Below are 461,373 nucleotides of genomic sequence, written 5' to 3' on the forward strand. Positions count from 1 at the left end.
TCAAAACTACTTACTGCAATCTTCTTTATGGCCTTTTTTATGCTTTTTCCCTTAACTTAATGACATTGCCTGAAGGGGTCACATGTTTATAGAAGAATTCATTTTAGTCTTTCCCCAAGCCCGAATGGGGGAAGTATGTGGGAATAAATACAGTGCCCACAAGTTTATTTTTAGTGCCGCTATGTCAGCCTAAACCTTTGTTTGCAAACCCCTGATCAGTCCGCGCACCTGCTTTTCGAGCAAGCCAAAGATCAGTCCCCCCAGGATAAACAGAGAGGCTACAAACTTCCACATCGGGAATGGTTCACCTAAATAGATCGCTGAACTGACAAATCCTACCACCGGAACCAATAAGGTAAATGGAACGACAACCGATGTGGAATAAGACTTCATCAGAAAACTCCAGGCACCATATCCAACATGAGTTGACATGTAAACAATATAAAGGACAGCTCCTACGGCGGTCCATGACATATTGTTCAGAGAATTCATGATGACAGCCGGTCCTTCAAAAAACAAGGAAACCGCAACCATAACCGGAAATGCAAACAGATTTCCCCAAACTACAAGAGCCAGGGGCGACTCAGCATGGATCTTCTTTGTGAATATATTCCCTCCAGACCAGGATAGGGCAGCAAGCAACATCAGAATCAGACCCAGAAAGGTACTGTCGCCTTCAACATGAAATGCAACAATTCCAATTCCAATGAAAGAAATCAATGAGCCGGCGATTTTAAAAGGGCTCGGCCGGTCATGAAAAAATAAGAAAGCCAGACCCATGGAGAAGAAGACCTGAATCTGGAGAACGAGCGAGGCAAGTCCGGGAGATATTCCGAGATGAATTCCCGTGAAGATCAGTCCGAATTGCATGGCGAAGTTAAGCACGCCATAATATACAACCAGCTTTAAGGGAGCTTTAGGCCTGGGTAAAAAGAAAACCCAGGGCAGGGCTGAAAGACCAAAGCGAAGAGCACTTAACAGAAATGGTGGGAAAGTCCTGAGACCGATAAATACCGCAACAAAATTAACGCCCCAGATGATCACGATAGAAAGCAGAAGAAGAAAATGCTTAGGAGTTAAGCTTGTGGTATTTCCCATTTTTATAATAAAAAAATAGCAACCCTCTCAGGTTACTCAGTGCGCCCACCTGTTTTCCCTCCTGACGTCGGGAAAGCTTCTCGCTAAGGTGCGCATAAAAAAAAGCAACTCATTGAGTTGCTTTTTGTGCGCCCACCTGGGCTCGAACCAGGGACCAAAAGATTATGAGTCTTCTACTCTAACCAACTGAGCTATGGGCGCTCATTCCACCAAAAGGCAGCATGATTTGAGGTTGCAATTTTACGGAAATGCTTTGGGATTCTAAAATAGAATTTAGGAATTATTCGAATTTGATCACTAATCGCAATATATAAGGGATTTAATCAGTAGAATTCTGGATACAGCTTTAAAATTTACTGCGATTCATGCTGCCTTCACTATCATCAGTTTTACCTGTAAACATCCTTACAGTTTCAATTAGCGAGACAAAAAGTGAGACAAAAGTGAGACAATATGAAATAAAAATAAGCTCTAATGAGAGCTTAAATCAACGAAGCTTTATATCAATTACTATCGACGGAAAGAGACACAAAGTGCAGATTGAGACGTTACAAAGACTATAAATCCCTCAGATCCTGTAACTTCATACCATGACGAATAATGAGATATCCAAGCTTCAAGCTCTTCTTAAAATAACCTTCGACAGTGAGAGCACAACCAATATACAATATGGGGAAGTTGTACTGCAGAAGGTTAATGTCCTTTTAGAATTAATCGATTCTCTAGCAACTGAATCTGTTAAAATTGCAGGCTGGAAGACATGGTCTGAACCAATTGTCTTTAAGTTTTGCTACCATACTTGTTCGTTAATCCATCTTTTTAACGGCACAGAACTACCTGTTAAATTTGAAGGAGCATTTCTTAAAGTGCTTGATGAGCCAAGCATAATAATTATACTACGAACAATCCTTGAGAATTATCTAACCTTCCACTACTTATACATAGATAATATATCCGATGAGGAGAAGGTGTTTCGGCTATTGGTTTATCGTTATTCAGGTCTAAAACAAAGATCGGAATTCGATATAATAAATACATCTAAAGCTAAGGAGAAGCAAATAAAGGAAGGCGAGCAAGTCCAAGACCTTAAGGATCAGATAACTCAATCGAACCTATTTAAATCCTATTCTAGTAAACAGAGAACCGAGATACTAGACGGGAAGAAGGCTAGGCTCTTTAATTCATGGGCTGCACTAATTAAGAAGAGCAATCTTAATACTCATTTCTTTAAAAACCTATACGGATATAAATCTAATTACTCTCATAGTGAGTTCATCAGCATAATGCAAATTAAAGATGGTGGCTACCGCCACTCAGACGCTAACACTAGAAGTCACCACCTTTTAATGATTGTTCAACTATTGGTTTGCAAAACTATAATCGAATTAAAGGCATTCTTCCCAACTATGGAAAGTAAATACTCATCGTTTGAACAAACAATGCAAACTGAAATCGAATATTTACATAGCCTTAGCATAAACGACGGCTTCTAATCATCCCAAATCCATCCCTTCCTCTCTTTGCTGCTTACAGGGAGAAAGTGATGGTTTGGTCTTCAGTTTTAAGGGAAGTCAGTGGTAGTGCTCTCTTTATGGGTTCGTGCGGACCAGTCGTACTATTAAGAGCCAGTGGAAGCTTTGAATGTCAGACTCAGGAAGATACGCACTCCGCAACGACTAAGCTCGCATCAAGAACGCCAGATATTCCCATCGCACAGATCTTGGTTTAATCAACCAGGATCCAACCTTATAGAATATCTGTCATGCTTAATGCTTTGAGCAAGCGGGTTGCTACGTAGAAGCTCACTTATATTTCCTCCCTTCCATAGCCCTGGCAGAAATATAACCGCTTCTCACCAGTAGGCGAACCTGCGGCCTCACTCGGCATCGGTCTGTCACAATTATTGAGTTTCCAACCCACAAATCCATTAAATCAACAATTCCGCCAAACCTCGTGTTTTCTGAAGGGAAAACATATCACCGGCTCACTCTGCGAGTTTTACGCCCGTGACCTCATTCGATTCGCAAAGGCGGTTCGCACATCGTTATAGCTTCATTATTCTCATCAATATGCGACATATTATGAATTTTGTCTCAATAATTAATATTTATACATTTACTAACAATGAAGGAGAAGTTAACCGTAGCAAAACCCTTTCTTAGGTGGGCTGGTGGCAAAAGCTGGTTGACCAAGCATATTGCAAATTTTTTACCGTCTAAGGGTTTTGTGAAGTATCACGAACCTTTCGTGGGTGGAGGTTCAATTTATTTTCATCTTCACCCTAATAAAGCTATAATATCGGATCTGAACGAGGAGCTAATCGGAACTTACCTTCAAGTTCAAAACAATATTGACCAAGTAATTAAGGAGTTAAGGCAATACGAAAACACGGAAGAATGCTATTATCAGCTCAGAAATACTCAGGTACAAAGTGAAGTTGAGAAAGCGGCTCGTTTTATTTTTCTCAATCAAACTTCATTTAATGGCATCTATCGGGTAAACCTCAAAGGTGAATACAATGTCCCTTACGGTTACCGTAACAAAGATTTCTTAGACGAAGCGAACTTAACTGCTGCAAGCCTTGTACTGCAAGGCCGTAAAATTGTCCACAACGACTTCCACAGTAGTTTAAAAGCTGTCGGGAAGGGAGACTTGGTTTTTATTGACCCACCTTATACAGTAACTCATAACAACAACGGATTCATTAAATATAATAAAAAGTTATTCGATTTAGAGTCGCAAATAAGGCTATCAGAATATATCGACGAAATAAAGGATAGAGGTGCATACTACATACTAACCAACGCTGATCACCATGAAATAGAAAGAATATTTCATAAGGAAGGTGATCAGATCTTTAGAATGAACCGAGCTAGTCTCATCGGAGGCAAGAATGCAATTAGAGGTCAATACAGTGAATTGATTATAACAAATTCAACATTATGAGCTTTTTACCCCAATACGAAATAGACCAATTCAAAAGTAAGTTAGTAAGTGACTTATCAGTTTTGGGGAAAATCTACAAGGCAAAAAAGAGCACTCATTACACATTAAGTGTAGATCATTCAAGGGTAGATGATATGATGGCTGATGGCTGGGAGATTGTAGTAGAGCGAAAGAAAATGGCTACGAAAACCAAAGTAAGGAAGCCGAAGTCACACTCTACACAGTTTGAAGATGATATATGGTGTCAGTTATATGAATTGGGTTATAGGCACTTGAATTATGATGAACAATGCACGATACCTTACGCAGAAGGTGCTCATAATAAACAGCAAGTCGATGTCGTTGCGATCGACAATGAAACTGTTTTATTAATTGAATGCAAGTCTAGTCAGTCATTGCAAAAGGCACCTTCGTTCAAAGAGGTTCTTGAATCTTTGCCTATCAAACTCGATGGATTTCGAAAGACCATTGAGCAAGCATTTGGTCGCGGTCGTAAAGTGAAATATATTTTTGCCACAAGGAATCTACGGATAGATCCAACTGACGTAGACTACCTTAGATTGAGAGTTTCCGGATCGTTTTATTATGGAGATAATACCTTTACCTATATCAATAGCCTCCTGAAAGCTTACAAGGGAGTTGCTACATATCAATTTTTGGGTTTATTATTCAAAAATGAACTCATAAATCAAGACAGGATAGAAATCCCTGCTGTAGAGGGAGATATGGGGGACAGAAAATATTACATGTTTTCAATTGAGCCTAAATTATTACTCAAGATGAGCTTCATCATGCATCGAACTCGTGCTAATGTAGAGGAGCTACCAACATATCAAAGATTATTAGTTTCAAAGCGACTTGGCGGCATAACCAAATTTATTGATGAGGGCGGGTATTTCCCTAACTCATTAATTTTAAATTTCAGTCAACAGAAACATGATATACAATTTGAACCCTCGTCTAAACTATCGCATTCCTCCTCAAGATTTGGGACTTTGAAAATACCAAATGCCTACGCAATAGCTTATATCATCGATGGACAACACCGACTATATGGCTACGCAAATTCTCGATATAAAGATACTGATACGATACCAGTTGTGGCTTTTAACAAGTTACCCGCAGAAGAGCAGTTAAAGACTTTCATGGATATTAATCAGAATCAAAAAGCTGTTAGCCCTAGCCTAAAACACGACTTAGAAGAAGATCTCTACTGGTTGTCACCTAAAGCAGAATTGAGGATGAAGGCATTGAGATCTTCAATAGTAAAGGGATTATCTAATACACAGGATAGCCCATTATTTAACAAAATTACAATTGGTGAGGATGGTTCAGTTCTTTCTATGAAAGCCTTCATAACAGCCATAAGCCAATCAGGTTTAATCCCTTATGCAAGGGGTAATAAATATTCAAATGGAACGAACGCAGGGCTCCTTTATAATATCGCCAATCAGAACCACGAAGTAGAAATGAAGAGGGCTAGAAAAAATGTGGTTCGCTTTTTATTACAATGTTACGAATACGTAGCTGACCATTATCCCGCGATCTTTGAACGACCACAATACTTTATAGTCTCAGTAAGAGGAACTTTTGCTTTCGTCAGATTAATAGGGCTAATCAATACTTATATCTCAGAAATCAATAATTTCAGTCCTGATACACAGAGCAATGATCGTTTTGAAGCGATTAAACCATTCTTGCATTCACTACTTGAAGGTTTGAATAATATCACACCTGAAGAGGAGAGAAAACAACTATCCATATTTGGAACTGGTGCAGAATCTCAATGGTTAAGCTTTTTTCAATCCTTAGTAAATATCAGGCATCCAGAATACAATCCTCCTGAACTTATCTCCTGGAGAGAGAAAAATGACGTTCAACTTCAGGATGAAGGACGAAAATACATTATCGCTGTTGAGAAGTATATTAAGAAAGCAGTTATCGATAAGCTGAAGTTACTGTTCAAGGATAATTGGACTTTGGAAATAAATGACATATATCAAGCTTGCATGAAGCGGGCTGGCGATGAGAATACAAAGAACTACAAAGAGCAATTATCAAAATCAAACGTTGAGTGGACAGAGATGTTTACTATCGTAGACTATAAGAAAATACTAGAATCATACTGGACTAAAGTTCCTGAAGATGAGTCTGATAGACTAGGGTTTAAGACTTTTGAAAAAGAATTCACGATTGATGTCGGACACGGCGTACATGGTCCGAAACAACAACTTAAATGGATAACAATATTCAATTCACATAGAAATATACTTGCACACGAGGGTTCAAAGGAGACCGGTTTGAATAAAGAAGAGGTTATGTTTCTAAGAAAGATATATGACTACTTTTTTAGTACAGCAAGTGTGCAACAAGTTTCCTAACCACCATTCATCATACACAACTACTAATCGCATTATGTCAAAAGTTACCGGAGAATACCCAGATGGCTACAGTCAAATAATTAAGAATGATTTCTACCTTGATGCCGATCAAGCCATGAATCCTTTTACATGGGAACCGCCAATTCATTGGAACGGGATAGTGGGGGGTCTGCAAGTAAAATTTACGCAGATTCACAGTTCAGGATCTAGCAAACATGATTTTGATTGGAGTGATTTCCCAGAGGATTTAGTCATTGCTATACCTTATATCGTTGATGCGATTAATAAGGCAATGAAAGTTATGGATTAGTATTCAGTAAATCGTTCCCTGATAAATAAATGCCCAGTTCAATTGAAATCTCAGCCCTGCTAACACTAGCATATGATATTTTAGCAGATTTCTCTGGCAGGAAAGCTGCTAACAAACAGAGTATAGCCAAAGCACATGGATTGATAAATCACGCTTTTATCCAAACTTACAATTACTTAAAGAATGAAAAAGGGGAATATCTACCGAGCATAACTTTAGCTGAAGCCTGGAATGAAGCTGCAACTGCGACACTGGTTGTTGATGCCGGACTAGGTGATATTCTTTATCATAAATCAAGGTTTTGGCTAAATCCTGAATTATACATTAACCTAGCTAGGGGATCTGAAATTATTAAATTAAATGAAGTTGTTGATGAAATGGAACGATTACGGATGAAAATTAAATAATCTGACTATAGTGTTAGACAACCACAAAGGAGCAATAATACGCTTATTTATTTGGCCACGACCACAAAGACTTCAACTACTTTATTATTAATAATCTCCACAAATTTATCTTTCAATCTCCACACATTAAAAGGAGCTTGGCATAAACCCACTATGCCACGCACAAGTCCATTTATTCCACTCCTCCTTTATTTAGTGGAGATAGAAAGCTGATTGAGTTCCATATAAATAAAAAAATATGGAAACTAAACAAAATTTAAAGGTAGCTGAGGTAAAATTAACCTACAAGACATCAGTAAAGGCATCTGACAGACCGCAGATTAACTCATCGGTTGAAGTTTATACCGTTTTGAAAGAGAACTGGAACTTTGAAATTATTGAGTTCATTGAGGAATTTAAGATTATACTGCTTAACAGGGCTAACAGGGTTTTAGGGATTGTACCTATCTCTGTAGGTGGTACAGCAGGGACGATAGCTGATCCAAAGGTGATATTTGTTTCAGCACTTAAATGCAATGCATCATCAGTGATTTTGGTCCATAATCATCCCAGTGGTAACCTTAAACCTAGCCAGGCAGATATAGAGCTTACAAGAAAATTAAAAGCAGCAGGACAGTTTTTAGATCTACCAGTACTAGATCATATAATCCTGACAAGAGATGCATACTTTAGTTTTGCAGATGAAGGATTAATCTAAAGGAATTGTAAATTAGAATTTAAACAGAAAGGAGGTTTTTTTAAGAGACAAACGCGAGACAAAAAACCAAATTCTTGGTTAAATCAGGGAATTTGGAACAGAGATTATAAATTAATTATTTAACAGGTCTCAATTGAAAACATAAGGAAAATAGGCATTTAAGCGACAATAACGTCAAATTGATGATAGAATTGAATGGTCTGAAAAACGGTGAGAATTACGAAAATTGCTTTATGAGTCTTCTACTCTAACCAACTGAGCTATGGGCGCAGGACTCGTCCGCCGTAGCTTTAACTAAGACGACTCGTGTATTTCTCACCTGTATTAAACTCTGGTGGTTAAACGAGGTTGCAAATCTATATAAATGCATTGGAATTCAAAAATAGAATTCAGAAAACTATTTTTTATGCATTTCTCATCCTGAAATAACTATCTACTTGAATAAACAATTCCTGAATATAAATTGATTTGTAGAACTAAGGATCTGAGATTAATCCAGTACCTGAGCCTCAGATTCTTCAAATTCGCCTTGATCAACTGATACAAATGGCTGGTTTGGGATCTTTATACAGAATTTACTGCCTTTATTCAGTTCGCTTTCTACCCGGATGGTACCGCCGTTTTTCTCAACGAAATCTTTGCATAATAACAGGCCCAGTCCGGTGCCCTGCTCATTCTCAGTACCCGGGGTAGTAAAGGTTTCCTGCTCAAATAGCTTCTTCTGGTTTGCTTCTGATATTCCAACCCCGGTATCTCTGCAGCAGATCACTGAATATTCACCTTCAGTTCCTGAGCTCAGAATGATACTTCCGCCACGTTTCGAAAACTTAGCCGCATTCGAGATCAGGTTTCTCATTACCAGCTGAATCATATCCTTGTCGGCATAAACGATGCAGCTCTCGTCAATATTATTCTCAACCTTCAGCATTTTCTCTGCAATAGCATTCTCAAAAAGATGAAGTATGTTATCGCAGACTTCCTTTAAATTGAAATGTACCGGGTTGATCATCTCTCCCTGAAGCTGACTCCTCGACCAGAACAGAAGATTTTCTAGTAGTCCGGTGGTGTATCCGATATTACGTGACAGAACAGGAATAAAGGCATGAAACTCCTCATCAGAGATTGCGCCTTCATTCAGTAGTTTAATGATATCATTCAGGTTGATTAGTGGTCCGCGCAGATCATGAGAAATGATGGAGAATAGACGATCTTTTAGTTTATTGGTTGCCTGTAGCTGTTCAGACTGAGTTCTGATTTTGTTTTCGATATAAACCTGATCTGTAATATCTCTAACCAGCAAAATTAAGCCGCTGTAAATAAGTGTATCCTCAAATAGGGGACTCAGATTCACTTCAAGGAAAACAGGTTTTCCGTTTTTTTGAATTTCGATCTTGATCCGTCCGGGTTTCTTTTTCTGAATGAATTCCAGAAGCTCTGATTGCCCCTCAAAGATGCTGTCAATATTTCTGCCGATCATACTTTCACCCCTCAATGAAAATATTTTTCTGGATTCCCTGTTCAGGTCGATGATTCGTCCCATGCTATCAGCTACGATCAATCCCTGGTTCATGGCATCAATTACCTTATCCCGGGCAACCGGAATAATGTCCATCAGTTTAAATTTAACTAATCCGACGCTGATAGCAAGTGCTGTAATTATAAATGCAAATGGCGTACTGTCAACATGCCCCATTGGTCTGAATCCCATCAGGTATGCAATATTTGCAATCCAGGGAATAAAGGCGGCAATCATGACTGATAAATGCTGTTTTTTGAAAACAGGGTCTGATCTTCTGAACTTATCGATCAGCAGATATACCCCCCATGCCAGGAGCAAATAAAAATATACGGTATGCACCACGTACCATGGACCGGTTTGTATACTTAACAGGGGGAAGTCGCCTGAGCGATCAACAGAAACACTTTTATAATGAAGGTGATGCAAATTGTTTGTCCAGACCAGAAGCAGGGTAATTACCGGAACCTTCATCAGAAGGATGAAATTGGTGGTCGAAAGCCATTTGTCTCTTCCAGTATATCTGGAGATAAACAGAAGCCAGAACGCCGGAATAAATGAGATGCCAAGGTATTCAATATTGATCCAGAATAACATCTCATCCAGAGTGGAACTTGAGAGTTCAAATCCATAACTTAGCGCCCAAATGGCAATGCCAAGCATCATAAATCCAAACCAGCGAACCACAATTTCATATCTGCGAAAGATCCAGTAACACATATAAAATGTGATCAAGCCACAGAGAATCAGAATGATGGAGTAGATGTTCGGATTAAAGGTCATTCAATAATATGTCTGATGAGGTCAGAATTGTTTTTACACTAAAGATATGAATAAGATTAGCAATATAATTTTTGATTATGGCAATGTGATATTCACAATAGATTTTAAGCGTGCACAGCAAAGTTTTACCGATCTGGGTATTAAAGATGTTGAGCATTTTTTTTCTCATGCAGGGCATGCCCCGATTTTCGATCAGTTTGAACGGGGCTTAATTTCAGCTGAAGAATTCAGGGAGGGCATCCGGAAAATCATCGGAAATCCTGAACTGACAGACGATCAGATTGATAATGCATGGAATTCTCTGTTGATCGGAGTACCTGAGCCTAATCATGATTTACTGCTCAAAGTCAAAGACCAATACCGTACTTTTCTGCTGAGTAATAATAATGAGATTCATTACAACTGGATCATCGATTATTTGAGAAGGGAGCACCATCTCGACTCAAATGCGATCTTTTTTGAAAAGGATTATTACTCTCATCTCATGAAAATGCGCAAGCCCAATCCTGAGATTTTTGAATATGTTTTAAAGGAACATCAGCTTGATCCGGCAGAAACTTTGTTCATTGATGACAGTCCCCAGCATTTAAAGACAGCAGCAAATCTGGGTCTGCATACACATTTGCTTACAAAGGATGAAAGCCTGGAAAATTTTCTATACTCTTCAGGAATACTCAAAAAATAAAATCCGGATTACACTGATTATATGGTCTGCTATCAGATTTACTGCTGTTCAGGGAACTGCTTAACGGCAAGGGAAAATTTAGAAATTAATCCAGTTTACGACGTTTTTTTTCAGCATTGATCAGGCGTAATTCCCTGCTCATTTGTCCGGCAACCGATGTGTTTTCCTCAGCTCTTCTGAACAGATAGGGCATCACCGCTTTTACTGGTCCGTACGGGACATATTTTGCCACATTATAGCCAGAAGCAGCGAGGTTAAAACTTAAATTATCACTCATGCCAAGAAGCTGTGAGAAGAACACATGTCCGTGATTGTGAGGAATACCGTCTTTGTCCAGAAGTTCTGCCAATAAGCGACAACTATTTTCATTATGCGTACCGGCAATAAATGAAATATTCGCAATATTATCCAGACAGAATTTCAAAGCGTCATTATAATCTCTGTCGGTCGATTCCTTGTCTTTATTTATTGGTGAGGGATAATTTAATTCTTCAGCCCGTTTACGTTCCTTTTCCATGTATGCCCCACGTACGAGCTTGGCTCCAAGGAAAAAGCCTTCTTTTTTTGCAATTTTATGATCAGCTTTCAGTGAATCCAGTTTATCATTTCTATATAACTGATAGGTATTGAATACAATAGCATTTTCCTGATTGTATCTGCGCATCATTTCCAAAGCGAGAGAATCAATCGTATCCTGTATCCAGCTTTCTTCAGCATCGATCATCACCCTGACGTTCAGGTCATATGCATATCCGCAAATCCGGTCGATCCTGCTTTTGATCCGCTCAAACTCTGCGTTCTTGCCTGTGTCCAGAGCTTGTTTGGTATCTGTTTTCTCCAGCAAAGCAAATCTTGCCAGTCCGGTACTTTTAAACACGGTAAATGGAATCCGTTCATCTCCATCTGCACGCTTAATTGTTTTCATGATCTCCTCACAGGTGGCATCAAAAATTTCTTCATCTTCTTCGCCTTCCACAGAATAGTCCAGGATCGACCCAACACCGCCTGCATCAAGCTGATTTACCGTTTTTTCACAATCCTGAATGCTCTCTCCGCCGCAAAAATGACGAAAAATGGTCGATTGGATCAGTGATTGGATGGGTAAACCGATCTTAAGGGCGAAAATGGTTATTGGAGGACCTATCTTCGTAAGGAAATTGACGTTGATCATCCTGAACAGCCAGTATGCACGATTCAGATCTGCATTCGTTTTACCACGAAAAGCAATCTCAGTGTCGTCAAAAGAAAGATTTTGGTTCATAGCCGGGAGGCTTTTTATAATTGGTTATGGCTACAAAGTTAGAAATAATGAGAGATTAAGATGCCATTAAAAAAATTGTAAATTTGTACTATGCTTGATTTTACATTAGAAGGAGAATTCATACCTCTGATTCAGTTGCTGAAAGCCACAAACATTGTTCAAAGTGGTGGCGAAGCGCAAATGCTGGTATCAGATGGAGAAGTAAAATATAATGGAGAAATTGATTACCGTAAACGTCTGAAAGTAAGACGTGGGGATATCGTTGAGTGCAGGGGCCAAAAAATAAAAGTTAAATGAAACCTATTAAAAGTATAAGTTATTCGGTTTTTTTCGGGGACAGCCTTCAGGAATTACGAAATTTTTTAAATGAAAAGAACTACAGTAAGGTATTTGTTCTTGTAGACAGTAATACAGAGATTCATTGCCTGCCAATTCTTCAGAATGCCCTTGGCGACATTGAATTTGACCTTATAGAAGTAAGTCCCGGAGAGGAAAATAAGAATATAGATTTCTGTATCGGTATCTGGAGAATGCTTCTTGATTTCGGAGCAGACCGCAACAGTATCATGATCAATCTGGGAGGAGGGGTGATTACCGATATGGGGGGCTTTGCCGCTTCAACCTTTAAGCGGGGTATTGATTTTGTGCAGGTTCCAACTACCCTGCTTTCGCAGGTGGATGCTTCTGTTGGTGGTAAGACTGGTATTGATATGGAAAATGTCAAAAACATCATCGGTACTTTTACTCAGCCTAAAGCAGTGTTCATTTACAGCGGGTTTTTAAAAACACTGAGTGAAAGGGAACTGCGTTCAGGATATGCCGAAGTAATTAAGCATGGAATGATCTATGACCGAAACCTTTTCAATATGCTCAGGGATATAACACCGGCAGATTTGAATGATCAGATCATACACCGTTCGGTTGAAATTAAGAATGAAGTGGTTATTGAAGATCCGCTGGAGAAGGGACTGCGTAAAATATTGAATTTCGGGCATACCATAGGCCATGCGGTTGAAAGCTGGTCGCTCAGGCATGATAAGATGCCTCTTCTTCATGGGGAGGCTATTGCCATCGGGTTTATTTGTGAAGCATGGCTGTCTGTCAGGAAAAACGGACTGAAACCATCAGAACTGGATGAAATCGTAAAAGCATTGAAGAATATTTATCCTTTCTATAAACTCAACAAAGCCAGTTATACGGATCTGCTTGAGATTATGAAAAATGATAAGAAGAACAATGCCGGAAAGATCAGTTTTTCATTGTTAAGTGAAATTGGAAAATGCGGCTATGATATTTTCTGTACCGGGGATGAAATTTTTGAAAGCCTTGATTATTACCTGACTGTTTGAGATTTTTATCATCTTTAAAATACAATCCCGTGCTTTAAAAAACTGAGCCTGGATATTTTTTGATTGCTATTGCTTTTCATTTTAAACTGATTCTGATGCAGAGCAGTTTCAGTTTTAAAATAAAGCCAGGAACCGTAGAAATAATTGTGATTGATTAAAAAAATGGTCACCAGGCTCTTAGCATTCCAACAATACCTACCATGATCCAGAACAGATTTAATACGGTATAGGCTCTGTCTTTTTTTAAAATTGCACACCAGGATAGCAGTGCGGCATCGGCAGTATTAAATATCCAGACAAATAGAAAAGGGCTTTCAGGTCCAAGCCAGCTGACCAGTGTAAAGCTTATAATGCGCATGATTACACCGATCATTTCAAACGTTTTGATATGTCGTAATATGAAATGATTCATTCTGCAATAATGGGAAGTATTTACCGGATTCAGCACTCTGTTCAGATAAATTTTAGTCTGAATAGTTCAGATAAGCTATTCATTGCACTCCATTGATAAAAGCAGGGAGTTTTATTTTAAAGTAAAGGAGCTTGTTATTGCAATGCACGAATTTCTGGAGAGGGAATGAACCCCAACGATGGTTCTGGTATGTTTTCCGGTATCACCTAATACCTGATTGAAAAGATCGGATGCTCCGTTTGCCACTGCGGGGCCTTCGTTCCAGTTTTCAGCATTCTGAAAATAAATATCCAGATGATTAAGTCCCTCAATCTTTTCAAAGCCGATATGTTTCTGGATCTGACCAATAATATTCAGGGCACATATTCCCGCAGCCTCATAGCCCTGAGCAGTACTGATATCCACTCCTAAACGACCAGAATGCTGTAACTGTCCGTTTTTAATTGGGAACTGAATGGCAACCCAGACAATTTTACCACGGATATTAACAGCCTGATATGAACCGCCGGGTTTTGGTAAATTGTCGTAATCGATGTTCAGTGCATTGATATTGTTCAGGATATTCATTTGTAGATCAGATTGTAAGGGGTCTTCGCTTATCTGTTTTAAGAAAGTCAGAAAAGCTTACAGCTTTTCTGCTGCGGTAATATTTGTTTTAAACTCAGGATTGTCAAATACATTTTTGGAGAATTTATAACGGCTGTAGCTGTCTATATCAATAAAGCCCTTTTTCTCAATGTAATCTCCGCTGACGATTACCTGATCACCTGTTTTTAATGTTTTGATGGTTTTTGATAATGCTGCATCAATCACCGAGCTGCTCAAAACAATTGCTTTTTCTGCACTTTGATTATCCGGGTCTATAGTCATGCCTAATTTCACATCTGTGGAAGCCGGGTTTTGTGAATTTTGCTTAATCTCGAGAACTTTTGCCTGCCACTTGTTGAATTTTAGGCTCAGGGTATCTTTTACATAGACTTTTACATCAATAACGCCCTGATCAAGAATTTTTCCCCGCAAAGTTTTATCCTCTCCGGCTGCATTTACCCTGTCTCTTAGCTCTTTCACATATTTTACAAAATTCATCTGATCTGCCGGACGTTTATCTTCAACAGTTTTTTGTCCGCAGGATGAAAAGCCCAGCATGATTAATGCAATGATCAAATTCTTCATAGATTTTTTAACTGATTTTAATCTGAAAATATGAATTCAAAATAAGTTAAATAAATAGTTTTTATTCAGCAGGCTTTAATAATACTTTACTCACACTCGCTTTTTCAATTTTTCCCTTTGAATAATAGATCGGGAAATACTGATCCTTAGCCCATGGTTCAAAAAGATTACGATAGAAAGGGCTATCAGGATTGCCTGATTGTCCCGGTCCGTTGGTAGCCAGCGCTGCATCCCAGTCGCCGGTATTGACAATCATCCTGAATGAGGCTCCGGTACTTTGGCGAAGGTTTCCACCGGTTGATCCCGGTGTATCACCGTATCCGCCTCTTGCCAGAGGACCGAGGTCGAGCTTTGCTTTGATACTGTCTCTGACCAGTGATCCGAGAGGATGCGACATATAAGTATGTTTGTACTTCTCCTGACCGTATTGCCATTTGTTCATGTCTGGTCCCAGTTTGTTTTCCAGGTCTTTAATGCCTTCAATAAACGCTTCGGTAATGAAACGGTCACGCCCTGATTTAGGATCCTGACCAAATTTACTGTCGGGGTGCATAATCCAATCGACCAGTTTGCTGGTCTGAAGACTGATCAGATCCTGAACAGATTCAGGAACAAATTGTTGTTTCCCCATTTCCTTGATCCTGCTTTCCCAGGCTACATAAATAGCCGCTTCTACAGAGTTTGGATTAAGTTTAAAATCCCAGTTTTTGAGTTTGTTTCGGGCTTCGGCAGTCTTGCCTTCAAGCTTTAATCCGGCAAGCAGCGGACTTATTGTTCTTGCCGGTATGGAGAGATAATCTACCTGAAGAGACTGCATATCATTCATCGTCAGTTTTTTCCCTGCTCCAAGTACTTCATTGATGCGGTTGCCACGGTAAGGATCAGCCCAGACATGTCCGATGGCATCCCAGTGCGTATATTCAGGAGGAGTGACATTCTGGTTTGCGGTGGCCCAGAAGCCTTTTTCAGGATTGTAGGTGTTCGGTCTTTCTTTGATCGGTAAATAGCCATCCCATTCGAAACGACCATCACCCGGAACAGGTACCAGGCCGCTTGATTTTTTCCGTACAGGAGAAATACCAACAACCTGCCAGCCGATATTACCCTTTTTATCTGCCCAGACCATGTTCAAACTTGGAATATGGCTGTATGAACAGGCATCGCGGAATTCTTCCCAGTTCTTAGCCTGATCCATACGGAGAGAGGCGAGGTAGGGAGCTCCTCCCGGTTCGAGCCAGCCGCAGCGGATAGCATAGGCTTTTTTATGGGCAGAATCAACATAAGTTACCGGACCATGCACCGTATACAAAAGATCGGTTTTTACATCGGACTTGCCTTTTACTCTAATTGATTCAGTAATTACTTTCATATCTTTCCACTCACCTTTGTATTTGTACTGACGAAGGTTTGAAGGGTTCAGATCATAAACGTACATATCCTCACTGTCGGTGCCGAAAATAGTTAGTCCCCATGCACCATACTCATTATGTCCGATAGAAATACCCGGAATCTCAGGTTCACCACCTCCGATCACATTCCATCCCGGAGCAGAAAGATGAGCCATATAGCGTAGTGATGGAACAGAAATGGTTCGGTGCGGATCATTTGCCATATATGCATTCCCGTCTGCCATCAGTTTGCCTTTAACTACCCAGTTATTGCTTCCGATGGATTTTGGATCTTCCCTGCTTTCATTTGCCGACTGAATATCAATCCGTGCAGACAGTTTTGGATCAGAACGGTATTCAGGTAAAATATCTTCAGGTTCGAAACGTAAAGTTGCCCTGAAAGCATCGTAAAGTTCAAGGATGTTGTCAAACAGCAGATTCTTATTGATTGCAGGATCCAGATCTATATTTGGATCTTTGGGATGATAGGAGGCAAGTTTCTTAACTTCTGCAGAACCCAGAAGGGCAACTGCACGTCCGGTTTTTAATTCAAGCCCGATATTGCCTAACAATCCCTGATGCCTTGAAATTACGATTTCAGGAGTCCATTTTTCCGGTTTGATGTTCAATAACCTGAATTCTACAGGCAGCTTCTCCGGGTTTTTCAGAGCTTCCTCAATATAAGCATTTACTCCGTCAGCATAGGCCGTGATGATCTCTTCACCATCTTTATGATAATGATTCATTTCCTGCTTCATATCGCCCCTGAATTTGAAAAGCCGGGTTCCGATATCACGCTTAATTTCTCTTTCTCCGAGAATTTCTGCAACTGTGCCGGTAGCCTGCCTTCTCCAGATCTCAAACTGAAACAGTCTGTCTTTGGCTGCGGCATAGCCCTGAGCAAAGAACAGATCATGCTGGTTTTCAGCGTAAATATGATTTACTCCCCATTCATCCCGTATGATTTCTACAGGCTCACGCAGGCCTTTAACGGGCAGGTCATCATATCCGGATTGGCGGCAGGAAAAAAGAAATATTCCGGTCAGAATTGTCAATAAAGTTCTCAGCGAATTCCGATTTAAACACTTGAATGATTTATTTGTCTGATTGACCATAGCTATAAATTTATTAATGAATTAACCCGGAATCCACTGAACTCAAATCTTTCTGAATATCCGTATTTTAATGGAAACAAGCAAGCAGGAATACATGTATCCGGAAAGCAAATGTGCTGTGCTTAATTAAGTTTTTACATAAAATCTGTATATTCATATATGAATGAATTCGATAAACAAAATAATGATCTATGGAGGTTTGGGATCATCTATTATAATCCGAATGATCCTTCTGTCTGGGTCGAAAAGCGGGTCGGAATTGGCTGGACATTGAATTTTGCCCATGTCAGATCTTATTTCATCATGGGATTAATTCTTGCTATCCCGCTTGCGCTTGGGCTTTTTTCAAGTCTGTTTAGCTGAAAGAGTTTCAGTTTCTTCATATCCCGGATTGATCAAAGATCAGGAGGCATTCTGATCCTTTTTACTAAAATGTTCTCCGATCTGTTGATGCTTTGAATGGGGCATACGGTGGAATCAAAAGATCATAGCAGTTTATGAATACCCTGCGATTGCCTGATAACAGGGTTCTGCTCATTTATGGTCATACGGTATACCTGCATGTATTTTGAAGGCTGAATGTACTGATTTTGCGATTGCTCCTGAGTTTATATTACATGAAGATGGAGGCAACAGCGATATTGGCTATGCCTGGCCAGTGCTGTTGGATAAAAACAGGGTGATGATAGTGCATTATTTTAATTCAGATAATGGGGCCAGATCCATTGAAGGTACAATTTTGAAGATTACTGATCTTAAATTGATTTATCTTTATTGCTTGTTTGGATTTGATTATCCTTAAATTTAAGAAACGAATCTGAAGACTTCTTTTCCTGCTGTAATTGAGGAGCACGGAAAATAGCAAATCCTGATACATGAATAAGTTCTTTAAAAAAGAATGTATTATATCCCTGAAAGATGTCAGCTTAAAGGGCGACCTCACACTCCCGCATGAAAGTAAAGCAGTTGTCATTTTCTCTCATGGGAGTGGCAGCAGCAGATTAAGCAGTCGCAATCAGTACGTGGCTTCTTACCTCAATGAAAATGGATTTGGAACCTTGCTGTTTGATTTACTAACTGTTGAGGAAGACCGTGATTACGATAAACGTTTTGATATTGAACTGCTGACCGACAGGCTCATTGCAACAAGTAACTGGCTGAGTAAGATTCCTGAAGTAAATAATCTGCCTATTGGTTATTTTGGGGCAAGTACCGGGGCTGCTTCAGCTTTAAAAGCCGCCGCAAAGCTGAAGCATATTTTTGCGGTAGTGAGCAGGGGGGGCAGGCCCGATCTGGCAATGGGTGAATTACCGCATGTACAAGCGCCAACTTTGCTGATCGTGGGAAGTCTGGATCAGGAGGTTCATGAGCTTAATTTGATTGCACTGCAGAGCTTAAGCTGTGAAAAGCAACTTGAGCTTGTGGAGGGTGCAACACATCTGTTTGAAGAAGAAGGCAAACTTGCAGAGGTGGCAAAGCTGGCAGTTTCCTGGTTTAGTAATCATTTATCATGATGTAATAATTCAGCAATGATATTTAAAGACCGAATTGAAGCAGCGAAATTGCTCGCCAATAAACTAAGCAAATACAAAGATGAACCTGGCGTGGTAATGGCTGTGCCAAAAGGAGGAGTGCCACTTGCTTACATTGTTGCAAAGGAACTTGACTTTCCAATGCAGATTATTTTTACCAAAAAGATTGGTCATCCAACAAATAAGGAATATGCCATTGGTGCTGCAAGCCTTACTGATTATTTTGTAGAGCCACATCATGAAGTAAGCCGTGAATACATTGAGCAGGAGTTGAAACTGGTCAGAGCGAAACTGCAGGGGATGGCAGATAAGTTCAGTGGTAAATATGATACTGTAGATCTTAAGGAAAAGACTGTATTAATTATAGACGATGGAATGGCAACAGGAAATACCCTGTTAAGCACTGTGCAATTGCTCAGGAAAAGTTATCCTGCTAAAATTGTGATTGCTGTTCCTGTAGCGTCTATTGAGGCAGTTGACAAGCTTAAAAATAAAGTTGATGAATTGCTTGTTCTGCATATCCCACCATACTTTGAGAGTGTAGGCTCCTTTTATGAAAACTTTGACAATGTAAGTGAGGATGATGTGCTCTCTTATCTTGAAAAAATGAAGGGCCGGATTTAAGCCCGGCCCTTCATTTTTATAATTTCCTGTTCAGGAGACTTTATTTAAACATATCTGCCTCGCGATAAGCTTTGATCAATGCAAGTTCGCCTTCTTTTCCAGGTTTTGCATTTCCATGTTCCATACCAAGAACTCCTTTGTAGCCTTTCCCGTCAATGTATTTAAATATATTTCTGTAATTGATCTCTCCGGTTCCGGGTTCTTTTCTTCCCGGATTATCTCCTATCTGAATATAAGCAATCTCATCCCAGCATTTTTCCATGGTAGTGATCAGGTTACCCTCATTACGCTGCATATGGTAAATGTCGTAAAGTATTTTGCAGGATGGGCTCTTAACTCCTTTGCAGATCAGGTGTGTCTGATCGGCATGACGAAGGAACAAGTCAGGGGTATCGCTGAGTGGCTCAAGCACCATGATCAGTCCATGCGGCTCCAGAATTTCGGCTCCGCGCCTTAATGCTTCAATCACATTTCCGGTTTGAATACCGATAGGAAGAGAGCGTTCAAAATCTCCCGGGACAACAGTTGCCCATTTGGCATTTACACGTTTTGCCACATCCACTGCCTTACGGCAGCCATCCAGAAAGATATCAATATATTCTTTCTTGCCTGCAGCAAGCGTATTTGCACCGTTCCCGCCTTTATCGACCACAAAAACCCCCATTGTCATCCCTGATTTTTCGAGGGCGCTTCCAATCTGCTCCTGCATCTGAACTGTGCGCTTCATCAATCCATTATCTTCAATACTGCGGAAGCCCTGATCGTGCATGAATTTGATCTGGTCAATAAAATCTGCTCCTGCATGTGCAGCAAACATGCCGGCATGAGGAGCATAATTCAGGTTGAAGGTTTTTTCTGCGGCCGGTTTTGTTTCGGTACCGGCAGCTGTTGCAGATGTTCCTGCCGCAGCAGAAAGCCCCAGCATGATACTGCTTTTTATGAATTCGCTTCGTTTCATTTTTCTTAAGTTTAAGCAGCCTAGATCACTTTAGTTACACCCGGAATAGCGTATGGATATGTTCCATCAAAATTTGGTAATATCTTTGGCAATGCATCCCATGCCAGTTTGTCGGGCATCAGGTTAATGTTTGAATTTAAGGCGTCATCCCACTTAATGACATCGCCTGAATAACTTGCATAACGTCCCATAATTGCGGTCATGGTACTTTTAGCAGCATTTTCAGCATCAGCGAATTTATACTGATTTGCGGTAATGGCAGCAAATAGTTCATCGTGTTCCGTCTGATATGGATTAGCATCAGTCTTCCCTTCATAATTTACCAGAACCTTGCCTTTATGATCCCAGATTTTTCCTCTGTTGTTTGAATCCAGGAATATCTTACCCTTAGTACCCTGGAATGTTTCATCAACACGGTTAGCTCCGCCTGTAAAATGACGACACTGGCTGGAGATCACACTTCCGTCATCATAAACAAATTCGATAGAGTGATTGTCAAAAATTTCTCCGTAATCTTTACCGGTACGTAAGAATCGACCACCTGCACCATAGGCAGAAACAGGATATTTATTTTTTACCCAGTTGGCAACATCGATATTATGAACATGCTGCTCTACAATATGATCACCGCAAAGCCAGTTAAAATAGTACCAGTTTCTCATCTGATACTCCATTTCGGTTTGGTTAGGCTGACGAGGGTTTACCCATACGCCACCGCTGTTCCAGTATACTTGCCCGGAAACAATATCCCCAAGTTCACCCTGATGTACTCTTTTGATCAGCTCCCTGTAATTTTTTTGGTAATGACGCTGTAAGCCTACAACCACATTTAGTTTCTTGCGTTTGGCTTCTTCAGCGGTTGCAAGAACACTGCGGATTCCCGGAGAGTCGGTAGCCACCGGTTTTTCCATAAAGATTTGCTTGTTTTGCTTTACAGCCTCTGCAAAATGGGCGGGTCTGAATCCCGGAGGAGTACACAGAAGTACAACATCTGCATCTTCCATTGCCTGTTTATAACCCTCAAACCCTGTAAATTTTTTATCTTCAGGAACACTGATCTTTTCTGCGCCAAATTTTGCCAGTAATGATTTATGACTCTTCTCCAGTTTGTCGGGGAAAGCATCGACCATAGCAACCAGTTTCAGATTGAATTTGGTGCTTAAAGCCTGAAATGCCGCACCTGTACCGCGGCTGCCGCAGCCAATCAGTGCAATTTTGATCGTGTCAGATCCTGAAGCATAAGCTCCGGCAAGTGGAATACTGCTCAAGAGAGCGCCTCCGGTAAGAATTGCAGAGGTTTTGATGAAATCCCTTCTTTCGTTTAGTTCGTTGTTTTTGTTGTTCATTGGAATATTTTTTAGAAATCAGCTATAGGTTCACGATTAAAATAGGCCTCAATTTCTTCTTTTGAGGGTTTGATGAGTGGTCTGACGAGGCGAATCCCCACAAAGGTGCCGCCAGTTAACCACCAGTTACTTTTAGGTATTTGGGGGTCAATAACTTTCCATTGCGGGTCTGACCCGCGACGGCTTGCTGAGCGAAGGTCTTTTACTTCATCTTCATATGATCCGCCACGAACACTATGAGGGTATAAAGTTTCTGTCGGAACTACAGGGTCTTTAACCACTGTATTAGTCCGCTTAGTATATAGTTTGGCTACATACTGGTCAATTGTCCATTCGGTTACATTTCCATGCATATCATGTAATCCCCATGAATTGGGTTTTTTACCTCCAACCGGATGTGTTTTATTATCACTGTTTGATTTGTGCCAGGCATATTCATTAATATCTCCCGCCTTGTCAAAAGAATAGGGGCTATTGGTGCCGGCGCGGCATGCATATTCCCATTCAGCCTCGGTTGGGAGTCTGTAAAACTCACCTGTTCGGGTATATAACCATTTGCAGAATTGTATTGCTGAGTATTGCGTCATGCCGATTGCAGGGAATCCCTCTTTACCCATTCCCCAGGTCATATCAACATAGGGTTTGGTTGGACGGGTCAGCGCATCAACTTCCTGGCTGAGGGCAGTTTTACTGATCCTTGTTTCCTGATTTTTGTAAACAAATGGTTCATAAAGATCCCAGGTAACTTCAAATTTGCTCATCCAGAAGGGGCTGAGCTGAACTTTATGCTGCGGACCTTCATCTTCACGACGTCCTGCTTCAGAGGCCGGGCTACCCATCATAAACTCACCACCGGGAATAGCGATCATGTCAAATTTAAGATCTGTTCCCTGCAGCTCCTGAGTATAATTCCTGAAATTGTTTTCCTGAGAAAAAATGGCGGAAGGGATTAATATTAAACCTATGCAGACAGTTTTAATTATTAGGGTAATTGATCTCATGTATCTGGTATGCTCCTGAATATTATTGTAAAATAAATATGATGAATTTTAATGATAAAATATATCCTTATTCATACCCAAAAACAAAAAAACCGGAACATTGTCCGGTTTTTTTTGTTTAAAAATGATGATTACTTATTTTTTAGCTATTCTGTAAAGTCTTCCTTCATCAGTAATTGCATAAAGTGCTCCGTCTTTACCCTGCATTGTTGATCTGAAACGTTGGTTCTGATCAGCAAGTAATCTTTCTTCGCCAACAACCTTATTGTTTTTGATCACCAATCTTAGTATATGTTTACCACTGAGTGCACCTATGAACAGATTATTTTTCCATTCAGGGATCATATTGCCTGAGTAGAAAGACATTCCGCTTGGAGAAATGGATGGATTCCAGTAGTAAACCGGCTGCTCCATACCTTCTTTTTGCTGAATTCCATCACCTACTTTAGCCCCGCTGTATTCCAGTCCATAAGTGATCGTTGGCCAGCCATAGTTTTTGCCCGGCTTTACCAGGTTTAACTCATCGCCGCCCATCGGACCAAATTCAGCGGTCCAGATATCGCCTGTTACAGGGTGGAATGCAAGATTTTGAACGTTTCTGTGACCGTATGAATAGATCTCCGGTCTTGCTTCAGCATTTTTAAGAAACGGATTGCCCGGTGCAGGTTTTCCATCTTTAGTAATGCGCAATACTTTACCATTTGCTGATGTCAGGAACTGAGCCTGTGGTCTGGTTTCCAATGAAGAGCGCTCTCCTGTTGTAACCAATAAATTTCCGGTCTTGTCAACCAGGATACGGCCGCCATAATGTCCCATACTCGGATGTGCAGGAGTTGCTCTGTAAATTACGTTTACATTTTCAATTTTTTTCTCATCAGCAGAAAGTGTTCCTTTTGCTACGGCTGTTAAGTTTCCTTCAGCTGATTTTTCTGAGAAAGTCCAGTAAACAATTCTGTTTTTTGCGAATGCCGGATCAATGGTAAGGCCGAGCAAACCTCCCTGACCACCTGAATTTACTTCAGGGAATCCTGTGATTGGCTCACTTACTGTTCCCGTTGTAGTAATGATTCTCATTGTTCCGATTTTTTCAGTAATCAGAAGCCGTCCATCAGGCAGTACAGTAATGCCCCATGGTCTTTTAAGACCTTCTGCAAGTACTTTTATATCCAATGCGGTTTGGGTCTTTATTCCTGCAATTCTGGTTTGACCTATGAAGGCAGGAGAATAGCTATTGTTTGGCGGTAATTTTTCAACTGGTGCATTGGTAGTGTCCTGCGCTGATATCAAGCCGGTGGAGGCATTGGCCTCAAGGCTGATGGCGGAGAATATTACTGCAGCAGCACTTAAAAAGAATGGAATTTTCTTGTTCATTTTATCTGTGTTTTTTGAAGGTTTAAGATGCAAATTAATTATTATATCAGGTTTAAGCAATGCTTATTTTAATGACTTCATGTCGATTACAAATCGATATTTAACGTCTCCCGCCAAAGTGCGCTCATAAGCTTCATTGATCTGATCCATAGATATTAGTTCAATATCTGAAGAAATATTATGTTCTGCACAATAGTTGAGCATTTCCTGAGTTTCTTTGATGCCTCCAACTAATGAGCCAACCAGACTGCGGCGTCCGCCAATCAATTGGAAAGCGGAAACATCTGCAGGGTTTGGCGGAGCTCCAAGCAATATCATCACGCCATTGGTACGTAGTAAAGCAAGATATTCATTATAATCGTGGTCTGCAGAAACAGTATCAATGATGTAATTAAAACTGCCTGCCATTGATTTCATGTTTTCAGGGTCTGTTGTAAGTTGAAAGTACTTCGCACCAAGCCGCTGTGCATCTGCTTCTTTACCTTTTGAACGGCTTAGAACAGTTACCTCTGCACCCATGGAAGAAGCCAGTTTAACAGCCATATGTCCCAGACCACCTAAACCCAGAACTGCCAGCTTATCTCCTTTTTTTACATTCCAGTGCTTTAATGGGGAGTAAGTAGTGATACCCGCACAAAGCAGGGGAGCTACATTGGCTAAAGGTAATTTATCTGAAACGTTCAATACAAAATGTTCGGTAACAACGATATGGGTTGAATATCCACCGTATGTAATTGTTTTACGATCCTGAGATAAAGAGTTATAGGTTTGTGTATGACCGTTTTCGCAATATTGTTCCAGATCATCATTGCAGTTTCTGCAATGTCTGCAGGAGTCAACAAAACAACCTACACCTACGGTATCGCCAGCTTTAAATCGTGTTACAGACTCTCCAACACGGGTTACCTTACCCACAATTTCATGACCCGGCACTGCAGGATAAACAGTACCTTTCCATTCATTTCTTGCTGTGTGAATATCTGAATGACATACTCCTGAATAAAGAATTTCTATCTCAACATCAGTTGGACCAGGTTCACGGCGATCTAACTGCCAGGGCTCAAGAGGAGTATCCGCACTCTTTGCGGCGTATGCTTTAACTGCTTTCATATTATTAACTAAATTTTAAATCAAATTTATACAAGATTTTAACATAATAAATGGGGTAACAAAGATATCGCATGCTATTCTTGTTCATGCGATTCAGGATAGTCTTATACGGATAGACCATTTATTAGTTTTTCGGATAAAAATGACCGTGATCAGGTGTTTTCGACCACTTCAATACTATAAAATACTGTTGATGATAATTATAATAAACAACAGGATATATTTTTCAGGTACTTAATGCCATGAAGCAAAATATGAAATTCTGCCATAGGATTTATTAATATTCATTTGTAAATTGTGTACGTAAACGTTGCTATGAAAACAAAAAATACAATCAATCGTCGTCATTTCATTGCCGGAACAGGTATTTTACTTACCGGATATGCTTTAAATCTTCAGGGAGCAATTTCAGAGCCCTCAGAACCAATAATTGATATTCATCAGCATACAGACTATGCCGGAAGAAGCCAGGATAAGATGCTGGCACATCAGCGTATGATGGGTGTAACCACCACGATTCTTCTTCCTGCAGGCCGCCCTTTGAATTATGGCTCAACACATTACGGAGTGAGTAATGGCTTGCAGGTAAGGGCAGGAGGAAATGAGGTTTGCTATCAGTACGCTAAAGACCGTGCACCTGAAATGCTTTTCGGAGCATGTGAAGTTCCTGATTTTCCGGGAGCAATTCCTGAACTTGAGAAGTATCTGAAGTTGGGAGCAAAGATGATTGGTGAATTAAAGTTTAACGTGGATTGCGATTCTGCTGAAATGCAGAAGATCTATCAGCTTGCTCAGGAATATGATGTCCCGGTTTTAATGCACTGGCAGTATAATATGTATAACCGCGGCTTTGAACGTTTCCATAAAATGCTTGAGAAATATCCTAAAGTAACCTTCCTTGGACATTCACAGACTTTCTGGGCTAATATTGACAAGAATCACCCGGACCAGAATATTTTATATCCAAGAGGTAAAGTTACGCCGGGTGGTTTAACTGATCGCCTGATGAGTGATTATCCAAATATGTACGGGGATATTTCAGGAGGTTCAGGTTTAAGTTCTATGACAAGGGATGAAGATCATGCACGGGCTTTCCTGAGCAAACATCAGGATAAATTGCTTTATGGCAGTGATTGTGATGATTATGCGGGTCATGGACCGGCTTGTCAGGGTGCAGGTACAATCGCAGCTGTCAGAAAACTCTCAGCAAATAAAGCAATAGAGCGAAAGATCTTATACGATAACGCGAAGAAGATGTTTAAGCTCTGAGTTTAGCGCTCATGTTTTTTGATGATCTTCACGATCTCGTCTGCAATCAGTTTATGACCAGTATCCATAGGGTGAGTACCATCAGGTAAGAGGCCTTCCATTCCTTCGGGACTCTTTTTTGCATAGCGCTGAAACAATTTCCATGAATTGATGAGTTCGGTATTTTCGGATTTGGCCAGTTTAATGATTGCATCTTTATAGAGTCTTAATCTTTCATGGCGGAAAGGAGGTAGTTTTGAACTCAGGGGATTGGGGGTGAGGAGAATGATCCGGCCATTTATCTTTTTAATTTCAGTAATGAAATGGCTCAGATTGGCGATATACGTCTCCAATGGAATACGCGAAGAAGTACCTTCTCCCTGATCCTGATAAGCATCATTCAGACCAAAGTTCAGGGTAACCCAATCAGGATGGTGAGCCAATACCGCTTTTTCAAAGCGATCCATTCCATGTTCAATGTTTGCTTTGTTATTGTCTTTAACTGAACCTGTGTGGCTTCCTCCAATTCCTGAATTAATTACTTTATTTGTAATTCCGGCTTCGCTTAATGCTTCGTGTATCCTGATTGCATATACTTTTTCAATCCCTTTTCTGGGAGCAGTGGTAGAGTTACCAAAGGTTACAATCACAAGTTCCTTTTTATCCTGGGCGAAGCTGTTGAAACTCAGCAGAGTCAACAGAAGGATAAAAACAGGGTGGGAGCGAATAATTGTTGTGGACTTTTTCATGCCTCAGAATTTAGTAATTGAATTCAGCGAATGTAATTATCTGATTTTAAAAAGCCCTTCCTGCCAAAGGAAGAGCTTTTCATATTTGGATTAATATCAGGCAACTTTGCCATCTGCATACAGGTTGTTGTTTACATGTGTTTTTTCCTCAGCTCTTACCGCTGCTTCTGCATCTTTATGCATTGGCATCCAGTTATGGTGCACATCACATTTATCCTGAGGTACTCCGCGAATCACAACTGATCTTTGGGATGCATAGAATGTATTGTTATAGATTTCCATTGTCGTTCCGGCGATATTGGTATTATCCTTACGATCGCGCCCGCCGTGCATATCGAAGTTATGGCTCAGCGAAATGCCCATTTCCACATTATTGCGGGCAATATATCCGCAGGATGGTCTTCCGGTACCGGCCAGAGAGTGGCGGTTCTCATTTAAAAGGTTGAATTCTATCAGAGATGACGCCTGATCATGACTAACTCCATAACCCAATCCGTTATACTGGCATTGATGAATATAGTTATGATGGATATGATGTCCTGTCCCTGCCTGCAGGCTTATACCGGCTCCTGAAAATGCAGAAATCTCGCAGTTATCTACCTGCAGGTTAGGAAATTTGCACTGGATACCTCTTGATGTAGGAAATTTATAATAATAGGTATGGCCGGGTCCGCCTTTACTGAATGCACGTTTGTGGTGGTCGAGGTATCTTTTTGGATTTGGTCCCTGAAGACGGATACCGCTGATCCTTACATTTGGACCCATAATATCAATCATCCCCGGTGTATCAATTCCATCACTGGTAATCTGAGCGCCTTCAGAACCATTATGACCTCTGTCGCTTGCCAGAGTTACACCTTCAGGAATATTCAGTTTGATTTTATCGATGTAGATAAAAGTCGTCATATCGATGATCAGATCGCCGGGAATAAAAACGACCTGACCCGATTTGGCTTTTCCCAAAGCTTCGATCAGAGATTCAAGTGTATCAACGGTATAATCACCTGAAGTAATTACATTTTTATATCCTTTACCCCCGCCGATTGGCCCGGTTTCATCAGCTTTTGCTCCATAAATAGTATTACCTACTTTTTTCCAGGTAGGTTTTTCCTTTTTATCAGCATCGTTTTCTGAGCTCATTTCAGCACCCAGTACCGGGGTACCCATGCTTAAGGCAGCAAGAGAGCTTAATGATGCTGCCCGTACAAATTGTCTTCTGTTAAAATTTTCTGCTGACATGTTTTTTCTATTTAGATGGCCATTCTGTATGTGAGGTGATGCTGAATGCAGCACCTTCCTCAAATTCGTAGATATAGTTAGCGTAAGGGTCTTTAGGGTTATTTACTTCAGGATCTTTGAACCCCATCGCAAATGTAATTGGTCCGCATTCGATGCGGCTGTATTTGCCCTCGCGCTTAATGCTTTTGATGGTATAGGTAGCGTCTCTTTCTCCATTGGTAGAGATAATCAACTGCTCACCGTTCAGGCTGCCGTTTTCAGGAAGGATCTGATCTACCAATACCCATCCGCTGCCTGATGGATTTTTATTCATTTTTACAATTTTACCCTTGATCTGTCCGCCAGATTTAAGGTTAAGGCTTCCATGATTCAATGTAGTTCCGTTCACAAGTATTGCCTTGTTAACCTGATTGTTCTGTTTTCTGATGAATCCAATATTTCCCGACATGGAGGTGTTGTCAGGAAGCTTCATCAGTTTGTCTGACTCCGGATTGTAAAGAACATAATCGATAGCACCATTCGTATGCTCAATTTCGAGTGCGATCTGTGCTTCATGACCATTGTCAATACGTTTTACCGATTTGATGAAAGGATTCTTACGATAAGGCTCAAATACTGAAACGAATGTGCTGCTCAGGTTTTCGCCTTTGCGGTGCATCAGCACATAGCCCAGTTTTTTAGGATTGCCTGCTTTATTTTGCGGAGGGTCGCCATCAGCGAGTGCAATATCATTTGAAGCTGAAAGCGCATACATTCTAAGGTGTACATTTTCATCTGCGTTTAATCCGCGGTATCCGGTTTCCGCTTTCCAGTCGAGCATGAATTGAGACGGGGGATTCAGATCTCTTTGTACCTTATAAAAGAATGAATAACCCTGAGGAAAGCCATTGGCTGCAATACCTTTTTCAATATGCTCACCGGCATAAGTCCCTTTCTGTTGGGCAGTAAGTTTAAGTCCATTGCTTGTGATTTCTCCCGGAGGACCATGGAAGCTGTAAAGATGATCCTGACCTCCTTCAACCTTGAACAAATCAATTATATATGCATTACTGTCTGCACCGGCATCTACCAGGAACATAGTTCTCTGATAGGTCTTTGTTTCAGGATATGCTTTTTTACCGTCGATTTCGAATACTCCGAAACCTTTCATTTGTTTAAATAATTTGGTATAACCACCCCATACTTCTTTTTGAGGCTTTTCATTCACAAATACCAGATTATGTGAAACGGTACTTCCTGTCCAGTCGCGGTTACTCGGAATATTAGTTGCAAACTCCGGGTATCCATGATCAGGAGCAAGCCATTTACCAAATGCAAGCAGGTCGAAGTTCATCAGGTCAGGATGAGCGTGCATGATGGTTCTTCCATAGTTATTGGCAATTGCCACTCCACTGTTTCCACGTCCGTTTTCAAGCAGAGCCAAACCAAAGCCGCTCATCAGATATCCACCTTCAGCTCTTTTTCCGGTACTTTCTGCAATCTTTTTTATTTCCTTGCTGATGGCGTCAGGGTCAACTGAAAAAATATTCCTTCCAAGCTTTTCTGCCGAGTTTTTATTGGAAATATAGGCTGCTTTGGCAAATTCCGGATCGCGGGTCAGAATAAAGCCTTTGGTAATGAAATTAGGGTCTGCGTATCCATTGCTGACAAGGCCGGTAGATCCGCTGTCGCCCATATTCGGGATTGCTATTCCCAGTGCAGCCATCCGGTATGCAACAAGGAATGTTGTATTGAATTGAGGGAATTCTTTAATAATGTTATGTTTGGTATAGGCAGGATATTCCTGAAGTCTTTCTGCAACCTGTGAAATCAGCCGCCCCCACATTAGTGCATAACCTGGTGCACCTTCGTTTGATGTTCCGTCCCTGTCAAAAGTTGAGATCATTAACGATGGAATATTTCCGCCATCTGAAGCAAAGATCCAGTCGATCCATTCATTACTTTCAGGCTGTGAATCCAAAGCCATCGCACAAACAACCGCAGTAAGCTGATGCATCCCCTGATTTCCGCTGATTTGCTGGGATAATATCGATTTAAACGATGTTCTCAACAAACCATCATCAACATTTTGAACAAATAAAGCACGGCTGCCTTTTGTTCCGATTTTGTATTTTTCCGATTGCCTTTTAAGGAAGCTGTATAACTCAGGATTATCTGTGGTTCCACTTAGAATTTTATCATAGGAATCAGCAAATGATTGTATGATGCCTGTTTCCCAAATACGGCCATGTATTTTCCCCATGTTACGGCCACCGTCAGAATGGTACCAGCCTTTGTCTGCGTATGGTTTCCAGTCCATTTCAGGATAAACATCAGCAATACGGTCTAAAAGAATTGCAGCTTTGCGGGCATACATTTTGTTTCCGGTATAAATATAAGCTTCTGCCAATGCTGCAAGTCCATCGCTGATATAATCCCATTTCTTCCATACATAATATCCGATAAATCGGTGAGCACGTCCATTTTGGTCAATGAAACCATAGCCATCATCTACACCATATTTATGCATCGGATCAGAAGGATCAGGATGTGCTGTATTGAAAAGCAGGCTTTTATCGCCTTTTGAAGCATCAAACTGTCCGCGTTCATCAAGGGCACTTTCATAAAATTTACCAAAATCGTTGGTAGGGAAAACACTCTTACATGAAGGGCAGGTTAATTTCCAGGGCTTGTCTTCAAATTCAGGGTTGTATGGATAATTGCCATATTTAAGTACATCCAGTCCACATTTTAAGCAACCTAAAACTTTAGGACCTTTTGCAATACGATCCAGTGTAACATCGATACAGCGCGGTGTATTTTGTCCGGGTACCAGGAACCAGAGATCTTCATCGCTTTTGTTTGCGAATACTGATGCTCTTTTAAGTACTGAGTTTTTTAATTCTTTAGCCCAGTCGTATTTTTCGCAGTTATTTCTGAGATTTTGAATTTTTTCCCTGGTGTAAAATCCGCCGTACTGACGCTGTGAATAAGCACTGCCCGTAAGAACTGACAGTAATAATATGGTTAAACAACGATATAGAATCTGCTTCATAAATTGATTGATAATGATTGATGTTTATTTTAGTTTATAGCTCATTAAATGCGAACCGCTGACAAAGAAAATCCGGCCATGAGCATAATCACCACCGGCTTTTATTGGCCCGGGTGCTGTAGCAATCAGTTTCGTATCATAAGTTTCAGGCATAACCTGAACAATAGCTCCTTTGGCAAACAGGATAAATAGTTCGCCTTTCGGACCGTCAACAAATATTCTGGGACTTTGTTCGGCTGTGGTTGGACCAAATTCGGCAAAGATGTCTTTGGTATATACTACTTTCTTTGCTGCAGGATCGAATACAAAAAACTTTCTTTTGTCGGTAATTCCATAAACCAATCCGCCCGGCATCATGCGCATTTCACTGTATTCCTGAACACCGGGGAATACAACTTCCTGCCATTCAATTTTCTTGCTGTCCATGTCCATGATGTAAAGGAGCGCCTCCTTTGCCCTCTTTTCTCCGCCGGTTCCCGGAGAAGTAGTTGTACCTCCAAGAAGTTTTCCCTTCGGAAGAGGAACCAGACTCATACTGGTTTGATCTTTTACTACCTCATAATCTTTCAGCATGACTCTTGATTTGGCTTTATTGTCATAAAACAATAAACCACCGCCTGTAGCACCATATTGCGGGGTGCCGCCCATAACGATTGTTTTGCCATCGGGATGTGCAATAATGCGGTATGGACGGATCAGATCGGGAGAAACTGTGGTCAGGTGAACCGGGTTTGATTCAGGATTATCCAGTTTTGTAGGAACCCATGGTTTGTAAGGATCCCATTCGATCAGATGTCCTCCGGCATACACCCCGAAATAAACCTTTTTATTCTGATTAATTAATGCATTGAACTGACCAAGAGCCTCACGGTTTACCCATTTATCTTTCTTTAGGTCGTAATTAAAAAATCGCATCGGGAAAGCCGTTCCACCCACGATTGTACCATCAGGTGCAGTACCAATACCCATAACGATAGCCCCGTCGCTGGTATAATCGAACGATACTTCTTTTGTTGCTTTGGTCTTTGGATTTTCAGTAATCAATATTCTGTTTACCAGATCAAGATTCCTGAGTATGCTGCCATCCGGGAAGTTTCGGTGAAACAGACTTTGTGAGCCCGTAATCTGATTGACCGGTTTACGGTCCTTATATTCACCTATTTTTTTGTATTCACCTTTATAAAGTTCATACCATTCATTATCAACTGATTCCAATGCACGACCATAAACTCTTCCATTTTGATCGCGGTAAACCGCGGCAGTACCTAATTTTCGTTCATTTGCCGGCAAAATAGCCTTTGCCTGACCGGTATTCGGGTCGAAAGAAACGATCTGGCTTGAGGCATTTCCCATTCCGAAATAAATCCATCCGGCATCATCAGAAACAATTGTGCGCTGATATTGCCTCCAGTTTTCTTTATTAACATAACCATAGTCTTTCAGTTCCCGTTTTTTAGGATCGAAAGCAACCAGTCCGCTGTTTGGATAGGTTACCGACCATATTCTGCCTTTATCATCTTCAGTCATAGACATAGCCATCTGAGGCATAGTTTTTTGTGTGAAAGTGAAGGCCCTTTTTACCGGATCAAATTCAGTAAAATGATCGCTGAAATGAGTGTAAAACTTATTATCACCCGATAGAATTGAAGAATATGGCGTATCCTGTCTTGGATCAAATTTTACAGGGAATTCCTCACTTTTTCCTGTCTCTGCATCAATCATGAGCAATGAATAGCCACCTCTGTGATCGAAAAGCCAAACCAGGACCACATTTCTGCCATTCCCGTCAACGGTTGATACTACACCGCGGTGATTACTGATAGGAGAGGCAACCCCATGATCAAAGAATCCATTTCCGAGATTTTGCGTTGATGTTTCGACGGTAAAGCCGGTTTTGTCGGGAAGCGGATTAACTCTTACCTGTTTTTGTGAATAAGCTTTATACGACAGTGCGGTACAAAGGAAAAGCAGCAATATAGATTTTGTTCTCATAGATTGATTGTGTACGTACCCATAAATATAAAATAAATTAATTCATATCTGAAAGAGGGAAGATCAATTAGCAATTGAATTGATGCATTATGTATGCTGATTCAAATAATTTTAAGTAAGATCCGGCAGAATTTTGCTCTGTTTAATAAATTGAAGATCCCCTGTTGACCATCAGTCCTGCCGGAATAATCATAATGCGCAGAATGAGTGCTCTTCTGAATCGTATTTTTTATACATTTAGTTCCTTAAATTGTATAACATGAACTATAGAAAAGTCTTTTCATTTATAGCTTGCCTTATTCTAAGTGCTACCTTATTTGCTCAGGGTACAAAGTATCATTTACTCATCGGCACTTATACCTCTCCCGGTAAAAGTGAAGGTATTTATATTTATGAGTTCGATTCTGGAAATGGATCTTTGACTTATAAATCAAAGGTGATCGCCGATAACCCTTCTTATTTTGCACTTTCAACTGATCGGAAATTTCTTTATTCAGTTTCAGAAGGACAGGGCAGCAAGATCAATTCTTATTCTTTTGAGCCAAAAACAGGCGAGTTGAAGTTTATCAATAGCCAGCCTTCAGGTAGCGATGGCCCAACACATATTTCAGTTGACAAAAACAGGAAGTATGTATTTGCAGCTAATTATGGTGGTGGATCGATCACTGCATTACCTGTTGAAAAAGATGGAAGTCTCGGTGCCGATATTCAGGATATTAAGCATGAGGGAAAAAGCATTGCAAGGAAAAAACCATTTGTGCATTCAGCCGTTGTATCGCCTGATAATAAATATGTGATGGCAGCTGATCTGGGGACTGATAAGGTTAATATTTACAAATTCGATCCATTGAATAGGCCTAAAGCTTTAAGTCCGGCAGCGCAGCCTTTTGTGCTGCTTGATCCGGGAGCTGGCCCCCGACACAGTACCTTCCATCCGAATGGACGTTTTTTTTATGTAGTCACTGAGATCAATTCAAACGTTTATGCCTTTGGATATAAAAATGGCAATTTAACTAAGATTCAATCAGTTTCCCTGGTTCCTGAGGGTCATACAGGTCCGAGCCATGGTGCTGATATTCAGGTGTCTGCAGATGGTAAATTTTTGTATGCAAGTACGCGAAGTACTTTAAATGAGATTTCCATTTTCTCGATTGATCAGAAAAGCGGAATGCTTCATCCGGTGGGTAAACAGGCTTCTCAGGGTAAAAGCTCACGGACTTTTGCAATCGATCCTACCGGAAACTGGTTATTATCTACCGGTCAGGTAACGAATGAAATTGTAGTATTTAAAAGAGATAAAGAAACCGGATTAATTACGCCAAACGGACAGAAGTTGCAGATTGATAAACCGTCTTTTGTAAAGTTTGTCAGTATGGATTAATCCCATTCATTAAATTGATTAAGATTCAGACAAGGTTTTTCTGTATTTTTTTGAACCTGACATTCCTTGTCTTTACGTAGATTTAATGTCGGATTCAAATCCGGAGTGCATTTTATTTAATAATTGCTTGTTAATTGCTTTGAAACACAAAATTTCCGGATTAATCTGTTTGTTATTTCTCATATTCGGCCTGATTCTCCCTGTTTCAGCACAAAATACATCGAATAAAGGGACTGATTTCTGGTTAGCCTATGGAAACCATGTGGCAGGGTACGGTAACACTATTGGCCAGGAAATGGTTGTTTATGTGACCTCAGATGTTAATACATCCGGTGTTATGGAGGTAGGGGGAACCAGCATACCTTTTCAGGTTACAGCTAATGCGATAACCAATGTTACCGTGCCTCAAACTGCCTATATTGGTAATACAGAGGGTAAAATTAGTAACAAGGGTATTCATATTACTTCACTTTTACCTATCGTTGTATATGCTCATATTTATGATCAGGCAGTTTCCGGAGCAACTTTAGTATTGCCCACAAATACGCTTGGTAAAGATTATTATTCGCTGAATTACCAGCAAATATCCAACAGTCCCAACTCACATTCTTTCTTTTTTGTGGTAGCAACTGAAGACAATACAGAGATTGAAATTACTCCCTCTGTTGATACACAGGGTGGACTAAAAGCAGGGGTTAAATCAGCACCTATAAAATTGAACAAGGGAGAAATTTATCAGGTTTTAGGTATTCAGGCCTCTTTAATCTCAAAAATTGTCCGTAATAATCTTGGCCAAAATGTAACGCAGTATACAACGCAAGGAGGGGATCTTACAGGTACCAGAATTCAGTCCATTTCAACTGGATCTGAGCCATGCAAGAAGATAGCTGTATTCTCAGGAAGTGGAAAGATTGCGGTAGGATGTCTTGATGCGACCGGATATGCGGGATCTTCTGATAATTTATTTCAGCAGGCATACCCTACTGCTTCATGGGGAAAAACCTTTATTACCGTACCCTCAAAAGATAGAAATTACGATGTTTACCGTATTTTTAAAAGTGACCCCAATGCGGTTGTAAAACTGAATGGGACTGTAATCCCAGCCACAAGCTTTATCAATAACTTTTATTATGAGTTTCCGAGTCAGGCTGTAAACTATATTGAATCTAATAAACCTATACAGGTGGCATTATATGCGGTTACTCAGGGCAAATCCATTACCTGTACGAATGTGCCGGGAGATGTAGGCGATCCGGAAATGATTTTTTTAAATCCATTGGAACAAACACTTTCGCAGATTACCATGTACTCTACCAAACTGTATGAGATTACCAAGCACTTTATTAATGTGGTAATTCCGGGTACTGCCGTTTCAGGTTTCAAGTTAGATGGTGTTTCACAATCTGCCTTGTTTAAATCTGTGCCTGATAAGCCCGGATATTCATATGCACAGATACCTGTAAATGCCGGAACTCATAATCTGCAAGCCAGCGAAGGATTTAATGCAATTGCTTATGGATTTGGTAATGCAGAGTCTTATGGTTATGCAGCGGGGGCTAATGTTAAGGGGCTTGGCGTTGAAATCAGAAAAGCCAGTACTAAAAAACAAGTTTCTACAGTTTGTGTAAAAGAAGAGCTGAATTTAAGTGTTAAACTAAATTCAACAACTAACAGGATACTTTGGGATTTAGGAGACGGATCTGCTCCCCTGGAGGTTTTGAATCCGGTTCCGGTTGATGCGAATCCACTTGATGGTTTATATGAATATTTGTTCCCTAATAAAGTAATTTATAGTGAACTTAAAGATTATAAGATTATTGTAACTGCTAATAAAACCTCAACTGATGGTTGCGGCAGTACAGAAGTTACTGAACTGCAATTTTCTTCAGTCAACCCTCCGAGTGCAGCTATTAACTCTCTGAGTCAGGCATGTTTGAATGTTCCGGTAACATTCAGAGATACCAGTGCAGCTAATGGCAGAAAAATCGTTAAATGGTTATGGGATTTTGGAGATAATACAGTATCAACAGATCAGAACCCAACGCATACCTATACAAAGGGTGGTAATTTTGTGGTAAAGCTAATGGTAGAAGGAGAAACCGGCTGTGAATCTGAAGTAATTAGTCAGAATATTCATGTTAATATTAATCCGGTAGCTAATTTCAGCTTCAGTACACCAGACTGCGTTCAGCAAACCATCACATTTAAGGATAATTCTACATCGGCTGAAGGGAAAATTATTAAGTGGATATGGGATCCAGGTGATGGTACAACTCCGGTGGAATATCCGGCGGTAGATAATTTTACTCATTCCTATGCATCTACCGGTACTTATAATGCATCCCTGAAGGTTCTGACTGATAAAGGTTGCGAAAATATACTTAGCCGTCAGGTTATTGTAAATCCTGTGCCTCTTGTAAATTTTGGAGTTCCTGAAGTATGTATTAAAGATGCATTTGCGGCATTCACAGATTCAAGCTCAATAGCCGATGGATCAGGCAGTTTTACTTATTTATGGAATTTTGGTGATGCTGCCCTTTCAACTACATCTAATCCGAATACTTCAATATTAAAAAACCCTCAGCATAGATATACACGTGCAGGTGTTTATAATGTAAGTCTGACAGTAACATCAAAAGATGGCTGTGCCACAACATTGATTAAATCTTTTACAGTGAATGGTGCTATTCCAACCGCTTCATTTGATGTTCTGAATGCCACCCAACTCTGCAGTAATAAGGAAGTTGTATTCAGAAATACTTCAACTGTAGATTTCGGCGATATCGGGAAGATTGAATGGTATTTCGATTTTGATGGTGATCAGAGCTTTAAACTGGTTGATGAAAATCCGGTCCCGGGAAAGGAATACAGAATTCAGTACCCGCTGTTCAGCTCGCCTGCAAGTAAGTTGTTTAAGGTTAGGATGCTGGCTTATTCCGGTGGTACATGTGCTGATGAAGAAATAAAAATAATTTCTTTGCTTTCGGCACCAGAAGTTGTTTTTTCTGCCCTTTCTGATGTTTGTCAGGAGCTTTCTCCTTTCAAGATTACCCAGGCGGCAGAAAAGAACTCACAGGCAGGTGTCGGTCAGTTTTATGGCAAAGGCGTTTCTCTGGCAGGAATTTTTGATCCGGCAGCTGCCGGTGTTGGTATTCATACTATCAAATATGTATTTACTGCTATTAACGGCTGTGCTGATTCTCTTTCCAGAGATATAAAGGTGATGCCAACACCCCTGGTTAATGCCGGCAGGGATACTGTTATTTTGCAGGGCGGAGAAACCAGACTGAAAGGAGTTGCTTCAGGAAGTAATCTGATCTATAAATGGACACCATCAATCGGTTTAAGCCGGGATGATGTTCCTGATCCGATTGCAAGTCCGGCAGAGGATATTACCTATACGCTGACCGTAACTTCTGATCAGGGCTGTGTTTCGATGGACAATATCCTTATCAAAGTACTCAAGGTACCTGAAGTACCGACTGCTTTTACCCCTAACGGAGATGGAGTAAATGACCTCTGGAATATTAAGTACCTCGACAGCTATGTTAATGCCAGTGTAAAAGTCTTTAGCAGGTATGGAGCAATTGTTTATTATAGCGATAAGGGCTATTCCCAGCCATGGAATGGTCAGATGAATGGAGTTGACCTCCCTCTCGGGACCTATTATTATATTGTTGATCCGCGAACCAGGGGGCGTAAACCTATTTCAGGAGCGGTGACGATTCTGAGGTAAGGTATGGGTTTTGGCGATGGGCCTTCATAATAAACAGATCTAATGCTTAAGGTAAGCATTAGAAATCGGATCCTGTTATTTGTCAATCTGTCTATCACTGTTTCCGGTTAAAATAATTCACCGATCAAAAAATGGATTGACTATTTTGCTATATCCTGATTTATTAAATTTACACATATAATGGAAACACCTAAATATAAATCCGGGAATCAGTTATCCTCTAAATCTGTTTTGATCTGGAGAATTATCCAAAGCGTTTTATGGCTTATTGGAGCAGTTATTCTTTTCTTTTTAATATTTTATCCGCTTATTGGAATCAATCTGTTCTGGAATATACTGATCCCGATTACACCTGCACTTTTAGTGGTGGCAACCGGAATTTGGCGAAACATTTGCCCCCTGGCCACTATTAGTTTATTTCCAAAACGTATTATAAACCGGAAAAGGCGGAAGCTATCAATAAGCGCCCAGGGAAAATTGAATTTGATTGGCATACTGGCTTTATATTTAATTGTTCCGTTGCGTCATGCTTTATTTAATACAAGTGGTCTTTCAACAGCCATCCTGCTTATTTCTGTAAGTACATTTGCAGTGATTACAGGAACAATTTTTGAATGGAAGAGTGCTTGGTGCTCAGGATTATGCCCTATCCATCCGGTAGAGAAATTGTATGGAACGAAGGTACTGTTATCTGTTCCTAATGCCCATTGTCATCAATGTATGAACTGTGTTGTTCCCTGTCCGGATTCAACACCGGGTATCCATCCAAGCTCGGCCAAAAAAACTATATATCATAAAATAGGAGGATTCCTGATTATTGGTGGGTTTCCTGGTTTGGTATGGGGATGGTTTCATGTGCCTGATCATAACAGTTTAACCAGTTTTACACAGCTTTCAGAGATTTACAAATTACCCCTTGCAGGTAGTTTAGCTACTATGGTATTGTATTGGCTTTTATCGCAGGTTTTTGATAAAAAGCAGGAAACAAAATTAGTTGGCATTTTTGCTGCCACAGCTGTTTCCTGTTATTATTGGTATAGATTGCCTGTGTTATTTGGTTTCGGTGTCTTTAAAAATGATGGTATGTTGCTGGACTTAAGTCTTATGATACCCGCCTGGACAATGAGTATCACTGTAGTGATTACCAGTATTTTCTTTTTTTGGTGGATCATTTTTCGTAAACAGGAGAAGAAAAGCTGGTTAATACGTCCTCAATATGCGCCAGAGGTCAAAAGGCAATTGTAAAAAATGCTTCAACAATAAAATCAGATTAACACTATATATTCAATCCCATTCTTTTTTTCAAAAGTTTGTCTGAAGTGTTTCCATCGTTACATGAAGATTTCCGACCCCGGAGAGGTGAAGAAACTGATGGATAGTATCGGGGTTCGGATAAAGGAAACCTGCATTTGGGGTAATATTTGACCCCCTTACCAGAATCGATTGAAAACAACAATATTTTATCTCTTTTTCCTGTATACTGCTCTAATAAATAATGATAAATGTGACCATGATCATAGTTCCTAAACCTTGGAATCGTTTTTTTTGTCCCATATTTTTTTTTGTTCTATTAAATGAAAAGACCACGAATTTTAGCACCGGCAGGCTCTTTTGAATGCTTATACGCTGCCATTCAAGCCAACGCAGATGCTGTTTATTTTGGTGTGGAACAGTTGAATATGAGAGCAAAATCGGTAAATGGCTTTCAAACAGAACATATTGCAGAAATCAGTCAGATATGTAAAGAGAATAATATTAAAAGTTATCTGACGCTTAATACGATAATTTATAATCACGACATAAGATTTGCTTATCAAATAATAAAAGAAGCCAGAGAAAGTGGAATTGATGCAGTAATTGCCTCAGATTATGCTATAATACAACTTTGTCGGAAGGAAAATATCCCGGTTCACATCTCCACCCAGGCTAATATTACCAATATTGAATCGGTAGTTTTTCATTCACAATTTGCCGATTTGATTGTCCTGTCAAGAGAGCTTACCTTAAAGCAGATTGCAGATATCACAAAAGAAATTGAAAGAAAGGATATTACTGGTCCCTCAGGGAAAAGGCTGGAAATTGAAGTCTTTGTTCATGGAGCACTTTGTATGGCAGTGTCGGGAAAATGTTATATCAGCCTGCATACCCGGAATGCTTCTGCAAACAGGGGAGCATGTGCCCAAAACTGCCGGAGGCCTTATAAAGTGATTGATACTGAAAATAATCTGGAACTTCTTGTAGATAACGAATTCATTATGTCGGCTAAAGATCTTTGTACTATAGATATTCTTGATCAAATTGTAAAGTCGGAGGTCAGCGTGTTGAAGATTGAAGGAAGATCAAAATCTGCCGACTACGTCTATACAACAACTAAATGTTACCGGGAAGCCATTGAAGCGATCAATAATGGAAGTTATAATCAGGAAAGGGTTGAGCACTGGAAAAAAGAGTTACAGTCGGTTTATAACAGGGGATTTTGGGAAGGTTATTATTTGGGCAGGAAACTCGGAGAATGGACAACTAATCCCGGCAACAATGCAACTCAAAAGAAAATATACATCGGCAAGGCGAATAAATATTATCCGGCAATAAATGTTGCTGAATTTATACTTGAAGCCGGAGTGCTTAAAGTTGGAGATAAATTTATGATAACAGGCCCTAAAACCGGGATATTGCAAGACCAAATGGATCAGTTTCGGGTAAATGGGATTGATAAAAATGAGGCTCAAAAAGGGGATTTGCTAACCTTTAAAATTGCAGATCATAAAGTGTGTCAGGGGGATAAATTATATAAAGTTCTTTCAGAAGAAAATGTATAAAATTAGTTACTACCGTAATAAATGTATAGGATGCGGATTATGCCGTGAAAATCAGCCGGAGTATTGGGCCATGTCTGGGAAGGATGGCAAAGCGACCCTCTTAAATTCTTCCTCCAAAAAGGATATTTATACCTTATCAGTTAGCAATGAAGCAGCAGCTTTATGTCAGTTTCTTGTAAAGGCATGTCCAGTAAATATAATTAAGATAAGATAGACTGTTTCCACTGTTTTTATGCTTTCGAAGGAAAATTACCTGTTGTTTTTTTAATCTTCGCCACAAACGTTTCACGCGAGATTGCTTTTAGACAATCCGTATATAGCCGGCATTATCTTGCCGGGTAAAACTGAGCCTCTGGCATTAAAGGGAACAACAGCTATCCGGAACCGTTCTGTATAATGAAATTCCTGATCAACGTTCATCCGTTTTCTTCCGTGGTCATTATTATTCTGTTGTGCTGAGACGACTAATCAGCATGATAAGAGTGCCAGAGAACAGAATGATCGCAGCAGCCAGCAGCATTTCATTGATATAGGGTATACCGGTATAACTCAATGCAGCTATTCCCTGAATCATCAGGAACAGTTCATTGATAATCACACCGGCTACAAATACAAATATTCCCCGGATAAGCAGTTTATTGACAGGGATCAGTTTAAATGAAATGATGTATCCGAGAATGAAAATGCTCGTCACGCCCAGAAGTACAAGATGCAGGTACCCGATAATGATCGGTCTGAAACCATAAGAGAGCTGACTTAAAGCAGGGTGTAATGATCCGGTTTGCAGAATTAGTTTAATACTGAAAGCTATTGCTGAAAGAATCAGTAGAATTTTTCCGTATTTATTCAGTTGAATTGACAGAATCTCTTTATTTCTGAATATTATTTTTAATAACATTAGCCATCCGGCAAGCTGAGCAAGAACTGCAATTACCAGAATTAAATAGATATTATCGATAAAGGGAGCCCATAGGACTGATAAGAAATATCCCGGAACACAAGCCATACAGAATAATATAAAAATAGTCTTCTGATTTTTTCGTTCCCCGGTAAGCTTTTCAAGTTTTCCGCTCAGCAGACCTAATCCGGAAAACATAAACCAGCCATTGTACTGGAAATGCAGGAATAAATAAACAGATGCCAGATACAGATTCTGATCAACGATTTTTGCCGACATCATATAGGCCAGACAGAAAGTTCCGGCGGATGATATCAGACTAAATATTAAAGCAGCTTTGAACCAGAGCCGGCTCACTTCTTTTTCTTTAATGCGGTTCAGATCTGACCAGTAAAGCCTGACGAACTGATAAGATACAAGTATAGACAGGGTAGAAAAGCTGATGGAGAATAAAGCATATCCCTGGAGAATGAAACTGATTAGCATGCCATAAGCTGCAAACAAATTGGCATAAAGAACCGACCTGTATCTGTTAATTATATCATCACCAAGTTTTCTGCTCAGATGCCAGATCATCAATACCATTAGGGTTTGGCTAAGCCATCCTGTAAAGGCAAAATGCGAATGACTGTGAAGGATGAACTTCTGATCAGAAAAGGGGAGATAAAAGGCAATTTTATAGCGCAGAATAAATCCCAGAACAGCAACCAGAAGTAAATTGAAAAAAGAGATGCTAAGCCATTTTCTTAAAAAATCTTTCATGCTTTTTTTTCAAAAATAACTTCAGAAAAATTAAGTCATTATGACCTCAATCATATCCTTGCAATATACTTTCCCACGGCTTATCACAAGGTCTCCTTTCTCATGCATTTGGCGCATAGTTCGTATCACAGTCTCAACCCGAAGACCAGTCATATCAGCAATTTGCTGCCTTGTAAGTTTGAGCTGATCGCATTCAGGGCAGAAGTTTTTATTCTCTGATTTAAGGTGATTGATCAGATTAATGATCCTTGTTTCAGGGCAATGTGATGCAAAGGATTTAATCAGTGAATATTTAAATCTTAATCTCTTTGTCAGCAATCGGGTAAAACCAAAAAGAAGATCCGGATTTTCTTTTAAAAGCTCAAGAAATGTTGGTTTATATAGCCTGATGAGCATACAGTCATTGTCTGCAATAGCCGAAGCTGCGTATGGCCCATCGTCAAACAGTGGAAATTCTCCAAAAGATTCTCCGGGTTCAATAATGCTATGGATACACTCACGTCCATCTGAATCAATATTAATCCATCTGACATTTCCGCTTACCAGCTGATAGTAGTAATTACAGAATTGTCCTTCTCTGAAAATGGTTTCACCGGCACTAACTTTCTTATAAGTAGCACCCCAGGCTAATAGCAGATTGATGTTAAGCATATTTATAAGATTAAGATGTTAAACAAATTTAGATTGTGGAGATTCTCTGATTGGTGACTCTGCTTACCTAAATATATGACTTTAATCACTTATGATTGAACGCATAAAATACTTTTTTTTACTTGTCTAAAATTGTACAAGCAAATCAAATCTTTATCTAAATCAATATGTTATGAAAAAACTTCTTGTTCTGAGTATGGTGATCCTCTTTATCGGTGTTGTGGCATCCTGCGGATCGAATACTAATTCTGAAAGTTCAACAGAAGCAGGTTCTGAAAGTACTGCGGCAACTACCACAGAGAGCGGAAACCCTTCTTATGATCCGCATCGCGGTGAAGGAAAATTTACCAGTGTTGATCTTGGAGCTTCACTGGATGCGGCAAAAGCTGATCTTGGTGATCAGGTATTTCAGGTTAAATGCAGCAGTTGTCATAAACTGACTGACGAAAAACTTGTTGGTCCGGGATGGAAGGGTGTAACTGCACGTCGTAAGCCTGAGTGGATCATGAACTTCATTACCAATACTGATGTAATGATTGATAAGGATCCGGAGCTGCAGGCACAGCTTGAGCTTTGTCTGGTTCGTATGCCAAATCAGAATCTTTCTGACGAGGATGCGAGGAATCTGCTGGAGATGATGAGAAAGAATGATGGAGTTAAATAGGCTTGATCCCTGGCAAACATTATCTGATGCCTTTAAAGCAATGGGAAATATGAATGCTTGGTTTAACCTGATGTTATTGAAACCAATAAACTGTAACCAATAATAAATCATATCTAAATAAAAATGAAGATAAATACAAAATATGCACAGGGAATGGCTGCTCTGGCATTATTAGTGAGCGTAAATGCTTGCAAGCCAAAAGATGCAGGATCCGTGGTAAGCGGTGATGCTGCTGCAAAGGTGTATGTTGCCCCCGGAAAATATGATGAATTCTACAATTTTGTGTCAGGAGGTTTTAGTGGTCAGATGGCAGTATACGGACTTCCGAGCGGGAGGCTGCTTCGCGTGATTCCTGTATTTTCAGTAGATCCCGAGAAAGGCTGGGGTTATTCAGAAGAAACAAAACCCATGCTGAACACTTCACATGGTGAGGTGCCATGGGATGATCTGCACCATATTTCCATGTCGCAAACCAATGGTGAAAGTGACGGACGCTGGGCTTTTGCGAATGCAAATAACACTCCCCGTGTTGCCCGGATAGATCTTAAAACTTTCCGTACGGCAGAGATACTTGAACTTCCAAACAGTGGAGGTAATCACTCTTCTCCGTTCATTACTGAGAACTCAGAGTATATCGTTGCAGGAACAAGATTTAGTGTTCCACCTGATGATAAGAACGGCGATGTTCCGATCAATACTTACAAGCAGAACTTTAAAGGAACAATCAGCTTTATTAGTGTGAACAAGGATAATGGTAATTTGGATATTGCATTCCAGTTACAGGGGCCGGGCGTTAACTTTGACTTGAGTCGCGCAGGAAAAGGTAATTCTCATGGATGGTTCTTCTTTAGCACCTATAATACAGAGCAGGCTAATACTCTTCTTGAAGTAAATGCTTCCAAGCGTGATAAAGACTTTATCATGGCGGTAAACTGGAAAAAGGCAGAAGAATTGATTAAAGCAGGGAAAGGCCGTAAACAGGCTGCTAAATATGCCAGTAACCGTTTTGATGAAAGTACTCATACTGCAAAATCTACAATTAAAAATGAAGTCACTGTCTTGGATATCAGGGAGCATCCCGGATTGGTTTACATGATTCCATGTCCTAAGTCTCCGCACGGTTGCGACGTGGATCCTACCGGCGAGTATATAGTAGGTAGTGGTAAACTGGCGGCATTAATTCCGGTATTCAGCTTTACTAAATTGCAGAAAGCCATTGCCGACAAAGCTTTTGACGGTGAATATGATGGAATTCCGGTAGTTAAGTATGAAGCTGCATTATACGGAGAAGTTAAAAAGCCGGGTTTAGGTCCATTGCACACAGAATTTGATGGTAAAGGAAACGCATACACTTCCATGTTTGTATCCAGTGAGGTGGTTAAATGGAATATCAAGGATCTTAAAGTTCTCGACAGAGTTGCAACATACTATTCTGTTGGTCACCTGATGATCCCTGGTGGCGATACTAAAAAACCAAATCCCAAATATCTGGTTGCGTACAACAAGATTACTAAAGACCGTTATTTACCCACCGGTCCGGAATTATCACAAAGCGCACAACTTTATGATATCAGCGGAGAAAAGATGCAATTACTGCTCGATTTCCCAACAATTGGTGAGCCTCACTATGCACAGGCTGTTTCTGCCGATCTGATTAAAAATAATTCCACCAAATTCTTTAAGATTGAGGAGAATAAACACCCTTATGTAGCCAAAGGGGAGGCCGCAACCAAAGTGGTTCGTGAAGGTAAGAAAGTACATGTTTACATGACCCTGATGCGTTCTCACCTGACTCCTGATAATATTGAAGGAATTAAGATAGGAGATGAGGTTTACTTCCATACCACAAACCTTGAGCAGGATTGGGATGTGCCACATGGTTTTGCAATCAAAGGGGCATTAAATGCAGAATTGCTGGTAATGCCCGGAGAAACTACCACTCTGAAGTGGATTCCTGACAGAGTAGGAATGTTCCCGATGTATTGTACAGACTTTTGTAGTGCATTGCACCAGGAAATGTCAGGATATGTTAGGGTATCTCCTGCCGGAAGTAATGTTCCGATCAGTTTCAGTACCGGTACAAACCTACCAAAAGATGATGCTGCAGGTGCTCAGGCAGGTGCAGTGAAGAAATAATTCTCACAAAGGAGAGGTATGTAATATGCTCAGGCTATTTCATATCTCTCTTTTTTTATATGTCTATTATGAGTAATAATAAAGTTTCCAACCAGGCCAGAATCATCCTTTTAATTTGTGGATTAGCATTGATTGTTGTTCTTTTTACTCCTATCTGGCGAATTGATCTTACAGCTCCTCAATATCCCGAAGGTTTATTTCTTTTGATTTATGCCAATAAGCTTGCAGGAAATGTTGACATTATTAATGGCTTGAATCATTATATCGGGATGAAAACACTTCATACAGAAGATTTTATTGAGTTTAGGGCACTTCCGATTATTATTTCAGTTTTTGCGGCTCTTTTTGTTCTGGTGGCTGCACTGGCAAACAGGATGATGATGAGAACACTGCTTTTCCTTTTTATCAGTTTCGGGGTACTGGCTATGGTTGATTTCTGGAAATGGGAGTATGACTACGGACATAATCTTGATCCCAATGCAGCGATTATTGTTCCCGGGATGGCATATCAGCCTCCATTGATTGGATTTAAACAATTACTGAATTTTGGAGCCTATTCTTTTCCTGATATAGGCGGATGGATATTTATTGGTGTTGGAATTGCTTTGCTTACTGTGGTTGTGCTCGACTGGAAGAAAGAAAAAAGATTTAAGCAGCGAACAGCACTAAAATTGCTGCTGCCCGGTTTAATCTCTATTGGCTTAAGTTCATGCAATACAGACCCCGAACCTATCCGTTTAGGGAAGGATAATTGTCAATTCTGTAAAATGACAATCAGCGATAAGCGCTTTGGTGCCGAGATTGTTACCAAAAAGAGTAAAATTTTTAAGTTTGACGATCAGCACTGCCTTGTTTCTTACATGAAGGCTGATGAACTTGAGAGAGAAAATATTGCAGGAGTCTATTTTACTGATTTTAATGAACCGCATAACCTGATTCCTGCAGAAAAAGCATTTTTCCTTCAAAGTCCTGACTTAAAAAGCCCGATGAATGGAAATATTGCTGCTTTTAGTCACGAAGATAGTTTAGGAAAAGCATTGCCAAAGTATTATGGTAATGGAATTACCTGGGAGGAAATGTTGAAGTGAAATACACCCTGTTAATTATATTTTTCTTTTTCTATGCAGGTCTTTCAGCTTCAACTATCAGGGTTGGGGCGAAGAGAGCTCATAAAAGCATTCGTTCAGCCATTGAAAAGGCTGTTGATGGCGATACAATTCTGGTTGATGCGGGGCATTATAAAGAGAAAAACATTGTCATCAATAAACATGGGCTTGTTCTGAAAGGGATAGACCATCCTGTTCTCGATGGAGAAAAGAAGTATGAGATCATTACAATCAAAGCTAACAGAGTTGTAATAGACGGGTTTAAATTAATTAACAGCGGCGTTTCGTCGCTTGAAGATCTTAGTGGTATAAAAATTTATGACAGCCGTTCAGTTAATATCAGGAATAATATTCTGGAGAACACCTTCTTCGGAATATACCTGTCAAATACAATCCATATTACTGTTGAAAATAACCGCTTAACGGCATCCAGTGTGGAAGAGCAGCAAAGTGGTAATGGAATTCATTGCTGGAAAAGCGACAGTCTGAAGGTGATTGGAAATGTCATTTCAGGTCATCGTGACGGGATTTATTTTGAATTTGTTAAGAATTCTGTGATCTGGAGGAATATTTCCAAGGCAAATCTTCGTTACGGACTCCATTTTATGTTTTCAAACGATGATATGTATGTGAACAATGTGTTCAGAAATAACGGTTCCGGAGTTTCAGTGATGTACTCAAACCGCATTAAAATGTTTAGTAACTATTTTGAAGAGAACTGGGGTGATGCTGCCCATGGGATTTTGCTGAAAGAAATATCCGATGGTTTTATGGAGGGAAACTATTTTATGAAAAATACCAGTGCAGTGTATATGGAAGGGGCAAACAGAATATACATGAAGCGTAATGTGTTTGAGAATAACGGATGGGCTCTGAAAATTCAGGCGAGCTGCAGTGACGTGGTACTGGAGATGAATAATTTTATCGGGAACACCTTTGATGTCGGAACCAATGGTTCCCTTGTTCTCAATTATTTTAAGAATAACTACTGGGATAAATATGAAGGATATGATCTGAATAAAGATAAGGTAGGGGATATTCCATACCGGCCTGTAAGTATGTATTCCATGATCGTAGAGAAATATCCTCCGGCCATGATTCTGTTCAGGAGTTTTATAACAACCTTGTTGGATAAAACTGAAAAAATACTTCCCAGTCTTACCCCGGAAAATCTGAAAGACAGTGCCCCTATGATGAATAAAGCATTTTGATAAGAAAATGCAGAGACTACAGGAATATGAAAGATACAATGATTACCGTAGAAAATATTAGTAAGCAGTTTGGCAAATTAAAGGCTCTGGATAATATCAGCACATTCTGTGATAAATCTGAATGTATTGCACTGATCGGTCCAAATGGTTGCGGTAAAACTACACTGATTAAAGCGATCCTCGGAATGGTTATCCCGGATAGCGGATCCATAAAATTTCAGGGTACTGATATTGCCAACAACTGGCAATATCGTGAAATGATAGGCTATATGCCACAGATCGGAAGATACCCTGATAATATGACCATTGGCCAGGTTTTGGGAATGATGAAAGACATCAGGAATTCCTCAGATGCTCTGGATGAAGATTTGATTAAGGCATTTTCTATTCAGAATCTGATGAATAAGCGTATGGGAACTCTTTCCGGTGGTACCATACAAAAAGTGAGTGCTGCCCTGGCATTTTTATTTAATCCTTCAGTGCTGATACTTGATGAACCTACTGCCGGCCTCGATCCGGTAGCATCTGAGTTATTCAAAGAGAAAATTATCGCCGAAAAGGATAAAGGAAAACTGGTGTTGATCACTTCCCATATTCTGAGTGACCTGGATGATCTGGTAACCCGAATTATTTATATGCAGGAAGGGAAACTGATATTCCATAAAAGTATTGAAGAGTTAAGACTGGATACCGGAGAAGAGAAACTGGTAAAGTCAATAGCACAGGTAATGATCAGCAATTATGAATAAGATTATCAAATACGTTATCACAGATATACTGAGGAACAGGATCGTTCTCGTTTACACCATATTTCTGCTTGCAGCATCTTTCAGTGTATTCAGTCTGGAGGATAATAGCAGCAAAGGATTGCTGAGCCTGCTGAATATTATACTGATTGTGGTTCCATTGGTCAGCATTATTTTTTCGACCATTTATATGTATAATTCAGCAGAGTTTATTGAATTACTGCTGAGTCAGCCTTTAAAGCGCAGATCAATCTGGCTGAGTTTGTTTGCCGGACTGGCATCGTCACTATCCATCGCGTTTTTTATCGGTGCCGGTATACCTGTGCTCATTTATCAGGCTAATATGATTGGCTTTACAATGATTATGACAGGTATAATTTTAAGTGTAATTTTTGCTGCCATAGCATTTCTTGCTACAGTAAAAACCAGGGATAAGGCAAAAGGTATCGGGGCATCCATTATGCTTTGGTTATATTTTTCTTTGCTTTTCGACGGACTTGTATTATTCATACTGTTTCAGTTTGCAGATTATCCGATGGAGAAGGCAATGATTGGATTGAGTGCTTTGAATCCGATTGATCTGAGCCGTATCCTGATTCTTCTTCAGCTCGATGTTTCTGCAATGATGGGTTATACAGGCGCGGTATTCAAAGAGTTTTTCGGAGCTACAAATGGCCTGATATTTTCGTTTTTAATTTTACTGTTTTGGATTGTAATTCCGGTTTGGTATTCAACCCGAAAGTTCAACACCAAAGATCTCTGACATGAAAAGACATCCTGCGCTTATTCCATTATCAAGAGAGCATCATGAAACCCTCATTCTGGCAAGATTGCTTCAAAAAGGTGCTCCCGAATACAAAGGATTGCCGGCTGATGATAGGGGAAAGGCAGATTATGCCAATGATCATTATAAGAATGAACTTATTCAGCATTTCAGAAATGAAGAAAGCATATTGCTTTTGATTAAAGGGTTAAATTCTGATATGGATATCCTGATTCAGGATATTATGGATGAGCATCAGCAGCTTCATCAATATTTTCAGACTATATCTGATCAGGATGAACTTTCCAATCATCTTGATCGTTTAGGTAAAGTTCTGGAGGCACATGTTCGTAAAGAAGAGAGACAATTATTCCCATTAATACAAGATCATTGCGGGGAAGAAACCTTGAAACTCATAAAAAGGACCTTAAGTTATCATTAATTGAAAAAGGATATTTTAAACCGGGCAGATATTGAAATTATGGTTAATACTTTTTACAGAAAGGTATTGGCGGATAAATTGCTTGGATTTATTTTTCAGGATGTGGCAAGGGTAAACTGGGTTACACATCTTCCTGTGATGTATAATTTTTGGGAAAATGTGATTTTCTATACTGGTTCATACGAAGGAAATCCTCTTAATCTGCATAAACATCTGCATCATATTACCCCTCTTGGAAGACCTCATTTCGATCGCTGGAATAAACTTTTTGTATCAACCGTGGACGAACTTTTTGAAGGTCCGAATGCCGGGCTGGTTAAAGAACGGGCTTTGAGTATTTCAGAAATCATGAGAGTACAGCTGATGGATTATAAAAGCAGTGCACGGAATAATGGTGAATCAGGGAAAATGAAAAAACAACATAAATAAAAAAGGACCTCCCGGTTCCGGAAGATCCCTCTCTTTCAAATTCAGGTTATTATTTTTTATTTAGGCGGCAGTAGTACGCCGTCAATAACATGTATAATTCCGTTTGAAGCAGGAACCGATGCAACAATGTTTGCAGCACCTCCGTTAATTGACACTTTCCCGTCTTTAACATTGACCGTAATGTCATTCCCGTTTACCTGTCCGATTGTCTGACCATCGGTAAAACTCTCTGACTTAAATACTCCAACAGAGACATGGTATTGCAGGATGTTTGCAAGATCATCTTTACTTTCAGGTTTTAATAAATTATCTACAGTTCCTGCAGGTAATTTGTCAAAGGCAGCATTGGTTGGTGCAAATACCGTAAATGGTCCGGCATTGCTCAGTGCATCTACAAGTTCGGCTGCTTTAATTGCTGTAACTAAAGTTGAATGGTCTTTACTGCCAATGGCAACCTGCACTACATTTTTTTGTGATTGGTCATCCTGAACACCTGATTGTCCTACAGTTTCGGTTTCAGTTTGTGATTCGCCGGCTTGCTTTTGCTGGTTGCCACAACTCATGAACAAGCCCATGCAAATCATTGATGAAGCTATTAAGATCTTTCTCATAATTTTGTTGGTTTTAATACTATACAATTTACCAACAAAATCACTTTTGAACTATGATTGAAATCACATTTTGAAAATATTTTTTTAATGTTTTGTTCTGTATATCAGTTGTTTATATTCGTGTGCTTGATATTTGAAGCAAAAAATAAGCCGGTCCTTTTTTGATAAGACCGGCTTATATCCGAAACTGTTTTTATCAGATTTCCTGGCTTACAACAGGGTTTAAATTGTTCAGTGTTTCTTCAATTTCCTGAAGCTCATTCAGCATTTTTTTTCTGTAAACTTCGGTTTGATCAGTAATTTTTGGTACCAGCTGCTTGTAGTATTCAATACCGTTTTGCAGTTGCTCCTTAAATTTACTGATGTATTTCACTTTTTTATCATTCATTTCCTGAATCTGTTTACTTATATCTTTTTTCAGATAATCAACATAAAGATTCAGTTCGTTTACAAATAAATTTGGTCGATTAGGATCATTAAGCAGATTCAGTTTACCGTAAATATGACTTACCATTTCATCCAGCGAGAATTTGCCGCTGAAATAGGCAAGGTTTGGCCCCGGACATATTGCAACGGCCTTACTTTCTTTTGGCTTTATGATATTGTTTTTCAGCAATGCAGGTGCAGCTAATCCTTCACAAAGACATAATTTTTCGGTAATCTCTTCAAATTTTGTCTGATATTCTTCAGGGGAAAGACCCTCAGCTTCCAGTTGTTTTAGTTTGAGGTTCTGGTACTCTCTGGAAGCGGTACAGATTGGCTGATCGGTAAATTCGGTATTCGATGAAAGGAACTTCTTTACGCATGGACTTCCGGGTCTTCCTTTTTCTATACGTTCAATACGTTGCCGCTCAGCTGTACTTTTCCTGAAATTATTGAACGGTATTCCCAATGGAGATGACCCGCTGATATAAAAATCGTCTTTAGTTGCAGTAGATATCAGTTCGAGGGTTTCCTCGTCTACATTCGTAGCTTCCGGTACCAGCAGGAAAGGACTTCCCCAGCCGGTAGCATCCAGGTTATAATGATTCATCAGAAAATTATTCTCATCGGCAGTACCAATGCCACCCTGTACGCTTATTTTAAGTTCAGGAATCAGATTGAGCCGGATGCCCTTTTCCTCCAGGGCTTTAGCATAAATGCCATATAATTCCTGGATCATTTCCTGTCTCTTTTCCTTAAATTCCTCAAGTATAGGACCCAGTAAATATCCTTCTGTTGCAAAAGCATGTCCTCCGCAATTTAATCCTGATTCAATCCGGAATTCTGATACCCAGAGCCCTTTTTTTGCCAGGAACTTTGCCTGTATTAATGCAGAACGGAAGTCGCTGACTTTCAGTATGATAGTTTTGTTGAAATGGCTGAACTGATTTGGCAGAAAATCAGGGAAATTCTCCAGATAACTGTAAAGTCTGGGATTCATTCCCGCTGAAAGCACTACTGCTGAATTAAGACTGCTTTCTGCAAATCCTTTCAAAGCACCAAGAGCGTCAGAAATTTGTTCTCCCTTCAAGTCCGGATTCATTCTGTCAACTTTTGCCATGATATTAACCTGGATTTCTCCTTTTACCATTTCTTCCCGGAGTTCTTCCTGTAAACGGTGTTGTTTATCAGGATCTGTTTCAAGGAGCATTGTCCGGTATTTGATTTTAAGGGGAGAGGTTTCGGGCAAAAGCTCAAAATAACGTGTAATATCTGTTCCCGGCCCGAAAGGTTCTGCTTTCAGTTTTCTGAACTGACTGTCCACAATTTTATTGATCAGATTCAGGTAGCCAGTAATTCTTTTACTTCTGAAATCTTCTTCTTTTGCATCAATAGGAATAAAAGGCTCATTATTCTTTTCAGTATAAAATTGCCTCATCTTTTCGATCAGGATATCATCGACAATAGAAACAACCGAACTGATGCCATAACGGGCAACTTTTACCGGAGTATCAACCGAATAGGCCAGTCCAAGAACCGGAATATGAAATGTATGACTCATGAATGTTATTAATAAATTAACTCACAAGTACAAATAAGGACAATTAAACCGTCTTAAAATATGACAGACGTCACTTATTAAAAGAAAATCTCAAAACTCCTATTCAATTTCAAGTTTACGGATCAATTCTGCACTTTGTTCCCTTCCCTGATCCAGCCGGCCTGCAAAGAAATTCTTAACCTGTTCAAAATGCTGTTTATAGCCTTCCATATCACCATATCCGATAATGGACGACCATTCCCGAACTGCCGAGTGAAATTCAAGATCATCGCCTCTGATCGTTTTGTCGAACAGTGCAGTTTCTATAGATTCTTCGAGCAGTTCTTCATTTTTAAACAAATATTCAGCAATACCCAGCCTTAGTCTGAACGGAGGTGTCTGGCAAATCAGATTATCATAAGGATTGATTCCCAGATGATACCATGCATCTACCATACTCAGCAAACTCAGATGGGAATTCGGTTTGCGGCTTTCAGATCCCGCAGAAAGTGAAAATTCCTGCATAATCTTTTCGTTAAGCATTACAGGCGTATGATTCTGTCCGAATATAAAATCCCTTGCTTTATAAAGCCTTTTTCTGAAGGTATCGGCATCCTCACGAATCATGAGTTTGAATAATTCAGATTCAGAGATTGCATAACGCTTGATCTGATGTCTTGCGTATGGGTTCAGAATGGCCAGACCTCCATAAATATGTGCTTTATAACTGAATATTCTTAGAGTAATCAGAATTTTCACATTGTCTATCCCGCCAAGGTAGGAGGCATTTTCCCAGGGGAAAAATCCTGCTTCTTTCCATGCTGTACCCATACTTTCAAATCCCATATGAGTAACTGCCTGGGTGTCGGCCACGATTTTATCATGTTCATGATAGTCGGGAATCTCATTTAGGATTGAACCGAGCGCTGATAGCACATCTGTCATTCGCTGATAGGCTTCCTTACTTGTGCGATGGGGGATGACGATCATTTTCTGACCATGAGGGTCAAATCCCGGTCCATGTAATGAATGACAGGTGATAATATGCGCATCTTTGGGAAGATACTTCTCAAAGGCTTCAATTTCAGGATGCTTAACAGACGTTTGTCCGGCTACAATCGCACCGTACTTGGTATAAGAACCATACAGGCTAAGAACTTCAGCAATACGTTCAGCTTCAACTGAATAGAAGATAATGTCTGAAATGCGGGATACAGCTCTGCCATCATCCATTACTTCAATTCCAAATGGAGCAAGCTCTGTTTCCAGCAGCTCTCTGCGATGCGGCAGGTCACAACCGTAAACCTTATATCCCGCTTTAGCAAAAGATTTAGCATAGATACAGCCCATGTCGCCCAGGCCAATGATTCCGATATTCATGCTTTGTAGCGGTGTTTTTTATTGATTTAAATTCAAATATTCTTCCCGGAAATTTGCCGGAGTCTTCATAAATCTTATGAATGGAACTATACCTCCAATATTACATATTTTTCTGATATTTAGAGAGACCCTTTAAACCTGAGTATCAATTATGGCAGATTACATATTATCTCTTGATCAGGGAACGACCAGTTCCAGAGCGATTATTTTTAACCGTAAGGGAAGTATTGTTGCCATTGCACAAAAGGAGTTTGAGCAGATTTATCCCAAACCGGGATGGGTTGAACATGATCCGCTTGAGATATGGTCAACTCAGGTTGCTGTTGCTGCTGAAGCAATTGTCAGGGCCGGAATCCACTCAAAAGATATTCATGCCATTGGAATTACCAATCAGAGGGAAACAACAGTAGTTTGGGACAGAGAAACGGGCTTGCCGGTCTATAATGCAATTGTCTGGCAGGATCGCCGTACATCAGATTTTTGTGATTCCATCAGAAAGGAATACGCTGAATTAATTCAGCAGAAAACAGGATTAATTATTGACTCCTATTTTTCAGCAACAAAAGTCAGATGGATACTTGAGCATGTTCCGGGTGCAAGGCAGCGTGCAGCGGAGGGCAAATTGCTTTTCGGGACTGTCGACAGCTGGCTGATATGGAAGCTTTCGGGAGGCACAAGTCATGTTACAGATATGAGTAATGCTTCCAGAACGATGCTTTTTGATATTAATACCCTGGAATGGGATAAGGAACTCCTCAGGATATTTAGTATTCCTGAAAAGATGCTTCCGGAAGTAAGGTCTTCAAGTGAAATATTTTGTGAAACTGCCGGAAATATTCTGGCAACCAAAATTCCGATTGGGGGTATAGCCGGTGATCAGCAGGCTGCATTGTTCGGTCAGATGTGCACTGAGGTAGGAATGGTAAAGAACACCTATGGCACAGGTTGTTTTATGCTGATGAATATTGGCAAAAAAGTAAGAATTTCTAAAAATAACCTCCTCACTACTGTTGCATGGAAGATCAACGGGGAAGTAACTTATGCTCTGGAAGGAGGGATTTTTATTGGCGGTGCAGTTGTTCAATGGCTCAGAGATGAGCTTGGACTGATCAAAACCTCAGGAGAAGTGGAGGAACTTGCTGCCAAAGTGAGTGATACCGGAGGGGTTTATATGGTTCCGGCTTTTGCCGGATTAGGAGCGCCGCACTGGGATCAGCATGCCCGGGGTACGATTACAGGGATTACAAGAGGCACTAATTCGGCTCATTTCGCCCGTGCAGCACTTGAAAGTATTGCTTACCAAACTATGGATGTTTTGAAGGCGATGGAGGCCGATGCCGGCACCTCAATCAGCGAGTTGCGCGTTGATGGCGGGGCTACTGCAAATAATATTTTAATGCAGTTTCAGGCAGATATAATGAAATGCCGGGTAATCAGGCCAAAAGTTACAGAAGTGACGGCTATGGGAGCTGCATATCTTGCCGGACTTGCCACCGGATTCTGGAGCAGTATTTCGGATATTGCGGAGCAATGGCAGGTTGAACGGATTTTTGAACCGGCAGAACTTGATAACTATGATGAATTGATATCCGGATGGAACCGTGCGGTTAAAGCGGCAAAAGCCAATACTGAATCCTGAAATTTAATAAGCAGATATGACACCTTTTTTAGCAGAATTTATTGGAACAGCATTATTGATCCTTCTGGGTAATGGAGTAGTGGCCAATGTGGTACTTAACGGAACCAAGGGGAATGGTGGAGGCTGGATCGTGATTACCACTGCATGGGCCCTTGCAGTATTTGTAGGGGTAGTTGTAGCTGGTCCGTACAGTGGAGCGCATTTGAATCCTGCTGTTTCTGTAGGGTTGGCTATAGCCGGAAAGTTTGAATGGTCGCAGGTTGCTCCGTATGCTCTGGCTCAATTGCTCGGGGCAATGCTTGGCTCAGCTCTGGTCTGGTTGAAATATAAAGATCACTTTGATGCTACAGAAAACCCTGACCTGAAAATGGCTTGTTTTTGTACCAGTCCGGCCATCAGAAATCCTTTTCTGAATTTTATGAGTGAGTTTATTGGCTCAATTGTGCTCATATTCGTCATATTTCATTTTACTAATGCTGAAATTGCAGATACCAAAACCCCGGTGGGGCTGGGATCAATCGGCGCCATGCCTGTGATGCTTCTGGTTTGGGCAATTGGATTATCGCTGGGCGGTACAACCGGATATGCTATTAACCCGGTACGCGATCTGGGTCCCAGGATCATACATGCCATATTGCCAATTGCAGGAAAGAGAGGATCTGACTGGTCATATTCCTGGATACCTGTTATCGGTCCGTTGCTGGGAGCGGGCTTTGCGGCCTTACTTTATCTGTTCATAGGCAGCTGATTTTTGTTTACCGGATCTATTTGTATTTGGTTTTTTGAATTGAATCTTTTCAAATTCAGTTTGCAACAGGTAGTTTCCGGTTTTTAAGGTAATTTCCAAAAGTCTAAATGACTTATGGTGATCATAAATTTTATCAAAATGTTTGCTTTTAGAGCCTGACACTACGTAGAATTAACACTGTTTTTCTTTCTAAAAGACTATTTTTGCCATATGACTGAAAAGGGTGCATTATTGCATGCAATTATTGAAAATGCTATTGATGGTATTATTACCATTGATGACAGGGGATTAATCGAGTCGATAAATCCGGCCGCTTGTGCTCTGTTTGGTTACACCATTGATGAAGTGATTGGTAAAAATATTTCAGTATTGGTGCCACATCCTGACAAGGATAAACATGATGAATATATAGCCAGGTATCAGCGTACCGGCGAACCCCATATCATTGGTAAGGGCAGAGATGTCAAAGGTCTGCGTAAGGATGGTACAATGTTTCCATTTCGGCTTGGTGTAAATGAAGTAAAATCTGCAGGCAGAACTATTTATGCCGGATTTATACACGACCTGAGTAAAGAGAAGGAGGCTGAGGCCCAGATCCTGCATTATGCATCCCAACTGGAAAAACTGGTTGAGGAACGTACCAACTCTCTGCAGCAATCTGTTGTTGAATTACAGACAGCAAAGGAAACGGTCAGTAAATCGCTTGAAAAGGAAAAGGAACTGAATCAGCTGAAAAGCCGCTTTGTATCTATGGCTTCGCACGAGTTTAGAACTCCCCTAAGCTCTATTCAGCTTTCAGCCTCGCTCATTGAAAAGTACATGCAGCAGGGGGATGGTACTAACGTTTCAAAGCATGTAAGTAAAATCAAAAATTCTGTAGGTAACCTGACTACAATTTTGGATGATTTCTTGTCGCTGGAACGTCTGGAGGCTGGAAAGATCGAAACAAATTTTACAAAATTCGATATCGTGAAGCTTTCAGAAGAAATTACAGAAGAAATGCAGCTGATGGCGAAAAGAGATCAGAATATTATTTATCAGCACACCGGTTTGCATAGCACCGTATTGCTGGATCAGAATTTACTCCGTAACTGTATCGTTAATTTAATTTCGAATGCAATAAAATATTCAGGTGAAAATACATTTATTGAATTCAACACAGAACTAACTGATAGTGAATGTATTGTAACTGTTAAAGATAATGGTATTGGAATTCCTCAAGCAGATCATAAACACCTGTTTGAGCCATTTTTCAGAGCCAATAATACTGGTACTATTCCAGGTACCGGACTTGGGCTGAATATTATTTTGCGTTATGCTACTTTAATGGGCGGGCATGTAGACTTCAGCAGTCACGTAAACCAAAAAACAGTTTTTACCTTAAATTTTCCACAATAAACTCCAATGAAGAAGAAGATCCTAATTATAGAAGATAATGAAGATATCAGGGAAAGCTCAATAGAAATTCTGGAACTTGCAGGCTATGATGTGCTGCAGGCCGAGAATGGTAAAATTGGTGTTGAAATTGCGCAGCAGCAATTGCCTGATATGATCCTTTGTGATATTATGATGCCTGAACTGGATGGCTACGGAGTTTTGTATCTTCTATCAAAAAATCAGCAAACAGCCAATATTCCATTTATATTCTTAACTGCAAAAGCTGAAAGAACTGATATGCGAAAGGGTATGGAAATGGGTGCCGATGATTATCTCACCAAGCCTTTTGATGATATGGAGTTATTGAATACCATAGAATCAAGATTTCAGAAAAAGGAAAAGCAGGAGGCTTTTTATAGTAAGTCATTCGAGGGTTTGAAGTTACTTGCCAACCAGAATCAGGGTATGGAGGAGTTGCAAAAGATTATATCAGACCGTAAGGTAAAACAGGTAAGAAAAAAGCAGATTATCTATTATGAAGGTGATGTAATTTCAGGAATTTATCTGATCCTTAGCGGTAGGGTGAAAGCCATTAAACTAAATGAGGACGGCAGGGAACTGGTAACAGGAATGTACGGCCCCGACGATTATTTAGGTATTCAGGCTATGCTTTCAGGTGAGCACTACAATGAAACGGCAGAAGCGGTTGAAGATACCACCATCTGTTTACTCCCAAAAGATACTGTTAAACAGTTACTGGATAATTATACTGATATAGGCCAGAAATTTATTAAGGTGCTTTCAAGTAATCTGATCGAGAAAGAGGAGCAATTACTGCAGCTGGCTTACCATTCTGTAAGAAAACGCATGGCTGAAATTCTGGTCAGGCTTTCCAAACAACAAAATTCGCTGGGGGATGCTGAATCTCAGATAAAAATTTCACGTGAAGATCTGGCTTCTATGGCCGGTATGGCAACTGAAACAGTGAGTCGTACGCTAAGTGATTTTAAGGATGAGGGGATCATCGAAAAGAAGGGTAGTGTGATCCAGATTCTTGCGATGAACAAGCTTCTGAAAATGAAAAACTGATAAAGATCATTTTTCTTTATGATATGACTCATTACCTATAGCTTACCCTAAAGCTATTTTTGGGTCATATTATGAAGTAATGAAGGTTGTTGCGTACAATATAAAAGAATTTGAAAAGGAGTTTCTGGTTCGTGCGAATCAAAAGCAACACGACATTACGCTGATTTCCAATCCGTTAAGTCTGGAGACGGCATTGTATGCCGAAGGTAAAGATGCGGTTGTGGTTAGTATCAATGATGACGTTTCTGCTGAAGTGATTGAAAAACTCGCTGATTTGGGAATCAGGTATATTACTACCCGTTCAGTGGCGGTTGACCATATTAACAGGGAGGCAGCGGGTTTAAGAAATATTAAACTGGCCAATGTTCCTTCTTTTTCTGCTGAGGCAGTTGCTGAATATTCGGTTTTGCTTGCACTTTCTTTGAACCGTAAAATTGTCCCGACTGTAAACAGCAGCCGGGAATTTGATTTTAGGGTTGACCAGCATGTGGGTTTCAATTTTTTTGGTAAGACAGTTGGTATCATAGGACTTGGAAATATAGGGCAGTCAGTTGCAGCTATTTATAAAGCAATGGGTTGCAGAGTGCTTGGGAACGATCTTAAATTCCCGGCTCATCTTCATGGTGTTGAAGAGAAAAGCCTGGATGGAATATTTGAAGAGTCTGATCTAATTTCTTTGCATATTCCACTTAATAATGAGAGCAGGAATATTATTAATCAGCAAAGTCTTTCAAAAATGAAGCGGGGTGTTATGCTGATCAATACCTGCAGCGGTAAACTGATCAATACAGTTGATTTGCTCAGATCCCTGAGGAATGGAAAAATTGGCTATCTCGCTTTAGATGGCTATGAATTTGAAAGAGGCTTATTTTTTGAGGATCGAAGGAAAGATGGAGTTAAAGATCATCCGATGATGGAAGAATTATTGTCTTTCCCGAATGTAATCATTTCTCCTCATCAGGCCTTTCTGACAAAGGAAGGTTTGCAGGAAGTAGCTAATCTGACTATTAAAAATCTGGATAACTGGCAAGCCGGAAAATGCTCCGGTAAGGCCTGTGCATGTGCAGATGGCTGCCAGAAGAGTTCTCTGAAAGCCTGATATAGAATATGTTATTATGAAAATACAGCAGCTAATAGATAAATACCATGTTGCAGCTCCCCGTTACACCAGTTATCCTACTGTTCCTTACTGGGATGCAGCTGCTCCGGATATAGAAAAGTGGAAAGAATCAGTTGCGTTTTCCTTCAAACAAAGTAATGCCGGTAATGGGATAAGTTTATATGTTCATTTACCTTTTTGCGAAAGTCTTTGCACTTATTGTGGCTGCAATACCAGAATAACCAGGAATCATCAGGTTGAAGATCCATATATTCATGCCGTTCTTAAAGAGTGGAAATTATATCTTCAGGTATTTGCTGAGAAGCCAATTATCAGGGAAATTCATCTTGGGGGAGGAACTCCGACATTTTTCGCCCCTCATAATCTTAAGCTTCTTATAAATGGTTTAATGGCAGATTCAGTGCTTCATCCTGATGCCGAATTTAGCTTTGAAGCTCATCCCAATAATACAAGTGATGATCATCTGCAAACTCTTTTTGATCTTGGTTTCAGGCGTTTAAGTTTGGGCATACAGGATTTTGATCTTAAAGTACAGAAGATCATTAACCGTATTCAAAGTTTTGAACAGGTAAAACATGTTACCGAAAAGGCACGTGAAATTGGCTATAGCTCGATTAATTTTGATCTGATTTATGGTTTGCCTTTACAAACTTATGAGGGCCTGAGTGAGACTATTCTACAGGTTGGGAAACTAATGCCTGACCGCATTGCATTTTACAGTTATGCGCATGTTCCATGGATAAAACCAGGGCAGAGAAGTTTTACAGAGGATGATCTTCCTTCAGTAGCAGAAAAGCAGAGATTATATGAACTTGGTCGTGAAATGTTTACCTCCATGGGTTATGAAGAAATCGGGATGGATCATTTTGCTCTGAATACTGATAGTCTTTATCTGGCCGAGCAATCAGGAAAGCTACATCGTAATTTCATGGGATATACCCATCAGTATACTCAACTGATGATCGGTTTGGGAGTATCTTCGATCAGTGACAGCTGGTTTGCATTTGCTCAGAATGTGAAGAAAGTAGAAGAATATCTCGATTTGGTGGGTAAAGGTCAGATACCGGTTTTTAAAGGCCATCAGCTTACCGGGGAAGATTTATTGATCCGCAAACATATTCTGAATCTGATGTGTAAAGGCAAAACGGAGTGGGATGCTTCAGAACCATTAAATGAGTCGCTGCAAGCAGGAATTGAACGGGCAAGGACTCTGGAAGAAGATGGACTTTGCGAAATTGGATTAAACAGCCTGACTGTAACACCTCTCGGTAAACGTTTTCTGAGAAATATCTGTATGGCTCTTGATGCCCGTCTGTGGGCTGAACAACCTGAAACACAGTTATTCAGTATGGCCGGATAGCCGGCCGGTTCAAGCTGAGCCTGATTGTTAATTTAGCAAAATCTTGTATTTTTTGATTGGATGAGGGAACAAACTTCGACCCCATTATCCATTTTGGGCGGACTCAAATAAGGAATATCCAGATTCATGCCTCTCAGGATGAACCAGGCTCCAAGGCAAAGCATAGCATAAGGAATAAGCTTGTTAATGCGTCTTCGAACTACCGGTCCGGCGAAGCCTGTACTTACCATCGCAATCATCATCAGCGGAAGTGTTCCAATTCCAAACCAGAACATATATTGTGCTGAGGATAGTACGTTGCCAGTATTTAAAGCACCTGCCAGAGCAAGATATACAAATCCACAGGGTAAAAATCCGTTCAGAATACCTGTAATTAAATGACCCGCCTTATGCTGAAGTGCGTAGGTAAGTACTTTGTTAAATGGTTGTACAAGTCCCGACAGCCAGTCGCGTTTACCAATGGATAATTTTAAAATTCTGGAACTTGCTGCTAAAACTATAAATACACCGGTTAAAATGCTGATACTTTGCTGCATTCCTGCAAGCCATAACTGTCTGCCGGCCAAACCAATGATCAGCCCAAGCAGGGTATAGGTCATAGTCCTGCCAAGGTTATAGATCAGTTTGTCAAAAACGATCATCCAGGCCTGTTTGTGAAAGCTGGGAACGGCAAATGCTAAGGGGCCGCACATGCCTATGCAATGGATGCTTCCGAATAATCCGGTGAAGAATGCCAGCTCGTTATAACTCATTACTTTAAATAATACCCTTCTGATACAAAATCTACCGGATTATAATATCCTTTTCAAACATGTAACCTTTGCCTGAACTTTCCCATTCCAGCATTACTTTCCAATGACCTCCTGTAAATTCGTTCAATGGAATGTCTGCTGTATTTCCCATTCCCGAATCCATACTAACGACTCTGTCTTTAGTTTGATCTGAAGGATGTAAAAAGCGGATATTTCCCTTCGCCGGATTTTTGAATGTTATTTTCAGGCTTTGACCAACACTGATTTCCGGTTCGGCTTTATCCACATTGACCCTGCTTTTCCGGATATAATCTTTATCGTATTCAATTCCTTTCTGATAATAATTCTGGTCTACAAGATCATCCGAATCGCTTCGCATCATTAGTACTACAAGAGTAATGATGAAAGTCATGAAAGTGACCATTCCCAGTACAAGTTTTGTTCCCCAGTTCATTTTATAAGTTTGGTGGTGCTATAAAATTGGTATTAATCTCTTCGATCAGTTTTCCTTTGGAATATACCTGGATTTCTATCTCAGATTTGTATTTTTTGATGCTTTTTAGCGGTCTGATTACAAAGAAAGTAAGTTTTATGATACCTCCTTTTTTGATCAGATTCTCTTTATGAATATATTCGATTCTGGTTTCAGGGTCATCTGATTTCATCTCAAATTCAATGTCGCCTGATGTTTTGTTAACAAACTCTGCATTGTATAAATTACTGACAGTGCCATTTTCCCTTTGCTGGTATAAGGTTCCTCCAGCTCTGAGAATAGTGGTTTCAATATTTGTGCGGCTGATTAGTAAGAAGCTTAATACCGTAACCAGAATTAAGAGTACCACAGAATAAGCATATACTTTTCTGCTCAGTTTAAATGCTGATTTTGTTTTAATCTGATCTTCAGACATAAAGCCGATCAGTCTGCTTGGCCTGTGAATTTTTTCCATAACCATGTCACATGCGTCTATACATGCGGTGCAGTTTACACATTCAAGCTGAGTACCATTGCGAATGTCAATCCCGGTAGGACAAACGTGTACACAAAGTTTGCAGTCTATACAATCGCCAAGGTGTTCCTGACTGGTGTTTTTCTGGACTTTGCCTCTTGGTTCACCTCTTTCGTAATCATAGGCAACAATGATACTCTGGTTATCAAGAAGTACACCCTGTAAGCGGCCATACGGACAAATTACAGTGCAAACGAGTTCGCGGATGTAAGAAAAGACTATATAGAATACCAATGTAAAAATCCAGATTGATACAAAACCTGTAACATGATTGCCAACAGGCTCTGTCATGATCTTGATCAGTTCATCAGATCCGATGATATAGGCTAAAAAGATATTGGATATCAAAAAGGAGATTAGCAGGAAGATAGTATGTTTAGCAGTCTTTTTTAATACTTTTTCAGCGCTTAGAGGAGAAGCATCAAGTTTTTGCTGCTGAATATAATCTCCTTCAATCAGGTTTTCAACTTTCCTGAAAACCATTTCCATAAAAATGGTTTGAGGGCAGGCCCATCCGCACCATACACGCCCGAAAATTGCTGTAAACATGACGATGAAAACCATAAAAGTTAAAATCGCCAGTACAAAAAGATAAAAATCCTGTGGCCAGAAGATAACGCCGAAGAAAACAAATTTTCGTTCAATTACATTAAGAAGGATCAGTTGTTCCCCGTTTAATTTTATAAATGGTCCGCTGAACAGAAGAATAAGCAGGGCATAGCTGAATTTATCCCTGTACCTGAAAAGTTTTCCTTTTATAATTTGAGGGTATATCCACTTCCTTTTATTTCCGGTGTCACTGATTGAAGGAAGGTGATCACGGAAGTTATTTGCTTCAGCCATTATGTTATGTGTAATTATTTAAGAAATCCTCTTTTTAAGTTTAAAACAGAGGTAGTTTCGTCACTAATCAATGGTGTAAAAATTGAGATATAATAACTTTTATAGTATGATATAGATCATAATAATTGATAACAGGCATCACTAAAAAAAGAATTAAATCATCTCATTTTCGTGTAGTAAGAATATCCTTTTATAAATTTATATAGATTCATTCAATTAGTTTGATTCAGTTGCAAAATAATTTCCGGAATATGAATGATTATGTAATTAAATACAAAGACATTTCTGTTGCGGATGCGGTAGAAGTTGGGGTATTAAATTCTATTCTGGGGGATATTTTTAATCATTCCCAATTTCAGGATATTAAAGTTCCGGATGGTTTTGCGATAACTGCAGGCACGTTCAGGCATTTTATCGGATATAATAAGCTTGAGGGGATTCTTGAAAAATTAATTAAAAATCTTGACAGAAATAATCCTGAATCTATTTATGAAACTGTTATAAAAGCTCAGGAGCTTATTATTGGAGCTCAAATGCCTGCTGATATTTATGATAGTATTATCAAAGAATATCGGGATCTGGACCCAGGTTCTGGTCTTGTTATGCGAAGCAGTTTGCTGAATCCTGATTCATTAAATTTGTGGCTTAAGAACAGGCAAGATACCATTTGGAATATCAGGGACGAGAAACACTTGATTGAGTCTGTTCAAAGGTGTTTTGCCTCCCTTTATTCAGACATTACATTGAAAGAAGAATATTTTAGTAGTTTAAGTACTATTTCAGTTGGAGTTCAGCTGATTCCTGATTCATTTAATGTCAGTTCGGGATTGGCATATACTGCCGATCCTGAAAGCGGTTTCCCTGATGTAGTACATATTTCAGGTGTTTGGGGAATCGGACAAAGAACGCTTCATGAGCCGGATGAATGTATCGTATATAAACCTAATTTAGCTCATGGCGGCAAATCGATTATTCTGAAAAAAACAGGTAAAAAGAATCTGATGATGGGCTATGATAAATCTGAAGAGGGAGAAATTATTAATACACCCATTGATCTGTGCCGAAAGTTTGTTTTAAATGACGAAGAAATCCTTACTATTGCTAATTGGGGTATCATTCTGGAGAATTATTACAATAATCAGATTAGTCTGGAGTGGGTCAGAAACGGCCTGACAGATGAACTTTATATTCTTCAGGTAAGACCTGAGCAATTTAAAATTCACTTAAAGAACAATTATGACTAAATCTGAAATTAAATTTCTTAGCGGACCACAATCCAGAAGTAAGGAATTCTTTTTTACGGTATCTACTCTTACTCAGTTTATTAAGGGGTTCAGAGCCCTGCATTTTATTGGTCCCTGCATTACTGTATTTGGCTCAGCACGATTTAATGAAGATCATGAATATTATAAGCTGACAAGAAAAGCATCTGCAGAATTTGCAAAGCTGGGTTTTACAATCATGACAGGCGGTGGTCCGGGGATTATGGAAGCGGCTAATCGTGGTGCAAAGGATGTTGGTGGACGCTCTGTTGGCTGTAATATAGAACTTCCTCATGAACAGCATCACAACCCCTATCTTGACAGATGGGTAGAGATAAAGCATTTCTTTGTTCGTAAGGTGCTGTTGGTAAAGTATTCATTTGCCTTTGTTGTGATGCCGGGTGGATTTGGTACTCTCGATGAGTATTTTGAGGCTATAACACTTATTCAAACCAGGAAAATTGCAAATTTTCCGGTGATTATATTTTGTAAAGACTTTCATAAAAAACTGGTTGAGCACACTGAAATGATGAAAGAGGTTGGCGCAATCTCGGAATCTGATATGAATCTGTTTCTGGTAACTGATTCAATAGAAGAAGCAGTTGAACTCATCAGGGAAAATAGTATAAAACGTCATGGTTTAAAGCATGAATCAGAGATAAAACCATTCAGATGGCTATTTGAGTCCCGCTTTAAATGGAAGGAATAGTGCTGAATCGTCGAAAATAATGGAATGATGAAAATTGTAAAGGGTATATTATTCAGATTAAGTTTTACTGCTCAGATGAGGGTATTGATGTTTATATGTTTAATGATGCCGCTTACTTTAGTTTTTGGACAACAGCAGCATTATGTATATCAGTCCGGACAGGTAGAAGTAAGCGGATATACCAATAATTATAATTGGAAACTGAAGACTGACAGTATAGAATGTAAGTCAAATATAACTCTTATAAAAAGACAGCTGAAGGTTATAAATTCATTGCATTTTACTGTCGCCGTTAAAAATCTCAGCAGTCCGAATACCTACATGGATCGCATTGCACATAAATCGCTAAAGGTTTATCCTTTCGATAAGATTATATTTCAGCATTTGAAGTCAGAGATCACTCCGATGGAAGATAATGCTCAATATCAGGTTAAGGCAAATGGTAATTTGACAATAGGCGGTGTTACGCAGCTTGTAAAAATGGATCTGGTAGCTACTTTGATCAATGATGGTACCATTGTATTTACCGGATCACAAAATCTTAAACTGAGTACATATCAGGTCACACCTAAAAGAACTTTGATGGGTACCCTGAAAACCAATGATGAAGTAACAGTTAATTTTATTATCGGACTAAGGCCGCAGGCAGCTGTAAAATAACGGACAAATTGATTGTTTAAGTCTTTATCTGGCATAGATTATGCTGTTGAATAACTATATGAAATTTAAATATTCCATAGGCTTGTTTTTGGGGGTTTGCCTGTTTTTGCTTCCGTTTTATGGATCGGGGCAGGAAACCCGGCAGCGTTTTTCAATTGCTGATGAGTATCAGTTGAATTTTGAACGCTATGTATGGAACGGGAGTATTGCCGGGAGCTTTAGTGACCAGTCAAAAGCAAATTTCGACAGCCTCGAAATCAATAAATTTCTTAAGAAGTACCCAGACTTCAGTAAATATGCTGAAAGCATCAGGACATTTTACAGCCATCGAAAAATGGCTTATGCATGGTTCGACAAAAGAGGCATGATTGAGCATGCATCTAATCTTGTTGAAAGAGTGATGAACCTGAAGTATGATGGAATTGCCGGTTCCCTGCCTTATTCAGCCATTCTGGATTCACTGATTTATAGTGATAAAGTGAATAAAAAAAGTTCTTCAGAAAGCAAACTGGAGCTGGAATTGATGCTCACAGCTCAGTATTTTGCTTTTGCAGATGTAGTTTGGGAAGGATTAGATCCAAAATATTCTCAGGAAGTTGACTGGTATCTTCCAAGGAAAAGACTTTCTTTTGAGCAGTATCTGGATAATATTCTGGAAAGTGGTCCCGAAAAGATCAGGGAAAACAAGGCTCCTGTGAACCGGCAATACGATGCTTTGCGTTCATATCTTAAAAAATATCGTGATCTTGAAGAAAGCGGTAATTGGACTGAAATCAAGTCGGGTAATAAGGGCTACAAACTTGGCGACAGTTCATCAAACATAGTTCTGATCAAGCAAAGACTATATCAACTGGGTGATTTGAAATCGCGTAATACAGATATCCATTTTGATGCTGATCTTGAAAATGCGGTTAAACAGTTTCAGTTACGCCATGGACTCAAAGATGACGGGGTGTTAGGTAAAGCTACTATGACGGAGCTGAATATGCCAGCCGGGCAAAGGATCAAACAGATTATAGTAAATATGGAACGCAGCAGATGGCTTCCTGAAGCTCCGAAGGGTGATTATCTTGTTGTAAATATCCCTGAATTTAAGCTTCATGTTTACAGTGCCGGCAAATCTGTATGGGATTGTAATGTAGTGGTTGGCAAATCTATTCATAAAACAGTTATTTTCAGCGGCCAGTTAAAATATATAGTATTCAGCCCTTACTGGAATGTTCCTCAAAGCATTGTGCGAAATGAATTGCTTAAAGATATGCGAAAGCACAGGAACTATCTTGAAAAGCATAATATGGAGATTACCGGATACAGAGACGGCCTGCCTGAGATCAGGCAAAAACCCGGGCCTTCAAATTCATTGGGTCTGGTAAAGTTTCTGTTTCCCAATAGTTTTAATATTTATCTTCACGATACCCCGGCAAAATCATTGTTCAATGAAACCAGCAGGGCCTTCAGCCATGGCTGTATCCGCATAAGTGAGCCTTTCAAACTTGCACAGTTCCTCCTGAGGGAAGATAAGGACTGGAATGATGCCAGAATCAATGAAGCAATGAATGCAGGCGTAGAAAAGACAATTACATTGAAGGAAAGTACTCCTGTTTTTGTTGCATATTTTACAGCCTTTGTAGATCAGGAGGGTCTGATCAACTTCAGAAAAGATATTTATGAACGTGATGATAGCCTGGCAGAAATGATGATTGCTGATAAAAAGTAGTCGTCCCTGATTGCTTTTGTGTGTTTGCCGGGTAACTATTCTTCATTTCCTTTCGTCATGTTTTCATAAACTGAAAATGGCATCCTGCCTTTGCCATTCAGAAACATCGATCATCTTCAATTGCAATGAAAAATTAAACAGCAACCATTTAGTTGTTTTAACGGCAACTCTTGCTTTGTTATGCAGTTCCTGCCAAAAATCTTGGTACAGATCATTTCTATTATGTTGAACCTCTAAATGCCAATTTGTTTTCTTAGGTTCTTCATTCTGATAATCAGAAAAATAGAGTATTTTCAGAAAAATAAGAACCTATGGCAAAGAGCTTTCACTACAGAGTCAGGAAAGTACACCGTTATCTTGGCTTAATTCTGGGTATTCAATTTATATTCTGGACTGTTGGTGGCATTTATTTCAGTTGGAGCAATATGGATGATATTCATGGCGATCTTAACAGGAATCCTGTTCCATTGATCCCTGCAGGTCAGCAATTTGTAAGTCCTTCAGAAGTTCTTCTGAAATTAAATACCGGAGCCGGTGTAGATTCTGTGAAGGATATTCGTTTGATCAATATCCTTGGAAGGGCTTTTTATCAAATTCATTATCTTCCGGGGCAGGCTTCGGGCATAAATCATGCAGGGCACTCTGATAAAATGCCTTTTAAGGTACAGCTTGCTGATGCTCTGAATGGCCAGTTACGGGGGCCGCTTAAAGAGTCGGAAGCTGTTGAGATCGCACGCTCTGCATTTAGAGGCAATGCCGGGGTGGCTGAGGTCAGGCTCCTGAATGAAACTTCTTCACATCATGAATACAGATCAAATCCATTACCGGCCTATGCGGTAAGTTTTAAGCATCCATCAGCATCAACGGTATTTGTATCAGCAGAACTGGGTACCGTACAAAAGATCAGGAATAAGAAATGGCGGATTTTTGATTTTATGTGGATGCTGCATACCATGGACTATCAGGGGAGGGATAATTTCGGAAATTTTTTACTGAGGGCTTTCTCTGTTTTTGGTCTGATTACAATTTTTTCAGGCTTTATACTCTACTATGTTAGTTCCGGAAAGAGGAAAAAAGGAGTCTCTTTATAAAAAAACGGCTTCAGAATTCTGAAGCCGTTTTTTATTGGTTTTTACATTTTTGTCCCCTGCGGTGCCTTTGGATTTGGAGGGTTAGTTCCTTTTAAAGACAGGATATAGTTAGATACATCCGAAGTTTGTTTTGGTGTCAGTGTTTTCTCCCATGCAATCATCCCTTTTTCAGGCACACCATATTTAATGGTTTTGAAGATCGCATTCACAGTCCCTCCATGCAGCCAGAATTCATCGGTCAGATTCGGGCCAACAGTACCCTCTCCCTGCTGCCCGTGACAGGCTATACAGTTCTGGGAAAATACAGCCTTACCTGCTGCTATCACTGCTCCATCAGTACTGGCTTTCACACTGTTTTCATCGATCAGGTTTCCTGCTTTTGCAAGGAATGCTGCTTTGTCAGTTTCAGCCGATTTCATTTCTATAGCATATTCCTCATCCTGCAGCGGGCTCCAGTTGAAAACATGATAATTTAGAAGGTAAACAACTGCAAATAGAATAGTACCATAGAACATGGCATTAAACCAAACAGGTGTAGGGTTGTCGAGCTCAGTGATGCCATCGAAATCATGTTCCAGCATCATGTCTTTTTCTTCAGCTATTGGCCTTAATCCTAAAAGTTTAGCCCATATTCCCGGACCGTTTTTTTCTTTAGTTTGCCATTCGCTGTATTCCAGCATCCTGGCAGGCTCATCGGATGGCAGGATACCAGGGTTTTTGATTTCCTTAGCCATAACCTGCACAGTCTTAAGAAGTGCTATAGCAACGATCAGTAACAGAATAACAATCAGGAATAATACGATTATTATTTCAGAATATAAATTACCTGAACTTCCTCCTTTTGCAGCTTCGGCAGCCCATACAGGAGATACAGCAAATAGTATTGCGAGGGTGTAAATCAAACGTTTCATAATTCTATGCTTTATCATCATTTAATGGAAGCTCACTCATATAGCTAACGTGTTTTTTATTCATTGTAAACAACATCACAGTAACCAGGATGAAAAACACCATAAATATTCCCAGCGATGTAATCAGATAGACGTCGGCGCCCAATGATTTATCTATAAATTGTTTGAACATATCTTTCGTTTTAAATAATTCTTACTGTGCTTATTGATTTCCTGCTCCACCTGCTTTGATATCAGTACCCAGACGCTGCAGATAGGCTATGATTGCGATGATCTCTTTATCGCTGCTGACTTTGATATTGTCTTTCGCCAGATTAGCAGCGATTGCATCCGCCTGCTTTTTCAGGTCATCATTGGCTTTCTGATCATAGCCTTCTTCGTACGGAACTCCAAGAGTGCGCATGGCATTGATCTTTGAAGGGGTAGTTGAAATATCAAGTGTCTGATCAATAAGCCATGGATATGGAGGCATGATACTTCCCGGAGACATGGTAGTTGGATCCATTAAGTGGTTAAACTGCCATGCATTGGAGTACTTACCACCCTCACGGTGCAGATCCGGGCCGGTACGTTTAGATCCCCACAGGAATGGGTGATCATAAACAAACTCTCCGGCTTTACTGTACTCGCCATAGCGTTCGGTTTCTGAACGGAATGGTCTGACCATTTGAGAGTGACAGTTGACACAACCCTCGCGGATATAAAGATCCCTGCCCTGTAATTCAAGAGGAGTATATGGTTTTACACTTGCAATAGTCGGGATATTGGATGAAATCATAAATGTTGGCATCATTTCAACCATTCCTCCAATGAGGATAACAATCAATGAAAGTATAAGGAAGGCCATTGGTTTGCGCTCCAGTGAACGGTGCCAGGTGTTTTCTGAAGAACCGGGAACAAATGCAGGGGCTAATGCCATTGCTTCTGCCGGCTCATCTTCAACTAATGACCCGCTTGCTGCTGTTTTGATCAGGTTATAGGCCATAACAATTACACCAACAAAGTATAATGTACCGCCAATAGCTCTGAACATATGCATTGGTAATAACTGCAGGGTGGTTTCCAGGAAGTTAGGATACCTTAGCATACCGTCAGGTGTGAATTCTTTCCACATTAAACCCTGAGTAAACCCTGACAGATACATAGGTATGGCATAGAAAAGAATACCTAAAGTACCTATCCAGAAGTGGAATGCAAGCAGCTTCTTGGAGAAGATCTCGGTTTTGTATATTCTTGGAATCAGCCAGTACAGAATTGCAAAGGTTAAGAAACCATTCCAGCCAAGTGCACCTACGTGTACGTGTGCTACTATCCAGTCGGTAAAGTGAGCAATTGCATTAACCTGCTTTAAAGAAAGCATAGGGCCTTCGAATGTAGCCATACCATAAGAGGTAATACCTACAACCATAAATTTCAGAATAGTATCTTCACGAACCTTATCCCATGCACCTCTCAGGGTTAATAATCCATTGATCATACCACCCCAGCTTGGTGCGATAAGCATGATAGAAAATGCTACACCTAAAGATTGTGCCCATCCCGGAAGGGAAGAATATAGAAGGTGGTGAGGACCTGCCCAGATATAAATAAAGATCAGCGACCAGAAGTGAAGTATACTCAATTTATAAGAGTAAACCGGACGTTGAGCCATTTTAGGAAGGAAGTAATACATCATTCCCAGATATGGGGTTGTCAGGAAGAATGCAACTGCATTATGCCCATACCACCATTGCACAAGCGCATCCTGAACACCGGCATATAAATAATAGCTCTTAAATGCTGAAATAGGAAGCTGGAAAGAGTTAACAATATGCAGAACAGCTACAGTTACGAATGTGGCGATGTAGAACCAGATGGCTACATACATATGACGTTCACGTCGCTTAATGATTGTTCCGAACATGTTAATACCAAATACAACCCAAATCAGGGTGATGGCTATATCAATAGGCCATTCAAGTTCGGCATACTCATGCGATGTGGTTAAACCCAAAGGAAGTGTTAAAGCCGCCGACACGATGATTAGCTGCCATCCCCAGAAATGTATCTTACTGAGAAGATCACTAAACATTCGTGCTTTTAAAAGCCTTTGAAGGGAGTAATACACACCCATGAAGATTCCGTTTCCAACAAATGCAAAAATTACTGCATTGGTATGCAAAGGACGGATGCGGCCAAAAGTGGTATACTGGTTACCCAGATTCATCTCCGGTTTGAAGAGTTGCATTGCTACCAACAGACCGACAAGCATTCCGACAATCCCCCAAACCACGGTGGCTATTGCGAAATTCCTTACAATTTTGTTGTCATAATTGAATTTTTCAAGCATACTGTACGTTTTTATTTATGGTGTAAATCTAATTTTGTTCCTGTGACAATGATGTGACATATCTTATTCAAAAAGCTGATCTTCGTCACTTTTCATGTTTTTCCGGAAGATCATCATCAAATAATATTCTGACTCCCGGGGTATAGGTATCATCATTCTGACCATTTTTCATTGCCCAGAAAAAGGCCATTAAAAAGATCAGAGCCAGCAGCACACTGCAGCCAATAAGAAAATATAAGATATTCATATCAATTTGTTTTTTCTTGCAAACAAATGGGTTGCAATACTGGTAAATGAAATTATTGTAACCGTACTCAATGGCATCAGTATCGCTGCAAAAAGAGGCGATAATAATCCCTGAACTGCAAAATATAAACCTACTACATTATAAGTCAGTGAAATGCCGAAGCTCATGTGTATAACCTTTACTGCATCTTTTGCCTGATGGATAAATTGAGGAAGTTTTTCAAATCCGGCGCCGTCCAGAATTGCGTCGCAACCCGGCGAAAAATTATTGATATTGTCTGTTACAGCAATTCCAAGATCACTTTGTTTTAATGCCCCTGCATCGTTCAGGCCATCTCCAAGCATCATAACTTTATTTTTATCCTGCTGAAGCTTCTGAATATAATCCAGTTTATTCTGAGGGCTTTGTTTGAAATGCATATTTTCCTCCCATGGGAATGAAGGGATAAGAAACTCCTTTTCGCTGTCCTGATCGCCGGATAATAAATGCATATTTAATTTAGCTCCAAGAGTTGCGAAAAGTTCTTTTAATCCATTACGCCATTTTTGTCTGAAACTGAAATATCCGGCATAATGATCAGCAATTTGTATATAAACCGTTCCGGTATCTTTTTTCTCAGATTTTATATTCAAAAATGAAGCACTTCCGATTTTTACCAGCTTATTGTTTACCATTCCCTGGATTCCTTTACCCGGAATTTCCTGATACTCTGAAACAGGGAAGTATTCACTGATCTTCATCCACTTTACGAGTTCACGGCTGAGCGGATGTCCTGAATTTCTTGCAACGGAGCTGATCAGGCATTGATCTTCATAACTCAGATCGCCTTCAAAGCTGATTCTGAAGCCCTCAGGTGCTGTAATAGTACCGGTTTTATCAAAAACCAGTGTATTGATACGGGCTAATTGCTCAACTACTGCCGTGTTCTTCAGATAAAATTTGTTCTTGTCGAAAATGCTCAGCACTGCCGAAAGGGTAAATGGCGAGCTAAGGGCAAGTGCACAGGGGCAGGCAATGATTAGCACAGCAGTGAACGACTGCCAGGCTTTAGCCGTGTCAGAGAACATCCAGTATCCTGCAGAACCAAATGCAACGATCAGCAGTACAATACTGAAATAGCGGCTGACAGTATCACTGAATGTGTCAATTTTCTTTTTCTTTTTCTTTTCAAAAGCCTCATTATTCCATAGGCTTGTCAGGTAGCTTTGCGATACAGGTTTAATTACCTCAAGCTCTATGGCCTGATTAATCTGACGGCCGCCGGCATAGACCACCTCGCCAAGTACTTTTTGAACCGGCGCCGACTCTCCGGTCACAAAGCTGAAATCAATCACTGCATCGCCCTTCATCAGAATGGTATCTGCAGGAATAACTTCATTATTCCTGATCAGAATACGGTCGCCAACCTTTAATTCATCCATAGGAATTGGCTTTTCACCCTCTTCATTAATCAGAGTTACGGCAACCGGAAAATAAGAACGGTAATCGCGTTCAAATGAAAGGTGATGATAAGTACGCTGCTGAACCCATTTGCCGATTAGAAGAAAGAATACCAGTCCGCAAAGGGTGTCTACAAAACCGGCGCCTGTTCCACTAACAATCTCATAAAGCGATCTGATGAACATGATGGCAATACCCAATGACAGAGGGAAATCCAGATTTAATACTTTATTTCTGAGATTTTTCCATGCAGAAATGAAATAGTCGCGTCCGCTGTAAATAACAACAGGTAGTGCAAAAACAAGATTCAGCCAGCCAAAGAATGATTTGAACTGTTGTTCAAATGTTGCAAGACCAAAATATTCAGGGAAGCTCAGGAGCATCACATTCCCAAAACAAAATCCGGCTACAGCAATTTTTTTTATCAGATCACGGTCAGAGACTTTGTTTTGTTCTTTAACCACATCCTGTAAGCTGATTAAAGGTTCGTAACCGATAGAGCTTAGCATAATGACCAGCTCGCGCAGCGACATCTCTTTATTTTTGAACGTAATAACAACCTGTTTTTTAAGGAAGTCTATTCTTGAATTTACGATTGAAGCGTTGATTTTATAGAGATGCTCAAGCAGCCAGAGGCATGAGCTGCAATGAATGGCAGGAATATAAAGGGTAATGATACTAATTGAATCATCGGCATAATCCAGCAGCGAAGCGGCAATCTTTGGTTCGTCAAGATAATCGTAATGGGAACTTGCTTCATCCTGGGTTTTTCCAGGGGTATTGTTGTAAGCGTAATAATTACAAAGTTGATTTTCGGAAAGAATCTTATAAACACTCTGACATCCTATACAGCAGAAGTTTTTATCTTCAAAGTGATACTGCTCTTCATCGCATTCATTGCCGCAGTGATAACACAGGGTTAATGCATCAGGTTCGGCTTGGGTACTTAGGTTATTCATGCTTCCAAAAATGAGAGCTAAGTCATTCTTTCGAAATGACTGTTGTTATTAAATCCTGTGATCCCTGTCACTAAATCGCCGGAAGGAGCTAAACCCTTAATACAGTCCTTCTTTTTATAAATTTAAATAATTCTATCCAGATTACACCAGCAAATGCTGCCATTAAACAATAAAATAATTCGTCCAATGGCAGATGTACAAACTGAAATATCGTTTGAAGCGGAGTATAGTAAATCGATAGCAATAAAATCAAAATGGAGACTCCAAGTATCAGTGGAATGAGCTTGTTTTTATAGCTTATAGTTTTGAGCACAGAATAGTAAAAAGACCGGTTACTCAGTGTCAGAAACACATTGCTTAAAATCAGTGTGGTATAAATTATAGTCCTGACTTCTTCGATACTGTGATTGCTCTGCATATAATAATAACCCATCCACAAACAGCTTGCGGTAATCATTAAACCCTGAATGATGCTGAGTGATAACTCATTAATTGAAAAGAAAGTAGTACTCAGTTTTCTTGGAGGTTTATTCATAGAATTGGCTTCGATAGGTTCATTTTCAAAAATAATGGAGCATGTTGGTCCCATAATCAGCTCCAGGAAAATGACATGGACAGGGGAAAAAATATTGGTGTATTTCCAGAACAGTAGCAAAGGGATTGTAACGATTAATATGATCGGAATATGTATTGATATAATGTATTGAATTGCTTTTTTCAGATTTTCATAAATCCGTCGGCCAATGGCTATTGCTTCTACCATGTGCGAAAGGTCATCATCTATCAGAATCAGAGAAGATGCCTGCCGGGCAACTTCAGAACCCCGCTTTCCCATTGCAATCCCGATATGGGAAGATTTCAGGGCAAGACTGTCGTTTACCCCGTCGCCGGTCATGGCAACTACATGCCCCTTTTGTTTCAGGATATTGATAATTCTGAGCTTGGCTTCCGGGAACATCCTTGTAAATATATTAACATGCTCTGTTGCCTCTAACAGATCTTCATCGCTCATCTGAATCAGCTGTTTACCGTCCAGACATTTGTCACCGGTTCTGAAACCACATTGCCTTGCAATTGCCGAAGTGGTGAGGTCATTATCTCCGGTGATGATTTTTACGGATATGCCTGCGTCATAGAATTTTTTGAAAACTTCTTCAATATTGTGCTTTGGAGGGTCATAAAACGCAATTAATCCTAAAAATATAAATGAAAAATCCTGTTGTTTTTCAGGAAATGAGTCATCATCAAATTCAGCTTTTGCAACTGCGAGTACTCTGAAACCATTCCCGGCAAATTCACGAATATGATGATGGATAAGTTCCAGATCTTCCCGGCTCACTTTTGAAACAGCAAGAAGGGCCTCAGGTGCACCTTTGGCTGCAATGATTCTTTTCCCCGCACTGTTCTGAAAAATATGGGTCATCATTGGAGGCTGTCCGTCAAGCGGATACTCGTGAATCATCTTAAAATCCGGTCTCTCATCCAAAGATGTCTGCCTTCCATACGTTTCATGAAGAGCTATCTCCATCGGGTCGAAAGGCACGGGTTCACTCGCCCACATTCCATAAGATGTAACTTCATTCAGCCGGGTTTGATCTTTGATATCCTGAGCAATGAAAGTTTGTCTGTTTTTCAAATCAAAGATGGAGGCAAGCTCCATTTTGTTTTCAGTAATTGTACCGGTTTTATCAATACATATTACTGTTGCGGCACCAAGCGTTTCAACGGTGTTCAGGCCTTTCACTAAAATGCCCGTTTTGCTTAATTTCCATGCTCCAAGCGCCATAAATGTGGTGAAGGCAACCGGGATTTCTTCAGGAAGAATAGACATTGCCAGGGTAAGTGCACTCAGCAGACTGTTAAGGAATTCATGGGTCTGATAATAATTGATTCCCAGAACCAGCAAAAAACATATTAGCCCCACCAATGTCATCTTCTTAACAAAGTTTAGGATCTGGAGGTATAATGGGGCTTTTTCTGTTTTGATGTCTTTGGCAAGTTCAGCAAGTTTGGCTGCCCTGCTTTCTGAACCCGTTGCTGTTACTCTGTAAACCGCCAGTCCCGAAACCGCAAGGGTGCCCTGAAAAACAATGTTTTGCCCTTCTCTTGTACTTTTGCTGACTGAAAATGACTCTCCGGTCAGGACAGATTCATTCACTGCAAAATCATTACAATGAATAATAATTCCGTCTGCCGCAAGTATTGAACCTTCTTCAGAGATCAGAAGATCGTCGTTTACTATGTCTTCAGAGTTAATTTCCCAGACCCCTCCATCACGAATGACCTTTGTTTTTGAAGCAGTCAAAACTTCAAGTAAGGATAATGCTTTACGGCTTCTATACGTTTGAAAGAAGGAAATGGCAGATACCAGGGTAACCGCTGATAATAAAAATATTGCTTCAGAAACCTCGCCCAGCAGAAAATAAACTACTGAAGAAACAATGAGCAGAATAAATATGGGCTCCAGTACTGTTTCTTTTAAAATAATTGCAAACTCACTTTGCTGAGCACCTGATTTTTCTTTGCTGATTTTGCGTAATTCAGCCTCATCGCTGCTTAAACCAGAAAATGGAAATGGATTTGCTGACACTGAAAATAATTAATTGTTTGGTTCTGATGATTGGTTAAAATAATGAATTTCAAGCGATATCACTATTTAAAAATGTTGTCTTTTGTAAATTTCTGTTCATGCTTAATTATTTTCAAAAAATAAAGGGCAGTAAAATTATTGAGATGATGATATTATCTGATACAGATCACATTCCTCTGTTCCCAAAATCGTAACTTAGATTTTCATAATGATTAAACTGAGCAGTATTCTGATAATTGTTTGAAATAATTTTACGAATACGCCTTATACACTAATAGTATATGAAAAAGATCCTCGTTACCACTGATTTTTCGGCAAATTCTAAAGCCGGTATCCGATTTGCGGTTCAGATGTCTGAACAGGAAAACTGCGAATTGACTTTTTTTCATTCCTGCCATATTGTGCAGTCTGCAACAGCTGAGCATAAGTCCTTCAGCAGCTTTGAGAAGAGTGAGATACTGAAGTTCAGGAATAAGCTGGAACAGTTTGTGAATAGCGTCTATAAATCAATGAATGTAGCCCCGGGAAAAATTCATTATGCAATCAGCAGTTCCTTTATTACTGACAGTAATATTATGAAATATGCTGATGATCATGAATTTGATTTTATATGTATCAGCAGGAGTGGTAGCGGTAAGGCAAAGAAGCTTTTTGGTACCAATACTTCAAACCTGATTATGCATTCCAAAGTGCCTGTCATTGCTGTCCCTTCCACATACAGAAGAAAAAAAATCAGTTCAGTTTTGTATGCATCTGATCTTGCCAACCTGAATGCTGAAATAAAAACTGTTCTTGCTTTTTCAAAACCACTGGGGGGGCGGGCAGAATTGCTGCACTTTAATTATCCTTCTGATTTTCAGAATAACACTAATATTATCGAAGAGGCTATAGGCAAGTATTCGAAAGAACATATTACTTACAGGCTGGAGAATATCGATATTTCAATGAATCTGGTAGCAAATATGAAGCAGGTCATAAGTAAGATTAAACCATCTGTGCTGGTTATGTTTACTAATCAGCATCAGAATTTTTTTGAGAAACTGTTTCTTTCAAGCAGTACTGCCGATTATTCTATGGAGAGCTCTGTACCCCTGCTGGTATTCCGGAAATAAGAACTGAAACAGGTTTTTGTTTATAATTTTATGGATGAACATGGGATTTTATTGTTCAAACTGTTATTTTTTATAATTTGTTCGAAATAAGCTTTTATTAAGGATGAAACCATCATGATTTTGCCAAAACCCGCAGGGGTATGATTATTAAATAATGATCGCCCTGCCTACCGGCAGGTAGGTTCATCACCTTTAAAAAACAAAAAATAAACGGATGAAAAAATTTCTGTATATCTTCAGTGTTCTGGCAAGTTTGAGCTTGTTGTTTTTTAGTTTCAGCGGCTATTTTTATGTACAGAATGACTGGCCTGAATATCTTGGTGGCGGCGACAGGAATCACTATTCACCTTTGAACCAGATCAACATTTCAAATGTGACCAGGCTCGAACCTGTATGGGAGTATCATTCCGGAGATTCAGGTCAGGTCCAGTGCAATCCGATTATTGTTGGCAGTCAGTTGTATGGTGTAACCGCTTCGAATAAATTATTTTCGGTAGATGCTGCCACTGGAAAGGAATTATGGCGTTTTAGTCCTGAAAGTACCGGTCCGTCTAATGTAAACAGGGGAGTTGCTTTTTGGTCTAAAGGAGCTGAGCAGCGTATTATGTATGCTTTTCAGACCTGGCTTTATGCCATAAATCCTAAAACAGGCAAACCCATTTTAAATTTCGGACAGGGCGGAAGAGTAAGTCTGAAAAGCGGACTTGGTGAATCTTCTGCCAATAAATTCGTTTCTTCAACAAGTCCCGGGACCATTTTTGAGGACCTGATTATCATGCCTTTGAGGCTTGGTGAAGGCACTGGCTCTGCCCCGGGATACATTCAGGCTTTTAATGTTCGCACCGGCAAGCTGGTTTGGGTATTTAAAACAATACCTCACCCGGGCGAAAGCGGATATAATACATGGCCTGCTGATGCCTACAAAAATCCATCAATTGGAGCGGCAAATAGCTGGGCCGGCATGGCGGTAGACAGGAAAAGGGGGATTATATATGTTCCAACCGGTTCTGCTTCCTTTGATTTTTACGGTGGAAACCGTAAAGGTGAAAATCTTTATGCTAATTCTTTAATTGCCCTGAATGCAAGAACAGGAGCATATATCTGGCATTTTCAGATGGTTCATCATGATATATGGGACAGGGATCTTCCGGCTACCCCTAATCTTCTGACTGTTAAAAGAGATGGTAAGATGATTGATGCGGTAGCACAGGTTACCAAATCAGGTCATGTTTTTGTTTTTGACAGGGTAAATGGAAAACCTCTGTTTCCTATTGATGAAATGCCATTCCCAAAATCTAATCTGCCTGGCGAAGAGACCTGGCCAACACAACCTGTGCCCAGATTACCTAAGCCCTTTGCAAGACAATCTATTACAGAAGATGAGATATCTCATTTTTCTGAGAAACGTGATTCCTTATTAAGCATTTACAGAAATGCGAATAAGGGTCCTTTTCATCCTCTTGATTTCAATCAGACAATCATTTTTCCAGGTCCCGATGGTGGAGCTGAGTGGGGTGGTGCTGCAGTTGATAAAGAGGGGATTATGTACGTAAATGCAAATGAAATGGCCTGGCTTTTCAGCCTGAGCAAGAAAAGCGCTTCTACTGGTGCCCAGTCAGGTAATCCGGGAAAGGAACTCTACCTTAATTATTGCCAGACCTGTCATAAAGCAGATTTTTCAGGAATTCCGCAAAGCGGATATCCTGCACTTTTTGGGATCAGAGAGAAGCTCGGCAGAACGGTTACTTTAGGACTGATTACTAATGGAAGGGGGATGATGCCCGGATTTAGTCAGATATCTGCTGCCGAAAAACAGGCAATCATTTCCTACATTTTTGGTGAAGATAAGGATGATGAGGTAGTGAGTGCAAAAGATGAGTTTCCTGATGTGCCTTACCGGTTCAACGGATACAATAAATTTCTGGATGAAAAGGGATATCCGGCAATTACACCACCATGGGGGACTTTGACAGCCATTGATTTGAACAGCGGAGAACATCTATGGAGAATTCCGCTGGGCGAATTTAAAGAACTGAGCAAAAAGGGTATTCCGCAAACAGGGACTGAGAATTACGGAGGCCCCTTGGTTACAGCCGGCGGATTGGTGTTCATTGCAGCAACTAAGGATAATATGTTCAGGGCCTTTGATAAAAAGACAGGGAGAAAGGTATGGGAGTATCCATTGCCAGCTTCAGGATTCGCAAGCCCGTCAACTTATCAGATTAATGGCAAACAATATATTGTTATTGCCTGCGGAGGAACCAAGCTCGGAACAAACCGGGGAGACAGCTATGTTGCTTTTGCTTTGGGGAGATAGTTGGAGAACTTATGAGATCGCAAGGGATAGTTTACGTCCCTGCTATTATCGGAGTTTTCTTTTCAGGTAGTAAAACCGGTAGCGGATATTATCGTATATCAGAGCCATGATCAGGCAGACAGATGCAATCAGTAGTGCCTGCATATTAAGTATTCCAAAGGCGAAACCACCGATAATACACCCTGAAAAGAAAAACACGATGATCACCATTCTTAAACGAATACTTTTAATCAGTTTCGTTCTTTCATCCTCCTGCCTGTAAAAAAATAACTGGGAAAGCTCAATTCCCAGATCTGTGAATAAGCCTGTAAGATGTGTTGTTCTCACCGTCGAGCTCGAAATTGTTGTTACCAATGCATTTTGCATTCCCATTGCAAACAACAGTGAGTATGCAATAAAATGGGGGTTCCATCCGTACGAAAGCCAGGAGTATCCGTAAAGGCCAATCAGTGTTAATATAAATATTTCAATGCCCATTGGAAAGCTGTGTGCAATCAGAGGATTCTTTTTTGAATTTAATTCGATCAGAAGATTAGAAATGAATGCTCCAAATAAAAATGCAAGAATATAAACCAGAAAGATCAGTGAGTTGAGATACCTGTCATTGACAATCTCTTCTGCAAAGAAGGCAAAATGGCCCGTTACATTGGTCGTAAGAGTCTGAATTGAAAGTACTCCGATGATATTAACTATGCCTGCAGTTAATGAAAGTATTGCTGCCAGACGTCTGTTATGATGAAAGGTTCTGCCTTTGCCCTTATGGCGAAACATAGAGGTTTTTTGTTAAAAATACGATATTTTCCCGACTATTAAATAGATTATCCTTCTGACCGGAGTTTTCTTTCAATAAGTTTAAAACCTATCTTTGTATCAATAGTTTATTCGAACTATATAAAATGATGAAACGGTACAGATCAGATTATACAGATACATTATTGTGTTTTGCCTCAGAATTGATGGCGATACATAAGCTATGTGCTGATCAGTGTCGTTTAATCTCTCCGTCAGGATATTCATTCCGGATCAGTAGTAAGGACTTTATTCAGTAAGCCCCGGACTTATATGTTTGGGGCCATTTGCGGTCATTTTTTCTATTTCATTTAATCATCCTGCCTGAATTGGGACACGGCAATAGCTGATTGCATTTTTGTATCAGCAATTGTCTGTTTTGCCATGGTATCAGGTCTAAATAATTAAAAATTCAATACGATGAAACTTGCACAATTGATTCTTTTAAAAAGCGATTTCGAACTGCTTAAAACTCATCTTAAGCTCAGTACAACTCTATCTGAGTTCAATAAGAAAAAACTCAGCATTGAGTTAAAAACAGCCAGAGTTCTTAAACCTGAAGATATGCCTGATGATGTAGTATCTGAAAATTCAAAAGTTCAGATAGAAGATATCCAAAGCGGACAGGTCTATATTTTTGATTTGGTGGCACCTAAACATGCAGATATGAAGCAAAATAAACTTTCATTGCTTTCACCGATAGGGGTGGCCCTGCTGGGATACAGACCGGGTGTTGAAGTAGATTGGGAAATGCCGGTCGGATTACGTACTTTCAGAATTGTATCCGTTCAACGATTTATGATGCAGCATGGTTGAGAAGGCTTTTGTTTAAGTTGCAGGTAATAAATTATAGGTTTTTAAGCTTAATACGTTTTGTAACCGTTTGCCCGGATAACAGTTAACAGATTACAGGCAACAGATAAATCTTATCTTTACTTAAAATTATCTCCTGAATGGATATTCAGACTTCCCAACTTTCTGATTTTAGTCCGGATCAGCTGATCGGCCTGGCAATTAGTATTGGTATTGGTTTTCTAATAGGGATGGAGCGTCAGTTTTCTAAAGAGGCTGTTGAACATCAGGAACAGTTTGCCGGTATCCGAACCTTTACCATGGTTTCCATGTTCGGTTTTATTGCTGCATCGGTGGCACAGGTAATGGGGGCATGGATATTTGGACTAACTCTGGGATGTGTTTTTGCCTTTGTGATCATTTCTTATTTACGCCTGTCAAAAACTCCGGGGAACTCTGGTGCTACATCAGAATTTGCTCTGGTGATTACCTTTGTTTTGGGAGGAATGGTCTTCATCGAAATGATATTGCTGGCTCTGATCATTATGGTGGTCATGCTTCTCTTACTGACTTTTAAGCCTACATTACATTTGTTTGTAGAGAAGCTGAAACGGCAGGAGTTGCTGGCAATTATTTTGTTCGTGGTGATGTCGGCATTGGTTATTCCCTTTCTTCCGTCGTTTAATTTCGGACCCTATAAACTATGGAATCTCAAAGAAATATGGAAAATGGTGGTTCTGGTTACAGGCACCAGCCTGATTGGGTATATGATCGCAAAATTTATGGGACACCGCGGGACATTACTTGCAGGGGTTGTTGGCGGACTGGTTTCCAGTACATCTATGTCATTAACCTTCTCCCGTAAAAGTACAGAGAGCAAATCAGCTGATATCTCTTTTTACTATGCGATGGGTGTGATCAGCGCCTGTACCATCATGTTCCCACGGGTACTTTTTGAGGTTTATGTTGTCAATGCTGAACTTGCCCTTCAGTTATGGATTCCCATTGCATTGATTTCATTAGCTGGATTCGGCTCGGCTGTATTAATCTTCAAACTACATAAAGGAAGCCCCGGGCATAATGGGATCACTCTTAAAAATCCTCTCGATCTTGTTACAGCTATCAAATTTGCACTGTTGTATGCTGCGGTGCAGTGGCTGGTAAAGTATAGCGGGGAACAATTTGGCAACAGTGGTACTTATATCGCAGGAGCAATTTCAGGCATTACAGATGTGGATGCTATTACCTTATCCATGGCAAAAATGTCGAAAGCAGGAGGTAATTCTGTACTTGCAATAAACACCATTCTGATTGCAACCTTGTCAAATACCCTGGTTAAATTTATGATTGTTATTGGCGTAGGAAGTGCCGTTTTGAGGAAAACTGTATTCTGGGGTTTTCTGGCAATGTTCTTAACCGGACTGTCTTATTTTCTGATTTTTTCTATTTTCTGATCCTTTCTCAATCAATCATTTATTTTACAGTCGCACTGAATGGAATTGACCGGCAGAATTATTAATTTGCCTTTCAATAAATCTATAGATATGAAAAGAATAAGCCTGATCGTTGCATTATTGTGCAATCTGGTGTTTTTTGCCAATGCTCAAACACCACCTATGACTCTTACTACAAATGCTTTTGAAGATGGGTCAATCATTCCAATAAAATTTAGTCAGGCAGCGCCGGGGGCTGCTCCCGGAGAAGGAACATCTCCTGCTTTGAGCTGGGGGAATGTACCTGCAGGAACCAAAAGCCTTCTTCTGCACATGCATGATCTTGATTTTGTAAGAAACAAGACTATCGACGATCAGGTACACTGGTTGGTTTGGAATATTCCTGCCAATGCAACCGGCTTGCCTGAAGGCCTTCAGAGAGGTGCAAAACTTCCGGATGGAAGTTATCAGATCAGTGTTACAGGGCCTGTTTATCGTGGCCCCGGAGCTGCTGCAAATGGCCCTTTGCACCATTATATGTTTGAAATTCTTGCATTGGACATTATTCTTGATTTTCCTGCAGTAAATAATGATCCATTTGAAACCAGAGCTAAAGTAATGCAGGCTATTCAGGGGCATATTCTTGGTAAAGCGGTGTATGGCGGACGTTTTAAAAGACCTCAATAAACTTGATATAAGTCAATACATTTTTTAACCTGAATCAATAGCACCGGGCAACTCCCGGTGCTATCTTTGTTTTAAAGGAATCAGGTTATGAACAGCATCAGCGAATTCAACAGGTTTACCGGCGAATTAAAGGAAGACGGTTATTTAATGCCGGTACTTTTTGTCGGTCACGGATCACCCATGAACGGTATTGAGGATAATGAGTTCTCACGCCGCTGGGCGCAGACTGCACATGAAATTCCCCGTCCAAAGGCGGTTCTGGTAGTTTCAGCCCATTGGCTCAGTAATGGTACGCGGATTACAGCTATGGATTTTCCCCGGACTATTCATGACTTCGGTGGCTTCCCTCAGGCATTATTTGATGTTCAGTATCCGGCTCCGGGTAGTGTAGAGGTTGCTAATGAAACCGCCGCTCTCCTGAATAATATTCATGCAGAGCTTGACCATGACTGGGGACTTGATCATGGTGCCTGGACTGTAGTCCGTAACATGTATCCCGATGCAGATATTCCCGTGCTGCAGTTAAGTATTGATTATAATAAAGGTCCCCAATACCACTATGATCTTGCCAAACAGCTGTATAATCTACGGAAAAAGGGTATTCTGATTATTGGCAGCGGTAATATGGTACATAACCTGCGCATGGTAGCATGGAATAAACTGAATGAACCTGAATACGGTTATGACTGGGCTCATGATCTGAATGATAAGTTCAAAGCTCTGATCTCATCCGGAAACCATCATGATCTGATCAATTTCAGCAGGATCAGTCCGAATATCAATTTAGCTATTCCAACATCAGAACATTATCTCCCATTGATTTATACTCTGGGGCTTCAGTCGGATAAAGATGAACTTTCTTTCTTTAATGATAAAGCTGTAGGAGGTTCATTGACTATGACCTCAGTGAAATTCGGATAAATACTTTATGCTGTTTATAGGCTGTTAAAACCCAGAAGTTTAGTGCAGGGTACTCTTCCGGACAGATATGAAGCAGGGATGCTCCTTATAGCTGCAATGCCTGATTGCTGAATATTTTAAAATCATTCACATTAAGCTCAATCACTATAAAATAAAACCTCCTGAATTAGTATTATTGTAATGTAATCCTGATGCCATGCCGGCTTTCAAGCTGAAAAAATATTTTTCAGAATAAGGGAAACACACTTGCAAAGGAACATACTATAGCAGGATCATATGGCTAAGAACAAATATTTTTTCCCGTTTATAATGGTGACATCCCTTTTTTTTATGTGGGGATTTGTTCACAACCTTGATCCGATCCTGATCCCTCACTTAAAAAAATCATTCAGTCTGACTAATCTCCAGTCATCCATGGTTGATTCATCTGTGTTTATTGCTTATTTGTTGATGGCAATTCCGGCAGGTTTACTGATGAAGAAATATGGTTATAAATCGGGTATCATCACCGGATTGCTTCTATTTTCTCTTGGATCTTTTTTGTTTATCCCTGCCGCTGATACAGGTCAGTATGTTTACTTTCTGGGGGCTTTATTCATTATTGCCTGCGGCCTGACCATTTTGGAAACAGCCGCGAATCCTTATGTTTCATTGCTGGGAGATCCGGCAACATCTACCCGCCGGTTGAATTTTGCACAATCGTTCAACGGACTGGCTGCTACCCTGGCGCCGATCATTGGGGCCAGAGTCTTGCTTACTCAGGGTACATCTGATGATGAGCTGAATGCTATGACAGATGCTGCCCGTCAGGTTGCTCTGGCGGCTGAGGCAGCCAGTGTTAAAACACCTTATCTTATTCTCGGAACATTGATCCTGAGCGTTGCTGTCATTTTTTATTTTACCCGTTTACCCGAGATTGAAGAAAGTGAAGATGAAACTGAAAGCAAAAATGTGTTCCAGGCTTTACAACACAGGCATCTGCGCTGGGCCGTGGCAGCACAGTTTTTTTACGTTGGTGCGCAGGTATGTGTGTTCAGTTTTTTTATTTTGTACGCTGTGGAGGTTGCTGATATTGATAGAATTATTGCTGCCGATTATCTCGGCTGGGGATGTGGTCTTGCCTTTATGATAGGCCGTTTTGTAGGAGTATTTCTGATGAAATTTATCAGTTCTGAAAAACTGCTGGCAATCTATTCTGTTCTGTGCATTGTACTTAGTCTTCTGGCGGTATTCACAACCGGATTTATGGCAATCTATGCCGTAATCGGGATTGCATTCTTTATGTCGATCATGTTCCCGACTATATTCTCATTAGGACTTAAAGGGCTGGGAAAGGATACCAAGTTCGGAAGCAGTCTGATTGTAATGGCCATTGTAGGTGGGGCCGTTTTGCCTCCTGTATTTGGCTCTATCGCTGATTTTACCGGTAGTATACAAAACGGGCATATAGTAAGTGCGATTTGTTTCGGGGTTATACTTTTGTTTGCTTTAAAGGGGCATAAGGTCTATAAAACGGGTACTGCTCATGAATAGATATTGTCTTGCGCTGGATTTGAAAAATGATCCCCTGCTTATTGCAGAATATGAAGAATGGCATAAACAGGTATGGCCTGAAATTATGGAAAGCATCAGATCCTCGGGCATTGAGTCTATGCAGATCTATCGTTTTGCTAACCGGCTTTTCATGATCATGGAGGTAAATGACAGCTTCAGCTTTGAGAAGAAATCGGCTGCAGATGCTGCCAATCTTAAAGTGCAGGAATGGGAAGAATTGATGTGGAAATATCAGCAGGCCATTCCGGGAGTTGCTGCAGGAGCAAAATGGGTATTAATGAATAAGATTTTTGAATTATAATATAATGAGTAATACGAGTAAAGATGCTAAGGTACACAGGTTCTTGCAGGTTCATTCTGCCGACAATGTACTGGTAGCCCTGCAGGATCTTAAAAAAGGGGAAGAGATCAGTTTTGGCGGACAAACAATCAGTCTGATTACAGATGTGGCTTCAAAACATAAATTTGCCATTAAGCCCTTTGGTGTTGATGAGCAGATTACCATGTATGGAGTTTTGGTTGGTAAAGCGTCTAAACCTATCGCTTTGGGTGAGGCCCTCACTACAGGAAATGTGTATCATGCCTCAAGTGATTTTGTGCTTGGCGAGAGAAAGCTGAACTGGGAAAAACCAGATACTTCAGCATTTGAGGGGAGAGCTTTTAATGGATTTCATCGTGCCGACGGGTCTGTTGGTACCTCCAATTACTGGTTGGTTATCCCGATGGTGTTCTGTGAGAACAGGAATGTGAATGTATTGAAGGAGGCCCTCGACGAAAAACTGGGGTATAAAAAAGCAAAAAGCTATGAAAATGAGGTCGAAAGTCTTATTTCTTTATATCGTAGCGGGAAGTCAACTGAAGAAATTATAAATGCCGATTTGAAATCTACACCGGTTGAAGCTTCTAAAACAAGATTATTCCCTAATATCGACGGAGTTAAATTCATCACTCATGATATGGGATGTGGTGGAATAAAGCTTGATGCAGATACTTTATGCGGTCTGATTGCCGGATACATTACTCATCCAAATGTTGCAGGAGCTACTGTTTTAAGTCTGGGCTGTCAGCATTCTCAAACGAGTACTCTGGAGAACGAAATTAAAAAGCGTGACCCTGATTTCAGTAAGCCTCTGGCCATTCTGGAGCAGCAGGCACTGGGCACTGAAACCAATTTGATGCAGGAAGCTCTGAAAAGAACTTTCGCCGGATTGATTGAAGCAAATAAAAATGCGCGTAAGCCGGCGCCATTGTCTAAATTATGTATCGGACTTGAATGCGGTGGTTCTGACGGGTTTTCAGGGATTTCAGCAAATCCGGCTCTGGGTTATGTTTCTGATCTTCTGGTTTCAATGGGTGGAGCCGTGGTGCTTTCTGAATTTCCTGAACTTTGCGGTGTGGAGCAGGAGCTCAGCGATCGCTGTGTGGATGTGGATACCGCCAATCGCTTTATGCATCTGATGCGTACCTATAATGCCCGTGCTGTGGCTGATGGATCGGGTTTTTATGCCAATCCATCTCCGGGAAACATCCGCGATGGATTGATCACTGATGCAATTAAATCAGCTGGAGCTGCAAAAAAAGGTGGTACTTCTCCGGTAACAGCTGTGCTGGATTATCCTGAGAAGGTGCAGCGTATGGGACTGAACTTATTATGTACTCCGGGATCTGATGTGGAAAGTACCACTGCTGAAGTGGCTTCCGGAGCTAATATTGTGCTCTTCACTACCGGTTTGGGGACCCCGACAGGAAACCCTGTGGCTCCGGTTATCAAGCTGAGTACCAATACAAAAACATTTCAGAAAATGCCTGATATTATCGATATTAACTGCGGAACAATCATCGATGGTACAGAAACCATACAGGAAAATGCTCACCGTATTCTGGATTATGTAATCAGGGTAGCCAGCGGTGAGGAACAGCCAAAAGCAGTTCAGCTGGGTCAGGATGATTTTATCCCATGGAAACGTGGGGTTTCTTTATAAATTAATAAATACTAAAAATATATGTTCAGCTTAAAAGGAAAAACAGCAGTAATTACGGGGGGCGGAAGCGGTATCGGAAAAGGTATTGCTAAAGTGTTTGCAGCGCAGGGTGCCGATGTCAAAATTGTGGAATTGAATCAGGATGCAGGCCTGGCGGTAGTCAAAGAGATCACTGATGCCGGTGGTCAGGCTTCTGTACATGCATGTGATGTATCGAAACAAACAGATGTAGTGGCATTGTTTAACAGCATCGGAAAAATTGATATTCTGGTAAATAATGCAGGTATTGCACATGTTGGAAGAGCAGATACAACATCTGAAGCCGATTTGGACAGAATTTACAATGTTAACGTTAAAGGTGCTTACAACTGCCTTTTTGCAGGTATTCCGTTGATGAAAAAGAATGGCGGAGGTGTAATTCTGAATCTGGCATCGATTGTAGCTATCGTTGGTGTTGCAGATCGTTTCGCTTATTCAATGAGTAAGGGCGCCGTTTATGCAATGACACTTTCTGTTGCTAAAGATTATCTGGCAGATAATATCCGTTGTAACTCAATCTCTCCGGCAAGGGTTCATACCCCATTTGTGGATGGATTTATTGCTAAAAACTATCCCGGTCAGGAAAAAGAAATGTTCGAGAAGCTTTCTAAAACCCAGCCGGTTGGCAGAATGGCCACTCCTGAAGATATCGCAGCAATTGCATTATACCTTTGCTCAGATGAGGCAAGCTTCGTAACCGGAAATGATTATCCGATCGACGGAGGATTCATTAAACTGAACAGTTAATTTAAAATCCTTTTACTATGAAACGGTTCATTCTTAGCCTTGCTTTTGCACTTAGTATCAGTACACTGCAAGCTCAGCATCAGTATCCGCACCCGATGCCTGAATATACTCCTGCAGCTGAAAATCTGGCCAGTCGTGCCGAGTTTCAGGATATGAAATTCGGGATGTTTATTCACTGGGGTATTTACAGTGTGCTGGGGGATGGGGAATGGATCATGCATAATAAGCGGATTCCGTACGATAATTATCAGCGTCTGGCAGGATTCTTCAATCCGCAGGAGTTCAATGCGAAGGAATGGGTGCAGCTGGCTAAATCAGCAGGCATGAAGTACATCACCATCACATCCCGTCATCATGATGGATTCAGTATGTTCAGAACCACTGCTTCAGGGTATAATATTGTGGATGCTACTCCATATAAAAAGGACCCGATCAAAGAACTGGCTGAGGAATGTCAGAAAGAGGGTATCCGCCTTCATTTCTACTATTCCCTGCTCGACTGGGGAAGGAAGGATTATGGCTTTGAAAAACCGATTGAGAATGGTGCCCCTGCAAATACCGACTGGAATTCATACATCCGTTTCATGAAGACGCAGCTGACCGAGTTACTGAGCAATTATCCATCAATCGGAGGCATCTGGTTCGACGGACACTGGCAGCGTCCAACCGCTAACTGGCATTATGATGAGATCTATAGTCTGATTCATAAGCTGAATCCGCGGACTCTGGTAGGCAATAACCACCATATCACACCTATTGCCGGAGAGGATATACAGATGTTCGAAAAAGATCTTCCTGGTGAAAATAAAACCGGATTCCGTAAATCGGAAACAATCAGTTCGCTGGCTTTAGAAACCTGCGAGACGATGAACGGAAGCTGGGGATTTAACATTAATGACCGCAAGTATAAATCCTCGAAAGAACTGATTCATTACCTTGTTAATGCTGCAGGCCGGAATGCTAATTTTCTGCTGAATGTGGGGCCTATGCCGGATGGAAAGATTCAACCTGAGTTTACTGATACGCTGAAAGTGATGGGTACCTGGCTGCAGAAGAACGGTGAAAGTATTTATGGAACCCGGGGTAATGTAATTGCCCCTCAGGATTGGGGTGTAGTAACAGCAAAAGGGAAATCATTGTATGCACATATTATGAAACAGCCCGGCAGGGAGTATATTTTTATGCCGGGGTTAAAAGATAAAGTGCTTTCAGCAGCGTTGCTCGCCGATGGTACTAAACTTAAATTTAAACAACAGCCGGAAGGCGTATTCATTTATACGGATCAGCTAAACTTTGATCCGGTTAACACGATTATCCAACTAAAAATTCAATAATACCATGAAATTAATAAGATGGGGGAAACCCGGACAGGAAAAAACAGGAGTCATTATCAAGGATGTAAAATACGATACCTCAGCATTTGGCGAAGATTATAATGAAGCTTTCTTTGAAAATGACGGATTGAACCGTTTAGCGGCATTCCTGAAAGCCAATGAAGGTAAACTTCAGCAGATTGCTGATTCTGAGCGTCTGGGTTCACCTGTGGCACGTCCGTCCAAGATACTTTGCATCGGATTGAATTATGCCAAGCACGCAGCAGAAGCAGGTATGGCAATTCCTGCAGAGCCAATTCTGTTCATGAAGTCGACTACCTCACTTTCCGGCCCATTTGATGATATCATTATTCCTAAGGATTCAGTAAAATCTGACTGGGAAGTGGAGCTGGCATTTGTGATCGGTAAGAAAGCAAGCTATGTTTCTGAGGCAGAAGCTTTGGATTATGTAGCGGGTTACGTGCTTCATAATGATGTTTCTGAGCGTGAATGGCAGCTGGAGCGCGGTGGTACCTGGGATAAAGGTAAGGGCTGTGATACATTTGCTCCGCTTGGTCCGTTTATGGCTACTGCTGATGAGATTTCTGATCCGCATAAACTAAGATTATGGCTGAAGCTAAACGGCAAAACTTTACAGGATAGCAATACCGATGACCTGATCTTTAATATTCCATTCCTGATTTCTTATGTGAGCAAATTCATGACCTTGCTGCCGGGGGATGTCGTTTCGACCGGAACTCCTGCAGGTGTGGGCATGGGCTTCAAACCACCGATCTTCCTTAAAGACGGAGATGTGATTGAGCTGGGTATCGACGGACTTGGGGTAGCAAGACAGGTAGCTAAAGCCTATGTTAAAGCTTGATTCACATCAGCATTTCTGGAAATTTAACCCAATAAAAGATAACTGGATCACAGAGGAAATGGAAGTCATACGTCATGACTTCCTTCCTTCTGATCTGAAGCCGTTGCTGGATGCCAATGGTATTCATGGCTGTATTGCAGTACAGGCAGATCAGTCGGAGGCTGAAACAAATTTTCTGCTCGGCCTGGCCCGGGACTATGATTTCATTCGCGGAGTTGTAGGCTGGGTGGATCTCTGCTCAGACCGGATCAATGAACGACTGGACTATTATTCCCAATTCCCGAAACTCAGGGGATTCCGTCATATTCTGCAGGCAGAGCCTGTTGAATTTATACGTAAGTCTGAATTTCAACGCGGTATTGCCGCTCTTCAATCCTATGGATTTACCTACGACATACTAATTTATCCAAAGCATCTTCCTCAAAGCCTTAAGCTGATTCAGGATAATCCCGGGCAATTATTCGTTATTGATCATCTGGCTAAACCGGATATTAAAAATGGCCGTTTCGATACCTGGGATGCCGAAATGAAAGAAATCGCCAGGTATGATCATGTCTTTTGTAAACTCTCCGGAATGATTACCGAAGCCCATCTTAAAACATGGAGAAAGGAAGATATCTTTCCGTATATGGATAAAGTTTTCGAATCATTTGGCGCCGAACGCCTGATGTTTGGAAGCGACTGGCCCGTATGTAAACTGGCAGGGGAATATGATGTGGTTTGTAGTCTGGTGGATGAGTATCTGAGTAAGTTAAGTATGACCGAACAGGAACTGGTTTGGGGAAAGAATGCAGAACAGTTTTATAATTTAGTAAATTGAGCTTTGCTTCCTGTCATTGACATTCTTAAAAACAACATTATGATTGATAAAAGGCAAATACAATGGATTTAAAATTAAAAGATAAGGTAATTCTGGTGAGCGGTGGTGCTAAGGGAATTGGCGAAGGGATTGTAAAGGTATTAGCAGCCGAAGGAGCCATCCCGGTGATCATCGGCAGAAATGAAGCAGATAATTTGAAAACACTTCAGACTATTGAAGCTTCGGGTGCCAGAGGGTTCCAGATCAAAGCAGAATTAACGCTGCCTGAAGAATGTGAGAAGGTAGTCAGACTCACGCTGGAGAAATTTGGAAGGATTGATGCACTGGTGAATAATGCAGGGGTAAATGATAGCGTCGGGCTCGAAAAGGGTTCTTATGAAGGCTTTATATCCAGCCTGCACAAAAATGTAATCCACTATTATCTTCTGGCGCATCATGCTTTGCCGGCGCTGAAAAAATCCAAGGGCGCTGCTATCTTGAATATAAGTTCCAAGACAGCTGAAACCGGCCAGGGCGGAACATCAGCCTATGCCGCAGCCAATGGTGCCCGTAACGCACTGACCCGCGAATGGGCGGTTGAATTGCTGCCATTTGGAATTCGTGTCAATGCCGTGATCGTAGCCGAATGCTGGACTCCGCTCTACGAAAACTGGATCAATACACTTCCCAATCCTGAAGAGAAACTGAAAGACATTGTTAAAAAAATACCACTCGAAAACCGCATGACCACCGCCAATGAAATTGCTGATACCGTTGCCTTTTTACTTTCAGAACGATCATCCCATACCACCGGGCAATTGATTCATGTGGATGGGGGGTATACGCATCTGGATAGAGCTTTAAGCTGAAAGGTTGGCGCGACAGTATATTTTTGACCGTCATTCCTGCCTGCCGCAGGCAGGTCGAAGGAAGCATGACTGAGAAACTTTCTAACTAAGGCCAATCCATTTCTCCTTCCACAAAACTGTTCTACCGATAAAAATTCCCTTTGTTCAACCAAATCACTAAATTAAACATCAATACCGTAATGAATCTATTGAGTAATTCATCTTCCAATATCACAATCATCTCAGGCAACAGCTAACCGGCAATCCTATGAAAAAATCACTCCTGATCCTTCTGGCAACTCTCTTTTTATCCTTTCAAGCTTCTCAAAGCGCAGATCCTGCCAGCTATTTAAACGATTTGAAAGTTGAAATGAAAAAGGAATGGCCTAAAAACAGAACCATCAATCTGGTGTTTCACGGGCATTCAGTTCCTGCGGGATATTTCAAAACCCCGGTGGTGAATACCCTGGAAGCCTATCCTTATCAGGTCTTACGAGCGCTGAAAGCAGAATATCCCTTTGCGGTCATTAATATCATCAATACCTCCATTGGCGGAGAAAACTCAGAAAGCGGTGCCAAACGCTTTGAAGTTGAAGTGTTAAATCATAAACCCGATGTGTTGTTTATCGACTATGCCTTAAATGATCAGGGCATCGGACTGGAAAGAGCTCGCGTAGCCTGGGAGAAGATGATCAGTACTGCCCTGAACAAGGGTATCAAAGTGATTCTGCTCAGCCCTTCACCCGACCAGCGCGTGAATATCCTGGAAGCCAATAATGTGCTGGAGCAACATGCCACACAAATTAAAAACCTGGCCGATAAACATAAAGTAGGATGGGTAGACAGCTACGGACTGTTCCGCCAAAAGGCACGTTCGGGTGAACCGGTTTCAAATTACATGTCTCAGGTCAATCATCCGAATGAAAAGGGGCATGCGTTGATTGCTGAGGGGATTGTGGAGTATTTTAAATAGTAGTTGTCGGTTATCTGTTACTGGGGTGTCAGGAGTTTGGGTAGAATTTATATATTTAAGTACAAGGATGGTTAAACATGCCACAATACACCCGAATTTGGTGGGCTTGTGGTAATTTTATCATCCTTATATACAAGTTAGCAGTCAGGCTATTTGACATCACAACAAGAAAGAAACTATGAGTAAAATAACTTGGGACAATATTCAAAATCAATCGGACGAAATTTTATCGGACGGACTTTATACTCTTAAATCAAGACCTTTTGACAACTTCTCAAACGTGACAGAAAATGGGTTTGGCAATTATCTCATTTCCCTTGACAAAAAACCATTCTATATTGGTGAAGCTAAAGAACTTTTAAAAAGAGTAAAACAACAAGCAAAGCCGACAACTTCAACTTTTTACAAGAATTACTTAAAAGTTTCAAAGACAAATCAACTAATTAAACCTGTTGACATTGACAATTTTAAAATACAGTTCATAACTACCAAAATAGGAAGAAAAGAAATTGAAGAATTTGGCATTGTAAACTTGCCGACAAAACTCAACAGCTTTCAACTCGACAAGAGAAAAAAGTTTGAAATTAAAAACCAAAATGGTCTATGGTTGAGTGTTCAAAACGAATTTGCAGACATTTTAAAACAAGGAGAAACTAAACTCTTCAAAACGACTTTTCAGCCTTGGTTCAATTTGACAACAATATCCAATGCTGGACTTTATTTGGTAAAAGACAAATCAGACAGACTTATTTATATTGGCGAGAGTTCAGACGTTGGTGAAAGAATTGCAACTCACAGCGGACGAACTTATTTTTCTGCTCTTAGAAGACATATAGGAACTGATATACTCGGCTTTCAACTTAAAGAGATTAACAAAAAGAAAAGATACTTTAGTGACAGCGAAGACAAGAAAGTAACTGACTATTTAAGTAGTTGCAAGTCGACAGTTTTTACTGTTAACTTCGGACGTTATGAACTTGAAGAATATTTGATTAAAAAGCATAGACCATTGTTAAACCGTAAAGGCAACAAAGACGAATGAAAAAAGCCCGAACTGCTAACACACGTTTGGCGTCATGCGGGGTGACGTGCTTATATTTAAGTTCAGTTTTCCAATTGGACTTTAGTAGTAGGTTGACAGTTTTGCGCTTCGAAATCCCGCACGAACGCCAAGCGTGGGAACGTTACAACCAATCCTAAATCAAAACGACATGAATATCAGAGTGGCAAGGCAGGAAGACTTAGTCGAAATGAAACAATTATATGTTAATACAATCCATTCTGTTTGCAAAAATCAATACAATGAAAGTCAACTTATAGCATGGTCATCTTCATCTCAAAATGATCAGCGTTGGCAAGAAATGATAAGTACGCAATATGTGCTTATCGCTGAAATAAACAATCAAATAGTTGGTTTTGCAACTCTAAAAGAAGGAAACTACATTGACTTTTTTTATGTTCATAAAGATTTTCAGCGAAGAGGAATCGCAAATGAATTGTTGTCGCGAATTGAAAGTGAGGCTAAGTCTTATAACACACAAGTTTTGACATCCGATGTAAGTATGACCGCAAAAACTTTTTTTGAAAAGAACGGGTTTGTCGTTGTGAAAGAGCAAGAAAATATAAGAAAGGATGTTGTGCTTATTAATTATAAAATGAAGAAAGAAAATAAGCACTGGCTATAACATGGGTTTTGTGTCAGTCGGGCTGAGGTGCAAACTTGAAGTTTTGTGCTCAGAAATCCCACACTAACGCCAAGCCCCAAACACTCTGTCCTTAGTTTCAGCGCAGCACCTCTAAGGATTATTAAATGGAATGGAGTCTTTGACTCTTCAGAAGCTTGCTTTTAATAGTCTATTCTCATCTATTCATGAAATTTAGGATACCTCGGCAGTCTTCCTGCAAATCTTACCAATTCATTAGCTGCATCTTACAGAATTGAGTTATCTTTGATACTATCATTTGATACTATCAAAGATTCAATAAATGAAACCACCCTATCAAATCACCGGAAAGATTCTCAAATTAATTGCTTCAATTTCGGAGAAAATCGGGGAGGTGAATGCGGCACATTTGAACAAACCTCCGACAGAACTCAGAAAGAAAAACAGGATTAAAACGATTCATTCCTCCCTTGAAATTGAAGGGAATACCTTGTCAATTGAACAGATAACGGCAATTATTGAGAATAAAAGAGTTGCAGGTCCCGGAAAGGACATTCTGGAAGTTAAAAATGCAATTGCCGTTTATGATGACATGGACAGACTGAATCCATATGATTTTGAATCATTTTGTGAAGCACATGGAATGTTGATGAAGGGACTAATTGAATCAGCCGGAAGACTCAGAACAAAGTCTGTCGGGATAGTTAAAGGTTCAGAGGTTGCACATCTAGCTCCGCCGGGTGAAATGCTTAAACCTTTAATGCATGATTTATTTGACTATCTAAAAAATGATGATGATTTAGTTCTGTTAAAAAGTTGTGTATTTCACTACGAAATGGAATTTATCCACCCATTTATTGACGGAAATGGAAGAATGGGAAGGCTATGGCAGACACTGATACTAAAAGATTCCTATCCTGTTTTTGAGTATTTGCCTATTGAAGCCTTAATAAAAGAGCGGCAGGAACTATATTATGAATCTTTGAGGAAATCCGATCAAAGCGGCGAATCCACAGTATTTATTGAGTTCATACTGGGGATAATTCTTGAATCGCTTGAGGGATTATTGAGTATTCAGAACCCGAGTTTAACCAGTATTGACAGAGTTAATTTGTTTAAATCAATCGTAAAAGATGATTATTTTACAAGAAAAGTATACCTGAAAAACTTTAGGGAAATATCATCAGCAACAGCAAGCCGTGATTTGAAATTTGCGGTTGAAAATGGTTTAATCGAAAAGAATGGAGACAAAAATACAGCAAGATATAAATACAAATAAAGCCCTTAAAGCTTATATCTTCTGTCCTTAGTTTCAGCGCAGCGCCTCTAAGGATTATTAAATGGAATGGAGTCTTTGACTCCAACAAACCAGGTATTGTCAATCAATAAAAAACTTCTGCATTCCAATTACCTGAAAAACCCCACACTCGCCGTATCCCTCACCGCTCCATTCGCATCCTGATAAATGAAATAGGCTTCCAGTCCCTTATGTTTTTTCAAAAAGGCAAAGGCTTTTTCAATTCCCATTCCAATCAGCACATTATCATACCCATCGGCACTCATGGCATCTTTGGTCTTCACCGTTACGCTGATCATTTCATTGCTGATGGGCCGGCCGGTTTTGGGATCCATCAGATGGGAAAGCTTTTTGGCGCCATTCTGAATAAATTTGCGGTAATTGCCGGAAGTAGTGATGGCTCCGCCTTTCATTTCGATGATCTTCTGTATACCGGCATCATCGTCTTTGTTTTCTGAAGGCTGTTCAATCCCGATTTTCATGATCTGATTGCCGGGCTGTTTACGTCCCTTTACCCGGATCTCGCCACCAATTTCAATCAGGTAATTTTCAATGCCCCGGCTCTCCAGATAAGAAGCAATTACATCCACACTATAGCCCTGCGCAATGCCGTTTACATCGATTTTAAGGCAGGGAATGGATTTGATGAGTCTTCTTCCTTCGATGCGGAGTTTGTCGGAACCGGAACATTTCAATGCACTTTCTATCATTTCATCCGAAGGCTGATTGCTATGTCTTTTTGCACCGAAGCCCCATGCTTCCACAATAGGCAGGATACCGATGTCGAACACCCCATTACTTTCCTTCCAGATCTTCAGAGAACGCTGCACCACTTTGTGCAGGTGCTCGTCCATTTCAATTCCGGTTTCCGACTGATTAAACTGATTGATCAGGGAATAGGGTTTGTAAATGGAAAGGGAGCTGTCCAGTTCACTGAATTTCAGATCAATGGATTTGGAACTGATGGTTGCTTCATTGTCGTAATAGCTGATCTGATAGCTCGTACCCTGGGCAAAACCTTCGATATGGTAGGCCTGCAAGCCGGACTCAGATTGTAGCGCCGGACTGCAGGCGCTCAGGATCAACAGAATCCAGACTAAGGGCATTTGATGTAAATTCCTGATCTTGCTCATCAATTTCTTTCCCGGCTGCTTTTATTGTTTGATCGCAGAAGTTGTGGTATAATATTTAGCAATCATATTCGGTACTTCCCAGGCTGGCATCTCATTATTGCTGATGTAGCGGATAGCCATTTCGGCTGAGTTTGTACCCTTGAAAGTTCCGGGTTTTACAATCCATTCATTGCCTTTTCTGATCAGATCAAAGCCCGGATATTTCTGCTGAAATTCGGCCTTTACCTTTTCTATGACCGTAGTAAATCCGGCTTCAGCAATCCCCGGTGCTGCCCGTATATAGAGCGTAGCCCGATGTTTTTCTTCAGCACCCTGTCTGATCTCCAGATCAGCTTTGGTACCACGCATTAAGGCATAGTGGGTATCTCCTGAACCTGAGGGCTCCCTGTATTTCCAGTTAACCGTAACTTTAGCATGGACCCCTTTGATCGTATAATTGATTTCGCCATTAGCCATAACCGATAATATGCTGTCTTTCAGGTATTTTTTCAGATAATCAGGATAATCTACACGGGTAACACGTTTAAATTCCGAAGGAGTCAAATTAGTAGGCCATTCTCTGGAGCTGAGTATTTTGATGTCCTTTTGATAGTTAAGTATCACTCCCGGGAATCCGGCCCATTGCGACATATCGACCAGGTGGGTACTCACATCCGTAATGCCATGTCCCTGTTGCTCAATATCAAAAAACCAGGCCGGACGGCGTGCAGGTTCTGATCCTGAAAATTTCAGGAAATGATGCAGGTTCTCCTGAATAAGAGAAGGATCCTCTATGCTTCCTTTTTTTAGTTTACCGAAGAGTTCAGGCGTGGCAGCCAGTTCCTTCTGAAGAATATTGCTGATGTCATAGCGCAGATCCATCGGGTCGAAAAGTTTTAGGTTCTTTTTCTCCGCAAGCTTGAAAGTTTCTTTCAGCATATCAAAATCCTTAGGCGTAACGGCCAGAGGTTTATCTGCCAGAACATGCATGCCGGCTTCAATGGAGCGACGCATGTATTCTCCTTTTTTACTGTTATTTCCGGAAATAATGACGGCATTGCCCTTTTTTTCTGCAAGCATCTTTTCCAGATAATCCGTACCTGTATAAACCACCATTTTCCATTGGGTAGGGTTGGAGGAGCGGGAATTCATGGAATGAATACTTCGTAAATAAGTCTCCACATCCGGTCCGGCTGGGGCATAAACATGCACCTCAGCGTCCAGTCCTTCGTACATTCTTCCCTGCATATAAGTGGCATGTCCGTGTCCGGGATCCAGCACGATCAGCTTAAGGGGAGCGGTTTGCGCAATTAGATTGAAGCTGCTGATGCACAGTAGCAGCATCATACTTAAATAGGATAATACTTTGTTGAATTTCATTTTCAGAGGTCTTAAATCAGATCTTACAAACCGGAATCATTTTTCGGCTTGTTGCTCTCAAATATAAGAGAATTGATCCTTTCATATTCTTCATCTATTTTATATATTTTTAATAAATCTTAACTCTTCCGGATTATGAAAATGAAATTCCTGATTTTATCGATTTGCTGTACAGCACTATGTGTTGCTTGCTCTTTGACTAATACCTATTCACAACAAAAGAAGAAATTTATTGTGAACGGCTATGTTGGAGGATATAGAGGGGTTGTGAAGGTCGACGAAATTGATGCCGACAAGCTAACACATATCAATTATGCCTTTGTGGATGTGAAAGACAGCACGGCTTTTCTGACTAATCTGAAGACCGATTCAACGAACTTTCGTTTGCTTAACGGACTGAAAAAGATCAATCCCGATTTAAAAATTGTGATTTCTATCGGTGGCTGGTCGTGGAGTGAGAACTTTTCGGATGCGGTATTAACACCAAGCTCCAGAAAGTTATTTGCAAAGAGCAGTGTGGATATTGTCAGACAATATGATCTGGATGGGGTGGATATCGACTGGGAATACCCTGCCATGCGCGGGGAGGAAGGCAATGTGTATCGCCCTGAGGATAAGCAGAACTTTACACTTATGTTCAGGGATATTCGTGCTGAGCTGGATAAACTCGAAGCAGAAAAGGGGAGAAAATACCTCTTAACGGCCGCAGTGGGTGGTTCCAAATCTTTTGTGAACAATACAGAGATGGCTGAAGTCGCTAAGATTCTGGATTATATCCTGATCATGACTTATGATTATGGGGGTAAAACGGTCGCTCATCATACGAATCTTTACCCTTCAAAAGGAATGGAAAATTCAAGTTCAGCCCATAAATCGGTGATGGATTTTATGGAGGCCGGAGTACCTGCACATAAAATAGGATTAGGTGCAGCTTTTTACAGCAGGAGCAGAGAGGCTGAGAGTACCGTGAATCATGGAATCAACCAGCCCCAGGTTACGGGATCAAAAGCTGCGGCCGGAAAGGGTGGAGGTTATACCAAAATGAAGAGTGAGTTTATCAATCAGAATGGATACAAAAGGCACTGGGATCGTCATGCCAAAGCACCCTATCTCTTTAATCCGGATACGAAAGTATTCATTACTTATGACGATGAACGTTCGATCAGGAAGAAAGCGAAATATATCCGTAAACATAAACTGGCCGGAATATTCTTCTGGGAGTATTTTTCAGATCCGCAGGAATATTTGTTAAACGAGATTCATCGGGTGATGAAGTAAGATTTCTGGAAGAAGGTTGTTGTTGTCTGCTGAAAGGCTCTGCATCGTCCGTGTTTGCAACGCGGATGCCTGAGACAGATATTTATAATGTCTTTAATGTCATAAGAAGGATAATACCAACTGGGGGCCGATAAAATCGCTGTTCTCGCTTGTCCTGATTACAAACGATGGCGAGCAGGTATGTTAATTACAACATCAAATTCCTTGCAGATTCGTTTACTTTAACGAAAATTTCAATAATTTTATTAGAAGTAAGCTTAGTTTGTTGTTCTTAAAATTTATCACTTAAATATAACAAGCGTTCTTAGTTATTGATAATCAAATAGTTGTATATTAGTTATCCTGTAAATTATTCTCACCTTATCCTGAACTCAATTTGGTTTACTAAATATTCATCAGTTAGAAATTCCTGATGAACGAAAAGCAACGTTTAACCTATAAAATCAGACCTATGGAAAAACAATTTGAAGAAATCAGAGAACAGCAAAAAGCATCGTGGAATAAATCGTCTCCCGGATGGAAAAAATGGGATGACTTAACCATGGATTTTTTAAAACCATTCGGTGATAAAATTATTCAGCATCTGCATTTGAAAGATACGGATGTGGTGCTGGATGTAGCTGCAGGTACGGGGGAACCCGGGTTAACAATTGCATCAATAGTCAAAAGCGGAAAAGTTATCATGACAGACCTTGCTGATGATATGCTTGTAATTGCACGTGAAAATGCTCAAAAAGCAGGGATTAAAAACATTGAATTTAGCGTATCTGATGTATGCGAATTGCCTTTCCCGGATAACACTTTTGATGCGATAAGCTGTAGAATGGGTTTTATGTTTTTTCCGGATATGCTTTTGGCTGCAAAGGAAATGGTGCGGGTGTTAAAGCCGGGAGGAAGAATTGCAGTATCCGTTTGGACGGGCCCTGATAAAAATTTTTGGTTTTCAGGGATAATGGGTATAATCAAACAAAACATGGAATTACCAACTCCCCCGCTTGGCTCACCCGGAATGTTTCGTTGTGCAAAAGATGGCCTCATTTCCGATTTATTTATACAAGCGGGATTGAAAGACATTTCGCAAATCGAAATTCCAACGAAATTAAAGTGCCAGACTGCCGAAACCTATTGGAGCTTTGTGTCAGAAGTAGTTGGTCCGGTAGTGAGTGCTTTAAGTACTGCTGACAGCGCGATGAAAGAAAAAATTAAATCAGAAACTTTTCAGTTAGTGAATCAAAAATATGCTGAAGGTAAAGTTTTGATAGATGCCAGTGCGTTCGTAATTAGTGCGAGGAAATAGTTGTTTTTCATTCATCGTTTGGAAGGAAAACACGAACTGAGGGGGTATTGCCAAAAACGGGATAGAACGTCTTCCATTGGAGATTTTTGCAGGGTTCAACTTTCTGTTCTTCAATTGAACTTTTGTGCCCAAAGTCCCCGCCTTCGGTAATACCTCAATCTGCATCGTCCGGGTTTGCAACGCGGATTGCTGAGATAGATATTTATAATGTCTTTATGCTATTCCGGGAGCGATAAAATCGCTGTTCTCGCTCATCCTCGTTACAAACGAGGACGATAATGGGTATCACGTAAAACTTAAAACGCCATACGCATCAGCCACAACGTTAACTTTTCCCTACAACATAATCATAAACCATCCTCGAAACTCTCGCCATCGATTTTACCGCTGCCTTATCATCTTCCAATTCCTTCGATAATAAGACTAAAACATATTTCCTCCCATCAGGAAGCAACACAATGCCGGCATCATGATTTACTCCTGTAATCCATCCGGTTTTATGTGCCACATTTACATTCTTAGGTAGTTTTGCCGGGATTTTATCATTGAATTTCTGATCTAGCAGAATATTGATCATGGCCTCTGATGAAGCCTCGTCGACTGCCTTACCTTCAGCTATTTTGCTGAAGATAATCATTTGGTCATAAGCGGTAGTGGTATTATTCAGTCCTGCACGAAAAGCCTTGCTATCTTCCACACCCCTCAAAACCTGGATATCATTGGCTCCCATTTCATGCATGGTTTGATTGGTATTTTTAGCCCCCACCAGGTCAATGATCAGATTAGTGGCCAGATTGCTGCTTTGAATAATCATTTGATAGAGGAGATCATAGATCTTAACCTTTGATCCTGCTTTACCATAGAGGCCGGTATCACTGTCGTCTTTCGGATTCAGGGAGTAGGGACTGCCGTCAATAATACTTTTAAAATCATTTCTGACAGTAATTGAATCTTCCATTGAAAATTTCCCGGATGCAGCCTGTTTGTATGCCTCAATCAAAACCGGGGTTTTCATCGTGCTGGCAGCATGGAAGGTAATTCTTTCATTAATGAGAATTTCTTCTCCATCTGCAAGATCTTTAAAAGCCAGTGCAAAAACTCCCTTGTTTTTAGCCAGTTCTGCCTGAATCTGTTCTTTCATATCCTTTGGATTTTTATTTCCTGCAGGTATAACAGACAGTAGGATGGTCATGATCATTGTAAACATTTGAATACCCCCGAATAATAAGCATGTCTGCACGAATATAGGAATAGTATAATTTGTATTTTTAGCCGGTTTAATTCATTTATTTCTTGAGATCTTATGAAATCGAAAAGTTTATTTCTTACTGTTTTGCTTTTTATTGCTGTGCAAATTGCTGCTGCTCAGGACTCTTTGCAGGTTAAAAAAGATGTCGACAGGGTATGGGATAGTTATGAACTGTATCATGAAGCAAGTATTAAGAATCGATTTATTAAGCATAATGATGTAGTGCAGTTGATTCAGAAGCATGTAAGCTCAGGCTTGTTTGCCAGTGAAGAGATTGGCAGATCCATTAAGGGGCGCAGCATTAATCATTTGAGTTATGGCAGGGGCAGGACCAAAGTTCTGCTGTGGTCGCAGATGCATGGTGATGAATCTACTGCAACGATGGCGCTTTTTGATCTGTTTAATTTTTTGTCGGGGAATGATGAATTTGACTCTTTAAGAAGACTGATCAGAGATAATCTTGAACTACATTTTGTTCCGATGCTGAATCCTGATGGCGCTCAGGAATGGAAAAGAAGAAATGAACAGGAAATAGATATTAACCGTGATGCCCGTCGCCTGGTAAGTCCTGAAGGGAGGGCCCTGATGGAAATTGCGAAAAAAATTGAACCCGAAATTGGTTTCAACCTGCATGATCAGAGTACGCTGTATGCAGCCGGTCCGACAAATAAATCGGCAACCATCTCTTTCCTGCCACCTGCATATAATTATGCAAAAGACATGAACGATGTCAGGAAGAGGGCTACCCGTCTTATTTTGGAAATGAATGATGCCCTGCAGACCCGTATTCCGGGTAAAGTGGCTAAATATAATGATGATTTTGATCCACGATGCTTCGGAGATACATTTCAGGGAATGGGTATTTCTACTATTTTGATTGAGTCGGGCGGCTTTGTGAATGATCCTGAAAAACAATACATCCGTAAGCTTAATTTTTATGCCATTCTGAATGCACTGGAATCAATCGCCAGAAAATCATACGAAGGCCAGAATCTGGCCAAATACGATATTATTCCTGAGAACAGCCGGTCTCTTTATGATCTGATCGTCAGAAATGTCAGTATTCAGAAAGAGGGTTCAGTGTTTAAAACTAATCTGGGTATAAATCTCAATCAGATCAAAGGACCGGGGTATGCGAGTATGTTTTATAATGGACGTATTGAAGAACTTGGGGATATGGAACTGAATTATGGTCACCATGAGATTGATGCATCGCAGTTTAGTCTCAATCCGGGTAAAGTAAAAATTCTGACTAAAGCAGAATGGGATAAAATGACGAAGGTGGAAGAGTTTCAGCTGATTAAAGAAGGGTTTTTATTTGTGAAATTTTCGGATAGTGCTTCGCCTGCCGGACCTTTAAAAGACAGACTGATCAACCTGACTAATCAGGAAAACGGTCCGCTGAAAGCTGCCGGGATCGGACAACCGGCTCAGTTTCTTTTAACCAAAGATGGAAAACCTGAGATTGCGGTATTGAACGGTTATGTACTTGATCTGAATAAAGAAGTTCAGGAAGTACCGAATGTTTTTGGATATTGATTTTCCAGTCCTAAGCATAATTGGATCCACTTTAATTTTTTAACCTGAGTTCGACCTATGAACAAAGACAGGTAATATAAAAAAATACGTAATTTGATTTAAGTTGACCTGGATTGTTGCTTCGAGGCTATCTGTGTCTTTAAAGAAAATAGGCAGCTACTAATTGTATTTGTTTTTTAATAGTATGTCCGGTTCAAATTAGTCTAACAAAAGTAATTACATAAGAGCTTCCTATTCAACGGTAATCCGGGTAATTAAAATTTATAATAATACGGTTTTGGCAGGTTTAACTACCAATATTAAATTAGATAAACTATCTATGAAACCTTAATCATAAGGACATAGCAGTTTCAAAAAGGACATGAGCCTTTAACCTTTACCCACTACAAATCCAATTTCAGGTAAGTGTTTAGGGTCTGTTTGCTTTCCAATAAGTTCATCCAGATAGTTAAATACTATTTCTAAGTTTTTGTCATGATTGTTAAGTTTTTTTTTGATTTTTTCAATTTCGAGATTCAGGTCGGAGTGATTATTCAGAATATGCTTGATTCGGGTAAAAATTCTCATGATCCTGATGTTTACCTGAATAGCTCTTTCGCTACGTAATACTCCTGATAACATAGCCACACCCTGTTCTGTAAATGCATAGGGTAATTTTCTTGTACCGCCCCAACTTGATATTCCATTCTGGAATATCAAGTTTTTAAACTCTTCTTCATAAAGCTGAAACATGAAATCCTCCGGGAATCTTGTTTTATTTCGGAAAACAGATTTGTTTAAATTCCCTGTCGTTACCTGATATAGCTCAGCCAAATCTTTATCCAGCATCACTTTGGTATTCCTGATTATATAAATCTTACTAATAACAACTTCATCAGTAATAATTGCGGCATTCGATTCCATCGTAAGAATTGATTTTTCAAATACAATTTAAGATTCACCGGCAATACTATCATGAGTACCTAATTATAGGTATGAATTAATGAGTAAAAGGAGGAGATATTGGAAAACCAAAAGAAATTTGAGAAAACCACAAGTCGTATTTGTCTTTTAAAGCAAAATATCATCCATTTTTTATTCAATAAACTCCTAAAACCTTATTTTGAATAAGCAACCTTATTGATCAGGTTCAGTAAGGAGAACTTTCCTGCTGCATCGCCCAAAATCTGCCAGATCATGATTCCTGAAGCATTTTCTTTGGCAAGCAGTGTTTTCTTACGCATGGTTGCTTCTCCGTTATAATACATCATCTTCCCATCCGGCATGGTCATCTGATCTGCTTTTTCGGCTCCCGGAAAGGTGTTTACAATCTGTCCGTAGTTCATGCTTGAAGCAGGGGAAGTTAATTCAGGTCCGAAACCATAACCGTAAAAACCAACACCCAATACAATTTTCTCTTTGGGGATATTTCTTTCCGTTCTGAAATAATTCAGATCTGCAAGGGCGTGCTCATAAGTTGAATGCGGACCCGGTTTGGAAGGTTTCCATGGGCCCGTATGGTCATAACTCATCAGAGTCATAAAATCATATTGTGCCAGTGCCCTGTCACTTAACTGATCTTTATAGAAAATAGCTATTGCAGCGGTAACAAGCTTTTTATGAGGTTTAAGAACATTGGTAAGCCCAAGTACAAAATTCTCATAATTCTCATCGATGTCACTTCCTTCAATATCCACATCAATACCGTCAAAATCATACTTAAGGGTAATCAAAAGCAGATCATTGATGAATCTTGCCCTGTTTTCATCTTTTAAGAGTTTATGATAATATTCATGTTTCCCTCCGCCTGCAATAGATGGCAGCACTTTAACATGATGTTTATGGGCCGCTTTAATAAAGGGTATGAGCGCGCTAAGATCCTGATTGAAGTTGCCCAGCGTATCAGGGTTCAGAAATGAAAGGTTGATATGCGTCAGCTTATCAAATGGTACAGTTTTCAGATCGGCAGTCATGGCCGCTTTTAAGGAATAATATCCTATAATCCTGAAGTCTGATTGTTTTTTTCTTTGCCCCTGTACCTGAAGGCTAAGAACCAGTGCCAGTATAAAAACTACAAGCTTTTTTGTGGTGCCCATTTATTCAGGATAAAATTCGCTTACTCTGTTTTCTTCTTTAAATGCTTCATCCTCTCTGCCCAGTTTATGCAGTATCTGTGCCCGGTATTTATGGCATTTTGCTGCTACGTATGAATCAGGGAATGATTTTGCTGACTGTGTAAACAGATCATAGGCTTTTTGAAGTTGTTCCTTGTTCTTGCTTTTCATCAGGGCCTTCGCATCGGTATAATCCTGATACCAGCGTTTCGCAACCGGACTCATACGTTCTGCTTCCTGCAAAGTAGCAAACAGCGGAGGGAAGTCTGAAGCTATTTTAGGGCGGATAACTGGTATGCTTCCTCCCAGGAATTTCTCTATAGCTTTAGCAAAAGCTACTGCTTCATTATAGTTATGCTCTTTTTGCTTTAATCTGGTTTCTTCTTCCGGATTGGTAAAAAAGGACGCTTCTGCCAGAATTCCCGGGATTCCATAAGTTCCCCTTAATACTGAAGAACCAGCACTGCTGAATATGGTATAATCAGAAACTACACTCACTGGTGTTTTTGATTTGTACATGTATTTCCGGAGATTTTTGCCCAGCATTTTACCCAGTTTTACACCTGCCGAATTGGAAGATGAGAGTCCGTGGTAATAGATGATCGGGAAATTTACTGCCGGGTCTGCAGTTGCATTATGATGAATGGAAACAAACAAATTGGCCTTATTGTCATTTGCCATTTTAGCGCGATCAGCCAGAGGAAAGGGCACATCGGTACTTCTTGTCATCAGTACTTTTGCTCCTTTTGCTTCCAGTAGTTCCTTCAACTGTAATCCTACTCTCAGGTCTATCCATTCTTCACGTTCTCCGCTTGCTGCCTGGCGGTAGCTGTCGGTTGCAGCACTTCCTCCATGACCCGGATCAACAACGATTACTTTTCCGTCCAGTGGAAGCTTCTTTTGAGCAAATGTTACTGTTGAGAATAACAGGCAAACTATTGATAATAAGGTAATTGATTTGATTCTATACATGATGTTATTTGATTATTATTAGTAATTGTTGTGGAAATGAGTGATGATCCTGCCCATCTCCTTGCGGATATCAGCAGTAGGGATCATGAAATTATTGTTAATGAAAGAGTATATGTATTTTTCCCCTTTCCGTGTTACAAAAAATCCTCCCTGTAAATGCACATTGGAAAGAGTGCCTGTCTTGGCCCAGACAAATGGCTGACCATTATCGGTTTCATAAGCATTTTTCAGAGTGCCGCTTACACCTCCCGCAGGCAGAAGATTGTGTAGTCTTTGTTCAGTCCCAACTTTTTCTTTAATCTTGATCAGGGTGGCAATTACTGAACGCGGACTGAAAAGATTATATCTTGATAATCCTGAACCATCTCTCCACTGGAATTTATCAGGCAGGTCGTTCAGAAAGTTTCTGGAGCTGTAAGCAATGGCAGAGTCTACACTCAGTTTGCCCGGAAGCAGAGATGAGCAAATGTAAAGGATATGTTCGGCCAGATAATTATCGCTTGGCAGCATCATTCTTCTGTAAAGCGAATCTGAAGGAACACTGTAAAGTGTCTTTGCATTTGCCGGCATAGCCATTTTACTGATATTAACAGGTAATTTAAGTGTATCACTCAGCATAGCACTGGTCAGCTCAGCACCGGGTACCAGATACAGTGTTTGTTTATAATTTGCCGGTACAGGCATTGCCGGATAGCTGAAACTATTGGTTTTATCATCTCTGCGAACAGTGAAATTCCCTGGATGGAAAGCAGTATCAAGCCTTAAATGATTCATCAGGAAAGCAGGTTTGATTTGCAGTCTGCCATTTTTATCGGTATATGCCTGTGCCGTATTTTCACCTATGGGCATTGAAACCATGGCAATGGTATATATTGCAGAACCATTAAAGCCGGCACTGGCATTAGCATGAGAATAGAAAAGTTGTTTGCCTGAGTTTTTTAGAAAATCATAAACTCTTGTTGATCTCAGGTCAGGATGCAGAAAGGAGGGATCGCCGGTACCCCAAAAAATCAGTGAATCACCCTTGCTGATGTAACGCAGTCCGGGTATAGAATCTCCCAGCATTCTCAGTGCTGTGTATAATGTGAAAAGCTTTGTGTTTGAAGCCGGAATTAACGGTTTATTGGCATCCAGCTCAAAAATCTTCTTATTGTTGTCGTTATTGTAAAGTGCAAAACCCGTAACATGATTTTTCAATACTTCAGAGCTTTTGAATACCCTGGCAACTTTTCGTTTCGTTAGTTTCTGAGCCTCAGAACTTGAATTGAATATAAACACTAGCGAGAGACATAAAAAGACAGTCTTCAGGATCATTTTTGAAATAGAAAATTGAAAGCTCATCGGGTTAATTTTATGTCTTATCACTTTTTAAAGAGATGAGGGGTTTTGAGGCAGATATTATTTTCATGCAAGTTAGCTTTCTGAGGGCATAAATAAAAGTATAATCGCTGTTCTGAATGTGCTCTGATTTCATATTCATTTAGCTTGTTAAAGCTGCTAATCCTTATTTTATTGCTTATTATTGTGTATGCACAAGAAAATCTATTTTATGCTATTTTGTGTTCTTCCGTATTTTGCGGATGCTCAGGATAAGCCGCGACCAAGGGAAATGGGTATTAAAATCGGGGTTTTGCCTTCCGGGAAGCTAAATGCAATTACAGATGTTGCCGGAGTTAAGGTTGGGCATAAAACCTTAATCAGCGGAGAGTCTGTCCGCACCGGAGTAACAGCCATTCTGCCGCATGATGGTAATATCTTTCAATCTAAAGTGCCGGCGGCAATCTTTGCCGGAAATGGTTTTGGGAAGCTTAGCGGCAGTACCCAGATTGATGAATTGGGAAATCTGGAAAGCCCGATTATCTTAACCAATACCCTGAATGTGGCAGAAGGAATACAGGGTGTAATTGAGCATACTCTCTCACAAAAAGCTAATGAAGGAGTGCAGTCAGTGAATGTTGTTGTAGGTGAAACAAATGATGGCAATCTGAATGATATAAGAGGACGTTACGTTAAAAAAGAAGATGTGCTTGATGCTATCCGGTCAGCTTCTGCCGGACCGGTTGAAGAAGGTAATGTTGGTGCCGGAACCGGAACTGTTTGTTTTGGGTTTAAAGGAGGGATCGGGACTTCTTCCAGAAAATTGCCTCAGAGCTTAGGTGGGTATACGGTTGGAGTTCTGGTACAGAGTAATTTCGGCGGGGTATTGCAGATTGATGGTGTTCCGGTAGGAGAGGAATTAGGTAAATTCTCATTCAGTGATAAACTGCTGAACAATGTGGATGGTTCATGTATGATTGTGGTGGCCACCGATGCTCCATTAGATGCCAGAAATCTGGAACGTTTGGCTAAACGTGCTTTCCTGGGCCTGGGCAAGTCGGGGGGCATTGCCTCTAATGGGAGTGGTGATTATGTCATTGCATTTTCCACTGCCGAAGAGCTTCGGATTCTTCATCAGCCGGTAAGGCCGGTTAATCAGGCAGGATATCTGCATAATGATTTTACTTCTCAACTGTTTATGGCGGCTATTGAAGCTACAGAAGAGGCTGTAATTAATTCTCTGTTTGCTGCCAGAACTATTAGTGGGCATAATGGGCGTAAGATCGAAGCCCTTCCTCTTGATAAGGTAATTCCAATTCTGAAAAAATACAATCGACTATAAAATGAATAAATTATATGTTTGGGTCAATGACTCTTTGATCCCATCTGAAGAGGCCAGTGTAAATATCTCAGATCTTGCTGTACAAAGAGGCTACGGTATCTTTGATTTTTTTGAGACCGTAGAGGGTAAACCTGTCTTTCTGGAGGATCATCTGGACCGGTTCTTTCGTTCTGCGGTGCTGATGCGTCTTGGGGTTAAACAGGGCCGGGATGAAATCAGAAACAGGATCATGGAGCTGATTAAAAAGAATAATTTGGGTGATTCAGGTATTAAGATCATACTTACAGGTGGTTTCTCTCCGGATGGTTTTAGTATTGCTGAGCCTAACCTGATTATTACCCAGCAGGAGTTTCAGATTCCCAGAGCGATGCTGGAGAAAGGCATCAGTATCATCACTCATGAATACCAGCGCCAGTTCTCCGATGCTAAAACACTGGATTATCTCCAGGCCATCTGGCTGCAGCCTGTTCTGAAGGAGAAAAAAGCAGATGATGTGCTGTATCACAGTAATGGCCTGCTTCGGGAATGTCCGCGGGCAAATTTTTTCATCATAACAAAGGATAATAAGGTACTGACTCCGGGATCAGAAATGCTGAAGGGGATAACCAGAAAGCATGTATTGGAAATATCGGCAGGTATGTATGAAACCGAAGCCAGAGATGTGAGTATGGACGAACTCAGAAATGCCAAAGAAGCATTTATTACCAGTACAACAAAAAATATTCTGCCGGTAGTTCAGATTGATGGAAGAACTTTAGGAGATGGGATGCCTGGTGAGGTGACCAGAACACTTGCGAAAGAATATAACAGGATCATTTACGGATCCTGAAGTTAAGAATGCCCCGGTAACCGGGGCATTCTTAATTTAGATTTTTACTTTAACAACCAGTTTTTTGATCACACCCTCACCGATCATTGGTGCGTGCACATCTTCAGGGAAGAAGATCGCAAACTGCATGTCTGATAGCTGGAAATACATTTCCGGCTCGTCATTGTAAAATGAAACATCCTTTTCAGGATTGTACTCGCCTTTAAGTGATTTGCAGGCACTGCGTGGTTTCCAGCCTATCTGCTCTTTGCCACTGATGCAAAGCTGAATATCAATGTTTTTATCATGGCATTCGAACTTAGCTGCAGATTCAGCGGCAGTCATACCTTCTTTTTCAGAAACGATATACTTTAAGCCTTCACTGATGTCGAATTTTCCGATTTCTGCATTTTTAAGATCGATTGAGTTAAGAAAATCAAAAGCCTTTGCAAAAAGTGGATGAATGGAAGTGTATTTTCCGGCATTTTCTAAGGTATCTATAATCATGACTGTAGGGTTTAAATGGGTTTATATTAAAAATCCGCCTGGTTAAGGGGCGGATTTTTCTATGATAATTTTTGTTTAGCGTTGTACACGTCCTGAACCGTCACCGCCTACCAGATCTTTTACTTCTGCTAAAGTAGCGTGGTTTAAGTCGCCCGGAATTGTATGTTTCAATGCAGATGCCGCAACACCGAATTCTGCTGCATCACCCATTGCCATTCCGGTTACCAGTCCGTAGATAAATCCACTTGCAAATGAGTCACCACTACCCACTCGGTCAACGATTCTTACTTCGTACTGCTTGGTGTGATAGAATTCATTTCCATCATAAACCAATGCAGACCATCCGTTATCAGAAGCACTATGGCTCTCTCTTAAAGTTGAAGCAATATATTTAAAGCCGAATTTAGCTTTCATCTGCTGGAATACATCTTTGTAACCATCAAGGTTCAGTTCGCCTTTAGTTACGTCAGTACCTTTAGAAGTAAATCCAAGAGTGGTATCTGCATCTTCTTCGTTACCGATACAAACATCAACATACTGGCATAATCTTGTCATTACTTCTCTTGCTTTTTCCTTACTCCATAATTTTTTACGGTAGTTAAGATCGATCGAAGTAGTGATACCTTTAGCTTTTGCAGCTTTTAATGCAGCTTCAGTTAAAGCAGCAGCTTTATCGCTCAAAGCAGGAGTAATACCAGTAGTGTGGAACCAGTCAGCACCTTCAAAAATTGCATCGAAATCAAACTCAGATACATCCACATCTGCAATTGAAGCATCAGCACGATCGTATACTACCTGAGAGGCACGCATCGAAGCACCTGTTTCAAGGAAGTAGATACCTAATCTTTTTCCGCCTCTTGCAACGAATTGAGTATCAACGCCATATCTGCGAAGGTGATTGATTGCAGACTGACCTATCGGGTTGTTAGGTACTTTGGAAACGAAGGTTCCGTTTAGTCCGTAGTTACATAGTGCTGCAGAAACGTTTGCTTCACCACCACCGTAAGTAACATCAAAGCTATCACTCTGTACAAATCTTTTGAAATCAGGAGTTGATAATCTCAACATTATCTCTCCAAGGGTTACGACTTTTTTAGCCATGGTTTATCTTGTAGTTTATTTGAAAGAAGGTTTATTATAATCCTATAGTTTAGGATAAACAAAAATACATTAAAGACGGATAATTAAAAGTTTTATCCCTTCTTAATCTTAAATATGCTTTTAAAATGTTACTGAAGCTTTAAATAAACCGAAATTTAAACCCTCTTCGTTCAATATTTATTAAATTATCTAAATTAGCGCAGAGTTTTAATTAGAAAATAATCACAATGAGTAAGAAAGCAGAACTTTTGAAGTTAATACCGGAGCAGGGAATATTGCCATTATACTTCAATAAAGATGAACAAACCAGCATCGAATTGCTGAAAGCATTATATAATGCAGGTATCCGTACAGTTGAATATACAAACCGTGGCGAGGCTGCATTGAATAATTTTAAGAAAATGCGTCAGTTCATCGATACTGAGTTAAAAGGGATGTATCTGGGTATTGGAACTATTAAAGATGGTAATATGGCTCAGACCTTCATTGATGCCGGTGCTGATTATATCATTTGTCCGGGATTGGTTGAAAGTGTCGCTGAGGTTGCAGATAAGTATGATATGCTTTGGGTACCGGGTTGTATGACTCCAAGTGAGATCATTAAAGCTGAGACTTTAGGAGCTAAGATGGTAAAGTTATTCCCTGGAAATATCCTGGGCCCTGGCTTTATGTCGGCAATTAAGGAATTGTTCCCTAATCTTAAGTTCATGCCTACAGGTGGTGTTGAATTAGACAGAGCGAATATTGAAGGATGGTTTAAATCAGGTGTTTGTGCTGTAGGTATGGGAAGCAAGCTGGTGAGCAAGGACGTGATGGAGAATAAGAAGTATGCTGAACTGACAGAAGCTACAAAACAGGCCCTTGAGATTATCAAATCGATAAGAGCTTAATCAAATCAATCTGATAAATATTGTGAAGCCGGCAGGAAGACTCTTGCCGGCTTTTTTTATAGTAAAAATCATTATTCAGATCATTACCGGAAATGGCCGGGATCTGTAATTTTCCGGATTGGTCTTTATGATTAATTCGGTATAGCTATCAACTTCAGATCATTTTCTCTTTCCCTGCCGTTCAATACCGCTTAATTCATATTTTTATAACAGAATAAGCCAGTCTGAACGTATCTTATCATAATGTTCAGCTTATTAATGAGGGGCAGATTCCAAAAGAAATGTTCAGAAAGTTAGGTTTAATTTGTTTTCTGATTTTAAGTTTAATTCTTTTCTGTAAAGGGAAGGTCAGTGCCCAAAGTACATCAAACGAGGGGACAGAATTCTGGGCTGCATTTCCTACTCATATGCCCGGAGGTAATTTCAGAGATGGTATTCTTATTCAAAGTTTCCCTGCAAAATATTCGGTTTTTATAACAGGAAGTCAACCCTCTTCAGGTGTAGTTTCTGTTGGTTCATGGTCGCAGAGTTTTAATCTGAGCGTCGCAAATACTGTAATTGAGATTGAAGTTCCACGTTCTGAAGCCTATATTAATGAGTCTGAGGCTGGTAGAATCTTAACAAATCGTGGAATTAAAATATTAGTTGATCCGGGAAAACCTAAAGTTGTAGTTTATGGTCATATTTTTGCGGGGCGTCGCTCAGCAGCTTCTTTAATTTTACCTAAAGAATCAATAGGTCAGCGCTATTATAGTATGAATCAGGAAGTTGGTATCCCTGATGATGGTGGAAAGAATCATATTGTAATAGTAGCAACAGAACCGGATACACGAGTTTTTATACAGAACGGGGGAAGGGATCTTGTTCCGGGAGGAATATTGCTGAATAACCCCGGAGATGTATACGAATATCTTTCTCAAAATGATCTGACAGGTACTAAAGTGTTTGTTGATCCAAATTCATCGGCATGTAAAAGGTTTGTGCTATTCTCCGGGACCACAAATTCTACAATGACCGTTCCTACAGGATGTGGTCAGATATCATCTGATCCATTATATCAACAAAATTATCCCGTTGAAAGCTGGGGAAGCAAATATGGATTTATTCCATTCAGTTCAAGAAGCAGAAGTGGTGCCGCAGTAAGAACCAGAGGCAATTTTTTACGCATTCTTGCAAAAGAAAACAATACCGTTGTAAATTTCAACGGTAGTCAAATTACACTCAATGAGGGGCAGTATTATCAGTCCCCCAACCCTTTAAATACACCGGCTTACATAAGTTCAGATAAAGCTGTTGCAGTTGCTCAATATTCTCTCACTCAATCATGCGCAGGAGGTGGCTTTAGCGATCCGGATATGGTGATTCTGAATCCGGTTGAATACAACATCAGAAACATTACTGTATACTCATCCGATAAGGAAAATATCAGCGAAAACTATGTAAATATTCTCATAAACACTTCTGCAGCAGCCTCATTCAGAATAAATGGTAAGGCTCCTACGGCTAATTTTATACCCCTGCCTTCTTCACCAGGCATGTCGTATTTACAGCTTAATTTGAATCAGTATTCCAGCCAGATATTTAACTTATTTGCTTCAGAAGGCTTTAATGCGATTGCCTATGGATTTGGAGATGTGGAATCGTACGCCTATTCAGCAGGTACCAATCTGGCATCTGCCCAGTATGTAAGAGCAATAAATAAAATTACACTTGAGGAAATAACAAGTGCCTGCACCAATCAGGATATGAATTTCAAACTCACGTTAACGGCACCTGCATCAAGTTTGTCATGGCAGCTGGATACGAATGATACTCCTGTTATTCAGTCTAACCCGGCATATACCACTGTTGTGAGAAGTGGTATCAGTTATTACGAATATCTTTTTCCAAGAAATCTGGGATACAATCAGGCCGGAAAAAAGATTATTAAGGTAATTGCCCGATTTGCTTCTGCAGCAGGTTGTACACTTGATGAACAGCAAATTGATTATGCACTCGATATATATAACCCTCCGGTTCCTGCATTTACCAGCACGGTTAATTATTGTGAAAATGCTGAAATAAGTTTTACGGACCAAAGTAATGATAATGGTAATCCGCTCACTTCGTGGTTATGGGATTTTGGTGACGGAACCAGCTCAACTGAACAGAATCCCAAACATATCTATGCACGTGCAGGGCAATATACCGTTATTCTGAAAATTCAGAATTCAACCAGTTGTAATGTTCAGGAATTGCCAAAAACAATTCAGCTTAAGGAAGCTCCAGCTGCCGACTTCGAAATGTCAAAACCAGGTTGTAATAATTCAAGCATTTCCTTTACCGATCGCTCAACTACTATTCAGGGAAGGATTGTAAAATGGAAATGGAACTTCGGGGATGGAAATGTTTCTGAACAAACAAATTCATCACCTGTAAACCATCAGTATACAGCCGGTGGAACTTATAAGGTCAGCCTGACAGTCAGCAATGAATCCGGCTGTGAGCAAACACTTATTAAAGAACTAAGTATTTCAACTCCTTTTTTAAATGTGGGAAGGGATACAGTGATTTTAAGGGGTGGGATGCTTGGTTTTAACATCCTGGCCACAGGGACAAACCTTAAATATAAATGGAGCCCTTCAACGGGTCTGGATCGTGATGATGTCAGAAATCCTGTTGCATCACCGCAGGTTGATACAAGATATACAGTGACTATTACTTCGGATGAGGGTTGTGTACTTACCGATGATATTTTAGTTAAAGTACTTGAAATGCCGGTAATTCCAAATACTTTCAGTCCGAATGGCGATGGCATTAATGATGTCTGGAATATACAGTACCTCGATAGTTATCCCGGCGTGATCGTAAGTATTTATAACAGATATGGCATTAAGGTTTATGGGTCTATAGGCTATTTGAATCCATGGAATGCAATTTCCAGTGGGGTACAAGTACCTGTAGGAATATATTATTATCTGATAGAGCCAAAATCAGGTCTGCCTTCCTTCAAAGGCTGGGTAACCATAATAAGATAAGAGAGAATAAAGCATTTTAAAAACATTAATCTTAAATTAAGCCCTGCATTGTTTAAGGAAATTTCTTTATTATAAGGAGAGCCTTATTAGTTGATTGGAAAATAAATGAAGAGGTTGCTTGTATTTATTGCGGTTTTTGCAACTTGTTTTGCCGTTTCGGCTCAGCAAAGGCCGCAGTATACCCAATATATTTTAAACAATTTTATTCTGAATCCGGCGATTGCAGGGATTGAGAACTATGTGGATGTAAAAGCTGGATACAGAAACCAGTGGCAGGGTTTGAGCGGTGCACCTGAAACCTCTTACCTTTCTGTTCACGCACCGATCGGGAAGAGTTTTTTGTATGGCACATCAACTTCAGTCCCTCAGGGAGGAGGTACTAACCCAAACAGCAGAAGTTATCTTCAGAATTATATGGCATCTGAACCTCATCACGGGGTAGGGTTTACCGCTGTTTCTGATAAGGCCGGCCCTATTACCCGAACTGATCTGAATTTCAATTATGCTTATCATATTGGTATAACTGAGCAAATCAATGTTTCTGTAGGTGTTGCAGCCGGTGTTTCTAAAATTTATCTCGACCGTTCACAGATTATTCTTGAAAATCCTGTAGATCAGGCTATTGGTACAGGTTCTTATGATCAGTTTAAACCTGATCTTAGTGCAGGTTTGTGGCTTTATGGCCCAAGATATTTTGCAGGGGTCTCTGCACAGCAACTTTTAAAAAGCCCTATTGGGTTTAGTGATGATCCTGTTGCCTATAGTCAGGGAAGAAAGGTCCCTCATTTGTTTGCAACCGCCGGGTATAAAGTTTACCTGGGCGACGATTTTGCTGCAATACCTTCCCTGCTTGTGAAAGTGGTTTCTCCGGTTCCGGCCTCTGTTGATGCCAACCTGAAACTGGCTTATAAAGATCGTTTCTGGGTTGGCGGTAGCTACAGAAAAGATGATGCCTTTGCCGGTATGGCCGGATTTAATATTGGATCTTTGATGAATATCGGATATTCCTATGATTTTACTACTTCAGGTTTAAATACTGTGAGCAGGGGCTCTCATGAAATTGTGCTGGGTCTATTTCTGAATAACCGGTATAAAGTTACCTGTCCTCAGAAAAGCTGGTAAGGGGCTGTTGTCTGTTATCTGTTATCAGGGAGATGTGGTTGGGGGAAATCCTGAAATTTAAAGTTCCTTTCTGAGTCGTGCAACCGGGATATTCATAGCTTCCCTGTACTTGGCAACAGTTCTTCTGGCGATATTATAACCCTTTTCCTTTAGAATCTCGGTGAGCTTTTCATCAGCAAGCGGACGCTTTTTATCTTCATTTCCGATACATTCTTCAAGGATTTTCTTAACTTCTTTATTTGAAACCTCTTCGCCACTTTCCATTTGGATAGCTTCTGAAAAGAATGATTTTAACAGGAATGTTCCAAATTCTGTCTGTACGTATTTTGAATTGGCAACCCTCGAAACTGTTGAGATATCCATGCCGATGCGGTCGGCGATATCTTTAAGGATCATTGGTTTCAGGTTTTTATCATCACCGGTCAGAAAATAATCATACTGATAATGCATGATAGCATTCATCGTTTTCAATAAGGTTTGCTGACGCTGCTTGATAGCATCGATAAACCATTTTGCCGAATCAAGCTTTTGCTTAACGAACTGTACTGCTTCCTTTAGCTTTTTATCTTTTTGCGAAGATTTATCATAATGTTCAAACATCTCCTGATAGGAGCGGCTGACACGGAGTTCAGGAGCATTTTTTGAATTCAGTGTAAGAACCAATACCCCATCATTATTGCTGATGTGAAAGTCAGGAATAATCTGCAGTTGCTTTGTGGTAACAGCATTGGAGTCGCCAGGTTTCGGATTTAATTTTAATATTTCAGCGATGACTTCCTTCAATTCTTCTGAATCCATGTTCAGTGAACGTTCCAGTTTGTCATAATGTTTTTTAGTGAACTCGTCGAGGTAATCTTCAACTACACGAATCGCTTTTTGAACCACAGGATTATGTTCTCTTTTTCTGAGCTGGATCAGCAGGCATTCCTGCAAATCTCTTGCTCCAACACCTGCAGGGTCGAATGACTGGATTACTTTTAATATTTCCAGAACTTCATCCTCTTCTGCAAAAACGTTTTGGGAAAAAGCAAGGTCGTCGACCAATGAGTTTACCGGCCTTCTGAGGTAGCCGTCATCATCAAGACTTCCGATAATTTGTTGACCAATTCTGAAATCTTTATCTGAAAGTGGGACCAGGTCAAGCTGAGCCTGCAAACTCTCAAAAAATGAACTTTGTACGGCTATTGGTATCTCTTTACGGTCTTCATCATCATCTCCGTTTTGATCGTATTTAGATCCATAGTCGTTGATACTGTCATCCTGAAGGTAATCATCCACATTAAATTCATCTCCGGTTTCATGATCATCTTCAGCATTGAATGAATCTTCATCAGGATCCCTGTCAGGATATTCTTCAACAGGATCATTCATGTTAGCTAAACTCAGATCCTCTAAAGCAGGATTATCTTCAAGCTCTTCCTTAATCCGGGTGTCAAGCGAAACAGTAGGGACCTGTAATAACTTGATGAACTGGATTTGTTGTGGTGAAAGCTTTTGAAGAAGCTTTTGCTGAAGATTTTGTCTTAACATGTTATAATTTGTCGCGTAAAATTACACAAATATTAGTTTTTGAAACAGCTATGCATAAAATTATATACGTGATTATGACGCAGAAATGTTTTTGATTTTATGAAAGATTAAGCTTATTTTGGTTAAACAAATCAATAATCATGGTATTATGGCTATCGTAAAAGAATTTAAAGAATTTATTTCCAAAGGAAATGTAATTGATCTTGCTGTGGGTGTGATTATCGGTGCGGCATTTGGTAAAATCATCACCTCACTGGTGGATGATGTATTGATGCCTCCACTGGGCTATCTGATGGGTGGTGTTGATTTTTCAGATAAAAAAATAGTTCTGGTTGATGCAGATACTGTTAACAAAGTTGAAGAGGTTGCTTTGAGATATGGTAGTTTCATTAATTCTGTAATTCAGTTTCTGATTGTTTCTTTCTGTATTTTTGCAGTCATAAAAATGATGAATGCACTGAAACGTAAAGAGGAGGAATTGCCTTCAGCACCACCTGCACCCGGAGCCGAAGAAGTACTTTTACGGGAGATCAGGGATCTCTTGAAAAATCAGACAAAGTAATTCCCGTTAAATCAATTTAAATTTAGCCTGAAAATTTTTTAATGAAGCAGGTTTTGCTTTATAAAGCGTATTTGGCGCATTATTTTCAACAGATTTAAAGCTGGATTGTTTTAGATTTAAAGGCAGATTTTAGTCCTGATAATATTCAAAGGCTTTGTTTGTCTGCATTTTTAATAAAATATGTGCACATTTTTACATCTATAGTTTGAATTGTAAAAAATCAAGCTTATATTTGCACCTCTGTTTTTTAGAGCAATAATATATAAATAAGTCATGAAAAGAACATTCCAGCCTTCTCAAAGAAAAAGAAGAAACAAGCACGGATTTAGAGAGCGCATGAGCAGTGCAAACGGAAGAAGAGTATTAGCGTCAAGAAGAGCTAAAGGTAGAAAAAGACTATCTGTATCTGACGAGCGTCGCCATAAAGCATAATTTTGGTTGTATTTTCGTAGCCTGACGAAGGTGCAGATCATTATCTGCTTGTTTTGGGCTAAATAACAATCAAAATGCAAAGTTTTAAAAAAGAAGAACGGTTATGTAGCATAAAGCTTATTGAAAAGCTTTTTCATAACGGTTCTTCTTTTTTAGTATATCCCTTCCGTATCGTCTGGCTTCCTGAAGAACTCCAGTCGGAAAGTCCCGCTCAGGTACTTGTAAGCGTTCCAAAAAAGAAATTCAAAAAAGCTGTTGACCGTAATCTTCTCAAAAGGAGAATGCGTGAACTTTATCGTTTGCATAAATCTGAAGATCTGTATCCTTTCCTAAAAGAACATTCAGTAAATCTATTGCTTGCCATTAATTATATCGGAAATGATATTGCTGAATATAGTTTTATGGAAAAGAAATTTAAAGATGCACTTCAGCGTTTAAAGAAGGCTTATCTAAGCAGCCATGTTAATTAATCTTATAAAAAAGACATTTTCTTTATTTTTTTTATTTCTGATCAGAATTTATCAGTATCTGATATCTCCTATGCTTGGGCAATCCTGCCGTTTTAACCCTACCTGTTCGCATTATGGCATTCAGGCTATTCATAAACACGGACCCTTTAAAGGAGGCTGGCTTACTTTAAAAAGAATCGGGCGTTGTCACCCCTGGGGAGGCCATGGGCACGATCCTGTGCCATGAAATTGCTTATATCTGTATAATTTTGCTCCTTTGTACTAATGAATAATCAACTGATTTTACTTATTGAAACAGCTACCAGTACCTGCTCTGTAGCTCTGTCGGAGAATGGAAATATTATTGCTGTAAAGGAGGTAAATGAGCGTAATATTCATGCCAGTCATATCACATTGTTTATCGGAGAGGTAATGCAGCAGGCCGGGAAAAAGTATTCTGATCTCAATGCGGTAGCGATCAGTAAGGGGCCGGGATCATATACCGGACTACGGATAGGGGTTTCTACTGCAAAAGGTTTATGCTATGCGTTGGATATCCCATTGATAGGTGTCGATACTGTTGAAGCTATGGCTTCGGGAATGTTAGGACAGCAGGAGATACCGGATGATAGTTTATTAATTCCTATGATTGATGCCCGCAGAATGGAGGTTTACACCGGAATTTTTGAAAAGGATATGAAGGCGATTGAACCCGTTTCAGCCAAAATCGTAGATGAAGGCTCTTTTGTGGAGTTCAATGACAGACAACTTTATCTCTTCGGCGATGGGGCAGGGAAATTCGAAGAGATGTTTGCCGATTACAGGAATGTTCACTTTATTGATTTTGTCAATTCGGCATCAAATATGAATTTGCTGGCCTGTAGTAAATTTCTAAACAATGAAAAAGAAAACCTGGCCTATTTTGAACCCTTTTACCTGAAAGATTTTCTTCTTACTCAATCAAAAAAATAAGCAGCTATTCTTTCTTCCCAAATACCTTTTTCACAAAACCCTCTAATGGGTTTTTTCTGAAACCGGGAGTACTTGTTGCATTGTGCATATGCTCAAGAATAGTACCAAACTTAAGACCAAAACCCATATAAAATGAAACGCCGGTATATCCTGAAGAATATGGACGTTGATCAGAAATGGAGTTTTTTAACATTTCAAACGACTTAAATAGTTGATCACTTCCTATATAAAATTCAACATTCGGAGACTTGATCATAAACTGTCCGCCAATTTGTAAAAACCCATTGGTGTTGTAATCTGTTGATGCCGTGAAAACATAATTTTTATAATGATAATTATGAATGAAAGCGATATCCCCTCCCTTGTAATATACACTTTTGGAAAGGATCAGGTTAGGTTTATAATCTCCGAATTCTTTATGAACCAGGAATTCTGCCTTACCATTGATTGCACTGATGTAAGATTTGTTTACAAATTTTGAGATGATCTTTTGATCAAGACTGTCGGCGAGACGATTGTCTGCGCTTGAATTAGATCCGTTTGCAATGATTATCTTACCCGTATCAAAATTATATTCATAAGAATCTTTGCTCCATCTGATAAAACCCAGGTCTTTCAGATTCCCCATGATTGACCATCCGTTACGCAGTTTATATCCTGCACTTGCGGTGACAGACATACCTGGGTTTTTAAAGTTTGGTTTAAGCATCTCATTCTGAAAATTATCAAATTTGAAGCTTGATTTTAAAGTGCCTTTGAGGGAAACATCGAAAACATCTGCCGGACCATTCACGTTAAGCTCAGATTCTCTGATTTTAATGGATGAATAGCTTATTCCGCTCAGTAAACTGAATTTTGCGCCCAGTGATAGCCGCTTCGAATAATTTTGCCTGTAGGCAAAACTAAACTGATGGTAATTTTGATTATATCCGTTATTGTTAAATAAGTCTTTATTCCCAGTATTTTGAAACACCCTGTAATCATCAAAAATTGCAAAGGTTTCATTGCTGATATCCATTCTCCCGTCGCTGCGTATTTGCCAGCTAAGTCCCATTTCCTGATAGTTCTTAACAGCTTTTAATACCCTGAACATTGCGATATAGTTATTTGAATTGAATGTCAGCACATTTCGCCGATTTTCGCCGAGCGTAATATCCCTGCCATTGAAGACGCCATCGTAGATCAAGGATTTGAAAGCTGATTCTGCAGGTCCCGAAAAACTGGTATTAAAACTAAGCGTAGGTATTAGAAAATTAAATGCAAACCTTCTGCTGGTATCAACCTGAGATGTCTTTTGCGAAGGGTTTTCAAAACTGTCATATAAAGTTCTGCTGTTATACAATGAGAATTGCTGTCCGTAAGAGGACATATTGCATACAAATATCAGGGTTAAAACAGAAAAAAAATCTCTTAAACGGCGGCAGATCATAGTTTTTGAATGGAGCATTAATCGTCTGTTTTAATACTATCTACGTTAAATGACAGTTCTTCTGCAGGTATGTTGTTCTTATATCCGGTATAAAAATTTGTAAAAAAGTGATCCTTATTGCCTGATAACTGAAACGAGACCGCATAAAGATCTTTTATCCCATATGATGGGCTACTGAAATTATTTGCATAACTCTTTTTAAATATTGATCTGATGATGCTGTCAGAGTTTTTCAGATTAAATACAAATGAAATGTTTGCCTGATCGGCTACCAGTTGGTCAAACTGTGTAAAGGAGGTTGTTTTAAACAGGAACCTTTCAGAATTATAGTCATCAAGATACTTTTTTAAGGTGTTTGCTGAATTGGAAATAATAATAAGGTTGTCGCTGATTACAAAAAAGGGCTTATGAAATCTCTTTAAAGGATCACCCCAGTAATAATAAAAGAGTTCCGGATAATTTACTTTTCTGATCAGGCCAGAATATTCAGAACTGACTGGCTCAAGAAAGAATTGCAGCTTACTGCCGTCAGTTGTTTTAATAATCGCGAGGCTCTCATGCGTGGAGAGCTGCAGAATGCTCATTTCATCGCCCCATAATTTTTTAATGTCCCTGTCAGGATTCAATCCGCTTTCTGAAATAATAAGATCTATTTCTTTCTTCAGCGAGTCTGTTGATTTTCTTCGACTAAACAGTTCTTGAAGATCTTTGTGAAAAAGAGTGTAATCAGAAACGCCATAAGTTACTGAGTTAGCAGTATTGTATGGAAATATTCTTTTTAAGGTATTTTTAATTGGTTTTTGATGAAGGTAAAGATCAATATAGCTCTTTTGCCCCTCAGTGCCTGAAGTGATGCCGTTAAACATGAGTGCATCACTTTTGTAATTTAAAGTTAAGCCTGAGTAACCTGAAAAACTTCTGAATAATTCGAAATTTCCAATCTGATTTTGTCGCAAAAATGGAGTCAGAAGTCCTGGTTTTCTATAATTTATGAACAGGTTTGCCAGTGCGTTTTCATTGCTTTTTACCCCCTCGCTAATTTCTCTGACAAATGATTTCTCTATTTTTTTTGCTTCCCCATCAATACAAATACCTAATAAGGATTTAGAAAAGCTCCCTCTGGCAATTCCTTTGTCGATACTGAGGTAGAAAGTGCGCTTTATATTTGGAGCAATGATTGACAATATTGGACCCGATTTTATTACTTTGATACCTGATCCCGATTTATTAAGTAATTCTGGCAGCTCATCATTAGAAACAGGCTCTTTTAAAGGTAATGACCATAAAAAATCAATACTATCGCCTGCAGAAGGATGTACAGATACAAATACTTTCTGTCCTTCTGTAAACATTTCCAGTTCTTTGTCACTTAATAAGATGTCTTTCAGCCAATGAATTTCATCTTTACTCTGATTTCCAATGATCGTATCAAACAGACGGTAATCCTTAAATATTTCATATAGACTACGGTCGTTGGGGTACTGAAAAATTATGGATGCATCAGCAGGAATTTCTGATAGGACGAGGTCATTATTCCGGCTTCTCGTATTTAGTTTTGAAAAGTATAAATATGCCACAGAAATTACTGCAAATAGTAAAAAAGTAGTAATTCCTATTATTTTTTTCATCTGTTTATTTTTTGTTTTTTAAAGGTGATCAACCTGCCTGCGGCAAGCAGGCCTACCTGCCGGTAGGCGGGCCTGCTTGCCGTCAGGCATGGCGATCATGATTTAATAATCATACCCCTGCGGGTTTTGGCAAAATCATGATGGTTTTATCAATCAGCTTTTTAGCAAATTTATATTTTTAAGTCTTCGCAGAAGAATTGCAAACATGTTTGTTAAATTAGCAATCTATTCTAACAATATGAACAAACGCATCATTATTATCGCTTCAGTGTTTGGGATGTTAGCTGTGATTTTAGGGGCATTCGGGGCTCATGCCTTAAAAGCACTTCTAAAACCTTCCGATCTGGAAGTTTGGAAGACGGCAGTTGACTATCAGTTCTATCATACTTTTGCCCTTTTGTTTTTGTCTGGTTTTTCAAGATTTAAAACAAGGTCAATAAATCTGGCTTCCTGGTTTTTTACTTTTGGTATTATTCTCTTCTCAGGTTCGCTGTACCTGCTTTCAACAAAAGATATTCATCATTTTTCACAGATATCTTTATTAGGCCCAATCACTCCGATTGGCGGATTGTTTTTTATTCTTGGCTGGATCAGTCTGTTATTGGCTACCATAAAGAATAAATAATGCTTGAGTTCAATGAATCTGAGGGTATTGTCAGAAAGACAATTTTCATAGAGGTTATTTTACCCCTGGCTATTGCTAAAACCTATACTTACCGTGTACCTTTTGAAATGGCAGATGAAATTGCTGCAGGAAAACGTGTTGTGGTTCAATTTGGCAAGAGTAAGATTTATACCGCAATTGTATGCCGGATATCAGAAACTCCGCCTGCATTATACGAAGCCAAGTATATCATTGACATTCTGGATCAGGAGCCAATCATCAATGAATTTAATCTGAAATTATGGAACTGGATGTCGGAATATTATCTCTGCCATATCGGAGAGGTAATGCAGGCTGCTCTTCCGGCTGCCCTGAAGCTGGCCAGTGAAACCAGAATTGTACTGAATCATACAGAATCAATTGATAAGACACTGCTTACAGATAAGGAGTTTCTGATAGTTGATGCTCTTGACTTGCACACTGAGCTTCGTTTGAGCGATGTCAGTAAGCTATTGAGCCAGAAAACTGTTTTCCCGATTTTAAGGGGACTTTTTGAAAAGAATGTCATTATTATTTCGGAAGAGATTGCCGAAAAATATAAGCCACGTGTAAAGTCGTTTATCAAGCTTCATCCCCAATTTACCGGGGCTGAGAATCGCAGGGCGTTATTTGAGGTTCTGGAGAGAGCACCCAAACAACTCGAATTATTACTGGCCTACTTTAAGCTTGAAAAGCAGCAAGGTGAAATCAGCAAAGCCGATCTTCTGGAAGCAGCTGGAAGCGGACCTGCAGCTATCAAAGCATTGCTTGATAAGGAAATTTTTATTCAGGAAGAAAAAATTGTCAGTCGTTTAAGTGCCGGTGATCTTGAAATTTTACGTGATATTAAACTTAATGAAGCTCAGGAACTGGCGCTGAAAGAAACCAAAGAACAACTCGATGAAAAGGGTGTCGTTTTGCTGTTTGGTGAAACATCGTCCGGGAAAACCCAGATCTATATCCGCCTGATTGAAGAAATGCTTCAGCAGGACCGTCAGATACTTTATCTGTTACCTGAGATTGCACTTACAACCCAGGTTATTGAAAGATTGCGTGAGCATTTTGGGGATAAGGTGGGGGTTTATCATTCGAAATTTAATGATAATGAACGTGCAGAAGTCTGGCAGAAGGTTTTAAAAGGGGAGTATAAAATGGTGCTTGGTGCCCGTTCCTCTGTCTTATTGCCTTTTGGGAATCTCGGATTAATAGTCGTTGATGAGGAACATGAATCTTCCTATAAACAGTACGATCCTGCCCCTCGTTATCATGCAAGGGATACAGCAATATATTTGGCACATCTTCACAAGGCGCAGATTGTTTTAGGCTCGGCAACACCAAGCCTGGAGAGCTTTTATAATACTAAGATCGGCAAATACGGACTTGTAAGTTTAAAGGGTCGTTACGGAGGAGTTAAATCTCCGCTGATTGAGGTTGTCAGTATTGCAGAAGAGACTCAAAGAAAGACGATGCAGTCGCACTTTACTTCTGTTCTGATGAAAGAGATTGCAGGAGCCTTATCCAGAAAGGAGCAGGTTATTCTTTTTCAGAATCGCAGAGGCTATACACCACTTTTACTTTGCACTACCTGTGGCTTTACGCCTAAATGCATTAATTGTGATGTGAGCCTTACATTTCATAAGAGCAGTGCAAAACTTCATTGTCATTATTGTGGCTATAAGCAGGACGTTCTTACTGCTTGTCCGGCTTGTGGCTCTGCCCGTATAGAACAAAAGGGTTTTGGTACCGAAAAAATTGAGGATGAATTGCAGCATTTGTTTGAGGATGCAAGAATTGCCAGAATGGATCTGGATTCTACCCGAACCAGGAGCAGTTTTCAGGTTTTGCTGAATGATTTTGAGGACGGGAAGATTGATATTCTGGTTGGAACGCAAATGGTTGCCAAAGGACTGGATTTTGGGAATGTGACTACCATTGGGATTATAAGTGCAGACAGTATGCTGAATTATCCTGATTTCAGGGCTTTTGAACGTAGTTTTCAAATGCTTTCTCAGGTTTCCGGAAGGGCGGGCCGCCGTGAAAAGCAGGGCAGGGTGATTATTCAGGCATATGATACCACCCACAGGATTATCAGCCAGGTAATCAGAAATGATTATGAAGAGATGTTTAATACTGAGATTATTGAACGCCGTAATTTTCATTATCCGCCATTGTACCGCCTTATTCAGATCGATGTGAAGCATAAGGATATCTCAAAGCTGCATGGTATTTCATCGTCATTTGCAAAGATTCTGCGGGCTCAGTTTGGTGATCGTATTCTTGGCCCCGAAGCTCCAATGATTAGCAGGATTAGAAATTACTATATTCAGACCATCCTGATCAAAGTAGAAAAGGAAGGCGTGTCGATTAACAAGATTAAAGAAGCGCTTCAAAGGATACTTGTTGATTTTGAGACTGTTCCGGCAAATAAGGGAGTTTTCATGCATATTGATGTCGATCCTTATTAAAAATACTTGATATTTTATCTGAATATTAGTTTCTGAAAATGCCTTCTTAAGGTTATTTTTGGAATAGAATGGCACATAAGATAGTTGATAGTTACCGCGAAAAGGGAGCCCGTAAAAAGCTGGTTGAATTACTGAGAGAGCGTGGAATAGCAGATGAAAAGGTTTTAAGTGCTATTGGCAAGGTGCCGCGCCATTATTTTTTCGATGAAACTTTCTGGAAGCAGGCCTATAAGGATATTGCTTTTCCTATAGGTGATGGACAAACTATTTCACAGCCCTATACTGTAGCTTATCAGACTGAACTTTTACATATTAAAACAGGGGATAAAGTATTGGAAATTGGTACCGGCTCAGGTTATCAGACCTGCATTTTGTTAGAGCTGGGTGCCAGAGTTTATACTATTGAAAGGCAGGAGAATTTATATAACCGCACCCGCCAGGTGTTGCCGCATATTGGCTATAATGCCGAATTTTTCTATGGTGATGGTTCAAAGGGTATTGCAAAGCATGCACCCTACGATAAGATTATTGTTACTGCCGGTGCACCCCTCGTTCCGCAAATACTGCTTAAACAATTAAAAATAGGCGGCATCATTGTTATTCCGGTTGGAGATGAAAAATCTCAAAAGATGATTACTGTATTGCGGGTGGGAGAGAATGAGTTTGAGCGGTTTGAACTGGATACCTTCCGGTTTGTGCCGCTGGTGGGGGAGCAGGCCTGGTGATTGCCGGTTTCTTTGTTAGTTATTGGTTATCTGTTGCCAGCTTTCAGTAGAACGGCTGCAAAACTGAAATCATTATTTCATCATCCCGGGCCTATTAGCTCTTTATTCCTTACTCCAACAGACAAGTGATAGTAGTTAACAGGTTTACCTTTTCATAGCCCTGCTCATCTCCAGTTTTGCATCGCGGTCTTTCAGCGTTTCACGTTTGTCGTATAGCTTTTTACCCTGAGCCAGTCCTATTTCGAGCTTCGCAAATCCTCTTTCTGAGGTAAATATCTTTAGAGGGATGATTGTAAAACCCTTTTCTTCAAGTTTTGTCTTTAGCTTAGCCAGCTCTTTCTTTCTTAATAAAAGTACCCTGTCGCGTTTGGCTTCATGATTGTAGAACGAGCCATGCGAGTACTCTGCGATCTGCATATTTCTTACCTGCAAATGCCCATCCATAAAAGTGCAGAAAGCATCATTGATGTCAGCCTTTCCCTGCCGGATTGATTTTATCTCGGTACCAAGAAGCTTGATACCGGCTGTGTATGTTTCAAGTATGTGATACTCAAAGTATGCTCTTTTATTCTTAATAGTAATTGCACCCGACATAAGTGCAAATATCCGAAAGAATTTTCATAACCCGAATTTTTGAAATTATGAGAATTGTTTAATTTATTTTTTAGATTAATCTAAAATTGTATTTTTGTATATCTAATTTAAATTAAAGATGATGCGTTCTATTCTGTTTACACTTTTACTTGCAGGGGTATTTGTTAATCTCCGGGCTCAAACTACTGTGGTTCACGGAACTGTACGTTCAGAAGAGAAAGCACTCGTATTTGCGACGGTTGCAATAAGCAATAGCAGATATGGTACAACAACTGATCCGGAAGGGAAATTTTATCTCGATAAGCTGCCTGCCGGAAAATACAACCTCGTGATTTCGGCTCTGGGTTATGCTCAAAAGAATATTCCTTTAAACTTAAAGAATGGGCAAACCCTGCATGTTGATGTTGAGATGAAGGAATCTCATGCAATGGCAGATGAAGTGGTAGTCAGTGGAACTATGAAAGAAATAACCCGATTGGCCAGTCCTGTGCCGGTTGAAGTTTACAGTCCGGCATTTTTTCGTAAAAATCCTACTCCCTCAATTTTTGATGCTTTACAGAATGTAAATGGTGTTCGTCCTCAGCTTAACTGTAATGTATGTAATACCGGCGATATTCATATTAACGGATTGGAAGGGCCTTATACCATGATCTTGATTGATGGAATGCCAATAGTGAGCGGTCTGTCTTCAGTTTACGGGCTTTCAGGTATTCCCAACGCCCTGATCGAAAGGGTAGAAATTGTTAAAGGTCCGGCATCATCTCTGTACGGTTCAGAAGCAGTTGGAGGATTAATCAATATCATCACCAAAAGACCTCAGAATGCTCCTTCAGTATCTGCTGATGTGTTTAGTACATCATGGGGAGAGCTGAATACAGATCTTGGAATTAAGCTGAAAGCGGGAAAAAAAGCAGATGTGCTAACCGGAATTAATTATTTCAAGTATAGCAACAGAATAGATAAGAACAATGACAATTTTACGGATGTAACATTACAGGACAGGATTTCATTGTTTCAGAAATGGAATTTCAACCGTAAAAATAAGCGGGTGTTCAGTCTGGCCGGAAGATATAATTACGAAGACAGGTGGGGCGGAGATATTTCATGGGACAGATCTTACAGAGGGGGAGAAACCAGATATGCAGAAAGTATTTATACAAACAGATGGGAGTTACTGGGCTCATATCAGCTGCCGTTTAAAGAGCCGCTTATGTTTGCATTTTCGGTGAATGATCATAAACAGAATTCTGTTTACGGTACAACAATTTATGGTGCCCGGCAGCAAATTGCATTCGGACAGTTAACATGGGATAAGAAAATAGAGGAACATGATCTTTTGATTGGAACTGCTTTGCGTTATACATTTTATGATGATAATACTCCCGCAACAGTTTCTTTGGGAGGACAGAACAAAGCTGATAAAGTTTGGCTTCCCGGGCTTTTCGTTCAGGACGAAATAGCGCTTTCAAAATCTCATAAACTATTATTAGGAATGCGATATGATTATAATTCAGTGCACAGGCACATACTCACTCCAAGGTTTGCCTATAAATGGAATATTAATGATCATAATGTTCTGAGGTTTAATGCAGGTACGGGATTTCGGGTGGTAAGTTTGTTTACGGAAGAACATGCCGCACTAACCGGATCAAGGGAAGTGGTACTGACTCAAAAACTTGAACCTGAGCGTAGCTATAATGCCAACCTGAATTATCACAGGAAATTCTATTTTATGAGCGGAAGCTTTTTGAGTATGGATGCGTCTGCCTGGTACACTCATTTTACAAATCAGATTATACCAGACTATTTGACTGATCCTGATAAAATTATATACAGTAATCTCGATGGATATGCAGTTTCCAGAGGACTTAGCATGAACATGGATTTAGAGTTAAATAATGGACTTAAAGTGATGGCGGGTGCTTCATTTCTTGATGTATACTCGAAAAATAATCAGACATCGTTTAAGAACAGACCATTGCTGACTGAAAAATGGACCGGGACATGGAGTATTTCCTATAAATTCCCCGGCACACAAGTTAATCTTGATTACACCGGGAATGTTTATGGTTCAATGCAATTGCCTGTACTGGGCGATCTGGATCCAAGAAGCGAAAAATCGCCGGTCTGGAGTCTGCAGAATATTCAGATGAATTACAGTGGATTTAAGAACCTTGAAATATATGGCGGAGTGAAAAACCTGTTGAATTGGACACCCGGTAAAAGTGAGCCGTTCATCATAGCTCGCAGCCGTGATCCTTTTGATCAAAATATAGTTAAGAATGCACAGGGGCAGGTAATCCCGACCACGGATAATCCCTATGCCATGACATTTGACCCTGGATATGTTTATGCACCCAATCAGGGTTTACGTACGTTTTTGGGTGTCAGGGTGACGATCAGATAAGTTTTTTATCTTATTTAATAATCAGTATTGGTATGTTCAGATGGTGTCTGACCTTATCTACTGTGGTTCCGAAAATCAGGTCACTAATGCCTGAATGTCCATGAGCACCCATAACAAGGAGATCAAGGTCTCTCTTTTTTACAAGGTTAGATATTGCTTTTGCCGGTGCGCCATATCCTATAGAGGTCTCAACTCTGAATCCCAGTTTTTCCAGATTCAATTTGTACTTTATCATATTGTCATGATCGCTTTGGGTTTCGTGATCAAGTACCTTATCTCCATGAAATCGTGCACCTGCAGTTTCTACGATATGGATTAAATAATATTCAGCATCCTTACCACCCTGAATTAAGGCATGGCGAATAGTATTTCTGTCATTTTTGGAAAAGTCAACTGTGATTCCTATTGATTTGTATTCAATATGTTCCACTTCTCCCAGTTCTAATGCATTGCCATGCGGAACATTTGATAAACCGGCTTCATGTTTGCTCAAAAGTGGCTTAAGGAATACATAAAGAAGCAATAAGCCAATTCCAATTGCAAAGGGAATTACCAGAAAGTATATCCACATGATACCGACAGTGGTGCTATGTATCCAAAGGTTGATCTCTTCAACAACAAGCTTAACATTCAAACTGACAATAATGAATGCACAAACCCATGCCAGAACCTTTACCCAGGGTTTGATTGTATATTCTCCCATTTTGCTGCGGTCTGAATTAAAATGAATCAGCGGGATTACTGCAAATCCAAGTTGTAAGCTAAGGGCTACCTGGCTTAATACCAGTAATCCACCCAGGGCCTCTTCGCCAAAGTAAATAATTGTAAAGAAGGCAGGAATGATTGCAAGTAAACGCGTAATTAATCTCCTGATCCAGGGCTGAATTCTCAGATTTAAATGCCCTTCCATTACGATCTGACCTGCAAGTGTTCCGGTAATAGTAGAGCTTTGTCCAGATGCAATTAATGCAATTGCAAATAAGGCGGGTGCTACTGAGCCGAAGATGTTTTCGAGTAATTTATGTGCATCCTGAATCGCTGCAACTTCGTACAGACCGTTTTTGTAGAATGCAGTGGCTGCCAGGATTAAAATTGCAGCATTAACGAAAAAAGCCAGATTCAATGCAACCGCTGTATCGATAAGATTGTACTTTAATGAATCCCTGATCCCCTTGCTGCTCCGTTCAATTTTTCTGGTTTGAACGAGTGATGAATGGAGATACAGATTATGTGGCATCACAGTTGCACCTATTATACCAATAGCTATATAAAGTGCTTTTCCTGAAAGTATGGAAGGGGCAAAACCGCTAATAACTTCTTCAATTGCAGGTTTCACAATAAACATTTCGGTCAGGAAGGAGATTCCCACGATAAAAACCATCGATACAATGAATACTTCCATCATTCTCATTCCTTTATTCAGCAGGAAAAGCAGAAGGAAAGTGTCAAGAATGGTAATTGAAATCCCCCATATTAATGGCAGGCCGAAAAGCAGATTCAATCCAATAGCCATTCCGATGATCTCTGCCAGATCGCAGGCCACAATTGCAATCTGAGCAAGAACGTACAGCGGGAAATTGATATAGCGAGGATAAGTGTTACGCGATGCCTGAGCCAGATCAAGTCCTCTGACAATCCCTAAACGGGCACTCAGCGACTGCAGTAATAAAGCCATCAGATTTGACATCAGTAAGACCCAGATCAGCGTGTATCCAAACTGGCTTCCACCGGCGATATCGGTCGCCCAGTTCCCCGGATCCATATAACCTACACTGATCAGATATGCCGGACCGGCAAATGCCAGCAGTTTTCTCCATCCGGTTTTTCCGGATGTAATTACTGAACTGTGTACTTCCCCTAAAGATTCATCGTGTTTGCTCATAAAATAACCAGTATATTTTTTGCTACTTCACGACTTATCGTCAGTTCTTTTGTCTGTGCAGATAACATGATTGATCCGTCAAACTCGATTAATTCGGTGACGGTAATTTTTGTGCCAAGTGTTAGTCCCAGTTTTTCAAGAAGCTTGAGAAATACAGATGAATGTTCACTAACACCAGATATCGTTCCGCTGTCGTTTTGCTTCATTTCAGAAATTTTAACCAATTTTTTATGCTGAATGGTTCCTGAACGATCGGGAATTGGATCGCCATGGGGGTCTGTTGCCGGATTGCCTAAAAAATCATCCAGACGATTGATAAGATGTTCAGAATTGATATGTTCCAGTTCTTCAGCTATATCATGTACCTCATCCCATTTGAAACCCAGCTTCTCAACCAGGAAAACTTCCCACAAACGATGCTTTCTGATGATGTTAACTGCTGCACGGATTCCACTCTCATTTAAAGTAACACCCTGATATTTTATGTAATTGATTAGTTTTTTGTCCGCCAGTTTTTTAAGCATATCTGTCACAGATGCGGCTTTGGTACTGGTCATTTCTGCAATCTGATTCGTGCTAACTGCTTTGCTGTTGCCATCACTCAGATGATAGATAGCCTTCAGATAATTTTCTTCTGTAAATGAGTGCATATGAGTTTGTTAAGCAAATCTAATTATTTATTTAGATTAATCTAAAATTTGAAATAAAAATATTTGCAAATTTTAAGGGGCTTTTTAGGAATAAAATTTGGCTATTGCTATTTATAATTTACTTTTGTTCTAACTATGGCAATAGAACTGGACAAAATTGATCTCAGAATTTTAAAAATTCTTCAGGAAAACGGCAGGATCACCAATTTGCAGCTTTCACATGAAGTTGGTCTGTCTCCTGCACCTACTTTAGAGCGTGTAAGAAAACTTGAACAGTCTAAGTATATCAAGAGTTATCATGCTCTGGTTGATGAAGAATTGCTTGGTCTTGGAATTAAGACTTTTATTCAGATTCAGCTTGATTTTCACAAGAATAATACCATACAAGTATTTCTTGAAGAGATTGAAGCTATCAAAGAAATAACTGAATGTCATCATGTTACCGGTCAGTGCGATTTTCTTCTGAAAGCTTATGTGAAGGACATTAAAGCATATGAGCGTTTGATCATGGATAAAATCAGTAAGATCAGTGTAGTTAAAACTTTTCAGACGATGATGATCATGTCTACCAATAAGAAGGAACCGGCGGTGCCTCTTGAATATTAATTTAACGATAAATCCTTATTTTATCTTCCATTCAATCTCCTCCATTCCATTTTTCTTCAGGATCTCATTGGTTTTTCTGAAGTGATTGCATCCGAAGAATCCACTGTGTGCAGAAAATGGAGATGGATGAGGAGCAATTAAAACAGTGTGTCTGGTTTGATCTATCATTGTTGATTTAGCAGAGGCATATTTCCCCCATAAGAGGAATACAATGTTTTCTCTCTTCTCAGATAAAATTTGAATAACCCGGTTAGTGAATTCCTCCCAGCCCTGGTTCTGATGTGAACCCGGCTTTGAAGCCTCTACTGTTAAAGTCGCATTGAGTAAAAGAACTCCCTGATCAGCCCACTGACTAAGGTCTCCATGCCCGGGTATTTGAAAGTCAGGATATTCATTTTGCAATTCCTTAAATATATTCTGTAAAGAAGGGGGAATTGGAATGCCCTTTTGAACAGAAAAGGAAAGGCCGTGGGCCTGATTAGTTCCATGATAAGGGTCCTGTCCAAGAATTACAACCTTTACTTTATCAAACGGGGTATGTGTAAATGCGTTGAAAATTAAGTTGTTAGGAGGATATATGCTTTGTCCGGCATTTATTCTTTCCCGGAGAAAAGCCCGTAACTTTTTCATGTAATCCTTTTCAAATTCTTCTTCAAGTACTGCTTTCCAGCTTTCTTCAAGTTTAATAGACATAATTTCTAAGATAGATATTGGTTAAGCGCTCAAATAAACGGATATTTGCAACAAATTTAAAAGATAAGAAGAAATGCCTAATTACATCAGATTGATATTTGCAGCTATAGTATTGGGTGCAGCAGTAGCATTAATGATTTTTGGATTTTGGGGATGGGGGATACTTTCGGTATTCATCTCTATTTTGATAGCAGTAACTTATTTCTACAATGAGTATATGCTTATTGCTCAGTATTATCTCCGTAAGGATGATATGGACAAAGCCGCAGTTTGGTTGAACAAGATCTCAAATTATGAAACGCAGTTGTTCGCAGGGCAGCATGGATATTACAATTTATTGATCGGACTGATCGAGTCCCGTAAAGCACCAATGCAGGCTGAAAAATACTTTAAAAGAGCTATAAGTCTGGGTATGACTATGGATCATAATATTGCACTTGCAAAGTTAAGTCTTGCAGGTATTGCTATGGCAAAAAGAAATAAAAGAGAAGCCGCCCTGTATTTACAGGAGGCTAAGAAAGCGGATAAGAATAAATTACTTGCTGATCAGATCAAGATGATGAAAGATCAGATGGGTCAGCTTGACAGGACGGTTCAGCAGAGATCGTATCGTCAAACCTTCTAAGGAAGGATTATTTATCCTGCAGACAATCAAAACGCAGGGCAAGTTCGCGATTAATTGAACTGCTTCTGATCTCTTCGGTTTGAAGTACCGGACGCGGATTCAAAAAATATTCTTCTGATTCAAGAGCCTTCAGGATCTGACGGAGGAGTGATAAATTAAAATCATCCTTTTTTAATTTGATCAGGTATTCCTGATCGGTAATTTCAAGAATTGAATTTTTCATTGTGTATAATTTTATACACAAAAATACGAAAGGCCGCTCTGCTGTATGTAAAGCGGCCTTTATCAAATTGTTAGATTTGTATCAATTAAACCATTCCATTACCGCCTCTTTTGAAGGCATGGTAATCTCCAGTTTCATTTTCTTTCTCATCCCTCCAAGATCGTTAAACACCTTGTTTGGATTACCGGCTTTCAGTTCATCAACGGTTTTGAACCCCATTTTATTGAGTACAGGTACCCATTCTGCAGGTATGCCAATAGCGGTAAAATCTTCGGCAGAAGCAATTTTTGCTTTCTTTTCAGGGCGCATTTGAGGAAAGAATAATACTTCCTGGATGGTACTCTGATCAGTCATTAACATTACCAAACGATCAATTCCAATTCCCAATCCTGAAGTAGGGGGCATTCCATATTCAAGGGCTCTCAGGAAATCATCGTCCATTGCCATTGCTTCTTCATCTCCTCGTCCGGCAAGCAATAATTGCTCCTCAAAGCGTTCCCGCTGGTCGATAGGATCGTTTAGCTCTGTATAAGCATTTGCAATTTCCTTGCCCATTACAAATAACTCAAAACGTTCTACCAAACCTTCCTGCGAGCGGTGTTTTTTAGCTAGAGGTGTCATTTCAATCGGATAATCGGTAATGTAGGTAGGCTGGATCAGATGTTCTTCAACTTTTTCGCTAAAGATCTCATCAATCAGTTTACCTCTTCCCATAGAATCATCGATCTCTATATTAAGGTCCTTACAGGTTTTTTTAAGGGTACCTTCATCCATCGATGATACATCAATTCCGGTATATTTCTTAATGGAATCGTACATCGATAGTTTCTCGTACGGACCGGCAAATTCAATCAGGTGCTCACCTACTTTTACAGTAGATTTACCATGAATTGCTACTGCTACTTTTTCAAGGCACTCTTCCACCATAGCCATCATCCAGATATAATCCTTATAAGCCACATAGATTTCCATTGACGTAAATTCAGGGTTATGAGTGCGGTCCATTCCTTCATTACGGAACATTTTACCAAACTCATAAACTCCGTCGAAGCCTGCAACGATCAGTCGTTTAAGATATAACTCATTGGCAATGCGCAGGTAAAGCGGCATATCCAATGTATTGTGATGGGTTTTGAACGGTCTTGCAGCTGCTCCACCATGAATTGGCTGAAGGATAGGCGTTTCAACTTCCATCCATCCCTGATCATCAAAATAGGAACGCATGGTGTTTATCACTTTGGAGCGCTTCATAAAAATATGCTTGTACTCCGGATTTACTGTCAGATCAACATAACGCTGGCGGTATCTCATTTCAGGATCAGTAAAGCCATCGTAGATATTTCCTTCATCATCACGTTTTACCACGGGCAGCGGTTTAAGTGACTTTGAAAGAATTTTCATTTCACTGACATGGATAGAGATCTCGCCGGTTTTTGTAGTAAAAACATATCCGCTGACCCCAACAAAATCGCCAATGTCAAGCAGCTTTTTGAATACGGTATTATAAAGGGTTTTGTCTTCCCCGGGACAAATTTCATCACGGTTGATATAAGCCTGAATACGACCAGTTGAGTCCTGCAGTTCAGCAAAAGAAGCGCTGCCCATAATCCTGCGGCTCATGATTCTTCCAGCAAACCGGATGTTCTTATAGGATGTTTTATCGCGCTCGTAATTGTTCTTTATATCCTCTGCATTTACATTTACTTCAAAAGCTTCAGGGGGATAAGGGTCTATTCCCAGTTTACGCAGTTCCGACAGGGCCTCACGGCGCATGATCTCCAGTTCAGATAATCCAATACTCATGTAGAAAAAATTTCTGCAAAAATATGTTTTTTATCGGGAATTTCAGGTGTTACAGTGATGACCTGAGTGAACTGGTTTCAATGTGGGGATTCAAGCTCGTTAATAGGTCTTTCTGAGTCTGAAGAAGTCATACCGTCTATTGAAATGGCTGCTCGCAGGCGTTTTAATAGAGTATTTTACCGGTCTTTTTGATCAGGAACTTGATCAGGAATTGGTAAAACAGATCAATGAACTCCAATCCCTGAAAACAGAAGACAGGCAGCATATCTTATCAAATACTTGGTGCGCTTAATCCTATGTAAGCTTTTCTGAAAGTTCATTACACCGACATGATCTATGTTAAACCAATATCTGTACCAACCATAAGCAGTTTAGTGTTTGCAAGTAAGATGGCGTTTACATTTCAGCGGATCAGATGGTAATTTTACTATCTAACCACAAAGGTTAGACTGCTTCTTCCAAGCCTTCCTCTGTAGTCCAGACCCTCTACAACAACACGGTATGTTCCGGGAGTGTCGGCAGTGAAAAATTCAATGTGGGATTCCCTTCCTTCATCAATAAACACGTCCGGATGCCAAAAGATGGTGCTTCGAAAATCATCTTTGTGTTCTTTTGTTCCTGCAACGCTGTAATCCGGCGAATAAAATTCACGACTCAGGCTATAACCTTTCGGAACATATTTTATAATGCCTTCCGACAGCGTTTGAATGGTATTTGGCATTCCGGCATGTCCCTTTGTAGTCACCACCACCACCCCGCCGAAGCCTTTGTCGCCATAAATAGCTGAATTCGCTCCCAGACCCTTTATAACTTCTACGTACGCAATATCCGCCATATTTAATTCACTGAAGTTATCACCTATATGCAGCCCATCCACAAAAATCTCCATATTCCGGGCTCCGCTCATTAGGTTATTCCGGGATAATTTTGCAGTAACTACACCTGTTCTTGGGTTGATATCATAGTCTAGACCCAAAACTTTACCCTTTAATGCAAAAGCTAAATTATTGTCGGATAACTGATCATTCATGAATACATAATCAGCTGGTGTATTACCCAGTTTACTGGAGTTTTCAAGTTTTTTAGGATCTTTAACTGCTTTTACTGCAACTTCATCCAATATATGGGTAGGATTTATCAATCCCTGATTCAGGAGCTCCAATAGTTCTTCTTTTAACCCTTTCAGCTTGCTATTTATGATTTCACTTTCCTTAGCTTCCAGATCTGGCTGGAAATTATCAATCGTTACAGGCTGATGGTGTACCTGGTCAAGCTCGATCGTTATATTTGCTTTTGACCTTTCCCTTCGACCTTGAATTACAAATCGCATACTATCAGCGAAAGCCAGCCTGTCAAACATAAACCGGCCTTGCTCGTTAGTAAGTGTGTCCATAAGTATACCAGCGTCGGGTGTAAACACTGTAACCTTACCACCAGTGACAATATTTCCACCTCGTAGAAGTCTTCCCGATATTGAAATACCATTCTCAGGATAATACTTTATTCTTTGATCTTCTTTCTGCCAGGTAAATCGACGCCAGCCCTGAGTAAGCATCAGGTTATCTAAATGTCGTTGCCTTACTGTGCTTTCGACTGTGCTGGTAAAATAATAGTTGGGTTTCTCGATGAACCCTTTCAGTTCAGATTTTAAAAGCAATTCTGAAAGTATCGTACTTTCATTGACCTCATTCACTATTATTCGGTCCATGTCAGTTACTGAAATAGAAAAACTTCCTGTTACAACTGCATCATTTTCAGTTGAAGCCTTCAATGTCATTTTAACCCTTTCTCTTGGCTTATAGACAGGCTTTTCAGTCTCTAATTTAAGTTTAAGATGATCATCCGGCCTGATGAAAACTAGACGCTCTGCAGCAGGGAGATCTTTCTCATCGAATAAGGTTAAGCGTGCGATTCCGGCAGGCACAGCTGTGACCGGTAAATTAATATCGGCAAATTGCCTGGTCATTTTGAATGTTGATTGTAAAGTTGACTCGTCAAAAGCGGTCATAATCAACTTAAATTCCTTTTCATGTCCCACCATTGATGGACTGGCTGTTACACGCACCAGAAGGCTGTGTGTCCCGTTACCAGTTACGTTCATAATATATCCGTCTTTGACTGCATTTGGAAGAGTAAACGGATCACTTAGAGTTGAGTCTATAATAACTCTGTAATTATTTCCTGCAAGGGGAGTTATCAAAAAGGAGCCCATACCCGCATGTTCTGTTTTAAGTGTGGCTACTTTACTGCCCAAGTTATCAATTACATAGCCGGTAACATCTACTCCCAAGCCATCAGACCCAATAGCTTTAAAGGCAACTCGTGATCTCAATCCTTCAATCAGATTACCCCCTTCAGGAAAGAACTTTAAAGCTAATTTTCCCGAAGCACGATTGGCAACTTCTTTCGGTTTCTGAGCCTTCCAGGAATTAACTATAACAAAAGGATGATCATAAAAGCTTTCCTCACCATAATTTCGCATCCATTGCGTATAAGCGCGAATCCTATACTTACCTCCACTTAAAGTATCCGGCAGAGCGAAATCTCCTGATGCCAGTCCGGCAGCGAGCGGCAATTTTAGGGATTTATGGACACGCCTTTCATTGTCTACCAAATCCACATATATTATTTTACTGAGCATCGACGGTTGATTTGCCATATCAACTACATATACTTTAAACCAGATAGACTGGCCGGCTGCGTAGTAAGGTTTGTCCAAATGAAGGTGAACCTTTTCCGGTGTTACTGAGTTTCGTATATCATAACGATTAGATAAAGTATCTAAAGATGTTTGTTGAGCATTTATTGAACCGCAGAGAAGTTGAAGAAGAAAAATACCCGATAAGATTGCTTTCATTAAATCAATTTAATCAAATATTTTAGCATTTCAAATCGACTCTGGCCAGGGAAAATTGACAAGTGAATCAATTTGTAAATTAGTTAAAACCCTTTCCAATTCGTTGTCCATATACCAAAGCATCACTCACTAAATTCACTTTTTATGCAGTTGTAAAGCGTGGTTTTATTGATAACGTAGACTCGGTACACATCCAATTCCTGACGAGCACCTTCATGCTTTTTGATGGATGTGGTAATTTGTGTTTCTGCGAATTGTTGCTTCTGCATATTCGACATTTGAAATTTAACACTTTGTTTAATTACTCAATGTTTTAATTTCAGGGAAGCTTACATTGAAAATAGTATTAAATCTACTCAAAAATGAAAAGACTGCTAAAGTAGGACTAAAATGGAAAAGGCTTAAACAAGATGGGATAATCAGTATCCGGAAAAATTGATTAATTTATGATGCGTTTGCTCTGTGATGACTTATCTGTTGATAGCGATGAGTTTAATTTCATTGAGTTTCAATCATTCTCAACCGCATGCATATACATCTCATCGATATCCCCGGCGTATTTTCTCTCAATTACCTTTCGCTTGGCTTTCATCGTAGGGGTGATTTCGCCTTCTTCAATACTGAACGGATTACGTTTTACAAGAAATGATTTCATTCGTTCAAATTTAGCAAGTTCATTGGAGTACTTCCGGATATCTTCATTGAGCCAGTCGAGTATTTTCTGATCGCGGATAAAGGAGTCCTTTTCCTGAAAATATTCTTCATTTAGGTGGAATGTTTCCTGAAGTACTTCTCTGGATGGGATAATAATTGCAGTGACATATTCACGTTTGTCGCCAATCAGGAAGATCTGTTCAATTTTAGAGCTCTTCAGGTAGGTGTTTTCTACCGGAGTAGGGTAGATGTTCTTTCCATAGGCATTAACAAGCATATTTTTGATACGGTCAGTGATCTGCAGATTTCCCTTGAAATACCTGCCTACATCACCTGTATGGAACCATCCGTCTTTATCAATTACTTCTGCAGTTTCCTGCGGTTTATTCCAGTAGCCTTTCATTACGCAATGTCCTCTGACAATAATTTCTCCTTCTGCGCATTCGAAATTTTCGTTGAATGAATTATGGGTTTGAACTGTAATCAATTCCTTACTTTCCACATCCTGAATGGCTACCTCAATTCCCGGAATGATACGCCCCACAGTTCCATAAACCTGACGGTGATACTCCGTTACCGCCATTACAGGGGATGTTTCCGTCAATCCGAATCCTTCAAGGATCTTTATTCCCAGATTGCCAAAGAATTCACCCACATTTTTGGGTAATGCGGCTCCTCCGGAGATCATGAATTTTAGTCGGCCGCCAGTCTTTTCCTTGATCTTGCTGAATACCAGCTTTTCAGCGATGGCTTTGCTGATGCTTAAGAATATACCCGGAGTTTTACCTGTTTCCTTTACTTCACGGTATTCTTTGCCGGTTGCTATGGCCCAGAGGAATATTTTTGCTTTTATTCCTCCTGCTGAGGTTCCGGTTTTCATGGCTTTGTCATGGATACGCTCCAGTAATCTTGGGACACAGCTCATGACACTAGGTTTAACTTCCGCCATATTTTTGGCGAGCAGTTCCAGACTTTGAGCAAACGCGATCTTACTTCCAACTGCACTGCATACATGATAAGTTGCGGTACGTTCAAAAACATGTGACAATGGAAGGAAGGATAAGAAAAGGTCATTTTTATCAATAACAGGAATTTGTTCCAGACAAACCTTTACGTTTTGTACAAAGTTTGAGTGGGTAAGCATCACACCCTTTGGGGTTCCTGTTGTACCTGATGTATAGATAAGTGAAGTAAGATCTGATGGTAATATAGCTTCTCTTGCGATTGCTATTTCTGATCTGAATTTATCAAGAACGTGTTTTCCTTCCTGAATCAGATCTTTAAAGCTGATCACTCCGGCATTCAGTGATTTATCTTTGGTGTATTTTTCATAATCGTCAAAAACTGGTATAATTCGCTGTATATCAGAGCAGTTATTGGCAATTTTCAGAATCTTACGGAAGAGAAAATGATTGCCTACCAGAATAGCTCTTGCGCCCGAATCATTTAATATATATTCTATTTCTGTTTCTGAAAGGGTTGGATAGATGGATACATTGACCGCACCGATCTGCTGTAAACCCTGATCATATAAAACCCAGTCCACAGAATTCTCAATAATAAGTGCAAGCCTGTCGCCTTTTTTTATGCCCATTTCAAGGAAATAGGCTGATAAGGCATCGGCTGTATCCAAAACCTGCTTATAGCTTACTTCAACCCAGTTTTCTTTAACCTTATGAAGTAAAAACGTAGTGTTTTCATCATGAATATGAGTAACCACATCACGCAAAAGGTCAGGAATAGTTGTAGATTCTGTTATTGGATTCATCTTTTGAGAATATGAATTGATATAATCAACAAGTATAACAGAATAGTGCTAAAAAAACAAAAGGCCCTGAATAGAGCCCCTTGTTGCATTTTGTTTTCAGTAATAAATATTTTTTTATACCATCAGACAGAGAAACTTTCGCCACATCCGCAAGTGCGGGAAGCATTTGGGTTATGAAAATTAAATCCCTTGCCATTGAGTCCGTCTGAAAAGTCCAGTTCTGTTCCTGCCAGATAAAGAAATGATTTCATGTCAAGTGCCATGCGGATTCCTTTGTCCTCAAAGAACTGATCGCCGGGTTTTTCTTCATTATCGAAGTCCATTTTGTAGGACAGACCTGAACAACCACCTCCCTGAACAGAGACGCGAAGAAAATAGGTATTATCCAGTCCATTTTCATTCATGAGCTGTTCAACCTTGCTTTTCGCTTTATCTGTAACTGTTACCATTTTGAGTGTTATATAAAATTTTGCTGTATTCAGCAGGGAAATTATTAGTGATGCGATTTAGGCAGCTCTAATGCTTCCATTCCATTTTTTACACGGTAATCGTTTATCGCTGCTTTGATCGCATCTTCTGCTAAAACGGAGCAGTGGATTTTTACCGGAGGAAGGGCTAATTCTTCAACGATATCCATGTTATCAATCTTCATAGCATCATCAATGCTTTTACCTTTTAACCATTCTGTAGCCAGTGATGAAGATGCGATAGCTGATCCGCAACCAAAAGTTTTGAATTTAGCATCTGTAATTACGTGGTTTTCATCTACCTGAATTTGCAGACGCATCACGTCGCCACATTCAGGGGCACCTACCAAACCTGTACCAACAGCTGTGCTGCTTTTGTCCAGGGTTCCAACATTACGTGGATGGGTGTAGTGATCGATTACTTTTTCTGAGTATGCCATATCTTTTTGTGCTTACCGGTTTCCCGGGTATGTTTTTTTACTAAATGTTTAATCTGTTATCAGTTGTCTGTTACCTGTTATCAGTTGACTGTTGTTAATTAAGGTGTCAATTATAACGTACAGCTCATTAATGTTCTGCCCATTCAATCTTATCCAGATCAATTCCTTCCTTGAACATTTCCCATAGCGGAGAAAGGTCGCGGAGGTGGTTTACAGCTTTTTTGGTTTGTTCGATTGCGAAATCAACTTCTTCTTCTGTAGTGAAACGGCCTAAACCGAAACGGATTGAAGAATGAGCCAGATCATCAGATAAGCCCAGGCTCTTTAATACATAAGAAGGTTCCAATGAAGCTGAAGTACACGCTGATCCGGAAGAAACTGCAAGATCTTTCATTGCCATCATTAAGCCTTCCCCTTCTACATATTTGAAAGAGATGTTTGCTACATGTGGTAAGCGATGCTCAGTATTTCCGTTAACATAACTTTCCTCAAGAACGGTCAGGGAAGTTTGAAGTTTATCGCGTAAAGCTGAGAGACGCTTTGCCTCTGAATCCATTTCCAAACGGCATAATTCACAGGCTTTTCCTAATCCCACGATTCCGGGAACATTTAATGTTCCTGAACGCATACCTCTTTCGTGGCCACCACCATCCATCTGAGCAGTTACCTTAACTCTTGGATTTTTACGGCGAACATAAAGTGCACCCACTCCCTTAGGGCCATACATTTTATGTGCAGAAAATGCCATCAGGTCAATTCCGTCTGCATTAACATCTACAGGTATTTTCCCTACTGCCTGAGTTGCATCAGTCATGAAAAGTGCTCCGTGTTTATGTGTCATAGCAGCAATTTCTTTTATCGGCTGAATTACACCAATCTCATTGTTTCCATACATGATTGAAACAAGTATAGTTTTCTCAGTGAAAGCAGCTTCCAGAGCCGTCAGGTCTATTAAACCATCAGATTTAACAGGCAGATAAGTTACTTCAGCACCCAGTTTCTCAACATGTTTGCATGCATCTAAAACCGCCTTGTGTTCAGTAACACAGGTAATGATATGATTTCCCTTGTCCTTGTACATTTCAAACACACCTTTAATTGCAAGGTTGTCTGATTCAGTTGCACCCGAAGTGAAAATAATTTCTTTTTCATTTGCCCCTATAAGCTTTGCCACCTGCTCACGGGCATAGTCAACACCTTCTTCTGCAGCCCATCCAAAAGCATGGTTTCTGCTCGCAGCATTTCCAAATTTAGCATTGAAATATGGGAGCATCGCCTCGAGTACCCGGGGATCCATCGGAGTAGTTGCGTTATTATCTAAGTATATTGGCAAATTCATTTTACTGTTATTTATAATCTTTCTAAATCTCTTGCAAAGATACAAAATAATTTTTGGCTTAATTATCAATTTTGTCTATGCAGGTATAGATAAAATGGTCATTTTTATGCCATAAAATAAGTCGATGGATAAAGTTGAACACATTGGAATCGCTGTCAGAAATTTAAAGGATGCAGGTTCATTGTACGAGCGTCTTCTGGGTTGTAAAAGCTATAAAAAGGAAGTCGTGGAATCAGAACAGGTAATTACTGAATTTTTTAAAGTCGGCGAGACCAAGATTGAACTGCTTGAGGCAAGTTCTGATAAAAGTGCGATTGCTTCATTTATAGAGAAGCGTGGGGAAGGGATTCATCACATTGCATTTGCTGTGGATAATATTGTTGCAGAGATGGAGCGTCTCAAAAACGAAGGCTTTAATCTATTGAACGAAACACCCAAAAGGGGCGCTGATAATAAGTTGGTTTGCTTTGTGCATCCGAAATCTGCAAATGGGGTTTTGATAGAGCTTTGTCAGGAGATAAAGTCTTAATTTCAGCTCATATTCCTCTCTTTCAAGAGTAATTTTTTAGTCTGCTCAGATAAATTTTGAAATTACTTTTAATAAATAAGAATATATACTATATTTGCACCTCTTAAAAAGTATTGAAGATGAAAGCTGAATTGCATCCCAAAAATTATAGATTAGTTGTGTTTAAAGACATGTCTAACGAGTATTCTTTCTTAACAAAATCATGCATTGATACAAAAGAAAGCATTAAATGGGAAGATGGTAACGAATATCCACTTGTAAAATTAGAGATATCACACACCTCTCACCCGTTTTACACCGGTAAGATGAAATTGGTTGATACTGCTGGACGTATCGATAAATTCCGTTCACGTTACGAGAAAAAATAATTTTTTTTAGTTTAATAATAAATTAAGGTCCCGGCTCATAAGGTCGGGACTTTTTTTATTTTTGCTCAATGAGTGTTATTCTTTTCGACGATCAGTTCAGGAGTAATTTATTGCCTCTGGCATTTACCAGACCCATTTCTGAATTCAGGGTTGGTATACTTACAATTGCAGAAAAGTGGCAGAAATACCTTAATGCCGGGATTTCTTACCTTACAGAAAATTATCTCAGCGAAAAGTATCCGCTCAAAATCAGCGCCTACAATCTTTTTATAAACTCTGCCATTTGCCCGGATGATTCTCTGCTATATGCAATTGATTTACTTCAGGAGGGTCAATCGCTGTGTTCCGGTGATTTACTGATTGCTGTCAGGCTAAATGAAAGTGCGGCAAAAGAGTTTGATTTTAGAAATACAGGTATTTATGAATCTGTACAGTATGATGGTGCATTCACCAGAATTGCATATCCTGAAAACATATTTTCGTTTAACGACTCAGAGCTCCGAAAGGATTTTGACTTATTGACCAAAGGTCGTACTTCTGCCAAAATCAGCAGCACAAACACGATAATTGGCGACAATATATTTATTGAAGAGGGGGCTGATGTTGAATGTTCTTCATTTAATACGAAGACCGGGCCAATATATATAGGTAAGAGGGCCCTGATCATGGAAGGTTGTCATATCAGGGGCTCATTTGCCATGGGAGATGATGCTGTATTGAAAATGGGAGCAAAAATCTATGGAATGACCTCTATCGGTCCACATACTAAAATCGGTGGGGAGATAAATAATTCAGTTGTGTTTGCCAATTCATCAAAAGGTCATGAAGGGTATCTTGGAAATTCAGTGCTAGGTGAATGGTGCAATATTGGAGCCGACAGTAATAATTCCAATATGAAGAATAATTATGCAGAGGTCAGACTTTGGGATTACGAAAAGCAGAGTTTTCGTAAAACGGGACTGCAATTCTGCGGACTGATTATGGCTGATCATGCAAAATGTGCAATTAATACCATGTTTAATACAGGGACAGTGGTTGGAGTAAGTGCCAATATTTTCGGATCAGGATTTCCCAGGAATTTTGTCCCTGATTTTTCATGGGGTGGGAATCATGGTTTTGAAGTATATCCGCTTAACAAGGTTTTTGATACAGCAAAGCGTGTCTATGTTCGAAGGAATTCTGATTTCAACGAAACTGAACAGAAGATACTTAGCAGGGTTTTTGAACTTACAGAGAAACACAGAAGGTTTTAAATATAATAGGGATTAGAAATATGAGAAAAAATATAGTTGCAGGAAATTGGAAAATGAATCTGGATTTAAATACAGGTATTCAGATTTTCAATGAAATCAATACATTAATTACTGAGGAAGTAAACGGCAATCAGGAGGCAGTTGTTTGTCCGCCTTTTATACACATCAGCGCCTTTACAGATGCTATTAAGCCGGGGATTAAACTTTCTCTGGGTGCACAAAACTGTCATCAGGCAGATGCAGGTGCATTTACCGGCGAGATTTCAGCTTCTATGTTGGTATCATGTGGTGTAAAATATGTGATCATTGGACATTCTGAGCGCAGACAGTATTTTAATGAAACCGATGCTCTGCTGGCTAAGAAATTGGATGCTGCATTGAAAAATGGCCTTACTCCGATATTTTGTGTGGGCGAGACTCTGGAGCAAAGAAATTCAGGTATATACTTTGATATTATCAGAGAGCAGATATCTTCTGCTGCTTTTCATTTGCCATCTGCCGACTTTAGTAAATTAGTGCTTGCATATGAACCGGTTTGGGCAATTGGCACAGGTCTTACTGCCAGTCCTGAGCAGGCGCAAGAGATTCATGGATTTATTCGTAAACAGATCGCAGATAAGTATGATCAGAATCTTGCAGACTCGATCAGTATTCTTTATGGAGGAAGCTGTAACCCTAAGAATGCCTCTGAACTTTTTTCGCAGCCTGATATAGATGGTGGATTGATCGGAGGAGCTTCACTTAAGGCGCGTGATTTTGTAGATATTATAAAAGCCTTTAACTAAATGGTTTACAGCGAGCTTTTTTTTAATCTTTCCTCTTCTGAAGAGTTTCATAAGGATCTTTTAATTGATGCCTTGTCAGGAATTGGTTTTGATACCTTCGAGGATGCCGATCAGGGTTTTAAGGCATATATTCCATCTGCAGATCTTGATGAGGGAAAGGTTAATGAATTAAAGGACTCTTTTTCAGGGATGTTTTCTTTTTCCTATACGGTAAACAGTATTCCGCATCAGAACTGGAATGAGGTATGGGAAAGTAATTTTGAGCCACTTCAGGTCGCAAATCGTTGTTACATCAGAGCAACCTTTCATGAGGCTCATCCCGAATTTGAGTTTGAAATTGTTATTGATCCGAAGATGGCATTTGGGACAGGGCATCATCAAACTACGGCATTAATGATGGAGTTTATGCTGGAAGAGGATTTTGCGGGGAAAAGTGTTCTTGATATGGGATGTGGTACAGGTATTTTGGCTATTCTGGCTTCAAAACTGGGAGCCAAAGATATAATTGCAATTGATTATGATGATATCTGTTACGAAAGCACAATTGAAAATTCTGAACTTAACGGAATAGGTAATATTATTCCTTTATGTGGCTCCAAAGAAGTTATTCCGTCACAAAAATTTGATATCATTTTGGCCAATATTAATCGGAATATTCTGCTCGATCAGCTGGATCGTTATGCTGAAGTATCCGCAATTGATTCTGATCTTTTTTTGAGTGGTTTTTATCAGGAGCCTGATTTGTCAATAATCAAAGAGAAATGTGAAGCTGTTGGGTTTAAGTACCATAGTCATAAGGTGCTTAATGACTGGGTTGCGGCTAAATTCCATTTTTCGGGTAAATAGAATGCATAATTTTTGTCTTTGTACTGTTGATTTCTGTTTTAAGACTTAAAATCAGCTTTTCATGTTTCTTTTCACAACAGGACTTTCATTTTTACCCAATTCTTAGTTTTAAATTATTCATAAACGATAGACTAATTATTTCTGCAATTAGGGAATATATTTATCTGAGATTGAATTGTTTAATGAAATGTGAAAAATATTAGTCTAAAGTGGAACTTTTTTATCTTTTTTTCGTTAAAGTAGGAAGAGGAGTGTGATTGTGAAATGTTTATTCTGTTGAGGATAAATAAATTTTTGAGCCTTTGAACAGAAGGTTAAAATTGCTTTTCATTGTGAATTTTGCCGGAATTGCTCTTTGGTAACCGGGAACACATACAAACCAGCATACATCTACTTGAATAAAATATAAAATGAAAACATTAGGTAAAAAGATTCGCTTATTAAGGCATCAGAAGAGTTGGAGTCAGGAAGATGTTGCCAGGCAATTAGAAATTTCAATTCCTGCATTTTCTAAAATAGAAACAGGAATTACAGACGTGAATGTTTCCAGGCTGGAACAGATAGCTAAGCTGTTTGATATGAATGTTGTACAATTGCTAACCTTTAATGAATCTGAGGGAATGCCAGTATATGCCTCAGAAATTGATGATCTTAATCAAAGATTGCAGGAAAGGGAGAAGGAGGTGATTGATTTGCAAAAGAAGATCATTGAGTTGTACGAAGAACTCTGGAATTACAAGAAATAATAAAAAGACCCTGATGTGAATAAGGGCACTGAAAAAAGTCTACTCAGAAAAAATATGAAAATTAAGCGTGGTATAATAGTCAAATAAACGCTCTGAGAATACTTGTTTTACACAGAAATTTTTTAAGCTCTCAAATATAGCAAGTAAAAGGGCCTGTACACACTTTATGGTACAGGCCCTTTTATTTATAAGTACTTTTTCAGTGCCTTCGTGTATTAAAATACTTTTCTCATCGTGGCATGTTTTTTCCCGAAAGTCGCTCCCGTTGCTTCGTGGATAGCCAGCATTTTATCATTGAAGTCGCCAACCCATGATAATTCAAGTTCTTCATACTGGTTTTTTGGTAGGACATATTCTTTTAATTTAATGAACAAAGCAGATTCCAGACCGTGTTTTTGATAGGCTTTCTTTGTCCCCATAACAACTGCACGCATTCTGCTAACACCTTTCCATCTGTTATAGAGAAATTTTAGTTTTTCGATGATTCCCAGTTTCCCGTTAAAATCTTTAATCATCTGATTAGCATCCGGAATGATAACAACTACAGAAGCAGGTTCTCCATTAATATACGCAAACCAGATCAGCTTCTCATCCATAACGATTTTCATTTTATTGAAGCTTTCCAGAATTCCCTTTGTATCCAAGGGCACAAAGTTTTTAAAATTTTCCCAGGCATCATTATAGATTTCAGCAAAATCTATGGCATATTTTTCGAGTTTTCCTGTTTCAAGATGTTTGAATTCATAACCAGGCTTAGCGGCTACCCATTGTGCAATCTTGGTGAATCGTTCGGGGAATGGCTTTTTTACTGCAAGATGATTAGTAATCTGTTCATAAAGAGTGACGAAGCCATAATCATCAAACATCTTTTTATAATATGGATGATGATAATTCATTCCGTAGGAGGGGGTAGTAAAGCCTTCAATTAGTAAACCCCAGAAACTGTCATTTTCTCCGAAATTAATGGGGCCGTCCATTGCCTTCATTCCTCTTTCCTGAAGCCAGTTACTGGCAGTATTGAAAAGAAGTTTTGCTGCTTCAGAGTCATTGATACACTCAAAGAATCCTATTCCTCCGGTAGCTTGTTCATTTTGATAGGCCTTTTCCTCATTGATGAATGCTGCAATTCTGCCGATTAATTTCCCATCATCTGATTTCAGAACCCAGCGTGTGCAGGTACCATGGCTGTGGAAGACATTTTTTTTTGGATCGAAAACAGCTTCTATGTCCTGGTCAAGCGGACAAACCCAGAATGGATCATCTTTGTACAGTTCTCGTGCAACGTCCAGAAATTCGCGGGCTGTTTTTCCACTTTTTACTTCTTCTAAAATCATCAGCTATGGCTTTAAATAAAAAAAGCATCCAGAGCGAACTGAATGCCTGTGTCTTATGGCAATATTTACTTAGAAATCATCGTCATCATCATCAAAATCATCGAACCCTGGCATATCATCATCCAGGGGGATATCAAAATCATCTTCATCATCCATAATCAGGCGATTTGACTCTTTTGGATCGGTGGTTTTATTCTGCTTCTTTACCGGGGCTGCAGCAGATTTCTTGTTTGACCCCTCGCTTTTAGTTACTTTTTTTGGCGACTTCATCTGTAGCAAATTACACGTTCTTTGTTATAATGTTATTCTAAAGTAAAATTAACAAGATTTTGAATTATCAACCCTTCTTTTTTTAATTTTCTTCAGACAAATATTACTATTCTGTTTGTTCTCCTATATTATTGTTTTCAGTTGTCAACTCATTGAGCTGGGGGAGGTCTTCCGTTGAGTTTATGCCAAAATAGTCCATGAAAATACTGCTGGTAGCATAAAGGAGTGGTTTCCCAACCGTGTCTGATTTACCACTGATGCTAATCAGCTCTTTTTCGAGTAATTTTTGAACAGTATAATCACAGTTCACACCTCTGATCTGCTCAATTTCCAGCTTAGTGATCGGCTGCTTATAAGCAATGATCGAAAGGGTTTCGAGTGCTGCCTGACTTAGTTTTTTCCTCGATCGTTGAATCTGCAGCTGATTGATTACCGGATAGTATTCCTTTCTGGTCAGAAACTGAAAGCCGCCGTTTAAATTCAGCAGTTCAATGGCAAGGTTAAGTTCCAGATATTTCAGACGGATTTGTTCTATAAACTCTGCAACCTTTTCTGAAGAATAATAATCCTCATTCAATTCAGCCAAAACCTGCTGTATTTCATCAATAGAAATACTCTTATCTGATGCAAAAATCAATGCTTCAATTAAATTTTCAGGCTTTTCAAAACTCATGAACAAACATACAGACAATGCATTTTAAACAAAAAAAATCTTTAATAAATATTCAGACCTTTTCCAATATCTGAAAAATGTATAAAAAATAAATCTGCCTTGGAACTGATGTCGTAGGTATAGCAAATCAATGAACAAAAAATCAGAACAGATATGAAAAACTTAAGAAAACAAGATGAGCAGCAAAGTAAACTGGATCGTCGCTCATTCCTGCAATTTGCGGGTGCTGGTGCTGCAGGCTTAGCACTTTTTGCTGCCGGATGCAAAAAAGATGAAGCAATGATTAGCAACCCTGCGGGAGTTAATCTGGGAAGCGGTGATATAGGTATTCTGAACTATGCTTATGCACTCGAACAGCTGGAAGCTGCATTTTATACCAAAGTAGCAGCCGCATTTTACGCAGGTATTACCGAAGCTGAAAGATTGCTTCTTGCAGACATCAGGGACCATGAGATTGCACACCGCGAATTTTTCAAAAATGCCTTAGGTTCAAATGCAATTCCCGGACTTGAAGTTGATTTTTCGATGATCAATTTCAGCAGCCGCGACAGTGTTTTGGCTACGGCCAAAGCTTTCGAGGATCTTGGAGTATCTGCCTATAATGGTGCCGGGGTACTGATTAAAGATTCTGCTTATCTGACCCTTGCCGGGAAGATAGTTTCTGTTGAAGCACGTCATGCGGCACTGATCCGGGACCTGATCAGTAATGGCAGTTTTGCTGATTCTGAGGTAATTGACAATAACGGACTTGACAAATCCCGTCTGCCAATGGAAGTGCTCAGCATTGCAGCTCCATTCATTAAAACAAAAATTAACGCAAACGATTTACCTAAATCTTAATTTAAACAGCCATGAATTTACTGAACATATTAGAAGAAATTGAAAAAACAGATGCTGAAGTATATGAGCGCATCAGTCCGAGAAGAAAAGCTATGAGCGATTTCTACGGCTTTAGTAAGAAAGTTGCACTTGCATCACTTCCTTTTGCTCTCGGTTCCATATTTAAAAAAGCTTATGCTCAAAATTCTGCAGCCGATGTGGAAGGAGTCTTGCAGTTTGCTTTGACATTGGAGTATCTGGAGGCTGAATTTTATACTAAGGGTGTTGCCGCTGCCGGCCTTATTCCTTCCGGAGCCGCACTGGGAGCTATTACCGCCATCCGCGATCATGAAAATCAGCACGTAGCCTTTTTGAAGACCGCTCTGATGTCGATGGGTAAAACCCCTGTGAATAAACCGGTATTTGATTTTTCAGCAGGAAATGGCTCCAATACAGGCCCATTTGCGAATGTATTTTCTGATTACGATACCTTTCTTGCCGTAGCGCAGACTTTTGAAGATACCGGGGTTAGGGCTTATAAAGGACAGGCCCCGGCATTGATTGGCAGCGGGGGAGTGCTGACTGCCGCATTGAACATTCACTCGGTGGAAGCCAGGCATGCCGCACATATCAGGCAGATGCGCAAGGCGCGCGGAGCAAATGTCAAGCCATGGATTACCGGAAAAGATACCGGAATCGGTGCTGCTGTACAGGCTTCTTATGATGGGGAGGAACTTGAAACCCAGGCTGGGATTAAAATTACCGGCATAAACGGACAAACAATTTCTATGAGTGCAGCAACTGAGGCCTTTGATGAACCTTTAACAAAAGCACAGATACTTGCTATTGTGGATCCGTTTATAGTATAATGTTCGTGCTGTGGGATTAGTTTAGTTTGGATTGGGAAGCATATTTATATTTGCTTCCCAATTATTATTTACAATTCAATAGTGATTAATACTTTGGTTCCTGAATCACCCATTTGTGTATGCGATATGGTGATTTGCTTTTCATTAAGTTTGTTCAGAAGATTTACTCTTTCATGAATTAATTCCAGTCCTCTGCTAATATGACCGGAATTTTTAGAATTTAATGAATTTAAAATGCCAATCCCATTATCAATGATGCTTATTGTAAGTAAATTATCGATATAATTAAAATCCACCTTTATAAAACCGCCATTTTCTTTTGGCATAAGACCATGCCAAATGGCATTTTCAATAAATGGCTGAATCAGCATTGATGGAATAAATATTTCTTCTTCTTCAGTTTCGGGAGTAATATTGATAAAATATTCCATCTTTTTAGAAAACCTGATTTTTTCCAAAGAAAGATAGAGATCTAAATACTGAATTTCTTCGAGAAGTGATATTGTATTATTCATGCAAATTTCAAGATGCTTGCGCATAAGTTTTGCAAACTTACTGAGCGTATTATTTGCTGAATGGTTATCCTGTTTGCCTATAAAGTATTGAATAGTAGTTAAGATATTGTATATAAAGTGAGGGTTCATAAAGGCCTGAAGTGCCTTTTGTTCCAAAATATTGATTCTGCTATTGATCTCTAACTCTTCTTTTTCCCTTTTCTTTTTTAAATGATGTATAATAATGAATCCGGTAATAATAGCAAGCAAGACAAGAGCAATGATAATCGTTAATATCCACCAGTATATAGTTTCTTTGTATCTCTGTTTTGCAATGATTAACTCTTTCTCCTGAAGCTTATGAAGCTGTACATAGTAGGTGGAAGTCTTTCCGATATTATCCGATTGTTGCTTTGATAGGGCAAGACTATCATACTTATATAGTTGCTTTAAATGTTTTAGAGCTTCAAAGTAATTTTTCCTTTTATATTCTAATTCGTATGCAGTTAATAGTAAATCCTTTTCTGCATTTTTATCTTGGAGCTTTTTTGCAAATAAAAAGCCATTAGTTATATGTTTTTTAGCTAGATTAAATTCGTTTTTATCAATGTTAATACTTGCGAGAGTGTTATAGCAAGCAGGAAGTATTGAATAAAATTTTTTTCTTTTAGAGATGTCAATAGCTTTTAATAATTTAAAATTAGAGATGCTATATTGCCCTAGATTAAAGTGGATTATTCCTGTATTAAGCAGATTCATTGCGATATTACTGGAGTCATTTCTTAGAAGAAAAATTCTATTGCTTCGATTATAATAGTAGATAGCTTTTGTATATTGTAAGTTTGATTGATAAATAGAAGCTATGTTGAAAAATATTCCAGCTTTCAATTCTTCATCAACTAGATGTTCTATCAATTTTAACGCATTCTTGAAGTATCCTAATGACTTCTTGTAATCATTTTGTTTATAAAGATTTCCTATGTTATTGTAGACTCTTGCCTGTCTTTTGGGGGCACCTATTTTCCTGAAATAATTTAATGCCTCTATGTAATTTTTTATTGCAAATTCTGTATTGTTTAAGTAAGAATATCCAACCCCTTTTACCCTGAAAGCCTCACCAATACCTGCCGGATAATTCATTTTTTCTGCAATATGTAATGCGCTATCTGCAATTAAAATAGTTTTCCCCGGATCGGTTAATCTTAAATCAAATGCTTTTTTATTTAACAGATTTACCCGGCTGGTATCTCCTGGAATTTTATTTGTTGATATTCTGTTGAACAGACCCGTAACCAGTTCAGAGTAATTTGAATTTTTCCGATTATATAAGCATACAAAAGCTAAGAATAAGCTAATTGCTACAAGAAAGAGAATTATTGGTTTGGTTTTCAAACTGTTAACCATAAAACATGAATCAGTGGTTTCGATTTGTACATTGGTCAATTAAATTAACAAAAAAAAGGCGGAGAAACGCCCCAATCGTTTCAGCCGCCAATTTTGTAATCTCTAACTAAAAATTTATCAGATAAGGTAATCTTTTCTTAAGAAATTAGATAGCTAATACAGTTTACAGTTTAAATTTAAAATCGATCTGGGATCAATTTTTCTTTAATGATTAAGTGGTAGTTATTTCTGAGTTAACGGTATTGGAATTTGCTGATTGAACTTATCTTCTGAAATTAAGTCTGATAGTTTCTAAAAAGTCGGAAGCTCTTCTTCTGGATACAGCATGCTCAGAATTGTCTGATAATCTGACGATCAATCCGCTTTTGTTTGAATAATCAGTCAGATAGTTTAAATTGATAATAGTAGATTTATGAATCCGGCAGAAACCTGAATTTTCAAGAATTTCTTCATATTCTTTAAGATGTTTTGAAACAACAATTCTTTTTTGGTTGTTTAAATGAAACACCGAATAATTACTGTCTGCAACAACATAAATGATATTATTGATATCGAGTATTTGAAATCCATTTGAATTGGGTAAATTAATCTTACTGATTTTATTGATGTCATTTAGGTTTTCTTCTAAACTGTTTAATCTTTCAGAATTTATGCCCGACTTAATTTTGTCAGATTCTCCAAGTTTTTTCCAATGCAGGGCTTTTGCTATAGCGCATTTTAAATCTTCAATATCAATGGGCTTTAATAAATAATCAACTGCACTTGCCTTAAGTGCTCTTAATGCGTATCTGTCATAGGCAGTTGTGAAAATTACCGAAACTGCACTTTCCTTCAGATCCGGGAGTAAACTGAATCCGTCTTCTACGGGCATCGCAATGTCAAGGAAGACCAATTCAATTTTATCTGATTTTATCTTTTTTCTTGCATCTGCAACTGAATGTACTATTCCTTTGATTGTAACCTCAGGACAATATCCATTGATTAAAAAATATAAAGACTTGCAGGAATATTCTTCATCATCAACTATTAGGGCATTAATTGACATAGGTATATTAGAATTGTGATAAGACTAAACTATCAGCAATGTATAAAAATACCCCGGTAAATGAGTGTACGGTATGTTTTTTTGAGTCTTAGTAATTAATGACCTGTTGTTCAGTCATTTCAGGCAGATCCCTGAACTCATACTGCTGGGTTCTGAGCTGTGGTTCAAAGCCTGCCTCCCTGATTGAATCCTGAATACCCTGTGAGGTAAAGCGATGCGGTGCTCCGGCTGCTGATACCACATTTTCTTCAATCATGATCGAACCGAAATCATTGGCTCCGGCATGAAGGCAAATCTGTGCCACCTGCTTGCCTACCGTTAACCAGCTTGCCTGAATGTTTTTGATATTGGGCAGCATGATGCGGCTTAAGGCAATGGTACGGATATATTCATCAGCAGTAACCTGATTACTGATACCACGAACTCTTTTTAAGAGGGTGCCGTCATCCTGAAAAGGCCATGGAATAAAGGCAATAAAACCTTTGGCATCTTTGGGCTTCTCAGACTGTACTTCGCGCAGCCATACCAGATGCTCAAAACGTTCTTCCAGCGTTTCTACGTGTCCGAACATCATGGTTGCAGAAGTGGTCAGACCGAGCTGATGTGCTGCACGCATCACATCGAGCCATTCCTGTCCACCACATTTGCCTTTTGAGATCAGTCGGCGCACCCGGTCGTTCAGTATTTCAGCTCCGGCTCCGGGCAGGGAATCCAGTCCGGCAGCCATCAAAGCTTTTAGCACTTCGGTATGACTGATGCTTTCGAGTTTGGCGATATGAGCAATTTCAGGCGGACCAAGCGAATGTAATTTCAGAGTAGGGTATAACTCTTTGAGCTGTTTGAACAGGTCAACATAATATTGCAGCCCCAGATCTGGATGATGCCCTCCCTGTAAAAGCAGCTGTTCACCTCCGAAACGGAAGGTTTCTTCGATCTTTACTTTATAAGTTTCAATATCGGTGATATAGCTTTCTTCATGTCCCGGTCTTCTGAAAAAATTACAGAATTTACAATTGGCAATACAAACATTGGTTGTATTCACATTGCGGTCGATGATCCAGGTTACTTTGCCATGAGGAACCTGCTTTTTACGTAATTCGTTGGCGGTGTACATCAGCTCGGAGGTAGCTGCATGTTTGAACAGAAATAATCCCTCTTCGGCAGAAAGAAATTCGAATTGAAGCGCGCGTAAAAGCAGGTCTGCTGTATTCATGCCCAAAGATAGTTTAGAAATGGGAATTTAGGTAATTACTACCATGTAAAGCAGAGAATTTGACAATCTGCAAATGATTCTGCCGTAATTTAGCTTTTGGATGGCAGCGAAATGATTTTGGGGCTTTGCGGGTACTGCCCCGGGTTTTTAAACACGATAGCAGCGGATACCGGCCTGAAGCCTAATGCCTGTGGTGTATGAGCGGAAAGCGTGATTGCCATTCAACACAAGCAGAACAGCAGATTTTCAAATTAAAAGCCTGAAATCAGCTGAATGTCCGGCTATCCATTAAATGAGCTCAACTCACTTTAATCTGAATGTCATTCCTTCAGCACATTCTCTGATTTGCTCATTTACTCATAATAATTTCTATAAATTCGCTTCTTCAAATTTAATCTGATCTATGGTTTCTTTCGAACGCTTTACGCTTGCAAACGGCCTTAAAGTTCTTGTCCACGAAGACCCAACCACACCTATGGCTGTGGTTAATATACTCTATGATGTTGGTGCACGCGATGAGCATCCTGATCAGACAGGTTTCGCACATCTTTTTGAGCATCTGATGTTCGGAGGATCTGTGAATATTCCTTCTTACGATGAGCCTTTACAGCGTGTTGGGGGCGAGAATAATGCCTTTACCAGTAATGATATTACCAATTATTATATTACGCTTCCGGCAGTAAATCTCGAAACAGCTTTCTGGCTGGAGAGCGACCGTATGCTGAGTCTTGCATTCTCTGAAAAGAGTCTGGAAGTGCAGCGTAATGTAGTTTGCGAGGAGTTTAAACAGAGATACCTGAACCAGCCTTATGGCGATGTATGGCTGAAACTGAGACCGATGGCTTATAAACAGCATCCTTATCAGTGGGCAACTATCGGCAAATCACTTGATCATATTGAAAATGCTAAAATAGAGGATGTAAAAGCATTTTTTGCCCGTCATTATAATCCATGCAATGCTATTATGGTTGTTGGTGGTGATGTCAGGACAGATGAAGTGAAGAAGCTTGCTGAGAAATGGTTTGGAAATATACCTTCAGGCGGGAAACTGTCACGTATGCTTCCAATGGAAGATGATCAGAATGAGGAACGAAAAGAAACTGTCAGAGCCAATGTGCCTTTGAATGCTTTATACAAGGTGTTTCATATGCCCTCACGCACTGAGTCGGGTTATTATGCTGCTGATCTGATTTCGGATATCCTTTCAAGAGGGAATTCTTCAAGATTGTTTCGCAATCTGTTGAAAGACAAAAAGTTATTTAGCGATATTAATGCATATCTCACTGGAAGTATGGATGCCGGACTCTTTGTGATTGAGGGGAAACCGATTCCGGGTGTTTCTATGGAGCAGGCAGAAGCTGCCATTTGGGAGGAGCTGGAGCGCATCGGCAATGAACTTGTTCCGCAAGCAGAGCTGACCAAGGTGAAGAACAAGATGGAATCAACCATGGTATTTTCAGAAATGAGTTTGCTGGATAAAGCCATGAACCTGGCTTATTTTGAATTGCTGGGCGATGCAGAATTGCTGAATTCTGAAACGCAGAAATATCTGGATGTTACGGCAGAACAGATTCAGGCCCAGGCCAGGCATATTTTCCGTAAAGAAAATTCATCTACTTTATACTATTTAGCGAATTAATATGATCAACAGAGTACAGGCACCTGCATTCAGGCAGGTTGAAAATATAGAACTGATCAGGGCAGAGGAGCAGGTTCTTTCCAATGGACTGAAGATATTCAGTGTTAGTGGTGGTGAACAGGATCTGGTTCGTATTGAGTTTATTTTTGAAAATATTGCTTACGATTCGGCCAAACCATTGCAGACTTTTGCTGCCAATACCATGCTTAATGATGGCACTTCAGAATTGAGCTCAACTGAAATCGCTGATAAGGTTGATTATTATGGTGCTTTTCTTCAGACAGAGTATTCCAATGATCAGTCGACGGTTACTTTATACACACTGAACAAGCATCTGGCAAATACATTACCCATCGTAAAGGCAATTGTTTCAGACTCAGTTTTCCCGCAGGTAGAGCTTGATACACTGATCCGGAACCAAAAGCAAAAGCTGAGTGTGAACCTTGAAAAGAATGATTTTGTCAGCCGTAAAACCTTCAGCAATGTTCTTTTTGGAGATACTTTGTACGGCTATGATATTGCTGCAGCAGATTATGATAAACTCGACCGGGAGCAGCTTGTCAGCTATTTCAGGCAAGCCTATCAGCCAAAGAATTGTACGGTAATGATATCCGGTAAGGTGAATGATGATATATTCACTTTAATTGATAAGTATTTTGGCAGCGACTGGAGTAACATTCTGGATGCAGATCAGAATAAGTTTCAGTTTAGTGCTTCGGCCGGGGCTGAGCATTATATAGAGAAGGCAGATGCATTGCAGTCTGCAATTCGTATAGGACAAATTGCAATTAACCGCAGCCATCCTGATTTTCCGGGACTGCAGGTTTTAAATACCATTCTGGGCGGATATTTTGGTTCCCGGTTAATGGCCAATATCCGTGAAGATAAGGGTTATACTTATGGCATAGGATCAGCTTTGGTGTCTTTGAAAAGCACGGGATACTTCTTTATCGCTTCTGAGGTTGGAGCAGACGTTTGTTCAGCTGCTATGTCTGAAATTGAGAAGGAGATCAAAATACTGAAGGAAGAGCCGGCTTCAGAAGAAGAGCTATCATTGGTAAAGAATTATATGCTGGGTTCAATGCTGGGGAGTTTGGAAAATGCATTATCGCATGCAGATAAGTTCAGGAATATTTATTTTTCAGGTTTGGGTTATGATTATTACAGCCGCTACATAGAAACAGTGAAGAGTATAAGCCCTGAGCATTTACTTCAGCTTGCTAATCAATACCTTGACTTCTCTGATTTTCAGAGAGTGATTGTAGGAAAGAAATAATTACCGGCTCAGGAATGGTTCCTGAGCTGATAATTCCATTCATTCTTAATTTTTCATTCTCCATTTGAATTAATTTCTTATCTTTGCCCCGCAAGTAATCACCCACAATTATTTGCCATGCAACTCGATCCAGAAAAATTCGTTTCAGAAGGTCTTACCTACGACGATGTCCTTTTAATCCCGGCTTATTCAGAAGTTTTACCACGTGATGTAGATACCTCTACATATTTTACACGTAAAATCAAGCTTAATGTTCCAATTGTTTCAGCAGCTATGGATACGGTTACCGAATCCGGTTTAGCTATTGCGATTGCTCAGGCAGGCGGTATCGGAATGCTGCATAAGAACATGAGCATTGCTTTACAGGCTGAAGAGGTTCGTAAGGTGAAGCGCTCAGAAAGTGGAATTATTCAGGATCCGGTTACACTGGATGAAGGAGCAGTGGTAGCAGATGCCTTTTTGATCATGAAAGATTATAAGATCGGGGGTATTCCGGTTGTTGATGCCGACAGAAAACTGGTTGGTATCATTACCAACAGGGATCTTCGTTTTCAGAAAGATATGAAGCGTCCGGTTCGTGATGTGATGACCGCTAAGGATTTGATTACTGCACCAGAAGGTACAAATCTGAAGCAGGCTGAGGAGATTCTGCAGGATTATAAAATCGAAAAGCTTCCTGTTGTGGATAAGGATGGACGTTTATGCGGATTGATTACTTTTAAGGATATTCAGAAGTTCAAAAACTATCCGAATGCCTGTAAGGATGAGCACGGACGTTTAAGGGTTGGTGCAGCAGTTGGAGTTACTCCGGATACCCTTGACCGTGTGGATGCATTGGTAAAGGCCGGAGTGGATGTGATCACGATTGATACAGCACATGGTCATTCTCGCGGGGTTATTCAGAAATTAAAAGAGGTAAAAGCCAAATATCCTGATCTTCAGGTTGTTGTTGGAAATATTGCTACCGGAGAAGCTGCAATTGCATTGGCTGATGCCGGAGCGGATGCTGTTAAAGTGGGGATAGGACCGGGCTCAATTTGTACTACCCGTATCATTGCAGGTGTTGGAGTTCCTCAGCTATACGCTGTTTATGAATGTGCAAAAGCTCTGAAAGGTCGCGGAGTTCCGGTAATCGCTGACGGAGGAATCAAGCAAACCGGCGATATTGCAAAGGCAATAGCAGCCGGTGCAGGAACAATTATGGCGGGCTCATTGTTTGCCGGAGTTGAAGAATCTCCGGGCGAAACCATTATTTACGAAGGAAGAAAGTTTAAATCATATCGTGGCATGGGTTCTATCGAAGCGATGGAGCAGGGCTCTAAAGACCGCTATTTCCAGGATGTGGAAGATGATATCAAAAAATTGGTTCCTGAAGGAATTGTTGGACGCGTGCCATTCAAGGGTTCGCTTGCAGAAGTAATGTATCAGCTTATTGGCGGATTAAGGGCCAGTATGGGGTATTGCGGTGCTGCAACCATTAATGATCTTCAGAATGCACGTTTTGTGAAAATTACGGCAGCCGGTATGCGCGAAAGTCATCCGCATGATATTACTATCACTAAAGAGGCTCCGAATTATAGCAGGTAGGAGAGGGGGGGCTTACGTTGTACGTTGTAAGTTTTACGTTATACGTTTTAAGTTATATGTTTCGGTAGTTGGTTTTACGTTATAAGTTCTACGTAATAAATTTCAGGTATGGGTGTTTAGTTTTAGTGCTAATTGCTTTGTACTCATTACTCAATACTAAAAACTAATTAATGAAAGCAATTTCAGTTTTCTGTGGTGCAAACTTTAATGGCGACCCCAAACTGCTTAAAGCTATTCATGAGCTTGCGGATGTCATGTGTGAAAAGGAAATTACCCTGGTATTTGGCGGGGGCAGGGTAGGTGTTATGGGATTAATTGCCGATGCAGTGCTTGAAAGAGGTGGCAATGCAATAGGTATTATTCCTCAGTTTTTGATGGATAAAGAGGTTGGACATAGCGGACTTACAGAGTTGATCATCACTGAAAATATGCATCAGCGGAAGCAGAAAATGGCCGATCTTTCTGATGGAGTGATTACGCTTCCGGGAGGATTTGGCACTATGGAAGAATTCTTTGAGGTTCTTACCTGGCTGCAACTCGGATTGCATAATAATCCGATCGGACTGCTGAATGTAGATGGATTTTATAATCCTTTACTGGGTCAGATCGACCTCATGGTGGAGAAAAAATTTCTCAAACCTTTTAATCGCGAACTCGTACTTTCTCATCACGACCCGCGAACCTTGTTCGGATTAATGGAAAACTTTGATTCTAACCCTGATGACGTTTGGTTTAAAGACAGGAATCTGACCTGATAAACCATTATTTGCAAATCATTCAGCTACCTGTTTATCAGTATAATGTAAATAATGTTTCTGAAAGACTATCTGTGGAATGATTTTTGTAGGTATATAATCATTAACTTTTACTTGCTAAATCCTTAAAAATCAGTTAAATTTTAGGCAAATAATCGCTTTGATGGTAGTTTTTTGTTTAAATTTGCAGACTTTTATATAGAGTATTTATTCATAAATGAGACAACTCAAGATAACCCAATCCATTACCAATCGTGAATCGCAGTCGCTCGACAAGTATTTACATGAAATTGGTAAAGTAGATCTTATAACTGCCGAAGAAGAAGTAATTCTTGCACAAAAAATCAGAGAGGGCGATCAGGCAGCGCTCGAGCGTTTGACAAAAACTAACTTGCGTTTCGTTGTTTCTGTTGCTAAACAGTATCAGAATCAGGGGCTTACATTAGGAGATTTGATCAATGAAGGTAATCTTGGTTTGATTAAAGCGGCAAAGCGTTTTGACGAGACCAAAGGATTTAAGTTCATTTCTTATGCCGTATGGTGGATTCGTCAGTCTATTCTTCAGGCTATCGCAGAGCAGTCGCGAATTGTCCGTTTGCCATTGAATCAGGTAGGGTCATTAAGTAAAATCAGCAAGGCATTTTCAAAACTTGAGCAGGAATATGAGCGTGAGCCATCTCCTGAAGAGCTTGCAGACAATCTTGAAACTACTGTAGAAAAAATTTCTGATACCCTGAGTAATTCTGGCCGCCATGTATCAATGGATGCTCCGTTCGTGCAGGGTGAAGAAAATACATTGCTTGACGTTTTAGAGAATAGTGATCCTAATACAGACAGTAATCTGATCAATGAGTCTTTGTCTGAAGAGATTAAACGTTCATTGTCAACATTAACTGAAAGAGAAAGAGAGATCATCGTACTGTTCTTCGGATTAAGCACAAATCATCCTTTATCGCTTGAGGAAATTGGAGAGAAATTTAATCTGACACGTGAACGTGTCAGGCAGATTAAGGATAAAGCCTTACAAAGATTAAGACATACCTCGAGAAGTAAAATTCTTAAATCTTATCTCGGATAGTGTTTTTAAATAATTGAATTTGAAAAGATTGGGCAAATGCCCGATCTTTTTTTATTTTGGGGCAAATCAACTCAGGTATCATGTTGAATAAATACGAAAACGAATTTAACAACTGGATAGATAAGGAGAAAAAAGCGATTGAACTTATCAATGTTGTCGGAAAATTATGGTTTGACCGTTCAATTGAACTTTTATTGTTTAGAAAGCCGCTTTTTGATATAGGAAGCAGTGAAGTGCTTGCACATCATCAGTATGCAAAAGATATTGTAAATAAGAATATCTCAATCTATGACTCCCTTGCAATCGCCCAGGCAATAGCTAAATCAAATCTGGCTCCTTCACGAATTGATATTGGTCGCCTTGCTTCTGAATGGATCGATACCAGTGGGAAATTTACCAGTATTGAAGATTTTGTTATTCAAAAGCTGAGCCATCATATCGGAAAGGATAAAATTAAGATGCAGGCCAGGGATGTGGTGCTCTATGGCTTTGGACGTATCGGTCGTATAGCGGCCAGAGAGTTGGTTATGCAGGCAGGAAAGGGAGAACAATTACGTCTCAGGGCAATTGTTACCCGTACCAACAGTGATGAAGACCTGATCAAACGTGCTGATCTGCTTAGGAATGATTCAGTTCATGGGTCGTTTTTGGGTACCATTACTGAAGATTTTGAAAATAAGGCTCTGATTATTAATGGTCAGGTAATTTATATGATTGCTGCTAAAGATCCTGCCGATGCAGATTATGAAGCATACGGGATCAATAATGCTTTGTTGATTGACAATACCGGGGTTTATCGCGATCGTGAAGGCCTGGGTAAGCATCTTCTGGCAAAGGGGATTGAAAGGGTTCTTCTTACAGCACCGGGAAAGGGTGATATTCCCAATATAGTTTTTGGAATCAATCATGCCGATTTCAGCTCATCAGAGACAATATTCTCAGCGGCTTCGTGTACAACCAATGCTATTGTTCCTGTCTTAAAGATTATTGAGGATACTTTCGGGATTGAAAAGGGACATATAGAAACGGTTCACAGCTATACAAATGATCAGAATTTGCTGGATAACTATCATAAGAAATATCGTCGAGGGCGTTCAGCTGCATTAAACATGGTTATTACAGAAACCGGTGCTGACAAAGCCGTATCAAAAGTATTTCCGGCACTTGAGGGTAAGTTAACAGGTAATGCGGTAAGGGTTCCTACCCCCGATGTTTCTCTGGCCATATTGAACCTGACATTAAATAGCCAGATAAGCAAAGCAGATATTGAGGGAAAATTGAAAAATGCATCTTTGTTTGGCAATTTAGTTGAACAGATTGAATACTCTATCTCCAATGAGCTTGTTTCAAGTGATGTGATAGGGAATAGTCATGCATCCATTGTTGACGGACCAGCTACAATACTTTCAAAAGATGGCCGGTCAGCAGTGATTTATGTGTGGTATGATAATGAGTACGGATATACTCGTCAGGTTGTGCGTTTGGCAAAATCGCTGGCTGGTGTAATAAGATTAACCTATTATTGATCTAAGAGAAAAACGAAATATGCAAACCATTTCAATTTACCAGGTAGATGCCTTCACTGATACACTTTTTGGAGGAAATCCGGCAGCAATTTGTCCCTTAAAAGAATGGCTCCCTGCCCCTGCTATGCAAAAAATTGCTGCAGAGAACAATCTGGCAGAAACTGCTTTTTTTATCCCTCAGGGGAAAGATTTTGAATTGAGGTGGTTCACCCCTGAAACTGAGGTGGATCTTTGCGGACATGCAACATTGGCCACCGCTCATGTATTATTTAATATACTCAATCATGAAGGGGATACGATCCACTTTCATACCCTGAAGGTCGGAACACTGACGGTGCATCGTAAGGAGGATGTTTACACGCTTGATTTTCCTTCAAGAATACCGGAACCCTGCGAATTACCATTGGGTTTGATCGAAGCTATGGGAGGCCCCAGGCCGCAAGTTGTACTTCGTTCCAGGGATTACTTTCTGGTTTATGAAAAGGAAGCGGATGTGCTTGCCCTTAAGCCTGATTTTAAGGCTCTGAAAGCAATTGAATCATTAGGATTTATTGCAACTGCTCCTGGCGATCATTGTGATTTTGTATCCAGATTTTTTGCTCCGGCGGCGGGTATAGATGAAGATCCGGTTACAGGTTCAGCACATTGTAATCTGATCCCATACTGGGCAGAACGCCTGGGAAAGCATGAACTTCATGCTTTTCAGTTATCCGCCCGCGGGGGTGAGCTTTGGTGTGAGCAAAGAGGCGACAGAGTATTAATGTCGGGTAAAGCTGTTACATACCTGAAAGGTGAAATCTATATTTAAGTTGCTTTCGAAACAGGTTCAGAACAGATTTATTCGTGTATCCTGAGGCATTTAGTGTATACTATGCCCCGGGATACACAAACGTATAAGGAATCCGGGAATTATTTTTCCGGATTTTGGTTCTTAATACATCCAAACTCTTCCTTTAAAATTTCGTTCTGCCGATAGCAGGCTTGCTGATTGCCAGTAGTCCGATAAAGGTTATTAATCCATTAACAACAATCATTTCGTTATCAAAGATATATCCACCCATTAGTGTCTTTGAATTTGCATTCAGGAAGAAGCATATTGCAGGAGCAAGAAGGCAAATAATAGGAACGAGTTTGTCGTACACGGTTCTTTTCTTCATGAATAATCCAAATCCGTAAAGACCAATGAGTGGGCCATAAGTATAGGATGCAACGGTGAAAATGGCACTTACAACGGCTGCATTATTCACTGCATTGAATAATAGAATAACCAGAAACATCAGTATTGAAAATCCAACATGAACCATATGTCTGGCTCTTATTGATGAAGCTGAATTCACATCTTCCTTTTTTGAAAAGCTAAGGAAATCAACACAAAAAGATGTTGTTAATGCAGTCAGTGCAGAGTCTGTAGTTGCAAAGGTTGCGGCAGTTAATCCCAGCATGAAAACAATGGCAGGAATAAGACTTAAATGATTCAGGGCTATTTCTGGGAAAAGAAAATCAGTGCGTGGTTTTCCGGTAACACTATCCATAGGTATTTCTATTCCATTCTTGCTTGCGTAAACATATAAAAGAGCTCCTACACTTAGAAAAAACAGGTTAATGATCACAAATACAGTGGTGAATGTGAACATATTCTTTTGTGCTTCACCAATGTTTTTACAGCTCAGATTTTTTTGCATCATATCCTGATCAAGGCCTGTCATGGCAATCGTTACAAAAATTCCGCCCAGCAATTGTTTGCTCACATGAAATTTGCTGGTAATGAAGTCTTCATAGAAAAATACCTTTGAATAACCACTGTTTTTGATGGTTTCAAAAGCCTGGAAAATATTAAGATCGAGGCTGTCGCAGATGAAGTAAATTGTGAGTATGACCGATGAAACCAGAAATAAGGTCTGAAGTGTATCGGTGATGATGATTGTTTTTAGCCCGCCTTTAAATGTGTAAGACCAGATCAGGGCCAGAGATATCAGAACCGTTGCCCAGAACGGGATTCCATATGAATCAAAAATGAATCTTTGCAATACAATAACAACCAGGTAAAGCCTGAATGATGATCCGATGGTACGGCTTAAAAGAAAAATACTTGCAGCAGTTTTATAACTATATGTTCCGAGTCTTTCTTCAATATAGGTATAAATAGATGTAAGATTCATCCTGTAATACAATGGAAGAAGTACTGTAGCGATCAGTATAAACCCGATAGCATTACCAATAACAAACTGGAAGTATTTAAATTCATTACCTGCCGGATTTCCTACTTCGCCTGGTACTGAAATAAATGTTACTCCTGATAGAGCAGTACCAATCATTCCAAAAGCTACCAGATACCATTTGGAGTTTCTGTTTGCGGTAAAGAACGTTGAGTTATCGGATGATTTTTTTGATGTAAAATAAGATATGCCTATTAATATCAGAAAGTATCCGATAAGGAAAGTAAGTAAAACTCCTGGAGCCATAAATTTTGATTTGGGTATAAGTCGACTAAATTAACAATTAAGTTAGTAAAATGAATTAATTCATTCAGCATGCAGATATTGTATTCATTGTATTCAATTTATAATTAGCGGCTTAGAAAACATTAAGTTTTAAATTTAAATTTGCAGTATGAACTTTTCTTCAAAGTTGCTTGAAAATGCCGTAAATGAATTCGCTGCACTACCCGGGATTGGCCAGAAAACCGCACTCAGGCTGGTTTTGCATTTGCTGAATCAACCACAGGTGGAAATTGAGAAATTTAGTAATGCCCTTACTGTTTTAAAACGGGATATCAGATATTGTACTGTATGCTGCAATATATCTGATGATCAGTTATGCCGGATTTGCAGTTCCGTAAAAAGAGATAAATCCCTGATTTGTGTAGTTGAAGATACACGTGATGTGATGGCAATAGAAAATACCGGTCAGTATCAGGGAGTTTATCATGTGCTGGGTGGATTAATTTCACCAATGGATGGTATCGGCCCTTCTGACCTGAATATCGAAAGTTTGGTAGACAGGGTGAAGGAGGGGGGTATATCTGAAGTTATTCTTGCCCTTAGCGCTACAATGGAGGGTGACACTACCATTTTTTATCTTTATAAAAAACTGAAGGAAACCGGAATTCAGATCAGTACTATAGCCAGAGGAATAGCTTTCGGCGGTGAGCTTGAATATGTTGATGAAATTACACTTGGCAAGTCTATTGCCACCCGTGTGCCATATGAAAATTCGCTTGTCAGATGATATATCCTTATTGTCATTTAAACTAAATCCGATACATGGATCTTAAAAATAAAACAGTAATAATTACCGGAGCATCCTCCGGTATTGGTAAATCATGTGCCGTGCAATTTGCTGCAAGAGGGGCAAATCTTGTGCTTGGAGCACGCCAGTATGTAACTCTCTGCGAAATTGCACAGGATCTGGAAACCCGTTATGCTATTAAAGCAGTTGCAGTGCAGTGCGATGTGTCAAAAGAGTCAGATTGTAAGGATCTGATTGCTCAGGCGAATAATACCTTCGGCAGGATTGATGTTCTGGTTAATAATGCGGGTATATCAATGCGGGCTTTGTTCAAAGATCTCGATCTTCAGGTATTGAAGAATCTTATGGATGTCAATTTCTGGGGGGCAGTTTATTGCACAAAATATGCTTTACCCGAATTATTGAAAAGTAAAGGTTCTGTAGTTGGAGTGTCGTCTATTGCAGGTTATCGGGGTTTGCCCGGACGTACAGGATATTCAGCTTCAAAATTTGCATTGAATGGCTTTATGGAGGCTCTGAGGGTGGAAAATTTGAAGACAGGGCTTCATGTTATGCTTGCCTCTCCGGGATTTACCGCCTCCAATATCAGAAATGTAGCATTGGTAAAAGATGGCAGTGCTCAGGGCGAGACCAGTATGAATGAAGATAAGATGATGAGTTCTGATGAAGTTGCCCAAATTATAGTAAGAGGTGTTGAACAACGTAAGCGTTCGCTGGTAATGACTGCTCAGGGGAAACTTACTGTATTTTTAAATAAGATATTACCGGGCTGGTTAGATGGTCTGGTATATAATCATTTTACAAAAGAAAAGGATCCGCTGATTAAATAATGAAGCTGAATATTGGTTTATTCTTCATATTCATAGCTTTTATGCCGCGTGCATTTGCAGGGATAGGCATTAAGCATGATATTTCCTATTCCGGACAGACTGAAAATATACGTAACCTGCTTGATATTTACTACCCTGAAGATGTTTCTGTTCCCAAAGATGTTCTGCTATTCATTCATGGTGGTTCATGGAACAGTGGAAAGAAGGAAACATACTGGTGGTTAGGTAAAAATATGGCTCGAAAGAATGTAGTGTCTGTGATCATAAACTACAGTTTAAGTCCGGAGGCTCAGTTCGAACAAATGGCAATGGATTGTGCATTGGCTATTAAATGGGTTAATGAGAATATTGCCGGGTTTGGAGGTAAACCTGACCGGATATTTGTGATGGGGCATTCGGCCGGGGGACATTTGGCGGCTTTGATTAATAATGATCCAAGATTTTTTAAGAAGCAGGGTATCCCAAATCCGATCAAAGCAGTTATTTTAAATGACGGTTTCGGTCTGGATATGTTTGAATATCTTACTGTTGCCGTGCCGAATAAGAGAACGAAGAACTTTTTGAAAACTTTCTCGAATGATAAGGAGTTATGGAAAGCCGGTTCTCCGAGCTACTATCTTGAGAACGTGAACAATCCATATTTAATCTTTATAGGGGAGCGAACTTATCCTGCCATAAAACATCAGTCTGATCGTTTATTTAAGGATCTGAATCAATTGAATAAAACGACAGAATTTAAGGTTATACCGCGTAAAAAACATGTAGGGATGATTTCTCAGATGGTTTTCAGAAAAAACCAGATGTATGCTATCATCCTGCAATTTATGAAAAAGTACTCCTGATTAATTCTTTATTAATTTTCAGGATTTACTTAAGGCTGATGTTTGTCTTTGTATTATTCTCTATTTTGCACCGAATTTAAAATAGCATTTAATCATGTTTAAAACTCCTCTCGATCGTTTCCGTTTTATTGCTTTTGTTGAAGGCTGTTCATTCCTGCTTATCGGATTTACGATGATTTTAAAATACAGGTTTGATATGCCTGAACCCAATTATGTTGTAGGCATGATCCATGGAGTACTGTTTATTCTGTACGTTTTTATGCTGTTCCAGGTGTCTTATCTTTACAAATGGTCTTTCATGAAGCTAAGCCTGGGCTTTATTGCTTCCCTGATACCTTTCGGTACTTTTTATGCCGATAAAAAATTATTCAGACAACAGAATTCAGCCGGTAATTTGAATTAATTCAGATCATCAGGGTATTTTTCTCTGAATTTTCCGGATGGCTGTTTCAATTGATTTTTCAGGTTCAATAATATTGTATTCTCCCCAGAATTCAGGGTCAGCAAAATTTGAAACCTTGTCGATCATGATTACATTTTGACGGAGCTTTTGAGTAGTCTTTGCGGGATCATTGGTTTTTTTCTTCCAGTCTGTTACAGCTAATTCAATCGATGATTCATAAGTGGTATTAAACAGCTTTTTCTTCCAGTCTACTTTGAATGTAATATCGCCACGTGAATAGCCGAAAAGCCATTTGCCGTTTTGTTCACGGTAATTAATCTGGTAATTTGCTTCAATCGGATAAACTTCGGCTCCTGCCGGCTTTTTCTGTGTAAATAAAGCACTTACAGCTTTCTTATTTTCTACGTTCAGATTGAATGTAGCACTTATTACGGCCAGACTTTCAGTATCGATATATAATTTCCCGTAATAAAGCGGGTCAAGAACAGCAGGCTTTTGCCTGAAGGCAAGAACATATACTTTTTTATCATCAATTTGAGTGTTGTTTTCAAGGCTGAACTCATAATTCTTCATTGGATCCTCTGTGAATATGAAATCAGGATATTTCATGATATCCAGAAAAATTGTGGTGTAAGGCCCGCCCTGCAGCTTAAAGGTTAAAGTGTCGAGTTTGGTATAGTCTGTATTTTTACGGCCTTTGAACAGCTCTATAAAATCGTCAGTTTCGCTGCGATAGGGTTGTTTTTGAATCTCAAGTACAGATTCAGAGAGCGATAAATAATTCTTGCGTTTTCGGATCGTTTCTCTGTAAAATCCGGTCATTAAATTAAGATCTTCACTATAGTTTTGTATCCTTTTACTCATCACCTGATTGAAGAGAAGTTCAGCTTCATTGGTTGAGACTATAATTTCGCTGAGAGCTATGTTGGATGGATCGAGTGCGATGAGATTGTTTTCTGCTTTTAATTCCTGCAGCTTTACAGTCTTATTCTTATATCCAAGGTACGAGAACAATAATTCTCCCGATGAATTAATTTTGGGAATTTTAATTGAAAATTCTCCCTCGCTATTGGTTACACCCGCAATATTGGTCCCCCTGAGCGATAAAGTAGCAAAACTCAAAACATTTTTATTTTTGCTGTCAATAACCTTTCCCCTGAATTGAATAAAGCTGACAGTATCCTGAGGTGCAGAGTTTTGAGTTGATGCATATAGCATTTCGGTGCCGGATCCGATAATAAACAGTATTATCGAAATAGTCATTATTCCTTTAATGACAGAGTTGATCAGTGTGTTCATATTAAATGATTTAAGAATCTATTTTGAATATGTATGCCTGTCGCTAATAATTGGTTATACAAATTTACGCAGGTAAATCGGTATTTGATACTGCTATTTTTTCAGTAAGTTCTAATTAATGTTAAATAATAGATTTTGGATCTGATACGATCTGAAGAATTTAATAAGTAAAAACCCGGAAATGACATCTTGTTATTTTGTAATATATTGATTTTTAGATATTTGCAATGGATTGTTTAATAAAAAACTCAATCTTGTTTTTTGCTTCTTCAATTATTTTGATAAAAGAATGAATCTGCTTATTCAAAATGTTACATAATATTCAGAATGTATGAGATATATCTTGCTTAATCTAAAGTGTATTTCCAGTTTTTATGAAGATATTATGCCTGATACAGCGATATATTTTATAGTCATTGTGTTGATTATTAATTGAAATAAAGGTTTTATTGCAGATATTTGCCGCCGTAATTTTCTTTTCTCACCAAAAAAATATTATGGATTTGCCAAAAGATAATCGAGCAGTGGCCAAATGGTTATTTGTCGGTTTAGTTATGATCATGGTTCAGGTTTTACTGGGTGGTATTACCCGTTTAACTGGTTCTGGTTTATCTATCACTGAATGGCAGCCTATTATTGGTGCATTTCCTCCAATGAATGAGGATGCATGGCAGCAGGCTTTTGATAAGTATAAAGAAATTGCTCAGTTCAAGCATCTGAACAGCCATTTTTCTCTGAGCGATTTTAAATTCATTTTCTTCTGGGAATGGCTGCATCGCGACTGGGCCAGATTAATGGGCTTAGTTTTCATATTCCCTTTTATTTATTTCCTCATCAGGAAGAAAATTGAAAGAAGCATGGTCAATCCGATGATTATTCTTTTTATTCTGGGAGGTCTGCAGGGAGCAATTGGATGGATTATGGTTCAAAGCGGCTTAAATGCTGAAAATCTTTATGTGAGTCATATCCGTTTGGCTGTTCATTTTATCGCTGCACTGATTTTATTATGTTATGTTTTTTGGTTCGCACTTAAGCTGAGTATTCCTTCAACAGAGATTCTTTCTGTTCCATCTCTCAGAGGTATAAATCTGATCCTATTGGTACTGGTAACTATCCAGTTAATTTACGGAGCATTTATGGCCGGATTACATGCTGCCTTAGCTTCACATACCTGGCCGGATATCAATGGAAGTTACTGGCCGGCAGGTATGCTTAAATTTTCAAATTTCTGGGATGATATTTCGCATAATCTGATTACTGTACAATTTATTCATCGTGGACTGGCCTATCTGATTTGTATACCGGTAGTAATCTGGACTTTGAGAACCAAACAACTGCCTGCAAATAGTGTTTTATATGCTACCAGATATTTACCTCTGTTATTTTTGATCATTCAGATGGTATTAGGGATATTGACTATTTTAAACAGCAGGGTTGAAATTCCAGTTCTGTTTGCTATTCTTCATCAGTTTGTGGGTATGCTGTTCCTGTTATCGCTGGTATTTACCTTGTTTTTAAGCAGGGGAAATTCTATGAGAAACTCTCAGGCTTAAACTTAATGCAATGGCCTTGGTTTGATGATACCTCCTTTGGTATCACTGATTGTGCTCATTACCACAAATGCTTTGTGGTCAATTAAGTCAACCTCCTGTTTAAGTTTTGATAGCTCCAGTCGGGTCACAACTGTGAAAATGATGTCAATATCCTTGTTCTTAAACTGCGAGTGCTCCAGTCCTCTTTCTCCTTTATAGATTGTTACACCCCTGCCAAGTTTTTGAGTAATTGCTTCGCGGATCTGTGCACTTTTTGAAGAGATGATCGTTACCCCGGTATATTCCTCAATACCCTGAATGATGAAGTCTACCGTTTTTGAAGCCGATAAATAAGTGAGAATCGAATAAAGTGCAGTTTCAATATTCAGGATGAACGCCGCAATTATGAATATGAATACGTTGATCAGCAGGATGATATCGCCCATGCTTAATATACTTTTCCGGTTGATGTAAACCGCCAGGATTTCTGTTCCATCAATTACACATCCTCCTCTTATAGCCAGACCAATACCGGCCCCGAGAAAAAAGCCGCCAAAAATTGAAATCAGCAATTTGTCATCTGTAATTACCGGAAAATCAATAAAAAATATAATTGCAGCAAGGGTAAGAATGGCCATTGATGTGCTTACTGCAAAACTTTTGCTGATTTGTCTGGCTCCGAGAATTATGAACGGAGCATTGAATACGATCAGCCAGACTGATACCGGGATGCCCGTTAACTGATGAGTTAACAGTGATATACCTGTGATGCCTCCGTCGATAAAATGATTTGGAACTAAAAAACCTTTCAGTCCAAATGACGCAAGGCAAATTCCTAAAAATATCAGAGCCCCTTTTCCTAAACTTTTCTTTAACAGTAATAACCTTCTTGATTTTCTCGTTGCCTTCATATCTTTAAAAATACTTAAAACGTTTGCAGCTAAGAAAAAGTTTATCCATATTTGTTTAAACAATGAACTCAAACAAACTATATACTATCTGGTGGTGGCAAATGTTTAAACATTCGGCAATCAGCAGAGGTATATAATTTTCAGAACATAGAAAAAAAATTACTTAGGGTTGCTCAGAAGGCAACCCTTTTTTTGTGAAAATTATAACAGATCGTCGGGACTTTATACCGAAATGCAAAAGATACAAATGAAAAATATACTTAATCACCTTTTTGAACACAAAACATTCAGTCGTGAAGAGTCTAAAGAGATTCTGACTAATATTACATTGGGGAAGTATAACTCTTCTCAGATGGCTGCATTTATGGCTGCTTATTGTATGAGAAGCATCACGGTAGAAGAGCTTGAAGGCTTTCGTGATGGTATGCTGGATCTTTGTTTAAAAGCAGAGCTTAGTGAATATGAGCTTATTGATCTTTGCGGCACCGGTGGCGATGGAAAAGATACTTTTAATATTTCTACTTTGGCTTCATTTGTAGTTGCCGGTGCCGGCTACAAAGTATCTAAACATGGCAATTACGGTGTTTCCTCCGGATGTGGTTCTTCAAACGTAATGGAGTATCTTGGGTATAATTTTACTGCTGAAAACGATAAACTGAAAAAAAGCCTGGAAGAAGCCGGAATATGCTTCTTACATGCCCCGCTCTTTCATGCTGCGATGAAAACGGTTGCCCCAATACGCAGGGAACTTGGCGTGAAGACCTTCTTTAATATGCTTGGTCCAATGGTTAATCCGGCAATGCCTAAATATCAGATGGTGGGGGTATTCAGCCTTGAGTTAGCCAGACTATATGCTTATTTATATCAGAAATCGGATACGAAATATACCATCATTCATGCTTTGGAAGGATATGATGAAATTTCATTGACCTGTGATTTCAAAACATTCTCAGCGTCAGGTGAGCATATCCATTCCATTGCAGAGCTTGGGTTCGATAAGATTGATCCGGTAAAAATAGGAGGGGGAAGTACAGTAAAGGAATCTGCAGATATCTTTACGGCGGTACTTGAAGGAAATGGCACAACCGAACAAAACAATGTGGTTGTATGTAATGCTGCAGTTGCTATTCGCACTATCAAACCTGAAAGATCATTTTCAGATTGTTTTTATGAGGCTGAGGAATCATTGGTAAGTAAAAAAGCCCTGAACAGCTTTAAAAAATTGCTTGCATGAAAATAAAAGTCTGCGGTATGAGAGACAGGGAAAATATAATCAGGCTTGCTGAACTGAAGCCGGATTATATGGGACTGATTTTTTATGCTCAATCGAAACGCTATGCTAATAATCCTGATAGAGAACTTTTAGATACTCTGCCTGATACGATTAAGCTTACAGGCGTTTTTGTCAATGCAGACCTTAGTGAGATTGTTCAAAAAGTTTGCGAATATAGTCTTGATGCAGTTCAGTTGCATGGTTCTGAAAGTGCTGATTTTTGTGCCGGATTAAGGACTGCACTTGAAAAGTCAATTCCCGGGAAAAAAGTGGAATTGCTTAAGGCGTTTGGAGTATCGTCTGATTTTAACTTTGAGCTACTGATAGCTTATAATGATGTATGTGATTTTTTTCTTTTTGATACGAAAACAACAGAACATGGGGGCTCAGGCACGACATTTGACTGGGGCTTGCTCGCAAAATATCAGGGCTCTAAACCGTATTTTCTAAGTGGGGGATTGGGGCTGGAAAATATCTCAGGTATCAGTAAATTTGCCGGTAAATATCTTTATGGAGTAGATCTGAACAGTAGATTTGAGACTGAGCCCGGACTGAAGAACATTGAGAGCCTTAAGCAGGCATTTAAGTTATTAAGGAATTAAAAATACCCCTGAAGGGGATAATAGATATGAACAAGGAATATTTACAGAGTTCGATTAAATGGGGGGTAAACGAAAAAGGCTATTTCGGTGACTTCGGAGGTGCATACATCCCTGAGATGCTATACCCGAATGTGGAAGAGTTGCGCAAGCAGTATCTTGAAATTATTTATGAAGCCGGATTTCAGGCTGAATTTCAGATGTTATTAAAAGATTATGTTGGAAGGCCCTCCCCACTATTTCATGCCGAGAGGTTATCAGCTAAATATGGAACGAATATTTATCTGAAGAGAGAAGACCTGAATCATACCGGAGCACATAAGATTAACAATACTATAGGTCAAATTCTGCTGGCAGAACGATTGGGTAAGAAAAGGATTATTGCAGAAACCGGAGCTGGACAGCATGGTGTTGCTACTGCTACAGTATGCGCCCTTAAGGGACTGGAATGTGTAGTTTATATGGGGGAAGTAGATATTGCCAGACAGGCACCCAATGTAGCGAGAATGAAAATGATGGGAGCAAAGGTAATTCCGGCAACATCAGGAAGCAGAACACTTAAGGATGCTACCAATGAAGCGATGAGAGACTGGATAAATAATCCTGTTGATACGCATTATATTATAGGCTCAGTGGTTGGTCCGCATCCTTATCCTGATATGGTTGCCCGGTTTCAATCGGTCATTTCAGAAGAAACCAAAAAGCAATTGCTTGAGAAAACAGGATCTGAAAATCCTGATATAGTAATGGCTTGTGTTGGCGGTGGAAGTAATGCAATGGGAATGTTCTATCATTTTCTGGATGATGAGGATGTTAAACTTATTGCTATTGAAGCTGCCGGTTTAGGTGTTAACAGCGGTGAATCAGCGGCAACAACATCACTGGGTAAAGAGGGGGTATTGCATGGAAGCCGTTCTATTTTGATGCAAACAGAGGATGGACAGGTTATCGAGCCTTATTCCATTTCTGCAGGACTTGATTATCCGGGAATTGGTCCGCAGCATGCCCATCTCTTCAAAGAAAACCGTGCTGATTATGTTAGCGTTACGGATGATGAAGCAATGCAGGCCGGCAGATTATGTGCTGAACTGGAAGGGATTATTCCGGCTATTGAAAGCTCGCATGCACTTGCATATCTGGAGAAAATGGAGTTTACTGGTAAGGAAAGTGTTGTAATCTGTCTTTCAGGGCGTGGCGACAAAGATCTGGATACCTACATGAAATATTTTAATTTATAATAATCGAATTACATTGAAAGGACAGAGGTCATCTGCTTTTTCGGTATAGAAATAACCATGAACAGACTTAATAAATTGTTTCAAAATAAACAGGAACCGCTTTTATCTCTATATTTTACAGCAGGTTACCCTGAGTTAAACAGTACTGTAGATATTGCAGAAGCAGTAGAAAAGGCGGGTGTCGATTTCATAGAAATTGGTTTTCCGTACTCTGATCCGCTTGCAGACGGACCCGTTATTCAGCACAGTTCTCAGGTTTCGCTAAAGAACGGGATGAATCTGAAAGTACTTTTTGAGCAGTTAAAGGAATTAAGAAAGAGAGTAAGTATTCCGGTTTTACTGATGGGGTATGTAAATCCTGTATTACAGTATGGTGTGAAGAATTTTTGCGATTCTTGTGCAGCAGTAGGAGTAGACGGTGTAATTGTACCCGATCTTCCAATGTATGAGTATGAGGAGCTGTACAAAGAGAATTTTATCAGTAATAACCTGAGTAATATCTTTCTGGTTACTCCTCAGACTTCAGAAGAGCGTATTCGTAAAATAGATGAATTAAGTAACGGATTTATCTATCTGCTTTCTTCTTCTTCAACAACAGGCAAAAACCTGAAAGTTTCTGATGTGGCTGAATCGTATTTTTCCCGGATCCGGGATATGAAGCTTAAAAATCCAACAATGATTGGGTTTGGTATTTCAGATCAGGCAAGTTTTAATAAAGCTGCTGAATATACCCGTGGAGCTATCGTGGGCAGTGCATTTGTTAAATTTCTGGGAACGGAAAATGCAATGCAGCGGATTCCTGAGTTTGTCAAGTCAATCAGACCCTGACCCTGTCAGATTTTCAGATTTATAGTTATTTCAGACTCTTCTTGTTTAAAAAATTAAGAAAGATATATCCGGCAATGCCTGCACTAACCGATGCAGTCAGAATGGCAAATTTTGCTTCAGTCTGAAAATCAGGATTGCTGAAAGATAGCATGGATACAAAAATTGACATTGTAAATCCGATGCCTGCAAGCATACCTAATCCTATAATATGCTTCCAGCCTGCTCCTGAAGGTAAAGTTCCGAATCCTAATTTGACAGATAACCATGAAAATATGGCTACACCAATTGGCTTTCCAATGAACAGGCCAAGTATGATACCTAAACCCAGCGGACTGTAAAGTTCGTCAATCATATCTTGTTCAAAGCGGATGTTTGTATTTGCCAATGCAAATATTGGCATGATCAGAAAATTTACCGGTCTGACAATGATATGTTCAAATTTTTCAAGCGGTGAAGTTTCTTTCACCGGGTTTGTAGGCACAGTCAATGCGAGTAATACACCGGCAATTGTTGCGTGTATGCCTGAATGATGGACAAAATACCAGAGGAATATTCCGGGAATAATGTAGAATAGGAGTTTTGTTACTCCCATTCTGTTCATTAGTATCAGCAAGGCAAGAATACCACCGGAGTATAGAAAATACATCCAATGAAGTTCATTGGTGTAAAAAACTGCAATTACAATAATTGCACCAAGGTCATCAGCAATTGCCAGTGCCGCTAAAAATACTTTTAAGGAAGCTGGAACTCTCTTTCCAAGTAGTGAGATAACTCCAAGCGCAAAAGCAATATCAGTAGCCATTGGGATACCCCAACCCCGTGCAGTATCAAGTCCCTGATTGAATATTACATATATTGCTGCAGGCAAGAGCATTCCTCCCAGTGCTGCCATAATTGGCATGGCTGCCTTTCGTGGATTTGATAATTCACCCTCAATCATTTCCCGTTTTATTTCAAGGCCGACGAGTAAAAAGAAGATAGCCATTAACCCGTCATTAATCCACATGGATAATGAATATTCCAACTGCAGGTTTTCAGTACTGAACCCAAGTTTAGTGGATAGCAACTGTTCGAATCCATTTCCCAGTGCAGAATTGGCAATACCAATGGATGTAGCCACACAAAAAAGCAGTATGATGCCGCCAATTTGTTCTGATCGAAAAAAGTCTTTGAAAGGTTGCAGGTTAATTTGTTTAGCCATGGTCACAAAGTAATAAAATTGCCCGTAAAATGAATAAAGGGGTTAAAGTGCAGATATAATGAATAGTCTAAGAATATGTAGAAATCAGAGATATAAATCCAGGTTCCCTTTACCTTGTCTTATGATTTCAAATTCACCTTCGCTGCAATCCACAATTGTGGACGGTTCATTATCACCATAACCTCCATCAATAACCATATCCACAATTTCTTCGTATTTTTCATGAATTAATTCCGGATCAGTTGAATATTCTACGATTTCATCGTCGTCATGTATTGAGGTAGAAATGATGGGGTTGCCAAGAGATTTTACAATGGTTCTCGCAATATTATTGTCGGGTATTCTGATACCAACTGTTTTTTTGTTGGAGCTTAGCAGTTTGGGAACATTTTTATTTGCATTAAAGATAAAAGTAAAGGGGCCGGGGAGTGCTTTTTTAATTACCCGATAGGTTTCGTTGTCAATTTGTCTTGTATAATCTGAAATATGGCTAAGATCATAGCAGATAAATGAAAAATTAGCTTTTTCAGGTTTTATACCTCTGATCCTGCAAATCTTCTCAATTGCTTTTGAATTTGTGATGTCGCAGCCCAACCCGTATACTGTATCTGTAGGGTAAATAATAATCCCCCCTTTTTGCAATACTTCTACAATCTGCTGTATCAGCTTTTCGTTTGGGTTTTCGGGATATAATTTGACTAACATGTTTAAATGTACTAAATTATGCGTTTTCTATCTGTAAGGAATGTGATTTTAGCAGTCCGGTGTTTAATCTAAATTTATATTGCATGTAATGAGAAAGATTTTTTTAGTTTTTTCGCTGCTGTCGACACTTGCCATTCTGGGACTTAGCATATTTTCAAAACAAATTTTATGGGGTTTTCTATTGACGGGCCCGCTTATATTACTGGGTACGTATGATATGATTCAACGCCGTCATAGTATCGCCAGAAACTTTCCGGTGTTTGGAAGATTGCGTTTTTTTATGGAAGATCTCAGACCGAAGATCTATCAATATTTTGTAGAAAGCGATACCAGTGGCACTCCTTTTAACAGACTAAGCAGGTCAGTCATTTATCAACGGGCAAAAAACGTTGACGACTCAGTGCCCTTCGGAACCCAACTTGATGTTTACCAGAGTGGATATGAGTGGTTGAACCACAGTATATCTGCATATTCTCCGCATGAGATTAATCATAACCCCAGAGTTATGGTTGGTGGTCTGGATTGTTCACAACCTTATTCAGCAAGTATTTACAATATATCGGCAATGAGTTTTGGATCATTGAGTGAAAATGCCATCCTTGCTCTTAACGGAGGGGCTAAGATTGGAAATTTTGCACACAATACCGGTGAGGGTGGTTTAAGTGATTATCATTTACAGCCTGGTGGAGATCTGATCTGGCAGATCGGAACCGGGTATTTCAGCTGTCGGAATAAAGATGGCAGTTTTAATGAACAAGCTTTTGGTGAACGGGCACGCTTGCCTCAGGTTAAAATGATAGAAATTAAAATGTCGCAGGGAGCTAAGCCGGGGCATGGTGGTATTTTACCGGCACGTAAGGTAAGCGAAGAGATTGCCAGAATTCGGCTGGTAGAAAAGGGACATGATGTTATTTCTCCGCCTACACATTCTGCCTTTTCAAATCCTTTGGAGATGGTGACATTCATTAAAACGCTAAGGGAACTTTCAGGAGGTAAACCGGTGGGTTTTAAATTATGTATTGGCAATAAGTGCGAATTTATTGCGATATGTAAAGCGATGAAATTTACCGGAATTTATGCTGATTTCATTACCGTAGACGGTGGTGAGGGTGGTACCGGTGCAGCACCACAGGAATTTTCCAATGCGGTAGGTATGCCTTTGCGGGATGCATTGGCCTTTGTACATGATATTTTAACAGGGTTTGATCTCAGACGGCATATCAGAGTCATTGCATCGGGTAAAATTATTACAGGTTTTGATATGATTAAGTGTTTCGCTCTGGGTGCCGACATGTGTAATGCAGCCCGTGGGATGATGTTTGCCTTAGGATGTATTCAGGCGCTGGAATGTAATAAAAATACCTGTCCAACGGGTATTGCTACTCAGGATCCTTCATTGATCGCTGGCCTGGACGTGACTGACAAGAAGGTTAGGGTTTATAATTTTCATAAATCAACGGTAAATAGTGCGGTGCATTTGATTGCAGCTGCAGGATTAAAGCACCCCGGCGAGATTCACCGTGCCTTGATTTACAGGCGGACTGGTCCGAACCAGATACAAACCTATGCCGAAACCTATCCACCGGTTCAATCCGGAAGTTTGACAAAAAGACCCTATCCTCCTCAATATGAGAATGAAATGAATATAAGTTCTGAGGATACCTTCAGGCCGCAATATGAAAAAATAATGGATCTTGCGTCTGTAGATAATGTTTAAAACTCTGCGTTTTTAGGAGTTCTCGGGAAAGGAATAACATCTCTGATATTTGTCATTCCGGTAACGAAAAGAACAAGACGTTCAAAACCCAGACCAAATCCGGCATGTGGTGCAGAACCAAAACGGCGGGTATCCAGATACCATGACATTTCTTCGGCAGGAATGTGCATTTCTTCCATTCTTTTCTCCAGTTTCTCCAGACGCTCCTCGCGTTGCGAACCACCTACAATCTCTCCGATGCCCGGGAATAAGATATCCATTGCTCTAACCGTTGTTCTTCCTTCTGCATCCGGTTCATTTAAACGCATATAGAAAGATTTGATATCAGCAGGATAGTCGGTTAAGATTACGGGTTTCTTAAAATGCTTTTCAACAAGGAAACGTTCATGTTCCGACTGAAGGTCAGAACCCCATCCCTCAATAAGATATTTGAATTGCTTCTTCTGATTTGGTTTTGAATTTTTAAGTATACTTACCGCCTCAGTGTAGCTTATTCTTTCAAAATTATTATCCAGGCAGAAATTCAGTTTTGCCAACAGATCAAATTCAGAGCGTTCAGCCTGTGGTTTTGATTTTTCTTCTTCCAGTAATCTGTTTTTCAGGAACTCAAGCTCATCTGCACAGTGATCTAAGGCATATTGGATCAGGTATTTCAAAAGTTCTTCTGCCAGATCCATATTGTCATTGAGGTCATAGAACGCCATTTCGGGTTCTATCATCCAAAATTCTGCAAGATGACGGGTAGTATTAGAGTTTTCGGCACGGAAAGTTGGCCCGAAGGTATAAATATCTCCAAAAGCCATGGCTGCTAATTCTCCTTCCAGCTGACCTGAAACCGTTAGATTGGTGGCTCTGCCGAAAAAATCTTCTTTATAATTTATGCTCCCATCTTCATTTCTCGGGATGTTATCAGGGTCAATGGTAGATACCCTGAACATTTCACCCGCTCCTTCAGCATCTGATGCCGTAATAATTGGGGTATGCATGTACACAAAGCCCTTATCATTAAAAAACTTATGAACCGCATAGGCCAATGCATGGCGGATTTTGAAAACTGCGTTGAATGTATTGGTACGAAAACGCAGGTGTGCAATTTCGCGAAGAAATTCAAGACTATGCTTTTTAGGCTGCAAAGGAAACTTTTCAGCATCACTGTCGCCCAGTATCTCTAATTCATTTACTTTAATCTCGATACGCTGACCCTTACCAAGTGATTCTACAACCTCTCCCTTAATGGATACTGCAGCACCGGTAGTCAGTCTTTTTAAAAGGCTTTCATCAAAAGAATTAAAATCAACAACCGCCTGAATATTGTTAATGCTGGAACCATCATTTAATGCAATAAACTGGTTATTTCTGAAGGTTTTAACCCAGCCCATCACAGTAACTTTCTTGCCGAAATCAGTTGTGTTTAATAAATCTTTAATTCGTGTACGCTTAGCCATGATTTTTTTATGAGTTGCAAAAATACAAATCGTTCCGTTAACCACAAGAAAGAAGCGATTCTCTGATGTTATTTGCAGTTATTTAAGTCGTTCAGGACCTGCTGGTCTGAATAGAACCCCTGCTTGTTACCAAAGGAATTGGTGATGTAAACAATTACTTGTGCAATATCAATATCTGCGAGATTGGGATTAGCGGGCATATTCCCATCAAAGGGGACATTGTTGATCTGTATTGTTTCATTCTGACCATTTTTAATAATACAGGCCAGTTTGTTTTTATTTTGTTTGAGATAAAGGCTGTCGGTTAGTGGGGGATACAAAGTGCCAAGGCCCTTTCCATCTGCACCATGACAGCTTTGACAATTCTTTTCATAAATCCCCTTGCCATTGACATAGTATCTTTTATAATTTATTCCTTCTTCATTCTGACAAGAATGGAAAACGGCTGAGATACTTAAAAGAAAAAGCAGGGTATATATGATTCTATTTCTCATTGGCAGCTTCTTCTGCAAGTAATTTATCTATATCCAGCATCAGTTGTTTTACCTGGTTTTCTTTAGTTCCGTCATAAGCACCTCTTAAATGCTTCTTGGTATCAACCAGAATGAACCAGCCCTGGTGGACGAGCCCTTGCGGATCTGTACTGTCCTCAAATGCAGAAACCAGATAACTTTTTGCAGCTATCCCAAATATTGAATCTCTGCTGCCATGTACAAATTCCCACTGATTCCCTTCAACGCCAAGTTTGGTTGCATATTTTTTTAGTCGGGAAGGGAGGTCATATTTGATATCTATTGAGTGTGAAAGGAATTTAATTTTGGGATTTCCCTTGTACTTGTTATACACATTCAGCATGTTTCTGTGCATTACAGGGCAGATGGTTGTACAAGAAGTAAAAAAGAAATCGGATACATAAATTTTGCCATCAAAGTCCTTATCAGTTACTGCAATGCTATCCTGATTCAGATAACTGAATGGAGGGATAGTCTGATAGATTGTATCTACAACTGTTTTACCATTTACGTTTTTTTCAACAGGCTCCCGACTTCCTAAAATCGGGAGCCTGTCGTCAGATTTATTGGTACAAGACTGGATTAAAGCAGCTGCAATTGTAAAAAACAGAATTTTGTTCATAATGCAAATGTACGCCGTTTTACATTGTTAAAGTGCTTTATGGTAGATATTTCGGGATGAAATATTTCAGATCCGGATCAAACTTCCAGATCTTTCATGATATGATCTATTTTTTTGTCCAGATCCAAACTCACCTGATCAAATTTGTTTGTATCAGGAAGAGCTGTCTTTACACTACAGTAAAATTTAATCTTTGGCTCTGTTCCTGAAGGTCTGGCTGAAATGATGCAACCATCGGCAGTAATGAATTGTAATACATCTGATTTTGGATAGTTAAGCTTATCTGATTTGCCTGAGATAAGGTCAGTATTTTTACCTAACTCATAATCTTTCAAACGGATTACTTTGGAACCCCCAAGGCTTTCGGGGGTATTGGTCCTGAAGCGCTGCATCATTGCCTTAATCTCTTCAGCTCCGGTTTTCCCCTTTTTGGTTATCGAAACTAACTTTTCTTTGTAGAATCCATATTCATGATACATATCCAGCATGGCCTGATATAAACTGCTTCCCATGTCTTTATAATAGGCAGTCATTTCAGCAATGAATGCGCAAGAAATCACGGCATCTTTATCTCTTACCAGCTCACCAACAAGATATCCGTAGCTTTCTTCGCCACCTGCAATAAAGGTCTTTTTGCTCTGCAGCTCAGTGATAAGGGCTCCGATCCATTTGAATCCGGTAAGTGTTTCAAAGAAACTTACATTTCTCTTCCTGGCAATATCTTCGATCAACTTGGTAGTTACCACAGTTGAAACGATATATTCATTCCCGGTCAGTTTCCCTTTCTGTTCCCATGCACTAAGAAGATAATTGATAAGAAGTGATCCGGTCTGATTTCCGTTAAGAAGGATGAATTCACCCTTGTTATCTTTTACAGCTATTCCAACGCGATCAGCATCGGGGTCGGTAGCAAGAACCAGATCAGCATCAATTGCCCGGGCTTTTGTTAATGCCAGACTAAGGGCTTCCTGCTCTTCAGGATTGGGGTAGACAACTGTCGGGAAGTTGCCATCCGGATTTGCCTGCTCTTCTACAATATTTACATTCCTGAATCCAAATCGTTCAAGTGCTGCCGGAACAAGTGTAATCCCGGTTCCATGAATTGGAGAGTAAACAATTTTCAGATCCTTCTGCCTTTGAATGGCTTCCGGAGATACTGAAAGCGCAGTGATTTTATCGAGGTACAAATTGTCCAGGCTTTCTGTAATCAGTTCAATGTTCTGGTCAACCCTTTCAAATTTGATAAATTCAACCCCTTTAATTGCAGAAACCTCATCCATCACCATTTTATCGTCAGGCGAAATGAACTGTCCTCCATCATTTCCGTATGCTTTATAACCATTGTATTCTTTGGGGTTATGAGAAGCGGTAATCATAACACCACTTTTACACCCTAATTCCCTGATGGCAAAAGAAAGCAGGGGAGTAGGCCTTAAGGCTTTGAAAAAATATACATGTATGCCGTTGGCAGAAAACACTTCAGCAGTGATTCCTGCAAAATAATCAGATTGATTTCTGCTATCATGAGCTACGGCTACTTTAATTTTTTCTCCCGGATATTTTTTTAACAGGAAGTTGGATAATCCCTGTGTTGCGGCCCCGATCGTGTATTTGTTGATGCGGTTTGTTCCGGGACCCATTGTTCCGCGAAGTCCACCGGTCCCGAATTCAAGATTTTTATAGAATGAATCAGTCAGCTCTATATATGCTTTCTCATCAAGCAAGGTCTTGATTTCTTTCTTGGTATCAATGTCATAGCTTCCCTGAAGCCAGGAATTAATCTTGTTTAAAACGGATATTTCTAGGTCGTGCATTGTAAATTTTCAATTGTAATTTGTGTAAATATTACACCTGGGTAGAATTTTGACCGGAAATGCCAAATAAATTCTGCTGAGCATGAAAAATAGTGTGCTTTTTCCTATTTTTAGCATCTCATTGCACAAGTATAAAAATCATTTGCTGCAATCTAAAATTCAAGCCTAAATGAAAGTATTAAAGTTCGGAGGAACTTCTGTAGGAAGTCCCGATCGCATCAAAAAGTTATTAGACATTATTAATCCTAAAAACAGACAGATTGTTGTTCTTTCTGCTGTTTCCGGTACTACAAACAGCCTTGTTGAAATTTCTCAGGCATATCTTGCAGGAGATAAATCCAGAGCGGCAGAATTAACTGCTGCGTTAAAGGCGAAGTATGATATTTTTATCAAAGAACTTTTTTCAACTGAAGATGGTTTACAAAATGGTAAAGAACTGATCGATTATCACTTCAATCTGATCTCTTCATTCGCTAATGAACATTTTACCCCGGTTGAAGAAAAGGTAATTCTTGCTCAGGGCGAATTGATATCCACGACTCTTTATCATATCTATCTGACAGAGATTGGCGTACCATCAAAGCTTCTTCCTGCTCTTGATTTCATGAAAATAGATGAAGACAATGAGCCAATTGTTGATTTTATAACAGAGCATCTGCAGCCGATGCTGGATAAATATCCTGAAGATACCTTGTTTATTACCCAGGGTTATATCTGCCGCAATTCATTTGGTGAGACCGATAACCTGCGCAGAGGAGGCAGTGATTATACAGCTTCATTAATCGGAGCTGCTATACGCGCTGAAGAAGTTCAGATATGGACAGATATTGACGGTATGCACAATAATGATCCAAGGATTGTTAAGGGAACGAAGCCTATTGCACAATTATCATTTGATGAAGCTGCGGAGCTTGCATATTTCGGAGCAAAGATTCTGCATCCTCAGAGTGTTTTTCCTGCTCAGAAATACAAGGTTCCGGTTCGCCTTCTTAATACCATGGAGCCAACTGCTCCGGGAACCCTGATCACAAATGAGAGCGAACGTGGCAAGATTAAATCTATCGCTGCCAAAGACGGGATTACTGCAATCAGAATACAATCCAGCAGAATGCTGCTTGCTTATGGGTTTTTAAGAAGAGTTTTTGAGGTATTTGAACGTTATAAAACTCCAATTGATATGATAACTACCTCAGAGGTGGCGGTATCAGTAACGATTGATGATACCCGAAATTTGGGTGAAATCATAGAAGAGTTAAATAGTTTTGGTACCGTTGAGATTGACCATGAACAAACAATAGTTTGTGTGGTTGGAGATTTTGCTGCAGATAAGCATGGCTTTGCTGCACGTGTACTCGAAGCCCTGAAGCATATTCCATTACGTATGATTTCATATGGTGGTAGTAACTATAATATTTCACTTCTGTTGGGCGACAGTAATAAAGTTGAAGCACTCAGATCATTACACCATCGTTTATTTGAATAATACATTAATCCGCTAAGGCGGATATTCTAAAATATATGTTTAGCAGGAATACAATTGCACGTTTTCAAAATACTGAAACACCGTTTTACTATTATGATCTGAACTTATTGAATGAGACTTTAAGCTCATGCAAAAAAGCTTCAGATCAATATGGTTTTCATGTTCATTATGCTTTGAAAGCAAATTTTAATCAGGAGGTACTGAAAGCCATAGAAAAAGTGGGCTTTGGTGCAGATTGCGTTAGTGGGAATGAGGTGAAGAAAGCAATTGAAATTGGTTTCGATCCGGGAAAGGTAGTTTTTGCAGGTGTTGGAAAATCTGATAAAGAAATCATTTCAGCCCTGAACAATGATATTTTTTGTTTTAATGTTGAATCAGTTCAGGAATTAGGCATCATCAATGAACTTGCTGCAGGATTAGGGAAGAGCGCCAGAGTTGCTATCCGTATCAATCCGAATGTAGATGCTCATACCCATAAGTATATTACTACCGGACTTGAGGAAAATAAATTCGGCATTAATCAATGGGAACTAAATTCCTGTGTTGAGGAATTAAAAAAGTGCCAGAACCTCGAACTGATAGGAATTCATTTTCACGTTGGTTCGCAAATAACCAATCTTGAAGTATTCAGAAGTCTTTGCCTCAAAGTAAATGAACTAAGTGCCTGGTTCGAAGATCATGGGTTTAATCTTCAGATACTAAATGTAGGAGGAGGACTTGGAGTTGATTATCAAAACCCTGATGAGCATCCGATCACTGATTTTGAGGCCTATTTCAGCATCTTTGATAAATTTCTGGAACGCCGTCCGGGTCAGGAGGTGCATTTTGAGCTGGGAAGAGCCCTGGTAGCACAGTGCGGAAGTCTGATCAGCCGTATTCTCTATGTAAAAAATGGCCTCAAGAAGAATTTTCTGATTCTTGATGCCGGAATGACTGAATTGATGCGCCCTGCTTTGTATCAGGCATATCATAAAATTGAAAATATCAGTTCAGATTCTGGTCAGACAGTAAAATATGATGTTGTTGGACCGATTTGTGAAAGTACAGACTGTTTTGGTAAAGAGATCGAACTTCCTGATTCTAAAAGAGGCGATTTAATAGCAATCAGAACGGCCGGTGCTTATGGAGAGGTAATGTCTTCGGGATATAACCTTCGGGAGAGAGTTCAATCAGTATATTCTGAATGAGTATTAATGATTTTTCAAATAAATGAGGGAGCCTGATTATTGAGCTCCCTTTTTTGTTGGATTGTCAGGCTCGTACATCAGACGTTTAAGTCTTAAGTTTTTATATAAGTAGTTAGATTTCAGGCAAATGCACTCAACCCGGTAATGTCCAGTCCGGTGATCAGTAAGTGAATATCATGAGTGCCCTCATAAGTTACTACCGACTCCAGATTCATCATATGACGCATGATTGGAAATTCGCCGGTAATGCCCATTCCTCCAAGCATCTGACGGGCTTCTCTTGCAACATTAAGAGCTGTTTCAACACTGTTTCTTTTTGCCATGGATATTTGTGCCGGGCTTGCACGATTTTCGTTTTTCAGAACCCCAAGTCTCCAGACAAGTAACTGTCCTTTGGTTATTTCAGTAAGCATTTCGGCAAGTTTTTTTTGCTGTAGCTGAAATCCGGCAATAGGACGTCCAAACTGCATACGTTCCTTGGAGTAACGAAGTGCGGTATCATAGCAGTCCATTGCAGCACCTAATGCACCCCATGCAATTCCATATCGGGCCTGATTCAGGCAGCCCAGCGGCCCTTTTATTCCCTTAACTCCGGGTAATAAATTAGCCTTGGGTACTTTTACGTTATTAAATACGAGTTCACCGGTGGCTGAAGCCCTTAGGCTCCATTTGTTGTGGATCTCGGGTGCACTGTATCCTTCCATGCTTTTTTCAAGGATAAGCCCCCTGATAATGCCTTCCTCATCTTTTGCCCATACAATAGCAATATCTGCAAAAGGAGCATTCGAAATCCACATTTTTGAGCCGTTAAGCAGATAGTGATCTCCCATATCTTTGATATTAGTGATCATACTTCCGGGGTCTGAACCATGGTTTGGTTCAGTTAAACCAAAGCAGCCCATATATTCACCCGAGGCCAGTTTCGGTAGATAATGTGCTTTTTGTTCTTCCGATCCGTATGCATAAATCGGATACATAACCAGAGAGCCCTGAACTGATGCAGCAGAGCGAATGCCTGAATCGCCACGTTCAATTTCCTGCATGATAAGGCCATAGGAAATATAGTCGAGCCCTGCACCGCCATATTCGGCAGGAATTGTTGGTCCGAAAGCGCCAATTTCAGCCAGTCCCGGGATTAAATGATGAGGGAATTGTGATTTTTGGGCGCAGTCTTCAATAATCGGACTGAGCTCCTTTTTTACCCAGCTACGTACACTATCACGTACAAGTTTGTGTTCTTCACTCAATAATTCATCCAGAAGGTAATAATCCGGAGCTTCAAATTGGTCTTTTTTAGCCGACCTGTGAAAATCTTCAGCACTTGTAGTTTGATATGGCATGGACACTCTTTTTTTCAAAACTACTAAAATAGCTTTATATAAAATCCATTTGTTGATCTTCAAATGGCATGCAGTCATTTACCGATAAATTCCCTGTTTTAACCGAAACCTTAGTGCCGCCTGCCAAAAAGTTCTATAGTAACCCTTCATAAGCGTATAAATTTGATCAACAAAAAATAAACAGATGAAAACTTTGATAACATTAAGCGGATCATTAATTATAATGATGGCACTGAAGGCCAGTGCAGCTGATCATGAAAATCCTGTTAAGAGTGATAAACCTGCGACAGCAGTTACAGTTGCTCCTTTCATATGGGGTAATCCGGAAGAGATTGCACCCATTGAACTTAAAAATGTGAAAGCAAAATATGCCAGTGTACCTGTAGCTCCATTTTTTCCGGGCGATGCTAATGAAATTGCTCCATCAGATCTGATAACTGATGTACAGATTCCTTTAGCACCATTTGTTTGGGGAGATCCTGAAGAAGAAGCGCCACAAATAGAATAACAGTAATTTAAAGGCCTTAATTTTCAACTACATGGATAGATAATCTACCCGTATAGTAAATTATGCTCGGAGATTAGGATGAAGTCCGTTCATATAACCAGCCAATCAGTGCTCCTGAACTTGCTCCAAGTATTGCCATGCAAATAGCGTCAATAAGGCTAACCGGCAAATTATATAGATTGTACTGAGAATAGGATACAATGTTCATTCCCAGACTGAACAGAAAAAATATTAATGCTCCGGTCAATGCTCCTTTTACTCCCGACTTAATACCCGTAATCTGTATAATATAAGACATGGTAATGCCCCATATGATATTTCCGACTGCAATAGCCCAGATTTCCATAGGGTCTTTCATTAAACCGGGATAGCTGGGAATATTGCTTGAAAAATATTCCATCATCAGAATACCATAGATCAAAAAGCCGGTCAGGAAGACAACTATGCCTCCGGCAAGACCGATCAGTAAGGTTTTAATATTCATTTTGTTACAGGTTTTTTAATGAATTTAACCTTATTGTTTGATATTAGCAAGTATTTTTTATTAGAATGTGTTGAAAATGAAGCATATATGTTTCAGCTGTTAAATTCAGAAGATTACTTAAGAGTTTGAAACTATATTGTCAATTCAATTATATTAATATCTTTATCAAATGATCTGGAAATTAGTTAGAGAGGAATTGCCTGAACAGGCAATTGACGTATTATTGTTTGACGGAGGTCAGATTTATTTTGGTTATTATAGTGAGAAGTATGATAAGTTTGTAGTAGCCAATGATAAAGTAGCGTTAGAGGATTTTACACATTGGATGTCCTTGCCGGAGTTTCCGGCTAAATAAAGGAATTAGATACTTCGCAGCTTATCTGAGTATATACACTCAATTTAATCTATTTGCTTACCTGCCGTAATTTTTGGTAATTGGTGGGGTAGAGGTAATTTCTCCGTACTCATTTACATAAGCCATCATGTCTTCGAGTTTTCCGCCATTGGAATTTTGTTGGCGTTCCAGTTTTCTTTGCTCTTTATCTTCTTTCTTCTTTGCTCTGTTTTTTTCGAGCTGTTTCTTCATGAATGTTGCCTGCGATTTTGCCATAATTTGTTTAATAATGTAAAAAATTACTATCCGAAATTATTGTTCGCTGCAGGTAGTGTATTGAATCCGACTTGGGGAATGGATCTTGGTTTATGATTTAAATATATAAACTCCTGATCAGGCGAATTATGCAGTTATGAAATAAAGAATAGCGTGTGAGTTGATGTAAAGGTACGGATTTTTATGGGCAAAGGCAAGTTTAAGGGGCATAATTGTGGAGCATGTCCTCTTAAACTCGCTTGCTGAGGCTTTAGTTCGCTATGATTTTGATCAACGATCCCTGCTGCACATTATCTGTCAACTGCATGCCGTTTAGAATTGAGAGCTCCTCCATTCTGCCTTCAGATATCTTATAACTGGCTAATGCCTGCTTAAGAGTGCCTGATTGTTTTACTGTTTTAATACGGATTCTTTCGGGTTGTTTATTCAGTTTCGATGTATCTTTCAGCTCTTTGAAATTTTTCATCGTTTGCGAAAATATCTCCGAATAGGAATTAAAATCGGCACTTGAGCATGCTCCAAGTAATACGTAGATATTTTGATTATACTGAATATAATAAGACATAGTCCTTACTGATGAATTTTGTTGTCCCTGTTGCGGTTTCACATCGGCTATAACCGCCAGTGCATTCAATCCGTTAAGGGTAATCTGATTCGACTCTATTACCTGAAGATTATTATTCTTTATTACTGTGTTCATTACATCCTGAAGTGTATTACCCTTGCCTAAAGTCATCATCAGCAGTGCTTTTCCATCTTTTGGAGCTAACTGAATTCTTTGCGGAGTGTTCTGATAGTTCCATCCTGCCGGAGTAGGAAACTGGAATTTTAATTCAGGATGGTAGAAAACATCTTTCTCAAGAAAACCCTGCTTGGGATCTTCGCCATAAATCAGTCCCTCAATCCGGCGTAAGTAACTTTCCCTGTTAATATTTGGGTTCTTTAGATTTAATTTCTTTTTCCATTCTACAGATAGGTTATTTACAGTCACATTTCTTTCGCCTGGATTAGGGTGGGTGGATAGGAAATCAGGAAGTTCTGCAGCTTGAGTGCCTGCTGTTTTTCTTTCAAGGGTATTGAAAAATCCGGCCATCTCGTGCGCATCGTATCCAATCTTTGATGAATACTCAACTCCCAGTTCATCCGACTGGCGTTCTGCATCGCGGCCAAATTTCAGGAAGAGGAGTCCCAGCCCCTGAGATAATGGTTGTGCAAAATCCGCCACCTGCGGAACGAGGATCATGCTTCCGATCAATCCAACCTGACCTAATACGGCTTTAGTTTGCTGAGAAACTGAGTGTCGGGCAGTAATATGTCCTATTTCATGCCCGAGCACTCCGGCAAATTCAGCTTCATTGTTAAAATGAGCCATAATACCTCTGGTGAAATAAACATAACCACCGGGAACTGCAAATGCATTGAGAATTTCTGAATCCACAATTTTAAACTCGTATTTCAGGTTTGGCCTGTGAGAAATTGCAGCCATTTCCCTGCCCTTTTGGGTAATGAAATCCTGAAGTGCCTTATTTTCATAAAGTCCGTACTGGGCAACTATTTCAGGGTCGGCCTCTTTACCCATTGCTATTTCCTGTTCTTCAGACATTAAAACTATTTGCTTCTTACCTGTTACAGGATTAACTGCACATGAATTTGTAAGGAAAAGCGATGCGCTCAAACAGGAATAAAGTATAAAATTCTTCATTATCGTCTATTTTAACATGAATAGTTCAAAATTCCGGCCAATTAACACATTGTACAGCTCAATTGTCTGTATCAAATTTAGTGTTTGTTTGACTGAAGAATTTAGTCTGAATAAAAAATAGCTCAGATTGATTTTTTATTTGCTTGGTAAACAGTTATATATGATGTGAAGTTCTATTTTTATTTCGATAAATTGCTTAGAAGGATTCAATAATTATTCTTGTATTCTGGCAAACCGGACTCTTATTTTTGTCTTTTTTCGATCCGGGCTGATCTGATAACTGTATAGAAATCCGGATAAGTGCATCGGATTTTTGCATATAATCGGAATTGATCAGCAACCGCTCTGACAGATTATTGAGACATGTCAAAGTTCAGGTATTATGCGGGCTATGTGATAAATATTCTGGAAGAGCATCAGGATAATGCTATTATCTGATGCTCTTTAAATTTCTAAAGTTCTCTGATCCAGATATTTCTGAAGCTTATGGGTTCGCTTGGATCACCATGATCCTGTAATTTTATAGATAAAGCCCCATGTTTTCTATAGAATGGTGCACCGATATAAAGTGTTTCTCCCTTTAATTCAAGATTGTTTTGAATCAATACTCCGTTGTGAAATACAGTAACCCTGGCCGGACTATTGATATTTCCGTTGTCGTTAAAGACAGGAGCTGTCCATACTACGTCATAATATTGCCATTCTCCGGGTTTTTTGGATGCATTTACCAATGGAATAGCTTGCTTATATAGGCTGCCGGCCTGTCCATTACTGTATGTTGAGTTCTTGTAGGAGTCAAGTAATTGAAGTTCATATCCGGCATCACCGCCACCTTCAGTTGAACCGAGAAATATTCCGCTATTCCCGCGTGCCTGTCCGCTTCCACTAATGTTTGCGGGAATTTGCCATTCAATATGTAACTGATAATTAGTGAATTTCTTTTTTGTCTCAATGTTTCCGGTTCCTTTTTTGACAGTGAAAATGTCGCCTTTAACTGTCCACTTAGCCTCTGAACCGTCTTTTACTGATTTCCATTGGTCAAGATTATTCCCATTGAATAATATAATTGCATCATCAGGAACTGGATTGAAATTTATCTGTTTCGGAACCGGAGTCCATACTTCAGTGTCTTTTGGGTTAGCTTTTTGCTGTGCATATCCTTTCTGGCAAATCAGAATAGCAAGTGCACCTATCAATATGATCTTTTTCATGAAATTGGTTTTGTTTAATATGTTTTTGTTCACTCTAATTTAGGTTTATTTAGGAAATATTCCATTTCAATACATTATTGTCTGTCGCAAATAATATATTTTTGTCTCTATGGGGACTTTAAGGCAAAAAGTAAGTTTGGAGGGTGTTCGATTCTTTGCTTATCATGGGTTTTATCCTGAAGAACAACTATTGGGAACGGAGTTTATGCTTGATATAGAAGCAGAGACAGAGGTTTTTGGTTCAGGTGATGATGAAATAAGTAATACTGTAAATTACGAACGCCTGTTTCAGATTGCTTCTGAAGAAATGAATGTCCCCCGTAAATTGATTGAAACTGTTGCTCACAGTATTCTCGACAAGATCAGGCATGAGTTTCTTGCTGTTCAGATGATTAGGGTTAAGATCAGGAAAATGTATCCGCCTATGGGTGCCGAGATCAGGAATTCGGGTATTGAACTTGTATTTAAGAGATAACATGCAATTTAACTCTATTGATAGTGCTCTTTTGTCTGAGATATCAGGTATTGTTGGTAAAGAGAATGTTTATACCGGTTTGGATGAACTGGAGTCTTACTCTCATGATGAAACTGAGGATCTGGTATATTTTCCTGAGGCTGTGGCCATTCCTGCAGATACTGAGCAGATCTCAAGGCTGATGAAACTATGTAATAAGCATCATATTCCGGTTACGCCCAGAGGGGCAGGCACCGGACTTAGTGGTGGTGCGCTTGCAGTTCAAGGTGGTTTGGTGATCTCAATGGAAAAGTTCAACAGTATTATTGAAATAGATGAACGTAATTTACAGGCAACGGTTGAATCGGGTGTAATTACAGAGGTTTTAATGAATGCGGTTGCAGAAAAAGAACTTTATTATCCGGTAGATCCGTCGAGCAAGGGCTCCTGTTTTATAGGTGGCAATGTAGCGCATGGCAGTGGCGGTCCAAGGGTTGTTAAGTATGGAACCATCAGGGAATATGTATTGAACCTGGAAGTTGTTTTGCCAGACGGGGAGATTATCTGGACGGGAGCAAATACTTTAAAATATGCTTCAGGCCTGAATCTGACTCAATTGATGATTGGATCTGAGGGTATTCTGGCAATCATAACAAAGGTTGTATTAAAGTTGATTCCTCGTCCGGCACATAGTTTGGTAATGCTTGCCTCTTTCCCCGGAAATGAAGAGGCATGCATGGCGGTATCGTCTATATTCAGGGCCGGCATCTGTCCCTCAACTCTTGAATTCATGGAAAGAAGGGCAGTTGAATGGGTAATCGCTTATGATCATTTCCCTTTTGATCTGAAGGATGAAGTTGGAGCACTGCTGATGATAGAGATTGATGGCAATGATCTTGATATGTTATACAGCGATTGTGAAAAGATAAACACCGTGCTGGAGGCTCATAATTGTTCAGATGTTTTATTGGGTGATACTGCTGCTCAGAAGGAGTCGATCTGGAGAATGAGAAGAACTATGCCACTTTCGGTTAAATCCAATTCAATTTATAAGGAGGAGGACACTGTTGTGCCGAGGGCTGAATTGCCAAAGCTTATTTATGGTATAAAGGAAACCGGTAAGAAGTATGGCTTTGAGTCTATTTGCTATGGCCATGCCGGCGATGGGAATCTTCATGTAAATATAGTTAAAGCTGATATGTCTGATCACGACTGGAATACCAGGTTAAAGGAAGGTATTCGCGAAATCTTTGAACTAACTGTTGCTTTGGGTGGAACTATTTCAGGTGAGCATGGTATCGGGTTGGTTCAGCGGGAATATATGGATATCAGGTATCCTCATGTTCATATGGATCTGATGCGTGGAATTAAGAAAGTATTTGATCCCAAAGGGATTCTGAATCCGGGCAAGATGATCTGAACGCTACAGATTTTCCATTTTTTTGCGTTGGTATTCAGGTATTGGAACGGGTTTTCCTGCATTGTAATCGTAGGCAACGCATAGGGTTGATCCTGTGGTGCATATTTGTTCCTCGCCATTAACAACTTTAATCAGTATGTATTCCAGATCAAAACTGCTTCCTCCAATTCTTGATGTTCGTACATAAGCATAAACCTCGTCATTGAGCATAATCGGTTTCAGGTATTCAACATGCGAATTTCTTAAAATGATACCAATATTGCTCCAGTCCCATTCAATGATTTCATTCCAATACGCACTTCTGGCTACCTCAAAATAGGTAAGATAAATGGCATTGTTTACATGTCCGAAAGCGTCAATATCTGCAAACCTTATTGGAATATTGGTTTTGTAATGATAGTCTTCAGTTTTGATTGTATGCCGTATTGTCATTTGTTTTTAAGATATAGTGACACAATGGCTCGTTTGTTATTCAATAATAGTGATTTTTCTGATTGGTATATAGATTGGTAATGAAAAAAATAAACTTAGGAGGACATAAAAATGGCACTTGTAAAATTTGCAAACGGAAACTCAAACAAAGTATTTAAACCGGTTTATTCTGATGTTTTTGATTCATTTTTCAATTCAGATTCATTTTTGCCAAAAAGTACTGTAGTACGTATTCCTGCAGTAAATATAGCAGAAAATGAAAATCAATTTCATATTGAACTTGCAGTTCCGGGTATGAAGAAGGAAGACTTTAAAATTAGTCTTGAACACGATCAGCTGACAATTTCTGCAGAGAGTAAAGCGGAGAATGCCGAACAGAATGATGCAAAAAAATATAACCGGGTAGAATATAATTATTCATCATTTATGAGATCTTTCACTTTACCGGAGAGTGCTGATCCTTCAAAAATTGAGGCTGAATATAAAGACGGAATTTTGTTGATTGCGGTTGCAAAGAAAGAGGAAGCAAAGATTCAGGCCAGAGAAATTGTAGTGAAATAAGTTTAATTGAATAGGTGAAAATTAAGGCAGTTCATAAGCGAACTGCCTTTTTTATTGCACTTTAAGACACAAAAATCGTATTTTTACAGCATGCAGAGAGAAATTTTAGAGACCAGAAGAAAAGCCTTAAAGATAAATTTAGATGAAGCGATTTACGGAACTTTTGCCGAAATAGGGGCAGGGCAGGAGGTCGCCAGAAATTTTTTCACTGCAGGTGCAGCCTCAGGTACAATTGCCAAGACCATGTCGGCCTATGATATGGTTTTTAGCAATTCTATTTACGGAACTGAAGAATCGGGCAGGTATGTTTCTGAATCACGTCTGGATAAAATGATTCAGCATGAGTTTGGACTGCTTTCTGAACGTCTTTGTGGTCCTAAATATGCCGGGAAGACTTTCTTTGCATTTGCAGATACTGTAACTACACTGAATTTTAATAAGACTAATGATCCTCATGGCTGGCTTGGAATACGTTTTCAGTTAAAGCCGGGCGGTGAGCCTAATGATATTATTTTTCATGTCAGGTTACTTGACAGCGATACCAGTTTGCAGCAGAATGTACTGGGAGTGCTTGGAGTAAACCTGGTTTATGCTGCATATTATTATCATGATAATATTCAGTTTATGATTGAGTCGCTGGTAGATAATCTTACGGTTGGATCTGTAGAGATCGATTTAATTAGTCTCAGCGGGCCACATTTTAAAAACGCAAACGACAGGTTAGTGAATCTGTATTTAATTGCTAAAGGATTTTCAGGAGCTGCAATCTTTGATAAGGAGGGGCAGGTCAGGCAATCTAAAGATGTGCTGTACAAAAAGGATGTGATGATTTTGAGGACAAAATTTGGTCAGAAGTCAACCCCGAATTTTGATCTTTTCAACAAGGCAGTTGAACAGTTTAAACGTTCACAGAATGTAAGTGATGATAATATTATTGTGATGATCGAGATCCTCATGACTAATTTTCTGGAGAATGAAAGAACTGAAAAGGGAAATGAAGAACTTGAAACTTTTGCGAAGCGGGCTGAGGAATTGTGTGCAACAGGAAATTATGTAATTGTTTCTGATTTTACCAGGAACCATAAACTTGCTCAGTATCTGTCGCGATGCAATCCGAAAAGTGTTGGTATCTCTACCAATATTGCCAATCTGAAGAATATATTCAACTCTGCCAATTACGGAGAGCATTATACTGATGAATTATTAGCTTATATCAGCGATCTTTTTAGTAAGAACGTGAAATTATATGCTTATCCCTATCTTGATAAAAAGAATAATGAGATTATCACTACCAAAAATATGCCTGTTTCACCCGAGGCAAAGCATCTTTTTGAGTTTTTGATCCAGAATGGATATATAATGGATATAGATGAGTATGACGAGAAGTTTGTAAAAACAGTTTAATAACAGCGAGGCGATTGAAGAATCAAGGAACAGTATACTCCCTGCTCCTCATTCTTCACTTTCACTAAAGAATTAGTTTCTCATGTTAATAAATTGCAGGGGTTGTCCAAAATCATCTCCTCTGCAAAGTGAAATTACAGCCTGAAGATCATCAATTTTTTTACCCTGAACTCTTACCTGATCATCCATGATGGAAGCCTGAACTTTTAGCCCGCTGTCTTTTATTTTTTTAACAATTTTTTTTGCGGTTTCCTTGTCAATACCTTCTTTGATCTTAATTTCTTTTCGAAGCATATTGCCGGATGCATATTGTTCCTTGCCAAGATCCATACTTCCCGGGTCGAGGTTGTGTTTCACCATTCTGGATATGATAGCATCCTGAATGGCTTTCAGACGCATATCATTTTCTGTGATAATGGTAATCTCATTTGTCTTTTTATCAAGTTCCATACTGCTTTTGGAATCGTTGAAATCATAGCGGTTCAGAATCTCTTTTTTTGCGGTATTTATTGCATTGTCGAGGGTCTGACCATCTATTTTGCTTACAATATCAAATGTTGGCATGCTTGAATATCTAATTGGTTAATGCTGAATTTTTTGGTATATTTAGGTTATTACATTATAATCAATCCTAAAAATCAGGAATATGAAGGCAAATAAAGCAAAAACATCCAATAAAGCTGAAAAAAAAGTAGCTAAACAACTTATGAAAAAGGAGTTGGAGACTTCTATTTCAGCTAAATTTCTTGATGCATTGAGAGGCTTGGGGCACGACGCTGAAAAGTTTACAAAGGAAATCAGAAAAACCAGTAAGGAGCTTGCAAAGAAGATTGCTAAAAAATATAAGGACGCGAAAATTGCAGTTGAAGACAAGCTTGAGGGTAATGCTAAAGTTAAGCCATTGAATACTGTTAAAAAGCCTGTATCTGCACCTAAAAAGGTTGTTGCTGCTGCAATTAAGAAAGCAGAAAAGGTTGTTGCAAAGGTTCAGAAGACTACGGTGCCAACAGTTAGGGCCGCTCGCAATAAAAGCATAGCTTCTGCGGCAGCTTCAGCCCCAAAAACTTCGGGCTCGCCCAAAGTACCGGCGGTAAAAAAGCCAGTTGTGAAAAAAACTTCCGGTCCGAAACCCAAATCGGTTGAATAGGATTGTTGCTATATCTTTATTTAATCTGTTATTAATATTTAGTTAACATAAAAATCTGATTTTTATAGTCCCTGACTCCACAAAGGGATTTGTCCGATGCCTAAAAATATTCCGCTTATTAATCGCGAGCTTAGCTGGTTATCCTTTAATGACCGGGTATTGCAGGAGGCTGATGACAGTACTGTCCCTCTTGTTGAACGTATCAGATTTCTGGCTATTTTTTCGTCTAACCTTGATGAGTTCTATAGGGTTAGGGTTGCAACATTGAACAGGCTTTCCAATTTAAATACAAAATCAAAGGAAATTCTGGGGTACAATCCTAAAAAGACACTGAACCAGATTAAGAATATTGTTGTAAAGCAGGAGCGGAAGTTCAATCATTTGTATGAGAATATCATTATAAAGGAACTTGAGCAGCAGAAGATATTCATCATCAATGAGAAACAGCTGAATGTTTCCAGGGGGCTGTTTGTAAGGGAATATTTCAGGGAGAAGGTGCTTTCGACGCTTGTCCCGATTATGATTAACAAAGATGAACCTTTTCCGGAGCTAAAGGACAGGGCCATTTATTTCTTTGTAAGACTGGTTCATCATAAGAATAAAGAAAAGTACAGGTACGCGCTTATTGAAATACCAACAGACGGATCTAACCGTTTTCTTGTGCTTCCTGAGACCAATAATTTAAAGTTTATTACCCTCCTTGATGATATTGTAAGATATTGTCTTGATGATATATTTTTCATTTTCAACTATGATGATATAGAAGCTTATTCCATTCAGCTTACACGTGATGCTGAACTGGATCTGGATAAGCATGTAAGCGATAAATTTATCGATGCGTTGGCTAAAAGTTTGCAGAAGAGGGGAAAAGGCAAACCTATGAGGTTGATGTATGATACAGAAATGCCACTGGATATGCTTACATATCTTGTTACCGAGCTTGATCTGTCTGCCGACGGGCTAATCCCGGGGAACCGTTATCATAATTTCAAAGACTTTATAAGGTTTCCAAACGTTGGTGGTGCAGCTCTTGAATATCCTCCATTGCAGGTTCTTCCGGTTAAGGGTCTCTCCAGTATGAAGAGTATATTTGGTCAGATAGCGATGCGTGATTATCTGGTTAATCTCCCATATCAGTCGTTTGATTACATTATTCATTTTTTAAGAGAGGCAGCCATTGATCCTAAAGTGAAGGAGATCAGTATTACTTTGTATCGTTTGGCTGAAAATTCGAGAGTTATTCATGCATTAATTAATGCGGCAAAGAATGGCAAAAAGGTTAATTGTTTGGTAGAACTTAAAGCAAGATTTGATGAGCAGGCAAATATTTACTGGACCAACAGACTTGAAGAAGAGGGGGTGAGCGTCAATTATGGCATCATGGACTATAAGGTTCACTCCAAAATCTGTCTGGTTAAGCGTTTGGAAAAGGGTAAGTTCTTTTATTATGCTAATCTTGCCACCGGTAATTATAATGAAAAGACAGCAGGTTTGTATTGTGATTATAGTCTGTTCACTGCTAATCCGCTGATTACGGATGAGTTGATTAAATTATTCGACGGTCTTCAGAAGAAGGTGTTTTACAAGGGGTTTGAACATCTTATTGTATCTCCGCTTGAGAGCAGGAAGAAGTTTTACGCGCTGATCGACAAAGAAATAAAAAATGTAAAATCTGCTAAAAAGGCATTCATTATTTTAAAAATGAATAGCCTTACCGATGAGGAAGTTATTACTAAGTTGTATGAAGCCAGTAATGCAGGAGTTAAAATTCAATTAATAATCCGTGGGATGTGCTGCCTTATACCCGGTGTTGAGGGTTTCAGTGAGAATATAGAAGTAATCAGTATCATTGATCGTTTTTTGGAACATGCAAGAGTATGGGTGTTCGCAAATGGAGGAAAAGAAAAGGTATTTTTGTCGTCTGCTGATCTGATGCCAAGGAATTTGGATCATAGGGTTGAGGTCGGATTTCCGGTTCTGGATCCGGATGTGAGAAAAGAGATTCTCGATATTCTTGAAATTCAGTTGAAGGATAATACCAAGGCCAGGGAGATTAATGCTCAGAACAATAACAGATATATCAGAACAAGTTCAAAGGTTAAAAACAGGGCGCAAAAGGATATATATAATTACTTGAAATTTAAAATATAATACATTGAGATACGCTGCTATAGATATTGGGTCGAATGCTGTCAGGTTGCTAATAGCTGATATTACACAGAATGATAAGACAATTTCTTTTAAAAAGAATACATTGATTCGTGTGCCATTGCGTTTGGGGGATGATGCCTTTCTGGATAAAAAAATTTCATTAAAAAAGATTGATGAACTGGTTAAGACCATGGTTGCATTCAGAAATCTTATCGATGTTTATAAGGTTGGGGATTATATGGCTTGTGCAACTTCTGCTATGCGCGAAGCAAAGAACGGAAGTTTGATTGTTCAGAAAATAAAGTCAGAAGCAAATATTGATCTGGAGATTGTAGAAGGGCAGAGAGAGGCCAAGATCATTTATGCAAGTCATATTGAGCAAAGCCTGGATAAGAAAAAGAATTATTTGTACATAGATGTTGGCGGGGGCAGTACCGAACTTTCTATTTTCAGTAATGGCGAAATGATAGCTTCACGTTCATTTAATCTTGGTGGGATTAGAATTCTTGACAATCAGGACAAAGACGAAACCTGGGCAGAGATGAAAGACTGGGTTAAACAGAAAACTCAATCCTACAAAAACCTTTCGGGGATTGGAACCGGAGGGAATATTAATAAGTTATTTCGTATGGCTGACCTTAAAGATGGAAGTCCCGTTAGCTTTGCAAAGCTAAGATCATTGTATCTCTATCTGAATTCCTTTTCATTAAAAGACAGGATCAATGTACTCGGGCTTAATCAGGATAGGGCTGACGTTATTATTCCTGCTTCAGAAATATATCTTAGCGTAATGAAATGGGGCGGTGTTAAGCAGATTTACGTACCCAGAGTAGGTTTGGTAGATGGGATTATCCAGCTATTGATTGATAAAAATTTCGCTGAATAATTAAGATTCAATGATTTTTTTAGACCCTACCCAAAGGAAATAAGTGATAACCGGTGCCATTATAACATCCATGGTATAATGAACGTGCTGAATGAGTACAGCGGCTCCAATAATCAGGGTTGCCAGTAAAGCAAGAACCTTATCAGTTCTTTTTTTCAGACAAAGAAACATCAGAAACATAGCTGCAGTATGTCCGGAAAAGAAGAGGTCTTTAGTTATAAATTTAGGGCCGTAAAACTGATTGGCTATTGGATCATGAATCGGAATTAGATCTGCTGGCGGATTCAGCGGAAAAAGGCCAATTGAAACAAAGCGGGAAAGGTTTATAAGAATAAAGCCCCACAGGAAATTTAAAAATATATGCGGGTCTTGTTTGAATCTGCTGAATGTTAGCAGGGTCATAGACCAGATTACTACAAAAATAAAGAGTGAAAGATCATATGCCGGTATATAAGCAAGTAAATAATCATTAAAGCCTATCCCGTTTCTTTGTTCAATAGCCTGATAAAAGAATGGAAGAGACACAAGAATGAAAGACATTAATATTAATCCGGTTATAAACTTCTTTCTGTAATCAGAATCTTGCCAGTTACTTCTCCACACACTGACTGCTACTCTTGGTTCAGACATCTATTTCTCCTTTTTTTTTAAGCGCACAAAAATACATCTTTAATTTCTTTGTTAAAAGCCCAAAATCGCATTCATTTAATACATGATTTCAGACTTATTTAACTGTGTGATTTATGTTTTATTATGTCTGAAAACTAGTTTTTTTCTTACATGATCCAGCCTGAAGGATTAACCGGAGTTCCTCCTTTCCAGATCTGGAACTGTACCTCTGTCAATCCATCGGTAGGGTCTGTGGCTACGGTTCCGATACTTTGCCTTGCCTGTACCTCCTGTCCGGCAGCTACACTTACATTTTTCAATTTGGAATAAATTGAAAAGTATTCTCCATGCCTGATGATTACAGTATAGGAATTAACAAGAAAGACAACCTTGCTTACCTTGCCACTATAAACTGCTGCAACGTTCGCCCCCGGGTTGGTTTTAATATTTATGCCCGGGTTGAAAATGGTTACATTATTATATTTTTGCTGACCAAAACCAAGTGTTATCACACCCTGAACGGGTTTTTGCATTCTGCCCCGGCTGCCCATAAACGAGGAAGAAAGTTTTGCATCTTCAGGACTTGAGGCAAGGATTGAGGAACCCTTTGCGGCAATTTTTGTTTCTGTAGTTTTTTCTGTAATGTTCCTGGTGCCGGCTTCTTTGGTTTTGAGAGCTGCTGCCTTTGCTGCTGCGATACGGGCCCGCTCAGCAGCTTTTATTTGTTCTTCCCTGATTTCCTTACGAATTGCAGCTTGAATAGCATTGTTTAATGCAGTAGCTTCTTTTTGTTTTTTAGACAATTGCTGTTGAAGTACTTTTTGCTGTTTTGTTAAGTTTGTCAGAATTTTGGATTGCTGAACTTTGTCTTTTCCAAGTGTCTGCTTTTCTGAAATCTGATCGAGGAGGAGTGAACTCTTTTCTTTTTTATTCTGGTCGAGCTTACTGATCTCTCTTTTCAAACTTACCTGGGTATTTTGTATCTCATGAGCTTGTTTTTTTCGTATGCGACCTACCTGCTGTATGTAGCGCAGACGCATGTATGCCTGATTGAAATCATGCGAAGCGAAAATGAACATCAGTTTATTATAGGCACCCTGATTTTTATAGGCGAAAATAATCATTTTAGCATACTGTACTTTTATTCTGTCCAGATTGGATTGTAAGGTCTTTACTTCAGTAGTATTACTGATAATTTTGGTATCCAGTATCCTGATTTCAGTATTTATTGTACGTATCTTTTCTTCCCGAAGACGTATCTGTGTATTTAGCAGGTTGATTTGATTGAGTGAAAGCTTCTTACTGCGGTCAATTTTACTTCTGCTTTTCTTTAGTTGTTCAATTTCCTTATTGATTGTTTCTTTTCGTTTTTTCAGAGCCGCACTGCTCTGTGCGAATACTGTTTCGAAAGAAATAAGCAAGAAGAAAAAGGTTAGGATTTTGAGAAAACGCATACAAACATAATTGCGCCGCAAAACTATTAACAATATCATAAATACAGCCTATATTTCTGAGAATAATCATAATTGATCTCTCTGATTAATATTCAGGGTTTTGGCTTTAATTCTTCTTACTTTTGCCGCGCAGTTCAACTTTATGCTTCCTCAAAGACACCCGATTTATAACATGCAATTTGCTCTGCTTTGTCTGAGTTCATTCCTGTTTTCTGCCAGTTTCAATATGCTGATTCCTGAATTGCCGGCCTATCTGAGTAGTTTGGGCGGGGCAGAATTTAAGGGCTATATCATCGGATTGTTTACGATTACTGCCGGTATTGCCAGACCATTCAGCGGGAAACTGACCGATAGGGTAGGCCGGGTTCCGGTGATGGCCGTTGGATCATTGGTCTGTGTTATTTGCGGCCTTCTGTATCCTTTGCTGACAACTGTTGCAGGATTTTTATGGCTTCGTTTATTTCATGGGTTTTCAACCGGATTTAAACCAACGGCTACAGCAGCTTACGTGGCTGATATTGTTCCGGCAAACCGCTGGGGTGAGGCAATGGGAATACATGGTCTTTGTTTCAGTACCGGCCTTGCAATTGGACCTGCAATAGGAAGTGAATTATATCAAAGAGTTTCCATGAATGCTCTGTTTTATTGTTCATCCCTGTTTGCCTTATTGTCGATAGTCATATTGATGAATATGAAAGAAACGCTTGGCGAAAAGCAAAAATTTCAATTTGCTATGCTGAAGATGAGCAGAAAGGAAATATTTGAAATGCGGGTGCTTCCGGGTGCAATTGTATGCTTCCTTTCTTATTTGAGTTACGGAGCTATTCTGACACTAATCTCTGACTGGGGCAGTCACCTTGGGGTTGCTAATAAGGGACTGTTTTATATGGTATTTACCGTTTCTTCACTTTTAATCCGGTTTATGTCGGGTAAAATGTCTGATCGTATCGGACGGGTAAGTATTATTAAATTTTCTTTGTTTCTGCTTGTAGTTTCCATGTTGCTGGTTGCAATTGCAGAATCAGCTCTGTTCTTAATGTTTGCTTCTGCCGTTTATGGGGTTGCAACCGGAATGCTTTCGCCTGCACTTACAGCCTGGATCATAGATCTCAGCCATCCTGAACACAGAGGAAAGGCGGTAGCAACAATGTATATTGCCCTGGAAGCAGGCATAGGACTTGGTGCATTTGTTGCCGGAGCATTATATATCAGCGATATCAATATGATACCTTTTACGTTTTATCTTGTTGCCGGTCTGACATTGCTTGCTTTGCTGTATTTGGTTTTAATATATAAACCGGGTCCCAAAATTAAGATCAATGAATCCTGAATTACTGAAAGAACTTGTCAGTATACCGATGCCGTATGGCAAGTATAAAGGCAGAATAATTTGCGATTTGCCTGAAGCTTATCTGGTATGGTATCATTCAAAAGGATTACCGGGAGGAAAACTGGGGATGTTACTTGCAACCATGTACGAGATTAAGCTTAATGGCCTCGAATATTTATTAAAGCCGCTGAGAAACAGATAGTCTGTTAAAAAAAACATTGCGCTAATATTTTTAGTATTTCTGATTTGTCTTACATTTGCGACAGAATTAATTCAGGGATGTACGCAATAGTTGATATTGAAACCACAGGAGGCCATGCCAGTGCAAATGGTATAACCGAGATCGCAATTGTCATTCATGATGGGAAGGAAATAAAGAGTACATTCAATTCACTGATTAATCCTGAAAGGCCTATTCCTGTTTATATTCAGGCATTGACAGGTATAAATGATGAGATGGTCAGTTCAGCCCCGGGATTTGCAGAACTGGCTCCACAAATTTATGATTTGTTGAAAGATAAGGTCTTTGTAGCCCATAATGTAAATTTTGACTATTCCTTTATTCATTATCATCTTTTATCTGCAGGATTTCAGCTTCAAAGTAAAAAGCTTTGTACGGTAAGGTTAAGTCGTAAGATTATTCCTGGTCTGATATCTTATAGTCTGGGGAAGCTTTGTAGCCAGGTGGGTATTAAGATCACTGATCGTCATCGTGCCATGGGAGATGCTTTTGCTACAGCAAAACTGTTTTCTATGCTAATTGAGAAAGATATTGAGGGCCATATCGAAAAGACTTTAAATATCAGGTCAAAAGAACAATCATTGCCACCTCATTTGCCCAAAGAGGATATGGAAAAGCTACCGGCAGTTCCCGGTATTTACTATTTTCATGATAAGAAATCAAAAGTGGTTTATGTAGGAAAGGCTAAGGATATAAGGAAGAGAGTGAGGAGTCATTTTGCCAACAATAAACCCGGGAAACAAAAACAGGATTTTTTAAGAGATATACATCATATTACTTTCCAGGAATGCGGTACAGAGCTAATGTCGTTCATTCTGGAGGCAGTTGAGATTAAACGTTTATGGCCTGCCCATAATCGTTCTCTAAAACGATTTGAGCATGCTTATGGCCTGTATGCCTATGAAGATCAAAACAGGTATATAAGGCTTGCAATTGATAAAAAAACCAAATTTTCAAAGCCATATTATACATTTAACAGTATTCTTGAAGGACATAATCTTTTAAGAAATCTTGTTTACAATTTTAATCTCTGTTCTAAATTATGTTTTATTCAAAGGAATAATGATTCATGTATTTCTCTTGATGGACAATTATGCAGAGGGGCATGTGAGCAGTCAGAAGGTCCTGTTGAGTATAATTCCAGAGTTCAGGAGGCTCTGGACCATCTTCGCATGCGCCTGCCTGAATTTTTATTGATTGACAATGGACGGCATTATGAAGAGAAAAGCTGTATTCTAATGGAGCAAGGCCAATTTTATGGGATGGGTTATATCCCAAATGATGTCTCTGATTATTCTGTAAACGAGCTTAAAGTATATCTGACTAAATATCCTGCTAATGATTATATCAGAAATCTGATTATGAACCATGCCTTGCAATTCCCTGAAAAGCTCAGACTGCATTCATAATAATTAAGTACACACATTCGGGAAGTGTAGACAATACTGGTCATTCTGATTACTTGAATTAGCTGATAAGGGGGATTATTAAACAGGAATAATAATTGTATGATTAACTATGATTGCTTTTTTAATAAGCGTATCTTTAATATACATCAATATTCATTTCTAAAAAACAAACCATGAAAAAGCAGATTTACATTTTAGCAGCAATTTTATTTTTAACTCTGGCTGCTCCGGTGGTTAAGGCTAATGATAATAAGTCTAAACCTGAAATAACTGCCAGTCAGATTGCACGTGCCGAAGTAATTCACAAGAGAGTGGAGGAGATCAGAGATTTAGATAAGTCGCAACTCAGTCGTGAAGAACGTAAACAATTACGTAATGAATTGCAGGAATTGAAAAGAGAGGTTAAATCTATGGGTGGAGGAATTTACCTTTCCGTAGGTGCAATCATTATCATTCTGCTGGTATTGATACTGATTTTATAATTTAAAAATAAGGAGCTGACTTTCAAAATCAGCTCCTTATTTAAGTCTGATTATTTGTATTTACATAAGTACGAGCATTGCTCTTCTGTACGTACTTTAAAGGATTGATTGGCATTAATCTCAAAAGACTGCCCTTTTTTAAAGCTTCTCCATTCAGTTGAACCTGGTAAAAGGGCGATAAGTTCACCCTCAATTACATACATGGTTTCATGCATGGATGTGCCAAATTCATATTCTCCTTTTTCAATTACGCCAATAGTAGATTTACCTTCTGCCGATTCATAGGCCAGTGATTTAACAGCACCGCCAAAATATTCATTAATTGCGATCATAAACTTGTTTTATATGCCCACAAAAGTATAAAAATATTTTACCCGGACTTATTTAAGAGTGTAAGTATTCCTTATGCTTAGTAATCAGGATATAGCTTAAAAAAACAAACAAGCACTGAATTTGTATCCCTGAAAGCCGGGCTTTTATACGGATTTTGGTTATTTTTAGCTTTTCAGAGTAATAATAATTCAGTTTGATGAAAATACTTTATGCCATTCAGGGTACCGGAAACGGACATTTAAGCCGGGCCATGGATATAATTCCATGTCTTCAGCGACATGGAGAAGTAGATATTCTCGTGAGTGGAACGCAGGGTGATTTGAGTATTCCTTTTTCAATAAAGTATAAGCTTCGTGGGCTGAGTTTTATTTTCGGAAAGGCTGGAGGGGTTGATCTTTGGAAAACCTGTGTCAAATCCAATGTTCGTAAACTGGTTAAAGAGATTAATGCCTTACCGGTTGAGAACTATGATCTGGTTATCAATGATTTTGAGCCTGTTTCTGCCTGGGCCTGCTCCATGAAGGATATTCCCTGTATTGGTCTGAGTCATCAGGCTGCGGTACTTGCTGAAGAAGCTCCCATACCTGATCAAAGGGACATCATCGGTAAACTAATCCTTAAAAATTATGCCCCCAATACCAGTCAGTATGGTTTTCATTTCAAGAGCTATGAGGAGAATATATTTACTCCGGTTATTCGCACACAGGTGAGAGAACAAAGTATTGAGAATAAAGGCCATTATACAGTTTATTTACCTTCATATGACGACAGAAGGCTAATTGCAAAATTGAGTCAGTTTAGAGATGTTAATTGGGAAGTATTTTCAAAACATAACCACAAGCCCTTTAAGTCAAAGAATGTATCAGTTCAACCTATTCATAATGAGAGATTTATAATGAGTATGGCTCAGTCGGAAGGAGTGCTTTGCGGTGCAGGTTTTGAAACTCCGGCTGAAGCTTTGTTTATGAAGAAAAAGCTTCTGGTTATCCCGATGAAAAATCAGTATGAGCAACAATTAAATGCCGCGGCATTAAAGGAAATGGGAGTACCTGTGATCAAAAATTTAAAAGATAAGTATGATATGGTTATTAACCATTGGCTTGAAAGTAAGAAGATCATTGAAGTTCACTATCCGGATATTACTCAACAAATCATTGATCAGATTATAAATAAACATCATAGTTTACCATTAATCAAATACCTGAGAAGTTCAGGTTGATCATAATATTCAGGGGAAATAATTTCAGATAGTTTTATTCAGCAATCTACACTAATTAACCAAACAGATTACTGCTCAGATATCTGTCACCGCGGTCGCAGGCAATAAAGACAATCAGTCCCTCTTCCAGTTCCTTGGCCAGCCTGATTGCGGCAGATGCTGCACCGCCACTGCTCATTCCTGCAAATATTCCCTCAGTTTTAGCTAGTTTTCTACTCATCTCTGTAGCTTCACTTTCTGAGATGTCCATGATGCGGTCAACGCGGCTTGGTTCAAATATTTTTGGAAGATAAGCTTCCGGCCATCTTCGGATTCCCGGAATGGATGAATCCTCAGTTGGCTGGCATCCAATAATCTGAATGTTCGGGTTCTGTTCTTTCAGAAAACGCGAACATCCCATAATAGTTCCGGTTGTTCCCATAGAGCTTACAAAATGAGTGATCTTATGATCAGAATCTCTCCACAATTCAGGGCCTGTTGTTTTATAATGAGCCAGATAGTTGTCGGGATTGGCAAACTGATTTAACAAAAAGCTCTCACCTTTAGCTGCTTTCTCTTCGGCATAATCCCGGCAAAGTTCTATCCCCTCAAGAAGGGTAACCTTTGCTCCGAAGGCTTCCATTGTCAGAGTACGCTCCCTGGTTGAATTGGAAGGCATAACAAGCTCAATTTCATAGCCAAACATACTGGCAATCATTGCCAGTGCGATGCCGGTATTTCCGCTTGTAGCCTCAATCAGAGGTGTACCTTTTTTCAGATCGCCCCGTTCAATGGCACTTCTTACCATATTTAGTGCTGCCCTGTCTTTTACACTCCCGCCAGGATTATTTCCTTCGAGTTTAGCAAAAATTTTTACAGCTGGATTGGGACTCAGTCTTTGCAGTTCCACCATTGGAGTGTTCCCAATCTGATCAATTATGCCTGCCATGTTAATTGTTCTTTGATTTTTTATCGCTGGAGATCATTACTTCAGCGGTATTGTATACTGAAGATCCCGGAGGAATGCTTTTGGTAATCCAGACATTACCTCCGATGATGCTATCGTGGCCTATAACGGTTTCTCCTCCAAGAATTGTAGCACCGGAATAAACCACTACGTGATCTTCAATAGTAGGATGACGTTTCGTATTGGCCATGCTTTTGTGCACACTTAATGCTCCAAGGGTAACTCCCTGATACATTTTTACATGTTTGCCTATTTTGCATGTTTCTCCAATCACAATACCGGTTCCATGATCTATATGGAAGTATTCATCAATTTCTGCTGCAGGATGGATGTCGATACCCGTTTTTGAATGGGCATATTCTGTGAATATACGTGGGAGTAAGGGAATCTCTAATTTATATAGTGCGTGGGCAAGTCTGTAAAATGTAATTGCATAAAAGCCCGGATAGGTTCTTATCACTTCAAATTCACTTTTTGCAGCGGGATCGCCTTCAAATATGGCTTTTATATCTGTATTCAGTAAGCGGTAAAGCTCAGGGAGCTGCCTGAAAAATTCTTTGGCAAGCTTGGAATTGTCGCAGTTTACACAGGCTTTGGTTGCCTCCATCATACTGCATAGTTCAGCTTCCAGCTTGTTAAATTCCTTTTTTAACTCATCTATAGAGCTTATACTGCGTTTGGATTGCTCAGGGAATAACAAACGAATTAGTTCTAATGCCCAACGGGAAATCTCTTTGTTTGAAGGAACGGCATCAGCGTCCTGCTGCTTCTTGAAAATATGCCTGAAAAAGTCTTCGTTCATTTAATTTATTCCAACAGGAATCTTGTTTTGCGTACTGCAAGTTTAATGAAAAGAATGTTGTTGCTTTGTAAAAACTTAATTAATAAACTTTAGAATCTATCTTAAATTCTATAAATCATCGCGTGAGCTGATGCAGCTCGAAAATTTCTGATGGATTATTTATTCCTTCCTCTGCAAGTACATTTAATATTTTTCTGAATGGTTCAGTATTGCCCGCAATGTTTGACAAGTAAACTATAGAAGTCTTTTTTCGCGGAATATTGACCGAGAATGTACTGAATCCACAGGTGCTTCCTGAGTGAAATAATGCAGGTTCCCCTTTTGTAAAATAGAACCATCCCGGACCGTAATAGCTTTGAGTAAGCTCCTTTATAGAAAAATTTAATTCAGATAAGGCTTGCTGCATATCAATTAAGGTATTATTCCAAATGGCATGGGTCCATTTTTTATAATCTTGCAGGGAGGTATAAACCCCGCCATCACCCTTTACCGCACTTGTTGAACTCTGGTCATTTGCATAAAGTGATTGGTTTTTATCCCTCGCAAAACCCATTGCCCGATTAGAGACAGGCGTCTCTTTCTCATATATCAGAGAATGATTCATTTTTAAAGGTTTAAATATCCTTTCCTTTATGAATTGAGGATAGGATTGTCCGGATATCCTTTCAATAATCAGCGCCATCAATGCGTAGGCAGAATTACTGTATCTGAAATTACTTCCGGGTGTGAAATAGGTTTTATCATCTTTTTTAAGAAGATTCAGTACATCTGCATCCAGAAGCTGAATTCCGGCAGAGTTATCCATGATTTCTTCATAATCAATAATTCCGGATGAATGAGTGATCAGGTGTCTGATAAGTACCTTGCTTCCGATACCTGATGGCAATTCAGGAAGATAACGGTTTACCGGATCGTCGAAGGAAATTTTATTTTCTTTCTCCAGCAGTAATAATCCCATTGCTGTGAATTGCTTGGATACTGAAGCGAGTCTGAAATTAGTATTAGTTTTGATCTTTGTATTTGCATGGGAATCAGCCAGCCCAAAACCTTTATTGTAAATTACTTTACCTGCTGATTCAACATATAGTGCAATTCCCGGTTCTCCGGTTCCAACAATGTTCCTCAACAAAGAGTCGAGACGCTTTTCCGTCTGAGCAAATGCAGATTCTATGATCATGACAAAAAAAAATGCAGGGATATATTTCATCTGTTTATTTTTTGTTTTTTAAAGGTGATTAACCTACCTGCCGGTAGGCAGGCCTGCCTACCGCAGGCAGGGCGATCATGATTTAATAATCATACCCCTGCGGGTTTTGGCAAAATCATGATGGTTTCATCTGAATTGATATTATGTAAGTCAATTTATCAAAATTAATCAGCAAAGTGGTCAAATGGATGGAATTGTAATAGAATCAGGACCCGATAATTGTCAGAATTTTTTGGAGATCTTCAGGTGTATCAATCGCCTGACATTCAAGTTCGGTAACTGCTACCCTAATTCTGTAGCCATTCTCGATCCAGCGTAATTGTTCAAGTGCTTCAGCTTTTTCAAGTGCGCTTACCTTTAATTGAGTAATTTCTGAAAGTGTTTTCTTTCGAAAAGCATAGATACCGATATGCTTATAGAAGGTATGAAGTTCAAGCCAGTTTTCCTTCTTTACCCCTCTGAGGAATGGAATGGTAGAACGACTGAAATAAACCGCTTCCTGTTGTTTATTGACAATCACCTTAGGGGTGTTTTCATTAAACAGTTCATCATAAGAAATTACTTTTTTAACTAAAGTGGCAATGGATGTATCCGCTTTTTCAAAACAGGAGCAAAGCAGATCAATTTGCAGCGGATCAATCAGAGGTTCATCGCCCTGAATATTTACCAGAATGTCAAAATCAGGGTATTTCTGACCTATTTCTCCGCATCGGTCTGTACCGCTTAGATGCTTATCTGAAGTAAGCATTACTTCAGCACCGAAACTCTTTACATGATCGTAAATACGTTTATCATCTGTTGCAACCACAACTTCTGAAAGTGATGAAGACTTAAGAGATTGTTCATAGACTCTCCTGATCATACTTTTTCCGGCAATATCAATCAGAGGTTTACCTGGAAACCGGCTGGATTCATAGCGGGCTGGAATAATGCCAAGAATTTTCATGAGATCTTTATCTGATTAAAATAATCCGTGGATTTCGCGTTCAATACTATTGATTACAAATCCCAGGTCCTCAGGTTTATTTGCAAAATCCAGTTTGTCTTTGTCAAGTATCAGGAGTTTGCCCTGGGTATATGAATTGATCCAGTTAGCATATTTTTCATTTAGCTTGGAAAGATAATCGAGCCGTATCCCTGCTTCATATTCTCTGCCTCTTCTCTGAATATTATTTACCAGGGTAGGGACAGATGCCCTGAGGTAAATTAAAAGATCAGGAGGATTAATGAATGCAGTAATATTCTCAAAAATGGCACGGTAATTATCGTAATCCCGGGAAGTCATTAAACCCATATCGTGCAGGTTCTCTGCAAAAATATAGGCGTCTTCATAAATCGTTCTGTCCTGAATGATATTTCGGTTGGTGCGCTGAAGTTCCAGAATCTGCTGAAACCGGCTGTTCAGAAAATAAATCTGAAGATTAAAGCTCCATCGTTTCATGTCGCTGTAAAAATCTTCCAGATAAGGATTGTTCTCAACAGCCTCAAATTGAGCTTCATATCCAAGGTGTTTTGCGAGCAATTCAGTCAGGGTAGTTTTACCTGCCCCGATATTTCCAACTATAGCAATGTGCATGATGTTTCAGGTATTACATAGTGAAAGGCACTATGCAGGAATGAAAATACTAATTGTTTTTATAAACAGGCTAAGTGTTAAAAACTTTTAAATCCAATGATCTCTCTTACTTCCCTGATTGTTTTTGATGCACTTTCTCTTGCTTTTTCTGCACCAAGACGGGCAACTTTTCTCAAATACGTATGATCATTTGAAATATCATGGATTTTTTCACGGATAGGGCTTGTGGCAATAATCATGTCTTCAGCAAGTTGCTTCTTGAAATCGCCGTACCTGATCTGCATTTTATTATACAGATTGTCAAAATGATTATAAGTGTCTGAAGAAGAGACAATCTTCATCAGATCAAAGAGATTTTGTATTGGTTCAGGTTTTGCCTGGTTTTCTTCTGTAGGGCCTGCATCACTCACTGCTCTCATTACTTTTTTCCGGATTGCTTCAGGTTCGTCAGAAAGATAAACAGCATTGCCTTCACCTTCAGATTTTCCCATTTTACCCTTGCCGTCCAAACCAGGTACTTTTACAAGTTTTTCAGTGAAATTGAATGCATAAGGCTCGGGGAAATAATCAACATTGTACATCCTGTTAAAACGGTTCCCAAAGGTTCTGGCCATTTCAAGATGCTGTTCCTGATCTTTTCCAACCGGAACTTTAGTGGCTTTGTGGATGATTATATCCGCTGCCATCAGAACAGGATAGGTTAAGAGTCCGGCATTAACATTATCCGGGTGTGCCCGCACTTTATCTTTGAAAGAAGTACTTCTTTCAAGCTCACCCAGATAGGCGTTCATATTAAGATAGAGGTAGAGTTCAGCAATTTCCGGAACATCAGACTGGATATAAATGGTTGCTGTTTCGGGATCAATTCCTGCAGCAAGGTATTCAACCAGTACCTGCTTTACATTTCCATGCAGATCTGCCGGAGTTGGGTGTGTGGTCAATGAATGATAATCTGCAATAAAAAAGTAGCAGTTATACTCTTTTTGCATCTGAACAAAATTTCTGACGGCGCCATAAAAATTACCTAAATGCAGTTTACCGGTACTGCGGATACCACTTACAACAGTTTCCATACGCTGCGAAAGTAAGGAATTTTCTCTAAACAGACTGATCCCGGGCACATTAAAAGCTCATCAGAATTTGCTATTTTTGAAATAATGAAGAGACTATTTAAAAGTGTGCACCTTTATTATTTTCAGGTTTTACTGGCTCTTCTCTTTATCAGCCTTTATCCGGTAATATTTTTTTATTCAAAAAGTCCCGTGAAATTTCATGGGATGAACAGGATGCGCTATTTGTTCAGTTACCTGAGTGCCCTGTTTTCCGGATTTATTTACCGTTATTCATTTGAACAAAAAATAGACTGGTCGCGAAATTATATTATTTGTGCAAATCATACATCCAACCTTGATATTACAGCAATTATTCTTCTTGCCAGGCGAAATTATGTGTTTATGGGGAAAGAAGAACTGTTAAAGAATTTTGTTACAGGTATTTATTTTCGTACGGTAGATATTCCCGTAAACCGTGAGAGTAAAATATCTGCTTTTCGGGCTTTTAAGAAGGCTGAAGAGAATCTGAAAGAAGGCAAAAGCGTGGTTATATTTCCTGAGGGAATGATTAGTGATACCTATCCTCCTGCTTTACAGCTATTTAAGAATGGTCCATTCAGGCTTGCCATAGAGCAGGGAATCCCCATACTTCCAATAACAATCGGTAATAACTGGAGTTTAATGTGGGATGATGGAAAGAGATATGGAAGTAGTCCGGGGATTTGCGATATTTGCGTACATGCACCTATAGAAACATTGGGTATGATTAATGCAGACGCCGAGGAATTGAAAAACAGGGTTTATGATATCATTAGTACTCAACTCAATAGTTTTGCAGGCAATAAATCAGCTTTAGGTCAGGTCGAAAATTAAAAATCAGCGAATAATGAAGGTAAATACCGAAACCATAGATAAAATTGCTCATCTGGCAAGATTGGATGTTGAAGAGAAGGAAAAGCAGGGTTTGTTGGAAGATATGAATAAGATTCTGGCATTTATGGATAAGCTGAATGAGGTAGATACTGTAGGTGTTGAACCTCTGGTTTATATGAATGATGAGGTTAATGTCTTGAGGGAAGATATTGTTAATCATGAGATCAGCAGGGAGCAGGCTTTAAAGAATGCCCCTAAACAGGATGGTAAATTCTTCAGGGTTGCTAAGGTTATTAATAAGGCTTAATTCTTTTCTTGTAACAAAGCAGGCATTGCTATAGTCTAAAAATAAAAAACATGGTCCAGAATCCTCTTATTATTTTATCAGACATTGGCAGGAAATATGTAATTGGTGCAGAGACAATTCATGCTTTGAAATCTGTTTCACTGACTATAAACAAAGGAGAATTTGTGGCATTGATGGGCCCATCGGGATCCGGAAAGTCAACACTGATGAATATTCTGGGCTGTCTGGATACCCCAAGTAAAGGGGTATACATACTTAACGGAAACCAGGTCAGTGAAATGACTGACAGTGAACTTGCCGAAATAAGAAATAAAGAGATCGGATTCGTATTTCAGACATTTAATCTTCTTCCCCGCTCTTCCTCTCTTGAAAACGTTGCTTTGCCACTTGTTTATGCAGGTATCGGAAGGGAGGAACGTGAGAGAAGAGCTCTGCATACTCTGGAGAGTGTGGGATTGGGAAACCGGGTACATCATAAGCCAAATGAACTTTCGGGTGGTCAGCGTCAGCGTGTTGCAGTAGCCAGAGCATTGGTAAACAAGCCCTCAATTATGCTTGCAGATGAACCAACCGGTAATCTTGATACCAAAACTTCGGTCGAGATTATGGGTCTGCTTGAGGAGATTCATTCTAAAGGAAATACAATCATTCTGGTAACACATGAGGAGGATATAGCGCAGCATGCCCACCGGATTGTGAGGATGCGTGATGGTTTAATCGAGAATGATTATATCAATCCGCATGTTAAGTCTGTTTCTCCCCGTTTAGCGGAAATGAGATCTAAGGGAACAGATTTTGAGCAAATACAATAGTTAAGCCTTAATTGCGGTGTTTTATGATTCACAGATGACTTATGAATCATGACTTTGGCTTTATTTCTACAGAATAATTATTAATATCGCAGGATCTGAACAATCAGTTATAATGCCAATTGAATTCAAATGAAAATTTATACCAAAAGTGGTGATAAGGGTTTAACTTCCCTGATTGGTGGTACGCGCGTCCCAAAACATGATCTTAGGATTGAAAGTTATGGTACAGTAGACGAACTTAATTCCTATATAGGGATGATTAAGGATCATGATATTGATCAGATTTACAAAGATATACTGAGTGAAATACAGGACAGATTGTTTACTATAGGAGCTTCTCTTGCCTCTGATCCTGAAAAATCTAAAATGAAAATTCCTGATCTGCATTTATCCGATGTCGTCATGCTAGAAAAGCAGATTGATCAGATGAATGAAATTCTACCTGAATTAAAACACTTTGTTCTGCCGGGAGGAACTCAGGTGGCTTCTTTTTGTCATATTGCTCGTTGTGTATGCAGGAGAGCAGAGCGCATTGTTGTGCATCTGAGCAGCGAAAGCTTTGTGGATGAGATGGTGATTATTTATCTTAACAGGCTGAGTGATTACCTTTTTGTTCTTGCCAGAAAGCTTTGTTTTGACCTTGATATTCCTGAGAATCAATGGAATCCGAGAGTTTAAAGTGAGTGTTGAAAATTAATTAATAATCTTATTTAAATTATTATACTTTTGCAAAAATAGTATAAACCAAATTCTAAGAAAATATGTATTGGACTTTAGAATTAGCGTCACACTTAGAGGACGCTCCATGGCCGGCTACAAAAGATGAACTTATTGATTATGCAATTCGTTCAGGTGCACCAGTTGAAGTGATAGAAAACCTTCAGGCACTGGAAGATGATGGCGAACCTTATGAAAATATTGAAGAAATCTGGCCTGATTATCCGACCAAAGATGATTTCTTCTTTAACGAAGACGAATATTAATAGAAAGCCCTGAATTCTAAATCAGGGCTTTTATTTTTTCAAGACCGATATGCGGCATGTTTTGGTGTAGGTTGTATATAATACTAAAACCTAATACTCAAACTACGAATAATTTACGTTATCTGAATAGCTGTTATATTAGTCATAGCCTGGATTTTTAGTGCTTTTGTTTCACCAATAGACGGTAATTTGATTCACATTCTATTGGTTTGTTGTAATTTCAATTTTGCTCCGCATTATCCGCGGAAATGGAATTTAAGCTAAAGTATTAAGCTTTGTGAGAAGGGATTGAATTCTTATTGACGGAAACTCAAATAATACTCTGCAAGCAGAATATCTTCAGGGAACGTTATTTTAATATTTTTGAGTTCACCTTCCGTAAGTTTGACCTGAACACCTGATTGCTCTACAACAGATGCATCATCAGTAAACGCACTGCGATATTCCTGTTTGTAGGCTTTGTTCAGAATTGAAGAGCTGAAAACCTGCGGGGTCTGGATCAGGAATATTTCATCTCTGTTAAGAGGAATAGTCTGACTGCCTTGCTGTTGTCTGACAGAATCTTTTGATTTTACTGCTGCAACGGCACTTCCTGAAATTTCTGCTTCTCTGAAGGTTTTACTTATCAGTTCATTACTTACCAACGGTCTTACGGCATCGTGAATGGCTATTATTGCTTCAGATTTAATGGAGTTAAGGCCATTTTTTACTGAATCAAACCTTTGCTCACCTCCCTTTACCAGGGTATGTGGTATCGTAAACTGAAATGTACTGCACAGCTCTTTCCAGTAATTGTGGAAGTTGTTATTCAGAACCAGGATAATTTCAGGATGAATGTCGGAATGATAAAATGCTTCAATAGTATGCATGATAACCGGTTTCCCGTTCAATAGCATAAATTGTTTGGGAATATCCGACTGCATTCTGCTACCGGATCCACCAGCTACTATGATCGCATAGTATTTCACAGCTGAATCAGGGATGAGAACATGACAGGAGTTCTTAAGCCCATCTCTGATATTTAGATGATGAGCATTGCATCGCCATAGCTATAAAAGCGATATTTTTCTTTTACGGCTACTTCATAAGCATTCATTACATGTTCATAACCTCCAAACGCAGCAACCATCATCAAAAGCGTTGATTCAGGGGTATGGAAGTTAGTAATCATACAGTTTGCAATACTGAAATCATATGGAGGAAATATGAACTTACTTGTCCAGTCGTTAGCAGCTTTTAATTCTCTGTTTGCAGAAACTGCAGATTCAATTGCTCTCATTGATGTGGTACCTACAGCACAAACCCTGCGTTTTTCAGCAATTGCCTTGTTTACAATATCGGCATCTTTTTGCTCAATAATGAATTGCTCAGAGTCCATTTTGTGCTTGGTAAGGTCTTCAACTTCCACTGATCTGAAAGTACCCAGGCCAACGTGAAGTGTTACTTCAGCGAAGTCAACTCCTTTTAATTCAAGGCGTTTCATTAGTTCGCGACTAAAGTGCAGACCGGCAGTAGGAGCCGCAACAGCACCTTCTTTTTTAGCGAAAATAGTCTGATAACGTTCTTTGTCTTCAGCAGTTGCTTTACGTTTAATATATTTAGGAAGAGGTGTTTCTCCCAGAATTTCAATATTTCTTCTAAATTCCTCGTCAGTTCCGTCAAAAAGGAAACGAATTGTTCTGCCTCTTGAAGTGGTATTGTCTACAACCTCAGCAACAAGAAGGTCGTCATCTCCAAAGTATAATTTATTGCCAACCCTGATTTTACGTGCAGGATCTACAAGCACATCCCACAGGCGTAATTCGCTATTTAGTTCACGAAGCAGGAATACCTCAATTGTTGCACCTGTTTTTTCCTTATTTCCATATAAACGGGCAGGAAATACTTTGGTGTTATTTAAAATCATCACATCTTTCTCTTCAAAATATCCCAGGATGTCTTTAAATATCTTATGCTCAATCGCACCGGTTTTTTTATCCAGTACCATCAGGCGTGCTTCATCACGATTTTCAACCGGGTTATGAGCTATTAAAGAATCAGGTAAATCAAATTTGAACTGGGATAATTTCATAATTATGTCTTGTGGATTTCAGGGCGCAAATTTAGCAAAATAAAACTACAAATCTTTAGCCTTAATTCTAAGAATTTTATATTCTGATATTTATATTTTCTATTTGATACTGATCTGTAACGTTTTTAAGTAATTTTGGTCTAAACTCATGTATGATATTTCTCAAACTATTAAAAGAGAGTTTTTTGTTTGCATTCGAAGCATTGAGGCAAAATAAACTCAGGACTATCTTATCCCTTTTAGGTATAACGATTGGAATTATGACCATTATTGGCGTTTTTTCAGCTGTTGATACGCTCCGGAATAATATACAGAGTAGTGTTGAGAAATTGGGAAGTAACACCGTTTATATTCAAAAATGGCCCTGGGTTGGCGGTCCGGATTTCCCATGGTGGAAATATATCAGCCGTCCGCAGCCTAGTTTAAGGGACTATGGGAAACTGACTGAACGAATGCAGAACGCAGAAGGTGTAGCTTATGTAATCGGGATTGGTAACCGTACAATCAAATACAAAAATAACAGTATTGAAGGAGCTCAGTTATCAGCAGCTTCTCATGATTATTATAAGGTTTGGAAGTTTGATTTTGAAGGCGGGCGCTATTTTACTGATAGCGAATCAAAAAGTGGAAGGCCTTTAGCTATAATCGGGTATTCAATTGCTGAAGGTTTGTTCCCTAATGGGGATCCGATTGGGAAGGTGATTACTGTATTAGGGAGAAGGGTAACCATCATCGGGGTTTTTAAAGAAGAAGGTGAAGATATGCTGGGCATATCAAAGGATAAAACCATTTTGATTCCGCTTAATTTTGCCAAAGGGGTAATAAAAGTTGAGGATGAAAGATATGGTCCGCAGATTGCAGTTAAGGGCAGGGAAAATATTTCAGTAATTGAACTTGAAAGTGAATTAAAAGGAACTATGCGCTCGGTTCATCGTTTGATCCCGCAGGATGATGATGATTTCTCTCTGAATAAGACTACAGTTTTAACTGCACAACTCGATCAGCTTTTTGGCATAATTGATATTGCCGGTGCCATTATCGGCGGATTTTCGATTCTTGTTGGTGGATTTGGTATTGCAAATATTATGTTCGTTTCTGTAAAAGAGAGAACAAATATCATTGGGATTCAGAAATCACTTGGGGCGAAGAATTATTTCATTATGCTCCAGTTTCTGATTGAATCTGTTTTATTATGCTTGATGGGAGGCTTTATTGGTCTGTTGATTGTATTTGTTCTGGCATTTGTATCCAAAACATTTTTTGATCTTACCATTGTAGTTGATATAGGCAAGATAATTCTGACCATTGCACTTTCAACAGCAATAGGACTCATTTCAGGATTTATTCCTGCATATAATGCTTCGCGTCTGGATCCTGTGGAGGCTATCAGAAGTAAATAATAAAGGGTTGGTTTTCAGTTACCTGTGTTAGCTTTGTCAGACGAAGAGTTGCTAATTTGAAATTATTACTTTATGGTCTTGACTCCTGTTTTTTCAGTAGTATATTGAACGGTATATGATTATTTGTAGGATTCGAGCTTTTCACTTTCTTCCAGCAATCTTGACTTATCTATAGGAACTACTCCGACATGCTCGCATACCAGTCCGCCGGCAAGGTTTGCAATTTCAGCAGTTTTGAATACGTCCAGTCCTGCGGCAAGGCAAAGCGCGGTAGTTGCAATCACAGTATCGCCGGCACCGGAAACGTCTGCTATATCACGTTTGTGCGCCGGAAAATGTTTCTTTCCCTCATCAGAACTGATGAATACACCGTGTTCGGAGAGAGTAAGCATAACGGCATTTGCACCCAGTTGCGTTCTTAGTTTATTTACAGCATCTTCAACTTCTCCGGATTTGGCAGGATCAACTTCTATTTTAAGTCCTTCCTTCAATTCTTTCAGGTTAGGCTTAAATAAGTTTACTCCCTTATAATCAAGGAAATTGCGCTTTTTAGGATCAACTACAGTAATAATATTCTTTTTTTCAGCGAGTTCAACCACATTATTGATTAGATTTTTGTTGATCAGACCTTTGTCGTAATCTTCGAAAATGATCGCACTGATATTTTGGGAATCAATAAGAGTGTTGATTTTTTTAATTATAGACCGTGTGCTTTCTTCAGAAATATTTGCTTCAGTTTCAGCATCAACTCTTACTATCTGCTGATTGTGGGCAATAATCCGGGTTTTAACGGTAGTCGGGCGGGCATTTATTCTTAAAATACCTTCGGTACTTAGTTTCTGAGTATTTAAAAGTGATAAAAATTCATTCCCCTCGGGATCATCTCCGATAACAGCACAAATGAATGGGTTGGCTCCAAGCGATTGTACATTAAGGGCAACATTTGCGGCACCTCCTAATCTGTTTTCTTTCTTGGTGACTCTGACAACAGGCACAGGAGCTTCGGGAGAGATACGATCTGCCTTCCCCCAGATATAGCTATCCATCATCACATCTCCGATGATCATCACATTCAAAGAATTGAACTTTTCGAAGATTTCTTTCATGTCGAAATGAAGTTTAACCCCGGATTTAATCCGGGGTTGAAGAAGGGAATATTATTTTAATGCTGCTAAAGCAGTTTTAATGCGCTTCATAGCCTCAATTAGTTTCTCATTTGCTGCTGCATATGAAAGACGAATCGAGTTCGGATCTCCGAAAGAATCACCGCTAACGGTAGCTACATGCCCTGTATTTAAAAGGTATAAAGATAAATCTTCAGCATTTTTGATTACCTCGCCATCAGGTGCAGTTTTTCCGAAGAAGGAACTAACTTCAGGGAAGAAATAGAACGCACCACCAGGAAGATTAACTTTTAATCCCGGAATATCCTTTAACAGACCATAAACAAGATCACGACGCTCTTTGAAAACAGTTCTCATCTCATTTATAGTTTCAAGTCCGCCTTCATAAGCTGCAATACCGGCTTTCTGAGTAATCGAACAGGTACCTGAAGTGATCTGGCTCTGAAGCTTATCACATGCTGCAGCTATTTCTTTATTACTTGCAGAATAACCAATACGCCATCCGGTCATCGCATAAGCTTTGGATAAACCGTTGATGATGATTACACGATCCTTAATTGAAGGGAACTGTGCAATTGATTCGTGATCATTCAGAAAATTGATATGCTCATAGATCTCATCAGAGATGATGTAGATATTCGGATATTTTTCAAATACTTTCACCAAACCCTCAAGCTCTTCGCGGGTATAAACGCTGCCTGTTGGATTGTTCGGTGAAGAAAACATGAATAACTTTGTTTTCGGAGTAATTGCTGCTTCAAGTTCTTCAGGAGTAATTTTGAAATCACTTTCAAGTGTTGTGTTGATAAACACAGATTCGCCTTCTGCAAGCTTTACAAGCTCTGAGTAAGACACCCAGTATGGGGTTGGAATGATTACCTCATCACCAGGGTTTACTACGCAAAGAATAGCATTAGCAAGTGATTGTTTCGCACCTGTTGATACAACAATCTGGTCGAAATCATAGTCCAGATTATTTTCACGTTTAAGCTTTGCTGCAATTGCCTTACGCAGTTCAGGATAACCTGCAACTGGTGTGTAGTAAGAAAAGTTCTTGTCAATAGCCTCTTTGGCTGCTTCTTTAACAAAGTCAGGAGTGTAAAAATCGGTTTCGCCTAAGCTAAGACTGATAACATCTATTCCCTTTGCTGCTAATTCCCGGCCCATTTTTGCCATTTTTATGGTGGCAGACTCGGAAAGATTGTTGATTCTGTTTGATAATGTGCTCATAATTAACGCAAATATATGAACATGACCTGCCAATGCAAAAATTAAAAAGAAATGTACCTTAAATTTCCAATTTATTAATAAATGCTCTGTTGCTTTGTATAAATTTGCTCAGAATAAGTCTCAATTTTGCAAACTCAAAAAAAGGTCATACTTCTTTCTCTGGCAATCGGCATTCTGCTGATGCTTGCAAAGTTTACTGCCTATTTTATTACTTCTTCAAACTCAATTCTGACTGATGCAGCTGAAAGTATTGTTAATATACTTGCAGGCCTGTTTGCTTTTTACAGCATTTACCTGGCTGCACAGCCAAGAGATGTTAATCATCCCTATGGTCATGGTAAGGTCGAATTTTTCTCAGTGTTTATTGAGGGAAGTCTGGTTATGCTTGCAGGGATTCTGATCAGTTTTAAATCAGTTTACAATCTTTATTACCCGCATGAAATATCTGATCTTCAGGATGGTATAGCTATTGTTGCGGTTTCGGGTCTGATCAATTTTGTATTAGGTTATTATCTGGTCAGGCAAAGTAAAAAATTTAATTCCCTTACCCTTTACGCTGATGGTAAACATTTACAGGTAGATGCTTATACCAGTGTGGGCCTTGTATCCGGATTGGTTTTAATCTATTTAACAGGATTGAATTACCTGGATAGTATTCTGTCAATTTTAATAGGGCTGTATATTATTTACTCGGGTTATAAGCTGGTTCGTAAATCTGTCTCAGGTCTGATGGACGAGTCTGATTTTGATACAGCAGATGAGATTATCGCCATTATCAATAGTCACCGGAAGGATTCCTGGATTGATATGCATAATCTGCGTACGCAGAGATACGGGACCGATATTCATATCGATTGCCATTTGACTCTCCCTTATTATTTTGATCTGAACAAGGTTCATGAGGAAGTCTCAGAAGTAGATAAACTGGTTAATCATAAGGGCAGTTCAAATACTGAATTCTTCATTCATGCAGACCCATGCATTCCTGAATGTTGCCATTATTGCAGAATGCCTGCCTGTGTGGTAAGGTCAGAGCCTAAGAGCAAAGACTTTTTATGGACGAGGGACAATGTAACCAAAAATCAAAAACACTTTAATTCAGATGTTTAAATTTAATGTTCGGGTTTATGGCCTTCTGATTAATGAAAAGAATCAGATACTGCTTAGTGATGAAGAGGAATATGGTTTCCGGTTTATTAAGTTTCCCGGTGGAGGTCTTGAATATGGTGAAGGGCTTGCCGATGGTTTAAAAAGGGAGTTTCTTGAGGAATGTAATACTGAAGTTGAAATTCTGGACCATTTCTATACTACTGATTTTTTTATTAAATCAGCTTTTAACGACAGTCAGGTAATCAGCGTATATTATATTGTAAAAGCCTTAAGTCCGCTTGAATTGGATTTTAAGGAAGTCCCATACGATTTTGGTGCTGAGGGTGATATTTTGCAGGCATTCAGGTGGAAATCTTTGAATGAACTTGAGGTCTCAGATGTGACCTTTCCGACAGACCAGCGGGTAATCGAATTATTGAAAGAGAAATGGCAATAAAATCTATAGCCGAACGCGACAGGGAGTTTATCTGGCATCCTTATACTCAAATGAAAAATGCAGGTATGCCTGTCCCTGTTATCAGGGGGGAGGGGGTATATCTTATTGCCGAGGATGGTAAAAGATATATTGATGCAGTTTCATCCTGGTGGGTAAATATTCATGGACATGCTCATCCATATATCGCAGAAAAAGTGGCTGAACAACTCAGGACGCTGGAGCATGTAATATTTGCAGGCTTTACTCATCCTTCAGCAGTAGATCTGGCTGAACGGCTTTTGAAAATACTGCCGGAGGAGCAGAATAAGGTTTTTTATTCTGATAATGGATCAACAGCTGTAGAGGTAGCTTTGAAAATGTGCTTCCAGTACTGGTCTAATCAGGGGATAGAGAAAAAAAAGGTCCTTGCATTCAATAATTCTTATCATGGCGATACCTTCGGAGCCATGGCTGTAAGTGCAAGAAGTGCATTCACACGACCATTTGATGATCTGTTGTTTGATGTCAGGTTTATTGATTTGCCAGATAAAGAGAATATTCAGGATTTAAAATCATATATCAGCTCAATAAGCCACGAACTTTCTGCATTTATTTTTGAGCCTTTGGTTCAGGGCGCCGGAGGGATGCTGATGTATGAGGCAGAATACCTTGATCAGCTTATCCTACACTGTAAAAATGAGGGAATACTTACAGTTGCTGATGAAGTAATGACCGGATTTGGTCGTACAGGTAAACTTTTTGCATCAGATCATCTTACTGAGAAGGCTGATCTGATGTGTTTTTCAAAGGGACTTACCGGTGGAACAATGGCATTGGGTATTACCACCTGTACGAAAAGAATTTACGAGGCATTTCTTTCAGATGATAAGCTGAAAACCCTGTTTCACGGGCATTCTTTTACAGCAAATCCTATAGCCTGTGCAGCAGCTCTGGCAAGTATGGATATCTTACTCAGGGGAGAAACTATTTCAGCTATTGAAAGGATAAAAAATTCTCATCAGCAATTTGCAGAGCGTATTAAAAATCATTCCAAGGTCAGGGATGTCAGACAAACAGGAACAATTCTGGCAATTGAATGGGATAGTTCTGCCGGAACATCTTATTTTAATCAGTTAAGAGATAATTTATATGATTTCTTTCTTGAAGAGGGGATAATATTACGCCCGCTTGGGAATATCATCTATATTCTGCCTCCCTATTGTATAAGTAATGAGGAACTTGATTTTGTTTATTCAAAAATAAGTTTGGCTCTGGAACGATTTTAAGGATTTAAAAGCTGTATCCATTTTATGGATCAGAAATCCAGATATTGCTGGAACACCTCCTGCATATAAGCTTTGCCTTTCTTCGTTAGTTCTGCATCAATTTTTGGTTCGGCATTATTTTTTCTGAGAATGATATTCTTACCCACATTATCGAAGGAGATGATCTGTTCTTCAGTAGCAAAGCCAAAGCCATTATCCCAGTTGAAAAAGCCAAAACCAGGTGTTTTGGGGTTCAGCAGGTCTTTGCTCCATGGATAACGCTTATCTGAAATGTTCAGCTGACTTAAAAGTGTAGAAGCAAGGTCTGTCTGATTCCCGTATTTACTGATTCTTGTTCCTCTGAATTCAGGTTTAACAGCATCTCCAAAGAATAGCATGGGGATCCGGTAGCGTTTAGGGTCAAATTCTGTAAGGTTTTCCGGTAAGCGGTGGCTATGATCGGCAATGACAATAAACAAAGTGTTTTTATACCAGTTTTTTTGACGGGCTTCCCTGATATAAGCACCCAGGCAGGAATCAGTGTAAAAGGTAGTGCTTCTGAATCTGTTCTCAACATTATCGCCTTTAAATCGGGCTTTGCCCGGAAGCTCAAAAGGCTCGTGATTTGTTAGTGTAAGTATGGTAGAGAAAAATGGAGATTCTGCATGATCCAGATCCTTCAGGTTTTTGCTGAATACCTTATCATCATAAGTACCCCATTTAGAATTCATGTCTTTGGGACTGAATGAATGCTGATCGGTCATTTTTTGATACCCATGACTTAGTATATAAGACTTCATATTGAAGAATTCGCTTTCACCGCCGTAATAAAATGAAGTTTGATAGGAGTTTTGAGCCAGATCTTGTGCAATTCCGGGCAGTTTCTCCTGTTTCGAATTCTGTTTCATGATGCTCCGGATAGCCTGAGATGGAAATGCACTTAAGGTAGCGGTAACTCCTTTATCAGTCCTTCCAGCTGCGGCATAAATATTTTCAAAAAGAATTCCGTCCCTGCTTAATGCATCGAGATTCGGACTTACTCCTTTTTCACCGTTCAGACTGCCCACCAGTTCTGCAGTGAAACTTTCCAGAATAATTAAGACTATGTTTGGACGAGGGCTTTTAAGTATCTTAACAGGGTTGTCCTCTTTATTTCCAAATAGTTCCTTCAGAATATTTTTTGCTTCTTCACGGTTGTAGTATTTATAAGGATTATCATTTCCGTACTTGTTATTCAGGATGTCCTGCATTAAATTCCACTCAGTGTTAACCGCAGCATGATTTAGAATAGATTTCGTAGAAAAATAAGCCATACTCTGGTTTATGGGACTAAGTTGCCAACCTCCTCTGAGCAGTAGAAAGGTAAGGCATAATGAAATGATAGTAATGCCAGTCTTCTTTGCAATGGATACCGAATAGGAGGGAATGGAAAATAGAACCAATTTCCTGCTGATTATATAACCAGTGATGATCAACGTAAGTATGATGATTACTGACAGGAAGATGGGGGATGAAGAACTGGAAGCAATTGCTTCTTTGGTGGAGTTAAATGCCAGATCTACTGCCCTGTAATTGATTTTTGAGCCCCATTCGCGGTAAAGATTCAGGTTAGCTGCCGAAATGATGGAAAATGTAATTATTAACAGAGATACATATGTTTTAGCCAGAATAGCTGGGAAACGAAATTTTGGAAAAAATAAAAGTATCAGGTAGATAAGCAGTGGTATGACAGACAAGTAAGCTATCATGGAGGCATCAAGCCTCAAAGCATATAGAAATGTGCTGCTTAGTTCTTTAAAACCAATATTGCTTATACTGTCAGCGAAGTAAATCAGAAAAATCAGCCGGTCCAGAAAAAAGAAGCAGATCCAGAATAGAAAAAAACGGCCAAAAACAATAAAGCTTTTCAACATCGCCGCAAGTTATAAAAAACAAGGCGTGTTAAAAAGCGTTATCCTTAAGGTTAAGAGAAGTTTATCTGCCTCCCTGCATTTGCATTAACTGGTCAAGAGTAATTTCTTCAAAATCTTTGCTGGCAGTAAACGATCCTGCCGGAACCGGCCCTGATTGTATTTCTTTTACAATGGCTTTAAGGCTCAACCCATTCATATAAGAAGTGAATTCCAATGGGAAACCTAAACTTTTATCGAAAAAACGGCTTAAAGAATTAGGAGTAATATCTGCATCTTTTGTGAACCATGCTTCAGAGTTCTGATTTGACTTCTTCTCAGTTACTTCATATTTAAGGGCATTGTATCCTGCAATGGTTTTGGTTTCTGATCCTGCCTTTGTACTTAGTTGAGGCATGTTGGCCTGAATTCTATCCTGATCTGCCGGACTGAATATTACAGATAATTTTTTACCCAGCATCGGAATGTCGAGCAATAATCTCTCATATTTCTGTTTGAAATTTAGAATGTTTGTACTCTTGTACATCGCCGATTCTGTTTTAAGGCTTGAAGAATCTCCTTTGAAATAAACTTTAAGCTCGTTCGGTAAATTCGCTGCCAAAGCCTGCATCTGCTCGGGAACTTTCCATTCAACAGTGTAAATAATAGTGCCCTCGCTGATTTTAGTGCTGTTTTTTGCCTGTGCAAAAGCACCCACCGCAATAAATATTAATGCGATGCTAAATAAGATTTTTTTCATGCTTTTTAATTGATCTGTCTTAGTGACGACTAAATATAAATTTTGTTACCCGATACCGTTCAATAATTTTTTTTGACCGTTTTCGGGCCAGCTGGTAATTTCATTATCATGATACGCATTGGTCTGATCATCTTATTGCTTCAAACTCCGCTGTATGCTCAAATTTATCCCGGACCCAGATCTTCAGCTTTAGGGTCTGCATCCATGGCATTACAGGGTTCATGGTCAATTCAGCAGAATCCTGCAGGTATTTCAACTCTGGAAAGGCCTGTACTTGCATTTTCATATGAGCAGCATTTTTTAGATCCTGAGTTAAGTTCGCAGAGTGCTCTTCTGGTGCTCCCAATTAATAAGCATGTTCTTGGTTTAAGTTTTCGCCGTTATGGGTTTTCAGAATATGCTGAACAAAGTGCAGGCTTTGCCTATGCCAGAAGTTTTTCGGGAACACTATCGCTGGCTATTGCATTAAGATTACATCAGATTCATATAAACCAGTATGGCAATGCATCTGCCTTAAGCCTTGATGCAGGGATGCAATTTCGTCTGACAGAAAGAATTATGATTGGGTCATTTATAAGTAATCCCGGCAGGAGCGGATACTCCAATTCCCCTGCTTCAAACGTTCCTGTGGGTATGAGTCTGGGGATATCATATTTTTTTAGTGATAAAGTTCTGGTTCTGACTGATCTTGAAAAGGTATTGGGGAGGGCGATGGATCTGAAATTCGGACTTGAGTACAAGCCGGTTAAAGAGTATGCTTTACGCGGAGGGGTTTCTGTTAATCCATATAAGCAGTATGCCGGCTTCGGGTTTAATTTTAAAGGAATAGCGATAGATGCTGCAATTATATCCCACCCGAGCCTGGGTATTTCACCTAACCTTGGATTGAGCTATGAATTTTAAGCATCACACAGGAATATTGATTTTTCTTCTGTTGCTGTTGAATGTTAATAGAACCAATGCTCAGGTTCCGGCAGAAGAGTTATTTATTCAGCTCATAGAGTCGTTTAACCCTGATATTCAGGACGCATACGATCAAACCGAGCTTTTAGAGCAATGGAATCATTACAGAAAGCATCCATTGAACCTGAATACCGCTGACAGTGATGAGTTAAGGCAACTCTTTTTTTTGTCTGAAATTCAGATAAATGCAATTTTAAAACACAGGAAAGAGAATGGCTTATTCCTTGATATTCTGGAATTGCAGGCCATTCGGGAGCTGGATATTCCTGCTATTCGGCTGATCGGTTTTTTTTCAATGATAAGGGAACCATATAATCTGTCGGTATCTAATGCTGCTGAACTTTTTCAAAGATCCGAACAGGAGCTCATCCTCAGATTTGGGATGAACTCAGATCAGTTAAATGCAGCCGGTCAATCAGAAAGTGAATATTCCGGTTCTTCGCTTCGGATGCTTGTCAGGTATAGATATAATTATCAAAATAAGCTCTATGCTTCATTGAATATGGAGAAGGATGCTGGCGAACAATTTTTTAATGGCAGGAAGCCAGGAGGCTTTGATTTCTATTCAGGTAATATTTTTCTGAAAAACGCCGGGGTCTTTAAAAAGTTCCTGATTGGTGATTATTCACTGCAGTTTGGTCAGGGATTGGCCATGTGGACCGGCTCCGGTTTTGGAAAAGGAGTGGTTCTGAATACGGTTGCAAGGCAGGATCATGGACTTAAGCCATACAGTTCAGTGAATGAAGTGCTGTTTTTAAGGGGATTGGCTGGAAGTATCGCTTTCAATAAAATTCTTTTCACTCCATTTATGTCTTTCAGAAAATATGATGCTTCAATATCAGATTCCGGAACCGAAATCAATAGTTTGGTTCTGACCGGTTTGCACCGTACCTCGGCTGAGCTTGCGAACCAAAACCGGCTAAACTCATTTATCATTGGGGCTAATGTTGGCTTAAGTCAAAAACATTTTCACCTGGGTCTGACAGCTTACCGGACAAAATTTAATCTTCCTTTCGGGAAAGGGAAGTATTTGTATGATCAATATAGCTTTACGGGTAATCATCTCATCAATAGTAGTTTGTATTATAGCTACACATTCAGAAATACTTATTTTTTTGGTGAACTGGCTAACTCTTATAGTTCGGGAACAGCATTGATTAATGGTATGATGAGTAGTCTTTCATCAGGGGTATCACTTCTGTTGCTTCAAAGGAATTATTCAAGAAATTATCATTCATTTTTTAATCAGGCACTATCTGAATCATCAGAGGCTGTAAATGAAAGGGGCTTTCTTGCCGGTTTAGAATTAAAGTTTAATCCCGGCTGGGAGTTCTTCTCATATACGGATCTTTTCAGATTCCCATGGCTGAAATTCAGGGTGGATGGCCCATCTAAAGGGTATGAAAATCTCTTTCGGTTAACTTATAAGCCCAATAAAAAGTTTAAACTGCTTGCTCAGGTTAAGCAGCAGTTAAAACAGGAAAACCCTGATCTGTTTTTGAATTCTGCCGGACTGGAAAACGTATACAGATACAATTATAGATTGGAGCTTAGCTATAGAATCAATGATAAGTTTACTCTCAGAAATCGGGCAGAATTTGTGAAGTATCATAAAATACCTTATAACCCTGAATATGGATTTTTAAATTATCAGGATATCATTTATGATCCTATGAGTTCACGGTTTTCGGCTAATCTGCGTTTTGGGATCTTTGATACAGAAGGTTTTAATTCCAGGATTTATGCTTATGAGAACGATGTGCTGTACTCTTATTCTGTACCGGCTTATCAGGGAAGTGGTTTGAGATTTTATGTAAATGCCCGGTATACCTTGCTGCGGGGAATTGATGTATGGTTGAGGTACGCACACAGGAGTTTGCATGATAATAAGTTTAAAGTAAGTGAGAATGATTCGGAAAAGCAGTCAGATCTCAGAATACAGCTCCGGTATCAGTTTTAGATATGTTTTACAAAGGAGAGACACCATTTGTCCGTTTGTTAATTCCCCTGCTTGCCGGGATTGTTTTCGCTTATTCATTTCCATCGCAAATAATTGCAGATCTGTGGCTTTGTGTTGCAGTTTTCCTGCTTTTTTTACTGTTTCTTTTCCTTCTTTTTTACAAAAAGTACAAACTTTATAAAACTTCCTGGCTTGCCGGTTCGATCATTCATGCATGTATATTTTTTACAGGTGCGGGACTGACGGTTAATAATTCTAACAGGTTTGATCCTTCATATTTTGCTTATGGAGAGTCTGATTATTTTATTTTGAAGCTGACGAATGAACCGGTCTTGTCAAATGGAATTTTCCGGTTTGAAACAGAGGTTTTGAAAAGCTTTAAGGCTAAAACTATTCAGGAAAGATCAGGTAATCTTCTGGTTTTATGTAAACCGGATAAACCTTTTGTGCTGAACCTGAAGTATGGTGACATTCTGATGATGCCCGCAAAATTTTCAGAGGTCAATGCCCCCTTTAATCCCGGGGAGTTTGATTATAAAAGATATCTGAGCAACAGGAAAATACATTATCAGGCATTCCTCAATGGAGAGCAGATCAAGTTATTAAGACGTAATGCGGGCAATCCGGTTATAAGTTATGCACTTAAATTAAGACTTAACTGTGTTGAACGGATAAATAGATCGCTCGCTGATAAGGATGCGGCCGCATTGGCTTCAGCACTGATTTTAGGTTATCGCTCTGATCTCAGTACAGAAATTGTGAACGCTTATGCCGATACAGGCACAATGCATGTACTTTCTGTATCCGGAATGCATGTAGGAATTGTATTTCTTGTGCTGAATGTGCTATTAAAACCTTTAAGCAGAAATAGCAGACTGATTTTCCTCAGGTCTGTGCTGATCATTGGATTTATCTGGTTTTATGCTTTACTGACAGGGTTTTCTGCATCTGTTTGCCGGGCAGCTTTTATGTTAAGCTTCGTGCTTATCGGTAAAAGCTTAAATAGAGACCTGAATACTTATAATCTGATCGCCATCTCAGCGTTTTTTCTACTCCTTGTTGATCCCTGGTACCTTTTCGATGTTGGATTTCAACTTTCTTATCTTGCAGTTTGCGGACTTATTTATTTTCAACCGATCATTTATAATGCCTTGTACTTTGAGAATAAGATTTTTGATATGGTCTGGTCATATTCTGCATTGTCGCTTGCCGCACAAATCGCTACTTTCCCTTTAAGTATCTATTATTTTCATCAGTTTCCGGTTTATTTTCTGATCAGTAATTTGCTGATAGTTATGCCGGTAGCAGTAATTATGTATGCGGGTATTGCATTTATACTGTTTCCTTTCACCATTGTTGAAAATGTATCAGGTCAATTTCTGAACCATCTGATCATTATTACCAATAATGTTTTATTCAAAGTAGAAGCATTGCCGTCTGCCGTGTTAAGCGGACTTTGGATCAATGAACTTGAATTAGTGCTTATAAGCTTGATTATTTTCTCAATCTCATTAGGCTGCTCATTTAAAATCAGATATATGTTATGGCAGGTTCTGATACTAATATTGATACTCTCAGTCAGTCTTTCACTGAAAAGTATCGGTAACTTCAAAAGAAATGAACTCGTTTTCATGAGCCTGAGGAAGAATTCAGCAATCGCCTGGTTTAATCAGGGGAAGGTAGTTGTGGTTTCTGATATAAATCCTTCCGATAAAATTTTTGATTATTCTCTCAGACCCATGATTGCAAGTATTGGGGGGCATGAAAATCTGTTTGCAAACTTCGGACAGAATATTTCCGGGCATAATTTTAAAATGGGTATGAATTTCATACAGTTTGGCAATTTTAAATTGCTCAGGTGGAATAAAGATTGGAATAAATGTACTTTTCAATCAGATATTCAGTTTGATGCGGTATTGATCAGCAATGATGCTGTGTGGAATTTAAAAGATATTATGACCCGTTTTCAGGTAAAAATGATTCTTATTGATGGTACTAATTCTGATTATAGAATCAGAAAGTGGCTCATTGAGGCGAAGAGATTAAAGATCAGATCATATTCACTGAAGAAAAATCCTGCCTATATTGTTAAGCTATAATAAATTGAATTAAATTTGATTATCAGCATTCTGAAAGGCGGGAATAAACATGGATCTAATCGAATATAGTATATCAGACCGGATTGCAGTAATAAAGATTAATCGCTCCGAAAAGAGGAATGCCCTGAATCCCCGCCTCGTGAATCAGTTGACTCTTTGTTTCAGTAAAGCAATTGCTGATTCATTAGTAAAAGTAATAATTCTGAAATCAAGCGGTGATGTATTTAGCGCCGGAGCAGATCTTGACTATCTGAAGCAATTACAGCATAGTAGTTTTGTTGATAACGAGAAAGATACCATTGCCTTAATGGAACTTTTCTTAATGATATATGAATCTCCAAAACTGGTAATTGCCCAGGTTGAGGGTCATGCCATTGCCGGTGGATGTGGTTTAGTTTCTGTTAGCGATATTGTTTTTTCTGTTCCTGAAGCTAAGTTCGGATATACTGAAGTAAAGATAGGTTTTATTCCTGCACTGGTTAGCTGTTTCCTGATCAGGAAATTAGGGGAAGCTCGTGTAAAGGAGTTATTGCTCAGTGGTGATCTTATCAATGCAGGTACAGCATGTAATTACGGGCTGATCAATTTTATTTTACCTGCCGATGAGATTGAGGCAGGTGTACTTGAATATGCTTCACTCCGGGTGAATACGGCATCAGCAAACTCTGTTTCACTCACTAAGAAGTTGTTGAATGCTGTGCAAAATCTACCATTAGAGGAAGGTCTTGAACTCGCTGTAAATTTTAATGTTCAGGCCCGCTCGTCTGAAGATTGCAAAAGAGGAATCTCGGCATTTTTGAATAAGGAAAAGCTGAACTGGTAATATTGTTGGAAATTCTGATAGGTGATGTCTTCGGGAAATAAAGAAAATAAAGCGTTTGAGGTTTTTTTGGTAGGAGATACAGGGAATGTTCAGCGATATGGATATGATCCGGTTTTAGATACTTTGAAAGCCCATTTCAATAGAGATCAGCATTCTGCTGTAATTTTTCTGGGTGATAATGTTTATCCGCGTGGATTACCTGATCTGGGACATGCTCTCAGAAAAGATGCTGAGGATGCCTTAATTGCTCATAAAAATGCATTGAGTGATTATCATGGTAAAGTTTTATTCATCTCAGGGAATCACGATTGGGATAAGGGGAGAGAGGATGGGTTTAATTATATAATCAGACAGGAGAAATATCTTCAGAAATTATTCGGCTATAATGTGATGTATCCTACAGGTGGCTGTCCGGGGCCAACCGAAATCAGTATTAATCATCACCTTACCGTAGTTCTTATCAATACCCAATGGTGGCTGCAGCCCGGATATCGTCCGATTGGTAAAGATTGCGGATGCAGGGTTGAATCTGAAGAGGAGTTTTTCAGGCATCTTACAGAGATTATTGAGAAGAATAAAGGTAAACGTATTCTTATAGCCGGGCATGCACCTGTTTATAGTTATGCAATTCATGGAGGCAGATATAAGCTCAGACATCATATTTTTCCGTTCACAGTTTATCACAGAAAGGCCTATGTTCCTCTGCCTTTGGTTGGGTCGCTTTTACCGATTTACAGAAAGTATTTTGGTGCAAAAGAGGATATTGCACACCCCAGATACAGGCATTTACGTCACCGGTTGATTGAAATCTTTAAAAGCCACCCGGGCATAATTTATGCCGCAGGACATGAACATAATTTACAGCATATCGCAAGGGAAGACAATCATTTTATTATCAGTGGTGCCGGTTCAAAGCTGAAATATGTTTTAAGAGAGGGCAAAAATCTGAAGTTTGGGATTAAAGCAAAAGGCTTCTTTAAGCTGAGGGTAGAAGCCGATGGATTTGCTAAACTTCAAGCCTGGGTGGTTGACTCCCGTTTGGAAAGAGGGAAGCTTGTTTATGAGTATGAAGTAGGGCAGCTAATTAAGGAATAATTACCGTAAGTGCCCGGGGTATACTTTTAATTCCGATCTCTTTTACTTTGCCAAATACCTCTCCGTCTATCTGCAGGGTAGTTTTTTTATTGCTGAATACCTGAGCATTGCGGCAGCTGATGATCTCCACATAATCAGAAGTATGCAGTCGGTTAACGAACATTTTCCAGGCTATTGACAATAGTTTAATACCCGGAAACGGCTTAATGATTACCAGTTCAAATTTCCCGTCATCCAGTTTACCTTCAGGATTGATTACAGCACCTGTGCCATATTTAGAAGCATTTGCGAATGTTATTGAAACCCCTTTTCTTTTGATTTTTACACCATCAATCACTATCCTGAAGGTGTAAGTCTTAAGCAGGAACATTTCTCCGAAAAGGTGTCTGGCATAGGTTAATAATCCTCTTTTGGGGTCTTTTTCAAAGCGTTTTACGACCCGTGCATTTAATCCTACATCTGCAAGGTGAATACAGGTTTTGTCATTTATCCTCATCAGATCGATAGTTTTTGTATTGCCTCTGTTGCAGGTCTCCAGAGCAGCTTCAATTCTGGATGGGATATTCAGTTCTTTTGCCATTCCGTTTGCAGACCCTGTCGGAATAATGCTAAGGGGGATAGAGCTCCCATTGAGAATTGTGGCCATCAGGCTGATCGTCCCATCTCCACCGGCTGCAGCAATTCTGTCGGGTAAAAACGTGTCAATTTCAGCTTTTATCGCATTTTCATCATTTTCGCTCATGGAATAAATGCGAAAGTCCCACGAATGTTTTTTCGCATATTCCGAAATAAGCCCCGATATGACTTTTTCTGATCCCCTGCCTGATCTGGGATTGATTATGAACAGTAGCCTTAAAGGCCTGCCGGCCGGTTCTGCTGCTTTATGCATGGCTTCAGAGCTGCTCTTTTACCTCGAGTAAAAATTGTTTCAGGCGTTCAAGAGAATCAATTACCTTCTGGTTTTCTTTTACCTCCCCTTTATTGTTTTTGAGATGCTCTTTTGCACCCTGAAGTGTAAATCCTTTCTCTTTGACCAGATTGAAAATAATTTTCAGGTTCTCAACATCTTCAGGGCTGAAAAGACGATTCCCTTTTTTATTCTTCTTTGGTTGAAGAATGTCAAATTCGCGTTCATAAAAACGGATCTGGGATGCATTTACATCGAACATCTGGGTCACTTCACCCATGGTATAATACAGTTTCGTTATATCTCGTTCTTTATATGGCATTCCACTGGTTTTTCCCAGTAAAAATAATACTATTTGCACAGATGCAAACAATTATTCTCATTGGCCGGTTATAAGACGGTATGACTTGTCCTTATTGTTCAGATGGAGCCAATATTCTCACATTCAAACCTTACAAATCCATATCTAAAATTTATATTTGCGGATTAGTTTTTCAGGATGACCACGAAAGAGATAAGACAAGGTTTTTTAGATTTTTTTGCTGCCAAAGGGCATCAGATTGTGCCATCAGCACCAATTGTAGTTAAAAATGACCCTACATTAATGTTCACCAATGCCGGGATGAATCAGTTTAAAGATTTGTTTCTGGGTGAAGCGGCAATAAAGTTTCCGAGGGTTGCAGATACGCAACGTTGTCTTCGTGTATCAGGAAAACATAACGACCTTGAGGAGGTCGGGATTGATACTTATCACCATACTATGTTCGAGATGCTTGGTAACTGGAGTTTTGGTGATTATTTTAAGAAGGAAGCGCTTGCTTGGAGCTGGGAATTATTAACTGAAGTATATAAAATTCCTAAAGACAGGCTTTATGTCAGTGTTTTTGCGGGTGATGATAAAGAAGGACTTCCTAAAGATCAGGAAGCTTATGATATCTGGAAAGAATTGATTTCAGAAGATCGTATTCTGCTGGGAAATAAAAAAGATAATTTCTGGGAAATGGGCGAAACGGGTCCTTGCGGACCATGCTCTGAAATCCATGTGGATATGCGTCCTGACTCAGAACGGATAAAAGTTGATGGGAGTAAGCTTGTTAATCAGGATGATCCGCAGGTAATTGAAATCTGGAATAATGTATTCATGCAGTTTAACCGGCTGAAGAACGGCTCTCTTGAAAAGCTTCCCAATCAGCATGTGGATACCGGAATGGGACTTGAACGTTTGGTCAGAGTGATCCAGAATAAAACTTCCAATTACGATACAGACGTATTTCAGCCCCTGATTCAGTTTATTTCAGAGGAATCGCGTATTCCTTATGCCGGCGATTCTAATCCGGGTGAAGAAGGATGGGGTACATCTGTTGCCATGCGTGTAATGGCAGATCATATCCGGGCAATTTGCTTTTGTATTGCTGATGGTACCTTGCCTTCAAATAATAAAGCAGGCTATGTTGTCAGACGGATTTTGAGAAGAGCCGTGCGCTATGCTTATACTTTTCTTGGTTTTAAAGAGCCTTTCATGAACAAACTGGTTCCAATTCTTGCTGATCAGTTTGAAGGAGTCTTCCCTGAATTAAAAAAGCAGCAGGATTTTGTTCAGAAAGTTGTTTTAGAAGAAGAATTGTCGTTTTTAAGAACACTCGCAACCGGAATTCAGCGTTTTGAGCGTTTTGAAACCAATGACAAGATAATTAAGGGCGATTTTGCATTTGAATTGTACGATACCTTTGGTTTCCCGATTGATCTTACAGAATTAATGGCCAGAGAAAAAGGCTGGACCGTTGATATGAAGGGTTTTGAAGCTGAACTGCAGAAGCAAAAAGACCGTTCGCGCGCCGCTACAGCAATCGATACCGGCGACTGGGTTATAGTTAATGAGGACGAAGAAGTAGAGTTTGTTGGCTATGATTATCTTGAATGCGAATGCAGGATTCTGAAGTACAGAAAAGTTTCGGCAAAAGGTAAAGATCAGGTACAGCTTGTATTGAATCGAACTCCGTTTTATGCTGAAAGTGGAGGACAGGCCGGCGATTCCGGTAAACTTGAAGATCATTCAGGTTTGTTCGAATATCAGATTACCGATACCAGGAAGGAAAATGGTCTGATTATTCATTTTATGGATGAAGCTCCTCAAGATCCGTCAGGCTCATTCAGGGCTGTGGTTGATTTTGAAAAGCGAAAGGCTACAGAAAATAATCACTCGGCCACCCATCTTTTACACGCTGCCCTTAAACAGGTTTTGGGTGATCATGTAAACCAGAAAGGTTCATTGGTAAATTCAGAATATCTGCGTTTCGACTTTTCGCATTTTTCAAAACTTTCAGATCAGGAACTGGCTGAAGTTGAGGCTATTGTCAATAGAAAGATTCGGGAAAATATATCCCTGAAAGAGCAAAGGGATGTTCCTTATCAGGAAGCTGTCAATTCAGGGGTAACTGCTCTTTTTGGTGAAAAGTACGGTGATTTTGTACGTGTGATCACATTTGACGATCATTTTTCCAAAGAGCTTTGCGGCGGAACACATGTGAAAGCTACCGGACAGATCGCCTATATGAAAATCATATCTGAAAGTGCAGTAGCTGCAGGCGTGAGAAGGATAGAGGCGATTACTGCAGGGTCTGCTGAACAATATTTTAATAATCAGGCTCAACAGATTAAAGGACTAAAGGAATTATTGAAAAACCCAAATGATCTGTTGAAATCAGTAGAGACAATTCTTGAAGAAAATAGCCGTCTGAAGAAGGAAGTAGAAAAAAGTATTCTGGAGCGGGCTGCAGGATTGAAGCATGAACTTGTTAAAAATGCAGTTCAGATCAATGGAGTAAACCTGATTGCTAAGCAGGTTGAATTGCCTAATACTGATGCTGTAAAGAATCTGGCTTATGCAATTAAGGACATGATCAATGATCTTTTCCTTGTTCTGGCATGTGATATTGAAGGGAAGCCAAGCCTTACCGTAATGGTATCAGAGAATCTGGTAAAGGAAAAAAATCTCAATGCCGGGAATATTGTCAGAGAGCTTGCCAAAGAGATTCAGGGTGGAGGAGGTGGCCAGCCTTTCTTTGCTACTGCAGGAGGGAAAGATAGTTCAGGACTTACAAATGCATTGAATAAAGCACAGAGTTTTATTAGTTAAAATAAAAATGGAGCATTGTTATTTTACTCTCAATGCTCCATTTAGTTTAATTTCTACTTAGTGTTTTCCTTTTCCCTGTGAATGATTTTTATTCCCGTTTGAATGTGGATTTCCTTTGGAATTGGAATTGTTGTTTTTAATAACGGCCTGCTTCCCATTATAGCCCTTGAATTTTGAGTATTTTACTTTGTGTGAATTAAAATACTGGTAAGGGCGGGGAGAATTGATAACCACTTTGTAGCCATTATACAGGTTATAAGTTCTATAGCGGGCTGGTAAAGCAGATCTGTAAACCCAATTGCCGCTTTCCAGATAAATGAACTGACGTTTAGGAACATAATAATAAGTTTCAATATCCGGCAGGTAATAATAATCAACATGGTCGTAACCGGAAGGGCCCCATGCAGGTTGTGTACCTATATTTATATTTACACTCAGTTGCGCTTTTGAATTCTGGGCAGACAGAATGATAATCCCGCTTATTAAAGCAATAATTAATCTTTTCATTTTTCCTTATTTATTTGTTGATGTACAGATATATGCCAAATCTATGCCATATTTAAAAAATGAACCTTTAATGATGTGAAATCGACATTCCATTATCAAATGCTTATCTTTGCTATCAGAAACAAGACACTTTTTATTTTAAATGACGACAATAACGGACAGTTTAACTGATAAATATGAGCTTGTAGTTGGACTTGAGGTTCATGTTCAGCTTTCAACAGAAAGCAAAATATTTTCATCAGATTCTGCCGGTTTTGGCGGAGGACCGAATGAACATATTAGTCCGGTAAGTTTAGGCCTGCCCGGCACCTTGCCCAAACTGAACAGGAAAGTAGTTGAGTATGCCATTAAAATGGGACTCGCCACAAACTGCAGTATCAATACAAATACACATTTTGACCGTAAGAATTACTTCTACGCAGATCTTCCCAAAGGTTTTCAAACTACTCAGGATAGTCAACCCATCTGTTATTCCGGATATATTGATGTAAAATCGGATGATCATTCTGCAAGACGAATACGTATTCATCGTATTCATATGGAAGATGATGCAGGTAAGAGTATGCACGATCAGGATGAGTTTGATTCTTTGATTGATCTTAACCGTGCCGGAGTGCCTTTGATTGAAATCGTTTCAGAGCCTGATATTCGCACTGCACATGAGGCGGCGGCCTATCTGAACGAGATCCGTAAACTGGTACGATATCTGGATATCTGCGACGGCAATATGGAAGAAGGCAGTATCCGTTGCGATGCGAATATTTCTGTCAGATTAAAAGGTTCTTCTCAGTACGGCAACAGATGTGAAGTAAAGAATTTAAATTCTATCCGAAATCTGCAAAGAGCAATTGAACATGAGTTTGTTCGTCAGGTTCAGCTGATTGAAAAGGGTGAACATATTGAACAGAATACCCTGAATTTCGACGCAGAAACAGGAAATACAAGTCCGTTGAGAAGTAAGGAGATGGCAAATGATTACCGTTATTTCCCTGAACCTGATCTTCCGCCTCTTGTTCTTGATGAAAAGTTTATAAATGATCTTGCAGATTCATTACCTGAGTTGCCTGCAAAAAAAATAGAGAGATATATGTCTGATATGGCTTTGTCTGAATATGATGCTATTCTGCTTTCCTCAGAGAAGGAGATAGCGGCATATTTTGATGAGCTTTGCTCTTACACGGCACATTACAAGGCGGCTGCTAACTGGGTTATCGGGCCCCTGCGATCTTATCTCCATGAGTCAGGGCAGCCAATATCAGATATAAAAGTTAGTCCTGAGCAGCTTTCAGAACTTATCCTTCTGATTGATAACGAAAAATTAAATTATTCTGTCGCAGCTCATAAGGTATTTCCTGAAATGCTGAAAGAATCATTGACTGCTGAGCAGGCAGCTGTAAAACTTCAGGTTCTGATTGATACGAATGATGATGATCTCTGCCGTTTAATTAATGAGGTGCTCGAAAAGTTCCCTGATAAGGTTAAAGAATATCACAATGGCAAAAAAGGAGTGCTTGGATTATTTATGGGTGATTTGATGAAGCGCTCAAACGGTAAGATTAATCCACAAACAGCAACTAAGTTGGTAGTAGAAAAATTAGAAAGTAAAAAATGAAGAAGGTATTATTTGCAATTGCAGGCTTAGGTTTGTTCATTGCTTCATGTAAAAATAACGATGAGCTGAGTATATCCGGTAAAGTGGATAATGCAGGGGATATAAAAAAGGTTTTGCTATATGAAGCTGACCAATTGGTAGATTCAGCTTTCCTTAACGAGAGTAACGAGTTCAAATTCCGCCGGCTTGCTCCGCAGGCTAATTTTTATACACTGGTTATTGGAGAAAAGAATTATCTCCTGGTAGGAGCCAATGGGGATGAACTTGAGTTCAAAGCGAACCTGTCGGATGCTACTAATGCCTATGATATTAAAGGATCAAAGGATGCTGAGAAGATTCGTGAGTTTAATGTGATGAGCAATGAGTTTGGTCAGATCAACAAAAAGATACAGGATGAATATTCATCGATGGTGAATGCAAGACCCAATTCAAAAGATTCGATTTACAATGTATTAATGCCTAAGTTTCAGGATAACATGAAGAAATTTTCTGAGACTGCATTTAAGTTTGTTCAGGCAAACAAAGATAATCTTGCCGGATTTTTTGCTGCCGGAAATATCGATCAGACCCAATATGAGCAGGAATTGATAGCCTACGCTGAAGAAGTTAAGCCAAAGTTCCCTGACAATAAGGCCGTACAGTCTTTTGCAGACAGAATGATTTCTATCAAGCCGGTATCTGTAGGACAGATCGCTCCTGATTTTGAATTGCCTGATGCTGAGGGTAAAAACCATAAATTGTCTGATTTCAGGGGTAAATATATTTTGCTTGACTTCTGGGCTTCATGGTGTGCTCCCTGCCGTGAGGAAAACCCGAATATCGTAAAGCAGTATGAAAAATTTAAGGATAAGGGCTTTACTGTTTTGGGAGTTTCACTTGATGAAGACAAGGCCGACTGGCTTAAGGCAATTAAGGATGATAAATTGAACTGGCCGCACCTTTCAGAGTTAAAACGCTGGGATGGTAAGGTTACTTTATTGTATAAAGTGGAAGGTATTCCGGCTTCATTTTTATTGGATCCACAAGGTAAAATTGTTGCAAAGAATTTAAGAGGCGCTGATTTACAGCAATTTCTGGAAAAAACTCTCAAATAAGATTAATATATTGTATACCGCAATGGTTTACAATTTCTTAATGTAGGCTTAATGATTTAATAGGACTGTCAGCTTAACTTTAAATAAAATTAATATTGTATGAGTACGGCTAAGCACAAGATTCTGATTGTTGATGATGAACCTGATATCAGGGAGCTTATTGAATATAATCTGAAGAAGGAAGGATATCAGGTATATACTGCTTCTAATGGTCAGGAAGGAGTAACAGAAGCTAAGAGAGTTTTGCCGGATCTGATCATTCTTGATATCATGATGCCCAAGATGGATGGTATTGAAGCCTGTCGTATTTTAAGATCCATGAATGAATTTAAGAATACATTCATGGTGTTCCTTACTGCCAGAAGCGAAGAGTATTCAGAGATTGCAGGTTTTAATGTGGGTGCAGATGATTATATCGCTAAACCTATTAAACCACGGGCATTAACGAGCAGGATCAATGCAATTTTAAGACGTAATGTTCATTCAGAAGAGCATGTAGAGAATAAAGTTGAAATTGGAGATCTTGTTATTGATCGTGAGGCATTTCTGGTGTTCCGTAAGGGAGAGAGGATCGTACTTGCCAAAAAAGAATTCGAGCTGCTGTACCTTCTGGCCTCCAAGCCTGGTAAAGTTTATACCAGAGACGTAATTCTTAAAAATATCTGGGAAGATTCTGTTGTAGTAACCAACCGTACTATCGATGTGCATATCCGTAAGCTTCGCGAGAAGCTGGGGGATAATTACGTAAGTACTGTAAAGGGGGTAGGCTATAAATTCGAATTAAAGTAATTCTGTTCAATTTAGGACTTCAGCTGGATTTATTCCTTAACTTTGCATTTTAATTTACAATCTGTGAAGTTTCCCAAGTTTAAGGACTTAATTCTTTTCGAAAACGAAAATCTGATCGTTGTTAATAAACCTGCGTTTCTGAGCTCGCTTGACGACCGCGATGGTGGAGAGAATAATCTTCTCCGTATGGCCAAACAGTATTCTTTTGATGCTCAGATATGCCATAGACTGGACCGGGAAACTTCAGGAGCACTTATTATTGCTAAGAATCCCGAAACCTACCGCTTTATCAGTATGCAGTTTGAACACAGAAAAGTGAACAAAGTGTATCATGCGATCATAAACGGTACGCACATTTTCGAAGACCTTCATGTTGATCTCCCGATTTTAAACCTGGGAGCAAAGAATGTTGCCATCAACAAGCAGGAAGGAAAAGCTGCAGAAACTATATTTAATTCTTTAAAATATTATAAACATTATACGCTGGTAGAGTGCCGGCCAATTACGGGTAGAATGCACCAGATCAGGATACATCTGGCTTCTCAGCGTGCAAATATTGCCGGCGATGAAATGTATGGCGGCAAGCCGGTTTATCTCTCTGAAATAAAGAGAGGATACAGGATCGGAAAAGATCAGGAAGAACTTCCCATAATGAAGCGATTTGCACTGCATGCCAGGCAAATCACTTTTAAGATTGATGAAAAAACGGAAATGACATTTGAGGCTCCTTATCCCAAGGATTTTGCAACTCTTCTTAAATTGCTGGATAAGTTCGATTCTTAATTTTTAAGGCTTAGCGCTTCATAAAAAGAGGCTACAGCCTCCCATTTTGGGTCTTTCTCAAAAGAAATTGATTCGAGCCTGTTTTGGTAATCAATTTTGATGAGCTCTAAAATCTCCTTAGCTTTTTGCATATCCTCCTCTTTGATATAAAGCAGAATATCTCTGTAGCCATTCATTGTGGTTGTTCCTACAAAACAAAACATCCCCAAGTCCCTGCTTAATTCTGAAATAATCTCTGTTTGAAGCTCGTTAAAGATCTTTGCTTCTTTCTCGTCGGGGTGCCCGTCCTTGTTTTTATTCATGGTATTGACCATGATGAACAGGGATAAAGGGTATAGCTCTTTATCTTTAAAGTTGATATACCTTTTATTGATCATGGCCTGGCACGGTTTCCCTTCAGCCTCAAACATTAACTGGCCAAAGCTTGGCTGGGAGGGATGTGTCCCGGACTTTAAATCGATCGGTTCCGATTTTTTATTCTGCGAGCAGGACAATAATGGAAGCACACAAATCAAAGCGAGGCAGGCGATTTTCATATTGTCAAAAAAGCTTATCCCGAACTAAGCCGGGCTTAATAACCTAAAATTTTTAATACCTGTTTACTGTTTTGTTCCTCACCAAATACCTCGAAGTTGAAAGTTTCATCACGGTTTCTTCGAATAATCACATGCTTGGGCGAAGGCAGCAGACAGTGGTGAATACCTCCATATCCGCTAAGAACCTCCTGATACGCGCCGGTATGGAAAAAACCAATATATTGAACTTTACGCGTTTTAGGCATAAAAACGTTATTCATATGTGCCTCCTGGCTGTAATAGTCCTGTCCGTCGCAGGTAATGCCGCCAAGGTTAACACGCTCATATTCAGAGTCCCAGTTATTAACAGGAGCAAGGATATATTTCTGATTAAGAGCCCAAACATCCGGAAGGTTTGTGATAAATGATCCGTCGAGCATTAACCATTTTTCACGATCGTTTTGCTGCTTACGTCCCAGAACTTTGTAAAGAATGCCCGATGCTTCGGCAACGGTATATTTTCCGAATTCAGTAATGATATCCGGTTCCATAACATCATGTTCTGCACAGATCTCTTTGATCCTTTTTACAATCTCATTGACCATGTATTCATAATCGAAATCAAAAGCCAGAGAGTCTTTGAACGGCATTCCGCCACCAATATCCAGAGTATCCAGATCAGGGTTTATTTTCTTGAATTTACAGTAAAGAGTTGCATATTTTTCAAGCTCATTCCAGTAATAAGGAGTATCTGAAATTCCTGAATTAATGAAAAAGTGAAGCAATTTTACCTTGAAATTAGGATTTGGAGCAATTTTGTGATTGTAGAAATCAATGATATCCTCCATTCTGATTCCCAGCCTTGAAGTATAAAACTGTGAATCCGGCTGTTCTTCTGCAGCGATCCTCATTCCCAGACTACATGGAATATCGAGTTCATCATCATAAATATTGAACTCCTCTTTATTGTCTAATACGGGTATAATGTTTTTAAAGCCATCATGCAGCATATCAATGATGTACTGTTTGTACTGGAATGTTTTAAACCCATTACAGATCACAGTAATCTCTTTGGTCAATGCTCCTTTCTTTTCCAGTGCATCGATCATTGGCATGTCGAATGCTGAGGACGTTTCAAGGTGAATATCATTGCGCAGAGCCTCTTCAACAATATGTCTGAAGTGAGAGCTTTTGGTACAATAGCAATATTTATAACCGCCTCTGTAATTATTCTTTACAATTGCCGCCTGAAATAGAAGTTTGGCCTGCTGGATCTTCTTGCTCACAATAGGAAGATATGTGAATCTGAGAGGTGAACCATAGGTCTCAATCATTTCCATGAGGTTCAGATCATGAAAATATAATTCGTCATCAATGATGTCAAAACCTTCCTGAGGGAAGCCAACGCTTAAATCAAGAAACTCCGCGTAACTCTGCATTTTTTTATAATTTTGGCAAAGATATAAAAAGCATATAGCATAGAACATAATAGAATTTGTAAAAATGTTCTGTTATGATTTAAACTGTTAGTCAGAGGTATGCGTGAACTAAGAATAATAGAGGTTAAATCTGAAATTGGGGCAGGAACACGGGGTTCAGGTATGGGGGTGGATGCAATTAAGACTGCGGCACTTGATTTTGGGAGCAGATACTTCAAAAAATATAAAAGTGTTGAGGTACCCAATGAGAATCATCTGTTGCTTGAATCTGCTGGTAATCAGTATGCTAAGCGTATTTCCGGGATTTTAACCATGGTTGAACGAATATCTGATGAAGTATCCGGAGTTCTGAAAAAAAATGAGTTTCCCATCATGATATCCGGGGACCATAGTTGTTCGATAGGTGCTGTTTCAGGTATTAAGAAGGCCTTTCCCAAAAGTCGCATTGGTTTGATCTGGATTGATGCGCATGCTGATATTCATTCGCCATATACCACTCCGTCAGGGAATCTGCATGGGATGCCTCTTGCGGCTTTATTGGATGAAGATAATCTGGAGTCGAAGATTAATAAGCCTGATCAGGAGACTCTTAACTATTGGTATCAGCTGAAGAATGTATGTAATATCAGTCCAAAAATCAAGTACGGGGATCTGGTTTATATTTCCATGCGCGATTTAGAGACAGCCGAATCAAATCTGTTGAAGCGGCACAAGATTAGGAATTTTTCTACTGCTGAAATCAGAAAGAGGGGGGTAGAGCGTGTGGCCATTGATGCTCTAAAAGATCTTGATTCTTGTGATATGATCTATGTTTCATTTGATGTTGATGCACTGGATCCTTCAATATCGCGCGGTACAGGCACTCCGGTGTCAAATGGGATTACCGGAAAGGAGGCAGGTAATCTTGTGGCAAGGCTGATGTCAAATGATAAAATTTGCGGATTTGATATGGTAGAGGTAAATCCAACCCTCGACAGAGAAAACAAAATGGCAGAAAATGCATTTGAGATTTTATTAAGGGCAACAAATTCTTTAATTAACGACTAAATTTAGCGGGTTCAATCCCAATTAAGATGACGATAGAAAATACCATAGTTGAGCATGTTAAAAATGCCGTTCAATCACTTTACCAAACAGAAGTCGCAGCAGACAGTATAGTAATTCAGGAAACCCGTAAGGAGTTTGAGGGACAGGTTACTGTGGTCATATTTCCATTTACCCGGCTTTCGAAAACAAGTCCGGAGCAAACAGGTACCCGGATTGGGGAGTATCTTATGCAGCATGTTGCAGAAGTTACTGGTTTTAATGTGATTAAAGGATTTCTTAACCTCTCGGTTTCTGACCAGCATTGGGTTGATCAGTTGCTTGGTAATGTGCTTAATGAATCTTATGGACAGTTTCCTTCAAACGGACAAAAGGTTATGGTTGAGTATTCCTCACCGAATACCAATAAACCACTTCACCTGGGACATGTTCGTAATAATTTGCTGGGATATTCGGTTTCAGAGATATTATCGGCAAATGGATATGATGTTATCAAAGTAAATCTGGTTAATGATCGTGGTATTCACATCTGTAAGTCAATGCTTGCCTGGCAATTGTTTGGCAATGGAGAAACACCTGAAAGCAGTGGTTTGAAAGGAGATCATCTTGTTGGTAAATACTATGTAATTTTTGATAAGGAATATAAAAAGCAGATCGAAGAGCTTGTTTCTTCCGGACAAACGGAAGAAGAAGCAAAGAAGAATGCACCGGTAATTAAACAGGCGCAGGAAATGCTTTTAAAGTGGGAGGCCGGTGATCAGGAGGTATTAAAACTTTGGCAAATGATGAATGGCTGGGTTTATGCAGGTTTTGACATCACTTACAAAAGACTTGGGGTTGATTTTGCCAAATATTATTATGAATCTGATACCTATCTGCTGGGAAAAGATACCATTCAGGAAGGTCTGGATATGGGGGTCTTCTTCCGAAAGGATGATGGTTCTGTATGGATCGATCTTACCGAAGATGGTCTGGATCAAAAATTAGTGCTCAGAGCAGATGGAACTTCCGTTTATATTACTCAGGATCTGGGAACTGCCCAGTTAAAATACGATGATTACAAGATGGATAAATCTATCTATGTTGTAGGAAATGAACAGGATTATCATTTTAAAGTATTGTTTCTGATTCTTCAGAAATTGGGTAAAAGCTGGGCAGAAGGACTGTATCATTTATCATATGGAATGGTTGATCTGCCTTCTGGTAAAATGAAATCCAGGGAAGGTACAGTGGTTGATGCTGATGAGCTTATGGATGATATGATCCGTACCGCGAAGGAGAGAACTGAGGAGTTGGGGAAAGTAGATGGATTTAGTGAGTCAGAAAAAGCAAATCTTTACGATATGATCGGACTTGGAGCTTTAAAGTTCTTTCTTTTAAAGGTTGAACCAAAGAAGAGGCTCTTGTTTGATCCGAATGAATCTATTGATTTTCAGGGTCATACGGGGCCATTTATTCAATATACACATGCCAGAATTCGTTCTGTTCTGGCAAAAGCGGGATATAGTACTAAATTAACTTCAAATTATCAGGAGGGTCTTACTGTTCTTGAAAGAGAGCTTATCGTTACCCTTGCCAAATATCCCGATGTAATTGATGCAGCTGCCAGAGAGTACAGTCCGGCAATGATTGCCAATTATATTTATGAACTCTCAAAGCTTTACAATAAGTTCTACCACGAAGAAAGTATTTTGAAAGCTGAAGATCCGGATGTCAGAAATTTCAGGCTTGATCTCTCGTTGGCATCGTCATCTGTAATTAGTAAAGGCATGAAATTACTGGGAATTCGGGTTCCCGAGAGAATGTAGAATTTTGTTTGCGGGTAATTTAGAATGAGGTCTTCTTAAGGAGTATTTAGACCTTTTTTCTAAATTTTGCAGATACTACTGCATCTTTAGATCCATTGCTGTAATTGTAAAAACCGTTTCCTGATTTTATACCCAGTTGCCCTGCTGTAACCATATTTACCAATAGCGGGCATGGAGCATATTTGGGATTGCCGAATCCCTTATGAAGTACGTTCAGTATTGCCAGACAAACATCCAGTCCGATAAAGTCGGCAAGCTGCAAAGGACCCATAGGATGAGCCATTCCAAGTTTCATGACGCTATCTATTTCCTGAACACCTGCAACACCTTCATAAAGAGAATATATGGCTTCGTTAATCATTGGCATCAGTATTCTGTTTGCAATGAATCCAGGATAGTCATTTACCTCTACCGGTATTTTGCCCAGTTTTGAAGAAAGCTCCATAACAGCAGAAGTTACTTTATCGGAGGTTGAATATCCTTTGATAACTTCTACAAGTTTCATCAAAGGAACCGGATTCATAAAGTGCATTCCGATTACTTTATCAGCTCTTTTTGTTGCTGATGCGATTTTACTTATTGAGATAGATGAAGTATTTGTTGCAAGAATTGCATCCGGCTTGCACCATGAGTCGAGATCCTTGAAAATGCGGAGTTTAATTTCTGTATTTTCGGTGGCGGCCTCAATGATCAGGTCTGAGTTTTTTACAGCTTTACGGGTATCTGTAAAGATTTTAATGTTTTTTAAAGCAGAGTCTCTCTGAGCTTTAGTGATTGATTCCTTTACAAGCTGTCTGTCGAGATTTGTTTCTATTGTTTGTAAAGCTTTTTTCAGGGTTTCTTCAGAAATGTCAATCAGATTAACTTGAAATCCTGCCAGAGCAAAGGAATGAGCTATACCATTTCCCATTGTACCTGAGCCAATCACTGAAATTACTTTCATACTTTTTATAAAATTTCCATTCCAAATTTAGGAATGATTTCGGTGTTATATTTTATTGTTGACAAAAGCTCTTGATATTGAGGTTCTACTATGCAGACTCATAGACTTTGTTCTCTATTGTACCAAGCATATTTTTATGATTAAATACACATTAATTTTTTGTTTTCTGAAAATACTAATTTGCAAATCAGTCTAAAAACTTTGATTTTGATGCCCATGTCGAGTGTTGCAACAATTTTGTTACGCCAAAGTTACAAAGAAAATACGTTAAATATCGCTTGAAACAGCTAATCTTGCGAACTAATTATCCTTTCCTAAGGGATATTATAACCAGTTAATTTAATTAAAACACAATCAAATGAAAAGAAAATTACTAGCATTCTTATTGCTGGGACTATTCGCTTTTACCAGCGTAATGGCTCAGAATAAGACAATTACTGGTAGAGTTGTAGGAGCCGACGACGGTCTCCCTCTTCCTGGTGTTTCTGTACGTATCAAAGGCGGTAGTGCAGGGACAACAACAGGTGCTGATGGAAATTATTCATTAAATGCACCGGCTAATGCCTCTGTTTTAACCTTTACTTATATTGGTTATGTTACACAGGAAATTACAATTACTGCTAATAACAGAGTTGATGTACGATTGGTAAGTGATTCAAAACTACTATCCGAGGTTGTTGTTGTTGGATACGGAGAGCAGAGTAAAGCCTTAAGCACTCAATCTGTTTCTACAGTAAATGCGGAGGCATTCAAAAATGTCCCTATGACGAGCCCTCAGCAATTATTGCAGGGACAGGCCGCGGGAGTTCAAATGACCAACTCTTCTGGTGTATTAGGGGCTGCATCTTCAATTCGCATCAGAGGTGCATCTTCAATTACTGGTGGCGGACAGCCTTTGTTTGTTGTCGACGGAGTGCCTTTAAATGACGGATCTTATTCATCAGCTCAGGGTGGAGGTTCAGGATTGAATCCTCTTCTAAATATCAATGCGAATGATATTGAATCTATGACAGTTCTAAAGGATGCCGCAGCAGTTGGGATTTATGGATCCAGAGGGTCAAATGGCGTTGTGCTTATAAAAACTAAAAGTGGTTCTTTGAATAAGAAGACTGCTGTCAATTTTGACTACTTTACTGGAGTATCAGAACCTACGAGCTTGTTGAAATACATGACTGCTGATGAGTTCAAGGGTTTCGTAAATGAATCAAGAACCGCAAGGGGCTTAGCTGCAGCAACTTTTCCTGCTACCAGTTTTGATTGGGTAGATGCAGTAGTTCAAACTGGAGTTACAAATTCTTACAATTTATCAGCCGCAGGCGGTGATGCCAAAACAAGATTCTTTGTTGGTGGAAACTATAATAAAGAAAGTGGTTTTACTATAGGAAATGATCTGGCGAGATTGTCTGGCAGGTTTAATTTTGATCATAATATCTCCGATAATATTAAAGTAGGAGTTAACTATAACTTATCACGGGTAAACAGTGATAGAATAGGTGTAGAGAATAATACGTTTGCTCCCCTAACATCATCTTATCTGCAATTACCTTATGTAACTCCTTATGATGCAAATGGAAATTTTGTAAATACCGGGTTTATACAAAACGTCCTGGCGATAGAAGCATTGAATACCAATAGCTTCAATTTACAGAGAAGTACAGGTAACGCATTTGCTGAATTCAGGATTTTTAAAGACTTTAAATTTAAAACCGATTTTGGAATTGATAATATTCAGACAGAGGGAAAAAGCCGAAGTGTTAATTTATTTGTACCCGGAGGAACAGGTTTTAAAGACAACCAAAAGGATTATAAATGGTTAGTGACAAATACGTTGAATTATAATAAAGTATTAAACAATCATACGTTTGGAGGATTACTGGGATACAGTTATGAAACTTCCCGTGATGATTATATGGCAGTTGGTGGCTCAGGATTTGCAAGTGATAAATTACCCAATGTAGGTTCGGCATCCACACCAACAACAACATTCGCATCAGGAACGGAATGGGCTTTAGAGTCTCAATTTGCCAGGTTAAGCTATAACTTCAAAAACAAATATCTTTTTCAGGGTTTAGGAAGGCGCGATGGCTCATCCCGATTTGGACAGAATAAAAAATATGGACTATTTTATGCCCTTTCTGCCGGTTGGGTAGTTTCTGAGGAAAGCTTCTTAAAGGACTCGAAGGTTATTGATTATTTAAAATTCACAGCTAGTTATGGTACATCAGGTAATGACCGGATAGGTAATTTTAGTTACCAGGAATTGTTTGGTGGAGGTGTAGGAGCTGATTACAGTGGAAATGCCGGCTTAATTCCAACTCAGGTTCCAAATGCAGATCTTAGCTGGGAAGAAACAGCACAATTTGACGTAGGTGTAAATACTACCCTTTTCAACATATTTGATCTTGAAGCTAATTACTATACTAAAAAAACTAATAGGTTATTGTCAAACGTTCCTTATCCTTATACTACAGGTTATGCAAGTGCTACGATTAACGTTGGTGAAATGAAGAATACCGGAGTTGATTTATTAGTTACTTCACGTAACATTAATAAAACTAATTTCAAATGGGCCACCTCATTAAATATCGGATTTGTTAAAAATGAAATAATATCATTACCGGTAAATAAGGATCCTGAAGGCAGAGACTTTTTAGAAGGTTCTGCTGCTCAGAGAGCTATAGTAGGGGAGAGTTTGAACACTTTTTATTTAGTAAGATATAAAGGTATAAATCCTGCTACCGGTGATGCAGAATGGCTGACCAAGGATGGTACTGCAACTACTACCTATTCACCAAATAACCGTGTAGTGGTAGGTAGTGCAATTCCTGATTTTACAGGAGGTTTTACAAATAACCTGAGCTATAAAGGTGTTGACCTTAATGTGTTCTTTAATTTTGCTTACGGAAATAAAGTACTGATTGATGGTCTCCGGTTTACAGAAAATGTAAATACTGGTTCCTATAATAAGAGTACTGATCTGTTAAATTACTGGAAGCAAGCTGGTGATAATTCATTTGCTCCAAGATTAAGCAGCCCTACAGCTGCTAATTTTCAACAGCTATCTACATTACAATTACAGGATGGGTCTTATTTGAGGCTGAAAACGGTAAGTTTAGGGTATACAATCCCAACAACTATAATTAATAGAAGTAAAATTTTAACAAGCGCCCGTATTTATGTTTTAGGTCAGAATTTAATTACTGTTAAAAATAAGGATTTCAGAGGTCCTGATCCGGAAGTTTCTGCAAATGGAGGTTCTAACCAAATATTAGGTCAATCCTTCTTTGCACTTCCCCAAGCCAGAACATTAACTTTTGGAATTAACCTAGGATTTTAAGAACAGAAAAATAAAGAGATGAAAAATAAATTATTTATTTACTCAATTACGGGAGCCCTGTTATTCAGTTTTGCTTCCTGTGAAAAAAAGCTGGATTTACAGCCCGAGCAAAGCTTGTCTGCTGACGTGGCTTTTAATTCTAAAGAGACAGCTACAAGTGCCTTGTTAGGTGTTTATAGTTCGCTTCAGACACTTGAAGTTTTTGGCTCACAGCCACAGATTGTTGCTGATTATCAGGCGGATAACGTTTTATTTGTTGGATCTTTTCCTACTTTACAAGAAATAACAAATTATAATGTGATATCTTCTAATCAAACCATTGAAACTATCTGGCAATCGCATTACCGGGCTATATTAAGGGCAAATAAAATTATTGCCAAAGTCCCTCAAGTGGTAGATGCATCTTATACAGATGCCCAGAAAAAGCAAGCTGTAGCTGAAGCCAAATTTTTACGTGCATTAACGTATTTTCAATTGTCAAATTTGTTTTCACAGCCATTTCAGGTTTCCAATGGATCAAATCTTTCAGTTCCTTTGGTATTGGAATCATTTGAAGGTGAAATTTCATTTCCAGCCCGTGCAACACTAAATGATGTCCAAAATCAGATCAAAAAAGATTTAACAGAAGCTATTGTTGATCTTCCAGCTTCTTACAGTTTAGCAGCTGATACACGAGGTCGTGCAACAAAAGGTGCTGCACAAGCTTTATTATCCCGGCTGCACCTTTATAGAAATGATTGGGCTAACGCTGAAACTTTGGCAAGGCAGGTTTTGGCTTCTCCTTTATATGTTTTGGCGGCAAACTATGCTTTTTACGATGCCAATACACCAGAAGATGTATTTTCAATTCAAAACTCAGCAACTGATAATGGAAGAACCGGTGCCGGTGGATGGGCAAGTTATTACCAGCCTGCTGCAAAAGGAGGCAGGGGTGATGCACCTTTTTCAGCAGCTTTAGTGGCTGCATATAATGAAGAACCAGGAGATAAGCGGTTTACCTCTTTAAATGCTATGGGATCTGCTGCAGATGGTATCGCCAGACCATTCACTTTGAAATTCCCGGATGCAATTAATAATACAGACAATTCACCTGTTATACGAACAACTGAGGTAGTTTTAAATTTAGCAGAAGCTATAGCCGAACAAAAGGGTATTAATATGGAATCTATTGATTTGATCAATAAACTTAGGGCGAGAGCCGGCCTTCCAAGCTGGACATTAGTAACATTTTTAACTAAAGCAGCATTTATTGATGCTATTTTAAATGAAAGAAGAAAAGAGTTAGCTTTTGAAGGTCATAGAAGAATGGATTTGCTAAGAAAAGGTAAACCACTAAGAACTACAGGACCTGAAGCTTCTAAAGCGACATTTGGAGGTAACCTTACCATATTACCTATTCCATTTCGTGAAATTGACCAGAATAAATTGTTAGTACAAAATCCAGGATATTGAGTTAAAATCAATGAATCCTGATAGATAATACAATCTGGATTTCGGAATCGGGATTATAAATTTTTCATAAAGAGAGGCTGATCATGATTTATGATACAGCCTCTCTTACTTAATCAATCCTACAGCTCATATAGAGGTTAGCCAATTTCAGTAATTAGTTGTGCGGCAAATTTGCTGATCACATTTTTATCCATCTTTTCAAATAAAGGGAAATGCATAATCTTTGTGTTTAGATGCTTTGATATTATCTCTTCTGAACTTTTATCCTGCCTGCCACAAAATATAATCCTGCTAAGATTTATATTTCTTGATTTAAGTATCTCTCCGGATAATAAGGTATGATTTATGCTTCCCAGATAGTTTTGTGATACAAGAAATACTTCTGCATCCAGCTTTTGGATCAGATCGATCATCAGGTCCTTTTCATTTAAAGGCACCATTAATCCGCCTGCCCCTTCGATGATCAGCTGATTATCTGTTTCAGGAAGGATAAAAGATGACAGTTCAATGCGTATCCCATCCAAAGCTGCTGATTTATGCGGTGAGAAGGGCTGTGTAAGACGATATATCTCGGGGTGAAAGATTGATTGTTTATTGGATACAAGGCTTCTTACGAGAGCCGTATCGCTGTTTCCGAGATCCCCTGATTGAATGGGTTTCCAGTAGTCGGCTTTAAATTTTTCAACCAAAATAGCTGATACAATGGTTTTTCCTACCCCTGTACCTATGCCTGTGATAAAAATCGGTCGCTTTCTCAAAGTATGCGGTTTAAAAGTTCACAAAGGCTTTTTATTTCCTCCATAGAATTATGATTATGAAGGCAGATCCTGAGGCGTTCTGATCCTTGTGCAACACTCGGACTAAGTATTGCCCTTACATCGAATCCTGCAAGCTGTATGGTTTCTGCCTTTTCTGTGGCTCTGCTGTTTCCGGGAATAATAATGATCTGTATCGCAGATCTGCCTGGCAGAAGCCGGATCCCGGGTTTGATAAGTTGTCTGAAATAGTGTATTCTCTGGTGTATACCTGACTGATGATCCCGGCTTTTAAGATAGGTGTAGGCAGCCTTTACGGCCAGGTGACTCAGAAAGGGAGCTGCTGTGGTATAAATAAACGCCCTTGAGAAATTGATCAGGTAGGAGCGTAGCTGCCTGCTTCCTAAAACTACTGCACCATGTGTTCCCAGTGCTTTGCCAAAAGTGATGACTCTGGCAAATATCTTGTCTGATAATCCCGATTCTTCAATCAGGCCACGGCCATTTTCCCCGAAAACTCCTGTGGCATGGGCTTCATCGACGATGAGTGCTGCCTTATATTTTTGGGCAAGATCGGCTATCTGCTGTAATGGAGCTTCATCGCCGTCCATAGAGTAAAGGCTTTCAACTGCTATGAATATTCTGCCTCTGGCAATTCTTAGCTTTTGCTCAAGATTTTCTATATCATTATGCCTGAAAACATATCGTTGTGCATGGCTAAGACGAATTCCGTCTATAATGGAGGCATGTATATATTCGTCGGAGATTATGGTATCACCTCTTTGCGGTAAACATGAGAATAATCCAATATTTGCGTCATAGCCGGAGTTATACATTAATGCAGCCTCCGACTGATGGAAATCAGCGATTTCCTCTTCAAGTCTTTCTGTGAAACTGTCATTACCTGCCAGCAGTCTTGAGCCCGAAGATCCTAACCTGAAATCGGGGTATTTCCCAAGCTCTGAAAGAAATAATTGCCTCAATTCTTCAGATCTGGCAAATCCCAGATAATCATTTGAACAAAAGTCGATTTTGGAATTTTCAGATTTTAAACTGCGCAGAGAATGGTTCAGCTTCCGCTTTTCCAGACTTTCAGAAATAAAATAATTGATCTCTTCCAAAATATTTTTTGTTAAAAATAAGAAAAGCGGCTGTTATAGGCCGCTTTTCTTATCAATCTGATTTAGATTATTGATTTTTTCTTTTCTCCATCATTTGCTGATGATGTTGCTGCATTCTTTCTTTTTGCTTCTCTCTCGCTTCATTGAGTATTTTTTGCTGCTCTTCAGTAAGGATTTTATTAAGCTGTTTATTGTGTTCTTCCATCATTTCACGACCCTTTCCCATCTGCTCTTTTCTTATTTTTTCTTGTGATTGACGCATTTTATCCATTTTTATGGCACGTTCCAGATTGAGTGCATAGATCTTTTCTTTTTGCTCTGCAGTTAGATTTAATCTTTTCTCCATCGCATCAGTCATCATTTTAGCACGTTCTTCAGGAGATTTCATTTCCCCTTTCCCCATCATCATTCCTGTACCCGGTCTGCCTTTATGCAGAGTATCCTGTGAATAAGCCGCACCGGTTAATCCAATCAGCAGTGCAGCAGTCATAAATAAATTCTTCATATCTGTATTGTTTATTTTTACTGATAGATAGTTTTATTTGAATAAGGTTTAAATCTGATCTGTTAAAATGTGTTAAGATTTATTTCTGTCGAGGTTAGAGATAGATTTTTGCATTTGAGATACCATGTGTGTCAGCGTTTCGAGAGTTGGTTCAGGTGCAGGTTCCGGAAAACTGGTACTGATGTATGCCTTTGCTTTCCATATTTCCAGCACATCTTCACCGGGTATAGTGTAGGCTTCGTACACCGGATTGTCTGAGATCAGTTTTAAAGATTTATTTTCCCTGAATCTGTTACCTATGCGTTTATAGACAATGCCATCATTCTTACTGATTACCACATAGGTCTCTCCGGGCTTCAGATCATTCCAGTTACTGAGATACTCTCCAACAACAACTGTCCCTGACTGAAGAGGAAGCATGGAGTCACCTTTTATTTCAAATGCCCGGTAAGTCCCCTGACGAAACATCGGCAGGTGAAATTTGGGGAGTTCAGATATGTATTCCGGATCGCCATACCCATTGAGGTATCCTGCACTTGCTTTGACCGGAACAAGTTCTATATTTTCCCGATCCTGACTATCTACAGATATACTGAGTACACGGATATTGGCCGGATCGCCTTTAGGCTTTGGTTTCCATCTGTCATCGATTCTTTCGTTGACAAGTTCATCCATAGAAAGCTCATAAAACTCTGCAAATTTCTTTAGCAATTCGTACTTCGGTTCTGCGCGATCCTCTTCATATGCTCCAACCAGTGAGCGTTTGATCTCAAGGCTGTCTGCGAATTGCTGTTGGGTAAGTCCTTTTTTCTTGCGGAGGTACTTCAGGTTGGAAGAAATGTTTGACATTTTAAAATAAATTTGGAAATACTAAAATTGTTAGTAAATTTATGCTCATAAAATTAGCAATTATTTACAGAACAAACAATTTATTTTTTAATATATGCCGATCCTAATTAAACCAGCCATGAAGACCAAGAAATTTGTTTATTTAGTTACAGACAGAAACAGAAGCTGTATACATGTAGGTATGAGTACTGACCTGATGAAAACCATGAGTTTTTACAGGCAGATGCCTAATTTATTTTTTGATGCCGGACAACAGCTGACCCGACTGGTTTATTTTGAGGAGCTAAATTCAGAGAGTTCTGCCTTAGAGCGTTTTAATCTGATTAGTAAGTTTACACGTATCCAGAAAGACAGAATGGTCAGGTCTGTAAATCCTGACTGGATAGATCTGACCATTGGACTGGATTTTGAGCAAATTCTAATTTCAGGAATGAAACCGGTACACATGCCGGTAAGTACTTTGTCCTGATTATTTTTTTATGAATTTCAGGGCAGCTGAGTTCATGCAATAACGTTTTCCGCCTTTATCCTTTGGGCCGTCATCAAAAACGTGCCCCAGATGAAGTCCGGTTTTTGTTTCTATGACTTCATCGCGAATCATTCCATGGCTATTGTCGGTTACTACTGTGATTACTCCTGATTTAATAGCCTTTGTAAAGCTCGGCCATCCACTGCCTGAGTCATATTTATCATCTGAACTGAATAATGGTTCGCCTGTTGCTGCACTAACATAAATACCTTTAGCATAGTGTTTATCGTAAGGGTTTTTGAATGGCGGTTCTGTTCCACGCTTTACCATAACCTCAAAAGTCATCGGACTCATAATTTTTTTCCATTCAGCTTCTGATTTCTGGATAGGGAATGTTGCAGTATTTTCTTTGCTTTTACTTTTGTTCTGTGCGCAGCTTGTACATGTAATGAACAATACCAGACCTGCAATGCTTAATAGTGCTTTCATAATATTTTAATATGTAGAACTAGTCGAATAAACGTTAATTCATATGATCTAATCTATTGAATTACGAATTTTAAGTGAATAAAGTTTTTTCAACAAAAAAAGCGATCATTTGATCGCTTTTTTTGTTCTTACCAACCCGGTGCAAAGACCAATCCAAATATTCCGAGATTAACATCTTTCCTCTGGAATGGAATTGCATAATAGGGCTCCAGTACAAAATATCCAAACACATTAACCCTTAAGGATACACCGGCACTCATTGCCGGAACACGTTCGTAATAACCTGTAGTTGCTCCTCCTATTTTACGTGGCTCACTTCTGAAAGCAACTTTTGAGTTATTGTCATAGGCTAATCCCATGTCAAAGAAGAGGTTCAGGTCTGAGAACAGGAACTTAGACTCAATAGCAGCAAGTTTTTTAGGACCTGTAAATGGAAGTCTCAATTCAAAGTTTGCAACTGCCAGGCGCGAACCTACCAGTTGATTGATATCAAAACCTTCACCGGTTACACTACTGCCATTTTTGTAGAATGAGTTAGCTTCGTAACCTCTGATCAGGTACCCATAACCGGCGTACATTTGGTAAAGGCGACTTTCATCACGTCCGAATCTGGTATAGGTATAAAGTCTTGCTGCAATTGTTATTGGTTTTACCCGTACATATCTTCTGCCGTCAACGGTTAGGGCATTCAGTTTGTAATCGCCCTGGTAATTTTCAATTCCTACTCTGTACCTGAAGCCATCAAGAGGGGAGGTAACTCCTGAAAATGAGTTATCGCCTACAAAAGCTGCATTCAATTGCACAGTTGTGAAAGGATCGAAGTTTACCCCGTAAGTCTGGAATGCCTCTTCTTTTGAAAGTTTCTCTCTGTCGCTACCTATTGCATAACCTGTATTATAACCGTAGTAATTGTTATAACGGTCGATACGGTAGCTATATCGGGAAATACCACTACCTGCTTCAAACCTGTGATTTCTGGAGAATGGATAGGATCCGAATACCTGAAACTGATCTTCAAATGTGCGTATAATATCGTATCGTTCAATATAAGTTTGCCCTACACCCGGAAGATTTTCAACAGCAGCTGTGAATGATCCTGATACGTAAGGAATATGTGAACCTACAACTCCCCAGTTAATCCGGCTTTGCTGATTAACGTAAGCTACCTGTCCGCCGAAATCATAGATCTCACCATTTACCGCAGCTGTTGCAAAAATCTGATTTCTACCGAGAATATCACTGAATACCCCCTGAATACCGCTGGATAGACCTGTACCAAAGCGACCTACAGAAGCACCTACTCCGTTACTCGATAAATAGTCGAGTTTGAATTTAGGCTGATATGCAATGGTACGGATCGAATCCTTAGGGATCCTTTCAAATCTTTCGAAATTATTAAGATTCGCATTAATAATGTTTACTCCGACAGATTTGGCAGGGGGAAGGGCAGCAGCATCAAAGTTTAACTCCTGATTTCCAACATTCTGTTCTTTAAAATCAGAAGCCTTTGCGTTGTATATTGTATACTTCTGGGCTCTGTAATAGGAATAAACGATATCATCTTTTGCTGATACGCTTAAGGCAGGTGAATATTCAGTAATACCACTGATACCAGTGAAATAATCGGTCAATTGTTCTACTGATTTATTTTCGACAGAATATTTGTACATATTTCTGAAGCCATCCCTGTTAGAGAGGAAATAAATGCTCTTACTGTCTGCAGAATACTGAGGATTCAGATTGTTGGCGCCATCAAATACGTCCAGATTAGTGATTGACTTAGTAGCAAGGTCCATTACTGCCATGTTCAGCGTAATATCTACACTTGTTGCTGATCTGTCAAAAGTTGTTCTGTCTGTACTGAATACCAGGGATTTTCCGTCTTTTGAATAACTAGGATGATAATCTGAATATTTATCATTAGTTAACTGAGTCAGTAATTTAGTTCTGAGATTGTATTGATAAAGGTCATTCTGGCCTTCCTTTAAGCCTGAAAAAGCAATGTCATTTCCATTAGGTGCCCATGTAATATTGCTAAACTCCTCAACTTTTCCCATAGCTTCCATAGACAAGGTCTTTCCACTTGAAATATCGATGATAACTAATTTATTTACTCCTGCACTGAATACACTGAAGGCAAATTTTTTACTGTCGGGCGACCAGGCTCCTGCAGATTCAATAAAGTTGTATTCATCTATATCCCCGTTCTTGGCTTTGCTGGAAAGTTTTCTGATGATCTTCCCTGTTCGGGCATCAGCCAGAAAGAGGTCTATACTTAGCAGATCTTTTTCTGAAAGGAAGGCAATATAATTACCGTCGGGTGAAATAGCAGGAGCAACATTATAATGTGATCCTCCATTTTTTTCATCAATAATCTTTTTACCGACTGGCACTTGTGCCGTGTCTTTCAGATAGGGTTTATAAGTATTTTCTATACTCGTTTTCCAAAGACTTGATAAAGTACGGTCATCGTATCCAAAAGTACGTCGGATAGCCATTTCATAGCCATATTTGGCAGTTTCCTTGAAAAAAGGTACAATAACTGTATCACCATAGGTTGATCCGATGTATGACCAGAATGCCTGTCCGTACCTATACGGGAAATACTTGTTTGAGGTGGTTAAATCCTTCAGGGTAGGGATATCTTTGTTCAGAAATGCATCGCGCATCCACATGGAGGTATAAGAATCCTGTTTTCCTACTGAAAGGTATTCTGCCATACCTTCAACCATCCACAGTGGTAAATTGCCGATATTTTCAAGATTGGTTGAATCGCCCTCGATTAGGGAGTGATATTGGAAGGCATGTACCAACTCATGACCCAAAACATGACGTGTCTGATGGTTCAGCTGTGATATGGGCATGATAACCCTGTTCTTCATCCCCTCAGTTACACCACCGGTTCCTACACCAACTTCGCCGCTTAAAGCTGTTGTTTGTTGAAAATCAGGATGATTAGCATAAAGAATGAAAGGGTTCTTTTTCAGGAAGGTATCGCGGAATACCTGCTGATGTAATTCGTACCAAACCTCGGCCTCTTTGGCGAAACGGTGTACCAAACTGTCATTTTTCAGATAATAGTACAGGTCGAAATGTGGAGTTTCATAAACTTTGAATTTAAGATTTTTATACCTGACCTTATTCTGGCCGAAATATTGTGCCTGAACATTATTGATAGTGCCTGAAAATAAAAGGAATATCAAGAAAAATATTAGCCGGAATCCCGGCATTCTTTTGGCAATTTTACTCTCTCTCATTTTATATATAAATGATGTTTCTCTAAAATACGTAAAAATATCTATTTCGATTTTTGCTCTGCTCAATAAATCAGAGGAATGTAAAATCAATTATTTTGTTTTGCTCTGTTTTGTTTTCGCTCTTCCCTGATCTCTTTACGGGTTTTTTGTATTTCGACAGCAGGCTCAGGTGTTGACCTGACCGGAGTTTTATTTTCTGAAGGCTGAGAGTTTCTGCTCTCCTGTACTTTTGCAGTATTATTTTGAGTTGAAGGTGGAGATTGATTTAATGAGGTATCCTGTATATCCTGCGGAATATAAAGTGAATCAATAATCAACGAATCAACTGCACTTGTATCGGAAGAATAATTAACCGTTTCACATTGGTATTTGCGTGTTATTTTTACTTTGGGTTTAGGAAAAGGCCCCGGTTTTATTCCGAGTGATTCATCTTTGTAAACTTTTTCCATAAATTTTCCGAAGATAGGCAGGGCTGTACGTGAACCTTCACCTGTTTGAGAGGTTTTGAAATGTACACTTCGTTCGTCACAGCCAACCCATACGCCTGTAACAAGATCTTTGGTTACTCCCATATACCATCCGTCGACATAATCAGATGATGTTCCTGTTTTGCCGCCTATCTGATTGTTGTTTTTCCAGAGATCCCATTCCCATAAAGCCTGGGACGTTCCTCCCGGCTCTTCCATACCACCTCTTAACATGTACAGCATGAGGTAGGCAATCTCTTCGCTTAAGGTTCTTTCCTGTTTAGATTTGAACTCCTCAATAAGATTCCCGTCCAGATCTTTGATCTTTTCAACCAAAATAGGTTCTGAACGTATTCCATTATTCAGGAAGGTACCATATGCTTTAACCATTTCAAATACGCTTACATCATTCGGACCCAGACTCACTGAAGGGACAGCTTTCAGATTGCTTTCAATTCCGCAGGCATGGGCATATTTTACAACATTGGCCGCTCCTACTTTTTCGGTAATCTGTGCAGTTATTGAATTTACCGATTTACCCATTGCCCATCGAAGCGACATTTCTCTGCCGGAAAAATTATAATCTGCATTTTTGGGTTCCCAGTATTCGGTTTTACCTTTGTTTTCATAAGGTATTTTTACTGCCTGATCAATGAATTTATCGCATGGGTTCATGCCAGATTCCAGCGCAGCAAGATAGGCGAAAGGTTTAAATGTTGAACCAGCCTGTCTTTTTGCCTGATTAACGTGGTCATATTTAAAGTATTTGTGATTGATACCTCCAACCCAGACTTTAATATGTCCGTTGAATGGATCCAATGTCATCATGCCGGTATTCAGAATTTTAGCATAATATTTAATGGAATCGATCGTAGAATAGCGAACTTCTTTTTCTCCATCCCAGCTGAATACCTTCATTTTTTTAGGTTTATTCAGATAGAAATTAATCGAATCAAGATTGTTATCAAATCGTTTTTTCAGAAACTCATAATAAGGAAGACGTTGTGCCGCTTTTTCAGGAAAATCGGGAATCTCAAGTCCGTCGGAGGTTCTCCATGGGTTTTCGTTGCCCCATACATTTTCAAATCGTCTTTGAAGGATTTTCATTTGATGAGTAACAGCTTCCTCCGCGTATTTCTGCATTCTGGAATCAATTGTTGTATAGATTTTAAGTCCGTCACCATAAAGGTCATATCCATTCTCCTCACACCATTTTTCGAGATACCTTGAAACGGCAGAACGCAGGTATGAACCACCGTCACTTCCTTCATCCAGGCTGCCCTGGGTTAGTTTAAGAGGTTTAGAACTGTATTTTTTAAATTCCTTTTCTGTCAGATAATCATATTTCTGCATTTGGGTAAGCACGGTATTACGCCGTTCCAATGATTTTTCAGGGTTTCGGATAGGGTTATAGGTTGTTGTTGCTTTAAGCATACCAACCAGTACTGCAGCTTCTTCTACCTGTATTTTGTTTACATTTTTATTGAAGTAGAGTTTTGAAGCAGTTTTAATGCCAAATGTATTATTCCCAAACGGAACTGTATTCAGGTAAAGTGTCAGGATTTCCTCTTTACTATAGTAATTTTCAAGTTTATAGGCGGTAACCCATTCTTTAAGTTTGTAAACAATGGTTCTGACCAATGGAATGTATTTGATCAGGCCCTCAGACTTTCTGTTCCTCGTGCTGTACAGATTTTTAGCCAGTTGCTGGGTAATTGTACTTGCTCCCCGTCTGTCGCCGGTTGCTGTTGATATAATACTTGATATTAATGAGCGAATATCAATGCCACTGTGTTTGTAGAATCTTACATCTTCAGTAGCAACCAGTGCATCAACAATTGCCGGTGCTATACTATCGTATTCAACAGGGGTACGGTTCTCTTTGAAGTATTTTCCAATAAGTTTTCCGTCAGATGAATAGAGTTCAGAAACGACATTCATATTTGGGGCTTTAATATCCCTCCTGCTTGGAGAATACCCGAAAAGCCATAAAAAGTTGATCTCAAGGGCGCAAAAGAAGATAACTATGAAGTATAAAGTTATTGCTGCATAGCGAAGACGCGTATTTTTTATTCTTCTGAACATATGGTAAATATGAGGAAATCGTGTTTAATATGATGAAAATATCTCTGATTTTCTGATAGCAGTTTATTTAACGTAAAGAGCCTGCTAAAATTTTTAAATTGCTTATATTTTATGTTATGGAAGATCTGGTTAAAAAATTCAAGGTCAGAAAAGGAAAGCATTTTAATCTGAAGCTTCAGGACCCCGCTTTTTCCGGAATTTATGATAAGGAAAATGCCGCCGAATTACTCAGCGAGCTGAGCATGGAAATGAGCGAACTTCAGGAAAGAATGTATGCGCTCAATAACAAAGCACTTTTAGTTATTTTTCAGGCTATGGATGCTGCAGGCAAGGATAGTGTTATAAAGCATGTGATGAGGGGATTAAACCCGCAGGGTTGTCAGGTATTCAGTTTTAAGCAGCCCAGTGCAGAGGAGCTTGATCATGATTTTATATGGAGGCATAATAAAGCCACGCCTGAAAAGGGGAGGATTGGCATTCACAACAGGTCTCATTATGAGAATGTGCTCGTTTGCAGGGTTCATCCTGAATATCTGCTTAATGAAGTTGCCGGCAAACCCGATGCGGCTTTCTGGGAAGGGCGTTATGAAAGTATCCGGAATTTCGAGAAACATCTGGTACAGAATGGTACTGTGGTCATTAAATTTTTTCTTAATCTTTCTAAAAATGAACAAAAAAAGCGTTTTCTGGAACGAATAGATAATCCTTTGAAAAACTGGAAATTCAATCGTGCGGATATTGAAGAGCGGAAGAAATGGAATGAATATATGAAAGTTTATGAAGAGGCTATAAATGCCACAAGTGAAAATTATGCCCCCTGGTATGTTATTCCTGCAGATAAAAAGTGGTTTACCAGAATTGCTGTCAGTAAGATCATTATCCATACTTTTCAATCCATGGAAATGGATATGCGCCCGCTTTCAGCCTCTGAGAAAAAGAAGCTTGAATCCTGCAGGAAATTATTGCTGAATGAAAAGTAGTCAGTTCAGGTTTGTTTGAACAAAACATCCCGATAGGCTGGGTTTTGTTCAATGATTGATTTTGCTATGATGCAAAGGGGAATTACTTTGATGTTTTTATCTCTGGAATAGTTTATAAGGGCGTCAAGCAACTCTGATCCGGCTTCATTTTGCTCTGGTAATTCATTGTTAATCGTGGTTTGATCAAGTAACATCTTATCTGCACCGGCAAAACTGTAGCTTATTTCAGCAAGCATTTTGTTGCCTTCTTCTATATAAAAAACACCTTTATGAGTGTTTCCACGATGTTTAATCACCATTTTGTTATTCAAAATCGATTATTTTCGTTTAATTTAAAAGTATCAGCATCTTTCAGGAATGGAAATGAAGTCCGTGCATGAGTAAGGTCTTCCTTATTTATACTAAAGGTATAAAGATCTTCATCATTGGGTTTATAATACACCACCTTTCCAAGAGGGTCAATGCACATTGAATCTCCTGAATGATAAATTTCATTGCCATCATGACCTATACGATTTACTGCAACAACAAAGGCCTGATTTTCAATTGCTCTGGCAGGAATAAGTGTTCGCCAGTGTAAGGAACGGCGTTCAGGCCAGTTGGCTACGATGAGGAGTATATCGTATTCTTCATTAACATTTCTCAGCCAAACCGGGAAACGAAGATCATAGCAGATCATCGGACAGATCTTCCAGCCGTTCAGTTCTACAAATAATTTCCTGGTACCGGCGGTATAATGCTGATCCTCTTCACCTAATCCAAAAAGGTGTCGTTTGTCATAATATTCAAATGATCCATCTGCGCGCATCCAGATAAGTCGATTGTAGTATTTTTTATTTTCCCGGATGATGATACTGCCTGTAACAACAGCATCGAATTTTTTTGCCTGTTCCAGCATCCACTTCATGCTTCGGCCATTCATTTCTTCAGCAAATTTTTCAGGATTCATTGAAAAGCCTGTGCTGAACATTTCCGGAAGTACTATCAGGTCAGTCTTTTCACGGATAGAAGATAGTCGCAGCCCGAGATTTTGCAGGTTCTTGTCTATGTTTTCCCAAAAAAGATAGGCCTGAAAGGTGGTAATTTTTAGTGTACTCATCTGCAGGTATTCATACGGTAGTGTATTAATAAATGTTGCTTTTATACTTTTGCTAATTTATTAACGGCCTTTTCAAGAGTTTCTTGTTTTTTGGCAAAACAAAAGCGTAAAACTTTATGATCGGTGCCTTTACTGTAAAAAGCTGAAACAGGTATGCCTGCAACACCAAATTCCTTTATGATCCTCATTGCCAGGTCGGTATCTTTCTCATTACTTATACGGCTATACTGAACCGATTGAAAATATGAACCGTAGCAGGGAAGCAGGTCAAAACGCGTTTCTTTCATCAAGTTATGAAAAAAATCCTTTTTAACCTGAAAAAAATCACTGACTTCCAAATAATTACGTTCATTTTTCATGAAATCGGCTATCGCAAACTGTACAGCCGAATTGACACTGAACACCTCGTACTGGTGTACTTTCCGAAATTCACTCATCAGCCATTCCGGAGCAAGGCAATAGCCAACTTTCCAGCCGGTTGTATGGAACAGCTTTCCAAATGATGCTGTAATGAAACTTTTCTCTCTCAGCTCAGAGAACCGCGAGATACTTAAATGCTGCCTTCCGTCGTATACAAGATGTTCATACACTTCATCACTAATAATCAGGATATCCTTATTGCGTGTAATTCTGATCAGTTCTGACATGTCACTCTCAGTGAGTGTTTTTCCTGTCGGATTATTAGGGGTATTCAGAATAATCATTCTGGTCTTTTCGTTAATCAGCTTTTCAACTTCAAGCCAGTCTGTTATATATAAAGGAGCACTTAATTCAACTGATTTCACTATACCACCAAACAGAATGACAGAGGGGGCATAAGAGTCATAAGCCGGTTCAAATATGATTACCTCATCTCCGGGTCTGATGACACATGCTACAGATGCAAAAATAGCCTGAGTACCTCCGGCCGTAATCGTTATTTCAGTTTGCGGATCATACTTTGCACCATGAAGTTTTTCCTGTTTTTCAGAGATTCGCTCTCTGAGTGCAGGAACTCCCGCCATCGGGGCATACTGATTATAACCGGCTTTCATATACCGGTTAACCAGCTCTACAAGTTCAGGGGAACATTCGTAATCGGGAAATCCTTGTGATAGATTGATGGCCTGATATTGATTGGCCAATTGAGACATGACGGTGAAAATAGTTGTACCAATCCCCGGTAATTTTGATTTTAACTGCATATTAAAGCCTAAAATAGAAAATTATCATCATCCGGATTTGGAATGTTTTATTATTCTTCGGATTTAATTATTAATTTGATAATCAAATTATATTAAGCTTAATGACTTATAAAACAAAAGAAAGCCGGTTGTTTCTGGTGCTTGGAGCTTTTCTGATTGCTAATGCTATTCTCGCCGAATTTATAGGAGTTAAAATTTTTACTGTTGAAGGCTCACTGGGGATAGAAAAGTTCAATATTAATATGTTTGGTGTGCCGGAACTTTCATTCAATATGTCGGCTGGTGTGATAACCTGGCCGCTTATTTTTATTATGACGGATATCATTAATGAGTATTTCGGACTAAAGCAGGTACGCTTTCTTTCAATACTTGCAGCAATTCTGATTAGCTATGCTTTTCTGGTAGTTGGATTCGCCATAGGTCTGATCCCTTCAGATTTTTGGATCAGTCAGAAAATTGATGGAGAAACTGTTAATATGAATCTGGCATTTAAAGGTATTTTCGGTCAGGGGATGTGGATTATTGCAGGCTCAATTATTGCATTTTTAATAGGCCAGATGGTTGATGTATTTCTTTTTCACCAGATAAAACGCAATACCGGGGAACGGCTTTTATGGCTGAGAGCAACCGGATCGACACTTGCATCACAGTTTATTGACAGTTTTGTAGTAATCTTTATTGCATTTTATCTTAATCCTCAATACAGCTGGAGCTGGCAGATGGTGGCTGCAATTGGTTTGGTAAATTATACCTATAAATTCGTTGTAGCAATATTGATGACTCCATTGCTCTATTTTGTTCATGGTATTATCGACCGGTATTTAGGTAAAGAACTATCTCAGAAAATGATTTCAGAAGCAGCCGGAAACACTAACAATTAAAAATATTATTCTATGAAAAACTATTTCCTTTTGATTACAGGCCTTTTTATTTTTAATATTTCCGCGCTTTCAGCTCAGGAGATATTATGGAAAGAACAAGCCGCATTTGATGGTGTTCCTGAATATTACCAAAAGTGGAATTATCCTGATTTTAATTTTCCTTCAGACCAGAAAGCATGGGATAAAGAACGTTTGAAAGTCAGGGAAACCCTGAAAGGCCTCCTTGGAAATATTCCGTCCCGCCCTGAAAAACTAACTGTCAGAACGCTTTCCAAAAAACAAATGAACGGGTATATCCTTGAGAAATTCATTATTGATAATGGTATTGACGGATGGATTCCGGGATATCTGGCCATACCAACAAATGTTAAAGGGAAGGTTCCTGTAGTTCTGGGAATGCATGGTCATAGCAGTAGCAAGGAAAACGTTTTCGGAATAAATTCAGCTACAGCTCAGGATGTTTTAGCTCTGCTTATTTCAAAAGGCTATGCGGTTATGGCAATTGATAGTTATTTTAACGGAGAGCGTAAAGGAACCGGTCCTGCCGGGATACTGGAGACACAGGCAAAGGGAGCAGATCAGGAATCTTCACAGTTTAAAATTAATTTATGGTTTGGCCGTTCACTCTGGGGGATGCAATTACGTGATGAACAGATTGCTCTGGATTATTTAAACAGCCGGCCTGAGATAGATTCTGACAGAATTGGTGCTGAAGGCATGAGCATGGGGAGTACAAGAGCATGGTGGCTGGCCGCTCTTGATGACCGGATCAAAGTAGTAGTTGGAGTAGCTTGCTTCACCAGATATAAAGAATTAATCGAGCAAAGGGAGTTAAAAGCACATGGTATTTACTATTTTGTTCCAGGAATGCTGCAACATTTTGATACTGAGGCGGTAATGGGGCTTATTGCTCCCAGACCTTTTCTGGCACTTACAGGAGACAGTGATGCCGGTTCTCCGGTAAGCGGAATGAAAACACTGGAGAAAAAGCTGGATACTGTTTATTCACTTTACAAGCAGAAAGAGAAGTTTAAGAGTATCATTTATCCCGAAACGGGGCATGTATTTACTGACGATATGAAAATCGAGATGCTTGATTGGTTAGAAAAATATCTGAAATGAAAAAAATACTCAGAAAATCAGGATATCTGCTTCTTCTTGCAATAAGCTCAATGTCACTTTTTGCCCAAAAAAGTGCGAAATCCTCTGCAGCTGCTAAACCAATCCCGGAAAAGATAGCAGCCCATTTTATAGTTCCTGAAGCATATAAAAATCAGTATGGTGCTTATCGTCCTGTTTTAAAGTTTTATAACGGTGATTCTGTTAAAACTGCGAAGGACTGGACCCGGAGAAGAGAAGAGATCCTTTCAAGATGGAACTCGATGATGGGGCAGTGGCCTGCACTGATTCAAAAGCAAAGCTTTGAAATGCTTGATACGGTACAGCTTGATGGTTTTGTAAGATACAAAGTGAGATTCAACTGGTTACCCGGACAAAAAACGGATGGCTATCTGATGATACCGAACAGCCCCGGAAAGAAAGCTGCGGTGATCACGGTTTACTATGAGCCTGAAACATCGGCTGGATTAGGAAGGTCGGATCTCCCTGACAGAGATTTTGCCTATCAACTGGCTAAACGTGGCTTCGTTACTCTTTCTATAGGAACTACAGAAACTACTGCCAATAAAACTTATTCACTTTATTATCCTGGTATTCAGAATGCAAGTGTTCAGCCTCTTTCATTACTGGCGTATGCAGCTGCTAATGCCTGGAATGTACTTGCCGGCATAAAAGATGTTGATTCAAAAAGAATTGGAATTATGGGGCATTCATATGGGGGCAAATGGGCAATGTTCGCATCGGCCCTGTATGAAAAATTTGCCTGTGCTGTCTGGTCTGATCCTGGTATTGTATTTGATGAGACCCGCGAATCTGTCAATTACTGGGAACCCTGGTATCTGGGTTATTATCCTCAACCGTGGAGAAAAAGAGGTTTGATTACCAATGAGAATCCTGCCGGTGGACTTTACCCAAAGCTTGTTGCTGAGGGGTACGATCTCCATGAACTTCATGCTCTGATGGCTCCACGCCCATTTATGGTTTCCGGAGGTTCAGAAGATCCATCCAAACGATGGATTCCCCTGAATCAAACTATTGCCGTAAACCGTTTGCTTGGATACGAAAATCGTGTTGCAATGAGCAACCGCCCTGAACATGCCCCAAATCCTGAATCGAATGAGGCAGCATTTTTATTTTTAGAACATTTTTTGAAATAATTACGAATTACGAATTACGAATTACGAATTACGAATTACGAATTACGAATTACGAATTACGAATTTTTAATTCCTAATTCTTAATTTTGATCAGTTCTACCTCAAAAATCAGTGTGCTGTATGGTGGAATATCCTGCCCGGCGCCACGTTCTCCATAACCCAGGGTATAAGGAATAAAGAAGCGGTATTTGGAGCCTGCCGGCATTTGCTGCAAACCTTCAGTCCAACCCGGAATTACTTGATTGAGTACGAAAGATGTTGGCTCACCCCGGTCATACGAGCTGTCAAATTGTTTGCCATTGGTTAATGTTCCTTTATAATGAACCGTAACTTCATCTGTTGCAACAGGTTTTGCGCCGGTTCCGGCAGTTAAAACTTCATATTGAAGTCCGCTTGGCAGAGTCACAATACCTGCTTTTTTCTTATTCTCATTCAGGAAATTAGTAGCTTCTGCAATCACTCCTTCAAATTTTTTTCTTTCAAGGGCAGTCAGAAAGCCGTAGATCACTTCCTGTGATTTTTCAGGGCTAAGAATTACATTTCCTGCTGAAAAAACATCATTCATTGCTTTAGATACCATTGTATAATTAAGATTGTTTACTCCCCTCATTTTCAGGTCGTTTGCAATGCTTGATCCAAAAGCATAGCTGGCAGAGTCTAACTGGGTTTTCAAAGCCGGAGCACTTACTGCTGGTTTTGCAGCAGCAGATTTAGCCGGAGTGGTTTTTGCAGCAACTGGTTTGGATTGTGCAAAGCCGTTGGCTGACAGGGCTGAAGCTGCAAGAATTATTAAAAAACGTTTCATTTGTATTTTATATTTTGAGTGTAAAATGCTTCTGAAATTGCTGAAGCGGTCGCTAATATAGACAGCCGGATGGAATATTAAACAATAATGTCGTGTATTTTTTCTTTCCGGTTTAAATCTTAAATTGTGGTAATAAAAGTCGGCTTTATGACCGGAAGCTATCTGATTTTATGCAGTATACCCGTTATTATTGGATTAATGTCTTACGGAAGCCTTGATGGAACATAAACCCAGGGCTTTAAAAATTGAATGTTTCTGCCATTCATGTTTTTTGGGGAAAGATTTTTTTATAGATTTAATTACCCTAAATACAATTCTTATCATTTTTTCACTTTTCTGGTTCAGTAAGCTAAACCGGCAATAATTTATGTCAAAAAATCATACAGCCTTTACGCTGATTTTCATAGTGATTATCCTCCTGAATCTGATAGCTCAATCAAGCTTTTTCCCGGGGATGAATCTGTATGTAAAGCCTTTGATCTGTCTTTCACTGGCAATCTATCTCTATAAAAATGTAAATATGAGGGCGGGGTTTAACAGGTTTGTACTGGCCGGACTCGTTTTTTCTCTTTTTGGTGATTGCTTTTTGTTGTTTGCCGGATCAGATATTTATTTTTTTCTTTACGGACTGATTTCATTTCTGCTTGCTCATATTGTTTATTCGATGGCGTTTGTCAGGGACTTTAAGAACAATCCGGATGCATCAAAGTATTACGGACATCTGATGCTGTTTTGTATGGGTGTATTTTCCATGTCTTATTATACAATGATTCGTGACTATCTGAATGATTTCAGAATACCGGTTATGGCTTATATGTTTGTCATTTCAGTAATGGCGATTCTGGCCGGTTACCGTTACAGGAGAGTAAATTTAATCAGCTTCAGAATGATTTATCTGGGGGCAATATTTTTTGTAATCTCTGATTCGGCACTTGCATTTAATAAGTTTGTTCAACCGTTCTCTTCAGCAGGATTTATCATCATGTCTACTTATATGATTGCTCAATATCTGATTACTATTGGAACAATTGAACGAATAGTAATTCCTGTGAAATGATAAAATCAAAACTGTATATTGGGTTTACTATATGATACGAAAATTACTTTTTTAATTATGTTCAGAACCTACGGCCTGCTCCTTGCAGTCTTTCTGCCTTTTTGTGGTTATAGTCAGTCATTGAAAGAACATCATATTGAATCTGATGAACTTAGTATTGTAAAGTCCCAATATATAAAAGCCACTGCCAATCAATCTGGGTTATACCGCGGTTCTGATTATATCGGATATCCGCTGCGTTTTAAAGGCGGGCATCAATTCTTTGAATTGGCAGAACCTGCTTATGGAACCGTATTTTACGATGGGATGGCTTATAAAGATATCAGAATCTGGTTTGACATAATGAAGGATCAGGTTCTTGTTCAACATACTGACGGTATTTCCAGAATAGTGCTTCACAATGAGCTTGTTGAAGAATTCAGCATCTTCGGACATCAATTTACTCATATCCGGGCAGGCGAATCTTCTATGTCTGAAGGTTTTTATGATCTTGTTTATCAGGGTAATACCGAGGTTTTGGTAAAACGTTCAAAAGTCACTGTGAAGGATGTAAGTTTAGATGGGGTATTTCTAAAAGTCCTCAGACAAAGAAATCAGTTTTTTATAAAGAGGAATGGTAATTACTATGTTATTGAAGGTCTTGGTTCTGTACTGAAAGTGCTTGGGAGCAAACAGAAAGAAATTCAGGCTCATCTGAAAGAGAACAAACTTAAGTATAGAAAAGAACCGGAAGAGACTATTGTAAGGGCAGTCGCTTTGTTCGATAAATTAAAGGGATGACAATGAATTTAAAGAGATCCTTGATTTTATTTTGCCTCATTTTCTTTGTCTTTATCTCCAATGCTCAGAATAAACAGGTCCTGATCAGTGCAGAGTATAAAAATGCCACAATCAGGGAGTTTGTTTCTGATCTGGAGCAGAAAACTGATTACCGTTTTTACTATGATGCCTTACAATTTGACAGTTTGCGTGTAACACTCAGTGCAAAGGATGACTCGGTTAGTTCTATCATCAAAAAAGCATTTCTGAATACGAAATTCCGATTCGCGATTGATTTAAAACACAATGTTTTTTTAACGAAAGACCTTGAGATCTTTGCGTCTCTGCCTTACGGGATATTTGATAGCGAGCGTGATTCATTAAAATGGAAGGGGCAGCAGGAAATTCTTGCTCTTGCGGATCTCAGTGCTGCAGAAGTTCAGTCTGTTCAGAGTTCTGCACTTTCAAATAAGATTGTTCAGATCGGTAATAAGAATGCCCCGCAAAAGTCGGGTAATATTTCACTGGCCGGCTATGTACGCGATGCCAAAACTGGTACACCTGTAACCGGAGCAGCAGTTTTTATTGAGCAGCCGCGCATTGGTACATATACTGATCAGTTCGGATATTATTCTCTGGCCCTGCCCAGAGGCCCCCATGTTTTAAATATTAAAGCCCTTGGTATTATTGACCTTAAACGTCCGATCATACTCTATTCGGAAGGCAAACTGGATATTGATATTCAGTCGCAGGTATTGTCATTAAAAGAAGTTATTATTTCTGCTGAAAGTTCTGCGAATGTCCGTAACGTTCAGATGGGTGTACAGAAACTAAGTATCAGCTCGATCAAGCAGGTGCCTGTGGCTTTCGGGGAAGCAGATATTATGAAGGTGATGCTAACTCTGCCCGGTGTAAAATCGGTTGGTGAAGCCGGGAATGGGTTCAATGTCAGGGGAGGAGCCGTGGATCAGAATCTGATTCAGTTTGATGATCTCACCATTTATAATCCATCTCATTTTTTTGGTTTCTTTTCTGCATTCAATCCAGATGTGGTTAAAGATGTAGAATTGTATAAAAGTAGTATTCCTTCCCGCTTTGGCGGCCGTCTGGCTTCGGTACTTGATGTGAACAGCAGAGACGGCAATAATAAAAAGTTAAGCGGAAAAGCCGGGATCGGACTATTAACAGGACGGATAAATCTGGAAGGCCCGATTATCAAAGACCGCACATCTTTTATCATGGGGGCCAGAACAACATATTCCAACTGGATACTTAAGTTACTTCCCGACGATTCTGGCTATAAGAACAGTAAAGCGGCTTTTTATGATATGAATTTGCGAATCAGTCATAAAATCAATGATAAGAACAGTCTTTATATTTCGGGTTATCTGAGCGATGACAATTCCAATCTGGGTGGCGATACTACTTTTACCTATAGTAATAAGAATCTATCATTGAAATGGAAACATATTTTCAGTAATAAACTTACCGGGCTTGTAGTTGGAGGATTCAGCAGATATCAATACGATAATCAGAGTGACCAGAATCCTGTAAATGCCTATAAAATGGCATTTGATATCAATCAGGCTAATTTCAAGACAGATTTCAACTATTATCTAAGCCCTAAACATACCATAGATTTTGGTTTGAGTTCTATCAGATACCAGCTTCATCCGGGAACTTATCTGCCACTTGGAAGCAGGTCGCTCGTAGTGTCAAATGTGCTTCAAACTGAACAGGCAATAGAGAGTGCAGCTTATTTAGGCGACAGATTCGATCTCACAGATAAACTGTCGCTGGATCTTGGTGTCAGATATTCCATGTTTAACTATCTGGGTCCCAAAAGTGTTAATCAGTATCTGCCTGGTTTGCCTGTAGAACCGGGAAATAGCACCGGAAGTACGAATTATCAGAAGGGAGAGCTGGTTAAGACTTACCATGGGCCGGAAATGCGTTTTTCCGGACGCTATCAGTTCACTGATGCCTTGTCGGTAAAGGCAGCATATAATACACTCCGGCAATACATTCATTTGCTGACAAACAGTACAGCCATTTCTCCAACAGATATCTGGAAGCTGAGCGATCCTAATATTAAACCGCAATATGGAGATCAGTTCTCACTGGGCTTATACCGGAATTTCAAAAATAATACGGTGGAATTGTCTGTTGAAGGTTATTACAAACGTCTTAAAGACTATCTTGACTATAAAAGCGGAGCTTCTTTAATTATGAATCATCACATTGAAACGGATGTGCTGAATACGAAAGGTAAAGCTTATGGAGTAGAATTTCTGATTAAAAAGCCGGTCGGAAAACTGAACGGCTGGATAGGATATACTTATTCGCGAACTTTACTTAAAACAGATGATCCGACGGTGGGTCAGTTAATCAACCGGGGAAATTACTATCCGGCAAACTTTGATAAACCAAATGATTTGACCCTGGTTGGAAATTACCGCTTTTCACATCGTTTCAGCGCATCATTTAATGCAACATATAGTACCGGCCGACCAATAACTGTTCCTGTTGGTAAGTATTATTATGCCGGATCGCTGCGTGCCAGTTATTCAGACCGGAATGCTTTGAGGGCCCCTGATTATTTCCGTACCGATTTCTCGGTTAATATTGAGGGTAATCATAAAATACATCAGCTGACTCATAGTTCATGGACGATCGGAGTCTATAATCTGACTGGCAGGGATAATGCCTATTCAACTTATTTTATATCTCAGAAAGGTGTCATCCGCGGATATCAGCTTTCTATTTTCGGGAATGCTATCCCTTTTGTAAACTATAATATCAGGTTTTAACATGATCAGAAGAATTTATATACCTGTATTTCTCGTGCTTCTGTTCTTTTTGAATCAGGCATGCAAAAAGCCATTTGAGCATGAGGGAATCAAGGATGCACCGAGCCTTTTAGTAGTGGAGGGAGTGATTAATCCTTCAGGCATCACTAACATCTATTTAAGCCGTACCCTTAAACTGGCGGATAAATTAAAGGCAAATCCTGAAATCAAGGCTAAAGTTCAGATTGAAGGACCCGCTAATGCTGTATTTCCATTAACTGAAAATACAGCAGGAACCTATTCTGTAGCATCTTTGAATCTTAATCCAAACCTTCAGTACAGATTAAGAATTAAAACTGTTTCAGGCAGGGAATATCTTTCCGATTTATTGAGTGTTAAAAACACTCCGGTAATTGACAGTCTGAACTGGCAGAGAACAGCTGCCGGCGTAGGAATCTATTCCAATGCCCACGACTCTCAGAATAATACCAGATATTATCAGTGGGATTATGAGGAAACCTGGGAAATACGCTCGATTGCATATTCCGAATTTTTATTAAAAGATGGGGCAATGATAAGCAGACCCGTGCCCGAAATGGAGCTGTTATTTACCTGCTGGAAGAATGAACGTTCAACTGATATTCTGATTACATCAACAGATAAATTAAGTGCTGATGTAGTCTACCGTTTTCCTCTTGCATTTATACCCAGTCGTTCAGAGAAACTGGCAGTGAAATACAGTATTCTGGTGAAACAATACGCCATTAGCAGGGAAGCTTACGAGTATCTGGGTTTAATGAAAAGAAACTCAGAACAGCAGGGGTCCATTTTTGATGTTCAGCCTACTGAATTAAGAGGAAATATTAAGAGCCTGACTGATCCTTCGGAACAGGTTATAGGCTTTATTGGAATTTCAACTATCAAAGAGAAGAGAATTTTTATTGATCGTATGCAAGTTGCTGACTGGAATTTCAATCTGGGCTGTGAGATGATTGTGGTTAAGAATGACAAAGATAGTTTACAGGTTTTTGGACCAAACCGTGGTATGCTGGCTACAAGTTCCAATCTGGGTATGACAGGTACAGTTGTATCCTACAATGGAAGTACTCAGAATTGTGTTGACTGCAGAACCAGAGGAGGAAATAATGTTAAACCTGCATTCTGGTAGATAGATTTAAGGGATATGCGAAGCAAAATGATTTTACTCTCAAGGACCATATTTTATGTGCTGCTTATGGCCGGTGCGACAGCGTCTGTTTATGCACAAGCTATTCCTGCTGATACTATTGCCTCCAGACTTTCTGCATTTGCAAAGAATAATCTTCAGGAGAAACTCTTTGTTCATACCGACCGGGATTTCTATCTCGCGGGCGAAATTGTATGGTTTAAGGTTTATAATACCAATTCCATTAACAATAAACCTTTGGATCTGAGTAAAATCGCTTATGTGGAGCTGATGGATGAAAGCGGGAAAGCAGTGTTACAGGCAAAAGTTTCGCTTGAAAAAGGAAGTGGCAGCGGGTCTTTTTATCTTCCTGTATCTTTAAGCGGTGGAAATTATCAGTTAAGGGCCTATACCAATCTGATGAAGAATTTCAGTGCTGATCTTTATTTTGAAAAGACACTTACGGTATTAAATACCTCTTCAAAACCCGACAACACTTCTTCGGTTTCAGCATTCGATATCCAGTTTTTCCCGGAAGGAGGACAGCTGATTGAGAATATGGAAGGGAAACTGGCGTTTCGGGCAACTGATAATCATGGTAGAGGTCTGGAGTTTAGCGGGATAATTCTTGATCAGGATAATAATATGATCAGCCGGTTTCAGCCTCTTCAATTCGGCATAGGCAGTTTTATTTTTACTCCATTGGCAGGAAAGTCATATAAGGCGCTGATTGAAATTGGGGGTAAGACCATTGCTAAAGAGTTACCGGTGTTAAAATCGGGTTATTCCCTCCGTTTGCTTGAATCGGGGGATCTGATCAGAGTTGTTATTCAGGCAAGTTCAGGAGTACCATCTCAGGATCTCTCTTTACTGGTTCATACCAGACAGGATCCTAAAGTAGCAAACCGGATTAGTATAAATGCTAACAGGGAAGATGTTATTGTGAACAGGGATAAACTGGGAGATGGTATTTCTCATTTCACTTTGCTAAGTAGTACCGGAATTCCGTTGAGTGAACGTCTTTACTTTAAGCGTTCTGCTGAAAGTTTAAATTTTAAAATCTCAGCCGGTCAGGAAGTGTTTCAATCCAGAAAGAAGGTTACGTTGAATCTTGAATCAATGGATGAGAAGAATGAATATTCAAATGCAGATGCCTCAATTGCTGTATATGCTGCAAATGGTATTGATGCACCTGTAGCTGATATTCAATCATATTTATGGTTGAAATCTGAACTCAGAGGAAATATTGAATCTCCGGGATATTATTTCACTAATCAGGGTGAGCGGGTAAAGGAAGCATTAGACAATTTGATGCTCACACATGGCTGGAGAAGATTTGTCTGGGAGGAAGTACTGAAAAGTAAGAATGTTTCAATGCAATATTTACCGGAATTGGAAGGGCATATTATAAGTGGAAAGATTATTAATGAGCAAACGGATAAAGCAGCAGATAATATCACTGCTTATCTTTCTGTCCCGGGTAAGAAAACTCATTTGTATGGGGCTAAGAGCAATACGAGCGGAGATATTCGGTTTTTTACCCGCGATATCTATGGCCTTTCCGAAATCATCGCACAAACAGATACAAGAAAGGATTCTATTTACAGAATTGAAATTGCCAGCCCTTTTTCCCTGATTCCAACATTCAGAAACTCGTATGGCAAAACGTTTAATGAGCAAGTCAGGCTCCAGCTTTTAAGCCGGAATATTAGTATGCAGGTTCAGAATGTTTTTGCTGCAGAAAAGCTCAGGACATTCTATCCGATTAAAGTTGACAGCAATGCATTTTATCTAAAGCCCGATAAGAAATATCTGCTTGATAATTTTATGCGCTTTAACACGATGGAAGAAGTGCTTCGGGAATATGTTGTCGAAGTACCTGTTTTGCGTCAGAAAGACGAATATTTTGTCGGAGCAATTGTAAGACCATTTACAGATGCGGTACCTCAGACGGTAGAACCACTGATTATTCTGGATGGGGTACCTGTTTTTGATAAAGGGAATAAAATTATCCGGTATGATCCAAAGAAGGTAAAGGAGCTGGAAGTGTATATGAAAAAATATTTTCTTGGACCGCTCAGCTTTAACAGTATTTTGAATTTTACAACCTATAAAGGAAATCTGGAAGGCTTTCAGCTCGATCGCAGAGCAACAATTATGGACTATGAGGGGATTCAACTGAAACGTGAATTCTATTCTCCGGTGTATGAAACAGAGTCGCAGCTTTCTGACCGTAAACCTGATTTCAGGGATTTATTGTATTGGTCGCCGGAGGTTAAAATTGATGCTTCCGGAAAGAAAACAATCAGTTTTTATACTTCAGATCAGGAAGGTATTTATACCATTGTACTTCAGGGTATTTCAGCTGAGGGGAGATCTGGAATTGTAAAAAGTAGTTTTCAGGTTAAAGGCAGAACTATTGCTCAGTGATTTATATATTAAATTCATGTCTGAGAGGATAATTTTGTAATTTTCACATAAAATAAGCTTTGATAATATGTACGTTAAACAAATCTGGAAGCCACTTTTTCTAGTCGTAATTGTAATTTTTTGCATTGTTTCTCCAGGACTTGCTCAGCAGAAAGATTATAAGATCAGTTTGCAGTGGCAGCCAATCCTGAATAATTTTGAAGGGAAGAACCAGTCTTTATCTGTTTTAAGTATAACGAACGGTTCTGAGTATGATTTGCCGCCACATGGATGGAGTTTATATTTCAATTACAGTGGCGACTTCCCTAAAGCCGACAGCAGGGGCTTCACTATCTCTTTCGTTAATGGAGATCTGTATAAAATTGAACCTAATGCTGCATCTGATGGGATATCTGCAGGAGCCAAAATCAATTTTCAAATGGTCAGATCCGGTAAAATTGATAATGTGACCCAATCGCCACAGGGTTTTTATTTAGTCTTTAATGATTCGCCCAATAAGGCCATACCGGTAAATTGTACTTATCCTGATCCTTCTTCCGAATTTCTGAAAGCTTTACCATCAGCAAAGACCTGGATGGATCCTGCATACGTATTTTTAAAGAATCAGGAAGTTCAGGATATACCGGAAGCGAAATTGCCACTGATATTTCCTAGCCCGGTATCATATAAAGCATTGAACGCTGAATTTACAATAAGCGGGAATACAAGTATTTCTGCCGATGTATTGTTTAGCAGGGAAGCGGCATACCTTTCTGATGAGCTTGGTAAATTGTTGATTTCCAAACCTCTGTTTAGCACAGGAGGTTCTGCGGCTATTGTTTTAAACAAAAATTCTCAGATTGCCTCAGAAGGATATGAATTAAATGTTTCTGAAAAGCGAATATTGATTTCAGCCTCAACCCCTGCAGGGGCATTTTATGGCATTCAGTCGTTGAAGAGTTTAATATCTCCATTAAGCTGGAAATCAAAGCAGCAGTCAGTTAACATTCAGGCTGTGGAGGTAAAGGATGAGCCTCGTTTCGGATACCGCAGTTTTATGCTCGATGTAGCCAGGAATTTTCAGCCAAAAGCAGAGATTTTCAAGGTGCTTGATCTGATGAGTTTATATAAGCTGAATGTTTTTCATTTTCATTTTTCTGAAGATGAGGGTTGGAGGGTGGAAATACCATCACTTCCCGAATTAACACAGGTTGGAAGTGTAAGAGGACATACTTCTGACAATAAGAGTAAGCTTCAGCCGGCTTTTGCTTCAGGAGGTGTTGCTGATCAATTGCCGGGAAGTGGTCATCTGAGCAGAAAAGATTTTATAGAAATGCTGAGGTACGCAACAGCAAGGCATATACAGGTGATACCTGAAATTGAATCTCCCGGACATGCACGTGCGGCAATTAAAGCCATGGAAAACCGGTATGAAAAGCTCATGAAAGCCGGTAAAACTGCAGAAGCTTCGAGATATCGATTGACCGATCCTCAGGACAAATCCAAATATCGTTCAGTTCAGGGTTGGGAAGACAATGTGATGGATGTTGCCCTGCCTTCGGTTTATAACTTTATTGAGAAAGTAACCGACGAACTTATACTGATGTACAAGGAAGCCGGAGCTCCTTTAAAAACAATTCATTACGGAGGTGATGAGGTTCCGGCTAAGGTCTGGGAAAAATCTCCGGCATATCTAAAGCTTAAAAGTACAAATCCCGGAATCAAATCAACCGATGACCTTTGGTATTACTATTTCGGGAAATTAAATGCAATGGCTAAAAAGCGTGGCTTATTTGTTTCGGGCTGGGAAGAAGCCGGAATGCGCAAAACTACTCTGGATGGTAAATCGCATTACATCGCTAACCCTGATTTTGCTGACGATCATTTTCAGTTGCATGTATGGAATAATGTGATTGGCTGGGGCGCTGAAGACCTCGCATACAGATTAGCCAATGGTGGCTATAAGGTTGTTCTGTCGCCTGTTTCCAATCAGTATTTTGATCTGGCATATAACAGTTCTTATTACGAACCCGGGTATAAATGGGGTGGGATGGTTGATGTAGATAAGCCCTACTATTTCATTCCTTTTGATTTTCTGAAAAACGTAAAGGAAGATGGACAGGGTATGCCGATTAAAAATCTGGATCAGACCAAAATGATCAGGCTTACAGATTATGGTAAATCAAATATTGTAGGATTACAGGGTTTGTTATGGTCTGAAAATAATGTTAGTACTGAAAGACTTGAGTACATGATGCTGCCAAAACTACTGGGACTGGCAGAACGTGCATGGGCACAGGAACCTGAATGGGCAATGGGCGAATCCACGGCATTAAATAACCTTTACTATTCCAATGCATGGTCTTTATTTTCAAATATCCTTGGCAAACGTGAATTGCCTCGTTTGAACTATTATCACGGAGGGTATTCTTATCGTATCCCGGAGGTTGGGTTGAAACTCAGTGGAGCGAAGGTGCATGCCAATATTCAGCTACCGGGTTTACAGATCAGATATACAACCGACGGAACAGAGCCACATGCCGGAAGCAGTTTATATACTGAACCGCTTTCTATAAAAGGGAAATTGCGCTTTGCAGCATTCGATGCGAATGGCAGAAGGGGTAGAGTTACTGAGGTTGAGAACATTAAGTGATAAAGGCTAATCTGTTTGTCTGAGCTCAGACAGATCTTCTTGTAACAAACATTTGTCAATATCCTCTAATTTCGAAAATATTGATATGAGAACTGTTTTTGCATTTATTGCTTTGTTCTTTTTTTGACCGGCATTTATGCCCAGACAACGCTTAGCGGATTTGTAAAAGATGCTGATAGCAATAAACCGCTTGCTTACGTGAATATTGGCCTGATTGGTAAAAATATTGGTACTGTTAGTAATAATGAGGGCGAATTTAAACTGACAATACCTGAGAATAATTTGGGGGATACGGTCAGGGTATCTATGCTGGGCTATAAACCAGCATTATATAAGGCTTCAGAGTTCATTCGATTATTTTCAGGCACTGCGATCTTACTGAAACCATCTTCGTATCTTTTACCTGATGTGCTTGTTTCAAACAGACCATTAAAGGAAAAAGTTTTGGGTAATCCAACAGAATCACAGAGTTCTACAGTAAGTTTTACCTCAGATGATTTGGGAAATGAGATCGGCATTTTAATTAAGATCAAAAAATCACCAAGCTATCTTAAATCATTCAGTGCCTCTATTGCTTCCACAAATAATATTCCTGTTAAAGTACGTTTGAATTTTTATAGTGTGAAGAACGGAATGCCCGATCAATTGCTTCACGACCGTAATATCTTTGTCAGAATTCCGGCAAAGAATGAAAAATTAACAATCGATCTGAGTTCTTATCACATTGTTGCCGAAGACGACTTTTTCGTCAGCCTTGAGTGGATCGAAAGCTCTAAAAAGCAGGTGATGTTTTCCGGTAGTCTGTTTGGAAGTCCGCTCATTGCCCGTGAAACCAGCCAGGGTGATTGGGAAAAGGTTAGTTTTTTCGGAGTAGGATTTACTGTAAAGGTGGCTTATTAAAGACTTTCGAAATCAGTTTGTGATTAATCAGCATACTGTTTATCTGCTATACTGTTCCTCATTACATTCGCAATTTATACTTCGATTTACTGAGTTTTATCATATTGAGAAGGTAGGCCTGTAGCCTCAAAAATGTGATTCTCATCATTTTATGATTTTTTATAACCCTTGTTCAAATTCTTTATTTACTTTTGTAAGTGAACGCTCACTATTTTAATTATTAATGAATGAAAATATCTCAAAAGTACAGTTTTACTGAAAGGCAAATTGCGATCATGCAGGCTGCTACTCAGCGCATTGATAAACATGGAATTCAGGATCTGACTATTAAGAATCTGGCAGCGGATCTGGGTTTGTCGGAGGCGGCTCTGTACCGGCATTTTAAAAGTAAAAATGAGATTTTAATGGGATTACTGAATTATTTTATTCAGGAAATGGAACTCAGACTTTCTGCAATAATCAGTGGTACAGAAATACATGCAGATGTTCTGTTAAAAATGATTTTTGATTCGCAGTTAAACAGTTTTGTGAAAAATCCGGCAATTGTGAGTGTTATTTTTTCTGAAGGGATTTTTCAATTCAATAAGGACCTGAACGAAAGAGTAATGGCGATGATGAAGATGATGCAAATCATTATCCAATCGGTTATAGTAAAGGGTATTGATGCGGGAGAGATTAAAAAAATTGCAGATCCGTCTACTATAACAACCATTATTATGGGGAGTATGCGCATGACCGTTTTGAAATGGAAATTATCCGGTCATAAATCAAATCTTCCCGGTGATGGGAATACTGTATTGTCAGGAATTCTGAGCATGATTAAAAAGTAAGTTTTTAGTTTTTTATTAAATGAATCTGATTGTATCATTCTTAATTTATTAAATATGAAGTTAGTAAGTATTTACAAACAAACTCTTCTGGTCGCCTTGCTTTTACTGGTATCGTACAGTTCTGAAGCCCAGCAATTGACATTAGAACAATGTATTGATACTGCTCAGATCCACAATAAAAGCCTGCAGATGAGCCGAAACAATGTGTTGATCCTTGAACAGAAAGAGAAGGAGGCAAAGGCAAATTTGCTGCCTAAGCTTGCGCTTAATGCGGATTACCGGTATTTCACAGATCAGCCTACCCAGTTAATGCCACAATCGGTATTTGGCGGACCAACAGGGACGTTCAAAGAAGCTCAATTTGGTGTTCCGCATAATATTAATGCTAATATTCAATTCTCGATGCCGCTGTATAATGCTCAGCTGAACAGTACGGTAGAGAACAGTAAAATTGCTTCAGAACTGAGCGGACTTCAATATCAGCGCACTGCAGAACAGGTCATATATGATATTTCAACTCTGTATTATAATGCTCAGGTCTTGTACCATCAGCAGAATTTTATAGACAGCAATCTGGTTAATGCCGGTAAATTGCTGAGAAATATGAATCTTTTGCATGAACATTTACTTGCTAAAAGCTCTGACGTTAGTAAAGTACAGCTGCAGCTTGAACAATTGAACATTCAGAAAGAAACTGTAAAGAGCAGATATGTGCAGGTATTAAATACCCTTAAATTTCTGATGGGATTACCATTGGAGACTCAGCTGAGTATCGATCCTAAGATCAGATATGATATCAATCAGGAATACTCAGGTTTATCTACCCTGGATATCCGGCAGGCAAAAATTCAATCGCGCTTACTTTCAGGTGAACTGAATACAATTAAATATTCCAGACTGCCCAGTTTGTCGTTGTTCGGTTCACAGGGAACTTCAGGTTTTGGATACGACAAAAAGCCTGATCAGTTTGTAAAATTCTTCCCTTTAGGATTTGCAGGCATACAATTGTCATATCCAATATTCCAGGGGACCGTAATGAAGCATAAGATCAATCAGAAAAAATATGAGCTGCAAAACAATGAGCTGCAGATAAGTTTATTGACTGAACAAAATCTAATGCAGGTTGAGAATGCACGAATGCTGAGAAATGTGGCACGAAAATCAGCTGAAACAGGTCTGATGCAGATCAGGCTTGCTCAGATAATCTACGATCAGAATGTTATGCAGCAAAAGGAGGGGACTGCTGGTTTAACGGATGTTCTTTTAGCAGATAATTCTTTGCGGGAAGCGCAGCAGTCTTATTTAAATACGGTGGTTGATTATCTGAAGGCAGATCTCGAGTATAAAAAATTAAGTGGGAATATTAAGTCATTAAAATAATAGCAGCGATGAAGATCACAATTAAAAAAATCCTGTACATCATTATTCCGGCAGTAATTGTCATTCTTGCAGTTATCAGGCTGAAGAGTAATAAGGAAAAAACTCAAAAAGGAGTTTATCATTATAGCAAAGAGCAGATAATTTATGTTCGGGCGGATACGGTGAAGTTTGAAAATGTCAGTTCAGCTTTGAAGTATACAGGTTCGTTTGAACCTTTCAAAGAGAGCCGGATCAGTTCTGAATTACAGGGGAAAATCAATGAGATTCTGGTGGCCGAAGGGAACTTAGTTAAAAAGGGACAGGCCATTATTCAGTTGGATAATTCATTGTTAAAGCTGTCTTTGCAATCTGCTATTGTTCAGAAGGAAGGTCTGGAAGCTGATGTGAAGCGATTCGGAATCCTTGTTAAAGCCGATGCGATCCAGGGAATTCAGCTTGAAAAAGCAGAATTAGGTTTAAGATCAGCGAAGGTGCAGGTAGCTACACTGCTCGAGCAGATAAATAAGTCTACTATCAGGGCACCGTTCACGGGGATTGTAACGGCTAAATTAACTGAGGTGGGCGCATTTGCTTCACCGGGTATTCCATTACTTCAGATCTCTGATATTTCCAGATTGAAATTTATTGTAAATGTGCCTGAAGCTGATTTAAATCAGTTTCGTTTAAATCAAACCTATTCTATCAGTTCAGATGCCTACCCCAACCTTGAATTATCAGCTAAAGTTGCGATGATAGGCAGTAAAGCTAATGCAGGGAATAGCTTTCCGGTACAATTGCTTGTCAATAATACAGCAGATTTAAAGATAAAGTCAGGCATGTTTGGAAATGTGATTCCGGAAAATCCAGAAGCAGAACAGGGAATTTTCGTCCCTTCATCTGCTTTGTTGGGCACTTCAGATCAGCCTCAAATTTATCTGATCAGAAATGGGAAGGCTGTTTTGCAAAAAATAGTGATCGATGCTAAGGTGAATAATACCAGCAGGGTTTCTTCCGGAATAAAAGCGGGTGATGTGATAATCACAGGAGGTATGATCAATCTGTTTAATGGTGCTAATGTACAGGTAAGGTAAAATCATTGAATTATGAATATTACAGAAATTTCAATCAAACGACCTTCGCTGATCATTGTTTTATTCAGTGTATTTGCTCTTTTAGGCTTTATCGGATATAAGAATCTCAGCTATGAGCTTATGCCTGATTTTAACCAGCCCGTTGTGGTTATAAAAACAGGCTATCCCGGAGCAGAGCCTGAAGAGGTTGAGACATCCGTATCCAGAAAAATTGAGGATGCTCTTTCAAATGTTGAGGGAGTGGATTATCTGGTTACCAAATCATTGCCGAATGCCTCTGTGATCATTGCCAATCTGAAATATGGAACCGATCTGGATAAAACCATGCAGGATGCACAGCGCTATATCGATAACATAAGGAAAGATCTTCCGGCGGATATATTAAGTCCTGTGATGAGCAAGGTCTCGCCAAATGATCTTCCGATCATGTCGGTTAGTGCCAACAGTAATATGCCGGCAACTGAGTTTTATCAGAAAATGAAGGACGAGTATCTTCCACAGATCCAACAGATTAAAGGTGTTGCAGAAATCACCATCCTTGGCGGCGAAGAGAGGGAAGTACAGGTAAAAGTAGATGTCAATAAACTCAAGTTTTATAAAGTTTCGCTTTCTCAGGTTGTTGAGGCTATTAATCGTTCAGGAATTGATCTGCCTTCGGGCAAAGTGCAGACAGACATGGAGTTGAGTTCGGTAAGATTAAGCGGGAAGTTTAAATCTACTGATGATCTTAAAAATGTTCAGGTTGCTATGCCCTTGCCGGGCAGTCCGGTTTATGTCAGGGATGTTGCTGAGGTGACAGACGGGATTAAGGAAGCTGAATCTGTTAACCGTTATAATGGGCGTAATGGAATCGGACTTCTGTTAAAAAAACAGGGAGATGCTAATGCTGTTGAGGTCTCAAAACTGGTCAGGGAGAAGTTTAAGTTTATTGAGAAACAGAATACAGCCATGGGGCTAAGCTTTATCATTGCTTCTGATAGCACGGATAACACCATTGCGGCAGTTGATTCAGTAATTTTCGATTTGATCCTCGCTGTAATACTGGTTTCAGTAGTCATGCTATTGTTTCTTCGCAGTTTCAGGAATTCCCTGATTGTGTTAGTGGCTATTCCAACTTCACTGATCACAGCATTTGCTGTGATGTGGCTGCTTGGATATACGCTGAATCTGATGACTTTACTGGCTATGTCATTGATTATCGGTATTCTGGTCGATGATGCCACAGTAGTATTGGAAAACATTCAGAAGCATCTGGATATGGGGAAAGAAAGACGTAAAGCAGCTATGGATGGCCGGATGGAAATTGGGTTTTCGGCTTTGTCAATAACTCTTGTTGATGTGGTGGTATTTTTGCCTATTCTTTTTTTGCAGGTCTTTGTGGCCGATATGCTGAAGCAGTTTTCTGTTGTTGTAATTACCTCAACGTTAACCAGTTTGCTGGTAGGATTTACACTGACACCCTGGATGGCCTCACGTATTGGTGTTAAGGAAGATTTGAAGCCTGGTAATTTCTTTAATCGTTTTTTACTCTGGTTTGAACGACAGCTGGAGAGTTTTATCAATTGGTATGGAAGAGCACTTGACTGGATATTAAGACATAAATTGGTATTTGGCGGAATTATACTCCTGTTATTTGTGATGACTGCAGGAATAATGAAGCAGGGCATCATTGGCAAGGAACTTATTTCCACTGGCGATCAGGGTAAATTCAGAATGAACCTGGAATTTGATAAATCAACGTCTCTGGAGCAAAATAATGCGGTTTCGTATGAGATAGAAACATTTATTTTAAAGAATCCTGCCGTTGCAACGGTTTTCAGTAATGTAGGCGGACCAAGCACCGGAATCGGAAGTCTGGGGCAGGGGTCAGCCAATAAAACTGAATTTACGATTCAGCTGAAACCTGTATCAGAAAGGGCGAAACAGCCTACTGAAGAGTTTATGAAAAACCTTCGTGAAGACCTGAAAGTCAAATTTCCGGGAGTGAACTATTCTATGGCATCATTGGGTTTAATTCCCCGTTCAGCTCCTGTTGAACTTACTTTAAGCGGCAGTAATGAGGAGATGGTGATGCAGGCCGGAGCTCAGATGCAATCGGCTATCGGACAAATCCCCGGTGCAGATAATGTCCGTTTGTCTGTTGAACCCGGAAGCCCTGAATATAAAGTGGTTCCTGATAAAGATAAAATGCAGCGTTTGGGTTTAAGTACTGCTTATGTGGGAATGGCATTGAGAACAGCGTTTACCGGAAATGATGATGCAACTTTAACAGAAAATGGTACTGAATATCCTGTCAGGATCTGGCTGGATCAATTCAGCCGTCAAAATTATGAAGATGTAAAGCATTTAACTGTAATCAATCCAATGGGTATACCGGTAGAAGTTTCCCAGTTTGCAAGTATTGAACAAAGCAGTTCTGCATCATTGCTTGAACGTAAAGACAGACAACCTGCTGTTACACTGACCGCTGAAGCATTGGGGCGTCCTTCAGGTACAGTTGCAGATGATGTAGTGGCTTATCTTAAAGCTAATCCTTTACCTGGCGATATTCAAATGACCTGGGGAAGTGATATTAAAAGACAGAACGATAGTTTTGGTGCCCTGGGTTCGGTCTTACTTATTTCCTTTCTGCTCATATACCTGATTATGGTGGCACTTTACGATAGTTTTGTTTATCCTTTTGTGGTTCTGTTTTCTATACCTGTGGCATTAATCGGAGCATTTTTCGCTCTAAACCTTTCAATGAATAATCTGAGTTTGTTTGCATTACTTGGTCTGATTATGCTGATGGGTCTGGTAGTGAAAAATGCAATTCTGATTGTCGATTTTACTAATCAGTTAAAGGCAGAAGGGATGCACTTCAGGCAGGCATTGATTACCGCCGGAAAAGGAAGGATGCGGCCGATCCTGATGACTACCCTGTCTATGGTTATAGGGATGCTGCCAATAGCCCTGGCTTCAGGTACGGCATCAGAATGGAAAAACGGACTGGCCTGGGTCATTATCGGGGGACTTTTATCCTCATTAATCCTGACTGTTTTTCTGGTGCCGGTGATTTATTATCTGGTTGACAATCTGAAAGAAAGGTGGGCTAAATAAGGTATTAAGGTACATAAGCTTGATGATGAAAAGGGCTAAATCAGATTTTTTATCAAAATACCGATAATTGCCGTCGCTAAGATCACTTGCGGTTCCTGAATCTTTTTGATATAAATCAGTGCAAGTAATGTCCCGGTTGCAATAAATGCAGTTGGGATATCTGTAATTGACCGGGTGGCAATAATGATGACAGTTCCCAACAAGGAACCGATTACAGCCGCGGTTATTCCATCAACAAATGCCTTGATGCTTTCATTTTTTGAGATCTTTTTGAATGATGGAGCAAGGATTACAGTGAACAAAAAGCATGGTAGGAAAGTGGCCAGAGCGGCTATGGAAGCACCCGGAAATCCTGCAATCAGATAACCGATAAATCCAACTGTGATCACAACAGGCCCGGGGGTAATCATGGCTACAGCTACAGCGTCAATAAACTGACTTTCATTTAACCATTGATATTCTACTACTAATCCGGCATGCAGGAAAGGAACAATAGCCAGACCACTTCCAAAAACAAAGGCTCCTGCTTTCAGAAAGAAAATGCCGATTTCAAATAGCTTATCATCAGGAAATGCCCAAAAGCTAACTCCAGTAAGTAAAAATGCAGGTAAAGTCACCGGTTTTTTTATCCATTTTGGAGGTGACTTGTACAGAAGATAGATTATTCCGCAGAGTACGAAAAGCAGGATTTCCTCCCTTTGCCTTACTACGGTTAATGTTACTCCGGTGAGATAGAAAATCCATAAGAGCCAGTTTTTTTTGATTGATGTGATGTGTAATTTGCCCAGAGACTTAACCGTGAGCTTATAGGCACTGATTGCGATGATCCCGATTACACCGGCGCTTACTCCATAGAAAACATCTCTCATCCATGACAATCCACTATACGATTCGTAAGCCACTCCCAGAGCAAGAACCATCAAAAATGAGGGTAAGACGAAGGCCAGGCCTGCCAGGGTAGCTCCGAATAGGCCATAGTGCACAAAACCAATATAGATTCCCAGTTGTGCTGCGAGCGGACCGGGTGCCAGTTGAGCCAGAGCAAGCCCTTCCTTATATTCCTCTTCGTGGAGCCATTTTCGGCCCTCAACCAGGTCGCGGTGCATATACGCAACCAGAGCTACCGGACCACCAAAGCCCCAGGTGCCCAGTTTCAGAAAGTAAATGACCAATTCCCTGAGTGTATATTTTTTCTGGTTCATGATTTTTATTTAAAAACCTATTCCGAACTGAAATGCGATGGTTGACGATATTGGTAATGAATTACCAAATCTCACCGGAAGAGGAATTGCCGCAAAGTAGCTGTGGTGTTTCTTTTTGACCAGCACTTTGTTCAATACAGGGGTAAATCCATAGCGTCCGGAGGTTTCAAAAGCAGCCCTTCCCGCAAAAGTAAGGCCCTTGCCCAAAGCGAACAGTATACCCGGATGGATGAGTGTATTGCTTACCCGGCTGCTGCCGTTTTCTGCCCTTACAGATGGCACTATTTCTAATGAAAAGCCAATTTTTGAGCTTTCCCAGATATTAATTCCTAAGGGCATTCCAACAGTATAACTCTCTTTAAAATTAGAATGAGTACCTGTGCTGCTGAAGGAAATTAAAGGATGAACAATACCAACGTGACCAGCAATTCGCGGGTATGCAGTGCTATTTATTTGTGCTGAAAGTTTATGCGGGTAGCAAATGATCGTGTACAACAGGACCGGTTTTAAGAGGAACCGGCTTATGAGAAATACTAAGTTATTCTTCATTATTTTGTCAGAGATAGAATTTTGTTTATCTCTGACAATGTTAGAAAGTCAAAAGTGGGATAAATAGAATACAATTAACCTTTTGTATCTTTTTTACTTTTCAGAAGATTTTTTCTGAAGATTGAGGGGTTCTCACCGGTTTGTTTTTTGAAAATCCTGGTAAAGTGACTCTGATCAGAAAACCCGGTCAGATAAGCTATTTCGGAAAGAGAGTAAGCCGGATTTTCCAATAATCCGATGGCTTTATCAATTCTTAATTTACGGATATATTCTCCAAATGAAAGATCATCGAAATGCCTTGAGAACTCTCTTGATAAGTAGGCCGGATGAACATTCAGTTCAGAGGAGATGTCTTTCAGATTTAAATTCAGATTAAAATCCAGCTGATCCTGGATAATTTCTTTTATCTCCTTAGCCCATGCCGGTGTTTTTTTGGCTGAACCCTGTTTCAGAAATTTATGGTAAACATCGAGCAGGATATGATCAACCGGATTTTGAGTATGCCTGATATCTTTCAAGTGTTTAGCCCAGCTATACAGCGCATCATAAATAACTATTCCGGCAGCCAGTAATTCCTGATCATCACGAATATTAAAAGCCAGTCCTGCAGAGATTGCCCATAAGCCCGAAGCCTGATTGGCCAGATGGTGGACATCGGTATCTGCCCCACGTATGATGGGAGCCATTACCTGCAGGGCTGGATCGTTTAGCTCATATTTTTCAAGAAGTTTATCAAAGGTACATTTGTCGGCATGATGGCTTAATTCAATATCAGGGATATCAAATGGTATGGCATCCAGTATTTCAGCCTGTTTTAATACCTCATTAAATGGAACATAATAAAACTCTGCAGCCGGATCTATAAAGCGCCTGATCAGCCAGGGGCAGGCAATACGATCAATTTTAGGGCGTTCCCTGGTAATCCATTTCATGTGTGCAATATAAAGAATACGAAATCACCTGCAGATCTCTAAGGTGATTTCGTATTCTTTTAATCTGCCAGTTTTGTAGTTGATTTCAAATGTTCGGCCAAACCGCTGATCATATTTGCAGCAATTCTGATCTGATCCTGAGCCTCTTTCCAATCGCGCTGCTCAATGGCTTCACGTATTCCGGGCATGGTTTTTACCCCATAGCCGGTATAGAATCCGGGAGCATAAAGCGTATGTTTATACCATGGACGTCTTGGTAAACCGTCCGGGTTCAGCAGACTTTGTTCTGCACGATATAGTGCTTCATTAATTGCTCTTAAGGATTTTAAAGGGGTATTTTCATTATTCAATCTTTCAGATAATGCATTTGCCGACTGATCCAGCTGTACCAGTGAGTTCTGAAGTGCTGAGAAATCGATGAAAGGTACCTCTGTTTTTGTAACAGGTAGTTTCGCTGGTTTAGCAGGATCAGCTGCCAGTTTATGATTGTTTCCCTGAATTACCTGATTATAGATGAGTGTAGATTCTCTCATCTGATCAGTCATGCTGATCATCTCATTTACATATGAAGAGATCGTTTTATGAAGGTTTTTGAATTCGAAAGGAAGTGTATCTGCATTAGCCATTCTAAGTACAGCACGGCCAATTGTTTGAGAAAGCGCACGGCCATAATTAAAGCCCGGATCACCGAATTTGCTGTAATAATCATAAGAATCGTAGGCAGTATGATACTCTCCGCCTGCATTCTCTCCACCATAATAAATGTTCAGAGAAGGAATACCGGCATGTTGCAGGAAAGCTGAATAGTCAGACCCGGAACCCAGTGCACCGATAGTCATTGATTTTCTGGCTAAATTATCCTTTTTAGCTTTGTCTGTTCCGGCATTTACGATGTCTTTTGCTTTCAGGCGGTCAAAAACACTTACATTGGTTTGAGGATCAGTCACATCTTTTGCAATCCCGTCAATCATAGCTTCCAGTCCGTGTGAGCCTGCTACTGATAAAAATCCACGCCCGTTTCCATCAGAATTGATATAAACTACTGCTTTTTGTTTCAGCTCAGCGGCATGATCTTCTACCCATTCGGTTGAGCCTATCAGTCCCGGTTCTTCAGCATCCCATGCGCAATAAACCAGTGTACGTTTGGGCTTATATCCATTTTTAACCAATTCGCCAATGGCTTTGGCTTCTTCCATCATGGCGGCAATTCCACTGATCGGATCATTGGCCCCGGTATTCCATCCATCATGGTGATTGCCCCGTACCACCCACTGGTCGGGATATTCTGCCCCCCTGATTTTTGCGATCACATTGTAGGCTGGTACGATCTTCCAGTCGAATTCGACCTTTAAGCGCACGGAAGTTTTACCCGGGCCGATATGATAGGTAAATGGCAAAGCTCCCCGCCAGTCCTCAGGAGCAACCGGTCCGCCGAGCGATTGAAGCAGCGGCTGAGCATCATGATAGCTAATCGGTAAGACAGGAATCTTCAGCAGGTTTTCTGCATCCTCACGTTCCAGACGTTTGGCATTTTCAGTAGCACCAATAAAAGGGGTTAATGGATCACCCGGATAAACAACCATATCCATGATTGATCCGCGCTGAACGCCAAATTCATTTTTAAAACTTCCCTTTGGATATACATCTCCCTGGAAATAACCATCTTCCATCGGGTCAGAGTAAATAATACAGCCTATAGCACCATGCTCCTGAGCCACTTTGGGCTTAATTCCGCGCCATGATCTTCCGTATCGGGCAATTACGATCTTGCCCTTTACATCAATGCCCAGCTTATCGAGCACTTCATAATCCTCAGGCAGGCCAAAGTTTACAAATACCAGTTCGGCATTAACATCCCCGTCGGCACTCCATGCATTGTAGGAGGGAAGCTGATCCGGATGTCCGGAGGTCGCATCTTCTTTCAAAGCCGGTTCTTTCAGTAAAGCCCTGAACTTTGTTGGTGCAGTCATTTCCAGAATTCGCACTTTAGGCTTCGGAAACAGAACCTGATAGGTTTCAATTTCAGCATCCCAGCCGTAGCTTTTGAATTTGGCAAGGAGGTTTTCTGCAACCTCTTTACTTCCAACTGATCCTAAATAATGAGGTTTCAGCGTAAGCTCTTTGATGGTTTTGCCGATGCTTTCGCTGCTGATTAAGGCATCGAATTTAGCCTCAGTTTGTTGCTGCGAATTGCGATTGCCGGCTTTAAAGCCACTCAGATTTTGCGAATACACCGATGCGGAACTGAGCAGCAGGGCAGCAGTTAAATTCAAATAGAATTTGTTCATGTTATTGTTTTACTGATCATTAGCTTAGGATTCCTGAGAATATACGGACAGAACTATATCCAATACCCTTAAGATTCAAGTACAGCCTGAACGCTGATTTCGGTATTTAATAATTTTGAAATCGGACAATTAACCTTTGCATCTGCTACTGCTTCGTCAAATTTTTCCTGACTGATACCCGGAATTTTGGCATTCAGTGTCAGATGTGAAGAAGTGATTGCTCCATTTTCAAGAGTAATATCGCATCTGGTGGTCAGTTTTTCTGCAGTAAAACCTGCCCCATCAAGCACGAATGAAAGCTTCATGGAAAAACAGCCTGCATGAGCTGCAGCGACCAGTTCTTCCGGATTGGTTCCGATACCTTCTTCAAACCTGGATGTATAGGAATATTGGCTGTTGTTAAGAATTCCACTTTGAGCACTTAATACACCTTTACCATCTTTACCGCTTCCCTGCCATACGGCTGTTGCATTTCTTTTCATCTTTTTATTTTGTTTTTTTTTAAGGTTATGAACCTACCTGCGGTAGGCAGGCCTACCGGCAGGTAGGCCTATCATGATTTAATAATTATACCCCTGCGGGTTTTGGCCAAATCATGATGATTTCATAATTATTTTATTACTCGCTTAATTATTAGGGAAACAAAGTTCCCTTTTCCATAGCAAGATAGTAAAATCTCTTTTATCCTGCATGGATAATAACGACATTTGACTGATCAATACCTAATACCATGTCTGATAAGCCTGTCTATAATTCTGATACGATCATTGCGCTTGCTACCCCCTCGGGTGTAGGAGCTATTGGAGTAATACGTCTTTCCGGACCGGAGGCAATCAGTCTGGTGAATGAGGTATTTAACGGAAAAGATCTGAGTATCCAGCACAGTCATACCATTCATTTTGGAACCATCAGGGATGGTAAGCAAATTCTGGATGAGGTATTGGTTTCGATCTTTATTGGCCCCAAGTCTTATACCCGTGAAAATGTAGTGGAGATATCTACACATGGTTCTGCCTTTATTATCGAAAGCATCATTAAACTGTTGATCCGAAAAGGGGCGAGACCGGCCAATCCCGGAGAATTTACTTTAAGGGCATTTTTAAACGGACAGCTGGATTTGTCGCAGGCAGAAGCAGTTGCCGACCTGATCGCTTCCAATTCTCAGGCATCCCATCAGGTTGCGATGCAGCAGATGCGGGGCGGTTTTTCTTCGGAGTTGCAGCATCTGCGTGATCAGCTGATCCATTTTGCCTCTATGATTGAGCTCGAGCTTGATTTCGGGGAAGAAGATGTGGAATTTGCCAACCGGGATGACCTGAAAGCTTTGATCTATCAGATTAACCGTATTCTGCATAAGCTCATCGCCTCTTTTGAGCAGGGTAATGTGATGAAAAACGGAGTGCCTGTGGTTATTGCGGGCAAGCCGAATGTGGGTAAGTCGACACTTTTGAATGCTTTGTTAAACGAGGAAAGAGCCATAGTTTCGGAAATTGCCGGTACCACCCGCGATACAGTAGAGGATGAAATGATCATCGGCGGATTGCGTTTCCGTTTTATCGATACAGCCGGTATTCGCGATACTGAAGATATTATTGAGGCCAAAGGTGTGGAACGCACCCATGAAAAGATTAAACAGGCTAAACTGATTATTTATCTTATCGATCCTGCTCAGGATATAAAGGAGATTGAAGAACAGATTACTTATCTCGGAAGTTTGGGAATTCCTTTTTTAACTGTAGTTAATAAGAAGGATCTGGTTACCAGTGAATTTGAGAATCAGTTGTCAGTTATCAGTTATCAGTTGTCAGAAAGCAGCGCTGAACATTCATCTGAAGACTCTGGTAACAGACAACATACAACAGATAACCGGATAATCTACATTTCTGCCAAAAACAAAACCGGCATTGAAGAGCTTAAGTCTGAGATTTTACGCAAAGTCAATCTGCATGCTATCAATACAGACGATGTACTGATTTCCAATATACGCCATCTGGAAGCCCTTCAGAAGACAGAAGAATCATTGAACAGGGTACTTGAAAATATTGATAATCCGGTGACTTCCGATTTTCTGGCTATGGATATCAAGCAGGCACTTTATTATCTGGGTGAAATCACGGGGCAGGTTACGACGGATGATTTGCTGGAGACGATTTTTAGTAAGTTTTGTATTGGAAAGTAGTATGAAATGGGTCACGAGCGGGGACGCTCGCGCCAGCAAATTAATTTTTTCTGACTCATAAATTATTATCTTTAACGATAGTATCATGAAAATCTCAGTCTTAATCATTTTTATTGTTATAAACAGCTTTGGTTTAAAGGCTCAGTACCCAAAGGGCCAATCTCCTGGGCATCATGCAAAAGGAAAGGTCAACATCTTAAAAGGGATGCTGAATTTAACGAATCAACAAACTGAAAAAGTAATGCAGATTTATATGGATCATTATAAATCTACAGATAGTCTTAAAAGCATAATTGTGAAGCGGGGGCCAAATCCAGAGGCCATTAATTCTAATCTGACAACTATGTTTAACACAAAGCAGCTTGAAACGGATAAAAAGATAAGTTCAGTTCTTAATAATGATCAGAAACTCGCCTATGTGAAATTTGTTAGTTCCCGGAAGCCGGGAAGAATGGTAGCGATTGCAACACCGACATCTCCCAGATAACATCCTAACTCGCACCAGCAAAGACTCTCGCCAGCGGAGTATTATATTTCTTCGCTGCCGGCAAGCCTAAAGTGATCGCTCAAGCTGTACGAAGCCATTTACTCTTGTAGATCTTTGAATATCTTTCCATCTTGCTTACATTTTGTGTAAACCTATTTCAGGACAAGACATCAATGCATAGACTACAATCGACGCTCGCGCCAGCAAAGGTAAGGTTGGAAGTAAGGGTTATGTTTCCTCGATTTTAAGTGGAAAGAAGCCACTTACTTTAGAATTAGCCAGATTATTCCATCGTGAGCTGAATATTCCTGCAGAGGTTTTATTGTCCTGAATGTTTATTGTTTTTTAATTACGGAATGATCGGGGCATGAGCAGGGATCCTCGCGCTGGCAAACTTACCGAAAACTTTATTGGATACATCATCATTGTATTTTAATAGTTTATTAGTCTTTTATCTCCTATATAGTCAAGTTATGGCTTTGCCATCAGACATATAAAGTCAAGTAATAACTTGACTAAATGCTTGCAATAGTCAAGTATTAGCTTTACTTTTGTTCTATTAAAGTCAATCTATAACTTTACTTTATGGGAAAAAAATCTCTTCAACTGCAACAGCTCAACAGCAAAATGCTGGGCTTTGCCTCACTTAAACAGGTGACTATGCCACTTACCGGATGGATTAAGGCCATCCGCACCACCATTGGCATGTCTATGCAGCAACTGGGCAACAAGTTGAATGTTTCCAAGCAGGGTGTCATGGACATTGAAAAGCGGGAAAAAGACGGGTCAATTACCATCAAATCCCTGCGGGAAATTGCCCGTGCTATGGATATGCAATTGGTATACGGTTTTGTACCCAATGACGGATCGCTGGATGCTCTCATTGAAAAACGGGCTACCGAACTGGCCACTAAAATTGTGATGCGTACTGCCAATACCATGAAGCTGGAAGGCCAGGCTAATTCAAAAAAACGGATTGAAACCGCCATAAAGGAAAGGGCAGCAACCATTCAAAACGAAATGCCTAAAATCTTATGGGATTAGAGTTAGACTACATTGATGGCCAAACCCCTTTAGATGAAGAAGAGAAAGACGGGTTGCTTATTCCGACTATTGCCACCCGTGGCGAGTTAGACGAATTTGAGCAACAGAATATTGAACAGGCCGTACAGTGGACACTGGGCCGTTCCTTTAAACCTGATGCCGTTTTTACGGAAGCGTTCATCCGTATGGTGCATAAACGAATGTATGCCGATGTGTGGGCATGGGCAGGTGAGTTCCGGAAAACCAATAAAAACATAGGCGTTGACAAATGGCAAATACAATCCGATCTTAAATACCTGCTAGATGATGTCAAGTATTGGCACGAAAACAATATCTATCCACCCGATGAAATTGCCCTACGATTCAAACACCGTATAGTAAGTATCCATTGTTTTCCCAATGGCAACGGAAGGCATAGCCGCCTGATGGCCGACATCATCATTGAGAAAATCTACAAGAAGCCCGTATTTACCTGGGGCGCTGCCCTGAGTTTTTCGAAGGGTGCCGTCAATTTGTCCAGTGAAGGTGATGCCCGGGCAACCTACCTGAAAGCCGTAAAAGCAGCCGATCAGGGCGATTACAGCTTACTCCTGGCCTTTGCCCATTCCTGATACCTTCTTTGATAGCAATTCAAAGGCTTTTTTGCTCATCAGACAACAGGTAACAGGCAACCTGCTCTCACCTGCAAAGCTTACAATCCCACCATCTTACCGGTTTTCGCAGCTTTTTTAATTGCTTCAACAATCCGAATATCACGCAGACCTTCTTCGCCGGGCACCAGAGCGGATTGTTTGTTCATGATTCTTAATGCTTCATTATCCATTTGATTGACTTGCTGTTGCGGAACCTGGTAAGCATTGAATATTTCACCCAAAGGGCTTTTAGCCTTCAAATTGCCATAGCCTGAAAATGGTTCAATCTCCAATCTTCCTTTTTCACATTGGATGTAGTTGAAATTGGAGTTTTCTCCGAAACTGGTTTTAATATCAGCGATTATACCGCCCGGGAATTGCAATTTTGCGACCGCTGTTTCTTCCAGTCCATTTGTATAAATTTCAGGCCGGGTAGTTGAAGTAGTGGCTGATAGTACTGCTGTTGGTTCTGCATTGGCGGCCATACGCGCCCCCTGTATCGCGTAAACTCCCATGTCCAGTAATGCGCCACCTCCAAGTTCCCGGATTTGTTTCCAGTGATTGGTTCTGTTATCGCGGTAAGCAGCTGTATTTTCAATGCTTTGTACTTTGCCTAATTGCTGTTTTTGAATGATTTGTCGCCAGGCTTTGGTTGTAGGCTCATGATGCAGACGATAACCAATAGCCAGATTACGCTTGTTCTTTTTGCAGGCAGCAATCATATTAAGACATGCTTTTTCTGTCATAGCCATAGGCTTTTCGCACCATACATGTTTGCCGGCATTGGCTGCACGGATCACATATTCTTCGTGCATGGATGGGGGTAATACCACATACACCACATCAATGTCCGGATTATTGGCAATCTGATCAAAATTCTGGTAGTTGTATATGTTCTTATCAGGGATATTGTATTGTTTTTGCCATTTTTCAGCTTTCGCCGGAGTGCCCGTAACGATTCCGGCCAGATAACAGTTGGCTGTTTTCTGAAGTGCCGGAGCCAACAAATCTGTGCTGTAATAACCAAGACCTACCAGCGCTATCCCTAATTTTTTAGGTGCAGAGCTGCGAGCCCATAAGCCATTGGGTAATAAAAAGAATCCGGCTCCTGTCAGGGTCATATTTTTTAGTGCGGTTCTTCGGGATAATACTTGCATAAATCAATTGATTAGTGAAACAATTTTTCAGTATTTGCCTGTTTTACAAATGCTTATTGGCATGATTAAAAATACCGATAATAAATGTGAACCCGGTCAAGATTCAGGAAAAATCTTCTGATCAAATCGCTACAGCAGATGAAACTAGATGCTTTTGCCAAAAAAAGCCATAAGCCCAGGCTAACCGCTATACTTATAAATAAAATCGTCTAAAAAGACGATAATTTGAAAATATCTACTTTTTAGGCGATAAATTTTGAAATTCGTCTGAAAAGGCTATATATTTATATATGATTAAACAGGGAGCCGTAATCACTGCAGATATTGTTAACTCCACAGCCATGGGCGGCGGGCTAATCACTGCATTGGGTACTGCATTGGAGAATATCATTCAGGCTAATCAGGCTAAGATGCTTTCTTATTATCGGGGGGATAGTTTTCAGTGCTATATATCAGATCCGTATGCGGCTTTTCGCCTTGCCTTATTGCTTCGTACCGAGACCAAACTGTTTGGGCAAAAATACTCCGGAATCTCTACCGACCTGAAAATATCGATTGGCATAGGCCGTATAGAAACCCCGGTAACACCCAAAACAGCACACGGAGAAACTTTTGTATTGTCGGGCAGGGGATTGGATCAGTTGGAAAAAAGTGAGAGAAGACTGCTCATTCAAGGTAAAGATGAACGGATGAATATTGCTTTGGAGGCGATCAGCCTGTTTGTTGATTATTTGTTTGATGCACTTACCAATAAACAGGCAGAGGTATTGCAGCATCTGCTCATGGACCGGAATCAAATGGAAACAGCCGTTTTGCTGAATAAATCTCAATCTACCGTCAATAAGCATATTCAATCGCTTGGATGGAAACAGATTGAAGAATTATTCAGGTTGTATCAGAAAACTATCCAACAAATCAATCATAATCATGGATAATGCTGCAATTTGGCTCATACAGCTGCTGACTGCTCATCTGTTTACAGACTTTGTGCTGCAGCCGAAATCCTGGGTACAAGCCCGGAGTAAAAAGCGTCTGGCGGCAAAAGAGTTTTGGTTTCACATCGGTTTAACCGGATTTGCAGCGGGATTGTTTACCGGTTTTGATAGCTGGTGGGTTCCGGTACTTATTTTCATCACGCATGGCCTGATTGATTGGTGGAAAAGCTATCGCAAAGACAATCTGCTCTATTTTAGTATAGACCAACTATTGCATGTATTGGTTATTATATGCATCTGGATGCTGAAGTTTCCGGAGGCTTTTTCACCCGGCCGATGCTTACAAACCTTCATGACGAATCCTCATTTCTGGATGGTAGGTCTGGCTCTTGTATTTCTCTCCGGTCCGGTGGGTATAATCATAGGAATGGTCACCAAGCCATTCAGAGATCAGATTAAGAATCATAATGAGCAGAGTCTTGAAAGTGCAGGAGCCTGGATCGGGGTGCTGGAAAGACTGATTATCTTTTTTCTGGTGATTATCGGTCAGTACGAGGCTTTTGGATTGCTGATTGCCGCCAAATCCATTATCCGTCTGAAGGAAGGCGATCAAAAGATGAGTGAATATGTGCTGATCGGTACATTGATTAGTATTTCTACAGCGATCCTGACGGGTTATATTGTTTCCATATACCTTTAAGATCTTTTTGATTGGATTTAAATCAGAACTGCACAAGGCATTTATCCGGAACTTAAGTGGAATACAGCTTAGAGCGGAATTATTTATTTTGCCGGTATATAAATGAAAAGATTTGATCGGTAAAGTGTATCGTCCTAAAATAAGTTTACCGGTCACAACGCGATTAATTACTCGCAGTACCTCTTTTAATAATATTTTAAACTTGTTTCTATGTTGAAAAGTATTCCCATGTTTAAAACTCAATCATCTTCCCCAATATTTTAATAGATACATTTACAGCTTAGTTCTTATATATAACCATTCAGGTTCATCCGCCCCGGGCGGATGATTAAAAGGGAACCGTGTGAAATTCACGGACTGACGTGCAACTGTAATCCGTAAAAGCGGAAAGCCAGACACCTGCCATAATGGTTTTGTTCAAAACTTTCACGACTAAAGTTTTGGCGAAAGCTCTCCTCTCCTCAACAGGGATTTGTTGCCTTTTGTCAATTCTTGTCACCCAACAAAAACAAAAGATGATGCAACAAGAAGAAAAACTATTGAAAGAAAACAAGGATCGTTTTGTCATCCTGCCTATTAACTATCCTGCTATCTGGGAAATGTATAAAAAGCATGAAGCCAGTTTCTGGACAGCAGAAGAGATCGACCTGTCGGGTGATTTAAAAGACTGGGCAAACCTGAACTCCGGTGAAAAGCATTTTATCTCGCATATACTGGCTTTTTTTGCGGCCAGTGATGGTATTGTGAATGAGAATCTGGCTGTAAACTTTATGCGGGAAGTACAGGTTCCTGAAGCCAGATGTTTTTACGGTTTCCAGATCATGATGGAAAACATCCATTCAGAAACTTATGCACTTCTGATCGATACCTATATTAAAGACCCTCTTGAAAAGGATCACCTGTTTCATGCTATTGATACCGTTCCTGCAGTAAAGAAAAAGGCAGAATGGGCCTTGCGCTGGATAGAGAACGGTAGCTTTGCAGAACGTCTGGTAGCCTTCGCCGCTGTTGAGGGTATCTTTTTCAGCGGCAGTTTCTGCTCCATTTTCTGGCTTAAAAAGAGAGGATTGATGCCTGGATTAACCTTCAGCAATGAACTGATCAGCAGGGATGAAGGCCTGCATTGTGAGTTTGCCTGTCTGCTTTATCAAATGCTATCCAATAAATTATCCGAAAATCAGGTTCATGAAATTATCAGGGATGCGGTAGAAATTGAGAAAGAGTTTATTACCGATGCCCTGCCGGTAGAGCTTATTGGTATGAATGCCAAACTGATGCAGCAGTACATTGAGTTTGTGGCCGATCGCTGGGCAGATGAATTGGGATGTTCAAAAATATATCATGCCTCAAATCCATTTGATTTTATGGAAATGATATCTCTTCAGGGAAAGACTAATTTCTTTGAGAAGCGCGTAGGCGACTATCAGAAGGCCGGAGTGCTTTCAGGTAATGAATCTCATAATTTTTCGCTGGAAGAAGATTTTTAATGTGATTGACCAGGGTCAATCACTGCTCAGCAATATTCTTCATAGAACAACTAATCATTAAAACCAATCATCCATTATCATGTTTGTAATTAAAAGAAACGGAAGAAAAGAAAGTGTCAAGTTCGATAAAATTACTGCCCGTATTCAGAAATTATCGTATGGCCTTAGTCCGCTGATCGACGCAGTTGATGTAGCCAAAAAAGTAATTGAAGGCCTTTATGACGGGGTAAGCACTACTGAGCTGGATAATCTGGCCGCAGAAACGGCTGCATCACTCACCACAAAACACCCTGATTATGCCCTGCTTGCAAGTCGTATAGCAGTGAGCAATCTGCATAAGAATACGACCAAATCATTCTCTGAAACTATGCTGAAGCTCTATCATTATTCAGATGCGGTTTCGGGCAGAAGGATGCCTTTAATAGCTGAGGATGTGATTGAGATTATTCAGAATAATGCAGATCTGCTGGATAGCTCCATTATCTATGACCGGGATTTTGGATTCGATTACTTCGGATTTAAGACACTTGAAAAATCCTACCTGCTTCGTGTTGACGGCAAGATCATTGAGCGTCCTCAGCATATGTATATGCGTGTGGCTATCGGAATTCATAAGAACGATCTGGATAGCGTTATCCTGACCTATAATCAGATGAGCGAACGCTGGTTTACCCATGCCACACCTACTTTATTTAATGCCGGAACACCTAAACCTCAGATGTCGTCATGCTTTCTTCTGGCTATGAAGGATGATAGTATTGATGGTATTTATGATACCCTGAAACAAACTGCCCGTATCTCGCAGAGTGCCGGCGGAATAGGTCTGGCTATTCATAATGTAAGGGCAACAGGCAGCTATATTGGGGGTACAAATGGTACCAGCAATGGAATTGTTCCCATGCTGAAAGTGTTTAACGATACTGCCCGCTATGTGGATCAGGGAGGAGGGAAGAGAAAAGGAGCATTTGCCATTTATCTCGAGCCATGGCATGCAGATGTGTTTGAATTTCTCGATTTGAGAAAAAATCATGGCAAAGAAGAGATGAGAGCCAGAGATCTTTTTTACGCACTTTGGATGCCTGATCTGTTTATGAAAAGGGTAGAGGCTAATGGGGAATGGAGTTTATTCTGTCCGCATGAAGCTCCCGGACTGCATGAATGTTATGGAGATGAATTTGAGAACCTGTATCAAAGATATGAGGCAGAAGGGAGGGCCCGGAGGATTATTAAAGCCCAGGAATTATGGTTTGCGATACTGGAAGCTCAGATTGAAACCGGTACCCCTTATCTTTTATACAAAGACGCTGCAAACAGAAAGAGTAATCAGCAAAACTTAGGTACCATTAAATGCAGTAATCTGTGTACCGAAATCATGGAATATACCAGTCCGGATGAAGTAGCAGTATGTAACCTGGCTTCCATCGCTTTGCCGCGTTTTGTAACAGATGGACAGTTTGATTTTGAAAAGCTGTATGAGATCACCTATCAGGCAACAAAAAACCTGAATTGTATTATTGACAATAACTATTATCCGGTTGAAGAAGCCCGTAATTCCAACCTTAGACATCGTCCGGTTGGACTGGGAGTGCAGGGTCTGGCCGACGCATTTATTCTGATGCGTCTTCCCTTTGAGAGCGATCTGGCAAAGCTGTTGAACAGGAATATCTTTGAAACCATTTATTTTGCTGCTATGTCTGCCAGTAAGGATCTGGCTAAATTGCACGGACCTTATGAAACATTTGAAGGATCGCCTTTGTCAAAAGGCTTATTCCAGTTTGATCTATGGGGCATAAAGCCATCTGACAGGTACGACTGGGAATCTCTCAGGGAAGAGGTGAAGCAGTACGGTGTGCGTAATTCACTGCTCGTAGCTCCAATGCCTACAGCATCAACCTCACAGGTATTGGGTAATAATGAATGTTTTGAGCCTTATACCTCCAATATCTATACCCGCAGAGTATTAAGCGGAGAGTTTATTATTGTGAACAAGCATTTGCTTAAAGATCTTGTGAACCTTGGGTTATGGAATAATGCAATGAAAGATCGGATCATTACTGCCAATGGTTCGGTACAGCATATTGAAGAGATCCCGGCAGATATAAGAGAACTGTATAAAACGGTTTGGGAAATCAAACAGCGTAATTTAATAGATATGGCTGCCGACCGGGGTGCTTTTATCTGCCAGTCGCAGTCCCTGAATCTTTTTGTAGATAGTCCGAATACCGCTAAATTAACCTCTATGCATTTTTATGCCTGGAAAAAGGGACTAAAAACAGGTATGTATTATCTGCGTACACAGGCTGCCACAAAAGCAGTGCAATTTACTGTAGAGAAACAGGCAGGGAAAAGTATGGAACCGCTTGTCCCTCAGATTGAAATTGTTCAAAACAATAATGAACCTGAAATGAACAATGGATTGAGCTGCAGTATGGAAGATGGTTGTGTTAGTTGTGGCTCCTGATAGATTTGATTATTTAATTACTGGCAGCCCGGGCAATGTCATTGTCCGGGCATACTTTTCAAAATTTCAGTAAATACTCAGTTAATGAATAAACATGAGATCATATCCTGCGAGCGTTGCCGTGCAAGAATGGAGTGCAAAGCTAATGCCTTCAACAAGTGCCAGTGCAGTACTGTTTATCTGAATCTGAATGAGGTGCAGTATGTCAGTGAAAATTTCGAAGGATGTCTTTGCGCTAAATGCTTAATTGAATTGAAAGAAGAATACCGTCAGATATTTAAATTATAATCTTTTGCCCTTTTCGCTGGTATGAGCTTGCAGCTGGTGTCTTCCCAATCCTTGTACAATAGTCTTCATGATTTGTTTTTTCATAAATCTTGATTTTTGTCAATGTTTTTTCTTGTTTAAAATCATCAGTATTTCTTGATCAGGGATATTGGTTCAGGGTATCAAATCATCGCAATTTTGTATTGTCAAAACCAACAATTAAAATAATTATTGATGAAAAAGATTTTAAAAGTAAATGAAGCTACAACTGCAACAGATATAGCAGTTTTGATTGCAAGAATAGGTATCGCAACTTTGATGTTAACCCATGGTATTCCTAAACTGATGATGCTTATTTCAGGAGGGCCAATCATGTTTCCGCCGGTTTTTGGAATGAGTCCAGAAGTTTCTTTGGTACTCGCAGTTTTCGCTGAAGTAGTATGTTCTGTTTTATTATTAGCAGGTTTAGGAACCAGGCTGGTGCTTATTCCTTTATTTTTTACTATGCTGGTAGCGGCACTCCTGATTCATTCATCAGATCCTTTTGCTGTAAAAGAACCCGCTTTACTTTATTCACTGGTATTCGGAACCTTGTTTTTTACAGGTAGTGGCAGGTATTCTCTTGATTACTTACTTCAAAGAAAATAAGCATATCATGAGATGTGATACATCTGACATACCCCAAAATATGTTGGATTAAACTTCAGAATAAAAATACATTGAATTAATTGCTCCGTTGATGCAGGTTCCCGACCCGTGTCAGCGGAGTTTTTTTTTGCCCTTTACAGAAAAGGGTATTCTGCTTTAAGCTAATTTATTACTTTCCTGATTCTATATTCCTTACCTGCATCATTATCAAAATGATCAAACAAATTGATATATTGAAAAATCAATTTGAGAGTTTGATTTAAAGAAATTAATTTTCAGATTATGGCATAATTGGTTGATAATCAATAATTTTTATTGGTTTTAAGGTCAGATATTCGTATGAATTAGAATGATGGAATGTAAGCCTTCTTTTGATAATGCCTTGTGATCAGTTGTTTTCAAAACAAGAGATGAGGGGTTTCATGGATTAACGCCTATAAAGAAATGCCTGATCTCGTTGATATACATTCATGTACAAATTTTGTAGCTGTAAAATAATGAAAGCTATTAACCTGTTATTATTTCTTTTCCTGTTTCACCTACAGTTACGTGCAAATCAACCGAATGATTCAGTAACTACCGTTTCTATTAAGGCCATTGCAGGAATGCAATTTGATGTGGTGCGCTTCAATGTTAAACCCGGAGCAAAAGTAAAGCTGATCTTTAGCAATGCCGATGATATGAGCCACAATCTGCTGATTACCAAACCGGGTGCGCGGATGGAAGTGGTAGATGCGGCTTTGAAATTAGGTGAAAAGGGGATAGCATTGAGTTATATACCACAACTTCCTTCGGTGCTATGGTCGATTCCTGTTATATCTCCGGGCGAGAGCATGACCATAACATTTACGGTGCCTGAAAAGCCTGGAATTTATCCTTTTGTATGCACTTATCCCGGCCATGGTTTTATCATGTATGGAGCTATGTATGTTACTGAGGAGGCTATGCCTCCTTTGAAGGATGATCAGAATATACCGCCCAACCGCAGAATGGAAATGGATAAGGGAAGCACAGCAGGTCATAGCGCTCATTTGATGCAATCTCACCCGTATAAAGATGTGCCACCGTATTTGTACCGTACTTTTATTCAGGATTCAGGTCCGGCAGCCATTGCGGTAAGACTTCCTCAACGTTTATCTTATTTCTGGGATGCAGGGGAATGTCGTTTACGTTATGCCACCTCAGGGGAGTTTCTGGATATGAAAGAACTGTGGGCCGGTCACAGACAAGCTGTTGCCAGGAACCTTGGCCAGATTTTTTACAGGGATAAAACTGAATATCCACTCCGGACAGGTAGTCCGGGGAACATTCCGGAGGTTCAGTTTAAAGGGTACAAGTTAATAAACCGCTACCCTGAGTTTCATTATCTGATTAATGGTATTGATGTATATGAACTGATTAAGGAAAAGACAGATGGCTCAGGTTTGCTGAGAACCTTCAGAATTCCAAAGGCAAATCAAAGCGTTTGGTTTGTTTTCAGCCCTGATGACGGTATAGATTATGCATTTTCAGGAGGTAAATTATCTGACGGTAAATTGGAACTGAGTCCTGCAGGGGCAAGACAGTTTACAATAAGTATGACAAAGAATGGAGGGGCATTATGAGACTACTATCAGGAACGCTTTTATGCGTATTACTTCAGATTTCCGGAAGTATCATCATGGGGGCCAGTGCCCAGAATAAACTACCTGGTTCTTCCTATTCAGTTGAATCTATCAGCATGCCCGAAGGGCTTAGTGCAGAGGTGGGAGCCATTGAATTTTTGCCGGATGGTACTTTGGTGACTTGTTTCCTCAGAGGAGAGGTGATGCTTTATTATCCAAAAACAAAAAAGTGGAAATTATTCGCAGAAGGCTTACAGGAGCCGCTGGGGATTTTACCGCTAAGTCATTCTGAATTTATTGTGATGCAACGCCCGGAACTGACCCGTATCAAAGATTTGGATGGAGACGGAAAGGCCGATTTATATGAAACTGTGACTGATGAATTCGGGATATCGGGTAATTATCATGAGTTTAACTACGGACCTGTAAAAGACAAAAATGGGAATCTGTTTATTGGTCTCAATTCTGCATCATCGGGTGGTGGTATTTTGAAAGAGGTCAGGGGAGTACTTGATTCAACAACGATGAAGCAAAAGGGACAAATGTTTTCACCGGTTCCATATCGAGGATGGATTATGAAGCTGACACCACAAGGCAAATTGATTCCCTATGCAAGTGGATTCCGTTCACCAAATGGGCTTGGATTTGATCTTAAAGGAAATTTATTTGCTACGGATAATCAGGGTGATTGGGTGGGTACAAGTACTTTGTTTCATGTACAGGAAGGTAATTTTTACGGACATCCTTCGGCATTGGTATGGAAGAAATCATGGAAAGGTGAAAATCCCTTGACTTTCCCGGTAGAGAAACTCGATAGTATGCGTACCAAAGCAAGTGTTTTGTTTCCTCATGGGATTATGGCAAATTCTCCGACTCAGCCTGTAAGTGATGCTACAAAGGGTAAATTCGGGCCTTTTGCCGGACAAATGTTTATCGGGGAAATGAACAGTGCCAGAATTGTGAGGGTGATGCTTGAAGAAGTTGCCGGAGTAATTCAGGGCGCTTGTATTCCATTTATAGACGGGAATGGCTTAAGGAAAGGAAATAACCGCCTGGCTTTTGCTCCTGATGGGAGTTTATGGGTTGGTCAGGCTGAGCATGGCTGGGCAGGTTCAAAAGGAATTCAACGAATTGTGTTTAACGGGAAGCTGCCTGCAGAAATTTACAGTATGAGTCTGACTAAGACTGGCTTTAAGCTTAAGTTTACTCAGCCGCTTGATATAACATCTGCTTCAGATCCTGCTAATTATAAGTTCAGGCATTATTACTATAATTACCATAAAAAGTATGGCTCTGACCAGGTTGATGTGCAGGTGGTACCTGTCACTGCGGTTAAACTTTCCACCGATAGGAAGGAAGTAATTGTTACACTTAATACTCTGAAGCCAGGCTATGTTTATGAGCTGTTGCTGGGTGATATTAAAACATCTCAGGGAGTACCTTTGGGTAATAAGTTGGTTTGCTATACGGTGAATGTACTTGCAGAATGAGGCATAGGGTAGATACAACCCTTTTTAATTGATAATTAATAAATGAATCGCCGTAGTATTTGCTATGCATATAAAAAGCAACAGGAATTAACCTGTTGCTTTTTTATGTAGACTTAGATGTTCTGTCTTTTTTCGTTCTCTGTCCAATTGCACTTAGAATGCGTACTTAAGCGTTAGTCCGTAGGTTCTTTGATCTCCAAGAACCCCGGCATAATGACCTGCATTGCCACCTGCCGGTAGTAATTGTTCGAAATAGTCTTTATTAAACAGGTTACGTCCCCAAACATAGGCAGATAAACCTTTGACTGCTTTATAACCAATTCGTGCGTTGACTAGAGTATAGCCATCAATATTCAAATATGCTGAAGGCGAAGGACTCGAAGAGAAAGAAGAGCGGTAATATGCATCAAAGGCAGTAAAGAATTTTGCATCTCTTTTGAAGAACTTTGCCGGGGTAGCATATTCAGTACCTAATGAACCAGCCCATTTTGAAATACCCGGCAAGTCTCCTTCCGAAATATCCTTAAATGCAACCTGAACTCCATTTACAGTTAAACCTGTTTCTTCAAGTGGAAGAGGAGCATTGGTGAAGCGTACATATTTAGCATCTGTATAGGTGCCTGCAGCATAAAATGAGAAATTTTGATTAAACCTGATACTTGCGTCTAATTCAAGTCCTTTAACATTCACTTTCTCAGCATTGGCAATATAACCCCGGTTTACACCTAATTGAGGTGATTGAACATTTGTCTGGTAGTCTTTGATATCTGAGTTGTGGAATGTAAAGTTTAACGTAAAGTTGTCAGCCGGTGTAGTTTTAATGCCAAGTTCATAGTGTTTTGTGTCCTCAGGTTTTATAACTGCAAGATCAGTAGCTGCTGCACCATTTACTGTAGGCAGACCTGCAACATTAACGCCCACCGGTTTAAAACTGGTAGAATAAGTAGCAAAAGCATTAAGTCTGCTACCTGGTCTGTAAGCTGCGGTGAGAGAATATGTAAAATTCTGTTCGTCTGCATCAGCTACGTACGACTGACTGTTATATACTCCATTCTTGAGTGCAAGTAATGCAGGATCAGTAGTCTGAAGACCACCTTTTGCAACTCTGTTGTAGTCTACATTTTTTTGATCAAAATTGTAGCGAACTCCGGGCATGACATGAAAGCCTTTGGCTATTTCAAGATCAATACTTGCAAATGCGGCTGCACTTTGTGATTTGATGGAAGCATTTGTATAGATGCCGTAGCCTTCAAAAAGACCGGGAGTTCTCCATAGGTTGCTGGTTGAGCTTTGTGAAAAACGCCACTGAGCTGAACCTGATTCTTCCGTGCCGTTAATTTTAACTTCCTGATCGATATAAAATAAACCGACAACACCGCTTAATTTCTCTGTCAGCTGACCTGCATAGCGCACTTCCTGGGACCAGTTACGATGTTCTGCAGGATTTTGTGATTTTGCCAGGGCCTGCAAACCAGTAAAGTCGCGGTCATTTGATGGATCCCAGTTCCAGTAGCGCCATGCAGTAGTGGATGTGAGTGTGCCGGGACCTAATTTAGTTTCAGCATTCAGTGAAATGCCGCCCAGCTCATTTCCCGAATTCCATGGGGTGTCATGATCTATTTTACGGTCGAAAGCATTGCGGCTGGGAAGAGTATAGTTAAGGTCTGCAATGATGGCATCAAACTGGCGGTAAGCCGGGCGTTTAGTAGGTACAACTCCGGCTACTACCTGAGCATAGCCATCAGGTTGCTGATCAGAGGCATCTGCTGCCAGCGTAATGAAGGTATTGTCATTAGGTTTATAGAGCAACTGACCGCGAAAACCAAGGTTATTAATATCATTAGTGTATTTTCCGGTTCGTACATTCTCAATCAAGCCATTTCGCTGCGTACCTGAAAATGAAAGGCGTGCAGCAATTTTTTGGCTTAAAGGGCCAGTAACAGAGGCTTTGGTCTGAATATATCCATAATTGCCAAAACTGGTCTCAAAACTATAATCAGGAGTAAAGCTGGCCTTGCGGGTTACGATATTAAAAGCTCCGGCACTGGTGTTTTTACCAAACAAAGTTCCCTGAGGTCCCCGTAATACTTCAATGCGATCAATGTCTATAAAATCGAGGGTGGCTGCTGCAGGTCGTGCATAATACACTCCATCAACATAATACCCCACACCCGGATCAAGACCATCGTTTGTAAGGCCGAACGGTGAGCCTATTCCCCTTATATTAACACCTGTATTTCTTGGATTGGATGTATACATCTGGACAGAAGGAATCAGTTCTTTCACTCTGCTTACGTTGAATGAACCAGATTCTTCAATTTGAGAGCGGCCTACTACTGAGATGGGAATCGGGACATCCTGCAATACTTCTGAGCGACGTCTTGAAGTAACTACAATTTCTTCAAGCAGTGCATCATCTACAAGGGTTAACTGCAGAGCGGTCTTTTCAAATTTTAAGATCTGGAAATCCTGAGGCTTGAAGCCAACAAAAGTGGCTCTGATAAAAAATGGAGGTTCCTGACTTACACTGAGTTTGAACTGACCTGTTGAATCTGCTTTTGTAAATATAGTAGTTCCTCTTACGGCTATAGTTGCGCCGGGAAGAGGCAAGCCCTTGGTATCTGTAACCACACCTGTGATTACCTGTTGAGCGAATGTAGATATACTTTGAATCAGGAAAAGTACTAAGATTAAATATTTTAACTTGTAAGATAAATGGTTCATTATGTAATATTTTATAGGGTTTGAAATGATTAAATGGAGAATAGAGTAGAGGCAGTAGTTGAACCACAACAGCGGTATGTACAGTTTTTTAGGTGCACATGAAACATTGAATTTGGAATCTTTCTGATGAGTATTGTTTTTTTCATAATACCTTTTAAAAGTTATAGACTGTTTTTTTGCAATTATAATTAAAATCTACTAAATCCATAGACTATATATGAAAAAATAAAATAATTATCTCTATGCTATACTTTAGGCATAATTTGACCGGACTATTTGGTTAACAAGCCTGGCAGCAGGCTTCGATTTGTCGTCTGACTTAAATACTGAATTCTGTAGAACAGAATGACAGATTGATGGAGAGCAAAGCAACAGTCCCGCAGGAGTGTTTGAAAATTATATCCAATCATGTGATTGTTACATACTCGTTATTGTTGCGTATTTATCTGATTATCTTAATATTATGCGATTGTTTTTGGGATTGATCATTCAATGACTTCCCCTCAGGTTGTCGGGCCGTGAGTATTTTTCTATATTTCAGTAATTATTAAAAAAATCATCAAATGAGAAAAAAGCTAGTTTTATTAGCTGTATTGTTTACACTTGGGATAAGTTCATGGGCTCAGCAGTCCGGAACTAAATCAGGTAAGCCTTATAGTTATATCATTAAAGGTGGTCATGTGATTGACCCGAAAAACAATATCAATGAGGTAATGGATATTGCGGTTACTGCAGGAACCCGTGCACAGGCTGCCCGTCCTGAAATTCCTGCACGTCCTGCTCAGAATGGTCGTCCTGCACGCCCGGCAATGCCTGCCCGTCCGGCAGTTCCTGCTACAGAAGGAAAGATTGCATTGGTAGCAAAAAGTATTAACCCTGATCTGGCAGATCAGATCATTGATGCTAAAGGCTTATATGTAAGTCCGGGACTGATCGATATTCATGTGCATTTCTTCTGGGGCCACGATGGAAGTTATCTGAAAAATGCTAAAGCATCTTTACCCGCAGATGGATTTACCTTTCGTACCGGTGTAACAACGGTTGTTGATGCGGGTAGTCCGGGATGGAGAGATTTTGAGCTTTATAAAAAACAGACAATTGATGCTTCACAAACCAGGGTACTGACCATGCTGAACATTGTAGGAACCGGAATGGATGGAGATGGTGAAAATAATATCGATGAAATGGATCCGCAGAAAACAGCTGAAATGGCTAAAAAGTATCCAAATGATATTGTAGGGGTTAAACTTGCACACTTTTCAGGTCGTACCTGGGTACCTACTGATCGTGCAATTGAAGCAGGAAGGTTAGCTAATATTCCAATTATGGTCGATTTCGGTTCTGCAGATCCGTTTCTGCCACTTGATTCATTATTTAACGTGAAATTCCGCTCCGGCGATATTTATACTCATACTTTCGGCGGTAATGGTACCGATAGCCCGAATGGCAGAGAATCAATTGTAGATATGAATGGCAAGGTAAAACCTTTTGTGTACAAAGCCAGAGAGAGAGGAGTGATTTTCGATGTTGGTTTTGGAGGGGCAAGTTTCCTTTATAATCAGGGTGTTCCTGCTATCAAAGCCGGGTTTTATCCAAATACAATCAGTACCGACCTTCATACAGGCAGTATGAACGGACCAATGAAAACAATGGATAATATCATGGGTTTGTTTATGGCTATGGGAATGCCGCTTAAAGATGTTATAGCCGCAAGTACCTGGAATCCTGCCAAAGTAATCAAGCGTGAAGAGCTTGGAAATCTGTCGCAGGGATCTGTGGCTGATATTGCCATATTTAAAATTAATGAAGGCAAGTTTGGTTGGCCGGTAAGAGGCGGTAAGTTTGCCGGTACTAAAAGACTGCAAACTGAGATGACACTCAGGTCGGGTAACATTGTTTACGATCTGAATGGAATAGCACAGCCGGTTGGGCCAACTCCAGCGGCATCCCGCTAAAAGTTATTGATTTTTGGTATTAAAGAACGCCTTCTAACCGGAAGGCGTTCTTTTTATGAGTAATTTCAACTTTATTTTTTGCTAAACAAGATGATAATCGCTGTATTAATCATTTGTATTTTAACAGTTTTTTGAGCAGGTGCATGTTTTTGCAAAAATCTTATCCGGGTTTAAGGTATCAGCCTTTATTTTACTCCAAAAATTAAAGGGAATAAAAAGGTGACGATTATTGTCCATAAGACATAAACAGGCAGATAGAAGGTAATGGTTTTACCCACCTCGTTAATGCTCATCTTATTGAAAATTACCCTGTAAAGCTGTCGGGTTACCAGCACAAGATTTATTAAAATCAAAACATTACTGCCCAAAACTGCTGTTCTGTTAGGCGTGATGCCCCATTCTGAGATCCTGAAAAGAATTGCAGACAGTGCAATGCCATTAATAATAATGGTTATAAGCGAGAGCAGCAGGAGAACCCAGATTTCTGCATGGCTTCGGGATGTTTTGGACGTTTCTGCAAGCGAAAAGAAAATTATGGCCATTACACCTATTAAGAGAGCATTAAATGTGAGTAAGAATTCCCGGTCATTGTATGGGTCTTTTCCTGAATATATTATCGCAGTCAGATAAATGACAAGCATGACTAATACCAGAGGACTAAATATTCGGGCAATTACCGGCGAAACTTTACCAACCAGCTGAGGATTCGTTTGTGTGAGGTAGGTGCCGATAATTGGAGCAGCGGCAAGTCCGAAAATTCCGAAATAATTAAAATAGAATTGCTTAATCTCCAAGCCGATCAGTGAGAAAAGGCCTAAAGTTACGCCGGTCATGATTCCGCCTGCTATGAGGATAAGCGTTGTCATCACGATCAGGTCGCCGTTATATCTTAAATAGCCGAGACGCCTGTCATCGTTATTGGCGGTTCCGGAAACAAAAGTAAAACCTAATATCGACCACAGAAATAGGACTAAATGAATGCAGGATAAAATAAGGGTATCACTATCCTTTACATTGGGTAATGAATTAATGAAAACCAGTCCGGTAATAGTTGCAACGATTATACCTGCAATTTTCTCTTTTGATAATTTGTTCTTCCAGACAAAATATGCTGATAGGGCAGGGAAAATGATAAAACCAATATTTCTGGAATAGAAAAACTCCTCTTCGATTGAGAATATTGCCGGTATTTTTGCAATCAACCCCGCCAGAAGAGAAGCAATGATGATAAAGATTATCTCTTTTTTAGTACCTGTTTTAATCTCATCACTTTCGTAACTCAGTCTTTCATTCCAGAAATCAGCAAGCGCATTGCCCTTAATCTCAGGATATAATTTGCTGAATTCCCGTCTGAAGGTTGTTTTATTATTCCGGTACAACTTTTCAAGTTGTCCGGGTTCATTTAAATGAGCTAATATTTCATTTTTCATGTTCTATGTTTTTTAATATCTATTCATTATGGGTTCGGATTTTTTAATCCATTAATTGCTGATTTGGTATAAATCCTGAGTTATTTTTCTTTTTTCTGATATTCTATAATAATGAACACTTTTGGAAAGAACTTTGTTTTTCAAAGTGTAAGAATAAAAAAATAAGTCAGTCTCAGGGCTTAAGGATAATAATATTTTTATTCTGTGTATGTTTCAAGGCTTGTAATTATTTAACTATTTTTGTGATTTGATTAGTCTTTCCAGACCTTTAAGATGATCATCAAATGCCTGTACACCTTCTGTTGTCATAAAGTATTTGGTATTGGGTTTTTTGCCTACAAATGATTTTTTTACTCCAATAAAGTTCTCTTTTTCCAGAGCTTTCAAATGACTTGCAAGATTCCCATCCGTCAGATCCAGATATTCTTTCAGTGAATTAAAATCAAGCATATCATTTACAGCCAGTGCAGACATAATACCCAGTCTGATCCTGCTCTCGAATGCTTTATGTAAACCTTCAATTAATATTTTCACTTTTCGTACTTGTATTGCATATAAATGCCATAAATAATATGAATTACTCCAAAGCCTAAAGCCCAGAATATTAAGCCATATTCTACGAAGTACGAGCTGATTAGTCCTAAGCATATCTGAACAAGACCCATTACTCTAACTTCCTGATAGGTAAAATTTCCTCCGCTGTAAAGCGCAAGGCCATAAAATAATAATGAAATAGGGGGAACATAAGCGATCATTCCTTTAGATATCAAAATCAGGATGAGAATTCCACCTGCAATGAGCGGTATAGTCATATTCATCAGAAGTCGTTTCGAAGTAGTATTCCAAAGCTTTTCTTCACGCTTATTAGCTGCTCTGTAAGAAACATAAACAGCAGTACCCAAAGCCAGGATTAATATGATTAGAGCTAACAGAACGATAAAGTAAAGATCAGGGTATGATGAGTTTTCTGAATTAATACTATTCCCGATTGTGCCCGGATTGAAATCATAAATCTTATAAGCTGCCAGAGCTCCTGCTAATGCATAAATACCTGCCATGATACCTGCCCAGCCCGAAAGCGAAAGAAATTTGGAAGACCGCTCCATCATCGAGCGGATCTCAGCAATATCCTGAATATAATCCTTTTCCTTTTTCATTTAAAAGTACTTTTTATTTCAAAGTTAATAAAGATATGTCATTATGCAAGAGTGATTTTATTTTTTTTTGATTTATTAGAGTATAAAGCCAATGCTTTCAGTAAATGTCAGTGCAGTATTGTAAAGCTGAATTTGAATGAGATGCAGTATGTGAGCGAATGCTTTGAGGGATGCCTCTGTGCCCGCTGCCTGAATGAATTGAAGGAAGAATATCGTTTATTTCTGAAATCTTAAACTTATGCTCTATATTTGCGCAAAGTTCTTTACTTTATTTTCAGCAGTCAGGTTTCTTTAGAAACTGAAGAATTAAAACAGGAACCGTGTGTAAATCACGGGCTGTCGCGCAACTGTAAGTAACTCAAAAAGTGTTGCCAAACACTGTCCATTGTCCGCCAGAGGCGAATGAGAAGGACGGTAACACTGTTACAAGCCAGGATACTTGCCTCACTGCCAGACCATGCTTTCGCGTAAAAAGCTGTAGTCAAAGATGAAGTTTATACAGGAATATATTTTTCTGTGTAGTCTTCTGCCTTTTATTACAATTCCCGAAAGTGTACCGAAAACGTAAGGAACATTAATTTTCATTAATGTTTAAAAAAGTTTTATGCGTATGCTCAAAAACAATCTGGGATATCCTCGTGCAGGTGCCCACCGTGAACTGAAAAAAGCCTGTGAATCCTTTTGGTCAGGCAAAACCGGCAAAGAAGACCTCCTTGTCACGTCAAGGAAGTTAAAAGAAGAAAACTGGACTACACAGCAGGATGCCGGTATTGATCTTATTCCCTGTAACGACTTTAGCTTTTACGACCAGGTACTCGACATGTCTTTATTGCTGGGAGTTATTCCGGAGAGATATAACCCTGTTGTTACTTCGGTAAAGGGCAATTCAGAACTTGATCTGTATTTTGCAATGGCCCGCGGATACCAGAAGGATGGCCTGGATATTACCGCTATGGAAATGACCAAGTGGTTTGATACGAACTATCATTACATAGTACCTGAATTTACTGCAAAGCAGCCATTCAGGGTTTTTTCGCAAAAGCTATTTGCAGAGTTCATTGCTGCAAAACAATTCATTGGCAGAGTGCCAAAGCCGGTATTAATAGGCCCTGTTTCTTACCTTCTGCTTGGTAAAGAAAAAGAGACCGGATTTGAAAAAATTGATCTGATCAAAAAATTGCTCCCGGTGTACATTGAGATACTGAAGAGCCTTAAAGGTTATGGAGCAGAATGGGTGCAATTAGATGAGCCTTTCTTAACGCTCGACCTCTCTGAAAAGGATAAAGAGGCTTTTATATATACTTATCGCGAGATTAATAAACAATGTCCCGGACTAAAAATATTGATAGCAACTTATTTTGAAGGGTTAACCGAAAATACAGAATGGGCATTGGATCTTCCCGTAAACGCAATTCACCTCGATCTGGTCAGAGCTCCTGAACAACTGAATTTCGTTCTTCGTCACGTGCCAGAAAAGTTGACCCTGTCACTTGGTGTTGTTGATGGCCGGAATATCTGGAAAAATGACTATGAACAATCTGTCGGGCTCATTCGTAAAGCTATAAATGCAATTGGCAAATCGCGTGTGATGATCGCTCCGAGTTGTTCCCTGCTTCATACTCCATTTGACCTTGACCTGGAAACCAGTCTGGAAGAGGAGGTTAAAAACTGGATGGCATTTGCTAAACAGAAACTAAATGAGGTCAATGAGATTGGGCAAATTATTGAGGGAAATGAGGCTTTACTCGAAGTCAATAAATTGGCTATTGAAAGCCGTCGCTTGTCAAACCTTATTCATAAACCTTGTGTTAAACAACGTACAGCGGCAATTACCGATGTTCAGGCTCAACGGTTAAGTATTTTTACAGATCGTCAGAAGATTCAGGATGAACAGTTTAAGTTCCCCCTGTTTCCTACAACTACTATTGGTTCCTTTCCTCAAACAGATGATATCCGCCAGTTAAGGGCGAGACTTAAAAAAGGTGAATTAACATCTTCTCAATATGACGAAGCCATAAAAAATGCCACTATTGAGGCCATTCGCTGGCAGGAGGAGATCGGTCTGGATGTACTGGTACATGGCGAATTTGAGCGGAATGACATGGTAGAATATTTTGGCGAGCAATTGGATGGATTTCTATTCACCAAAAATGGCTGGGTACAAAGTTATGGAAGCCGTTGTGTAAAACCTCCGGTTATATATGGCGATGTAAGCCGCCCGGAAGATATGACCGTTAAATGGAGCAGTTTTGCCCAGGCAAATACAGATAAGCCTATGAAAGGAATGCTTACGGGCCCTGTAACTATACTTCAATGGTCTTTTGTGAGGAATGATCAACCCCGGTCTGAAACTGCAAACCAGATTGCGCTGGCGATCAGAGATGAAGTGATCGCATTAGAAAATGCTGGAATAAAGATCATTCAGATCGATGAACCGGCAATTAGGGAAGGTCTTCCTTTGCGGAAGAAAGAACGGGCAGCATATCTCGATTGGGCTGTGAAGGCATTCAGGATATCGGCCAGCGGTGTTCGCGATGAAACTCAGATCCATACACACATGTGCTACAGTGAGTTTAACGGCATTATTGAACATATTGCTGCAATGGATGCAGATGTGATCACCATTGAAACCTCTCGCTCACAAATGGAGCTGCTGGAAGCATTTTCTGATTTTAAATATCCTAATGAAATTGGTCCCGGAGTGTACGATATTCATTCGCCCAGGGTGCCTGCTGTCGGGGAAATGGTCGACCTGCTGGAAAAAGCAGCAGCCATATTACCGGTCAGAAATTTATGGGTAAATCCTGATTGCGGGTTGAAAACCAGGAAATGGCCGGAAACAAAGGAAGCCCTGATGCATATGGTGAATGCCGCCAGGCAAGCCAGAGCACTCTTTGAAAACAGTATAACGATACATTAATATCATTATGCCGTACGGATTAATTTCGTACGGCATATTATCATACCAATTATGACAATTGAAGAAAAGATCCATAATTCTGAAACACGGCTTTTTAAGGCTGTTTTTCCTAATACCACCAATCATTATGATACCTTATTTGGCGGAACAGCCATGCATCTGATGGATGAAGTAGCATTCATTACTGCGACACGCTTTGCCAGGAAAAAGATGGTTACAGTAGCTTCGGACCGGATTGATTTTACTAAGCCTATACCTTCCGGCACTATCGTAGAACTAATCGGCAGGGTTATTCATATAGGTAACACCAGCTTGAAAGTGCTGGTGGAGATTTATGTTGAAGAAATGTACTCAGACTACAGGCAAAAAGCAATTTCAGGAACATTTACCCTGGTTGCCATAAATAATCAGAAAGAACCAGTCAGCATTAGATAATGATGAGATTTAATAGGTAAATAAAAGCTTCAAATAATCAAAAATTGATCCTTACAATATGTTATAACTAAGAGGGGGCTTGCCTTTTTATAAGCAAGCCCTCTCTTAAAATATTCAAATTAATACCCGGGATTCTGAATTAAGATATTCTTACCGCCCACTGTACTGTTAATAATTTCCGCCTGTGGAATAGGATAATATTCATTCAGCCCTTTTTTAAATGTAGCGCCGTTTAAATATGTCCGTTTTATTTTTTCTTTAGCCACATAGGTGTTTAAAATTTGGTCAGCTATGCCCCAGCGTACCAGATCAAAAAACCGGTGACCTTCCATTCCAAATTCCAGCCTGCTTTCAAACTGTACTGCTTTACGGGCTGATATCTGGTCAGTAAATGGGATCTGGTAGGTACTTATCACGTAATTAGCGGCGGGAGTGCCATCGGGCATTTTGACAAATCCAGCTGGGTTTGCTGCCCGGGTTCGCACCAGGTTTATCATGGTTCGCGCTTTTTCCAGATCATTTTCTTCTACAGCCACTTCTGCACGCCATAATAAAACGTGTGCCAGGCGTATCATGCGATAATTATTAGAATTATTTCTGTTAGTTGCATGGGAAAAGCCTTTCGACCATACGGCTTTTTTAGGAGAATAAGGGCCTCCATAAGCCTGATCGCGAATCCATGGTTTACCTGTATGAATACCATGATCCAGATAAGGAATACCCCTGCGACCAACAGTATGATCCAGACGGGGATCCAATGGGCCTGTGTGCGGTGTAAAAGGATCAGTTGAACTTAAACCTTCATCATTTTTTACATCCGTATTGTTATAGGTATCCAGTAATGGTAAACCATTGGAGGTCTGGAAGGCATTCACCAGATTTTGAGCTGGCTGCTCAAAACCACAGCAATTCCAAGGACCGGTGTAGGGATAATTCAGGATATTACCGTTATTGCCGTTATTACCACCGGGGGAGCCATCGTTTACCGACATCTGCACTTCAAAAATAGATTCGGCATTATTATTAGTGGCCGCATTATAATTATCGAAAAATAATGGAACCAGAGTGTATTTATTACTGGCTATTATTTCATCCAGAAGCGGTTTGGCAAGGGCATACTTGCGTTGAAATAAATAGGCTTTAGCAAGATAAGCAGCAGCAGCATATTTAGTAACCCGTCCCTTTTGAGCTTGATTTACTGGCAATACATCGTAAGCCGCTTTAAAATCAGCTTCTATTTTTGGCCAAATGTCTTCAGTATTAGGAATTTTGGTGCTTTCAGGATTGCTGGGATCATAGATCTTTTCATCGATGTAAGGTACTTTATTCCACATTTTTTTGGCTTCAAAATGATAATGTCCCCTTAGAAAACGGGCTTCAGCTGTAACCTGCGCTTTTTCTGCCTGGGTCATGTCTGTAGCATTGGCCATCACCTGCAATACATCATTACAACGCGCTACGCCATCATACACATGGCGCCATTTGCCCCGGAAATGAGTATTGGTAGGTAACCAGTTATAGGTTTCAATGAAGGTGATTTCGGGTTGGTCACCTGCATCAGTACCTTTATAGGTATCGTCAGAAGCTACGGCGCCATAAACCCAGTTAGTAACAGCGCTATGCCATGAGGTATTACCTGAACCAACTCCATCCAGCAATGAGTACGCTCCAATGAGCAAAGCGTCAACGCCTTGTTTAGTTTCCAACGCTTTTTGATTGATCACCCCTTTAGGCTTGGTTGTCAAAAATGAATCATCGCAGGCCGTGAGTAAAGAGCCGGCAACAAATAATGCGGCCAGGCTAAATATTTTCTTAGTCATTTTTCTATTATCTAAAATTTATTAAAAACTAACATTTACTCCAAACAGAATATTTTTAGCTGTAGGATAAGCACCTTCATCTACGCCGAGTTGCCGGTCGTTGCCATCTCCGTAACCTCTGAGATTAATTTCAGGATCAAGACCTGTATATTTAGTGAAAGTAAAGAGATTTTGTCCCTGAATGTATATATGAGCAGTGCTCATACCTGCTTTCGAGATCAAACGTAAAGGCAGGTTATATCCTAACTGGATATTTTTGATTCGCAGGTACGAGCCGTCTTCAAGGAAGTAAGAAGATGGTACGCTGCTGGCAGCATCGCCGGAAAGCAGCATAGGCAATTTGGCATCGGTTTTGCCCGGCCGCCAGGAGTCGTATAGCATACGCGTACTGCGATTTCCCTGGAAAGTCTGGAAATCGGTCCAGTAACGCACATAATTAAACAACTGATTGCCCTGCACACCCTGAGCAAAGGCCGTAAAGGTGAAATTTTTAAACGAAGCATTCAGGTTCAATCCATAAGCAAAATCGGGATGAGGGTTACCTATAAAGCCCTGGTCAGCGGCATTAATTATTCCGTCGCTATTCACATCGCGGAATTTAAAACGGCCGGCTATGTTATCTACACCATTGCGTTGCTTGGCGTGGGCTGCCGCTTCAGCATCTGTCTGGAAAATACCATCAATTGTATATCCGTAGAAAGAAGAAAGAGGACTGCCCTGCTGTGTAGCTGTTACGGCCGGTATGCGCAACCCAAAGCCGGTATAAATGGTCTTTGGATCACCATTGGTTTTAACTACTAAATTCCGGTAGGTCGAGAAATTAGTTCCAACACTAAACTTTAGCTGTTTGGAAAATGCAGTGCCATTGTAATTAATACCGACATCAACTCCTTTATTATTCATCTCGCCGATATTTACAAAAGGATTAACAGCTATACCCTGGGTTAGCGGAACTTCAACAGGAAACAGCATATCAGTAGTGGTACGGGTATACCAGTCAAAAATGATGTCAAAACGTCCCTCTAATAATGCAGCATCAAAACCTATGTTGGTACTGCTGGTGGTTTCCCATTTGGCATTGGCATTACCAAACTGGTTCCGGTCATAACCGATTACTACTGAATTGCGGGTACCATTAATGTCGTAGTTAGAACGGTCAGAATTAGATTCAAAAGTAGAGGCAAAGTTATAGTTGCCTATTTCCTGGTTACCGGTTTGTCCCCAGCCGGCACGCAATTTAAGATCACTAATAAAAGAGAGACCCTCCATGAACTTTTCCTCGGTGATACGCCAGCCAATACTTAGTGCAGGGAAAACAGCATTCCGGAATTTAGGAGCAAAACGTGAAGAGGCATCCCTTCGAACGGTTCCTTCCAGAAGATATCTATCATTGTAAGAATAGTTCAGCTTACCAAAATAAGAAAACAAACGCCAGTCGTAAGCGCCTCCGCCATTAGCCGGCGCCAGAGCACCTGCATTTAAATAACGAAAATTCAGGTCATCTACAAAAAAACCACTCCGGCTGCCGAAGAAATTCTCACCATAAGCTTTAATGGATTCGGCACCTCCTAAAACATTAAGGCGGTGACGTTCTCTGAATGTTGTATTATAGGTTAGGGTATTCGACCATGTCCAGTTACGATCGTAAGCATTATTGGTACTTAAACCATTTGTTTGAGCAGCCTCAGCCGATTCTATATCACGCACGGTGAAGGTCCTGTTATTATATAAATTATAATCCACACCAAAACTTGTGCGGGCTACCAGGTTCTTTAGCACATCTATTTCGGCGAATGCATTGCCAAATAAGCGAACATCTTCGTTTTTATTATCCTTGCCACGTACAAGTAATGCTACAGGGTTTCGTGAATTACCCAGGCCGCCACCCTTGGTGCCTGCAAAATTGCCATTTATGTCATAAACCGGAATTATCGGCTGCATCCGGTAAGCCATAGAAATAGGATTGCTTTCGTTATTATTACCAGCTACCTGACCGACCCGCTCACCCAAAGCTATCTGCATATTTTCTCCTATGCGTATCCGGTTTTTTACTTTAAATTCTGTGTTTGCTCGTATGGAGTAACGCTTATAATAGGTTTCCTTCAGAATACCGTCCTGGTTTTGGTAATTAACAGAAAACGCATACACACCCTTATCTGTGCCACCAGCCGCACCTATTTGATAGTTCTGCATTGGCGCTGGCCGGAAAATCTCTTCCATCCAACGAGTACCTTCTTTATTGGCCGGGGTGATCAAAAATTTAGTTTTATTAAATGCCGGATCATCAATGTTGTTTGTATAATTGGCAGCCGCCACCCGCGGATCGTTCGCAAATGCTCCGGTAGGAAAAATAAAATCAGGAATTACCGGCTGTGTACCATTGCCATACTGAGGATTGGAAGGGTTAAGATCGGGTTTGCCACTACTAATAAGTTTATTCTTTTCACTTTCCCAGGTAAGTTGAGCCAGTTCATTGGTATTTAACAGGTCGAGCACTTTTCCGCGCTGCTGAGTACCATAATACGTGTCAAATGTAATTTTAGGTTCGCCACTTTTACCTTTTTTAGTGGTTATGATAACTACCCCATTACCCGCCCGGGCACCATAGATAGAGGCCGAGGATGCATCCTTCAGGATTTGCATCGACTCGATATCGTTCGGGTTCAGTGTATTCAGATTTCCCTTGGTTGGTACACCATCAATAACATACAAGGGCGAGTTATCGTTGATGGTGCCAAAACCGCGTACCCTAACCATGGCGCCTCCACCCGGGCTATTTTCATTGCCCACGGTAACTCCAGCGGCTCTGCCTTGCAAAGCCTGCGCCACGTTGGTAGCCGGTGCCGATAGTAAATCTTTTGCCGAGACGGTTGTAACGGCGCCGGTAATATCTTTTTTCGCCTGTGAGTTATAACCAGTTACTATCACTTCCTGAAGTGATTTAGAATCGGGATTCATGGTAATATTTACCGTCCCGCGTCCACTAAAGGTTTTTTCCTGCGAGATGAATCCGATAAAGGAAAATACCAGAGTGCCTGCAGTTTCCGGTACATTTATAGTGTATTTTCCATCCATGTCGGTAGTAACACCTGTGGTAGTTCCTTTAACTAATACCGTTACTCCAGGTAATGGTTCGCCGTCAGTGGAAGTAACACGCCCGGAAATGGGCCAGGTTACTATACTGTTAAAAATTTTAGCATTTGCAAGATAACTCGTGGTATTCATTTTAACATTAAACGCAGCAAAAGCAGGATTGACTGGATTTGCACTAAATACGCAAGCTAAAACAAATCCACCGACCTTCATTTGCCAGTGATGTGCAAGTGTTTTTTTCATTTTAAATTAGTTTAGTTGTTTAGTAACAAATTAATTACATTTTAAATATTATCAAAATTATTTATTCAAAAGTGCATAGCTGACCGAAGAAAAGGCTGATAGTAAAAGGGGGTAAATTTTAAGGGTTTATTGCAGAAGCTTTCGGAATGCGCCATAGATGTACATGGAGCTGCAATTTTTATAGAATGTTCACAGGTTTCTGATCAGGCGATAAATCTTCCGGCTCGGTAAATCTTTGTTTTATTACTTTTCCTGACAACAGAGAATCTTTTTCTTACAATTATCTTTTAATTTTTTACATTTACAAAAACTTTAGGGGTGCCTTGTGCTGAGAAAGACCCTTTGAACCTGATGCAGTTAGTACTGCCGAAGGGAAAAGTAGAACAAATTCGATTTGTTTTCCATTCCTTAAAACAGGACCATTCCTATTGTTAAATATTGCCAGATAGGATGGAAATTACCGTAAATCAACAAAGTTATTCCGTAACTGAACATTGCTCACTGCAGCAACTGCTTTCTGTTGTCATTCAGCAACCCATAAAGGGCATAGCTATAGCTGTTAATGAAATAATTATTCCTAAGACCAACTGGGAAACGTACCTGTTGAAAGTGGGTGATCAAATCATTCTGATTAAGGCAACCCAGGGCGGATAATCTTAAAAAACAAATTATATACAGATGAAGCGCACATGATTTTGCCAAAACCCGCAGGGGTATGATTATTAAATCATGATCGCCATGCCTGAAGGCATGCAGGCCTGCCGCAGGCAGGCCCGCCTACCGTAGGCAGGTTCATCACCTTTAAAAAGCAAAAAAATAAACGGATGAAAAACGAAAATATACCAGGAGAACAAGCAATCAGTTGCACTCCCTTTCCTTCCTCACGTAAAGTATTTGTTAAAGGACAGATACATGATATACAGGTTGCCATGCGTGAGGTTAGCTTAAGCGATACTAAATTACATGGAAGATTTGGAGAAACAGAGCCAAATGCGCCTGTAACCATTTATGATACCAGCGGTCCGTACACAGATTCAAATGTTGAAATAGATATCAGAAAGGGTTTACCCCGTCTTCGTGAACAATGGATTTTAAAACGCGGCGATGTAGAACAGTTAGATCATATTTCATCTGAGTATGGTCAGCAGCGTGCTGGTGATAAAAATTTGGATGCTCTCAGGTTTGCCCATATCAGTAAACCCTATCGTGCAAAAGCCGGTATGAATGTGTCCCAGATGCATTATGCCAAAAAAGGGCTTATAACTCCGGAAATGGAATACATTGCCATCAGGGAGAATCAGCGCATTGATCTGCTAAAAGAACAGCTTAAGGGCCAGTATGATGTGATGGCCCATCAGCATCCGGGGCATAGTTTTGGAGCCAATACACCAAAAGGATATATAACACCTGAATTTGTAAGGCAGGAAGTAGCATCAGGACGGGCTGTAATCCCTTCAAACATTAACCATCCTGAAATTGAGCCAATGATTATCGGCCGTAATTTTCTGGTTAAAATTAATGCTAATATTGGAAACTCTGCGGTTATATCAGGCATCGAAGAAGAGGTTGAAAAGGCTGTTTGGGCCTGCCGCTGGGGTGCAGATACGATAATGGACCTGTCTACCGGGAAAAATATACATGAAACCAGGGAGTGGATCATTCGTAACTCTCCGGTGCCCATTGGTACAGTTCCAATTTACCAGGCGCTTGAAAAAGTGAATGGTAAAGCCGAAGATCTTACCTGGGAACTGTTTAGGGATACATTAATTGAACAGGCTGAACAGGGTGTGGATTATTTCACCATACATGCCGGTGTATTACTGAGATATGTTCCGCTTACGGCAAAACGTATAACCGGTATTGTTTCACGGGGTGGATCTATCATGGCCAAGTGGTGTCTTGCGCATCATAAAGAAAATTTTCTTTATACACATTTCGAAGATATCTGTGAAATCATGAAGGCTTACGATGTATCCTTCTCTCTTGGCGATGGATTAAGGCCGGGTTGTATTGCTGATGCTAATGATGCCGCGCAGTTTGCCGAACTGGAAACTCTGGGGGAGCTGACTAAAATTGCCTGGAAACATGATGTTCAAACAATAGTCGAGGGGCCGGGGCACGTTCCTATGCACCTGATTAAGGAAAATATGGAAAAGCAATTGCAGCATTGTTCTGAAGCGCCTTTCTATACCCTTGGTCCGCTGACTACCGATATTGCCCCTGGTTACGACCATATTACATCGGCTATTGGGGCTGCTATGATCGGCTGGTTCGGTACAGCTATGCTTTGTTATGTAACACCTAAGGAACATCTGGGATTGCCTAATAAAAAAGATGTAAAAGATGGGGTTATCACATATAAGATTGCAGCTCATGCTGCAGATCTGGCTAAAGGTCACCCGGGTGCACAATACCGGGATAATGCTTTAAGTAAAGCCCGTTTTGAATTCAGATGGGAAGACCAGTTTAATCTTTCACTTGATCCGGATACAGCTAAAGAGTTTCATGATGAAACCTTGCCTGCTGATGGTGCTAAAATTGCCCATTTCTGTTCCATGTGCGGGCCGAATTTTTGTTCTATGAAGATTAGCCAGGATGTGAGAGATTATGCTAAAGACAAAGGACTCGAGGATAAGGATGCCCTTTCAAAAGGAATGGAAGAAAAGTCGAATGAGTTTAAGCAAAAAGGCAGTGAGATCTATCTGTAAATAATGGAGCTGATTATTATTTCAAGCCCGGATCAGGTGAATGACGAAACCAAAATCATTAACAAACTATTTGAATCGGGTTTGGAATACTTTCATATACGCAAGCCGGCAGATACTGGGGAACAGGTAAGAAAATTGATTGCCGGTATAGAACCAAACTATTATCCCCGCCTTTCATTGCATCAGCACCATTGTTTGGCAGAGGAGTTTGGAATAAAGCGCCTGCACTATACTGAAAATGAGCGGGGCAAATTGAAAGATAATACGTTGGAAGGGCTTATCAACAATGGATTTATATTAAGCACCTCTGTGCATGATCTGTCCTTATTAGCTTCCTTAAATGAATATCAGTATGTTTTTTTCGGGCCCGTTTACAATAGTATTTCAAAGCAAGGCTACAAAAGTGTTTTACCGCCGGGATTTAAACTTAACAACAGGGAGTCTTCACCCCTGATTATTGGCATAGGCGGCATCGAGGCAAAGCACATTGATAGTATAAAAAAAATGAATTTTGACGGAGCAGCAATTTTGGGCAGTATCTGGAAAAATGATGGACAAGCGTTGGAAAATTTTAAAATCATACAACAATGTATCAGGAGCGCCCATACGTAGTCAGTATTGCCGGTTTTGACCCAAGCGCAGGTGCAGGACTGATGGCGGATGTGAAAACATTCGAACAGCATCGGGTTTATGGATTTGGTGTTTCCACGGTATGGACGGTTCAAAATGATTCTGATTTTTTAGCAATGGAGTGGATGGAACCTGCTTTCATTATAAAACAGCTTAAACCATTGGTTTCAAAATTTGACATTAAGGCATGTAAAATTGGCCTGATTCAAAATCCTGAGGTATTATTTGAAGTAATATCCTTTCTTAAATCAAATAATCCTGAAATCAAAATAGTATTAGATCCTGTTTGGAAAGCAAGTGCCGGCTACGAGCTCAATAACTGGAATACAGACCAGTCAATATTAAAACAATCTCTTAAGAAAATTGACCTGGTTACACCCAATCTTGCGGAAATGCAATTCTTAGGCGGGAGTCAGGATGTGATATCGTCTGCCCGAACATGGGCTGAATATTGCCCGGTACTGCTGAAGGGTGGCCATAATGATAAAAATCATGCTCAGGACCTGTTGTTCGAAAGGAATGATTTTTATGAAATTACACCGGCAAATATTTCTTTATACTCTAAGCATGGTTCGGGTTGTGTCTTATCTTCAGCAATAGCATCTAACCTGGCCCTGGGTTTTCCACTGCTGGAGGCCTGTAAGAAAGCAAAATTATATATCGAAGAATATCTGAACAGTAACCCAACACTATTAGGATACCATAAAGCATAATTATGATTGATAAGTTACACTATATTTCTCAGGGGAAGGAAACCAGCTCTCAGCTCGATGCAATTAAAAATGCCCTTGATGCAGGTTGCGGATGGATACAGTTAAGGATTAAAAATCAGCCTGAATCTGTGATCTTAAAATCTGCCCTTGAAGCAGCTAAACTTTGCGAAAAGTATAAGGCCAGATTGATCATTAATGACCATCCTCATATTGCCCTTGAATCGGGAGCATATGGGGTGCATTTAGGGCTTAATGATATGGGAATTGCAAAAGCCAGGGAAATAATTGGTAAAGAGATGATTATCGGCGGCACTGCAAATACCTTCGAACATATCAGGCAAAGAGTGAATGAGGGAGCCGATTATATAGGACTTGGACCTTACAGGTTTACTACTACCAAACAAAACCTGAGTCCTGTAATAGGTTTGGAAGGATATAAATTGATTATGCAGCAAATGTTTGATAGTAATATCAAAATACCTGTAATTGCTATTGGGGGAATTACATTGCCGGATATTTCTTTAATTATGCAAGCTAAAGTATATGGTGTGGCTATTTCGGGGGCATTAACAAATAATCCTGACAAGAAGAAAACAATTGAAGCTATCTACCGGCTTGTCGGTAATACGGGATCTGAAGTGATTAAAAATTGAAATTATGTTGAAAATAGCTGATAAAATATTTAATTCCCGGTTATTTACCGGCACGGGTAAGTTCAGTTCGTCTGAATTGATGGAAGAGGCACTGCTGGCATCAGGCTCTGAGTTGGTTACAGTTGCCCTTAAGCGTGTGGATGTAAATGAAAAGAATGATGATATATTAATTCGTTTGAAGCATCCGAATCTGAATTTATTGCCAAACACATCAGGGGTGCGCAATGCCAGGGAAGCGGTATTCGCAGCTCAGTTAGCGCGTGAAGCATTGGAGACCAATTGGATAAAACTGGAAATACATCCGGACCCGAAATATTTAATGCCCGATCCTGTTGAAACCTTAAAAGCAACGGAGGAGCTGGCTAAACTGGGCTTTGTGGTTCTGCCTTATATTCATGCAGACCCGGTTTTGTGTAAGCGCCTGGAGGATGCGGGTACATCAGCTGTAATGCCTTTAGGTTCGCCCATTGGGAGCAATAAGGGTTTAAAAACCATTGATTTTTTAGAGATTATCATTAGCCAAAGCAATGTTCCGGTAATTGTGGATGCCGGAATAGGTTCTCCTTCTGATGCAGCATGGGCACTTGAAATTGGGGCCGATGCAGTATTAGTCAATACAGCCATAGCGGTATCAGGCAATCCGGTACAAATGGCCAGAGCTTTTAAACTTGCAGTTGAAGCAGGGCGCTTAGCATTTGAAGCCAGATTAGCATTGTCAGTTCCTCATGCTGTTGCCAGCAGCCCCTTAACCTCTTTTTTGAATGAATAGTTTTTGGGACATATTTCAGACCTGTGATTGGGACGAAACCAAACAAAGCATCTACACCAAGACAAGTGCTGATGTAGAGCGGGCTTTAGAAAATCCAAAAAGAAACCTGGAAGATTTTAAGGCGCTGATCTCGCCGGCAGCTGCCCCATATCTGGAACAGATGGCACAGATCAGCCAGAAATTAACACTCAAACGTTTCGGTAAAGTGATACAGATGTATGTTCCCCTTTATCTTTCCAACGAATGTAATAATATCTGTACTTACTGCGGCTTCAGCTATGAAAATAAGGTGAGGCGCAAAACGTTGTCTCCGATGGAAATTATGCAGGAAGTGTCGGTCATTAAAGATATGGGATATGAGCATGTGCTGTTAGTGACCGGCGAAGCAAACCAAACAGTACATGTTGATTATTTTAAGAAAGTACTTGACTTAATTCGTCCGCACTTTGCACATATTTCTATGGAAGTGCAGCCGCTTGATTTGGAAGACTATCAGCAATTAACACCCTATGGTCTAAACACCGTGCTGGTTTATCAGGAGACTTATCATCAGGATGATTACCGTAAACATCATCCTAAAGGGAAAAAGTCGAACTTTCAATACAGGCTGGAAACGCCCGACAGGCTAGGACAGGCAGAGATACATAAAATGGGTTTAGGCGTGCTGATCGGCCTGGAAGACTGGAGAACAGATTCTTTTTTTACCGCCATGCACCTAAATTACCTGGAGAAAAAATACTGGAAAAGCAAGTACAGTTTATCCTTTCCAAGACTAAGGCCTTTCAGCGGGGGGCTGGAACCTAAGGTTGAAATGAATGATCGCGAGCTTGTACAACTGATCTGTGCGTATCGTTTGTTTAATGAAGAACTGGAATTATCCATCTCTACACGTGAATCTCCTGATTTCAGGAATAACATTATTAAACTGGGCATCACTTCCATAAGTGCCGGTTCAAAAACAAATCCCGGAGGGTATGCCGTTGAACCGCAGTCTCTGGAACAATTTGAGATATCTGATGAGCGCAGCGCTCATGAAATTGCACAGGTCATATCTTCGCAAGGGTATGAGCCTGTTTGGAAAGACTGGGACAGATGCCTTTAAACAAACATGAAAATGCTTGATAGCCAGGAGTTAAACAGATATAAAAGGCAAATTATTCTTCCGGAATTAGGAATAGCAGGTCAGCAAAAACTAAAAAATGCAAGGGTATTAATGGTTGGTGCCGGCGGACTTGGCTGCCCTGTTCTGCAATACCTTGTAGCTGCCGGAGTAGGCTTCATCGGGATAGTGGACGACGATACCGTTGATGAAACTAATCTGCACCGGCAAATTCTATATTCAGCAGAAGATATTGGGAAAAACAAGGCACAGGTTGCCGTTGAAAAACTTAGTGTTATAAATCCGCATGTTAAGTTTTCTGCCTATCCGGTTCGGCTAAGCATGCAGAACGCAGATCAATTATTCAGGACCTATGATCTGGTAATTGACGGCTCAGATAATTTTCCGACACGATATCTGGTTAACGATACCTGTGCTGTGCTGAATCTGCCTCTGGTTTTTGGTTCCCTGTTTAAATTTGAAGGCCAGGTATCAGTCTTTAATTATTGTGGAGGACCCGATTATCGCAGTATTTTTCCTGAACCTCCCGGTATTGATGAGGTACCCAATTGTGCTGAAATTGGAGTGATTGGCGTATTGCCCGGAATTATAGGCACTTACATGGCTAACGAGGCTATTAAAGTGATTTGCGAAATGGGGGAGGTGCTATCCGGCAGATTATTATGTATAAATGCCCTGGATGGCACGAGTAATATATTTAAGATTGCTAACAGTTCAGGTTCTGAACAGAAAAAGCATTCAATACAAGCCGGAACAATAAATAAGACAGGAGATGAAATTACAGCCGAAGAACTGATTCATTTACAAAATAACAAAGCTGAAGAAGTGTATTTGGTGGATGTTCGCGAAAATTATGAATTTGAAGATCATAATTTAGGAGGAGTAAATATTCCCCTGTATGAACTGCAGGATCGTATCAATGAATTGCCTGAAGACATGACGATTGTTTTTTACTGCCAGACAGGTCAGCGTAGTAAAATGGCAGTTCAGCTATTGAAAGAAATTTTTAAGGCAAAGGTTTATAGCTTAAAGGGGGGAATGAAGTAAAATGTCATTCGTCCGGAGTTTTCGCTATAAAAAGCAGGTGCAAAATCATCAGCCTCCCGCAGACATATTTAGTGGTGATCATGCTGCTTATTTAAGTGATAGGATTTAATTAAAGCATTCCCAAAATGAACAAAAAGTATATAACCACAGCAAAACCTGTAATTAAAACAATTGTTCCCCAGCGATAGCTTTTTCGGATATTATACCACATTATCCAGCTGCTTATACAAAGATAGATAAGGCCGATTGCAATCGCATCCATCGAGAAGATCCATATCTTACTTACCAACCAGTTTGCTCCTAAAGCAGGATTTTCTCTGTTAGCAGCATTGAATGTGTGGAGTGTTTTAATTTTGCCCCAAAAATTGTATCTCAATTCATTCTGAATGCAGATACCTTTATTGAAATCAACATGTAAATTTCTGATGTGACCAGGGACGGATACACGAAAATCCACACTATCCGGTGTCATTTTCAGATTACTTATCTCTCCCGATATATTAAGGTTAAGCATGATCTTTTTTACTGTTTGTAAAGAATCAAGTCCTTTTGGAACAGAAATATTGGAAACTGTTTTAGTTTCCTTCCTCTGTTCCCAGAAACTTGCAAAATCCCAACTGCTATGATTTAAGAGCAAACCTGAAAAAGAAAAAAGCCAGATAAATAAGAGTAAAAATAAACCAATATGGATGTGGAGACGACGGTTCCAGTAAGCCAGGCCTTTAAAAAAGACTGAGTATTTCATCGATTTTATTTAAAAAGTAAAAATAAAAGGCAGGCAAATGATATTACTCCAAGTATGATGGCATATATTCCCATTGATCTTTCCGCTTTCAGAAAATACCATAAAAAGATTCCGCTTGCTGAAAGAAATATTAACAGATATACAAATGCATCTGCCCAAATTGTCCAGTTTTTTATTAATTCAGAATTTCCTCTGATTTTCACATTATGCGGTCCGGGCATTTTATGGAGATAGCCTGTTACACGTAATGAGCCTTCGTTTTGCCGCGTGATTAAAACTTCATTTGTATGTTGGTCTACTTTTACTATTGATCGTAGTCCGGGTAAGCTAACAGGAAAAGAAATCTGATCTGCATTTCTTTGAATATGCTCTATCTCACCTTTGATTCCCAATTTTGCAATAATGAGCTTAGCTGTTACAAGATCTGAAGTATCATTAGGAATACTGTCTAAATGAGTTTGTGTATCGGGTAACACTCTTACAGGGCTGACCTGCTTAAGGAACTCTGTATGGTTTAATACCAAAACACTAATGCTGAAGATGATAATAAGCGGACTTAGGAATAAACCAATATATAAATGCAGTGTGCGAATATGGGGAAAGTATTTGTTCATTTGTTTTGGTAGAAAGTATGATTTACATCCCCTGGTTAAACTAACCTGGCGCTTTCGTTTTTGAGAAGAGGTAATTTAAGCTTTCGGGACATGAGTTGAAGATATAAAAAAACGCTTTTTGAGACCTTGATATCTTTTAACTTTCCCACCATCTCAGCGGCAGCTCAATTTTATCAATTGAACTGCAAACCATATCCGGTTTAAAAGCATAATTGCTCAGATCTTCTTTCTGTGTAATTCCTGATAATACCAGTATGGTTTTATAACCCATTTGTACACCTCCCTGAATGTCGGTCTCCATGGTATCACCAATAACGGTTGTACCTCCTGTTTCCAGACCTAAATATTTGCGTGCAGAGCGCATCATAACCGGACTTGGTTTTCCGGTAACGAAGGCTTTGCGACCTGTCGCTTCCTCAATCATTGCCGTTGTGGCTGCTATTCCCAAATTATTCCATCCGGGTTTCTTGGGTGATGGATCCCTGTTAGTTGTAATGAATTTTGCGCCGGCTAAGATCATGTCAACGGCACGCTGAACCATTTCCAGTGTAAAGTTTCTGCCTTCGCCTAATACAACAAACTCCGGGTCGGTGTTTACCAGGGTAATTCCGTTTTCGTGCAAACTTGTCAGTAAACCTCCTTCACCTAAAACATAAGCTGTACCATTGGAACCCTGATCCCCTAAAAATTTACCGGTTGCCATGGCACTGGTATACACATGATCCACACTGATATTAATTCCTAAATGTTTCAACTTACGTACAACCTCAAGCCTCGTACGCTGACTGTTATTGGTCATGAATGTAAAAGGTATATCCTTTTTAATCAGGCTATTGATAAATTTATCAGCCCCGTTAATCAGTAATTCACCACTGTAAATTACCCCGTCCATGTCAATTAAAAGTCCTTGTTTCATAAGAATTGATTTTAACTCAAATTTGCATAAAAACTATTTCTTATATGCTATACTTTGTTGTTAAGATATTTTTTTGCTTACTGTTCAATAAGCGTGATAAAGACTTTGCCTGTACTGAATGTAACCCACATAAACCATATAAGGTGGAGAGGCATGCACCAGCATTTCCTTACAATCATAAAACTATGAATATATCGGTACGACTTGTTCATAACTTCCGGAAGGATCTGGATTATCCGAAATTATTTGCTATTGTTTAAATCTGAAAAATAAATATCTTAGCTCGTTGGTTAGTGTGTTACAGCCAATGTAAGTGGCTGTGTACTTTCCATATTTATGAGTAAGCAATTTGAACTTTTGGCCTTGTGTAAATTAGTAAGACTTCCGCTTTCTCCTGATAGATCCCTTCTTATCATAAACCACGTACAACAAACGAATAACGGTAAAAAGGAGGGGATACCTGAGGATTTTTAATTCCATAGAATTTTACACACTGAAATGGTATTAACGTAGGTAATTATCCTGAAGAACATAAGCTTCTTAAAAAAATCATAATATTCATTTAGCAAAACCATTGCCGCATTTTTTCCTAATGCGGATCATGACAAAAACAAATTGCAGAGACAGGATATGGATACGAACAGATCAGATGAGTTAATCAATGCTGCCAAAGAACTTACCTCACAAAATAAAGAGAAGGAAAAGAGGGAGGCAGAACTGATTATTGCTAATCAGGAGCTTAATCCATCAGCAGAGCTCCTTCAGAAAAATTTAAAGGAAATATCCTATTATAAGTATGCATTGGACGAATCCTCTATAATAGCCATTACTGACCAAAAGGGGATTATTAAAAAGGTAAACAGCAATTTTTGTAAAATAACAAAGTACAGTGAGGAAGAACTGATCGGACAAGACCACCGCATTATTAATTCGGGTTATCATTCTAAAGAATTCATCCGTGATTTATGGGTAACTATTGCCAACGGGAAAATATGGAAGGGAGAATTTAAAAACAAAGCAAAAGACGGAGTTTTTTATTGGGTGGATACTACCATTGTTCCTTTTCTGGACGAACAGGGAAAACCCTATCAATATCTCGCTATCAGGGTTGATATTACCGGTCGCAAAGAAGCCGAAGAGTATCTGATACAGCGTACTGCCCAATTGGAAACAGCTAACAAAGAACTTGCCTTTCAAATCGAAGAGAACGAAAAACGTGCAGCAGAATTAATCATTGCCAACAAACTTGCAATTCAAAATGAAGAGAAAGAAAAACGGGCTGCAGAGCTGGTCATTCTTAACGAAGAACTTGCCTTTCAAATTGAAGAGAACGAAAAACGGACAGCAGAATTAATTATTGCTAATAAAGAAAAGGAAGAGCAGAACTGGCTTTTAAAAGGAAGAGCCATTCTTGATGACAGTATACGCGGGGATCAAAGTATCAGTTCATTGTCCCAAAAAATTATTAAACAGATATCTAAATATGTGGATGCCCACGTAGCCGCAATTTATATCTCTGATGAAAAGGATGGAACTTTGCGTTTATCAGGAAGTTATGCATTCCGGTTTCCTGATGGGAACAATAATATAATTAAGCTGGGAGAAGGAATGGTTGGACAGGCAGCTTTAGATAAAAACAGGATCGTCTTTACCGATGTTCCGGCCAATTATGTAAAAGTATGTTCTGCATTAGGTGATATTACTCCGCATACTATACTGGTTCAGCCATTTTTATATAATGGAAACGTAACAGGTGTTATTGAGTTTGGATTTGTTACGGAGCTGACTCAGCTTAAAATGGATTTTATAACTATGGTTCTGGATAGCTTGGGTGTTGCAATTTATACTGCACAGGCCCGGTTTCAGTTAGATAATTTATTGGAAAAAACACAACAGCAGGCCGAAGAATTAGAAACACAGCGGGAAGAAATTCAAACTATTAACGATAGCCTGCTGGCTCAAACCTATACCTTACAAGCATCTGAAGAAGAACTGAGAGTTCAGCAGGAAGAATTAAGACAGATGAATTCTGAGCTTGAAGAAAAGGCTGAACAACTGGAAGAAAAGAATAAATCTATTGAACAGACTCATGAAGCAATGAGCTTTAAGGCTTTGGAATTAGAACGGGCCAATAAGTATAAATCAGAATTTTTAGCGAATATGAGTCACGAATTAAGAACTCCGCTGAATAGTATTTTAATTCTGGCCCGTATTTTAAATGATAACAAAGCCGGAAATCTAAACGATGAACAACTCAAATATTCGGACGTTATTTATAATGCAGGCAGTGATCTGCTTGAATTAATCAACGATATTCTTGATCTGTCTAAAATAGAATCTGGTAAAATAGATTTGAGCATTGAGGACGTAAAAGTAGATTCTGTAAAAACCGACCTTGAATTATTATTTAACGAGGTGGCAAACAAAAAGAAAATCGATTTTCAGGTCAGGGTCGAAAAAACTGTTCCGGAAATAATAATAACTGATCGTATGAGACTGCAGCAGATCCTGAAAAATCTGCTTTCAAATGCTTTTAAATTCACCTCTCAGAATGGATCGGTTTCTGTTAACATAAGTTTGGTAAATGGCAATACTCAGTACACTACTGAAAATCTCAGATTAGTAAAGGGTAAGGAGGTTTTGCAATTTGAAGTTAGGGATTCGGGTATAGGTATCCCACCTGAAAAACAAAAGGTAATTTTCGAAGCCTTTCAACAAGCCGACGGATCAACAAGCCGAAAATATGGCGGAACTGGTTTAGGTTTATCAATCAGCCGTGAACTGACTAATATTTTAGGTGGCGAGATACAGTTGGAGAGTAAATCGGGTGAGGGTAGCTCATTTTCGCTCTATATTCCTGTAGATTTCAGCAGGGAATATGTTCTCCAACCTTTAACAGATTCTGAAATCGAACCGGTTAAACCGGCTTTAGGATTTTCGGATAACCCTAAATCTGAGCCGGCACAATTTTCAGATCCCCAAAAGGAACATGTAATGCTTATTATTGAGGATGATGAAAATTTTGCAGAAGTTTTAAAAGATTATGCTATTCATCGTGGATATAAACCCATACTGGCCTACCGGGGGGATACAGGCTTGGAAATGGCCATGCAACATCAGCCGGATGCAATTGTGCTGGATATTATGCTTCCTGTAATGGATGGCTGGGTGGTTTTAAAGAAGCTAAAGGAAAATCCGGAGACAAAGGATATTCCGGTGCATATGATGTCTGCCGGAGACGAAAAACAGATCAGGGCACATCAGCAGGGAGCTATTGGCTTCTTGAAAAAGCCGGTTGAAAAGAAAAAGCTGGATGAAGCATTTGATAAACTGATCAGAAATGCAGAATCTAAACTGACCAAAGTTTTAATTATTGAAGATCATGAAATCCAGAGCGAAAACCTGTGCCGTCAGTTAACCGAACATTCTGTTGAAGTAAAACAGGCTTTTAATGGAAAGCAGGCCATGGATATCTTAGAATCAGATAATTCTTTTGATTGTATTGTTCTGGATATCAATCTTCCTGATATTTCAGGTTTGGAACTGTTGGATAAAATTAAGCGGAATGAGAATCTTGTAAACATTCCGGTAATTATTAATACTGCTATGGAATTAGATAGAGACAGTATGACCCGCGTATTAAAGCATACGCATGCCATGATTCTTAAAAATAATAAATCGAACGAGAGATTGCTTGATGAAGTAAATCTCTTCATGAATAAATTAAACCTTCCGGCAAAAAAAGAAGATGCTAAAAGTCCTCTGGTAATTACAAAAAGTGCCCTGACTTTAGAGAAATCATTAATGGGCAAGAGGATATTGATAGTTGATGATGATATGCGCAATATTTTTGCCTTATCCAGTGCATTACAGGAATATAATATGCAGATAGAAATTGCCAATAACGGTTTGGAAGCACTGAAAAAACTGGATGAGAGCCCTGAAATTAATTTAGTATTAATGGATATTATGATGCCTGAGATGGATGGTTATGAGGCTATGCAGGAGATCAGAAAGCAAAAACGTTTTTCAAAATTGCCCATTTTAGCTCTAACTGCGAAGGCTATGAAAGATGACAGGAAAAAATGTATTGACGCCGGGGCAAATGATTATATTTCAAAACCTGTTGATGTATATAAGTTGATTTCCTTGATGCGGGTTTGGCTTAGCTGATAATTTGGATCTGACATGCTGACTGCGAAATTAATAAGCCTTGAACAGGTAGAAGAGATCATTGGCCTTGTTGCTAAAGTGTATGGGTTTGATTTTAGCGGCTATTCACGTGCGTCGATAAAGCGACGCATAGTTCGGATTATGTTAATGAAGCAGGTTACAGTATTTGAGCTGAAATCACAGATTATCAATGACAGCGGTTTTTTTGAAGAGTTTTTGCAGGAAATAACTGTAAATGTGACAGAGATGTTTCGCGATCCCGGCTTCTTTAAAGCGCTGAGGGAAAAGGTACTTCCATACCTGTCCACTTATCCGCGAATTAAAGTTTGGAATGCAGGATGCTCTACAGGCGAAGAATTATATTCTTTTGCTATTTTACTGGCCGAAGAGAATTTGTATGACCGTTCTTTTTTGTATGGAACAGATATTAACCCATTAGTCTTGGAAACTGCTAAAAGAGGTATTTATGATCTTAAAAAAATGAAGCAAAATTCTGAAAATTATATTGCTTCGGGGTCAATAAGGTCATTGGCTAATTATTATGTAGCGCATTACGATGCAGTTTCGATTAATAGCTCTTTGAAAAAGAACACGCTATTTTCAATGCATAATTTGGTAACTGACGGTGTTTTTAACGAATTTCAGATTATTTCCTGCAGAAATGTGTTAATCTATTTTACTGTTGAACTACAGGAAAGAGTGCTGAATCTTTTCTATGAAAGTTTGTGCCCGTTGGGTTTTCTTTGTTTAGGTTCTAAAGAATTTCTCAGAAATGAAGAGCTTGCCCGTAAGTTCAGGGTAATTGATAAAATTGAAAATATTTATCAGAAAATTGAATAAGGAGGCTCTCTATATCGTCAGTAAAATAAAAATCGCTGAAATATTACTTATCGGTTGTTCTGCGGGTGGTTTTTCTATCATTTATGATTTGGTATTAAATTTTCCGGAAAATTTCCCATTACCCGTTCTGATTGTAATACACCGCAGCCGTAAATACAAATCGCTTATTGAAGAGCAATTAAATTTAAACAGTAAGCTAAAGGTAAAGATGGCTGAAGATAAGGAGCAGATAAAAAAGGGCATTGTTTATTTTGCCCCTCCAGATTATCATTTGCTGGTAGAAGAGGGTGGTTCATTGTCGTTGGATTATTCAGAACCGGTACTCTTTTGCCGTCCGGCTATTGATGCAACGTTTCAGAGTGCAGCTGATGTATATAAAGAAAAGGTAATTGCGGTATTGCTTTCGGGGGCAAATGAAGATGGCGCCGAAGGAATTGCATATGTTTCTGAACTAAATGGATTAACGGTTGTACAGGATCCTGATTTTGCTGAAATGAGAACTATGCCCCAGGCTGCAATTGAAAAAGCAAATGTTGATCTGATTTTGAATAATCTTCAGATTACAGAATTGATGAATGAAATAAATCAGGTTAAAAATCTATTAGAATAAGTTATGAACCAAATTGAAGAAGATCCGATAAACATTTTAATTGTTGATGACCGGTCTGAAAATATTATTTCTTTAGAAGCACTTTTAAAAAGTGATCATGTAAATCTGATCAGTACAACCTCTCCTAATGAAGCGTTAAAACTATGCTGGGAAAATGAGATTTCTATTGCTTTGGTAGATGTTCAAATGCCCGAGATGGATGGTTTTGAACTGGTTGAGATTTTAAAAAGTAATCCGAAAACAAAGGGTATTATCGTAGTTTTTGTAACCGCCATATCCAAAGAAACCAGATATGTGATCAGGGGGCTTGATTCGGGAGCTATAGATTATTTGTATAAACCTCTCGACCCTTATGTAACTACAGCCAAAATCGATTCCTTACTTGCTATTGTAAGAGCCCAAAGGGAAATTAAACAGAAAAACTTTGAATTGGAATGTTCTCAAAAACAACTTATAGCTGCTAAAGAACTGTCTGAACATGAGAAAAGAATTAAGGAAAATTTCCTGGCCAATATGAGTCATGAGATCAGAACACCCATTAACGGTATCATTGGTCTGACGCATTTGCTTAAAAATACTACTTTAAATAGTGAACAGGCTTATATGATTAATTTACTGGATGTATCCTCTAAATCCCTTTTGGGAGTTGTAAACGATATTCTGGATATTTCTAAAATTGAGGCCGGTAAATTAAAAATTGTGCGATCTGAAACTAATATTTATGAATTAGGCGAGACTGTTACCGCATTAATGAAATATCTGGCTAACGAAAAGGGAATTGATCTGAATCTGCAAATCGATTCCTGTATTCCGAAAATAATTCTGGCAGATTCATTACGCCTGAACCAGATATTGACGAATTTGCTGAGTAATGCGATCAAATTTACAAAAACAGGTAGCGTGGCTCTCAATATCCGGATATTGGATAAAAAACAGAGTACAGTAGATCTTGAATTTTCTGTTAGTGATACTGGGATTGGTATTGCGGCTGAATCTATTGATAAAATTTTTAATTCATTTGAACAGGCAGAAGATCATACAGCTCAGAAATTTGGGGGTACAGGCCTGGGTCTTTCCATCGTTAAAAGACTGGTTGAACTTAAGGGCGGTATTTTATCAGTAACAAGTGAATTGAATAAGGGAAGTGCCTTTTCATTTACAAACAGTTATCAATACCTTAATGAAAAAACTACAGAAACGAGCCCATTGGATAAAGATGAACCCTTGCTTAATAATCTCTCAATATTGGTAGCCGAGGATGACAGTATAAACCAGTTTATGATCACCAAAATCCTTAAAAACTGGGGAATAAACGTAACCGTAGTGGATAACGGAAGCAAAGTTCTGGAAAGCTTACAAAATGAAAATTATGATCTTATCCTGATGGATTCACATATGCCGGTTATGAACGGATTGGAAGCCACCCGCAGGATCAGGATGGAATTTGATGAGCCTAAGAAAAACATTCCTATTATTTCATTGTCTGCATCCGTTATGGAAGAGGAACAAAATGCAGCTTTGGAAGCCGGAGTAAATGACGTTATAGGCAAGCCTTATGATTTGATCGTTCTCCGGCAAAAAATTATTGCTTTGGTTCGGAAATGTCCGATGGTGGTATCCTGATAAAAAATTGCTGAATTTTTAAAAAGGACATTTTTGAAATGTATTCCCACAGATTTTTTTACTTCTTCTTTTAATTCATTCGGGCTTTAACCTAGACTAAGGTAGCAATTTCAATTTTTTGCAGAATTTTTTGGTTTAAAAAAAAACGCTAACTTAATAAAGTATATACACACTGTTTCGGTGTGATATAGCATTTTCTTATGCATCATGATATTTAAAGTATGACACAGATTAAAATGGCAGGCAGGACAAAAAAAGAATTGCTATTGCTATTGAATGCATATCAGCAAGCCATTGATTTTTATATCATTTGTTCAATTACAGATATTAAGGGGACCATCCTTTTTGTAAATAAAAGATTCTGCGAAATTTCGAAATATTCGGAAGAGTACCTTTTAGGAAAGAATCACAGAATATTAAATTCAGGGTTTCATTCCAGAGATTTTTTTAAAGTAATGTGGAAGACTATTGGAAAAGGGTTTGCCTGGAACGGTGAAGTAAAAAACAAAGCAAGTGATGGTACATTTTACTGGGTTGAAACCGTAGTGTTGCCCATTAAGAACAAGGATGGGAAAATAGTCCAATACCTTTCGTTAAGAATACCAATTGACGATAAGAAAAATGCAGAAAATGAAAAACGAAAATATTTAACAGCATTGGAAGATATGCTGTTTATGACTTCGCATGAAGTAAGAAAGCCATTAACATCCTGTATGGGATTAATGAATCTTGTAGAAGGCGAAGCGCCTTTAAGCCAGTTGGAACTTTGGGATACGATTAAACATCTAAAATCAAGTGCATTGGAACTTGATGAGTTTACACAAAAACTAACAATTTTTATGCATAGAATGAAACAGGAATTCGGAACGAAAAACTGGTCATAACACTGCCGGCCATACAAGCTTATATCTGCAGAGCTAACCGGTCATATTTTAAATTCAAAAATCTGTTTTTATATTTTAGATTATCAGGTTGGGATGATCATGGGTATATATACCCCCGAGACTTAATTCTCAGGATAGGGGGTGATTTTCATTATAAATCAGTTGATCATCATCGTCAGAATGGTTTTCGGGATATTCTGGCAACTGCTCCTATCCTGATAGATCAAGCGTGCATTATAACATATTAAAACTCATAATTTAAAATGCTCTTTCATTACTTTGGGAAAATCAGCCAAAGCTATCTCCGGCTCAGCAATTTCCGGATGCCATAATTTTTCCCATTCAAAGCTGTAATACCCTTTATATCCGTCTTTATACAGGAGATCTATTGCTTCAAATATAGGTACATCACCCTGACCAAGAAGGGTATACGCTAATTTATCCCCTGATAGTTTTGCATCTTTCAGGTGGGTATGGCGTATATATTTTTTGAGTTTTTGGTATACCAGGGATGGAGATTCTTTTGTGATGGTCCACATGTTTGCAATATCCCAAACCAGTGCAATGTTAGGATGTGATACAGCCTTCATGACTTTCAGGATATCATCAGAGCCAGAGAAATCACCATGTGTTTCCAATAGGACGGTAACATTTCGATCTTTGGCATATTTGCCCAGAGTTAAAAGATTTTCAGCAACCGTGCTGATTGTTTGATCTTTCGTTCTGTCTTTGGGAAATTTATTGGGGAATACTCTTACATAGGGGCAGTTAATCTTTTGTGCCAGATCAATAAAGGATTTGGCTTCTGCCATGCTTTTTTCCTTATCCGGTCCCTCATGAAAATGCATGTTTGCTGATGCTCCAAGGTTTATGAACTTCAAACCTTTTTCTTTCATCATTGAGAGCGTTTCATTGATCTTTTCCTGACTGCTGAATTCATCGCATTTTGTAAGGTCCATCTGCCGTTTTATACCGCGTAATTCCAAACCTGAATATCCATGAATGGCTGCAAAATCTACAATTTGCTTAAAGTTCCAGTCAGGACATCCAATTGTTGAAAAGGCCAATACAGGCTTATACTTTCCAAAACTAAATGCAGAACTTGTTAATGCTGCTGTCATTAAAATGGCTGAATTTTGCAGGAATTTTTTTCTGGTATACGGCATAAAAATCTGATTAACAATTTCTATAAAAATGAGAAAAGCATTTCATTTGTGCTAATCAATTTTTAAATTTTTGATTATAGAACGATAATCAGGAAAGGGATGAGATCCTGAATCAGTTCAATAATTGATTCAGGTTTTAAGATAGCAGAGTGAAATAAGCTGATTCTGTGCCAAAGTCCATTCGATCTCAGCATTTTCCAGTGATAAATCAGGGTAACCTTTGCTTTGTATACTGAGTAATATTTTTTCTTCTGCAATTTTTATCTCTACGTCATTAAATTCCAGAAATCTTGCCGTTAAGGGGAACTGAAATTTATAAAAACTTTCCTTTGCAGAAAATAACAGGGTGGTATAAGTCTTTTGGTCTGCTTCGCTGAGCGACCTAAGGAACTCCTGCTCAGAATTGGTGAATAAGATGTCCCACATTTCTGCTTCAATACCACCAATTGTTTCAATGTCTAAGCCTACAGATATTATATCACTGTTTTTTGCTGCAACAGCTCCGGTCATATATTTTGAATGACTGATTGATCCGCTAAAACCTTCAGGCCATGCAGCTTGTTTATCTTCCTTCATTAAGATAATTGCATTGCCAAGGCCAAATTTTTCTAATGCTTTTCTGGCACAAAAGCGTCCGGTACTGAAATCAATTTGTCTTTTTGCTGCTGTACCGGCAATGAAGGGTTCTTCATCCGGATATAATTGTTCGATACCTTTAAATTCATCTGTACAGTATTGTGAGATCAGATCAGAAAGATTGGGAAAGGGCAGATACATAAATCAAATTTAACAGAGCTAAGCATATTGATGATGAATTTTTGAAAAAAAAATGAGATTCCGAATTTATACAGTTCAACAGACTGATGAGAAAATTATATTTCAAATGTGGCAAATTAGATCTAATACTTTCTAAATTGTAATATTATATAATCAGAGGGTTTTTAAAAATTAAAATGAACAGAATCACAAAGAAAATTGCTCCATTAGTATTTTTAGTATTTACATTCTGGAGTTTATTCCCGGTTCGTGCACAGGAGAAACTTGTATCCAAAGGTCATATCCCAATTCTTGGATGGTACAGTATTCCTCCGGATCAGGCTACGGTAGCCCGTTATAAGGAAATGAAAGAAGCCGGTTTTGACATCAGTTTCTCATTTTTAGGGAGTCCTGAAGATGTTCAGAAAACACTTGATGCAGCACATCAGGCAGGTATTAAGATTGTGATCAGCTGTCCGGAACTGAAGTCGCAAACAGAGATCATCGTTAAACGTTTTATGAAGCATCCCGCTCTGGCCGGATATTTTTTGAGAGATGAACCTCCGGTAGAGGGCTTTGCAGATCTTGGCAATTGGGCAAGAAAAGTAAATGCTGTAGACCCTGAACATTTTTGCTATGTCAATCTGTTTCCTAATTATGCCACACCGGCTCAGTTAGGTGCTGCAGATTACAGAGATTACGTCAGCAGATTTGCCAAAGAAGTTCCCCTTCATTTTCTTTCATTCGACTCTTATCCGCTCACCTCAGCCGAGGGAGTTTATGTTAAATGGCATCAGAATCTCGAAATATTTTCAGGTGAAGCAAAAAAAGCCGGAAAGCCATTCTGGGGTTTTGCTCAATCTATTTTGTTCGACAACTTACATGAAGACCCTTCATTGGCTACTATGCGTGTTCAGATGTTTACAAATCTGGCTTATGGTGCTCAGGGACTTCAATATTTTACATATTGGCAGCCTGTATCACCGGCAGAAGATTTTCGAGGCGGACCAATAACCCTGGATGGAAAGAGATCTACTGTTTACGATCATATCAAAACACTTAATCAGGAAATCAAAAATCTTTCGGGTGTTTTTTACGGTTCAAAGGTCAGATTACTGCAATATACCGGTAAGCAAATACCATTGGGTACCATGCGCCTGACTAAATTACCTGAACCACTTCGTTTGCTGGAAACAGCCGGTAAGTCAGCATTGGTATCTGTACTTGAAAATGAAAATCAGCGTTTTATAGTAATTGTGAATATGGATTATAAGGAAAAGATGAGCTTAACTTTACTTGGAGATGATTCATTGAAGCGGGTACTGAAGGATGGCAGCATTGTCCCTGCTTCGGTTTACGCCAATACCATAGATGTGGAAGCAGGGGATATGGTGGTTTACACTTATTAACGTTTTAATTGATTTGTCAGGAGATTTTCATAAGAAACAGATTATGACGTTTTAAATGAATTCCTCTGCCTTTTTTGTATTTTTATCTAAAATAAACGTGATATGAAAAACTTATTCAGAATAATTCTTTTGCTCTGTTTTGTCGCTCCTGGAGTGATGCAGGCACAAACAAAACTAAAGGCCGGAGACAAAGCTCCTGATTTTGTATCCAAAGATCAGAACGGAAAGACCGTAACCTTAAAGCAGTTTAAGGGGAAAAAGCTGGTACTTTATTTCTATCCTAAGGATAATACTTCAGGATGTACGGCACAGGCCTGCAGTCTTCGTGATAATTTTCAAGCTTTAAAGAAGGATGGTTATACCATTCTTGGAGTCAGTGTTGATGATGAGGCTTCGCACCTGGATTTTATCGCAAAAAACAATCTGCCTTTTTCGCTTCTGGCTGATACAGATAAATCTATTGTTACAAAATACGGCGTCTGGACAGAGAAGGAAAGAAATGGTGTTAAAGCTTTCAGCACTACCCGTACTACTTTTCTCATTAATAAAGATGGATACATTAACCGTGTAATCACCGAGATTGATACAAAGAACCATGCTTCTCAAATTCTGGGGACGAACTAAGAAAGGAATCCGTTCCTGATCCGGCTAAAAAGATGCACATGCGTAATTAAGTATGTGCATCTTTTTAGCCGGAAATGGTGTTCTGAATGATTTACAGGACTGCAAATTTTTATTTTCAAACTTTCCTCGGGATTCTAGTTCAGCCCTGCCTCTGCTACCAACAGTAAAAGTCCAAACTGAATAGCTTCTGCACCTTTCTCATTGACCCACCATTCATCCAGTGAATGTGCTGCACCGCCTTTACCGCCGCGCCCGATGGTGATGCTGGGAATTCCAAGCGAGATCGGAATATTGGAATTGGTTGATCCGGCACTAACTGAAGTTTTGTAGCCAAAGTGTTCAATTACGGCTGCTGTTCTTTTGATCAGCGGGAGTTCATCGCCGAGATCACCAGAAGGTCTTTCACCAATTTTTTCAGCTGAAAGGCTCAGTTTCTCACCCTTTTTAACTCCATTATTATAATCATCCAGGCCTCTTTTCATTTCCCTGAGAAGGATTTGCTCTATGCCTTTTAGTTTTTGGGGGCTCAGGGAGCGCATATCCACCTCAATCCAGCTTTCAAAAGGGATGGAGTTTACTGAAGTTCCGCCACCCATACGTCCAACATTGAAGGTAGTTTTCGGTCCCTCATTTACATAGGCCGTAGCCGCAGTGCTGAAGTAGTCGATTGCCTTGGCCATTGCGTGATGAGGATTGGCAAGTCCGAATGCACCCCAGGAATGCCCTCCCGGACCTTTGAATGTAATTTTATAACGAATGGAACCCAGACCTTTTGTAACCAGATAGCCGATATTTCCGCCATCAATTGCAATGTGTGAGTTTATTTTCAGATTTTTTTGATTGAAAATATGCTTGATACCTCTCAGATCACCCAGGCCTTCCTCGCCAACCGTTCCGGCAAATAAAATGTCAGATTCGGTATTGATCTGCGCCCTGTTCATTGCCTTAACGATAGTAAGGAGCATGTTCAGTCCGCGGGTATCATCTCCAATTCCCGGAGCTACAAGCGTATCTCCTTTGAATTTTACCTTAACATCGGTTTCAAGCGGAAAAACTGTATCAAGGTGTGCTTCAAAGAGTACAGTTTTACCATTACCCTTACCTTTTCTCAGAGCCATTACATTGCCTGCATCATCAATCCAGATTGAATCGATTCCTGCATCCTGAAGCATTTTTTTAAAATGTTCAGCCCGTTTTTGTTCCATGAATGGGGGAGCAGGGATTTCTGTAAGTTCAATCAGCTCTTTCATGGTTTCCGGTTCCAGATCCTGAATAATCTCAAAGGCTGTTCTGACTTTCTTATCTGTACTTAGATTATGAACCTCCTTTTTATAGGAGAGATTAGTACTGACTGATTTTTCTTCCTGTGCCCGGGTAAGCAGTATGGAAAAGATGAGCAGGAATAAAAGGATACTTTTTTTCATGAAATACGTGCTGAATAATTAATGAATTCAGCAAACGTAAATATATAATTCGGCAAATTGAAAATACATTTTACCTGAAAATGAGGAGGGAGTATCGGATTATTTTTTTGAGGTCAAAATGTGTGGGACGGTCTGTTTTATCAAACTATCTGAAGCAAAAACGGACCATTTAAGGTCCGTTTTATCAGCTCTGATTTGCTACAGGAGCCGGTTTGTTTTCTTCATTTTCGCTTTTACCGTCTTTGGCATCTTTGAACTCTTTCATGCCTCTGCCTAATCCACGCATTAATTCAGGAAGCTTTTTCCCTCCGAACATTAATAATACTACTACCAGAATCAGAATGATTTCCGGACCGCCTAAACCTGCCATACTATTTTATTTAAATTTTAATAAAGGTTGTAAATAAACAACTCAATATAAAACAAAATATGTCTTCATCATATTTTTTTTACAATCAGTTTATCATTAGAGCTTTATCATCAGGCATTAGAGATTGATTTATGATGTAAAATACCAGTTGGGATAATGTATATACCTGATCCGTATCTGTCTTTCTACTATTTCAGGAAGAGCGAGAAATCGCAGCAGTACAATAAAGAAATGCAAATTTTAAATGCAACTTCCATTGTAAATCGCAGATTCATATTTCTGAGTATTATAAATAACCGACAAGAGTTACAGAGGAATTTTCATAGTTTCGTATATGCTAAAGGGCGGCGAAATAAAACCGTATTCATGTTACATACTTAAAGGTATTTCCCTGTTTTTGTTAATCTTACTGAGTGCCATGAATTCCTTTTCATTAACCCTTGTTGAGAATGGAAAATCATTATATACTATTATTGTATCCGGTAATGCCGGCAAATCTGATCTGAAAGCTGCTGAAGTATTGCAGCAATATATCCGGGAAATGTCGGGTGTACTTATCCCGGTCAAGGATGACAGTAATTCTGAAAGTCCGTTTGAAATTCTTTTGGGCAGTACTCAGCGGACTTCACGTTCAAACTTTGAAGGGGTAATTAATGATGGTTTTATAATTGAAACCCTGGGGAATAAATTGCAGATCAGCGGTAAAGAAAAGGGAACATTATACGGAGTGTATACCTTTCTTGAAAAATACCTTGGATGCCGGAAATATACATCTGATTATAAGTTTATTCCAAAGAAAGAATTGATTTTAATCCCAGCTATTTCTGATTTACAGAACCCTCAATTCAAATTCAGATCACTTCATTATTATGATGCCGAAACAGATCAGGAGTATCTTGACTGGCATAAACTGAATCGTATAGAAGACCAGTGGGGGCTATGGGGGCATACTTTTTTTAAACTTCTTTCTCCGTCAGAATACTTTGACACGCATCCTGAATATTTTAGTCTTGTTCATGGTAGGCGTAAAGCAATGCAATTGTGTCTAACTAATCCCGATGTACTTAAAATTGTTGGTGATAATCTCCAGAAACTGATGCTTAATGAACCGGATATGCAGATCTGGTCGGTCAGTCAGAATGATAATACAGGTGCATGCGAATGCGACAATTGTTCGTTATTAAACAACAAATTTCAAAGTTACCAGGGCTCATTACTGAGTTTTGTGAATAAGCTTGCCGAACGCTTCCCGGATAAAACTATTTCTACAATGGCTTATACATTCTCGCGCAAACCTCCTGTGGGTATTAAGCCTTTAAAAAATGTAAATATTCTTTTTTCAACCATAGATATTAATCGCGCAAAACCTGTTCAGGATGATCCCAGATCTGAACTTTTCAGAAAGGAGCACGAAGCCTGGTATAACCTTGGTTCAAACATTATTGTTTGGGATTATGTAGTTCAATTCTCTAATTATTTCAGTCCGTTTCCTAATTTGCATACTCTCAAACCTAATTTAAACTATATCAGCAGCTTTAATCCTGCCGGTTTATTTATTCAGGGTAGTGTTGAAGTGCCCGGCGAGCTTGCCGGGCTCAGGACTTATATTCTGGCTAAATTACTCTGGGATCCTCAAACGGATACTGAAGCAATAAAGGAAGAGTTTCTGGATGCTTATTACGGGAAGGCCTCAAATCATGTTAAGGAATATCTGAACCTGATTCATCAAAATGCAGGTAAATCATGGAAACGGATGGATATTTACGATAATCCGGTGACACCTTTTAATACTTACCTTAAAAAAAGCAATCTCAGGAATTATCTTGAAATACTGGAGAGGGCCTCTGAAGTCGTTAGAAATGAACAGCATTTGTACAAAAGAGTACAAATCATAAGTCTTCCGCTACATTTTGCTATTCTTCAACAGGCAAAATTCTATGGAATAGATGATTATGGAGTATTTAGTCTTGATGGTAAAAAATGGCTTGTTAATCAGGATATAAGAGATCGTCTTGAAAAATTTATTGCTCTTCTTAAGCAATATGGTATTAAACAACTGAATGAATCGGGCTTAACCCCTGATCAATATCAGTCAGAATGGGAAGAGATATTTAAATTCGGTCCGGATCTGCATAAAGCATTGCATAAACCGGTTAAACTGATTACCGCGAATCAGAATGATTTTAGCGGCAAGGGACCGGAAACTTTAGTGGATGGGACTGCGGGTGCAAAAGATTTTCAGTTCAACTGGCTTGGATGGTATGGTGATAATATGGAAGTACTTATAGATCTGCAGGAATTAACAAAAATAAGCAGAGTCAGGATGTCGTTTCCGGAAAATCAACGTTTTTATACTTTTTTGCCTGTTTCAATCCTTATTGAAGTGTCTGATGATGGGAAGAAATTCAGGCAGGTGGCTGTTATGAATATTCCTGGGCCGGTTGAAAGTGCTCAGGAGTCAATCAGGACTTTTGATCTTGATTTCAGAAAAACAAAGACACGTTATGTCAAAGTTACTGCTGTCAATCAGCCGTCACTTCCCGAATGGCGTTTCAGAACTGATCGTAAATCCTGGATAATGACTGATGAGGTAATGATTTACTAAGGTCAGTTGGCTTGTGGCAGGCTAATCCGGTAAGTTAGACCCTCTTCCTGATTTTGCCGGTACTCAAATTCACCATTCATATTTTCTACTAACTCTTTTGTTAAATTTAACAAAGAACTACCAGGCATAGCATGCGTTTCTTTTGGAGTTTTACTATTCACCGAAATATGAAGAATATTACCATCCGGTTTAACACTGAGGTCGAGATCAATTGTAATTTCAGTACCTGAGCGGCTGAGTTTTATTACACTTGAAACCGGGGTAACAATGGTTTGAAGGATTTTTTTTCTTGAAAAAGGGATATGATGTTTGTCGGGATTTACTTTAAGATTTAGTGTTATTTCTTTTCCTTTTGCTAAAGGCATGAAATGCTGACTGATACGTTCGGCTAAAGTTTGCAGATTAAAAGTGCTATAATGTTCCAGCTGATTATTGTTGAGTTCAGCAAATACAGAGTCTGCGATCTCAAGAATTGATTTACTGCTGCTATTGATCAGATTGACAAATTCATTGATTTCATCATCAGTATGTGTTTCATTTTCATCAATAATAAGATCAGATATTCCAATGATTCCCGCTAAAGGATCTCTCAGATTATGGGTAATCTTTCTCTGCATTTTAATAGCATCTGAAAGGTCGTGCTGCAGGATATTGATAGTATGAAATGCTTTAAACTTATTGGTAAGCTCTTTGCCAATTAACTTGAAAAGCTCAATTTTTTCAGGACTTAGCTTCTTGTTTTCCCGGTCCATTACACAAATAGTGCCAATATTTACACCCTCACTTAGTACCAGCGGAATTCCAAAATAATATCTTAAGTGAGGTGCATTACGTACATAAGTCATATTTTTGAATCGGTCGTCTGCAGTCAGATCCTCAACTTCGAAGTAATCGGTTCCTGCAATAGTATAGTGGCAGATACACTCTTCTCTGGGCATAGAGGAAATCTGAAATCCGTGCCGTGCTACCGTCCATTGGGTAAGAGAATCCACCAAGTTAATTAAGGTTACATCCATGTTCGTAATCTTTGAAGCCATTTCAGTAAGAACTCCAAATTCAGATTCGAGTTCACTGTAATCAATCTCAAGATTAGACAGACTTAATAACCTTTCATATTCGTTTCTTGAAAAATCTTTCATTTTCAGTTTGCAGTAAATAATTGAGTAAATATACTTAGTTTAAGGGATTAATTTAAGTATGTTTTTTGGGGCTTAAGAAGCGAACCGGTTAACTTAATCTTCAAATAAATGTATTTTTGTAAATTGCTTGGTCATTTTTTAAATGATCAGACTATTAGATTAATCTACCCCGAATGAAAATTTTAATTGCTGAAGATGATGAATTGATGCTGAAGACTCTCGAGTTTCGTTTGAAGAGAGATGGGCATCAGATTTTGCTGGCGAAAGATGGCAGACAGGCACTTGAAATCATTGAAAATGACCTCCCTGATTTAGTTATAACAGATATTATGATGCCTTATTCAACAGGTCTGGAGATTGTTGGATCAGTAAAACAAAAATTCGGAGATAAAATTAAGGTGATTATACTTTCAGGAATGGGACAGGAAAGTGTGATATTGGAAGCTTTTCGATTGGGTGCCGACGATTATATAACAAAACCATTTAGTCCGAATGAACTTTCTGTTCGTGTAAGCCGCTTTAAATAAGAAATCTCAATCTTGTGTCTTGATTAGTTACCTCGAACAATATATTCATAATTTTTTGCCGGGGTTTAATCTGCCTCTTCTGGGAGCTGCATTTTTTGCTATTCTGATTTTTATTTTAGCTGTATACATTCTTATTTATCAAAGATTAATAAGAGATACAGAGGCTAAGTATAAACGCTGGGATTTTATTGCAGATCATACCATAAGGGATGCTATTTTTTTTGATGAGAGCACTTCAAATGATACCGATGCATTATCTGTTCCTGAGTCTGAAAAACTGAATATACCTGACAGGCTGAAAAGACTTTTGAAGAATAAGAAATTCAGATTTCGTTTGATGAAAAAAATTCTTTATGCCAAAAGTGATGTTTCAGGTGAGGCAGGAGAGAATTTAACCAATCTGTACCGTCTGCTGGAATTGGATAAGGGCATTGATAAAATGCTGCAAAGTAAGTCATGGTATTTGAATGCGATGGCGATACAAGCTATAGGAGTACTTGAATTGAAAGAATTCAGAGATCATGTTTTTCGTTTTGCCAATAATAAAAGAGGTTTAATTAGGGTTGAGTCTCAAAATGCAATGATCAAGTTTGATGGATTTGAGGGACTTCGTTTTCTTGACACGGCAACTTATCCGATTACTGAATGGCAGCAAATCAAGCTTCTTGATGAACTTTCTCATTTGCCAGACGAACATTTTACGGGTATTGAAATCTGGCTTAAGTCAGTGAACGATACTGTGGTAATTTTTGCCCTTAAGCTTGTTCGTACCTATTACCGTTTTGAACTTTATGATCAGATTCTGGAATGCCTTAAACATAAAAACCAGGAGGTTAGAAGACAGGCGATTCTGGTACTGAAAGAATTGCCTAATCCACAGACAGCTCCAATATTGATTTCACTATATCCGGGTGAAACAGGTAAGAATCAGATTCTGATTCTTTTTGTAATGTCTTTTGTTAGTTCTGATGAAGATATACCATTTTTGATGAATCTGCTTAATGATGAAAACAATGAAATTAAGATAAATGCAGCCAAAGCAATTGCCTCGCTTGGCCCGTATGGTATGGACATGCTGGAGTCACATCCAAATGTTAATGCTGAGCCCCTTAGCCAGATTATTGCTCAGATAAAGGAGGAGTCAAAATGAGTCTGCAGGATATATTTAACGTTGCGATAAGCTCACTGTTTCTGGGTTATTCACTGTTTTTGATGTGCGGGTATATTTTTATTGGTTTGTATTCTATTGGTGAATTAAAAAAATACCTCCGCAAAAATAGTTTTACCAATTATCGTCTGCTGGCAAACTCAGCCGAAGCGCCGAAGATCAGTATCATAGCACCTGCATATAATGAGGGGGCAAATATTATTGAGAATGTACGCTCTCTTATGTCAATTTATTACAGTAACCTGGAGATTATTATTGTTAATGATGGGAGCAAGGATGACTCTCTGGAGAAACTCATTAATTCCTATGAGCTTTATAAAGCAGAGTTTTTCGTCAATGAGCAGATTCCAACCAAAAGCGTTCGGGGTGTGTACAAAAGCAGGAATAGTATCTACAGTAAGCTTTTGGTAGTGGATAAAGAAAACGGGGGTAAGGCGGATGCTTTAAATGTCGGAATCAATGTTTCCAGAAATGATTATATTGTTTGTATAGATGTGGATTGTATTCTGGAACAGGATGCAATTCTCAAACTTGTAAAGCCCTTCCTTGAGACCAATAAATTCAGAGTGATTGCAACAGGCGGAGTGGTAAGAATTGCCAATAGCTGTGAAGTGGTTGATGGCAGGCTGGTAAAGGTTCATCTCCCAAAGCAATTATTGCCAAGGTTACAAACTCTGGAATATATTCGTGCATTTCTTCTCGGCAGAATGGCATGGAGTCGTTTGGGAGGTCTGATGCTTATTTCAGGAGCATTTGGTGCTTTTGACAAAGAGATTGCAATTAAATGTGGAGGATACAATCATAAAACAGTGGGTGAAGATATGGAGCTGGTGGTAAGAATGAGGCGTTATATGGAAGAAAACCGAATTCCATATCGTGTGTCTTTTATTCCTGATCCTCTTTGCTGGACAGAGGCCCCCTCAACATTTCAAATTCTTGGCAGACAGAGAAATCGCTGGACGCGTGGGACTATAGAAACTTTAAAAATGCATAAGGTGATGTTTTTTAACCCTAAATACCATTTGATGGGTATGCTGAGTTATCCTTACTGGTTTGCATTTGAATTTCTGGCGCCCATCATTGAGTTTGTTGGATTTATTTACTTCAATCTCTTTATTTTATTTGGGGAGGTCAATGTTAAATTTGCGCTTTCATTGTTGTTAATGGTTTACTCTTTTGGGGTATTATATTCTGTATTTGGTATCCTTATGGAGGTTCGTACTTATAATCAGTATAAAGACCGGAAAGATACATTGAAATTGTTGCTGGCAACTCTGATAGAACCATTAATTCTTCATTCTTTTGGTGTATGGCATGCGATTATGGGTAATATTGATTTGCTAAGAAAAAAATCATCATGGGGTGAAATGACCAGGGCAGGGTTCTCTACTCCAAAGAAGAAATAAGCCATATCTTACTAATTCCTGAATTTGAGTTTGTATTCCCGATAGTTACCTTTAATGAGATCTTTTGGCTGATATCCTGTTTTGAGTATATTTAATGAGAATATTTGTCATCATTGGCCGATAAAAATTCCAGAAAAAACTGGCTCTTTCCATCGGATTTCTGGAATCATAGAACAGCCACTTGAAATTGCCTATTCCTTTAAAATAAGAAGTGTTCAGTGATATAGGGTTATCGCAAAAATCACCAGAGAAATAATAGAATTGATAATCATCTTCATCATGATAGGTGATTGCCGGGAAAGTTGCAGGAATTCCATGTTTTTTTAATTCAGAAAGCCCTTTCTGGTTGGTGCTGATTTTGAAATCAGCAGCAGATTTGTTCACATTTTCGTCAAAAGTGATGATATCGAACCAGAAAGGGTATTTTACATTTTCGGGGAGCTCAAGTTTTGTACGTCCTTCCTGATTGCTAAGAATTTGTGGCATTGGATTCGACAGATGGGTGCTATCTTCCAGAATGACTAAACTTTCATCACTGTGCACGAAGATTACACCTGCTTTTTTGAAAGGCCATTGATTGTTGTTTTGCTTTTTGTAATTATTGATGAGCCAATGCGGCAGATCGCCATTTGCAGTGGTATCCAGACTCTCAAAATGTTTAACCGTCCAGCCTGTCCATTTAAAATGAAATATTTCTTCAAACTTTTTTCTTTCCTCCTCTGCTGTTGGAGAGCCTATGGTATTGAATTCAGCAATGATCAGTTTCTTTTGTTCCTTCATCAAACCTGCCATTTGTACATCATTGGCACTTAAGCCTCCATACAGCATTTTAGATTGTTTCATCTTATCCTTTTGCCTGTACCAATCATTATAATAAATACCATATGTATCGGTAATGTAAAACAGATCAGAATTCTTACTCAATTCTTTTAGCTTGTCTGAAGAAAATTGCTCGAGTCCGCTGATGTTGAACTTTTCATCATCTAAGGGGAAAAAGCCATAGTAATCACTACTGACCTGATAGGATTGATCCTTGTTGTTTGTGAAGCGTTCATGATTAAGCACCCAATTCAGTGAAATATGTTCCTGCCCGGCATTAGTTAAAGTGCTCTTGTCAACAATTACAGCAATGAGTTTAGTCTCAGGTGTTAAAAACCATACAAGAAATAAAATCAAGGGCAGGAAAGTAATGATGATTATACCGTACAGAAGTTTTTTGATCATATTAAAAGCGGATCATATAGGAAATGCCAAATTCAAACTGATTGCCTTTGGTATCTTTCAAATATTCCTGATTTTCAAGAGATGCTCTTAAATGAATGATATTTGAAGTACCGATTGATCTTCTGTATCCCAGAGATAAATTACTTGATTTAAGACGGTAGGTATTCCCATTGTTAAACAAAAGGTTATTTCTTGGGTTGTCAGGAGAGATTCCCTTGCCTGCACCTATTGTCAGATAGTCGTCGGCTCCGCCAAAATAATAACGAATATTCAAGGAACCCGATTGTGATACAGAGCTGTTTGAGGGGGTGATATAACTTCTGATGTTAAACCAGAAATTCTTGTAGTACTTGCCAACAGCGGCAGTATATACCCAGGTCTGATCATCATAACTTAATACCCTGAATCCACCTTCCGCTTCAAATGCGGACGGAAGATTGGCATAGAGCGAAAAACCTGCTCTGTATTCAGGAAAAACCTCTGTATTTGAAGAGTAGCCACCGCTCAGGTAAGCATATAGGGTGTTGGATATGCGAGGGTAAAAATCAAGTTCGTATTGTGTTCCTCCTGTATTAAATCTGTTAGCAAGATTGATTCTTCCGGTTATTGATGCTGCTTTGGTCTGACGGCTATATTCGATGTTAGCCATATGCCAGGGATCATCGAATTGCTTATCGAAATAAACATAACTGTATCCAACGCCAATCTTGTTATTTGCACCAAGTTCACCCGATTGTCCGGATAAAGCACGGGCTTCTGTTAATCCCGGATTTATTTTAAGCAGGTTGTTAAGAGTATTAGTTGATTCATCAAAGCGTCCCAGCGAATTAAGAACTTTCACTTTCAGTAATAGTAAATCTTCTGATTTTTGATTGTATTTGAGTCCGGCTGAAATAATATCAAGAGCGGTTTCAAATTCATCATTCCAGAACTCCAGTGAGCCATAAGCAAAGTACGCATCTTCGTATTCCCTGTTTTTTTCAATCACCCTTTTGAACTCAGTGCGGGCACTGTCTGGCTTATTAGTCCAGCTGTATAAACGTCCTAGGAAGATTCTGATATCAGCATAATCAGGACTCTTGATTAATGCTTTTTTACTTAAGCTTATCGCTTCTGTATAGTTTTTATCATCAAATGCAAGCCTTCTTGCTTTTTCAAATAACTCCTCGGGTGTATCACCAGTCTGAGCGCATAAATTCGCAGGTATAAATCCAAGCAAGCTGAAGAAAATAATTAATGAACATTTATTTAAGATGGCCCTGGTCATAAGATTAGTCAGATATAAGAATTTGCTCATCCGGATCTAGCAGGCTCTAAATCTATTTCTGCTTATGAATGACCTGACTAAATTAGGGAATTTAAATCCTATTAAAAATGATCTGTGTCAGGAATAAGTTCTGTTGATTGTGATTGCTTAGTTTTAAGAATTTCAGGCAGTAATTTACCTCACCAGCAGCATAGTTCTGATCTGCTGTATATTATTGTTTTGCAGACGGGCATAATAAACTCCCGGAAGATATCCCTCGTTTTCGAAAGTTACCTTATGTGTGCCTGCATTCATTTCCATATCAACCAGCGTTTTGATCAGTTTACCTTCGGTATTAAATACCTGAATAAGAGCATGACCTCCGAAAGTTTCATAAGAAATGGTAGTAGAGGTCTGGAATGGATTCGGATAATTGCTGATGATGTTTTTGCCTGCATTGGCATTGATGATTTCCGGATTGGATGATATACATGGTGCAGTTTTCTTGATTACCTGTAAACTTTGAAAGTTTTTCAGCATTACATTTTCCAGTGTGGTGTCAGGAACACAGAACCATTGCTTTAATATGGAGGCGTATACCGACCGGAAATCGTACTGCATCGGAATATTATCTGATGTTCCGGTAGTGATCGGGATAACCGGACTTGCACCCAGTACATCATTTTGTGCATAGTGCCCAAACACAAATAGTGGAGCTGCAGCACCATGATCTGTGCCTCCGCTTGAGTTTGATTTAATCCTTCTCCCAAATTCTGAGAAAGTCATTCCAATGACTCTTTTTTCAGAGTTCAAAAATTTTAAATCATCCATAAAGGCCTTTATTCCCTCAGATACTCTTTGCAAGAGGTTTGCATGATTGCCGGTTTCAGTGGCATTGGCATTCACCTGAAGGGAGTGTGTATCAAACCCTCCAATACTTACCATATAAATTCTTGTCTTCAGGCCTCCTGCAATCAGGCGGGCAACAATCTTTAACTGGTCGGCAAGACTATTTCCTGTAGGATAGGATGACTGCTTGGTAACCTTTGCAGCAGCAGCTTTAATTACATTGCCATATTGTTGTGTTTGCTGTGCAATTTGTCGGATATAAGTCAGCTCCTTACCTCCGCGTGTATTGGGAGCAGTTCCCTGTATTCCGTTTATCAGATTGTAAAAGTTTACAGGATCTGAAATAGCCATACCCATATTCACGGCCGGTCCCTGCATTGCAGGTGAAACGAATGATCCGATTTGTATAGCCAGTGGGTCGGGCATCACACTGTTTGGATAGCCGATTGGGAAATTGCTGTATTCTTCATTCAGATACCTTCCAGCCCAACCTGAATTAAGTGTCTGATTTGAATCTGATGCCGTCATCCAGATATCTGTTGCCCTGAAATGAGAGAAATTAGGCTGCGGATAACCTACAGACTGAATAATCTGCAATTTTTCGTCATTAAATAATTTTTGTAAGCCTGTCATGGATGGATGTAAACCGGTAAAGCTGGTTCCATTCAATTTCAGGATCTTGTTTTTGGGAATGATAATGTTCGATCGGGCATTCGCCAGATTATCGTACTGATCAAATGGAATCACCATGTTGAGCCCATCATTACCACCATTAAGCTGAACAATAACAAGTACATGGTCAGTTTCTGTTGGAGCCTGTGTTAACGCAGAAACCAGCGGCGATTCTGCATAAGCCTTAAAAGTAAAGCCATTGATCAGTGCCGGAAAAACAATTCCTGCAGGAGCCGTTTTGCGTATAAAATCTCTCCTTTTCATGACAACTGATATTCAGGAAGGTTCATGAGATATTTAAACATTGATTGCAGGCGTGTCAGTACTATGGTTCTGTTTACCACAATACCGGTATTGCTTTTATAAGTAAGCCATGCTGCAGTCCAGTATGAATCTGTACTCTGGCCTGAAAGAAGAATACTTTTCAGAAAATCTTTTACTGATTGAGTAACTTCGATAGAATAAATAATTGACAGACTGTCATTAATAAGTTTGTTCGGATCAGAAGGATCAGATAATGAGTCGGCAAAAGTCAGAATATCTATATTGATCTTTTTTCCGTTCCTTGTATATCCATTCCCAATCATGATATCGCTGAACTGGTTACGTCTTGGTAAAGTATCTGCATTTATCCAGAGTTCGTGGAACTGAGGTTCCTGATAATACGCTGACCAACCTGCTACACTTGGCGGATCGCCTAAGTTTTGCTGCATATTTGATGCCTGGGTACGGATGTAATCATGCATATAATATTGATTGACATAGTCAGTAGCAATGGGGAACAGGATATTGTATTCACGACATAAACCAACACAGAAATCTACCGGACTTTTAATCATACAAGCTCTGTTCAGCGGATCAAAAAAGTGTTCACTACTGAATAATGCCCTGAGAACCGGTTTAATCTCATAATTGCTGTTTCTGAACGTTTGGGCAAGAGGGGCAATTACGTTAGTTTCAGTAGCCTCATCGATTTCATAATAAACGAAGAACCTGTAAAGCCGGCGGCATATATAAAGAGCAACCTCTTCCTGCTGGAATATCATATTCAGCAGCTGATCCATTTCCAAAGCACCATTGGTGCCCGTTTGTCCGTTGATTACCGCATTCTTATAGAAGGATGAAAATTGTTTATTACTTGTGTCGTGCCGGTTTGGGTCAAATGAAGATGATATTGTTGTAGCATTAACAGTATATCCGGTAAGGACTTTAGCTGCTGCTTTTACGTCTGATTCAGTATAATTTGACTTCGGTCCTTTACCTAAAGTGAATAATTCCTGCAGCTCACGGGCATAATTTTCATCAGGCGAGTTTTTATTGTTAAGATAGCCGTTCAGGTACCTGAGCATAGCCGGATCAAGACTGATTTCTTTTACAAGCTGCTTGAAATTTCCCAGCGCATGCGTTCTCAGTAATGCATTATGCTTATAAATATAGCGTGCATCATTGATGTCTACAGTTTCAGTGGCAAAGTGATTATGCCAGAAGAGAACCATTTTTTCGTGTATGCTGGTCTCTTGGTGCAGCATCAGACCTGTCCACCATGATTTGAAAGAGCTTATTCTCCTGCCATTAGCATTTCCATCATAGACAGCTTTAACCCAGGTTTGTCCTGCAGGAACATTAGGGTCGGTAAAATTGGAATCGTTATAGTTGTTTACAGGTGGCAAAGGCTCCGGACTTGCTGTGAGCAATAAGTCTAAAGCTTCATTAATACCTTTGCCATTGAGCATGTCTATATCTTTTTTGTTGACACCAAATAAGGTACGCTTGAGTAAATGGTGAATCCCGGCATTCTCCAGTATAGGCGAATATTTTCTTAATCCTGATGAGGTTCGATAAACAACCGGATTAGCTTTTATTTCAGATTTAAGGCTTCTAATAAATTTGCGTCGGTCCATTAGGGATGTTCATTTTTCGGCAAACACATTATAAATATAAAATAAAGCATTTAAGAATTTAGGGGTATAATTGTTTTTATTGATGTCTTTCATCTGAATACATTATCGATACTTTAAGTAGTTATACTTAAAATCTATCTTATTGTTCGGTTATAATAGATAATATTGAAGGTGCCGCAAAATCAGGGTATTTTGAAATAGTTCATCATGGATTCTTCGATTTATATTTTTTAAATTTAAGGATGATTGCTGATAAGAGTTTCTTTCAAATATTTAAGACCTCTCCTCTTCCGGCTGCGATCTTGTCGCCAGAAAGATCCGATTGTTTTGTTCTGGGATGTAATGATGCCTTTCTGTCTAAGTTTGAGGTCTCAGACTTCAATAATTCCGGATCTAAATTGTCAGATATTTTAAGGACAAGCAAATTTGAATTTAGTGATGATTTTTATGCTCAGTTAAAGAAGATAATAAGCAGGGTAATCAAAGTCAAAAAGCCGGATAGCTTTGGGTACACTTGTCTTAAGTGCTTGGAGGTTCAGGGAAATGGCCTTTCTCAACTTTATTGGACAATAGAGCTGGTTCCCATTATTGATGAACTTAACAAGGTATCTGATATTGTTCTTTATCTGCATCTTAATAGTTATACAGAGGAGTCAGATTACAAGTTTTTGATTAACAATATGGAGGAGTCCTTCGTATTTGTTGATAGGAACTTAAAAGTTGTATCTTTCAATAATCAGTTCAGAGCACTATACAATATTTGTTTCAAGACAGATGTAAATGTCGGTGATTATGTCATTGAAAGGGTAAGGCCAGACAGGAAAGTTCATATACAGGAAATATTTAAATCAGTATTTTCAGGACAGGTGGCTGAATCAGAAACTGAGTTTATATCATCCAATAATAGCGTCGTAACATTATCAATGCATTATAAACCTGCCTTTGACTACTCAGGCAGGGTTATAGGTGCATTAATAACCATTGTAGATATAACTGAAAAGAAAAGGCGCCTTCAGGTGCTTAAAGACTCTGAAGAGAAATATCGGCACCTTTTTCAGTTTAGCCCTCTTCCTCAATGGATTTATGAACTGGAGAGTTTTAGGATAATAGATGTAAATGAAACTGCAATTAAACATTATGGTTACAGCAGGGAAGAATTTCTGAGTATGACTTTGATGGATCTTCGTCCTGAAACGGAAATTCATAAATTGATGGCTGCACATCAGAATATTCATTCTATAAATGAAGTAAGGAATTTTGGAGTTTTTTTACATCGTAAAAAGAATGGTGATTTGATACGAGTAGATGTCTCTGCTTATCCGCTTAATAACAATGGCAAAAAAAACATCATGGCAATCTACAACGATGTCACTGAAAAGTATAATGCATTTCAAAGGTTAAAAGAAAGTGAAGCTAAACTGCAGGCATCTCAAAAAATTGCACATATAGGCTATTTTGAACTTAATAATGAAACTCAAAAGCTTTACTGGTCTGACGAGATATTTAATATCTGGCAACTTGAGCCACAAAAAAATCAGCCTGACTTTGATTATATCATTAAACACATCCACCCTGATGACAGGGATGAAGTTGTTAAAATGATGAACTCAGAAAGTAGGGGTGAAGGTGATAGCGAGTCGATACACCGGATAGTTCTTGATGATGGAACACTCAAGTGGATTCAGCTAAGATGGAGCAGGGTTATGCACGACAATAAGCTTGTGCTTGTTGAGGGAACTGTTCAAGATATCACTGAATCGAAACTTGAGTTTGAGAAGTTACTTCTTAATGAGGTTAGGTATGAATATATAATGGAGGCAACCTCTGATGCGATTTGGGACTGGGACCTTATTTCTGACAAAATCCATTTGGGCCAAGGATTTCAAACTCTGTTTGGTTATAAGGTTGGGGAAGAAAACTCCGGTCATGAATTTTGGAAAAAAAATATCCATCATTCAGATTATCAAAGAGTTACTGGTAATCTGAATGAAGTAACAAAGAGATTCGAATCAATCTGGAAGATCGAATATAAATTAAGAAAGAATAATGGTGATTATGCTTATGTTTCTGACAAAGGTATCCTGATAAGAAATGAAGATAATGAGATTACGAGGATGATTGGAGTAATCCAGGATATAAGTATTGAAAAAAATAAAGAACTACAAAAATCCTTAATTGCTGACCTTAGCCTCACTTTTAGTAATCTAGAGGCATCGCTTGAAGAAATATTAAATGAATTTCTTAAAAGGATCATTTCTTTTGGGAACTTCAGTATTTCTGAAATATGGCTTTTAAATGAGGATAAGTCCAAATTAAACTTAATTTCCAAAGCTACTATCAGTAAGGAACTGGATGTATTTTATAATAAAAGTACTGACTTTATAAGTTTTGCCTCTGGAGAAGGAATTCCCGGAAAAACATTTCAAACAGGGACAAATCAAACTTTTTTTGATATTGATAAAAACCCTGAATTTATGCGTCATGATGCAGCCAGAATTGCAGGTTTGGTTACAGCATATGGCTTTCCAATAAAAGTTAAAGATGAAGTTATCGGAGTTTTTGTGCTGGGATTGCGGGCTAATGAATACGACCCGTTTAAAATTGCAGCACTTGATGAAATTTTTTTAAAGGTTCTTAGTTCCGAAATTGAACGTAAAATCGTACATGATGCACTCATAGATTCTGAAAAACAATATAGTACCCTGTTTCATTTGAACCCTGAACCAATGTGGGTTTATGATATTGAAACACTTAAATTCCTTGATGTTAACAAGGCTGCTGTCGACCAGTATGGATACAGCAGAGAAGAGTTTTTATCTATGACAATCAAGGATATCCGTCCTAAGGAGGATATTCCATTATTGAAAGAATCAATAAAATGGGCAAAAGAGCATCGTGAGATGGGTTTCGATAGCAAATTCAGACATTTGAGGAAAGATGGCTCAATTCTTATTGTTGAGATCAAAAACAATATAATCCGTCATCAGGGACGTGATGTGAAATTAATACTTGCCCATAATATTACTGAGCGGGTTAATTACATAAAAGCCATTGAGGAGCAGAATTTAAAACTCAACGAAATTTCGTGGATGCACTCGCATATTGTGCGGGCACCGGTTTCAAAACTTATGGGATTGATCAATCTGATCAAATCAACTTCGCCGGAAGATGATTTGAGAGAAGAGTTATTTGGCTATGTGCTTGAGTCTGCCAATGAACTTGATGCTGTGATCAGGAAAATTACAGAAAAAGCAGAGGAGATTCATTTGAAAAATCCAGAATTCAGGACCTGGAGAAAAGAATGAACTATTCGCTCATCAAATTATACTCCATCTGGTTCTCTGAGCAGGTAAATTAATTTGTCAGATGCTTTCATCCTTGCCTTTTTTAGCCTCAGGTACAGTGCTTTCTTTATTCATATCTTCTTCAAAGGTCTTTTCATCCTTGTTATTACGGCGGATTATAAATACAATCAGTGCAATAGCAATTACCAATACAATCCCTACGGTTAAGAAATTAATTTCCATTTCAGTTTAGTTTAATTCTGATTCAATTTTACAATTAAAGGTAAGATTGTAATTCGTAAAGTTGAGCATTCCGGGACGGATAATTGTTAATTTTTATAATAATTAACCCTATATTAATCTTGTTTATGGTAAAGGCAAGAATTATCAATTTAAAGTTTAATATATAGTTTGTTTTATCTTAATTAGTTTTTCTTTATTCCGAAAATACATGAAATATTTTTATTTGAATATCTTTCTGGCGATCTCATTCCTGTATTTTATATGGTTGAAACCTGATCCGTCTTTATCGGTGCAGACAACCGATAATTTACAGGGGGGGACACAGTATACAGTTGTGGCGTCCGGATTAAATATACCCTGGGAAATTGTCTGGGGCCCGGATCAGAAAATCTGGCTGACAGAACAAAAAGGATATGTATGCAGGGTTGATCCACTGAATGGTAAAAAAGATACGCTGCTCAAGCTGGATGATGTTTGGTATTTAAGAACAACCGGGTTGCTTGGAATGGCTTTACATTCTGATATGAAGAAAAATCCATATGTGTTTCTTAATTACACTATACAAAAGGACAAGAAATATATGACCCGGCTGGTTCGGTATACCTGGCAGAAGGATACTCTGATCAATGCTAAAACTTTGATGGAGATACCTGCTGCAAACGGGCATAACGGATCCAGGCTGACAGTGCATGAAGGTATTTTGTATTGGGCAACCGGCGATGCACTTAGTTTAACGGATTCTCAGAATCCGCAAACTCCCAACGGTAAAATCCTGAGGATGAATATTGATGGTTCTGTGCCGGCTGATAATCCGATGAAGGGTAATCTGGTTTGGGCATGGGGGTTCCGTAATATTCAGGGCATGGTTTTTTCTAAAAGCGGACTTTTATATACATCTGAGCATGGTGATGCAAATGATGATGAAATCAATCTGATTCAAAAAACCAGAAACTATGGCTGGCCAACAGTTCAGGGTTTTGCTGAAAGTGTTGAAGAAAGCAGTTTTAAAGGGCTGCATCAGACTGTGGATCCATTGAAAGCATGGACTCCGACAATTGGTCCTGCCGGGCTTGATTATTACGCTTCAGATAAGATTCCGGAAATGAAAAACTCCTTGCTTCTTGTAACATTAAAAGGGAAAAGTTTAAGGTCTTTGAAACTTTCTGCCGACGGGAAGCAGATTCTGAGTGAAAGCATATTTTTTGAGAATAAATTCGGCCGCGTCCGCGACCTGTGTGTTTCTCCTGCAGGAGATATTTATATTTCTACCAGTAACCGCGACTGGAATCCTGTTGCAGGTTTTCCAATGCCTGAAGATGATAGGATTATTAAGATTTCAAAACTTAGTAAATCTGATCCTCAGAATTCCCTTTCCTCTATGCCTCCGGGATCTAAACCGGCGGCACTTTATCAGCAATATTGTGCTTCATGTCACAAAGATGATGGTATGGGAGTAAAGGGCGTGTTTCCTCCATTACAGGGTTCGCAAACAGTAGTTATAAATCCGAAGGTTTTAATCAGGAAAGTGTTGACCGGTTCATCCGGGCCGGCAACAATCAACGGAGTGAATTATGAGGCCCAAATGCCATCATTTGCATTTCTTAAAGACGAAGATATGCTTGAGATTTTAGGCTATGTTCGTTCTCTGGGCTCAAATCATGCAATTCCAATTAAACCTGAGACTGTAAAAGAAGTAAGAGCTTCACTGAATAATTAATCTAAACATTTTAATTTTTTTCCTTGAAACTAATCCGTATTATTCTTTTATTAAGCTGTTCTGTTCTTTCTTTAAATGCTCAGAATATTAAGGGGCGTTTAACTAATCTTGGGCCGCAAATTTATGCTTCTGTTATTCAGGGAAGTACTTTCCTGCAGGATAAAAATGGTCGTCAGCTTGTTTATACGGTAGTCAGGGGCAATCCGGCCCGATTGCTTGCATATACCATTGATACCCGCCAAATGGTATTGAATGAGGCTCTTCCAGGTACAGATGGTGCATGGGATATGGCTGTTTCTTCAGATGGATGGCTTTATGTTCCGGGAGCAAAAGGTATGCTTTACAGACATATGCCGGGTACAGAAACTGTTGAAAATCTCGGTCTGGTATTGCCTGAGCAAACAACAGTATGGAATCTGGCGGCTGGTAAGAACGGTGAGATGTTTGGAGCTACCTATCCCGGATGCCGCGTATTCCGTTATCACCCCAATGATGGCTTTGCAGATATTGGAAAGGGACCGTTAGTTGAAACTGAGAATTATGTCAGAAGTCTGGCTTATTATGAAAAGACCGGGAAATTATATGCCGGCGTAGGATCGCATGCAGAACTTATTGAGCTGGATCCGAAAACCGGGTCAAAAAAGTCAATTCTTCCTCAGGAATTTAAGAATAAGGAGTTTGTTTACAGTATTGAGATCATTAAAGGTTCTTCGGGTGCTGACAGAATGCTCACATTAATCACTAATGGCAGCTTTACACTGGTTTATAATCTTCAAACCGGGAAGTTTGATTATCAGATTGATGAAATGGATATGAAAGCCCTTAGTCAGGAAAATGAGAATGGCAGGATGTATTATACTTTCAAATCCGGTTTGTACAGCCGTGATCTGGCGAAACCGCAGCAAGCACCGGTAAAGCACTATGATGAAGCCGGATCAGCAAATGCGATGCTAATCAGGAAAGAAAAACTTTATATTCTGAATTCAGATGCAGTTCTTTTGGTGAAAGATCTGAAAAGTGGGAAAGTGGAGACACATAAACTGGAAATACCGGGTCAGCCAATAACTATTCAAAGTATTATGAAGGGGCCGGATGGCAGGATATGGTCGGGCGGATATCTTGCCGGAGGACATGCAGCCTACGATCCTAAGGCCAATAAATTAACGGCATATCCCGGCCTGCATCAAACAGAGGGAATGACCGTTAAGGATCAGTTTATTTATTTCGGAATTTACCCCAAAGGACATATGTATGAGTATGATACCAGAAAGGAATGGGATGTCAAAAAATCTAATCCCCGTTTTTTAGGGCAAATTCATGATCAAAGTCGCCCGTTTGCAGTTCTCAATGAGAAGCTAAGCGGAAAAATATTTTTTGGCATGGTTCCCGAATATGGTAAACTGGGTGGAGCTTTGGTGAGTTATGATCCTTTCAAAAAGGAGTTGAAATCCTATGGTACTGTTATTCAGGATCAATCTATAGTTAGTTTGGTTGCATCAAAAGGTGTGGTTTGGGGTGGTACAAGCGTTTCGGGCGGATTGGGTGTTATGCACTCAACTAAAGAAGCTAAATTGTTTTCGTGGGATGTTCAAAAGGGACAGAAAACTGATGAAATTGTGCCTGTAGAAGGTGCATATGCAATTACCAGTTTGATTCAGGGGCCGGATGGAAATATATGGGGAATGGCTGGAGGTACTCTTTTTGTTTTTGATCCGCTTAATAAAAAGGTTTTGCGAAAAAAGGAAATTTACCCAACACGTGCATTGAAGAGTCATGTCTGGAGGGATGCATTTCTGATTTTACATCCATCCGGAATGATTTATGGAACCGGAGGTAGTCAGCTGTTCAGGGTTAATCCTTTAACAATGGATTTTGAGATTCTGGAGAAGCCTGCCAGTTTACTGGCTATGGATGATCAGGGCATGCTTTATTTCCATCGATCAGCAGAATTATGGCAGTATGATCCTGGTACTGAATGATCAGGGTATGAAAATTTGAAAGCCTGATTTTTTTACCTATTATTAAAGAAACTAAACTATGATCATATTAGCTTTATCATTACTGACCAAATTCATCAATTAAAATGAGCAAAAAGAGTGTATTTAAAAAATTTGCACGTTTTTGGAAGAAACTTGGTCCCGGACTGATTACAGGTGCCAGTGATGATGATCCATCAGGAATAGCTACATATTCACAAGCCGGCGCGCAATATGGCCTGTCAACGCTCTGGACTGCTTTGATAACGTTTCCATTGATGGCTGCAATACAGGAAATGTGTGCCCGTATAGGCTATGTGACGGGGAAAGGCTTAACGGGGACCCTGAGAGATCATTATTCCAGACCTGTATTATACCTCATGGTTATGTTTAGCTTCCCGGCTATTATCATGAATATCGGTGCTGATATTGCAAGTATGGGAGCGGTTGGTAATCTGCTTTTTCCCTCTGTTAATGCCGGATATTTCAGTGTTGGCTTCACGGTACTGCTGTTGGTACTGATTATTTATCTTCCTTATCGAAAGTTTGCATCCACACTTAAATATCTTTGTGCGGTGTTGCTGGTCTATTTAATCGTGCCGTTTTTATACAAGCAGGATTGGATTACAATTTTAAAGGGAACAGTAATTCCTTCGATTACTTTCGATAAAGATTTTATTAGTATTCTGGTAGGTATTCTGGGTACTACTATTTCTCCATACCTTTTCTTCTGGCAGGCAACGATGGTTGCTGAAGACAGAAATCATAAGAGAAAGATTATTGTGGATAAGAAGATCATGGAGGAGATAAAGCAGGATGTTGATTTTGGTATGCTATTCTCAAATGTGGTCATGTTTTTTATTATTCTGACTTCAGGTACTGTTTTATTTAATGGGGGAATACATCATATCGAAACTGTTGAACAGGCAGCACAGGCTTTAAGACCATTGGCCGGTGATTCAGCTTATTTGCTGTTTGCTCTTGGAGTTTTGGGAACGGGCTTGCTTGCAGTCCCGGTACTTTGCGGTGCATTATCTTATATTGTGACCGAGACTTTCGGCTGGCAAAGAGGAATGGATAAAAAGTTTCATCAGGCAAAGGCATTTTATCTGATTACTGCAGTTTCACTTTTACTTGGCCTGATGATGAATTATGTAGGGATATCCCCTATAAAAGCACTGATATGGTCTGCTATTTTGTACGGACTGACAGCCCCCGTTATGATCGCAATTATTCTGCATATTGCTAATAATAAGCTGGTTATGGGTGATTTTACCAATAATAAATTATCTAATTTTCTTGGTTCGGCGGCACTGATATTGATGAGTATTGCTGCAGTGATTCTGATATACCTTCAGATCTTTGACTGATTTTCTGAATAATCAAGCAGAGGATACAGTAATTATACTCAATGTATGGTATACAATTGGTTTTTCTTGTTAATTTTCTATTAATTAGAGGAACAACAGACTTTCTGAAAGAAGTTTTAAATCTCTAAGCTAACCCAATGAATTACAGGCAATACGCAGAAAAATACCAGGATAACCTAATAAAAGATGTTATTCCTTTTTGGTTGAAGAACTCCGGAGATAAAGAATTTGGGGGTTTTTTTACTTGTCTTGACAGAAATGGGAAGGTATTTGATACTGATAAATTTGCCTGGCTTCAGTTCAGACAGGTTTGGTGTTTCAGTATGCTTTACAACCAGGTAGAGCAGAAAAAAGAATGGCTTGATTTCGCCATTCAGGGTGCTGAATTTATGAAGAATCATGGCCGGGATAGTGAGGGTAATTTCTACTTTTCGCTTACACGTGAGGGGCAAGCCCTGATTCAGCCTTATAATATATTTTCAGACTGTTTTGCAGCAATGGCATATGCTCAGCTTTACCGGGCAACAGGTACTGAGGAGTACGCTCAGCTTGCCATAAATACATTTAATAATATTCTCAGAAAGCGGGATAATCCTAAAGGTCACTATAATAAAGCCTATCCCGGTACAAGACCACTTCAGGGATTTTCATTGCCAATGATTCTCTGTAATCTGGTTCTGGAACTGGAACATCTGCTGGATAAGGATCTGATCGAACAGACGATTGATGATGGAATTTACTCCGTAATGGAGGTTTTTTATCAGAAAGATCTTGGAATTATTCTTGAAAATGTGATGCCTGATGGCTCTTTCTCAGATTCATTTGAAGGCCGTTTGGTTAATCCGGGGCATGGATTGGAGTCGATGTGGTTTATCATGGATATTGCCGAACGCAGAAATGATCAGGCATTGATTAAAAAGGCTGTAGATGTAAGTATTAATATTCTGGAATATGGCTGGGACAAGGAGTATGAAGGTATTTTATACTTTATGGACGTTAAAGGTCATCCGCCGCAACAGTTGGAATGGGATCAGAAATTATGGTGGGTGCATATGGAGACTTTGATCACTCTCCTTAAAGGGTTTTATCATACCGGAGATCAGCGCTGCTGGAACTGGTTTGAGAAGGTTCATAAATATACCTGGGATCACTTTCCGGATGCAGAAATGGGAGAATGGTATGGTTATCTGAACCGGCGTGGAGAAGTACTGCTTCCTTTAAAGGGAGGCAAATGGAAAGGATGTTTTCATGTTCCGAGAGGCTTATACCAATGCTGGAAGACTTTGGAGAAAATCGAAACAAAATATTCAAGATAACCCTGGCAATTTGGCTTAAAGTCAAAAGCTTAAAGCCGAAAGCAATAACGAAAAGAAAACATATATGGCAAATATACCTTTACAGAACACGGTAATCTCTGATCAGGAGAATGCCGGACAGAATTACATGCCCGCCCTCATTTCGCTGGCGGTATTGTATTTTATGAACGGGTTCATTACCTGTCTGAATGATACTCTTGTGCCATTTTTTAAGGAAGGATTTACTCTAAGCTATGCAGATTCATCTCTGGTGCAGTTTTATTTTTTCCTAACCTACGGGCTTATGTCTTTCCCTGCCGGAATGATCGTTGAAAAGATAGGGTATAAGAATGGAATGGTTCTTGGATTTGCTATTGCAGCAATTGGAGCTTTGTTATTCTATCCTGCTGCAGATATGCACCTCTACTATTTATTTCTTGCAGCTTTATTTGTTCTGGCTATCGGTATAGTGGTACTTCAGGTTGCGTCCAATCCCTATATCACGGCACTTGGCCCTGCAAAAACAGCTTCTTCCCGGCTTACCCTTATTCAGGCTGTAGGCTCTATCGGAACGACTGTTGCGCCTATTTTCGGAGCACATTTTATCTTGTCAAAATTGCAGGAATCAGATACCTCAAGTGATGCGGTAAAATATCCTTATCTGGGAATTGCTGCTTTACTGATTTGCATAGCCCTGGTAGTTTATAATTTAAAACTGCCAAAAATCAGTACAGGTACAGAAGGCTTTCAGGCCAGTCCGGAAGAAAGAATCAGCATCTTCTCTTTCCGTAACCTTAATTTTGGAGCCTGGGCAATCTTCGCTTATGTCGGGGCAGAAGTTTCAATAGGAACTTTCCTGACCAATTATATTGCCGATACATTAAGTGTGGGTGTTGAACAGGCTAATTCTTATGTTTCTTATTATTGGGGAGGTATGCTTGTTGGCCGTCTGCTTGGTTCCTTCCTGCTAAAAACTATCAGGCCTTCATTTGTGCTGACAGTTTGTGCTGCTGCAGCGATTCTTCTGCTTGTTCTTTCTGTAAGTTCTTCGGGATTATTCGCGATTTGGTCAATGATAGGGGTTGGCCTTTTTAACTCGGTGATGTTTGCTATTATTTTTTCACTTTCAGTACATGGTTTGGGTAAATATACCACTAAGGCTTCCGGTATTTTGTCAACAGCGATTGCCGGTGGTGCAATTGTATCCTTTTCACAAGGTTATATAAAGGATCATTCAACATGGGCAGTAGCTTTTATGATCCCCGTTCTTTGTTATTTATATATCGTTTTTTTTGGTGTTAACGGCTATAAATCAAAAGCTGTGAGATTATGAAAAGAAGAAATTTTATTGGTTTGACAGGGTTGGGAGCGACAGGATTAGCTTCAGGGGCACTTTCGGCATTCCCATCTGATATATTTGCTTCGGCTTCCCGGAAGGATCTGAATGCATCTGAACTAAGAGCAACTCTGGTAATTGCCGGAGGAGGGATAGGTGGTTGCGCAGCTGCATTATCGGCTTTACGTAATGGACTGGATGTGATTATGACTGAAGAAACCGAATGGATTGGCGGGCAGCTTACTTCACAGGGTGTACCACCTGATGAACATTCCTGGATTGAAACTCATGGTGCCCCAAAATCTTATCGTGATTACAGAAATGCTGTCAGAGATTATTATAAAAAGAATTATCCGATAACTGCTGCTGCAAAATCCAGACAATATCTGAATCCGGGCAATGCGGTAGTTTCGGCTCTTTGTCATGAACCAAGGGTATCACTTGCAGTGTTGCATGATATGCTGGCACCCTTTATCAGTTCAGGTAAGCTGACATTACTTACTGAACATAAGATCCGCTCTGCAGAATATTCAGGAAATAAAGTGAAGGCCCTGAAGGCTCAGAGTCTCAGAAGCGGCCGCACTTATATTCTTAGCGGGATGTATTTTGTAGACGCTACAGAAACTGGTGAGCTACTCCCAATGACAGGTACTGAGTTTGTGATGGGCACAGAATCGCGTAATGAAACCCGTGAACTTCATGCCCCACTAAAGGCTGACCCTGATAACCAACAGGCATTTACGGTATGTTTTGCCATGGATTATGTGCCTGGGTCAAATAATGTTGGGGATAAACCGGTTGAATATGACTTCTGGCGTAATCTGACACCTAAAATGAACCCTGCCTGGTCGGGCAAATTACTGGATCTGAATTATTCAAATCCCAAAACACTCGAAAAGAAAACACTGGGCTTTAATCCGAATGGAAGCCCTACCGATCCATACCTGAATCTCTGGAATTATCGACGCATACTGGCAAAAGATAATTTTATGCCCGGAGCGTTCAGCGGAGATATTTGCACGGTTAACTGGCCTCAGAATGATTATACGTTAGGCAATCTGGTGGGTGTATCTCAAAAGGAATTTGATCATCATCTCGGACGGGCAAAGCAACTCAGCCTGTCATTATTTCACTGGCTGCAAACCGAAGCTCCCCGTCCGGATGGAAAGCAGGGATGGCCCGGACTTCGTTTGAGAAAAGATATCATGGGAACTGAAGATGGTATGGCAAAATATCCATATATCCGTGAATCAAGACGTATCAAAGCTATATTTACAGTTTTGGAAGAGCATGTCGGGCTGGAAAACCGTATTCAGGTAGCAGGACCCGAGGCAGGAAAGAAAGCTGCTGATTTTTACGATAGTGTAGGTATTGGTTACTACCATATTGATCTGCATCCAAGCAGTCGCGGCAACAATTATATCGATTTTGCATCTCTTCCTTTTCAGATCCCATTGGGCACTTTATTGCCGGTTCGTATGGAAAATCTTTTGCCTGCTAATAAGAATATCGGAACAACGCATATTACCAATGGCTGTTATCGTTTGCATCCTGTTGAATGGAGTATCGGCGAAGCAGTAGGCTTATTGGTTAGTTATTCTTTGAAAAAGCAGGTAATCCCTCAGAAAGTCAGGGAAGGGAAGCAATTACTGGAAGAGTTTCAGGAGTTTATCGCCAAGCAGGGGATAGATACAAAGTGGAGGTAAGTTGTAAGTAATAAATTTTGGATTGTGCTTTGTTTTTGAAGATAATCTTAATTAATGGACTTATTTACAGGCAGAACAGATTGATATGAAAAGTTTGAGGCTCGCTGTATTTTTTATATTTCTATTATCATCGGGGTTTTTATCTGCGCAAAGTCAGTTTATAAAAGTCAGGGAGGAGTTGATTTTTCAGGATGCGCCATTTGCACAATGTCATGCATCTACCTTATTGGAAACCGGCAATAGAGATATTTTAGCTGCCTGGTTTGGCGGTTCTCATGAAGGGAACAGGGATGTGAAGGTCTGGACTGCAGTAAATCATAAAGGTAAATGGACTTCTCCGGTAGCTGTTGCGGATGGTAATTTTGCTGAACTTGGAACTTTTCCACTATGGAATCCTGTATTGTTTAAAAGTTCAGGGAATAAGCTTTTCCTGTTTTATAAGGCAGGACCTAATCCCAGAGAGTGGTGGGGAATGTATAAGGTGTCTGCTGATAATGGCAAAACCTGGTCTGAGGCTGTTCGTTTACCTGATGGTATTCTGGGGCCGATAAAAAATAAACCCATTCAGCTTTCTGATGGTACAATTCTTTCACCCTCAAGTACCGAAAGCTTAGAAAACTGGAAAGTTCATATTGAGCGTTCAACAGATCAGGGTAAAACATGGCAGAAGATACCGGTTGATCCGGAAACGGAGTTTGGTGTAATTCAACCCAGTATTCTGACATATCCGGATGGCCGGCTTCAGATTTTGTGCAGAAGTAAAGAGGGTAATGTAATAGAATCGTGGTCAGATGATCAGGGACTTAGCTGGACTAAAATGAAGCGAACTGAATTGCTCAATCCAAATTCAGGAACTGATGCAGTTACATTGAAGGATGGATCTCAGTTAATTGTTTACAATCCATTGATTCCCGGAAAGGAATGGTTCAATGGTCGGTTCAAGTTAAATCTTGCAGGGTCAGAAGATGGAGTAAACTGGAAAGATATTATGGTTCTTGAAAACGGAACTAAGGAAGAATATAGTTATCCTGCCATCATACAATCAAAAGATGGGAAGGTGCATATTAGCTATACTTTTGATCGTAAGAATATCAAGTATATCATTCTTAAAAACAAACGATTTTGAGCAGAATTAATTCCGGTGAACAATTCGTTTACATAAGTTTTCAAATAATAAATAACCCATGAAAAGAAGAGAAATATTAAAAAGCCTTACCATTCTTCCCTTAGCAGGTGCTATAGGTACAAAAACAGCAGAGGCCGAAGCTGTACAGAAATCTGAATGGACCCCAAAAAAAGTTGCGATTCCAAGTCCCTATCCAAGCACCAGTCCGCTTTCTGCCTGCATCCGTTCAGGGCATCTGGTATTTCTCAGTGGTATTGGTGGCTGGTATGCCGACAGAAGAAAGGAACCTGGCGATATTCAGGTGCAGATAAGAAGTGCGCTTGAGCACATGAGAAACATGCTTGAACGAGCCGGAACGAATATGGGTAATGTTTTGAAAGTTCACATGACCCTGGCAGAGCCTAACAAGAATATCAAGGCACTTAATGAAGTGTATGGAGAATATTTTCCTGATCCAAAGCCGGTGCGTTCTTATAGTGGTTGCGGTACAGATCAGATGGGAAGAGACGGTATACTTGTTCAGATTGATTGTATCGCTTATATCGACTAAGTTCTTTAATATTTTCGTTGGCAGACGAAGCTTATTTCCCAAATCTCATTGATTTAAATCAATACTATTTCTTAATCAAAATCATTGCCTGAGCATATTGCAGACTCTAATTTTGTAAATAGAAATTTGAATCAGAATGGTTAAAAGCATCGCTGTATTTGGAGTAAGCAGAAAATATGGTTCGGTCATAGCTGAAAAGCTGGCTGCACATTCTTTCAGACTCTTATTGGTAACTGAAGAAAATGATAATTGTTCATCGTTGCTCTTAAGGTTTCCGGAGGCAGATATTCAAATTCTGAATTGCCCGGCTCAGTCGGGCTGGGAGGCTGATATCATTGTGCTGGATGTTCCGGCAGAGGATCAGTTAGAGCTTATTGATTCGATTCGGGGTTTCGTAACTCAAAAGATTGTTTTAAATATCACTGAATTAAATACAGATGATGCATTGAGCTATTCAGCGGATATTAAATCTTTATTGCCATATTCTAAAGTTATCAATTTAAGTTTTATTGAAAGTAAAGAGGGGCAGCTGATGTTTTCTATTTCCGGAAGACACAGGGATGCACTTGATGAAACAGAAGCATTACTTAAACAGGTTGGATTTGCACATGCTCCTGTTGATTTATTAGCAACAAATTAATTATAAACCATAAACAAACAAAAATGAAAAAAACAATTTTAATCGCTCTTGTAGCATTATTAAGTCAGGCAGCAGTTCAGGCACAAACCATCATCTGGAAATCAGACAAAGCCCATTCGAAATTAACGTTTTCAGTTGTACACCTTGGTATTTCAGATGTTGAAGGTCTGTTCAGAAATTTTGATGCAAGTATTACTGCTTCGAAAGCTGATTTCAGTGATGGTGTTTTTGAATTGACTGCCGACGTAAAGTCAATTGACACAGAAATCGAAATGAGGGATAATCACCTGAAAAGCCCTGACTTTTTTGATGCAGAGAAGTTCGATAAAATTACTTTCAAAAGTACTTCAATCAAATCTGCAGGTAAGAATAAATATACTCTGAGTGGTAATTTAACTATGCATGGGGTGACTAAACCTGTCAGCATGAATCTGGTTTACCGGGGTACTATCGTTCATCCAATGAATAAGACTAATGTTGCCGGTTTTCAGTTAACGGGTACTCTTAATCGTTCTGATTTCAATATTGGGCCAAACTTTAAAGCACCAATGATCAGCGATGAAGTTGAGATTAAAGCTGACGGAGAATTTTCAGGCAAATAAATTACTTCCAGTCTAAATAAGAATGGGTTTTGATTTAATCAAAGCCCATTCTTATTTTAAATACAGGTTGATTTTTGATCAGTATGAACTTAGGAAACGATTCGTTTTCTTACTCTGCTCAGAGTTTCAGGTGTTATTCCAAGATAGGAGGCAATCATATGCTGAGGGACTCTTGCAACGATATTGGGGTATGCAGATAGTAGTCTGAGGTATTTTTCATCTGCACTGGCGCTTAAGGTGGCTGTAAGGCGCCTGTGTGTAGCAATCATGTTTGACTGAGTCAGAATTCTGAAATATCTTTCAAACTTTGGTACTCTTTCATATAATTCATCAAGCGCAGATTTAGAGATCTGCAATAGTTCTGAATCTTCGATTGCATCAATATTGTATACCGCTTCTTCTCCTGTCAGGAAGCTGTATATATCTGCTATCCACCAGCCTTCAAGGGCAAACTGAATAATATGCTCATTCCCTTTATTATCTACACTGTATGAGCGCAGAATTCCCTTCTCAACAAAAACCAGATTTTTGCAGACATCATCCTGCTGCAAAATATATTGTCGTTTTCTGAGTTTTTTAGGACTGAACAGACTTTTACAGATCTCTTTTTCAGTATCGGTAAGCTTAATTTTCTCTTCAATTTTTGAAAATAGTACTTCAAACATCTGTCTGCAATTTATTGTTTTCAAAGATGGTATTTTGAATTTACTAATTATTAATTCATTATTAATCGTACGTAACTATGACAGAAACTAATAATTAGGAAGAATTGTTCGCTTATTTTATTACTTTTAAAGACCTGAAAAATCATGCCTGAACAACCTGCCTTCTTCAATTGGTCATTAAAAAAATTACTCTTAACTATACCCGATTCTTTGGAGCAATCCAGAGTTAAGATTTTGTATACTTTTCTGATTTTTTCTCTGATAAAGGTATTAATTATCATACCGATCGCTTATCAGAATAATCAGGTTCCGCAATTAAAGATTACCCTGATATTGTTGATTGCTTATGCTTTTATGACAAAGTTATTGTTAAGTCATAGAAAATACGCGGTAATGATTTCTCATCTCATGATTATCGTGGGAATGCTGATTGTATTATCTATTTTTTTTGGAATTGCAAAAACCATTAATATCATGGCTTTGCAGTTTATCTTCATGATGATTTTAAGCGGGTTTTATTTATTGAGCCGCAGTTATGGTATTTTTTATTCGATAGTAGCGATTTCGCCGGTTATTGTATTCATGATTAATAACGGGAATCTTCAGAATCTTAACAATAGTCCCGAAGGTTTGGGTTCACCTGCTTATGAGATTCTGGTTTTCTTGAATTTTGTCACAATTATACTGGCTCATTATTTATTTCATCAGGCACTGAACCGAAATGTGAAGGAGAAGGAATTGCTAAATGAGAAACTGCAGATCGCAGTAATGGAAGCTAATATTGCGGCTCAGTCAAAATCAGATTTTTTATCAACCATGTCGCATGAGCTGAGAACACCGCTTAACTCTGTTATCGGGATGGCTGAGCTACTTAGTGATGAACTTACCAGCCCTGAGCAGGAAGAAAACCTGAAAATTCTGAATTTTTCTGCAGCCAGTCTTCATACATTGATTAATGATATACTCGACTATAATAAGCTGGGCTCTGAAAAACTATATCTGGAGGCTATTAGTGTTAACCTTCATTCGCTGATGCATGATATTTGTTCAGGTTTAAGGATACAGGCAAAGGAAAAGGGGCTGAATTTAATACTTGACATTGATGAAGATATTGAGTATACCCCGGTTTCAACAGATCCAACCCGTATAAGTCAGATTATATTTAACCTGACGGGTAATGCAATTAAATTTACATCTATTGGTAGTGTAAAGATTAAGCTTAAGATACTTAATAAGAATACAGATGACATCAGCGTTCGTTTTTTGATAACAGATACCGGCATTGGTATTAATGCTGAAAAGGTAGAAACCATATTTGAGCCTTTTACACAGGCTTCAACCAGTACAACCCGAAATTACGGAGGAACTGGTCTCGGACTGGCTATCGTTAAGCGTTTATTAACTCTTTTTGAAAGTTCAATACATCTTGAGAGTGATGAGGGTATTGGTTCTGAATTCTGGTTTGATATTACCTTTAAGCGTAATACTCAGCCAACAGACAATATAATCTCAGATAAAGATCATGTATATGATCTTAACGGGCTAAGAGTACTGGTGGTTGAAGATAATCCGGTAAACAGCTTATTACTGAAAAAAATCTTCCAGAAATGGAGTAATATACCTGATTTTGCCAAGGATGGATACGATGCTTTAGAGAAGATTGTTGCAAATACGTATGATTTGATTTTAATGGATATTCATATGCCAATACTTGATGGCTATGAAACCACAAAGAAAATACGTGAACTGGCGGATAAAGAAAAATCAAAGGTACATATCATTGCGTTAACAGCATCTGTGTCGAGTAATCTGAATGAAAAAATACATGAAGCGGGAATGAATGATTACTTATCAAAGCCATATAATCCCAGAGAGCTGTATGCAAAACTCAGAGAGATTTCACTTAAGAAATAATAATATTTTGTAAAGAAAAGGCTCCGTACTAATTTAAATACGGAGCCTTTTTTATGGAATTACCGAACCAGTTAGCTCGATAATGGCGGGCCTACCGGAACATTGATTTTCTGGCGGCTGCTTGGCTGTACATATCTCTTTGCAGTGAAGGTAGAGGTCAGGTATTCACCGTGATGGATTTTACCTTTGATTGTATCTCCTTCAAGTGTTCCTGAGAAAGTGAATGGCACATTGTCGGCCAGCATTCTTGAAGCACTTCTGAATTTAACTTCATTTCCTTCAATAGTTCCCTCAAGCTCATTGGTTGTAAATGCGCTCTTGTGCGAACCTTTCAGCCAGTTTGTATCCTGCTGTTCGATAGAGAAGGTATGCTTACTGGTTTCAGTGAAGTACTCGATAGTTACATCCCAGCGTCCTTTCAAATCTGCTCCCGGAGCTTTCATTTCTGGTACTGCAGGGCGCTTCATTGAAAGGGCAGCGTGAATACGGTCAGCAACGATCTTGTCATCGCCAGGCTGCATCATCCATGCTGCAACTGTGATAGAGGTAGAGTTTTCAGCACCTCCATTACCACGACCACCGCCTGCACTTAGCGCAATACGCGGTTTGGTTGTAGAAAGGTAAGTCGCAATATCTTGTCCTGTAGCATTGAATTTTGCAGGATCCCATGAAATAGTTAAGTTAGGTGTGCGGTTATCCAATCCTTTTGGCTGACGGATATTAGCAGTTACACCACTGATTGTTCCTATTTTTTTGGCTATGGTCTCCAGATAACCTGTCCAGGTAATTTCTTCCTGCGGATGATCACGCTTAGTCCATGCTTCAACGGCAGCAACCATACCGATCTGCTCTTCTTTTCCTACTTTATTATCGCGGCCTGCACCATGGTGAGGAGCACTTGACTGCCATGCAGCCATCAGTAATTTTTTATCACCTAACAATAATCCGGCACTCTGAGGTCCACGGATTGCCTTACCTCCACTGTAAGCAACAACAGTTGCTCCGTCAGCAAGGTGTACGTTTGGTTTTAAAGTAAGGGCTTCTGCAGCAGCATCCACAAGTACAGGGATACCTTTTTTCTTGGCAGCCTGTGAAATTGCATAAACAGAAAGTGGTCCTTTATCGCCAGGTTCTGTAGGCATCAGGTAAATCATTGCAGTACGTGGATTCATTGCAGCTTCAAGCTCTTCCTGTGTATCAACAGTAATTACCTTTACCCCAACATTACGTACAGCATGATCATAAGTATTACGTGAACTGCGTGGAATAATTACTTCATTTTTTTCGAATCCGGTAAGATCCGGAATACGAACAAGTTTTTCAGGATTGCCACCGGTTACTGAGGCCATGGTTGTAATTTTGATACCTCCGGCACAGCCACAGGAAACTACACCCCATTCAGCACCTGAAAGGTCTGCAAGTTTTTGACCCACACCCATAGCAAGTTCATCTAACTGTACATAGTTTGATTGAGCATTGTACATGGCTTCCTTTGCTTCAGGAACAAGGGTTGATGCACCAATGATTGTAAATGTTCCGCGGCAATTAATTACCGGCTCAACACCCAATGCACGATACACTTCAGGACCAGCAAGCACAGAATTTGTGGCAGCCTTTTCTCCACCCAACACTCCAAGTAATCCTGCACCTTCAGCAGGTGCAGACATTGCTGCCTGAGCGCTTCCAACAACACCACCTGCTAATGGTAGCATTGTAAGACCTTTAATAACGTCTCTACGTTTCATTTAATTATTTAATTTAAGTTTATTGTGTTGATTTTACATTAACAGAGATCCGTTAAAGAATAATCTAATTTAAGGACTTCAATAAAAAATGCAACCTAATATAGGTACTATTCATGTTACATCATTCCTTATCCGGGTTAATTCTTTTTTACTTATTTAACTTTCTGTACTCCATCACTTCCTGTACACTTACCGCACTTGCCGTATTGCCAAAACTTGAGCGTATATAAGTTAAGATATCAGCAACTTCTTCATCTTTCAGGAAGTTATGCGCCGGCATCAGACCATTGTAAGGTTTGCCGTTCACAACTATTTCTCCGTTTAAGCCTTTTAATACTACATTCAATAATCGGGTTTTATCGCCTGTTACCCAGTCTGCTCCACCAAGAGGAGGGAAGCGATTACCGTCGCCCTTACCATCATTCTGATGACATGCTGAACAATAAGTATTATAAAGTGCGGCTTCAGGTTTAATTTTTCCTTTTTCCAGGTCGTCTTTAATGATGTCGGGAGTACGAATATGGGAAAGCTGTTTGTGCTTCTCCATTTTCGCCAGTTGAGCCGTTCCAAATGTCTTTTTATCTCCTTTGTACATCACACGCCATATTCTTCCTTTCTCTGTTTCGCTGATATATAATGAGCCATCCGGACCTTCTGCAAGTCCCATCGGGCGCAATTTGGCATCCCTTACATTGACAATCGGGTCAACACCTGCAAATCCATCAGCGAATACTTCCCAATCGCCGGAAGGTGCTCCGTTTTTAAATGGTACGAAAGCTACAAAATATCCTGATTGCGGATATGGAGCACGATTGGTTGAACCATGAAATGCGATAAATGCGCCATTCTTATAACGCTCAGGAAACTGGCTACCCTGATAGAATAACAGATCGTTCGGTGCCCAATGGCCCGGGAACCCGATCAGAGGCTGAGCAAGTTCCCTGCCCTTTCCTTCTTTCTTTCCATCCCCGCCATATTCAGGAGTAAGTAATTTCTTTTTCTTAATCTGATCATAATAGTAGTATGGCCATCCGGCATCATCGCCTTCCTTAATTTTAAGGAATTCTTCAGCAGGTAATACAGCACTTTCCCATGGAGTGTAAAGTTCAGGGAAGAGGCGGTGAAGGTTATCCCGTCCATGCTGAACTACATAAAGACTTTTATCGGCTTTATTCCAGTCCATTGCTACAATACTTCGTAATCCTGTAGCGAATAATGTTCCGTCTTTTTGTTTTAATCCTGTTTTATTTGCATCAAAGCGCCAGATACCACCATGTTGTACCAGTTCAGGACATGGGTTAATACCAGGCTGACCAGGCTTGCCGCCGGGAGTATTATTCATATCCATGCAATTGTTGGATGGAGTTCCGAACGGAACATACATAAATCCTTTATCATCAAACTCCATTGGTTTGGTAATATGCCAGTGTGCTCCATGTCCATGATCGTCGGTCAGTATTGTTTCAATTGGGCTGTCGGGAATCAGTTTCCCCGGACTTAGTTTGTTTCTGTAAATAGCCAGCGAAGAACTGTAATAAAGATATCCATTGTGGATACGCATGCCATTTGCTAAGCTGCCAAAATCTTTGTAGTCGCCAAAATGCTGAATGATATCTGCTTTCCCATCATTGTCAGTATCGCGCATAGCTACGTTGCCACCTTTGGGAGAGAATCGAAGTTTTACATAGATATCACCATTGCTGTTAACTGCCAGATGTCGTGCCGGACCAATACTGTCGGCAACAACCACTGCTCCAAAGCCATCAGGAAAAGTTAGACCTCCATTATCTTTGTCGAAAGCAGGGAGGCCTCCCGGGTTTCTCATCAGTGTGTGTCCAAGCAGAGCTATGAACAGCAGGAATGCTGAAGTATAAAAAGCCGGTTTTCTGAAAACAGTAGAATTGAAGTTAAGTTTCATTTTTTATGAGTTCTATTTAAGCGGGAAATAATTTCTGAGAATTAAAGATGCAAATAATGCTGTTTTAATTCAAATTAGAGGAGGTATAACTGTTTGTCTTTATGTAACAATCGTAAACAGTAATTTAAGAGGGAGTATTTACTGTAAGGCAGGAAGTTTATTCAGCAGCAGAGTCTACATTTTGTGAGGATTCTGCTGCTGAATTTTAATTCTGAATTTAAACCTTCTTTGCCTGAGGCTTAATGGAGGTTAGGTCGGCAATTTTTACAGGTTTTCCACTGTCAATACTGTTTCTGGCAGCAATACCGGTAAGAATAGCTAACGCTCCGTCTCTCAAGCCTGCCGCCTGACGATGCGGGTCGCTTTGGTTTGGCAGAAAAATATGCTGTTTCATGCGCTCATCGCCACCACCATGACCACCTTCAGTATTTGATATTTTAAAAATCTCACGTTTGCCGAAGTTGCTGGTTAGTTGTATTTCATCAAAACCTTCTTCTTCCCAGGGCTGTTTTTCTTTAATCCAGGCATCCAGCTTGCCTTTTGTACCATTGAATGAAATGCGGTAACCTTCATAAGGAGAGTAGGTGGTTAATGAATAGCTCACCTGAACATTATTTGCATATTTGATCTGTACAGCCATTTTGTCGAAAATATCAATATCTTCTTTCCAGACACAGCCATCGCGCAGATAGCCGTCATATTTTTCATTTTCTACGTAAAGCTTCATCAATGATGGATTTTTGGTAATGTCCCAAAAGAAATCGCATTGTTTGGTATGCGGACAAGTGCGGCAATTAGTATGTCTGAATGAATTATTCTTGCCATAAAATTCTAATGCACCATTTGCGAAAACTTCTTCCGGATCTGAATCGATCCACCAGTTTAAAAGATCAAAATGATGTGATGCCTTATGTACCAGTAATGACCCGCCTTTTGATCTCAGACGATGCCATCTTCTGAAATAATCTGCACCATGGCTGGTGTCCAGATACCAGTGAAAATCAACAGAGGTGATCTTGCCAATAGCTCCTGATCGGAGTAATTCATAGATCTTTGCCCGATGAGGCGAATAGCGGTAGTTGAATGTTACCCTTACACTTTTGCCTGTTTTCTTTTCAGTATCCAATATCGCCTGACATTTGGTTTCATCAGTAGTTAATGGCTTTTCGGTGATTATATCAGCACCCATTTCCATGCCTTTGATAATGAATTCATGATGCGTATTGTCTACAGTTGTTACCATCAGAAGCTCAGGTTTGGTCTCACGCATCATCTGATCAAAATCAGTGAATGTCGGACAGCTAACTCCCATGTCTGATTTACCATATTTCAGGCGACCTTCATTGATATCGCAGAGACCAACGAATTCAATTTCATTCCCATATTTCTGAACTACCGATTTACCCCACATACCAAGCCCCCTTCCACCAAGCCCTACCATTGCAATTCTTTTCTTTTTGATGGGTTTTAACAAAGTTTCTGCCGAAGCAGGTAAAATAGTAGAACCGGCAAGCACAGTTCCGGTTTGTAGCAGGAATTTTCTTCTTTTCATAGTGTAGAATTATCTGTTCAATTTGTTCAGACTGAAAATACAGATATTTCCTGAATTATAATGATGTAAACCAAATTAAGGGTTAAGCACTATTAGTCCTAGTCCGGCTTATTGCCATCCTCCCCGGGGGGCTTGAAAATATTAACAAAGCAAGGTGCCGTTGTTTGACCACACTGATTAATTCCAGTTTAGCCTGAAGTGCGTTTTGTTGCGCAAATAACCCTTCCCGGAAAGCCTGGTCCGGCCGGCTCTGAACGGTTCTGTATAAGTATTAATAAGTAGTCAGAATATACTTGCTCATTTAGATTATGCAGAGGTCTTACAGGTTACATAGCTTTTGCATAGGCATTATATGGTAACCACTGATTGCAAAATCATTAATATAACCTCTAACCCGTACCCATCCCAAATATGCACGTTTGTCGGGAATGATTTCCGGTATTCGGGCATAAGTCCAGCCGCCTTTACCAGGAAATTTCCCTAAAAGATATTCACGGTCTGCGAGAGGTTTATCTGCATCAGAAATCTTCATGACAGGAGAATTTGACTAATTGCTTGTATCTGTCTTTTTTATAGCCAGTTTTCCGGCAAAATAAGCCATGGGGATATATGCAAGGCTCAGATCAACAATACTAAACCATAAGGGACCCGGAAGCATGTAAACATTAGCGATCCCGCCAGCAAGGAAAAATGCAGAGATGCCCATTGCAAACTTCATTTGATGACCTGTTGCGAATTTTGCTGCTACAAATGCACCTGTAAAGGTACCAATAGCATGAGCGACAAAGGGCATCAGAAAATGCCGGGGACCAAATAAATGCATGCTGGCTCTTAAACCTTCCATATTAGTTATATCCGCACCGTCGGGTGGAGGGATGATTGAGCCACCAACCATGATGATTCCCATATTAACCAGACTCCCTAAAAAGCATGCTGCCAGTACAACAAGGATGTTATTAATAATTGAGCCCATTTATTTCAATTGATTTAATTAAAATTAGAGAAAATTAAGTCATTCACTGAGATTTAGATAAGATTAAACTAATCACAGGTTCTCAATAGGCTTATGGTCAGTTGCATCACCCCTTGGGTTTCGGTTAAGGGAGTCCATCCCGGAATGCCTGAATAGAAATTTTTCATAGCCTGGAGATCATCAGCGCCGATAGTTAATACACTTATTCTTTGCTCCATACTAATTATATTAAGCCTTTACTGAATTGTTCCTGCCGACGAACAGAACCGGAAATGAGTTTAAAAACTTTAAGCTTTTCTTACAAACTCCGACTTTAAGGCCATTGAACCAAATCCGTCAATTTTACAGGAAATGTTATGATCGCCATCGCTAAGATGGATGTTTTTAACTTTGGTTCCGGCTTTTATAGGTTTAGGTGCACCTTTGACAGGAAGATCTTTAATAACAATAACTGAATCGCCATCTTTTAATTCGTTACCATTTGAATCTAAAACTTTAAGGCTGCTGTCGGTTTCAATTTTTTCTTCGCTGGGGTCCCATTCATGAAAACATTGCGAACAAATCATCAGATTTTGATCAGGATAGGTGAATTCTGAATTACATTTAGGGCAGTGGATAGTATCGCTCATCTTTTTGTGTTTGAAAGTCCAAAGATAAAAAAAGCATTGTCGTTCTTCGGGGATATTTACTTCGTTCCTCGAATTTTCACTAACAATATTCGATTTTTTAATTTTTATTATATCATCGGATATATATGGTGTTCGAAAAAGAAATGAACATGAATATTAAATTTTCTTGTTAGCCTGATTATCCTTTCAGAACAGGGATCAGGAAACTTTTTATTCAGATTTTATGTTTTTGCAGGCTTTTTTAGCTTGGCTGTTAATACTCCTCTGGTAGAATTCTCATCAACCAACTTGCTATTTCTTACATTGGTATAAATTCTATAGGTTTTGGTTCTTTCCAAATGTTTCTCTTCCAAAATTTCAAATTCCGGAAAGTAATCACGGATAAAATTCCAGTTCATGGTTTGCGGTTCAGTCAAGGTGGGTCTGGTATGAATATCTACCAGCAGCAAAAAAAGACCATCAGGCTTCAGTGTTCTGCTAATTTCCCTGCAGGCAAGTTCCATATTTTCAACATGATCCAATGAATTGAATGAGGAAATGATGTCGAAATAATTATCGGGGAAGGGGATGTCTTCAACATAGGCTTTAAGATAGCTCATTTTATGTTCTTTTGCACCCATTTTGAGGTATTGATCAGCAAGCGGGTCGATTCCTATCCTTTCCTTTACCATATCCGCCCATTCTAAAGAACCTCTCGGGCCGCAACCGATATCCAGTATGATTTTGTCATTATAAAACTCTTCAGATAATGAAAAGTTGCTTGTGTAAAAATGTTTATAATGGGAATTGTCATTAAGCTTTTTAGAAAATAGCTTAACTATTTTCCAGTAACTCAGTTCAAAAATCTCTTTAAAGGATAAGGAGCTATTGGTCGATTGGGAATTCATTATTTTGCGTTGAAACGTTCCGGCGAATTTATTCAAATGAATCAGGATTTAGGCACAATCTTATATTGAATTATTTTTTATTTAAGATTGTCTGGTGGTAGTTCTCTTTAGGATTGTATAGTGAAAATAAATTTCTAAAAAAAAAAAGCTCCCGAATGGACTAAATACGGGAGCTTTTCAGATTTGTAGCTTTCACTTTTATTTCAAGGCCTTACTCCATGGCACCCCAGCCATCCCATTCAAATCCCAAACAATTCTTCCGGCACGGATAGTCATTTCAGCCTGAAACTTTTTATTTCCTTCCAGCTTAAAGCCTCCGGCATCGAGAAATCCGAATTTGCCGTCCAGCACCTTAATCACAGCAATATCTGCAACAGAGCCCTCACTCAGGTTGCCCAGATCTGGACGTTTGATGGCATTGGCAGCACCCCAGGAGGCACGCTCAATAATATCTTCGGTTTGCATGCCCATGTTCAGATATTTCGACATCAGATTCAGCATATCCTTCATCCCCGAGTTCACACTGTTATGGTGCATATCGGTGCCAAAAGTGTCAGGAGCGAGTCCCTGTTTTACTGCAGGTATTCCCTGATTGAACCAAAATCCTACACCACCATGGCCTACATCAAACAGGATTCCTCTTTTGCGGGCTTCCAAAACAAAGGGGTGTACTTTGCCATTCTCATCCACTACCGGCATACGTTCTGAAACGTTTTCATAAGCATGGGTCAGGATATCACCTGCTTTCATATGTTTCAGCTGATCTTCCAGCGAGAACGCAGTGATATGGCATTCCACAAACAAGGGTCTGTTGTTTTCATGTGCCAATGCAGCTGCCTCATCAAATGGCTTCCAGTCCTTGCCCGAATAATGCCCGATTTTTACTCCGACAATATTATCCGAATATTTTTTGATCGCCTCATCAGCTTTTTCAATTTCCAGAGCTTTCATATCTTCCTGTTCAGTAGCTGTACCCATCATTCCCGGTGCAAATGCATTCAGATAAGCAAGCACGCGAGTGCGTGAGCGGTCAATAATCTGTTCTTTAAACAGGGGGAAGGTCTTGTATCCGGATGTGCCGGCATCTACTACCGTAGTAATACCTGCACGGAAGGTGAAGTCGTCAGGCTTCACACTCGAAGAGCCATGTCCGAAGCCGGCATTGGGTCCGGTGAAAACATGGGTATGAATATCAATCAGACCCGGAGTAACATACATCCCGCTCAGATCCACCACTTTTTTGGCTCCGGCTACAGGAATATTTGGCGCAACTTTCAGGATTTTTCCATTGCTGACAGCAATATCCATTTTGGCATTGATCTTATTTTTGGCGTCAATCACATGCCCGCCTTTCAGTAATATGTCGATTTCCTGTGCAGATACAAACTGTGCGGAAACTGACAGGCAGATCGCGAAAATGCCGGATCTGCCTGTCAAAATAATTTTATTGATGTTCATTTTATTTTGCTATTGGAGCACTAAGGGCATTCAGATCCCATACAACTTTACCATTTCTCAGGGTCAGTTCAGCCTCCAGTTTATGTTTTCCTCTGATAGACATTCCGCTTGCATCGATGTATCCAAAATCGCCTTCTCTCAATCTGAAGACTGCAATGTCAGCCTCGCTGCCTACACTCAGGTTTCCTAAGTCGGTGCGTTGAATTACTTTTGCAGGATTCCAGGTTGATGCAGCAATTACATCAGCCAGAGGCATGCCTAATACAAGGAATTTAGAGGCCAGATTCGCCATATCTTTGAACCCGGCATTCATACTTCCTGTATGTAAGTCAGAACTTAATACATCCGGCTGAAACCCTTGCTGCATTGCAGGTACTGCCTGGCTCCACATAAAGCTTCCTCCACCATGACCTATGTCAAAAATGAGCCCCTTTTTGCGTGCTTCCCAAACATATGGCTTTACTTTTTGGGTTTTTACATCCACAATAGCCTGCTTATGTTCAAGCATTGTGCCATTCTTGTCAAATTCCTGATCGTAACGGTAAGCATGTGTAAGAATATCTCCCGGACGAAGATGCTTTAATAAAAGGTCTTCAAGAGGTAGTGGAGGAAGTGCTTTTCCAAAATCCACCATCACCGGAATGCTTGCAATTTTGCCGGCAGCAACAGCTTTGTCTGTTGGATCCCAATCGTGTCCAATGTAGTGAGCCAGTTTAATGCCAACAACAATATCCTTATGCTTTAATGCAATTGCACCGGTCAGTTTTGCATCCATATCTGCTTCATCCTGCTCATAGGCCTCAATTCCGCGCATTCCACTGCCTACGATGTTCATGAAGGCAAGTACACGGGTTTTTGAAGGTTCAACTATATTCTTTCTGAATAAGTCGATATTCCTCCACCCCGGTCCGCCGGCATCCACAATAGTGGTAACTCCTGAACGGAAGGTAAATCCATCGGGAGGTAATGCCAAAAGTCCGTCACTCAGGTAATTGTCGGGCTGAGTGCCATGGAATACGTGTCCGTGGATGTCGATCATCCCTGGTGTAACATAAAGTCCGCTAACATCTACTGTTTTTTTGGCACTGCTTGCAGGGATATCCGCTGCGATGCGGTAAACCTTACCGCCTTTAACGGCAACATCCATTTTAGAATTGATCTTGTTCTTTGCATCGATCACATGACCGCCTTTTAAAAGCAGGTCGATTTCCTGAGCGTTTACTGCTGAAGCAAATAACAAACAGATTGCTGTTGAAATGGAGAATATACTGTTTCTCTTGTTGAAAAAATTGTTACGCATAGTTTATGTTGTTTTATTCTTTTCTTATTTAAGTGCTTCGGGAGAGTCCCATGCCAGTCCGCTAACACCATTCAGGTCCCAAACAATCTTTCCGGCACGGATAGTCAGTTCTGCATCCATTTTCTGGGTTCCCTTTAGCGTATATCTGCGTACATCCGTAAATCCGAAATCGCCTTTTTTTACACTGAATACGGCAACATCAGCATCAGAACCTACACTCAGGTTTCCAAGCTCCGGGCGCTTGATTACGTTTGCCGGATTGACAGTTGAACGTTCAATTACTTCCTCTAAAGTCAGTCCTATATTCAGGAATTTTGACATCACATTGGCCATGTCTTTCATTCCTCCGTTCATACTGTCTGAATGCAGGTCGGTACTGATCACATTCGGTTTGAATCCCTGCTGGATTGAAGGAATAGCCTGACGCCAGAAAAATGCACCACCACCGTGTCCAACATCAAATATAATTCCTCTTTTCTGAGCTTCAAAAACAAATGGTTTAACTGTTCCCTTTGCATCTGCAACAGTCTCACGGTCATTCGGACCATAAGCAAAGGTATGTGTGAAAATATCACCCGGACGCATATGCTCCAGGAACAATGATTTAATAGAATTTGTTGGTTGATGTTCGCCAAAATCTACCATCACCGGCACATTTGCCAGCTTACCTGCCTCAATTGCTCTGTCAACCTGTGTGAAGTCTCCCCAATAATGTGCGGCTTTAATACCAACGATATACTTTGGAAAAAGTTTGGTGATCATATAGGAAGTCATCTCAGGATTGAAATCAGTTTTGTCCTGCTCCTCAAAACGACCGTACATTCCGTTTCCGGTAATATTCAGTAAGGCAAGGATACGGGTTTGTGAACGATCAATGCTCTGTTCTTTAAACTTCCGGAAGTTTCTCCAACCGGAAGAACCGGCATCGACTACTGTGGTTACACCGGCCCTGAAGGTAAATGCATCAGCCGGAACAGCTGTTTGGCCGTTAGCGATATAAGAACCAAGGTCATTACCCTGAAATACGTGCGCATGCATGTCGATAATTCCCGGAGTTACGTACAAGCCATTCACATCCACAGTTTTTTTGGCTGAATTTGATGGAATGTTTGCCGCTACACGATATATTTTGCCATCTTTTATGGCTACATCCATTTTGGCGTTTATTTTGTTTTTAGGATCAATTACCTGACCGCCTTTTAGTAAGAGGTCTATCTCCTGAGCACTCAGTGTCATGCTGCTGAATACTAAAAGGAAACTTAGAATGCTCAGTAGTGAAAAAATCGTTTTGTTGTTTCTCATTGTTAATTGCGTGTTAATTATTCTCCAATATAAATCAAGATTTTTAACGACAGGCATCTCAACCGAAGATTTCTTTCAGATTAGCCTGAAAAGCTTTGAAAATTGCCATTTGTTGAAGATTTTGATTTTATAACATATTTATTACATTTAAATTAAGGCCACCATTTAGTTCAATTCACATCAATATCCTATGAAATATTTCCTTTCAGCTTTTCTCCTTATTACCTCCGTTCTGAAAGCTCAGGAGCCCGTGCCAGTGCGAAGCGGAGGGTTAAATCAGCTTGATCTTTTTAATGTGAAAATGAAAAACAATGTTACCTGTTACCGTATCCCTGCATTGGTTGTTGCAAATAACGGTGATCTGATCGCTGCTATTGATGAAAGGGGGCCTTCCTGTGCTGATCTGAAGACAAACGACAATATTAATATAGTAATGCGAAAAAGTAAAGATAATGGTAAAACATGGACAGCTATCCGCACTGTAATTGACTATCCCTCTGGAAAATCAGCATCTGATCCTTCTTTTATTAATGACAGCAAAACAGGTACGGTTTTCATGTTTTATAATTTTATGGATCTGGATCAGGAGAAAGATATTTATTATTTACATGTAATAAGGAGTACAGATAATGGTGAAACCTGGTCGAAACCGCAGGATATTACGCCCCGGATTACTAAGCCTGAATGGCATAAAGATTTTAAATTTATCACCTCCGGGAAAGGTTTCCAAACTTCTTCCGGTGTTTTGTTGCACACTTTGGTAAACTTAAAATACGGAGTATTTGTTTTTGGATCTGATGATCATGGGAAGACCTGGTTCTTACGGGATACTCCTTTGAAACCTGCCGATGAATCCAAGATTATTGAACTTGGAGATGGCTCCTGGATGGTAAATTCAAGAGTAAATGGTGCCGGAATGCGTTATGTGCATATTTCAGGTGATCAGGGGAATAGCTGGATGAGCAGGGCTGAGCCTGATTTGACTGATCCGTCATGTAACGCAGCTATTATCCCGTATGTTTTTAAAAAGAAAAAGTGTTTATTATTTGTGAATGCAGATGATAAGGATGACCGTAAAAATCTGACGGTGAAGCTTAGTTATGACGAAGGCAAAACCTGGACTAAAGGCAGGACTATTTACGCGGGTTCAGCAGCATATTCTGATCTTGTTGTTATGAAGAATGGAGAGATCGGAATTTTATTTGAGAAAAATGAATATAGTGAAAATGTATTCGTGAGTTTTTCTTTGAAGTGGCTGCTCACTTAGCTATTGTTTTTGAACAGTACCCGCTAATTTCGTTCAGGCTGTTTTATTTCTCTGATTATTTTCGCAGTTCGGACTGAATTCGGTTGGTTTTATATATTTCTATATTCTTAGAGGTATCAGGAAACAAAAATATCACATCCATTCACTTGATTAATTCCTTCTTTTTTAATTAACTTAGCTTTTAATCAAACTAATACTTATGGCTATTTACAAACTTCAGGTTAACGGAAAGACCTTGCAGGCAGATGTAGAGGCAGATACCCCATTGTTATGGGTTTTGCGTGATCATTTAGGCCTGGTAGGAACCAAATATGGTTGTGGTGTCGCACAGTGCGGTGCCTGCACAGTACATGTTAATGGTGCACCAACCCGTTCATGTGTTTATCCTGTTTCTGCAGTAGGAACTTCTCAGGTAATTACTATAGAAGGATTATCTGAAAAAGGTGATCATCCGCTTCAGCAGGCATGGGATGAGATTGATGTTGCTCAATGCGGATATTGTCAGGCAGGTCAGATCATGACAGCTGCAGCACTTCTTAAACAAAATCCTAAACCAAGCATAGACGAGATTGAGGTAACTATGAATGCTAATATCTGTCGTTGCGGTGCTTATCATCGTATTCGTGAAGCAGTAAAACTGGCCAGTACTAAAATTTGATTCCTATGACAAATGAAACTAATAATAGCAGGCGCGATTTTTTAAAAATGACCGCTATAGCCGGTGGAGGTCTTGTATTAGGCTTTAACTGGTTCAGTGCTGAGGCAGCTCCGGCAATGGTGTCGAATGCAGCAGCAGGAGGCATCGGATTTAACAGTTATCTGTCTATCGCTACAGACGGTACAATTACCATTATGTCTCCAAATCCGGAACTGGGTCAGAATATCATGACTTCATTCCCAATGGTGGTAGCTGAAGAGCTTGAAGCCGACTGGAAAAAGGTAAAGGTATTGCAGGCTAATCTGGATAATAAATATGACCGTCAGCTTACCGGGGGTAGCGGAGCCGTTCCTCATTCCTGGAAATTGTTGAGAAATGCAGGAGCAACAGCGAAATTCATGCTGATTGAAGCTGCAGCTAAAAAATGGTCAGTTCAGGCATCTGAATGTACAGCAGCTAACGGCTTCGTTTTGCATGCACGTACCGGTAAGAAGTTAAGCTATGGCGAGCTTGCAGAGGCTGCATCCAAAGTTCCTGTTCCGGCAAATGTTAAGTTAAAAGATCGTAAGGATTTCAAACTGATTGGCAAATCAGTACGAAACGTTGAGAATAAAAAGATTGTAACGGGTCAGCCATTGTTTGGCCTGGATTTTTACCGTGAGGGCATGCTTTATGCGATGATTCAGCGTCCGGCTCAGTTCGGAATGAAGCTGAAGTCAGTAGATGCTGCTTTTGCAAAGTCAATGCCGGGTATTGTTGATGTGGTAACATTTAAGAACAATGTTGCAGTAGTAGGTAAATCTACCTGGGAAGTGCTTAAGGCCAGAAAGATGCTGAGAATTGAGTACGAGAAGGAGGGAGCGCTGGAAAGCACAGAGGATCATGATAAGCTGTTCCTCGACCTGATGGATAATGGTAAAGCAACGGTCAGACGTAAAGACGGAGATGTAGACGCTGCTTTCAAAAATGCAGCAAAAATTGTGAAGGGAGAATATCAGTGTCCATTCATCTCTCATAGCCCGATGGAGCCGATGAATTTCTTCGCACATGTTCGTCCTGATGGAGTTGAGCTTGTTGGTCCGACACAAACCCCTGCCAGAGCCCGTGCAGAAGTATCACAATTGCTGAAAGTACCTGAAGATAAGATCACCCTTCAGTTAACCCGTTTGGGTGGAGGCTTTGGAAGAAGGCTCAAGAATGATTTTGCAACGGAGGCTGCAGAACTTTCAAGTATTGTTAAGGCGCCAGTTAAATTGATCTGGACGAAGGAAGATGATATGACAGGCGGAACGTATCGTCCGGCTTGTCGTTACCGCTTTGAAGCTGCTTTGGATGCTTCCGGTAATATGACAGGATATAAATTAAGGGGAGTAGGTATCAATTCAGGAAATCCAACGCGTGAGCATAATTTTCCTTCAGGGGCCGTAGATAATTTACTGATTGATTCGGTTGAGCATGCATCTCCGATCACTACCGGTGCATGGAGAGCTCCGATCACTAATTTCCTTGCTTTTGCCGAACAGGCTTTCCTTGATGAGGTTGCTCATACAGCAGGAAAAGATCCGGTTCAGTTCAGACTTGACCTTTTAGCTAAAGCAAAAAAATCGCCGGTTGGTGAAATCCGTTATGACATTAACAGGATGGATGCGGTAATCCGTTTAGCTGCTGAAAAATCAGGATGGGGCAAGAAGAAAGATGTATCACAGGGATTCAGCGTTTATTTCTCTCATGCATCTTATGTAGCACAGGTAGCAGATGTAATTATGCGTGGTGGTTTGCCGGTAGTAAAGAAGATTTATGCAGTCTCAGATTGTGGGCAGGTAGTTGCGCATAATGGCGCGGTTCATCAAGTAATGGGGGGCGTTGTCGACGGACTGGGCCATGCAATGTACAGCAAACTGACATTCAGAGATGGTGCAGCCGATCAGAATAACTATAATTCATACCGTTTAATCAGAATGAAGGAAGTTCCTGAAATAGAAACTCATTTTGTTCAGAATGATTTTGACCCTACAGGTTTGGGAGAGCCTGCTCTGCCACCTACAGGAGGTGCTGTTGCGAATGCTATATTTAAGGCAACGGGTAAACGTGTAAGAAATCAACCTTTTATTGAGGAAGACGTATTTAAGACAGTTTCATAAATATGGAACAGATATGTGAGCCGGCAGATGATATTTGCCGGCTTTTTTTGTTTTAAATTCACAGAACTGTCAATTTATGATAAGTGTATGTTTGGGATGATGGGTTTTATTAATTTGTGTGTTTTATAACCCAAAAGATTATTTATGAAGTGCCCCACTTGTCAGACTACATTACTGATTGCCGATAAAAAAGGAGTTGAAATTGATTATTGCCCGGATTGCCGTGGTATCTGGCTTGATCGCGGTGAACTGGAAAAGATACTGGAACGTTCAGCTGATCACTACTCCAATCGCAGTAATTATGAATCGGATGTTAAGAAATATCATTACAGTGATAATGACCATTATAAAAGCCATCCTCACAAAAAGAAAAAGTCATTTCTGGATGATATATTCGATTTTTGATGATCTTCAAATGGAAAGTCTGAACAGGGAATCTTATTCCCTGTTTTTTTATGCCTACCTTTGCAAAATTGTTTTTTGAAAACCTGCATTTTGCTTCTCTTCGCTGACAATAAATTAATAGAATTATGAAAAAGATTGTCGAGTACAGAAAAGTATTGGGAGTTGATAAAAATGCAGAGCTGCATGATTTAAAGACGGTTTATCGTCAAATGATGAAAACCTGGCATCCTGATAAATTTGCTGAATCTGAGGAGAGTAAATCCCTTGCTGAAGAAAAGAGCAAATCCATTATTGAAGCTTACCATTTTTTGGTCAGTATTGCCTCAGAAACGCGTTTACAGACAATTGATATCTACCGGCAGACCACTTCAGCTTCAGCTTTGCTCGATTTTGAATTTATTGATCAGGTACTTACCGTTTATTTTGCTGATGGGAGTGTTTACGAATACTTTGACGTGCCCAGATCCGTTTATATTAAACTGATAAATGCTGATTCGCCGGCGAGATTTGCCAGAAGACACATTTACAATGCTTATGTTTACAGAAGTACAAGTAAGCTGGTAGCCAGCGCATAATGGTTTTCTTGCCAGAAAATATTGTTCAGTATGCCAAATGTTCATACTATGAGAATTTTAAGATCTTTCTTTCAATTGTTAGTACTGATTCTTTTGTTTGCTATAAATGTTCAGGCACAAAATAATACCAGTACCAAAGAGCAGAAAAAAGAGCAGTTAAAGCAATTGCTTGAAAGTAAAAACTATATTTTCGTGGCTCAGTCAGCCTATACCGCAAGCGGAAGGATGATTCAGCTTACTTCTGAGTATTTTTTGAAAATAAAGGGAGATTCTCTCGAAAGTCATCTGCCATTTTTTGGAGTTGCATTTAATGCTCCTTTTTCAAGTACAGTAAGTCCACTGAGTTTTATTTCTTCAGACTTCAATTATTCGATGGTGGAAAGTAAGAAAGGCAGATTTGAGATTACAATACGTTTAAATGAGCCCGATGATCCAAATGTTATTAACCTCTCTGTCTCCCCCGGTGCTTATGCAGATTTAAGAGTAATCAGCACAAACAGGCAGGCTATGTCGTTTTATGGTGAAGTGCGGCCCCTTGAGAAGAAGTAAAGCTTTAGTTGAGTAAAGATCCTAATGAAATAAGCCCCGTTCCGGATTAAATTCCGGACGGGGCTTATTGGTTCGGGGAATAACTATTTAGATAAATGATGTAGCAATGCTGGTAATTTTCCATCCATCGGCGGTATTTGCCATGTTCAGATAGGTGATTTTTGAAAATCCATCGTACTTCATTGTTACTTTTACAACGCTGATTGTTGGAGTACTTTCAACTACATTGTATTCTGTGGTACAGTTTTGCTCTACTCCTCTGATACCTTCAATAGATTTCAGCATTTCTGCTTTGTTGAAACTAAGGATCTTTTTGCCGTGAGTGGTAGTGTATTTAATTTCTTTGTCAAGTACCTCAGGCAGGGCGTTGATCTTTCCATGAGCCATTGCATCAACATAGGTTTGTGCCGGATAGCTCAACTTTAATTTGTCATTTCTGATTCCGTTTGCTGCGAAGGCTGAGAATGAAACTACTGTTAATACTGCTGCGGTGATAGTTTTTAAAGTTTTCATGATTTTGTTTTTTTATTGTTAATAATTTTTTGTGAATAGCTTTCTTTGTTTGATTTGTTGACTCAAAGGTATAGAGCCTGTCAACGCAGCAGAATAGCAATTAGGCAGGTGGCAGTAAGTTTTCGGTAAACGGCGGAAAATAGCAGGTGAAATCTGGGCAGGAAATTTTCACCGAAGTGGTTTTAGGGAGTAGTATTGAGATGAAGGATGGTGCTGAATATTAAATTAGCTGGCTTTGTTCAGGTAACAGATAACAGGCAACAGATAACAAACAAATGTCTAACAATGCCCACCGCCTTCCAGCATTTTTCTGGCATGAAATACTCCCGGAAGAATGGCTTCAAGTGATTCTTTAGCACCATTACTGCTTCCGGGGAGGGTAATTATCATGGTTTTACCGATTGATCCGGCAACAGACCGGCTCATCATAGCAAGCGGGGTACGCATTTGTCCGAAAGTACGCATGGCTTCAGTAATTCCATCTGCATCTCTTTCAAGTATTTCTTTTACTGCACTTACGGTATTGTCGCGCGGACCGAGTCCTGTGCCTCCGGTAGTAAAGATGAATTGGATATCTTCAGCCACCCAGTCTTTAATCTGTTGTTGAATGGCATCTTTTTCATCCGGAAGGATCTTGTAATGTATAACATTGCCGTTTACCTGCTCCAGCATCTCTGAGATTATTAATCCGCTTTTATCTTCACGCTCACCCCTCGCTGTAGAGTCAGAGCAAACGAGTACCGCACAGGTAGGCGATTCTTCGGTATACCGGCTCCGGTCGCTTTTGCCGCCTTTCTTTTCCAGAAGTCTGATATGTCCAATTTCAAGTGCGGTATCCACTGGCTTTAGCATGTCGTATATTTCCAGTGCTGCTACTGATGCGGCAGTTAATGTTTCCATTTCGATGCCGGTACGACCAATGGATTTTGCTTCAGCAAGGATAACAATACCGGTTCTGCTGAATATCTCGTTATCAAACAGTTCAGTATGCTGATCCTTGTTCAGAAATTCAAAACTAAATTTCATGCCATCTATCGTAACCGGATGGCAATGGGGAAGGAGCTGAGGGGTAAGTTTAGCTCCTAAAAACCCTGCTGCACGCGCCACATCAAACAAATTGCCTTTTGGAAGTTCATTAGTATTGATCAGATCAATGCTCTTCTCTGAACAAAAAATAATGGCTACAGCTCTGGCAGTACGTAAAGTGATTTGTTTGTGACTAATATCGCGCATATTAAGTTTTACTTACAGGTTTCAGACTTTAAAATCTTAGGTAGTATGTATCAATAAGCTAACTAAGCTCTACTTATAAGACATTATAAAATCCCAGACAGTTTCAAAAGAGTTATAATCCATGTTCAGACCTTTCACCAAAGGCTTTCCAGCAGCTCTTAACGTTGGGTGTGTATGGGCACCACCAATGATTTTATAAAGGATTACATCGTTTTTGCCTTTATAATGCCGGACTTCAACCGTTGAATTATCCCCTGGTTCCACATCCGGTAAATGACTGATGACGGCTTTCTTTTTCGCTCCATTTCTGGCTACCCAATAAGAAACATTTTCATCTCCGGAAAGTATTACGGGGGTTTGAGTTACTTTAATTGAACCACCATTCCATTTTATCACAGAATCTGCGGTACCGCTGGTAATGATAATTGGCATTGGTTTAGCTCCCGCAAATTCTTTGGCTACCTGCGGACTAATAGTTGAAACAAAGGGAGCAATGGCTCTGATCTTATCGGGAATATCGCAACTAAGCCTGTAGGTCATCATTCCACCGTTTGAGCTGCCCGAAAAATAGATTCTACCCGGATCTCCTTTGAAATCACTGATGAAATAGTTAATCAGGTTTGTAAGGTATCCAACATCATCAATATTGTCTGTCAGTGGGTAGCTTCCACCCAATTTATCATTCCAGTGTTTGGATGTGGCCTCAGGATAAACCACAATTGCCTTATCACGTTCAGCGCGTGCATGATATTGAGGTCCGAGTACATTGACACCAATTTGTGCACTTGCACCCATTCCATGCAGAAAGAAGACCACAGGGACCTTTTTAAGGTTTTCAATTCCCTGAGGAATATAGTACATGTATTTGCGGTCTAATCCTCCATGTTTCATAGAGCCGGTATGTAAACCCGCAGTCTTTTCTGCCTGGGCAAAAGTATTTTGAGCCAAAAACAGACTTATAAACAGGTAAAATAATTTCATATAGTGAAAATTATGCTTTGTTCTGATTGATATTCAAGTATCTGAAATATTTCTTTAAAATGCTTAAAAAAATGGTAACAAACACGGTTGTTAATTTTTAATTTTTGAAAATAAGTGTAATTTGTTAGCGGATTGATCAGTGCTTTGGAATTATTATATGGAATAACAAATATTTATGAAAATCGGACTTTTTATACCCTGTTACGTTAACCAGTTGTATCCATCAGCTGCTATCGCAACACTTGAGCTGCTTCAAAAGCTGGGAATGGATGTTTCATATCCTGCAAAGCAAACCTGCTGCGGGCAGCCAATGGCTAATTCAGGCTATGAACATCTTACACAATCCTGTAATGACCTGTTTGTTGAGAATTTTTCAGGGTTTGATTATATCGTTGCCCCTTCGGCAAGTTGTGTTTTGCATGTAAAAGATCATCTTCATGGTAATGATGAGGCTGCAGCTAAAGAAATCAGAACCCGGATTTACGAACTTGTTGAATTTCTTACTGATGTGCTAAAAATAGAAAATCTGGATGCTCATTTTCCTCATAAAGTTGGGATTCATCAAAGCTGTCATGGTTTAAGAGGATTGCATCTGGCGCAAATGTCTGAGCTTGTGGCTCCTGATTTTTCAAAGCCACGTAAGCTTTTAAATATGGTTAAGGGGCTTGAGATCACTGATCTTGACAGGGTTGATGAATGTTGTGGCTTTGGTGGATTATTTTGTATCGCAGAGGAGGCCGTTTCTGTGAAAATGGGAAAAGATCGGGTTGCAGATCATAGTAAACATGGGGCAGAGTACATTACCTCCCCGGATCTTTCCTGTCTGATGCATATGGAAGGTATTTTACAGAGAAATAAAAGCAATGTGAAAATCATTCATATTGCAGAAATATTAAACAGTTCATCCAAATCGCTATGAAAAGCACTTTAGATCACGCAGCATTAGCAGAAGAATTTAACAAGGATGAGGAACGTGTCGACTGGCATGATGGTGCCCTTTGGTGGATCAGGCAGAAGCGCGATCGTTCTGCCCATCGAACGCCTCAGTGGGAAGAACTGAGAGAAACCGCATCGGCCATTAAAGCAAATGTGATATCCAATCTTCATGATTATCTGATTCAGTTTGAATCTAATCTCAAGAAGAATGGGGTTAATGTTTACTGGGCAGCCGATGCTGATGAACACAATCAGATTGTTTATAATATTCTGAAAGCAAAGAATATCAATCAGATGGTTAAAAGTAAGTCGATGCTTACTGAAGAATGCCATTTGAATGAATACCTCGCCGAACGTGGAATTGATGTAATCAATTCTGACCTTGGGGAGTACATTCAGCAAATAGATAATGAACCGCCAAGCCATATCGTTTTACCCTGCATTCATAAGCGTAAAGAGGAGATAGGAGAGTTGTTTCATGAACATCTTGGTACAGAAAAAGGACTTTCAGACCCTACCTTACTTACCCGCGTAGCACGGAAACACTTAAGAAATGTTTTCCTCACCAGACGTGCCGCTTTAACGGGGGTGAATTTTGCAGTTGCCGAAACAGGTGAGTATGTGGTTTGTACCAATGAGGGAAATGCTGATATGGGTGCTCATTTATCTGAAGTTCAGATTGCATCCATGGGGCTTGAAAAATTGGTGCCTGAACGTAAGCATCTGGGTGTGTTTTTGAGACTTCTTGCGCGCAGTGCAATAGGGCAACCGATTACTATTTATTCAAGTCATTTCAGAAAACCTCGTCCCGGTCAGGAGATGCACCTTATTCTGGTGGATAAAGGACGCAGTGCATTGATGGCACGTCCTGATTTCCGTGAGTCGCTTAAGTGTATTAAATGTGGTGGATGTATGAATACCTGTCCTGTTTATCGCAAGAGCGGTGGTTTAAGTTATCATAATACAATATCCGGACCGATCGGAGCAATTCTGGCTCCTAATCTTGATATGAAACAGCATGCAGATCTTCCGTTTGCATCCACTCTTTGCGGATCCTGCTCGAATGTTTGTCCGGTTAAGATTCCGATTCATGATCAGCTGTATAAATGGCGTCAGGAAATTGTAAAACAGGGTTATTCTGCAAGTCGCAAGACCTTTAGTATGAAGGCTATGGCTTTAACTCTGTCTTCTCCTGAAATGTATAAAGCAGCAGGGAAAACCGGTCGCTGGATATTAAATCATGCTCCTTTTGCAATCAACAATAAGTTGAATCCATGGTATAAGCAGCGCGATATGCCGGATAGCCCGAAACAATCTTTTGGTGAATGGTATGCAAAAAATGGCCCGAAAAGGGTTGATAATTAGAACGATATTAAAATGAGTAGCAGAGATAGTATACTGGCAGCTGTACTTAAAAATCAGCCGCCCATATCAGCCCTTCCGGATATTTCCATGTTTAAGGTGCCTGAGTCTGATTTAAGAGGGAAATATATCGATATGTTCAATGAGATTGGCGGCTTTGCCTATGCTGTTGAAAGTATGGATGATATAAAATCAAGGATTAAAGCAGGTTTTGATACAGAAAAGCGGGTTATCAGTACCCTTCCTGCATTGAGTGACATTGCTGAATTCTGTTCTTCTTCAGTTGACCCTCATAGTTTTGAAGATGTGGAACTGGCTATTATTGAAGGACGTCTGGCCGTTGCAGAAAACGGGGCGGTCTGGCTTACTGAGGAAGTAATGGGACAGCGCATAATTCCTTACATATCGCAGCATTTGGCCGTTATTGTCAGGGAATCTGACATAGTTTCGACAATGCACGATGCTTATGCCCGGATTGCAAGTGAAGATTATGGTTTTGGAGGCTTTATTGGAGGTCCGTCGAAAACAGCTGATATTGAACAGGCACTGGTGCTTGGGGCTCATGGTCCTTTAAGCATGACAGTTTACATTATTAAATAAATTACCAGAAGACCTATAAAAATGAAAAGTGATTCAATAATCATTCGGGATAACCTGAAAGAAGAATACAAAGATATTTATACCAATGATGCTGTGTCTGCATTAAATGCACTGGCCCGTTTCAATAAAGAAGTTAAGAATATGATGTCTGAGCGTATTAAGCTCAGAAATGATCGTCATAAGAATAAATCAAGAATTACCTTTCTTGATCCTGAAAGTACTATTGCAGGAACAAATATTAAAGTTAAAGATGCCCGTGAAGGCAGATTTGAAGGTTCTGTCATTCCTCCTGATTTACAAAGGCAGTGGATTCAGGGAACCGGCCCTGCCTCAAAGCCTAATGCAAGTCTTGAAAGCAGTATCAGAAATGCAGCTTATGCTCTTTTATCAGGTGCCGACGGATGGATGTTTGATGGGGAAGATGCTCTGGGCCAGATCGACAGTATGTCGCTGGATAATCAGCGTAATCTCAAACTGGCAATCTCAAAAGATCCGGTATTCCTGAAAGTAGCTGAGCAGGTTGCCGGAGAAATGAACCGCTGGGCCGAAGGATTTCTGGGATATCCAACCATTAAGGATTGGAAATCACAGCTTGATTTTACAACCAAAATTTTCCGTTGTCGCGGATTACATTTAGACGATCGTCATATCCGTGATGCAGATGGAGTGGCTCTGGCAGCTTCCATTGCTGATCTTTGTTTGTACGTGGTAAATAACCATAAACAACTGCGGGCTGCCGGTTCATCGATTGTACTTTATATACCTAAAGTGCAGAGAGCTGCTGAAGCTGCTTTATGGAACAGAATGTTAACTGCGCTTGAAGAGCATCTCGGGCTTGAAATAGGAACAATCAAAGTTTATCTTCTTGTTGAACAACTTGAAGCTACCTATCAGCTGATGGAGATTCGTGCAGTGCTGGGTAAGCATTTTGTGGGGTATAATACAGGCCGCTGGGACTATATCAACAGCGTTTCAGATGCCATGGCATGGGATAAGACCTTCATTAATCCCAATATTGAGTCTGTTACCATGACCTATGGTTATATGCGTAATTATGAAGACAGGGTCCGCCGCACTGTGAATACTCCCGATATTAATGGCAACTGTGCTATATGGCAGGGAGGGATGGAACCTAATATTCCTGTCGGATCAGCAGAGGGGGTAGCTGCAAGTATGAAAAAGGCTTTGACTGGTGCAGAGAGAGAACAGCGTGAAGGAGCCAGCGGTAAATGGGTGGCACACTGGAAAATGGTAAATATTGTAAGGCCGGTATGGGAAAAGGTTGGAGAAGCAAATCAGGTTGGACGTAAGTTTCCTGCGCTTTCCTATACCCAGGCAGATGCTGATGGCCTGATTCTGCTGGAGCCTGCTCCGATTACTATACGCGGTGCAAGAAACCTCCTGAGCGTTGCAATTCAATACGGTAATGCATTTGCCCAGGGAATGCAGGCAGCGGCTCTTAAAGCGGCAGATGACTTTGGTAATGATGACATTCTTTACCTAATGGAAGATATGGCTACCGGTGAGATCAGATTAAGTATCGTTTGGGAATGGGTGCATAAAGGTGCAGCATTTACAGAAGGTGATGCAGAGACCGGTGTGAAGGTTGGCGATACTTTTAGCTTTGAACTGCTGAAAAGATTGATTGATGAGGAGTATACCAAGCTTTTGAAGGCAGATAATAAAGATGTTTACGACGCATCGAAAACAACAACTCTGCCTATTGCAAGAGAAATAGCTGAGATATATGTCTTTAATGAATTTAAAATTCCATGGTATATTGATCTGTTAAATATTAATCTGAATAACGAAAATCTGGAGGAGGCTAAAAAGCGAATCGCAGACTATATACAGGCTTTTAAAACTGAAGGAAAGCGTATCACTGAAAATCCTGATTTTAAATTATAAAAGAAATGAAAAGATCCCTGCTGATTATTGGTTTTTGCATTGTCAACCTGACTGCTTTTGCTCAGTTATCGGCAAGGGATATTCTCAAACAAAAGACTGAGAAGGATTTGCAAAAAATCATTGATTCTTCTCCTTCTCTAACCGGGTTGATGGCTGTCGACCTGACAAGTGGGGAATCAATCAGTATCAATGCCGATCTTATTTTTACGCAGGCCAGTGCCATTAAAATTCCCATTTTGATGGAGGTTTATAAACAGGCTCATGAAAAGAAGTTTGCATTATCAGATATCAGACCATTGTCAGCATCAAACACGGTGGCCGGCTCAGGGATCCTCAATGCTATGGTCGATCCTGTTCATCTCAGTATCCGTAACTTCTGTATGCTGATGATTGGACTGAGTGATAATTCAGCAACCAATACTTTGATTGAATTAGTCGGGATGAAAAATGTCAGTAATACGATGCAATCTCTGGGTTTTGTAAATACCAGGTTGCAGCGTAAAATGATTGATCAACAGGCTTCATTGAGAAATGAGGAGAATATATCAAACCCGGCAGAAGCTGTCAGAATCATGAAGCTATTGCACGAAGGTAAATTCATTGATAAGGCCACTTCAGAAGATGTGCTTTCTATATTGAAAAAGAATCCGATTGAGAACAGCAAGATTGCCTCAGGTGTTCCGGCTAATGTAAAACTTGCATTTAAAACAGGCGGAATGGGAGGGGTATCTACCGAATGGGCTATTGTTTATTTACAAAACAGGCCTTACGCCATTGCAATTATGGAAAATTATAAAACAGCTGCCAGCCCTTCAAATATATTCAGTTTACTCTCCAAACGGGTTTTTGATCATTTCTCCATGATGAAGGCGACCAGGTATGGGGTGCTGATTGAGAATTAACCGGTAAAACTTAAATCTCAATTATTGGGTTTTGATCCTCCCCCAAACTTATTTAACCTCATCGTAAACGAAAGCATAAAATATCTTCCTAAACGGTTTATTTGGCGGTCAATAATTATATTGTCGAATACATCTCTTGAAATACCAGTGTTCTGGTTAAAAAGGTCATTACCTTCAAGGCGAATCATGCCTCTTTTACCTTTAAAGAAACGGTATTCAGTATATAAACGGAGGATTGTTGGATTTCTCACAATTCCGTTGTCAAATCCATAGTTCATTGTTTTTCTAAGATCATAACCCAGTGTTAAATCCTTAAAGAAGTAATTTCTGCCACGTAACTGAAAGCTCACCGTATTGGTCTTTCTATCACTGAAGCTTTGCTGAGAATACTCGGTCTTATTAATGGCATAAGAGGTTTCAAGTTCGACATCGATTACATCTTTGATATCAACTTCGAATTCTATTTCCTGCCTTATCATATAGTTTTTTGCAATGTTTTTATCCTGATTGATAAAAGCCACGTTGTTATTCAGGTAAGCAGAACCTGAGTAGGTTAGGGTGTATTTACGTTCAGCGAAAGGTTTACCATAAGAATAATCCCCTCTTAATGAGTAGAACCCATCGGTATTGGTATAGCTGGTAACCTGATTAATTGTATTGGGTATCAGGATTTTTGTAGTAACAATCTTGTCCTGTGTTTTATTGAATGATAGGTTAGCATGCAATACATGCCCCATATTCCAGTCGGATTGGTTGTATTTTGCATTCAGGTAATGAATGAATTCAGGTTTCAGGTCAGGGTTACCTGTAAGCGTGTTTTGCAGGTTCGAATTATCGGTAATAGGTTGCAATTGAAGAAAGCTTGGCTGATTGTTTCGCCCCCAGTAGTTAACCTGTAATGCCTGCTGTTTCGAAAATTTATATACCATACGCGCTGATGGTATATAATTGAAAGTTTTATTCCTTGTATTTATTCCTCTGGTAAGATTTTGACCTTCCAGTAATGCAGGTTGTGCATTCAGACCCAGAGTATAATTATATTTATTTTCAATATAGCGGTAATTGATACCGAATCGGTTCGTTGTAAACTGATATTCATAATTATTACTCAGATCATTATTGAAAATTTTACTTCCGTTGATTATATCGTTTGTTTCACGGTCTGTAGTGGTACTTGAATGGCTGTAACTATAATTGAATTCTATAAAGTTCTTTTTCCATAGAGGTTCCATATAGGTTATGTTTGCCCAGGTAGAAAAATTATTGTTGGTATTTGCGATCAGCTGGTTTTGTACACGTGTTGAGTCTTTACCGGCCTGTTTGATCAGATAATTATTCAGAATTTCCCTGTTATTATCCCCGTTCGAATAGTTGAGATTTGTGCTAAGGCTCATATTTCTGCCCTTTTTATGAAACCTGTGATTGTAGTAAATATTGGTTCCAAGATTTGCTGAAAAAGAGTTAGTTCCCGATAAATTGTTTCTAAGGGTAGTCAGATTCTCCTGTGTGATGTCAATAACACCCTGATTATCATAGTTGTTTGAGTTGTATGAAAATCTTGGGGATATTTTAATATAATTAAGTGTATCGGGCTTCATTGTCAGGTTTCCCGAGAAATTATGACCGTAGTTATCACTACTGTTATTGGAAACTGCATTTTCAAGCCGGGTATAATTTGAAAGGAAGTTTTGTGAGTAGGTCTTTGTCAGTGTTGTATTCTTGCGATTGTTAAAATTATAACCTGCATCAGCAGAAAGTTTTTTACTCCATTCATTTCGGTAATTCATACTGGCAGAGTTTGTACTGGTAATACCGTTATTATCACCACCCCGCATATTAATATTGTTAACAGTTCCGTCAAATGAAATCTGCTGTTCTCCTTTGAATGTATTTCCTCTCAGACTGGTATTGTACCTGTCTTCATTTCCCAGTCCGCCAAACATTCTGACAGAGTACCCTTTTTTCTTGTCTTCCTGAATGGTAATATTAAGAATCTTCTCAGATTCGCCACTTTTAACTCCCGTCAGATTAGCATGGTCTCCGTAGTCATCAATTATCTGAAGGTTTTTGATAATATCGGCCGGCAGGTTTTTAATGGCTGTAGCTACATCTGTTCCGAAAAAATCTTTACCATTGATTCTGATTTTTGTGATGGGCTCGCCCTGGGTGCTTACATTTCCATCTGCATCAACTTTTACTCCCGGTAGTTTTCGCAAAACTTCGTCTACAGCATCCCCTTGTCTGACCGGGAATGACGAAGCATTGAAAGTAACAGTGTCTTCACTCACCTTAATAGCAGTTACGCCGGTAATAACCACTTCGTTTAATGTGTTAGAGGCAGTTTTTAAAGTAATCTCAGGAATATCCAGTGTTTTACCCTCAGTAATTTTGTATTTATTCATGAAGGTTTCGAAGCCGATAAATGCAGCAGAAAGGGTAAATTCAGGCCACTTAACACTGTTTAAGATGAAAGCTCCATTAATATCAACTGCGGTTGCTACACTGTCCTTTTCAAATTTCAATTTAATGAGCGTACCGGTAAGCGGAATCCCTGCGGTGTCTTTAACAGTCCCTTTAACAGTAAAGTTTTGTGAATAACTGATCTTAAAGCTTAATAAAATAGCAAGTATAAAAAGTAGTCGCTTCATATAAAATAACCGGGATCTTGTCACTGCTTAAATTTAAAGTACCAAATATAACCCTGACACGATATCAATTCTTTACAAATCAGCATTGTTACACAGTTTGATTGTTTAAATCGCCGTTTGTTTTCCTTCGAACATTAAATAAATTCTGTCCCTTCAGCCGATTTTCCGGAAGCTATGTGAATAGCAGGGTGTCAGAGAAGCCATTTCTTCTTTGATAGGGCAATGTTTACGTACCCAATCAATAAAAATGCAATTATTAAAATGAAAATAACATAGGTAATATCAAATAAATTGTATTTTTAGTTCGGTGACACCGGGGTTTTAATAATTGCCCTCCAATGATTTAAACTCATCTAAAATATATACTATGAAAAGAAGAAAATTCATGACAAATACGCTTTTAGCAGGTTTGGGAAGCATCAGTCTTGGTGCGTATGGATTTGGTCATGCTAATGAGCCTGAAGGTACCGCTAACACATTAATATCGGGTTTGGATTTAAACAAACTTCATGAATTTTATCGTTCTGAGATTTTTAATCGCTTTGTGCCAAATATGGACAAATATGTGATTGATCATCAAAATGGTGGTTTTATGACTTCCATAGATATTACCAATGGACAGCAGGCAACTTCTAATAAAACTGCCTGGTTTGAGGGGCGTGGCATGTGGACTTATTCTTTTCTGTATAATAACCTTGATAAAAATCCTGAATACCTGGAAATCGCAAGAAAATCTAAAGATTTTATCCTGAAGTCGCAGCCAAAGGATAACAGCTTCTGGACCTCTTCATTTGATAAATCAGGTAAGCCACTCGGTGGTCCCGGAGATATTTACAGCAGTTTATTTGTTGCTGAAGGCTTAGCCGAATATGCAAAAGCTTCGGGCGAAAAGCAGTACCATGATCTTGCAAAGAAGATCATATTATCCTGTCTCGACAGATACGATAGCCCTGATTACGATTATTATGTTGCCTATTTAAATCCCGGAGCAACTAAAATAAAGGCACCAAGGGTTCTGGGACACTGGATGGTTTTCCTCAGAGCAGCGACCCAGATGCTGGAAAGAGGGCCGGATGCAGATATGCAAAAACTTGCTGACCGTTGTTTAGATGCCTGCCTGAATCATCACCTTAATCCTGAGTATGGATTGTTTAATGAGGTGTTAAACCATGATTTCAGTCGCCCTGATAATTCTTACAAAGACTTTGCATACACCGGTCATGGTATCGAGACCTGCTGGATGCTGCATTTTGAGGCAGCCAGAAGGAAAGACAGAAAGCTTTTTGACAGAATTACTGAGGTGTTTAAAAGACATGTTACTGTTGCACATGATGATGTTTTTGGCGGGTATTTCAGAGCACTTGATCATGTAGATAATAATATCTGGAAGGTTGATAAAGTTTTATGGCTTCAGGAGGAGGTCTTGATTGGCAGTATGTTTATTGCCGAGCATACAGGAGATAAATGGGCGGTACAACGCTTCAATGAGACTCTCAAATACGTTCGTGAAAAATTTGCCAAGCCGGGTAATTTGTTCTGGGCATCGGCAGGCGACAGATATCTGAAAGATTACGCTAAATTGAGAGCCGAACATTATCATCATCCCAGACATTTAATGCTGAATCTGATCTCATTAAAAAGAATGATCAAACGTGGTGGTAAAACATCCAATATATTCGGGTAATTAGTATCCGGTATTTGAAAAAGAATTATATGATAGATAAAGAATATTCAAGACGCGACTTTTTAAAACGGAATTCGACTGCCGGATTAGGAATTTTTGGCGGGGCAGGTCTTGCAACTTCATTGGTGCCTGAAAAGGCTGAAGCTGCAATAGCCGGGAATGAGCAGCAAATCGGTAAAATTTCAGATCTTAATCTCAAGCAGCTTCGCGAAACTTACAGAGAAGCCCTTCTCGGGAAGTTTATTCCTAATATGAATAAGTATGTGGTTGACCATGAACTGGGTGGTTTTATGTGTTCTGTTGATATTCTTACAAGAAAACTGATTAATACCAATAAAAGAGCGTGGTTTGAAGGCAGAGGGATCTGGATGTACTCATTTTTATATAATAATCTGGATAAAAATCCATTATATCTCGGGATCGCAAGAAAGTCTAAAGATTTTATTTTAAAGTTATTGCCTTCGGATGGCAGCTATTATATTTCAGGCTTTACAAAAGAAGGTCAGCCTTTAGGTAATACAGAAGGGGATATTTACGGGAATCTGTTTGTAGCTGAAGGTCTGGCAGAATATGCAAAGGCCAGTGGTGAAAGACAATATTTTGATCAGGCAAAGGAAATTATGCTCAAGGCTGTTCAAAGATATGACAGGCCCGAATTTACCTATGCCTACAAAGCAGAGAAAAGAGAATCCGGTCCGCGAATTCTTGGACACTGGATGATTCTTTTAAGTTTGTGTACACAAATGCTTCGTCAGCGTTCTGATAAAGAGGTCAGAGCTTTAGCCGACCGTTGTGTGGATGCGATTATGAATCACCATCTCAATAAAGACTTCAGACTTTTAAATGAGGCTTTGGCTCATGATCTGAGTCCTTTGACCGATCCTGTTGCATCGCAGTTTGCTGATATTGGTCATGGATGTGAAACACTGGCTTTTGTGATGAATTATGCGGTATTGATTAAAGATAAGGCTTTGTTCAACAGAGCCGCAGCAGAGTTTAAAAGGCATGTTGATATAGCCTGGGATGATGTATATGGCGGGCATTTCCATGCGATGGATCATGTAGCTACCAATACATGGCAGTTAAATAAACTGCGCTGGCTGCAGGAAGAGATTCTGATCGGGGCAATGATTTTGATCGAACATACCGGGGATGAATGGGCAATTAATTGTTATGCAAAAACTGAAGCCTATATCCGCGAGAAATATGTACGCCCTCAGTTTGCTTTTGTGATTGATAGCGGAGACCGAAAGATGGAAAAGCATACACAGGTACGTGCAGAACATTATCATTATCCTCGTCAGCTAATGGTGGGTATTCTGGCTATTGACAGAATTATAGCCCGTGGAGGGAAACCTTCAGGCATTTTTGCCTGATTCTAAGTAATAATTAAGATTGGTGCTATTTTACAGCAAAGCATAAAATTGATGGCAAATACAAAGTATGAAGGACAGGCGTTTTATAATGCGCCATTCGTGGTTAATAGTTTTAAAGAAATGCCTTACCGGGTTCTGGGTAAATCAGGTCTGAAGGTGTCGGATATTGGTTTGGGTACCTGGAAAATGGGCTATCCTGAAAGTGGAGATGGTTCGCGCATAGACGAAAAGAGTTCTTTTAAAATATTTGACCGGGCCCTTGAACTGGGAGTGACATTCTGGGACACAGCAAACCGGTATAATAATGCTTCCGGAAATTCTGAGCGGATCATAGGGAAGTGGTTTAAGAAAAATCCTGACCAGAGGCGCAATGTGGTGCTTGCGACAAAAATGGCCGGAACAATGGACGGATTAAGTCCGAATCACTGTGGGCTTTCAAGAGGAAATATCATGGAAGCAGTATACGCTAGTCTCGAAAGGCTTCAAACTGATCATATTGACCTGCTTTATTTTCACAGATTTGATGGAATAACCCCTCCTGAAGAGAGTTTGATAGCAATTGAAGATCTGGTAAAGCAGGATCTGATACGTTATTTTGCCGTGTCAAATGCCAGTGTTGAGATTCTTAAAACCTTCCAGGCTGTACAGTCTCAGATGTCTGTCAGAAGCCGGATACTTGCTGTACAGAATCAGTTTGATCTGCTCGATGGAGAAGCAGCAGAAGATAGGGGTGTTTTGAATTATGCTACCGAACAAGGGATATCGTTCATTGGCTGGAGCCCGATGGCAAGGGGGCTGCTGACAAACCGGTACCTAAATCCTGTAAATGCAGGCCCTGGTGACCGTTTGTTCGACGAGGGGGACCTGAAAGCAAAAATAAGTCCTGAAAATATGGGTAAACTGCATGCACTTGCGGCTGTTTCTGATGAAATGGGAGTTGAGCTCAGTCAGCTTGTTATGGCATATATGCTGACAATGAAGGGTATGGGGCCAATCATTCCTTCATCCTCCAGTGTGAAGCAGCTTGAATCAAATGCTGCAGCAGGTAAGATTGTGCTTAGCGAAGAGCAGATTGAAAAAGTTAAAGCTATCGTAAAGTATTAATTCAGAAGATAAATGGAAAAAATAAAAAGCATTTTTGCTGTTTTTATAGTCACTTTTTCACTTATTCCTGCTGTTTTTTCTCAAACTAAAAGACCGGATCAGGAGGCTCGTTCTGCAATGCTCAGAGCCACCCGATTTATGGTTGAGAAAGCAAGTGTAAACGGAGGCTATGTTGCACATTATTTGCCTGATTTTTCACGCAGATGGGGAGAGCTGGAAGCATTTCCCACACAGGTTTGGGTACAGGATCCGGGTACAGTAAGTATGGGTAATATTTTTCTTGATGCGTACGACGCAACCGCTGATGAATATTATTATCAGGCTGCTGAAAAAGTTGCTGCTGCGCTTATCTGGGGGCAGCGTCCTGAAGGTGGCTGGAATTATATGATTGATTTTGGCGGTGACCGTTCTCTGAAAGAATGGTATAATACAATCGGTAAGAATGCATGGGGTTTTGAAGAGTATTATTATTACTATGCCAATACAACTTTTGACGATTCCAATACGTCAGGACCAGCAACATTTTTGCTGAGACTTTTTCTGCAGAAAATGGATGTTAAATACAAGCCGGCACTCGATAAAGCAATTCAGTTGATTATTGATAGCCAATATCCGCTTGGAGGATGGCCGCAGCGTTACCCCCTGAAGAATAATCATCCTAAAAACGGAAAGGAGGATTATTCGGCATATTATACCTTTAATGATGAAGTTACTTCCGGAAATATCGATTTTCTGATTCTTTGTTATTCTTTATTGGGAGAAGAACGTCTTTTAGATCCTATCCGCAGAGGGATGAATTTTTATCTGATTACTCAGCAGGGTAATCCTTATGGAGGCTGGGGGCAGCAATATAATATGGACCTTCAGATTGCTCATGCACGGAGCTATGAACCTCCTGCTTTGATGCCGGGATTCACATATACACATTGTTTGCTACTGATGAAATACTATCAGCTTACCGGCGACAGGAAGTTTCTTGCCAGAATTCCGGATGCTATTAAATGGTTGGAAGATTCTAAACTGCCAGCTGATAAAACTTTAGGCGGAACACGTACTCATGCTACATTTGTTGAAGCAGGAACCAATAAGGGGATTTATGCCCACCGTACAGGTACAGGTGTAGCTGATGGGAAATATTGGTGGGATTATGATGACAATAATCTGCTGGCCCATTATGGTGGAAAAGCTAATATCAATATTCAGTTCCTAAAGGATGAGTATAAAAGGATTAGCACACTTTCGCCGGAAGAGGCTACCAGAAACTCTCTATTGAAAGCCGGAAAGATTTCAGTTTCACAACTACCTCAACGATATTTTTCTTCTCTTACTTCTGCAGTAGTCATGCCCTCTGATCAGGCTGTTAACGATATTATTCGTGCACTGGATCAGGACAGATGGCTGGTTAAACACATTCAGATCAGCAGACCATATTCTGTTGCAGCAGATGGTAAAGAAATGAACACAGCCAAGCTGAGCGATGAAAATGGAAAGGGAATTGTGGATTCTTCAGATCAGCAGTATATATCAACCAGAGAGTATGAAAAGAATATGTCTCTTCTCATCCGGTATTTAAAGCGCTGATGAAATGAGAACAGTTGGGTTGGTCTGATTTAATCAGTTTTTGGATGATGTATTGTTGCTGTATATACTGTAAACAGACCTGAAGAAAACAATTTTTAATATAAATAAACTGATACTCAGATCTGTCAGCATAGCTTTTTTATTGTACATTAGTTTTTAACAACATAAAATCAAACTGAAAAAATGAAATCAACCATTTTATTTGGCTCCTTGCTTATTCTTGGATTAACTTCCTGCATTAACAATCAGACAACCGAAACGAAGAAAGCTATCTCAGAGAAAAAGTTTATCATGCCTGAAGGGTATAATCGGGGACTCCCATTTACTCCGGGAATATTGGTTGACGGAACACTTTATGTTGCCGGCTTTAGCGGTGAAGATGCAAAGACCGGTGTAATTCCTGAAGATTTTGAAACTGAGGTAAAGCAGGCTCTTGATAAGATCGGGGTTATCCTTAAAGAAGCTGATATGGATTATAAAGATGTAGTATCTGTTCAGGTTTATCTTACTGATATGACGCTATTTGATCGTATGAATAAAGTATATCGTACTTATTTCGATGAGCCACGTCCAACCAGGTCAATAATGGGGCTTAAGGAATTAATTGGTCCGGCAAGATTTGAGATAACAGTAACCGCACGTAAATAATCAGAATAAATAGATCAGAAAGATCAGGCCCCAAATCAGGGCGAAAAATTAACATTAATTTTATGAAAGTAGTAATTTCCGAAAATCCGGTTGAATTAGGTAAAGTATCAGCAATTGCAGCAGCAGAAGGAATTATCAATGCAATAAAGGAAAAAGGACAAGCAAATATTATTCTGGCTACAGGAGCAAGCCAGTTTGAAACCCTGAAAAATCTTATAGAAAATAAAGAAATAGACTGGTCAAAAGTGGTGATGTTCCACCTTGATGAGTATATAGGATTACCTGAAAGCCACCCGGCAAGTTTCAGAAAGTATTTAAAAGAACGTTTTCTTCAAAAGGTTAGTACTCTGAAGGCAAGTTATCTGGTTAATGGAGAAAACGATCCTGAGGCAGAATGTTCGCGTTTAAACAAAATTATTCAGGAGCATCCCATTGATGTTGCATTGGTAGGAATAGGTGAAAACGGACATCTGGCATTTAATGATCCCCCTGCCGATTTTGATATTGAAGATCCTTACATTATTGTAAACCTTGATGCAAAATGTCGTTTACAACAATTTAACGAAGGCTGGTTTGAAACCCTCGAGCTTGTTCCGCAAAGGGCAATCAGCATGTCTGTAAAGCAGATTTGCAAATCTAAACTGATTATTTGTTCAGTTCCTGATACTAGAAAAGCTGAAGCGGTAAGAGATACAATTGAAAATGAAGTAAGTAATCTTTATCCTGCTTCAATTTTGCAGAAGCATTCAAATTGTATTTGCTATCTGGATAAATCTTCAGCTTCCTTATTGTCTGAATAATTAGCATTTAATTGTCATGAAACGTAGAGACCTCATAAAATATTTATCTGTTGCTCCTCTTGCAGGCGGACTTACAGGTGTGCCTTTTAAATCAGCAGCAGCTTCAACAGCTCTAAAAAGAGATTTGATACAGGAGCTTGGACTCAGGACTTTTATCAACGCTTATGGTGTTTATACCACTCATACTGCATCCCTGATGCCTGAAGAAGTTATGGAGGCTATTAATGCTGCTTCTAAAAAGTATGTACTGATCAATGATTTGCAGGATAAAGTTGGTGAGAAGATTGCCGAAATGTGTCATGCAGAATCTGCAATGGTTACCTCAGGATGCTGGTCTGCCCTTGTTCTGGGAACAGCAGGTGTTTTAACAGGAATGGATAAAACCAAGGTTGCTAAACTTCCTGATGTTTCAGAATTTGAACGTAATGAAGTCATTCTTCAGAAAACACACAGCGGATCTTATGATCATGCATTGACCAATACAGGAATTAAACGGGTATTTGTTGAAACTGCTGAGGAATTTGAGAATGCAATCAATCCGAAGACGGCCATGACCTGGTTTTATAATGAAGCTGCACCATGGGGTAAGATTGGTCATGATGAATGGCTCAGGATTTCTAAAAAGCATAAAATACCTGCTATGGTAGATATTGCAGCTGATGTTCCTCCGGTTGAAAATCTCTGGAAATTCAATGAAATGGGCTATGACCTGGTTTGCGTTTCAGGAGGCAAGGCTATCCGCGGACCGCAAAGTGCCGGGATATTGATGGGACGAAAAGAGTTTATCTCTGCAGCCCGTTTAAGCGCTCCTCCGGGAGGTGGAAATATCGGAAGAGGGATGAAAGTGAACAAGGAAGAGATATTTGGCATGTATGCAGCACTTGATCGCTTTGTGAAGCTTGACCATGGAAAGGAATGGCAGATGTGGGAAGACAGGGCCAGAGTTATCCTGAATGCAGTTTCAAAAGTAAAAGGAGTAAAAGCAGAGATCTTTGTTCCGCCAATAGCAAATGTTACCCCAACTCTGAGAATATCATGGGATCAGTCGATAATTAAGCTGACACCTAAAGATATGACTCTGAATTTGCGGAACGGAGTGCCTTCCATTGAAGCACCCAAAAGTATCAATGATGCTATGATTCTTTCTGTATGGATGATGCAGCCTGGCGAAGAGAAAATTGTAGCAAAGCGTTTTGCAGAAGAATTGATCAAGGCCAGTGTTTAAATTCAATAACAGTATCTGAAATGATTCGTAAAATATTTATCCTGTTAACTGCACATTTTTTACTGTTTGCAGTAAGTTATGCACAAAGGCCTTATAGTATTGTAATTAAGGGTGGGCATGTGATTGATGCAAAGAACAATATCAATGAGCTGATGGATGTTGCAGTTAAGGATAACAAAATTGTTCGTGTAGCTAAAAATATAGATACAGCACAGGCCTTACAGGTAGTAAATGCAAAGGGAATGTATGTTACCCCGGGCCTGATTGATTTACACGGGCATGTTTTTTATGGTTTTGATCCGGATAGTTATCTGAGTGGAGGAACAGTGGCGGTATTACCCGATCAGTCTACTTTCAGGGCGGGTGTAACCACTATTGTAGATGCGGGTGGTGCCGGATGGAGGTCATTTGGAACTTTTAAGAAGAATATCATAGATGTATCTAAGACCAGAGTTCTTTCATTGCTGAATATAGTAGGAGAGGGAATGAGAGGAATTGAAAAATATGAACAGAACGTAAATGACATGGACGCGCGTCGTACAGCCGATACAGCGCTTGCACATAAGGATTATGTTGTTGGATTTAAAGTAGCACATTTTACCGGGTCAGAATGGACACCTATTCAGCGTGGTGCAGAGGCTGGTAAGCTGGCAGATATGCCTGTAATGATCGATTTGAACAGCCTTTATTTCTCTATTGAAGAACTGTTTACTAAATACCTCCGCCCCGGAGATATTTATACACACACCTTTATACAGTCATCAAGAGGGGTGGTAGAGCCAATTGTTGACCTTAAAACAAAGAGATTTAAGCCCTTTGTACTTGAAGCTCAAAGAAAAGGGATCATATTTGATGTTGGTTTCGGCGGCGGGAGTTTCAATTTTAATCAGGCACTTCCTGCTCTTAAGGCTGGGTTCTATCCTAACACTATGGGTACAGATATTCATCAGGGAAGCGTGAACGGTGCCATGAAGGATCAGATGAATGTATTATCTATATTTTATGCAATGGGTATGAAAATTCCCGATCTGATTAAAGCCAGTACCTGGACTCCTGCCCGGGTAATAAAACGTACAGAACTGGGTAATCTCTCGGAAGGTTCAGTTGCAGATATTGCAATCATCAGTATGCGAAAAGGTAATTTTGGATTCAGAGATGTTGCCGGGAATAAATATTCAGGTACTCAGAAGTTTGAATGCGAGATGACTATTCGTGATGGTAAGGTTGTTTATGATCTGAATGCTATAGCCGGACAGGTTCGTAAATCCAATTAATCTGGTAACTTATTCGATACCAAATCCCTTTTTTAACACCTAATAGGCAACTAATTAACATTAGTTGTGATTTGTGAAAAAAAACAGGTATAAATCTCTTGTTTTTTCGGGTACGTAAACGTAAATTACATTAGTATTCTAATAAGCTCAGTCTGAGTATTATATAAATAATCTCAGAATACGCTTTTTGATGAGCAAAGAAGGAGGTGTTTGACAAATTCTCCGATTTGATTTTAACTAAAGAATGATGGAATGTTAGTATAGGTTTAAATGTATATTTTGATTAAAGAACGTTTATAATGGAAAATAATAAGCCGGAACTTCATGATGACGGGTATTTATTACTCCAGTTGCAACAAGGTTGTAAAACTGCTTTTAATATCCTGTATAACAAGTATTGGGAGCACACCTATTCAAATGCCTATAAACGTTTGCAGGATACTGAGCAGGCAAAAGATATTGTTCAGGAGATCTTTGTAAGTATCTGGATGAACAGACAAAATTCAATAACAAATCTGCCGGCATATCTTAGTATCTCAGTTCGTAATCAGGTATTTAAACTAACTGCAAAAAACAAAAACCTGTCTCCGTTTATTGAGGCTTTTGAAAATATACCGGCTTCTAATCAAAAGACAGATTCTAATATTCTTTATGATGAATTTTACAGGGCTTATGAAGCCTTGTTGCTTAAACTCCCGCCTAAACGGCAGCAGATATTCAGATTAAGGTTTCATGAAGATATTCCAACTAAAACAATAGCTGTGCAGATGCGGATTTCCCGCAAGACGGTTCAAAATCAATTGGGGAAAGCAATTGATCAGTTGCGTGTAATACTTCAGGATTAATACTTCATCATTTTATTTAGGTTTCTTTCTTAACAGTTTGCTTAATTTTTGTTTTATCCGGCATTCTTGCCTTTTCATAATTAAACCAGGGGTTTCAAAAAAAAATATTTTCTTAAACAATAGGACATTCCTGAAAATTAAGGTCTTAATGTAAAGTTCAGTCTTGAATTTTAATTATGAACAGATCTTATATACTTGAGTTGTATCATAAATACTTAGCAGGAAAGGCTTCAAAGGAAGAACGCGAACTGCTTTTAAGTCATTATGAACTGTTTGATTCAGAATCTGACGGGCTGGATTCACTGTCTGATCTTGAAAAGAAGGTTATTCGTGATGAAATTGAAGAAGAAATCAGACAAAAGATTTCCGCAGCAGAGAAGACAGTTAACTCACTGTCTAAAAAACGTTATTTATGGATGACTGGAATTACTGTGGCAGCTTCACTGCTTATATTCTTTAGTATTTCCATTGTTCAAAATACCTCTAATAAACCTCATGTTTCAGGTTCGGTCTTATCCAGGTTAACTCAGGAAAAGGAAAATCGTTTGATTCGCTTACCTGATGGCAGTTCTGTAATTATCAGTGCGGGCAGTAAACTGAATTATCCATCATCATTTGATGGATTAGCAAAAAGGGAAGTCTATCTGGATGGGGAGGCTTATTTTGATGTAAAGCACAATTCGGTTAAGCCATTTGTAATCTATACCGGCAAACTTAAAACAACAGTTTTGGGGACTGCATTTAATATAAGTGCATGGTCAGATTCAGATGATATCACAGTTACAGTTGCCAGAGGTAAGGTAAAAGTAGAGGATCTTGATAATAAGACTATTGGTGTAATTACTCCTAACCATCAGATTAAATACGACAAAATTAATACGAATATCGTTGAGAAAGAGGTCAGCAGTCCTGAATACCTTAAATGGAAAGAGGAGGATCTTTTGCTAAGCGATGTTTCTGTTGCTGAGGCAGCTGAATTACTGGAAGATCGTTATAAAGTGAAGATTCATATCTCTGATAATCAGATTAAATCAAAACGCTTTACAACAATTGTTAGAAAAGAAGAAGCTCTTGATAAAATTTTGAATAGTATTTCGGAATTTAATGATGCAGTTTATAGTTATGATAATGATAAATCGTCGATTATTATTAATTCGAAATAGATAAATGATCAACTTTTAAAAACTTAAACCTCAGTCTATGTCCCCAGATCTACCACCATGAAAAACCCCTGAACTCCTGATTGCTCAGAGTTTCAGGGGTAGCATTGTTGCCTGACTGCCATCAGGATACAATTGTTGTTTTAAATTCTGCATGAAGATTTAATCATGCAATTCGATAACTTTTAAAACGAAGTAAAATTATGATTTTTTTTACACTACTTGCTGAACGTCAGCAAACGGACCTGTTTCCATTTGATCTGAAGCTTTTATTCAGATCGATATATCGATTAATTATGCAGCTCAGATTAGCATTTTTTATAATCCTGACTACATCAATCCAGCTTTTTTCGGCACCTCCGGTAAAAAGTCAGGCTATTGATAAAGTAGAGATAAGCCTCGAGTTGAAAAACGAGTCTTTGATTAAAGCTTTTCAAAAAATTGAAAAGCAAAGTCCTTTTCAGTTTATGTATCGTTTGGCTGATGTCAGGGAAATCAATAAACTGGAAATGCCAACAGCAAAAATGTCTGTTGCTGAAGTGTTGAATCAGCTTCTGGCAAATACCTCGCTTGACTACAGACAGGTTGATAACCGCATCCTTATTATGAGCAATCAGAACAAGCTTAAGGGTGAATTACAGAATAACTTAGATGTTGTTGTACGCGGACAGGTAACCGATGCCAAAGGTGAAAGCCTTCCGGGTGTTAGTGTTAAAGTTAAAGGTACAGAAATAGGAGCTTCTACAGATATTGATGGAAGGTATTCTCTGACAGTTCCTGATAATGCAACTCTTGTATTTACCTATATAGGTTATATAACTAAAGAGGTTGCTGTAAACAGCCAATCCACAATAAATGTTATTCTTGAGTCAACTTCAACTTCTCTCAGCGAAGTTGTTGTAACTGCATTAGGTGTTAAGCGTGAAGCAAAATCACTGACTTATGCTACACAGGGTGTAAGTGCAAAAGAACTGACAGAGACACGTACTTTGAATGTTATGAATGCCTTACAGGGTAAAGTAGCCGGTATGAGTATTGAAACAGCCGGTACAGGTTTGGGTGGCCAGGCTCGTGTTGTTCTGAGAGGAAACCGTTCAATCTCAGGAAACAGTGGTCCCCTTTATGTTGTTGACGGAGTTCCAATGAGCACAGCAATAGCTAACTTTAGTCCGGATAATATTGAATCTATCAACGTATTGAAAGGTCCAAATGCTGCAGCCTTGTATGGCAGTGCGGCTCAGAATGGGGTTATTATTATCGAAACTAAAAAAGGTAAAGAAGGTCAGGTTCAAATTAGCGTGAATGAAACATTCCAGACAGGACAACCTCTTCTATATTTCAAGCCTCAGAATGAGTATGGACAGGGAGTTACAGGTGTATATAATGCAACAGCTGAAGAATCCTGGGGGCCAAAAATGACCGGTCAGATGGTGAATCATTGGTCAGCTGCTCCCGGTAAAGCAGGAACGCAGTATGCATTCTCACCTCAGCCAAATAATTATAAAGATGTATTCCAGAACTCAACTTATGTGACGCATAACGTTACTGCCTCAGCAGGTTCTGCAAATACACAAACGGCATTTTCTTATACCAGAGAAGATGCAAAAGGATTGATGCAGACTAATAAGTTAAGAAGAGATAATGCATCTATCAGGGTAACCAGCAAGTTGAAAAAATGGCTTTCACTGGATACCAAATTAAATTATATCCGGAACGAAATTGATAACCAGAACGGAACCGGAGATAATGCGGCTAATAACCCATATATGAATATTTATCGTTTACCGCGAAATATTCAGTTTGATGATCTTAAACAATTTGAATATACTGACGCAGCCGGTGCTAACAAGCAAAACTTCTGGAATCCGGGCTCTACAATAGGCAGGAATCCATTCTGGATCATGAACCGTGTTGTTAATTATGAAACAACAGATCGTATAATTGCCTTGGGTTCATTGACCATTGACTTTACTGATAAATTAAAATTAATGGCAAGAACATCGTTTGATGGAGGATCCAGCACTACTGAAAGAAAGGCATGGATTGATTCTTATGGTGGCGGACAGGATAATTTTGGTAGCTATAGTGCCAGCATTACCGGTCCGGGTCAAATCTGGAACCATGATGCCCTTTTGACTTATAATAGTAACATCACCAAAAATCTGAATGTTTCAGCTTTGGCTGGTGGTACTTTAAGAAAGACAGATGGTTCAGGTAGTATCAGTGCGAGTACACAACAGGGACTGATTATTCCTAACTTCTTCTCATTTGGTAATACAGCCCTCACTCAGGGTGCATTTAATCCGGCCACAAGACAAGAGTTACAATCCCTGTACTTCTCAGGTAATTTTGGATGGAAGAATTATCTTTATCTTGATATCACCGGACGTAACGACTGGAGTTCAACCCTTCCTGCCAACAGCCGGTCATATTTTTATCCATCTGTAGGTCTTTCTTCAATTCTTACAGATATGATCCCGGGGCTACCTGATGTGATTTCATATGCAAAGCTTAGGGCTTCTTATGCCAAAGTAGGTAACAGTGCCTCACCTTATCAGTTAAACCGCTCTGCTGCCTTTGCAGGAACCGGTGGAAATTATGGTTTCATCACTTTAGGGGCTATTTTGCCTAATGCAAATCTTAAACCGGAAACTACTGAAGGATATGAAGTTGGATTGGATACCCGCTTGTTTGATGGTCGTTTAGGACTGGATATCACAGCCTACAAAACCAATACTTTTGACCAGCTGTTTACAATTAGCTTACCATCGGGTTCCGGAGCGGCTTCCTTTTTTACTAATGGTGGAGACGTACAGAATACGGGAGTGGAGGTTGTATTATCGGCCACACCAGTCCAAAATGCAAATGGCTTAACCTGGGACATCAGCACTAATTTCGGAAAAAATAAGAACTGGGTTAATAAGATCTCTGATGATCGTCCAAGAATAATTGTTGGAGGTGATTCATATATGTCTGATTTCGTAGTAGCTCAGGGACAGGAATTTGGTAATATTTATACCAGAGGATGGGCCAGAGATGCTCAGGGAAGCGTGATTGTAGGTGCTAATGGTTTGCCAAACCTGACTCCCGGAAGATCTGTATTAGCTGCCAATTTTAACCCTGACTGGATGGGTGCTATCACAAATAATTTTTCTTATAAGAATTTCAATTTTAGTTTCCTGATCGAGCACAGACAAGGTGGTAGTATGGTTTCCATTACCGATGGACTTCTGTACGGTGAAGGAATTACCAAAGAAACACTTGCGGGAAGAGAAGGTGGTTTAGTATTTGGAGAGAATTTATTTCCAAATGAGACCGGGGTGCTGGCTAGTGGATCACCGAATACCACTGCTATAAGTTCACAAACATTCTGGAGAACAATTGGAGGTAGAAATGCTCCGATAGGTGAAGCATTTATTGTCAGTGCAACAAATACCAGAGTCAGAGAAGCTTCACTTGGCTATACTTTCCCTAAGTCCATGTTGAGCAAGGTCGGATTTATCTCAGGTGCCAAATTATCACTGGTTGGAAGGAATCTGTTCTTCTTAAAGAGAACAGGTAACTGGGATCCGGAAATTCTTTCAGGAGCAGGTACTGCATCTGCAGGTTTCCAAACCTATGTTCCGCCAACTGAAAGAACTTTTGGTTTAAATCTGAAGATAGATTTTTAGTAAATTTTATCATTAATAATATTCAATTAGATAGTATTAATATCATGAAAATATCAAATCATATAAATAGAAGCGTGGCCTTTATGGCGATACTTCTTACCTTAGGGACAGGTTCATGTACCGACCAATTCGATGATCTCAATACTCCCCGCGCACAACTTACTGTTGAGCAAATGGATGCGAGTATGGTTGGATTTGCGTTCGCTGAGGCTCAGCATTTTGGAATGAGAGCCTGGTATCAGGGCAATAACCTTTTTGCCGGTGAATACTCACAGTTTCACGCTATTATTCATCCTAACTTTGCATCCGCAAATTTTAACGGTCCGGGCAGCTGGTTAAACTTGTTAATGGAAGGTTTTTATTCGAATACAGCTTATGGAGCTGCAGCGAACCAGCTTGATTTAGTTCTTAAAACAACCGCAGCAAAAAATCTGAAGGTTGAAAATGCGCTTGCCAAGATTTGGAAGGTTGCATTGTACCATCGTCAAACGGATTATTTTGGACCGATCATCTATTCTAATTTTGGTAATGGTAAAACTAGTGTTGCTTTTGATTCTCAAAAGGATATCTATTACGATTTCTTTAAGATTCTGGATGAGGCAGCAGTAGATTTGAGAGCTGCAAATCCGGCAGTCAAAATTTTCCCGATTAGTGGTGGATCTCATGATCTTGTGTACGATGGGAATGTGTTAAAGAATCTTAAATTCTTGAATTCTTTGCGTTTGAGACTGGCGATGAGAATCTCTTATGTTGAACCGGCTAAAGCTAAACAGGAAGCTGAAAAAGCAGTATCCGCACCGGAAGGTCTTATCACAAACAATGCAGATAATGCACTTTCTAAGGTTAAAATTGACGGTACCAATGTAAATAAGCTAAGCACAATTACTTATATCAGTGAATTTGTATTAAGCTCTACTCTTGCAAGTCTGATGAATGGCTATGAGGATCCCAGAATTCCTGTTTATACTCAGCCATGCTGCGGACGTTTAACTCCTGCCACTGCTGTATTTGGTGGGTTGGTTGGATTAAGAAATGGTAACCCTCCGGGGCAAAGAGGAACTAACCTCGATTTGCAATATTCCTATGTTGGGAAAAAATGGTTGCCGATTAATAACGGAGGTACCAATGAGCCCGATCATATTATGGAAGCTGCAGAGGTGTTTTTCCTGAGAGCTGAGGGTGCATTAAGAGGATGGAATATGGGTGGAACTGCACAGCAGTTTTACAATGAAGGAATCAAAGCATCTCTTAAATTCAGAGCTAATGCTTCAGATGCTGTAATTGATGCTTATGTTAACAGTACTAAGCTGCCTGCAAAACCATTAGATAGATTCGGTAAGCCGGATGTAAGAAATAGTCCTCCTGTAACTGATATTCCGGTCCTTTATGAAACAGCTGGAAGTTTTGAGAGACAATTGGAGCAGATCATCACTCAGAAATGGCTTGCGCTTTTCCCAATGAATGATACTGAAGCCTGGGCTGAACGTCGCAGAACAGGTTATCCAAGAGGTTATGCGATTATTGAGTCTGCTAATCCAGTTCTTACAAGAACTCAGCTGGCGAGAAGATTAATCTATCCACCAAACTCTTATTCCACCAATAAGGTGGCAACAGAAGCCGCTTTGGCTTTATTAGGTGGGCCGGATACTTATGCAACCAGACTTTGGTGGGATGCTAAGCCTTTGGCATCTTATCCAACTCCAACAGATTGATGTTTTTAATAGCAGTTATTGATTTTCAATAATCAATAACTGCTATTTTATTCTTAGCATAAAGTTTAATGATACTTTCCCCGAAAGGGGAAAGTATTTCTTTAATCAATCTCTGATGTGGGATCTAAATTATTGATTCAGAGCTCAGAGAGCCTTATTTAAATTCTCTTTATTTATATAAAGAATGTGCTCTCTTGTTAATTTTCTATGATCACAAACTCCATAATCTGATTAATATGAAAAAAGTTTTTACCCTTCTTTCATTATTGGTGATAAACTGTTTTACAGCAATCTCATTATTGGCACAGATTACTGTAGAAAGTAAGTCGGGATCTGCCGGCTCATTGAGAAATGATGATCTGAAAAATAACTCAAAGCTCAGGTTTAAGGAAAGTAAATTGGATGCCACAGGTATTGAGAAAGAAGCTCAACTGATCAGTTTAAAATTTGATCAAAGTAAGAATATAATCAGGATTCAGGAAACTGAACTTGTAGAAGATGACGCTCCGGCTGCAGGTCTTCCGGAAGGGTATAAAACATATACCAAAGGCCCTGTTGAATGGGTTGAAGATCTCAGAAAAGGAATTGTCATAAAAAAGATTTTATCTCTTGAAAATACTGCTGCAGGATCAGCGAGAGTAGTTTTCAAGGGAATGGAAGTGAAGGGAAACAAAGAACCACTTCATTTTTCTATCAATGGGGAAAAATTTATCAGGCCGGCTTCTCTTATAGCTTATCCTCAGGCCAGACAATATATAGACATGGCAGGTCTTGATCGCTGGTTTTACGTCGATCTTCCTGTAAATAAACTCCGCAAAGGGAATAATGAATTATTGATGTGGACCGAAAGTGATTCAACCTCATGGAGAGTTCTGATTGCCCATATCAACGAATTTAAACGAGGATCTCTTACACGTACCAGTCCGAACCGTTCTATGAAAAGTAGTAACGGAGGCCGGACCTGGAGCGATAAGCGACTGGGTGCAATGGATAATATTGATGGCGAATATTCAGTCAGATTGAGCTTAGATCGTTATTTACCATCCGGAGAGTATAGTTCTCCTTTAATAGATCTGGTGGATGGTGAAAATGCTTTAAAAAAGAGCATTTCAAATCTTCGGGTGCGCTTTCAGCCTGATTTTAACATACCTGCAAAAACAAGTATCAAAGCCTTCGTTCGTTTTGGATCGGGACCTGTTTTGGGAGATCAGACCTGGACTGAATGGCAGCTTCTTGAAAAAGATCGGGAGTATGCAATGGCAGACCGTCGTTTTATGCAATGGAAAGCTCAGTTAGAAACAAGTGATCTTTTAGAGAGCCCCTCAATAAAGGGAATGAACTTTATAGCCGAGTGGGAAGATCATTCATTGAATAAAAACTCCGGTGTTAATGCCAGAATTATCAATAACGGGAAAATCATTCAGTCTTCCTATCCATTCAGCTATGAAAATCTGAATCACCTAGATCTTAAGAGATACAGAGAAAGCCATAAACTTGATCAGATTGTCAAAGGCGCTTTATCTGAGTTTGAAATCATGATGCGTTTATTGAACTGGGCTTACCGGGTACCTCTGAGAAGTGAGGCTTATTCATGGAACTGGAACGATGTAACCCGTACTCCGGTTATTGCTGAGGGTACAGGTATGCCGCAGTTGAACGGCCCCTTTTTTAAAGGAAGACGAATGGTTGAAATGTGTCTGTATCCAAATCAGGCATTGATTGGTGCCTTGCTTTCTTTAGGTTATCAGGCACGTCATATTAATATTCATAGCGAAGGTGAGAGTGGGCATGAGGTTACAGAAGTTTGGTCAAACGAATTGAATAAATGGATCTATATGGATGCTACCCGCGATTACTATTATTTTGATCCGGAAACCGGCATTCCATTTAACCTGCTCGAGATTCATAATCTGCTTGCTGCAAAAATGCCCCGTGTTGAAGACTGGAAACGTCCATTTGCACCTGAAATTGGTAAGGAGCTGGTCAAAGGTCTGAATGTGGGTCAGCGGCAGGGCAATAATCCATTTTCGATTCAGGAGGGAGGAGGTACTCACATTCTGGAGATTATGGGACATTTCAGAATTATTCCAAGAAATGATTTTCTGTCAAATCCTTTACCTGTTCCGGTTCATACCGGTGATACGATGTGGGGCTGGGACGGATTCTTAAACTGGTATGATCAGGTTTTCCCAAAGAGGGATGAGTATCAAAGGTACTCTGACCGGGCCTCCGATTTTTATCAGCCTCTGAATCAGGCGAAAATCAATTTGATGGAAACCGATAAATCAGGTGTGCTGAAGGTTATCGTGGATAGTTTTACCCCGGGTGGTTCCGATGGCCTTCTGGTAAAGGTTAATGAAGATAACTGGCAAAGCCAAAGCCAAACGGTTTGGGATTGGCAATTGCTGGCCGGCCTGAATACAATTAAGGTTCGTACCAAAAATACCCGCGGTATACTTGGCCCGGTAAGCGAGATTCAGGTAAGTTATAATCCATAATAATTCAGAATAATCCCGGGCAGTTTAATACGGACCGGATCAGTCGGGAAAATGAATAAGATGATAAAAGACAGGAAACTTCAAAGGAGTGAATTTATAAAATTTACAGGCGGACTGGCATTTCTGTTGCTTGGCAGTAAGTGGCTGTTTGCTGATCCTACCTCTGCAGCTGATCTGGTCAGCACCGCACAGAAACGACAGTCTTATACCCTGGGTTTGTTGAAGAAGCTGGTCACAGACATCGGTCCGAAGCCAAGCGGAAGTAAAGCCTATGCCAAAGCTGCCCGGATTGTTTTTCAGGAGATGCGCCGGTCCATGGCAAAGGTTAATTATGATAAGTATGAATTTGATAATTGGGAGCCCATCAAGTGGACCAATCTCCTGGTTGGCGGACAAGCTATTGAAGCAGTACCTCAGAAAAGAGGATTTGGAACTTCGCCTCAGGGAATTAATGGAATTATTGCAAAACGTGGTACTGGATTTGCCATTCTGAATGAGCAAAACGGGGATGTTCTGGCTTATTTTTCTGTCAATCAGTATGGGAAAGCTATTGCCGGGTCAGGCCCCGGAGATCTTGACAAATCAGTTCCGGTTTTTGGTATCGGAAAGCAGGATATTCCTTTATTGGATAGAAGTGCCCTGAATAAATTACCGGCCGGTATCAGTGCAGAGTATCATCCTTTGCATAAGGCTCCCGGCATCAATGTCATTGGTCAGATCCCCGGAAAAAGTAAAAAGGAAATTCTGGTCATTGCTCATTTAGATACCATTTTTAATACTCCCGGAGCGAATGATAATACGGCATCGGTCATTGTGATGCTGATGCTTGCCCATGCAGCATCCGGAAGGCAAAATAACCATACCCTTACTTTTGTTGCTTCTGATTCGGAGGAGTATGTTTATGAAGGTGCTTATCATTATGCTAAGGGACGTATCGCAAACAATACGATTGAAGATATCCGGTATGTTCTGAATTTCGACTCATTGACTTATGGCCCGAATTTATGGATAAATTCTAAAGATCAGGGAGTTAAAGATCTGATCCGGGATATTCATCGGGATCTTAAGCTTCAAACTACCCCGATCTACTCTGAGAATGATGGGTTCGTCATGGACTCACTTCCTTTCAGGCCATCAGGTGCCAAAGCCCTGCACGCAAACAGCAGGGGGTATGATGAAAAAACACTGCCTGTTTATCACCGGCCTGATGATACCGCAGATAAAGTACCTCTTGATTGCGTAGAAATCGCCTTTCAGGTGTTTGACGAATTTATCAGGAGAATAGATAAAGAATGATTTAATGTTTAATAAGACAATTACCAAATACACAATTAATAATTATACTATGTTTTTTAAATTCAAGAAGAAGATCGCCGTATTAGGCTTGCTGATGCTGTCAGCAGGTATGGCAGATGCCCAGTCCAAAGCAGGATGGTACACAGAGGGAAAGGATTACGCACCTACCAGAAGGATCAAAATCAATGTAAGCAATCCTTTAAGTATTGCAGTAAAAGGAGCTCCGGTAGTAGTTCCAAGAAAGAGCCTTCCGTTTCAGAATATTCCTGAACGCTGGATAGGCATAGTTGATCCCAATGGCCCTTCTGATCCTGAACCAACGATGGAAGAATTGAAAAAGAATAGTGGTTATGTTAGAAGAAAGGAAACCTACGGACATTATGTAGAACTTCAGGTTGACGATAAGGATAAAGATGGTGTCTGGGATGAGATTTTTTTCATGACCGATCTTGCACCAAGAGAATCCAAAGATTTTTATATCTATATCGATCATTATGAGCGTGGAATGTATGAGCATAAGGTTCATGCCAACATTGCCAATTATGGACGCCATACTGTGCCGCTGTGGGAATCAAAGGATATGGGATGGAAATTATGGTATCCTCATGAGGTTGATCTTCATGGTAAAAGAGCACCGATGCTGACTGCCTATTATGAATATTCTACCAATAAATCAGGTTATTATATGCCCTGGGAGATGGGAACAGACATCATGACTGTAGCCAGCACATTTGGTGCAGGTGGTATGGCCGTGTTTGAAAATCCGAATGACATGGAAAATCCATCACGTGCCTATCATTCTCCATTTAAGAATAAAGGACCGTTTGATGATAGCCGTTTCACTTTCGACGTAGTTTACAATGGGCCGCTTCGCAGTATGATCAAGGTTACTACCACCAACTGGAATTCCGGTAAGGGATTCTATGAACTGGAACAATATTATACTGCGATGGCAGGAAAAAGCTGGACTACTGTTGAAAACAAGTTTACCAAATTTCTTCCTCCAAATGCCGATGCGAATTTTGGTGCCGGTATCAGAAAAATCATGAATGAGTATACCTCTGTCAATAAAAAGGGGATTGCAATTTCAATGGGTAAGGATATTGAAGCCAGAATCCCTGATGAGGATATTGGTGAGGAAGTACTGATGGTGCCATGGCAGGGGATTGGTATGGTGATCCGTGATAAATACAAGCCTGAATACAAAAGCATTAAAAACTTTGGAGGTAACCATGTGTTTAAGATGCCGGTTACCAGCGATCTGAGTTTTGAATACATGCTGCTTGGTGCATGGAGTCACGGGGAGGTAAACAAGAATGAGAAGGAATTTGTGAAATATGTAGATGATGAAGCTGTGAAATACAATAATCCGCCAATCATCAAGGTGTTCGAATTTGAAACAAAATCTAAATAATAAAACTGATCGGGGGAGCTGATACTCCCCCAATTCAGAAATCCTGCTTTAAAGTCTATTTTATGAAAAACACCTGTTTAAAAAAGATAGGGCTCCTTACGATGATGATGGCGCTTAATCTGTCACTGATTGCTCAGATTAAAGTTGGAGTTGCTGAAGCGATCATAACACCACCTAACCCCATAGGAGTAAAGATGGCAGGTTATGACAGGGGCACCAATACTTCTACGGGTGTTCACGATGATTTGTATGCCAGAGCTCTGGTTGTTGAAGGAGAAGATGGTACCGGTTCGGCCATGATTACTGTGGCTCTGGTCAATATGAATGAAGCAGTGATGGATCTGATCCGTACCGGTGTTAATAAGGAAACCGGTATTCCGTTTAAAAATGTGATTGTTTCTTCAACTCACACCCATTCCGGACCGATGATGGGTCCGCCGGATGATCCTTATGTCAAATTCTTTATCAGCAGGGCAATTAAGAGTGCTTCAGATGCCTGGAAGGGTAGGGTCTTGGGAAAGATCGGTGTTGGTTCTACTGAAGTTTTCGGTATGGCCCAGAACGACCGTCGTATGGAGTATGGAGGACTTCCTTCAGATCCTGAAGCCGCCGTAATCAAAGTTGAAAATGCAGCCGGTAAATTACTGGGTATCTTTTTTAATTATTCCTGTCATCCTTCAGTACTTGATCTTCATAACCTGAAGTTCACTGAGGACTGGCCTTATTTTACGATTAAGGGTATCAAGGAAAAGCTGCCTAAAGGGGTGATTGTTGGATATTTTCAGTCGGCTCAGGGCGATGCTAAAGTTGGATATCTTGCTGAATTATCGGCTGTCGGAGCTTATATGCAGGGTGTCAGAAGTTTTGAGTTTGCAGAAAAGAAAGGCAGAGTTTTAACAGATGCTGTTTTAAAGACAATTCCGGGAATAACTACCTCGGGAAAAATCGGTGTGAAAGTAGCTTATGATAAATTCAGTGTACCCAGAAGAACAACTTTCCCTATTTCACATGCCGAAGCCTTGATCTGGCAGGAAAAAGCCAAAGCCACGCTCGCTGAAAAGGAAAAACTGGTTTTATACTATCCAAAAGATCAGAATGGGGTGGATAAGTTGCAGGAAGCTGCGCGTGAGCTTTATGCCAATGGAAATCCCGGTAAATATATCGGTCCCCGTACCCTGGATAAGTTTAAAGTTGATTTATGGCTGGCAACCCAGGCCGTTAATCAGTCGAAAATGATTGAGTCCCTTCCTCCTAATCCCGCACCTTTTATGCTGCCAATGCAGGCTATCCGACTGGGAAATACGGTATTTGTTACTTTCCCTGCCGAAGTATTTTCAGACATCGGTGTCTCAGTTAAGAATCAGTCGCCATTTCCAAATACATTCATATTTGGTGTTGCAGGCGGCTATAACGGCTATATCGCAAGTGCTGCAGAGTTTCTTGAAGGGGGCTATGCAGTAAATGGCAGTCCCTATGCACCGCAGGCAGAGAAGGCAATTATTGATGCTTCCCTGGAATTAATCAGAAGAGTCAAATAAGTTTAAAGATAATTCATACCTCACCTCAGTAAAAAGATCCCCCGACATCTACCTATGAAAAAAATATTCATACTGGCTTTAACAATTGCTGCGCTTAGTCAGGCAGCATTTGCACAGGATAAGACAAAGCATGTTCCCTATACAATTTATGACAATTTTGATACCGGGGAGATGTTTACCTGGGAACCTTATCCTTATCAGCAGGACACAGGTTATGACCCATTGTTCGGAACAAAGAAAGAACCCGCTTTTGGGGGTAAAGGCAGTTCGCTTTCACGCTTGACCAAACCAAATGATGCCAATGATCTGACTCAGGGCTTTACCAAGCGTATTGATCTTTATTCTTTGCCTGATACGCGTTTAAAGTTTGCCTATTATTTCATGAGCGACCGAAAGCCGGAAAAGCTGGATGTTTCCCTGGGCACATTCGATGGAAGACTATTCACCCATACCATTTCTTCACCTAAAGCAAATACATGGGTTGAGGTAGATATTCCGCTTGAGTCATTCCTGCTCAATGAGAAGTCATTGAAAGACGGGGTGCGTTTGCAGGTGGTCGTGATGAAGGCCTTTTATCCGGTTGTGAATCATTTACCAAGTTACAGCATACTGATCGACGAGTTTAAACTTAATGGTGAGCGTTCCAGGCAGTTTATTGCCGAATCTCCAAAATCAACCTGGTTTGAGCAGTTTGGCCTCGCGGTATTGAATAAACATTATTCAAACGGAGAAACCATTTCCCTGAATATCAGTCCTGAGGCAGGTGAATCATTAAAAGAAGTCAGTGCTGAACTGATTAGCCCGGATCAAAAAGTAGTCTTAAGCAATATTAAATTTTACGATGATGGAAGTCATGGTGACCGGAAGGCAGGGGATGGTATCTGGTCAAACAATTCGGTTTATACCATTAAAGCATCAGACCCCCGCGGACAATGGAAGATCCGTACAACATCCGGAACCGGAATCAGTCAGTTTTCATGGGATCTTGGATTTATTGTACCGGTATCTGGTCTGGCAGCCGGAGTTCATCCCAGAGTATTCCATTCAGAGGCTCAGCTGGCAGCCCGTATGGCAGGACCGGAGCCAGAGCCTGCCAGGCGATTGTTGAATAACCTTATTCAGAGCTATAAGCCTTCCACGCTGGATATTAATACGCTTCCTGCGCAAAATATGACAGCTCCTGAGTCTGTAACCGGAGGCCCCTATGCAAGTGCCAGTATGGGCGGCTGGTATAATACCCAGAATGCACTGGCCAGAGTAATTAATAATGAAGCCTGGCAGTTTGCACTCACCAAAAATAATGAGGCCGCAGAAAGAGCGAAAGCTGCGCTGTTAAAGCTAAGTGTTTTACCTTCCTGGAATCATCCCTGGATGGAAGCCAACGGGAATCATACCTATTATCCGGGTGCTCCTGCGGCCATTGCTGCAGGTATAGGATACGACCTTTTGTATCAGGTACTCAGTGATGAAGAACGCAAAACCGTCCGTAAAGGAATTATGGATAAGTCGATCAAGCCATTTTATCGGGATATGGTCGAACTGAACCGGATGCCAACCAGTAATTCGAATCATATCGGGGTAATTCTTTCCGGTGTGGGCATTGCTGCAATGGCTGTTGCGAATGATGATCCCGATTTACCCGGTCTGGAACCTTATTTATCAGGTATTCTGGCTAAAACCAAACAGTTTATCGATCGCACCATGCTTCCTGAAGGAAGTTATAATGAGCCTTATACCTATCAGGAAATGGGGTACCGGGAACTGGTAGAGTTCCTGTATTCTTTAGAAAGAAATTTTGGTGTCGATTATACCTCTACCACTTATCTGAAAGAGTTCTATCAATATCCGATTTATGTGACACAGGCTAAAGACGGAGCTTATCAGGATCTGGGCGACGTTTCACACACCTATAGTTTTACTCAGCAGCCTATGCAATGGCTGGTTTATAAAATGAAGGATCCCTTCATGTATAAGTACGTCAAGCCGGCATGGGATTCAGGAAAGGCCAGAGGAGGGATTATTCCCTACTTATGGTATACTGAAGGGATTAAACCAATCGGTCGCGAAACTTTGCCTTTGTCCAAGCATTTTGAAGGCAGGGGGCATTTGGTGAGCAGAACTTCATGGGAAGACTCCGGAAGTATCCTGATTTTCAAATCCGGACCTAACGGTAATCATTTTCATGCCGATCAGGGTACTATTCTGTTAAGCCATAATGGGGAGGAGCTTCTGAGCGATGCCGGACATAGCAGTGATTATTATGCGAACCTTTATTTCCCGGGTTATTATACCCAGGCTATCGGACATAATGTGATGCTGGTGGATATGAATGCAGAGAGCCAGGCTGTGGGAGATTTTGAAAATGGGATTGCCGCACTCCGGACTTACCCTAAAATGATCCATGCTTTTGCAGGAAACAATGCAAGTGCCGCTGAAGGTGATCTGACCAGCGTTTATAAAGGTAAAGTGTCTAAATATACCCGTACTCTGTTGAGCTCTAAAAACGGACCGATATTTCTGTTTGATCAGGTGAAAAGCCCGGAGGCACATTCTTATAACTGGTTATTTCATGCGGAGCATACCAATGGAAAAAGCTCAATTACATATTCGGGTAATCGTATGACTATTAACCGGCCTCATGCCCGTCTAACAATGGATGTGCTTTCACCGGAAGCTTTAACACATAGAATCAGAAATTCAGACAGGGATGAAAGCTTTATTGCGATATCCTCAGAAAAGATGAAAGATGCTCGTTTTCTGGCGGTAATGATGCCTGAGTCTAAACCATCTTCCGGCGACTATATCCCAAGGCCTCAAGCTAAGCGTATAGACTCAAATGGATGGATTGGTGCTGTTCTGAACGATTCCAAAGCCGATTATTATGGGTTTTTCAGATCAGATGTGTCATCATCTGCAGATATTCAGGGCTTTAAAACCGATGCTTCCAGATTTACTGCGGCTGTTTCAGGCGGGAAACTAACTGAGACTTATTTTGAAGGGAAAAGTTTTGAAGGATATGGTTCAGGATTGAAATTTAGTGTTCCGGTTGCCGCTTCGGCTACGCTTAATGATTCAGGAACAGATTTGGAGATTAAATCTGAAAATTCTGCTGAACTTTTGATTTCGAAATCATCAAAGCCTGTATCAGTAATTCTGAACGGAATAAGTATAAATAACTGGAAATATGATCAGAATAGCAGGACAGTTTCAGTTGTTGTTCCCAAAGGACGGTCTAAAATGAGTATTAAATAGATTTAACTGAGTAGCGGTAGGATCTTATCCCGCTAAATCAAAGAGTTTTAAATCAATAAATTATAAAAATGATGAAAAAAATAGCCGCTGTTCTGCTTGTTGCATGGATTTTCATGCTTTCTGCTTCTTTTGCTTCCGATAAGCCCCTTGTATATAAGGTTAAGAAACTGAAAAGAGGGTTGAAAATTGATGCAAACTGGGATAAAGCACAGTGGAAGAATATCAATGAAATTCCGATCTCCAGATTTATGGGTGATTTACCGGCATTTCAGCCGGTGGTAAAAGCCAAAATGATGTATGATCAGGATAATCTGTATCTGATCTATAAAGTAGAAGATAAGCATGTCAGAATTCAAAATACGAAGTTCAACAGCTCGGTATCTACCGATGCCTGTGTGGAGTTCTTTTTCTCTCCTGATGTGGAATGGCCTTTGCGCTATTTTAATCTGGAAATCAATGCAGGTGGTACCGGTTTGATGGCTTATCATATCGAAGGCAAGCGAATTAATCTGAAGGAAGAGGACTTTAAGGGGGTGGAAATTGCTCATACCTTACCCAAATATCTTGAGAAGGAGATTGCTGAACCGGTAACCTGGTATCTGGAAGTGAAACTGCCTTTAGAAATGCTCAGGAAATACGGAAATGTTACGCAACCCCAAAAAGGGGTGACCTGGAAAGCCAATTTCTATAAAACATCAAGCAGAAGTACGAATCCGCATTATATCACCTGGTCTGAGGTAAAAAATCCCAAACCACAGTTTCATTTGCCGCAGTTTTTTGGGAGTATAATTTTTAAATAAGCGGTATAGGATCTGATTCAGGTTGATAAGCCGCATAATCCTGATTTAATATGAAAATAATAATCGGGTAGAAATTAATTTTAAGAAATCAATAAACTCAAATTTTTCAAGAACAGGTTTTTAAATTTCAACTCATATTTTAATTAATTTTTAAATTCAAACTTCTTTTGTAAGTCTTTTAACCTATTCAGATCAACCTTTCGGGAAAGAACAGAACAAAATTTTCAAAATAAATTAAATAAATATTCAATGTATAAATCCAGACGCGAATTCATTAAAAAGAATTCAATTACTTTACTTGGAACTACTGTATTATCAAGCACTTCAGGAAGTTTACTGGCATCAACAGCTGATTTTCTGGCGCCTCAGAATAAAGACCTGATGTTTTTTGATGCCTTTTCCCGTATCGGTCCGAGGAGGTATAAACACCCCGGCGAGAAATGGAAGCTGGAGGATCTGATCAAGGAACTGAACCATTGTTCCGTATCCGGTGCACTGGTAGCCTCTACTTTGTCACTGAGCTATGATGCGATGTATTCCAATCTGGAATTAAGCAATAATTTAAAACCTTATCCCAATCTCTTTGCGATCTGGAACGTATTACCACACCATACCAACGAATGTCTTCCTCCGGCTCAGTTAAAACTGAAAATGACGGAGCATAATGTACGGGCGGTTACCATCCATCCCAATTCCAATGGCTGGGACTGGAGTGCTCAGTCCAGTCAGGAGCTGATGAAGTATCTGAATGACAATAAAATCTTCACCATTACTACCGTCTCTGAAATTGGTGGCTGGAAAGAGTTGAACGAGTTTTTAGGCAGGTATAAATCCATTCCATTGCTGGTTTCCGGAATCAGCTGGGGAGAGCAGCGTTATGCGATAGGTTTACTGAAAGACCATCCGAATATGCATATCAGCTTTGACCGTCTGCAGATTAATGAAGGGCTTGAATTTTTATATAAAAGAGGACATATCAATCAATTGATCTTTGCTACCGATGCCCCAACCATGTCGGTAGGAGCGCACCGTACATATATCGACTATGCCGATATTCCGGATGAAGCCAAAGCCAAAATTGCCGGAGGAAACCTGGTTCGTCTCCTGAACGGTCAGCGTCCTCCGAAAGTTCATACCAATAAATCGGAAGATATTTTGATGACTGCCGTGCGTAACGGTAAACCGGTGCCGGTACCTGTGATTGATATGCACATGCACATGCTGCATGAAGGTATCAACGGAGCCGGAGGAACCGGTTATCACATGGAAAATGGCGGTCCGAAGGGTATTTTCAAAATGATGGAACGGATCGGTTGCGTGGGCGGCGGTTTCATGAGCTGGAACGGGGTAGTGAGTAATGACTCTGTACAGGGAAATAAACTGGTGAAAGAGGCTTTGGATGTTTCTCCGAAAGGTTTCTGGGGACTGGCAACTATGAGTCCGACACACTATACCCAGGAAGAGTTAGCTGTCATGATTCCTCAGGTTTATTCCGACAAACGTATTATTGGTATGAAACCTTATCATTTTTACGGAATGGAATACCATAATCCGGCTTATGATATCTGGTGGGAGTATGGAAGTAAAAATGGTTTATATGCATTGATTCATCCATCCCGTTCCGATTTATTGGAAGTTGAAAAGCTTGCCGCTAAATACCCGAATGTTCGCTGGGTGATTGCTCATGCCGGAGGCAGCTATAAAATGGCAGATATGGCCATTGCTGCAATGAAGAAATATCCGAATGTATTTGCTGAACTGACTTTAACCCCGGTTCCTTTGGGTGTGATTGAATACATGGTTGCGGCAGTAGGAGATGACCGCTTGTTGTATGGTTCCGACTTACCGATGCGCGATCCGCGTCAGCAATTGGGCTGGGTGGTATTCTCCAATCTTCCATTGGAAAGTAAGAAGCGGATTCTGGGAGAGAATGCCTATAAAGTAGTTGAGCCTTGTCTGAAGAATATGCCGGAACACAATATTCCGGTAGCATTCAGGAGGTAATCATACATGCGGATGGATGGGGTTTATAGTAGGGGAATGGGATCGATATTCGCCCGGATGTAATTTATCGTATTAAGAATGGGGTCGCGGCATTCGCCAAGGTATCAGTTTGAATAGCTGGAATTGGTTTTTGGCATTTGTTACGATGTAAGTTTGGATATGAAGAATGAGTTTTAGGTATCAGCCAAGATGTAAATTTGAATTTTAGAATGGGGTTTTGGCATGCATTACGATGCAAAATCGAATTTTAAGAATGGGGTCGCGGCATTCGCCACGATGACATTTCGTTATTTTAGGGGTGGGGAGATTCCGGCTCGGGGGCCGGAATCTGAAATCCGATAATATCATTCCGGACTTATATTAAATAATCAGATTGCGCCCATCCGGCCAAAGAACAAATTATAGATACGCAGAATTGCATCAAATGAATACATTAATGAGAAATCTTGTCGTGGCCAGTATGCTTTTTTCATCATCTGCTCTTGCTCAGATGCAGGTAGGTGTGGCTAAAGCCGATATTAGTCCTCAGGAATCTGTTCCGCTGGCAGGATATGGTGGCAAAACCCGTATGTCGCAGGAAATTGTTCATCCGATCTGGCTGAAGGCGATGGCTATTCGCGATGAACTCGGACAAACTTCTGTGATCGTTACCGCCGATCTGGTGGGAATGAGCGACAAAATGGTGGATATCATTGCTGAAAATGCATTTAAAAAGTACCGGCTACCCAGAGAACGTTTGATTCTCAATACTTCTCATAATCATTCCTGTCCGGTGACCGAAGATGTCCTATGGATCTATTACGAGTTTAGCGATCAGGAACTGGCAGCAAAAGACCGCTATACCCAAATGGTTTATCAGCGTTATGATGAAGTCATTGCCGCAGCTTTAAAAAATCTTAAACCGGCAGAGATCAGCTTTGAGCAGGGACTGGCCGGTATTGCTGTTAACAGAAGGAGATCACGCGGACCCGAAACCCGGGCTTTCGGCGGACAGGTGGATCAGGATGTTCCTGTACTGGCGGTCAAATCAGAAGGAAAACTCCGTGCCATTCTTTTCGGATATTCATGCCATACCACCGCACTGGGTGGCTTAAGCATCAGCGGCGATTATGCCGGCTTTGCACAGATCGAACTGGAGAAGCAATATCCGGGATCACTGGCCATGTTCGTTCAGAATTGTGGTGGTGATGCCAATCCGCTGCCCCGGATACGCGGGAATGAGGCTGAAGCAGTAAAACTCACTTCCATGTACGGACATATACTTGCCGAAGCGGTTAAGCAGGTGATTGCTGCACCGATGAAAGCCATCAGCGGTCCGGTAAAAGCGGTAATGGGAGAGACCGAGCTTTTCCTCAGACCCGGATTATCCCTTGCCGAGCTTCAGCAGAAATTACCGGGCCTCAGCGGGATGGCTAAAACCGAGATTGAGCATCAGATCAATCAATACAAAACCCTGGGAGCACCACCTGATCGCGTGAACTACCCGATCCAGGTATGGAGGTTTGGATCCGGCTTTACTTTTATTGCACTGACCGGTGAGACAGTAGTCGATTACTCTCTGAAATTCAAAGGCTTATACGGCTGGAACGATACCTGGGTATTTGGCTATAACAATGATTTGTTAAGCTATGTTCCCAGTCTGCGAGTACTGAAAGAAGGTGGTTATGAGGGCGATGCAGGAATGGCAGAATACGGTCACCGTGCACCCTATACCGAAACCGTAGAAAAGCAGATCAGCGATAAAGTGGAAGAGCTGGTGAAGAAATCGAGGGAATAGGTCCGGTAGAGATATGATTGTCTTGCCGAGGCGGGATCCTTTACTCATTCCACCACGTCATCCCGACGAGCGGGCAGCATTTTCATTCCTACCTGTATTCTTCCGTGAGGAGAGATTCTGTTGCCAATTGAGCAGGAAAAAGAGACGATCAATTGACTTGAAGAGGCATTGCAAATGCCTTTCTCGCTCATCCGCGTTGCAAACGCGGACGATAAGATTTTCAGCCGAAGTAGGATTCTAACCAACGTTCATATCAGACAAGCGGTGCCGAAGGACGTTTCAATCCCCAGTGCCAGAATGATCAAAAAAACAGAAGCTGATTCACTCAAAGTGCAATACCGAGCATTAGGCTTTGGGATCATATGCAGAGTGCTTTCATGAGGCAATATCCCCCAAAGACAGCGATCGCTGTTTTTTGATGTGGGGTTGGTTTGTGGCCAAAGGCACCTAGGGATTGAAAAAGGCTTTTGGTTACTTTTAGCCTATAAAAGTAACGAGCCCTCCCGGCGATAGAGGGAGGAATGGTTGTGGAAGTTTGGCTTGTATTTTATTTAAAATTTTGAAACAATGCCTTGTTGTAAAGGCTCAAATAAAAATGTTTTCTCTTTACAGGTTTAACCAAACATTAGTTATAGGCATTACAAATACCTTTCTTATTCATTCACCTTACAAACCCATACAAGTGAAGTCCTCTATAATTTCACCATTCCCACATACCTGCTATTCGCAATCCTCTGCCTGTCGTCAGAAATAAACGAAATCCAGATATGATGTTCTATCAAATGTCTAGACCTTTCAATCTTTACGATTTCATGTCCGGCTGAGCGCCTGGCACCGCTCATGGGACCAAAGGAAGCCCTTGTTTCTCTATCATAAATCATGATCATCACCTGATCATCCTCACGCAAATCTCCGTCTTCACCCGTATCTCCTGAATTATCCCTCCAGGAAATGATCCGCTGATCTTCCTGTTCCTCAATAGCTGCATCTTCTGCCCCGGGTAAATTACCCATACTGAAACGGAAAGCAGTATAATCGATCTCTCCTTCTTCATTAAAAGCATTCAGCATGTTCCATGACTTGGCCGAATTATGTGCAGAATTGTGATTGCGTTTAGCCTCCAGGTTGAACCCGATACGGATAAAAGGTAAAACCGGTCCGAGAAAATCTTGCATTTTCGAAAACCTCGACCGGCAGATATTTTGATTGGTTGAGCCTTTCCTGTTCTTAGCGGAGTATTTGGGTAAACCCCGGATTCTCCATTGACCATATTGAAAATATCCCACGACGCTTCCGGCCTTGCCGCTGAAGCCTCCATTCGAACCACCATTTAAAATAGCCATAGATGTTTATTTAAGTGTCTGTATTAAAGTTAGTTAATCTTAGTTATTCTGCAAATTTTGAACGAAGATTAGATGGATTATAGATGGAGTTTGGTCGGGTATAATTGTCATAAATCCGACCAAAGTCCGAATAATTTCCGACTAAAGCTCGTCGAAGCTGTGGTAACTTCTTATGCCTTTCTCACCCTTGGGGGTAATGGTTTATAGGTATAGGAGGGAGCTTGGAATTTTTTCAGGCTTGTTTGCCGATAAAATTTGGATAGAGAAGAACAGAGTGGTTCTGATATTTTCAAATTGAATTAGGTAGTAATACTTATTATTGGCATATTTAATGTTGGGCGGAAGATGTTCCTCAAGCTTAGTGATTTGGGTGGCTTAGGGAAGTTTTGGTATCCTTGTATACAAGTTACCTGCAAGCGTAGAGAAACGAACTGACAACAAAAAAATACTACAGTGAAAGACATTATAAACAAAATTTCATCGTACAACATATTTAACTACCTTTTTCCAGGAGTTTTGTTCGTAGTTATTGCAAAGAGTTTGACGGAATATAATTTTATTCAAGAGGACAACATTTTAGGTGCGTTCTTGTACTATTTTATCGGAATGGTAATCAGTAGATTTGGCTCTGTCATTATTGAACCTTTTCTTAAGAAAGTAAAATTTTTAAAATTTAGAGAATATCACAAATATATGAGTGTATCAAAAAAGGATTCAAAAATTGAACTTTTATCAGAGGTAAATAACACTTACAGGACTTTAAATTCAATGATAGTTCTTTTACTTCTAACGAAGTTATTTAATTATCTATCAATAAAGTTTCAATTTGATAATTCGGTGTCAATAGTAACATTGACAATATTAATTTTTATACTATTCATTTTCTCGTACAGAAAGCAAACCAATTATATCACCAAACGAATAGACGCAAATGAATAATCAACATTATAATATGAGTATAGTAAAATCATTATCTGTTGGGAATGGTGACATGTTCTATATTAAACATAACACTGACAATTTCACTATAATTGACTGCAATATTACTGGGACAGATGATAACAAAAAAAGAATAGTTGATGAATTGATTAAAGAATCTGCATCAAAAACATTGACTAGGTTCATTTCTACGCATCCTGATGGAGACCATTTTGGTGGAATAGAATATTTAAATAGTAGAATGCCAATAGTGAATTTCTATTGTGTAAAAAATAGTGCGACAAAAGAAATTGAGACTAATGATTTTAAAAAATATTGTGAATTACGCGATTCAGCTAAAGCATTCAATATTTACAAAGGGTGTTCAAGAAAATGGATGAATGAAAGCGATGAGACTAGAAAACAAGCAGGAATAAGTATTCTTTGGCCAGACACTTCGAATCAATTTTATAAAGACGCATTAAAAATTGCAAATGAAGGAGGCAGCCCTAATAACATTTCAGCAATGATAAAATACGGTATGCAAGATAGTGCGACAATTGTTTGGGTGGGAGATGTTGAAACAGATTTCATGAATAATATTGAAGCAGACTTGAAACTTCCTAAAACTGACATTTTGTTCGCACCACATCATGGACGTAAAACCGGTAAAATACCAAAATCTATTCTTGACGTTGTTAAACCCAAGATAATTGTAATTGGGGAAGCTGATGCTGAATATTTAGATTACTATCAAGGTTACAACACAATTACCCAAAATACAGGCGGTGACATAACATTTGAATGTGTGGAAAATTGGGTTCATATTTATTCTTCAAATGAAAATTATAGTGTAAACTTTCTGACAAATAAAAACCAATCAACTTTTAAACACTATATCGGTTCGTTAGCAGTATGACAGACAGAATAACGCCAGCAGGTAACAGCAGCTACCCAAAAGGCGGGGTTTCGTGTCCAACTGTCCGTAGATTTAAGCGCAGCGTCTCTACGGATTATCAAATGAATAACAGTCGTGCAACTCGTCTACTCCCAATACCGGTATTTATTTCTCCATAATTAATATTGCACCATACGGACCGGAGGTTCCCGATGGATGGAGTCGAAATTTGAAACAATCTAACCTAATCTACTTTTTTCAACATATTTTTTTTTCTGAATGGGGCTTTTTTCTTTTTGCGGGTCATTAATTTGTTTAATGGTTAAAAAAGAGAATTAAACTGCCATTCATGAAAAATCGAACTGATTTTGGCTTAAATCGTAGGGCATTTTTAAGTACCGGTGGTCTCGGACTATTGGGTGCTTCCATGTCGGGGGTATTGTGTAATGTGCCTTCAAAAGAAGAAACTGAGCAGGCCTCCAATACCTTTCAGAAGGATGGCTGGAAGGCCATTATGGAATCGGCAAAGAAATATCCCAAGCTGGATGCGCATAATCACGTGTGGACCGGCAGCAATGCGGCGCAGGTGGATGAGAGCTGTGAAGCATTGGGTATTACCAAAGCAGCCTGCTCCATTCCGGGAGGGAAAACGGTGGCTGAAATCCGTGCCAATAATGATATTATCATCCAGGCCATGAAGTCGCATCCCAAGCGCATCATGGGACAATGCTATATCAACCCTTTGTTTAAAAAAGAAGCGCTGGATGAAATCGACCGTTGTGTAGACAATGGGATGGTGATGCTTGGCGAATTATATGATGCCGTAAAGATCAGTGATCCCTTATATTATCCGATAGTGGAGCGATGCATCAAGCATAAAATTCCATTGATGCTGCATGGTGTAACCACCCTTGGCAACTGGCGTCCGGGTTATTTGCCAACCAATCCGCCAAACTCATCGGTTCCTGAAGATTTTGTTGAAATCGCCAACCGCTATCCTGAAGCCATGATCATTTGCGGTCATATTGGTGGGGGTGGTAACTGGGAATACATGTGCCGGATTTTAAAGAAGGCGCCTACTTTATACCTGGATACCAGTGGCAGTGTCAGTGATGAGGGGATGATCGACATGGCGGTGAAATACCTTGGTGCGGATCGTTTGCTGTTCGCTACTGATATGAACTACGAAACCGGCGTGGGTAAAATTATGTGGGCTGATCTGACTGAAGCAGACAGGAAAAAGATATTCTTTGAAAACTTTAACAATCTATTGAGAAAGGCGGGTAATCATGCTGCTTGATATTAATGCATTCGTGGGCCACTGGCCATTCAGAAATTTAAGAGGGAATAATCTTAAAGATCTGCTGAAACGTATGAATACCTATGGGGTGGATAAGGCTATTGTATCTAACCTGAACGGGATCTTCTATGTAGACGGACAGATTGCCAATGAAGAGTTATTTGCAGAGCTGAATTCAGATCCATTGTTTAAAGATCGTTTTATTGCTTTTGCAACTATTAACCCGGTTTTGCCCTGGTGGAGAGATGCGCTGGAAACCTGTCACAAAGAGTTTGGGATGAAAGGAGTACGGATATTTCCGGTATATCATCATTACAAACTTACCGATAATGCCTGCATCGAAATGGTGAAGGCTGCCAGAGATCTGGGTATGGTTGTTTCCATTCCGCTTCGTATGACTGATCTGAGAGAAAGATCCTGGCTGGATGTGGATAAGGCGATCAGCTATAATGATGTTGCAGCATTGGTTGCTAAGGTGCCTGATGCCAAATACATGATTCTGGAAGCCAGAATTACCGACGGACAGGAGCCTACCACGGCTGAGTCTGTTAAAATACTGAAGGCTGCTGATGTGCTTTTTGATACCTCAAGAGGCAGCGGAGTGGCTGTAAAGGGTCCTAACAGCGAAAGCCTGACCTATTTACTGGAGAATTTCGGCGCAGATAAACTGGCTTTTGGTACGGAAACTCCTTTTGTGGATTATACCTCCCCGTTTTTAAGACTCGGAGTTTTTAAGGCCATTGATGAGAATACCAAACAAAAGGTATGGTCGGGGAATGCCCTGCGCATGCTTAAACTTTAAAAAATTAAACCCAACAACAATCCCGCATATGCGGAAATTAACTACAAATAATATCCAAATGAAAAAACAATTCCTTTTACAACTCGCAGCAATTTGCATGATTTTTAATCTTGCGTATGCTCAGAATCCGGTTGGCAGGACTCCCTACACTTTGTCCAATGATTTTGAGACAGGGGAGCTTTTCGGCTGGGAAACTTATCCTTATGCTCAGGATATAGCCTTTGATGCGCTGTATTTTGCGGTTAAGTCGCCTACTTATAAAGACAGCAAATACGCGCTGGCCCGTCCTTTTAAAGCGCATGATGTGACTGAACTCTATCAGGGTTTTACCAGACGTCTGAATATGTATACCATTGCCGGCAGTAGGGTAAAAGCTGCGATTTATTTTCAGGGCGACCGTAATCCGGAATCTCTGGAGCTTTCATTAGGTACTTTTGAGGGTAAACGTTATTTCCATACCATCAAAAACCCTAAAGCCAATTCCTGGCTGGAGCTTGATCTTCCGATATCTGAATTTAAGCTGAATGGCCAAGCACTTGGAGCTAATGAGCATATTCAGGTGATCACACTGAAAGGAACTTATCCTATTGTAAACTACCTGTACACTTACACCATTCTGATGGATGATTTCAGCTTCAATGGTGAACGCGACAGACAATTTGTATCAACGAGCCCTGCATCTACCAATCTGGACATGTTTGATGTTTCCATTTTAAACAAGCATTTTTTCTATGGAGATAATGTAAGCCTTAAAGTGGCCCCTGAAGGAAATCTGAACCTGAAACAGGTAAAAGGTACTTTGGTTGACAGTAAAGGCAAAATTGTGAAAGACAATATCGCTTTCACCCGCAGCGGTAATGAATGGTCTAATCAGGCTATTTATAAGCTTTCTGAGAAGGATGCCCGCGGACAATGGGAGATCCGTTTGAAAGGGGACGACGGACAGGGAGGAGAGCTGAGCTGGGCTATTCGTTTCCTGATGCCGGGTAAGCAGATCAACGGTCACCCGAGATTGTATTTCTCTGCTGAGGAGCTTAAAAACCGTTTGGCAAATGAGAAATCGCCGGTAGCGAAAAAGATTCTTGACAATGCACTGGCTCATAAGGATTTCATGAAGGTCAATGTAGATGAGATCAAAGAAGGGGTAGACATGACTGCAGAGAATCTGGTAGGTGGCCCTCATTCTAAAACAGCAGTAGGATTTGGTTCTTATGCTTTATGGAATAATCCAAATTCAACACTGGGTAATGTCATTGAAGAGGGAAGTCTTCAGTATGCCTTCACCGGAGACCGTGCGGCAGGTGAGCAGGCTAAAAAAGCATTGTTAAAATTATGTTCGTTTAAGAAATGGAATGCCGACTGGATGCTGGAGCGTAAGTTCTGGACTTATTATCCGGTAGGCTATACCATTAAACCTGTGGCTTATGGTTATGATATGCTGTATGATTTGTTATCAGATTCAGAGCGTGCATTTGTAAGACAGGCTATTATGGATAAAGGATTGAAGATGTTCCACCGTGATATGGTTGAGATGAACCGTATGCCTTCTAACCAGACCAATCATATCGCTGTTCTTGCAGGTGGTATGGGATTAGCTGCAACTGCTATTTATGGAGATGATCCTTCAAACCCGAATCTGGAGCCTTATATCTCAGGTATTTTGACTAAAACGAAGACTTTTATCGATCGTACTTATTATGAAGATGGAAGTTATGGAGAGCCAAAAAGTGGTTATATGCACATGGCAAGCCGTGATATGGGAGAGTTGCTTCCGGCATTGGAGCGTAATTTCGGGGTAGATTATTCTACAACTACAGCATTTAAAGATTTCTACAAATATCCGATGCAGGCCAGCTATTCTAATGGTTTAATGCAGGATTACGGAGATGGCGGTGGCGCTAAAGGTTCACGTGTTGATATGGGAAGCCAGATCCACGCCTGGTGGTTAGCCTACCGTACTAAAAATCCATACATCTACAGCTATGTAAAACCATTCTGGGAAGCCGGAAAAGGTGGATACCTGAGTTATTTATGGTATACTGATGGTATTACTCCTGCTTCAAGAGAGAGTCTTCCTCCATCTAAATTCTTCTCTGCCCAGGGTATGGTGATGCGTTCTGGATGGGATGATCAGTCGATGATCCTGAGTACTCGCGTTGGTCCGAATGCCAATCACTACCATTACGATCAGGGTAGTTTCCAGATCATGAAAAACGGAGAAACTTTATTGACTGACCCTGCTTATGGTCCTTTGGGATATTATGCGAATCTCGAGTATTTGAGTTATAGCGTTCAGGCGAATGCTCATAACGTGATGCTGGTTGATCACGATCCTGAAAGTCAGGCTCCTGCTCATTATGATAATGGTATCAAAGCTTTACGTGAATGGCCAAAGGTGCTGCATTTGTTCAACGGTAAAGATGCCGACGGAATGGAGAGTGAACTAAGCTCTGTGTACAAGGATAAGCTTGAAAAATACTCACGTACCTTGCTTTATACCAAAACCGGACCGATCTTCTTATTTGATGAAGTGAAAAGTAAATCGCCAAAAGGCCATGTTTACGATTGGTTGTTTCATGCTCCTCCGGGTGAAAACAATCAGACTGCCATCAGTTATGATAAAGGACGTATGATTATTGACCGTCCAAATGCTAAACTGACGATGGATGTAGTGACTCCGGAAATTGTTGCCTCTAAGATTTATGATAAGAGTGCAGGTATCGGTAAATCATTCTATGAGTCATTCCTGGATCTGGCAAGTAAACCGGATCTGAATCAGGTAAATTTCCTTGCAGTTATTTTACCGGAGTCTAAACCGTCTTCAGGTCCTGCACCTGTAACCACTAAGCTGGAAGCAGCGGGATGGATTGGTGCGAAGATGGAGCATGCCAATGGTTCTGATATCGGCTTCTTCAGAGTAGGATCAGAAAATGGGGTAGCTGCAGGATTTACGACAGATGCGAAAAGATTTACTGCATCCTACGATAAATCAGGTGCGCTTCAGAAGATTTATTATGAAGGAACTGCCATATCAGGTAATGGATTGGGATTAAACACGGATGCCGGAACCAGAGGTACTATTGCTTTGGTTTCTTCAGGTATAGATGCAGAAATCAAATCATGGAAAGGTTGTACTGCGAAAGTTCTGGTAGCCGGAAACCCTTCATCTGTACAGGTGGCAGGTCAGTCGGTTAAAGACTGGACTTATGATGCGGCTTCAAAAACCGTTTCTGTGAAATTACCGGGTGGAACAGTTGCTTTAAAAATCAATAAATAAGTTTATTTCTGTCAATCAGAAATAGTTTTCTTTTCATACCAATATTCCGGATCTTCATCAGTAAACTGGTGAAGATCCGGTGTTTTTTATCGACTGGCAATCAATACCGTTCAAAACTTATTCATTCGCCGATTTAGGTAAATTATGATTCAAAAACTTTATTTCAGGTCTGTCTTTACTGTTCTTGTTTTCCTCCTGGGTGCCGGAAACGGTTTTTCTTCTATTGTTCAGGGAGCATCCCATGCCGGACTCCGATATAGCCATTCAGACCAGGGCAGAGATACCCTGAACAGAAAGGCTGAGAAATGGACAGCTGCAGAATTATGGACTCAATCGGTTTCTCAGAACCTGAAGCTGGTAAACAATGCCATCGTATTGGAGGATAATCTTCTGATTGAAAACGATGCGGCAGCATTAGGTTCTATTCGTTCAGAAGCCTGGGATACGCTTGCCAGAGGAGTGGTCATCAGGAAATACCTGAACCTGACGGTGCTGCCTGATCAGAATGCATGGATCAGTATGCTGATTTATCCGATGGTACCGGCTGAGCCGATGAGTGGAGGGAAGCTTGAATTCAGGGTGAACGGAAATAAACCGATTGTTTATGAATTGAAGCATTTCTGGACTTCAGTTCCTGTGCCTGTTTCCTATCTGAAGAAGGGTAAAAATCAGATCGAAGTCAGGGTGCATAATCCCGATGAAAAATTCAGGATTCCAATGGCATTGAGTTCTGTTGTGAAAACCATTATTGGTCAGCCAACATCTTATACAGGGAATAGCGAGCGAAGCAATGACCAGGGTAAGACATGGACATATGCCGGTACCAGTGCTAACATTGCAGAATATCCAATCCGCTTGAAAATTCAGGCGAGCGACAAGAGAGGATGGCTTCAAACGCCGGTTATTAATCTGGCAGACAAAGGGGCAGGGGACCTGATGTATTTGCCGGTTAAAATGGAATCAGCAGGGATGAAGCCGGATACCCTGAATGCCGGAGGTTCAGGCTGGCAAACCCGAATCAGAACCGGTAATACCCATTTACCTGAAGCAGGTGAGTGGACAGACTGGCGGAATTTTAATGGGACTTTATTGCCTGTTGACCTGAATCACCGTTTTGTTCAGCTTGAATTTAGCTTTGGGTCAAATACAGCGGGTAAATCTCCACAGATTAGAGGTCTTGGACTGGAAAGTCGCTGGCGTTCAGTTTCATCAAAGGATAAGATTGTTATTTCAGAGGTCAGGAATTATCCTCTGATTCGTTCATCTTTTCATTTTGTGCATGAGAATCCTGCCTTACCGGAACTGCAGGACTTTCGCCGCCAGTTTAAGCTGGATCAGGTAGTAGAAGGTGCAAAAACAGAATGGGAGAAAATTAAGCTTCTAAGGGCCTGGACAGCCGCAAGTTGGGACTGGTTTCTTCCGAATTCGGAGTTTGATGATCTTTTAAGCTGGGATGCACAGAAAATACTCAGTGGCCCTTTGGCCAAAGGTAATCTATCAAAAAAGGGAGGTAATTGCCTTCATTATGCCATTGTGTTTGCACAGGCTTGTCAAAGTTTCGGAATACCGGCAAGGATTGTAAATACCAATTATGCCATCTGGGGAGGGCATGAGCTGGTGGAGGTCTGGTCGCGCGATTATGGCAAATGGATCATGGCCGATCCCAACTTCGATTCGATGTTCTACGATAAGAAAACCGGTATTCCTTTAAATATTCTTGAATTGCATGATCTTTTTCTCCAGACTTATTATCCTGACGGAGAAGTAATTGACAGAGATCAGTGGTCGTTTGAAGACCGCGATCGCCGTGCCAACCGGATTGATCCTGATAAACTTCCTATTGCCATGGAGGTTGGTGGAAAAGCCTTTTCAGGGAAAATTAATCAGGATTACGTCTGGTGGAAAGTAACCATGAATAAAGAAAATTCAGGTTATTCAGGAGGATATGGATTCTATAATACCGCAGAAGTGCGCTGGGTACCGCGCAGCAACTGGTTGAGTCAGAAACTGCCCTTACCCGTAACCCATGGCAGGACGCACTGGGGTTGGGATGGATATTATGCCTGGACTGATCCGCAAACACCCGAAACACCTGAGCATCGTTACTATGTGAGAAGGGCTTCAGATATGTATGGCCGGCTTTGCAGTGTAGATTTCAGTGTGCAATACCTCAATGAGGGACGAATCAAAATAAATATGGCCACAGAAACTCCCGGATTCAGTCATTTTAGTTTGGTAGTGAACGGTATTCAGATTACTGAAAAGGGTAATTCGGCTTTTGTGAATTTGGTTGAGGGTAATAATACTATTGAAATTAAAAGTGTGGATGCTTTGGGGAATGCTGGGGTAGTTAGCGGTTTGAAAATTAGTTATTTGGGAGTTAATTGATGTAAGGTAATTCCCTGTATATTAATCAACCCTGTGTTATTAATTGGTTAAATAAATGACGTGCCAAGGATAATTTTAGAATATTAGATTTATAGTAATTGAATGTAACTTTTTAGTTATAGATTTATGAAAGTTAAGGTTAAGTTATAGCATAACAAATCAAACTGGAGATGTGAGTTTATAGGTTAAAGCTCTATAATGAGTTCGAAAACAGTATTTAAACTATCGGAATATTCATATAAGTTTAGTAAATTTCAATATGTTAATCGGAAAATCTCATACTGTTGAAGATAGTTTACTTCTTGTTAAACTTGGGCAGGGTTCAGAAGAAGCCTTCGAAGCAATATATGAAAAGTATTGGAGCAATGTTTTTGATGAAGCCTATAAGAGAATTGGAGACCGGGATATTGCTAAAGATATAGCTCAGGAAGTATTTACATCTATGTGGGTTAGAGGCACTGAAATTCCTATTGATAATCTTCCTGCCTGGTTATATACAGTAACAAAAAATAACGTTTACAAACAGATTCAAAAGCAAGAGCGATTTGTACCTATTTCTGATTTGTTATCTGAATTGCAAAATAATGGGGCTTGGGCAGATGCATTGATTGTTGAGAAACAACTGATTCTAGCATACAAGACCTTAATTGATTCACTCCCAAATCAGCAACGCATAATATTTAAAATGCGTTATCAGGATGAGTTTTCTCCGAATGAAATAGCTTTTAAATTGAAACTGTCTCCCAAAACAGTTCGTAATCATTTAGGCAGAGCTATTGTTAAATTAAAAACAACTTTCTTGATGGTACAGGTAGCCATGATTTTATTAGAAAAGAACTAATAGCTGGCTAAATTTCTTCTAATTCAATTATTTAAATTTTTCAAATTTATTTTTTTGATCACTGGGCAAATTTGCGGGTTGTCTACACATGTATATAAACGATTACATGGATCAATTTAGTAAAGAATATTTTCTTCAGATTATTGAAAAATATCAATCAGGTACAGCTACCAAAGAAGAAATTGACTTTTTGGATGCATATTATATTGCATTAGGGGTTCGTAAAAGCTATACCGATTCATTAGATGATTCAAGACGCCAGCTTCTTAAAGAAGATTTGAGAAACTCTGTATCGGTAAATATTCAAAATATTCATAAATCTAAATTAGGCCTGTTCAGCTGGAGTACCTTCAGATGGGCAGTTTCTACTGCAGCTGTGATAGCAGTTGTTGGTTTTTGGGTATTTTATTCTTCTCAGACTTCGGATATTATCAAGGATACCAATGTTTTACAAACAGTTGAGAATGATATTGTACCGGGAGGGAATAAAGCGTTTCTTACTCTTGCCAATGGAAAAAGAATTAGTCTGACCGATGCCAGTAACGGCACTCTTGCAGAACAAGCCGGTATAAAAATTGAAAAAACAACAGACGGTCAGTTGGTTTATACAGTACTATCAGATCGAAAGCAAACTTTACATTCAGAGAATCTGTATAACATCATAGAAACACCAAAAGGAGGCCGATACCAGATACGGTTACCTGATGGTACGAATGTATGGCTTAATGCTGCTTCAAAATTAACATATCCTTCAAGTTTCGCCGGTCGTCAAACACGAAATGTAGAGTTAAGTGGTGAAGCCTACTTTGAGGTAGCAAGAGATAAAGAACACCCATTTATAGTAAAAACAGTTAAGCAGCAAGTAGTGGTATTGGGCACTCATTTTAATATCAGTTCTTATGAAGATGAACCCGCTGTTAAAACTACTTTATTGGAAGGGAGTATAATAGTAAAAGGAACAAATGGTGGTGATAAAATTTTGAAACCAGGTCAACAATCAACTTTAACCACGAATAACTTAAAAGTCGAAGATATTAATAATGAACAACTTACGGTTGCATGGAAAGAAGATCAGTTTGTTTTTGATAGTGATGATATCCGATATATAATGAGAATGATCGCCCGTTGGTATGATGTGGAAGTAGAATATCAAGGTGAAATTCCTGAAAATAGATTTGGGGGATCTATTTCAAGATTTGAAAATGTCTCTGAGGTTTTAAAATCATTGGAATCTACCGGAAGAGTTAAGTTTAAAATCGATGGCAGACGTATTATTGTTACGAAATGATTATTTGATACTAATTAACCTATTTGTTAACCTAAATTAAGCTTATGAGAGAAAAATATCAGAAAATCTAAGCCGAAAAACCAGAAATGCGATTAACATTTCTGGTCTATGTTTGGCAATTGTCAATAATTAATTATCAACTGTTTAACTGCAGATGCCTGAGCTTCGAATCAAGGGCATACTGCTTAAAACCAAACTTTGCAAATGTATAAAATTTATACAAATAAATCGGGTATGTCCAAGGGATATATACCTAAAATAGTGCTAATTATGCGACTGACCACTGTTATATTAATAACTACATTCATGCAGGTCTATGCTGCAGGTTTCGCTCAGAAAATTAGCATGTCACAATCTAATGCACCATTAAAAACAGTGTTAAAGGTGCTAAAGTCTCAGAGTGGATATAATTTTGTTTACACTGACGATTTATTGAAAATGGCTAAGCCGATTAATATTAATGTTGATCGGGCAGAATTAGGGGATGTTTTAACTCAAATTTTCAGAGAACAGCCATTAACTTATAGTGTAAATAAAAATACTATTACGCTAAAAGAAAAGTTATTTCTAAGCCTGAATGATAAACTTGAAAATGAGTTAAAGGATATTGTTGTAAGAGGCAAAATTACTGACTCTAAAGGTGAAACACTTCCTGGAGTAAGTGTTAGAGTTAAGGGAACTACAATTGGTACATCTACAGACATAGATGGCAGGTATTCCTTAAATGTTAGCGATAATGCTATCCTTGTAATATCTTATATAGGATATCTTTCTAAGGAAGTTGCTGTTAGTGGCAGAAACTCAATAGATATTGTTTTGGAAGTTTCAACAGCCTCATTAAATGAAGTCGTTGTAACTGCCCTGGGTATTGAAAGAGAAAAAAGATCACTGACTTATAGTACCCAGGCAATCAGTACGGAAGAACTGTCAGAAGCCCGCGAATTAAATGTGACAACCTCCTTACAGGGTAAGGTACCTGGAATTTCCATTTCTTCGGCTGGAACAGGTGTTGGAGCTTCTAATCGAATTGTACTTCGTGGAAATCGCTCGATTTCAGGCGATAGCCAACCACTATATGTCATAGATGGTGTTCCGATTATTGGGGATCCTTCTGATATCAGCCCGGACAATATTGCTTCTTTAAATGTGCTTAAAGGCCCGAATGCAGCAGCCTTGTATGGTTCAGCAGCTCAGAATGGTGTGATCATAATCGAGACAAAGAAAGGTAAAACCGGAGCAGTTAATTTGAGTCTGAATCAAACCACTCAAATTATGAGCCCGATTCACACAATACCTTTTCAGAATGAGTACGGACAGGGAATTGGTGGAGTTTATCAAAAAAATACAGAATCTTCTTGGGGTCCCAAAATGACAGGACAAGCCGTAGATACCTGGTCTATACGTCCTGAAGATGCAGGAAAGCAATATAGTTTTAGTCCGCAGCCGAATAATGTAAAGGACGCTTTTCAAATGGGATATAATACCGCAACGAACATTATCGCAAGTGTCGGTAGTGAAAATATTCAGGGTATGTTCACTTATACCAGGACTGACGCTGCGGGTATTGTAGATGGCAATAAATTGGGAAGAAATAACATGGCAGTCAGATTAACTGCACAGTTAACTAAAAGATTAAAGCTTGACACAAAGGTAGATTACATGCAACAGGTTATCAACGATAATCTGGTAGAGGATATTAATAACTTTAATCCGGCTAAACAGATCTACATGTTGCCACGTAACATCAGAACTGAAGATGCTAAAAATTATACCTATACTAATTCAGCGGGTATTGTATTGCAAAACTTTTGGACTCCGGGATCGACACTGGGGTTAAACCCATATTTTTTGATAAACCGCGCCAGCAATATCAGTCCAAGGGAGCGCACAATTGGGATGGCTTCATTAACCTATGATATAGCAAAGGATTTAAAATTTATGGCAAGAGTGTCTTTTGATAAAGTAATGAACTCAAATGAGGAGAAGCTTTCAAGAGATTTTTATGCCAGAGCACTAAATGGCAGATATACAGTATCTAGTGGTAAATCTTCATTATTCAACAGTGATGCATTGTTATCATACAATA

General features: G+C 39.7%; 390 protein-coding genes, 1 tRNA gene and 3 riboswitches (1 of these 394 only partly in view). Of the genes, 240 read left to right on the forward strand and 151 right to left on the reverse strand.

Annotation, left to right across the window (positions count from 1 at the left end):
* Window positions 1-189: 189 nt before the first annotated feature.
* Together P2W72_RS07890 and P2W72_RS07895 are read right to left on the reverse strand one after the other, a co-directional pair.
* Complete coding sequence (locus tag P2W72_RS07890; RefSeq protein ID WP_276360577.1) at window positions 190-1,098, reverse strand: EamA family transporter; 909 nt, start codon at window positions 1,096-1,098, stop codon at window positions 190-192.
* Between the two features lie 127 nt (window positions 1,099-1,225).
* Window positions 1,226-1,299: transfer RNA gene (locus P2W72_RS07895), tRNA-Ile, on the reverse strand.
* Between the two features lie 389 nt (window positions 1,300-1,688).
* Here P2W72_RS07895 and P2W72_RS07900 point away from each other — a divergent pair.
* From P2W72_RS07900 to P2W72_RS07925, 6 genes are all read left to right on the forward strand, one after another.
* On the forward strand, window positions 1,689-2,591 hold the full coding sequence (locus P2W72_RS07900; RefSeq protein ID WP_276360579.1) for a DUF5677 domain-containing protein: 903 nt from the start codon (window positions 1,689-1,691) through the stop codon (window positions 2,589-2,591).
* 631 nt (window positions 2,592-3,222) lie between these two features.
* Window positions 3,223-4,044, forward strand: coding sequence for a Dam family site-specific DNA-(adenine-N6)-methyltransferase (locus P2W72_RS07905; RefSeq protein WP_276360581.1), 822 nt, complete (start codon window positions 3,223-3,225; stop codon window positions 4,042-4,044).
* On the forward strand, window positions 4,041-6,425 hold the full coding sequence (locus P2W72_RS07910) for a DGQHR domain-containing protein (protein ID WP_276360583.1): 2,385 nt from the start codon (window positions 4,041-4,043) through the stop codon (window positions 6,423-6,425). Before P2W72_RS07905 ends, P2W72_RS07910 begins: the two co-directional genes overlap by 4 nt.
* A gap of 34 nt (window positions 6,426-6,459) precedes the next feature.
* Window positions 6,460-6,735: a hypothetical protein gene (locus tag P2W72_RS07915; protein ID WP_276360585.1), complete on the forward strand. Its 276-nt coding sequence runs from the start codon at window positions 6,460-6,462 to the stop codon at window positions 6,733-6,735.
* A gap of 29 nt (window positions 6,736-6,764) precedes the next feature.
* Complete coding sequence (locus P2W72_RS07920) at window positions 6,765-7,142, forward strand: hypothetical protein (protein WP_276360588.1); 378 nt, start codon at window positions 6,765-6,767, stop codon at window positions 7,140-7,142.
* Between the two features lie 238 nt (window positions 7,143-7,380).
* Entirely contained in the window at window positions 7,381-7,839 is a 459-nt protein-coding gene (locus tag P2W72_RS07925) for a JAB domain-containing protein (protein ID WP_276360591.1), read from the forward strand.
* 490 nt (window positions 7,840-8,329) lie between these two features.
* On the opposite strand, the gene P2W72_RS07930 is transcribed toward P2W72_RS07925, so the two are convergent.
* Window positions 8,330-10,138 carry a histidine kinase N-terminal 7TM domain-containing protein gene (locus tag P2W72_RS07930; protein ID WP_276360594.1) on the reverse strand — a complete coding sequence of 603 codons (1,809 nt, stop codon included), beginning with the start codon at window positions 10,136-10,138 and terminating at the stop codon, window positions 8,330-8,332.
* Window positions 10,139-10,184: 46 nt separating this feature from the next.
* Here P2W72_RS07930 and P2W72_RS07935 point away from each other — a divergent pair, with 46 nt between their 5' ends.
* Complete coding sequence (locus P2W72_RS07935) at window positions 10,185-10,823, forward strand: HAD family phosphatase (protein ID WP_276360597.1); 639 nt, start codon at window positions 10,185-10,187, stop codon at window positions 10,821-10,823.
* An 85-nt stretch (window positions 10,824-10,908) separates the two neighbouring features.
* Here P2W72_RS07935 and P2W72_RS07940 read toward each other — a convergent pair whose 3' ends face one another.
* Entirely contained in the window at window positions 10,909-12,084 is a 1,176-nt protein-coding gene (locus tag P2W72_RS07940; protein ID WP_276360601.1) for a proline dehydrogenase family protein, read from the reverse strand.
* Between the two features lie 90 nt (window positions 12,085-12,174).
* Between P2W72_RS07940 and P2W72_RS07945 the strand changes: the two genes are divergently transcribed.
* Window positions 12,175-12,381: an RNA-binding S4 domain-containing protein gene (locus tag P2W72_RS07945; RefSeq protein ID WP_276360603.1), complete on the forward strand. Its 207-nt coding sequence runs from the start codon at window positions 12,175-12,177 to the stop codon at window positions 12,379-12,381.
* Complete coding sequence (aroB, locus tag P2W72_RS07950) at window positions 12,378-13,433, forward strand: 3-dehydroquinate synthase (protein ID WP_276360606.1); 1,056 nt, start codon at window positions 12,378-12,380, stop codon at window positions 13,431-13,433. The genes P2W72_RS07945 and aroB overlap by 4 nt, the downstream gene beginning before the upstream one ends.
* A gap of 166 nt (window positions 13,434-13,599) precedes the next feature.
* On the opposite strand, the gene P2W72_RS07955 is transcribed toward aroB, so the two are convergent.
* From P2W72_RS07955 to P2W72_RS07970, 4 genes are all read right to left on the reverse strand, one after another.
* The gene (locus P2W72_RS07955; protein ID WP_276360608.1) at window positions 13,600-13,845 is read right to left on the reverse strand and encodes a hypothetical protein; all 246 of its coding nucleotides are present in this window, start codon (window positions 13,843-13,845) and stop codon (window positions 13,600-13,602) included.
* Window positions 13,846-13,956: 111 nt separating this feature from the next.
* A complete protein-coding gene (locus P2W72_RS07960; protein WP_276360610.1) occupies window positions 13,957-14,412 on the reverse strand; it encodes a RidA family protein in 456 nt (151 codons plus the stop codon).
* A gap of 57 nt (window positions 14,413-14,469) precedes the next feature.
* A complete protein-coding gene (locus tag P2W72_RS07965; RefSeq protein ID WP_276360613.1) occupies window positions 14,470-15,018 on the reverse strand; it encodes a hypothetical protein in 549 nt (182 codons plus the stop codon).
* Between the two features lie 61 nt (window positions 15,019-15,079).
* A complete protein-coding gene (locus tag P2W72_RS07970) occupies window positions 15,080-17,521 on the reverse strand; it encodes a penicillin acylase family protein (RefSeq protein ID WP_276360616.1) in 2,442 nt (813 codons plus the stop codon).
* A 159-nt stretch (window positions 17,522-17,680) separates the two neighbouring features.
* Here P2W72_RS07970 and P2W72_RS07975 point away from each other — a divergent pair, with 159 nt between their 5' ends.
* The 4 genes from P2W72_RS07975 (at window position 17,681) to P2W72_RS07990 (ending at window position 19,677) form a co-directional block, all read left to right on the forward strand.
* On the forward strand, window positions 17,681-17,884 hold the full coding sequence (locus tag P2W72_RS07975) for a DUF5808 domain-containing protein (RefSeq protein ID WP_276360618.1): 204 nt from the start codon (window positions 17,681-17,683) through the stop codon (window positions 17,882-17,884).
* 205 nt (window positions 17,885-18,089) lie between these two features.
* Window positions 18,090-18,323 carry a hypothetical protein gene (locus tag P2W72_RS07980; RefSeq protein ID WP_276360620.1) on the forward strand — a complete coding sequence of 78 codons (234 nt, stop codon included), beginning with the start codon at window positions 18,090-18,092 and terminating at the stop codon, window positions 18,321-18,323.
* Between the two features lie 73 nt (window positions 18,324-18,396).
* Entirely contained in the window at window positions 18,397-19,035 is a 639-nt protein-coding gene (locus tag P2W72_RS07985) for an alpha/beta hydrolase (RefSeq protein ID WP_276360623.1), read from the forward strand.
* 15 nt (window positions 19,036-19,050) lie between these two features.
* Complete coding sequence (locus P2W72_RS07990) at window positions 19,051-19,677, forward strand: phosphoribosyltransferase family protein (RefSeq protein ID WP_276360625.1); 627 nt, start codon at window positions 19,051-19,053, stop codon at window positions 19,675-19,677.
* 40 nt (window positions 19,678-19,717) lie between these two features.
* Here P2W72_RS07990 and P2W72_RS07995 read toward each other — a convergent pair whose 3' ends face one another.
* From P2W72_RS07995 to P2W72_RS08015, 5 genes are all read right to left on the reverse strand, one after another.
* Complete coding sequence (locus P2W72_RS07995) at window positions 19,718-20,635, reverse strand: TIM barrel protein (protein WP_276360628.1); 918 nt, start codon at window positions 20,633-20,635, stop codon at window positions 19,718-19,720.
* A 20-nt stretch (window positions 20,636-20,655) separates the two neighbouring features.
* A complete protein-coding gene (locus tag P2W72_RS08000; RefSeq protein WP_276360631.1) occupies window positions 20,656-21,981 on the reverse strand; it encodes a Gfo/Idh/MocA family oxidoreductase in 1,326 nt (441 codons plus the stop codon).
* Window positions 21,982-21,992: 11 nt separating this feature from the next.
* Window positions 21,993-22,982 carry an SUMF1/EgtB/PvdO family nonheme iron enzyme gene (locus tag P2W72_RS08005; protein WP_276360633.1) on the reverse strand — a complete coding sequence of 330 codons (990 nt, stop codon included), beginning with the start codon at window positions 22,980-22,982 and terminating at the stop codon, window positions 21,993-21,995.
* Between the two features lie 135 nt (window positions 22,983-23,117).
* Window positions 23,118-24,353 (reverse strand): PQQ-dependent sugar dehydrogenase, encoded by a 1,236-nt coding sequence (locus tag P2W72_RS08010; RefSeq protein ID WP_276360636.1) that lies wholly within the window; start codon window positions 24,351-24,353, stop codon window positions 23,118-23,120.
* A 63-nt stretch (window positions 24,354-24,416) separates the two neighbouring features.
* Complete coding sequence (locus tag P2W72_RS08015) at window positions 24,417-25,463, reverse strand: NAD(P)-dependent alcohol dehydrogenase (protein ID WP_276360638.1); 1,047 nt, start codon at window positions 25,461-25,463, stop codon at window positions 24,417-24,419.
* Between the two features lie 315 nt (window positions 25,464-25,778).
* On the opposite strand from P2W72_RS08015, the gene P2W72_RS08020 reads away from it, so the two are divergent.
* Window positions 25,779-26,732 (forward strand): amidohydrolase family protein, encoded by a 954-nt coding sequence (locus P2W72_RS08020; RefSeq protein WP_276360641.1) that lies wholly within the window; start codon window positions 25,779-25,781, stop codon window positions 26,730-26,732.
* A 2-nt stretch (window positions 26,733-26,734) separates the two neighbouring features.
* Here the strand turns inward: P2W72_RS08020 and P2W72_RS08025 are convergent, their stop codons facing one another.
* The 4 genes from P2W72_RS08025 to P2W72_RS08040 all read right to left on the reverse strand — a co-directional run bounded on the left by P2W72_RS08025 (window position 26,735) and on the right by P2W72_RS08040 (window position 33,725).
* The gene (locus P2W72_RS08025) at window positions 26,735-27,460 is read right to left on the reverse strand and encodes a GDSL-type esterase/lipase family protein (protein ID WP_276360644.1); all 726 of its coding nucleotides are present in this window, start codon (window positions 27,458-27,460) and stop codon (window positions 26,735-26,737) included.
* 96 nt (window positions 27,461-27,556) lie between these two features.
* A complete protein-coding gene (locus tag P2W72_RS08030) occupies window positions 27,557-28,699 on the reverse strand; it encodes a hypothetical protein (RefSeq protein ID WP_276360646.1) in 1,143 nt (380 codons plus the stop codon).
* Window positions 28,700-28,706: 7 nt separating this feature from the next.
* Window positions 28,707-31,733, reverse strand: coding sequence for a heparinase II/III family protein (locus P2W72_RS08035; protein WP_276360649.1), 3,027 nt, complete (start codon window positions 31,731-31,733; stop codon window positions 28,707-28,709).
* Window positions 31,734-31,757: 24 nt separating this feature from the next.
* Complete coding sequence (locus tag P2W72_RS08040) at window positions 31,758-33,725, reverse strand: hypothetical protein (RefSeq protein ID WP_276360651.1); 1,968 nt, start codon at window positions 33,723-33,725, stop codon at window positions 31,758-31,760.
* 259 nt (window positions 33,726-33,984) lie between these two features.
* Here P2W72_RS08040 and P2W72_RS08045 point away from each other — a divergent pair, with 259 nt between their 5' ends.
* The 4 genes from P2W72_RS08045 to P2W72_RS08060 all read left to right on the forward strand — a co-directional run bounded on the left by P2W72_RS08045 (window position 33,985) and on the right by P2W72_RS08060 (window position 41,661).
* On the forward strand, window positions 33,985-35,106 hold the full coding sequence (locus P2W72_RS08045; RefSeq protein ID WP_276360653.1) for a lactonase family protein: 1,122 nt from the start codon (window positions 33,985-33,987) through the stop codon (window positions 35,104-35,106).
* 169 nt (window positions 35,107-35,275) lie between these two features.
* A complete protein-coding gene (locus tag P2W72_RS08050; RefSeq protein ID WP_276360655.1) occupies window positions 35,276-38,842 on the forward strand; it encodes a PKD domain-containing protein in 3,567 nt (1,188 codons plus the stop codon).
* Between the two features lie 366 nt (window positions 38,843-39,208).
* The gene (locus P2W72_RS08055) at window positions 39,209-40,087 is read left to right on the forward strand and encodes a hypothetical protein (protein ID WP_276360657.1); all 879 of its coding nucleotides are present in this window, start codon (window positions 39,209-39,211) and stop codon (window positions 40,085-40,087) included.
* Between the two features lie 329 nt (window positions 40,088-40,416).
* Window positions 40,417-41,661 carry a peptidase U32 family protein gene (locus P2W72_RS08060; RefSeq protein ID WP_276360659.1) on the forward strand — a complete coding sequence of 415 codons (1,245 nt, stop codon included), beginning with the start codon at window positions 40,417-40,419 and terminating at the stop codon, window positions 41,659-41,661.
* A gap of 442 nt (window positions 41,662-42,103) precedes the next feature.
* On the opposite strand, the gene P2W72_RS08065 is transcribed toward P2W72_RS08060, so the two are convergent.
* Complete coding sequence (locus tag P2W72_RS08065) at window positions 42,104-43,321, reverse strand: hypothetical protein (protein WP_276360661.1); 1,218 nt, start codon at window positions 43,319-43,321, stop codon at window positions 42,104-42,106.
* Window positions 43,322-43,351: 30 nt separating this feature from the next.
* Entirely contained in the window at window positions 43,352-43,972 is a 621-nt protein-coding gene (locus tag P2W72_RS08070) for a Crp/Fnr family transcriptional regulator (protein ID WP_276360663.1), read from the reverse strand.
* A gap of 172 nt (window positions 43,973-44,144) precedes the next feature.
* Between P2W72_RS08070 and P2W72_RS08075 the strand changes: the two genes are divergently transcribed.
* From P2W72_RS08075 to P2W72_RS08110, 8 genes are all read left to right on the forward strand, one after another.
* Window positions 44,145-44,636: a c-type cytochrome gene (locus tag P2W72_RS08075; RefSeq protein WP_276360665.1), complete on the forward strand. Its 492-nt coding sequence runs from the start codon at window positions 44,145-44,147 to the stop codon at window positions 44,634-44,636.
* A gap of 123 nt (window positions 44,637-44,759) precedes the next feature.
* A complete protein-coding gene (nosZ, locus tag P2W72_RS08080; protein ID WP_276360667.1) occupies window positions 44,760-46,772 on the forward strand; it encodes a Sec-dependent nitrous-oxide reductase in 2,013 nt (670 codons plus the stop codon).
* Window positions 46,773-46,840: 68 nt separating this feature from the next.
* Complete coding sequence (locus tag P2W72_RS08085; protein WP_276360669.1) at window positions 46,841-47,860, forward strand: nitrous oxide reductase accessory protein NosL; 1,020 nt, start codon at window positions 46,841-46,843, stop codon at window positions 47,858-47,860.
* Entirely contained in the window at window positions 47,857-49,089 is a 1,233-nt protein-coding gene (locus tag P2W72_RS08090) for a nitrous oxide reductase family maturation protein NosD (protein ID WP_276360672.1), read from the forward strand. The genes P2W72_RS08085 and P2W72_RS08090 overlap by 4 nt, the downstream gene beginning before the upstream one ends.
* Window positions 49,090-49,127: 38 nt before the next feature.
* A complete protein-coding gene (locus tag P2W72_RS08095; protein WP_276360673.1) occupies window positions 49,128-49,838 on the forward strand; it encodes an ABC transporter ATP-binding protein in 711 nt (236 codons plus the stop codon).
* Window positions 49,831-50,598, forward strand: coding sequence for an ABC transporter permease subunit (locus P2W72_RS08100; protein WP_276360676.1), 768 nt, complete (start codon window positions 49,831-49,833; stop codon window positions 50,596-50,598). Before P2W72_RS08095 ends, P2W72_RS08100 begins: the two co-directional genes overlap by 8 nt.
* 1 nt (window position 50,599) lies before the next feature.
* Complete coding sequence (locus P2W72_RS08105) at window positions 50,600-51,040, forward strand: hemerythrin domain-containing protein (RefSeq protein WP_276360678.1); 441 nt, start codon at window positions 50,600-50,602, stop codon at window positions 51,038-51,040.
* Window positions 51,041-51,469 (forward strand): group III truncated hemoglobin, encoded by a 429-nt coding sequence (locus tag P2W72_RS08110; RefSeq protein WP_276360681.1) that lies wholly within the window; start codon window positions 51,041-51,043, stop codon window positions 51,467-51,469. It begins immediately after the preceding gene.
* A gap of 56 nt (window positions 51,470-51,525) precedes the next feature.
* Here the strand turns inward: P2W72_RS08110 and P2W72_RS08115 are convergent, their stop codons facing one another.
* From P2W72_RS08115 to P2W72_RS08125, 3 genes are all read right to left on the reverse strand, one after another.
* A complete protein-coding gene (locus P2W72_RS08115) occupies window positions 51,526-52,080 on the reverse strand; it encodes a fasciclin domain-containing protein (protein WP_276360683.1) in 555 nt (184 codons plus the stop codon).
* A gap of 196 nt (window positions 52,081-52,276) precedes the next feature.
* Window positions 52,277-54,064 (reverse strand): hypothetical protein, encoded by a 1,788-nt coding sequence (locus P2W72_RS08120; RefSeq protein WP_276360686.1) that lies wholly within the window; start codon window positions 54,062-54,064, stop codon window positions 52,277-52,279.
* Between the two features lie 99 nt (window positions 54,065-54,163).
* Entirely contained in the window at window positions 54,164-55,423 is a 1,260-nt protein-coding gene (locus tag P2W72_RS08125) for a prephenate dehydrogenase (protein ID WP_276360688.1), read from the reverse strand.
* A 151-nt stretch (window positions 55,424-55,574) separates the two neighbouring features.
* Here P2W72_RS08125 and glpK point away from each other — a divergent pair, with 151 nt between their 5' ends.
* From glpK to hemN, 6 genes are all read left to right on the forward strand, one after another.
* On the forward strand, window positions 55,575-57,062 hold the full coding sequence (gene glpK, locus P2W72_RS08130) for a glycerol kinase GlpK (RefSeq protein WP_276360691.1): 1,488 nt from the start codon (window positions 55,575-55,577) through the stop codon (window positions 57,060-57,062).
* Between the two features lie 16 nt (window positions 57,063-57,078).
* On the forward strand, window positions 57,079-57,810 hold the full coding sequence (locus P2W72_RS08135; RefSeq protein WP_276360693.1) for an MIP/aquaporin family protein: 732 nt from the start codon (window positions 57,079-57,081) through the stop codon (window positions 57,808-57,810).
* Between the two features lie 210 nt (window positions 57,811-58,020).
* Window positions 58,021-59,208: a PAS domain-containing sensor histidine kinase gene (locus P2W72_RS08140; protein WP_276360697.1), complete on the forward strand. Its 1,188-nt coding sequence runs from the start codon at window positions 58,021-58,023 to the stop codon at window positions 59,206-59,208.
* Between the two features lie 6 nt (window positions 59,209-59,214).
* Window positions 59,215-60,276, forward strand: coding sequence for a response regulator (locus P2W72_RS08145; protein WP_276360700.1), 1,062 nt, complete (start codon window positions 59,215-59,217; stop codon window positions 60,274-60,276).
* Between the two features lie 79 nt (window positions 60,277-60,355).
* Entirely contained in the window at window positions 60,356-61,375 is a 1,020-nt protein-coding gene (locus tag P2W72_RS08150) for an NAD(P)-dependent oxidoreductase (RefSeq protein ID WP_276360703.1), read from the forward strand.
* Window positions 61,376-61,391: 16 nt separating this feature from the next.
* Complete coding sequence (hemN, locus tag P2W72_RS08155) at window positions 61,392-62,756, forward strand: oxygen-independent coproporphyrinogen III oxidase (protein WP_276360706.1); 1,365 nt, start codon at window positions 61,392-61,394, stop codon at window positions 62,754-62,756.
* A gap of 32 nt (window positions 62,757-62,788) precedes the next feature.
* On the opposite strand, the gene P2W72_RS08160 is transcribed toward hemN, so the two are convergent.
* Genes P2W72_RS08160 through ccoG form a run of 3 tightly spaced genes read right to left on the reverse strand, consistent with a single transcriptional unit; the run spans window position 62,789 to window position 65,358 of the window.
* Entirely contained in the window at window positions 62,789-63,508 is a 720-nt protein-coding gene (locus P2W72_RS08160) for a sulfite exporter TauE/SafE family protein (RefSeq protein WP_276360709.1), read from the reverse strand.
* A gap of 31 nt (window positions 63,509-63,539) precedes the next feature.
* A complete protein-coding gene (locus P2W72_RS08165) occupies window positions 63,540-63,962 on the reverse strand; it encodes a FixH family protein (RefSeq protein ID WP_276360712.1) in 423 nt (140 codons plus the stop codon).
* Between the two features lies 1 nt (window position 63,963).
* Window positions 63,964-65,358: a cytochrome c oxidase accessory protein CcoG gene (gene ccoG / locus P2W72_RS08170; RefSeq protein ID WP_276360717.1), complete on the reverse strand. Its 1,395-nt coding sequence runs from the start codon at window positions 65,356-65,358 to the stop codon at window positions 63,964-63,966.
* 251 nt (window positions 65,359-65,609) lie between these two features.
* On the opposite strand from ccoG, the gene P2W72_RS08175 reads away from it, so the two are divergent.
* The 5 genes from P2W72_RS08175 (at window position 65,610) to P2W72_RS08195 (ending at window position 70,797) form a co-directional block, all read left to right on the forward strand.
* Complete coding sequence (locus P2W72_RS08175) at window positions 65,610-66,602, forward strand: PEP/pyruvate-binding domain-containing protein (protein ID WP_276360720.1); 993 nt, start codon at window positions 65,610-65,612, stop codon at window positions 66,600-66,602.
* Window positions 66,595-67,329 (forward strand): TIGR00730 family Rossman fold protein, encoded by a 735-nt coding sequence (locus tag P2W72_RS08180; RefSeq protein WP_276360722.1) that lies wholly within the window; start codon window positions 66,595-66,597, stop codon window positions 67,327-67,329. The genes P2W72_RS08175 and P2W72_RS08180 overlap by 8 nt, the downstream gene beginning before the upstream one ends.
* Before the next feature lie 24 nt (window positions 67,330-67,353).
* On the forward strand, window positions 67,354-67,989 hold the full coding sequence (locus P2W72_RS08185; RefSeq protein WP_276360725.1) for a YceI family protein: 636 nt from the start codon (window positions 67,354-67,356) through the stop codon (window positions 67,987-67,989).
* Between the two features lie 58 nt (window positions 67,990-68,047).
* Window positions 68,048-69,706, forward strand: coding sequence for a L,D-transpeptidase family protein (locus P2W72_RS08190; protein WP_276360727.1), 1,659 nt, complete (start codon window positions 68,048-68,050; stop codon window positions 69,704-69,706).
* Window positions 69,707-70,017: 311 nt separating this feature from the next.
* Complete coding sequence (locus P2W72_RS08195) at window positions 70,018-70,797, forward strand: PepSY domain-containing protein (protein WP_276360730.1); 780 nt, start codon at window positions 70,018-70,020, stop codon at window positions 70,795-70,797.
* A 41-nt stretch (window positions 70,798-70,838) separates the two neighbouring features.
* Here P2W72_RS08195 and P2W72_RS08200 read toward each other — a convergent pair whose 3' ends face one another.
* From P2W72_RS08200 to P2W72_RS08225, 6 genes are all read right to left on the reverse strand, one after another.
* Entirely contained in the window at window positions 70,839-71,708 is an 870-nt protein-coding gene (locus tag P2W72_RS08200) for a cbb3-type cytochrome c oxidase N-terminal domain-containing protein (RefSeq protein WP_276360732.1), read from the reverse strand.
* Window positions 71,709-71,712: 4 nt separating this feature from the next.
* Complete coding sequence (locus P2W72_RS08205) at window positions 71,713-71,880, reverse strand: hypothetical protein (protein ID WP_276360734.1); 168 nt, start codon at window positions 71,878-71,880, stop codon at window positions 71,713-71,715.
* A gap of 30 nt (window positions 71,881-71,910) precedes the next feature.
* Complete coding sequence (gene ccoN / locus P2W72_RS08210; RefSeq protein ID WP_276360737.1) at window positions 71,911-74,037, reverse strand: cytochrome-c oxidase, cbb3-type subunit I; 2,127 nt, start codon at window positions 74,035-74,037, stop codon at window positions 71,911-71,913.
* Window positions 74,038-74,122: 85 nt separating this feature from the next.
* Window positions 74,123-74,284 (reverse strand): cbb3-type cytochrome oxidase assembly protein CcoS, encoded by a 162-nt coding sequence (ccoS, locus tag P2W72_RS08215; protein WP_276360739.1) that lies wholly within the window; start codon window positions 74,282-74,284, stop codon window positions 74,123-74,125.
* Window positions 74,281-76,683, reverse strand: a complete 2,403-nt coding sequence (locus P2W72_RS08220; RefSeq protein ID WP_276360741.1) for a heavy metal translocating P-type ATPase metal-binding domain-containing protein — start codon at window positions 76,681-76,683, stop codon at window positions 74,281-74,283. The genes ccoS and P2W72_RS08220 overlap by 4 nt, the downstream gene beginning before the upstream one ends.
* 88 nt (window positions 76,684-76,771) lie before the next feature.
* Window positions 76,772-79,273 carry a cation-translocating P-type ATPase gene (locus tag P2W72_RS08225; protein WP_276360744.1) on the reverse strand — a complete coding sequence of 834 codons (2,502 nt, stop codon included), beginning with the start codon at window positions 79,271-79,273 and terminating at the stop codon, window positions 76,772-76,774.
* A gap of 281 nt (window positions 79,274-79,554) precedes the next feature.
* Here P2W72_RS08225 and P2W72_RS08230 point away from each other — a divergent pair, with 281 nt between their 5' ends.
* Both P2W72_RS08230 and P2W72_RS08235 read left to right on the forward strand, forming a co-directional pair.
* Entirely contained in the window at window positions 79,555-80,385 is an 831-nt protein-coding gene (locus tag P2W72_RS08230) for a universal stress protein (RefSeq protein WP_276360746.1), read from the forward strand.
* Window positions 80,386-80,599: 214 nt separating this feature from the next.
* Window positions 80,600-82,702, forward strand: a complete 2,103-nt coding sequence (locus tag P2W72_RS08235) for a PQQ-binding-like beta-propeller repeat protein (protein ID WP_276360749.1) — start codon at window positions 80,600-80,602, stop codon at window positions 82,700-82,702.
* A 45-nt stretch (window positions 82,703-82,747) separates the two neighbouring features.
* Here P2W72_RS08235 and P2W72_RS08240 read toward each other — a convergent pair whose 3' ends face one another.
* Entirely contained in the window at window positions 82,748-83,473 is a 726-nt protein-coding gene (locus P2W72_RS08240) for a YoaK family protein (protein WP_276360752.1), read from the reverse strand.
* Between the two features lie 438 nt (window positions 83,474-83,911).
* On the opposite strand from P2W72_RS08240, the gene P2W72_RS08245 reads away from it, so the two are divergent.
* The 16 genes from P2W72_RS08245 (at window position 83,912) to P2W72_RS08320 (ending at window position 99,405) form a co-directional block, all read left to right on the forward strand.
* Window positions 83,912-84,307 carry a GreA/GreB family elongation factor gene (locus tag P2W72_RS08245; protein ID WP_276360754.1) on the forward strand — a complete coding sequence of 132 codons (396 nt, stop codon included), beginning with the start codon at window positions 83,912-83,914 and terminating at the stop codon, window positions 84,305-84,307.
* 137 nt (window positions 84,308-84,444) lie between these two features.
* Window positions 84,445-85,737: an MgtC/SapB family protein gene (locus P2W72_RS08250; RefSeq protein WP_276360756.1), complete on the forward strand. Its 1,293-nt coding sequence runs from the start codon at window positions 84,445-84,447 to the stop codon at window positions 85,735-85,737.
* A 90-nt stretch (window positions 85,738-85,827) separates the two neighbouring features.
* Window positions 85,828-86,403 (forward strand): YbhB/YbcL family Raf kinase inhibitor-like protein, encoded by a 576-nt coding sequence (locus P2W72_RS08255; protein ID WP_276360758.1) that lies wholly within the window; start codon window positions 85,828-85,830, stop codon window positions 86,401-86,403.
* An 87-nt stretch (window positions 86,404-86,490) separates the two neighbouring features.
* Window positions 86,491-87,324 carry a 4,5-DOPA dioxygenase extradiol gene (gene ygiD / locus P2W72_RS08260; RefSeq protein ID WP_276360760.1) on the forward strand — a complete coding sequence of 278 codons (834 nt, stop codon included), beginning with the start codon at window positions 86,491-86,493 and terminating at the stop codon, window positions 87,322-87,324.
* Between the two features lie 276 nt (window positions 87,325-87,600).
* A complete protein-coding gene (gene fucP / locus P2W72_RS08265; protein WP_276360763.1) occupies window positions 87,601-88,857 on the forward strand; it encodes an L-fucose:H+ symporter permease in 1,257 nt (418 codons plus the stop codon).
* The gene (locus tag P2W72_RS08270) at window positions 88,850-89,179 is read left to right on the forward strand and encodes an L-rhamnose mutarotase (protein WP_276360765.1); all 330 of its coding nucleotides are present in this window, start codon (window positions 88,850-88,852) and stop codon (window positions 89,177-89,179) included. Before fucP ends, P2W72_RS08270 begins: the two co-directional genes overlap by 8 nt.
* Before the next feature lie 4 nt (window positions 89,180-89,183).
* Window positions 89,184-90,860: an altronate dehydratase family protein gene (locus P2W72_RS08275; protein ID WP_276360768.1), complete on the forward strand. Its 1,677-nt coding sequence runs from the start codon at window positions 89,184-89,186 to the stop codon at window positions 90,858-90,860.
* Between the two features lie 21 nt (window positions 90,861-90,881).
* Window positions 90,882-91,646 (forward strand): glucose 1-dehydrogenase, encoded by a 765-nt coding sequence (locus P2W72_RS08280; RefSeq protein ID WP_276360770.1) that lies wholly within the window; start codon window positions 90,882-90,884, stop codon window positions 91,644-91,646.
* A gap of 17 nt (window positions 91,647-91,663) precedes the next feature.
* Window positions 91,664-92,980, forward strand: coding sequence for an alpha-L-fucosidase (locus P2W72_RS08285; protein WP_276360773.1), 1,317 nt, complete (start codon window positions 91,664-91,666; stop codon window positions 92,978-92,980).
* A 4-nt stretch (window positions 92,981-92,984) separates the two neighbouring features.
* Window positions 92,985-93,842, forward strand: coding sequence for a fumarylacetoacetate hydrolase family protein (locus P2W72_RS08290; RefSeq protein WP_276360775.1), 858 nt, complete (start codon window positions 92,985-92,987; stop codon window positions 93,840-93,842).
* Complete coding sequence (locus P2W72_RS08295) at window positions 93,829-94,662, forward strand: amidohydrolase family protein (protein WP_276360777.1); 834 nt, start codon at window positions 93,829-93,831, stop codon at window positions 94,660-94,662. The genes P2W72_RS08290 and P2W72_RS08295 overlap by 14 nt, the downstream gene beginning before the upstream one ends.
* A gap of 62 nt (window positions 94,663-94,724) precedes the next feature.
* Entirely contained in the window at window positions 94,725-95,510 is a 786-nt protein-coding gene (locus tag P2W72_RS08300) for an SDR family oxidoreductase (RefSeq protein WP_276360780.1), read from the forward strand.
* Window positions 95,511-95,757: 247 nt separating this feature from the next.
* Window positions 95,758-96,462: a GDSL-type esterase/lipase family protein gene (locus P2W72_RS08305; protein WP_276360782.1), complete on the forward strand. Its 705-nt coding sequence runs from the start codon at window positions 95,758-95,760 to the stop codon at window positions 96,460-96,462.
* Between the two features lie 178 nt (window positions 96,463-96,640).
* Window positions 96,641-97,504, forward strand: coding sequence for a GIY-YIG nuclease family protein (locus P2W72_RS08310; protein ID WP_276360784.1), 864 nt, complete (start codon window positions 96,641-96,643; stop codon window positions 97,502-97,504).
* A gap of 169 nt (window positions 97,505-97,673) precedes the next feature.
* Window positions 97,674-98,147, forward strand: a complete 474-nt coding sequence (locus P2W72_RS08315; RefSeq protein WP_276360786.1) for a GNAT family N-acetyltransferase — start codon at window positions 97,674-97,676, stop codon at window positions 98,145-98,147.
* Window positions 98,148-98,448: 301 nt separating this feature from the next.
* Complete coding sequence (locus P2W72_RS08320) at window positions 98,449-99,405, forward strand: Fic family protein (protein WP_276360788.1); 957 nt, start codon at window positions 98,449-98,451, stop codon at window positions 99,403-99,405.
* A gap of 128 nt (window positions 99,406-99,533) precedes the next feature.
* Here P2W72_RS08320 and P2W72_RS08325 read toward each other — a convergent pair whose 3' ends face one another.
* Entirely contained in the window at window positions 99,534-100,529 is a 996-nt protein-coding gene (locus P2W72_RS08325) for an FAD:protein FMN transferase (protein WP_276360790.1), read from the reverse strand.
* A 48-nt stretch (window positions 100,530-100,577) separates the two neighbouring features.
* Window positions 100,578-101,915 carry a putative oxidoreductase C-terminal domain-containing protein gene (locus P2W72_RS08330; protein WP_276360792.1) on the reverse strand — a complete coding sequence of 446 codons (1,338 nt, stop codon included), beginning with the start codon at window positions 101,913-101,915 and terminating at the stop codon, window positions 100,578-100,580.
* Window positions 101,916-102,050: 135 nt separating this feature from the next.
* On the opposite strand from P2W72_RS08330, the gene P2W72_RS08335 reads away from it, so the two are divergent.
* The gene (locus P2W72_RS08335) at window positions 102,051-103,193 is read left to right on the forward strand and encodes a glycoside hydrolase family 18 protein (RefSeq protein WP_276360794.1); all 1,143 of its coding nucleotides are present in this window, start codon (window positions 102,051-102,053) and stop codon (window positions 103,191-103,193) included.
* 412 nt (window positions 103,194-103,605) lie between these two features.
* A complete protein-coding gene (locus P2W72_RS08340) occupies window positions 103,606-104,490 on the forward strand; it encodes a class I SAM-dependent methyltransferase (protein WP_276360796.1) in 885 nt (294 codons plus the stop codon).
* Window positions 104,491-104,815: 325 nt separating this feature from the next.
* On the opposite strand, the gene P2W72_RS08345 is transcribed toward P2W72_RS08340, so the two are convergent.
* Complete coding sequence (locus P2W72_RS08345) at window positions 104,816-105,682, reverse strand: serine hydrolase (RefSeq protein ID WP_276360797.1); 867 nt, start codon at window positions 105,680-105,682, stop codon at window positions 104,816-104,818.
* 111 nt (window positions 105,683-105,793) lie between these two features.
* On the opposite strand from P2W72_RS08345, the gene P2W72_RS08350 reads away from it, so the two are divergent.
* Entirely contained in the window at window positions 105,794-107,278 is a 1,485-nt protein-coding gene (locus P2W72_RS08350) for a M14 family zinc carboxypeptidase (RefSeq protein WP_276360798.1), read from the forward strand.
* A gap of 369 nt (window positions 107,279-107,647) precedes the next feature.
* Here the strand turns inward: P2W72_RS08350 and P2W72_RS08355 are convergent, their stop codons facing one another.
* The 4 genes from P2W72_RS08355 to P2W72_RS08370 form a co-directional block, all read right to left on the reverse strand.
* Window positions 107,648-108,181, reverse strand: coding sequence for an ORF6N domain-containing protein (locus P2W72_RS08355; RefSeq protein WP_276360799.1), 534 nt, complete (start codon window positions 108,179-108,181; stop codon window positions 107,648-107,650).
* A gap of 194 nt (window positions 108,182-108,375) precedes the next feature.
* On the reverse strand, window positions 108,376-109,353 hold the full coding sequence (locus P2W72_RS08360) for a glycosyl hydrolase family 18 protein (RefSeq protein WP_276360800.1): 978 nt from the start codon (window positions 109,351-109,353) through the stop codon (window positions 108,376-108,378).
* On the reverse strand, window positions 109,354-110,343 hold the full coding sequence (locus tag P2W72_RS08365; RefSeq protein WP_276360801.1) for an N-acetylmuramoyl-L-alanine amidase: 990 nt from the start codon (window positions 110,341-110,343) through the stop codon (window positions 109,354-109,356). It abuts the gene before it with no gap.
* A gap of 18 nt (window positions 110,344-110,361) precedes the next feature.
* Window positions 110,362-111,684: a D-alanyl-D-alanine carboxypeptidase gene (locus P2W72_RS08370; RefSeq protein WP_276360802.1), complete on the reverse strand. Its 1,323-nt coding sequence runs from the start codon at window positions 111,682-111,684 to the stop codon at window positions 110,362-110,364.
* Between the two features lie 187 nt (window positions 111,685-111,871).
* Between P2W72_RS08370 and P2W72_RS08375 the strand changes: the two genes are divergently transcribed.
* On the forward strand, window positions 111,872-113,002 hold the full coding sequence (locus tag P2W72_RS08375; protein WP_276360803.1) for a P1 family peptidase: 1,131 nt from the start codon (window positions 111,872-111,874) through the stop codon (window positions 113,000-113,002).
* A gap of 1 nt (window position 113,003) precedes the next feature.
* The gene (locus P2W72_RS08380) at window positions 113,004-113,831 is read left to right on the forward strand and encodes an aminotransferase class IV (protein WP_276360805.1); all 828 of its coding nucleotides are present in this window, start codon (window positions 113,004-113,006) and stop codon (window positions 113,829-113,831) included.
* A 36-nt stretch (window positions 113,832-113,867) separates the two neighbouring features.
* Here P2W72_RS08380 and P2W72_RS08385 read toward each other — a convergent pair whose 3' ends face one another.
* Entirely contained in the window at window positions 113,868-114,317 is a 450-nt protein-coding gene (locus P2W72_RS08385) for a YhcH/YjgK/YiaL family protein (protein WP_276360806.1), read from the reverse strand.
* A 75-nt stretch (window positions 114,318-114,392) separates the two neighbouring features.
* Window positions 114,393-115,418: a sugar kinase gene (locus tag P2W72_RS08390; RefSeq protein WP_276360807.1), complete on the reverse strand. Its 1,026-nt coding sequence runs from the start codon at window positions 115,416-115,418 to the stop codon at window positions 114,393-114,395.
* Window positions 115,419-115,645: 227 nt separating this feature from the next.
* Here P2W72_RS08390 and P2W72_RS08395 point away from each other — a divergent pair, with 227 nt between their 5' ends.
* The 3 genes from P2W72_RS08395 (at window position 115,646) to P2W72_RS08405 (ending at window position 120,447) form a co-directional block, all read left to right on the forward strand.
* Complete coding sequence (locus P2W72_RS08395; RefSeq protein WP_276360808.1) at window positions 115,646-116,308, forward strand: bifunctional 4-hydroxy-2-oxoglutarate aldolase/2-dehydro-3-deoxy-phosphogluconate aldolase; 663 nt, start codon at window positions 115,646-115,648, stop codon at window positions 116,306-116,308.
* A 281-nt stretch (window positions 116,309-116,589) separates the two neighbouring features.
* Entirely contained in the window at window positions 116,590-119,325 is a 2,736-nt protein-coding gene (locus P2W72_RS08400; RefSeq protein ID WP_276360809.1) for a PKD domain-containing protein, read from the forward strand.
* 105 nt (window positions 119,326-119,430) lie between these two features.
* Window positions 119,431-120,447 (forward strand): type IX secretion system membrane protein PorP/SprF, encoded by a 1,017-nt coding sequence (locus P2W72_RS08405; RefSeq protein ID WP_276360810.1) that lies wholly within the window; start codon window positions 119,431-119,433, stop codon window positions 120,445-120,447.
* Between the two features lie 57 nt (window positions 120,448-120,504).
* Here P2W72_RS08405 and rpoN read toward each other — a convergent pair whose 3' ends face one another.
* On the reverse strand, window positions 120,505-121,977 hold the full coding sequence (rpoN, locus tag P2W72_RS08410; RefSeq protein WP_276360811.1) for an RNA polymerase factor sigma-54: 1,473 nt from the start codon (window positions 121,975-121,977) through the stop codon (window positions 120,505-120,507).
* Window positions 121,978-122,125: 148 nt separating this feature from the next.
* Between rpoN and mscL the strand changes: the two genes are divergently transcribed.
* The 5 genes from mscL (at window position 122,126) to tsaB (ending at window position 124,392) form a co-directional block, all read left to right on the forward strand.
* Window positions 122,126-122,539 carry a large-conductance mechanosensitive channel protein MscL gene (mscL, locus tag P2W72_RS08415; protein WP_276360814.1) on the forward strand — a complete coding sequence of 138 codons (414 nt, stop codon included), beginning with the start codon at window positions 122,126-122,128 and terminating at the stop codon, window positions 122,537-122,539.
* 273 nt (window positions 122,540-122,812) lie between these two features.
* Complete coding sequence (gene rpmH, locus P2W72_RS08420; RefSeq protein WP_079701901.1) at window positions 122,813-122,971, forward strand: 50S ribosomal protein L34; 159 nt, start codon at window positions 122,813-122,815, stop codon at window positions 122,969-122,971.
* A gap of 74 nt (window positions 122,972-123,045) precedes the next feature.
* Window positions 123,046-123,441, forward strand: a complete 396-nt coding sequence (locus P2W72_RS08425) for a ribonuclease P protein component (protein ID WP_276360817.1) — start codon at window positions 123,046-123,048, stop codon at window positions 123,439-123,441.
* A complete protein-coding gene (gene yidD / locus P2W72_RS08430; RefSeq protein WP_276360819.1) occupies window positions 123,431-123,667 on the forward strand; it encodes a membrane protein insertion efficiency factor YidD in 237 nt (78 codons plus the stop codon). Before P2W72_RS08425 ends, yidD begins: the two co-directional genes overlap by 11 nt.
* A gap of 38 nt (window positions 123,668-123,705) precedes the next feature.
* The gene (gene tsaB / locus P2W72_RS08435) at window positions 123,706-124,392 is read left to right on the forward strand and encodes a tRNA (adenosine(37)-N6)-threonylcarbamoyltransferase complex dimerization subunit type 1 TsaB (RefSeq protein ID WP_276360821.1); all 687 of its coding nucleotides are present in this window, start codon (window positions 123,706-123,708) and stop codon (window positions 124,390-124,392) included.
* Window positions 124,393-124,396: 4 nt separating this feature from the next.
* Here the strand turns inward: tsaB and P2W72_RS08440 are convergent, their stop codons facing one another.
* Entirely contained in the window at window positions 124,397-125,761 is a 1,365-nt protein-coding gene (locus tag P2W72_RS08440) for a DUF5723 family protein (RefSeq protein WP_276360824.1), read from the reverse strand.
* 77 nt (window positions 125,762-125,838) lie between these two features.
* On the reverse strand, window positions 125,839-127,449 hold the full coding sequence (locus P2W72_RS08445; protein WP_276360826.1) for a hypothetical protein: 1,611 nt from the start codon (window positions 127,447-127,449) through the stop codon (window positions 125,839-125,841).
* Between the two features lie 238 nt (window positions 127,450-127,687).
* On the opposite strand from P2W72_RS08445, the gene P2W72_RS08450 reads away from it, so the two are divergent.
* From P2W72_RS08450 to P2W72_RS08460, 3 genes are all read left to right on the forward strand, one after another.
* The gene (locus P2W72_RS08450) at window positions 127,688-128,074 is read left to right on the forward strand and encodes a DUF423 domain-containing protein (RefSeq protein WP_276360828.1); all 387 of its coding nucleotides are present in this window, start codon (window positions 127,688-127,690) and stop codon (window positions 128,072-128,074) included.
* A complete protein-coding gene (gene priA / locus P2W72_RS08455) occupies window positions 128,074-130,557 on the forward strand; it encodes a primosomal protein N' (RefSeq protein WP_276360831.1) in 2,484 nt (827 codons plus the stop codon). Before P2W72_RS08450 ends, priA begins: the two co-directional genes overlap by 1 nt.
* Window positions 130,558-130,625: 68 nt before the next feature.
* Window positions 130,626-131,282 carry a protein-L-isoaspartate(D-aspartate) O-methyltransferase gene (locus tag P2W72_RS08460; protein WP_276360833.1) on the forward strand — a complete coding sequence of 219 codons (657 nt, stop codon included), beginning with the start codon at window positions 130,626-130,628 and terminating at the stop codon, window positions 131,280-131,282.
* Window positions 131,283-131,426: 144 nt separating this feature from the next.
* Here the strand turns inward: P2W72_RS08460 and smpB are convergent, their stop codons facing one another.
* Window positions 131,427-131,876 (reverse strand): SsrA-binding protein SmpB, encoded by a 450-nt coding sequence (smpB, locus tag P2W72_RS08465; RefSeq protein WP_276360836.1) that lies wholly within the window; start codon window positions 131,874-131,876, stop codon window positions 131,427-131,429.
* Between the two features lie 118 nt (window positions 131,877-131,994).
* Between smpB and P2W72_RS08470 the strand changes: the two genes are divergently transcribed.
* The gene (locus tag P2W72_RS08470; RefSeq protein ID WP_276360838.1) at window positions 131,995-134,283 is read left to right on the forward strand and encodes a TonB-dependent receptor; all 2,289 of its coding nucleotides are present in this window, start codon (window positions 131,995-131,997) and stop codon (window positions 134,281-134,283) included.
* Between the two features lie 10 nt (window positions 134,284-134,293).
* Here the strand turns inward: P2W72_RS08470 and P2W72_RS08475 are convergent, their stop codons facing one another.
* Both P2W72_RS08475 and P2W72_RS08480 read right to left on the reverse strand, forming a co-directional pair.
* Entirely contained in the window at window positions 134,294-136,165 is a 1,872-nt protein-coding gene (locus tag P2W72_RS08475; protein WP_276360841.1) for an Nramp family divalent metal transporter, read from the reverse strand.
* Window positions 136,162-136,815: a metal-dependent transcriptional regulator gene (locus P2W72_RS08480; RefSeq protein ID WP_276360843.1), complete on the reverse strand. Its 654-nt coding sequence runs from the start codon at window positions 136,813-136,815 to the stop codon at window positions 136,162-136,164. The genes P2W72_RS08475 and P2W72_RS08480 overlap by 4 nt, the downstream gene beginning before the upstream one ends.
* 135 nt (window positions 136,816-136,950) lie before the next feature.
* Here P2W72_RS08480 and P2W72_RS08485 point away from each other — a divergent pair, with 135 nt between their 5' ends.
* The gene (locus P2W72_RS08485) at window positions 136,951-137,421 is read left to right on the forward strand and encodes an Lrp/AsnC family transcriptional regulator (protein WP_276360847.1); all 471 of its coding nucleotides are present in this window, start codon (window positions 136,951-136,953) and stop codon (window positions 137,419-137,421) included.
* Between the two features lie 15 nt (window positions 137,422-137,436).
* On the opposite strand, the gene ung is transcribed toward P2W72_RS08485, so the two are convergent.
* The gene (gene ung, locus P2W72_RS08490; protein WP_276360851.1) at window positions 137,437-138,114 is read right to left on the reverse strand and encodes a uracil-DNA glycosylase; all 678 of its coding nucleotides are present in this window, start codon (window positions 138,112-138,114) and stop codon (window positions 137,437-137,439) included.
* A gap of 73 nt (window positions 138,115-138,187) precedes the next feature.
* Here ung and P2W72_RS08495 point away from each other — a divergent pair, with 73 nt between their 5' ends.
* Complete coding sequence (locus P2W72_RS08495; RefSeq protein ID WP_276360853.1) at window positions 138,188-138,739, forward strand: DUF2892 domain-containing protein; 552 nt, start codon at window positions 138,188-138,190, stop codon at window positions 138,737-138,739.
* A gap of 7 nt (window positions 138,740-138,746) precedes the next feature.
* Here P2W72_RS08495 and P2W72_RS08500 read toward each other — a convergent pair whose 3' ends face one another.
* The 7 genes from P2W72_RS08500 to P2W72_RS08530 form a co-directional block, all read right to left on the reverse strand.
* Window positions 138,747-138,962 carry a hypothetical protein gene (locus tag P2W72_RS08500; protein WP_276360856.1) on the reverse strand — a complete coding sequence of 72 codons (216 nt, stop codon included), beginning with the start codon at window positions 138,960-138,962 and terminating at the stop codon, window positions 138,747-138,749.
* Between the two features lie 81 nt (window positions 138,963-139,043).
* Window positions 139,044-140,765: a lysine--tRNA ligase gene (lysS, locus tag P2W72_RS08505; protein WP_276360859.1), complete on the reverse strand. Its 1,722-nt coding sequence runs from the start codon at window positions 140,763-140,765 to the stop codon at window positions 139,044-139,046.
* 427 nt (window positions 140,766-141,192) lie between these two features.
* Window positions 141,193-143,622, reverse strand: a complete 2,430-nt coding sequence (locus P2W72_RS08510; protein ID WP_276360861.1) for an MG2 domain-containing protein — start codon at window positions 143,620-143,622, stop codon at window positions 141,193-141,195.
* 508 nt (window positions 143,623-144,130) lie between these two features.
* Window positions 144,131-146,044, reverse strand: a complete 1,914-nt coding sequence (locus tag P2W72_RS08515; RefSeq protein WP_276360864.1) for a long-chain fatty acid--CoA ligase — start codon at window positions 146,042-146,044, stop codon at window positions 144,131-144,133.
* 122 nt (window positions 146,045-146,166) lie between these two features.
* Window positions 146,167-146,493 carry an iron-sulfur cluster assembly accessory protein gene (locus P2W72_RS08520; protein ID WP_276360867.1) on the reverse strand — a complete coding sequence of 109 codons (327 nt, stop codon included), beginning with the start codon at window positions 146,491-146,493 and terminating at the stop codon, window positions 146,167-146,169.
* 44 nt (window positions 146,494-146,537) lie between these two features.
* A complete protein-coding gene (gene iscU / locus P2W72_RS08525) occupies window positions 146,538-146,951 on the reverse strand; it encodes a Fe-S cluster assembly scaffold IscU (protein WP_276360870.1) in 414 nt (137 codons plus the stop codon).
* A 127-nt stretch (window positions 146,952-147,078) separates the two neighbouring features.
* On the reverse strand, window positions 147,079-148,290 hold the full coding sequence (locus tag P2W72_RS08530; protein WP_276360872.1) for an IscS subfamily cysteine desulfurase: 1,212 nt from the start codon (window positions 148,288-148,290) through the stop codon (window positions 147,079-147,081).
* 124 nt (window positions 148,291-148,414) lie between these two features.
* On the opposite strand from P2W72_RS08530, the gene mce reads away from it, so the two are divergent.
* The 6 genes from mce (at window position 148,415) to P2W72_RS08560 (ending at window position 152,817) form a co-directional block, all read left to right on the forward strand.
* On the forward strand, window positions 148,415-148,819 hold the full coding sequence (gene mce, locus P2W72_RS08535; RefSeq protein WP_276360875.1) for a methylmalonyl-CoA epimerase: 405 nt from the start codon (window positions 148,415-148,417) through the stop codon (window positions 148,817-148,819).
* A gap of 119 nt (window positions 148,820-148,938) precedes the next feature.
* A complete protein-coding gene (locus P2W72_RS08540; RefSeq protein ID WP_079701873.1) occupies window positions 148,939-149,187 on the forward strand; it encodes a type B 50S ribosomal protein L31 in 249 nt (82 codons plus the stop codon).
* 68 nt (window positions 149,188-149,255) lie between these two features.
* Window positions 149,256-150,440 carry a GlmU family protein gene (locus P2W72_RS08545; protein ID WP_276360878.1) on the forward strand — a complete coding sequence of 395 codons (1,185 nt, stop codon included), beginning with the start codon at window positions 149,256-149,258 and terminating at the stop codon, window positions 150,438-150,440.
* A 20-nt stretch (window positions 150,441-150,460) separates the two neighbouring features.
* A complete protein-coding gene (tpiA, locus tag P2W72_RS08550) occupies window positions 150,461-151,225 on the forward strand; it encodes a triose-phosphate isomerase (RefSeq protein WP_276360882.1) in 765 nt (254 codons plus the stop codon).
* The gene (gene prmA / locus P2W72_RS08555; RefSeq protein ID WP_276360884.1) at window positions 151,226-152,071 is read left to right on the forward strand and encodes a 50S ribosomal protein L11 methyltransferase; all 846 of its coding nucleotides are present in this window, start codon (window positions 151,226-151,228) and stop codon (window positions 152,069-152,071) included. It abuts the gene before it with no gap.
* A gap of 410 nt (window positions 152,072-152,481) precedes the next feature.
* On the forward strand, window positions 152,482-152,817 hold the full coding sequence (locus P2W72_RS08560; protein ID WP_276360888.1) for a helix-turn-helix transcriptional regulator: 336 nt from the start codon (window positions 152,482-152,484) through the stop codon (window positions 152,815-152,817).
* 215 nt (window positions 152,818-153,032) lie between these two features.
* Here P2W72_RS08560 and P2W72_RS08565 read toward each other — a convergent pair whose 3' ends face one another.
* From P2W72_RS08565 to scpB, 3 genes are all read right to left on the reverse strand, one after another.
* Window positions 153,033-154,151 carry a GNAT family N-acetyltransferase gene (locus tag P2W72_RS08565; RefSeq protein ID WP_276360891.1) on the reverse strand — a complete coding sequence of 373 codons (1,119 nt, stop codon included), beginning with the start codon at window positions 154,149-154,151 and terminating at the stop codon, window positions 153,033-153,035.
* A 69-nt stretch (window positions 154,152-154,220) separates the two neighbouring features.
* Complete coding sequence (locus P2W72_RS08570; protein ID WP_276360893.1) at window positions 154,221-154,421, reverse strand: hypothetical protein; 201 nt, start codon at window positions 154,419-154,421, stop codon at window positions 154,221-154,223.
* A gap of 106 nt (window positions 154,422-154,527) precedes the next feature.
* Window positions 154,528-155,094, reverse strand: a complete 567-nt coding sequence (gene scpB, locus P2W72_RS08575; protein WP_276360896.1) for an SMC-Scp complex subunit ScpB — start codon at window positions 155,092-155,094, stop codon at window positions 154,528-154,530.
* A gap of 153 nt (window positions 155,095-155,247) precedes the next feature.
* On the opposite strand from scpB, the gene P2W72_RS08580 reads away from it, so the two are divergent.
* Window positions 155,248-155,934 (forward strand): ferritin-like domain-containing protein, encoded by a 687-nt coding sequence (locus P2W72_RS08580; RefSeq protein WP_276360899.1) that lies wholly within the window; start codon window positions 155,248-155,250, stop codon window positions 155,932-155,934.
* 11 nt (window positions 155,935-155,945) lie between these two features.
* Entirely contained in the window at window positions 155,946-156,782 is an 837-nt protein-coding gene (locus tag P2W72_RS08585) for a ferritin-like domain-containing protein (protein WP_276360902.1), read from the forward strand.
* A gap of 68 nt (window positions 156,783-156,850) precedes the next feature.
* On the opposite strand, the gene P2W72_RS08590 is transcribed toward P2W72_RS08585, so the two are convergent.
* The 3 genes from P2W72_RS08590 to mqnC form a co-directional block, all read right to left on the reverse strand.
* A complete protein-coding gene (locus P2W72_RS08590) occupies window positions 156,851-158,668 on the reverse strand; it encodes a histidine kinase (RefSeq protein ID WP_276360904.1) in 1,818 nt (605 codons plus the stop codon).
* A gap of 274 nt (window positions 158,669-158,942) precedes the next feature.
* The gene (locus P2W72_RS08595) at window positions 158,943-159,725 is read right to left on the reverse strand and encodes a LytTR family DNA-binding domain-containing protein (RefSeq protein WP_276360907.1); all 783 of its coding nucleotides are present in this window, start codon (window positions 159,723-159,725) and stop codon (window positions 158,943-158,945) included.
* Between the two features lie 88 nt (window positions 159,726-159,813).
* Window positions 159,814-160,938, reverse strand: coding sequence for a cyclic dehypoxanthinyl futalosine synthase (mqnC, locus tag P2W72_RS08600; protein WP_276360910.1), 1,125 nt, complete (start codon window positions 160,936-160,938; stop codon window positions 159,814-159,816).
* Between the two features lie 403 nt (window positions 160,939-161,341).
* Here mqnC and P2W72_RS08605 point away from each other — a divergent pair, with 403 nt between their 5' ends.
* The 7 genes from P2W72_RS08605 (at window position 161,342) to P2W72_RS08635 (ending at window position 169,607) form a co-directional block, all read left to right on the forward strand.
* Window positions 161,342-162,577: a pitrilysin family protein gene (locus P2W72_RS08605; RefSeq protein WP_276360913.1), complete on the forward strand. Its 1,236-nt coding sequence runs from the start codon at window positions 161,342-161,344 to the stop codon at window positions 162,575-162,577.
* Window position 162,578: 1 nt separating this feature from the next.
* A complete protein-coding gene (locus P2W72_RS08610) occupies window positions 162,579-163,853 on the forward strand; it encodes a pitrilysin family protein (protein ID WP_276360915.1) in 1,275 nt (424 codons plus the stop codon).
* A gap of 117 nt (window positions 163,854-163,970) precedes the next feature.
* Window positions 163,971-165,440 carry an IMP dehydrogenase gene (gene guaB / locus P2W72_RS08615; RefSeq protein ID WP_276360918.1) on the forward strand — a complete coding sequence of 490 codons (1,470 nt, stop codon included), beginning with the start codon at window positions 163,971-163,973 and terminating at the stop codon, window positions 165,438-165,440.
* A 170-nt stretch (window positions 165,441-165,610) separates the two neighbouring features.
* Window positions 165,611-166,195 (forward strand): TIGR00730 family Rossman fold protein, encoded by a 585-nt coding sequence (locus P2W72_RS08620; RefSeq protein ID WP_276360921.1) that lies wholly within the window; start codon window positions 165,611-165,613, stop codon window positions 166,193-166,195.
* A 217-nt stretch (window positions 166,196-166,412) separates the two neighbouring features.
* Entirely contained in the window at window positions 166,413-167,273 is an 861-nt protein-coding gene (locus tag P2W72_RS08625; RefSeq protein WP_276360924.1) for an RNA polymerase sigma factor RpoD/SigA, read from the forward strand.
* Window positions 167,274-167,353: 80 nt separating this feature from the next.
* The gene (locus tag P2W72_RS08630) at window positions 167,354-168,799 is read left to right on the forward strand and encodes a glyceraldehyde-3-phosphate dehydrogenase (protein WP_276360926.1); all 1,446 of its coding nucleotides are present in this window, start codon (window positions 167,354-167,356) and stop codon (window positions 168,797-168,799) included.
* 19 nt (window positions 168,800-168,818) lie between these two features.
* On the forward strand, window positions 168,819-169,607 hold the full coding sequence (locus tag P2W72_RS08635) for a PhzF family phenazine biosynthesis protein (RefSeq protein ID WP_276360928.1): 789 nt from the start codon (window positions 168,819-168,821) through the stop codon (window positions 169,605-169,607).
* 145 nt (window positions 169,608-169,752) lie between these two features.
* Here P2W72_RS08635 and P2W72_RS08640 read toward each other — a convergent pair whose 3' ends face one another.
* Entirely contained in the window at window positions 169,753-171,261 is a 1,509-nt protein-coding gene (locus P2W72_RS08640; RefSeq protein ID WP_276360930.1) for a sodium:solute symporter, read from the reverse strand.
* A 148-nt stretch (window positions 171,262-171,409) separates the two neighbouring features.
* Here P2W72_RS08640 and recR point away from each other — a divergent pair, with 148 nt between their 5' ends.
* The 4 genes from recR to P2W72_RS08660 all read left to right on the forward strand — a co-directional run bounded on the left by recR (window position 171,410) and on the right by P2W72_RS08660 (window position 174,123).
* Window positions 171,410-172,027, forward strand: coding sequence for a recombination mediator RecR (gene recR, locus P2W72_RS08645; RefSeq protein WP_276360933.1), 618 nt, complete (start codon window positions 171,410-171,412; stop codon window positions 172,025-172,027).
* Window positions 172,028-172,062: 35 nt separating this feature from the next.
* Window positions 172,063-172,878: an SDR family oxidoreductase gene (locus tag P2W72_RS08650; RefSeq protein WP_276360936.1), complete on the forward strand. Its 816-nt coding sequence runs from the start codon at window positions 172,063-172,065 to the stop codon at window positions 172,876-172,878.
* Window positions 172,878-173,720, forward strand: coding sequence for an alpha/beta hydrolase (locus P2W72_RS08655; protein WP_276360938.1), 843 nt, complete (start codon window positions 172,878-172,880; stop codon window positions 173,718-173,720). The genes P2W72_RS08650 and P2W72_RS08655 overlap by 1 nt, the downstream gene beginning before the upstream one ends.
* A 94-nt stretch (window positions 173,721-173,814) precedes the next feature.
* A complete protein-coding gene (locus P2W72_RS08660) occupies window positions 173,815-174,123 on the forward strand; it encodes a DUF3817 domain-containing protein (RefSeq protein WP_276360940.1) in 309 nt (102 codons plus the stop codon).
* 9 nt (window positions 174,124-174,132) lie between these two features.
* On the opposite strand, the gene P2W72_RS08665 is transcribed toward P2W72_RS08660, so the two are convergent.
* Window positions 174,133-175,422: a carboxypeptidase-like regulatory domain-containing protein gene (locus P2W72_RS08665; RefSeq protein ID WP_276360942.1), complete on the reverse strand. Its 1,290-nt coding sequence runs from the start codon at window positions 175,420-175,422 to the stop codon at window positions 174,133-174,135.
* 497 nt (window positions 175,423-175,919) lie between these two features.
* Between P2W72_RS08665 and P2W72_RS08670 the strand changes: the two genes are divergently transcribed.
* Complete coding sequence (locus P2W72_RS08670) at window positions 175,920-176,975, forward strand: COX15/CtaA family protein (protein WP_276360945.1); 1,056 nt, start codon at window positions 175,920-175,922, stop codon at window positions 176,973-176,975.
* 2 nt (window positions 176,976-176,977) lie between these two features.
* Here P2W72_RS08670 and P2W72_RS08675 read toward each other — a convergent pair whose 3' ends face one another.
* Window positions 176,978-177,865: a YitT family protein gene (locus P2W72_RS08675; RefSeq protein ID WP_276360947.1), complete on the reverse strand. Its 888-nt coding sequence runs from the start codon at window positions 177,863-177,865 to the stop codon at window positions 176,978-176,980.
* A gap of 247 nt (window positions 177,866-178,112) precedes the next feature.
* Here P2W72_RS08675 and trpD point away from each other — a divergent pair, with 247 nt between their 5' ends.
* Genes trpD through trpA form a run of 4 tightly spaced genes read left to right on the forward strand, consistent with a single transcriptional unit; the run spans window position 178,113 to window position 181,803 of the window.
* Window positions 178,113-179,099: an anthranilate phosphoribosyltransferase gene (gene trpD, locus P2W72_RS08680; RefSeq protein WP_276360950.1), complete on the forward strand. Its 987-nt coding sequence runs from the start codon at window positions 178,113-178,115 to the stop codon at window positions 179,097-179,099.
* Window positions 179,096-179,740 (forward strand): phosphoribosylanthranilate isomerase, encoded by a 645-nt coding sequence (locus P2W72_RS08685; protein WP_276360952.1) that lies wholly within the window; start codon window positions 179,096-179,098, stop codon window positions 179,738-179,740. Before trpD ends, P2W72_RS08685 begins: the two co-directional genes overlap by 4 nt.
* A 26-nt stretch (window positions 179,741-179,766) precedes the next feature.
* Window positions 179,767-180,975 carry a tryptophan synthase subunit beta gene (trpB, locus tag P2W72_RS08690; protein WP_276360956.1) on the forward strand — a complete coding sequence of 403 codons (1,209 nt, stop codon included), beginning with the start codon at window positions 179,767-179,769 and terminating at the stop codon, window positions 180,973-180,975.
* 57 nt (window positions 180,976-181,032) lie between these two features.
* Entirely contained in the window at window positions 181,033-181,803 is a 771-nt protein-coding gene (gene trpA / locus P2W72_RS08695; RefSeq protein WP_276360961.1) for a tryptophan synthase subunit alpha, read from the forward strand.
* A 25-nt stretch (window positions 181,804-181,828) separates the two neighbouring features.
* Here the strand turns inward: trpA and nhaA are convergent, their stop codons facing one another.
* Window positions 181,829-183,004 (reverse strand): Na+/H+ antiporter NhaA, encoded by a 1,176-nt coding sequence (gene nhaA / locus P2W72_RS08700; protein ID WP_276360967.1) that lies wholly within the window; start codon window positions 183,002-183,004, stop codon window positions 181,829-181,831.
* Window positions 183,005-183,088: 84 nt separating this feature from the next.
* Entirely contained in the window at window positions 183,089-183,709 is a 621-nt protein-coding gene (locus P2W72_RS08705) for an L-threonylcarbamoyladenylate synthase (protein ID WP_276360971.1), read from the reverse strand.
* Window positions 183,710-183,797: 88 nt separating this feature from the next.
* Between P2W72_RS08705 and P2W72_RS08710 the strand changes: the two genes are divergently transcribed.
* On the forward strand, window positions 183,798-185,426 hold the full coding sequence (locus P2W72_RS08710; RefSeq protein ID WP_276360975.1) for an FMN-binding glutamate synthase family protein: 1,629 nt from the start codon (window positions 183,798-183,800) through the stop codon (window positions 185,424-185,426).
* Here the strand turns inward: P2W72_RS08710 and asnS are convergent.
* The 4 genes from asnS to P2W72_RS08730 form a co-directional block, all read right to left on the reverse strand.
* The gene (asnS, locus tag P2W72_RS08715) at window positions 185,423-186,871 is read right to left on the reverse strand and encodes an asparagine--tRNA ligase (RefSeq protein ID WP_276360980.1); all 1,449 of its coding nucleotides are present in this window, start codon (window positions 186,869-186,871) and stop codon (window positions 185,423-185,425) included. The genes P2W72_RS08710 and asnS overlap by 4 nt on opposite strands.
* 68 nt (window positions 186,872-186,939) lie before the next feature.
* Window positions 186,940-187,365, reverse strand: coding sequence for a cytochrome c (locus P2W72_RS08720; RefSeq protein ID WP_276360987.1), 426 nt, complete (start codon window positions 187,363-187,365; stop codon window positions 186,940-186,942).
* Window positions 187,355-188,005: an SCO family protein gene (locus P2W72_RS08725; protein ID WP_276360992.1), complete on the reverse strand. Its 651-nt coding sequence runs from the start codon at window positions 188,003-188,005 to the stop codon at window positions 187,355-187,357. Before P2W72_RS08725 ends, P2W72_RS08720 begins: the two co-directional genes overlap by 11 nt.
* A 77-nt stretch (window positions 188,006-188,082) precedes the next feature.
* Window positions 188,083-189,819 (reverse strand): phospho-sugar mutase, encoded by a 1,737-nt coding sequence (locus P2W72_RS08730; protein ID WP_276360995.1) that lies wholly within the window; start codon window positions 189,817-189,819, stop codon window positions 188,083-188,085.
* Between the two features lie 169 nt (window positions 189,820-189,988).
* Here P2W72_RS08730 and P2W72_RS08735 point away from each other — a divergent pair, with 169 nt between their 5' ends.
* Both P2W72_RS08735 and lysA read left to right on the forward strand, forming a co-directional pair.
* A complete protein-coding gene (locus P2W72_RS08735) occupies window positions 189,989-191,302 on the forward strand; it encodes an aspartate kinase (protein WP_276361002.1) in 1,314 nt (437 codons plus the stop codon).
* A 35-nt stretch (window positions 191,303-191,337) separates the two neighbouring features.
* Window positions 191,338-192,489 (forward strand): diaminopimelate decarboxylase, encoded by a 1,152-nt coding sequence (lysA, locus tag P2W72_RS08740; RefSeq protein ID WP_276361006.1) that lies wholly within the window; start codon window positions 191,338-191,340, stop codon window positions 192,487-192,489.
* A gap of 119 nt (window positions 192,490-192,608) precedes the next feature.
* Here lysA and P2W72_RS08745 read toward each other — a convergent pair whose 3' ends face one another.
* Window positions 192,609-193,829, reverse strand: a complete 1,221-nt coding sequence (locus P2W72_RS08745; protein WP_276362189.1) for an acyl-CoA dehydrogenase family protein — start codon at window positions 193,827-193,829, stop codon at window positions 192,609-192,611.
* A gap of 184 nt (window positions 193,830-194,013) precedes the next feature.
* Between P2W72_RS08745 and P2W72_RS08750 the strand changes: the two genes are divergently transcribed.
* Complete coding sequence (locus P2W72_RS08750; protein ID WP_276361011.1) at window positions 194,014-194,337, forward strand: hypothetical protein; 324 nt, start codon at window positions 194,014-194,016, stop codon at window positions 194,335-194,337.
* A gap of 73 nt (window positions 194,338-194,410) precedes the next feature.
* Here the strand turns inward: P2W72_RS08750 and P2W72_RS08755 are convergent, their stop codons facing one another.
* On the reverse strand, window positions 194,411-194,821 hold the full coding sequence (locus P2W72_RS08755) for a hypothetical protein (protein ID WP_276361016.1): 411 nt from the start codon (window positions 194,819-194,821) through the stop codon (window positions 194,411-194,413).
* A 169-nt stretch (window positions 194,822-194,990) separates the two neighbouring features.
* On the opposite strand from P2W72_RS08755, the gene P2W72_RS08760 reads away from it, so the two are divergent.
* Window positions 194,991-195,176, forward strand: coding sequence for a DUF551 domain-containing protein (locus tag P2W72_RS08760; RefSeq protein ID WP_276361021.1), 186 nt, complete (start codon window positions 194,991-194,993; stop codon window positions 195,174-195,176).
* A 57-nt stretch (window positions 195,177-195,233) separates the two neighbouring features.
* Here the strand turns inward: P2W72_RS08760 and P2W72_RS08765 are convergent, their stop codons facing one another.
* The 3 genes from P2W72_RS08765 to P2W72_RS08775 form a co-directional block, all read right to left on the reverse strand.
* The gene (locus tag P2W72_RS08765) at window positions 195,234-195,431 is read right to left on the reverse strand and encodes a hypothetical protein (RefSeq protein ID WP_276361026.1); all 198 of its coding nucleotides are present in this window, start codon (window positions 195,429-195,431) and stop codon (window positions 195,234-195,236) included.
* 250 nt (window positions 195,432-195,681) lie between these two features.
* A complete protein-coding gene (locus tag P2W72_RS08770; protein ID WP_276361031.1) occupies window positions 195,682-197,133 on the reverse strand; it encodes a M48 family metalloprotease in 1,452 nt (483 codons plus the stop codon).
* A gap of 452 nt (window positions 197,134-197,585) precedes the next feature.
* Complete coding sequence (locus P2W72_RS08775) at window positions 197,586-198,344, reverse strand: DUF1080 domain-containing protein (RefSeq protein WP_276361036.1); 759 nt, start codon at window positions 198,342-198,344, stop codon at window positions 197,586-197,588.
* Window positions 198,345-198,453: 109 nt separating this feature from the next.
* On the opposite strand from P2W72_RS08775, the gene folB reads away from it, so the two are divergent.
* Together folB and P2W72_RS08785 are read left to right on the forward strand one after the other, a co-directional pair.
* Window positions 198,454-198,819 carry a dihydroneopterin aldolase gene (folB, locus tag P2W72_RS08780; protein WP_276361042.1) on the forward strand — a complete coding sequence of 122 codons (366 nt, stop codon included), beginning with the start codon at window positions 198,454-198,456 and terminating at the stop codon, window positions 198,817-198,819.
* Window position 198,820: 1 nt separating this feature from the next.
* The gene (locus tag P2W72_RS08785; RefSeq protein ID WP_276361047.1) at window positions 198,821-200,218 is read left to right on the forward strand and encodes an FAD-linked oxidase C-terminal domain-containing protein; all 1,398 of its coding nucleotides are present in this window, start codon (window positions 198,821-198,823) and stop codon (window positions 200,216-200,218) included.
* A gap of 3 nt (window positions 200,219-200,221) precedes the next feature.
* Here the strand turns inward: P2W72_RS08785 and P2W72_RS08790 are convergent, their stop codons facing one another.
* Window positions 200,222-200,650 (reverse strand): thioesterase family protein, encoded by a 429-nt coding sequence (locus tag P2W72_RS08790; protein WP_276361053.1) that lies wholly within the window; start codon window positions 200,648-200,650, stop codon window positions 200,222-200,224.
* 111 nt (window positions 200,651-200,761) lie between these two features.
* Between P2W72_RS08790 and P2W72_RS08795 the strand changes: the two genes are divergently transcribed.
* Together P2W72_RS08795 and P2W72_RS08800 are read left to right on the forward strand one after the other, a co-directional pair.
* The gene (locus P2W72_RS08795; RefSeq protein WP_276361057.1) at window positions 200,762-201,211 is read left to right on the forward strand and encodes an Hsp20/alpha crystallin family protein; all 450 of its coding nucleotides are present in this window, start codon (window positions 200,762-200,764) and stop codon (window positions 201,209-201,211) included.
* A 90-nt stretch (window positions 201,212-201,301) separates the two neighbouring features.
* Entirely contained in the window at window positions 201,302-202,615 is a 1,314-nt protein-coding gene (locus P2W72_RS08800; protein ID WP_276361060.1) for a nicotinamide mononucleotide adenylyltransferase, read from the forward strand.
* A 72-nt stretch (window positions 202,616-202,687) separates the two neighbouring features.
* On the opposite strand, the gene P2W72_RS08805 is transcribed toward P2W72_RS08800, so the two are convergent.
* Complete coding sequence (locus tag P2W72_RS08805; protein WP_276361063.1) at window positions 202,688-203,179, reverse strand: YajQ family cyclic di-GMP-binding protein; 492 nt, start codon at window positions 203,177-203,179, stop codon at window positions 202,688-202,690.
* An 82-nt stretch (window positions 203,180-203,261) separates the two neighbouring features.
* On the opposite strand from P2W72_RS08805, the gene P2W72_RS08810 reads away from it, so the two are divergent.
* The 3 genes from P2W72_RS08810 (at window position 203,262) to P2W72_RS08820 (ending at window position 206,799) form a co-directional block, all read left to right on the forward strand.
* Complete coding sequence (locus P2W72_RS08810) at window positions 203,262-203,762, forward strand: hypothetical protein (RefSeq protein ID WP_276361068.1); 501 nt, start codon at window positions 203,262-203,264, stop codon at window positions 203,760-203,762.
* 96 nt (window positions 203,763-203,858) lie between these two features.
* Window positions 203,859-205,913, forward strand: coding sequence for a polyphosphate kinase 1 (gene ppk1, locus P2W72_RS08815; protein WP_276361073.1), 2,055 nt, complete (start codon window positions 203,859-203,861; stop codon window positions 205,911-205,913).
* Between the two features lie 4 nt (window positions 205,914-205,917).
* Window positions 205,918-206,799, forward strand: a complete 882-nt coding sequence (locus tag P2W72_RS08820; protein ID WP_276361078.1) for an ethanolamine ammonia-lyase reactivating factor EutA — start codon at window positions 205,918-205,920, stop codon at window positions 206,797-206,799.
* Here the strand turns inward: P2W72_RS08820 and P2W72_RS08825 are convergent, their stop codons facing one another.
* Together P2W72_RS08825 and P2W72_RS08830 are read right to left on the reverse strand one after the other, a co-directional pair.
* The gene (locus tag P2W72_RS08825; protein WP_276361081.1) at window positions 206,800-207,429 is read right to left on the reverse strand and encodes a phosphatase PAP2-related protein; all 630 of its coding nucleotides are present in this window, start codon (window positions 207,427-207,429) and stop codon (window positions 206,800-206,802) included.
* Between the two features lie 146 nt (window positions 207,430-207,575).
* Entirely contained in the window at window positions 207,576-208,829 is a 1,254-nt protein-coding gene (locus P2W72_RS08830) for a peptidoglycan DD-metalloendopeptidase family protein (protein WP_276361086.1), read from the reverse strand.
* 205 nt (window positions 208,830-209,034) lie between these two features.
* Here P2W72_RS08830 and P2W72_RS08835 point away from each other — a divergent pair, with 205 nt between their 5' ends.
* From P2W72_RS08835 to P2W72_RS08850, 4 genes are all read left to right on the forward strand, one after another.
* Window positions 209,035-210,192, forward strand: coding sequence for an MFS transporter (locus P2W72_RS08835; RefSeq protein WP_276361091.1), 1,158 nt, complete (start codon window positions 209,035-209,037; stop codon window positions 210,190-210,192).
* Window positions 210,182-210,394 (forward strand): DUF3820 family protein, encoded by a 213-nt coding sequence (locus P2W72_RS08840; RefSeq protein ID WP_276361096.1) that lies wholly within the window; start codon window positions 210,182-210,184, stop codon window positions 210,392-210,394. The genes P2W72_RS08835 and P2W72_RS08840 overlap by 11 nt, the downstream gene beginning before the upstream one ends.
* 77 nt (window positions 210,395-210,471) lie before the next feature.
* Window positions 210,472-211,842, forward strand: a complete 1,371-nt coding sequence (locus tag P2W72_RS08845; RefSeq protein WP_276361099.1) for an exonuclease domain-containing protein — start codon at window positions 210,472-210,474, stop codon at window positions 211,840-211,842.
* A 173-nt stretch (window positions 211,843-212,015) separates the two neighbouring features.
* Window positions 212,016-212,324 (forward strand): hypothetical protein, encoded by a 309-nt coding sequence (locus P2W72_RS08850; RefSeq protein ID WP_276361101.1) that lies wholly within the window; start codon window positions 212,016-212,018, stop codon window positions 212,322-212,324.
* Window positions 212,325-212,374: 50 nt separating this feature from the next.
* Here the strand turns inward: P2W72_RS08850 and P2W72_RS08855 are convergent, their stop codons facing one another.
* Complete coding sequence (locus P2W72_RS08855; protein ID WP_276361104.1) at window positions 212,375-212,656, reverse strand: pyrimidine/purine nucleoside phosphorylase; 282 nt, start codon at window positions 212,654-212,656, stop codon at window positions 212,375-212,377.
* A 197-nt stretch (window positions 212,657-212,853) separates the two neighbouring features.
* Here P2W72_RS08855 and P2W72_RS08860 point away from each other — a divergent pair, with 197 nt between their 5' ends.
* Window positions 212,854-213,876, forward strand: coding sequence for a glycosyltransferase family protein (locus tag P2W72_RS08860; RefSeq protein ID WP_276361106.1), 1,023 nt, complete (start codon window positions 212,854-212,856; stop codon window positions 213,874-213,876).
* Window positions 213,877-213,931: 55 nt separating this feature from the next.
* On the opposite strand, the gene cysM is transcribed toward P2W72_RS08860, so the two are convergent.
* The 6 genes from cysM to trpS all read right to left on the reverse strand — a co-directional run bounded on the left by cysM (window position 213,932) and on the right by trpS (window position 219,480).
* Window positions 213,932-214,804 (reverse strand): cysteine synthase CysM, encoded by an 873-nt coding sequence (gene cysM / locus P2W72_RS08865; protein ID WP_276361108.1) that lies wholly within the window; start codon window positions 214,802-214,804, stop codon window positions 213,932-213,934.
* Window position 214,805: 1 nt separating this feature from the next.
* The gene (gene epsC / locus P2W72_RS08870) at window positions 214,806-215,624 is read right to left on the reverse strand and encodes a serine O-acetyltransferase EpsC (protein WP_276361111.1); all 819 of its coding nucleotides are present in this window, start codon (window positions 215,622-215,624) and stop codon (window positions 214,806-214,808) included.
* 115 nt (window positions 215,625-215,739) lie between these two features.
* Window positions 215,740-216,831, reverse strand: a complete 1,092-nt coding sequence (locus P2W72_RS08875) for a serine hydrolase domain-containing protein (protein WP_276361113.1) — start codon at window positions 216,829-216,831, stop codon at window positions 215,740-215,742.
* Window positions 216,832-217,036: 205 nt separating this feature from the next.
* Window positions 217,037-217,777: a 3-deoxy-manno-octulosonate cytidylyltransferase gene (kdsB, locus tag P2W72_RS08880; RefSeq protein WP_276361115.1), complete on the reverse strand. Its 741-nt coding sequence runs from the start codon at window positions 217,775-217,777 to the stop codon at window positions 217,037-217,039.
* A 15-nt stretch (window positions 217,778-217,792) separates the two neighbouring features.
* Complete coding sequence (locus tag P2W72_RS08885; RefSeq protein ID WP_276361118.1) at window positions 217,793-218,407, reverse strand: deoxynucleoside kinase; 615 nt, start codon at window positions 218,405-218,407, stop codon at window positions 217,793-217,795.
* 77 nt (window positions 218,408-218,484) lie between these two features.
* A complete protein-coding gene (gene trpS, locus P2W72_RS08890) occupies window positions 218,485-219,480 on the reverse strand; it encodes a tryptophan--tRNA ligase (RefSeq protein WP_276361121.1) in 996 nt (331 codons plus the stop codon).
* Between the two features lie 84 nt (window positions 219,481-219,564).
* Between trpS and P2W72_RS08895 the strand changes: the two genes are divergently transcribed.
* The 6 genes from P2W72_RS08895 (at window position 219,565) to P2W72_RS08920 (ending at window position 222,698) form a co-directional block, all read left to right on the forward strand.
* Window positions 219,565-220,332 (forward strand): lysophospholipid acyltransferase family protein, encoded by a 768-nt coding sequence (locus P2W72_RS08895; protein ID WP_276361124.1) that lies wholly within the window; start codon window positions 219,565-219,567, stop codon window positions 220,330-220,332.
* Between the two features lie 13 nt (window positions 220,333-220,345).
* Complete coding sequence (gatC, locus tag P2W72_RS08900) at window positions 220,346-220,639, forward strand: Asp-tRNA(Asn)/Glu-tRNA(Gln) amidotransferase subunit GatC (protein WP_276361126.1); 294 nt, start codon at window positions 220,346-220,348, stop codon at window positions 220,637-220,639.
* A gap of 50 nt (window positions 220,640-220,689) precedes the next feature.
* Window positions 220,690-221,451, forward strand: coding sequence for an ABC transporter ATP-binding protein (locus P2W72_RS08905; RefSeq protein ID WP_276361129.1), 762 nt, complete (start codon window positions 220,690-220,692; stop codon window positions 221,449-221,451).
* 129 nt (window positions 221,452-221,580) lie between these two features.
* The gene (locus P2W72_RS08910) at window positions 221,581-222,129 is read left to right on the forward strand and encodes a cob(I)yrinic acid a,c-diamide adenosyltransferase (protein WP_276361132.1); all 549 of its coding nucleotides are present in this window, start codon (window positions 221,581-221,583) and stop codon (window positions 222,127-222,129) included.
* 83 nt (window positions 222,130-222,212) lie between these two features.
* Window positions 222,213-222,434: a DUF2795 domain-containing protein gene (locus tag P2W72_RS08915; RefSeq protein ID WP_002996718.1), complete on the forward strand. Its 222-nt coding sequence runs from the start codon at window positions 222,213-222,215 to the stop codon at window positions 222,432-222,434.
* A gap of 153 nt (window positions 222,435-222,587) precedes the next feature.
* A complete protein-coding gene (locus tag P2W72_RS08920; RefSeq protein ID WP_276362192.1) occupies window positions 222,588-222,698 on the forward strand; it encodes a hypothetical protein in 111 nt (36 codons plus the stop codon).
* 32 nt (window positions 222,699-222,730) lie between these two features.
* Here the strand turns inward: P2W72_RS08920 and P2W72_RS08925 are convergent, their stop codons facing one another.
* Together P2W72_RS08925 and queA are read right to left on the reverse strand one after the other, a co-directional pair.
* On the reverse strand, window positions 222,731-223,402 hold the full coding sequence (locus tag P2W72_RS08925) for a 2-C-methyl-D-erythritol 4-phosphate cytidylyltransferase (protein ID WP_276361135.1): 672 nt from the start codon (window positions 223,400-223,402) through the stop codon (window positions 222,731-222,733).
* A gap of 53 nt (window positions 223,403-223,455) precedes the next feature.
* The gene (queA, locus tag P2W72_RS08930; RefSeq protein WP_276361138.1) at window positions 223,456-224,505 is read right to left on the reverse strand and encodes a tRNA preQ1(34) S-adenosylmethionine ribosyltransferase-isomerase QueA; all 1,050 of its coding nucleotides are present in this window, start codon (window positions 224,503-224,505) and stop codon (window positions 223,456-223,458) included.
* Window positions 224,506-224,657: 152 nt separating this feature from the next.
* Here queA and P2W72_RS08935 point away from each other — a divergent pair, with 152 nt between their 5' ends.
* Complete coding sequence (locus P2W72_RS08935) at window positions 224,658-225,905, forward strand: ABC transporter permease (RefSeq protein ID WP_276361141.1); 1,248 nt, start codon at window positions 224,658-224,660, stop codon at window positions 225,903-225,905.
* 119 nt (window positions 225,906-226,024) lie between these two features.
* On the opposite strand, the gene P2W72_RS08940 is transcribed toward P2W72_RS08935, so the two are convergent.
* On the reverse strand, window positions 226,025-227,011 hold the full coding sequence (locus P2W72_RS08940; protein ID WP_276361143.1) for a bifunctional ADP-heptose synthase: 987 nt from the start codon (window positions 227,009-227,011) through the stop codon (window positions 226,025-226,027).
* A 51-nt stretch (window positions 227,012-227,062) separates the two neighbouring features.
* Complete coding sequence (locus tag P2W72_RS08945) at window positions 227,063-228,259, reverse strand: pyridoxal phosphate-dependent aminotransferase (RefSeq protein ID WP_276361146.1); 1,197 nt, start codon at window positions 228,257-228,259, stop codon at window positions 227,063-227,065.
* 126 nt (window positions 228,260-228,385) lie between these two features.
* On the opposite strand from P2W72_RS08945, the gene P2W72_RS08950 reads away from it, so the two are divergent.
* Genes P2W72_RS08950 through bioA form a run of 3 tightly spaced genes read left to right on the forward strand, consistent with a single transcriptional unit; the run spans window position 228,386 to window position 231,070 of the window.
* The gene (locus tag P2W72_RS08950) at window positions 228,386-229,369 is read left to right on the forward strand and encodes a cation diffusion facilitator family transporter (protein WP_276361148.1); all 984 of its coding nucleotides are present in this window, start codon (window positions 228,386-228,388) and stop codon (window positions 229,367-229,369) included.
* Complete coding sequence (locus P2W72_RS08955; RefSeq protein ID WP_276361151.1) at window positions 229,362-229,805, forward strand: NUDIX domain-containing protein; 444 nt, start codon at window positions 229,362-229,364, stop codon at window positions 229,803-229,805. The genes P2W72_RS08950 and P2W72_RS08955 overlap by 8 nt, the downstream gene beginning before the upstream one ends.
* A complete protein-coding gene (gene bioA / locus P2W72_RS08960) occupies window positions 229,796-231,070 on the forward strand; it encodes an adenosylmethionine--8-amino-7-oxononanoate transaminase (protein ID WP_276361153.1) in 1,275 nt (424 codons plus the stop codon). The genes P2W72_RS08955 and bioA overlap by 10 nt, the downstream gene beginning before the upstream one ends.
* A gap of 29 nt (window positions 231,071-231,099) precedes the next feature.
* On the opposite strand, the gene P2W72_RS08965 is transcribed toward bioA, so the two are convergent.
* Together P2W72_RS08965 and P2W72_RS08970 are read right to left on the reverse strand one after the other, a co-directional pair.
* Window positions 231,100-232,962, reverse strand: coding sequence for an LTA synthase family protein (locus tag P2W72_RS08965; RefSeq protein ID WP_276361155.1), 1,863 nt, complete (start codon window positions 232,960-232,962; stop codon window positions 231,100-231,102).
* Between the two features lie 61 nt (window positions 232,963-233,023).
* On the reverse strand, window positions 233,024-233,698 hold the full coding sequence (locus tag P2W72_RS08970) for a hypothetical protein (RefSeq protein ID WP_276361158.1): 675 nt from the start codon (window positions 233,696-233,698) through the stop codon (window positions 233,024-233,026).
* Window positions 233,699-233,806: 108 nt separating this feature from the next.
* On the opposite strand from P2W72_RS08970, the gene P2W72_RS08975 reads away from it, so the two are divergent.
* From P2W72_RS08975 to P2W72_RS08995, 5 genes are read left to right on the forward strand one after another with little or no spacing between them, the layout of a single operon-like run.
* The gene (locus P2W72_RS08975; protein WP_276361159.1) at window positions 233,807-234,601 is read left to right on the forward strand and encodes a hypothetical protein; all 795 of its coding nucleotides are present in this window, start codon (window positions 233,807-233,809) and stop codon (window positions 234,599-234,601) included.
* Entirely contained in the window at window positions 234,591-236,621 is a 2,031-nt protein-coding gene (locus P2W72_RS08980) for a helix-hairpin-helix domain-containing protein (protein WP_276361160.1), read from the forward strand. Before P2W72_RS08975 ends, P2W72_RS08980 begins: the two co-directional genes overlap by 11 nt.
* A gap of 2 nt (window positions 236,622-236,623) precedes the next feature.
* Window positions 236,624-238,720 (forward strand): ComEC/Rec2 family competence protein, encoded by a 2,097-nt coding sequence (locus tag P2W72_RS08985; RefSeq protein ID WP_276361161.1) that lies wholly within the window; start codon window positions 236,624-236,626, stop codon window positions 238,718-238,720.
* A gap of 49 nt (window positions 238,721-238,769) precedes the next feature.
* Window positions 238,770-239,543, forward strand: a complete 774-nt coding sequence (locus P2W72_RS08990; protein WP_276361162.1) for an enoyl-CoA hydratase/isomerase family protein — start codon at window positions 238,770-238,772, stop codon at window positions 239,541-239,543.
* 24 nt (window positions 239,544-239,567) lie between these two features.
* The gene (locus P2W72_RS08995) at window positions 239,568-240,638 is read left to right on the forward strand and encodes a metallophosphoesterase (protein WP_276361164.1); all 1,071 of its coding nucleotides are present in this window, start codon (window positions 239,568-239,570) and stop codon (window positions 240,636-240,638) included.
* On the opposite strand, the gene P2W72_RS09000 is transcribed toward P2W72_RS08995, so the two are convergent.
* Complete coding sequence (locus tag P2W72_RS09000) at window positions 240,628-241,527, reverse strand: diacylglycerol kinase family protein (RefSeq protein WP_276361167.1); 900 nt, start codon at window positions 241,525-241,527, stop codon at window positions 240,628-240,630. The genes P2W72_RS08995 and P2W72_RS09000 overlap by 11 nt on opposite strands.
* Window positions 241,528-241,531: 4 nt before the next feature.
* Window positions 241,532-241,867, reverse strand: coding sequence for a MerR family transcriptional regulator (locus tag P2W72_RS09005; RefSeq protein WP_276362195.1), 336 nt, complete (start codon window positions 241,865-241,867; stop codon window positions 241,532-241,534).
* 177 nt (window positions 241,868-242,044) lie between these two features.
* Here P2W72_RS09005 and alaS point away from each other — a divergent pair, with 177 nt between their 5' ends.
* Entirely contained in the window at window positions 242,045-244,681 is a 2,637-nt protein-coding gene (alaS, locus tag P2W72_RS09010; RefSeq protein ID WP_276361170.1) for an alanine--tRNA ligase, read from the forward strand.
* A gap of 57 nt (window positions 244,682-244,738) precedes the next feature.
* Here alaS and P2W72_RS09015 read toward each other — a convergent pair whose 3' ends face one another.
* Window positions 244,739-245,188: a hypothetical protein gene (locus P2W72_RS09015; RefSeq protein WP_276361173.1), complete on the reverse strand. Its 450-nt coding sequence runs from the start codon at window positions 245,186-245,188 to the stop codon at window positions 244,739-244,741.
* Between the two features lie 142 nt (window positions 245,189-245,330).
* On the opposite strand from P2W72_RS09015, the gene gatB reads away from it, so the two are divergent.
* The 4 genes from gatB (at window position 245,331) to P2W72_RS09035 (ending at window position 249,466) form a co-directional block, all read left to right on the forward strand.
* The gene (gene gatB / locus P2W72_RS09020; protein WP_276361175.1) at window positions 245,331-246,800 is read left to right on the forward strand and encodes an Asp-tRNA(Asn)/Glu-tRNA(Gln) amidotransferase subunit GatB; all 1,470 of its coding nucleotides are present in this window, start codon (window positions 245,331-245,333) and stop codon (window positions 246,798-246,800) included.
* On the forward strand, window positions 246,797-247,894 hold the full coding sequence (locus tag P2W72_RS09025) for a TlpA disulfide reductase family protein (protein WP_276361177.1): 1,098 nt from the start codon (window positions 246,797-246,799) through the stop codon (window positions 247,892-247,894). The genes gatB and P2W72_RS09025 overlap by 4 nt, the downstream gene beginning before the upstream one ends.
* 99 nt (window positions 247,895-247,993) lie before the next feature.
* Window positions 247,994-248,683: a response regulator transcription factor gene (locus P2W72_RS09030; RefSeq protein ID WP_276361179.1), complete on the forward strand. Its 690-nt coding sequence runs from the start codon at window positions 247,994-247,996 to the stop codon at window positions 248,681-248,683.
* Between the two features lie 63 nt (window positions 248,684-248,746).
* Window positions 248,747-249,466: an RNA pseudouridine synthase gene (locus tag P2W72_RS09035; protein WP_276361182.1), complete on the forward strand. Its 720-nt coding sequence runs from the start codon at window positions 248,747-248,749 to the stop codon at window positions 249,464-249,466.
* Here P2W72_RS09035 and P2W72_RS09040 read toward each other — a convergent pair.
* The gene (locus tag P2W72_RS09040; protein ID WP_276361184.1) at window positions 249,463-250,002 is read right to left on the reverse strand and encodes a DUF695 domain-containing protein; all 540 of its coding nucleotides are present in this window, start codon (window positions 250,000-250,002) and stop codon (window positions 249,463-249,465) included. The two genes, P2W72_RS09035 and P2W72_RS09040, sit on opposite strands and share 4 nt — an antisense overlap.
* A 35-nt stretch (window positions 250,003-250,037) precedes the next feature.
* On the reverse strand, window positions 250,038-251,420 hold the full coding sequence (locus P2W72_RS09045; RefSeq protein WP_276361186.1) for an arginine decarboxylase: 1,383 nt from the start codon (window positions 251,418-251,420) through the stop codon (window positions 250,038-250,040).
* 99 nt (window positions 251,421-251,519) lie between these two features.
* Between P2W72_RS09045 and rocF the strand changes: the two genes are divergently transcribed.
* Entirely contained in the window at window positions 251,520-252,467 is a 948-nt protein-coding gene (rocF, locus tag P2W72_RS09050) for an arginase (RefSeq protein WP_276361188.1), read from the forward strand.
* Window positions 252,468-252,493: 26 nt separating this feature from the next.
* The gene (argS, locus tag P2W72_RS09055; protein WP_276361190.1) at window positions 252,494-254,272 is read left to right on the forward strand and encodes an arginine--tRNA ligase; all 1,779 of its coding nucleotides are present in this window, start codon (window positions 252,494-252,496) and stop codon (window positions 254,270-254,272) included.
* A 46-nt stretch (window positions 254,273-254,318) separates the two neighbouring features.
* On the opposite strand, the gene P2W72_RS09060 is transcribed toward argS, so the two are convergent.
* Window positions 254,319-255,215 carry a 3-hydroxybutyryl-CoA dehydrogenase gene (locus tag P2W72_RS09060; protein ID WP_276361192.1) on the reverse strand — a complete coding sequence of 299 codons (897 nt, stop codon included), beginning with the start codon at window positions 255,213-255,215 and terminating at the stop codon, window positions 254,319-254,321.
* Window positions 255,216-255,573: 358 nt separating this feature from the next.
* Here P2W72_RS09060 and P2W72_RS09065 point away from each other — a divergent pair, with 358 nt between their 5' ends.
* A complete protein-coding gene (locus tag P2W72_RS09065) occupies window positions 255,574-258,552 on the forward strand; it encodes a TonB-dependent receptor (RefSeq protein WP_276361194.1) in 2,979 nt (992 codons plus the stop codon).
* A gap of 18 nt (window positions 258,553-258,570) precedes the next feature.
* Window positions 258,571-260,004 (forward strand): RagB/SusD family nutrient uptake outer membrane protein, encoded by a 1,434-nt coding sequence (locus P2W72_RS09070; RefSeq protein ID WP_276361196.1) that lies wholly within the window; start codon window positions 258,571-258,573, stop codon window positions 260,002-260,004.
* 137 nt (window positions 260,005-260,141) lie between these two features.
* Here P2W72_RS09070 and bioD read toward each other — a convergent pair whose 3' ends face one another.
* From bioD to P2W72_RS09090, 4 genes are all read right to left on the reverse strand, one after another.
* A complete protein-coding gene (bioD, locus tag P2W72_RS09075) occupies window positions 260,142-260,762 on the reverse strand; it encodes a dethiobiotin synthase (RefSeq protein ID WP_276361198.1) in 621 nt (206 codons plus the stop codon).
* Window positions 260,759-261,880 carry an 8-amino-7-oxononanoate synthase gene (locus P2W72_RS09080; protein WP_276361201.1) on the reverse strand — a complete coding sequence of 374 codons (1,122 nt, stop codon included), beginning with the start codon at window positions 261,878-261,880 and terminating at the stop codon, window positions 260,759-260,761. Before P2W72_RS09080 ends, bioD begins: the two co-directional genes overlap by 4 nt.
* Window positions 261,881-261,947: 67 nt before the next feature.
* A complete protein-coding gene (locus P2W72_RS09085) occupies window positions 261,948-262,385 on the reverse strand; it encodes a hypothetical protein (protein ID WP_276361202.1) in 438 nt (145 codons plus the stop codon).
* A 72-nt stretch (window positions 262,386-262,457) separates the two neighbouring features.
* Window positions 262,458-263,234: a helix-turn-helix domain-containing protein gene (locus P2W72_RS09090; RefSeq protein ID WP_276361204.1), complete on the reverse strand. Its 777-nt coding sequence runs from the start codon at window positions 263,232-263,234 to the stop codon at window positions 262,458-262,460.
* Window positions 263,235-263,352: 118 nt separating this feature from the next.
* On the opposite strand from P2W72_RS09090, the gene P2W72_RS09095 reads away from it, so the two are divergent.
* Window positions 263,353-263,703, forward strand: coding sequence for a GIY-YIG nuclease family protein (locus tag P2W72_RS09095; protein ID WP_276361206.1), 351 nt, complete (start codon window positions 263,353-263,355; stop codon window positions 263,701-263,703).
* Here P2W72_RS09095 and msrB read toward each other — a convergent pair whose 3' ends face one another.
* From msrB to P2W72_RS09110, 3 genes are all read right to left on the reverse strand, one after another.
* Entirely contained in the window at window positions 263,704-264,192 is a 489-nt protein-coding gene (msrB, locus tag P2W72_RS09100; protein ID WP_276361209.1) for a peptide-methionine (R)-S-oxide reductase MsrB, read from the reverse strand.
* Between the two features lie 128 nt (window positions 264,193-264,320).
* Entirely contained in the window at window positions 264,321-267,449 is a 3,129-nt protein-coding gene (locus P2W72_RS09105; protein ID WP_276361211.1) for a basic secretory protein-like protein, read from the reverse strand.
* 86 nt (window positions 267,450-267,535) lie between these two features.
* Window positions 267,536-270,001, reverse strand: coding sequence for a transglycosylase domain-containing protein (locus tag P2W72_RS09110; protein WP_276361214.1), 2,466 nt, complete (start codon window positions 269,999-270,001; stop codon window positions 267,536-267,538).
* Between the two features lie 98 nt (window positions 270,002-270,099).
* On the opposite strand from P2W72_RS09110, the gene P2W72_RS09115 reads away from it, so the two are divergent.
* Entirely contained in the window at window positions 270,100-270,981 is an 882-nt protein-coding gene (locus P2W72_RS09115) for a polyphosphate kinase 2 family protein (protein ID WP_276361216.1), read from the forward strand.
* Window positions 270,982-270,986: 5 nt separating this feature from the next.
* Here the strand turns inward: P2W72_RS09115 and P2W72_RS09120 are convergent, their stop codons facing one another.
* The 3 genes from P2W72_RS09120 to P2W72_RS09130 are packed head-to-tail and all read right to left on the reverse strand — an operon-like array spanning window position 270,987 to window position 273,264.
* Window positions 270,987-271,280 carry an N-acetyltransferase gene (locus P2W72_RS09120; RefSeq protein ID WP_276361219.1) on the reverse strand — a complete coding sequence of 98 codons (294 nt, stop codon included), beginning with the start codon at window positions 271,278-271,280 and terminating at the stop codon, window positions 270,987-270,989.
* Window positions 271,281-271,288: 8 nt separating this feature from the next.
* On the reverse strand, window positions 271,289-272,080 hold the full coding sequence (locus P2W72_RS09125) for an amidohydrolase (RefSeq protein WP_276361222.1): 792 nt from the start codon (window positions 272,078-272,080) through the stop codon (window positions 271,289-271,291).
* Between the two features lie 41 nt (window positions 272,081-272,121).
* Window positions 272,122-273,264, reverse strand: coding sequence for a methionine aminotransferase (locus P2W72_RS09130; protein ID WP_276361225.1), 1,143 nt, complete (start codon window positions 273,262-273,264; stop codon window positions 272,122-272,124).
* Between the two features lie 101 nt (window positions 273,265-273,365).
* Here P2W72_RS09130 and P2W72_RS09135 point away from each other — a divergent pair, with 101 nt between their 5' ends.
* From P2W72_RS09135 to P2W72_RS09145, 3 genes are read left to right on the forward strand one after another with little or no spacing between them, the layout of a single operon-like run.
* Window positions 273,366-274,145, forward strand: coding sequence for a queuosine precursor transporter (locus tag P2W72_RS09135; protein ID WP_276361226.1), 780 nt, complete (start codon window positions 273,366-273,368; stop codon window positions 274,143-274,145).
* 12 nt (window positions 274,146-274,157) lie between these two features.
* Window positions 274,158-275,267, forward strand: a complete 1,110-nt coding sequence (locus P2W72_RS09140; protein WP_276361228.1) for an alpha/beta hydrolase family protein — start codon at window positions 274,158-274,160, stop codon at window positions 275,265-275,267.
* Window positions 275,264-276,421: a prolyl oligopeptidase family serine peptidase gene (locus tag P2W72_RS09145; RefSeq protein WP_276361230.1), complete on the forward strand. Its 1,158-nt coding sequence runs from the start codon at window positions 275,264-275,266 to the stop codon at window positions 276,419-276,421. Before P2W72_RS09140 ends, P2W72_RS09145 begins: the two co-directional genes overlap by 4 nt.
* 73 nt (window positions 276,422-276,494) lie before the next feature.
* On the opposite strand, the gene P2W72_RS09150 is transcribed toward P2W72_RS09145, so the two are convergent.
* Window positions 276,495-277,226: an FKBP-type peptidyl-prolyl cis-trans isomerase gene (locus P2W72_RS09150; RefSeq protein ID WP_276361233.1), complete on the reverse strand. Its 732-nt coding sequence runs from the start codon at window positions 277,224-277,226 to the stop codon at window positions 276,495-276,497.
* Window positions 277,227-277,593: 367 nt separating this feature from the next.
* On the opposite strand from P2W72_RS09150, the gene P2W72_RS09155 reads away from it, so the two are divergent.
* The 11 genes from P2W72_RS09155 (at window position 277,594) to P2W72_RS09205 (ending at window position 295,337) form a co-directional block, all read left to right on the forward strand.
* A complete protein-coding gene (locus P2W72_RS09155) occupies window positions 277,594-278,283 on the forward strand; it encodes a lysoplasmalogenase (RefSeq protein WP_276361236.1) in 690 nt (229 codons plus the stop codon).
* A gap of 57 nt (window positions 278,284-278,340) precedes the next feature.
* A complete protein-coding gene (locus P2W72_RS09160) occupies window positions 278,341-279,063 on the forward strand; it encodes a hypothetical protein (RefSeq protein ID WP_276361238.1) in 723 nt (240 codons plus the stop codon).
* A 2-nt stretch (window positions 279,064-279,065) separates the two neighbouring features.
* Complete coding sequence (locus P2W72_RS09165; protein ID WP_276361241.1) at window positions 279,066-281,852, forward strand: TonB-dependent receptor; 2,787 nt, start codon at window positions 279,066-279,068, stop codon at window positions 281,850-281,852.
* A 1-nt stretch (window position 281,853) separates the two neighbouring features.
* Window positions 281,854-282,999, forward strand: coding sequence for a DUF4249 domain-containing protein (locus P2W72_RS09170; protein ID WP_276361244.1), 1,146 nt, complete (start codon window positions 281,854-281,856; stop codon window positions 282,997-282,999).
* 27 nt (window positions 283,000-283,026) lie between these two features.
* Entirely contained in the window at window positions 283,027-285,426 is a 2,400-nt protein-coding gene (locus P2W72_RS09175; protein ID WP_276361247.1) for a hypothetical protein, read from the forward strand.
* Between the two features lie 67 nt (window positions 285,427-285,493).
* On the forward strand, window positions 285,494-288,058 hold the full coding sequence (locus tag P2W72_RS09180) for a family 20 glycosylhydrolase (protein WP_276361249.1): 2,565 nt from the start codon (window positions 285,494-285,496) through the stop codon (window positions 288,056-288,058).
* Window positions 288,059-288,181: 123 nt separating this feature from the next.
* On the forward strand, window positions 288,182-288,958 hold the full coding sequence (locus tag P2W72_RS09185; RefSeq protein WP_276361251.1) for a carboxypeptidase-like regulatory domain-containing protein: 777 nt from the start codon (window positions 288,182-288,184) through the stop codon (window positions 288,956-288,958).
* Between the two features lie 227 nt (window positions 288,959-289,185).
* Complete coding sequence (locus tag P2W72_RS09190) at window positions 289,186-289,788, forward strand: TetR/AcrR family transcriptional regulator (protein ID WP_276361253.1); 603 nt, start codon at window positions 289,186-289,188, stop codon at window positions 289,786-289,788.
* Window positions 289,789-289,842: 54 nt separating this feature from the next.
* Window positions 289,843-291,168, forward strand: a complete 1,326-nt coding sequence (locus P2W72_RS09195) for a TolC family protein (protein ID WP_276361255.1) — start codon at window positions 289,843-289,845, stop codon at window positions 291,166-291,168.
* Window positions 291,169-291,176: 8 nt separating this feature from the next.
* The gene (locus P2W72_RS09200) at window positions 291,177-292,238 is read left to right on the forward strand and encodes an efflux RND transporter periplasmic adaptor subunit (protein WP_276361257.1); all 1,062 of its coding nucleotides are present in this window, start codon (window positions 291,177-291,179) and stop codon (window positions 292,236-292,238) included.
* Between the two features lie 12 nt (window positions 292,239-292,250).
* Window positions 292,251-295,337 (forward strand): efflux RND transporter permease subunit, encoded by a 3,087-nt coding sequence (locus P2W72_RS09205; protein ID WP_276361259.1) that lies wholly within the window; start codon window positions 292,251-292,253, stop codon window positions 295,335-295,337.
* Window positions 295,338-295,372: 35 nt separating this feature from the next.
* Here the strand turns inward: P2W72_RS09205 and P2W72_RS09210 are convergent, their stop codons facing one another.
* From P2W72_RS09210 to P2W72_RS09230, 5 genes are all read right to left on the reverse strand, one after another.
* Window positions 295,373-296,539: a chromate transporter gene (locus tag P2W72_RS09210; RefSeq protein WP_276361261.1), complete on the reverse strand. Its 1,167-nt coding sequence runs from the start codon at window positions 296,537-296,539 to the stop codon at window positions 295,373-295,375.
* Window positions 296,540-296,548: 9 nt separating this feature from the next.
* Window positions 296,549-297,088 carry a hypothetical protein gene (locus P2W72_RS09215; RefSeq protein ID WP_276361264.1) on the reverse strand — a complete coding sequence of 180 codons (540 nt, stop codon included), beginning with the start codon at window positions 297,086-297,088 and terminating at the stop codon, window positions 296,549-296,551.
* Window positions 297,089-297,162: 74 nt separating this feature from the next.
* Complete coding sequence (locus tag P2W72_RS09220; RefSeq protein ID WP_276361266.1) at window positions 297,163-298,020, reverse strand: chromate resistance protein ChrB domain-containing protein; 858 nt, start codon at window positions 298,018-298,020, stop codon at window positions 297,163-297,165.
* Window positions 298,021-298,079: 59 nt separating this feature from the next.
* A complete protein-coding gene (locus P2W72_RS09225; protein WP_276361268.1) occupies window positions 298,080-300,308 on the reverse strand; it encodes a M28 family metallopeptidase in 2,229 nt (742 codons plus the stop codon).
* A gap of 68 nt (window positions 300,309-300,376) precedes the next feature.
* Window positions 300,377-300,790, reverse strand: a complete 414-nt coding sequence (locus P2W72_RS09230) for an OsmC family protein (RefSeq protein WP_276361271.1) — start codon at window positions 300,788-300,790, stop codon at window positions 300,377-300,379.
* A gap of 248 nt (window positions 300,791-301,038) precedes the next feature.
* Here P2W72_RS09230 and mnmE point away from each other — a divergent pair, with 248 nt between their 5' ends.
* The 4 genes from mnmE to P2W72_RS09250 all read left to right on the forward strand — a co-directional run bounded on the left by mnmE (window position 301,039) and on the right by P2W72_RS09250 (window position 304,629).
* Window positions 301,039-302,487 (forward strand): tRNA uridine-5-carboxymethylaminomethyl(34) synthesis GTPase MnmE, encoded by a 1,449-nt coding sequence (gene mnmE / locus P2W72_RS09235; protein WP_276361274.1) that lies wholly within the window; start codon window positions 301,039-301,041, stop codon window positions 302,485-302,487.
* An 85-nt stretch (window positions 302,488-302,572) separates the two neighbouring features.
* Window positions 302,573-302,974, forward strand: coding sequence for a hypothetical protein (locus P2W72_RS09240; RefSeq protein ID WP_276361276.1), 402 nt, complete (start codon window positions 302,573-302,575; stop codon window positions 302,972-302,974).
* Window positions 302,975-303,559: 585 nt separating this feature from the next.
* Window positions 303,560-304,018 (forward strand): mobile mystery protein A, encoded by a 459-nt coding sequence (locus tag P2W72_RS09245; protein WP_276361278.1) that lies wholly within the window; start codon window positions 303,560-303,562, stop codon window positions 304,016-304,018.
* Complete coding sequence (locus tag P2W72_RS09250; RefSeq protein WP_276361280.1) at window positions 304,009-304,629, forward strand: mobile mystery protein B; 621 nt, start codon at window positions 304,009-304,011, stop codon at window positions 304,627-304,629. The genes P2W72_RS09245 and P2W72_RS09250 overlap by 10 nt, the downstream gene beginning before the upstream one ends.
* Before the next feature lie 80 nt (window positions 304,630-304,709).
* Here P2W72_RS09250 and P2W72_RS09255 read toward each other — a convergent pair whose 3' ends face one another.
* Window positions 304,710-305,807 carry a Gfo/Idh/MocA family oxidoreductase gene (locus P2W72_RS09255; RefSeq protein ID WP_276361282.1) on the reverse strand — a complete coding sequence of 366 codons (1,098 nt, stop codon included), beginning with the start codon at window positions 305,805-305,807 and terminating at the stop codon, window positions 304,710-304,712.
* Between the two features lie 290 nt (window positions 305,808-306,097).
* Here P2W72_RS09255 and P2W72_RS09260 point away from each other — a divergent pair, with 290 nt between their 5' ends.
* The 8 genes from P2W72_RS09260 (at window position 306,098) to P2W72_RS09295 (ending at window position 315,399) form a co-directional block, all read left to right on the forward strand.
* Window positions 306,098-306,742: a hypothetical protein gene (locus P2W72_RS09260; RefSeq protein WP_276361284.1), complete on the forward strand. Its 645-nt coding sequence runs from the start codon at window positions 306,098-306,100 to the stop codon at window positions 306,740-306,742.
* Entirely contained in the window at window positions 306,735-307,442 is a 708-nt protein-coding gene (locus tag P2W72_RS09265) for a DUF3307 domain-containing protein (protein ID WP_276361286.1), read from the forward strand. The genes P2W72_RS09260 and P2W72_RS09265 overlap by 8 nt, the downstream gene beginning before the upstream one ends.
* 286 nt (window positions 307,443-307,728) lie before the next feature.
* Window positions 307,729-307,864, forward strand: a riboswitch (cobalamin riboswitch).
* Window positions 307,865-307,960: 96 nt separating this feature from the next.
* On the forward strand, window positions 307,961-308,929 hold the full coding sequence (locus P2W72_RS09270; protein WP_276362197.1) for a ribonucleoside-diphosphate reductase small subunit: 969 nt from the start codon (window positions 307,961-307,963) through the stop codon (window positions 308,927-308,929).
* Window positions 308,930-309,008: 79 nt separating this feature from the next.
* Window positions 309,009-311,390, forward strand: coding sequence for a ribonucleoside-diphosphate reductase subunit alpha (locus P2W72_RS09275; RefSeq protein WP_276361289.1), 2,382 nt, complete (start codon window positions 309,009-309,011; stop codon window positions 311,388-311,390).
* 84 nt (window positions 311,391-311,474) lie between these two features.
* A complete protein-coding gene (locus tag P2W72_RS09280) occupies window positions 311,475-311,678 on the forward strand; it encodes a cysteine-rich CWC family protein (RefSeq protein WP_276361291.1) in 204 nt (67 codons plus the stop codon).
* Between the two features lie 213 nt (window positions 311,679-311,891).
* The gene (locus P2W72_RS09285; protein ID WP_276361292.1) at window positions 311,892-312,305 is read left to right on the forward strand and encodes a DoxX family protein; all 414 of its coding nucleotides are present in this window, start codon (window positions 311,892-311,894) and stop codon (window positions 312,303-312,305) included.
* 497 nt (window positions 312,306-312,802) lie between these two features.
* Window positions 312,803-313,909, forward strand: coding sequence for a plastocyanin/azurin family copper-binding protein (locus P2W72_RS09290; protein ID WP_276361294.1), 1,107 nt, complete (start codon window positions 312,803-312,805; stop codon window positions 313,907-313,909).
* Complete coding sequence (locus P2W72_RS09295; RefSeq protein ID WP_276361296.1) at window positions 313,906-315,399, forward strand: PQQ-dependent sugar dehydrogenase; 1,494 nt, start codon at window positions 313,906-313,908, stop codon at window positions 315,397-315,399. Before P2W72_RS09290 ends, P2W72_RS09295 begins: the two co-directional genes overlap by 4 nt.
* Before the next feature lie 153 nt (window positions 315,400-315,552).
* Here P2W72_RS09295 and P2W72_RS09300 read toward each other — a convergent pair whose 3' ends face one another.
* Complete coding sequence (locus P2W72_RS09300) at window positions 315,553-318,123, reverse strand: TonB-dependent receptor (RefSeq protein ID WP_276361298.1); 2,571 nt, start codon at window positions 318,121-318,123, stop codon at window positions 315,553-315,555.
* Window positions 318,124-318,686: 563 nt separating this feature from the next.
* Here P2W72_RS09300 and P2W72_RS09305 point away from each other — a divergent pair.
* Window positions 318,687-320,078: an amidohydrolase/deacetylase family metallohydrolase gene (locus tag P2W72_RS09305; RefSeq protein ID WP_276361301.1), complete on the forward strand. Its 1,392-nt coding sequence runs from the start codon at window positions 318,687-318,689 to the stop codon at window positions 320,076-320,078.
* 185 nt (window positions 320,079-320,263) lie between these two features.
* On the opposite strand, the gene P2W72_RS09310 is transcribed toward P2W72_RS09305, so the two are convergent.
* The 3 genes from P2W72_RS09310 to P2W72_RS09320 form a co-directional block, all read right to left on the reverse strand.
* A complete protein-coding gene (locus P2W72_RS09310) occupies window positions 320,264-321,508 on the reverse strand; it encodes a hypothetical protein (protein WP_276361303.1) in 1,245 nt (414 codons plus the stop codon).
* Between the two features lie 234 nt (window positions 321,509-321,742).
* Complete coding sequence (locus tag P2W72_RS09315) at window positions 321,743-322,042, reverse strand: transcriptional regulator (protein ID WP_276361306.1); 300 nt, start codon at window positions 322,040-322,042, stop codon at window positions 321,743-321,745.
* Entirely contained in the window at window positions 322,039-322,665 is a 627-nt protein-coding gene (locus P2W72_RS09320; protein ID WP_276361309.1) for a hypothetical protein, read from the reverse strand. The genes P2W72_RS09315 and P2W72_RS09320 overlap by 4 nt, the downstream gene beginning before the upstream one ends.
* Window positions 322,666-322,931: 266 nt before the next feature.
* Window positions 322,932-323,127, forward strand: a riboswitch (cobalamin riboswitch).
* A 148-nt stretch (window positions 323,128-323,275) separates the two neighbouring features.
* On the opposite strand from P2W72_RS09320, the gene metE reads away from it, so the two are divergent.
* Both metE and P2W72_RS09330 read left to right on the forward strand, forming a co-directional pair.
* Window positions 323,276-325,585 carry a 5-methyltetrahydropteroyltriglutamate--homocysteine S-methyltransferase gene (gene metE, locus P2W72_RS09325; protein ID WP_346429773.1) on the forward strand — a complete coding sequence of 770 codons (2,310 nt, stop codon included), beginning with the start codon at window positions 323,276-323,278 and terminating at the stop codon, window positions 325,583-325,585.
* A 51-nt stretch (window positions 325,586-325,636) separates the two neighbouring features.
* Window positions 325,637-326,020: an acyl-CoA thioesterase gene (locus P2W72_RS09330; RefSeq protein WP_276361314.1), complete on the forward strand. Its 384-nt coding sequence runs from the start codon at window positions 325,637-325,639 to the stop codon at window positions 326,018-326,020.
* A gap of 119 nt (window positions 326,021-326,139) precedes the next feature.
* On the opposite strand, the gene P2W72_RS09335 is transcribed toward P2W72_RS09330, so the two are convergent.
* Both P2W72_RS09335 and P2W72_RS09340 read right to left on the reverse strand, forming a co-directional pair.
* Window positions 326,140-327,840 (reverse strand): RagB/SusD family nutrient uptake outer membrane protein, encoded by a 1,701-nt coding sequence (locus P2W72_RS09335; RefSeq protein WP_276361316.1) that lies wholly within the window; start codon window positions 327,838-327,840, stop codon window positions 326,140-326,142.
* 21 nt (window positions 327,841-327,861) lie between these two features.
* Window positions 327,862-331,176 (reverse strand): TonB-dependent receptor, encoded by a 3,315-nt coding sequence (locus P2W72_RS09340; protein ID WP_276361319.1) that lies wholly within the window; start codon window positions 331,174-331,176, stop codon window positions 327,862-327,864.
* Between the two features lie 304 nt (window positions 331,177-331,480).
* A riboswitch (TPP riboswitch) is annotated at window positions 331,481-331,568 on the forward strand.
* Between the two features lie 58 nt (window positions 331,569-331,626).
* Here P2W72_RS09340 and thiS point away from each other — a divergent pair.
* The 8 genes from thiS to P2W72_RS09380 all read left to right on the forward strand — a co-directional run bounded on the left by thiS (window position 331,627) and on the right by P2W72_RS09380 (window position 338,816).
* The gene (thiS, locus tag P2W72_RS09345; protein WP_276361321.1) at window positions 331,627-331,830 is read left to right on the forward strand and encodes a sulfur carrier protein ThiS; all 204 of its coding nucleotides are present in this window, start codon (window positions 331,627-331,629) and stop codon (window positions 331,828-331,830) included.
* A gap of 170 nt (window positions 331,831-332,000) precedes the next feature.
* Window positions 332,001-333,884, forward strand: a complete 1,884-nt coding sequence (gene thiC, locus P2W72_RS09350; protein WP_276361324.1) for a phosphomethylpyrimidine synthase ThiC — start codon at window positions 332,001-332,003, stop codon at window positions 333,882-333,884.
* A 3-nt stretch (window positions 333,885-333,887) separates the two neighbouring features.
* Window positions 333,888-334,496, forward strand: a complete 609-nt coding sequence (locus P2W72_RS09355) for a thiamine phosphate synthase (RefSeq protein WP_276361327.1) — start codon at window positions 333,888-333,890, stop codon at window positions 334,494-334,496.
* A complete protein-coding gene (locus tag P2W72_RS09360) occupies window positions 334,472-335,227 on the forward strand; it encodes a hydroxymethylpyrimidine/phosphomethylpyrimidine kinase (protein ID WP_276361329.1) in 756 nt (251 codons plus the stop codon). The genes P2W72_RS09355 and P2W72_RS09360 overlap by 25 nt, the downstream gene beginning before the upstream one ends.
* Window positions 335,228-335,229: 2 nt before the next feature.
* Window positions 335,230-335,880 carry a thiamine phosphate synthase gene (locus P2W72_RS09365; protein WP_276361332.1) on the forward strand — a complete coding sequence of 217 codons (651 nt, stop codon included), beginning with the start codon at window positions 335,230-335,232 and terminating at the stop codon, window positions 335,878-335,880.
* Window positions 335,881-335,884: 4 nt separating this feature from the next.
* Window positions 335,885-336,649 carry a thiazole synthase gene (locus tag P2W72_RS09370; protein ID WP_276361334.1) on the forward strand — a complete coding sequence of 255 codons (765 nt, stop codon included), beginning with the start codon at window positions 335,885-335,887 and terminating at the stop codon, window positions 336,647-336,649.
* Window positions 336,642-337,751 (forward strand): 2-iminoacetate synthase ThiH, encoded by a 1,110-nt coding sequence (gene thiH / locus P2W72_RS09375; RefSeq protein ID WP_276361337.1) that lies wholly within the window; start codon window positions 336,642-336,644, stop codon window positions 337,749-337,751. Before P2W72_RS09370 ends, thiH begins: the two co-directional genes overlap by 8 nt.
* Before the next feature lie 6 nt (window positions 337,752-337,757).
* A complete protein-coding gene (locus P2W72_RS09380; protein WP_276361340.1) occupies window positions 337,758-338,816 on the forward strand; it encodes a HesA/MoeB/ThiF family protein in 1,059 nt (352 codons plus the stop codon).
* 109 nt (window positions 338,817-338,925) lie between these two features.
* Here P2W72_RS09380 and P2W72_RS09385 read toward each other — a convergent pair whose 3' ends face one another.
* The 3 genes from P2W72_RS09385 to P2W72_RS09395 all read right to left on the reverse strand — a co-directional run bounded on the left by P2W72_RS09385 (window position 338,926) and on the right by P2W72_RS09395 (window position 341,091).
* Window positions 338,926-339,561, reverse strand: coding sequence for a hypothetical protein (locus P2W72_RS09385; RefSeq protein WP_276361342.1), 636 nt, complete (start codon window positions 339,559-339,561; stop codon window positions 338,926-338,928).
* Window positions 339,562-339,566: 5 nt separating this feature from the next.
* The gene (locus P2W72_RS09390) at window positions 339,567-340,175 is read right to left on the reverse strand and encodes a PepSY-associated TM helix domain-containing protein (protein ID WP_276361345.1); all 609 of its coding nucleotides are present in this window, start codon (window positions 340,173-340,175) and stop codon (window positions 339,567-339,569) included.
* Between the two features lie 136 nt (window positions 340,176-340,311).
* The gene (locus tag P2W72_RS09395) at window positions 340,312-341,091 is read right to left on the reverse strand and encodes an HAD-IIA family hydrolase (protein ID WP_276361349.1); all 780 of its coding nucleotides are present in this window, start codon (window positions 341,089-341,091) and stop codon (window positions 340,312-340,314) included.
* Window positions 341,092-341,721: 630 nt separating this feature from the next.
* Between P2W72_RS09395 and P2W72_RS09400 the strand changes: the two genes are divergently transcribed.
* The 5 genes from P2W72_RS09400 to P2W72_RS09420 all read left to right on the forward strand — a co-directional run bounded on the left by P2W72_RS09400 (window position 341,722) and on the right by P2W72_RS09420 (window position 349,221).
* Entirely contained in the window at window positions 341,722-345,264 is a 3,543-nt protein-coding gene (locus tag P2W72_RS09400) for a response regulator (protein WP_276361352.1), read from the forward strand.
* Window positions 345,265-345,279: 15 nt separating this feature from the next.
* Window positions 345,280-346,104 carry a protein-glutamate O-methyltransferase CheR gene (locus P2W72_RS09405; protein WP_276361354.1) on the forward strand — a complete coding sequence of 275 codons (825 nt, stop codon included), beginning with the start codon at window positions 345,280-345,282 and terminating at the stop codon, window positions 346,102-346,104.
* Window positions 346,097-346,714: a chemotaxis protein CheB gene (locus P2W72_RS09410; protein WP_276361356.1), complete on the forward strand. Its 618-nt coding sequence runs from the start codon at window positions 346,097-346,099 to the stop codon at window positions 346,712-346,714. The genes P2W72_RS09405 and P2W72_RS09410 overlap by 8 nt, the downstream gene beginning before the upstream one ends.
* Window positions 346,715-346,717: 3 nt before the next feature.
* Window positions 346,718-348,337, forward strand: coding sequence for a response regulator (locus tag P2W72_RS09415; protein WP_276361358.1), 1,620 nt, complete (start codon window positions 346,718-346,720; stop codon window positions 348,335-348,337).
* Between the two features lie 221 nt (window positions 348,338-348,558).
* Entirely contained in the window at window positions 348,559-349,221 is a 663-nt protein-coding gene (locus P2W72_RS09420) for a PAS domain S-box protein (RefSeq protein WP_276361360.1), read from the forward strand.
* A gap of 251 nt (window positions 349,222-349,472) precedes the next feature.
* Here the strand turns inward: P2W72_RS09420 and P2W72_RS09425 are convergent, their stop codons facing one another.
* Both P2W72_RS09425 and P2W72_RS09430 read right to left on the reverse strand, forming a co-directional pair.
* Window positions 349,473-350,342 (reverse strand): sugar phosphate isomerase/epimerase family protein, encoded by an 870-nt coding sequence (locus P2W72_RS09425; RefSeq protein WP_276361363.1) that lies wholly within the window; start codon window positions 350,340-350,342, stop codon window positions 349,473-349,475.
* 174 nt (window positions 350,343-350,516) lie between these two features.
* A complete protein-coding gene (locus P2W72_RS09430) occupies window positions 350,517-351,164 on the reverse strand; it encodes a 4'-phosphopantetheinyl transferase superfamily protein (RefSeq protein WP_276361366.1) in 648 nt (215 codons plus the stop codon).
* Window positions 351,165-351,340: 176 nt separating this feature from the next.
* Here P2W72_RS09430 and P2W72_RS09435 point away from each other — a divergent pair, with 176 nt between their 5' ends.
* Window positions 351,341-352,552: a beta-galactosidase gene (locus P2W72_RS09435; protein ID WP_276361369.1), complete on the forward strand. Its 1,212-nt coding sequence runs from the start codon at window positions 351,341-351,343 to the stop codon at window positions 352,550-352,552.
* A 102-nt stretch (window positions 352,553-352,654) separates the two neighbouring features.
* Window positions 352,655-353,176 (forward strand): thioredoxin-dependent thiol peroxidase, encoded by a 522-nt coding sequence (gene bcp / locus P2W72_RS09440; RefSeq protein WP_346429770.1) that lies wholly within the window; start codon window positions 352,655-352,657, stop codon window positions 353,174-353,176.
* A 134-nt stretch (window positions 353,177-353,310) separates the two neighbouring features.
* Here the strand turns inward: bcp and P2W72_RS09445 are convergent, their stop codons facing one another.
* Both P2W72_RS09445 and tatA read right to left on the reverse strand, forming a co-directional pair.
* Complete coding sequence (locus P2W72_RS09445) at window positions 353,311-354,600, reverse strand: M20/M25/M40 family metallo-hydrolase (RefSeq protein ID WP_276361372.1); 1,290 nt, start codon at window positions 354,598-354,600, stop codon at window positions 353,311-353,313.
* A gap of 184 nt (window positions 354,601-354,784) precedes the next feature.
* Window positions 354,785-354,970, reverse strand: coding sequence for a twin-arginine translocase TatA/TatE family subunit (gene tatA, locus P2W72_RS09450; RefSeq protein ID WP_276361375.1), 186 nt, complete (start codon window positions 354,968-354,970; stop codon window positions 354,785-354,787).
* 418 nt (window positions 354,971-355,388) lie between these two features.
* Here tatA and P2W72_RS09455 point away from each other — a divergent pair, with 418 nt between their 5' ends.
* A complete protein-coding gene (locus P2W72_RS09455) occupies window positions 355,389-357,575 on the forward strand; it encodes a DUF4838 domain-containing protein (protein ID WP_276361377.1) in 2,187 nt (728 codons plus the stop codon).
* A 2-nt stretch (window positions 357,576-357,577) separates the two neighbouring features.
* On the opposite strand, the gene P2W72_RS09460 is transcribed toward P2W72_RS09455, so the two are convergent.
* Complete coding sequence (locus P2W72_RS09460) at window positions 357,578-358,714, reverse strand: GAF domain-containing sensor histidine kinase (protein ID WP_276361380.1); 1,137 nt, start codon at window positions 358,712-358,714, stop codon at window positions 357,578-357,580.
* A gap of 173 nt (window positions 358,715-358,887) precedes the next feature.
* On the opposite strand from P2W72_RS09460, the gene P2W72_RS09465 reads away from it, so the two are divergent.
* From P2W72_RS09465 to P2W72_RS09475, 3 genes are read left to right on the forward strand one after another with little or no spacing between them, the layout of a single operon-like run.
* Window positions 358,888-359,241 (forward strand): response regulator, encoded by a 354-nt coding sequence (locus tag P2W72_RS09465; protein ID WP_276361383.1) that lies wholly within the window; start codon window positions 358,888-358,890, stop codon window positions 359,239-359,241.
* A gap of 19 nt (window positions 359,242-359,260) precedes the next feature.
* Window positions 359,261-360,391: a HEAT repeat domain-containing protein gene (locus P2W72_RS09470; RefSeq protein WP_276361386.1), complete on the forward strand. Its 1,131-nt coding sequence runs from the start codon at window positions 359,261-359,263 to the stop codon at window positions 360,389-360,391.
* Window positions 360,388-361,815 (forward strand): glycosyltransferase, encoded by a 1,428-nt coding sequence (locus P2W72_RS09475; protein WP_276361389.1) that lies wholly within the window; start codon window positions 360,388-360,390, stop codon window positions 361,813-361,815. Before P2W72_RS09470 ends, P2W72_RS09475 begins: the two co-directional genes overlap by 4 nt.
* 51 nt (window positions 361,816-361,866) lie before the next feature.
* Here P2W72_RS09475 and P2W72_RS09480 read toward each other — a convergent pair whose 3' ends face one another.
* The 4 genes from P2W72_RS09480 to P2W72_RS09495 form a co-directional block, all read right to left on the reverse strand.
* Window positions 361,867-363,039, reverse strand: coding sequence for a hypothetical protein (locus P2W72_RS09480; protein WP_276361391.1), 1,173 nt, complete (start codon window positions 363,037-363,039; stop codon window positions 361,867-361,869).
* A 1-nt stretch (window position 363,040) separates the two neighbouring features.
* The gene (locus tag P2W72_RS09485; RefSeq protein WP_276361394.1) at window positions 363,041-364,336 is read right to left on the reverse strand and encodes a YaiO family outer membrane beta-barrel protein; all 1,296 of its coding nucleotides are present in this window, start codon (window positions 364,334-364,336) and stop codon (window positions 363,041-363,043) included.
* Window positions 364,337-364,480: 144 nt separating this feature from the next.
* On the reverse strand, window positions 364,481-366,070 hold the full coding sequence (locus tag P2W72_RS09490; protein WP_276361398.1) for a DUF1501 domain-containing protein: 1,590 nt from the start codon (window positions 366,068-366,070) through the stop codon (window positions 364,481-364,483).
* Window positions 366,067-367,707 (reverse strand): DUF1800 domain-containing protein, encoded by a 1,641-nt coding sequence (locus P2W72_RS09495; protein ID WP_276361401.1) that lies wholly within the window; start codon window positions 367,705-367,707, stop codon window positions 366,067-366,069. Before P2W72_RS09495 ends, P2W72_RS09490 begins: the two co-directional genes overlap by 4 nt.
* Before the next feature lie 242 nt (window positions 367,708-367,949).
* On the opposite strand from P2W72_RS09495, the gene P2W72_RS09500 reads away from it, so the two are divergent.
* Window positions 367,950-371,012, forward strand: a complete 3,063-nt coding sequence (locus P2W72_RS09500) for a PAS domain S-box protein (protein ID WP_276361403.1) — start codon at window positions 367,950-367,952, stop codon at window positions 371,010-371,012.
* 57 nt (window positions 371,013-371,069) lie between these two features.
* On the opposite strand, the gene P2W72_RS09505 is transcribed toward P2W72_RS09500, so the two are convergent.
* Window positions 371,070-371,234: a hypothetical protein gene (locus tag P2W72_RS09505; RefSeq protein ID WP_276361406.1), complete on the reverse strand. Its 165-nt coding sequence runs from the start codon at window positions 371,232-371,234 to the stop codon at window positions 371,070-371,072.
* Window positions 371,235-371,442: 208 nt separating this feature from the next.
* Between P2W72_RS09505 and P2W72_RS09510 the strand changes: the two genes are divergently transcribed.
* From P2W72_RS09510 to P2W72_RS09555, 10 genes are all read left to right on the forward strand, one after another.
* On the forward strand, window positions 371,443-372,951 hold the full coding sequence (locus P2W72_RS09510) for a PQQ-dependent sugar dehydrogenase (protein WP_276361409.1): 1,509 nt from the start codon (window positions 371,443-371,445) through the stop codon (window positions 372,949-372,951).
* A 23-nt stretch (window positions 372,952-372,974) separates the two neighbouring features.
* Entirely contained in the window at window positions 372,975-374,930 is a 1,956-nt protein-coding gene (locus P2W72_RS09515; protein WP_276361411.1) for a hypothetical protein, read from the forward strand.
* Between the two features lie 104 nt (window positions 374,931-375,034).
* Window positions 375,035-376,297: a divalent metal cation transporter gene (locus P2W72_RS09520; RefSeq protein ID WP_276361414.1), complete on the forward strand. Its 1,263-nt coding sequence runs from the start codon at window positions 375,035-375,037 to the stop codon at window positions 376,295-376,297.
* 137 nt (window positions 376,298-376,434) lie between these two features.
* Entirely contained in the window at window positions 376,435-377,613 is a 1,179-nt protein-coding gene (locus tag P2W72_RS09525) for an AGE family epimerase/isomerase (protein WP_276361417.1), read from the forward strand.
* A 64-nt stretch (window positions 377,614-377,677) separates the two neighbouring features.
* Window positions 377,678-378,925: a sugar MFS transporter gene (locus P2W72_RS09530; protein ID WP_276361420.1), complete on the forward strand. Its 1,248-nt coding sequence runs from the start codon at window positions 377,678-377,680 to the stop codon at window positions 378,923-378,925.
* Window positions 378,922-380,634 carry an FAD-dependent oxidoreductase gene (locus P2W72_RS09535; RefSeq protein ID WP_276361423.1) on the forward strand — a complete coding sequence of 571 codons (1,713 nt, stop codon included), beginning with the start codon at window positions 378,922-378,924 and terminating at the stop codon, window positions 380,632-380,634. The genes P2W72_RS09530 and P2W72_RS09535 overlap by 4 nt, the downstream gene beginning before the upstream one ends.
* 85 nt (window positions 380,635-380,719) lie before the next feature.
* The gene (locus tag P2W72_RS09540) at window positions 380,720-381,760 is read left to right on the forward strand and encodes a sialidase family protein (RefSeq protein ID WP_276361426.1); all 1,041 of its coding nucleotides are present in this window, start codon (window positions 380,720-380,722) and stop codon (window positions 381,758-381,760) included.
* A 58-nt stretch (window positions 381,761-381,818) separates the two neighbouring features.
* Window positions 381,819-382,310, forward strand: a complete 492-nt coding sequence (locus P2W72_RS09545; RefSeq protein ID WP_276361428.1) for a RidA family protein — start codon at window positions 381,819-381,821, stop codon at window positions 382,308-382,310.
* A gap of 136 nt (window positions 382,311-382,446) precedes the next feature.
* Window positions 382,447-382,950, forward strand: coding sequence for a hypothetical protein (locus P2W72_RS09550; RefSeq protein WP_276361431.1), 504 nt, complete (start codon window positions 382,447-382,449; stop codon window positions 382,948-382,950).
* 23 nt (window positions 382,951-382,973) lie between these two features.
* Window positions 382,974-383,552 carry a YceI family protein gene (locus P2W72_RS09555; protein WP_276361434.1) on the forward strand — a complete coding sequence of 193 codons (579 nt, stop codon included), beginning with the start codon at window positions 382,974-382,976 and terminating at the stop codon, window positions 383,550-383,552.
* 89 nt (window positions 383,553-383,641) lie between these two features.
* On the opposite strand, the gene P2W72_RS09560 is transcribed toward P2W72_RS09555, so the two are convergent.
* A complete protein-coding gene (locus tag P2W72_RS09560) occupies window positions 383,642-384,217 on the reverse strand; it encodes a Crp/Fnr family transcriptional regulator (RefSeq protein ID WP_276361437.1) in 576 nt (191 codons plus the stop codon).
* 144 nt (window positions 384,218-384,361) lie between these two features.
* Between P2W72_RS09560 and P2W72_RS09565 the strand changes: the two genes are divergently transcribed.
* Window positions 384,362-386,131 (forward strand): ATP-binding protein, encoded by a 1,770-nt coding sequence (locus P2W72_RS09565; RefSeq protein WP_276361440.1) that lies wholly within the window; start codon window positions 384,362-384,364, stop codon window positions 386,129-386,131.
* Window positions 386,132-386,202: 71 nt separating this feature from the next.
* Here P2W72_RS09565 and P2W72_RS09570 read toward each other — a convergent pair whose 3' ends face one another.
* From P2W72_RS09570 to P2W72_RS09620, 11 genes are all read right to left on the reverse strand, one after another.
* Window positions 386,203-387,876 (reverse strand): PLP-dependent transferase, encoded by a 1,674-nt coding sequence (locus P2W72_RS09570; RefSeq protein ID WP_276361443.1) that lies wholly within the window; start codon window positions 387,874-387,876, stop codon window positions 386,203-386,205.
* A 148-nt stretch (window positions 387,877-388,024) separates the two neighbouring features.
* Entirely contained in the window at window positions 388,025-389,794 is a 1,770-nt protein-coding gene (locus P2W72_RS09575) for a c-type cytochrome (protein ID WP_276361445.1), read from the reverse strand.
* 217 nt (window positions 389,795-390,011) lie between these two features.
* Complete coding sequence (locus tag P2W72_RS09580; RefSeq protein WP_276361448.1) at window positions 390,012-391,346, reverse strand: Gfo/Idh/MocA family oxidoreductase; 1,335 nt, start codon at window positions 391,344-391,346, stop codon at window positions 390,012-390,014.
* Window positions 391,347-391,665: 319 nt separating this feature from the next.
* Entirely contained in the window at window positions 391,666-391,878 is a 213-nt protein-coding gene (locus P2W72_RS09585; protein ID WP_276361451.1) for a DUF1905 domain-containing protein, read from the reverse strand.
* A gap of 15 nt (window positions 391,879-391,893) precedes the next feature.
* Window positions 391,894-392,319, reverse strand: coding sequence for a hypothetical protein (locus P2W72_RS09590; RefSeq protein WP_276361454.1), 426 nt, complete (start codon window positions 392,317-392,319; stop codon window positions 391,894-391,896).
* Window positions 392,320-392,387: 68 nt separating this feature from the next.
* Window positions 392,388-392,537, reverse strand: coding sequence for a hypothetical protein (locus P2W72_RS09595; protein WP_276361456.1), 150 nt, complete (start codon window positions 392,535-392,537; stop codon window positions 392,388-392,390).
* A 69-nt stretch (window positions 392,538-392,606) separates the two neighbouring features.
* Window positions 392,607-392,948 (reverse strand): zinc ribbon domain-containing protein YjdM, encoded by a 342-nt coding sequence (locus P2W72_RS09600; protein WP_276361459.1) that lies wholly within the window; start codon window positions 392,946-392,948, stop codon window positions 392,607-392,609.
* Between the two features lie 221 nt (window positions 392,949-393,169).
* Window positions 393,170-393,835 carry a class I SAM-dependent methyltransferase gene (locus tag P2W72_RS09605; RefSeq protein WP_276361462.1) on the reverse strand — a complete coding sequence of 222 codons (666 nt, stop codon included), beginning with the start codon at window positions 393,833-393,835 and terminating at the stop codon, window positions 393,170-393,172.
* 198 nt (window positions 393,836-394,033) lie between these two features.
* Window positions 394,034-395,293, reverse strand: a complete 1,260-nt coding sequence (locus P2W72_RS09610) for an amidohydrolase/deacetylase family metallohydrolase (protein ID WP_276361465.1) — start codon at window positions 395,291-395,293, stop codon at window positions 394,034-394,036.
* Between the two features lies 1 nt (window position 395,294).
* On the reverse strand, window positions 395,295-396,593 hold the full coding sequence (locus P2W72_RS09615) for an amidohydrolase/deacetylase family metallohydrolase (protein WP_276361468.1): 1,299 nt from the start codon (window positions 396,591-396,593) through the stop codon (window positions 395,295-395,297).
* Window positions 396,594-396,617: 24 nt separating this feature from the next.
* Complete coding sequence (locus P2W72_RS09620) at window positions 396,618-397,895, reverse strand: amidohydrolase/deacetylase family metallohydrolase (RefSeq protein WP_276361471.1); 1,278 nt, start codon at window positions 397,893-397,895, stop codon at window positions 396,618-396,620.
* Window positions 397,896-398,085: 190 nt separating this feature from the next.
* On the opposite strand from P2W72_RS09620, the gene P2W72_RS09625 reads away from it, so the two are divergent.
* From P2W72_RS09625 to P2W72_RS09650, 6 genes are all read left to right on the forward strand, one after another.
* Window positions 398,086-399,162 carry a sialidase family protein gene (locus P2W72_RS09625; RefSeq protein WP_276361474.1) on the forward strand — a complete coding sequence of 359 codons (1,077 nt, stop codon included), beginning with the start codon at window positions 398,086-398,088 and terminating at the stop codon, window positions 399,160-399,162.
* A 205-nt stretch (window positions 399,163-399,367) separates the two neighbouring features.
* A complete protein-coding gene (locus P2W72_RS09630) occupies window positions 399,368-399,820 on the forward strand; it encodes a (2Fe-2S)-binding protein (RefSeq protein ID WP_346429774.1) in 453 nt (150 codons plus the stop codon).
* A 5-nt stretch (window positions 399,821-399,825) separates the two neighbouring features.
* A complete protein-coding gene (locus tag P2W72_RS09635) occupies window positions 399,826-401,961 on the forward strand; it encodes a molybdopterin cofactor-binding domain-containing protein (RefSeq protein WP_276361479.1) in 2,136 nt (711 codons plus the stop codon).
* Window positions 401,962-402,105: 144 nt separating this feature from the next.
* Complete coding sequence (locus P2W72_RS09640) at window positions 402,106-402,366, forward strand: zf-TFIIB domain-containing protein (protein ID WP_276361482.1); 261 nt, start codon at window positions 402,106-402,108, stop codon at window positions 402,364-402,366.
* Window positions 402,367-402,491: 125 nt separating this feature from the next.
* Window positions 402,492-402,941 carry a KTSC domain-containing protein gene (locus tag P2W72_RS09645; RefSeq protein WP_276361485.1) on the forward strand — a complete coding sequence of 150 codons (450 nt, stop codon included), beginning with the start codon at window positions 402,492-402,494 and terminating at the stop codon, window positions 402,939-402,941.
* A 48-nt stretch (window positions 402,942-402,989) separates the two neighbouring features.
* A complete protein-coding gene (locus P2W72_RS09650) occupies window positions 402,990-403,490 on the forward strand; it encodes a DUF4251 domain-containing protein (RefSeq protein ID WP_276361488.1) in 501 nt (166 codons plus the stop codon).
* 87 nt (window positions 403,491-403,577) lie between these two features.
* Here P2W72_RS09650 and P2W72_RS09655 read toward each other — a convergent pair whose 3' ends face one another.
* From P2W72_RS09655 to P2W72_RS09665, 3 genes are all read right to left on the reverse strand, one after another.
* Window positions 403,578-404,003: a nuclear transport factor 2 family protein gene (locus P2W72_RS09655; protein ID WP_276361490.1), complete on the reverse strand. Its 426-nt coding sequence runs from the start codon at window positions 404,001-404,003 to the stop codon at window positions 403,578-403,580.
* 279 nt (window positions 404,004-404,282) lie between these two features.
* Entirely contained in the window at window positions 404,283-405,236 is a 954-nt protein-coding gene (moaCB, locus tag P2W72_RS09660; RefSeq protein WP_276361493.1) for a bifunctional molybdenum cofactor biosynthesis protein MoaC/MoaB, read from the reverse strand.
* A 69-nt stretch (window positions 405,237-405,305) separates the two neighbouring features.
* A complete protein-coding gene (locus P2W72_RS09665; protein ID WP_276361496.1) occupies window positions 405,306-406,217 on the reverse strand; it encodes a PHB depolymerase family esterase in 912 nt (303 codons plus the stop codon).
* 175 nt (window positions 406,218-406,392) lie between these two features.
* Here P2W72_RS09665 and P2W72_RS09670 point away from each other — a divergent pair, with 175 nt between their 5' ends.
* The 5 genes from P2W72_RS09670 to P2W72_RS09690 are packed head-to-tail and all read left to right on the forward strand — an operon-like array spanning window position 406,393 to window position 411,925.
* Entirely contained in the window at window positions 406,393-407,136 is a 744-nt protein-coding gene (locus P2W72_RS09670) for a (Fe-S)-binding protein (RefSeq protein WP_276361498.1), read from the forward strand.
* The gene (locus P2W72_RS09675; protein WP_276361501.1) at window positions 407,133-408,518 is read left to right on the forward strand and encodes a lactate utilization protein B; all 1,386 of its coding nucleotides are present in this window, start codon (window positions 407,133-407,135) and stop codon (window positions 408,516-408,518) included. Before P2W72_RS09670 ends, P2W72_RS09675 begins: the two co-directional genes overlap by 4 nt.
* A gap of 12 nt (window positions 408,519-408,530) precedes the next feature.
* A complete protein-coding gene (locus tag P2W72_RS09680; RefSeq protein ID WP_276361503.1) occupies window positions 408,531-409,115 on the forward strand; it encodes an LUD domain-containing protein in 585 nt (194 codons plus the stop codon).
* 21 nt (window positions 409,116-409,136) lie between these two features.
* Complete coding sequence (locus tag P2W72_RS09685; RefSeq protein WP_276361505.1) at window positions 409,137-411,023, forward strand: hypothetical protein; 1,887 nt, start codon at window positions 409,137-409,139, stop codon at window positions 411,021-411,023.
* A 5-nt stretch (window positions 411,024-411,028) separates the two neighbouring features.
* Entirely contained in the window at window positions 411,029-411,925 is an 897-nt protein-coding gene (locus tag P2W72_RS09690) for a serine hydrolase (RefSeq protein ID WP_276361508.1), read from the forward strand.
* 17 nt (window positions 411,926-411,942) lie between these two features.
* Here P2W72_RS09690 and P2W72_RS09695 read toward each other — a convergent pair whose 3' ends face one another.
* Complete coding sequence (locus P2W72_RS09695) at window positions 411,943-414,573, reverse strand: outer membrane beta-barrel protein (protein WP_276361511.1); 2,631 nt, start codon at window positions 414,571-414,573, stop codon at window positions 411,943-411,945.
* Window positions 414,574-414,940: 367 nt separating this feature from the next.
* Between P2W72_RS09695 and P2W72_RS09700 the strand changes: the two genes are divergently transcribed.
* From P2W72_RS09700 to P2W72_RS09795, 20 genes are all read left to right on the forward strand, one after another.
* The gene (locus P2W72_RS09700; protein ID WP_276361513.1) at window positions 414,941-416,257 is read left to right on the forward strand and encodes an AGE family epimerase/isomerase; all 1,317 of its coding nucleotides are present in this window, start codon (window positions 414,941-414,943) and stop codon (window positions 416,255-416,257) included.
* A gap of 29 nt (window positions 416,258-416,286) precedes the next feature.
* Window positions 416,287-417,633 carry an AGE family epimerase/isomerase gene (locus tag P2W72_RS09705; RefSeq protein WP_276361515.1) on the forward strand — a complete coding sequence of 449 codons (1,347 nt, stop codon included), beginning with the start codon at window positions 416,287-416,289 and terminating at the stop codon, window positions 417,631-417,633.
* A 51-nt stretch (window positions 417,634-417,684) separates the two neighbouring features.
* Window positions 417,685-418,737 carry an aldo/keto reductase gene (locus P2W72_RS09710; protein ID WP_276361518.1) on the forward strand — a complete coding sequence of 351 codons (1,053 nt, stop codon included), beginning with the start codon at window positions 417,685-417,687 and terminating at the stop codon, window positions 418,735-418,737.
* Window positions 418,738-418,749: 12 nt separating this feature from the next.
* Window positions 418,750-420,318: a pectate lyase gene (locus tag P2W72_RS09715; RefSeq protein ID WP_276361521.1), complete on the forward strand. Its 1,569-nt coding sequence runs from the start codon at window positions 418,750-418,752 to the stop codon at window positions 420,316-420,318.
* A gap of 183 nt (window positions 420,319-420,501) precedes the next feature.
* Window positions 420,502-420,966 (forward strand): RidA family protein, encoded by a 465-nt coding sequence (locus P2W72_RS09720; RefSeq protein ID WP_276361525.1) that lies wholly within the window; start codon window positions 420,502-420,504, stop codon window positions 420,964-420,966.
* Between the two features lie 62 nt (window positions 420,967-421,028).
* Window positions 421,029-421,766: a glucosamine-6-phosphate deaminase gene (locus P2W72_RS09725; protein ID WP_276361528.1), complete on the forward strand. Its 738-nt coding sequence runs from the start codon at window positions 421,029-421,031 to the stop codon at window positions 421,764-421,766.
* Window positions 421,767-421,782: 16 nt separating this feature from the next.
* Window positions 421,783-422,991, forward strand: coding sequence for a PLP-dependent transferase (locus tag P2W72_RS09730; protein ID WP_276361531.1), 1,209 nt, complete (start codon window positions 421,783-421,785; stop codon window positions 422,989-422,991).
* Between the two features lie 20 nt (window positions 422,992-423,011).
* Complete coding sequence (locus P2W72_RS09735) at window positions 423,012-424,265, forward strand: amidohydrolase/deacetylase family metallohydrolase (protein ID WP_276361534.1); 1,254 nt, start codon at window positions 423,012-423,014, stop codon at window positions 424,263-424,265.
* 299 nt (window positions 424,266-424,564) lie between these two features.
* Window positions 424,565-425,110, forward strand: coding sequence for a sigma-70 family RNA polymerase sigma factor (locus tag P2W72_RS09740; protein WP_276361537.1), 546 nt, complete (start codon window positions 424,565-424,567; stop codon window positions 425,108-425,110).
* Window positions 425,111-425,286: 176 nt separating this feature from the next.
* On the forward strand, window positions 425,287-426,273 hold the full coding sequence (locus P2W72_RS09745) for a FecR family protein (RefSeq protein ID WP_276361539.1): 987 nt from the start codon (window positions 425,287-425,289) through the stop codon (window positions 426,271-426,273).
* A gap of 293 nt (window positions 426,274-426,566) precedes the next feature.
* The gene (locus P2W72_RS09750; protein WP_276361542.1) at window positions 426,567-429,941 is read left to right on the forward strand and encodes a SusC/RagA family TonB-linked outer membrane protein; all 3,375 of its coding nucleotides are present in this window, start codon (window positions 426,567-426,569) and stop codon (window positions 429,939-429,941) included.
* A 44-nt stretch (window positions 429,942-429,985) separates the two neighbouring features.
* Window positions 429,986-431,653, forward strand: coding sequence for a SusD/RagB family nutrient-binding outer membrane lipoprotein (locus P2W72_RS09755; RefSeq protein ID WP_276361545.1), 1,668 nt, complete (start codon window positions 429,986-429,988; stop codon window positions 431,651-431,653).
* Between the two features lie 236 nt (window positions 431,654-431,889).
* A complete protein-coding gene (locus tag P2W72_RS09760) occupies window positions 431,890-434,151 on the forward strand; it encodes a hypothetical protein (RefSeq protein WP_276361547.1) in 2,262 nt (753 codons plus the stop codon).
* A gap of 51 nt (window positions 434,152-434,202) precedes the next feature.
* Window positions 434,203-435,447, forward strand: coding sequence for a M28 family peptidase (locus tag P2W72_RS09765; protein ID WP_276361550.1), 1,245 nt, complete (start codon window positions 434,203-434,205; stop codon window positions 435,445-435,447).
* A 49-nt stretch (window positions 435,448-435,496) separates the two neighbouring features.
* On the forward strand, window positions 435,497-436,861 hold the full coding sequence (locus P2W72_RS09770) for a DUF4861 family protein (protein ID WP_276361553.1): 1,365 nt from the start codon (window positions 435,497-435,499) through the stop codon (window positions 436,859-436,861).
* Window positions 436,862-436,923: 62 nt separating this feature from the next.
* The gene (locus P2W72_RS09775) at window positions 436,924-438,399 is read left to right on the forward strand and encodes a neutral/alkaline non-lysosomal ceramidase N-terminal domain-containing protein (RefSeq protein ID WP_276361556.1); all 1,476 of its coding nucleotides are present in this window, start codon (window positions 436,924-436,926) and stop codon (window positions 438,397-438,399) included.
* A gap of 54 nt (window positions 438,400-438,453) precedes the next feature.
* Complete coding sequence (locus P2W72_RS09780) at window positions 438,454-441,651, forward strand: heparinase II/III family protein (RefSeq protein ID WP_276361558.1); 3,198 nt, start codon at window positions 438,454-438,456, stop codon at window positions 441,649-441,651.
* 68 nt (window positions 441,652-441,719) lie between these two features.
* Window positions 441,720-442,451 (forward strand): carbohydrate-binding family 9-like protein, encoded by a 732-nt coding sequence (locus tag P2W72_RS09785; protein WP_276361561.1) that lies wholly within the window; start codon window positions 441,720-441,722, stop codon window positions 442,449-442,451.
* A gap of 249 nt (window positions 442,452-442,700) precedes the next feature.
* Window positions 442,701-444,455, forward strand: a complete 1,755-nt coding sequence (locus P2W72_RS09790; protein WP_276361564.1) for an amidohydrolase family protein — start codon at window positions 442,701-442,703, stop codon at window positions 444,453-444,455.
* Window positions 444,456-444,891: 436 nt separating this feature from the next.
* Window positions 444,892-446,232 carry a neutral/alkaline non-lysosomal ceramidase N-terminal domain-containing protein gene (locus P2W72_RS09795; protein WP_276361567.1) on the forward strand — a complete coding sequence of 447 codons (1,341 nt, stop codon included), beginning with the start codon at window positions 444,892-444,894 and terminating at the stop codon, window positions 446,230-446,232.
* 692 nt (window positions 446,233-446,924) lie between these two features.
* On the opposite strand, the gene P2W72_RS09800 is transcribed toward P2W72_RS09795, so the two are convergent.
* Window positions 446,925-447,575, reverse strand: coding sequence for a DUF6266 family protein (locus P2W72_RS09800; protein ID WP_276361570.1), 651 nt, complete (start codon window positions 447,573-447,575; stop codon window positions 446,925-446,927).
* A gap of 952 nt (window positions 447,576-448,527) precedes the next feature.
* Here P2W72_RS09800 and P2W72_RS09805 point away from each other — a divergent pair.
* From P2W72_RS09805 to P2W72_RS09840, 8 genes are all read left to right on the forward strand, one after another.
* Window positions 448,528-449,412: a hypothetical protein gene (locus P2W72_RS09805; RefSeq protein ID WP_276361573.1), complete on the forward strand. Its 885-nt coding sequence runs from the start codon at window positions 448,528-448,530 to the stop codon at window positions 449,410-449,412.
* Between the two features lie 328 nt (window positions 449,413-449,740).
* Entirely contained in the window at window positions 449,741-450,691 is a 951-nt protein-coding gene (locus P2W72_RS09810; RefSeq protein ID WP_276361576.1) for an amidohydrolase family protein, read from the forward strand.
* Window positions 450,681-451,493, forward strand: a complete 813-nt coding sequence (locus P2W72_RS09815; protein WP_276361578.1) for an amidohydrolase family protein — start codon at window positions 450,681-450,683, stop codon at window positions 451,491-451,493. The genes P2W72_RS09810 and P2W72_RS09815 overlap by 11 nt, the downstream gene beginning before the upstream one ends.
* Window positions 451,494-451,551: 58 nt before the next feature.
* Window positions 451,552-454,770, forward strand: a complete 3,219-nt coding sequence (locus P2W72_RS09820) for a DUF4962 domain-containing protein (protein ID WP_276361581.1) — start codon at window positions 451,552-451,554, stop codon at window positions 454,768-454,770.
* A 144-nt stretch (window positions 454,771-454,914) separates the two neighbouring features.
* Window positions 454,915-457,158 carry a transglutaminase-like domain-containing protein gene (locus tag P2W72_RS09825; protein ID WP_276361582.1) on the forward strand — a complete coding sequence of 748 codons (2,244 nt, stop codon included), beginning with the start codon at window positions 454,915-454,917 and terminating at the stop codon, window positions 457,156-457,158.
* Window positions 457,159-457,417: 259 nt separating this feature from the next.
* On the forward strand, window positions 457,418-457,999 hold the full coding sequence (locus P2W72_RS09830) for a sigma-70 family RNA polymerase sigma factor (RefSeq protein WP_276361583.1): 582 nt from the start codon (window positions 457,418-457,420) through the stop codon (window positions 457,997-457,999).
* A gap of 106 nt (window positions 458,000-458,105) precedes the next feature.
* Window positions 458,106-459,287: a FecR family protein gene (locus tag P2W72_RS09835; RefSeq protein WP_276361584.1), complete on the forward strand. Its 1,182-nt coding sequence runs from the start codon at window positions 458,106-458,108 to the stop codon at window positions 459,285-459,287.
* A gap of 345 nt (window positions 459,288-459,632) precedes the next feature.
* Window positions 459,633-461,373 carry the 5' portion of a SusC/RagA family TonB-linked outer membrane protein gene (locus tag P2W72_RS09840; protein ID WP_276361587.1) on the forward strand. 1,514 nt of this gene lie beyond the right edge of the window, so only the first 1,741 of its 3,255 coding nucleotides appear in the window; the start codon lies at window positions 459,633-459,635; the stop codon falls past the right edge of the window.

The organism is Daejeonella sp. H1SJ63 (genome assembly GCF_029360775.1).
Lineage (GTDB): Bacteria > Bacteroidota > Bacteroidia > Sphingobacteriales > Sphingobacteriaceae > Daejeonella.

Excerpts from the sequence above, each read along its gene's own strand:
- P2W72_RS09295 (WP_276361296.1), top strand. The coding sequence starts at position 313,906 with ATGAGACTACTATCAGGAACGCTTTTATGCGTATTACTTCAGATTTCC.
- P2W72_RS09370 (WP_276361334.1), top strand. The coding sequence starts at position 335,885 with ATGTTGAAAATAGCTGATAAAATATTTAATTCCCGGTTATTTACCGGC.
- P2W72_RS08385 (WP_276360806.1), bottom strand. The coding sequence starts at position 114,317 with ATGATTATAGATACCTTAGAAAATGCCGGAAAATACACTTCCATTCAT.
- P2W72_RS09265 (WP_276361286.1), top strand. The coding sequence starts at position 306,735 with ATGGATAATGCTGCAATTTGGCTCATACAGCTGCTGACTGCTCATCTG.
- P2W72_RS08665 (WP_276360942.1), bottom strand. The coding sequence starts at position 175,422 with ATGAACACACTGATCAACTCTGTCATTAAAGGAATAATGACTATTTCG.
- P2W72_RS08350 (WP_276360798.1), top strand. The coding sequence starts at position 105,794 with ATGAAATCGAAAAGTTTATTTCTTACTGTTTTGCTTTTTATTGCTGTG.
- P2W72_RS08910 (WP_276361132.1), top strand. The coding sequence starts at position 221,581 with ATGAAAATTTATACCAAAAGTGGTGATAAGGGTTTAACTTCCCTGATT.
- P2W72_RS09795 (WP_276361567.1), top strand. The coding sequence starts at position 444,892 with ATGAGAAATCTTGTCGTGGCCAGTATGCTTTTTTCATCATCTGCTCTT.
- P2W72_RS08075 (WP_276360665.1), top strand. The coding sequence starts at position 44,145 with ATGAAAAAACTTCTTGTTCTGAGTATGGTGATCCTCTTTATCGGTGTT.
- P2W72_RS09435 (WP_276361369.1), top strand. The coding sequence starts at position 351,341 with ATGAACAGAATCACAAAGAAAATTGCTCCATTAGTATTTTTAGTATTT.
- smpB (WP_276360836.1), bottom strand. The coding sequence starts at position 131,876 with ATGTCGGGTGCAATTACTATTAAGAATAAAAGAGCATACTTTGAGTAT.
- P2W72_RS09395 (WP_276361349.1), bottom strand. The coding sequence starts at position 341,091 with ATGAAACAAGGACTTTTAATTGACATGGACGGGGTAATTTACAGTGGT.
- ung (WP_276360851.1), bottom strand. The coding sequence starts at position 138,114 with ATGTCTATTAAACTTGAAGAAAGCTGGAAAGCAGTACTTGAAGAAGAA.
- hemN (WP_276360706.1), top strand. The coding sequence starts at position 61,392 with ATGAAAATACAGCAGCTAATAGATAAATACCATGTTGCAGCTCCCCGT.
- P2W72_RS08180 (WP_276360722.1), top strand. The coding sequence starts at position 66,595 with ATGACTAAATCTGAAATTAAATTTCTTAGCGGACCACAATCCAGAAGT.
- P2W72_RS08985 (WP_276361161.1), top strand. The coding sequence starts at position 236,624 with ATGTTTTACAAAGGAGAGACACCATTTGTCCGTTTGTTAATTCCCCTG.
- P2W72_RS08165 (WP_276360712.1), bottom strand. The coding sequence starts at position 63,962 with ATGAACTGGGGAACAAAACTTGTACTGGGAATGGTCACTTTCATGACT.
- P2W72_RS08070 (WP_276360663.1), bottom strand. The coding sequence starts at position 43,972 with ATGCTTAACATCAATCTGCTATTAGCCTGGGGTGCTACTTATAAGAAA.
- P2W72_RS08235 (WP_276360749.1), top strand. The coding sequence starts at position 80,600 with ATGAAAAAATTTCTGTATATCTTCAGTGTTCTGGCAAGTTTGAGCTTG.
- P2W72_RS09130 (WP_276361225.1), bottom strand. The coding sequence starts at position 273,264 with ATGCAGTTAAAATCAAAATTACCGGGGATTGGTACAACTATTTTCACC.
- P2W72_RS08545 (WP_276360878.1), top strand. The coding sequence starts at position 149,256 with ATGAGTGTTATTCTTTTCGACGATCAGTTCAGGAGTAATTTATTGCCT.
- glpK (WP_276360691.1), top strand. The coding sequence starts at position 55,575 with ATGGCAGATTACATATTATCTCTTGATCAGGGAACGACCAGTTCCAGA.
- P2W72_RS08785 (WP_276361047.1), top strand. The coding sequence starts at position 198,821 with ATGCAATTTAACTCTATTGATAGTGCTCTTTTGTCTGAGATATCAGGT.
- P2W72_RS09340 (WP_276361319.1), bottom strand. The coding sequence starts at position 331,176 with ATGAAAAAAACACTTGCACATCACTGGCAAATGAAGGTCGGTGGATTT.
- P2W72_RS09510 (WP_276361409.1), top strand. The coding sequence starts at position 371,443 with ATGAAATATTTTTATTTGAATATCTTTCTGGCGATCTCATTCCTGTAT.
- gatB (WP_276361175.1), top strand. The coding sequence starts at position 245,331 with ATGACGACAATAACGGACAGTTTAACTGATAAATATGAGCTTGTAGTT.
- P2W72_RS07935 (WP_276360597.1), top strand. The coding sequence starts at position 10,185 with ATGAATAAGATTAGCAATATAATTTTTGATTATGGCAATGTGATATTC.
- fucP (WP_276360763.1), top strand. The coding sequence starts at position 87,601 with ATGGCTAAGAACAAATATTTTTTCCCGTTTATAATGGTGACATCCCTT.
- P2W72_RS09270 (WP_276362197.1), top strand. The coding sequence starts at position 307,961 with ATGCAACAAGAAGAAAAACTATTGAAAGAAAACAAGGATCGTTTTGTC.
- P2W72_RS08735 (WP_276361002.1), top strand. The coding sequence starts at position 189,989 with ATGAAAGTATTAAAGTTCGGAGGAACTTCTGTAGGAAGTCCCGATCGC.
- P2W72_RS08825 (WP_276361081.1), bottom strand. The coding sequence starts at position 207,429 with ATGTCTGAACCAAGAGTAGCAGTCAGTGTGTGGAGAAGTAACTGGCAA.
- P2W72_RS08935 (WP_276361141.1), top strand. The coding sequence starts at position 224,658 with ATGATATTTCTCAAACTATTAAAAGAGAGTTTTTTGTTTGCATTCGAA.
- P2W72_RS09070 (WP_276361196.1), top strand. The coding sequence starts at position 258,571 with ATGAAAAATAAATTATTTATTTACTCAATTACGGGAGCCCTGTTATTC.
- P2W72_RS08335 (WP_276360794.1), top strand. The coding sequence starts at position 102,051 with ATGAAAATGAAATTCCTGATTTTATCGATTTGCTGTACAGCACTATGT.
- P2W72_RS08540 (WP_079701873.1), top strand. The coding sequence starts at position 148,939 with ATGAAAGCTGAATTGCATCCCAAAAATTATAGATTAGTTGTGTTTAAA.
- nhaA (WP_276360967.1), bottom strand. The coding sequence starts at position 183,004 with ATGGCTAAACAAATTAACCTGCAACCTTTCAAAGACTTTTTTCGATCA.
- P2W72_RS08745 (WP_276362189.1), bottom strand. The coding sequence starts at position 193,829 with ATGCCATATCAAACTACAAGTGCTGAAGATTTTCACAGGTCGGCTAAA.
- P2W72_RS09805 (WP_276361573.1), top strand. The coding sequence starts at position 448,528 with ATGAGTATAGTAAAATCATTATCTGTTGGGAATGGTGACATGTTCTAT.
- P2W72_RS08390 (WP_276360807.1), bottom strand. The coding sequence starts at position 115,418 with ATGGCTAAAAAAGTCGTAACCCTTGGAGAGATAATGTTGAGATTATCA.
- P2W72_RS08705 (WP_276360971.1), bottom strand. The coding sequence starts at position 183,709 with ATGTTAGTCAAATTATATCCCGAAAACCCAAACGAAAAGCTGATACAG.
- P2W72_RS08105 (WP_276360678.1), top strand. The coding sequence starts at position 50,600 with ATGAAAAGACATCCTGCGCTTATTCCATTATCAAGAGAGCATCATGAA.
- P2W72_RS09300 (WP_276361298.1), bottom strand. The coding sequence starts at position 318,123 with ATGAACCATTTATCTTACAAGTTAAAATATTTAATCTTAGTACTTTTC.
- P2W72_RS08860 (WP_276361106.1), top strand. The coding sequence starts at position 212,854 with ATGAAAATACTTTATGCCATTCAGGGTACCGGAAACGGACATTTAAGC.
- P2W72_RS07925 (WP_276360591.1), top strand. The coding sequence starts at position 7,381 with ATGGAAACTAAACAAAATTTAAAGGTAGCTGAGGTAAAATTAACCTAC.
- P2W72_RS08675 (WP_276360947.1), bottom strand. The coding sequence starts at position 177,865 with ATGAAGGCAACGAGAAAATCAAGAAGGTTATTACTGTTAAAGAAAAGT.
- iscU (WP_276360870.1), bottom strand. The coding sequence starts at position 146,951 with ATGGCATACTCAGAAAAAGTAATCGATCACTACACCCATCCACGTAAT.
- P2W72_RS08280 (WP_276360770.1), top strand. The coding sequence starts at position 90,882 with ATGTTCAGCTTAAAAGGAAAAACAGCAGTAATTACGGGGGGCGGAAGC.
- P2W72_RS08085 (WP_276360669.1), top strand. The coding sequence starts at position 46,841 with ATGAGTAATAATAAAGTTTCCAACCAGGCCAGAATCATCCTTTTAATT.
- P2W72_RS08595 (WP_276360907.1), bottom strand. The coding sequence starts at position 159,725 with ATGTCAATTAATGCCCTAATAGTTGATGATGAAGAATATTCCTGCAAG.
- P2W72_RS08010 (WP_276360636.1), bottom strand. The coding sequence starts at position 24,353 with ATGAACAAGAAAATTCCATTCTTTTTAAGTGCTGCTGCAGTAATATTC.
- P2W72_RS09415 (WP_276361358.1), top strand. The coding sequence starts at position 346,718 with ATGAACCAAATTGAAGAAGATCCGATAAACATTTTAATTGTTGATGAC.
- P2W72_RS08230 (WP_276360746.1), top strand. The coding sequence starts at position 79,555 with ATGAAAAAGATCCTCGTTACCACTGATTTTTCGGCAAATTCTAAAGCC.
- mnmE (WP_276361274.1), top strand. The coding sequence starts at position 301,039 with ATGTCTGATAAGCCTGTCTATAATTCTGATACGATCATTGCGCTTGCT.
- P2W72_RS09190 (WP_276361253.1), top strand. The coding sequence starts at position 289,186 with ATGAAAATATCTCAAAAGTACAGTTTTACTGAAAGGCAAATTGCGATC.
- P2W72_RS09560 (WP_276361437.1), bottom strand. The coding sequence starts at position 384,217 with ATGTTTGAAGTACTATTTTCAAAAATTGAAGAGAAAATTAAGCTTACC.
- P2W72_RS08795 (WP_276361057.1), top strand. The coding sequence starts at position 200,762 with ATGGCACTTGTAAAATTTGCAAACGGAAACTCAAACAAAGTATTTAAA.
- P2W72_RS09570 (WP_276361443.1), bottom strand. The coding sequence starts at position 387,876 with ATGAAACGTAGAGACGTTATTAAAGGTCTTACAATGCTACCATTAGCA.
- metE (WP_346429773.1), top strand. The coding sequence starts at position 323,276 with ATGCTCAAAAACAATCTGGGATATCCTCGTGCAGGTGCCCACCGTGAA.
- P2W72_RS08475 (WP_276360841.1), bottom strand. The coding sequence starts at position 136,165 with ATGAGCAAACACGATGAATCTTTAGGGGAAGTACACAGTTCAGTAATT.
- P2W72_RS08015 (WP_276360638.1), bottom strand. The coding sequence starts at position 25,463 with ATGAAAGCAGTTAAAGCATACGCCGCAAAGAGTGCGGATACTCCTCTT.
- P2W72_RS09210 (WP_276361261.1), bottom strand. The coding sequence starts at position 296,539 with ATGAACCAGAAAAAATATACACTCAGGGAATTGGTCATTTACTTTCTG.
- P2W72_RS08655 (WP_276360938.1), top strand. The coding sequence starts at position 172,878 with ATGAAGCTGAATATTGGTTTATTCTTCATATTCATAGCTTTTATGCCG.
- P2W72_RS08470 (WP_276360838.1), top strand. The coding sequence starts at position 131,995 with ATGATGCGTTCTATTCTGTTTACACTTTTACTTGCAGGGGTATTTGTT.
- P2W72_RS09365 (WP_276361332.1), top strand. The coding sequence starts at position 335,230 with ATGATTGATAAGTTACACTATATTTCTCAGGGGAAGGAAACCAGCTCT.
- P2W72_RS09825 (WP_276361582.1), top strand. The coding sequence starts at position 454,915 with ATGATTCAAAAACTTTATTTCAGGTCTGTCTTTACTGTTCTTGTTTTC.
- yidD (WP_276360819.1), top strand. The coding sequence starts at position 123,431 with ATGTTAATTAATCTTATAAAAAAGACATTTTCTTTATTTTTTTTATTT.
- P2W72_RS08840 (WP_276361096.1), top strand. The coding sequence starts at position 210,182 with ATGAATCCTGAATTACTGAAAGAACTTGTCAGTATACCGATGCCGTAT.
- P2W72_RS08245 (WP_276360754.1), top strand. The coding sequence starts at position 83,912 with ATGAAACTTGCACAATTGATTCTTTTAAAAAGCGATTTCGAACTGCTT.
- P2W72_RS08310 (WP_276360784.1), top strand. The coding sequence starts at position 96,641 with ATGAGTAAAATAACTTGGGACAATATTCAAAATCAATCGGACGAAATT.
- P2W72_RS08355 (WP_276360799.1), bottom strand. The coding sequence starts at position 108,181 with ATGGAATCGAATGCCGCAATTATTACTGATGAAGTTGTTATTAGTAAG.
- P2W72_RS09595 (WP_276361456.1), bottom strand. The coding sequence starts at position 392,537 with ATGGAGCAAAGAATAAGTGTATTAACTATCGGCGCTGATGATCTCCAG.
- P2W72_RS08720 (WP_276360987.1), bottom strand. The coding sequence starts at position 187,365 with ATGAGAAATAGAATCATATATACCCTGCTTTTTCTTTTAAGTATCTCA.
- P2W72_RS09330 (WP_276361314.1), top strand. The coding sequence starts at position 325,637 with ATGACAATTGAAGAAAAGATCCATAATTCTGAAACACGGCTTTTTAAG.
- ccoS (WP_276360739.1), bottom strand. The coding sequence starts at position 74,284 with ATGAATATCTTATATTTTCTTATTGGCTGCAGTGTGCTGCTGGCTCTG.
- P2W72_RS07970 (WP_276360616.1), bottom strand. The coding sequence starts at position 17,521 with ATGGTCAATCAGACAAATAAATCATTCAAGTGTTTAAATCGGAATTCG.
- P2W72_RS09135 (WP_276361226.1), top strand. The coding sequence starts at position 273,366 with ATGACTTATAAAACAAAAGAAAGCCGGTTGTTTCTGGTGCTTGGAGCT.
- P2W72_RS08175 (WP_276360720.1), top strand. The coding sequence starts at position 65,610 with ATGAATGATTATGTAATTAAATACAAAGACATTTCTGTTGCGGATGCG.
- P2W72_RS09645 (WP_276361485.1), top strand. The coding sequence starts at position 402,492 with ATGAAAAAGATTGTCGAGTACAGAAAAGTATTGGGAGTTGATAAAAAT.
- P2W72_RS08975 (WP_276361159.1), top strand. The coding sequence starts at position 233,807 with ATGATACGCATTGGTCTGATCATCTTATTGCTTCAAACTCCGCTGTAT.
- P2W72_RS08460 (WP_276360833.1), top strand. The coding sequence starts at position 130,626 with ATGGCACATAAGATAGTTGATAGTTACCGCGAAAAGGGAGCCCGTAAA.
- P2W72_RS09355 (WP_276361327.1), top strand. The coding sequence starts at position 333,888 with ATGGAGCTGATTATTATTTCAAGCCCGGATCAGGTGAATGACGAAACC.
- P2W72_RS09240 (WP_276361276.1), top strand. The coding sequence starts at position 302,573 with ATGAAAATCTCAGTCTTAATCATTTTTATTGTTATAAACAGCTTTGGT.
- P2W72_RS08885 (WP_276361118.1), bottom strand. The coding sequence starts at position 218,407 with ATGCACATTGCTATAGTTGGAAATATCGGGGCAGGTAAAACTACCCTG.
- P2W72_RS08495 (WP_276360853.1), top strand. The coding sequence starts at position 138,188 with ATGCCTAATTACATCAGATTGATATTTGCAGCTATAGTATTGGGTGCA.
- P2W72_RS09225 (WP_276361268.1), bottom strand. The coding sequence starts at position 300,308 with ATGAACAAATTCTATTTGAATTTAACTGCTGCCCTGCTGCTCAGTTCC.
- P2W72_RS09125 (WP_276361222.1), bottom strand. The coding sequence starts at position 272,080 with ATGAGTACACTAAAAATTACCACCTTTCAGGCCTATCTTTTTTGGGAA.
- lysS (WP_276360859.1), bottom strand. The coding sequence starts at position 140,765 with ATGAGTATTGGATTATCTGAACTGGAGATCATGCGCCGTGAGGCCCTG.
- P2W72_RS08770 (WP_276361031.1), bottom strand. The coding sequence starts at position 197,133 with ATGAAGAATTTTATACTTTATTCCTGTTTGAGCGCATCGCTTTTCCTT.
- P2W72_RS09310 (WP_276361303.1), bottom strand. The coding sequence starts at position 321,508 with ATGAAAAATGAAATATTAGCTCATTTAAATGAACCCGGACAACTTGAA.
- P2W72_RS09710 (WP_276361518.1), top strand. The coding sequence starts at position 417,685 with ATGGCAAATACAAAGTATGAAGGACAGGCGTTTTATAATGCGCCATTC.
- P2W72_RS08775 (WP_276361036.1), bottom strand. The coding sequence starts at position 198,344 with ATGAAAAAGATCATATTGATAGGTGCACTTGCTATTCTGATTTGCCAG.
- mqnC (WP_276360910.1), bottom strand. The coding sequence starts at position 160,938 with ATGAATACAGCAGACCTGCTTTTACGCGCGCTTCAATTCGAATTTCTT.
- P2W72_RS09445 (WP_276361372.1), bottom strand. The coding sequence starts at position 354,600 with ATGAAAAAAAGTATCCTTTTATTCCTGCTCATCTTTTCCATACTGCTT.
- P2W72_RS08340 (WP_276360796.1), top strand. The coding sequence starts at position 103,606 with ATGAACGAAAAGCAACGTTTAACCTATAAAATCAGACCTATGGAAAAA.
- prmA (WP_276360884.1), top strand. The coding sequence starts at position 151,226 with ATGGTTTACAGCGAGCTTTTTTTTAATCTTTCCTCTTCTGAAGAGTTT.
- P2W72_RS08500 (WP_276360856.1), bottom strand. The coding sequence starts at position 138,962 with ATGAAAAATTCAATTCTTGAAATTACCGATCAGGAATACCTGATCAAA.
- P2W72_RS08160 (WP_276360709.1), bottom strand. The coding sequence starts at position 63,508 with ATGAGTTATAACGAGCTGGCATTCTTCACCGGATTATTCGGAAGCATC.
- P2W72_RS08255 (WP_276360758.1), top strand. The coding sequence starts at position 85,828 with ATGAAAAGAATAAGCCTGATCGTTGCATTATTGTGCAATCTGGTGTTT.
- P2W72_RS08240 (WP_276360752.1), bottom strand. The coding sequence starts at position 83,473 with ATGTTTCGCCATAAGGGCAAAGGCAGAACCTTTCATCATAACAGACGT.
- P2W72_RS09745 (WP_276361539.1), top strand. The coding sequence starts at position 425,287 with ATGAACAGATCTTATATACTTGAGTTGTATCATAAATACTTAGCAGGA.
- P2W72_RS08205 (WP_276360734.1), bottom strand. The coding sequence starts at position 71,880 with ATGTTCAAACAATTTATAGATAAATCATTGGGCGCCGACGTCTATCTG.
- P2W72_RS08895 (WP_276361124.1), top strand. The coding sequence starts at position 219,565 with ATGAAGAGACTATTTAAAAGTGTGCACCTTTATTATTTTCAGGTTTTA.
- P2W72_RS09725 (WP_276361528.1), top strand. The coding sequence starts at position 421,029 with ATGAAAGTAGTAATTTCCGAAAATCCGGTTGAATTAGGTAAAGTATCA.
- P2W72_RS08850 (WP_276361101.1), top strand. The coding sequence starts at position 212,016 with ATGAAAAAGCAGATTTACATTTTAGCAGCAATTTTATTTTTAACTCTG.
- P2W72_RS08765 (WP_276361026.1), bottom strand. The coding sequence starts at position 195,431 with ATGGCAAAATCGCAGGCAACATTCATGAAGAAACAGCTCGAAAAAAAC.
- P2W72_RS09170 (WP_276361244.1), top strand. The coding sequence starts at position 281,854 with ATGATCAGAAGAATTTATATACCTGTATTTCTCGTGCTTCTGTTCTTT.
- thiS (WP_276361321.1), top strand. The coding sequence starts at position 331,627 with ATGGAAATTACCGTAAATCAACAAAGTTATTCCGTAACTGAACATTGC.
- P2W72_RS09155 (WP_276361236.1), top strand. The coding sequence starts at position 277,594 with ATGTCAAAAAATCATACAGCCTTTACGCTGATTTTCATAGTGATTATC.
- P2W72_RS09705 (WP_276361515.1), top strand. The coding sequence starts at position 416,287 with ATGATAGATAAAGAATATTCAAGACGCGACTTTTTAAAACGGAATTCG.
- P2W72_RS08020 (WP_276360641.1), top strand. The coding sequence starts at position 25,779 with ATGAAAACAAAAAATACAATCAATCGTCGTCATTTCATTGCCGGAACA.
- P2W72_RS09600 (WP_276361459.1), bottom strand. The coding sequence starts at position 392,948 with ATGAGCGATACTATCCACTGCCCTAAATGTAATTCAGAATTCACCTAT.
- P2W72_RS09095 (WP_276361206.1), top strand. The coding sequence starts at position 263,353 with ATGAAGACCAAGAAATTTGTTTATTTAGTTACAGACAGAAACAGAAGC.
- P2W72_RS09535 (WP_276361423.1), top strand. The coding sequence starts at position 378,922 with ATGAAAAGAAGAAATTTTATTGGTTTGACAGGGTTGGGAGCGACAGGA.
- folB (WP_276361042.1), top strand. The coding sequence starts at position 198,454 with ATGGGGACTTTAAGGCAAAAAGTAAGTTTGGAGGGTGTTCGATTCTTT.
- tpiA (WP_276360882.1), top strand. The coding sequence starts at position 150,461 with ATGAGAAAAAATATAGTTGCAGGAAATTGGAAAATGAATCTGGATTTA.
- kdsB (WP_276361115.1), bottom strand. The coding sequence starts at position 217,777 with ATGAAAATTCTTGGCATTATTCCAGCCCGCTATGAATCCAGCCGGTTT.
- P2W72_RS08060 (WP_276360659.1), top strand. The coding sequence starts at position 40,417 with ATGAAAAGACCACGAATTTTAGCACCGGCAGGCTCTTTTGAATGCTTA.
- P2W72_RS09540 (WP_276361426.1), top strand. The coding sequence starts at position 380,720 with ATGAAAAGTTTGAGGCTCGCTGTATTTTTTATATTTCTATTATCATCG.
- P2W72_RS09780 (WP_276361558.1), top strand. The coding sequence starts at position 438,454 with ATGAAAAAAATATTCATACTGGCTTTAACAATTGCTGCGCTTAGTCAG.
- mscL (WP_276360814.1), top strand. The coding sequence starts at position 122,126 with ATGGCTATCGTAAAAGAATTTAAAGAATTTATTTCCAAAGGAAATGTA.
- P2W72_RS07940 (WP_276360601.1), bottom strand. The coding sequence starts at position 12,084 with ATGAACCAAAATCTTTCTTTTGACGACACTGAGATTGCTTTTCGTGGT.
- P2W72_RS07965 (WP_276360613.1), bottom strand. The coding sequence starts at position 15,018 with ATGAAGAATTTGATCATTGCATTAATCATGCTGGGCTTTTCATCCTGC.
- P2W72_RS09585 (WP_276361451.1), bottom strand. The coding sequence starts at position 391,878 with ATGAAGATTTCTGATGCAGATAAACCTCTCGCAGACCGTGAATATCTT.
- P2W72_RS09150 (WP_276361233.1), bottom strand. The coding sequence starts at position 277,226 with ATGAAACGTTTTTTAATAATTCTTGCAGCTTCAGCCCTGTCAGCCAAC.
- P2W72_RS09145 (WP_276361230.1), top strand. The coding sequence starts at position 275,264 with ATGAAAAAAATACTCAGAAAATCAGGATATCTGCTTCTTCTTGCAATA.
- P2W72_RS07985 (WP_276360623.1), top strand. The coding sequence starts at position 18,397 with ATGAATAAGTTCTTTAAAAAAGAATGTATTATATCCCTGAAAGATGTC.
- rpmH (WP_079701901.1), top strand. The coding sequence starts at position 122,813 with ATGAAAAGAACATTCCAGCCTTCTCAAAGAAAAAGAAGAAACAAGCAC.
- P2W72_RS09720 (WP_276361525.1), top strand. The coding sequence starts at position 420,502 with ATGAAATCAACCATTTTATTTGGCTCCTTGCTTATTCTTGGATTAACT.
- P2W72_RS09120 (WP_276361219.1), bottom strand. The coding sequence starts at position 271,280 with ATGGTGATTAAACATCGTGGAAACACTCATAAAGGTGTTTTTTATATA.
- P2W72_RS09520 (WP_276361414.1), top strand. The coding sequence starts at position 375,035 with ATGAGCAAAAAGAGTGTATTTAAAAAATTTGCACGTTTTTGGAAGAAA.
- P2W72_RS09835 (WP_276361584.1), top strand. The coding sequence starts at position 458,106 with ATGGATCAATTTAGTAAAGAATATTTTCTTCAGATTATTGAAAAATAT.
- bioA (WP_276361153.1), top strand. The coding sequence starts at position 229,796 with ATGGCAATAAAATCTATAGCCGAACGCGACAGGGAGTTTATCTGGCAT.
- ccoG (WP_276360717.1), bottom strand. The coding sequence starts at position 65,358 with ATGGCTGAAGCAAATAACTTCCGTGATCACCTTCCTTCAATCAGTGAC.
- P2W72_RS09785 (WP_276361561.1), top strand. The coding sequence starts at position 441,720 with ATGATGAAAAAAATAGCCGCTGTTCTGCTTGTTGCATGGATTTTCATG.
- guaB (WP_276360918.1), top strand. The coding sequence starts at position 163,971 with ATGCAACTCGATCCAGAAAAATTCGTTTCAGAAGGTCTTACCTACGAC.
- recR (WP_276360933.1), top strand. The coding sequence starts at position 171,410 with ATGAACTTTTCTTCAAAGTTGCTTGAAAATGCCGTAAATGAATTCGCT.
- P2W72_RS08620 (WP_276360921.1), top strand. The coding sequence starts at position 165,611 with ATGAAAGCAATTTCAGTTTTCTGTGGTGCAAACTTTAATGGCGACCCC.
- P2W72_RS08000 (WP_276360631.1), bottom strand. The coding sequence starts at position 21,981 with ATGAACAACAAAAACAACGAACTAAACGAAAGAAGGGATTTCATCAAA.
- P2W72_RS07900 (WP_276360579.1), top strand. The coding sequence starts at position 1,689 with ATGACGAATAATGAGATATCCAAGCTTCAAGCTCTTCTTAAAATAACC.
- P2W72_RS08790 (WP_276361053.1), bottom strand. The coding sequence starts at position 200,650 with ATGACAATACGGCATACAATCAAAACTGAAGACTATCATTACAAAACC.
- P2W72_RS08370 (WP_276360802.1), bottom strand. The coding sequence starts at position 111,684 with ATGAGCTTTCAATTTTCTATTTCAAAAATGATCCTGAAGACTGTCTTT.
- P2W72_RS07930 (WP_276360594.1), bottom strand. The coding sequence starts at position 10,138 with ATGACCTTTAATCCGAACATCTACTCCATCATTCTGATTCTCTGTGGC.
- P2W72_RS08025 (WP_276360644.1), bottom strand. The coding sequence starts at position 27,460 with ATGAAAAAGTCCACAACAATTATTCGCTCCCACCCTGTTTTTATCCTT.
- P2W72_RS08835 (WP_276361091.1), top strand. The coding sequence starts at position 209,035 with ATGCAATTTGCTCTGCTTTGTCTGAGTTCATTCCTGTTTTCTGCCAGT.
- P2W72_RS09750 (WP_276361542.1), top strand. The coding sequence starts at position 426,567 with ATGCAGCTCAGATTAGCATTTTTTATAATCCTGACTACATCAATCCAG.
- lysA (WP_276361006.1), top strand. The coding sequence starts at position 191,338 with ATGTTTAGCAGGAATACAATTGCACGTTTTCAAAATACTGAAACACCG.
- P2W72_RS09215 (WP_276361264.1), bottom strand. The coding sequence starts at position 297,088 with ATGAAGAATAACTTAGTATTTCTCATAAGCCGGTTCCTCTTAAAACCG.
- P2W72_RS09565 (WP_276361440.1), top strand. The coding sequence starts at position 384,362 with ATGCCTGAACAACCTGCCTTCTTCAATTGGTCATTAAAAAAATTACTC.
- P2W72_RS08065 (WP_276360661.1), bottom strand. The coding sequence starts at position 43,321 with ATGAAAGATTTTTTAAGAAAATGGCTTAGCATCTCTTTTTTCAATTTA.
- P2W72_RS09625 (WP_276361474.1), top strand. The coding sequence starts at position 398,086 with ATGAAATATTTCCTTTCAGCTTTTCTCCTTATTACCTCCGTTCTGAAA.
- P2W72_RS08290 (WP_276360775.1), top strand. The coding sequence starts at position 92,985 with ATGAAATTAATAAGATGGGGGAAACCCGGACAGGAAAAAACAGGAGTC.
- P2W72_RS09000 (WP_276361167.1), bottom strand. The coding sequence starts at position 241,527 with ATGCATAAAGCAGCAGAACCGGCCGGCAGGCCTTTAAGGCTACTGTTC.
- P2W72_RS09475 (WP_276361389.1), top strand. The coding sequence starts at position 360,388 with ATGAGTCTGCAGGATATATTTAACGTTGCGATAAGCTCACTGTTTCTG.
- P2W72_RS09675 (WP_276361501.1), top strand. The coding sequence starts at position 407,133 with ATGAAAAGCACTTTAGATCACGCAGCATTAGCAGAAGAATTTAACAAG.
- P2W72_RS09205 (WP_276361259.1), top strand. The coding sequence starts at position 292,251 with ATGAATATTACAGAAATTTCAATCAAACGACCTTCGCTGATCATTGTT.
- P2W72_RS09695 (WP_276361511.1), bottom strand. The coding sequence starts at position 414,573 with ATGAAGCGACTACTTTTTATACTTGCTATTTTATTAAGCTTTAAGATC.
- P2W72_RS09490 (WP_276361398.1), bottom strand. The coding sequence starts at position 366,070 with ATGAAAAGGAGAGATTTTATACGCAAAACGGCTCCTGCAGGAATTGTT.
- P2W72_RS08250 (WP_276360756.1), top strand. The coding sequence starts at position 84,445 with ATGGATATTCAGACTTCCCAACTTTCTGATTTTAGTCCGGATCAGCTG.
- P2W72_RS09590 (WP_276361454.1), bottom strand. The coding sequence starts at position 392,319 with ATGGGCTCAATTATTAATAACATCCTTGTTGTACTGGCAGCATGCTTT.
- P2W72_RS09635 (WP_276361479.1), top strand. The coding sequence starts at position 399,826 with ATGACAAATGAAACTAATAATAGCAGGCGCGATTTTTTAAAAATGACC.
- P2W72_RS08530 (WP_276360872.1), bottom strand. The coding sequence starts at position 148,290 with ATGAATTTGCCAATATACTTAGATAATAACGCAACTACTCCGATGGAT.
- P2W72_RS08150 (WP_276360703.1), top strand. The coding sequence starts at position 60,356 with ATGAAGGTTGTTGCGTACAATATAAAAGAATTTGAAAAGGAGTTTCTG.
- P2W72_RS09420 (WP_276361360.1), top strand. The coding sequence starts at position 348,559 with ATGACACAGATTAAAATGGCAGGCAGGACAAAAAAAGAATTGCTATTG.
- P2W72_RS09650 (WP_276361488.1), top strand. The coding sequence starts at position 402,990 with ATGAGAATTTTAAGATCTTTCTTTCAATTGTTAGTACTGATTCTTTTG.
- P2W72_RS09740 (WP_276361537.1), top strand. The coding sequence starts at position 424,565 with ATGGAAAATAATAAGCCGGAACTTCATGATGACGGGTATTTATTACTC.
- scpB (WP_276360896.1), bottom strand. The coding sequence starts at position 155,094 with ATGAGTTTTGAAAAGCCTGAAAATTTAATTGAAGCATTGATTTTTGCA.
- P2W72_RS09065 (WP_276361194.1), top strand. The coding sequence starts at position 255,574 with ATGAAAAGAAAATTACTAGCATTCTTATTGCTGGGACTATTCGCTTTT.
- P2W72_RS08400 (WP_276360809.1), top strand. The coding sequence starts at position 116,590 with ATGTTCAGAAAGTTAGGTTTAATTTGTTTTCTGATTTTAAGTTTAATT.
- P2W72_RS09290 (WP_276361294.1), top strand. The coding sequence starts at position 312,803 with ATGAAAGCTATTAACCTGTTATTATTTCTTTTCCTGTTTCACCTACAG.
- P2W72_RS09305 (WP_276361301.1), top strand. The coding sequence starts at position 318,687 with ATGAGAAAAAAGCTAGTTTTATTAGCTGTATTGTTTACACTTGGGATA.
- trpB (WP_276360956.1), top strand. The coding sequence starts at position 179,767 with ATGAACAAGGAATATTTACAGAGTTCGATTAAATGGGGGGTAAACGAA.
- P2W72_RS09160 (WP_276361238.1), top strand. The coding sequence starts at position 278,341 with ATGTTCAGAACCTACGGCCTGCTCCTTGCAGTCTTTCTGCCTTTTTGT.
- P2W72_RS09610 (WP_276361465.1), bottom strand. The coding sequence starts at position 395,293 with ATGAACATCAATAAAATTATTTTGACAGGCAGATCCGGCATTTTCGCG.
- P2W72_RS09690 (WP_276361508.1), top strand. The coding sequence starts at position 411,029 with ATGAAAAGATCCCTGCTGATTATTGGTTTTTGCATTGTCAACCTGACT.
- P2W72_RS09405 (WP_276361354.1), top strand. The coding sequence starts at position 345,280 with ATGCTGACTGCGAAATTAATAAGCCTTGAACAGGTAGAAGAGATCATT.
- P2W72_RS09505 (WP_276361406.1), bottom strand. The coding sequence starts at position 371,234 with ATGGAAATTAATTTCTTAACCGTAGGGATTGTATTGGTAATTGCTATT.
- P2W72_RS09820 (WP_276361581.1), top strand. The coding sequence starts at position 451,552 with ATGAAAAAACAATTCCTTTTACAACTCGCAGCAATTTGCATGATTTTT.
- P2W72_RS08200 (WP_276360732.1), bottom strand. The coding sequence starts at position 71,708 with ATGAAACGTTTGATTTACACCCTCGCAATACTATTTGCTGTATCTCCT.
- P2W72_RS08915 (WP_002996718.1), top strand. The coding sequence starts at position 222,213 with ATGTATTGGACTTTAGAATTAGCGTCACACTTAGAGGACGCTCCATGG.
- P2W72_RS09030 (WP_276361179.1), top strand. The coding sequence starts at position 247,994 with ATGAGTACGGCTAAGCACAAGATTCTGATTGTTGATGATGAACCTGAT.
- P2W72_RS09800 (WP_276361570.1), bottom strand. The coding sequence starts at position 447,575 with ATGGCTATTTTAAATGGTGGTTCGAATGGAGGCTTCAGCGGCAAGGCC.
- P2W72_RS08315 (WP_276360786.1), top strand. The coding sequence starts at position 97,674 with ATGAATATCAGAGTGGCAAGGCAGGAAGACTTAGTCGAAATGAAACAA.
- P2W72_RS07920 (WP_276360588.1), top strand. The coding sequence starts at position 6,765 with ATGCCCAGTTCAATTGAAATCTCAGCCCTGCTAACACTAGCATATGAT.
- epsC (WP_276361111.1), bottom strand. The coding sequence starts at position 215,624 with ATGAACGAAGACTTTTTCAGGCATATTTTCAAGAAGCAGCAGGACGCT.
- P2W72_RS09320 (WP_276361309.1), bottom strand. The coding sequence starts at position 322,665 with ATGAAAAAGGAAAAGGATTATATTCAGGATATTGCTGAGATCCGCTCG.
- P2W72_RS07955 (WP_276360608.1), bottom strand. The coding sequence starts at position 13,845 with ATGAATCATTTCATATTACGACATATCAAAACGTTTGAAATGATCGGT.
- P2W72_RS08580 (WP_276360899.1), top strand. The coding sequence starts at position 155,248 with ATGAAAAACTTAAGAAAACAAGATGAGCAGCAAAGTAAACTGGATCGT.
- P2W72_RS09685 (WP_276361505.1), top strand. The coding sequence starts at position 409,137 with ATGAAAAGTGATTCAATAATCATTCGGGATAACCTGAAAGAAGAATAC.
- P2W72_RS09385 (WP_276361342.1), bottom strand. The coding sequence starts at position 339,561 with ATGAAATACTCAGTCTTTTTTAAAGGCCTGGCTTACTGGAACCGTCGT.
- gatC (WP_276361126.1), top strand. The coding sequence starts at position 220,346 with ATGAAGGTAAATACCGAAACCATAGATAAAATTGCTCATCTGGCAAGA.
- P2W72_RS08345 (WP_276360797.1), bottom strand. The coding sequence starts at position 105,682 with ATGACCATCCTACTGTCTGTTATACCTGCAGGAAATAAAAATCCAAAG.
- P2W72_RS08325 (WP_276360790.1), bottom strand. The coding sequence starts at position 100,529 with ATGCCCTTAGTCTGGATTCTGTTGATCCTGAGCGCCTGCAGTCCGGCG.
- P2W72_RS09165 (WP_276361241.1), top strand. The coding sequence starts at position 279,066 with ATGAATTTAAAGAGATCCTTGATTTTATTTTGCCTCATTTTCTTTGTC.
- tsaB (WP_276360821.1), top strand. The coding sequence starts at position 123,706 with ATGAATAATCAACTGATTTTACTTATTGAAACAGCTACCAGTACCTGC.
- P2W72_RS08220 (WP_276360741.1), bottom strand. The coding sequence starts at position 76,683 with ATGAATAACCTAAGTACCCAAGCCGAACCTGATGCATTAACCCTGTGT.
- P2W72_RS08480 (WP_276360843.1), bottom strand. The coding sequence starts at position 136,815 with ATGCACTCATTTACAGAAGAAAATTATCTGAAGGCTATCTATCATCTG.
- P2W72_RS08100 (WP_276360676.1), top strand. The coding sequence starts at position 49,831 with ATGAATAAGATTATCAAATACGTTATCACAGATATACTGAGGAACAGG.
- P2W72_RS09025 (WP_276361177.1), top strand. The coding sequence starts at position 246,797 with ATGAAGAAGGTATTATTTGCAATTGCAGGCTTAGGTTTGTTCATTGCT.
- P2W72_RS09255 (WP_276361282.1), bottom strand. The coding sequence starts at position 305,807 with ATGCAAGTATTATCCCGAAGAACCGCACTAAAAAATATGACCCTGACA.
- P2W72_RS08565 (WP_276360891.1), bottom strand. The coding sequence starts at position 154,151 with ATGATTTTAGAAGAAGTAAAAAGTGGAAAAACAGCCCGCGAATTTCTG.
- P2W72_RS09140 (WP_276361228.1), top strand. The coding sequence starts at position 274,158 with ATGAAAAACTATTTCCTTTTGATTACAGGCCTTTTTATTTTTAATATT.
- P2W72_RS08115 (WP_276360683.1), bottom strand. The coding sequence starts at position 52,080 with ATGAGAAAGATCTTAATAGCTTCATCAATGATTTGCATGGGCTTGTTC.
- P2W72_RS08875 (WP_276361113.1), bottom strand. The coding sequence starts at position 216,831 with ATGAAATATATCCCTGCATTTTTTTTTGTCATGATCATAGAATCTGCA.
- P2W72_RS09755 (WP_276361545.1), top strand. The coding sequence starts at position 429,986 with ATGAAAATATCAAATCATATAAATAGAAGCGTGGCCTTTATGGCGATA.
- ccoN (WP_276360737.1), bottom strand. The coding sequence starts at position 74,037 with ATGCTTGAAAAATTCAATTATGACAACAAAATTGTAAGGAATTTCGCA.
- msrB (WP_276361209.1), bottom strand. The coding sequence starts at position 264,192 with ATGAAAGCACTATTAAGCATTGCAGGTCTGGTATTGTTCATTACATGT.
- P2W72_RS08515 (WP_276360864.1), bottom strand. The coding sequence starts at position 146,044 with ATGAATCCAATAACAGAATCTACAACTATTCCTGACCTTTTGCGTGAT.
- P2W72_RS08375 (WP_276360803.1), top strand. The coding sequence starts at position 111,872 with ATGCACAAGAAAATCTATTTTATGCTATTTTGTGTTCTTCCGTATTTT.
- P2W72_RS08570 (WP_276360893.1), bottom strand. The coding sequence starts at position 154,421 with ATGAAGTCGCCAAAAAAAGTAACTAAAAGCGAGGGGTCAAACAAGAAA.
- P2W72_RS08605 (WP_276360913.1), top strand. The coding sequence starts at position 161,342 with ATGGTTTCTTTCGAACGCTTTACGCTTGCAAACGGCCTTAAAGTTCTT.
- P2W72_RS09545 (WP_276361428.1), top strand. The coding sequence starts at position 381,819 with ATGAAAAGAAGAGAAATATTAAAAAGCCTTACCATTCTTCCCTTAGCA.
- P2W72_RS09480 (WP_276361391.1), bottom strand. The coding sequence starts at position 363,039 with ATGATCAAAAAACTTCTGTACGGTATAATCATCATTACTTTCCTGCCC.
- P2W72_RS08035 (WP_276360649.1), bottom strand. The coding sequence starts at position 31,733 with ATGAAGCAGATTCTATATCGTTGTTTAACCATATTATTACTGTCAGTT.
- nosZ (WP_276360667.1), top strand. The coding sequence starts at position 44,760 with ATGAAGATAAATACAAAATATGCACAGGGAATGGCTGCTCTGGCATTA.
- P2W72_RS08630 (WP_276360926.1), top strand. The coding sequence starts at position 167,354 with ATGTTGAATAAATACGAAAACGAATTTAACAACTGGATAGATAAGGAG.
- P2W72_RS08030 (WP_276360646.1), bottom strand. The coding sequence starts at position 28,699 with ATGTCAGCAGAAAATTTTAACAGAAGACAATTTGTACGGGCAGCATCA.
- P2W72_RS08685 (WP_276360952.1), top strand. The coding sequence starts at position 179,096 with ATGAAAATAAAAGTCTGCGGTATGAGAGACAGGGAAAATATAATCAGG.
- P2W72_RS09815 (WP_276361578.1), top strand. The coding sequence starts at position 450,681 with ATGCTGCTTGATATTAATGCATTCGTGGGCCACTGGCCATTCAGAAAT.
- P2W72_RS08955 (WP_276361151.1), top strand. The coding sequence starts at position 229,362 with ATGTTTAAATTTAATGTTCGGGTTTATGGCCTTCTGATTAATGAAAAG.
- P2W72_RS09275 (WP_276361289.1), top strand. The coding sequence starts at position 309,009 with ATGTTTGTAATTAAAAGAAACGGAAGAAAAGAAAGTGTCAAGTTCGAT.
- P2W72_RS09615 (WP_276361468.1), bottom strand. The coding sequence starts at position 396,593 with ATGCGTAACAATTTTTTCAACAAGAGAAACAGTATATTCTCCATTTCA.
- P2W72_RS09390 (WP_276361345.1), bottom strand. The coding sequence starts at position 340,175 with ATGAACAAATACTTTCCCCATATTCGCACACTGCATTTATATATTGGT.
- P2W72_RS09090 (WP_276361204.1), bottom strand. The coding sequence starts at position 263,234 with ATGTCAAACATTTCTTCCAACCTGAAGTACCTCCGCAAGAAAAAAGGA.
- P2W72_RS09620 (WP_276361471.1), bottom strand. The coding sequence starts at position 397,895 with ATGAGAAACAACAAAACGATTTTTTCACTACTGAGCATTCTAAGTTTC.
- P2W72_RS08305 (WP_276360782.1), top strand. The coding sequence starts at position 95,758 with ATGAAAAAATCACTCCTGATCCTTCTGGCAACTCTCTTTTTATCCTTT.
- P2W72_RS07975 (WP_276360618.1), top strand. The coding sequence starts at position 17,681 with ATGAATGAATTCGATAAACAAAATAATGATCTATGGAGGTTTGGGATC.
- P2W72_RS09550 (WP_276361431.1), top strand. The coding sequence starts at position 382,447 with ATGGTTAAAAGCATCGCTGTATTTGGAGTAAGCAGAAAATATGGTTCG.
- P2W72_RS09715 (WP_276361521.1), top strand. The coding sequence starts at position 418,750 with ATGGAAAAAATAAAAAGCATTTTTGCTGTTTTTATAGTCACTTTTTCA.
- P2W72_RS08135 (WP_276360693.1), top strand. The coding sequence starts at position 57,079 with ATGACACCTTTTTTAGCAGAATTTATTGGAACAGCATTATTGATCCTT.
- P2W72_RS09280 (WP_276361291.1), top strand. The coding sequence starts at position 311,475 with ATGAATAAACATGAGATCATATCCTGCGAGCGTTGCCGTGCAAGAATG.
- P2W72_RS07910 (WP_276360583.1), top strand. The coding sequence starts at position 4,041 with ATGAGCTTTTTACCCCAATACGAAATAGACCAATTCAAAAGTAAGTTA.
- queA (WP_276361138.1), bottom strand. The coding sequence starts at position 224,505 with ATGAAATTATCCCAGTTCAAATTTGATTTACCTGATTCTTTAATAGCT.
- P2W72_RS08625 (WP_276360924.1), top strand. The coding sequence starts at position 166,413 with ATGAGACAACTCAAGATAACCCAATCCATTACCAATCGTGAATCGCAG.
- P2W72_RS09360 (WP_276361329.1), top strand. The coding sequence starts at position 334,472 with ATGTATCAGGAGCGCCCATACGTAGTCAGTATTGCCGGTTTTGACCCA.
- asnS (WP_276360980.1), bottom strand. The coding sequence starts at position 186,871 with ATGGCTAAGCGTACACGAATTAAAGATTTATTAAACACAACTGATTTC.
- moaCB (WP_276361493.1), bottom strand. The coding sequence starts at position 405,236 with ATGCGCGATATTAGTCACAAACAAATCACTTTACGTACTGCCAGAGCT.
- P2W72_RS09575 (WP_276361445.1), bottom strand. The coding sequence starts at position 389,794 with ATGAAACTTAACTTCAATTCTACTGTTTTCAGAAAACCGGCTTTTTAT.
- P2W72_RS08995 (WP_276361164.1), top strand. The coding sequence starts at position 239,568 with ATGTCTTCGGGAAATAAAGAAAATAAAGCGTTTGAGGTTTTTTTGGTA.
- P2W72_RS09770 (WP_276361553.1), top strand. The coding sequence starts at position 435,497 with ATGTTTTTTAAATTCAAGAAGAAGATCGCCGTATTAGGCTTGCTGATG.
- P2W72_RS09640 (WP_276361482.1), top strand. The coding sequence starts at position 402,106 with ATGAAGTGCCCCACTTGTCAGACTACATTACTGATTGCCGATAAAAAA.
- P2W72_RS09500 (WP_276361403.1), top strand. The coding sequence starts at position 367,950 with ATGATTGCTGATAAGAGTTTCTTTCAAATATTTAAGACCTCTCCTCTT.
- cysM (WP_276361108.1), bottom strand. The coding sequence starts at position 214,804 with ATGGCAGGCATAATTGATCAGATTGGGAACACTCCAATGGTGGAACTG.
- P2W72_RS09605 (WP_276361462.1), bottom strand. The coding sequence starts at position 393,835 with ATGAATTCCCAATCGACCAATAGCTCCTTATCCTTTAAAGAGATTTTT.
- P2W72_RS08725 (WP_276360992.1), bottom strand. The coding sequence starts at position 188,005 with ATGAACAAAATTCTGTTTTTTACAATTGCAGCTGCTTTAATCCAGTCT.
- P2W72_RS09040 (WP_276361184.1), bottom strand. The coding sequence starts at position 250,002 with ATGAAAATCGCCTGCCTCGCTTTGATTTGTGTGCTTCCATTATTGTCC.
- P2W72_RS08125 (WP_276360688.1), bottom strand. The coding sequence starts at position 55,423 with ATGAATATCGGAATCATTGGCCTGGGCGACATGGGCTGTATCTATGCT.
- P2W72_RS08710 (WP_276360975.1), top strand. The coding sequence starts at position 183,798 with ATGAGAAAGATTTTTTTAGTTTTTTCGCTGCTGTCGACACTTGCCATT.
- P2W72_RS08970 (WP_276361158.1), bottom strand. The coding sequence starts at position 233,698 with ATGAAAAAAATCTTATTTAGCATCGCATTAATATTTATTGCGGTGGGT.
- P2W72_RS08520 (WP_276360867.1), bottom strand. The coding sequence starts at position 146,493 with ATGGTAACAGTTACAGATAAAGCGAAAAGCAAGGTTGAACAGCTCATG.
- P2W72_RS09735 (WP_276361534.1), top strand. The coding sequence starts at position 423,012 with ATGATTCGTAAAATATTTATCCTGTTAACTGCACATTTTTTACTGTTT.
- P2W72_RS08395 (WP_276360808.1), top strand. The coding sequence starts at position 115,646 with ATGAGTAAGAAAGCAGAACTTTTGAAGTTAATACCGGAGCAGGGAATA.
- P2W72_RS08945 (WP_276361146.1), bottom strand. The coding sequence starts at position 228,259 with ATGAGCACATTATCAAACAGAATCAACAATCTTTCCGAGTCTGCCACC.
- P2W72_RS07890 (WP_276360577.1), bottom strand. The coding sequence starts at position 1,098 with ATGGGAAATACCACAAGCTTAACTCCTAAGCATTTTCTTCTTCTGCTT.
- P2W72_RS08750 (WP_276361011.1), top strand. The coding sequence starts at position 194,014 with ATGAAAACTTTGATAACATTAAGCGGATCATTAATTATAATGATGGCA.
- P2W72_RS07915 (WP_276360585.1), top strand. The coding sequence starts at position 6,460 with ATGTCAAAAGTTACCGGAGAATACCCAGATGGCTACAGTCAAATAATT.
- P2W72_RS08405 (WP_276360810.1), top strand. The coding sequence starts at position 119,431 with ATGAAGAGGTTGCTTGTATTTATTGCGGTTTTTGCAACTTGTTTTGCC.
- P2W72_RS09180 (WP_276361249.1), top strand. The coding sequence starts at position 285,494 with ATGTACGTTAAACAAATCTGGAAGCCACTTTTTCTAGTCGTAATTGTA.
- P2W72_RS08845 (WP_276361099.1), top strand. The coding sequence starts at position 210,472 with ATGTACGCAATAGTTGATATTGAAACCACAGGAGGCCATGCCAGTGCA.
- P2W72_RS08670 (WP_276360945.1), top strand. The coding sequence starts at position 175,920 with ATGGATTTGCCAAAAGATAATCGAGCAGTGGCCAAATGGTTATTTGTC.
- P2W72_RS09230 (WP_276361271.1), bottom strand. The coding sequence starts at position 300,790 with ATGAAAAGAAATGCAACAGCCGTATGGCAGGGAAGCGGTAAAGATGGT.
- P2W72_RS08755 (WP_276361016.1), bottom strand. The coding sequence starts at position 194,821 with ATGAATATTAAAACCTTACTGATCGGTCTTGCCGGAGGCATAGTTGTC.
- P2W72_RS09465 (WP_276361383.1), top strand. The coding sequence starts at position 358,888 with ATGAAAATTTTAATTGCTGAAGATGATGAATTGATGCTGAAGACTCTC.
- P2W72_RS08965 (WP_276361155.1), bottom strand. The coding sequence starts at position 232,962 with ATGTTGAAAAGCTTTATTGTTTTTGGCCGTTTTTTTCTATTCTGGATC.
- P2W72_RS08285 (WP_276360773.1), top strand. The coding sequence starts at position 91,664 with ATGAAACGGTTCATTCTTAGCCTTGCTTTTGCACTTAGTATCAGTACA.
- P2W72_RS08190 (WP_276360727.1), top strand. The coding sequence starts at position 68,048 with ATGAAATTTAAATATTCCATAGGCTTGTTTTTGGGGGTTTGCCTGTTT.
- P2W72_RS09335 (WP_276361316.1), bottom strand. The coding sequence starts at position 327,840 with ATGACTAAGAAAATATTTAGCCTGGCCGCATTATTTGTTGCCGGCTCT.
- P2W72_RS08485 (WP_276360847.1), top strand. The coding sequence starts at position 136,951 with ATGGCAATAGAACTGGACAAAATTGATCTCAGAATTTTAAAAATTCTT.
- P2W72_RS09775 (WP_276361556.1), top strand. The coding sequence starts at position 436,924 with ATGAAAAACACCTGTTTAAAAAAGATAGGGCTCCTTACGATGATGATG.
- P2W72_RS09495 (WP_276361401.1), bottom strand. The coding sequence starts at position 367,707 with ATGGACCGACGCAAATTTATTAGAAGCCTTAAATCTGAAATAAAAGCT.
- P2W72_RS08425 (WP_276360817.1), top strand. The coding sequence starts at position 123,046 with ATGCAAAGTTTTAAAAAAGAAGAACGGTTATGTAGCATAAAGCTTATT.
- P2W72_RS08360 (WP_276360800.1), bottom strand. The coding sequence starts at position 109,353 with ATGGGCACCACAAAAAAGCTTGTAGTTTTTATACTGGCACTGGTTCTT.
- P2W72_RS09670 (WP_276361498.1), top strand. The coding sequence starts at position 406,393 with ATGAAAATCGGACTTTTTATACCCTGTTACGTTAACCAGTTGTATCCA.
- argS (WP_276361190.1), top strand. The coding sequence starts at position 252,494 with ATGACGATAGAAAATACCATAGTTGAGCATGTTAAAAATGCCGTTCAA.
- P2W72_RS08585 (WP_276360902.1), top strand. The coding sequence starts at position 155,946 with ATGAATTTACTGAACATATTAGAAGAAATTGAAAAAACAGATGCTGAA.
- mce (WP_276360875.1), top strand. The coding sequence starts at position 148,415 with ATGGATAAAGTTGAACACATTGGAATCGCTGTCAGAAATTTAAAGGAT.
- P2W72_RS09700 (WP_276361513.1), top strand. The coding sequence starts at position 414,941 with ATGAAAAGAAGAAAATTCATGACAAATACGCTTTTAGCAGGTTTGGGA.
- P2W72_RS08445 (WP_276360826.1), bottom strand. The coding sequence starts at position 127,449 with ATGAAAAAAATAATAGGAATTACTACTTTTTTACTATTTGCAGTAATT.
- rocF (WP_276361188.1), top strand. The coding sequence starts at position 251,520 with ATGCGTGAACTAAGAATAATAGAGGTTAAATCTGAAATTGGGGCAGGA.
- P2W72_RS09790 (WP_276361564.1), top strand. The coding sequence starts at position 442,701 with ATGTATAAATCCAGACGCGAATTCATTAAAAAGAATTCAATTACTTTA.
- P2W72_RS08905 (WP_276361129.1), top strand. The coding sequence starts at position 220,690 with ATGGTCCAGAATCCTCTTATTATTTTATCAGACATTGGCAGGAAATAT.
- P2W72_RS08760 (WP_276361021.1), top strand. The coding sequence starts at position 194,991 with ATGATCTGGAAATTAGTTAGAGAGGAATTGCCTGAACAGGCAATTGAC.
- P2W72_RS09580 (WP_276361448.1), bottom strand. The coding sequence starts at position 391,346 with ATGAAAAGAAGAAAATTCCTGCTACAAACCGGAACTGTGCTTGCCGGT.
- trpD (WP_276360950.1), top strand. The coding sequence starts at position 178,113 with ATGAAAAATATACTTAATCACCTTTTTGAACACAAAACATTCAGTCGT.
- P2W72_RS09730 (WP_276361531.1), top strand. The coding sequence starts at position 421,783 with ATGAAACGTAGAGACCTCATAAAATATTTATCTGTTGCTCCTCTTGCA.
- trpA (WP_276360961.1), top strand. The coding sequence starts at position 181,033 with ATGAACAGACTTAATAAATTGTTTCAAAATAAACAGGAACCGCTTTTA.
- P2W72_RS08270 (WP_276360765.1), top strand. The coding sequence starts at position 88,850 with ATGAATAGATATTGTCTTGCGCTGGATTTGAAAAATGATCCCCTGCTT.
- aroB (WP_276360606.1), top strand. The coding sequence starts at position 12,378 with ATGAAACCTATTAAAAGTATAAGTTATTCGGTTTTTTTCGGGGACAGC.
- P2W72_RS08275 (WP_276360768.1), top strand. The coding sequence starts at position 89,184 with ATGAGTAATACGAGTAAAGATGCTAAGGTACACAGGTTCTTGCAGGTT.
- P2W72_RS08510 (WP_276360861.1), bottom strand. The coding sequence starts at position 143,622 with ATGAAAGCAATCTTATCGGGTATTTTTCTTCTTCAACTTCTCTGCGGT.
- P2W72_RS08300 (WP_276360780.1), top strand. The coding sequence starts at position 94,725 with ATGGATTTAAAATTAAAAGATAAGGTAATTCTGGTGAGCGGTGGTGCT.
- P2W72_RS09250 (WP_276361280.1), top strand. The coding sequence starts at position 304,009 with ATGGGATTAGAGTTAGACTACATTGATGGCCAAACCCCTTTAGATGAA.
- P2W72_RS07905 (WP_276360581.1), top strand. The coding sequence starts at position 3,223 with ATGAAGGAGAAGTTAACCGTAGCAAAACCCTTTCTTAGGTGGGCTGGT.
- P2W72_RS09045 (WP_276361186.1), bottom strand. The coding sequence starts at position 251,420 with ATGCAGAGTTACGCGGAGTTTCTTGATTTAAGCGTTGGCTTCCCTCAG.
- P2W72_RS09760 (WP_276361547.1), top strand. The coding sequence starts at position 431,890 with ATGAAAAAAGTTTTTACCCTTCTTTCATTATTGGTGATAAACTGTTTT.
- P2W72_RS08145 (WP_276360700.1), top strand. The coding sequence starts at position 59,215 with ATGAAGAAGAAGATCCTAATTATAGAAGATAATGAAGATATCAGGGAA.
- P2W72_RS09285 (WP_276361292.1), top strand. The coding sequence starts at position 311,892 with ATGAAAAAGATTTTAAAAGTAAATGAAGCTACAACTGCAACAGATATA.
- P2W72_RS07995 (WP_276360628.1), bottom strand. The coding sequence starts at position 20,635 with ATGAAACGAAGCGAATTCATAAAAAGCAGTATCATGCTGGGGCTTTCT.
- P2W72_RS09260 (WP_276361284.1), top strand. The coding sequence starts at position 306,098 with ATGATTAAACAGGGAGCCGTAATCACTGCAGATATTGTTAACTCCACA.
- P2W72_RS09830 (WP_276361583.1), top strand. The coding sequence starts at position 457,418 with ATGTTAATCGGAAAATCTCATACTGTTGAAGATAGTTTACTTCTTGTT.
- P2W72_RS08855 (WP_276361104.1), bottom strand. The coding sequence starts at position 212,656 with ATGATCGCAATTAATGAATATTTTGGCGGTGCTGTTAAATCACTGGCC.
- P2W72_RS09060 (WP_276361192.1), bottom strand. The coding sequence starts at position 255,215 with ATGAAAGTAATTTCAGTGATTGGCTCAGGTACAATGGGAAATGGTATA.
- P2W72_RS08800 (WP_276361060.1), top strand. The coding sequence starts at position 201,302 with ATGCAGAGAGAAATTTTAGAGACCAGAAGAAAAGCCTTAAAGATAAAT.
- P2W72_RS08330 (WP_276360792.1), bottom strand. The coding sequence starts at position 101,915 with ATGAAATTCAACAAAGTATTATCCTATTTAAGTATGATGCTGCTACTG.
- P2W72_RS08005 (WP_276360633.1), bottom strand. The coding sequence starts at position 22,982 with ATGAGATCAATTACCCTAATAATTAAAACTGTCTGCATAGGTTTAATA.
- P2W72_RS08650 (WP_276360936.1), top strand. The coding sequence starts at position 172,063 with ATGGATCTTAAAAATAAAACAGTAATAATTACCGGAGCATCCTCCGGT.
- P2W72_RS09810 (WP_276361576.1), top strand. The coding sequence starts at position 449,741 with ATGAAAAATCGAACTGATTTTGGCTTAAATCGTAGGGCATTTTTAAGT.
- P2W72_RS07960 (WP_276360610.1), bottom strand. The coding sequence starts at position 14,412 with ATGAATATCCTGAACAATATCAATGCACTGAACATCGATTACGACAAT.
- P2W72_RS09200 (WP_276361257.1), top strand. The coding sequence starts at position 291,177 with ATGAAGATCACAATTAAAAAAATCCTGTACATCATTATTCCGGCAGTA.
- P2W72_RS09110 (WP_276361214.1), bottom strand. The coding sequence starts at position 270,001 with ATGTTCAGAAGAATAAAAAATACGCGTCTTCGCTATGCAGCAATAACT.
- P2W72_RS09015 (WP_276361173.1), bottom strand. The coding sequence starts at position 245,188 with ATGAAAAGATTAATTATTGCTTTAATAAGCGGGATTATCATTCTGTCT.
- trpS (WP_276361121.1), bottom strand. The coding sequence starts at position 219,480 with ATGGAAACTGTTGTAAGTGGTATCCGCAGTACCGGTAAACTGCATTTA.
- P2W72_RS08640 (WP_276360930.1), bottom strand. The coding sequence starts at position 171,261 with ATGGCTCCAGGAGTTTTACTTACTTTCCTTATCGGATACTTTCTGATA.
- P2W72_RS09005 (WP_276362195.1), bottom strand. The coding sequence starts at position 241,867 with ATGCCATATAAAGAACGAGATATAACGAAACTGTATTATACCATGGGT.
- P2W72_RS08440 (WP_276360824.1), bottom strand. The coding sequence starts at position 125,761 with ATGTCCTCTTACGGACAGCAATTCTCATTGTATAACAGCAGAACTTTA.
- thiH (WP_276361337.1), top strand. The coding sequence starts at position 336,642 with ATGAATAGTTTTTGGGACATATTTCAGACCTGTGATTGGGACGAAACC.
- P2W72_RS08095 (WP_276360673.1), top strand. The coding sequence starts at position 49,128 with ATGATTACCGTAGAAAATATTAGTAAGCAGTTTGGCAAATTAAAGGCT.
- P2W72_RS08380 (WP_276360805.1), top strand. The coding sequence starts at position 113,004 with ATGAATAAATTATATGTTTGGGTCAATGACTCTTTGATCCCATCTGAA.
- ygiD (WP_276360760.1), top strand. The coding sequence starts at position 86,491 with ATGAACAGCATCAGCGAATTCAACAGGTTTACCGGCGAATTAAAGGAA.
- ppk1 (WP_276361073.1), top strand. The coding sequence starts at position 203,859 with ATGCCTAAAAATATTCCGCTTATTAATCGCGAGCTTAGCTGGTTATCC.
- P2W72_RS08320 (WP_276360788.1), top strand. The coding sequence starts at position 98,449 with ATGAAACCACCCTATCAAATCACCGGAAAGATTCTCAAATTAATTGCT.
- alaS (WP_276361170.1), top strand. The coding sequence starts at position 242,045 with ATGACCACGAAAGAGATAAGACAAGGTTTTTTAGATTTTTTTGCTGCC.
- P2W72_RS08980 (WP_276361160.1), top strand. The coding sequence starts at position 234,591 with ATGAATTTTAAGCATCACACAGGAATATTGATTTTTCTTCTGTTGCTG.
- P2W72_RS08295 (WP_276360777.1), top strand. The coding sequence starts at position 93,829 with ATGTTAAAGCTTGATTCACATCAGCATTTCTGGAAATTTAACCCAATA.
- P2W72_RS09400 (WP_276361352.1), top strand. The coding sequence starts at position 341,722 with ATGGATACGAACAGATCAGATGAGTTAATCAATGCTGCCAAAGAACTT.
- P2W72_RS08195 (WP_276360730.1), top strand. The coding sequence starts at position 70,018 with ATGGCAAAGAGCTTTCACTACAGAGTCAGGAAAGTACACCGTTATCTT.
- priA (WP_276360831.1), top strand. The coding sequence starts at position 128,074 with ATGCTTGAGTTCAATGAATCTGAGGGTATTGTCAGAAAGACAATTTTC.
- P2W72_RS09665 (WP_276361496.1), bottom strand. The coding sequence starts at position 406,217 with ATGAAATTATTTTACCTGTTTATAAGTCTGTTTTTGGCTCAAAATACT.
- thiC (WP_276361324.1), top strand. The coding sequence starts at position 332,001 with ATGAAAAACGAAAATATACCAGGAGAACAAGCAATCAGTTGCACTCCC.
- P2W72_RS07990 (WP_276360625.1), top strand. The coding sequence starts at position 19,051 with ATGATATTTAAAGACCGAATTGAAGCAGCGAAATTGCTCGCCAATAAA.
- P2W72_RS07945 (WP_276360603.1), top strand. The coding sequence starts at position 12,175 with ATGCTTGATTTTACATTAGAAGGAGAATTCATACCTCTGATTCAGTTG.
- P2W72_RS08805 (WP_276361063.1), bottom strand. The coding sequence starts at position 203,179 with ATGCCAACATTTGATATTGTAAGCAAAATAGATGGTCAGACCCTCGAC.
- P2W72_RS09680 (WP_276361503.1), top strand. The coding sequence starts at position 408,531 with ATGAGTAGCAGAGATAGTATACTGGCAGCTGTACTTAAAAATCAGCCG.
- P2W72_RS09525 (WP_276361417.1), top strand. The coding sequence starts at position 376,435 with ATGAATTACAGGCAATACGCAGAAAAATACCAGGATAACCTAATAAAA.
- P2W72_RS09455 (WP_276361377.1), top strand. The coding sequence starts at position 355,389 with ATGAATTCCTTTTCATTAACCCTTGTTGAGAATGGAAAATCATTATAT.
- P2W72_RS09485 (WP_276361394.1), bottom strand. The coding sequence starts at position 364,336 with ATGAGCAAATTCTTATATCTGACTAATCTTATGACCAGGGCCATCTTA.
- P2W72_RS09105 (WP_276361211.1), bottom strand. The coding sequence starts at position 267,449 with ATGAGAGAGAGTAAAATTGCCAAAAGAATGCCGGGATTCCGGCTAATA.
- P2W72_RS08635 (WP_276360928.1), top strand. The coding sequence starts at position 168,819 with ATGCAAACCATTTCAATTTACCAGGTAGATGCCTTCACTGATACACTT.
- P2W72_RS09175 (WP_276361247.1), top strand. The coding sequence starts at position 283,027 with ATGATTTTACTCTCAAGGACCATATTTTATGTGCTGCTTATGGCCGGT.
- P2W72_RS08940 (WP_276361143.1), bottom strand. The coding sequence starts at position 227,011 with ATGAAAGAAATCTTCGAAAAGTTCAATTCTTTGAATGTGATGATCATC.
- rpoN (WP_276360811.1), bottom strand. The coding sequence starts at position 121,977 with ATGTTAAGACAAAATCTTCAGCAAAAGCTTCTTCAAAAGCTTTCACCA.
- P2W72_RS09430 (WP_276361366.1), bottom strand. The coding sequence starts at position 351,164 with ATGTATCTGCCCTTTCCCAATCTTTCTGATCTGATCTCACAATACTGT.
- P2W72_RS09220 (WP_276361266.1), bottom strand. The coding sequence starts at position 298,020 with ATGAAATGGATTACCAGGGAACGCCCTAAAATTGATCGTATTGCCTGC.
- P2W72_RS08045 (WP_276360653.1), top strand. The coding sequence starts at position 33,985 with ATGAACTATAGAAAAGTCTTTTCATTTATAGCTTGCCTTATTCTAAGT.
- P2W72_RS08365 (WP_276360801.1), bottom strand. The coding sequence starts at position 110,343 with ATGTATAGAATCAAATCAATTACCTTATTATCAATAGTTTGCCTGTTA.
- P2W72_RS08185 (WP_276360725.1), top strand. The coding sequence starts at position 67,354 with ATGATGAAAATTGTAAAGGGTATATTATTCAGATTAAGTTTTACTGCT.
- P2W72_RS08730 (WP_276360995.1), bottom strand. The coding sequence starts at position 189,819 with ATGCACGACCTAGAAATATCCGTTTTAAACAAGATTAATTCCTGGCTT.
- bcp (WP_346429770.1), top strand. The coding sequence starts at position 352,655 with ATGAAAAACTTATTCAGAATAATTCTTTTGCTCTGTTTTGTCGCTCCT.
- P2W72_RS09555 (WP_276361434.1), top strand. The coding sequence starts at position 382,974 with ATGAAAAAAACAATTTTAATCGCTCTTGTAGCATTATTAAGTCAGGCA.
- P2W72_RS09195 (WP_276361255.1), top strand. The coding sequence starts at position 289,843 with ATGAAGTTAGTAAGTATTTACAAACAAACTCTTCTGGTCGCCTTGCTT.
- P2W72_RS08660 (WP_276360940.1), top strand. The coding sequence starts at position 173,815 with ATGTTTAAAACTCCTCTCGATCGTTTCCGTTTTATTGCTTTTGTTGAA.
- tatA (WP_276361375.1), bottom strand. The coding sequence starts at position 354,970 with ATGGCAGGTTTAGGCGGTCCGGAAATCATTCTGATTCTGGTAGTAGTA.
- P2W72_RS08990 (WP_276361162.1), top strand. The coding sequence starts at position 238,770 with ATGGATCTAATCGAATATAGTATATCAGACCGGATTGCAGTAATAAAG.
- P2W72_RS09530 (WP_276361420.1), top strand. The coding sequence starts at position 377,678 with ATGGCAAATATACCTTTACAGAACACGGTAATCTCTGATCAGGAGAAT.
- P2W72_RS08140 (WP_276360697.1), top strand. The coding sequence starts at position 58,021 with ATGACTGAAAAGGGTGCATTATTGCATGCAATTATTGAAAATGCTATT.
- P2W72_RS09765 (WP_276361550.1), top strand. The coding sequence starts at position 434,203 with ATGAATAAGATGATAAAAGACAGGAAACTTCAAAGGAGTGAATTTATA.
- P2W72_RS09425 (WP_276361363.1), bottom strand. The coding sequence starts at position 350,342 with ATGACAGCAGCATTAACAAGTTCTGCATTTAGTTTTGGAAAGTATAAG.
- P2W72_RS08810 (WP_276361068.1), top strand. The coding sequence starts at position 203,262 with ATGAAGGCAAATAAAGCAAAAACATCCAATAAAGCTGAAAAAAAAGTA.
- P2W72_RS09655 (WP_276361490.1), bottom strand. The coding sequence starts at position 404,003 with ATGAAAACTTTAAAAACTATCACCGCAGCAGTATTAACAGTAGTTTCA.
- P2W72_RS09245 (WP_276361278.1), top strand. The coding sequence starts at position 303,560 with ATGGGAAAAAAATCTCTTCAACTGCAACAGCTCAACAGCAAAATGCTG.
- P2W72_RS09380 (WP_276361340.1), top strand. The coding sequence starts at position 337,758 with ATGAAAATGCTTGATAGCCAGGAGTTAAACAGATATAAAAGGCAAATT.
- P2W72_RS09460 (WP_276361380.1), bottom strand. The coding sequence starts at position 358,714 with ATGAAAGATTTTTCAAGAAACGAATATGAAAGGTTATTAAGTCTGTCT.
- P2W72_RS08450 (WP_276360828.1), top strand. The coding sequence starts at position 127,688 with ATGAACAAACGCATCATTATTATCGCTTCAGTGTTTGGGATGTTAGCT.
- P2W72_RS08040 (WP_276360651.1), bottom strand. The coding sequence starts at position 33,725 with ATGAGAACAAAATCTATATTGCTGCTTTTCCTTTGTACCGCACTGTCG.
- P2W72_RS08120 (WP_276360686.1), bottom strand. The coding sequence starts at position 54,064 with ATGAGTCATACATTTCATATTCCGGTTCTTGGACTGGCCTATTCGGTT.
- P2W72_RS08610 (WP_276360915.1), top strand. The coding sequence starts at position 162,579 with ATGATCAACAGAGTACAGGCACCTGCATTCAGGCAGGTTGAAAATATA.
- P2W72_RS09085 (WP_276361202.1), bottom strand. The coding sequence starts at position 262,385 with ATGAAGAATTTATTTATGACTGCTGCACTGCTGATTGGATTAACCGGT.
- P2W72_RS08560 (WP_276360888.1), top strand. The coding sequence starts at position 152,482 with ATGAAAACATTAGGTAAAAAGATTCGCTTATTAAGGCATCAGAAGAGT.